A 461,373-nucleotide genomic window follows, 5' to 3' on the forward strand; every position below is an offset into this window, starting at 1 on the left:
TGAAGCTGTGGAAACTGCTGTAAAACTAGCCAGAAAGTGGAGTTATGAAGTAAAAGGAATTGCTGAAAACTCAGCGAAAATTATCGTTTGCGAAAACAATTTCCACGGAAGAACGACAACTATTGTTTCGTTCTCTAACGATCCGGATGCCAACCAAAACTACGGACCTTTTACGCCAGGATTTATCAAAATTCCTTATAACGATATTGCAGCCTTAGAAGAAGTTCTGAGCAGAGAAGCTGGAAATATTGCTGCATTCCTTGTAGAACCTATTCAGGGAGAAGCCGGAGTATATGTTCCGGATGAAAACTTCCTTAAAAATGCTTCTGAATTATGTAAAAAATACAATGTTCTTTTCATTGCTGATGAAGTTCAGACAGGTATTGCAAGAACAGGAAAACTGATTGCATGCCACCACGAAAATGTACAGCCGGATATCCTGATTTTAGGAAAAGCACTTTCCGGAGGAATGTATCCTGTATCTGCTGTATTAGCAAATGATAACATCATGAATGTTATCAAACCGGGACAACACGGTTCTACATTCGGAGGAAACCCTATTGCCTGTGCAGTAGCAGTGGCAGCATTGGATGTGGTAGCTGATGAAAAACTGTCTGAAAGAGCAGAAGAGTTAGGAAAGCTTTTCAGAGCTGAAATAGAGAAGCTTATTGAAAAGACAGACCTTATTACCAAAGTAAGAGGAAAAGGTCTTTTAAATGCTATCCTTATCAATGATACCCCTGATAGTTCTACTGCATGGAACCTTTGCTTGCAATTAAAAGAAAACGGATTGCTGGCAAAACCTACGCATGGCAATATCATCAGACTTGCACCGCCATTGGTAATTACTGAAGAGCAATTGCTGGATTGTGTGAAAATTATTGAGAAGACAATTCTTGAGTATAAATAAATGGCTCTTTCCCTTGCAATCATTACTTATAATGAAGAAGAGAATATTGTAAGACTTTTAGATTCATTAACAGATATTGTGGATGAAATAATTATTGTCGACAGCTTTTCTACAGATAAGACCAAAGAGATTTGCACTCAAAAATATCCTCAGGTAAAATTCTTTGAGAAAAAATTTAATGGGTATGGTGAACAAAAAAACCATGCCCTTGCTCTATGTTCCCATGAATGGGTCTTGTTTCTGGATGCCGACGAAGTTCCTGATGAAACTCTGAAAAGATCTATACAACGCATTACTTCTTCTGGAAGCACCGGATTCAATGTGTATAAAGCAAAATTCAACAATCATCTTGGGATTCACCTGATCCGATTTGGTGGTTGGGGAAATGTATGCCGTGAAAGGCTTTTCAGAAAAAAATATGCAAAGTATTCTGATGATAAAGTCCATGAATTTTTGATTACTGATCAGAAAGTGGGTCTTATGGAAGGAAAGCTGGATCATTATACTTATAAAAGCATTCATCATCATGTTTCGAAAATCAATAAATATTCGGATATGATGGCTGAAAAGATGTTTGAGAGAGGAAAAAGAATCAATAGATTTAAAATTATTGTAAGCCCAATGTTTGAGTTTATTAAGGTTTTTATTTTCAAACTTGGTTTTCTGGATGGATTTCCAGGATTTTACATTGCCAAAACAATGTCTTATTACACCTTCCTGAAATACATAAAATTGCATGAAAAAACACGACTGTACGAAAAAATACGGTTGCAGGAAATTGAAAAAAATACAGTAAAATAGTATGATTCTGTATCTTATTCCTCTTTTATTGGCGGTATTTATCGTTGTATATTTCCGTCTCTATTTATTTGCCTTTCCCTACAACAGACTGGTCATTCTTATGTATCACCAGGTTGAAAAAGAAAGTCATGAAGATCTTACCGTCAGTTTAAAAAATCTTGAACAGCAGTTTTCATATCTGAATTCGAAAAAATATACTTCATATTTTTTTTCGGAACTTACTCTTTCAGCAAAAAGAAACATTGTCATCACCTTTGATGATGGATATAGAAACAACCTTGAGTATCTCCCCTATTTACTGAAAAAGTATAATCTGAAGGCAACAATTTTTATTCCAACAGGATTTATTGAAAAGGGATATAATAATTATTCAATGATGACCTTTGATGAAATCAGAAGTCTGGATAAAAAATATTTTGAGATTGCCCTTCATAGCCATGCCCATGAAAATGTAAGAAACGTGTCTTTAGACTTTATAGAAAAAGATCTAAAAAAAAACATGGAGATTCTCGATGCCGAAAATATAAGATATTCAAAGGTTTTGGCATATCCTTATGGAAAATATCCACAAAAAAAACATGATAAATTAGCATTTTTTTCTATTTTGAAAGAATTAGGAATTGATTTTGCAGTAAGAATTGGAAATAAAGTGAATTATTACCCTACCCAGCGCCCATACGAACTGTGTAGAATTGATATAAAAGGCAAAGATTCGCTTATAAAATTCAAATTAAAACTTATCTTTGGCAGACTAAAACTATTTTAAAAAACAATTTTAGGGAAGTATTTACTTACTTCTCTGTCAAACAAAGCGTTGTGATGAATATAAGTGGTTTGATCATAACATATAATGAAGAAAAAAATATACAGGATGTCCTGGAATCTTTTGATTTCTGCGATGAAATAATAGTAGTAGATTCTTTTAGCACGGATAACACTGTAGAAATTGCAAAGAAATTCCCTAATGTAAAGGTGATTCAGAATAAATTTGAAGACTTTACAAAGCAAAGAAATCTGGCTCTGGATACTGCAACCAATGACTGGGTTTTATTTTTGGATGGTGATGAGAGAATTACACCAGCCCTGAAGCAGGAAATTATTGATAAGCTGAATAAACCCGGGCAAAAAGATGCCTATTATTTTTACAGGAAATTCTTTTTTGCCCAGAAACCAATTCATTTTTCGGGAACACAGTCTGATAAAAATTTCAGGCTATTCAGAAAATCGAAAGCCAGATATATGGCAGGAAAAAAGGTACATGAAACTCTGGAGGTTAATGGAACCATTGGAGTTTTAAAAAATAAATTACTCCATTACTCCGTTTCAGATTATGAATCTTACAAAAAAAAAATGATTCATTACGGAGTTTTAAAGGGGAAAGAACTGGCTGCTAAAGGAAAAAAGTACAGTGTTTGGATTCAATATCTTAAAACTGCTTTTAAATTTTTTAAAGCCTATATAATGAGACTTGGTATTTTAGACGGAAAAGAAGGCTATCAGTTATCTTACCTGCAATCTTTAAGCGTTTATGAAACCTATGAATCATTAAAAAAAGAGCAAAATTAGTTGAATGAAGATTTGTATCATTAGTTATGATTTTTGGGATTATGATAAGTATATTGTTGAAACATTATGCCAGCGAGGTATTGATGCCCATCATATAAAGATCAGTACCGTTACTCATTCCAACTTCAACGAAAGAGCTGTAAATGCTTTAAGCAAAACTTTTTTAAACAAAAATCTTAAGACTGAAAAAAGACAGAAATATGTTCTGGATTCTCTGGAAAAATTAGGGCATCAGGATCAGATTCTGGTGATGAATCCTGATACATTTGATCTGTCTACCCTTAAAAAAATCCGAAAATCTACAGACCGTCTGGTAACCTATCTTTACGATAATCTTGAAAGAGTTCCTGTGGAAGACAAACTCTATCTTTTTGACAAAGTATTTTCCTTTGATTATATTGATGTTAAAAAACACGGCTTTGAAAAATTAACCAATTACATTTATCTTCCGCATTGTGCAAAAGAGTCTCAAAAGCCTGAAATGGATCTTTTTTACATTACCTCTTATGACAACAGAAGGGTTTCATTGATAAAACTATTGGCTAAAAAGCTCATTGAACAAGGATTGAAGTTCCAGATTATGATCATTGGAAAAAAATCCTGGAAGCATCAGCTCACCAATATGTTCATGACAGTGCCTAAGAATCTTTTCCTGGTGTTCAGCATTAAGAAGATTCCGCATAATGATCTTCCAAAATATTATAAGAATTCAAAAGTACTACTGGATTTGATGCGTGAAGGGCAATATGGACTCAGTTTCAGAGTTTTTGAAGCCATGTCTCTGGAAAAGAAAATCATAACTGATAATGAAGCCATTAAAACCTACGATTTTTACAATCCCAATAATATTTTGATTTTAAACAAAAATATTAGTAATCTTGACAAATCTTTTTTTGAAAAACCTTACGAGAAAATTCCGGAAGAAATCTACTACAGATATACTTTGGATAGTTGGGTAAATAAAGTTTTTGAACTCGATACTAAAAACTGACAAATGGGAATCTTAAAAAAAATAAAAAAGCACTTCGAAAGAAAAGAAAAACTTAAAAACCTTCAGTCTAAGGATATAGTCAACATTAATCTATATGACGCTTCCCAAAAAACAATCCTGTTTGCATCAAGAGATTTTCCTGCCCACGATAAAGAATCCGGGGCTAACAGATTGAAAGAACTTATATTTATTTACAAAGAATTAGAATACAACTGCATTTTATTTGCACCCCATATGTTTGAAGACGATTCTTATGTGAAGTTTTATCAGCAGCATAATGTTATCGTTTACATAGAGAACAATAAGTACAGGAATATTTATGATTTCCTGTCTTCTTTTAAAAAGATAGATTACGTTTGGTTCAACGGCCCTCTGGCGCTGAATCTTTTTTATAAAAAAATGAAAGCCATTTTACCTTCTGCCAAATTCATTTATGATATGGTGGATATTCATTTTTTAAGGTTTAAAAGAGCGATAGAACTGGAACCTACCCGTATTTCTTTAAAGAAGAATTATAAACATTTTTTCCGTCTGGAAACTGTCGTTGCCCCACAACTGGATTATATCATTGCTATATCTGATAAGGAGAAAGAAATTATGAGCCAGTATGCGGACAAAAATAAGATCGTTACAATATCTAATATCCATTATCCTAAAATTGATATTTCTGAGCGAAAAAACTTCAGTGAAAGCAAGGGAATTACCTTCATTGGTTCTATTCACGAGCCGAATATTGATGCAGTAAAGTTTCTCTATGAAAAAATAATGCCTATCGTCTGGAAAACCAATCCTGAACTGGAAGTAAGCATTATCGGGAATGTTGCAGAAAAACTTGACCTTAAACTATTTCCTAAGTTTAAGTTTTTAGGTTTTGTGGAAAGCATTGAAGAGCACTTTATGAATTCGAAAATTATGGTGGCACCTTTAAGATTCGGTGCCGGCGTGAAAGGAAAAATCGGACAGGCCTTTGAATACTTTTTTCCTGTGGTGACAACGGATATAGGAGCTGAAGGAATGAAACTTACCGATAAAAAGAATGTACTGATTGCCAATGATGAGAACAGTTTCGCAGAGGCTATTATTCAGCTGAATAATGATGAAGAGCTTTGGAATACTTTAAGCAGAAATTCTGTGGACAGTCTGAGAGCATTTTCACCTGAAGAAGTAAAAGAAAAACTTAAAACATTATAATCCATGTCATTAAGTGTAAATTACCACGGTTTTTTTGATGGAAATTTCGGAATTTCGGAAGCTACACGGCTGAATGCTATCGCTTTGGAAACAATCGGCATCAAAGTCAACCGGATTAATTATTCCAGTGAAACTTTTGAAAGAATTGATTCGGGCTCCGAGTCATCATCTTCTATTAATGTTTTCCATATTAATATCAATTTTATCAACAATTTCTTTTCTAAGAATCAGGATCTGAATCTTAAGGATCATTATAATATTATTTATTGGGCCTGGGAATTTCCCGAAGTTTCCGAGAAAGTTGTTGAGATATTAAATGTCTTTGATGAACTGTGGGTACCCAGTGATTTCTGTGTGAATATCTTTACAAAGTATACAGGAATTCCTGTGATCAGATTTTCTCATCCGATCCAAAAAATGGCAGAGTCTAAGGATTTTCAGCTAAGCCAATATCATATTTCTCCGGAATCAAAGATCTATCTGACGATTTTCGATTCTCTGAGTACCACTATCAGAAAAAATCCGGAAGCTACGCTGGAAGCTTTCACAACAGTTTTCAAAGAAGATAAAAATAGTGTTCTTATTGTGAAAACTCATAATCTTGAAAGAAGCAAGGATGCTCAGAAAGCGCTGGAAGCTTACCAAAATATTCCGAACGTCATCATCATTAACGAGCATTTTTCAAAGGAGAAACTACATTCTTTGATCCAGCAGTCTGATGTTCTGATTTCTCTCCACGGTTCAGAAGGTTTCGGTCTGACGATGGCAGAAGCCATGGCCTATGGAAAAATTGTTGTCGGAACGGGCTATTCCGGAAATCTGGATTTTATGAATGTAAATAACAGCTTCCTTATCCAGTATGATTTCATCAAAACATCCAATACAAAAGGACTGATTGACGAAGGCTTAACGCTTGCCAAGCCTAGCTTGAAAGATGCTGTTGAAAAACTCCAGTATATCAAAAACAATTTTGAAAGTCTGGCTTCAATGAGAGAAAAGGCAAAATCACAAATTGCTGAAAATTTTTCTATTCAATCTATCGGAGAGCTATTTAAAATCAGATTGAATTTCATTGATGGTTTTGGTAAAAAAGAAAGCACCGGAGGCAGTGATGTCAATAATGTTTTCTATTTAAGCGAAATCGAAAGATTAAATTCCAGAGTTCATTATCTCGAGCGAACTCTTTATAATAAAATCAGAAAGAAAGTCAATGCTTTCTTCAAAAAAGGCAGAAAATAATTGTATTGGTTAATGTTCTGGTTCGCCAGCTTATAGACGAATTGTTATATTTACGAATGAGCTTATCATATTTCAGATGAAAGACAAAATTGCAATAGTAGTCCAAAGATATGGGCTGGAGATCAACGGAGGTGCAGAACTTCACGCAAGATTATTAGCTGAAAAATTGTCTGCTCTCTATGATATTGAAATTATTACAACCTGTGCTATAGAATTCGAATGTTGGGATAATCATTACCCGGAAGGTGTTGAAATTATCAATGATATTAAAGTAAGAAGATTTAAAACGTTAAAAAAGGATTTAAAAAGATTTAATGAGCTCAGTAAAACAGCCCGTAACTTATATAAATATTATAGTAGAAAGCTAAGCTTTTTAAACTTCCCTTATTTGCTTTATAAGAGATTTAAATACAACAAAAAAAACTTTAATTTCAATGAATGGTTAGAAGTACAAGGACCATTCTCCCCGGATTTAATTCAATTTATAAAAGAGAAAAAAGAAGATTACAAGGCTTTTATTTTCTTTACCTATTTATATCACCCAACCAATATAGGAATCAGAGAAGTTGCTGACAAAAGCATTCTTATTCCAACTGCCCACGACGAGTCTCAGTTTTATCTTGATGGCTATTCTCAATTGTTTTCTCTTCCAAAGTTCATCATGTACAATACACAGATTGAAAAAGATTTTGTAGAAAGCGTTTATCCTCAGGCAAAAAAGTTAAAATCAGAAATTGCAGGAATTGGTTTTGATGATTATGATGCTGCATCGGGTGAACTCCCTAAGGATCTTTATCAGACCAAATACTTTATTTATATAGGAAGGATTGTTGAAGACAAAGGCTGTGTCATGATGATTGAATATTTTAAAGATTTCAAAGAAAAACATCCTGAATATCGAGATGTAAAGCTCGTTTTGGTAGGCAAAAATTCTCTTGAGGAAAAAATAACTCAGGGAGATGATATTATCCTTACGGGATTTGTAGACCACGACCTCAAAAATGCTTTACTGGAAAATGCCAGCGCACTTATAATGCCTTCATTCTATGAAAGCCTTTCATTGATTACATTAGAGGCCATGTTATTGAAAATCCCTATCATTGTAAATAAAAACTGTGAGGTTTTGTATTCTCATATTGAAAAGAGTAAAACCGGAAAAAGCTTTACAAACAGTACAGAATTTTCCCAGTCATTAACGTTTTATATGCAACAGTCACAGGATGATCTTGTTTCTGAAGGCATCAAAGCGAGAGATTATGTTTTAAAAAACTATTCATGGGATACCATCATCAACAAATTTAATTCCGCCATTACATCTTTATAATGACAAAAAAAATTCTATTTTTTTTTCCTGAAAATCCATTTTCAAACAGGGCAGGAAATACTACGAGAGCAAAAACGACCCTTACTGTTTTAAAAAAAATGGGATATCATATTGACCTGGTAGGAGCCGCTGAGATTTATAAGAGCCAAAACGACACTACAGATATTGATCAAAATATTGTTGATCATCTGTTCTTAATTAAACACAGACCATTAAAAGTAAAAACATCTTCCGCATATTGGAAGCACAAAATATCAAAATTTTATAAAAAGCCTAATGAATATAACCACTTATTGACAGATTTTGCCAAGCAAGAATTTTCTGACATCTTCAATAAGGAAAAATATGATGCCATCATTATCAATTATGAATTCTGGGCTGGATTAGTTGATCATGAATCTATGAAAAATACTTTAAAAATCATAGATACTCATGATTGGATTACTCTGAATGAGTTCTACAAAAACAAATCATTAGATATAGGAAAACGTTTCAATGAGGAAATTAATAATCTTTCAAAGTTTGATAAAGTAATCACCATATCAGAAGATGAAAACCTTGTTTTTAAAAGATTTTTAGGTGAAAAAGTAATCAATATACCGCCTTCTTTCCCATCTCATTTCGAAAAAAGTGATGGTGATAAAAAGTATGATCTGATTTTCGTAGGGTCTGAAAACATTTTCAATATACAATCCATACAGTGGTTTTTTGACCATGTATATCCATTGCTTTCTCCAAATATCAACATTGTAATTATCGGGAGAATTTGCAAGCATATTCAAGAAAGAAAAGGTGTTACCTTAATAGAATTTGCAGAAAGCCTGGAAGAGTATTACCACCAGTCAAAAATTGCAATTTGCCCAATGCTGGAGGGCACAGGGATCAAAATAAAAGTCATTGAAGCATTATCTTACGGACTTCCTATTGTGGGAACAGAAAGAGCGATTGATGGGTTCCCTTCAAAAACTTCAAATGGATGTCTGGTAAATGATCATCCTGAAATTTTTAAAGATCAGATCATGTCTTTACTACTGGATCAATCTTATTATCAGGATATGAAAATACAGGCTGAGGAATATTTTAAAAATAATTTTTCTGAAGAAAAAGCAATTGAAAAATGGAAAAAGATTTTACACTAATGGATGACCTGGCCATTATCATACTGAATTACAATTCTTTTGAAGATACCCAGCGAGAAGTTAATTCATTATTAAACGAAGGCATTTCGCAACAATCTATTTATGTAGTAGATAATCATTCAAAAGACAGAAAGGAAATAGAGCAACTGGGCTCACAAAAGCAAATCAATTATATTTTAAGTGATTATAACGGGGGTTATGCTTTCGGTAATAATTTAGCCATTAAAAAAGCGATTGAAGACGGCAGGAATTATTTTTTACTATTAAATCCGGACATTGAAATATCCCGCAGCACAATTGGTCAGTTATATAACGATTTAAAAGAATTTCCAGATATAGGAATCATTGGCCCAAGAATCTGCTACAGAAACATTCGTGACAGAATATTCTCAGACGGTGGGCTGTTATTCCCGGAAGAAGGTTTTCAGGGAGGACACACCCATTCTGAACAGGATAAAAACCATGTAAATGCTCCTCATTACAACTACAATATAAAATATGTAGATGGAAGCGCCTTGATGTTCCGAAAAGAAATATTGGACGATGTAGGCTTAATGAACACCAGCTTTTTCATGTATTATGAAGAGTCTGAATGGTGTCTGCGGCTTCTTAAAAACACCCAATGGAAAATTGCCGTCAATACACAATGTGAAGCTTTCAATCTTGCCAGCGACAAAGGCAGTTTTTATGAGTATTACATCACCAGAAACCGGATCTGGATGTGCAGGCTGTATGACGGGAATTTAAAATATGTAACCAAAGAACGATGGAAGTTTGCAAGGAAAGCCCTTAAAAAAAGAAAATTTTCCATGGCGAAAGCGTACATAAAAGGTATATTAGACGGTCTTTATTCCAATTTAGATAAAATAAAAAATGAGTAAAAAAAATATTATTAAAGTAGGATATCTTCTATCATATGACTACTGTTACATCTTTACATCTCTTAAGCATATTTATGAGCATGCGGACTGTATTGTGATAAGCTATGATGCCAATAATAAGACATGGGCAGGTAATGATATTCATATTCCTGAAAGTGTTTTCAGTGATATCAAAAAATTGGATACTCAGAATAAAATCATCTTTTACAAAGACACTTTTTTCATTGAAGGGATGCAGCCAATGGAGCTGGAGACCAGACAAAGGAACATGATGGCAGAAAAAATGGGCTCTGGCGGATGGCATATCCAGATGGATGGAGATGAATATGCTTATGACTTCGGAGTATTAGCAAAGTTTTTGAAAGGGAATAAATTTTTACTAAAGAACCCTGCTAAAAATCCTTTTAATTTTCAGGTAAATTTTGTGACATTATTCAAACATAATGCGGAGGGATTCTTTGTTATTACGCCTTTTGATGAAAAGTGTATGCTTATTACAAACAATCCTCAATATGAATATGCAAGAAATACAAATAAAGGCAGAATCCTGCCACTGGATTTTTATTTAATACATCAGTCATGGGCGCGGGAAGAAAGTGAAATTTCAGAAAAGATCAATAACTGGGGGCATAAAAATGATTTTGACACTTCAACGTTTTTAAACTCCTGGAAAACGGTGAATGCTGACAATTATAAGACATTCATAGACTTTCATCCTTTATATAAAGGCATTTGGAAAGAGCTTTCCTTTTTCCCTGCAAAAAACATTGATGAATTTATTCTTTCCTTTTCAAAGAAATATCCTCAGCAAAAACTCAATCTGAATTTATCTTTCACGAAAAAAATAAAGATGAGAATTAGAAGTCTTTTTTAATTTTTTCAGACCAAAATAAAAGGCTAATGTTGTTACATTAGCCTTTATTATTTTATTTGATAAAAACATTTTCAAATTTCTCCATAACTGCCCGCGGATTGAAAAGTTCTGAGTAACAATCCCAGTTTTTACCTGCATCCGGTTGAAAGCTCTTCAGGATTTGCATGATATCCTGCTTATCTTTGTATAGAATAGCTTTATCTCCCAGAATCTCCAGATGTGATTTCTCATCAGATCCGGACCATGTTATAATAGGTTTATTTTTAATAGAAAACTCACCTACAGCCATTCCGAAACTCTCTCCTTGCGTGCGGGCATGCAAAAATGCATCAGAAGTATTAATAAATTTCACTTTTCTTTCTACATCAGTAGTCGGTGGAAGAAAAATAATATTCTTGTAAGACCTGAAAAAATTTCTCTTTACAAATTCATCAGTTCCCATAAAAACAAAGTATATATTTTTATTTTTCAGAGCCGTTTTCTTTACGGCTTCCATTACAAAACCAATATCAAAAGTTTCAGTTCCTCCATATCTTGCAAATACCACTGCATCTTTCGGAATATTTAATTCAGCACGAAGGTCTCCACTCACCTCGGGAAGATCTACAATGTGGGGAACAAAAGGAAGCTTTCCTCCGCTCATCGTTTTGGCCAGCCATTCAGAAACATAGGCATAAACATCTCCATAGGGTTCGTTGTATTTAAAAACCGCATGAATAGCCGTTTTAATAAGCTCATGAGGAGTATCTGTTTCTCTTTCTCCGGATTTTATTGCATAGAAAAGATCTGCATTTGCCTTTTTAATAATTTCATCCCTTTCCTTGATGTCGCTATATCCAACAACGTTAAACCTTTTTTTAAAACGTTCAATAGCTTCTTCAGCATTATTCGGACTATTTTTAGGATAAAGGATCATCGACTCGTTACCAAGCATTTCCTCATTATAATAAGCATAATCAAAAAGAGCATTGGACGTCCCTCTATAGCACAATTGATTTTCGTGGAAAATAATTTTCATTTGTTAGTAAGTTAAATTATTTAGTTTCAACCCTTCTCAATGACAGTGCTAAAAGTATTATGAACTTATTTCTGTAGTTTCTGAGATAGTTTCTGATAAAAACAAAGTGCTTTTTCATTGATAAACTAAACTAATAAGCTACAAAAATACATTTTTACCTATAAGCGAGTAAAAAATATCAGTCTTAAATTCATATCACTAATGAAATTTTTCACAATTGATTTCTATTTCTTTATCATATGAAAGAAACCGTCTCAAAATTGAAACGGTTTCTTTATTGTAAAATATTAATATTATTTAGTTAATAAGCATAAAACTCAATTCCTTCCTTAATATAACCAGGAGGCGTTACGCTGGATCTTGAATAATAATGGTCTTTACCATTCCAATACTGGTAAATAGGAACTGTATTTGGCTCCTGAGTAGCAAAAGCATTGAACTCGATTCCTTCAGATACATATCCCGAATAATATCCAGGAGTTTTTGTATAGTAATGATCTTTACCATTCCAATATCTGTAAATAGGAACTGTGTTTGGAGCTTTATACAAGAATGCATTAAACTCTGTTCCTTCAAAAGAATATCCGCTGTAGTTTCCTGCAATTTTTGTATAATAATGATCAACTCCGTTGTAATATCTGTAAATTGGAATTGTTTTAAATTCAAGATATACTTTATTATCAATCAGATATTGGTCTACATAAGCCTTTAGCTGAGATTTTTTAACAGGATCTTTTACAAAGTCATAAATAATGATCAACCCATTGCTACCAAAGTCTACCAAAACAGAATTACTTACATTTGAGCTGTTCTGCCAATTGGAGATATTAACTTTAGGATTCGTCTGATCAAGATTCAGATCTCCTACTAAACCTTTTGAAGGATCACCCCCTCTGGTTTTATAAGTCAACTTCTTAGAATAATTCATGTGGTATTCAGAAGTATTCACATCATTATCCACATTCACATTAAAAATATTTAACATCCCTGCCTTTACACCGATTCTGGCTGCCTTATCACGAGTCTGGCTCGTTGTTTCGGACTGGAATAAAATATCAAGTTTTGCTCCTGTATAAATATCAGTCATTACATGAGTCCCATAATCTTGAACTATCTGCTGTGGAGTTTTTGTCTGCAAATCCTGAGCAAATTCAGGAGTTACATAATCACCCAACATATCTGTAGTAGCGTTGAATCTTACTCTTTTCTGCTTGATCGTAAGGTTATAACTTCCGTAAATATATTTTGCATCAAACTTATTGTTACTTGTTACTGCTGAGCCAAAACCTACAGAGAGTATTTTTTTAAACAATGGAAAATTAACTGTTGCATCTACTTTGGTTGAAACCATTTTAGAATAAGCTTCAGCATTTTCCCCATAATCTTCAGCATACTCCTGAGAAAATGTGTTTTCACTGATTAATCTGTTGGTCTGTTCTAATTTAAAACGGTCAATATCGATCACTTTAAAACCTGCTGCCGTTGCATTGGCATATTCTCCGGCAACATTATAACCATGTCCTAAGACATCATAAATTCCGTCGCCTGCAAATTTAGCTGCAGACATTCTGTTATTAGCCTTTGCCGCTGGACTTTCAGGCGTTACCTCTGAATTTAGATCTTCAGAAGAACACGAACTCATAAAAAGCATCAGTAAACTACTGAAGCAAAATAAAATTTGTTTTTTCATAGATTATTAAAAAGTTTCTGCAAATATAAAACTCATCACCAAGTGAGGAAATAAATTAATAATGATATATATCATCAATAAGTGAATTTAATAATCATTTAAAACTCTATTAATAAACAGTTACAACATCACACAATAGAGAAATAACAAAAATAAATAATTACTATTATTATTTTCACATCAAACTCAAGCACTATTTGATGATAAATAAAAAGTGGAGTTAGAATTACCGACTCCACTCATAATGTATAACCAAATTGATTTATATAAATCCAAAAATTAATTAGCTGGAATATAGAAAGCAATACCTTCTCTGATGCTCCAATAGTTCACAGGACCTAAATTAGGTGACACTGAAAGATAATGATCCGATCCGTTTTTAGCTTTATAGCTATATACAGGAATTCTTCCAGCTCCCGGATCTTTATAAGCATAGAATGCTACTCCCATATAAACATTCCAATAAGAAGATGGCTGTAACGTACTTGCCTGGGTAAAGTAGTGATCAGCTCCCGAAGTACTTTTATAGCAATAAATAGGAACTGTATCAGGTGCTTTATACTGAAACACTTTAAATGTCGGTCCTTCATTAGTCCAGTAAGAAGATGGCTGAAGGTTTGTATTGAAAGTGAAATAATGATTACTGTCTGCCTGATTTTGGTAGCCATATAACATTGTAGTATTATACTCCAATGAAATTTGGTTATCAATTAAATACTGATCTACATACGTCTTAAGCTGAGCTTTTTTGGCTGCATCTTTTACAAGATTATAGATAGGAACAAGGCCGTTATTTCCAAATTCCACCAATACAGAATTGCTAGCAGTAGAACTGCTTTGCCAGTTTGTAATGTTAATTTTTGGAGCAGCCTGTTCAAGATTCAGTTCTCCAACCAAACCTTTTGAAGGATCCCCTCCTCTTGTTCTGTAGGATAATTTCTTAGAGTAATTCATAGATGATTCCGAAGTATTCACATCATTGGTTACATCTACATCAAAGATAGATTTTACCCCCACTTTTACTCCAATTCTGGCAGCACGGTCACGGCTTTCGTTAGTTGTTTCAGACTGAAACATGATATCCATTTTAGCTCCAGTATAAATATCAATCATAACGTGGGTTCCATAATCCTCTACAATCTGCTGAGGAGTTTTCGTTTGCAAATCCTGGGTAAATTCCGGAGTTACATAATCCGCCAACATATCTGTGGTAGCATTGAATCTTAGCCTTTTTTGCTTAATAATAAGGTTGTAACTGCCATAAATATATTTGGCATCAAATTTATGGTTGGTCGTAACTGCAGAATTAAATCCTACTGATACTGTTTTTTTAAACAAGGGAATTCCTGCAGTAGCGTCTACTTTTGTAGAAACCATTTTAGAATAGGTTTCTGCATTTTCTCCATATTCTTCAAGATACTGCTGTGTATTTGTATTTTCAGAAAGTAATCTTGCAGCCTGTTCAGATTTAAAACGATCAATATCAATTACTTTAAACCCTGCAGAATTAGCATTGGCATATTCCCCGGTAGCATTAAAACCATGTCCTAAAACATCATAAGCACCATCACCTGCAAATTTCGCTGCTGATAAACGATTCGTTTTTGCCGGACTATCAGGAGTAGATTCGTTATTAAGATCATCTGAAGAACATGACCCCATGAAAAGCAACAGTGCTGCACTGAAGCTAAATAAAACTTGTTTTTTCATAGTATTATTTTAAAATTTCCTACAAATATAAACTTCAATACCAGGTGAAATATAAAAACAACAACTGACATATATCATTTATTAGTGATTTTATCACACGCTTAAAATACCATGAATAAATATTAAAACCATCACTTAATTGTGATTTAAATAAACAAAATAAATTATAGAAACAAACGTACAAATACTCACAAAAGAAAACACGTATTAAACACAATACTTACTATTTATGAATTCATTTTTCACAACCTTATTTTATAGGTTAGAATCAATGAGTAAAAAATTTGATCAGAAATATAAGATTGGGAGTTTTAAAAACCGTAATTATCGAAAATCTATAGAAATAAATAAAAAAGTCAGGATCAAAAAAAACAATACGCGGTCATAAATCATCTCTTAAACGCATAATTTTAAGTAAATTTGCAAAAATTAAAATTGAAATGGAGAAAGTAAGAGTACGTTTTGCTCCAAGTCCTACAGGACCATTACATTTGGGAGGCGTAAGAACCGCATTATATGATTATCTTTTTGCTAAAAATCAAGGAGGAGAATTTGTATTAAGAATTGAAGATACAGATACCGCCAGATATGTAGAGGGAGCTGAAGAATATATTGAAGAAGCTTTAGAATGGTGCGGAATCATTCCTGATGAGAGTCCTAAGAAAGGAGGAAAATTCGCTCCTTACAGACAGTCTGAAAGAAGAGACATCTACGACAGATATACTGAACAGATCCTGAAGACAGACTATGCTTACATTGCTTTTGATACTGCAGAAGAACTGGATGCAATGCGTGCAGAATATGAAGCGAAAGGTGATGTTTTCTCTTATGATAATAAAACAAGAAACCGTTTAAGAAACAGCCTTGCCCTTTCTGAAGAAGAGGTTCAAAGGTTATTAGACGAAAAGACGCCTTATGTAGTACGGTTTAAAATGCCTGTTGACAGAGTATTAAATCTTGAAGATATTATTCGTGGAAAATTTTCAGTCAACACCAATACTTTAGATGATAAAGTTCTGGTAAAGAATGACGGAATGCCAACGTATCATTTTGCCAACATTATTGATGACCATGAAATGGAAATCTCCCACGTCATCCGAGGTGAAGAATGGCTTCCATCTTTGGGACTTCACACCTTATTATACGAAGCAATGCAGTGGGAAGCACCACAGTTTGCCCACCTTTCTTTAATTTTGAAACCAGAAGGAAAAGGAAAATTAAGCAAAAGAGACGGAGATAAATTCGGATTCCCGGTATTCCCTCTTGACTTTAAAGATCCTGCTACAGGGGTAATTTCTAAAGGATACAGAGAAAACGGATATCTTCCTGACGCTTTCATTAATATGGTTGCTTTATTAGGCTGGTCTCCTGCAGATGATAAAGAAATACTTCCTTTGGATGAAATGATCAGGGAATTCGATCTTCATAAAGTACATAAAGCGGGAGCAAGATTCAGCAAAGAAAAATCTGAATGGTTCAACCACCAATATATTCAGATGAAATCTGATGAAGAGCTTCTTCAGATTCTGAAAAACACAGATCTTGATCTTTCCGGTGCTTCTGATGAAAAACTATTGAAAGTAATTCATCTGATGAAAGAAAGAGCCACTTTCCCGAAAGACATCTATGAGAGCGGAAAATTCTTCTTTGAAGCTCCTACTTCATATGATGAAAAGGCCTCAAAAAAGGCTTGGAATGAAGAAACATCAGCAATTTTAGGAGAATTGGCTGCTTCATTTGAAGCTACAGACTTTGTTGCTGAAACATTAAAACAAACCATGCATGATTTTGCTGAAAACAAAGGATTAGGAATGGGTAAAGTAATGATGCCATTACGATTATCTTTAGTAGGAGAACTGAAAGGACCGGACGTTCCGGATATTCTGGAAATCCTTGGTAAAGAGGAAAGTATCTCCAGAATAAGCAATGCTATAAATAATTTTAAATAGAATAACCATAATTTTTCATACATTTGAAAGATTTAATTTACTTCAAGAAATGGAATATTTAAGTTTCGAACTTCCTATCAAAGAATTGATGGACCAATACCAGACGTGTTCTTTAGTAGGAGAAGAAAGTGGTGTTGATGTAAAATTAGCATGCAGCCAGATTGAGGATAAGATTTTAGAAAAGAAAAAAGAAATCTATGGAAATCTTACACCTTGGCAAAGAGTACAACTGTCCCGTCACCCGGATCGTCCTTATACACTGGACTATATCAACGGAATGGCAGACAAAGGCAGTTTCTTAGAACTTCATGGAGACAGAAATTTCGCTGATGATCCGGCAATGATTGGAGGATTGATTACCCTTGATGGTCAGAAAGTAATGATCATAGGGACTCAAAAAGGAAGAACGACTAAAGAAAGACAGCACAGAAGATTTGGAATGCCAAATCCGGAAGGATACAGAAAAGCTTTAAGATTAATGAAACTTGCTGAAAAGTTTAATATCCCTGTGGTAACTTTAGTAGATACACCGGGAGCTTATCCAGGATTGGAAGCTGAAGAAAGAGGACAAGGTGAAGCTATTGCAAGAAATATTTTTGAAATGGTTCAGCTGAAAACTCCAATCTTCACTTACATCATCGGAGAAGGTGCCAGTGGTGGCGCATTAGGAATAGGTGTTGGAAATAAAGTATATATGTTGGAAAACACCTGGTATACAGTAATTGCACCAGAAAGCTGTTCTTCTATCTTATGGAGAAACTGGGATCACAAAGAAGATGCTGCCAACGCATTAAATCTTACTCCGGCAGATGCTTTAAGAGAAAAGTTCATTGACGGAATCATTGAGGAACCGCTTGGAGGTGCTCATTATGATCAGGAGACAACCTATTTAAACCTGAAAAATTCAATTTTACAGAATATCAAAGCTTTCTCCAAATTTACAGGTCAGGAGCTTGAAACCCAAAGACAGGACAAATTCATTGCAATGGGTCAGTTCAAAGGATAAAAAATAAAAGGTTAAGAATTTTTCTTAACCTTTTTTCTTTAGTTTTCTTCTTATTTATTCTATTCCGCAACATTCAGGGCAATTTCAATATCCTGAGTAATTTTCTTTACAGATGAATATTTTGCATCACAGACTGATGTGGTCATTACGTACTCTCCCTTATCAACCAGGATAAAATTTTCTCCTTTTGCTGGAACCGTTAAATTGTAATATTTTTTCCCGCTGATCTTAACAATAAGATTACAGGACGACCTATTCTTAATATTGATATAAGCTTCACTTTTGTTGATATCATTATTAAAAAGATGAGTAAGCATCGCTGCTCTCCTTTTCCCTTCCTCACTTGGCTCAGCTTTAGATGTTCCTGCCGTTTTTGCTGTACCTGCAGATCCCACCGATGCAAAAGTAGTTCTTCTTTCTTCTTTTAAAGCCTCAATAGCCGCTGCAGTATTATTAGACACAGCCTTACCGTTTACTGTGTTTGTTTTATTTGCAGCAAGTGTTTTACCGCTATTCAGTTCATTATTTTTTACAATATTTTCAATTTTCTCTTTACTGATTGGTCTGATTGTAGGCTTTGCTTCCGGTGAATTATCTGCCATAATAATATCAATCAGCTTTCTTTTGAAATAGTCAGTTTTAGCATGACCGGGGTTCTGTTTCAAAAATCCGGCAATGACTCTTGCCTCTTTTGAAATCTCAGCTTCCTGTTCGGTATAGATAATTACAGTTTCTTTTTCAACAACAGCTTTAGATTTTGTTTTTTTCTTTTTTTGAGAAAAACCTAGAGCAAAAATGCATATAAATAGAAGGAAGAAGATTTTTTTCATTAATCAAACCTTTAAAATAGTATTAAATATATTAATAACGTGAAAAGTCATTTTTTAGTTTATCATTAAAATCATTATCTTTGCACTGCTCTAAAATTAAGCTAAAAATTAATACTAATCTTAAATAAAAAATAATAGATATTATGTCTTATACACCAGTTGCTGCAGACGTAGCTAAATTAAGAAACCAAACAGGTGCAGGTATGATGGACTGCAAGAAAGCTCTAGTTGAAGCTGAAGGAGACTTCGAAAAAGCGGTAGATATCCTTAGAAAAAAAGGACAAAAAGTTGCTGCTAACAGAGCTGACAGAGAGTCTACTGAAGGGGCAGTAATCGCAAGAGTAAATGAAGACAACACTTTAGGTGCTGTAATTTCTTTAAATTGTGAAACTGACTTCGTTGCTAAAAACGAAGCATTCGTTGAGCTAGCTTACGAATTAGCTGAAATGGCTATTTTCGCTGCTACTAAAGAAGAGCTTTTAGCTACAGATTTCCACGGAATCACTGTTGCTGAGAAATTAGTTGAGCAAACAGGAGTTATCGGTGAGAAAATCGAAATCGGATCTTTCGAAAGAATCCAGGGAGATTTCTTAGGAGCTTACATCCACGCTGGAAACAAAATTGCTGCTATCACTTCTCTTTCTGCAAAAGTAGACGGAGCTGAAGAAGCTGCTAAAGCTGTTTCTATGCAAGTTGCTGCAATGAACCCAATTGCTCTTGACGAAACTGCAGTTTCTCAGGAAACTATCGACAGAGAGTTAGAGATTGAAAGACACAAACTTACTGAAGAAGGTAAGCCTGCCAACATTATCGACAACATCCTGAAAGGTAAAATGCAGAGATTCTACAAAGACAACACTTTGGTACACCAGGATTTCATTAAAGACGGAAGTATCTCAGTTGCTGATTACGTAAAATCTGTAAACGCAGACTTAAAAGTAACAGGATTTGTAAGAGTAAGCCTATAAGCTGACTGTTTCAAAAGAATATAGAGTCCCGGTGAAAATTTCACCGGGATTTTTTATTACCATTATTTTCACTCAATAATGCGGTCATACATCCGAAAAAATTAACAGACTAAAAAATTCACCGAAAAAAGAATTATTACCAGATAATCACCATGGTTACGCTCAAGAGTCTATTACCAGTTTCATACCTAACAGGGTTTTTGATTAAAAACCGAAGGCGTATATTTAACATTTATTTAAATTTTATTAAAAGTATTTCATTTTTTATTTTATTTTTGTAGAAATCCTAATTCCATACTCATGAAAAGATTTCTACTCAGTTTGGTATTAATTTTTTTGACAATTAATACACTCTTTGCACAAAGGGATACCGAGCACTGGATAGCTCCCTATTACGACAGTGTTGGCGGCAACAGCTATGTCAACATGCTCTATCTTTCCACAGACTCTCCAACTCCCGTTGATGTAACCATTTACAATAACAATGCTCCAGTAACCACCGTTACCATCAGTAAAGGTAGTCCGCAGACTTATAAAGTTACCAACAGCCTTATTTCTGCTACCACTACTACTGACGCATTTGTTGTGGGTAATAAGGGATTGTATTTAAAAGCAGCCAAGCCTTTTTACTGCAGCTTAAGACTGGCTCAGAGTGTTCACGGGGAAGTAATAACCAGTAAAGGAAAAGCCGGAATTGGAAAAACATTTTTCGTTGCTGCCGCTCCCAACACCAATACCAGCAGTATTCAAAATTTTACAGCAGGTGTCCTTGCTACCGAAGACAATACCAATGTAACCGTATCATGGAATCCAACTGCCGGAGTTGTTTTTATTAATGGAAATCCAACTGGAAATACTCAGACTTTCACTTTACAAAAAGGACAATCTTTCATTCTTGCAGGATCCGGTTCTCAGTCCGGAAATAAAACAGGCTTTATCGGGGCTAAAATTGTTTCTGACAAGCCTGTAACGTTGACTAATGGAAGCTGTAATGCCAACTTCTCTGCTTCAACAACAGGAAGTGATCCGGTTCTCGATCAATCTGTTCCGGTTGACAGACTTGGGAATACTTTTGCCATGGTAAAAACAAGATCTACTCAACCTTCCTTAAATATGGAGGGAGGTCTTATTGTTGCTACCGAAGATAATACTGAAGTATATCTAAACGGCGGAGGTACTGCTGTTGCAACACTTGCTGCCGGAGAATGGTACAGAATTAACGAAACCAGCTACGTTGCTCAGGGAACATCAGGACATTCAAATATGTTCATTTCCACCACCAAAAATGTATATTTATACCAGTTTATCGGAGTTTTGCAAAGTGATGCTACCAATGGATTCAACTATATCCCGCCATTAAACTGTTTCCTTCCAAGAAAAATTGATGAAATCGGCAAGATCAATGAAATGCCTCTTGGCGTGGGAGGAGCCAGCTCTACTCCCAGTGATCTGGTAGTAAAATTAAACATTCTGACAGAGGCTGGTGCTACTGTAATGTTGAATGACGCGCCTCTTCTCCCTGAAGCGGGTCCTTATCCCCTTGCAGGAAATGCCAACTGGGTAACGTATGCCATCAACAGTGTAACCGGAAATATTAAGATTACATCTACAAAAGCTGTAACAGCAGGTATCAACGGAGGATATAGCTCTGCAGGATACGGAGGTTACTTTGCAGGATTCTCTTCAATCCCTGTTATTGCAAAAAAAACAGGTGAATGTGTTCCGGGAATCGTTCTTGAAGTAGATGATGGATATGAAACCTACCAGTGGTTCCGTGACGGAGTGGCTATCCCGGGTGCTACCAGTTATACGTATACTCCTACACAATCTGGAAATTATACCGTAAAAGTAACCATGGGAACATGTCCTCCTGTGACGACTCCTATTTATAAAGTACAAAACTGTTTAAAAGAGACTACACAGGCTCTTAATGCTTGTTCTACTAAAATTATTACTCCGACGTTTACTTCTTCCACTCAGACTGTGGTTCCAAGTACAGTAGTAATTTTGACTCCTCCTACCAAAGGAACAGCCGTGGTTAATCCAAACGGAACGATCACTTATACCCCTAATCCGGGATATCTGGGACCAGACAAAATCGTTTATAAATTCTGCGGAAACTCAGTTGAGTTTACAGATTGCGAACAGGTAACCTTAAACCTTACTGTAGTACCATTCATTGTAACGGATACTTCTATTAAGGCTTGCTGGTATGATGTAGATCCTTACGCTTATTTTGACCTTACCAAAGCAAAGGTAACAGATTATAATGCTGTTACAAAGAAATATTACCGTACTCTGAATGACCTTACTGCAGGAATCAATGAAATCACAACCCCAAACAACTTCCCTTCAACAGGAGGATTTGTATACGTGAAAGTAACAACTGCTGAGGGATGTACGGCCAATGCAAAAATTGAATTAATTGTACTTCCAATTAAAAAATCTCCAATCCTTGTAGATCAGTATATCTGTATGGATGCGAAAACGAACCTGGACGCTGGTCCTGGATATGATTCATACCAATGGAGCACTGGAGCTACCTCCTCAGGTATCAGAGATATAGGGGTGGGAGAATACACTGTAATTCTTGGTAAGAACGGATGCTTCCTTACCCAGACTGTAAAAGTTAAAAAAGTTGAAGATCCAGTAATTCAAACTATTGAAATCAATAATAATACAGCAACTGTAATTGTAAGCGGAGGTAAAGCTCCTTACAAATATGCAGTTGATGGTACTGCAAACTGGCAGGATTCAAGTACCTTCACAGGTTTAACGAGAGGACAGCACACTTTCTATGTAAAAGATGTTTATAACTGTACTCCTATTGCTGTGGAAGTTACCATTCCTAATCTATTAAATGCGATTACACCTAATGGAGATAATGTAAATGATTATATAGATTACAGTGAACTGGCTTATAAAGAAAATCTGAGCTTTGTAGTGTATGACAGATATGGAAACATGGTGTTCACCGGAAATAGGTTCAACAACTACAGATGGGATGGAAAACACTTTGATAAAAAATTGGGAACAGGAACATACTGGTACCATATCAGCTGGAATGAATCCAACAAAGAAAAGACCCCAATAAAATATACAGGTTGGATTCTTGTTAAAAACAGAGAGTAATAATTAGTTTAAAACTATATTTAATGAGCCGCGATCAGATAATCGCGGCTCATTTTTTTTAGATTTTCAATTAATCCGCCTATTATATTATGTTAAAAGCAAAAAAAATAATATAAATTTAAATTTTGTTTAACCACGATTTCAAAATCATATTTTTTTATTCTATTTTCAATAATTTAATACTTTTTATCACTAAATTTGCTACAAAGACCACCGCTGAATGAAAAAAATTTTATCTTTTTTGTTTATGCTTTGCATATTCACCTCTGCTTTTGCCCAATTGGACCGGGAGCATTGGTTTGCTCCGATGATAGATAGAACAGGCGCTCCCAATCCCTATCAAAAACTGTATTTATCAACCAACAGAACTACTCCTTTTCCTGTAAGCATTTACAATAATAACGTTCTGATTGGAACGGTAAATATCAGTAAAAATAATCCGCAAAAATTCGATGTATTAAGAGATTATATCATTACCAAACTACAGGCAGATTTATTTACACCAACCACTAAGGGATTATATCTTAAAGCTGAATTTCCTTTTTATGCTAATTTAAGGTTCTCAGTATTCAACCATGCAGAAATCATTACTTCCAAAGGGACTTCCTCCACAGGGCTAAAGTTTTATGCAGCTACAGCTCCTATTACTGTGAGTAACTCCATTCTGAATTTCATGACGAGCGTGTTGGCAACCGAAGATAACACAACTGTTACCGTTTCCGGCTACAGCCCTACTGTTCAGTTTTCAAATGGATTGACTGGCACAACCAACCCAACATTAACCTTTACTTTAAATAAAGGCCAGTCCTACATTATTGATGGAATAGGAAATATAACGGGAAACTTTAATGGCTTCATTGGCGCAAAGATTACTTCAAACAAACCTGTTAATGTAACCAACGGAAATTTTAACGGTCAATACGCCGGAAATTATCCCGCTAGTTCAGATATTTTAATGGACCAGTCAGTGCCTGTTAACAGACTTGGAAATGAATTTGCTATTGTAAAGGGTAGCGGACCGATTGGTACTCGTACAGAAGGAGCCATTGTAATTGCTACGGAAGACAATACTCAGGTTTTTGTCAATAATGAAATCCCTCCTGTAGCAACTATCAATGCAGGAAAATATTTCATTATTCCAGATTCCAAATATATTCTTCAGGGAAACGGTCACTATAATTTATATCTCAAAACATCTAAAAATGCTTATGTATACCAGATTTTAGCTGGAGATTCAAATGCAGGAAGTGAAGTATTTACCGGAGGATTCAATTTTATTCCTGCATTAAACTGTTATCTTCCCAAGCAGATTAACGAGCTGGGTCTTATTAATGAAAACTTTGTTCATTCAAACGGTCACCCTGGAGGTATTCTGAACATCACCACAAAGCTGAATATTATTACAGAAAGAGGAGCCAGTGTTACCGTGAACGGCACGAATCCTTCTGCAATAACCGGTCCTTACAATATGACAGGTACAACTAATTGGGTAACCTATGGCATTCCCAATGTAACAGGTACGATTACTGTAATTTCAGATAAAGCAATTATGGCTGGCATCACTGCCGGAAGTGATGCAGTAGGATATGGAGGTTTTTTTGCCGGTTTTCCTACACAGCCGGTTATTTTACAATCCGGAGGTGGTTGTATTCCAGGTATGGTTCTTACTGTGGATCCTTTAATCTATGATACTTACCAATGGTACAGAAACGGGGTTATTGTTCCGGGAGCTATCACTTCATCAATCTCACCTACATTACCTGGATATTATACATGTTCTGTAACAATGGGAAGCTGTGCACCTTTAGTTACTGAACAATTTAAAGTTCTCAATTGTACAAAACTGACCAATACATCATACAACGTATGTAATGCTAAAACGATAATCCCTGCATTCAGTGGCTCATCACAAACTCCCGTTCCAAGCACAGTAGCTATTACATCAACACCTTCATTGGGTACAGCTGTTATAAACCCTACTACAGGTGCTATTACTTATACTGTAAATACTCCCGGAACATCAGGAACTGATACGTTCTCCTATACATTCTGTGGAGATGATCCAGACTTTCCAGATTGTGAAACAGTAACCGTTACCCTGAATATTCAGCCTCTAACAGTAATGAATGCGACATTATTTGCCTGTGATATCAATGGTCAGGGAACCTTCAACCTGACGACAGCAAATGTTACCAGTAACTCACCTGTTACTATTACTTATTACCCTACCCTTGCGGATGCTCAGAATGAAAATGCCGCAGCACTAATAACTAACACAACGGCCTATAGTGCAACTAACGGAACAATAGTATATGCACTTGTTAATGACCATATTGGATGTAAAAACATTGCACAAATAACATTATCACTTTTTAATAAAGCTATTGTACAGGATAACTACAATGGAGTCTTCTGTGATGATAATCTGGATGGAACAGTTAATGTTGTGCTTTCCAATATCACCCCTATTGTTCTTAATAATCCAAATTATTTTACGAATGTAAGATATTATGCAAATCTGGCAGATGCCAATGCAGGGAATAACAATACGCTCCCTAATAGCTGGAGTTATACAGCAACTACAACCATTTACATCAGGGTAGATTCTCCGGATGGATGTGCTTCTGTGATCAAACCTTTACAATTTAGTATCGGAGCAAAAATAATATTGATTACAAAAACCGTTACCGAAAGTACCTGTGATGATGATCTGGACGGAATAAAAAGTGTCAACTTAGCTCAGTTTATTCCTCAGTTTACATTAGATCCGAATGTTACTTTTACTTTTCATACAACTCTAACAGATGCTCAGAACAATGTGAATGCAGTTTTATCTCCTGTTAATATCACTAATTCACAGACCTACTATATCCGTTTTGAAAAAAATGGAGTTTGTCCTGAAGTAGGTACTCTGAAGATTAACATTAAAGTTCCTAAGAAATCAGATATTTTAAAAGACAAGGCAATTTGCCCAAAAACTACTACTACACTTAATGCAGGACCTGGCTTTGAAAAATACCTATGGAGCACCGGAGCGACAACTCCTTCCATTACGAATGTTGCTCCCGGAAGTTATTGGGTAGAACTTACCTTCAATGGCTGTGTTTACAAGCAATATGTAAATGTTACAGAATTGCCGCTTCCTATCATAACCTCTATTGAAATTGATGGAACAACTGTAAAAGTTGGGGCAAGCGGTGGTACACCTCCATATGAATATTCCTTAGATGGTGTGGTATGGCAGAGTTCCAATGTTTTCTACAATGTACCCAGAGGAGCTCACAACATATTTGTAAGAGACTCTAAAATGTGTGAGGATGTTAAAAAACCATTTGCCATTATTAATCTGATCAATACCATTACTCCGAATGGAGATGGGCATAATGAAGTCATCGACTATTCTGCCTTAATGAAGAATGATAATCTTGTATTCCGGATCTTTGACAGATATGGTGCAGAAGTCTTCAGGGGCACTCCTGAAAACAGATACACCTGGGATGGAAGAATCGGAGGCAGATATGTTCCTACAGCAAATTACTGGTATTTTATCACCTGGACGGAATATGGCTCCAACCTTATGGTAAAATACACGAGCTGGCTGCTTGTAAAACATAGGTAACAACAGAAAACCGGAAGAAAAAACATCTGAAAATTCAGCACTTATTTCTTCCGGTTTTTTATGTAAATGTTTCATTTTTTACATGAATGGCAAGTTTCTAACACTCCTTAACAATTTAATCCCAAAGTTTAATATAACTTTAACCACTAATCTTCATCTAACTACACAGAATTGCTTTATTTCTATGTAATTTTGCGCATTATATGAAGAAACTGTTTACTCTACTGCTATTGGTTTTTCTGGCAAAAATTAATGCACAAATATATTCCGGGGAGGTATTTCTGAGAGACAACTCTATTTTATATCTCAATCAGGTGTATGTCACCAATCTGAATACACAGAAAACCGTTCTTACGGACTACAATGGAAACTTTAATATCCCTGCCAATACCGGGGATGTCATCCGGTTTACCTCTATTGTTACCGAAAGAAAAGACATCAAACTGACTCCTCAGTCTATGGAACAAAAAAATCTGGTTGAGCTTAAAATCGCCTATTACGAAATTCAGGAGATTGTTCTCAGCAGGTTCAAGCCTACCGGTAACCTCCGATATGACGTGAACTCTTTAAGAAAAGAAGACAAAGCATATGCCCTTAAAAAAGTAATTGGTCTTCCTGAACCCAAAGGAGACGGAACACCTCCGGAACTTCCTGTTGCAGGACTTAGAGATGGAGGACTTACCTTCAGCCTGGAAAGTATTTATGATATCCTTTCCGGAGAAAGAAAGAAAAAACAGCGTTACCAGGCCTATGAAAGGATGAACAGCTCCGTAGCACAGATCAAAAATTATCTGGGGAAAGATTATTTTATAAAGTTTAAAATACCGGAAAACTTAATTGATAACTTCCTTCAGTTTGTTTATTCCTCCGAAAATATCCAGGCCTACGTATTAGCAGGCAACTTTGAAGCAGTAAAAATTCCTATTGAAAAATATCTTCCTATTTATCAGAAAAGGCTCAGAAGCTCACATCTTCAGGAAGTTGTAGGCGGCAACTAGAGATTTCGGCAAAAAAAACAATTCAAAATATTTTATAACTCATGTACATTACATGGGTTATTTTTTTGCGGAATGGCTGAGAACACCAGCTATGCTTTACTACAAAAGTATTCACAATATGAATTATTCAAATTTTGCAACATATTATTCCTCAATATTCAAAAATATGTTTAATTTTATCTCACAAACAAGTGTTTAAAATAAAAACACCAGATATTTCGTTATCAAATAAAAAACTAAGCAACCAAAACGCAAATTAAAAGTGAAGCACCTAATTTCTAACTTAATATTAATTAATGAAAAAAGTACTTTTACTTCTTGGCTGTATGTTCTTTTTTATGGCTTCTGCCCAAAAGAAAGGGAAAGATTATAGTGATATTTTAAAAAGTAAGAATATCTATGAGATCAATGCCTTTTTAAGGGATGCTCATCCTGATGATCCCCGAAGATCTGTTTTGAAACCCAGGGTAATGGAAATGATGAAAGAGTACATCAAAAATGCACACCCTGCTGATCAAAAAGTAAAAGACATGCAGGAAATGCTTGCTATGTTGAGGAGAAGACCTTCTACCAAAATTACTTTTGATGAAATGAATGCCATCATCAAACAAAAACAAATTGCAAAATACAAAGCTGAGCTGGCTGCAAAACAATCTACCACAGTCTATACACCTAGTACTGCTCAAAATACATACGTTGTAAACGCTAATGCTAATGCCGCCATTCCAAATACTGAAGCAGAAGAATTTAATATGTTGATGGCTGTATCTCCTGTAGAACACAAAAACAGAACAGTAAAAATCTTAAATTCCCTATTTGATAATAATCCTAATGCTAAAGAATGTATTGTTTTGATTCGAAATAAATCAGATTGCAACATCATTGTAAGAATGGAAGGCGTAGGAACGACCAAATATAGACTAGCAGTTCCTGCCCAGGGTGAAGGTTCCATTGTGATAGATAAAGGACAATATCTTTTTACCAGCCTGGTTTGCGGGGCTCAATATGCTTCACAAAAAACGATTGAAAGACCAATTATGGTGGCCTTGGGAGGCCAATAATACAAACTAAATACGAATGATATCTATGTCTTTTACTACCAAAAGACATAGAGACTCCATAAATTTTCACTATTTTTGCACTCATTTTATAACTCAATGGGCAAGAATAAATTAGCAAGATTTGCAGAAAACAAAATATTACCGAATGTAATCCAGCCAACAAGAGAAGATGCTTTAAATGGTTTCGATCTTAAAGGAAAATGGAGAGACAATTTTTTTAAAAATGATAATCCTATCGTATTGGAACTGGGCTGTGGAAAAGGAGAATATTCTGTAGGGCTTGCAAAAACATTTCCTGAAAAAAACTTCATCGGAGTTGATATTAAAGGAGCCAGATTTTGGTTTGGCGCTAAAGAAGCTGTGGACAACAACATGACTAATGTAGCGTTTTTGCGAACTCAGATCGAACTTGTAGATTATTTCTTTGCTGAAAATGAAGTAGACGAAATCTGGATTACATTTCCTGATCCACAGATTAAATACAAAAGAACAAAACACAGATTAACCCATCCGGATTTTTTAAACCGATATAAAAAATTCCTGAAGCCAGGAGGCATCATTCACCTGAAAACCGATTCAGAATTCCTGCACGGCTATACGCTAGGATATTTACAAGGAGCAGGCTATGAAATCATTTCTGCCCACCATGATATCTATGGCGCACCAGAATATGATCCTAATACGGAACACCTGAGAGATATCAAAACGTATTACGAAGAGCTATTCTCAGCGAAAGGAAAAACTATTACTTACATCAAATTCCGGATAAGCTGATGAAATAAACAAACTTGATGAAAAAAAAATTTTTAACGATTTTATTCTTCACATTTCTTATTCCCCACTTTACACAAGCTCAGAAAAGCAGTAAAGACATCTTAAAAAGCACAAATATCAAAGAAATCGAAGAATACCTGAGGAACGCACACCCTGACGATCCTAAAAAGACTGTGCTGAAGCCAAAACTTATTGCTTTAAAAAACACAGAATGGACAAAGGGAGCGCTAACGGCCAAACCTATGGAAGCAAGACCTGTTATTGCAGACATACCTAAAAGTGCAATGAGAAATACTAATTCGGACGATGCCGAAGAGTTTAAAAAACTTATTACTGAGACATCTGCTGAACACAAGGCAAAAACTGTAAAAGTACTGAATGCAATGTTTAATGAGGACATTAACCGTAATGAAGCGATTCTCTTATTCAAAAATAATTCTGACTGTAATATTGTATTGCGGATAGAAGGAAAAGAATTTTACAATCTTGCTGTTCCTGCTCATGCAGAAAATTTCATTGTACTTAAAAAAGATTCATATACATTGAGCAGCAATATCTGTGATATGAAATATTCCTCTCAGAAAGAGATAAAAAAAAGTATATTTGTAACAGTAGATAATCCAAGACCCGCCAACACTGGACTGAAGTCTGCCCAAAAGGAGCCCATAACGGAAAAGTCAGAGAAAAAACAAAAGTCAAAAAAATAGAATAGGATGAAAAAACTATTAGTTCTCACCGGAATTTTATTGATTCTTGCCAGCTGTAATGTTAATTATGGAGGCTATCCGGGAAGAACCTCCTACCCTTATCCTTCTAACAATTCAGGGAACAGAGCCAATATAGAAAGAGAGTATAACGATCTTATGAAGACTTATAAGCCGGAAACAGCTGATGTACTTAATGACCTTCTCAACAGTGATGATCCTAAAAATCCAAAGACCTCTATTTCCGTGGAAAATAAATCTCCTTGTAATATGGTCCTTACGGTGACTGGTGGCAATTTCTTCAAGAAGATTCCCATTGGTGCAGGTAAAATAGGATATACCATGGTTCCGAAAAATCAGAACTACAGGTTATCCGGGATTGTTTGTAACTCAACATACCAATCCACAAAATTTGTTACAACATCTTATTCTATAAAACTTTCAAACTAAAATATAGCCTGCAGAAGTCTGCAGGTTTTTGTTTTTAATGAAGACTCTCATCTTTTATTATAGTTAATAGCTTTTTACCGTAAGATCAGATTGCTTTTAAAGTTCTCAAAGTAACTCGCTATAGGAAAAAGTACATAAAAGACTTTATACCGCCTGAAAACGCTTAATAGAGCGCTCAGCATCAACAAATATCCATAAACCAGTCCTCATATTTCATTGTTCTTTAAATAGTGCTGAGCTAAATCCCTTTATTAGAAGTAAAAATTGGCATCAAATCAAAATAGTATTTTGAAGATCAAACATATAAAAATATTTCCTTATATTTAGAAATATAATTGCGGTATCCGAAAAGCATATAGAGTAGGAAAAAAATTAAAACTAAAACCATGAAAAATTTAAAAAAAGTCTCAAGAACTGAGCTAAGAACAATCAAAGGAGGATACAGAAGCTGTATGGATGGCTGTAGTATGGAACTGGGCGAAATGTGCTGCAATGGAGTATGCAGAATTGGAGTAATTATACCCAGTACCGACCCTGATCTACCAGAGTTGATGGTATGCCCTAAGAAATAATTTCTCTGGTATAAACAATAAAAAACGCTGGACCGAAATCCAGCGTTTTTCCTATATTAAAGAAAATCTTTAATTATTCTGCATCGAAATCAGCATCTGTATCAGCAGATACCTTTTCTCCTTCTTCTTTAGATTTTTCTTTATCAGCTTTTCTTTGAGACTGACCTTCTTTGATAGATTCAGAAACTACGCTAAGGATCATATCAATAGACTTAGAAGCATCATCGTTTCCTGGGATAACGAAGTCAACTTTTCTAGGGTCAGAGTTTGTATCAACGATACCGAAAACTGGAATACCTAGTTTCTTAGCTTCAGTTACCGCGATGTGTTCTCTTAAGATATCAACTACAAATACAGCAGACGGAAGTCTCACCATGTCAGCGATAGAACCTAAGTTCTTCTCAAGGTTAGCTCTTTGTCTGTCAACTTGTAATCTTTCTTTTTTAGATAAAGTTTCGAATGTACCGTCTTTTTTCATTTTGTCGATAGCATTCATCTTCTTTACAGCCTTTCTGATAGTAACGAAGTTCGTTAACATACCACCTGGCCATCTTTCTGTAATATAAGGCATATTAAGTTCAGAAGCGTGTTTTGCAACCACTTCTTTCGCTTGCTTCTTAGTAGCTACGAAAAGAACTTTTTTACCTGCAGAAGTTAATTTTTCTAAAGCGCTGCACGCTTCATCCAATTTAACTGCTGTTTTATGTAAGTCTACAATGTGAATACCGTTTTTCTCCATAAAAATGTATGGAGCCATATTTGGATTCCACTTTCTAGTCATGTGACCGAAGTGTACGCCAGCCTCTAAAAGGTCTTTTACATTTGCTTTTGCCATGTTTTCTGTTTTTGTTAGTTTACTTTCCGTCTTTTAAACAATCAACAACTTCTTTAGATGGGAGAAGCGTTTGGATGCTAAACGTAACGGGCAATTGGCGGTCTGCTTTTTGCTTTTGGCAATGGGCTTTTCGCCGAGATTAAGTTTAAAAAAAATTTAATACATTCCTGTAGCCAATAGCCATAAGCCATCTGCCAACGAGAAATCTTAACGTTTTGAGAATTGGAATCTCTTTCTTGCTTTTTTCTGACCTGGCTTCTTTCTTTCCACCATTCTTGCGTCTCTTGTAAGTAAACCAGCTGGCTTCAATGCTAATCTGAACTCAGCGTTGATTTCGCATAAAGCTCTAGAAATACCTAATCTGATAGCTTCTGCCTGACCTGTATTACCACCACCGAATACGTTTACGGTAACGTCATACTGACCAACAGTCTCAGAAAGGATAAACGGTTGGTTTAATTTGTAAACCATCACGTCTGTAGAGAAATATTCTTTAGCATCTTTACCGTTTACTGTAATAACACCAGAACCTGGTTTTACATAAACTCTAGCTACAGAAGTTTTTCTTCTTCCGATTTTGTGAACTATAGACATAATTAATTATTTAAATTCGTTAACATTAATTGTTTTTGGCTGTTGAGCTTCATGTTTGTGCTCAGTTCCTTCATATAAATAAAGGTTCTTAAGGATAGCAGCTCCTAATCTGTTTTTAGGCAACATACCTTTTACAGACTTCTCTAATACCTTTAAAGAATCTTTCTTTTGAAGTTCAGCCGCAGTCATAGACTTCTGTCCACCAGGGTATCCTGTATGCCAGATATAAGTCTTATCAGCCCACTTGTTTCCGGAAAGTGTAATTTTCCCAGCATTCAAAACGATTACGTTATCACCACAATCTACGTGAGGTGTGTAGTTCGTTTTGTGCTTACCTCTCAAAATCTTTGCAACCGTAGAAGCTAATCTACCTAACGGCTGTCCTTCAGCGTCTACCACAACCCATTCTTTATTAGCAGTAGCTTTGTTCGCTGAAACAGTTTTGTAACTTAATGTATTCACACGTTTTAGTTAAAGATTAAACATAATTTACCCCTAAAAGGGTGTGCAAAGGTACAAATTATTTTCGTAACCCAAAAACATATTTTATTTAATCTATATAATCTTTACTCTACACCCCTCTATCAATAGATTTTAACACTATTTATAATTTTGGCACAGATCTTGCGAACTCATGAGCCGATGAAAAAAAACACTTCGTAGATTCTAAAAACACCAATGAAACAGTAAAGAGTTTATTCCCTCAACTCTTTCTTTCATTAATTTTACTTTAACGATTCCCGTAAAACATATTAATATAATCATAATTTCACTGAAATAATTATATTTGTGGCAATCATATTGCATAATCATGAGCCACGGAAAAGTACGAGAAGATAAAACCTGTCTAAACTGCGGACATCAGGTTGAAGAAAGGTTTTGCCCCCACTGCGGACAGGAAAATATTGAAAGACGACAGCCTTTCTATTTTCTTTTCACCCATTTCATTGAAGATTTTACTCATTATGACGGACAGTTCTGGGGAACAGTAAAAAATTTGTTATTTAAACCTGGCAAACTGACAAACACATATCTCGAAGGAAAGAGACAGAAGTTCGTACCTCCTGTAAAGCTTTATATTTTTGTCAGTTTTATTACATTCTTCGTATTTGCCCTTTTTCCTATGGTTAATATAGGTTCCCCTAAAGAAGGAAACACACAAGAGCAGAGTAAGACAAACCTTTTAAAAATCATGAGCCCTGTCGGGAAACAAAAGCTGATAGACAGTATCAAAGCAAAAAAACATCTGACTGCAAAGGACTCTCTTACCATTGAAGAGCTAAAAGCTGTTCCTGATTCTTCTGAATTAGAAGACATGATGAACATGGACAAAAAAATAGATCCGGACGTTAGCTTTGGAGAATATAAAACCAGAAAAGCTTACGATTCTGCTAAAGCCAAAAACCCGTCATCTCTCAGTTTTATTGAAGCTCCCATCGTTCACAAATTCTTTGAACTTAAAGAAAAAGGCGTTAAGAAAAAGGAGATTATTGCCGGTATGATAGAAAAGTCTTTCCATAATCTTCCTAAAGCCCTTTTCATTTACCTTCCTCTTTTCGCATTCTTTTTATGGGTTTTCCATAGTAAGAAAAAGTGGTGGTATTTTGATCATGGAATCTTTACGCTGCATTATTTCTCGTTTTTATTACTAACCGTCTTACTTATATTCTTACTCTCTAAATTGACAGGCCTCACAGACTTCTGGCCTATTAATACTATTTTATATTTAACAATATCATTCCTGTTATTATATACTATGGCCTATTTCTTTATTGCCCACAGACGCGTTTATCGTGCCCATGGTTTGGTAAGCATTATTGTCGGAATAATACTGTTCTCCATTAATTTTATCGCATTCATGTTTTTACTCCTAGGCCTTGCCCTGATAAGTTTCATGATGATACACTAATAAAAAAGAGGCTTTTCAATGTGAAAGCCTCCTTTTATTTATTTTCTTAAAGACTTAGTCGCCCTAAAGCTCGCTATAACATAATAGGCAACAAATACCATGGAAAACTTCAGAATAGAAGGAATAGCAAGCTCAAGTTTAAAAATCAGAGTTCCTGCAAAAACCAGAATAGCCATTACTACAAAAGACAGTCCAAGTTTCTTTACCAATGTAATATCCGGAGTATCTAAATAATAAGCAATCCCCCACGCTGCACCAAAAGCAATAGCGTAGTAGAACTCTAAACCGATATTCTCTGAACTTAAAAAGAAATAATTAATCAGGAAGCTTACTGCAGTTCCCAATGCGAAATATATCAACGCTTTTTGCATGTCTGTAAAATATAGTGCAAAAATAGAGAAATTAATTTGAGAATCTGAAGAAGCCCCCTTTGACAATGAAATCGTCATAACTCATTTTAATTCTGTAGTTACCGAACCATTCAACTTTCAAACATTTAAATACAAAATTGGGGAGATATAATTAAATAACACAAAATAATAATCTGAAAATCAAAAACATAAATTCAAACACTATGTTCTTTTTTTATTATTATATTTGGAAACTTAGAAACTTTCTAAAATTTTTATGGAAACCCAAAAATATACTCCAACCAACAAGGTAAGAATCGTAACTGCTGCCTCATTATTTGATGGGCATGATGCTGCGATTAATATTATGCGTCGTGTCATTCAGGGAACAGGATGCGAAGTGATCCATTTAGGACACGATAAATCGGCAGAAGAAGTTGTAAATACAGCGATTCAGGAAGATGCCAATGCTATTGCATTAACTTCATATCAGGGAGGTCACAATGAATATTTCAAATATATCTATGACCTGTTGAGAGAAAAAAATTCACCTCAGATCAAGATCTTTGGCGGCGGCGGCGGTGTAATTCTGCCTGAAGAAATCAAAGATCTGATGTCTTACGGAATCGACAGAATTTATTCTCCGGATGACGGTCGTGAACTTGGTCTTCAGGGAATGATTGATGACCTGGTACACAGATCAGATTTTGCAACGGGAAAAGATGTCACTGCAAAAGATCTTGACGATATCAGTTTTGAAAATCCGTCAAGTATTGCACAAATTATCTCAGCTGTTGAAAACTTCTCAGAAGAAAAGCCTGAGCTTGTAAAAGCAATCGACGAGAAATCTCAAGATCTTACTATTCCAATTATTGGTATCACCGGTACCGGAGGAGCTGGTAAATCTTCTTTAACAGACGAATTGGTAAGACGCTTCTTACGTTCCAATACAGATAAAAAAATCGCTATTATTTCCATCGACCCTTCGAAAAAGAAAACCGGAGGTGCTTTATTGGGAGACAGAATCCGTATGAACGCGATCAATGATCCAAGAGTTTATATGCGTTCGATGGCAACCAGAGAAAATAACGTTTCCGTTTCTCCATTTATTCACTCTGCACTGAACGTATTGAAACTGGCTCATCCGGACGTCATCATTCTCGAAACTTCAGGGATCGGGCAGTCTGGTTCAGAAGTTTCTGATTTTGCAGATATTTCCATGTATGTAATGACTCCTGAATATGGAGCTTCTACACAGTTGGAAAAAATCGACATGTTAGACTATGCGGATCTGGTAGCATTGAATAAATCTGACAAGCGTGGTGCATTAGATGCACTTCAGGCGGTAAGAAAACAGTTCCAGAGAAACCATCTTCTATGGGAAAGCCCATTAGATGATATGCCGGTGTATGCTACGAAAGCCTCTCAGTTTAATGATCATGGAACTACAGAATTATACAATAGATTAGTTTCAAAAGTAAACGATAAATTCGCTGATTTAAATCTAAAAACTTTTGTAGAACAGGAAGTTACTGAAGAAGTAACGATTATTCCTCCGAAAAGAGTTCGCTACCTTTCTGAAATCGTTGAAAACAACAAACAATATGATGTCAATATTGAAAAGCAGGCTGAGCTGGCCAGAACAATGTATCATATTGAAGGTGTAAAAAATATCATCTCCAATGAAGTTTTGGACGCTGAATACCAAAAAGCAGAGAAAGAGCTTCAACAGGATAATATCGACTTCCTAAAGACATGGGACGATACGAAAAAAGCATTCCATGCAGAGTTTTATTCTTATTTCGTAAGAGGAAAAGAAATTAAAGTTGAAACTTCTACAGAGTCTTTATCTCATTTGAGAATTCCAAAAATTGCATTACCAAAATACAATGACTGGGGTGATCTTATCAAATGGAAAGGCCAGGAAAATCTTCCGGGAAGCTTCCCTTATACCGCAGGTATTTATCCGTTCAAAAGAACCGGTGAAGATCCTACAAGGATGTTTGCAGGAGAAGGAGGTCCTGAAAGAACCAACAGAAGGTTCCATTATGTTTCTGCAGAGATGCCTGCAAAACGTTTATCTACAGCATTTGACTCTGTAACCTTATATGGCCAGGATCCTGCTTTACCACCAGATATTTATGGTAAAATCGGGAACGCGGGAGTTTCTATTGCGACACTGGATGATGCGAAGAAATTATACTCCGGATTTGATCTGGTAAATGCATTAACTTCGGTTTCAATGACAATCAACGGTCCTGCACCGATGCTACTGGCTTTCTTTATGAATGCTGCCATCGATCAGAATGTTGAAAAATACATCAAAGAAAATGGTTTAGAGTCTAAAGTAGAAGCTAAGCTTAAAGAAAAATTTGATGATAAAGGATTAGAAAGACCAAAATACAACGGTGAACTTCCTCCATCCAACAACGGTTTAGGACTACAACTTTTAGGATTAACAGGTGATGAAGTAATCCCTGCTGATGTGTATGCAGAAATTAAAGCTAAAACAATTGCTACAGTTCGTGGTACTGTTCAGGCCGACATCTTAAAAGAAGACCAGGCCCAGAATACATGTATCTTCTCCACAGAATTTGCATTGAGATTAATGGGTGACGTTCAGGAATATTTCATCAGAGAAAAAGTACGAAACTTCTACTCTGTTTCCATTTCAGGATACCATATTGCTGAAGCAGGAGCGAATCCGGTTTCCCAATTGGCATTCACACTGGCTAACGGATTTACTTATGTGGAATATTACTTAAGCCGTGGAATGGATATCAACGATTTTGCACCGAACTTATCTTTCTTCTTCTCCAATGGTATCGACCCTGAGTATTCAGTAATCGGACGTGTGGCAAGAAGAATCTGGGCAAAAGCCATGAAATTAAAATACGGAGCAGACGAAAGAAGTCAGATGTTGAAATACCACATTCAGACTTCAGGACGTTCTCTGCACGCTCAGGAAATTGATTTCAACGATATCAGAACGACTCTTCAGGCACTTTATGCAATCTATGATAACTGTAACTCTCTTCACACCAATGCTTATGACGAAGCAATTACAACGCCTACTGAGCAATCGGTAAGAAGAGCAATGGCGATTCAGTTAATCATCAACAAAGAATTAGGATTGGCTAAAAACGAAAATCCGCTTCAGGGATCATTCATCATTGAAGAATTAACGGATCTTGTAGAAGAAGCTGTATATACTGAATTTGACAGAATCACAGAAAGAGGTGGCGTTCTTGGAGCTATGGAAACTATGTATCAGCGTTCAAAAATCCAGGAAGAATCAATGCATTACGAATGGCTGAAGCACACCGGTGAATATCCTATTATCGGAGTAAATACTTTCTTAGGAAAAGATGGTTCGCCAACTGTTTTACCAGGAGAAGTTATCCGTTCTACAGAAGAAGAGAAACAGGCACAGATTGAATCTCTTCACAACTTCCAGCAAGCGAATGAAAGTAAGTCCGATGAAGCTTTAAGAAAACTTCAACATGCAGCCATCAACCAGCAAAACTTGTTTGAAGTGATGATGGATGCTGTGAAATACTGTTCTTTAGGACAGATTACCAATGCTTTATTTGAAGTAGGCGGTAAGTACAGAAGAAATATGTAATATACAGATACAATCATTTAATTTATAATACATGAAATCTCCCTATTTTTGGGAGATTTTTATTTTACAATGAAACCAAAAGCTTTATTCAACTGGAGTAGTGGAAAAGATTCTACCCTTGCTCTTTATAAAATACTACAGGAAGATCAGTACGAGATCACTACACTGCTTACCAGCATCAATCAGGAATTTCAAAGGATCTCTATGCATGGAGTTCATGTATCGCTTTTAGAAAAACAAGCGGAAAGCCTCGGAATCCCATTAACCAAAATGGAACTCCCTAAAGAACCATCCATGGAAGAATATCAACAGATCATGAATACAACAATGACTGAAATTAAGGCTCAGGGCATTACGCATTCAATTTTTGGAGATATCTTTCTGGAAGATCTCAGAAAATACAGAGAAGACCAATTAAATGCTGTTGGCATGAATGCAGTATTTCCTCTTTGGAAACAAAACACCTCCAACCTCATCCATGAGTTCTTAGATCTTGGTTTTAGAACTATCGTAACCTGTGTTAACGGATCTTACCTTGATCAAAGTTTTGCCGGACGAATTATTGATCAGCAATTCATTGATGACCTTCCTGAAAATGTTGATCCATGCGGAGAAAACGGAGAGTTTCATACTTTTACTTTTGATGGTCCCATTTTCAAAAATCCGATTCAGTTTAAAATTGGAGAAACAGTAAAGAAAACGTATCCCAGACCCAAAACATCTCCTGACGAAGAAGATGGAGAGTATGTTTTCTGGTTTAGCGACCTTGTATTAAAATAGGCCTGTGAATTTTCTTCCCCATGCTTTTAAATGTACCATTTTTATCGCAGGAGAATTTTATTAAAACTAAAATTGTCCACAAATATTAATTCAATTAGCACTAAATTGCTCCGGAACCTCATCCTAGCACGCAATTTGCTTCCCTTAATGCTCTTCAGGATATTTTAGTATCTTTAAGAATATCAATCATCATTTAAAAAATACAACACCTGTGATCAAAAATTTATTATTCCTGTCCTTTTTCTGTTTTTTATCTTCCTGTACCACAACTGAGGTTCCAAAAATTGCCCCGGTTGATAAAAAAGCAATCATTGATTCTACCATTGCTGCTTTTCAGAAAACCCTTTTAGAGCAACAGATTGATTCCACTTTCAAGAAATATCATTTCAATGGAAGCATAGCTGTTTTTAAAGATTCTATACCTCTTTACAGAAGGGAAAACGGTTATTCAGATTTTAAAAGAAAAAGTAAAATTGACAGCAATACTATTTTTGCAATCGGATCTGTGAGCAAACAGTTCACTGCTGTTCTGATTCTGCTCCAGATGGAACAGGGAAAACTGAATGTGACAGATAAAGCGTCAAAATACCTGAAAGAATTTCAAATCAAAGAATATGAAAACATCACAATTCATCAGCTATTAAATCATACTTCCGGTTTGAATCTGATGGGTGGAAAACTGATGTTCAAAAGTGGATCAGATTTCTTTTATTCCAATGATGGATTCAATACTCTTGGAAAGATTGTGGAAAAAGTTTCTGGAAAATCATATGATGAGAATGTATCGGAACTATTCAAAAAAGCAGGAATGTCCCATTCTTCAACAGGAAATACTTTCAAAGGAAATAATTTTGCCAGTGCGTATGTAGGGACACCTGCCAAATTCTCAGAAGTTCCCAATATGCCGAAAAGATTGGGCGGATCAGAAATCGGGATACCCGCTGGAGGAATACTATCTACGATTCAGGATCTTCATTCATGGAATAAAGCTCTCTATGGTGGAAAAATTTTAAAACCGGAAACCCTTAAACTCTTCATGGCAAAAAGTTCAGAAAGGCATCATGCTATTTTTGGAAAAATGGGTTACGCCTATGGAATTATGCTTAATATCGGTCAACCCAATTCTTATTTCCACAGCGGCTATATAAAAGGTTCTCCTTCCTTAAACATCTATTATCCGGATACCAAAACGTCTGTGATTATTCTCTCTAATATTGCCGATGAAGAAAGAGGAAAAGGAGTGATCTTCAGACCTCATATTGAAGTGAAAAAGATCACTGATCATCTTGAGAATACACTGAACCAACTTCGATCAAAACATTAGTTTTAGCACCCATTTGTTTACACGAGCTTCAGGAATTCCTGCATCTTGACTAAATTCTTTTTATGCTCAAGAAAATTGAATACCGCAAAAGCAAGAGTTGCCTGTAATACAAAAGGAAGAATTAAGGTTACCAGAACCCCGGCAACATCTGCATAATTCTGTTCTCTGAAAAACTGGTAGGCATATTGCCCGTTCCTTATGGCCACCTGCGTCATGGAGCTGGCACACACAACCATTAATCCAAGATTCTGCTGATACATGGTATAGAGACATTTTCCTTTGTATTTAAAGTCTGCTTTTATATACTTCCAGATTTTGTGATTAAAAATCCATATCAATATTGTTGTCACTACAAATGAACCATTAAGAAGTCGGAAAAACAGTTTATATTCTTCCTGATTTCCTGCCATAAAAATTAGTAACAGATTAACAGCAAATGCCAGAGCAGCTACCATCAAAGATTTTTTGAAAATCCCTTTGTATTTCTCCCGGATAATTCTTTTGGCAATCAAAGGAATTTTTGTAGGATAAAATAAAAAATAATTAACCATTTTAAACTCATTGCTCCATGATTCTTTTACCTTCAAGAAAGCTTCCTCAAAATTGATATTCTCATTGCTTTGAATATCCAAAATCTGACTGATCATATGATCTCTGATTTCTACCAGAATATCCAGAGACAACTCTTGGGCCACCAGATAATCTGTAATTTTATTTTCCTGTGCTTCAGTCATCATATGTTAAATATTGTCTGTAGGTTGAGTAAATAACTTTTCATCTCAGTTTCCTGTTCTGCCTGTTGTTTTTTTCCTTTTTCAGTCAACAGGTAATATTTCCGGTCTCTCCCATTAATCTTTTGAATTTCGGAAGTAATCATTCCATCGCTTTCTAATTTATGCAGCAATGGATAGAGCGCACCTTCTGTCATTTCAAGTTCACCCAAAGTAAGTTCTTTAGCTCTTTGAGTAATCTGATAACCATACATCTTCACTTCTTTCGAAAGGAGCTTTAAAATAATATTCTGTAAAGTACCCTTATAGAGACTATTTTTTTTCATAGAATGGTTTAAATACCTTACAAACTTATGCATAATTTTCTTATGTATTAAAATTTAATTTAAAAACTTTTAATTTGTCATATGAAAAAAATGTACTTCATAGCCATTTACCCTCCTCAGGAAATTATTGAAGAAATAAAAGTTTTTAAACAGGATCTGGCAACAAATTATGCCAATTCCAAGGCTTTGAAAAACGAAGCACATATTACACTCTTTCCTCCCTTTTCGAGAGAAATTGAACTGGAAGAAGATATTCACATTGCTTTTCAGAAAATCAATACAGAAATTACACCTTTTGAAGTAGAACTGGATGGCTTTGGAAGCTTTCCCAACCCTAAAAATCCTGTACTCTATATTCAGCCAAAAGAAAATATTCAATTAACAGAGCTTTACCACAGGGTAAAGGAGCATTTTAATTTTGCTCAATATTCTTTTCACCCGCATATGACTGTGGGATTCAGAGATCTGACTTGGGAAAATTATCTTAGAGCATGGGAAAAATATGAAACCAAGGAGTATAAAACTAAATTTATAGTTGATGAAATTCTCCTACTTCGCCACGATGGACAATGGGTACCTGTAGCAGAGAAAAAACTGGAAAAATAAAACCGGCTACTGGAGCCGGTTTCGTTTCATTTATTCTTTGATGATCTTCTGAGAAATAATCAGGTTTTTATTTTCTTTTACATTCAACAGATAAGTACCTGCGGGATAGTTTTTAATATCAACCCTTATAGCAGAATCATTCAGTTCAAATCTTGATGGAATGAGCTTTCCTGAAGCATCATAAACTTCTACTTTCACCTCTTTTGAAAAGGCCTGCTTGCCTTTAATGAAAAATTCTCCATCTGTTGGGTTAGGATAAAGGCTAAAACGCCTTTCTTCAGCTTTTATCTCTGAAATTTTAAGCGTAGTCTTACTCAAAGTCCAGGAAACATTGGTTACATGAAGTGTACTGTGATTGTCAACTTTCAAAAGCGGATTGTTATCCACTACCGAAAGAGTCAGGGTATTACTTCCATTGTTAAGTTGTCCCGGAGTTATCGTAATGCTACTTCCTGTTTCCCCAAGAGCCGTTCCGTTTAAACTCCAGGAATTAACCAGCGTATTCGGGATGGGTAGGATTTCACTGACAGTGAAAGTAACATTGGATGTAGCATCCACAGTGGTATTATTTGCCGGAGTATAGGAATCTACAGGAGAAACCAGACTATGAATTTTTTCAATAATTGCCTCTTTACATACGGAGCAGAACTGTTGATTAAGATATCTCATTTCGCAACTCTGATGCGGTCTGAACCAGGTGGGACTCTCAGCATGGGCATAAACTCCTACTCCATTCAATCCTACCCAGTTTTTCCATTTTATCGTTGCCGGGTTAGAATTCTGAGTTTTATTGGGAGATTCCAGTGAACCTGAAAACCAATATTCATCGGCTAATTTACCAAAAGAATGCCCCAGCTCATGTACCACAATTTCATTGGAAGAACCATTGAGTGAAGCAAAAGCATAAGTTCCTCCACAACCTCCATATTCTGTAGAGTTACCCAAAACATAAGTAATATCATAATCAGGAATGTTGGCTGCCAGAACCTGTCCTACTTTATTGGTTGTATTACTGTAGATGCAACGGTGAACTCCTACATCGAAAGTAGACCCAAGATAGTTATTGGGATTGGTTACAGGAATTACGGGCTCGGTAACGTCTGTTGCCGTTCCGGGATGCTTTACTCCGGATTCGGTAGAGATTACTTTTACGGCATAGGCATTAAAGTAATTTTTATATTCCGTATACGGACTTTTTGTAAAAAGATAATTGACTGTATTCTGAGCAGATGTTGTAAAGGCAGCTTGCTGTGCAGAGGTAAATCCGTCTCCTAACACGGCAATCACAACTCGTTTACTGTTGTCTCCATTCTGTAAAAGAGGAACAGTCTCGAATGACTGTGCAAAACAACTGCTTCCGATTAAAAGGGATAATAAAGTTTTTTTCATAATTATAGTTTTTGTGTGAATAATACTTGTACCCCATCATCAGTTGCTTTTTCAATCTTTACTGACTTTACGTTTTCAGAATAAGAAAACCGGGCACTGAATTCCGTATTTTGAAGGGAAGCTTTATGTCTGGAAATTCCTTCTTTTTCATATACCTCCAGTTCAGGATTAAAAGGATCTTTCACAAGCTGTTTAACTACTTCTTTTCCATCAGACCCTATTAATATGATCACAAGATCACCCTTACGAACATCATCTCTATCAAAAGAGGGTACATGTTTTAGTCTGCCGTCTGCAATTTTAGTACTCTGAAGTGTAATTTTTGTATTTCCTGAGTAATCTTTATCCGCCTTGAAAAACAGATAAATAATCCGGTCGCTCTTTGTTGTAACGATTTCTGAATCCTTACTTTGAATTAAACTACTTTCCTTCTGAAAGCTGCATAACAAAAAAGCAGGAACAATAAGTACATTAAATACATTTTTCATAATCATTTTTGTTTAAAGTTACTAAAGTTTTAAATAAAAATGGAAATCATTATCAATACTTTTTTACACTTAAAACATAGAAAGTCATATCTTTGACGCAATGATTTCAGAGAAAATAATTTTAGGAATTGACCCGGGAACAACGGTAATGGGATTTGGTATTATCTCCGTAAAAAAAGGAAAAATGGAGATGGTCTCTATTCATGAACTGATCTTAAAAAAATATCCCAATCACGAAACCAAGCTTAAGTACATTTTTGAAAGAACCCTGTCTCTTATTGACGAGTTTCATCCTGATGAAGTCGCTCTTGAAGCTCCCTTCTATGGAAAAAATGTACAGAGTATGCTGAAGCTTGGACGTGCTCAGGGTGTTGCCATGGCTGCCAGTCTTTACAGAAACATCCCTATTACGGAATATTCTCCAAAAAAAATCAAAATGGCTATCACCGGAAATGGTAATGCCAGTAAGGAACAGGTAGCAGGTATGCTTCAAAATCTTCTTAAATTAAAAGAATTTCCTACAAAATATTTAGATGCTTCTGATGGTCTTGCTGTAGCAGTATGTCATCATTTTAATTCCGGAACGATAGCAGATACCAAATCATATTCCGGATGGGAGAGTTTCTTAAAGCAGAATCCTGATAGATTGAAATAGTTTTTCATCTTCATTTTGCAAATTTTCAAAATTAAAAAAATTAACATCCTCAAAAACAGAATTTTATACAAACACACATAATTACTTGGTAAAACATAATACTATCTTTTACATTGGTATGATTTTTAGTACTACCTTTGTATAAATTTTCAGTTATGAAAACAAACCAACAAACTATAAATCAAGGGACTCATAAAATAAACTGGTTCCAAAAGTTTCTGATGGTATGTTCAGGCGGGAACATCCATATTTTAAGAAAGACTCCGAGTGAATGGAATAAGTTTTCCGGCATCGGAGGTATTGTCCTTTTCACTGCAGTATTTGCCACTTTATCTGCAGGCTATGCTATGTATACGGTTTTTGATAATCTTTGGGCTTCTATAGGATTTGGAATTCTGTGGGGACTAATGATTTTCAATCTTGACCGTTATATTGTTTCTTCCATCAAAAAAACAGGAACATGGTGGAATCAGATTCTGATGTCTATTCCACGCCTCATTCTTGCAACCTTTCTGGGAATTATCATTTCTAAACCTTTAGAACTTAAAATTTTTGAAAAGGAGGTGAACAAACAGTTAAATACCATTATTCAAAGAAATAAAAAGCAGTTACAGGGTGAAATGAATGGTAGGATTCTTCAACAAAGCGGTCCTTTTGAAACAGAAAAGCAACAAATTTCAGGAAAAATTGCTCAGTATCAGCAGTCATATGACTCTGCTTCTGTAGAGCTTGAGAAGGAAATCCTGGGTAAACAATCGGGATTAACCAGTGGAAAAGAAGGTTATGGCCCCAATGCCAAACGTAAGCAACAATTAAAGGAACAACGCCGATTGGACCTTGAAAACTATCAGAAACAGGCTGCTCCCAGACTGGAATATCTGGATAAAGAAATTTCCAAGGTATACACTAATCTGGAAACAGAAAGAAAATCTACAGAAACTTTTGAAGATAAATTCAATGGTTTTGCAGCAAGACTTCAGGCATTGGATGAGCTTGGTAAAAATTCTGCGATCATTGGACTTGCAGCCGCTTTTATCATGGGATTGTTTATCTGTCTTGAGATTTCTCCGGTTCTGGTAAAATTAATCTCTCACGTAGGGCCCTATGATTATCTTTTAGAAAAAACAGAAAATGATTTCAGGTTGTATTCTAAAGAGAAAATTGAAAAAGGAAATGCTCTGACTGATTTCAGAATTGATGATTTTAAGGATAATCTGAAAAATTAAAATGATAACTTATTCCCATCATCCAACCTTAAACATTAGAGAAAAAATCTATAATAAACCATTTTTCAATAAATAAAATCTAACCTTTTGTTATATAACGAAAGGTTTTTCTTTTAATTAAGTGTTTTATGTAAAATATTTTTTAATTTTATATTACTTAAAATTCTTGCTATCATGAAAAACTTAATTTTTGCATGTACACTGCTGATAGGCAGTGCCTTTGCTCCTGCTCTAAAAGCACAGGCATCAGAACCATTTTTAGGGCAAATAGCCTTTGTACCTTATAATTTTGCTCCAAAATACTGGGCAGAATGTAATGGGCAGCTTCTGCCCATCGCTCAAAATCAAGCACTTTTTTCATTGTTAGGAACCACTTATGGAGGAAATGGGACAACCACATTTGCCTTACCAGATATGAGAGGAAGGGTACTTGTTCATAACGGACAAGCTCCAGGAAGTCCTACCACATACACCATGGGAGAAACCGGAGGAGCTGAAAGTGTAACACTATTGATAACACAAATGCCAGCTCACAATCATACTGTAAATGCCGTAACGGCAGAAGGAAACCAAAGTACTCCAACAAATAATTTACCTGCTGACACAAAAGGGCTCGATAAAGAATATTCCGATACAGCTGCTAACACTGTAATGAAAAACACAATGGTAGGAAATACAGGAGGAAGCCAACCTCATGAAAACAGACCTCCATTTATTACCTTGAAATGTATTATTGCATTAGCTGGAGTTTTCCCATCACAAAATTAATAACTATGAAAATTCTTTACTTATTATGCCTGATAGCAGGAAGCACAGCTTTTGCGCAGACTATAACTTTTAAAGGATGCATTAATCTGTTTGATGATCAAACTTTTATTTTTAATAAAACCGGGGTTGACACCAATAACAAAAGCATCTATGTAACGACTCCTGTTGACGGAGAGCCATGCAGCGGCCTGGGAACCTGCGAATTTAAAATACAATGGAACAACACTCTTACAAGATGGGAATTTCTTGCTGATGAGGGATATGGTACATTTACAAATCCTAAACTTGTTTATTACAATTCAACGGGAAATAATTCAGTCTCTTTTCCTCCTGGTAACAACATTGGAACCTGGGTTGAAAATACGGCATTTACAACCGGGCTTTGCAATGGAAATCTTACTGCAGGAAATTCTACCATGACCGGTGATGTGCAAACCACAACATTAGGAACTTCGGAGCTTACTAAAAATAAAATTCAGATCTTCCCTAATCCTGTGACTGATCTCATCAGTATTAGAGGTATCGACGACGGAACGTCAATCCAGATTTACACTATTGACGGACGTCTAGTAAAGTCTGAAATGTTTGATTCTAAGATTGATGTTTCACAACTCGCTCCCGGAGGATATGTACTGAAAATAAATACCCGAAATTTTCAGACGCATCAATTTAAATTTGTAAAAAAATAAGGTACTGTTTTTTTAAATAATCAATTATTAAAGCTTTCGGGATCTTCGGAAGCTTTTTATTTTAAGATAAGGAATGTTTTTTGCATAAAATACAGTATGCCTTCAAGTGTCGTAAATCATTTCATTTATTTCCAAGAAACTGAAATATTGAGAATTATATATCAGTCGGGGGCTGTTTATGACTATTTTAAAGTACCTTCTACTATTATAGAAAAGTTTGGAAAGGCAAAATCTAAGGGACAATTTCTTAACAAAGTTATTAAGCCCAAATTTAAGTATATAAAAATTGAATAAAAAATGTCTCCATTACAATGGAGACATTTATATATATTTTAAATGATAATCATTTTATTTGATAATCAACTTTGAAGACTTACTGTCTTTTCCATTAGAAACCTGAATCATGTAAACTCCTTTTTCTAATTGCTGGTCTACTTTGAAAACACCATTTCCTTCTTCAGATAAAGATGGACTTGATACCAGTCTTCCTGACATATCAGAAATAGAAACTTTCAGATTCTTACCATTTTTAGCTTTAATGAAGATCTTATCTCCGGTTGCTACCGGGTTTGGATAAACTGTTAAATCACCATTATCAGCTTTCACTTCACTTGTTCCTAGGTTGGTAACAAATTTTACTGTATAATCTTCAACCTGTCCGTATTTTAATTGTCCACAAGGAGCCATGTTAGCATTCTCATCATCTACAAGGACTCTCATTCTTAGAGGAGTATTCAATACTACTGAAGCCGGAGCTGTAATCGTAGTACTGTAAGTACCAATTAAAGTAACAGGATCTGCAATAATATTATCAGCCGAACCTACAAGTTCAGAAGCTTCAAATGTTCCGTTATTATTATAATCAATCCATACTCTTACATCATTATATGAATCTGATACATTCACCTGAAGATTATGAGTTCCAGTAGCAGAAAGCTCAGTTGATGTTGCTCTTAAGCAGCTAGCTCCTGTATAATCTTCATAGAAATTAGCAGCACTCTGCCAATATCCTGTTGATGCATTATTGATATTTCCCAGTTTTACTAAAGTTGGTCCTACAAAATAATTACTTGGTGTTGTAATACCTGTTGGATTACATGTAGCTGCAATAGGAGTTCCAATAGCCGATCCTGCAGAAGGAGCTGTTGCTCCTAATGAAGTACTTAGCCCTCCTTTCATCAGGAAGAAATAAAGAGCTGCTCTGTCATGTTGCCCATTGGTAAACTTAAATGCTGTTGGGTTTGTATAGTTCATCATATTATACTGTACTCCCTGATAGTTCACCCCTGAACAATAATTCATATCATTATTGGTAGGTGCCGGAAAATCATTCAGCAAGCTTCTTGATCTTTCTGTATCACAAACCTGGTCATCATCATCCTCACAGTTACCTGTAGTTGGTGGGCAGAAATTAGTAGTTGTATCTCCTTGTGGTGCATCCGGGTCTACATTTCCAAAAGTATGAAGTAATCCCATACTATGTCCAAATTCGTGTGCCAGAGTAATATCATCCTGTAATGTAACGACAAAAGATTTCATAAAGGATTCATAAGAAGAATCAGGATTTTGAGGTAATCCTGCCCATCCCATAATACCATAAGTACCACCGCCATCTACTTTATTCATAATATAAATATTGAAGTAAGATGCTTCCGGCCAGTGAGGAGCAATTGTTTTTACCTGTGCTGTTGTAACTCCATTGGCTCCGTTACGCTTTACTCCATAAGTATCATATCCAGTAAGGACTCCTCCATTATATCGAATAATCCCCGTAGTAGCATTACAGCTAGGGTCTCTTTTAGCCAACACCAATTTAATCGGCATGGTAGCAGCATTACCAAAATCTGCAGGAACTCCCTGCGCCCATTGATAAGTACCTGCATACATTTGATTACAATGATCCAACCAAGCCTGAATTTGTGCATCACTCTTATTATAAGCTGAACCAATAGCAGCACCAGTAGGTGCTATTACGTGTACTACTACAGGAATTTCGTAAACTCCATTTACAATTTTGTATGCACTTCCGTTTTTAGCTGTAGTATTTTGATTACTGCTAATAACTTTGTTACGGATATTACGAATCATTTCATCAATTTCCGCATTCTGTTTTTGATGTACTCTCTGTTCATTATCAAAGTCACACCAATCTTTTTTTTGTTGTGCAGATACTGAAAGGGATAGTAACAAAGCCCCACAAAGGATAGTTTTCTTCATTTCACTAATTTAAAAAATTAAACAATTTGCAAATTTACTACCTTCACATCCTTAATCGTGATATTCACAACTAAAACAAGCAATAAATTTAAAATTTTATTACAGTTAGTAGAAAAAACCTAACTATTGTTACATTTAAATTAAAAAATAAAATTAACACAAAACCCAACAGAACTAATTTTATTTATATTATAATTAAAAAACACAGAAAAATAAAAACAAATTGACAATTTAAAAAATAGACATTTTAAAATCAACACCCTATCAACCAAATCATTAAAACAGAATCACAAAATAAAAAAACCGCACAAATTGTGCGGTTTTTCATATTTAAATTCAATTATAATTTTATAAAGAATAATTCGGAGCTTCCTGTGTGATAATGACATCATGCGGGTGAGATTCTTTCAATCCGCTTCCGGTAATCATAACCAATTTTGAGTCCCTTTGAAGGGTTTCAATATCTTTTGCACCACAGTATCCCATTCCGGCTCTTAAACCTCCTGTCAACTGGAAAATAACATCTTCCAATTTTCCTTTATGCGGAACTCTTCCTTCAATTCCTTCCGGAACGAATTTTTTAGCTTCACTTTGGAAATATCTTTCTTTACCACCTCTCTTCATTGCTGAAAGACTTCCCATTCCCTGGTAAGATTTGAATTTTCTTCCCTGGAAGATAATTTCTTCTCCCGGAGCCTCATCTGTACCTGCTAAAAGTGAACCTAACATTACAGCACCTGCACCGCTAGCGATAGCTTTTACAATATCTCCGGAAAGCTTGATACCTCCGTCGCCAATTACTGCTACATTTTGAGATTTAGCATATTCATAAACGTTATAGATAGCAGATAACTGAGGAACTCCAACTCCGGCCACTACTCTGGTTGTACAGATAGATCCTGGGCCTACTCCTACTTTCAATACGTTTGCTCCTGCTGCAATAAGATCTTTTGCGGCATCTGCTGTCACAATATTTCCTCCTACAATATCAAGGTTAGGATATGCTTTTCTGATCTCTGAAATTTTATCTAAAACTCCTTTTGAATGACCATGTGCAGAATCAATTGCTACAATATCAACTCCTGCCTGTACTAAAGCCTCAATTCTCGTTAATGTATCTTCTCCTACTCCTACTCCCGCTCCTACGATAAGACGACCATTTTCATCTTTATTGGCATTAGGGTACTCCAACTGATTATCGATATCCTTGATAGTAATTAAACCTACAAGTTTGTTATCTTTATCTACGATAGGAAGTTTTTCAACTCTGTTCTTAAGAAGGATTTCTTTTGCCTTTTCAAGATTGGTATTTTTGTCTGAAGTGATCAGATTTTCTTTGGTCATGATCTCTTCTACTTTCATATCAAGATTTTCCTGATATTTTACATCTCTGTTGGTAATAATTCCGATCAGGACATTATCGGGATCTACAACCGGAAGACCGGAAATCTTATATCTTGACATAAGATCTTTAGCTTCACCTAAAGTATGATCTTTAGATAAAGTAACCGGATCAGAGATCATTCCGTTTTCGGAACGTTTTACACGGTTTACCTGAGCTGCCTGCTCAGCGATTGTCATGTTTTTGTGGATAAATCCTAACCCTCCGACTCTTGCTAAAGCAATGGCCAGATCAGCTTCAGTAACAGTGTCCATCGCAGCGGAAACTATCGGAACATTCAGCGTGATTTTGTCGGTAAGTCTTGATTTTAATGAAACCTGGTTAGGTAAAACTTCTGAATAAGAAGGGACTAGAAGAACGTCATCGAAAGTGATGGCTGTCTCTACAATTTTGTTATGAATAGACATCTTTACTTTCTTTGCAAAATTAGGTTATTTTAGTGAGATATGAAAATCCTTTTTGATAGTTTAAATAAAAATTAATAATCAATAACTTAAATCAAAAAAACCGTCCTTTTATCAGAACGGTTACGGTACAAAATAATTGAATAAGTTTGAAACTACTTTATTTATATGTTAAATATGAACATTGAAGGTCTGTTTCATGAGGTTTTCATTTTCATCCAGATTGAATTCTTGAGGTGATATGATTATTTATCAGCAACAGAATTAATCATTTTTGAAATATCATTAGCCGTAAAACTTCCTTTTACATCTACAAAAACCATTTCATTCTTGCTGGAACCTACAGTGATCAGCATATTTTTAATGATCTCTCCGTCCTGTTTTACTCTAATGTTGATATCTTCTCCATCATGTTTTATGCTAGCCCACTCTTCATAATGATTGTTATTCAAAAACTGAGCATAGTCATTTAGCATTTCCTTACTCCCATTGGTTACAGTAAGGACTTTTATTTTAGAGGCTTTCTTAACCATATCTATGGTCTCTTCACTTTCTCCTTCTTCTCTAAGGGCTTTCTTAATATAAGATTTAGCTAAAACCATGGGCACATTAATACTTGCAAACTGTACGCCCTTGAAATCATATTTTGAATTCTGAAAAAAATCTATATTCGGCTTTTCTGAGACAATACATGACTGCATCAGCCCAATTGTCAGAATCACGAGAAAAATGTTTTTAAGAGTCTTCATAGGTTAGTTTTTTTTATTTGATTTGTCTGAGGCTTCCTCCCGAAATTTTGTCCACTTTGGCATCTAGCTCAGGATTTCCTTTCAGTTTTACATCAGCTCCTGAAGAAACACTTACTTTTAATTTGTCTGTAACAAGTAAGGAAAGACTTGCTCCTGAAGTAGATTCTGCAACTGCTGTGGTAATCTTAAGGTCATCGGCTTTACACGAAGCACCGCTACTCGTTTCTATTACTGCAGAAACAGCTTCTCCGGATAAGTTTACACTTGCTCCGCTTGAGGTATCCAAAGCCAGCTTCTCTGTGATAAGTTCTGCATTCACAACAGCACCAGAGCTCACTGTAACAGCGGCAGCTTGTTTTACATTGAAAGCTCCTTTAATAATAGAACCTGATTCTGCATCGATCTCCATGCTATTCTCATTAACAGTATCTACAGCTGTAAAAATACTTCCCGATGAAGTTTTTATACCGTGAAGATTAGGAGCCGAAACGTTCACATTAAGATTTTTAAATCTAAGATTTCGAACGCCTTTATTATCCACATATATTTTCAGCACTCCGTTTTCCACTTTAGTGATGACATATTGAAGTTTATCTGCATCGGCAATCACTTTTACACTTCTGTTATTTTCCTGCTTGAAGGTAACATTTACTCCCACGCTGGCATCTATTTTTGAAAACTCACCTACATTTCTGCTATCTCCATTCAGGTAAGAAGATGTATTCTCTGAAGTAAGGCTGCTTTTCATGGTACTTGTCACAGAAGAAGTAATTGTTTCGCCGGAATTAATGATTTTGTTCACATCTGACAGTTTCATTTTTCCATTAAGAATAAAAATAATATTCTCTTCTTTGGAATCTACATTGAACACAAGATTTTCCAGATAATTATCTTTTTCTTCTTCGGCAAGGAACTTCATGGAAGTACCATCACTGCTCATGGACATCAGTTCATTGAAATTAAGAGATCGTAGAGCTTTATTCACCCGATCCGTCTTTTCTTCGTTCATTCTTATATTCGCGAGATTTTCATCTTTTAAACGATCCGGAAATGTTATTTTGGGAATGATCAGGATTTTCAACCCTTCTACTTCGTTCAAAATTGGTTTTATCTTTCCTACATAAGCATCATTAACATCAATGGTATTCAGTAGTTTGAACATTGGCTTCTTGATATTGATAGATGTTACTCCTCCATTTTTTTCAAAATCCTGAAAAAGCTTGTTCAGTTTGTCTGTCTGTGCAGAAGATGTTGCAAAACTGCTTAGCATTATGGCTATTATAAAAAATATTTTTTTCATGAGATTGAGCTGATTTTTAGTATTCGCTGTCAAGATTTTCATTTTTTTGGGAAGATGCTACTGTTTTTTTAAACTCGTTTCCTAATTTCATAAAGGAGTATCTTGTAACATCCAGGGCTTCTTTTTCACTACTAATTCTTTTTCCGTTTACAATAACATAAGAGTCATTGTAAGCTGTTGCAGAATCATTTACATTTTTACCTGGGAAGGAAGAATTATCAACATATCTAGGTTTTCTTTCTTTTTTAAGCCTTCCTCTTTTTGGCAGAATCTCATCCATTACATCTTTTTCTGCCACCTGGTTGTCCTGAAAAACAGAATCTTTTTTCACACCGGAAATAGAGTCTGTATGATTCACTGCAACCTGTTCCTGATGATCACTGTTTTCTTCAATGAACCCTGATTTCTGTTTTAAGATCTCGTCTTTTACCAGTTTTTCTCTGTCCAGGGCATCTGCCGTACCGGAATTATTATAATTGATAAATAAGCCGATACCCAAAACCAGCATTACACTGGCGGCCATCCAGAACCATTTAGGAAATGAAGGTTTCTTTTTTTCGCCTAATGGGATGATAGGTGCCATATTCTGTTCAGGCTCCGCACCTTCTGCAGTCTGAAGAAAATCTTCAAAACTCCAGTCCATTTTTTCTTCCTTAATTTCCCGGAAGACTTCGTTGTATTTATCTTGTAATTGATCTTTTTTCATAGCTCATCAGTTGTGAGATTTGTTCTTTTACTTTTTGTCTCGCACGCATCAGGTTTACCCTTACTGCATTTTCCTCCATTTCCAGCATTTCAGAAATTTCGGAAACATCATACTCTTCTACATCTTTCAAGTGGATGACCATCTTCTGTTTCTCAGGGAGCTGATTGATAAATCCTACAATATGTTCCTTAAGGTTATCAACTTCCATACTGTAAAGCTCCGAGCGGTGAAGCTGCATATCCGCAAAGCCGATCTTTACGTCGTGATGCTTCAATCTGTTCAGGCATTCGTTCCGGACAGACTTCAGCGCATAGGATTTAAAGTTCCCGAATTGCTCAAGCTCATCCCTCTTCTGCCAAAACTTCATCATGAGATCCTGTACTACATCTTCTGCTTCATCACTGCTCATGACAAACCGCTTCGCAAAACGATACATCTCGTCTTTGAGAATAAACACCGTATTCTTGAAAGTTTCTTGGGTCATGAGTTTTGTTTCTTATAGGTAAGACAATTGCTATTACTTATCTATTACATCAAAAATAAAAAAACTTCAAATAATTTGAAGTTTTTTATTTTTATTGAATTAATACGTATCAAAAATATGTTTCAGAATCGCTTTATCTTCTTCTGTTAAAGCCACTTTTCTTCTCGCCATGGCTCTTTCTGCGACTTCATATACTTTATCAAGTTTGAATCTTTCATCATCTTTCGAGCCGCCCCATGAAAAGTTTTCCACAAGGTTAGGGGGAAAACCTGGTTTGAAGATATTGGAAGCAACGCCGATTACCGTTCCTGTATTCAATTGGGTATTGATGGCTGTTTTGGAATGATCTCCCATAATCAGACCTGCAAACTGTAATCCTGTATCTTCGAATAATTTTGTTCTGTAATTCCAGAATTTTACGCTACCATAATTATTTTTCATGTTAGAAGAATTCGTATCCGCTCCGAAATTACACCACTCCCCAATCACAGAGTTTCCTACAAAACCCTCATGCCCTTTACTGGAGTATCCGAAGACAATAATGTTATTCACTTCACCACCTACTTTACAGTGAGGGCCGATGGTGGTAGCTCCGTAAATTTTAGCGCCAAGGTTGAATTTGGAATCATCACAAAGCGCAATTGGCCCGCGAAGATGGCAGCCTTCCATGATCTCAGTATTTTTCCCGATGTAAATCTTCCCTGTTTTTGTATTGATGGTAGAGAATTCAACATAAGCTCCTTCTTCAATAAACAGATCTTTTTTATCGCCTAAGAAACCATTGGTTGAAGACAATTCCTGTGAAGTTCTTCCTTTAGTAAGCAGTTCAAAATCAAAATCAATCGCGTGATGGTTATAGGTAAAAAGATCTTTCGGTCTTTTGAAAAAAACGAGTTCTTCCTTAATATCCGTCATTTTTTCAATCTGGTTCAGAGAAAACCCTTTCATATTGATTTTAGCAGCAATCAGCTCATCTTCATAAACCAGGGCTTCTCCCTGCTTAAGATCTTTAATCTGTTGAATTACGGTTTCTGTAGGAAGGAAATTGGGAACTAAAAATAGACTTTCTTTTTCCTCCGGGCTTTTAAATTTATCCTGAAGGTATATTTCCGTGAAATAAGTTACTTCAGTGTTTTCAAGTATTTTCTGCCATCTTTCAGAAAATGTAAGGATTCCGCATCGCATAGCAGCAACCGGACGGGTAAAAGTAAGCGGAAGAAAATCTTCCCAATATTGTGCGTCTGAAAATACCAACTGCATCATTCAGTTTTTAAGTTTAAGGTTTATGTTAAAGGTCAACAAATTTACAATAAAAAAAGTCTCCCAAAAATTGGAAGACTTTAATATTTTTAATGTATAAAAATTACTTAGCGAATTTTTTATACTTGTTCATGAACTTATCAACTCTACCTGCAGTGTCAACTAGTTTCACTTTACCAGTGTAGAAAGGGTGAGAAGTTGAAGAGATTTCCATTTTGATTAGAGGATACTCTTGTCCTTCGTACTCAATAGTGTCTTTTGTTTCTGCAGTAGACTTGCAAAGAAACACCTCGTCGTTACTCATATCTTTGAAAACAACAAGTCTATAATTTTCTGGGTGGATTCCGTTTTTCATAATACTATTTTTAAAAAAATTAAGTTTGCTTTCGAAATAGTAATGGATATTTCTCTGCTAAATTTTAGGTTGCAAAAATACAACATTTTTTTAAAATTCCAAATACTGAATTCAATATTTTTTTATAGATAAGAAATTCAAAGTATTTTCGTTAAATTTGGAACTTACTTAAACTTTAATTTCAATGAAATTCAAATTATTACTGGCTTTTTCCTTCTGGATGTTACTTGTAGCAGTATCATGTAATAAAGATGACATAACGTTTGACAGTCCTTCACAGGAACTCCGCTTCTCCAGAGATACGGTATTTTGTGATACGGTATATCATCAGGTACGTTCAGAAACTTATGTTGTAAAAGTATATAATAATGAAGATAAGGATATCATGATCCCAAGAGTAAACCTTGAAAAAGGAGCGGCTTCATTATATAGAATCAATGTAGATGGAAAACCGGGATATGATTTTAAAAATGTTCCTTTAAGAAAGAAAGACAGCCTTTATATTTTTGTTGAAATTGCTCCGGAAGCTACAGGACCGGAAGCCATTGCAGAAGACAAAGTTCTTTTTACAAGTCCTGGCGGACAACAGCATGTAACTTTATTTTCTGTTGTTCAGGATGCTGAATTTTTCATTCAGACTCCCGGAAACCCGAATGTAATTACCAGTTCCACTACATGGAATAACAATAAAGCAAAGATCATCTACGGAAATCTTACCATTAATCCTAATATAACATTGGATATCAATCCCGGTACGAAAGTATACTTCCACAAAAACAGCGGAATGAAAGTTTCTTCCGGAGCGGTCTTAAATATTAACGGTACTCAGGCAGATCAGGTTATTCTTCGCGGAGACAGGAATGATCCTTATTATGATACGATTCCTAAAAACTGGAATTCTATTAAAATGGAGACCAATTCTACCCTTAAGATGAACCATGCAAGACTTTTCGGAGGGACTAGAGGGCTGGATATGAAGCAAACCAATGCTACTATTACCAATTCCTTCATCCACACTTTCTTTGAATATGGAATCTATGCCGTAGGTTCTACCGTGAATGCCAATAATCTTGTCATGAACAATTGCGGTTTATCATGTATTGGTATTTTCCTGGGTGGAAAACATAGCTATACTCATGCTACCATTGCGAATTATTCTAAAACAATGAGTTCTTTTGACAGAGCAGGAATTTTTGCGGCCAATGAATGGAAAAATGATACCGGGCAGTCGCAACAAGGAGCCTTACAGCAGCTTGACATCAAAAACAGTATTGTCTATTCTGACAGGGATGATGCTGTTCATTTTGAGCAAACTCCGGGACAGCAGTTTGAATTCTTACTTCAAAATTCATTAATCAAATATACAAGTGCCACCGGAGCAGGTTTCACTTTTGACAACAATCCGAATGTGATACAAACGGTGAAGAATGCAGAACCTCAGTTTGTCAATTATTTTATGGCTAAAATGAATTTAAGGGTAAAACCAGGTTCTCCGGCTCTTGGAAAAGGAAATGCGGCTGTTGCAGCAACGGTACCTTTTGATATTGTGAATGTTTCCAGAACCACTAACCCAACTTTAGGAGCTTATCAATAATGGAAATTACGCAGTTACAACAGCAGGTAGATGAATGGATCAAAACCATTGGGGTAAGATACTTTAATGAGCTTACCAATATGGCAATGCTGACAGAAGAAGTAGGCGAAGTAGCAAGAATTATTGCCAGAAGATATGGTGAACAAAGCGAAAAGGAAAGTGATAAGAATAAAGATCTTGGTGAAGAACTGGCAGATGTGCTTTTTGTTACGCTATGTCTGGCCAACCAAACCGGAGTCAACCTGCAGGATGCTTTCGACAGAAAAATGAAAATAAAAACTGACCGTGATAAAGACCGGCATCAGAACAACGAAAAATTGAAATAATGATAAATGATGAGTTATAAATAATACATCAATTTGTAACTCATTATTTTTTTAGAAATGTAGATCATAATGAAGCTAGAAAAATCAAAATTATCAGGAGATAAAACAGTACAGATCAGCGGTTCGAAAAGTATTTCGAATCGTTTATTGATTCTGGAAAGTCTGTTTAACAATATAAAAATCGGGAATTTATCCAATTCTCAGGATACTCAGCTGCTGAAAAAAGCTTTATCTGAGAATACCGAAGTGGTAGATATTCATCATGCGGGAACAGCAATGCGTTTTCTCACTTCTTATTATTCTATTCAGGAAGGAAAGGCAACTGTTCTTACAGGTTCCGGAAGAATGAAGGAAAGACCTATCAAAAATCTGGTAAGTGCTTTGAGAGATCTTGGAGTGGAAATTGAATATATGGAGAATGAAGGTTTTCCCCCTTTAAAAATTACAGGAAGAAAAATCACACAGACTTCGGTAAATGTTCCTGCGAATATCTCAAGCCAGTTTATCACTTCACTGCTACTTATAGCAGGAAAACTTGAGAATGGATTAGTGATTAATCTTGTGGGTGACGTTACTTCAAGATCTTATATTGAAATGACGCTTGATATCCTGACCAGATTTGGTATTCAAAGCAGTTTTGAAGGAAATACCATCAAAGTAGAACCTTTCACTCCTGACAATTCCGCAGTTGTACATTATGAAGTGGAAAGCGACTGGAGCTCGGCTTCCTACTTCTACTCTATCTGTGCATTAGGAAGAGAAAAGATTCATCTAAAAAGTTTTTACAAAGAATCCACACAGGGAGATTCTGCAATTGCCAACATCTACGAAAAGTTCTTCGGAATCAAAACTACATTCTCTGAAGATGAACATCAACTAACGCTTGAACCTCAGCGTGATTTTTCTTTCCCGGAAAAAATTATGCTGGATATGAACGACTGTCCGGACATTGCACAAACTCTTTGTGTAACAGCCGCCACTTTAAAAATTCCTTTTGAGATTTCCGGACTGGGGACTTTAAGAGTAAAGGAAACCGACAGGCTTCTGGCTTTATATAATGAGCTTAAAAAGCTGGGTACCGAAACAGAGATCACAGATTTGACGATTAAATCAATCAGTTTTGGAGAGCCACAAAGCCATATTTCTATTAAGACCTATCAGGATCACAGAATGGCCATGAGTTTTGCACCATTTTGTCTGATCGGCGAGCTCAATATTGAAGATGAAGATGTAGTAGAAAAGTCTTATCCAATGTTCTGGAAAGATCTTGAAAGTATACTGACTCATTAATTTAACAATATAAAAATGTGGTAATTTGAAAAATGATTTTTATTTCGGATTACCACATTTTTAATAATACTGATAATCATGAAATCTGTCATTCACTTTTTGATATTCTTATCTGTGACGAGCTTATCTGCTCAGAAGCTGAAAAATTTTTCGGTTCCGAAAGGTTATACTCAGATTGCAGAAGCCAAAGGCGATCTTGACAAAGATGGAAAAGATGAAACTATCCTGGTATTTAATACGAATATAAAAGCATCATACAAGCAGAACCCGGAAGGTATAAGTGACTATAAAAGGGTTTTCTATATTCTGAAAAAGGAAAACAGTAGTCTGAAAGTATGGAAAGAAAATTCTGACATCATTTTTTCAAGCGGATTCGGATTTTATCCTTCCGATAATACTCTTACAATCAATATAAAAAATAACTGTCTTGTTATTGAACAACTGTTTTTTACCAATTCAAGGCATACACAGCAATATAAACATACCTTCAGATTTCAGAACGGAGATTTTTATCTGATAGGTTTATACGATCATTTTGAAGATACCTGTGATTTCAGTTTCACCAATGAAATTAATTTTTCTACAGGCCAAGTAATTGTTGACAGAGAATATTCCTCCTGTGATGATCATACCAAACTACCCAAAAACTTACATAAAGAATTTACTCATAAATTCCCGGCTCTTATTAAAATGAATGATTTCTTTATCGGAGACCACAAGTTCAAAATTCCCGGGTTGAAGGAGGATTTTGCGTTTTAAGAGAGACTTCTATCTGGAAAAGCTATATCTTTTGAAAACGCAAAGAAAACAATTCTATAGTTCTATTTAAAGAAAGCAAAGAAGGCGACAATGTCGTTGATGAAGCTTAATTGTTATGCATCCGCTTAGAAAGAGTCAATTTATTGATTTCATCTTTGCTTCCTCTCTATATCCGGAACCAAAATAAGCTTTGCGTTAATAAAAATCGTCGTTTTTCTTCTTTCTTCCAGCTCCCTTACTTTATACCAACTTAATTATCACTTAAAGTTAAATTAACTCCTAGTGCTTTGATATATTCTTATTTTTAAGCTACTTTAAAAATAAAAAAACTATGTTCAAACAAAGCATGAAACGTATGACAGCTATCACTCTTGGAGTGGTTACTGCATCTGTCTTTTTTTCCTGTTCCAATGACAGCCTTATGGAAAGAGACTCTAATGAAAACAGCTTAGCTTCTTTAGCAAAAGTTAGCAGTAGAGCTTCTTTAGCACCTATCGAGATGAACAGCTGGATGTCTGGTCTTCAGGATAATATTTCCATTTCAAAAATCTCGATTCCCGGAACCCATGATTCCGGAGCACGTGTAGATGCCCCTGTTGTATCAGGTACGGCTAAAACTCAAGACCTCAGCATCGCAGAACAACTGAACGCCGGAGTCCGTTTTCTGGATATACGTTGCAGACATATTGACAATGCTTTCACCATTCATCACGGAGCGATTTACCAAAATCTGAATTTTGATGATGTGCTTAATGCGTGCTATGCGTTCCTTAACAGCCATCCATCAGAAACAATCATCATGTCTGTAAAAGAAGAATATGATGCTTCCAATACCACCAGAAGTTTTGAACAGACTTTTGATTCTTATGTACAGAAAAATCCTTCGAAATGGGATCTTGGAGCAAACATTCCTACGCTTGGTGCTGTAAGAGGAAAGATCAAATTACTAAGAAGATTCTCTTCAGGAACAACTAAGGGAATCAACGCTTCACCATGGGCTGATAATACAACTTTTGACATTAACAATTCCGGGGTACAGTTAAAAGTGCAGGATTATTATAAAGTAACTAATAACGACGATAAGTGGAATGGAATTTCCAGCCTGCTTAATGAAGCTAAAAATGATACGAATGGTAAACTTTTCGTGAATTTTACCAGCGGTTATAAACCAGGAATCTTTGGTATCCCAAATATTCCTACCGTATCCAACAATATCAATCCAAGGCTTAAAACATTCTTCCAATCCAATACTCACGGATCTTTCGGAATAATGCCGATTGATTTTGTGAATGCTGAACTTTCCCAATTGATCGTTAACACCAATTTCTAAATTATTATTTGTTAGATTTATTCAAAGGCTGTCTTTCTTTTTGAGGCAGCCTTTTTGCGTTTTGTTCTGCTTTTATCTCTCGCAGATTTTGCAGATAACGCAGATTAACTCAACCATCTGCTTAATCTGTAGAATCTGCGGGAATTCTAAATTAATTCACAAAAAAAGACTGTTCCAGCAATGAAACAATCTCTCTTTGTAAAAGTAAAAGTGTAAAAAAGCTATTTCCTAATTCCGTAAGCAGCCAGTATTTTGTTGAAGATCTCAGTGTTTTCGAACAATCCTGTGAATTCTTTTGAATTCGGTCCGTACGCAAAAACACTTGACGGAATGGAAGTATGATCATTCGTACTGAAGTTCCCGAATACCCAACCCTCTTTCAGACTGCCATCTAAAAGTGTTAAACCTCCGGTTTCATGGTCCCCCACTACAATCACTAAGGTTTCTTTATTTTCGTCAGCAAATTTCATAGCCTTCCCTACCACATGATCAAAATCCAGTAATTCTGTAACCAGCTGTTCTATATTATTGCTATGACCTCCGCCATCCGTTTGAGAAGCTTCAATCATCATAAAGAATCCCTGTTTATTATTTTTTAAATCATTTAAAGTAAGGTCAAAAGCTTCGCCAAGCCAGTTTCCTCTTCCATTAGTGATTCTTTGTGAAGCCAGAGGATCAATAACCAATGTACGATTATTAATTTTCATTACTGATTTCAAATCCTGATACAAATCTATTTTTGCTTCCTTAAATTTCTGAAGATTATCCTGAGACAATCCGCTTGTAGGACCTCCAATTAATATTTTTGTTTTTGAAGCCGCAAAATCTTTTAAAATAGATTCCGAACTGTTTCTGTTATCCGAATGGGCGTAAAAATCAGCAGGCGTAGCATCTGTAACATCTCCTGTGGAAATTAAACCGGAAGTCATTCCTATTTCAGCAATAATATCAGGGATCTGTGCTAATGCTTTTCCCATATTGTCAACTCCTACAAAAGTATTTTTAGTCTTAACTCCTGTTGCGAACGCTGTAGAACCCGGTGCTGAATCTGTAATATAGGCATTGGATGAATTGGTCTTGGAAAGCCCTGTGGATTTCATGTTGAAAACATTCAGTTTTCCTTTGTTCGCTGTAAAGGCAGCATAATATTGCGGTAAAGAAGTTCCGTCCGGAATAAGAAGGATGACATTCTTTACTTTTTTCTCCACACCATCTGACTGATACGTTGGAGTATAAGTGGCATATTCCTTTGTATTCTTATAAAAGTTTTTCGGAATCGTGTTCATGAATTTTTTGAGATCCGGAATATGATCGGTATTGATATAATCTACGCCTAAATCCATCAGATTTACCCAGGCATTCGGAAAATCCGGAGCTCCATAAAAACGAATAGGTTTCTGCTGGTCATGGGCTTTACCTACTGCAGTTTTGATTTTTTGCGTTTCTTCATCCCTTGGAATTCCTTTTCCGTTCCATTTTACCAATCCAGGAAGGTCCGCACTGAACATTCCAATTCTTTTCAGCTGATCTGCAGAATAGGTTTTATCAAGATCTCCATCAAAATAAAGATAATTCGGATAATTTTTAAAATCTGCAGGCTGAGGTCTTCCTCCGGTAATCACAATTTTAATTCCGGAATTTCCTGTAATCTCCGGATATTTCCTTAATGTACTGACTAAAGCAGCCAATGATGTTTTATAGTCCTGTTTTATATCAATCAGCAATTGAAGTTTTTTACCAGCATCAGGATAAATATTTCCTTTGTTCAGTTTAATCTGTTTAGAAATATTATCGAGATAAAGATTTTCCAATGTTCTGTCTGCAGAAAGTTCCTTTTCGGTATGCGCTACCCAAAGCTTTCCTTTTACCAGAAAAACATCTGCCTCAATGGAACCGAAGTTGGCATAATAAGCCTGCCAGAATGGGATCTCCTGCATGTAATCATTATGTGAATGTGCATTCCCTACATTATAATTCAAATAATTTTGTGCCTGATTTTCAGAAAAAACAGCAAGGGCTAATACAGCCCATATTTTTGATAATTTCATTCGTATATCGTTATTATTTTATAGGTCAAATGAAACAACCTATCTCCATACCTTTGAAAAAACTATATCACCACAGAAGGTTCTGTAATGATATAGTGACTTATATATAAAAAGATTAAAATTTTACCAGCCCTCATTTTGTTTAATGATCCCGTGACTGTTTACGATTTCAGCCTGTGGAACTGCCCAAACATTATGTACAGCCGGATTAAAGTTTCTTGCGGCCCACACTACCTGTCCATTGATACCGTGCAGAGGCTTCGCATACGCTGCCTGAGCATCTCCCCAACGTACAAGATCTCTGTGTCTGTCTGCCCATTCACCCGCCAGTTCGCAACGTCTTTCATGTTTAAGATCAGCCAATGTACATCCGTTTTTCACAGGTAATCCTGCACGTACTCGGATCATATTGATCTCCTGATCTGCAGATTTTCCCTGCATCAGTAAAGCTTCTGCTTTGATCAGGATCACCTCAGCGTAACGCATGATCGGAACGGCAAGGTCTGTACACGGATAATCTCCGTTGGCACTCACGTGACCATTTTTCAGCTCATACTTGAAGGCATCCATATATTTATTAAACTGGTATCCGGTAAGGGAATTCGTAGAAGCGTATATTCTTTCTTTTCCGTTGAAGGTAAATTTATCTCCAATTTTCAGAATGGTCGCACTTCTTCTAAGGTCTCCCGTTTCGTATTCATCAAACAACTCTTTTGTTGGCTGAAAATATCCCCATCCGTTATATTCTCCCCATCCTTTGTTTTCAAGCATTACTCCCGGAAGAATACTTCCCCAGGCAGTAAACTTTGTAGTTCCCGGAACCGACCAGATGTATTCTGAACTGTAGTTATTTTCAGCTTTGAAAACATCAGCAAAATTACCTAATAAGGCTCTGTTTCCTTTGGTCATTACTTCATTAGCCCAGAATTCTGCATTCTTCCAGTCTTTCATAAACAGATATACTTTTGCTAACAATGCCCAAGCTGCGGCTTTATGAGGTCTTCCGTAATCCTTTGCTGGAAGTTCTGCCTGTGTAGGTAATAATTCAGCAGCTCTTTTCAGGTCGTTGACAATGTACGTGTAATTTTCCATTACGTTGGCTGCTCTTGGAATCGGGTTGGGATCCGGATCTTTCGAACGGTCGATGATAGGAACACCTGCTTTTTCATTTCCATAAGAATAGGCAAGCTCAAAATACATTCTGCTGCTCATGAAGAGTGCTTCTCCAAGATATTTATTCTTGGTGGCCTGCGAAGTCTGAATATTATCAACATTACGGATCACACGGTTGGCCACTCCAATTACGTTATATCTTTTGTTCCATTGGGTTTCAAGATCACCTGCTGCGATATAATTGCTGCTGAAGTTTTTAGCATTATCTGCCTCACTTTTTGCTCTTCCGGTTACCATATCATCACTGGCATTGATAAACCAGAACAAACCTCTTCCGTAAAATTCACCATCGAATAAAGGTTTGTACATAGCGTTTGCCCCGGTAATAAGATCGTTTTCTGTCTTCCAGAAGCTTGCTTCAGTAGGTGTTCCTTCAGGTTGAATATCCAGTTCTCCCGTGCATGACAGAAGCATCACTGATATTCCTGATACTAACAATATTTTATTGAAAAATTTCATTTTTTACTTTTTGCTGGTTAAAAATTATAATCCGACCTCTATTCCAAAGATGAATGAGCGTGCCTGAGGATATCTTCCGGTATCAACTCCGTAAGAGTTCATCCCTACTTCAGGATCGAATCCTGTATATTTCGTTATGGTAAACAGGTTGTTGGAGGTCATATAAATTCTGACTTTGTTTACATCCAGTTTTCTGTACAATTCTTTTGGTAATGAATACCCGATGGTAAGGTTCTTCAGTCTTAAATAAGATCCATCCTCCACATAAAAATCTGATACTTTGGAATAATTACCGCTTGGGTCACCGTGTACCAGTCTTGGGATATCAGTATTGGTATTCTGAGGTGTCCATGCATTCAGGATATCTCTGTCCATATTATAATTCTGCCCCGTTCCGCCCGGATTCAAAGAAATAAATTTCATTCCGTTGAAAATTTTGTTTCCGTAAACGCCCTGGAAGAATAAATTCAGATCAAAGTTTTTCCAGGTCATGTTGTACGAAAAGCCATAAGAGAACTTAGGATATGGGCTTCCAAGATTGACGAAGTCATTATTATTGAGTACTCCCGTATTTCCTTCCTTTTTCAGGAATTTGATATCTCCCGGCTTGGCATTAGGCTGGATAAGATTTCCGTTGGCATCTTTATAATTGTTGATTTCTTCCTGACTCTGGAAAATTCCTCCTGTCTTATAACCATAGAAAGAATACAAAGGATCACCCACTTTCACACGGGTTGGCTTTAATACACCTCTTACTCCGTTATCATTGATGAAGATCTCATCCACATTGGCAAGCTGCTTCACCGTATTTTTTAGTTGACTCATCGTAGCTCCTATTGAGAACGTGAAATCGCCGGAAACTACTTTGTTATAATTGATTCCCAATTCGTATCCTTTATCCTGGAATAATCCCGCATTCACATACTGATTATTATACGTTGCCGTACTTGGTAAGCTTACATTGAAAATTTGATCTTTGGAATTTTTCACAAAGTAATCGAACTGTAAAGAAAGGCTGTTGTGAAGGAATGAAGCATCTACCCCAAAGTTGGTCTGCTCAGACTTCCCCCATTTCAGATCCGGATTCGGACGTGTGGTGGCATAATAAGCAATATTCTGAGAAGGATCCTGACCGAAAATCACATTATTATCTCTCGTCATCAAAGGATTTACAGCCTGAGGTGAAATTCCCCCAAGGTTACCCAAGATACCGTAGCTTCCTCTTAATTTCAGACTTGAAAGCCATGAGATATCTTTCATAAAGTTTTCTTTCGAAACCACCCAGGCACCGGAAATCGCATAGTAGTTAGCAAATCTGTTTTGTTTCGCTACCAGTGAAGAGCCATCACGTCTTCCCAATAAACTTACAATATACTTTCCGGCATAGTCATAATTTACTCTCGCCAGATAAGAAACCAAAGACTGTTTGAATCTGTAACTGGAAACATCTTTATTGGTATCCGCAGCGTTCTGAAGGTGCTGGAAAACCTCAGCTTCACTTCTGAAATCATATGATTTTGCCACAAAACCCTCATCAATTGTTTTCTGGAAAGTAAAACCTCCAAGAAAATCGAAATTATGCTGTCCTGCTGAGATTTTATACGTTAACAATTGTTCTGCAAGCGCTGTTGAAGAATTATTGGATTGGTATTCCAGATTATTGGTATCAAAAATTTTCCCAATTTCAAGGACTCTGTATGTAAAGTTCTTTACATCTCCCAGTTTAAAAGTCTGTGAGAAATTGGAACGGAATTTTAAATCTTTCGCCAGTGTAATTTCAGCATAAGGGTTGATTAAAATTTCGTGGGTAGGATTTCTGATACTGATTCTTTTAAGATACGCAACAGGGTTGATCATATCTCCGTAACCACCTGCCACATCAATCGGCAGTCCGGAAAACGCACCACTCGGCGTATATACCGGAACATTTGGCGGATAGTACATAGCCGCTACCAAAGCTCCTGTATATCCACTTTTGGTATCGGCTGTATTGCCGTCAGAGTAATTATAGTACATATTTTCTCCGATCGTCAGCCAGTCTTTTACTTTATGTTCAGAATTAACTCTGAAATTGTATCGTTTTGCCTGAGTATTCAGTAAAATCCCCTCAAGACTTCTGTGATTCATGCCCACAAAATATCTTGATTTATCACTTCCACCGCTCAGATTTACGTTGTATTCCTGAATCGTTCCTGTTCTGAAAATTTCTTTCATCCAGTCTGTTCTGGTAATTCTTCCGTCCGGATATTGATTAGGATTAAAAGCCATCGGTAAAGTTCCCAGTTTCCCGGCATTTTCATAGGCTTTGTACATCACGTCCTGAAATTCTGCTGCATTCAGAGATTCTTTCAGTCTCCACGCCTGGTTTACTCCGTACTTAACATCAAAATCAACAGTAAGATTTCCTTTTTTCCCCTTTTTAGTGGTAATAAGAATAACCCCTCCTGAAGATCTTGCTCCATAAATAGCTGCAGAAGCATCTTTAAGTACAGAAATATCCTGAATATCATTGGGATTGATAGACGGTGTTCCGTTGAAAACCACTCCATCCACAACATAAAGGGGAGTTTCACCATTGATTCCTCCCAGACCACGAATATTGACCTTCGGTGCTCCGTTAGGATCACCGCCTTCATTCACTACAGTCACTCCGGGCGCTTTACCCTGAAGTACTTCTCCTACTCCGGACAAAGATCTGGAAGTAAGTTTATCCAGTGAAGCCTCCGAAACAGCTCCGGAAACTTTACTTTTTTTCTGTGTTCCGTATCCAACCACAACAATCTCGTCGATGGATTTTTCTTTTAAGCTGTCTTTTTTCTGAGCGAGGAACATCGGTGAAGCTGATATTGCACCAATAAGTAATACCCTTCCCGTTAAATACGTTACGGATACAGGGATTTTAAATACATTCATGATCTCCTTTTTGATTAGGTGCAAAATTAGAACAGCCTGCTCCCACCACTCATTAAGGTTTCCTTATGTTTTTATTAAGAAATTTTAGCTTTTTTCAGATACCCGCTACCACAAAAAGAAATTAAAAAACTGTATTTCAACAACATATGTAATTAAAAGTAATCATTCCTCAAATAATCCATGCATGATTGAGATTAAGTTTGTCTTAAGTTTATCATCAAATCGGGACAATAGGTCAAGAAATCATTAAAAATTATTTCAGGAATAATAAATAACTGAGTTCATTTTTCTTTTTTTACATTTGCTGAAAATAGATTTTACTTTTGAACAAAGACTTTAAAAAACGTCTCATTGGCTTCAAAAGAAAAATAAAACATTAAAAATCATACGAATTCAATGACCATCATTATAACAGGAACCTCATCAGGAATCGGGTTTGCATTAGCCGAATATTTTGGTAAAAAAGGACATAAAGTATACGGATTAAGCAGAAAGTATACAGAAAGCCAATACTTCAAATCTATACCCACTGATGTGACAGACAATACAGCAGTTCAAAATGCTGTAGCTGAGGTTTTAAAAACAGAAACTAAAATTGATGTTCTGATCAATAATGCCGGAATGGGAATGGTAGGCGCCGTGGAAGATTCTACGAAAGAAGATATTCTGAAACTTTTCAGTCTGAATCTTGCCGGACCTGTACAGATGATGAGTGCCGTTCTTCCGAATATGCGTGAGCACAAATTCGGAAAAATCATCAATGTTTCCAGCATCGGAAGTGAAATGGGTCTCCCTTTCCGTGGATTTTATTCGGCTTCTAAATCTGCTTTGGATAAAGTAACGGAAGCGATGAGGTATGAAGTTTACCCATGGAATATTGATGTATGCTCTCTGCATCTGGGAGATATTAAAACCAATATTGCAGACAACAGAGTGATTGCACAGGTTTCTCAACCTTATAAAAGTGTTTTTGATAAAGTATATGCTTTGATGAATTCTCATGTGAATGACGGAACAGAGCCTTTGGAAGTCGCAGAATACATTGAAAAACTTTTAGCAAAAAATAAATGGAAAGCTCATTATTATTTTGGTAAATTCGGACAGAAAATTGGAGTTCCGTTGAAATGGATTCTTCCGCAGGGAACTTATGAGAATTTGATGAAGAAGTATAATAAACTGGATAAAAATTAGTTGATTGATAAGGCGCATTGTCATTCTGAACACTGACTGAAAGTCTGCGAACGAAGTTCAGAAATGCAATAAAGAATCTTTTGTATTTTATAGAGATTCCAGTTCATATTCAGAAGAATAAATTGAAATTACTTTTAAAAATATTTTTTGTACTGTTCTGCGTTTTCACACAAGCGCAGAAGAAGCAGTATTGGCTGATTGATACGGAGACCAAGGTCAGGAAAAAAGTAAAAGATTCTACTTCAGCTGTAAAATTTCTGGATTCATTAGCCCAGAGCAATTATTTCTTCACTCAACTGAAAGACGTAAAAGTAAAAGGTGACAGCACGGAAATTTTCTACGATAAAGGGAAAAACTTCAATGAAACTTATGTAAACCTTACGGATTCTCTGGTTCAGAAATTGAAAATTCAGAAAGATTTTTTCACTAAAAATTTAGACTCCACCAAGAAAAGTATCAACAAAACTTATATTGATGAAGGATATTCTTTCAGCAGAATAAAATCTAAATACAAAGGGCAGAAAAACGGCTATCCAATAGTAGAACTTGACATCAACAAGAATGATAAAAGAACAATCAACGGATTCGTAGTAAAAGGATACGAAAAAGTTCCCAAAAGATTCATCAAAAACCTGGAAAAGGAGTTTAAAGGTAAAAACTATGATGACAAAAACCTTCTAGCCATCAATAAAACCTTCCAGAGTCATCCTTTCCTAACCCTTGAACGGCAGCCACAAACTTTATTTACGAAAGACTCTACCAGTATTTACCTGTTTCTGGAAAAGAAAAAAACCAATACTTTTGATGGGGTTATCGGTTTTGGAAATGACAAAACCTCCAAGTTCACCTTAAACGGGACAATGAACGTCAATTTCAGGAATATGTTCAATGGTTTTGAAACCGTCAATTTATACTGGCAGAGAAACCCGGACAAAGGACAGACTTTTGATCTTAGAGTAGATATTCCATACCTTTTCAAATCAAATGTAGGGATGGATACGAAGGTAAATATCTACCGACAGGATTCTACGTTTGCCAATGTAAAGTTCCTTCCTGCTTTCTATTACCATATCAATAACAGGAATAAAATCGGTCTAAGGGCAACTTTGGAAACCTCTACTATTATTGATACCTTATACGTTCAGGGAAAAGACTACAATAAAAAAGGGATCGGGATATGGTATGAAATGACAGAACCTACTGATATTGACCTTTTCCTGTACAAAACAAGGATCAATGCCGGATATGATTTCTTAACAACTACATATTCTAAAGATAATATTAAAGCTAATCAAAACCAGTTTTATTTCTTTGGAGAACACAATTACCACATTTCCGGGAATCACTTCCTGAACATCAAAGCGGAAGGTGCGATGATGGATTCTAAAATAGAATTCTCTGCCAATGAATTATACCGTTTCGGAGGATGGAACTCCATGCGGGGATTCAATGAAAACTCCCTCGCTGCTGACTTTTATTATTATGGAAGTCTGGAATACCGGTATCTGATCGGAAATCAGGCCTTCTTTGACGTCTTTGGACAATATGGGCAGCTTAATAATAAATCTTTAAATGTAAAACCCAAGCTCTACAGTGTCGGGCTCGGTTTCAATTTCTTCATTCCTATTGGTCTGATGAGTTTCCAGCTGTCTAATGGTAATGAGTTCGGAAATCCTTTTAAATTTAATGATATTAAAATCCATTGGGGAATTCTGAGTAGGTTTTAGAAAAAAAGAAGGAAGTGGGAAGCGTGATGCCACAAGTTATTGAGGTCACGGTTTCACTATCCCAGTATTTTTAAAAGGTTTTATGTTAATCTTATAACACGATAACAACCTCCAGCACTCCTCTCCAGCCTCCTTCTTTATATTAATATTTATATAATAAAGCAAAAGTCCCTATACAAAGGACATTTTTCATTTTACTTATTTATTAATTCTTATTGTTAAAAAATATTAAATCGTATTTTTATTTTAATACATCATTAAAGTACTGGTAACAGTGCACTGCTAAATTTGCCTTCAAAAAAATGAAGAAAACTCTAGCCACTTTTGCCGTTTTTTTACTTCCTCTTTATTTTTCTGCCCAGGAAATCAATATTTCAGGAAATGTAAAATCAGAAAACGGTTCTAGTGTTTCCGGTGTGAACATCACCGACAAAAACACAGGAAAGACTGCTACTACAGATGAAAATGGTAATTTCACTATTTCTGCAAACCCCAAAGATATTCTTGAATTTTTTGCTCCTGATTTTTCTGTTTATACAGTTGAGGTTTCTTCCAAAAAACAGTATTCCGTTGTCTTAAAAAAGCAAAACGAAAAGCAGATTGAAGGCGTTGTTATTACCGCTTTAGGTATTGCCAAAAAGAAAGAAAAAATCGGATATTCTACTCAGGAAGTAGGAACAAAACAGTTTGAAACCATCACTACTCCAAGTATTGGAAATTTATTCTCCGGACAGGTCGCAGGATTGAATGTTTCCAATCCTACTGGAATGCAGCAGGCTCCACAGTTTACGCTGAGAGGAAACTCCAATCTGGTTTTCGTCATTGATGGTGTGATTGTAGAAAAAGAGGTTTTCCAGAATTTAGATCCTAATAATATCGAAAACATCAATGTCCTGAAAGGAGCTACCGCTTCTGCTCTCTATGGTTCAAGAGGTCGTTACGGAGCTGTTTTAATCACCACAAAAAATGCTAAAAAGAAAGGCTTTTCTGTAGAATTCTCCCAAAACACCATGATTACAGCAGGATTTACCAATCTTCCGAAAACCCAGACTGAATATGGTAACGGTTCCCATGGAAAATACGAATTCTGGGACGGAGCCGATGGCGGGGTAAATGACGGAGATATGATCTGGGGACCAAAATTTGTTCCGGGATTACAGATCGCTCAATGGAACAGCCCTATCAGAGATAAAGTAACAGGGCAGGTTGTTCCGTGGTATGGAGCAGTAACAGGAACTCAGTATGATGATAAATCAAGATATGAAAGAATTCCGATTGACTGGAAATACCATGATAACTTAAGTACGTTCTTAAAACCAGCAGTAATCAACAATAATAACTTCGCGATCAGCTATAGAAGCAATAAAGACATATACAGATTCTCTGGGAATTTCATGAATTATGACGACAGAGTTCCCAATTCTTATCTTCAGAAATATGGAATCAACTTCTCTTCTGAAAACCATTTAGGAGATAAATTAACCTTCGATACAAAATTCAACTTCAACCAGGCTTTTACTCCTAATATTCCCAACTATGATTATAATCCAAGCGGACACATGTACACCATCCTGATCTGGATGGGAGGAGATGTAGATGGAAAAGCATTGAAAAATCATATGTGGATCCCAGGAAAGGAAGGAAGAGCACAAGCCAACTGGAACTATGCCTGGTACAACAACCCATGGTTCGGAGCCGAGTATTACAAGAACCAGAACAGAACCAATATTATCAATGCCCAGACAGGTCTAGAGTATAAAGCGACACAGGATCTATCGGTAAAAGGGAAAATATCTCTTGTCGAAAACCATAGCAAAACGGAAATTCTGAGTCCTTATTCCTATTTCAATTATGATGCACCAAGAAGTGGCGGTTATATTTTGAAGGATAATAAAACATGGAACCTCAATTATGATGTGTTGGCAACTTACAAGAAAAAGATATCTGAAAATTTTGATTTTACAATCAATGCGGGAGGTTCTGCTTTCTATTATAAAAACAACAACAATGAAAGGTCTACGGATGGATTAAAAATTCCCGAAGTATACACTTTTGAGAACTCTATCGGAGCACTGAAAAATTACACTTATCTGAAGGAAAAGTTGATTTACAGTGCGTATTCAACGATTGATATCGGGTTGTACAATGCTTTCTTCATCAATGTTTCCGGGCGTAATGACTGGTCTTCTACACTACCTAAGGCCAACAGATCTTACTTCTATCCTTCTGCTTCCATCAGTGCGGTTATTTCCAACCTGGTAAAAATGCCGGAATCTATCAATATGTTGAAACTTTCTGCTTCATGGGCGAAAGTAGCGTATGACTTCCAGCCTTATTCCATCAGAAATTATTATCTGAACAATGGGGGAATCACATTCAATGGAAACCCTACTTATTATTATCCAACCACTCTGAATGTAGAAAATTCTTTGAAACCGGAGCAGACAAAATCTTATGAATTAGGTTTAAGCGCAGGGTTCCTGAATAACAGAATCACTTTAGACGCTACTTATTTCAGAACATTAGATTATAATAATATTCTCCAGTTCCCTGCTGCAGAATCATCCGGTTTCACTTCTCAATATGTAAACGGAAATGAATATACAACCAAAGGATTTGAAGTTTCCCTTGGTTTAGTTCCGGTAAAAACTTCTGATTTCAGCTGGAAAACATTAATCAACTGGAGTACTTATGAACAAAAGCTGACTTCCATTTATGATAATATGCCGAACTACAAAAATATTAAGCTAGGCGAAAGAATGGATAGCTATTACGACTATACATGGCAAAAGTCTCCGGATGGAAAAGTAATTCTTGATGCGAATACAGGAATGCCGACAAGAGCTAATAACCCAAGTAATCTGGGACATTTCAATCCTGACTGGACTTTCGGTTTCAACAACACATTCAAATATAAAAAATTCACTTTAAACATCGGAATTGACGGAAGCATCGGAGGTGTGATGAGATCCCAGGTTGTGGAAAAAATGTGGTGGGGAGGAAAACACCCTAATTCTGTAGCGTACAGAGATCTTGAATATGCAAATCCGGGAACGTATTATTTTGTACCTGATGGGGTTAACTACAATCCGGCAACCGGAACCTATACTCCACACACAAAAGCTATCAGCTACCAGGACTGGGCGCAAAATTATCCCTACCGTGCAAGAGTAACACAGGACGAAAGCGAAGAGTTTGCTAACGTTTTTGACAGAACTTTCGTCAAGCTTAGATCTGTAGTATTAGAATATGACTTCTCTTCATTACTCAACCCAAGAGGAATGGTTAAAGGTTTCACCGCCAATATTTCTGCTTACAATCTGGCGATGTGGAAAAAATCAAAAAACCTTTATTCTGATCCAGACTTCCAGACAAAAACAGACAATGATATTCAGGATCCATCCAGCAGATGGTTTGGAATCGGATTTAATCTTAAGTTTTAACTAAAAAGTACGTCAAGACAATGAAAAATACTATAAACAAAGTGACAGAGCAAAAAGGTAAAACAGCAAAATGGCTGATGAAATCTTTATTTGCAGCCGGACTTCTGACATTAGCATCATGTGAATCTAACCTTGATACCATCAATGAAAACCCTAATGACCAGGCCAGTATTGATCCCAAAAATCTATTGACTTACGTTGAAAAATATACTTTTCAGGTAAACGGGGACAATATGTATGCCTCCAGAATGATGATTGGTACTGATGGTGAAAATTCATACCAGTATATGAAATGGAATGATACTTCTTTTGAAGTCTATACCAAAGGACTTCTGAACACTGGAAAAATGATGCAGGAAGCTGAAAAAAGAGGAAACAAAAATTATCTGGCCATCGGAAAATTTTTGAGAGCGTATCATTTCTTCAATATCAGTTTAAAAGTTGGAAGTGCTCCTTATTCTGAAGCAGCAAAGGGTGAATCCGGCATTACCCAGCCTAAATATGATACACAGGAAGCTATCATGTCCGGAATTTTATCAGAATTAAAAGAAGCCAATGATCTTATTAATACCACCGATAAAATTGAAGGTGATATTGTCTACAACGGAGATGCTTTAAAGTGGAAAAAACTGATTAATTCATTCCGTCTGAAAATTCTGATCACTTTATCTAAAAAAACGACAGTAGGAAGTTATAATATCGCTGCAGAATTTGCTTCTATTGCAGGAAGCCAGTCTCTCATGACCTCTATTGCAGATAACGGTGAACTTAAGTTTGCTGATGCAGCAGACAGCAGATACACGATGTTTAACAACAGTGGATATGGTTCAAGTTTGTACATGGCTGATTATTTTATTAATATGTTCAAAAACAGGCATGATCCACGTTTGTTCACGTTTGCAGCACAGACTACAGGAGCAAAAGAAGCAGGAAAAGCCATCACAGACTATACAGGATATAACGGCGGAAATCCTACTTCTCCGTATTCTGATAATGCAGCACTGATCACGGCAAAAAACATTTCCAAAGTAAACGATCGTTTTTATAAAGACCCTACCAATGAACCTGCTTCTGTATTAAGTTATTCAGAACTTGAGTTTATTCTGGCTGAAGCTACAGCAAGAGGCTGGATTTCCGGGTCGGCAAAAACACATTATGATAATGCGATCAAAGCAAGTTTCAATTTTTATCAGACCTATGTAAAAAATCCGGGACAATATTTCTCAGGCTTTGATGTCAACCAATATCTTGCAACTCCTTTGGTAGTATATAATGATGCTGATCCACTACAAACACAACTGGAAAAGATCATGACTCAAAAATACATGACGATGTTCCATCAGGCACAGTGGACTTCTTACTTTGATTATTTAAGAACAGGCTTTCCAAATTATCCTTTAAAAGCAGGAGTCGCAGCTCCTTTCAGGTTCAGATATCCGCAATCTGAATATAATTACAACAGCAATAATTTAAAAGCTGCTTTAACGGCTCAGTATGGAGGAAATGATAATATCAGCTCCAAACCTTGGTGGTTACAATAAAAATCTGATTAATTTTATATAAAACAAAGAAACCGCAGGAAAATCCTATTAACTTGCGGTTTCTTTCTTATTACGATTGAACATGAACAGAAGAGAATTTTTAGAGAAATCAAGTCTTTTATTAGCAGGATTAGGAACCTCAAATGTTTTACATCCTTCCATTTTAAAAGCTTTAGCCATTGATCCGGCTGCCCAGTCTACATTTTATGATGCAGAGCATGTTGTCATCCTGATGCAGGAAAACCGTTCATTTGACCATGCTTTTGGTGCTCTTAAAGGAGTAAGAGGTTTTTTGGATAAAAGAGCTTTTATAAAACAGGACGGCCATTCTGTTTTCTTTCAAAAAAGTGACGAAGGAAAATATGCCTCTCCTGCCCGTCTGGATTTAAGAAATACAAAATCTACCTGGATGAGCTCACTGCCACACTCATGGGCAGATCAGCAGAAAGCTTTGAACAAAGGTAAATTTGACCAATGGCTTCAGGCGAAAGCTTCAGGAAATAAAGATTATAAAAATATTCCGCTTACGTTAGGATATTACAACCGCGAAGACCTTCCGTTTTATTATCAGCTGGCAGATGCCTTCACCATATTCGATCAGTATTTCTGCTCATCGCTTACCGGAACTACTCCCAACAGGCTGTTTCTTTGGTCCGGAACATTGAGAGAACAGCAAAATGGAAAGGTAAAAGCCAATGTTGTCAATGAAAATATTGATTATGATAAAGCGAGGCAGGCAAAATGGAAAAGTTTCCCGGAAATATTAGAGCAGCAAAATGTTTCGTGGAGAATTTATCAGAATGAAATCAGTCTTCCAAAAGGAATGTCCGGAGAACAGGAAGCCTGGCTGAGTAATTTTACAGATAACCCGATTGAGTGGTTTTCAAAATTCAACGTTAAATTTTCAAAAGGATATTATCAGAATATTCCCAATATCATCGCCTATCTGAAGAAGGAGATTGAAAAAAATCCTAATCAGAAAGAAAGACTGGAAGCCATGCTGGCTGAAGTTCAGGAAGATCAGGTGAAATACCACCCTGACAATTATTCCAAACTTTCAAAAGAAGAAAAAAATCTTCATGAAAAAGCCTTTACCACTAATTCCAACGATCCTGATTACTGGAAACTGGAAATTGGAAAGGATGAAAACGGAGAAAGGCTTGTTGTTCCGGAAGGTGATGTATTATTTCAGTTCCGTAAAGATGTGGAAGAGAAAAAGCTTCCGTTGGTTTCATGGCTGGTAGCTCCGGAACATTTTTCTGATCATCCGGGTTCACCATGGTACGGAGCCTGGTATATTTCTGAAGTTCTGAATATTCTGACCAAAGATCCTGAAACCTGGAAGAAAACCATATTTATCATCAATTATGATGAGAATGACGGGTATTTTGATCACGTATTGCCTTTTGCCCCACCAGTGAATCCAAGCCAGCCCGTAGATATGAACGGAAAAGAAGGGGTAGAATATGTGGATAAAACTCAGGAATATATGAGCTCTCCTTCTTTAAAAAGCTATGAAAAAGTAGAAGGAACTGTCGGATTGGGTTACAGAGTCCCTATGATCATCGCTTCTCCCTGGACGAAAGGAGGTTTTGTCAATTCTGAAGTATCGGATCACACGTCTGTCCTGCAGTTTTTGGAAAAATTCATTATGAAGAAATTCAAAAAGGATGTCCGTGTAGAAAATATCAGTGACTGGAGAAGAGCGATATGTGGAGATCTTACTTCCGCTTTCAATTCTTCCAGCGTGAAAGTTCCGAAAATGGATTATCTGAATCAGAAGGATTATGCTAAAACCATCAACGCAGCTAAAAATAAACCTGTCCCTAATTTGAAATGGTATTCTGAAGATGAACTTAAAGATAGCCTGCTTGACATTCAGGAAAAAGGACTGAAACCTTCCAACCCATTGCCTTATCATTTCCATGTAAATCTGGAAGGAGACCATATAAAAATGACTAACCTGAAAGATAATGGGGTTCCGCTTTTGGTATATAACAGAACTCAATTCGACAATAATAATTATCATTTTTCATATGCTTTATATGAAAAGCAAACGCTATCCCATACTGTGCAGCCGGGAGCTTATGATTATGAAGTTTTCGGTCCCAATGGCTTTTTCAGGAAATTTAAGGGAAATAAAACTGCAGAAACAGAGGTGATCTTGACGAATATGACCTCAAAAAATCAGATTGAATTAATTATCAAAAATCACAAAAAGAAAAATTTTTCCATCAGTCTGGAAGATCTTTATACAAGAAGCGAAAGAACAATTTCTGTACAAAAAATGGAAGAAAAAATCATTATTGACCTTGATAAATACAAAGGCTGGTATGATTTGCAGCTAAAATTAAACGATCATCTGTGGCACTTTGCCGGAAGAATAGAAACCGGAAAAGTTTCCGTTTCTGACCCGCATTGGGCTTAAAAACGCCTATATATTCATAAAATACTGCACAAAATTGTGCAGTATTTTTTTTGAGTTATTTCATCTTATAATGCATTACATATGAGAAATAAGCAATTATAAAAAATATGTGGTATATTTTTTTTAAAACATATTGAATTTTGTTATCTTCACTTTACTAATTAACAGTGTCATGAAAAAACTAAATTTAACTATTGCAGCGTCTTTATTTGCGTTTGCTCTATCCGGGAATCTTAGTGCCCAAGATCTCGCTACAGATAACCATACGGTTACCATTTCTATTCCCGAAGTCGCATTGGTCGATATTGAACCAGCAGCAACCAAAAACATTACTCTTGGATTTACAGCTCCTACTGAAGCAGGAAATCCTATTCTTCCCTCTGCGGCCAACACTACGTTGTGGCTTAATTATTCTTCTATTAAATCTGTGGCAGATCCTACCCGTAACGTAAGCGTAAAAATGAATGCTATCATTCCTGGAGTAGATCTTAATGTAACGGCGGCGGCGGCCACCGGAGCAGGAGCAGGCACATTGGGAACTTCCGCAGGACTGCTTACATTAACTGGTACTGACCAGACAATTATTTCTGGTATTGGAAGTGCTTATACAGGAAATGGAGCTAATAACGGTCATAATCTTACCTATGCACTCGCTGCAGGAAGTGGTCCTGGAGGGGTAGCCGCGTATGCAGATTTACAGGCTACAGCTACTGTTGCTGCTACCGTTACTTATACAATATCAGACAATTAGAATTTAATTAAAATTCTATTTTACGTTTCAAAAACAAGAAGAAATTAGTATCCAGTTTCTTCCTGGTTTTGTATTATTCATGATTTAACTTCAAACTTTACACAATGATAAAGCGTATCCTTCTTTTGATCACCCTGATTTTGCAGTTCAGCTTTTTACGTGCCGGTATTGTGATTCTCAACGGACTTACGCATTCTTACAAAATAGAAAACGGAAAGGTTTATAAGGGAAAAGTTGCCATTGAAAACACGGGCAGCAATCCTCAAAGTGTAAAAATATTTTTACAGGATTATACCTACCATGCGGACGGAACGATCAATTATACAGCATTACGTACCAATAAACGAAGTAACGGAGAGTGGCTGAAACTCAACACTAATCTTGTTACCCTTAAAGGTAAAGAAAAGACTGAGATCCTCTATGAAATAACCATTCCCAATCAGGCAATGGATCCGGGAAGCTATTGGAGTGTGATCATTGTAGAACCGGTAGAAGATATAAAACCCAGTGACAATAAGCCAGGAGTCAGCATCACTTCTATTATACGATATGCCATTCAGGTCATTACAGATTTTGAAACAGAAAAAGCAAAACCGGATCTTAAGTTTGAAAGTATCAAGGTGGAAAAACAGGAAGGAAAACAAACGGCAAAGATAGCAATAGCCAATAATGGTAATCTTTACTGTAAACCGACTGCTTCCATAGAAATCTATAACCGAAAAACGGGTGAGAAGGTGGGAACTTATTCAAGTTTAACGATGGGGCTGTTACCCAACACCTCCAAAACATTTTACATTGACATTAGTAAAGTACCACCAGACAAATATAAAGCTGCTATCATAGCTGCCGATGAAGAAGAGAATGCTTTTGCACTCAATGTGGAATTAGAAGTAAAAAATGAGTAGAACTTGGACTTTATTTATTATCATATCATTATTCCCGGTATTTATTTTTTCTCAAGAGCAATCCAATAGATTGATCAGTAAAAAAGATAGTTTAATGCCGGGAATGTCTACTTCTATTCCCTTCACTTTAGAAAACAATTCGGATGAAGCCAAGACCTATGATATTTCAATTACCACATCAAGTTCCTCTATTAATCCTATTTTAGCAAAAGGAGAATTTCAGATTCTTCCTCATGAAACCTCTGTATATCTTGTTCCTTTACGGGTGGGAACAGAAACAGGACAGGGTATTTATTCCGTGATAATGAATGTAACTGATCGCCATAACGGAATATCTTTTACAAAAAATTCAAAAATCATTGTTTCCGGACACAGGAATCTTTTAGTTACCGCTTTAAATACACCTGAATTTGTAAGAGCAGGAGAAACAATTCGCGCCTCTTTTCTTTTAAAAAATAATGGTAATGTAACAGAAAGTATTGTTCTCGAAAGTAAAAATGCTATTGTCGATAATGAAACATCACTGGTACTGGAGCCTAATGAGTCTAAAACAATTACTATTCATAAAGTAACAAATCCTGAACTCGCTCAAAATGAATTTCAAAACCTAAACCTTTCGGTGCACTCAAAGGGTAATCCCAAAGAAAATCAGGATGTCTATGTGAGTACTCAGGTGATATCAGCAAAACCTTCTGAGAAAGATATTTATCACAGGCTTCCTGTTGCTTTCTCATTATCTTTTATTGGCATGCAGAATATGGGAGTGTATAATGATGGTTTTCAGGGAGAAATCTATGGTAAAGGAGCACTTGACAAAGACAATAAGAATCAGATTGAGTTTAGGGCGGTTACTCACAATCCTGTAGAACTCAATACATTTACTCAATATGAAGAATATTTTGTGAATTATAAACGAAACAATCTTTCTATTCATTTAGGTGATAAAACCTACTCTTCATCCTATCTTACAGAATTTGCAAGATATGGTCGCGGGGCAGAAATCCGGTATAACTTTGATAAAGTGAGCTTCGGTGGGTTCTATAACCATCCGAGATTTTTCAGAGATATTAAAGATGAATTCAATTTCTATTCAGCCTTTAAAATCCGAAAAGAGTCCGAAATTTCTGTAGGATACCTTTACAAAACTCCAAGAAAAGAAGAAATCAGATATAGTGAAGTAAGACTTGATTCTAATGCTCATTTACCTTACGCCAAAGGAAAATTTAAGGTTTCAAACAATATAACTTTTTCTGGAGAATTGGCATACAGTACTGCACAAAAAACAGATGGAACAGCTTATTTACTACAGGCTGAGGCCGTTTTTAAAAAGTTGAATGGAAATTTAATGTACATGAAAGCAAGTCCTGATTTCGGAGGATATTTTACCAATACAAATACTTTTAATGGTAATATTTCCTACAATCTCACAAAGAAAATAAGTTTCTTTGCCAATTATATGCAGGATGCCAAAAATTTCCAAAGAGATACACTGCTCCTGGCAGCACCCTATAGAAAGTATTTTCAATATGGTATACAGTACAAATATATACCGAGTGGTTTCATTATCCTTAATAATGGATATCAAACCTATAAAGACCGTTTAGAACCTAAACAGTTTGATTATTATGAACGTTACTTTAAAGTAAGTATTAATCAGCAGATTGGGGTATTTCAGGTAAATGTGGATGGACAATTTGGAAAAACAGATAATTATCTGACGGGATTCAGTGGCAATTCAAGCTTTTATTCCGCAAATCTGTCATTTCAAAAGTTCAGAACATCTTTTAACATCTTCGGAAGTTATGCCATCAGCTCAAGATATCAGCTTAAAAATCAGAGAAATATCTATTATGGAGCTAGAATCTTTAGTCGGTTTTCTGATAAGACCAGCTTAAGTATATTTTATCAGAATAATTATATGCCTGAGGAGTATTTTAAAGACAGAAATCTGTTTGAACTTCTATTTCACCAGCAGTTATTTCCCGGAAATGAACTTGATCTTTCCGGAAGATATTCATTGCAAAGAGGAGAAATCGGAGATAAAGATTTTATATTCTCTATGCGTTATACATGGCGTCCCAATATTCCTGTACAGAAAACGGCCGAATATATTTCATTGTCTGGAAATGTTGGCAACCTGGGTATAAAAAAGACTGAAGGCATAAGATTAATGCTTGGAAGTTATCTATCCATTACGGATAAGGAAGGAAATTATATATTTAAAAATGTTATCCCAGGGAATTATTTTCTTGAAATTGACCGCTCCACTACGGAAATCAATGATATTCCGACTCAAACGTTTCCTGCTGCTCTTTCATTGATCAATAAGGAAAACACTTTTAACTTTGGGTTAACCACAGCTGCAAATGTTCAGGGCCACGTTAAATTCTTAGAGACAGGAGAAAAAGATCAACCTGATTTTGACCAGATACAATCTGAAAAAGGAAAAAAGAAAAAAGAAAGTATTATTGTGGAAGCTACCAATAATGATCAGACTTACCGTAAGATCTGTCTCATTGGAGAAAACTTCGACTTTACCTATCTTAGGCCTGGAGACTGGACTATTAAAGTCTATCGTAACGGGCTTGATAAACGATATAAAATTTCATCAGACAAGTTTCTGTTTACTTTAAAGCCTTCGGAAACAAAAAAAATAAGCATCAATGTTGTTAAGCAACAGATAGAGATCAAATATCAAAAGGAATCCTTGAAAGTAGGATATAATGAAATAAAAAAGAAGAGATGATTCTGATCCGTACCCTATTATTAATTGCATTTTGTGTTGTATCCGGGCCAATCTATTCCCAGACCGCAAATACTACTGTTAGTCTTACATTGCCTGTAGTAACTTTAATGGACATTGAGCCTACAGGCAGTATTGTGTTAAATTTTACAGCTCCTACAGAAGCTGGAAATGCTCTTGGAGCACCTACTCCCAATACATCCAAATGGATCAACTATACTTCAGCTATTGCTTCCGGAGGTCTTACCAGAAGGATTACGGCCTCAGTAAATAAAGTTATCGCAGGTGTCAATATAAGAATTCAGGCGGCGGCGGCTTCAGGAGCTGGCGGCGGAACATTGGGAACATCTTCAGGGCAAATAATTCTCACCACAACTCCTACTACCATCATTAGTGGTATTGGCGGAGCATATACAGGAAACGGAGCGAATAACGGCCATGCTATTACCATTTCACTTGCTACTAATACTTATGCCAATTTACAGGCTCAGGCCAATACAGCAATCGTCATCACTTATACCATCACAGAATAAAATGAAAATGAAAAGTCTCTTTCTCAAAGAACAGTTCTTAAAAAGATCTCTTTACATTATTGCTTTAATAATGGGAAGCTATCTTGAAGGGCAAACCATAAGTATTGCCGGAACTAACTGGACTGTGAGTGTACCTACCATTACTGAGGCAGGAAGTAATTATATCGGAACTTATGAGAACCCTGCACAATTAACAATATCAGGTCATTTACCAGGATCTTTTCTTAATCTTCTTTCAGCCTCCGGAGCCAAAATAACCATGCAACTTAACCCGACTTCCTGGAACAGTTCCCTGAAACTGTCCGCAAAAAGAAGTGGAGGAACAGCAATAATCAATGGTCTTTGTGTCCTTTGTACCGCTTCTATCAATGGAGGTAGTGCAAATTTTGTAGAAATTCCACAGGCTGGCGCCGTCACATTATCAACAATAACCTTTAGTGGATTATTGGGTGTCAATAATAGTGTAGATTACTCAGCCATTAGTGTTCAACTCCAAATAGGAGGTGTTTCTGTGACAATTCCTGCAGCATCTTATAGCACACAAATCGTCTTTACGATCGCAGCAAACTAAGTCATCATTGGTAAGCTAGATTACAATCAAAATGTAACCCATAAGAACCGTTTCTGTAGAGAAGCGGTTTTTTTATTTCTTTTGACTTAAAATAAGGTGAATTCTGAGGGATTAAATCTCGTTTATATACGTGAATCAGCTTTCAACCACAATAAGCGATTTACGGCCTTAAAAGATAGAGATCCTAATTTCCGGGGTACAAGGTACAGCGATTAGATCCCAGAATTGCAAGTGTAAGGATGCACCTTTATTCCAATTATTTCATTCCTCAGGAATCCAGACTTATTTATTAGAGGTTTAAAGGATGCAAGATGGCAGGATAATGTCCATGATTCTTTAGCAGTTAGTATTGGCATTGTCATGCTGAGCGGAGTCGAAGCATTTTAATAAAGAAAACCTTATTTAGATTTCTTTGGAGTGACAGCCTGGGAAGAATAAATAGTATTGAAGGTAAAGACCCATCGTTGGATAAAGAATAAAAAACAGAGGGCTGGAAGCAGGAAGCCTAAAGCTGGAGGAAGAAGAATAACGGATAGATGAGATGGGCTACTTACTACGAACATCTATTATCTATTATCCACTGCTCACTATCTATTACTCACTACTTGTGTTTCTGTTTGGATTTGTGTTAGTTAGTTTAGGGAGTATGTTGAGTGTTGTTGGTGTTGATGTAGGTATATAACAAAAAAACCTTTATCGTAAAGATAAAGGTTTTTAAAAATAAAATAAAAACTGGCGGCGGCCTACTCTCCCGCGTTAGCAGTACCATCGGCGCTGGTGGGCTTAACTTCTGTGTTCGGAATGGGAACAGGTGAGCCCCACCGCTAAAACCACCCTAAAGAAGGTATATAAGATATCAGAGGATAGATTTCAGATTTCAGACTTCAAGGTCTGGTATCTGATGTCTTATATCTGACATCTGTTTTAAGCGATAAAAACTTTCACAAAGACAAAACCTTCACTGCGCATAAAGCACCTGGTTTATATTAGTAACCATAGACTATAAATCTACGGGTAATTAGTACTACTTGGCTATGACATTACTGTCTTTACACCTATAGCCTATCAACGTCGTCATCTACAACGACCCTTAAAAGATGTCTCATCTTGAGGCGAGTTTCGCACTTATATGCTTTCAGTGCTTATCTCTTCCAAACGTAGCTACTCAGCGGTGCACCTGGCGGTACAACTGATACACCAGAGGTTTGTTCAATTCGGTCCTCTCGTACTAGAATCAAGCCCTCTCAAACATCTAACGCCCGCAATAGATAGAGACCGAACTGTCTCACGACGTTCTGAACCCAGCTCGCGTGCCACTTTAATGGGCGAACAGCCCAACCCTTGGGACCTTCTCCAGCCCCAGGATGTGACGAGCCGACATCGAGGTGCCGAACCTCCCCGTCGATGTGAGCTCTTGGGGGAGACTAGCCTGTTATCCCCGGAGTACCTTTTATCCTATGAGCGATGGCCCTTCCATACGGAACCACCGGATCACTATGTCCTGCTTTCGCACCTGATCGACTTGTAGGTCTCACAGTCAAGCACCCTTATGCCATTACACTCTACGCACGGTTACCAAGCGTGCTGAGGGTACCTTTGAAAGCCTCCGTTACTCTTTTGGAGGCGACCACCCCAGTCAAACTACCCACCACGCAATGTCCTTCTAAAAGAAGTTAGGCTCCAAGTAAGTAAAGGGTGGTATTTCAACGTCGGCTCCACAAACACTAGCGTGCCTGCTTCAAAGCCTCCCACCTATCCTACACATTACTTACTCAAAGTCAATACGAAGTTATAGTAAAGGTTCACAGGGTCTTTTCGTCCCATTGCGGGTAATCGGCATCTTCACCGATACTACAATTTCACCGAGCTCGTGGCTGAGACAGTGCCCAGATCGTTACACCATTCGTGCAGGTCGGAACTTACCCGACAAGGAATTTCGCTACCTTAGGACCGTTATAGTTACGGCCGCCGTTTACTGGGGCTTCAGTTAATGCCTTCGCTTACGCTAAGCACCTTCCTTAACCTTCCAGCACCGGGCAGGTGTCAGACCCTATACAGCATCTTTCGATTTAGCAGAGTCCTGTGTTTTTGATAAACAGTCGCCTGGGCCTCTTCACTGCGGCCAACATTGCTGTTGGCGTCTCTTCTTCCGAAGTTACGAGACTATTTTGCCTAGTTCCTTAGCCACGACTCACTCGAGCACCTTAGGATTCTCTCCTCGACCACCTGTGTCGGTTTTGGTACGGGTTGCTTCACTTCGGCTTTTCTTGGATCAGATTACACTACAGCAGCTTCGCCCGAAGGCTAGGCCTTGACTATTCCGTCAGTCTCCAGCAGCTACATCCAACCGTCCCCTTTTATTGTGAGCAAGTATGGGAATATTAACCCATTGTCCATCCACTACCCCTTTCGGGTTCGCGTTAGGTCCCGACTAACCCTCAGCTGATTAGCATGGCTGAGGAAGCCTTGGTCTTTCGGTGAGCAGGTTTCTCGCCTGCTTTATCGTTACTTATGCCTACATTTTCTTTTCTATCCGCTCCACAATACCTCACAGTACTGCTTCGGCGCAAATAGAATGCTCTCCTACCAGATATATCTAAAATATAAATCCATAGCTTCGGTAATATGTTTATGCCCGATTATTATCCATGCCGGACCGCTCGACTAGTGAGCTGTTACGCACTCTTTAAATGAATGGCTGCTTCCAAGCCAACATCCTAGCTGTCAATGCAGTCCAACCGCGTTGCTTCAACTTAACATATATTTTGGGACCTTAGCTGTTGGTCTGGGTTCTTTCCCTCTCGGACATGGACCTTAGCACCCATGCCCTCACTGCCGTAGAACATTTATTAGCATTCGGAGTTTGTCAGGAATTGGTAGGCGATGAAACCCCCGCATCCAATCAGTAGCTCTACCTCTAATAAACTTATATACGACGCTGCACCTAAATGCATTTCGGAGAGTACGAGCTATCTCCCAGTTTGATTGGCCTTTCACCCCTACCCACAGGTCATCCGAAGACTTTTCAACGTCAACCGGTTCGGTCCTCCACTCTGTGTTACCAGAGCTTCAACCTGCCCATGGGTAGATCACAAGGTTTCGCGTCTAATCCTACTAACTATGCGCCCTATTCAGACTCGCTTTCGCTCCGGCTCCGGTACTTAATACCTTAACCTCGCTAGTAAAATTAACTCGTAGGCTCATTATGCAAAAGGCACGCCGTCACAGCATTACGCTGCTCCGACCGCTTGTAGGCGTACGGTTTCAGGTTCTATTTCACCCTTCTATTCGAAGTGCTTTTCACCTTTCCTTCACAGTACTTGTTCACTATCGGTCTTTCAGGAGTATTTAGCCTTGGAGGATGGTCCCCCCATATTCAGACAGGATTTCACGTGTCCCGCCCTACTCATTTATCATCTCTATATGCCTTTCGAGTACAGGATTATCACCTTCTATGATTGTTCTTTCCAGAACATTCCTCTAAACATAAAAAGACTTTTGGGCTAATCCGCTTTCGCTCGCCACTACTTACGGAATCTCTTCGATTTCTTTTCCTCCGGGTACTTAGATGTTTCAGTTCTCCGGGTTTGCTCCTCTTGCGAGGTGACATATCTTCAATATGCCGGGTTGCCCCATTCGGATATCTGCGGATCAATTCGTGTGTGCCAATCCCCGCAGCTTTTCGCAGCTTACCACGTCCTTCGTCGCCTCTGAAAGCCTAGGCATCCGCCATACGCCCTTAACGATTTCTTTCCTATTGGTTACTCAAGCGCTTTATGCGCTCGGTTTTCTCTTTGTGATGTCTTTACCGTTAATGTCAATGATCTTAATTTCTTTCTTTCAAACTGATGAACAAATGTTGTTTTTGGCTCCATTCGTAACTTTTAAATCAGTCTTCCAAAACTGTGGAGAATAAGGGAGTCGAACCCTTGACCTCCTGCGTGCAAGGCAGGCGCTCTAGCCAGCTGAGCTAATTCCCCCTCTAGTAGACTTTAGATATCAGATTCCAGATCTCAGACCTAAATGTCTGATGTCTAATAGCTGATCTCTTCCTGTCTTTCAATTAGTAGTCTCGGGCAGGCTCGAACTGCCGACCTCTACATTATCAGTGTAGCGCTCTAACCAGCTGAGCTACGAGACTGTCTTTTAGACGTAAAAGATGATAGACTGATAGATAACAGACTAATTTCTTCGTCTTTCTCTCTCTGCTTTTATCTTCTTTGCCTCTCTCAATCCCTTTACTAATTTCTAGTGGGTTTTGTATTTTTATATATCAACCAAACAAAAAACTAAAGCTATGCTTTAAGTAAGTATTTTGTATCTTACGATACTGATTTTGTTTAACGTCCTAAGACGCTCTAAAATGAGATGTTCCAGCCGCACCTTCCGGTACGGCTACCTTGTTACGACTTAGCCCTAGTTACCTGTTTTACCCTAGGCAGCTCCTGTTACGGTCACCGACTTCAGGTACCCCAGACTTCCATGGCTTGACGGGCGGTGTGTACAAGGCCCGGGAACGTATTCACCGCGCCATGGCTGATGCGCGATTACTAGCGATTCCAGCTTCATAGAGTCGAGTTGCAGACTCCAATCCGAACTGAGACCGGCTTTCGAGATTTGCATCACTTCGCAGTGTAGCTGCCCTCTGTACCGGCCATTGTATTACGTGTGTGGCCCAAGGCGTAAGGGCCGTGATGATTTGACGTCATCCCCACCTTCCTCTCTACTTGCGTAGGCAGTCTCACTAGAGTCCCCAACTTAATGATGGCAACTAGTGACAGGGGTTGCGCTCGTTGCAGGACTTAACCTAACACCTCACGGCACGAGCTGACGACAACCATGCAGCACCTTGAAAAATGTCCGAAGAAAAGTCTATTTCTAAACCTGTCATTTCCCATTTAAGCCTTGGTAAGGTTCCTCGCGTATCATCGAATTAAACCACATAATCCACCGCTTGTGCGGGCCCCCGTCAATTCCTTTGAGTTTCAAACTTGCGTTCGTACTCCCCAGGTGGCTAACTTATCACTTTCGCTTAGTCTCTGAAACTTACATTCCAAAAACGAGTTAGCATCGTTTACGGCGTGGACTACCAGGGTATCTAATCCTGTTCGCTCCCCACGCTTTCGTCCATCAGCGTCAGTTGTTGCTTAGTAACCTGCCTTCGCAATTGGTGTTCTAAGTAATATCTATGCATTTCACCGCTACACTACTTATTCCAGCTACTTCAACAACACTCAAGACCTGCAGTATCAATGGCAGTTTCACAGTTAAGCTGTGAGATTTCACCACTGACTTACAGATCCGCCTACGGACCCTTTAAACCCAATAAATCCGGATAACGCTTGCACCCTCCGTATTACCGCGGCTGCTGGCACGGAGTTAGCCGGTGCTTATTCGTATAGTACCTTCAGCTACCCTCACGAGGGTAGGTTTATCCCTATACAAAAGAAGTTTACAACCCATAGGGCCGTCGTCCTTCACGCGGGATGGCTGGATCAGGCTCTCACCCATTGTCCAATATTCCTCACTGCTGCCTCCCGTAGGAGTCTGGTCCGTGTCTCAGTACCAGTGTGGGGGATCACCCTCTCAGGCCCCCTAAAGATCGTAGACTTGGTGAGCCGTTACCTCACCAACTATCTAATCTTGCGCGTGCCCATCTCTATCCACCGGAGTTTTCAATACCGAATGATGCCATTCAGTATATTATGGGGTATTAATCTTCCTTTCGAAAGGCTATCCCCCAGATAAAGGCAGGTTGCACACGTGTTCCGCACCCGTACGCCGCTCTCAAGATCCCGAAAGATCTCTACCGCTCGGCTTGCATGTGTTAGGCCTCCCGCTAGCGTTCATCCTGAGCCAGGATCAAACTCTCCATTGTATGTTTGTCTGACTCACTCAAAGTTTTTAACGCTTTAGTTTTTCCTTACTTGGTTGTTATATTGTATGTCAATGATCTTTATATCTTTCGCTTTTCAACGAAGCAATCTCTCTGTCAGTGTCGCTCCGTATTTGCGAGTGCAAAAGTAAAACTTTATTTTTTAATGACCAAATGTTTTTGAAGAAAATTTTAAAGTTTTTTAAGTAACCTTAACTCTTCTCAAAACCTCAATCCCTCTACTCCTGCGCTCCCTCTAATTGGGACTGCAAAGATACAAACTCTTTTTAAACTGACAACTTTTTTTTCAAAAAGTTTTAAAGTTTTTTTCGTCCGTCTCTTTTTGGAAGTAATATCGTTTCTGCCCATCTAAAGGCGCTTCTGCGCTACTGAATGTCTTTCGTTTTTCAGTGGGGCAAAGATAGTAACTTCATACAACGCAAAACAAGTTTATTTAACATAAATTTTACTGTTTTGTAATATTTGCCGCTAAAGGACTGGGTAGCAGGGGGAAAAATTTTAAACATTTGTTTGGAGGAGTGGACGAGAGGGGATTATTCGGCCGATGAGATGTGGGATTTTGGGGGTGGAACATCAAATAAGGTATCTATAATAATAAGGTGCAGGTTTGAATTGAATTCAGATGGAGGGAGTATCTTTATTAAATAAGATTCATTAGACTAAGCTCAGGATTGTAGCCCGTTCCCTATTGATATATATAATAAGATAAGGGAAGATTTTCAATAAAGCCTGTAAAAAATGTGACTGGAAATACATTTGAGCTAAAGCTCAGTACAAAGATTATATAAAAGAACGGGCTGAAGCCCGTTCCTATTGTTGATTTATATAGGCCAAAACCTACAATTGTTTAGTATAGAATGTTTCTAAGGTTTGATTTCCTTATATATTACGCTCAAAAACTCAGCGTAGGACTTCTCCAGGCCAATAATATCACCGGATTTCAGATTCAAACCTCCTACTCCTGAATTATCTGGTTTTACTTTTAGAGAAGAAACCTGAAAATAGAGGTTGTCATCATTAGCTTTTGGCTGAACTTTCACCGTAGAGCCTAAAAGTTTTTTGGTTGAGATGGTATAAATTTCTCCCGGGACAATTTTTAATTTTAAAAAAGATCTTGGAGAGATTGTATAATCTTTACGGTTGATGTTGATCTTTTGATCTTTTTCAGAAGAGGCAAATATATACATCTCACCATGTTTAGCTGCTAGTTTTTCTTTGGGTGTATAATATAAAGCGATTTTATAATTGGCAGCATTGAATGCCTGAGGTGTACCATCAACATTTTCGAAAGGTTTTAATTCGAATGTATTGGCACCAATCTCTTTTGCTTTTTTATATACCAGAGAAAATACGAGTGCATCATCTTTTGAAAAACCCTGTACTTCTACTTCTCCTAAATAAATAGCATCTGCTACGGCTTCTTTTCTTAGTAAGAATTTATCTGAGTTGTCATTTGTTTTTTCAACTCTGGTCATATAAACATTTTGTGCGCTCCACAACTGGATACATAACACGGAAAAGAGGATTGCAATATTTTTCATATATATAGTATTAGTGTGAAAGGATATCGACACATTCTTCAAGACTGTTTTCCCAATGCTTAGGTTCTATTTTGTAAACTTCCTCTATTTTATCCAAAGACATTGTACTTCTTACAGGTCTTTGGGCAGGTGTTGGGTACTGTTCGGTTGTTAATGGATTTAATTTTATTGATGATTTTGAAAATTCAGCAATTTTTCTGGCAAATTCAAACCAGGTTGTCTCCGGATAGTTTGAGAAGTGGAAAATCCCATAGGTTTTCTGTGGCGTTTCAATAATCCTCATAATAGCTTCTGCCAAATCGTTTGCGTTAGTAGGCTGCCCAAACTGATCAGCAACGATTCCCAGCTCTTCTTTTTGAGAGAAAAGATTTAACATTGTTTTCACAAAATTCTTATTAAATTCAGAATACAGCCATGAAGTTCTTAGGATGATTGTTTTTGGATTAATTTCCAGAGCAAGCTCTTCTCCTTCTCTTTTTGATGCACCATATACTCCTATCGGGTTTGTAAAATCATCTTCAGAGTATGGAAGATTTGTGGTACCATCAAAAACATAATCTGTAGAAACATGAATCAGAACAGATTTATAATCTGCGCATGCCTGAGCAAGATGAGCTACTCCACCAGCATTTACGGCAAAGGCTTTTTCTTTTTCTTTTTCCGCCAGATCAACTGCGGTATATGCAGAGGCATTGATGCAATAATCAGGTTTGTTATCATAAAAGAAATCATTCACCTGCTCTTCATTGGTAACATCTAAAATGGATGAGTCTGTAAATAAGAATTCATATAGATGTTCAAAATCCGGAGCAATCTTTTTTATGCAGTTTCCTAATTGTCCGTTACTCCCTATTACTGCTATTTTTTTCATTTGTTTATTATTAATTTTTAAATTGGGACCTTCAACAAGAAGTAGGTTTAAGAGTTCTTGGCATTCTGAGATCTTAAGAACTTCACTCTTGACTGGAAGTCTTTTTGGATAAGATCTACATAAAATTTATCAAAAATTTCTTTGATATCTTCGGGATGAACTTCAGATTTTCTTGTTTTGACATTAAAATAAATAACGGTTACCCAAAGTACAGCATGAATTGTTTTTTCATCAAGGCTTTTCATCAGAATTTCGACTTTTGCTGTTCTATCCTGTACATCGATGGTCTTGCTGCTGATCACTACCTGCGTATTATATCTTACTTCTTTCAGATAGGCTATTTCATTTTGAATAGCAATCCAGGTACAGCCGGTTTGCTTGGTATATTCTTCATAGGTAAATCCATAAAATGTTTCTACATGATCTTCCCGGGCATTGAACATATACTCAAGATATTTTACATTATTCAAATGTCCGATTGGATCACAGTCACTAAACCTAACTTTGACCGTAGTTGATACTTCTTTTTCCATTCGGCAAAAATAAAAAAACCACCTCTAAAAGAGGTGGTTAGTTTTATAAATCTTTGTTAATTTGCTGAAATTATTGAATTCCTAGTTCTTTCTTCACAGCTGGAGTTGCGTCTGGTCCTGCTTTATAAAGGAATGCTGTTGAGTTTGCATCCATAATATAATCATATCCACTAGCTTTAGCTACTTTTTCTACGGCATCGTTTAATTTTTTCTCAATAGGAGCGAAAGCTACATCTTGTTTAGACTGAAGATCTTTTTGAGCTTTTTCCTGCATTTGCTGGATTTCTTCAGCTAATTTTTTCATTTCTGCTTCTCTAGCATTGTTTTCCTCAGCTGTTTTCTTAGGAGCTTCAGTTTGGTATTGCTGATATTTAGTTTGAGCTGCGTCAGCTTTTTTCTTAATCTCAGCTTGTTTAGTATCCAAGAATGTTTTAAGATCAGCATCTGCTTTCTTTTTCTCCGGCATTGCGTTAAGAACTCCCATTACATCTAAAGTAGCAATTTTTTGAGCTTTTGCCATACCTACAGATACAACCATCATTACTGCTGCAAATAATACACTTAATTTTTTCATAACTGGTAAATAAATAATTTAATTTGTTTTTAGATTTTAAAATATAGCAAAAGTTAATTCTCTGATTATTTTTTGCCTTTGCTATTTGTCTTTTCCTTCTTGTCTGTCCCTTTTAATAGAATAGACAATACTTTTTCGGTGTAATCATATTTTGACTGAAGGAAAATAACACTAATGTTATTGCTTTTATCAAGAACTATGCCCAAGCCATTTTTTTCGGACATTGTTTTGATAGCTCCCCAAATCTGATCCTGAAATGGCTGAACAAGATTTGTTCTCAGTTTTGTAATTTCACCGTTAGCTCCAAAACGTAAGCTTGTTGTTGTTTTAATATTTTTATCAAGATCGGTAACTTCTTTTTCTCTAAGTTTAAGCTGGTCACCTATCAATAAAACTTTTTCACTTTCAAAAGCAGCCTTTTTTCTTTCATATTCAGACTGAAGGCTTTGAAGTTCAGATTCCCAGGTATCAATCTGAGAATTCAACCTAGCTTCAGCTTCTTTATACTGAGGTAATTTATTCAAAATTTCATTAGTATCCACTACTCCTATTTTTTGGGCATTGTTCAACCCGAAAAGCAAGAGGAATGCGAACGTGAAAATTATTTTAAAGTGCTTCATATTTATAATTATAATGTTTGGTTCATCAAGAAGTGGTTTCTCCATCCAGACTTATCACCAGAAATAGTCTTATCAAGACCTAGCGCAAAGTCGAATCCGATCAATCCAAATGCTCCCATATAAACTCTTACACCAATTCCGACAGATCTTTTCAACTGGAATGGGCTGTAAGAACTCCATGAATTCCATACGTTACCACCTTCAGCGAATGTCAATGCGTAGATTTTTGCAGTCTGGCTCATTGAGATCGGATATCTTAATTCTAAAGTAAATCTGTTATAGATTGTACCTCCTCCTTTCTGTGTAATATCTTCTGCCTGGCCTCCTTCTGTAGTGGCATTTTCATAACCTCTTAAAGGAATCAATTCTCTACCATCATATCGACCTCCGAAAAGACCTGTACCTCCCATGTAGAATCTTTCGAATGGCGGAGCACCCAATTGGCTGTTATATCCATCCATGAATCCCATTTCTGCAGAAGATCTCAAGACCAGTTTTCCAATGATTTCATTGTAAACATCTGCTTTAAACTTGATTTTATAGAATTCCATCCACTTATATTTGTCAATGGCAGACATTGTGGAGTAATCTTTCTTCTTAAACAATGAGTATGGAGGAGTCAGTTTTGCTGAAAGCTCGATATTGGATCCAGTTGTTGGGAAAATCGGGTCAATACCTGCAGAGTTTCTGCTCAATCCTAAGTTGACACTGAAGTTATTGGCAGTACCATTATTTTCAGTGGAATCTCCAAACTGGAATGGATAGTTTTTGAAGTCATACTTCTGGAACTGTAAACCAGTATAAAGAGAGAAATAGTCATCCGGCCAGTTCAATAGCCTGTTCAGACCTACTGAAGCAGAGAAAATGTTCAATTTCTGAGCGTCTCCATATTGATCTGTATATCTTACTCTTGAGTTATTCAAACTTACAGAAAGAGCTGTTGGTCTTGTACCAAATAGCCAAGGTTCAGTGAATGATACTCCATAGTTCTGGAAGTACTGTCCTGCCTGCACCTGAACCGAGAACGTTTGTCCGTCTCCCTGAGGTACCGGTTTGAAATCTTTAAACTTAAGGAAATTCTTTAATGAGAAGTTATTAAATGTTAATCCTAAAGTACCGATGAAGCTGTTACCACCGTAACCTGCCTGTAGCTGAACCTGAGAAGATCCTTTTTCTACTAGTTTCCAGTTGATATCTACAGTATTATCCACCTGATTTGGCTGGATATCCTGTCCGATTTGCTGAGGGTCAAAGAATGACATCCCTGCTAAATCGAAATAGGTTCTCTTAATTTCTGTTTTCTTGAATAGCTCTCCTGGTTTTGTTCTTAGTGCTCTAAGAATTACGTGGTCATGGGTTGTTGTATTCCCTTGCCATGTTACCTTATTCCAGGTAGCCTGCTCACCTTCATTAATTCTAACTTCAAGGTTTACAGCATCTCCTGTTACTGATTTTTCAACAGGTGTTACGTTTGAGAAAAGATAACCATTGTTCATGTAAACAGATTTAATATCTGAATCATCCTCTTTACCTCCGTCTTCACCAACTTTTTTGTTGAAACCTACAGCATCGTAGATATCACCTTTCTTATATCCTAATAATCTTTGTAAATATTCTGTCGCGTATACAGTATTACCCGTGAATGTAACATCCCCGATATAATATTTTTTACCCTCGCTAAGTTTTACATTGATTTCGTAGTTATTTCTTTTGTTTCTCCATACTGAATCTGAAACAATTTTAGCGTCTCTGTATCCGAGGGAGTTGTAATAACTGATAAGACTTTGCTTGTCTTCCTGATATTTATCTTCAATGAATTTTGAGGACTTTAATATTCCACCGATACCGAAACGCTTTTGCTTAGTTTCTTTGAAAGCTTTATTTCTAAGTTTTCTATCGGTTACATTATCGTTTCCTTCAAATTCAATATGATCAATTTTGATTCTTTTACCCTTATCTACATTGATTGTCCAGTCTACCAAAGAAGGATCACCTGCATTGACTTTATCCTCAATAGTGATTTTAGCATCTGCAAAACCTTTTTTGATATAATCTTTAGGAACATGGGTTTTAAGGCTTGAAACTAAGTTCTGAGTAATCTTAGTTCCTGGTTTAAGGTTATTATCCTTTGCCAGTTTTTCACTTTTAGATTTACCGATTCCTTTTCCTGCAAATTTAACTTCTCCAAGTTCTTTCAGATCCTGTAGATGAAATTTCAGAACAATCGTTTGTCCTTCAATACTTTGAACATAAACTTCCACTTCAGAAAAAGATTGGGTATCCCAAAGCTTTTTTACAGCGTTGCTGATTTTCTGTCCCGGAATGTCTACACTTTCTCCTTTTGTAAGGCCCGTAAATCTTAAGATCTGAGCTGGTGTATATTTTTTTACCCCATCTACAACGATGTCTTTAAGTGTATAAGTTCCTGCCTCATTTTCTGCATGTACAGCATTATTTACTTTTGTGCTGTCTTGTGGAGTTACTTGTCCATAAAAATGTGCAGAAGCAGCAAACATAATGATGGGTAATAGTCTAAACTTCATTTTATCGAGTCTTTCTTTTCTTAAAATTTTATTGGCCATTTACCTGTTCACCGGTTAAACCATATCTTCTTTCCTTGTTTTGATAATCAACAATACATTGGAAGAAAATATCTTTGGTGAAATCCGGCCACAGAACATTTAAAAACTGTAATTCTGCATAAGCAATCTGCCAAAGCAGGAAGTTGCTTATCCTTATTTCGCCGCTGGTTCTGATCAGTAAATCTACAGGAGGAAAATCTTTTGTATAAAGATAGTTTTCGAATAAACTTTCGTTTATATTTTCTATCTCTACTTTTCCCTCTTTTACATCAGAACTTATATTTTTTACGGCTTCCAGTATTTCATTTTGCGAGCCATAGCTAATAGCCAATACAAGGTTTCCTTTTGTGTTTTCTTTTGTAAGCTCTACCACACGTTCCAACTGCTCTTTTACTATTGTAGGCAGTTTCTCAAGATTCCCTATAACATGCATTCTCAATCCTTTGCTGAAGATCTCTTCTGCTTCCAGCAGTAAGGTCTCTACCAACAGATTCATAAGGGTATTCACTTCTTCACTTGGACGATTCCAATTTTCTGAAGAGAATGTATACAGTGTTAAATAAGGGATATTAATCTCATTACATGCATTAATGGCATTTCTTACTGCATTAATAGCATTTTTGTGACCGAAAGTTCTTTCTTCGCCACGAGATTTTGCCCATCTCCCATTACCATCCATAATGATGGCTACGTGTTTTGGTAAATTCTCAGAATTTATTTTTTCTTTAATCAACGACATATTATTCACAATAACATGGAGGTCTTCCGAACGAATATGTAAGTCCTAAACTGAAAGTATTTATCCAGTCGTTGGATCTTCCATCTCCAATATTTCTCTTTTTAATAAACTCTGCTTCTCTTTCTTTAGAAACCGCATAATAATTTCCTGACTGTAATAATGAACCACCTGTAGCGGGATCCAAAATATCAGCATTAAAAGAAGTTTTTACATCTTTGGAAAGGATCTTACTATGATCCAACTGATCCGTCAATGTATATCTGAATGTAGCTTCTGCAAATATAGCCCAGGAATGGTTGAATTTATACTTCAAACCCACCCCAAAAGGAATATGCATTGTTACTTTTTTCCCTAGTGAATAATCTGTGGTGGTTGTAAAATCCAATTCATTGATCGGAGCTTGTGCTACACCATCAGCATCTCTCCTGAAATCATTTACAAGAGTAGCTTTAGGAGCATCAAACATCAAAGCACCGATACCTCCGAAGATGTAAGGGCTCAGCATGCTGATCTGCTCATTATTTACAGGGAAAAAGTTATATTCAAACATTAAACTCGCCTCATACACATTGTTTTTTCCGTATGAGTTTCTATTTCTTCTATAATCTTCTTTCGCCGCTTTATCACTAAACTGAATCTGATTGTATCCCAAATCCAATCTAACGGTCTGATGCGGATTAAAATTAAATCTATATAATAAACCACCATAAAATGGGATGCCCCAATCTGACGCTCTGCTTAAATCCAACGGCTTCTGTAAAATATAATTTGTCCTTCCTACATCTCCCACTAGGTTACTCATACCTAGACGAACTCCCAATTCGTTTCTTTGTGCTTTAACACTTACCACTCCAAGGAAGGCAAGGAAGCTAAACAATAATTTTTTATTCATAAAAGAATATGGATTTATGGTTATTTTAAAATTTAATTTTTGCAAATATAAAACATTTTTATATTAATGATAATCTTAATGTTTAGTTAAAAATAAACAAAAAAACATAATTTGTTATAAAGTAAACGGCAAAGTGGCAAAAATATTCTTTTTTTCATAGAATGAAAATACTTTAAATATGAAACCCCCCCCATTAAATGAGGGTTTAATGCTTTATTTTTTGTTGAATAATACCTGTACTTTATTTCTGATCCTTATCAGTAATGGCTCTTTATAATTTTTATCTTCATCAAAATAACCGTAACCATAGCCATATCCATAACCGTAACCATAGCCATATCCATAGCCTTGCTTGGTATTATAGTCATTATAGACAAGTCCTAAATTATTAACTTCGTCATTATGATACTTTTCAGTAATCATTTTAAGCATATATTTTTCTGTGTATTCATGGCGTACAACATAAATATTAGCATCCGAATACTTCATCAGCTCATAGGAGTCCGCCACAAGCCCTACAGGTGGTGAATCTATAATAATGAAATCGTATTTTTCTTTAAGTTCTTCTATAAATCTGATATTTTTCTGGCTCATTAATAGCTCAGATGGATTGGGAGGGATAGGACCTGAAGTAGCAACATCAAGATTAGGGATCTTGGTTTTGTTAATAATCTGGTCAATATCTACTTCACCTGTAAGATAATTTGAGATCCCATATTTATTATCAATCTTAAAGTCTCCAAAGATTTTCGGTTTTCTAAGGTCCATTCCTAATAAGATTGTTTTTTTATCACTTAATCCTATTACGGATGCCAGATTGATAGAGATATAAGTTTTTCCTTCTCCCCCAATGGATGAAGTAATCAAAATAACTTTTCCTTTTTCACTTTCATTGTCCATCAGGAATCTCATATTGGCTCTTATTCCCCTGAAGGCTTCTGATACAGATGATTTTGGCTGCTCCAGAACGGTAAGCATATTTTCATTGCTGTTATTTCCTATTACTCCGAGAAGTGGAATTTTTGTAGCACTTAAAAGCTCTTTAATATTTCTGATTTTACTGTCTAATACTTCACCTATAAAGATAAAGAGTAATGGAAGCAGCAACAATCCAGAGATAATGGCAGTTTTCGCTAACTTGACATTAGGCCCGATAGGTCTTTGTCCCAGATTTTTTGCAGGGTCAATCACTGTAATATCGGATTGATTGGTCGCCATTCTCATCTTAGTATCACTCTGTCTTCCCAGAAGACTATTGTAAGTAGCCTCGATCATATTATAACCTCTTTCTGCATCCAGATATCTTCTTTCTTTTTCAGGATAAGATGCTAAATCTGAATTGGCTCCTGAAATATCACGGTCAATTTTGTTGATCTCATCATAATATCTGCTATAATATCCTCTTAAGCTATTCGATGATCCCATTCTTGCTTCATCAATAAGCCTGTTGATTTCTCTCATCGGCTCTGATGAAGGCTTATAAATAGAAGCCATTTCTGCTTTTTTGGTATACAGAGCTTTCAGTTCAGAAACGGTTGCTGAGAATACGCCATCTTCAAAACCAGCAGCATTGGTTCCGATCATTTTATCAAAATTTTGAGACTGCAGCGTGTTCTTTATATTGTTAAGTGAATTGATTTTGCTTATGATATCAGCTTTTTTAGCTTCCAACTCTTTTATTTTCTCAAGAGATTTTTCATCTCTGTCTTTAATATTATAAAGCTTTTCTGAGGTTTTTAAATAATTCAGCACATTAGCACTTGAATCAAGCTTTTTACGGATATTATCCAGATTTTCTTTTAAAAAGATGTCTGTGTTTTTATTAACTATATTTTTATCAGCCAATCTCTTTTTTTGTAATTCTGCAACAGATTTATTAAGGAAATTAACTGTACTATTAAGATTATATCCTGTTTTGGTAATAATCATAATGGATCTGATCTCTTTATCAAAGTCAACACCTGTAGTAGAAACAATCTCATTTACACTCTCATTTACTGAGTTCAGTTTTACAATGATATTATCCAACTTGATTTTAGTGGGAACAGGATTTCTAACCAGTCTGAATCTCAGGTTTGGGGAATTGTACCACTCATTGATTTTAATGATTTTATCAGCGGGTCTGCTATATGCGTTGATACTCTGGAAGCCTTCAATCTCATAATTATACAAGTTGGTAGATTCTCCTTCTTCGGGTAAAACTACTTGATAGGCTCCATCTCCTTTGGGTATCAGGGTAATAGGATAATTAATCTGCTGAAGATGTTTTTTATCGATCTGAAGAAAGACAGGTGAGTCATCTTTATCCAGATAGGTAGATTTTATCAGTCCTTTAGTAGAATAATTGACAAAAAGGTCAAGTTCTTTTACCAAAAATTCGTTATGCGATCTGGATAAAAGCATTTTCTTCAGATAAAGTCCATCCTGATTTCCGGTATCTCCCCAAATGAAGTTGATAGATTGATTAGCCTGTGTTGGTAAAAACTCAGACCCTTTACTGGAAGTACTTAATGATAAATCTGATGCATAAATATTTTGTGCATAGTAGTGAGTGTATCCCCATGCAAGCGTATAGCCAATAAAAAACATGAATACAAACCAATACCAGTTCTTAAGAACCCTTCTTAAAAAGTGTTCTAAATCAAATAATGCAAATGATCCATACTTTTCTTTCTGAGAATTATTCTTCTCTGCAGCGTTTACTCTTTCTGGAATCATGACTAAAGATTTTTAAGAAGTAAATAAATAGACAATGCTGTAGTAATCACCGAAACTCCTGTTGTCAAAGTCTGAATAGGGTCCTTTCCGAATCCATTCAAGCTTTTTGCTCTTGTGTTCAGATAAATTTCATCACCATTCTGCACATAATAGAAAGGAGAGTTCATAAGATCTTCGCGGGTAAGATCTATTTTGGCAATTTTGATTCCTTCCGGAAGTTTTCTGTGGATAACGATCTCTTTTTTGTCGATCGTTCTGTTCAGTCCACCATTGATAGCTAAAGCTTCAGTAATGGTAAGGGTATTTTTATGGGCTACTTTCTCTCCTGAAAGTCCTGTTGTTTCTACATCACCAAGAATATAATAGGTGATACCGTCTGTATTCAGTCTTACTTCAGACTTTCCTTCCTGGAAATTTTCATTTACTTTTTCCTGAATTTCTTTTCTGATATCCTCTAATGTTCTCCCCTCGGCTTTTACATAGCCAATTCCAAAAACATTGATATCACCATTAGAGTCTACCTTCAGGCCATTAAAATAAAAATTCATATTTCCTCCCCTGCTCGCACTGGAACTATTTCCAATTCCACCTCCTACAGAACTGCCTCCAGACATGGCAGGGCTTATTGCGGTTCCGGATCCTGCTCCAATTCCTCCTGAGGAATTGTAAGAAGAATAAAACTGTGCAGCATCTCCTTTGGGAGTTGTTACAATGTTAAGATTGAGGATATCATTTTTGGTAATCCTGTATACAGGAATATTGTAGGGAACGAGACCTTCTTCATTAATTACGAGACTCTCACTTGGCTGTAAGTATCTTACATCCTTTGTTGTAATACATGAGGTAACTAAAAGAGGGAATATTAAAAATAAATATTTAAAGTTTTTCATCATATATATAATATTGTTTACAAAAGTAATATTTAATTGTTAATTTTTGTTATTTCTTAATCGATATAGCAAATCTGGCAGATAAGCACCCAAAAAACCTATTGAAAGGATCACCAATAATAAAAGATTGACATTAATATGTCTTAAATAATAAGCTACTCCAACAATCATCAAATAGTAAAGGATAATATAAAAAGTTGATCTCCTATGGGTAAGGTTCAATTTTAACAGCTTATGATGAATATGGTTTTTATCGGCATCAAATGGGGATTTTTTATTGTAAAGTCTGATCATAATTACATTTAAAGTATCTACGATCGGAAGAATCAAAATGGCCACCGCAACTACAGGAGCAGACTGAAGGTGATATCTTGGAACATCGATGAGTTTCTTATCTATAAAAATATCTATAAAACAAATGGATGTAAAAGCCAATAAAAAGCCAAGGAGCATAGAACCGGTATCTCCCATAAATATTTTTCGGGTACGGTAGTTTGACAAATTATAATACAAAAATGCCAATACAGTCCCAATGATAACAACAGATAGTATTACGAGCGGATAGTTATATTCTCCCAAACGGTAATAGCTTATTCCAAATAAAGCACTACAGATAACGGAATAACCTCCTGCAAGCCCATCTATCCCGTCAATCAGGTTGAACGCATTAATCAGAATAATAAATGTTACGATACTGAATATCACACTTACGAAATACTCCAGTTCGTATACGCCGAAGATTCCGAATAAACTTCTTATTCTGATATCCGAACCAATAACAATGAGGGAAGACACAACAATTTGTGCAACAAGTTTTTTGTAAGCCCTCATTACAACAATATCGTCCATTACCCCCACATAGAGCAGGATAATTAATGAAGCAAATAAAAATTTGTAGAGATCAAACAATTCATAGGCAAAAATAGAGGCACAGATTCCAATTGAATAAAAGATGGCAATTCCACCAAGATTGGGAATTTCTCTAAGGTGCGAGCTTCTTATTCCAGGCTCATCCATCAGATTCTTTCTTCTTGAAATCTTGACAATGGTAGGAATAGAGAAAAATGTAATTAAAAAGGAGAATACGAAACCTAATCCTATTTTTATATAGAAAATAGGTATCCCCGATCCGCTTAAGAACAATTCAAAGTTTTTCATTCTTTTCTAATTCAGCACTTGTATCTCCAAAATAAAAAATCATAATAGGAACTTTATTATCATTTTCTATTGACCGAAACAATAGTACTTACATTTGTGTTTACTAAATCAACTTTCTTATCAATCTTTTTTGTCCTGCAAAAAACAACAGATAAAAAATCTTTTTCTTCAAAGGCAAAGATAAAAGATAATTCTTACCAAAACGACTATACTTCAATATATCTTGAATTTTTATTTGTCTTTCCTTCATAAAAAGAGCTAATTGATCCGACATACTATAAAATATTTCTTCTTTTTTAACAAAGGCCAGATAGGCTAAAAATGAGTATACGCCTTCAAAAATCTGAAAATTTTTCAACTCTTCTTTTTTGTGGGAATATGGGGATTTACTGAATATTTTTTCCACATCAGACACGGCTTTTAACATATCAATCCCTTTTTCCGTATGGGTTTTTGTAATAGAATCAGTACGTTCAAGGTACTGGTAATGAAAATTCTGAGTCTGCGCTATGGTTTCACATTCCAGCAAAAGCTGTGGAATAAGCTGAATATCTTCAAAATGAATTCCTTTTTTAAATCTTTTCTGATTAAAAAGCTCCTTTTTAAACAGCTTATTGCATGCAAAATAGCTGATATCTGAAAAAACAGAAAAATAATCTCCAAGTAGTATTTTCTCAGGCATATTGGGAAGCTGGGTCAGTTTTTGGATAATTTTTCCATTTTCGTCTACTTTCTGAATATTACAGATCACCATCTTCGCCTGGTGTTTTTCTGCTAAAAGAAGCATTTCTTCAAACATAGTTTCGGTGACATAATCATCACTGTCTACAAAACCAATGTAATCACCGGTAGCCTTATCAATTCCAAAATTACGGGCATCACTTAGCCCTCCGTTTTCTTTGGTAAAAGCTTTTATTTTATCCGGATATTTTTGTGCAAATTCTTTAATTATTTGTTCAGAATTATCTTTACTTCCGTCATTCACTACAAGAATCTCAATATCAGGAAGACTCTGCTTCACCAGGGAGTCAAGGCATTTTGTCAAATAATTTTCTACATTATAAACGGGAACAATAATGGATACTCTTGAGGGAACATTTGTCATACATTAAATTTTCGTCAGTCTTGCATTCAACCAGCCTTTTTTAGCTTCATCAAAATCCTTTCTGGAGCAGGGAATGCAGTTTTCTATATTTTCATCATCACCAAAATACCACAAATTACTGAAAGTATCACGCCTGAATGCATATTGCCTGTCATCTATCAAAACATAGAACAGTTCATAATGCCTTTCTTTAGGATGGGAATGCTGGATATTGATTCCTTCAATCAGATACCACAGCATTTGTGCTAAAAGCTGATGATTCAGCTGGTTTTCAGAATAAATATTATAATTAAAAATCCCGACAGATTTCAGGTTTTCACTCAATCCGATTTCCTTCATATAGGCACAGATTTCTCTTCTGTTCAACCCATTTACCTGCGGATTCATTGAAAAGGGTTCACTAAAGCTTTCAATAGCATCACAGTTTACGGTCACCAGATCTGCTTTTCTGAAGAACGGTTCTGTTTTTTCTGTAGAATTCATCATTTCAGCCAGTCGGATAATATCAAACTCTACTTCTTTGATGAGCCTTACGGAATCCATTTCATTCAAATGTTTCTGGTAGCCCAGATGATGGTAGTTTTTAATGGAGAAATTTTTGGCTCCGAAAATCTTGCTTAAAAAAGTATGTTCATTGATGCTTTCTCCTTGCTGAAGAGAGATAATATTACTGATCTGGGTATAATTGATACTTTTCTTATGGAAATTCAATGCCGAAAATAATGAAAAAGCAAAATCATTGGATCCGCCAATAATTACCGGAATGGCTCTTTTATAATGACATGCCGACAGCACTTCCTGTAAGATATAATGGGTATCCTGAACAGATTTCCCGGACACCAGATCTCCGAGATCAACAACAGGAATTTCGAAGTCCATCTGCGAAAGCTTGTAAAATTCTTTTCTTACCGCCGTAAAATCCTGCACTTCCGCATCGCCGCCCGCACCTCTGTAGTCTGATACAAACAAAAGAACAATACTGTCTTCTCTGATATCTTTTGTAATCCGATTTCCTATCTGCCAGCTCTCTGTTTTAAAATTTCTTGGTGAAATGATAAAGTCTTCGAAGTCCATATTTTAATTTAAAATGTAATAATTGATTAATCGCTTGATGTAACAAACATACAAAAAACACAGGAACTGAGTAAGACTGTTTCTATTTGTTCATAAAAAAAGCCGTCAACAGGTGTTAACGGCTTGGTATTTCAATCTTAAGATTATTTATTTTTTAGCTGCAGGTTTCTTAGCAGCTGGTTTTTTAACAGCTGTAGTCTTCTTAGTAGTCGCTGCCTTTTTAGCTGCAGGTTTTTTCTTTTCTGCAAAAGCTTTCGGATCCTGATCTGTAATCCATTTTTTAACCTCATCTAAAGAAAGTTCTTTCAGTTCGTCAGCTTCATATTTTGTATCATCTGCTTTTTTCGGAATTTTAAACATGGCTTTTCCGAACTTGATGAAAGGTCCCCATCTTCCGTTTTCAATGGAGATTTTTTCTTTTTCCCACTGCTGGATATATCGGTTGGCTTCTTTCTCCAATTTAGCGTCAATCAGTTCATTGATATCACTTTGTGAAAGGTTTTCGAAATCATATCTTTTGGGAACATTCACAAAGATATCTTTGTACTTGATAAATGGTCCGAATCTTCCTGATCCTTTGGTTACCGGTTCTCCTTTATACGTAGCAATTGGAGCATCAGCAATCTTCTTTTCATTGATAATCTCCTCAGCACGTTTCTGATCTACAGAAAGCGGATCTTCACCTTTCGGAATACTGATATAGGTTTCTCCCCATTTCACATAAGGCCCGAACCTTCCTACTCCTACAGAAACCGGCTGTCCGTCAACTTCACTTAAATCGAAAGGCAACTTGAATAACTCCAATGCTTCTTCAAAAGTAATGGTTGCAATATTCTGTCCCGTCATTAACGAAGCAAAGATTGGTTTCTCTTCATCATCCGTTTCTCCAATCTGGATCATCGCTCCAAATCTTCCGATTCTTGCATGAACATTTTTACCAGTCTTTGGATCTACTCCTAATAGTCTGTCTCCGGTTGCACGATCTGCATTTTCTTCTACATCTTCAATTCTCGGGTGGAATTTAGAGTAGAAACTCGTCATCATTTCTTTCCACTTCTGATCACCGCTTGCAATTTCGTCAAAACTTTCTTCTACTCTTGCTGTGAAACCATAATCAAGGATTTCTCTGAAATTATCTGTTAAGAAATCATTGACTACTTCACCAATATCCGTAGGAACGAATTTATTTTTATCACCACCAAATTTCTCTTCAAGAACTACTTTTTTGATCTTATCTTTTGTCAAAGACATTTTGATCACTTCACGGGTGTGTGGTTCAATTTCTCTTTTATCTACATACTCTCTGTTCTGAATCGTCTGAATGGTAGGGGCATAAGTAGACGGTCTACCAATCCCTAATTCTTCAAGCTTTCTTACCAAACCAGCTTCCGTGTATCTTGCACTTGGTCTTGTGAACTTTTCAGTAGCAGTAATGGTTTTATAGTTCAAGACTTCTCCCACACTTACTTTCGGCAGCAACTTATCGTTGTTTTCCTCATCATCCTCTTCTGTCTTTACAATTCCATAAGCTTTCAGGAAACCATCAAATATAATAACCTCTCCCTGTGCTTCAAAATGATGTGGCAATGATGCATTCCCTATTTCAATCACTGTCTTTTCAATTTTGGCATTAGCCATCTGAGAAGCAAGTGTTCTTCTGTAAATTAATTGATATAGCCTGTTTAATTGGGCATCAGCTACAGTTTTCACTCCAAAATCTGTAGGTCGGATCGCTTCGTGAGCTTCCTGTGCTGAAGCTGATTTTGTAGTATAATTTCTTGGAGAAGAATATTCTGCTCCATATTCTGATATAATTTGTTTTTTAGCTCCTTCAATAGCTTCCTGGGAAAGGTTTACAGAGTCCGTTCTCATATAAGTAATAAACCCTTCTTCGTATAGCCTTTGTGCGAGACGCATAGTATTGGTTACATTATAACCCAATCTTGAGGATGCTTCCTGCTGCAATGTAGAGGTTGTAAATGGTGCTGAAGCTGAACGGGTACCTGGTTTGGTTTCAACATTGAGAACTTTAAATTCTGTAGTCTTTGCCTGCTCCAGGAATTTCTCTGCCTCTTCTTCCTTTTCAAAGTCTTTTTTCAGCTTGGCAGCAATTTCCTGCTCTGTTTTATTTAAGAAGATCCCATCCAGTTTAAAGCTTGCTTTTGGTTTAAACTCACGGATCTCTTTTTCTCTTTCAACAATTAATCTTACTGCTACAGACTGTACTCTACCTGCAGATAGTCCCGGTTTTACTTTTTTCCATAAAACGGGAGACATTTCAAAACCTACAATTCTGTCCAGCACTCTTCTCGCCTGCTGTGCATTCACTAAGTTCTGATCAATATCTCTTGGATTGTCGATTGCTTTTAGAATGGCGTTTTTGGTAATCTCGTGGAAAACAATTCTTTTTCTGTTTTCAGGCTTTAGTTTCAATTCATCCGCAAGATGCCATGCAATAGCTTCTCCTTCGCGGTCCTCATCGGAAGCGAGCCATACCATATCAGCTTTCTTTACGGCAGCCTTTAATTCGGTTACCAATTTCTTTTTGTCTGCTGAAACTTCGTAATCAGGACTGAATGTGGCAAGGTCTATACCCATTCCTTTTTTAGGAAGATCACGGATGTGTCCGAAGCTGGATTTCACTTCAAAATCCTTTCCTAGATATTTCTGAATAGTTTTTGCTTTTGCCGGGGACTCTACGATTACTAAATTTTTCGACATTCTAACTAAAAATTTTTGCAAAAGTAAAGCTTTTTTATTATATACTTTTTGTTAAACAGGTTTAATTTAATAATCAGGTCGCTTTACAGCATCTTTCAATATTCATTTTTTGGAGAAACAAACCGTTTGCAGTATGGGTTTTAGACTGATATACAATTATCAACATTCATTGATATAGAATTTTTCATCAGCCATAATAGATGTAAGAAATATGCTATCTTATAAAAAAGCAGAACAAGAAGTCTCATTCTGCTTTTAGTCCCTTATTTTAAGATTTATTGTTTTATAATTTTCGCAACTGCTTCGGAGTTGTTTATTCTTATTACATATACTCCTGCGCTTAAAGATGAAAGATCTGTCTGATTGTTGATAAAATGTCCGGACCTTACTAGTTGACCCAGAACATTAAAAATCTGAAAATTATATTCTTTATTTTCTGTGGCGCTGATGTAAAGAATATTGGAAAAAGGACTCGGGTAGATAGAAATTTTGTTACTGACCGCCTTAGATTTCACATTTTCTTTCATCAATGCAGGCCTATTAGATATAACCGAAATTCCTGATGCAGGACCTTCTTCATTACCATTGGCATCATACTTTATTTTCACACATCGGCATCCTGTTCCGAAGTACGGATCATTATTATCATGAAAGACGATTATTCTATTGGTGGTAGAGGCCGCATCAAACAATACATTAATAGATCGTCCAATGTAGTTTGAATTTAAAGCAGCGGTCCATACTGCCGGATACTGAAAGTTGAGCACATTAAATGTTCCCTGCGCAGTCTGATTGGCTGTTACACTTCTGAATCCTCTTGAACCGGAATCAGGATAATTCCCTACAAGATATGCCGGATTATTAAAGACATATCCCACTGTAGCATTGGCAGAATTTCTCACTCTCATTCCTGAATAATCTGTAGCAATACTGTATGAAGTTGCTACATTTTTATCTTTTTTATACCAGGAAGTTTGTCCAAAATCCGCTCCTGAAACCAGAGCTACACTTGTAAGATCCGGCACTCTCCATCCTTCAGGACAAGGATCAAAAGGGGATTTCTTACCTCCTCTACCCCATCTGTCAGAAGCCAGATTAGGTTCTTGCGCCAACCAGTCTGTACCATTGGTATAATTAGGAGTTGTACTGTTGTAAGGAGCAAAAGTACTTGGGATCATATATACCAGAGGGTTCTTCACAGAATAGGATATTATTTTGGAGATTCTGTCTGCCGGTTTATCCGTTATCTGTACGTTTGATGTTCCCGCATATGTGTCATAAGGTACAATATAGTTTCCTGAAAGATTATTATAATCCGACTGATTAAGTGTACTGTAAGCCACTGTTCCATTAGCAGCTACGGTTCCCAAAAACACATTGTAAAAGCTTCTGTTATCCGCATACTGGAATGCAGGAATAGGATCTTTCCTTCCCCATTGATAATGCAATCCTGTAGAAGCACGTATTTTCAGCAGCTCATCAGTTGTAGGTGCCTGAGGATTGGCTACATTAGGAAAAGCATCTGTTGCTCCAAGATTACGATCCATGAAAGTGGTCTGCAATACAGCATCAGCTTTATTAACATAGTTCACGTAATTTGTGACAGCTATTGGAGTTTCTGTAAGATAAGTATAAGATTCCACGGGAGAATCCGTAACCCATATATGCCAGCTCCAATATACCGGCGAAGATATACTCCCATTATGTAATGTAACAACAGCATTTCCACTTTCATTGGGGGCAATTTCTACAGATATTTTAGAATTACCGATATCCTGCAATGACGAAGGTGAAGGATTTACCATTGAAATTCTACTGATAAGAGCTTTATTGGTTGACCAGAGAACATTAGTTTTTAAATTACTAAAACTGGAAGTATTTAATATATCAGCGTTACCCAGTAACTGACTTTGTACAGAGAATGCTTTACTGACCGGAATGTCAATGGTTGTAACCGTTGGTTTTTTAACGATCTGGTAAGTATTCGGATTATTGAAACCTTCTTTGTACTCTGTAACTGCAGGCAGATATTCTGTTGGAAAATCATAATCATTAATTATATATAACGGATCTTTTATACATCTGCAGCCATTGGCATCCGAAGTATACATTCCGGACATAGGAAAGTAATAATAACGTCCTTTGATATTAGGATAATTAGCATCCGGAATATCTGGCTGTCCTTTATCCGGAATCATGGAAAGCCCTCTTACAGTAACAGCAGGAGAAGCATCGAACAACCGGGTTAAAGTTGCCGTCCACAATGCAATGTGATGCTGATCACTATATTGTCCTAAATGCGCTCCCCTGATAAGCTGCCCATTTCCAGGAAAAACCCCCATATTATACCCACCTACAGCCGATAGATCAAACCCAAGATTAGGATAAATTCTAAATCCCGTCATGAAGGCAGGAACTCCAGCATCAGTAGGCATTATAATATGATACTTATTGGTTTCAAAAACATTTTTTGCCATATTGGTTTTTACTCCAAAAGGTGAAAAATCTATTCTGATATCATCTACATAAGAGGGAGAAGCCAAATTTGCAACCAACATAGAAGGGATACGCCATCCATTGGGACAAGGATCATAAGGGGACTTATCTCTATAAGGCTTCGTCTTATCATCGGTATTATAGACGGTCTCAATTTTCCCTTGTGCATTATCAGACCACAGATTGAGTTCTGAAAGCCTGTTACTCGACAAAGTCGTAGATTTACCAAACCAATTGACCGGAAGATTGAGATTATTGTTGTAGTAAGCCTGACCTGAATTATCATCTTTATTAACATAAATAAGACTCAAAGGATTTTTTACAGAGAGTCTGATATTATTGGTAACCTCTGCAGCGGAAAGCAGAACAAATTTCCTGAGATCATCAATACTTACAGCGTTGGTCATATTTTTAGCTCCTCTATGTCTTACTCTGCCTATAGATCCTGAAGCTTCATAAAAATCATTTCCTCTGGTTACTAAAGGGGGTATAGGATCTTTTCTTCCCCACTGATAAAGAAGCCCCATACTCTTATTCCAGTCTGATGCTGTGATAGAACTTGTGATAGCTCCAAGATTTCTATCCATCCATTTCCAATCGGAATCCGGGATAACTTCTGTGGTTCCGTCCGATTTCATTCTTTTGACGTTGTTGAAACTTTTATAGGCAACTCCATTGGTAGGATCATCTGTTACCCAGATATGCCAGCTCCAATAAATCTCTCCGTTTACTTTGAGAGCTACCACAGCATTCCCTTTTTTTGTCTTATTGACAGGGACTTTTATCTTAGCATCCTGCCCGGTTCCTATTATTTCAAGAGCATAATTTACTCCTGATTTTATAAGTCCATGAACATCTTCCCACAAAACATCTGCAGTTACCGTTCCTGCCGGAATGCCGCTTCCGTTAAGATATCCGCCTCCTTCCCACATCGCATAAGCTTTTTTTACAGGAATCAACAATCCTTCGCTGTTCTGATTTGGATCAAAGATGTAACTGTTGGGAGCTTTTTTCCAGTCGGGAAGAAATAATGGTGTCAGTTCATTCAGTGGTCTTTTCAATGAGTCCTTACTCTCATTGAGCCATAGATTTCCTTTGATATTACCTTTGGAAATGATTCCAAATAACATCAGGCAGATGACTGCCGCTAATTTTCCAGCTAATCTTTTCATACCTTAGGTTTTAGTGTCATTAGCGAATGCAATTTTTAAGCCCTATTCAATAAAAAGTGATTTGTTTTATAAATAACATCATCATATTTAAATTACATTATTAATAATTTAACATAAATCTAATAAACAAAACAAGTCTTAACAAACCTTTTACACAAAAAAAAGACAGCCTCAAGCTGCCTTTATATTTTAACCTTCAAAATTTTACGGAAGAATATGGTTTTGATAACGATCAATCGAGAATCGTCCGGCTTTGATATTATTAAACATAGAGAAAATAACAAAATTGAAGACCACAAGTGCAATGATAAATGCATAAATCATATTTTTAACCCTTCCGGAAACAACATACATTGCATTCGGAATAATGATATACGAGAATCCAATAAATGCTCCTGCAAGTCTTGATGAGAAGATAGGGTTATTTCTAAAAATAAAGTAAAGACATATCCCGACTACAGCATAGTTCCTATGGTATTCATAGTAGGGATAGAGTTCTTTCATCTTGTTATCAAAAACAAAAAGGAAGAAGGTAAGGATAGCCATCATGACCTCCGGGATACCAATTCCCCCGTTAAGTCGCTGTACCGTTTCATCCATATATCCATTAAAACCCTCTACAAGTGTACTGTTAGAGGCCATACCATCTAAGAAACCTCCAAAACTCCTATAGATTTCAAAAGGAGATAAAAAGACAGAACCTACAATCATAATCAACATCATCGTTTTATTCAGCGGAATGCGAGCCAGCCAGTACATCGGCAGGAATAAATAGCAAACACTGTGTATACCTGATCCTATGAATATAAAAAACAGGTAATACCAGAGTTTTCGTTCTTTAATATACCGTATTGCAAAATAAACGATAAAAGTTCCCAGGTTTTGTCTGATCTGCCCACTTTCTCCGATAAAGAAGTTGGGAATAAACATGAAGAGAGTAAAAGTAAACGGGTAAAAAGTATTGTCTTCTGTATATTCTACTTTAAAGATCATCGCAAAAACAGCAATGACGAATGTTACCATATAAAAAGGTGCATCAAAAAAGTTGAGAAGAACTTTATTAATCAAGGTATACAGCCATTCCACATCCAGAGTTTCCGTTCCTTCCATATGGAGCATCTTCATGAATATACTGTAGTAGCTTTTGGTATCAGAGTAAATATAGATTCCTTTGTAACTTCCGTAATCCGGGCCTACACTGTCTCTAAAACCGACAATAATAATAAAATAAACAGCAAGGAACCAGAACCATTTTTTATCAACCTTTTTTCCATATACTTCCTGAACACTGAAGAACAGCATATAGACGATTGCAATTATGTAATATGGATGTAGTAAACTCATGCTAAATCTCTGATGTTTTTTTAAACTGATGATATGCTGTGATTATTCCTGTCAGAATTAAAGGCAGGAAAAGCCTCACTTCCCAGAAAAGCCCTACTAAAGTAATCATAAGGAGATAAGGAATGGAAAAGAAAAAATATTTTCCAAAAACACTTCTGTTTTCTTCTTCCGTACAAAGACCATATATAAAATAAATCACAATTAATGCAAACAGCAGTCCTGCAAGGTTGAAAGGGCTGGAAAAGTTCCTGTTAATATAAAACCCTTCCACAAAAGTAGTTTCATCCTGAACAAGCAGAGCCCTCAATCCAAGATAGGGAATCAGAAAAGCAATAACTAACGGTATAATTTTCCAGATTACCTGATAATTTCCTTTTTTCAACTCCTCTATATTGAAAAATACTGCTGCAAAAAAGGCTATATTCAGACAAGCCGTTTCTCTTACCAAAGTAGAGATTCCAATAAGGCCAATGAGAATAAAAAAGAAAATATTTTTTGGGGTATCTAAATATTTCAAGGTTAAAAATACACCTGCCAGATAACAGAAAAGAGCAATGGTGTCACAGTTTGTAGGTGCATACTGTGTGATCACAATAAAAAATACGGATAAGAGATGAATAATCCTTCTTGCATTAAGATTCAGAAGAAGTCCCGTTGATTTCATGCGGAAAATTGCATTCAAAATCAAAGAACACAAAATAAAAAACACACTGTTCATCAGGAAAAGCCCATGATAAAAAGGGGTTCCGTTTTTTGACAAAAAATCTTTGAAGAAAGAAAGAGGTCCGTTAATCAGATTGTACATCAAATCTGTCATCTGTACACTCAGATAATTGGGAATCACTCTGTAAGCATATACCGAGGAAAATAAAAAGTCAGGGGTTGTCTCTGATGTTTTCAGTCTTGTATAGGAAGATTCAAATCCATAATAAGACATAGCAAACAACAGAAGCGGAAGTACTATTACAAATAGAAATCCGTTTATTTTTTCATCATTTCTTTTCAACATATCTAAAACAGATTCTTATTTTTTTAATAATAATGGTGATTTAAAATACATTTTTTCAAAAGGGAACTTTTGCAAAAGTAGAATATTTTTTCATTCTTCCTAGAATATTTTATTGATTTTCAGTGAAAACTTCTCGTTAACTATTTTGAACTAATGCTTAAAAAATTAAATTTGCAGACTTGATTTAAATGCAATGCATCGCTTTTTTATATTTTTATATTACCTGATTTCCAAAAATAAAATCCTGTCTGTATTTGCAGCTCTGGGAATTGCCGTTTTATGCATTTTCTTTGCGTCAAAGATCAATTTTGAGGAAGATATCAATCAGATTATTCCTAAAAATGAAAAGTCAGATCTTACGGCAAAGGTTCTTAAACAGCTTAATTTTTCGGATAAGATTATTGTTATTATTGAGAACAAATCCGGCGAAGACAGCTTCCAGCTTTCCGAAACAGCAGATACGTTTCTGAAAAAAATTGAGCCTTTACAGAAATACATCGGTTCTGTTCAGGGTAAGGTGAATGATAATGAAATCTCCGAAACCTTTGATTTTGTCAATCAGAATTTACCTCTATTCCTTAATGAGAGTGATTATAAGGAAATTGACCGGAAACTTCAGAAAGACAGCATTGCCAGACAGGTAGAAAATAATTATATATCATTGGTTTCTCCAACAAGTCTTGTTACCAAAGAGTTTATTAAAAAAGATCCTCTGGGGCTTAATTTTCTGGGGATCAAAAAGTTAAATGCTTTAAACATCAGTAAAGACTTCAAACTCGAAGACAGCTATATTGTAACGAAAGACGGTAATAACCTCTTGCTTTTCATTGATCCTAAAAACAAAAGTAATGACACGAAAGCGAATGAGGCCTTTGTAGATCAGCTTAATTCCATCAAAGACGGAATCAACAAACAGTTCAAAGGAAAAACAGAGATCAGCTATTTCGGTTCTCCTGTAATTGCTGTAGCCAATGCAAAGCAGATCAAAAAAGATATTCAGAACACAGTAGTCATTTCCATGACGGTTCTTCTGGTTCTACTGATCTATTATTTCAGAAATGTCTTTACTCCCATCATTGTTTTTTTACCAACAGTATTTTCTGTATTGCTTGCTTTATTGGTTCTTTATTTTATTAAAGATAAGATTTCGGCAATTTCACTCAGTGTGGGAGCTATTCTGATTGGAATTACCATTGATTATGCCCTGCATATTCTTACCCATTATAAACACAACAATAATATTGAAGAGCTCTACAAAGAAATTACGCAGCCTATTATATTGAGTAGTGCAACGACGGCCGTTTCATTCTTATGTCTGGTTTTTGTTCGTTCTGAAGCATTGAAGGACTTAGGACTTTTTGCAGCGATCACCGTGATTCTTTCTTCAATCACCGCATTGATTATTGTTCCTCAGCTTTATAAACCAAAAGAGAAGAGTGAACAGCCTAATACTAACTTTATTGACAAGATCGGATCTTATCCGTACGAGAAAAACAAGCCTCTGATTATAGGATGCTCTATTATTATTCTTGCCTGCCTTTTTGGATTCAGACATGTAGGTTTCAATGAAGATATCGGCGATCTGAATTATATTCCCAAAGAATTAAAAATCAGTGAAGCAAAACTTCAGAAACTTTCAGATATTACTTCAAAATCAATCTACACTATCTCTTATGGTGATTCTGAAGAACAGGCTTTAAGCAGAAATTCTGAACTGAGCAGCGTCCTTGAAAAAGAGAAAAAAGAAGGCAAAATTTTAAGCTATAACTCTATCGGAAGTGTGGTGCTTTCAGAAAAAGACCAACAGAAAAAAATTGAACAATGGAATCGATTCTGGAATGACCAGAAGAAAAGTCTAGCCATTTCCGAACTGATCAGTAACGGAAATAAATTCGGTTTCAACAGTTCCGCTTTTGATGGTTTTAATGAAGTTTTGCATAAAAATTATTCCGCATTGAGTCTGAAAGATTATCAAAAAGTAAAAGCGCTTCAGATTTCAGAATTCATGAGCAGCGAAAATGGTTTTTACACGGTTTCCAATGTGGTAAAAGTAGATGAAAAAAAACGGGATACTTTCATCAAGGATATTGAGAAGAAGCATGATGCCATTGCCATTGACCGCCAGCAGATGAACGAAAATTTCCTTGGTTTACTGAAAAGAGACTTCAATACACTGATCAATTATTCTCTTCTTGCCATTATTTTGACGATCATCGTTTTCTTCAGGAATTTTGAATTAACGGTTCTCACCATGTTCCCGATTGTTTTAACGGGAGTTGTTACAGCCGGAATCCTTTATTTTCTGGGATTGGAATTAAATATTTTCAGTACCGTAGTGTGTACGCTGGTATTTGGAGTCGGAGATGACTTCAGTATTTTCCTGACTCAGGCTATGCAGAAAGAACATACTACCGGAAAGAATGAATTACCCACGTATAGAATTTCGATTATCCTTGCAGTTTTCACGACGATCCTTTCAATTGGCTCTCTGATTTTTGCCAAGCATCCTGCCCTGCATTCCTTGGCTTTGGTTGCTTTGATAGGAATGTTTTCTGTGATTATCATTACCTCTACCCTATATCCTTTCTGGTTCAGATTATTCATTACCAACAGGGCGAAAAAAGGACTTTCTCCCATCACATTCAGATTGTTTGTATGGTCAGTATTCTCATTCCTTTATTACGGATTGGGTGGATTGCTGTTTTCTGCCTTCGGAAGTTTTTTTGTTAAAAATTCCAAAGGGCAGACGCTGAATATTATCAAACTTATTTTAGCCAGATTTTTAACTTCCGTTCTTTATTCTAATCCTTTTGTAAAGAAGAAGGTCATTAAAAATACATCTGAAGATTTCAGCAAACCTGCAGTTATCATTGCCAATCATACTTCTTTCCTCGATACGCTGGCTATTGCAATGGCGACCCACAAAATTATTTATCTGGTGAATGACTGGGTATATCAGTCTCCTGTTTTTGGAAAACTGGTAAGAGCACTGGGCTTTTATCCCGTTTCACAGGGAATCGAGAATGGAATGGACAAACTGAAAGAAAAAGTAGAACAAGGATATTCTCTGGTTGTTTTCCCGGAAGCAGAACGTTCCTATACCAATGATGTGAAAAGGTTTCATAAAGGAGCGTTTTATCTTGCGGAACAATTCGGATTGGATATACTTCCTATTTACATCCACGGAAACTCTGAGGTATTGCCGAAAGGAGATTTCATAATCTATGACGGAAGCATTACGGTAAAAGTGGGGAACAGAATCAGTAAAGACAACATGAGTTTTGGTAAAAACTATTCTGAGAGAACAAAGAAGATCAACGCTCATTTCAGGGAAGAATTTACCAGACTGCGTGAAGAGATTGAGGATGAGAATTATTTTAAAAAGAAATTATTCCTGAGCTATCTTTACAAAGACAGTGAAGTGGTAAAAGAAGTAAAAGAGGATTTTAATGCCAACAAATCTGTTTATTTCGAACTGAACAAGCATATTCCGAATGACGCCAATATTCTTCATTTAGCTGATGATTTTGGACAGAAGGATGCATTATTAACTTTATACCAGGCCAGCCGAAGAGTTTTTTCTCTGATTCAGAATGATGAAAAAAGAGCAACAGCAGCACACAGCTATCTGGTAAAAAGAAGAAAGATCCAGTATATAAAAGACCTTTCTGAGGCAAACAAAAAGATTGATGTACTCCTCATCTCCCATGATCGTTTTACATGGAATGATATTCAGGAGCTGCCGGAAACGATCATTTTTGTAAATACAAAAAATGATTCTTTTAAAAGTGATCATTATACACTAAAATTTAGTTCAGAATCATTAAAAGTATTTAAAACCAAATAATAAATATGAAAAACATATTTTTGTAAACGCTAAAGAAAACTAATGAAGAAAAATATACTTGTCATATATTATTCACAAACCGGGCAACTCGAAGATATTGTGAAAAACATCGCCAGGCCTTTTGAAGCTCAAAAGGAGAAATATGATGTTACCTATTATAATATTAAACTGAAAGAAGACTTCCCGTTTCCTTGGCCAAGTGATGTTTTTTTCAACACTTTTCCTGAATCTTATCTACAGATTCCAAAAGAAATCCTTCCTCCTTCAGAAGAAATTCTGAACAAAAAGTACGACCTTATCCTATTCGGGTATCAGGTATGGTATCTCACACCATCCATTCCTATTATTTCTTTTTTAAAGAGTGATTATGCAAAACCAATCCTTAAAGATACTCCTGTGGTTACGATCTCAGGAACCAGAAATATGTGGATGCTTTCCCAGGAAAAATTAAAGGTTTACTTAAGGGATTTACAGGCTAAACTCGTAGGAAATATTGCTTTGGTAGACAGACATGACAATTACACCAGCGTATTAACGATTCTCCGATGGCTTACCACAGGTCAGAAAGAAAAATCAGGAATGCTTCCTGCCGCAGGAGTTTCCAATGAAGAAATCACAGGTTCTGTAAAGTATGGCGAGATTATTGAAAGACATTTTAATAATAACGACCTTAATAGTTTGCAACCGGATCTTGTGAAAAACGGAGCGATTGAAATCCGTGCGTTTTTAGTGCGTGTAGAAAAGGTAGGAAACAAAATTTTTACAGTATGGTCTAACCTGATTATCAAGAAAAAAGAGAAACGTCCATTGCTGATAAAATTCTTTAAGGTATATTTGATGGCAGCGATATGGATTATCTCACCTGTCGTTTTGGTTTTACACCTGCTTACAACCCCTATATTTTGGTTTAAAAGACAAAAACAAAAAAGATATTTACAAGGAATTAATTTAAAATAGAATGTACGACGTATTTATAACAAAAGCATCAAAATACTTACCCAATGAGCCGGTAGCGAATGATGAAATGGAGACTTATCTTGGGCTTATCAATGATGCGCCATCTAAAGCAAAATCACTTATCCTAAGAAATAATAAAATCACAACAAGATACTACGCCTTAGACAAAGAAGGAAATCCTACCCACTCTAATGCACAGCTTACTGCCAAAGCAATCGAAGGACTTTTTGATGAAAATTTCAAAAAGGAAGATATGAAATTACTATCGGTAGGAACTACTTCACCAGATCAGATCCAGCCTTCTCACGCTTCTATGGTGCATGGTGAGCTTAACATCGGAAAATCTATTGAAATTAATACTTCAACAGGTCTTTGTAATTCAGGAATGAATGCACTCAACTATGGATTCCTTTCTGTAAAAGCCGGTGTACAGGACAACGCAGTATGTGCAGGTTCTGAAAGAATGTCTGCATGGATGACTGCTGACAAATTCAACCATGAAGCAGAAAATTTAAAATTACTGGAGGAAAGACCTATCATTGCTTTCAAAAGAGAATTCCTGAGATGGATGCTTTCTGATGGAGCAGGCGCTTTTTTATTAGAAAATAAACCGAGAGAAAACAGTACTTCCTTAAAAGTAGAATTCATTGATTTCTATTCTTATGCTCACGAAATTGAGGCATGTATGTATGCAGGATGTGATAAGCTGGAAGACGGAAGCCTGAAATCATGGGCTGACTACCCTTCTGATGAATGGTTGAAGCAATCTATTTTTGCCATCAAACAAGACACTAAAATCCTTGATAAATATATTCTTGTAAAGGGAGCAGAAAGTTTAAGATCATCTTTTGACAAACATAATCTCGATCCGGAAAAAATTGACCACGTATTGGCTCACATTTCTTCAGGATATTTCAAAGATGGACTGAAAGAAGAATTTGCTAAAAAAGGAATGGATTTCCCTGCAGAAAAATGGTTCTATAACCTTTCTGAGGTTGGAAACATCGGTGCAGGATCTATATTTATTGCCCTTGAAGAATTGATGAATTCAGGAAAACTAAAAAAAGGAGAAAAAGTACTTCTTTGTGTTCCTGAAAGTGGAAGATTTGCTTATTCTTGTGCTTTATTAACGGTTTGCTAATGGAACACAGACTGCCAACATCCGATAAAGATTTTGTAGAAAGCCTTATTCCGCAAAGGTTTCCTTTTGTGATGGTACATGAATTATCAGAATATTCTGAGAATCATCTTCTGTCTGGTTTTGAAATAAAAGAAGATAACCTTTTTATCCAGGAAGGATTATTCCAGGCTTCAGGATTGATTGAGCATCAGGCGCAGAGCGTTGCCCTGCATACAGGATATAAATATTATCTGCTGGGAAAAGATGCACCTACGGGATATATCGGAGCTATCAAATCTTTTGAAGCCGAAATACTACCTAAAGTAGGAGACCACCTGAAATCTGAGGTGACCATCCTTAATGAAGTAATGGGAGTAACCCTTGTAGATATTGTTACCAAACTGAACGGTGAAGTGATTGCAAAATCTCAAATGAAAACCGCTGTAAAATAAACTGAAATGGAGATAAAGGAAGAAAATATCATCAATATACACAACTTTTTACCGCATCGTGAACCGATGCTGATGGCAGACTATATCCTGGAGCTGACCAAAGAAAAAGTAGTGACTTCCTTTGAAATCAAAGAAGATAATATATTTGTTCACAACAATCAGTTTGCAGAGGCCGGCTTAATCGAAAATATGGCCCAAACCTGCTCTTCTATCCTTGGACAAAGCTTCTTTGAAAATCCTGAAGCTGATACTAAAGTGATCGGGTTCATTACCAATATCAAGAAGATCGAGATTTTCGCTCTTCCAAAAGTACATGACAAAATCATTTCCAAAGCTTCACTCATTTCACAGTTTGAGAACATTTGCCATATTTTCTGTGAAACATTTCATCATGATGAATTATTGATCAGAGCGGAGATCAACCTTTTTATTCAGGAAGTAAAATCGTAATGATCAATTAAAAATAGAATAGAAAAGCTGTACATTTTGTACAGCTTTTTCTTTTAAATCAATTTTATATTCTCTAATAGATTTGTGAACATTTGTGCATTCATTTGTGTTATTCATTTGTGTTATTTGTGTTTAAAATATAGGTTTAGGCTAAGGCCAATTGATTTTTCTCTTTTTTTAAGCGGGCTAAAGCCCACTCCTATTGAATTGATTACAATGATTTTACGGAAAAACGTCCGTTTTTTGTTTATTTACACATTCATCACTTCTTCATAAAAAAACTGAAAATCAGCCAATTACAATCATAAAAACCTCATCATCAGATGAATTATTTCACGTGAAACATTTTATAAATCCGTGAAACTCTGATGGTCAGGGAGAAAGAGTTTTAAACAACAAAAAAGCGGAACATTTCTGTCCCACTTTTAACATTATTTTAAACAAAGGATTAGTATCCGAAGATCTCTTCAAGAGATACTTCCTGGAATTCTCCCATTTTGTTGATAGACTCCATATTCAGATTTTCTTTCTTGCCGATGATGGCTGTATTGTATTTTACAGGTTTTACTTCAGTGTTGTAGAATCCTGTAAGCTGTGGTAATGTCAATCCCTGAATTTCAGCATAAATATCTTTTCTAATATCATAGTCAACCCCTAGTTTTTTTAATGCTAACTGATTGAAGAAAATATTTGTTCTATTAATTCTGTTAGAAGCAATCTGTTTTAAGGCAGAACCTCTTGCATTCTCAAACTGTGCCGGGATTTGTGGTAAAGATACCATTAAGTCATTCATTGCATTTACAGCTAAAGGAAGCTTGTTTGACTGTGTTCCGATATAATTTGTAACATAGTTTGCTTTCCCTTTTTCTGAAGCATTTCCATAAGAAACATAGGCAGTATAAGCCAATGACTTACTTTCTCTGATCTCCTGGAAAACGATAGAAGATAATCCTCTTCCGAAATATTCATTGAAAACATTTGCTTTCCCGAAATTACTAAGGTTTACGGTACTGGCTTTTGCTACTTTTGACATTTCCATTTGTACCATATCATAATTTGTGAAGTACACCTTTCCTTCAGTAGCTGGTTCAGCATATTCTTTTGCCTGTGCAGGCTGAAGGCTTGTATTAATGATAAAAGGTTTCACCGCTTTTTCTAATCCTGACTGATCCTGTCCGTAAAGAAGCACCTGATAAGGATACTGGTTCAACGTTTTCACTTTCTTCATCAATTCTACGGCATCAATGCTCTCAAGACGTTCTTTCGAAACAATGTCTGTCATTCTTGAATTTTTACCGTATTTAGCATAGTTTGAAAGAGCAGCCATAATTCTCACTTTATCTTTCTTTGCAGAAGCTCTTGATTCCAGAATTGTTTTTACCGTTTGAGCATAAATTGCTTTATCAGCTTTTACATTCGTCATCCAGTGGTTCATCAGTTCTGCAGCTTTCTTCATATTACTTTCAAGACCACTTAATGTAATGATCATCTGGTCATTGGAAGTTCTCAGACTATAACTTACGCCCAGTTTAAAGAATTCTTCTTTCAGCTGTTCCGGAGTGTATTTATCGGTTCCAAGATATTCGAAAAGAGTTCCTGCAATAGAAAGTTCTTTATCATTATCTGTTCCGAAAGGGAAAATATAACTGATTTGAGCAACCTCATTATATTTATTCTTCACAAAACTTATCGTCTTATCTTTGATCTTTGAAGTCTGAATGGCTGTTTTAAAATCAATAAATTCAGGCTTACTTTCCGGTACTTTTGTATTCAGAATATCTTTAAGGAAAGGAGACTGAGCTTCTCTGTTCAGTTTAATCGGGGTAATTCCAGGGTTCTGTACACGTACAAGTTTATCATTCACTCCTTTTTCTTTATAAATAACAACATAATTATCTTTAAAGAAATCGTTGGCAAACTTCACTACGTCAGCTTTCGTAATTTTATCATACTGATTGATCTCATCCAGCTCCTGTTCCCATGTTCTTACGTTGATATAAGAATCATACAGTTCAGTAGCTAATCCGTCAGCTGTTTCCCAGCTCTTCATACGCTGAACTTTTTTATCATTTACGATAGCTTTCAGTATCCAGTCCGGGAACTGTCCTTTTTTCACAAGATCCAGCTGATCCATCAGAAGTTTTTTAGCTTCATCAAAGCTTTGACCTTCTTTAGGCGTTACCACTAATCCAAATGTACCATACATTTTGTAAGGAGACTCATACGCTCCTGCTCCAAGCGTTTTTTGCTTCTGGTTAATGTTAAGGTCAATTAATCCTGCATCTCCTCTGTTACTTAAAATTTCAGATACTACGTCTGCCAGTCTTGCTTCCTGAGTTCCATAAGAATCTGTTCTCCATGCAATAGTCATTCTTGGCGTAGTAGGACTTTTTACCGTTCTGGTAACAATGCTGGTCATTGGTTCTTCCGTAACCATCTTTTTCATCGGAAGTTCTTTGTATTTGAATGCACCGAAATACTGATCAACTAATTTTATAGTTTTATCATAATCCAGATCTCCAACCAATACTACAGCCATGTTATTAGGCACATAATAGGTATCAAAATACTTGTGGATCGCTTCCATAGAAGGATTCTTCAAATGTTCTGAAGTTCCGATTGTCGTTTGTTGTCCGTTCGGGTGTTTGGGGAAAAGAGCCTGCATCAATGAATAGAATACAAGACGACTGTCATTATCCTGAGCTCTGTTATATTCCTCATATACCGCTTCAAGCTCTGTGTGGAAAAGACGCAATACCAATTCTGAAAAACGCTCTTTCTCTACTCTTAACCATTTTTCCAATTCGTTGGAAGGGATGTTGTTTTTATAAACCGTTTCATCCAGTGAAGTGTGAGCATTCGTTCCTGTAGCTCCTAATGAAGAAATTGCTTTATCATATTCATTAGCGATAGCATATTTGGAGGCTTCCTGGGAAACTTCGTCAATCTTTTTATAAAGTTCTTTCTTTTTTTCAGGATCTTTTTCTGCTTTATGCTGCTCATAAAGATCAGAGATCTGTTGTAATAAGACTTTTTCTTTTGCCCAGTCCTGAGTTCCCAGATGCGAAGTTCCTTTGAAAACCATATGTTCCAGATAGTGCGCTAAACCCGTATTATCACTTGGGTCATTATTAGATCCCGTTCTTACGGGGATGTACGTCTGGATCCTCGGTGCATCATCATTTTTTGCCAGATAAACCTTTAATCCGTTTTTCAGTGTATACACACGCACTCCGGTTTGGTCATTCTTTACCGTTTCATAAGTATACCCTTGAGCATCCGTCTGTTTTTGAGTCTCAAATTTCTGTGCCATTGCACTGATCATAAAGAAAAGCGAAACCGAAATAAAAATCTTTTTCATAGTAGTTATTTAATATTATTTTTCAATCCAAATTTCCATCCATTAGTCTTATTTATATAAACACTTGTTACAACGGAACCGTTACCAACAGAAACAATAAGCTTTATAGGATTCTTTTAAGATTCTTTTATATAGAATTAGTTAAAAGCTTCTTTCGAAACAGGGAAAAATAAAAACGGTTCTATAACAATTCTGGAGATTTATTGATGATACAGTCTCTATTTCATGGTAATAACTCCCTCAAATTTAATATGATTTACATATAATGTATTTTCACTATTTTAGCCACCTGATTAAAAGAATCAAAAAACAGGTGAGCCTTATGTCATCTGGAATCTAAAAATATAAACATTATTTAGATGAAAAAACAAGACCTGCCTCAAGACGAAAGTAACCTGAAATCCGCCAACATGACTGAAGTTCTGTATGTAACGGATGAGAACGACAACTACACGACAGCAAACAGTACAGGCTGGGATGCCAAGAAAGCTGCTCTGGATGAATCTATGGAACTTATTTATGAGAGAATTGAGGAAGCAAAACAAAATGTGGCCCATAATATAGCAAGTCCTATTGCCTATTTTATGGAACTGAACAAAATGGATATTGGCGTTCTGGCTTCATATGTAGGAATGTGGCAATGGAGGGTAAAAAGACATTTTAAACCAAAAATATTCAAAACACTAAGCGAAAATGCACTGAAAAAATATGCTGATGCATTCGGTATTTCAGTGGATGAATTAAAAAACTTCAACGGAAAATAAATGAAACAGGGCCAGAAATAATGCCCGTTCCATTTGACCAGAGAAAAGATACAATCTGCAAATGAAATTAAACTTTGAACACCATCAGACTGCGCATTGCGAAAACGGTGTTGCTTCTAATCTACTGCTTAACAAAGGCTTGAAACTAAGCGAACCTATGATCTTCGGGATCGGTTCAGGACTGTTTTTTGTCTATCTTCCTTTTCTGAAGGTGAATTTTGCTCCGGGCTTCAGCTATCGTCCGATGCCGGGTGCTATTTTCAGTAAAGCAGCTAAAAGATTAGGAATTAAAATCAAAAGAGAAAAATTCTCCAATCCTCAGGATGCCCAAAAAGCGCTTGAAAGAAATCTGGAACAAAATATTCCTACAGGACTTCAGGTGGGCGTTTTCAACCTTACTTATTTTCCTGAAGAATATAAATTCCACTTCAATGCCCACAACCTTGTGGTATACGGAAAAGAAGACGGAAAATTTCTGATCAGTGATCCGGTAATGGATTATACCACTTCCCTTTCTGAAGCAGAACTGGAAAAAGTAAGATACGCCAAAGGAGCACTTCCTCCAAAAGGACATATGTACTACCCTGTGTATGTTCCGAAAAATGTGAATCTTGAAGATGCCATCAAAAAAGGAATCAAGGATACCTGTAAAAATATGCTGGCGCCAGTACCGCTTATCGGAGTAAAAGCTATGAGATGGGTAGCCAAAAGCATCCCGAAATGGGCTGAAAAGAAAGGTACAAAAGTGACTAACCATTATCTGGGACAATTGATCAGGATGCAGGAAGAAATCGGAACCGGAGGCGGAGGCTTCAGGTTTATCTATGGTGCATTTCTTCAGGAAGCGGCTGTTATTCTTAAAAATGATGAGCTGAAGGAATTATCAAAAGAAATTACTTCTATTGGTGACCTTTGGAGAGACTTTGCCGTGGATATTGCCCGTGTTTATAAAAACAGAAACTCCAAAAGCAATATCTATAACGAACTTTCAAAAACAATGCTGCATATTGCAGACCTGGAAGAAGCTTTCTATAAAAAACTGAGAAAAGCGATCTGATATGGCAGAAAATATGATTGAGATTAAAAACTTATACAAAAAATACAAAAATTCTGATGAGTTTTCTGTAAATGATATTTCTTTGAGCATCAGTAAAAATGAAATCTATGGAATTCTTGGCCCCAACGGAGCTGGAAAAACAACCTTGATTTCCATGCTTTCAGGATTAATCAAACCTACATCAGGACATTTTACCATCAATGGTTTATCTCCACAGAAGGACGGCTTTAAAATCAGACAGATTATCGGAATTGTTCCACAGGAATATGCCTTATACCCAACACTTACAGCCAAAGAAAACCTCATGTTTTTTGGAAGCCTGTATGGTTTAAAGCATAATCAGCTTAAAAAAGCCATTGATGAATCCCTTGAAATCATGGGGCTTTCAAAATTTGCCAACAAGCAGGTAGGCCAGTTTTCAGGAGGTATGAAACGCCGCTGCAACCTCATCGCCGGTACCCTTCACAATCCTAAAGTTCTCTTTCTGGATGAACCGACTGTAGGTGTGGATGTTCAATCTAAAAAAGCAATTATTGATTATCTTCTGGATTTAAATAAACAGGGAACGTGCATTATTTATACTTCCCATCACCTTTCTGAGGCTGAAGAATTCTGCACAAAAATTGCCATCATCGATCATGGAAAAATTCATGCTGTAGGAACCCCTGAAGAACTTGTTTCGCAGATTGCTAATGCCGAAAACCTGGAAGACGTTTTCATTTCATTAACCGGAAAAGAATTAAGAGATGTTGTTGTATAAACTGTGGAGAAGTTTTATTAAGGAAATTCTTCTGCTAAAAAGAGATATTGGAGGAATCGTCATCATCTTTGTGATGCCTTTGCTTTTGATTGTCACCATTACCCTTATTCAGGATTCTACCTTTAAAAACCTTGAAGGATCAAAGATTCCTATTATCTTTATTGATCAGGACAAATCTGAGGTATCAAAAAACATAAAAGCAGAGCTTGAAAACAGCAAAACATTTCAACTGCTGACCAACTTCAATGAAAAGTCGGCCCAGGATGCTGTTTTCTCCGGAGATTATCAGATGGCGATTGTCATTCCTGAAAATTTAACGAAAGATTTAAATTCCAATATTGATTCTAAAGTTCAGACCATTGTAAGCTCATTCGGACTGGAAGGAGATTCGGCAAAAGTAAAAACAGCAGCTCCAAAGGCAAAAGATATTCATTTGTATTTTGATCCCGCTACCAATGCCGGATTCAAAAACTCCGTGATGAATTCTGTGAATAAAATGGTTTTTGAGATTGAAAATAAAAAGATTTACAAAGCCTTCCAGGAGCAGCTGGGAACAACAGAAAATCTTGACGAAAATAAAAACCTGATCAGTTTTAAAGAAATCACTCCCCAAAAAGGAGAAATGGATGTGATGCCGAACTCTGTTCAGCACAACGTTCCTGCATGGACACTTTTTGCCATCTTCTTTATTGTAGTCCCTTTATCCATCAATCTGGTAAAAGAAAAAAGTCAGGGCACAAGTGTAAGAGCAAGAATAAGCCCTACTCCTTATTTTGTCCATATTTTAGGAAAAACATTTACCTATCTTATCATCTGCCTTATTCAGTTTTTACTGATGGTTGCCGTTGGAATTTACCTTTTCCCTTATATGGATCTTCCGGCTTTTGATGTATCCGGAAAAATGTTCCAGCTTGTGGTAGTAACACTATTTGCAGGACTGGCCGCAATTGGATTTGGAGTTCTATTGGGAACTATAGCCGATACGCAGGAACAGTCTGCCCCATTTGGAGCAACCTCTGTAGTGGTTTTAGCTGCTATTGGCGGGATTTGGGTTCCTGTATTTTTAATGCCGGAATTTATGCAGACTGTAGCTAAATTTTCTCCTATGAACTGGGGGCTGAATGCCTATTATGATATTATTTTAAGAAACAGCGGAATTGGTGGAATTGCCAAAGAACTGGTTTTCCTCTTCTTATTCTATATTGCCACTGTAGCTATTTCTATTTTTTACGAAAAAAAACAAAATGCAGTCTAAAGAAAATATATTAACCTGTACTGAAGAAGTGAGAGTACGCTTCAATGAAACAGATCCGCTGGGCATTGTCTGGCATGGGCATTATATCGTGTATTTTGAAGACGGAAGAGAAGCTTTCGGTCGTCTGCATGGTCTTACCTATCTTGATATCCAGAATGCAGGATATGTAACGCCTATTGTAAAAAGTACCTGTGAGCATTTTCTTCCTTTAAAGTATGGAGAGACATTTAAGATCGTAACGACTTTTATCAATTCTGTATCTGCCAAACTTATTTACAGATATGAGCTTTTCAATCAGGAAGATCAACTGGTATGCAGCGGAGAAACCATTCAGGTATTTCTTGATAGCAATGGAAGCTTATGCCTTTACAATCCGGAGTTTTTTCAAAACTGGAAAGATAAAATGGGATTATCATGAGCAAGGAAATTTATATCACAGACTACAATTGTGTAACTCCTTTAGGTTTCAATGTTGATTCCAACTGGAACGCTCTGTTAGAAGGACAGTCAGGAGTTGCTTTACATAAAATTATAGACAATCAGGAGGCTTTTTATACTTCTATGATTGATTCTGACGAACTGAATGAAGAGTTCAACAGATTCTTCGCTCAGCATACAATTGATTTCACAAGACTGGAGAAGATGCTTCTTTTAAGCTTACAGCCTCTTGTTGAAAAACATACCGTTTCGGAAAGTACGGTTTTCATCCTTTCCACAACAAAAGGAAATATCAGTCTGTTAAAAAACAAGCCGGAATTACCGGAAGGTGTTTATTTATCAAAATTAGCAGAAAAAATTGCTTATTTCTTTGGATTTAAAACCAAACCGATTATTGTTTCCAATGCCTGCGTTTCAGGGGTAATGGCGATTTCTGTTGCTAAAAATATGATTCAGACAGGAAAATATAAAGATGCTTTTGTGATTGCAGGTGATGAGCTTTCTGAATTTATTATTTCAGGATTCAATTCATTTCAGGCAATAGGATCAGGACCTTGTAAACCTTATGATAAAAACAGAAACGGAATTAATATTGGTGAAGCAGCAGCTGCTGCTTATATCACTTCAATGTCAACTGGAAACGAAAAATTCAGATTTAAAGTACTGGGAGATTCAGCAGTGAATGATGCCAATCATATTTCCGGACCTTCAAGAACCGGTGACGGTTTATATGCCAGTATCAAAAATGCTATGACTGAAGCGAAGGTTTCTCCGGAACAGATTGATTTTATTTCTGCCCATGGAACGGCTACTCTATATAACGACGAAATGGAAGCCATTGCCTTCAACAGAATGGATCTCCAGAATATTCCTCTCAACAGTATGAAAGGCTATTACGGACATTGCCTGGGTGCGTCAGGGCTTTTGGAAAGTATTATTTCTATGGAAAGTGCTCTTCACAGTACTTTGCTTCCATCAAAGAACTTTGAAGAAACAGGAGTAACCCAGCCTTTAAATATCATCAAAGAAAACCAAACTGCAGATATTAAATATATTCTAAAGACCGCTTCTGGTTTTGGAGGATGTAATGCAGTTGTTGTACTGGAAAAATGTTAAACTGAAAGTGATGAAGAAAATAAATACCTGTACCATAGAACATTCAAAAATAACCTTTGACGGAAATCTTATTTTTGAAAGCCCAAGCGAAACCTTTCAGGAATTTGCCAAAGAAGCCTATAAAAGTTTAGACCTCAGCTATCCAAAGTTTCATAAAATGGATCATTTGAGTAAACTGGCTTTTCTTTCCGCTGAAACCATTTTGAAAGATGAAGACCACAGCAGAACAGCCATTGTTTTTGCCAACAGATCGTCCAGTCTGGATACGGATTTCAAATATCAGGAAAGCATCAACGATCAGGATAATTTCTATCCGAGTCCTGCCGTTTTTGTGTATACTTTACCCAATATTTGTGCAGGTGAAATCAGCATTAAACACAAAATGCAGACAGAAAATGCTTTTTTCGTACTGGATGATTTTGATGAAGAATTTTTGAATGACTATTCTGAACAGATTCTTCTATCCGGAAAAGCTGACAAAGTATTGTGTGGCTGGGTGGAATTGTATCAGGAAAATTACAAAGCTTTTGTATATTTGCTCACATTATAATTTAACAATGTACCAATCTGATAATGTACCAATGCTAAAGGCAATAACAACCATTGGTCAACTGGCACATTGATATATTGTACATTAAAATACTATTTATGGAAAACTTAAAAACAGAATTGAAACACAAAATTATCGAAGTTCTTAACCTTGAAGATGTATCTGTAGAAGAGATCAAAGATACTGACCCACTGTTCGGAGGTGGATTAGGATTAGATTCTATCGACGCTTTGGAACTGATCGTTCTTCTTGATAAAGACTATGGAATAAAATTAGCAGATCCTAAAAAAGGAAAAGAGATTTTCCAATCTATCGATACGATGGCAAAATTCATCGAGGACAACAGAACAAAATAAATTAATATAAAAATCTAACAGTGTAACAATGTAGCAATTATTGGTAAATTATCCGATTGATACATTGTTACATTATTGAATACCATGAGTCAAAAAATTGCCATAACGGGAATGGGCATCATTTCCTCCATCGGAAACAATGTGGAGGAAAATTTTATTTCATTGCAATCCGGAAAACATGGAATTTCAGATATCGAAATGTTTGAAACCCGTCATGCCGGAGCCATTAAAACGGGTGAAATAAAATTATCCAATGAAGAACTTGTACAACAGCTTCAGCTTGATGAAGACAATAACGTAACAAGAACTTCTTTATTGGGAATGATCGCTGCAAAGGAAGCTGTAGAAAGTGCAGGAATTTCAGATATCAATGGTTATAGAACCGGCTTGATTTCTTCTACCAGTGTAGGCGGAATGGATATCACTGAAAAATACTTCTACTCTTACGAAGACTTCCCTGAAAAGCAAAAGTATATTGACGCACACGATGCCGGAAATTCCTCATTGGCGATTGCCGGTTATCTGGGATTAAAAGGAATGGTTTCTACCATTAGTACAGCCTGCTCATCAGCAGCCAATGCGATTATGATGGGCGCAAAGCTCATCAAAAACGGAGTTTTGGACCGTGTTATTGTAGGGGGAACAGATTCTCTTTCAAAATTTACTTTGAACGGATTCAATACGCTGATGATTCTTACGGATTCCTACAACACTCCTTTTGACAACAACAGAAAAGGGCTGAATCTTGGGGAAGCTGCGGCTTTCTTAGTCCTTGAATCTGAAGAAATGGTCAAAAAAGAAAACAAAAAGGTTCTCGCTTATCTTTCCGGATATGGAAATGCTAATGATGCCCACCATCAGACCGCATCTTCGGAAAACGGACAGGGCGCATTTTTAGCAATGCAGCAAGCCCTGAAAATTTCCGGTTTGGAAAAAGAGCATATAGATTATATCAACGTTCACGGAACAGCTACTCCTAACAACGATTTATCTGAGGGAATTGCCATGATAAGAATCTTCGGAGAAAACCAGGTCCCTGAATTCAGCTCCACAAAAGCATTTACAGGACATACTTTGGCCGCAGCAGCAGGAATTGAAGCCGTATTTTCAATTCTAGCCATGCAAAACAGTGTGATTTTCCCGAACCTGAATTTTAAAACAAAAATGGAAGAGTTTGACCTTACTCCTGTTACCGAATTGAAAGAGAAAAACATCAATCATGTGCTTTCCAATTCATTTGGATTTGGAGGAAACTGTTCCACCTTAATTTTCTCAAAATCATGAGTGCAGTATACATCAACAGTGCATCCTGTATCTCGGTTCAGGACACTTTAAACGACAATATTCTTCAAAACCTTACTGTTAAAAATTCTTCAAACATCATTAAAGCGATAGAACCTAATTACAAAGAGTTCATTCCGCCTGCGATGATCAGAAGAATGTCTAAAACCGTAAAAATGAGCTCCGTAGCATCTCACTACGCATTGAAGGAAGCTGAAATTGAAAAACCGGATGCTATCATTGTAGGAACCGGAATGGGCTGCTCTCAGGATTCTGAAAAGTTCCTAAAAAACGTGATTGATAATCATGAAGAGTTCCTTACGCCTACCTTTTTCATCCAGTCTACTCACAATACGGTAGCAGGACAGATTGCTCTGGGATTACAGTGTCATGCTTACAACTTCACGTATGTAAATACTTCTTCTTCACTGGAGTTTTCGTTACTGGACGCTCAGCTTCAGATCAATGACGGAGAAGCAGAAAATGTTCTGGTAGGTTCTACAGACGAACAGACGGACAGAACCATGGAACTTTACTGCTTAAATAATACGATCAAAAAAGAAGCAGATCTTCCTGCAGATTATTTGAATTCTAATACCAATGGCGTAATCTGGGGCGAAGGAGCCAGCTTTTTTGTAATTGGAAAAGATAAGACCGAAAACTCTTACGCTAAGCTTAAGAATATCCAGATCAGCAACAAGGTTGAATTGAATGAAGTAAAGGATTTTATCCAGAATTTCCTGGTTCAAAACAATCTTTCCACTCATGATATTGATGCGGTTATTTTAGGATTCAGTGGAGATGCACAATCAGATATGTACTATACAAAAGCAATGGAACTGTTTCCTGATTCAGCACAGCTGTATTATAAACATTTGAGTGGAGAATTCAATACAGCAAGTGGTTTTTCAACCTTTATGGCCTGTCATATCCTGAAGGAACAGCAGATCCCGGAAATTATGATGATCAATGCAGAAAAAAAGGAAAGTATAAAGAATATACTTCTTTACAACCATCTGGCGGGTGATGATCACAGCCTGGTGTTATTGGAAAAGGCATAATTGTTGAAATTGAAAATTATACGGTCTATTTGTCATTCAGAGCGAAACGCAGTGAAGCGTGGAATCTAAATTAGAAATTAGTCTGGACTCCTACGGAGTGTGACAATGGTATACAATAAATATTACGACTATAAAACTTGTAATAAAACAATCAGCAATGAAACATTATCCCTTCATCCTATTCTACCTTTTCTGTAACGTTTTTATTTATGCGTTCCACGGAAGTATTTGGGTATATCTGTTTTGTTTTTTTGCTTTTTCTGCAGTAGTTGTCTGGGGTTCTTTTGACATTGAGCTGGGATATTTTGTGAACAGTATTACTCATAAGCGTACCAGAATAAAAGAAGTGGCTCTTACATTTGATGACGGACCTACTGAATTTACCCCAAAGTTTTTAGACCTGTTTAAAGAACATCAGATAAAAGCAACTTTCTTCTGTATCGGAAAACAGATTGAAAAATACCCTGAGACGTTTCAGAGAATCATTGCAGAGGGACATACCATAGGAAATCATACGTTATCACATTCCAATTCTACAGGATTTTTATCGACTTCAAAAATGATTACAGAGATTGAAAAGTGTGATAAGATCATGAAAAACGTGGGAAATATTAAGACCAATCTCTACAGACCGCCGTTCGGAGTGACGAACCCTAATATTGCAAAAGCAATCAAAAAAACCAATAAAGTAAGCATCGGGTGGAATGTCCGGTCATTGGACACCATCATTGATGACGAAAAGAAAATCTACAACAGAGTGACCAAAGGTCTGAAAAATGGGAGTATTATTCTTCTTCATGACACTTCGGAAAAGACCTTTCGGGTGCTGACCAATTTATTAGTATTTTTGAAGGATAAAAAATATTCAACCTTTACTGTTGATACAGTGATAAATTCAAATAGAAATGATTAAAAATATAGTTTTCGGAGTATTCTTACTGGTTTCAGGATTCTTTTTTGCGCAAAACACAGCAATGTCAGGAGCTGAAGCCAAAGCATTTGTATCGAAGGTTTCTTCAGACACAAAAGAAATTAAAACGTTACAGAGCGATTTTACCCAGACCAAAAAAATGGATTTCCTTGATAAAAGCATTGTCACCTATGGGAAAATGTCTTTGCAGACGCCCAATATGCTGAGCTGGAAGTACACTAAACCGTATCAGTACAGTATTGTTTTTAAAAGCAATAAAATCTTCATCAATGATCAGGGAAAAAAATCTTCTGTAGATGCGAAAAGCAAAACATTTGAAAAAATCAATAAACTTATTGTAGGAAGTTCGAATGGAACCATGTTTAATGATCCTGAGTTTACCGTTACCTATTTTAAGAACGGAAATTACAATGTGGCAAAGTTTATCCCAAAGACTTCTCAGTTGCTGAAATATATTAAACAGATTGAACTGTTTTTCCCTAAAAACCAGTCGACAGTTTCACAGGTCAATATGACGGAGTCTTCCGGGGATACTACGAATATTGTTTTCAAAAATACCAAGATCAATGCTTCCATTCCTGCGTCAGAGTTTTCTTTATAGCCTGATTCTGATCTTGGCTGTTTCCTGTAAAACATACCAGTTAACAGAAGCAAAACCTGTTTCTTCTTCTGAAAAGATGGTTGAAAATTTATACTTTTCGTCCACTGAAGATTATGTATACAAATGCCAGATGGACATTTATAAAAACCATGTGAGTGGAATTCTGATCATCAAAAAACTGAATGAAACAACGCACCGTGTCGCCTTAACTTCTGATTTCGGGAATAAACTGATAGATTTTGAAGTCTCTGATAATGATTTCAGACTGAATTATGTACTTCCTGATCTGGATAAAAAAATAGTGATCAACTTTCTAAAAAATGACTTTCAGCAGCTTCTGAAAAGAAAATATCCGGTCAGTGAAAGTTTTGAAAATAAAAATGCTAAAATCTACCTTTCAAAAATCGATAAGAAGAGCTATTATCTGTTCTTCAGCAAAGAAAATGGCTTACTGAAAGAGATTGTTTACACGAAAAATAACAAAGAGAAAATCGATTTCACTTTTGATGCAAAAAAACCTATCTTCGCGGATAGCTTAAATCTACAGCACAAAGACTTTAAGATCAATATAAAACTATTTCAAATAACCGAAACAGAATAAGAACTGTACAGCCTACAAGTATTATTTTCAAACCAAAGTGTAGTGTACATTTAATCTTAAAAAATAAGATCATGCAGACCATTCTTACAGACTTTTATACTTTAACATCATACGATAAGACAGAAGACGGAAAATTTACCGCTCATATTCACCTGAATAAAGACCACGAGATTTTTAAAGGTCATTTTCCTGGAAATCCGGTAACTCCCGGTGTTTGTATGATGCAAATTATTAAGGAACTGACTGAGGAATTTACAGGTTCAAAGTTATTTCTGAAAACAGCTTCCAATGTAAAGTTCATGGCGATTATCAATCCTTTTGAAACCCCTGATCTGGTACTTCAACTGGATATTGCTGAAAATGAAGAAGATGTTAAAGTAAAAAACACAACTTCTTTTGGCGAGACTATTGCATTGAAATTGTCTGTAAGCTATAAAAAAATATCGTCATGAAACTAATCTTATCATTCATAGCAGCATTTGTTTTTTTCTTTCAATCTGATCTTGAAACGCTGAGAAACAGCTATGCTAAGGCGAATGAATCCACTACCAATACTGCGAGCTTTATTGAGACTGCGGAAAAACAATCCGGCTCTGATGCCGTAACTGTAGGATACAAGGCCGCAGCAAAGATTATGGAGGCCAAAATTGCCAAAAGCAACAGAAAAGCTCTGGTAAAGACAGGTGCTACAAGTCTTGAAGGCATTATTAAAAGTAATCCTAACAATGCAGAACTTCGTCTGATCAGAATGAGTGTTCAGGAAAATATTCCAAAGATCGTAGGATACCGCGGGAGCCTGAAGGATGATAAAGCTTTCCTGCTGAATAATTACAGCAAACAGAATACAGCTCTGAAGGGCTATATCAAAAGGTTTGCAATGCAATCTAAAACCATGACAGAGGCGGAAAAAGCCACTTTAAAATAAAAAAATGTTTCTTGCTGAAGTACAAAATGCTATTTCTGAAAAGAAGATATGCGTTTTAATCCCTACCTACAATAATGAAAAAACCCTGAAGAGGGTTATTGACGGCGTTCTGGACTACACCGAAAGTATTATCGTGGTCAATGATGGTTCTACAGATTCCACGCCTCAGGTTCTTGCTCAATATCCTCAGATCACTGTAATTTCCTTACCGGAGAATAAAGGAAAAGGAAACGGCCTAAAAACGGGTTTCAGAGCAGCAAAGAAATCAGGATATCATTACGCCATCACCATTGATTCGGATGGTCAGCATTATCCGGATGATATTCCTGTATTTGTAGAAGCTCTTCTTCAGGAAAAAGAGGAAGTTCTTCTGATCGGAAACAGAAATATGTCTCAGGATGGAATTCCTAAGAAAAGCAGTTTCGGAAACCGTTTTTCCAATTTCTGGTTTTGGTTTGAAACCGGTATCAGGCTTGAAGATACACAGTCCGGCTACAGACTTTATCCTTTGCATAAAATTCCAAAGAAATATTTTACCCCAAAGTTTGAATTTGAAATAGAAATTATTGTAAGAACTGCATGGAGGCATGTTCCGGTAAAAAATGTTCCAATCAAGGTTTTATATGATCCGGTGGAGCGGGTTTCCCATTTCAGACCTTTCAAAGATTTCACAAGAATCAGTATTCTGAATACAATTCTGGTAACGATTACTCTATTTTATATTATTCCGAGAAATTTCGTGAATAATTTCAAAAAAAAAAGCTTTAAAAGATTCATACAGGAAGATGTCTTAGAAAGTGACGGAAGTAACCGAACAAAAGCATTTTCCATAGCACTGGGCGTTTTTATAGGACTTTCTCCTTTCTGGGGATTCCAGACTCTTCTGGTGATCAGTTTATCTGTACTTTTTAAGCTTAATAAAGTCCTTGCATTTGTAGCTTCCAATGTGAGTCTTCCTCCTTTTATCCCTTTCATTATTGCCGCTTCTCTGTTTCTGGGAGCTCCCTTTGTAAGTGGAAACAGCGATATTCTAAGTCAGGATTTAAATTTCGAACTGATCAAGAACAATCTTTTGCAATATGTGATTGGTAGTTTTATCTTAAGTATTACACTTTCGGCCATTGCAGGAGTGACCTCTTTTCTGTTTCTGAATAAGGTAAGCCCGGAAAACAATTAAAAAAAGCCCGGAACAAAGTTCCAGGCCTATCACAATGAATTATTATTTTCTATTTTACACGGAATACATTATTGCAGAATAAACTGAACCAAATCTTTTAAAAACTGTTCATCCACTTTTCCTTTTGTTTCATAATCTTTTGGAGATGGTTTTCCGGAACCTGCAATAAATAAGTGACTTAATGCAGGATAAAACTTAAATACAGCAGTCTTATCATTTTTCAATGTTTCTTTCCAAAGGCTGAAATCTTTCTCAGTTACCTGATAATCTCTTCCCCCTTGTGCAAAAAACATCGGAGCTTTTATTTTTTTAACTTCGTTAAGCTGATTGTAATCCTTCAAATACTTCCAATATGCGGCAGACTGGCCCAAAGGAAGCTCTGATGAAGGAGAATGTAAGTTAAATTGGGATGAGTTTAAAAAAGCAGCCTGCTTTTTAATTTCCTGAACAGCTTCAGCTGGAACTTTAGCCGGGTCAATCGTATGAAGGTATTCATATTGCTCAACAAGCAGGTCTTGCAGCGGTCTCGCATTCCCGGCCATAAAAACATATTTTGAAACCTGTGCCTTTTCTGCAATTTTAGGCATCATATATGCTCCCTGGCTATGCCCAAGAATGATAATCTGGTATCCTTTGTAATCAGCATTATTTTTAAAATAAAGAGCTGCGTTTACAGCATCATTGATGGTTTCTTCTTCTACAGTAGACTTTTCCGTGAATGCTTCAGGGTGGGAATAGGTTCTTTTATCATATCGATAGGAAGCAATTCCGTTGTTTAAAAGATATTCTGCAATGTCTTTAAACGGCTTGTTTTCTCCAATGGTTTCATCTCTGTCATGAGGTCCGGAGCCGTGAACGAAAATAACCAATCTCTTTTTATTGTTGGAAGGTGGAATTAATAATGTTCCTTTCAGCTCAATAGCATCACTTTTTATTTTCAGTGTGGTTTTCTCATCTCTTTTTTCAAATGTTTTGTGAGGAACTAAGAAGAAACCCAGCAATTTATTATTCTCATTAAAAGTAAGCTGAATATCCAGTTTTTCCTTTTCAAATTCAGAATAGTAATAATAGGTGTTTCCTTCGTTATTTACTTCAAGGATATTTTTAAGTCCTCCAATCTGCCCCTGAAGTTGTTGCGGAATCGCTTTGAGCTGTTCCACCGGAATTTGTCCCGCTACGGTAGGATCAAAATAAGCATGTGCTTTTTCCATATTTTTATCAACCAGCAAGGCTTTAATGAAAGTATTTCCGATCTCTTTTCTGTCCTGAGAAAATGATAACAGAGCGAATGCGGTAAAGAATAAGGTTAAAAGTTTTTTCATAATCAATTATTTAAAGACCACATCAGCGAATGATAGTGGTGTCATCATTATGGTAACAAATATCGAAATAATAACCAGGGCGAGCTGGGTGATATGGTATATTTTTTCTCTTTCCTCCTCATTGATTTCAAAAGTAAATTTTATTTTATCAGGCCTTCTAATGATCAACCAGATAAATAAAAGAACAGCGAGATTCATCAGTACAGGAAACACAAGAAAGATTTTGCTTCCATAATTGTCTTTCATACTTCCGTACCCGTGAATAGTGATGGTGTCAGGTATTGAGCTGTAAACGGTGCACAAATACAAAGAATAACAGATAATAATAACAAAAGGAATACAGAACAGCAGTTTTATATATTTGGGGATCATTTCAGTTTCTTTAAAGTTTTCTTCAGGTATTTTTCAACATTTTTTCTGTCCGGAACTGTTGTAATTTCTTTCGTCAATGCTTTCTCAAACTCCATTTTTGCCTTTGAATATTCTTTTTTGCTAAAATAATACTTTCCTGATTGATAATAGACCAGCCAAAAATCGGGATTCATAGCCTGATACGATGGGATAATATCATCTGTCAACAGCGCGTTTTTATCATCAGCGGCCTCATTGATTTCTTTACCGTACATTTTGGACAGTTCATAGTTTTGAAATTCTTCAGAATCTGCGAACGGATCTCTTGCAATATTCAGTTCTGTTTTCGCCAGCAGACTTTGCGATAATGGCTTACCGGAAAAAATCTCATTCAGGTCATAGCAAACAAATTCTCCAAGCTGATAAGGATTGGAAGAAACCCAAACCAGTTTTTTCTGAGGCGAAAATATAACGGCATGGTGAGCCAATAGCTGATTGAGTGCTTTTTCATTTCCATAACCGATACTTTCATCTTTTAAGCCGGACTTATTTCTTAAAATGGAAGCCATCTTTTCGGGAGTGATCTTCTTTTCTTTCTGCAAAAGCTCCTGAAGTTTTTCATAACGGTATTCTGAATGGCTTTCTTCAATCTGCTTCTGATTTCTTTTGTCATCTTTATAAGCTTCAGACTGAAAATGATTGGTACAAAGCACTCTGCTTGTATTTTGTACTCTATATACCCCGAAATTTTTAGGTGAAACTTCAATGATTACCGCATTTTTATCAGCCGCACTTCCCACAAGGATAGATTCCGAAACAAATACCTTTCGTTTTTTAGCAATGGCAATGGCTTCTTCTATATTTTTTGCATACTGTAAAATCTCTCTTGTAACCAGGGAAATAGGAGTCTTTGCCGTTAAAGGAATTTTTGATTTTCCGGCATTAATGGTCACGGTAATTCCTTCTTTATTCATTCCTGAAACTACACCTATCATTCCGGGCCAGCTTACCGATATATAGGGAATTCCTTCTTCGGGTTGCACAAACTCTACCAATTTATTTTTAGCAAAATCGTCTCCCACATAAAAGTCGAAATTCCTTCCAATCAACAAGTCTCCGTCTTCAGTATTTTCATTCCATACAGCAAGAGATGTACAGCCTACCATGGCAAGATCCTGCATGGCATGCCCGATATCATGAGCACCGTGCAGGTAAAGGTTTCTTAAATATTTAGGAGCAATAAAGTCATACTGATCGGATGAATATCGTGACAAGCCAAATAATTCTGCCTGATAATCTTCTCTTACATTGAGGTACATTTTTCTGTTGTACCATTTTAAAAAACCTCTTAACAGCCCTTGTCTGAATTTTGATGGCACAAAACCCTCCACTTTTGAAAAGAAAATGTTCTCCTGCTTCTGCATTAAGTTTTGGGTCAATGCTCCGCTATTATATCCAAGCTGCAAAGGATTTCCTTTAATATAGAGTTCCCAGAGCTGCTGTTTATTTTTGGTAAGATAATTCTGATTGTAGCTGAAGGTACTGTCATTGATCTGGTTTACTTTCGGGATCTCCAGAGCATATTGTTTTACATCGGGAATATGTTTGATAGACTTTGAGATTCCGCAGGATGTGAGGAAAACACAAAAAGTGAGATAAAGTAAAGTTCTTTTACAGGATGAATAAATGGTTTTAGTTTTTTTCACTTTAGTTTTTATTAATCATTTGGGTCAGCCGCATGTCTATCGTTTCTTTTCCGATAATTTCAGCACAGGTGTTAAAAGCTCCGATAGTAACGCCTAAGATGCCATGCATATTCACGGATTGTCCGGTCAGAAAAAGATTGTCAATTTTGGTACGGGGAGAAACCATCGTTTTAAGAGGATTCTCCGAGCTTTTCATATATCCATACATATTTCCTTCACAATTTCCGATATAGTCCCGATAAGATAAAGGAGAGGAAGTATAGAGTGTTTTAATGGCATGCCTTAGATTCGGAATTTTCTTTTCCAGAGCATCAAGCATTTTTTCTGTTTTTTCAAGCTTAAATCTTTCATAAGCATTTCCTCTTTCATGTTCATCGGCAACGGTATTGAAGGTATTCTCCCATTCTTTAACCTCATCAAAATCCATATACGATATCGCCGTCAGACTTTCTGCGAATTCAGGATGACGTTTCGAAGGTGTAGAAGAAAGCATAAACGTTTCCGGCCACGATTCTTTCCGGTATTGGAATGCATTCCAAACCTGTTCTTCAGAGGAGTAGTGATATCTGTTATAATTAAAATTCGGAAGATAATGAGGCTTTAAAACAAGATAAATACTAAAGCACGATGAAACCGGCTTCCAGCTTAAAACCCTGTTCAGAAAAGATTTCTTAAGTCTTTCTTCACCAATAAGTTTAATGGTGGAACGGATTTCTATATTTGAAATAAATTGTTTGGCAGTGTATTCTTTTCCTTTTTTTGTTTTAACAGAGGTCAGTGTATTATTTTCATTAAAAACAAATTCTGAAACTTCGGAGTGCTTGTGTACTTCGGCTCCATATTCCCGGAGTTTTCTGATTAAAAGTTTAGAGATCTGACTTCCTCCTTTCACACATTTGTAAGCACTTTGGATATAAGAATTTACCGTCAGAGCATGTACATAAAAGGGAACATTCTCCGAGTCTCCGGCATATAAAAAGTTGGAACCCAGTAAAACTGACTGCAATTTTTTATTCTGAGTAACAGATTCAATGAATCTTTTGGTATTTAGATGCAGGATTTCCTCGTTGTAATTGTCTTTTCCCACCACATGATATCTGGGAAACTGGCTGCATACATACTGAATTTCTTCGCAATAGTTTTCAAGGTTTTCTTTTTCTTCGGGAAAATACTTTGAAAGCTGTTCAACAAAATTCTGATAGCCCTGTGCATGAGGATATTCTATTTCATCTTCTCCGAAACTGATTCTGTCATAGCCGTCTTCATCCATCAACTGAAGTTCAAGATCATCCATAATTTCCAGATAGGAAAAGAACTGGTTAAGATTCTGTCCTTTGGATAAACCTCCAAGATAATGGACTCCGGTATCAAAAATAAGCTTATCTCTTGAAAAGGTCTGCAGATTTCCCCCATACTGGTTATTTTTCTCCAGAACGCATACTTTCTGACCTTCTTTCGCCAAAATAAGAGCTGAAACAAGGCCTCCCAATCCGCTGCCGATTACAAGTATGTCGTATTCTTTCTTCAAAAGAAAATGTGCTTTTAATAATTAAGAAACAGGGAATTTAAGATATTTAAAGTTTACTTCAGTAAAGTAAGCATAGAAATTTTATGAGTTCTCTTAAATCTCGGTAAATCTTAATGGTTTTTTAGTTTTTATTCGTTTTTACGGGATAAAAATAGAAAAATTAATCAACATCATCCCAAAAATCAAAATAATTAAACCATTGAAGCGGGTATTTTTTCACCATAGTTTCAAGATTTTGCACATAAGACTGTAAAAGTCCCTGTGAATCACGATTTTTGATATTCTGGGCAACTCTTGCATACAGATGGTAATGAAGATTATTCTCTTTCATCACATAAACATATACTACGGGAACGCCTAACCTTGAGGCGATCAAAAATGGGCCAGCAGGAAATTTTGCACTTTTTCCCAGCAGTTCTGCCTCCAGATATTTGGACCCTTCGAAATAACGGTCTCCGGTAAAGCAGATGAGTTCATTATTGGACAAAGCCTGATTGATCTCAAAGATATGAGACATGTCCTCCTTCACGTAAATAAACTTGATATTACTCTTTTTTACCGCAACACTTTCCAGATATTCCTTGATCACGGTCACTTCCTGATCTGTTGTAACCAGATTGATCTGGCAGTCGAAGTCGATATCTGCAAAAAAGTGTTCCGCAATTTCAAAATTACCAATATGGGCACTGATGAGTACACCTCCTTTTTTAGCAGCTAAAAGATTTCTGAGGTTTTCAATACCGTCAAATTCATAGGTATATTTTTCTCTGAGTCCGGCAGAAATCGCAGTTTTATCAATCAGAACTTTTCCGAAGGTAAAATAGCTTTTAAAGATGGAAGCTTTGGATTTCCAGTATCCATAGTTCAGTCTTTTCTGAAAATAATAAAGAATGTATTGATTGCTTTTCTTCTGAAACAGGGAGTAGTAGGCCGCCACAAAATACAGCACACCATATGAACTTCTGATCCCGATATTTCTAATACACCAGACGAATATTCTGTATCCGAGTACTGTTCCTTTAGATTTACCTTTCCACTTGTTCATATCTAGAATTTAATATAACAGAGAGCCAATGTAATAATACCTTTTTGAAGTGTCCGTTACCGGATCACTGCGATATTGTTACATTGGCACATTTTATAGAATAAAGAATTACTCAATAACTACGCGTTTTTTTCAGCAATCTTATGTTCAATCGTTGTATAGAAATCATCAAATGTTACCATTTTTTTGAAATCTGCTTCTCCTAATTTCACCCCGAAATTGGATTCAATCACGACTACCATGTCGATATAATCTAAGCTGTCTAAGCCCAGTGTATTTTTAAGGTTGGCATCGTTACTGATTTCGTCTCCGTCTACCTCGAATTCGTTGACAAGAAAATCATTAACAATAGCAACAATTTTTTCCCTTTCCATGTTTTTAATCAAATTTTTTAACTATTAGTGCAGAATTGGTTCCCCCAAACCCAAAAGAATTCGACAAAAATACATCAATTTTTTGATTTTTTGTTTTTGCAACTAAATTTATCTTTTGTGCTTCATTATCAGGGTTTTCCAGATTGATATTGGGAGCCACAAAATCGTTCTGCATCATCAGAATGGAGTAGATCACTTCACTTGCACCTGCCATCCAGCACTCGTGTCCGGTCATAGATTTGGTAGAACTTACCGGAACATCACTGCCGAAAATCTCATAGATGGCTTTCGCTTCGTTGGCATCACCAATTGGAGTAGAAGTTGCATGAGCATTAATATAATCGATGTCTGAAGCTTTTAATCCTGATTGTTTTAAGGCTCTGTCCATTGCCAAAGCCGGCCCGTCTACGTTTGGTGTTGAAATATGACCTCCGTTGGAAGAAAAACCATACCCGATAATCTCTGCAATAATCGGAGCGCCTCTTCTTTGGGCAGATTCCAAGCTTTCAACAATCAGACTGGCTGCTCCGCCACTTGGAATCAATCCGTCTCTATCTGCATCGAAAGGTCTGGATGCTTTTGCAGGCTCATCTTCTCTTGCTGAGAACACTCCCAATCCGTCAAAGCTCGCCATGGAATATTTGTTGGTTTCCTGAGCTCCGCCACAGATAATCATATCCTGGAAACCATTTTTAATCATCATATAAGCCAGTCCTAAAGAATGCGAACCGCTTGCGCATGCTGCGCTGATGGTAAGATTGATTCCTTTCAGTTTAAAAATCGTAGAAAGGTTCATCGTTACCGTTGAATTCATTGATTTGAAAATCGCTCCCGATCCCATCAATGTTGTATCTTTCTTTTCCCTTGCAATATCGATAGATTCTACGACTGCCTGAGAAACACTGTCATTTCCGTATAAGATCCCCACTTCATGAGCATCCAAGAATTCTTCATCTAGATTTGCCTGTTTTAAAGCATCAAGCGTAGCAAGATAAGCATATTCGCTTTCTTCTCCCATACTGACACGCTGGCGTCTGTTTAAAAGATTTTTCAGATCAGGCTTTGGAACTACTCCTGTGAGGCCAGACCTGAAACCAAATTCTTTTCTGTCCTGATCTAAAACAATACCGGATTTTCCTTGATATAGGGATTCCCTGACCTCTTCTAAAGACGTCCCGATGCAGGAATAAATTCCCATTCCGGTAATTACAACCCTATTTTCCATTTGTTTATATTGAATTTAACAATGTATCAGTCTAGTAATGTAACAATCTTTTCATTGATATCAATCAACATTGGTACACCGGTACATTGGTATATTGTTAGATTATTTATGAATAAATTCCTCCGTTAATATTAATCACTTCACCTGTAATGTAAGAAGATTTTTTAGATGCTAAAAATGCGACAAGATCTGCCACTTCTTCTGCTTCTCCAAATCTGTTGGCAGGAATCATTGCTTTAAGCTCATCTTCATTAAACTCCTGGGTCATATCCGTTTTGATGAAACCCGGTGCAACGGCATTTACCGTAACATTTCTTTTGGCAACTTCCTGTGCAAGGGCTTTTGTAGCACCTACCAAAGCTCCTTTCGCAGCAGAATAATTTGTCTGCCCGGCTGTTCCTTTTACTCCGGATACAGAAACCATATTGATGATTCTTCCGTATTTGTTACGAAGCAGCTTTTGAATAAAGAAATTGGTCACATTGAAGAATCCGTCCAGACTTGTATTGATCACACTATTCCAGTCTTCCTTCTGCATCCACATAAAAAGACCGTCTCTTGTGATTCCGGCATTATTGACGATCACTTCTACCACGGCATCAGGATTTTTCTCCTGCCACTCCGTTAAAACAGCTTGTGTTTCTTCGGTGTTTCCTACATCAAATTTAAGAATTTCTCCGGTAGCACCCAATTCTTCCACTTTAGCCAACGTTTCTTTGGCTGCCGTTTCATTTGAAGCGAAGTTGATAAGGATGTGATAGTTTTTCTCTTCAGCCAGTTTTATACAGATTGCTCTCCCGATTCCTCTGGAGCCTCCTGTTACAATTGCACATTTCATGCGTTAGTGTTTATATCGTTTTTAGTTTTTTAAGTTGATGCTGGAAGCCTTTTTTAAAAGACAATTGATGGCAACCAATAGTTACATTCCTTTCAGATATTTCTTTACTTCCTCCAAATACGGATACATAACCATATCGTCTGAGAAAGCAGGAATAATTTTTCTGATATCATCATACAGTTCTTTTGTAGAGGATGAAACCTTATCCTGGAATCCAAGATATTCAACCGCCTGAATGATGGTAATAGCTTCAATAGCCAAAACTTCAAAGGCATTTTCAATGACTTTTCTACAAATTACAGCAGCGTTTGTTCCCATACTAACGATGTCCTGGTTATCGTTATTGTTTGGAATACTGTGAACATACATAGAATTTGACAACATCTGGCTTTCTGCCGTAGTAGAAGTTGCTGTAAACTGTACACCCTGCATCCCGAAATTGAAACCTAATTTACCTAAATTGACAAAAGGAGGTAGAATTTCGTTGATTTTAGCATTCAGAAGGTAGTTTAGCTGTCTTTCTGCAAGCATGGTAAGTTTGGTTACCACAATTTTAAGCTTGTCCATTTCCAAAGAGATATAATCCCCATGGAAGTTTCCTCCATGATACACATGCTGGTCTTCAACGTTGATAATTGGATTATCATTCGCTGAATTGATCTCATTCTCAAGAACTTTCTCCGTATATTCCAATGTATCCAATACCGGACCTAGAATCTGAGGAACACATCGTAAAGAATAATATTCCTGAACTTTTTCCTTGAATACTTTTTCCTGTTCTTCAAAATGGGTATACAGATGTTCTTCTCTTTTTCTGATCAGTTTACTGTCTGCCAGGTGAGCACGCATTCTTTCTGCCACTTTCTGTTGACCGTAATGTTTCTTAGTTCCGTTCAAGGCTTCTGACAAATGATCATCATAAGCCTGTACAATCTCATTGATGGCACAAGAAAGTCTAAGAGAAATATCAGTAAGCTGATTGGCTTTATAAGCATTTACGATACCGATTCCTGACATTACGGAAGTTCCGTTCATCAATGCAAGACCTTCGCGGATCTCTACTTTGATCGGTTCTAAGCCTTCAACTTCAAAAACTTCTTTGGTAGATTTTCTTTCTCCATTGTAAAAAACTTCTCCTTCTCCAATCAATACCAAAGCCAGGTGAGCCAGCTGAACAAGGTCACCGCTTGCCCCTACTCCTCCATGTTCAAAGATCAACGGGATAATATCTCTGTTGATCAGCTCCTGAAGCAGATAAATAACAGACTGGTGCACTCCTGAATTCCCTAATGATAAGGTATTCAATCTTGCAAGCATACATGCTTTTACTTCTTCTACAGGCAAAGGGTTTCCAATTCCTGAAGAGTGGCTTCTGATCAGGTTATACTGAAGCTGGTGTGTATCTTCATCACTGATTTTAAACTGAGCCATTGGCCCAAAACCGGTGTTCACACCATATATTACTTTATTTTTTGAAAACTCTTTTAAAAACTGAAAACTTTTATCCACTCTTGATAAAAGTGATTCATCCAGTTCTATTTTTTCATTCTCAATGATAATTTTTTGAAAGTCTTTCAGTTCTAAAAAGTTATTTATTTTCATCAATTAAAAGTAATAGTTGATAATTTTGTAAAATATTAATTATTTGTCACTAATTTTGCGGCAAAGATAAAAGTTATTATTAAAATAAAAAATCAAAGATGAGCAAAGAATTTGTTGACGTTCTTGTAATCGGAGCCGGACCCTCCGGATGCGTGTCTTCTTCGTACCTGAAGAACAATAACGTCAGCGTAAAAGTAGTCGAAAAGACAAAATTCCCCAGACTCGTAGTTGGAGAAAGCTTAATTCCAAGGGTAATGGACCACTTTGAGGAGGCCGGACTTTTCCCTGCATTAGATAAAATGGGCTTTGAAAAAAAGCTTGGAGCCCGTTTTCTTCGTGGTGACGAAGTCTGCATTTTTGATTTCAGCAACAAATTCGGGGAAGGCTGGGACTGGACCTGGCAGGTTCCGAGAGCTGATTTTGATAATACGCTTGCTCAGGAAGTCATTAACAAAGGAATCGATCTTGAGTTTGAAACTGAGGTTATAGACATCAAATTTGACGGAACAAATTCTATAACTACGGTAAGAAATAAGGATGGAGAAACAAAAGAGATCCATGCTAAGTTTGTTATCGATTCCAGTGGCTACGGAAGAGTTTTACCTCGCCTGCTTGATCTTGAAAAACCTTCAAAACTATCCCCTCACTCTGCCATTTTCTCTCATGTGAATGATATCAACAGAGAACCGGGAGAGGAAGGAACTTTGATTTCTTTTGACATTATTGAAACAGAAGTATGGCTTTGGGTAATCCCTTTTTCCAACGGAAACACAAGTTTAGGAATTGTAGGTCCTACTGAATATATTGACAAATTATCTGAAAACGGAGATACAACGGAAGCTTTAAGAAAAGCTATTTCTCTTTCTGAATATTATGTAAAACGTTTTGGAAATGTAGATTTCCTTTTTGAACCTAAACATCTGAAAGATTATTCCTGTTCAGTAAAAAGTTTATTCGGAGACGGATTTGCTTTAACAGGAAATGCCTCTGAATTCCTTGATCCGGTTTTTTCTTCAGGAATGGCTTTTGCCACAGAATCCGGAATGCTGGCCGCCAAACTGGCATTAAGACAATTAAACGGAGAAAAAATTGACTGGCAGAGGGAATACACAGACTACATTTTATATGGAGTGGATGTTTTCACCACCTATGTAAAAGAATGGTATACCGGAAATCTTCAGGAATTATTCTTCCATCAACCGGAAAATCCGGACGTAAAGAAAAAGATCTGCGCTGTTTTAGCAGGCTATGTCTGGAATAAAGACAATCCTTTTGTGAGAAAGCATGATACAGTTATTAAAAACCTTGCAAACCTGATCAAGCTGGAAAAACAGGAACAGCAAAATCAAGCATAAAAAAACGGTCTGAAAATTCAGACCGTTTTTGTTATTTTAAAGCATTTTTAATAGCTTTACCCAATTCTTTTCCTGTTTTTTCATATGCAGCAGATATTCTTCCGTATTCCATACGATAACTACCTTTACTTCCTATCCCTTCAATCTTATCACCCTGAACTTTAGTTAAAACTTTAGATGGATTTTCAGTTTCAACAAATATCATTTCTGATGATAATTTAGCAGGCTGTGTTACAAACCCAGTCCATCCGGCGTAGATCCATTTTGTATGCAGTATTAAGGTGTACTTTGCCGAAGCTCCTTTAGTGAATTTTATTTTTTTCGCTTTACCATTTACTCCTTCAATAAACTTATCAAAAAAAACTGATTCCTTATGCTTTTGCCATTCTTCATCCCATTCTTTCCAGGATTGCTCGCCTTTCTTAGCCAATGTCTCTGTTTTTCTTCTTTCAAGATACTGGGCTTCAGTATAATTATCTGCCTGAAAAAGAGGATTTTCAAATTTAAACTGAACATTTACCTCAGTCTGATCTTTCAGAAAGTCAAAATTTCCAGATTCAATATTAATTTTGTCCTGGGCAAAAGTTGCCGTGGTAATGGCTGCAAAAAGCAGCAGAAATAATTTTTTCATAGTGTATTAGTTTTACTATTCAAGCCCCAAAGATATATAAAAAGACCTCTGTTAATTATTCTTTAGGTTTAATTTTATCTTAAGTCAATAAAAGTGATTGGCTTTCTGCTGTTTGGATTAAAAACTGTTTTAGAAAGAACATCAAAATCTATGATTTCAATTTTAGGACTTACTCTCAATTTTGCACGGAAGTGATCTCTCACTTCATTGACAAACCCTTCGTGATCTGCTTCTGTACTAAGTTTAATGATAATCTCATCAAGTCCGATTTTGTTGGACTGAATCACAATCTGGTAGCATAAGATAGTATTAAAATCATTCAAAATATCATTCATAGCAGGAGGATACAGCGTTGTCCCTTTGTATTTGATCATCTGCTGCTTTCTTCCTACAACAGGTCCTAGCCTCATCGTATTTCTTCCGCACTGGCATGGCTCATAGTGGGCTTTTACAAGATCTCCGGTTTTAAACCTCAACAAAGGAATGGCTTCCACTCCCAAAGTCGTAATCGTAAGTTCACCGCTTTCTCCTTCTTTTACAGGGTTTCCTTCATCATCCAGGATTTCTGTAATAATCAATTCCGGATGGTGATGTCCTCCGATCTGGAATTCACACTCTGTAAAAGCAGTGCTCATTTCCGTAGAAGCATAGGTAGAAAAGAGTTTGATGTCCCATTTTTCCTTGATTTTCTGTGAAAGAATATTATCTGTAAAATCCTGATTTTTGATACTTTCTCCAATGCAAACAGCACCATAAACGCCGGAATTTTTATAATCCAACCCGTGTTTTTCAGCGTAATCAATCATTTTCAGTAGAAAAGAAGGTACGGTAATCAAATATTTTGGCTTGTATCTAAAAATAGAATCCCATTGCAGTTCAGGAATTCCCGGTCCCATTCTTACTACGCTTGCCCCCATTTTTCTTAAACCAAGAAAATAAGCAAGCCCAGCCATAAACCTTTTATCTATGGTGGTAATCATCTGCACAACATCTCCTTTCTGAATTCCTGCACAGGCGAAAGATATCGCTTCATTGTACGCAAGCCTTTCCAGATCACTGTCAGACAATCCGAAAGTCACCGGATCTCCCAATGTTCCGGAAGTGGTACTGTAATCCACAATTTTATCCGGTGTTATGCAGAAAAAATCATGATTGTACTGCTGAAGATCATTCTTTGTGGTGGTAGGAATCTTCTGAAGGTCTTCCAAAGTACGAATATCCTCAATAGTAATATTATTTTCTTTGAACAGTTTCTGATAAAACGGCGAATGAGTTTCAAGATACCTCAAAAGCTCATGAAGTTTTTCTTCCTGAAATATTTTGATTTCCTGAATCCCTGCTTTCTCGATTGACGGATGAAATTCCAATGATTTTAATTTTTTAAAAGGCAAATTTATCTAATTAAAATTAAAAGATTTAAAGATTCAAGTATTAAAAGATGAATTATCTCCTAAACGTAAAAGTTTGTGTATTGGTATTCCCGGCAGTATTGATAGTTGTTACTTTTAAAGTATGAGAACCACTTCCTTTAGGACATTTTTCATCAAAAATGTAGACAAAATTATCTTTTACACGGGTAAACCTCAACCATTTGCCATCCAGTTCGGCACGGAATGAAATAATATCACCCACTTTCGTTGTTCCTTTTAAGAGTAATGAACTGCTATTAACTAATGCTCCTTCTGCCCAGCCTGATGAAACGGATGGAAGATTATTGTCAATCAACAATTTTGCGGTACCCAATCTGTTGAATTTCCCTTCTGTCCAATCACCATTCCATTTTACCTTGACAACGGTTTTATCACTGCCATAGTCAAGAAGAATAATGGCTTTATCTTTTTCTGTATTGGTTAATTTTCTATTCGGTTTTATTTTCAAGGTATATTCATCCTGAACGGGAATATATGGATTATGCAAAACAATCGTATTTGAAACTGCATTCGGATCTGTATCAGGTTTTTCATAGGCACTGAAATTTACAGCATCATACATGGCATTTTTACTAAAAGCAATCTCTGTATTTTCTGTGGTAATGATTTTCCCTTGATTAGCCATTATTGTTTTTGCAGTATAAGATATTTTCTCTGAAGTTTTACTTAACTGAACTTTTGTTGTTAAGCGGCTTGTATTTCCTTTGACATCTTTCAGGACAATTTCAATGGCATGAACATTTTCATCCTGAAGTTTGATAATCCCACTTAAGTTTGGAAGACTATAATGCTGCAGTTTCATTCCAGGTAAATCAGACAGGTGCTGGATTCCCATTTTATCTCTTATGAATTTGGTATAATCTATACAACCGTTGATGTATCGGGTATCATCATAGTGGATCTTATCAATTTTAAAACTGTACATCAGATTGCCATCCATAAACAGTTCTGTCTGATAAATACCAAGATTAAATCCTTTGTTGGCTTTATCTACAGCTTTAATGGCAAAACTTATCTCCGGAGAACTCACCTGAACAAGATTAGCCGTATAAGCATTTCCCTCTTTTTTTACGGCAATATTATTTGCTCCTGGTTCATACGTACTGAAACGTCGGTCATACCAATACAATCCGCTAATAATCGGGGCAATATTATCAGGAATAGCAAAGCCAAAAAGTAACGGATTTAAGCATTCCTCTGTTTTGGTATCTCTTATTTCAAAGTGCAGGTGTGGTCCTGCGGAACCTCCGGTATTTCCACTTAAAGCAATCTGTTGTCCTTTCTCCACAGGAAACTGTCCGGGCTGAAAAGTAATATCCTGTTCCCACTTTTCGTCTTTATATTGTTTTTCCTTTACGTATTCATCCAGTTTACTGAAGTATTTATTCAGGTGAGCATATACCGTGGTATAACCATTGGGATGAGTGATGTACACTGCATTTCCAAATCCGTACCGTTCTACTTTTATCCTGCTTACATAACCTTCTGCAGCGGCTAGAACCGGCAGATTTTCCTGGCTGTTGGTTCTCAGATCCAGTCCCATGTGAAAGTGGTTGGTCCGCACAGCACCAAAATTGGCAGCGAGCTGCATGGGAATGTTTAATGGATTTCTGAAATAATTTTGAGGGTAATTATTTTGAGCTTGTACAATGCCTGTGTTGATAAAACAAACAAAAAGCATCAGGTAATAAAAGATTTTCATACAGCATTTGGGTTTAGTAGGTCTACTTAAATGTACAAAATTTCTGCCAATCAGTGCTTCGTACTCTAGCCAAACTTAGAATCAATTTTGTTTTTCTCACCCCATATTTCCCCTGCTGAGTGAAACGTCTTTGCGATCGATCTTACATTATCCATACATCTTTGTGAACTTTGCGTTACCATTAAGTTTTGGCTAAAGCCATAAATAAACTTTATTATTCAAGTGGGATAAAGCCTACTTCTATTGAATATACTGCATAAAATCTCACATAAAAGTTGTCAGAAAAAATTCATTTATTCACTATTCACCATTCACTTCCCCCCACTTTCTTTATTATATTTCTGAAATTGAACTTTTTAATAGAAATTACCTAAATAAAACATATATTATAAACCGACAAATTTTAGTAAATTTGCAGACTTAATTAATCAACGATATTGAGATATTTACAATGAGCCAATTTAAAGAATACAAAAACCTCAACCTTATTGACGTAGCAGAGAATGTAGCGGAATTTTGGAAACAAAATAAAACCTTCAATAAGAGTGTTGAGATTCGTCAGGGAAATCCTGAGTTTGTTTTTTACGAAGGTCCGCCTTCAGCAAACGGTATGCCTGGAATTCACCACGTAATGGCAAGAGCATTGAAAGATATTTTCTGCCGTTACCAGACTCAGAACGGAAAGCAGGTTTTCCGTAAAGCAGGCTGGGATACGCATGGTCTTCCTGTGGAACTGGGTGTAGAAAAAGAGTTAGGAATCACGAAAGAAGATATTGGCAAAAAAATCTCTATTGAAGACTATAACAAAGCTTGCCGTGAAGCGGTAATGCGTTATACCGACGTATGGAATAACCTTACGGAGAAAATCGGATATTGGGTAGACCTTGATGATCCGTACATCACGTACAAGTCAAAATATATGGAAACCGTTTGGTGGTTGTTGAAGCAGTTGTATAGCAAAGATTTGTTGTACAAAGGCTACACTATCCAGCCTTACTCTCCAAAAGCAGGAACAGGACTTTCTTCTCACGAGCTGAATCAGCCCGGAACCTATCGTGATGTTTCGGACACAACGGTTGTGGCTCAGTTTAAAGTAAAGAAAGACTCTTCAGCATTGTTCAATGATGTTGACGGAGATGTTCATATCCTTGCATGGACGACCACCCCGTGGACACTTCCATCCAATACGGCTCTTACCGTAGGGAGAGATATTGAATATGTTTTAGTTAAAACTTTCAATCAATATACATTTGAACCTGTAACAGTGGTTTTATCCAGCGTTCTTTTACCTAAAGTTTTCGGTAAAAAATACGCAGAAGGTACAGATGAAGATTTTGCCAACTATACTCCGGAAACGAAAGTAATTCCTTTCAGAATAGTAAAGGAATTTACAGGAGAAAAGCTTGTTGATACAAGATATGAGCAATTAGTTCCGTGGTTTACACCTAATGACAACCCTGAGAATGCATTCAGAGTGATTCTTGGTGACTTCGTAACCACAGAAGATGGTACAGGTATCGTTCACACAGCACCTACTTTTGGTGCGGATGATGCGAGAGTTGCTAAAATGGCTCAGCCTGAGGTTCCACCGATGTTGGTAAAAGATGAAAATGATAATCTTGTACCATTGGTAGATTTACAGGGTAAATTCATCAAAGGAGATAATGTTCCTGCGGTATTCTCCGGAACTTATATCAAAAACGAATATTACGACGAAGGAACGGCTCCTGAGAAATCATGGGATGTAGAACTTGCGATCCTGTTGAAAACAGAGAACAAAGCCTTCAAAGTAGAGAAATATGTCCACTCCTATCCACACTGCTGGAGAACAGATAAGCCGGTATTGTATTACCCGTTGGATTCATGGTTTGTGAAAATGACTGCTGTAAAAGACAGACTGGTTAATTTAAACAAAGACATCAACTGGAAGCCAAAAGCTACGGGTGAAGGACGTTTTGCCAACTGGCTGGAAAATGTAAACGACTGGAACCTATCCCGTTCAAGATATTGGGGTATTCCGTTGCCGATCTGGAGAACAGATGACCTGAAGGAAGAAAAGATCATTGGTTCTGTAGAAGAGTTATACAACGAAATTGAGAAATCAATTGCAGCAGGACTGATGACTGAAAACCCGTTCAAAGGTTTCATCATCGGAAATATGGCAGAGTCTAACTATGAACTTGTGGATCTTCACAAAAACGTGGTTGACAAAGTGGTATTGGTTTCTGATTCAGGAAAAGCAATGAAACGTGAAAGCGACCTGATCGACGTTTGGTTCGATTCAGGGTCTATGCCTTATGCCCAGTTGCATTATCCTTTTGAGAATAAAGAATTAATCGACAATAATAAAGCATTCCCGGCTGATTTTATCGCAGAAGGTGTTGACCAGACGCGTGGATGGTTCTATACGCTTCACGCTATCGGAACTGCTGTGTTTGATTCAGTTGCTTATAAAAATGTAATGAGTAACGGTCTTGTTCTGGACAAGAACGGGCAGAAGATGTCAAAACGTTTAGGAAATGCCGTAGATCCGTTCGAAACACTTGCTGTATACGGACCGGATGCTACGCGTTGGTATATGATCTCCAATGCCAACCCATGGGAAAACCTGAAGTTTGACATCGAAGGAATCGACGAAGTAAGAAGAAAGTTCTTCGGAACCCTTTACAATACCTATTCATTCTTCGCTTTGTATGCGAATGTGGATGGCTTCAACTATTCGGAAAAAGAAGTGGAAAACCGTCCGGAAATCGACAGATGGATCCTTTCTGAGCTTAATCTTCTGATCAAGGAGGTGAAAGCATTCTACGAAGATTATGAGCCGACAAGAGTAGCAAGAGCGATCAGTACTTTTGTGAACGATAACCTGAGTAACTGGTATGTAAGATTATGCAGAAGACGTTTCTGGAAAGGAGACTATTCTGATGACAAAATCTCCGCTTACCAAACTCTATACACTTGTCTTGAAACAGTAGCTAAGCTTTCCGCTCCTATTGCTCCGTTCTTCATGGATCAGTTGTATCAGGATTTAAATAAAGTAACAGGTAAGGAAAATTGTGAATCTGTACACCTTACAGACTTCCCGGTAGCAGATGAAAGTTTAATCGATCAGGATCTGGTTGAAAAGACTCATCTGGCACAGAACATTACAAGTATGGTTTTCTCATTGAGAAAGAAAGAAAATGTAAAAGTTCGTCAGCCTTTACAAAAAGTATTGGTTCCTGTACTGGATGCTAAAACAGAAGAACAGATTCTTGCGGTTGCAGATCTGATCAAGCAGGAAGTGAACGTGAAAGAATTACAGTTAATTAATGCTGAAGAAGCATCCCATTTAATTGTAAAACAGATAAAACCGAACTTCAAAGCACTTGGTCCTAAATTAGGAAAAGATATGAAGGTGGTAGGTGCAGAGATTAGCAACCTTACAGCAGAACAGATTTCCACACTTGAAAAAGAAGGGAAAACAGACGTTCAGGGATATGAGATCACTCTTGATGATGTGGAAATTTCTACAAAAGATATCCCGGGATGGACAGTAACTTCTGATGGAAAAACAACTGTGGCATTAGATTTGACGTTAACCGATGAGTTAAAATCTGAAGGGATCGCAAGAGAATTCATCAACAGAATTCAGAACCTGCGAAAAGACAAAGACTTTGATCTGACAGACAGAATTTCAATCACATTGGAAGAAAGCTCTCCTTTCCTGAATGAGATTAAGAAAAATGAAGAATATATTTCTTCCGAAGTCTTGTCAAATAAAATAGAAATTGTATCTTCACTTTTAAATTTTAACGAAATCGAAATAGATGAGGTTAATTTTAAGATAAATGTTGAAAAAAATTAACCTGTAGTTATTATATTTCAAATTCCATTTCATAATTTTATTAAAAAAGAGAAAGAATATGTCAGACGAAAGAGTTAGATACAGCGATGCTGATTTACAGGAATTTAAAGCGATCATTAAAGAAAAAATAGAAAAAGCAGAAAAGGATCTTCAGCTTATCAGAGAAAGTTTTATCAATGACCAGAATAATGGTACTGATGATACTTCTCCTACTTTCAAAGCTTTTGAGGAAGGAGCAGAAACGCTAAGCAAAGAGCAGAATTCTATTTTGGCAGGAAGACAGGAAAAATTCGTGCGTGATCTTAAAAATGCTTTGATCAGAATCGAAAATAAAACGTATGGTGTTTGCAGAGTAACAGGAAAGCTGATTCCTAAGGAAAGACTTTTAGCCGTTCCTCACGCTACGCTGAGCATCGAAGCGAAAAACATGCAAAAATAACCGTAAGGTTTGTAAAATAACATTGGGTTTATATCGTATTTACGGATACTTTATAAACCTAATTTTTAATGTATACCCATGAACGAATTATTAATTTTGGGAGTGATCATTGCCGTAGTTATATTATTTTTCAACAGAGAATGGATCAAAAACAGATTCTTCCCTGATCGGAAAAAAAATTATAATTATACCATTGATGATCAATTCAATTCTGATAAACGCGAGCGGGAGAAAGAAATCGACAGACTTTTGAGTAAGATGGGCAAAAACGGAGTGAATGATCTGTCTGAGAAAGACAGGAAAAGACTTGATGAGCTGTCCAAAATGTAAATAATAAATATAAGAAATGGAATCTATCATAGTACATCCTAAGAATTCTATGGAGCTGAGTGCACTGAAAAGCGTACTCAAAGAAATGGGCATTAAATTTGAAAAAGCACATGTTAAGAGCTCTTTCAATGGACAGAAAGTGGTCAAGAAAGCAAGCGATAATAAAAATGTAAAGCTGGCTTCAAAGCCTTCAAAACCTAAAGGACAATAATGAAAAAGATCTTAGCAATAACACTTTTAGTGTTATTCATTGACCAGGCTTCAAAAATTTATATCAAAACCCATTTTGAACTGAATGAGAGCATTCCTGTTATCAATGGTTTCTTTAACAAAACTTTTGTGGAAAATCCCGGAATGGCCTATGGATTTCATTTCGGAGGAATTATCGGGAAATATTTTCTGGTTATCCTCAGAGTTTTCCTGATCGGAGGGATGATCTATATGTTCAAAAAATGGTTGAAAGAAGGAGCTTCTAATTATCTTCTAGTTCCCATGGCGATCATTTTTGCAGGCGCTATCGGAAATCTTATTGACGGAATGTTCTATGGAATGATCTTCGACAGCGGAACAGTTTATGACGCCAGCACTGACCGATGGATTGGCTATGGCGGAATTTCCAAACTTGTTCCTTTCGGACACGGATATTCCACATTTATGAAAGGATGTGTGGTGGATATGCTTCATTTCCCGGTGGTAGACTGGTACGTTCCTGAAAGCTGGCCTTTGATAGGAGGAAAACATATTGAGTTCTTCAAATATATTTTCAATGTTGCTGATTCTGCGATCACAGTAGGTGCCGCATTCTTATTAATATTCAGAAAAAAAGCTTTCCCGAACGGTCTGGAGTTTTAAAAGATATATTTTCGGATGAAAAAAATAATCAAAAATATTATTAAATTTTTCCTGCTTCTTTTCGTTGCAGGAATTATTTTTATTGCCTGGGCGAATTACAGCATCAAAAGTGACAGCGCACCATTTCTTTCCTACAATACTGCTGATGTACCACAAGTAAAAACCGCATTATTACTGGGAACCGGAAAACTTCTGAGCAATGGAACTCCAAATGCTTATTTCTATAACAGAATTAAGGCTGCAAGTGATTTATACAAAAGCGGGAAAATACAATACATCATCGTTAGTGGTGATAACAGTACCAAGGATTATAACGAACCTGAAGATATGCAGCTGGCATTGATGCAGGAAGGAATTCCACAGGATAAAATTATTTTAGACCATGCCGGATTCAGGACGCTGGATTCCGTGGTAAGAGCAAAGGATATTTTCAGCCAGACAAAACTGATCATTATCTCTCAGAAGTTTCACAATGAAAGGGCCGTTTTCCTGGCCAGAAAAAATGGTATGGAAGCCTTTGGATACAATGCAGCGGATGTGAATAAGTATGCAGGTTTAAAGACCAATTTAAGAGAGTATTTTGCAAAAGCTAAAGCCTATTGGGATCTTCTTTTTGGTGTGGAACCGAAATTTGGAGGAGAAAAAATTGTGATTCCTTAATATTTTTCCCACGGATTGCACAGATTTTCACGGATGATGCGTAAAGAGATATAGATTATTGAAGGTTGATACGTTTTGGCTAAAGCCAATGGATAGATGTTGAATTTTAAGCTGGCTGGGCTGAAGCCCACCCCTATTGAATTTTAATAACAACATCTTTTATCTTTTATCTTTTATCTTTTATCTTTTATCTTTCGTTATTCCCGTCAAACCTCGTAAATTTGCTATTCATTAATTTTTAAATATAAATTGTAAACAAATGTCAAGAATTCTTACCGGCATTCAAGCCACCGGAACACCCCATCTTGGAAATTTATTAGGGGCCATTATTCCTGCTATTGAGTTATCCAAACAGGAAGGAAATGAATCATTTTTATTTATTGCGAATCTTCATACGCTTACACAGATTAAGGATGCGCAGACTTTAAGACAAAATACCTACGAGATTGCTGCGGCTTGGCTTGCTTGTGGATTGGATACTGAAAAAACATATTTCTACAGACAAAGTGATATCGCTGAAACCTGTGAACTTTCTTGGCATTTATCATGTTTTTTCCCATACCAAAGATTAACATTAGCCCATTCATTTAAGGATAAAGCTGACAGACTTCAGGATGTAAATGCCGGTCTGTTTACCTACCCTATTCTGATGGCTGCAGATATTTTACTTTATGATGCTGAAATTGTACCTGTAGGAAAAGATCAGCTTCAGCACCTGGAATTTGCAAGAGATGTAGCTTCAAGATTCAACAACCAGATGGGTGAAATTCTTGTTCTTCCACAATCTGAACTTCAGGAGGACACTAAATATGTTCCCGGGACAGACGGACAGAAAATGTCAAAATCAAGAGGAAATATCATCAACATTTTCTTACCTGAAAAGGAGTTGAAGAAACAGGTGATGAGCATTGAATCAGATTCCAAGTCTTTAGAGGAACCTAAGGATCCTGAAACGGATAAAACATTCCAGATTTATCAGCTGATTGCTACGCCTGAACAGACTGAAGCATTAAGAGCAAAATATCTTGCCGGAAACTTCGGATACGGACATGCTAAGAAAGAATTGCTGGATCTTATCCTGGTACGTTTTGAGAAAGAAAGAGAAACGTTCACTTATTACATGAATAATCTTGATGAACTTGAAGCAAAACTTCAGCAAGGAGCAGAAAAAACAAGACCTATCGCGCTGGAAACACTTAAAAGAGTAAGAACAAGTTTAGGATTTTAATCCTGAGTTTTAAACATAAGAAAGCCTTTCGTCTGAAAGGCTTTTTCTATTGATATAAAGTATTATTAATGGGCATTATTCTTTGTCAGAATAAAGTAATGCATCTGATCTCCATACTCGTAATTAATATCCCAGCCCGGATATTGCTTGATAATGGTTTTGATGATAGACAGCCCTAATCCTGTAGAAGTATGATCTGATCCCCGTTTATAGAAACGGTTAAAGATTCTGGATTTATCTAAAGGTTCAGCACTTCCGCTGTTTTGAAATGTTATCCAATTATTTTCCACGATAATGTTTAAAATCCCTTCCTGATGGTTATATTTAACTGCATTTTTAAGAAGGTTGGATAAAAGAATATCTGCAAGATCCTGATTAAAATCCGCAACAAATTTTCCTTTCTCAATAATACTGACCTCTACTTTTTTGAATGCAATGAAATCTTCATAATTCTGAACTAATTGAGCGATCATCACATTAAAATCAACATCTGAAGTTTTATTGAACTGACTGTTTTCAATTTTAGAAAGCATTAATAACGATTTGTTTAACCCAACCATTCTTCTCAGATCATTCTTTACTTCAGTAAGAAAAGTAAGGTTCTTTTTATCAAGATCATCATTCTGGATCATCAGATCAATTTTATTGATCACGATAGCCAAAGGAGTCTGAAGCTCATGGGAAGCGTTTTCAATAAACTGTTTCTGCTGATAGAAAACCAATTCATTACGTTCAATCATTTCATTGATTTCCACATTTAATTCTTCAAATTCGGTGATCTTATAGTTCTGCTTTTCCTGAGAAAAAGGAATTCCAAACTGATATTTTTTAAGTTTATCCAATATCTGATAGAATGGTCTCATAGCTTTATTAAGGAGATATCCGTTAACTGCTACGATACTTATCACCAAAAGGATATAAAGCACAATTAAGGCTGTTGTAAGATCATATATCAATTCGTCTTCTTCTACCGTAGATGTTCTGATGACAAGCCGCTGATGCCCTTTGAACTGATCAATAAAGTCGGCTTCCAAAACCCTGTAAGGCTGGTCTTTATCATCATATTCCATATAATACATCTTATTGTACAGCCTGCTTTTATTCTGATAATCTGCGGCTTTGATCGGATTGATTTTAAATTCATTGAATCCAAATTCATTATTCTTCAAAAGCTGAGGATTAAGATAAACAGCTTTAATAATCTGTATTTTTCTATCTCTTAAACCATCATCTACATTATCGTGTACTTCATCCAGAATGTAGGCATAAAAAAGACCTGCCCATACTGCTATAATCAGCAGCAGGATCATGATCAGGTATTTTATCGTGTAATATTTTAATGAAGTCTTCATTAGATGAATTTATATCCTATTCCGTATACAGCCTGGAAATCAGCTTCTGCATTGAGGGTTTTCAGTTTTTTACGAAGATTTTTAATCTGGGAATATATAAAATCCAGGCTGTCCGCCTGATCTATATAATCTCCCCAGATGGCTTCTGCCAGTGTTGTTTTTTGTAAGGTCTTTTCCGGATGAATCACAAAATAATAGAGAAGGTCATATTCTTTACGGTTAAGAACAAGCTCTTCATCACCTACTTTCACCGTTCTGTTCTCCGGGTCAATGCTGATATTTTTGTAGCGGATGATATTTTCGCCATCCTGATTTTTTCTTCTGATCACAGATTTGATTCTCGCCATCAGTTCTGCAAGATGGAAAGGTTTAGCAAGATAATCATCTGCTCCTATTTCCAGTCCGGCCACCTTATCATCTACTGAGTCTTTGGCAGAAAGGATGATCACAGGGTCTTTCTTGTGCATTTTTTTGATCTCTTTCAGCAGATCGATTCCGTTTCCGTCAGGCAGCATGATATCCAGCAAAATACAGTCGTATTCGTAAGAAATAATTTTTTCCAGTCCGCCACTGTAATTTTCTGCATACTCTACAATGAAGTGTTCTGCCTCCAGAAATTTCTGTACGGTATCTTTCAGTTCGGGTTCATCTTCTACTATTAAAATCTTCATATTCCGGATCTATATGCTCTGGTGCACGATTAACTTATGTCAAATATAGGAAATTATAAGGAGGGAAGCTGGAGAAAGGAATATACATCCGAAAGTCTACGATAATATCATCAGTATAAGGGTTATATGATAAATTACTGATAATAAATCTACAAAATGGAAATGCTCTCTGCCGGATTCCCTCAGGTTCTTTTTCATAAAGAATCTAATTTGATTTCACATTCAGGCCATCTGCATCAAAAACAAGACACAGACCATTCATCAAATGAATTTTGTAAGCACTGTATTCTTTTTCAATAGAATCAATGATGCTGCAAGGATGATTTCTTGTCATAAATGATACCATATTCTTTCTAATCTGAGCAGAAGACATCTTTCTTCCGTTACTCTTTATTACATTCCAATTGACCATAGTATTACTATTTAGTGTTTGTATTCGGTTAAGTGTTAATCATCGATTTTTTTAAAATTCCCGTTTCTATCGAATTCAAGCTCCAATCCATTGGAAAGTTCTGCTTTATAAGACCATCTTTTCTTTTCAATCTTAATAATGTAAGTGTTAGGAAAGTTTTTCGTGATGTAATTTCTGATTGAAACAGGAATGAAACCATATGGAATTTTTTGGTGTTTTCCATCCACTTCTTTCCAGTTTCCATTGCTGTCAAACTCCATTTTCATTCCGTTCGTCAGATATACTTTGTACTCATCTACTCCATAGATTTCTCTGTCTTCTATTGCCGAGGTCACAGGTATTCCTTTAAAATGAGCAGCAAGAAAGTTTTTAGCTGTTTTCGGTAACTGATTCGCATTGATTGCTCTGTCCTGTGCGGCTACTAAGCCTCCCACTAATAAAAAAATAATCATTAATACTCCTGTGATTTTCTTTACATTTTTCATACTATTACATTTTCTGTTATTATTATGAAGCAAAGTTGCTAATCAATTTGGGAAAGAATTGGGAAAAATGATTTTGGTGGAGAAATTTAAGTTAACCACACATTGAAACAGATGATCACCAATGTTTGTATTGATTTATGAAAATTGAAAACAGAAAAGCCACTAAGGCGGTCTTAGTGGCTTTTTATCAAATCTTATGATCTTATATATTTCTATAAATATTCTTTGATCTGCTGAAGATGGGTAATGGCTTTTAAACCTTCTTTCTGCTTATCTTCTTTATAAACATCGAAGAAGATCGCATCCATTCCGAAATCTGTAGCTCCCATGGCATCTGCAATCCAATCATCCCCAATCAGGATACTTTCTTCTTTGCTGGCTTCAGAAAGGCCTAATGAATATTCAAAAATCCTTGGATTGGGTTTTCTTACCCCTACTGCATCTGCACTGGTAATAGTCTTAAAATAAGGTGCAATTCCGGACAGGGTACATTTCCTTTCCGTTACTTCCTGAAAACCATTGGAAATAATGTGCAGTGTATAATTTTTAGCTTTCAGATATTCCAAAACATCTTCTGCACCTTCTACCAATTCGTTATGACTCACAATATTATCAAGGAAGTTTTCTTCAAAATAAAGGGCAAGCTCTTTATTATCTACTCCAAAATGTTTGAATGAATCATAAAAACGGTGTTCTCTCAAGTACTCTTTGCCAATAATTCCGTCTCTGATCTTTTCCCACAACTCTTCGTTAATATTGTGATAGACAGAATGAAACTCTTCAAAATCAATATGATATTTTGAAGTAATTTCCTGTTTTTCAAAAAGATCTTTGATGGTAAGATAGGCATTTCTGCGGTGATCCCAGAGTGTATTATCCAGGTCAAAAAAAACGTGCTGCATTTTCATACAGCACAAAGTTAATAATTTTAATTTTTTGTAATAGGATAATTTTTGCTCTTGCTTTTCACAATCTCAAGGCTTTTGGAAAAATTCAGCAAAAAATCAATTGTTTGTTTCTTAGGTTTCAAAGTTTTCACTTTTAAGGAGTCATTTTTTTTCATAAGCGAAGTATGTTTTCCTTAAAAACGTGAAATTTTACAAAATATTATTTATCTGGTTAATATTATATTGTTTTCGTCCATGATTTTTCTCAGGTTTATCAGTGCATACCTTACTCTTCCTAGCGTAGTATTAATGCTCATCTCTGTATGGTCTGCAATTTCTTTGAAACTCAGACCATCAAAAAACCTCAGTTTGATTACCTCCTGCTGGTTTTGTGGCAAAAACAGTAACATCCTCATAAGATCCTCCTGAATCTGGTTGGTCACAAGCTGGTCCTCAATATTTTCTGAAGGTTCTCTGATCAAATCAAAGATAGAATATTCATCTGTTTCAAAAGTAGTTTCTGAAACTTTGATATTCTTGGATTTTGATCTGAAATGATCAATGATTAAATTGTGGGAAATTCTTTTCGCCCAAAGAATAAATTTGCCTTCTTCGTTATAGCGTCCTTCTTTCAGCATGACAATAATCTTCATGAATGTATCCTGGAAGATATCGTTAGCTAAATCTTCATCATTAATTTTGTAAAAAATGAATGTAAAAAGTTCTCTCTGATGACGGTGAATGAGGGTTGATAATGCATTCTCATCACCTTTCTGGTAAAGGGAAATTAGTAAACTATCCGATTTTGATTTCATAACTCTTCTCAATATAAATATTTGCAGACAGGCATTCTACCAGATATTTCTTCTGGCCTTTGCTGTATAAACAAAACAGTTCTAGAGTAGAGTCTCTTCTATAGGCAGTAGTACAATTATTATGATGTAAATATAATAATTTTTTAATAACTGTTAACCTATTATTAAATTTTATAGAGAAAAATCTAAAAAAAATCATTTAAACATGTCATGAATAAAGACTGTAGGAACATTTAATGTAAAATTAATATTCAGTCCTTTCATCTCTTTGCCGTTCAGTCGGGTATCTCCGATAGGAAAAGCATAACCTCCTGTAAGATCAAGCATCCCAAATAAGGTAACTCCTATCTTAGGGGCAATGTATTTATTGGTTCCTTCCACACCTGCTAAAAAGTAATATGAATGATAGAAGTCTACATTCTTTTCAAAATTAAGAAGGACATCAGCCTGTAGTTTGGGCATAATAGCAAATTTAGAATCCACAGATCCCATCATTGCAGATCCTCCTACTCTGTAAATCACATCATCATTTTTAAGGAAAAGTAATTTACCTCCTATTTCACCAAAACTTTGATTTTGGTAAGTATACCCTACACTGATCATTTTATGCATGGTATATTGAGCTTTTACTAATGTACTTAGCAAAAACAGAGACATGGCAGCAACTACAGTTCGAAAATTCATCATCTTTCTATATTATTAAGGTGTAAAATTAAAAAAAACTGCCTTATCCAAAGATAAAGCAGTTCATTTATTATTCTTTAAAGAGAAATTAAATTCCAAAAGCAGCTTTAATTTCCTCTACTTTGTCTAGTTTTTCCCATGTAAAGAACTCAAGCCCTTCTAATGTAAGCTCATTTTTATGTCCTTTATTGAAAGTTTTATCAGCTATATAGTGCTCTTTACCCATATGCCCGTAAGACGCTGTTTCCTGATAAATAGGATTTCTTAATTTCAAGTTCTGCTCAATAGCATAAGGCCTTAAATCAAAAATAGCAGAAACTTTTTTAGCGATATCTCCGTCATGAAGATCTACTTTCGCAGTTCCATAAGTGTTGATGTATAAACCACAAGGTTCAGCTACTCCAATGGCGTAAGAAACCTGTACCAAAACTTCATCCGCTACTCCGGCAGCCACTAAGTTCTTAGCAATATGTCTTGTTGCGTAAGCCGCACTTCTGTCTACTTTAGAAGGATCTTTTCCAGAGAAAGCACCACCACCATGAGCTCCTTTACCTCCGTAGGTATCAACGATGATTTTTCTACCTGTAAGACCTGTATCTCCGTGAGGTCCTCCGATTACGAATTTCCCAGTAGGATTGATGTGATATTTGATCTGATCGTTGAATAAAGCCTTGATTTCTTCAGTTTGCTGTGCAACAACTCTTGGAACCAGAATATTTTTGATATCCTCACGGATTTTGTTCAGCATTTCTTCTTCACTTCCAAAGTCATCATGTTGGGTAGAAACTACGATAGAATCTATTCTGATTGGTTTATGATCGTCAGAATACTCAATGGTTACCTGGCTTTTTGCATCCGGACGAAGATAAGTGATTTCCTTATTTTCTCTTCTGATAGCAGAAAGTTCTTTCAGGATCGTATGGGCAAGATCCAATGCAAGAGGCATATAGTTTGCCGTTTCATTGGTAGCATACCCGAACATCATACCCTGATCTCCTGCTCCCTGTGCATTTGCTTTAGCTTCGAAAGACTCATCATTTACAGCTCTGTCAACTCCTTGGTTGATATCAGGTGACTGCTCATGGATAGCAGAAATAACTCCGCAAGAATCTCCGTTGAACATATATTCTCCTTTCGTATACCCGATTCCGTTGATTACTTCTCTGGCAATGGTCTGTACATCAAGGTAAGCATCTGATTTTACTTCTCCTGCCAATACTACCTGTCCGGTAGTTACAAGAGTTTCACATGCTACTTTTGAATCTTTATCATAGGCTAAGAAATGGTCGATTAATGCATCGGAAATCTGATCGGCAATTTTATCCGGATGTCCTTCTGAAACTGATTCAGATGTAAATAAATAAGACATATAATTCTTTTGTTTTTAAAGATTTAAAAAATTGTATTGCGAAAAATATGAATGAAATTGCCCAGAAAAAAGAATACTGTTTTAGCATTTTTTTATAGAGGTTGCAATCAGGTCAAATTTTTCCTCGTAATAAACGTCAGCAAATTTAAGTACTATTTTCGTAATACTCAAAAATTTTGTTTATTAATTATACTTTTATTTAAATTGATGATTTCTATCACTTTAAAGCATTTCCATTACTGAGGCTTAATGCTTACAAATTCTTTCGGACTTTCGTGGTAATTCAACTTAAGTTCTAAAGAAGTTTTGATAGAATGTGATAATTCATCAATAATTTTTTGCTTAAAAGTCGGTTTATAGTAAATAATACTGATTTCCCGATACGGGAAAGGTTTTTTAAATCTGAAAACATTTTTCTTCTGCTCTTCTGAAAGCTGGCTCAGTGCCAGTTCCGGCAGAATACTGATTCCTCCTACTTTATCTACCATGTGTACCAGAGTCTGGATATTGGAAGCTAAGAAATCTAAATTTTTAGGTTTCAGGGTATTTTCTTTAAGGTGACAAATATTTTCAAACTGATTTCTCAGACAGTTCCCTTCTTCAAGAAGCCATACTTTCTCTACATTCAGATCTTCCGGAATGATATAAGAATTCTTTTTGTTAGCTTCTGTATTGGAACTGTAAATCATCAACTCCTCATTGAACAGAAAATCCTGATAAAACTCGTCAGCGGTATCGTAAGGAGTGGAAATAATTCCAGCATCTAACTCTCCTGCTTTCAGCGCTTTAATAATATTATCAGTTGTCATTTCTTTTACATTCATCTGAATCTTCGGATTTTCCTCCAGGAATTTGAAAATCTCTGTTGGCAGAATGAAAGAAGACACCGTAGGAATGATTCCCAGATTGATAGTTCCTCCTAGAATATTATTCAAAAGGTTGGCTTTGTTTTTCAGCTCATTGACAGACTCGATAATTACCTTTGCCTGATCAATAATCTGAAGACCTACATCCGTGGTACGAATCGGGTGAGTAGTTCTGTCGAAAACCTTTACATCCAGTTCATCCTCAAATTTCTGTATCATGGCACTTAACGTAGGTTGGGTAATAAAACACGCCTGAGCGGCCTTACCAAAATGTTTATACTTATCAACGGCGATAAGATACTCCAGTTGCTGAATGTTCATTTGATTAATATTATCTATTACAAAGATATAACGTTTTTGCTATTAGCAATTAAAAATTCAAGTAAATTTGATATTCATTACCTTTACACTGGATTTAGGAAAAAGAAACAATTATTCAAATCATCAATTATATGGATTCTAAAAAATTAACGTTAAGTAACGGCGCACCTTATTTTGAACATCAGGATTCACAGACGGTAGGACCAAGAGGCCCGGTATTGCTGCAGGACTTTATTCTTCAGGAGAATCTTGCACATTTCGTTAGGGAAAGAATTCCTGAAAGGATTGTGCATGCCAAAGGAAGCGGAGCTTACGGAACGTTCACTGTAACACACGACATCAGCCAGTACACAAAAGCAAAGCTGTTTTCAAAAGTAGGAAACTCATGCAGAATGTTCGCAAGATTTTCCACTGTGGGAGGCGAAAAAGGCAGCGCAGATACGGCAAGGGACCCGAGAGGTTTTGCCTTAAAATTTTATACCGAAGACGGAAACTGGGATCTTGTAGGAAACAATACTCCCGTATTCTTTATTAAGGATGCAAAAAAATTCCCGGATTTTATTCACACTCAGAAAAGAGTGCCGAAAACAAACTTAAAAAGCGCCACTATGATGTGGGATTTCTGGAGCTTAAACCCGGAATCACTTCATCAGGTTCTTATACTAATGTCAGACAGAGGAACACCTCACGGCTACAGACATATGCACGGTTTCGGATCTCATACTTTCTCCATGATCAACGATAAAAATGAAAGAGTATGGGTGAAATTCCATTTTAAAACAAAACAAGGTGTAAAAAACCTTACGGAGGAAGAAGCCGTAAAAATGGCCGGAGAAAACCCGGACTTTGCACAGGAAGACCTTTGCAACGCTATTGAAAATGGAGACTTCCCAAAATGGACTTTATTTATACAGGTAATGACTGAGGAGCAGGCAAAAGATTTCAGATGGAATCCTTTTGATGTAACCAAAGTATGGTTCCACGATGATTTCCCTCTGATTGAAGTAGGCGAAATGGAGCTTAACGAAATACCTGTTAATTATTTTGCCCATGTGGAACAGTCTACTTTTTCACCAAGTAACTTAATTAACGGAATCAGTTTCTCACCGGACAAAATGCTTCAGGGAAGATTATTTTCATATCCTGATGCTCATCGTTACAGAGTAGGTGTCAATGCTCATCAGCTGGAAGTGAACAGATGTCCATTTGAAGTCAACAACTACCAAAGAGATGGTTATATGGCAGATTCAAGCCAGTACAAGGACAAACCTAATTATCATCCGAACAGTTTTGATGATATTAAAGCAGATTCATCTTATAAAAACTATGAATATGAGTTAGACAGTGCTCATGTTGCCAGCTACAACAGAAATGACAATGACAGTGATCACTATACCCAACCGGGGCTTTTGTATTCAAAAGCAATGAATGCTGAGGACAGAGATCATCTGATCAAAAATATTGTAGGCAGCATGAGTGGTATCACCGGGCCAAAAAGAGATGAGATTATCAACCGACAGTTATGTCACTTTTTCCGTGCTAACATTGAGCTTGGCATGAAAGTGGCTTCTCAACTAAACGTCAATATTGATGCAAATATGATGAATCATTCCAAATAATCATATTGAATGATAAATTAAAAAAAAGGAAAAAAAAATAATATTTTTTCCTTTTTTTTGTAAAAAATTCATAATTTGCAAAGGATGATATTTTAAAGTGGAAAAATGAGTTACGAGAACATATTATTAAAAAAAGAAGATAAATTATCTATTATTACCATAAACAGACCTGAGAGTTTAAATGCTTTAAATGCCAAAACAATTCAGGAAATCAGTACCGCACTGGATGAGCTTAACGCTGACACTTCATGTAGAGTCATTATCCTTACCGGAAGTGGAGAAAAATCTTTTGTAGCAGGAGCTGATATCAAGGAATTCAGTGAATTCGGACAGGAAAAAGCTGAAGAACTTGCAAGAAACGGACAAAATACATTGTTCAACAAGATTGAAAATATGTCTAAACCTGTCATTGCAGCCGTAAACGGTTTTGCATTAGGAGGAGGTTTGGAGCTTGCCATGGCATGCCACATCAGATATGCATCGGAAAACGCCAGATTAGGACTTCCTGAAGTAACTCTTGGATTAATTCCGGGATACGGAGGAACTCAGAGGCTTCCAAAGCTTGTAGGAAAAGGTATTGCCAATGAAATGATCTTCTCTGCCAAAATGATCCCTGCTCAAAAAGCAAAAGAGATCGGACTGGTGAATGAAGTATACCCTATTGAAGAATTATTAACCAAAACGAAAGAATTAGCAAACACGATTGCCTACAATTCACCAATGGCAATATCGAAGGCTATCAATGCCGTGAATTTATCGGATACGGAGAAAGGTTTTGAAACTGAAATCAAATATTTCGGAGAACTTTTTGAAATGGAAGATAAGAAAGAAGGAGTTACTGCGTTTCTAGAGAAGAGAAAGCCTAACTTCTAAATCTTTCTAAAAGATTTTAATCCAAATTATTTCGAAAAAAAACAATGCTGCGGTATGAATAAGTTTGATAAAGCTTATCTAAAAATGGCTCAGGAATGGGCAAAACTCTCCTACTGTAAGAGAAAACAGGTGGGAGCTCTTATCGTAAAAGATAGGATGATTATTTCAGATGGTTACAACGGGACTCCTTCGGGATTCGAAAACTGCTGTGAAGATGAAGATGGAAAAACACACTGGTACGTATTGCATGCGGAAGCCAATGCTATATTAAAGCTGGCTGCCTCTACCCAATCTGCAAAAGGAGCAACGTTATATTTAACGCTGTCTCCCTGTAAAGAATGCAGCAAGCTGATTCTGCAGGCAGGGATTACGAGACTGGTGTACATTAATGAGTATTCGGATGACGATGGAATATCGTTCCTGAGGAACCATAATATTGAAATAGAACAAATATCGGACTGTGAACTAAAAAAATAAGCACAAATGACTTGGGATGAAAAGATCAAAGATTTTGAAATATTTCTTCGTTTCGAAAGAAATTTTTCAGAAAACACGCTCGACGCTTACGTTCGGGACATTAAGAAATTAAAAGATTACGCAGAAGAGGATCTGGAAAACGTCGGTCCAGACTCCATCGGTTACGAAAACCTGCAGGAATACATTTTCAATCTTTCCAAACAGAAATTCAGTGAGAGATCACAGGCAAGATGGATATCTTCCATCAAAGCTTTCTTCAAATTTCTGCTGGAGGATGAATATCGTGAAGACAATCCTGCGGCGTTACTTGAAGGCCCTAAACTTGGACTATATCTACCTGATACTTTAAGCCTGCCTGATATCAACAAAATTATTGCTGCTATTGAGGTCAATACAGATCTTGGAAAAAGAAACCACTGCATCATAGAGGTACTCTATGGATGCGGACTTCGTGTTTCTGAACTGATCGATCTGAAGATCTCCAATATCAATTTCAAAGAGCAATATATCAAGGTACACGGAAAAGGAAATAAAACCCGCTTTGTTCCTTTAGCTGATTATACGGCTGATTTGCTTGAAAGTTATATCAAAGAGGTGCGTTCTAAAGGAAAAGTCAATAAGAAATATGAAGATACTCTGTTCTTAAACAGCCGTGGGACTTCTATGTCCAGAGTAATCGTATTTCTTATTATCAAAGAACTTACAGATAAAGCAGGGGTTAACAAAAAAATATCGCCACACACATTCAGACATTCATTTGCAACCCATTTGTTACAGAATGGGGCAGATTTACGTTATATCCAGGAAATGCTGGGACACTCAAGTATTACGACAACGGAGATCTATACGCATCTGAAAACGGAAGAATTAAGGGATGTTATTTTGAGTTATCACCCGAGAAATATTAATATTGCTCAATGAAAATATTGAAATATTGCCCAAGCTGTGGCAAGGAGTCCTTACACTGGGATGGTGAAAAGAAATGGAGCTGTCCGGAATGTGGTTTTACTTTGTATAATAATGTGGCAGGTGCGGTAGCAGTTGTCATCAGATGTGGAGACGAAATTTATCTTACCAGAAGAAACAGAGATCCTAAAAAAGGGAAGCTCGATCTTGCAGGAGGATTTGTCGACCCTAAAGAAAGTGCAGAGGAAACCTGTAAAAGAGAACTTTTTGAAGAACTTCAGCTTGACATCAATATTTCGAACCTGAAATACCTTACCAGCCTTCCTAACATCTATCAATACAAGGAAATTGATTATAATACGATCGATCTCTTTTATGAATACAATGTTCCGGAAAAATTTGAGGTAAATCTTGAGCTCTCTGAGATTTCGGAAGCAGCCTGGATTCCTTTACAGGATCTGGATCTTGAAAATCTTGCTTTTGATTCTCAGAAGAGATTTTTCGAGAGCTATGTAAAGAAATAATTTTTGTAAAATATTCTCCCGCAGATTTTACAGACCGGACAGATATTTGTTTTAAACAATCTGCTCAGTTTGTAAAATCTGCGGGAGTTTTGTATTATAGAAACTAGTAGGTTTTAGTCTTCAGCATTTCTTCAAAATACTGAATCAGCAATGCTCTTTCCGCTTCTGAAAGATTGGCTTCTTTATGATAAACAATATAACCCGGCATCGGCATTGTTTTGTTCTGAATGGTCTGAACGGATTTAGTCAGCATATTTTCCTTCAGATCCTTATTATATGTTCCCCAGACAGAAAAATTAAGATGTTCGCGACCTTCATTCACGTGACTCTTCACAGACCATGAAACGGGAGCAATAAAAGCATATTTCGGATAAACCGTTTCATTGGAATGACAGTCATAGCATGCATTTTTAAGCAGCGTTCTGATCTTTTCCGGTGATTTCCTTGCATCAACAAAGTTTACCTTCGTATCCACAGGCTGATTGGTTCTATCGATAGGAAAGAACTGAATCAGGGCAAACGCCACCAATGTCCAGAATATTATTTTCTTAGCGGTCTTCATCAACTTACTTTACTGGCGTTAAAACAGCATTTTGAGATTTTAATTCTTTTTTAGCTTCCTGTTTCACTTCAGTCGCAGCTGGTGGTGTTTCCACTACAGGAGTTGCTACAGCGGGCGTAGCTCCTTTGGGATTATCAAGTGTTCTGGTATCCTTCAGATCCCACTCTTCTCTTGTTTCCCATAGACCTCTAATGATCACTTTTTTATAGAAAATATAGGCATCTTCAGCAAAAACATCATTTGCAAAATCTGCTTCATCCCAATATTTATTCCCGTTATTATCTACCAGAATTCTCACAATATATTCTCCAGGTTTCAGGATATCAAATTTTACTTTGTCTCCTTTTATATATCTCTGATAGGCAATTTTATCTGAAGAATCCAGCAGCTGAATCCAATAATTTGTCGTAGGTGCATTAGAAATGGAGAATTCAACACTTCCAAACTGGTCTATCTTGTCAACATCAAAATCGAAACGCTTAGACTGAGTATTTTTTGCATAGAAAGAGGATACGGTTTCTTTAGGTACGGTAAGCTCATAACTTTTCCCCATCACAAAATCTGACTGAACCTGAATCTGATAAGGATTTGTTTCTGAAATTTTCGCAGTAAACGGTAATGTTGTTAAACTGTCTCCTTTCATCTTAAGTGTCCATTTTGAAGGATCGATTTTATCAACGATATAATTGGAAGATATCCTAAAATCTGACTTTGGAGCTAATGATTCACCTCCATTATCACTGTTGAGATCCATGACATTCTTTTTATTGTATCTGTAAAATAAAGACACGCTGTAGGCACTGTCTTTTTTCGGACCTTTATTATGGGTGAATATCAGTTTTTCATTAGCGTCCTGCCCTACATTATCTTTTACCGCATCAAACCAGATTCTTACAGAGTCTGATTTCGGAGTATGGGTTATTTTTACATCTTTCAGTTTCTCATTCAGCGACTGAACTTTTACTTCGTCAGGATTTCCTTCAAAAGTCATCAGAACACCTCCTGAGATTTCTTTCATTTCAACATACTTTACAGCCTTTTTGGAAGGATATACTTTTAAGTTTAACCCTGAAATAGATTTCTCAAAATTGATGGGATCTTTCTGGAAACCTACTTTTTCTTTACCCGGATCATACATAGAATTTCCATTCTCGTCTTCAAAAGCAATAATTTTATATTTCCCAGGAGTCAGATAGTTTAATTCGTAATATCCGTCTTCATCTACCTTTGTGATATAGTAAGGTTTTTTCTTGTAATCCATTGTATCTTTTAGCTGATACAATCCTACCACAAGTTTATTTTCTGCTGTAGTTCCTTCTTTCTTTTTAGTATTGAGAGCATCCTTCACTTCACCGCTGATATAAAGATCGTCCAATTTATCTCCTGTAGAAAAAGCAAAATTGAAATACCTTAGTATATTGGATTCGTTATTATCAACAATTGAGTTTCCAAAATTGAAATTATACGTTGTATTAGCCTGAAGGGTATCTGACCATTGAATCAGAACAAATTTGTTGGCAATATTGGACGGAAGAATCCTCGTTATCCCTTTAATGGGAGGTGAAATAATCAGGTTTTTATTGATATCCTTCAACGTCACATATTCATCAAAATCCAGACGGAGCTGGTGAATATCTCTTTTGACATTAATTCTTGTTGTATCAATGTTTGAACTTAAAAATTTCGGTGCCAGAGTATCTTTAGGTCCTCCAACAGGAGATCCTACTCTTGCACATGAATGTACAAGAAAACAGATAACGAATAATAAAAGAAACCTTTTCATGAAAATGTTTAGGCAAAAGTAAACATTATTCTCCAAAAACTTCCTGTCCGGAATTTAAAGTATCTTTATTGTCGTGCATCACCGTATGAAGTTTCTCTTTCTGTAAAGGGAAATCTTCAAATAATCCTGATAATGCAAGAGCTGTATATACTTTGTTTGAATATTTATTTCCAATAGCTACAATGGTAACCTTAGATTTTAAAAGATGGGCAAATACCGAGTTGGTGCCATGCCACCATCCGTTGTGATAGGTCAGCTTCTCGCCATTATCGAATATTTTCATTCTGAATCCTAACCCATAATTATTCATTCCTGCTTTCTCATTGCTGTAAGGAGTAAATACCATCTGCATCAGTTCCGGTTTCAGGAAATTTTTCGAAAACATTGCTTTTGAGAAGTTGTATAAATCTCTTGGTGTAGTGTACACATTTTTATCTCCGTAAATCAGATCAAGTCTGTCTAAAGGATACAACTTATTTCCTCCATAATAGAAAGACTGCGAAGCTGTAGGAATATCTTTTTCCTGGAAGATGTACGTGTTATTCATTTTCAGTGGTGTGAAAACCATTTCTTTCATCGCCTGAGGGAAAGGAGTTTTAGTCACTTTCTCAATTAATAAAGCCAATAAAGCAAAATTCGTGTTGCAATACATAAATCCTGTATCCGTATCTCTTGCCAGATCAGGTTTATATTTGATGATCATATTCAATACATCTTCGTTGGTAATAAAAGGCTTGGAAAGTTCTGCCGGAGCAGGTTGTATCTTGGTAATAAAATATTCATATTTTGGAAGACCGCTTCTTTGATCCAATAAAGTCTGAACGGTAACATTCGGATAGGGAAATCCTGGAAAAAACTGCGTAAGGTGATCCGTTAATTTTATTTTTCCGGCCTCTATCAGCTTCATCATGGCCATTGCCGTTAAAGTCTTTGAAACTGAAGCAACGTGCAAAGGTGTATTTTTATCGATTGGCATTTGGTTTCCTTCTCTTCCGAAACCTCTGTAATTTTCATACAGGATTTCATCGCCTTTGGCAACAAGAATTCCACCGCTAAGGTCTCCTCCTTCCCATATCTTTTTGTAATACTGATCTATATAACTTACGGTAGTTTGTCTGTTCAAAAGCTGTCCGTCACCCTTTGTAAAAATATCACTCAGATCTACATTTCCATAGTTGGGCAGATTGGTTGTATTTTCAGCCGAAACTTCTTTGGCTTCAGACTTTTTTTTACAGGAAAATATTGATAATAGAACAGTTAAAATAAGTACAAAATTACGCGTCGTCATGAGATTCAAAAATGAGCGGCAATTTAATAAAACTCAAAATAAATAATAAATATGAGGTGGATATTATGAATTATTTAACATAAGTGAAATAGAAAAGTAAAATGTTAAAGGGTAAAATCATCATAAAAGGCGGATTTACTTTTTGTATATCCGCCTTTTATATTTTATTTTTTTAAATATCTTAACAATGTGAAGCCACAATTTTATCTACAATAAACTGAGCCAGTTTTTCTTTACTTTGATGGGTCCATCCGGCAATATGGGGTGTGACAATAGCTTTCTCTGATTCAAGAAGATATTTCAGATCTTCATTTTCTGATTCAATGTTCTCAAAAGAAGACTTTTCATATTCCAAAACATCCAGACAAGCACCTTTCACTTTTCCTGATTTCAATGCTTGTACTAAACTTTTAGTTTCAACATTCTTTCCTCTTGCAGTATTCACAAAATAAAATTGCTTTTTCATTTCTGCAATGAATGTTTCATCTATAAGATAATGGGTTTCCGCAGTTAAAGGAATGTGTAAACTCACAATCTCTGCAGACTGCTTCAATTCATCCAATGAAACCTGTACTGCATATTCATCAGAAAGATCAGGAAGAATATCATGGAAAATCACCTTACATCCGAATCCTGAAAGTCTTTTCGCAGTAGCTTTTCCCATATTTCCATATCCGATAAGCCCTACAGTTTTTCCTAATAGCTCATCTCCTCTGTTTTCTTCACGTTTCCAGATCCCGTTTTTCACTTCCTGAGAAGCAATAAAAAGTCTGTTCATGATCACCAGTAACATTCCCACTACATGCTCAGCCACAGAATCTCTGTTTCCTTCAGGAGAATTGATCAATTGAATTCCCAGTTTTTCAGCAACAGGTATATCAATATTTTCCATTCCGGCTCCTACTCTGGCAATGAACTTCAGGTTCTTCCCTTTTTCCAGAAAGTTTTTGTCTAGTGGAATACGGCTTCTGATAATAATTCCGTCATATTTCTCAATTTTATCACAAACCTCATCATAAGACGATGTAAAATCCTCTTCTAAAATAAAATTCTGAGCCAAAAGCTGTTCAGTGATGAGAGGATGGTTTTTATCTAAAAGAAGTATTTTCATAGTTTAAACACAAATGACACTAATTTATTTCACAAATAGCACAAATTATAAAGTACCGTTAATTACTCTCTTAACACCATTTTTAAACTGAAGTGTATTGAAGTTGATCAACATCCCAAGTTTACAATTACTTAGGCGAAGGTAGGTAAGTATTTGCGCTAAATGAATATCCTGTAATGATTCTATAGATTTTATTTCCAGCACAAATTTTTCCTCAATCAAAAAGTCAAGTCTATAACCAACATCCATTTTAACTTCATCATAAATTAATGGCATCGGTTTTTGTCTTTCTACAAGAATATCATGTTTACTTAATTCATAAAACAGGCATTCTTCATAAGCACTTTCCAAAAGTCCAGGTCCTAAAGACTTATGAACTGTATACCCTGCTTCGTAGACTATTTTTGATATATCATTTTCTGAAATATCCATTTTGCTTATTTTTTTCATCTTACTGAGCACAAACCATTTGTGAAAATTTGTGCCAGTCATTTGTGTTTTTTTGTGTTTTATTTTTTGTCTTTCTTAGACTCCTGCGGTTCCTGGAATAGTTTTTTAAGTTCTACAGACTCCAAAGGTTTCATTCTTCCGGAAAGGATCAATGAAAGTTCTTTTCTACGGAATGCTGCGGCAAATCTTTCTTTTTCTTCCTCTGTTTCAGGAATCATTTCCGGAATAGGAATTGGACGGTTGAATTCATCTACTGCAACGAAAGTATAAATCCCGGCATTCGTATGAACTTTTTTCTGATTGATAGGATCATCCAACCATACATCTACATACACTTCCATGGAAGTGGAAAATGCTCTGGAAACTTTAGATTCAAGCACCACAACTCCTCCTTCCGGAATCGGATGGTTGAAAGATACGTGGTTTACAGAAGCTGTAACTACTCTTCTTTCGCAGTGTCTTGCTGCAGAAATAGACGCACAACGGTCCATTTTTGCTAAAAGTTCACCACCGAAAAGGTTTCTTAGAGAATTGGTTTCGTTCGGAAGAACGATATTGGTCATAATAGTCAGAGATTCTGACGCTTTTTTTATTTTTGCCATCTAGTCTTAGTGTTGTTTGGGACAGCCGGGGCAGATTGTTTTACTTTTCCGGCGGGTTTTACTAATGAATCTTTTTTCAAAGAATCTGAAACGGATGTTTCCGGGGTATGTACCATTACTTTCACCGTATCTTTTACAATTCTATGGGTGGAAGTCTGTACAGAAACATTATTGAAAGATTTTTTTCCAAAAAGAAGTTCCTGTTGGCTAAACGCCAGGTATAAAATCCCAAGAACCGGAATAACCAGAAGGAAAATCCAAAGAATTGTTTTTTTGAATTTAAAATCCTTTTCGCGATTCACTGTGGTATTCACTTTTTCCCCGTTATTGATATCTGAGAATCTGATTTCTTCCAATCCGTAAAAGTCTGGACGTCCGGATTCTATTCTTTTTCCCTTGAAATGAGTGTGTCCTTCTTCAATGAAGACTGTTCCAAGGTTTTGAATTTCAAGAACCTGTTCGGCCTGAAGTTTTTTCTTCCAAAAATCAGTCTGAATTTTAAGATCACTTTTTGAAGCTTCCAGAGACATTTGTTTTTGTTCTGCAATAAAAGCAGCAAGATCTTCAGTCTGTACTTCGTAATCTATTGTAAACTCAATCTGACTGGCCGGAGGCAGAATGCTTCCGTTTTCAGAATTAATAATTGCCTTAGAATTTTTCAGTGAAAACACCCCAAAGCCTGGAACTGTGGCAGTTCCAAATTGTTTTAAGTATTCTAAAATATATGCTGAAATATTCATTTGGCAGCAAATTTATAACTTTTTCGTGACTTTTTGTAATATTTAATGGATATAAAAAAGACTGCCGAAACAGTCTTTTACTTATTCTGTAGTAAAACAGATATACTGTTATTCAAACTGCTTTTTTTAAGCTTAAAAGGTCAAAACTGTTAAAAAGCAAAAAGGCCGATTTGTCAATTACTGAATTTTCCAGCTCACTCCAAACATAAAATTCGTTCCTGCCTGAGAAAAATAATAAGGCTGCCCATCATAAACAGATCCGTTATTCACATATTTCTTATTGAACAGGTTATTCACCAATAACTTCAATGCAATTTCATTATTGGCAATTTTAAACTGGTACTGAGCATTGAAATCTGTAAGGAAATAATCTTTAAGCTGCAGATTGGCATCTTCGGTATTATCCAGATATTGTTTTCCTACATACTGATTCATTAAAGCAAACTGGAAATTTTTTGTAGGATTGAATTTCAAGCCTAAATTGGCTATAACATTTGGAGAAAATGAAATCTGAGTATTTCCAAGGCTTTTAGGAACATCACCATTCTGAATATTAAAATCCTGATTTCTGTTCTGGCTTAATGTTACGTTACCGGAAACCTCCCATTGTTTGGATAGTTTTGCCAAAGCACCAACCTCAATACCTCTTCTGTAGCTCTTCCCTGAATTTGTTCTGATAAATGCCCCTACGTTATTCAGTTCTCCGTTCAGAACCAATTGGTTCACATAATACATATAATACACATTCGCAGTAAAAGAAACGATTCCGAACTGTTTTTCAAAACCGGCTTCAATATCGTGAAGCTTTTCTGCTTTTACATCATTATTAGCCATCAGATCGTCTCTGTTGGGTTCACGATGGGCGTGGGCGTAAGAAAGGAATATTTTACCTCCGTCAATTCTGTAATTTACTCCGGCTTTTGGATTAAAAAACAGCCAGTTTTTACTTAAATCTGCTCCTTCACCATCACCAGCCGTCAGAATCTTTGTGTTGTAATTTATTTTTCTGAGCTGCAAATCACCAAAGAATTCAAAATTATTCAATCTTAATAAAGCTTTTGCAAAACCAGACACCTCATTCTTTACAGAGCGATTTCTGTAATATTCGCTTTCATCAATCTGAGGAAAAAATACTCCTGTTACATTTCCATAGTGTCTTCCGTAATACTGATTGACCACAGCACCAAAGTTCAAATCTAAATTTTCAAACTTTCCGTACAATGTAGAAACCATTCCGTAGAAATCGTTATTCAGCCATTTTTTTCTGATAAAGTCTGAAGCTTTTATCGTTTCTCCTCCTTCTGTTATATTGGGAAGGTTATATCTTGAAAAAGGATCTCCCTGCTTGTAGTTTTCATAATATCCCTTTCCTTTTGTATAGTGGAACGTGGTTTCCAGATTCCAGCGGTCGTTGAATTTCTGTTCCCAAAGCAACTGATAATGGTTCTGTCTGTAGTTATCCGTTTCATTATCATAGAAACTTACAATATTCTCCCAGTTGGCATCATAAATGGCTCCTGAAATATTGAATTTAGGATCAGTCTCCCAGGTTTTACGATCAATCCCGTTCCATGCCTGATATGTTTTCTCTTTTCCACCAAAAGCCATTAAACGTAATTTCGTGTTTCCTTCTTCAAATAAGGCAGTGAAATTATAAGAATGTAAGTTGGATGAAGCTCTGTCGATGTATCCGTCAGAATGAATATGAGTATATCTTCCCATCACAGAAAGTCGGTTTTTCCAGAATTTCCCTGAGCCAATTTCTGCTGAATATTTATAAGTATTAAATGATCCGTAGCTGTCATCCGTTTTAAAATAAAATTTCTCTTCAGGATCCTTAGAAAGTACGTTAATACTTGCTCCGAAGGCAGAAACCCCGTTATTGGAAGTTCCTACTCCTCTCTGAATGACAATCTGTGAGGCAGAACTTGTCAAATCCGGAACGTTGACAAAAAAGGTTCCCTGACTTTCAGAGTCGTTGTATGGAACACCGTTCATCATGACATTGATGGCACTTCCCGAAACACCACGAATTCGGAAACCTGTATATCCTACCCCGTTTCCGGCATCTGACGTCGAAATAATGGAAGTTTGATTTTTCAAAAGAATAGGAAGATCCTGTCCCAGATTCTTACTGTCCAGATCTTTCTGTACATTGATGATTTCCTTTGCTACCGGAAGCCTTTTGGTAAAGTTGACTGCTTCAATTTCCCTCACCTTTAGGGAATCTTTATTCTGAGCCTGTATAAAAGCTACTGAGCCTACACTAAGCCCTAAAAAAAATAATCCTTTCATTCTATAAATCTTTAACATTTAATGAATAAAAGGGGTTGAGCAATAATGTAACAATTTTATTAATTTAACAGTCTAGCAATTGGTATATTGTTATACTGTTTCATTGGTACATTTTCAATTCCCTAAACAGCATTACCTGTTCCAGGTTCATTGGGTATAATCTCAGCCTGTTAAAGCACCCCTTTATTTCAACCGCAAAATTACAAAAAATATATGAACTGCGATCGGGTTACGAGATGCGGGCTTTTGAATATCAGATTACGTGGTAAATAAATAGTTACAGAATGGAAAAAACACTATGAAAAATAGGAGTTATAAAATGAATCATTCATCATTCATCATTCATCATTTATAATTATTTAGTAAGTTTTGTTGTTGGCGTCTATGTAATAGTAATTGGAACCATCTTTTGTCACTTCAAACATCTTACCGAGTTTCCAGCTGAAATTTCTTTTAATATTGGAATATTCAAACGGAATAATAACTTTATTGTTAACATCAATGATTCCAAATTTATCATTATTGGAAGCAACAATCATTGGATTAGCTACATCATCCCCTTCAAGAATGAACAGATACTGATATTGAGGATAAATCTGATATTGTCTGTAATCTGCGGCATTTACAAATTTTGATTTTTCAATGATTCCGTAAAAACCATTCAGGATATAAGCCTGGAATAACTGTTGTTTATATTCTTCAAATTTACATTTTCCAAAATCGGTATCTTTAAACTGATAGACTCGCTTCCCAGACTTATCTATACGGTAAGAAATCATATTTTTCTCTACCGTAGCATAGTCTTTTGTTCCAAATTTTCTCACTTTTTCATTAGGAGAATTCAGAAGGTTGCAGTCTTCATAAAAAAATACGGCAATATGATATTCCGGCTGGATAATAAATTTCCCGTTCTGATTGACATACCCGAACTGATCTCCTTTTTTCTTAGGAATCAAAACAGGAAGATCTTTGTTGATCACCACCAGATCAGCATTAGGTTTGCTGGCTGAAGCTGCTTTTTTAGCCGTGGTTTTCGGTCCTTTCTTCGCAGGGATTTTCTTCACAGATCGGGTCTGTGAGAAAACGAAAATCGAAATAAAAACACATAAAACATTCAGGATATTTTTCATATTCTCCATTTGATTACAAAAATACGACCAAAAATAGATATTATAAAATTCATATTTATAAAGAATCTAAATAATTTCATTCTTATAAAATTGTAAAATTTCGTAATTTTGGAAACATTTTGAAATGTTTGATAATTTTAAAAAACTTTTGAAAAAGTGTAGATTATGCTGACTTTATTCGGTTAATGTTGCATCAAAATGCGAGAACTCAAAATGTCATTAATTGTATTTATACACCCCGGTAAAGAAAAAGCAGGCCTACCTTTAATTTTGAAAGACCTTCTATTATGAGTATTTATAAGGATTACATCAAAGAGATTGAAGAAAGAAAAACCCAGGGGCTTCATCCAAAGCCAATTGATGGTGCTGAATTACTAAGCGAAATCATTGCACAAATTAAAGATTCAGGTAATGCTGACCGACCGGACTCTCTTAAATTTTTCATTTATAACACACTACCCGGAACAACAAGTGCAGCGGGAGTAAAAGCAAAATTTTTAAAAGAAATTATTCTGGGTGAATCCGTAGTAGAAGAAATTTCCCCGGCATTTGCCTTTGAATTATTATCTCATATGAAAGGCGGACCTTCTATTGAGGTGCTGCTGGACCTTGCTTTAGGTAATGATGCAGCGATTGCCAAAGAAGCTGCCAACGTTCTTAAAACTCAGGTTTTCCTTTATGAAGCAGATACGAACCGTCTGAAAGAAGCATTCAACAGCGGAAACGAAATTGCAAAAGAAATCCTTGAAAGCTACGCAAAAGCTGAATTCTTCACTAAACTTCCTGAAGTTGCTGAAGAAATTAAAGTAGTTACTTATATTGCTGGTGAAGGAGATATTTCTACAGATTTACTTTCTCCGGGTAATCAGGCTCACTCAAGATCAGACCGTGAACTTCATGGAAAATGTATGATCACTCCTGAAGCTCAGGAAGAAATCAAAGCTTTACAGGCAAAGCATCCTGATGCAAGCGTTATGCTGATCGCTGAAAAAGGAACAATGGGTGTTGGATCATCCAGAATGTCCGGAGTAAACAACGTGGCTCTTTGGACAGGAAAACAGGCCAGCCCATATGTACCATTCGTTAACATTGCTCCTATTGTAGGAGGAACAAACGGTATTTCTCCGATCTTCCTTACCACAGTAGACGTTACCGGAGGTATCGGTATTGACCTTAAAAACTGGGTAAAGAAAGTTGACGAAAACGGAAACCCGGTTCGTAATGAAAACGGTGACATTGTTCTTGAAGAAGCATATTCAGTAGCAACAGGAACTGTTTTAACAATCAATACAAAAGAAAAGAAATTATATAACGGCGACCAGGAACTGATCGACCTTACCAAATCTTTCACTCCGCAAAAGATGGAATTCATCAGAGCAGGAGGATCTTACGCGGTCGTATTTGGTAAAAAACTACAGACATTTGCTGCTCAGGTTTTAGGTATTGAAGCGCCGACGGTTTTTGCTCCTTCAAAAGAAATTTCTCATGAAGGACAGGGACTTACTGCTGTAGAAAAGATTTTCAACAGAAATGCTGTGGGAACTACCCCAGGAAAAGTTCTGCACGCAGGATCAGACGTTCGTGTCAAAGTGAATATTGTAGGTTCACAGGATACCACAGGGCTTATGACTGCTCAGGAGCTTGAATCTATGGCCGCAACTGTAATCTCTCCTACTGTAGACGGAGCTTACCAGTCAGGATGTCACACCGCTTCCGTTTGGGATAAAAAAGCTCAGGCTAACATTCCTAAGCTGATGAAATTCATGAACGAGTTCGGACTGATTACAGCCCGTGACCCGAAAGGTGAATACCACGCCATGACTGACGTTATCCACAAAGTTCTTAATGACATCACTGTTGACGAGTGGGCCATCATCATTGGTGGTGACTCTCACACAAGAATGTCCAAAGGAGTAGCTTTCGGAGCAGACTCAGGAACTGTGGCTCTTGCTTTGGCTACAGGTGAAGCATCAATGCCAATTCCGGAATCTGTAAAAGTAACCTTCAAAGGAAACATGAAAGAACACATGGATTTCCGTGATGTGGTTCATGCAACACAGGCTCAGATGTTGAAGCAGTTTGGAGGAGAAAACGTATTCCAGGGTAGAATCATTGAGGTTCACATCGGAACACTTCCTGCTGATCAGGCATTTACATTTACAGACTGGACTGCTGAGATGAAAGCAAAAGCTTCTATCAACATTTCTGAAGATAATACTTTGATCGAATCACTGGAAATTGCAAAAGGCAGAATCCAGATCATGATCGATAAGGGTATGGATAACCACAATAAAGTTCTTCAGGGATTAATTGACAAAGCAAATAAGAGAATTGAAGAGATCAGATCAGGAGAAAAACCTGCTTTAACTCCGGATTCAAATGCTAAATATTACGCTGAAGTAGTTGTAGATCTTGACGTAATTGTCGAGCCAATGATTGCTGACCCGGATGTAAACAATGATGATGTATCCAAGAGATATACTCACGATACCATCAGAGATCTTTCTTACTATGGTGGTGAGAAAAAAGTAGACCTTGGTTTCGTAGGATCTTGTATGGTCCACAAAGGAGACCTTAAGATTGTTTCTCAAATGCTTAGAAACATTGAAAAGCAACAAGGTAAGGTAGAATTCAGTGCTCCTCTTGTAGTAGCAGCCCCTACTTACAACATCATTGATGAATTAAAGGCAGAAGGAGACTGGGAATTATTAGAAAAATATTCAGCTTTTGAATTTGATGATAACGCTCCAAAAGGAGAGGCCCGTGTTGAATATAAAAACGTGATGTACCTTGAGCGTCCTGGATGTAACCTTTGTATGGGTAACCAGGAAAAAGCAGCTAAAGGAGATACTGTTTTAGCAACATCTACCCGTCTTTTCCAGGGAAGAGTAGTGGAAGATTCTGAACGTAAAAAAGGAGAATCTCTGCTTGCTTCAACTCCGGTTGTTGTTCTTTCTGCGATTATCGGAAGAATTCCTAGCATTGATGAGTACAAAGCTGCAGTGGAAGGAATCGACCTTACTACTTTCGTTCCTTCTATTAAAGAATTAACAAGTACAAGCGCTCACTAAGAGATTGATAATAAGTCGCAAGACTATTGAATAACTATATTATTGGAAGATTTTAGTCCTTAAGGATTTAAAATCTTCCAATTTTTTGTTTAGAACGTTTCTATTTTAAGATAATTACGTTTTTTTTTCGATAAAAGCTGGAAAATAAATTCTAATTTTTCTTAAATTGAAAGTTATAAAATCTATTGATTTCAGAATCAAAAACACCCTGTTTATGGATTATAGGAACGTTTTTTGATGCATAGATAAGTGATTTTCTTTTTCAACACAGGGAAAAGAAGCATTAACGGAACAAGAACAAAACTAAAATACGATATGACTTTTGATATTGATATGATCAAAAAGGTGTACGAACGTTACCCTGAAAGAATTGCAGCAGCAAGACAAATCGTGGGAAAACCTCTTACCCTTTCAGAAAAAATCCTTTACACCCACCTTTGGGAAGGAAATGCTACACAAGCGTATGAACGAGGAAACTCTTATGTGGACTTTGCACCGGACAGAGTAGCGATGCAGGATGCTACCGCACAGATGGCACTTTTACAGTTTATGCAGGCAGGAAAAGCTAAAGTGGCTGTTCCTTCTACTGCTCACGCGGATCACCTTATCCAGGCTAAAGTAGGTGCCGACAAAGACTTACAGGAAGGGATCAACAAAAACTCCGAAGTATTCAACTTCTTAAGCTCTGTATGCGATAAATACGGAATCGGATTCTGGAAACCGGGAGCAGGTATCATTCACCAGGTTGTACTGGAAAATTATGCCTTCCCTGGAGGAATGATGATTGGTACCGACTCGCACACGGTAAACGCCGGCGGATTGGGAATGGTAGCCATTGGTGTAGGAGGTGCTGATGCGGTAGACGTAATGGCAGGAATGGCCTGGGAGCTTAAAATGCCTAAACTTATCGGGGTAAAATTAACCGGTAAAATGAATGGATGGACTTCTGCAAAAGACGTGATCTTAAAAGTTGCCGGAATTCTTACCGTAAAGGGAGGTACAGGATGTATCGTGGAATATTTCGGTGAAGGTGCAGAATCTCTTTCCGCAACGGGTAAAGGTACGATCTGTAACATGGGTGCTGAAATCGGGGCTACCACGTCTACTTTCGGATATGATGATTCTATGAGAAGATATCTTTCCGCTACAGGAAGACAGGACGTAGTAGATGCCGCTGATAAAATTGCAGAGCACTTAACAGGTGATGCTGAAGTATATGCTAACCCTGAACAATATTTCGATCAATTAATAGAAATCAACCTTTCTGAACTGACTCCTCACTTAAACGGACCTTTCACTCCGGACTTAGCAACTCCAGTGGCTGAATTCAGAGCTAAAGCTGAAGCTAACGGATGGCCGTTAGAAGTGGAATGGGCACTTATCGGTTCTTGTACCAACTCTTCTTATGAAGATTTATCAAGAGCTGCATCCATTGTAGAGGATGCAGTGTCAAAAGGGGTAAAACCTAAAGCAATCTTAGGAATCAACCCTGGTTCTGAGCAGGTGAAATTTACAGCGGAAAGAGACGGATTCTTAGATTCTTTCAGAAAATTTGAAAACGCAAGAATCTTTACCAACGCTTGTGGACCATGTATCGGACAATGGGACAGAGAAGGTGCGGAAAAAGGAGAGAAAAACTCTATTATCCATTCTTTCAACAGAAACTTTGCAAAAAGAGCTGACGGTAACCCAAACACCCACGCATTTGTAGCTTCTCCTGAAATGGTAGCTGCTGTAGCGATCTCAGGAAGACTGGACTTTAACCCGATTACTGATACTTTAACGAACGAAGCTGGCGAACAGGTAAAACTTAACGAGCCTAAAGGTTTCGAACTTCCTTCAAAAGGATTTGCTGTAGACGACAACGGATACCAGGCTCCATCAGAGGACGGTTCTAAAGTTGTTGTGAATGTAAGCCCAACTTCAGACAGACTTCAGTTATTGGAAGAATTCCCTGCATGGGATGGTAAAAACATTACCGGAGCAAGAGTATTGATCAAAGCTTTCGGAAAATGTACTACCGACCACATTTCTATGGCTGGACCATGGCTGAAATACAGAGGTCACCTGGATAATATTTCAAACAACATGTTGATTGGAGCAGTGAATGCTTACAACATGGAAACCAATAAAGTTAAAAATGAATTAACCGGTGAATACGGTGAAGTTCCGGCTGTACAAAGAGCTTATAAAGCGGCAGGTATTCCAACAATTGTTGTAGGAGATCAGAACTATGGTGAAGGTTCTTCCAGAGAACACGCAGCCATGGAACCAAGACATCTTGGTGTGAAAGCTGTATTGGTAAAATCATTCGCGAGAATCCACGAAACGAACCTTAAAAAACAGGGAATGCTTGGAATTACTTTCGCTAATGAGGCAGACTATGACAAGATCCTAGAAGATGATGTTGTTAATTTCTTAGATCTTGATCAATTCGCTCCAGGAAAACAACTGACTTTAGAATTCATTCATACCGATGGAACTAAAGATATCATTATGGCCAACCATACTTACAATGATCAGCAAATTGATTGGTTTAAGGCCGGTTCAGCGCTAAATCTGATCAAACAACAGGAAAAATAAGATTAATTGTTAGATTAATTAATAGAAAGGCGGCTTCAACTGAAGTCGTCTTTTTTTATTTCAACTTACTTGGTCTGAACTTGGTAAATATTCTAAACTTTACAGGTTTTAGGAACCTGTTTCAAATGAATATCATGATATTCCATCACTTTAATCTATCCAAAAGGCCTGCCCTATAACTTTCTCCAATAGGAATCTCGTATTCAGGAAGAATCACTTTTTTCGCTCCAATACTTTTGACTTTATCCAGGTTGACGATGAAAGATTTATGAATCCGAACAAATGTTGCAGGAAGCTGGTTTTCCATTGATTTAAGAGTATCCAGAACGATAAACTCATCATTTTCAGTCCGGATATTGACATAGTCTTTTATACTTTCAATATAAAGAATCGTCTGAAAGCCGATACGATGCCTCTGCCCGGAAGATTTTACAAAGAAATGGGTATTTTCTTCCTGTGGAAAAGAAAATCGCTCCTGAGCCTTTAATACACTCTTTTGAAATCTTTCAAATGAAATAGGCTTCAGCAGGTAATCCACTACATTATGCTCATATCCTTCCAAGGCATACTCTGAATAAGCCGTTGTCAGAATATACTTTTGATCAGGTCCTACAATCTTCATAAAATTGATTCCTGTAAGCTCAGGCATCTGAATATCAAGAAAGATGAGGTCGGAATCATTTTTTTGCAGATACTCCAAGGCCAGAATAGGATTCTCTGTTGAAAATACCAATTCAAGAAAGGGAATCTTCTCTACATAATGTTCCAGAAGAGAGATGGCCAGTGGCTCATCATCCACAATGATGCATTTTATCTTATTCATCCCTTAAATCAATTTTTAAGTCTACAATAAATTCCGTCTCCGAATCTTTGATCTCAAGCTGGTGTTTAGGATACAATATTTCCAGTCTTTTTTTCACATTCTGAATTCCTATTCCAGAAACGGTGTCTTTCATTTTCTGTGTTTTAAAATTTAAAAGATAAAAATGCAGCACCTTATCATGATCTGAAATTTTCATATCAAAACCTTTATCACGAAAATCACCATGTTTAAAGGCATTCTCAACAAAAGGAACCAACAGCATGGGTGAGATCTTCAGATGAGGGTGTTGAATATCCTTTTGTATACTCAACAGTTCAGGATTTCTGATTCTAAGCTTCTCCAGCGCAATCAGACTGTCTATATATCCAATTTCCTTATCCAAAGAAATTGAGTCTTTTTCAAGATCTTTGGTACTGTATCTCAGCAATTGCCCAAGTTCTTCAATGGCCGGAAGTGCTTTATCTGACTTTTGATACACCAAAGAGTAAATATTATTTAATGAATTAAAAATAAAATGAGGATTGATCTGAGTCTTCAGTGCCTGTAACTCTGCCTGTTTTTTTTCAATCAGAAGTTGTTTTTTATCATTTTCAGCAACTCCGTATTTCTCCACGATCCACAAAATTCCGACAATGAAAACCGTCAGTGAAGCATTGTAAATATTATCTGTCAAATAATATAAAAGTCCGGTATCTTTATTATAATTTCTGAAACCAAGAGTAATTGGAAGCAGTACTTCTTCTATTCCATACCGAATGACACCAAAGCTTAATATAGAGATTAAAAAAACTAAAACTGCAGAATAAAGTTTCTCAAGATTTAATACTTTCGGAATAATAACAAGATACAAAAGATAAAAAGTAGAGATTTCAGTAATAAAATAGGTAAAGTTCAGCACATAAGTTTCAAATCCCCTTCGCTCAGGGAAAAAGAAATAAGGCGTAATGTTGTTCCCTATAAAATTGAAACACCAATAAAAAATCTGAAGCCAGATAATTTGCTTTTTATTCATATTCAAATATAAATCACTGTAGCGATACTCCATCTACTCTTTTCGATAAAAACCTGTTTTTTTCCGATGAAACTTTTTTGACACGCATAATGTTGCCCTTCATCTAAATGCTCTTTCCATTCAGAAGCCCTTCCAATACTTTTGTGAGAGAAATTTAACACAACCATTATTTTAATCTGTCATTAATATTCCATGAAAAAAGATTTTTTATTTATAGCTACCTTGATTTGTTCTTTAACAGCAGCACAAACAAAAGACACTATTAACGTCAACAAAATTGAAGCAGTGACGGTGAATGGTAAAAAAGTTCTGGTAGAACGTAAAGTGGATCGTCTTGTTTACAACGTTCAGAACTCAATGCTTTCACAGGGAAGCTCAGGGACTGAGGTTCTGGCGGGAACTCCTTTATTGCAGGTGGATGAAAACAAAGGACTTCTTTCTATTGCCGGAAAGAATGGGGTTTCTGTAATGGTGAATGACCGGATGCTGAATCTTTCCGGATCAGAACTCATCAATTATCTGAGAAATATTCGTTCTGAAAATATTTTGAAAATAGAAGTGATTACGACTCCACCTGCTAAATATGAAGCTCAGGGAAACAGCGGAATTATTAATATCATCCTCAAAAAGAATCAGAATCTTGGATGGAGCGGCTATCTGAATTCCAATTATACTCAAAAAACATATGCCGGTTTCAGCAGTGTGGCAGGAGTAAATTATCAAAACGAGAAGATAAAAGCTTCTGTAAAGGTGACGGGATATGACGGAGATAAAAGATCGGTAGAAAAATATAATATTATCGGCCAAAATTCTTCTGTCAGCAAGGATGACAGAAGAGATATGAATGACGGACTTGGGCTGAATGCCAATTTCGACTATTCTCTTTCTAAAAGTTCCAATATAGGATTGGTATACGACATTACAAAAGGACATACCAATATGGATATCAATTCGACACAAAGTTACTTTACAGATGGTACGTCTACTTTGCAAACAGAGACAGATTCAAAGCATCGGTCTCCTTTTACTACCCAAATGCTTAATCTCTATTTTGATCAAAAACTGGGTGAACATAAACTTAGTTTCGGATCTAATTATTATGGAAATTTGCCCGATACTGAAGTTAATTTTACAACAAAAAATCTTGCCACTAATGCCACTCAGATCGTTAGAAATCGCTCTACGGTAGATTATAAAATATACTCCGGACAAGCAGACTTGACTTTAAATTTCAAAAAAATTCAATTGGAAACAGGTACGAAATACAGCCAGTTTTCTAATAATTCAGATATAGAATATTTTAATTTCACCAATGGGAATTATATCATAGATCCGGCAAAGAGTAATCTTTTTGATTATGATGAAAAGAATTATGCAGCTTATATCAGTGCCAGTAAGGACCTAGGTGAAAAATGGTCTGTAAAGGCCGGACTTCGTTATGAATATTCACAAACAAGCGGCTTCTCTCCTACTACGCAATCAAAATCGGAGAATAATTACGGAAAGTTTTTCCCAACAGCTTATGTCTCTTATAAAGCCAATGAAAACAATCAGTTCAGTATTAATTATTCACGAAGAATCAACCGGCCTTACTTCCGAGCTTTAGATCCGTTCCGATGGTATTCTAATCCCAATACGTATTATACAGGAAATCCAAGTCTGCAGCCATCTTTCAATCATAACATCGAATTCAATTATATTTTTAAAAGTAAATTTTCTACCAATCTTTATTATCAGAGAACAACGAATAATTTTGACCAGATTTCCTTTCTGAATGGGATTAACCTTGTCAGTACCTACGAAAACTATTATAGTCAGAATGTTTACGGAATCAATCTCAATTATACGAACACCTATTTCAAAATCTGGGAAAGTAATATCTCTACTTCCTTCAGCTATAATGAAACTCAGATTACAAGATTCAATCTGGTTGCTAAAAATGGACAGTCATTTTATTTTTCTTTGAACAATACCTTCCAGCTGAATAAGGCAAAAACATTTATGCTATTTGTCAACTACTGGAACAATCTTCCTTCCAGAGACGGATATTTTTCTGCGAAAAACAGTGCAAGCCTGGATGCAGGATTAAAGATGAGCTTTGCAGAAAAGGCACTTCAGGTCAATCTTTCAGTGAGTGATATTTTCAGACAATCCGGATTAAGGGCTGATATGTACTTTACCGATAACACACAGTCCTTCAACAACTATTGGGATGCCAGAAGAATGACACTCAGCATCACTTATAATTTTGGAAATCAGAAAGTAAAATCAAATAACAGAACGGTGAATTTCGAAGAGAAAAACCGTGCACAATAATAATGTAATATTAATTAAAAAATAAAATCATGAAAACTTTTATTTATATTTTTCTTGTATTCATGTCTACATCAGTGTTTGCTCAAAAAAAACCTTCCGATTATTTTAAAAATCCAAAGACAAAAGTTTTGGTTGTCGGATCATTTCATTTTGATTACCCAAATCTTGATGCCAATAAAATCAATACAGAAGATCAGATAGATGTACTTTCTCCTAAAACTTCAAATGAAGTCACCGAGCTTGTAGAATATATCAAAAGATTTAAGCCAACAAAAATTGCAATTGAGGCCTGGCCAAGCTGGAATGCTAATCAAAAGCTTAAGGAATACAATGACGGCAAACACCGGGACAAAAGAGACGAACGTTATCAGCTTGCTATGAGAATCGCCAGGGACCTTAAAATAAAAGAACTGTTCAGCATTGATGCGGAATCTATTTGGGATGATCTTCAGAAGAAGTTTGGAAAAAGCGATTCTTCATTTTTTAATACCCTCAGCAAAGAGTATGATTTTAGAAGTAATGATGCAATTTCTCAACAATTTAACAGGTTTTTCAAGAGTTCTGAACCTAAAAATTTCAAATCGCTCTTAGACACTTTTATTTATATGAATTCCAAAGAAAGCCATCAATATGGATATGGGGCTTATCTGAGCGGAGATTTTAAACTGAGAGAATATGATGGTGCAGATATGCTTGCTCTCTATTGGTACAGCAGGAATCTGAGAATGTTCCGCAATATTCAAAACATTCCTCATAATAATGAAGACAGAATTCTTGTTATTGCAGGAAATGGCCATGCGGCTGTATTAAGGCAACTTTTTACTTCTTCTGCAGAATATGATTTTATTGAATTTTCTTCATTAAAATAAATAAATTACTGTGCTGACTGTAACAAAATTTATTTTTCATCGTCTAACCGAATAGTAGTAAAAACATTATGAAAAAAACTATATTCGCTTTATCTCTGGTAAGTTCTATGCTGGTTTTCTCTCAGGAAAAGACCAATAGCACTCCTAAAGAGAAACAAATTGAAGGTGTAGTGATCACCAAAACTAAAAAAGCCGTTGAACAAAAGGCTGACCGTACTATTTTTGATTTTTCTGAACAACCTCAGCTCAATAACGGAAACGTTCTGGAAGGAATTAAAAAACTTCCCGGGCTTGTATCTACAGACATCGCAGGGATGATGTATCAGGGAAAAATGCTGGAAGTATATCTTAACGGAAGACCGTTGAACATTACGTCCAATGAACTGAACTCCTTCCTGGAAGGAATGCCTGCCAATTCTGTAGAAAGGATTGAAGTGATTACTCAGCCTGGTGCTGAGTTTCCGGCCACTTCCGGAGGTGCAATTATGAATATCATCACCAACAAAAACGCTAATAAATATTTAACTGCTACCTATTCTGGAAATTATTCTTTCACGAATTATGATAAATTCAGAAGCAGAACCACAAACTCTGTTAACTTAAACGCCAGAAATAAATATTTTGGGTGGCAGCTGAATGTGGGGCAAAATTACCGTGAAAGTATGCTGAATGGCCAGCAGGATGAGCTTCTAACAAGCCATACCGATCGATATGCACGCGGATATTTTGCAAAATCCGGATTGACTTTTGATTTAGGACAGGACAGATTATTATTGAACTACGATATTTATCACAACAATAATGATAACTATACTTTAAGTGACGGACATGGAGATCTACCGTTCAAGAGAAACCCGAAGGATTTAAGAGAAGCTTTTTACACTTCTTCGGATGTTGCCCATACCAATACTTTAAGACAGGAAGCCGTGGTAACGTATCAGAAACGTTTTGCTGACAAATCTCAAAAACTTGATTTCCAGTTTGGGTATACAAAATCAGACAGCAAGTTTTCTCAGGATAATTATTTTCAGGATGGAACATTTGTAAACTATCCCAATGAACCTCTTGATAGCCCTACCAACGGATTAAAAGATATTCTGAACAATAAATCTGTGATGAATATCGCGAACCTGAAAGTAGATTATGCACAGCCAATCAAACTTCTTGATGGCGGAAAGGTAAGTTTTGGTGGGTTATATGAAAGACAGGATTATGATACGAAAAGTTTTGGCCTGACCAATCTGGAATATCAAAGACAGACAGCTTCTACCTACTTAGAGTTTCAGGCTAAATTGAAAAAATTTGATTTCACATTAGGTTCCCGTGCTGAGAACTATGATATTTCCGGAGTAACAAGATATTTTGATAAAGATGCAAAACTGGTAGAGGCTAATTTAATTCCTTTCAATAAGTTTAAATTTTTCCCTAATGCAAGCGTGCAGTATAACATGATGAATCAGGTTTATATTGCCGCGAATTACAACAGAAAAATCAGTCTGCCGAGTATTTCTGCCCTTAACCCGAACAACGTGACGTTCTCAGGACCCAGTACAGAAGTAAACGGTAACCCGAATCTACAACCTACTATTTTTGATAATTATGAATTGAAAATTTCAGCTTTTGATTATGCATTTATCGGATATAGTGTAAGTTCGGCAAGCAATCAGGTGGCACAGATCATCCGAAAAGACGGAAGAAAACTCTACAACGAGCAGGTGAATATTTCAAATATGAAAATTCACAACTTCAACGTGGGATTGCCGGTTCCTTTTATGATTTTCAGTAAGCCTATGAGTGAGATTATGAAGTTTGATTTCAACCCTGATAAAATTAACTTCATGTACTTATATGCCGGTTATCAGAAACATGAAATTGACAATCTGAATAATAAAGGGTTCTGGATTTTCAATATCATGACGCAAATTCTTTTGCCTAAGGACATCAAAATGACAGCTAATTACAGCTATCTGACACCCAAAGCAGGATATTTCTACTTTACGGCAGAAAAACCGTTCAACAACTCGCTTGATATTACGCTGACGAAAAAGTTTATGAACAATCGTCTGACACTTTCTGTTTTTGCAAATGATATTTTCAACGGACAGATGATGCAGGTACGTTCTAATCCTCCATCAGGAACTCCTGTAATGATCAGCAGTAAATATGATACAAGAAATTTCGGACTTTCTATCAACTACAAAATTCCGACAAGAAATAAACTGGCAAAAGAGGATCCGAATATCCTTAACCAGACTAAAAAAGAGGATAACGGTGGCGTAATGCAGCAGGCACAATAATCCTTTCCAAGATAAATAAAAGAGGCAGTAATCATTTTACTGCCTCTTTCTATTGATATTAAAATGGTGTTATTTGGTAAAATATCAGTGATATTAGTGTTTACATTTACTTCAGAAATCTATCGTCTGAAATCTCCACTTCATCGTATCTACCAATGTCATTTGATTCACACTCACCGGAAGATCTATGATAATTTTTAATGCCTGAAGAGCCATCATGCTGCCTATCATTCCGGGAAGAGCTCCTAATACACCAAGACTGTCACAATCGGGCACATCCTCATCGAAAGGCGGTTCAGGGAAAATATCCCGTAAATTTTTACTTCCACTATGATTAAATACAGCAACCTGTCCTGAAAACCCTAAAATACTTCCATAAACCAAAGTCTTTTTCAGTTTCACGCAGGTATCATTTACCAGATATCTTGTTGAAAAGTTATCTGAGCCGTCAACAATAACATCATATTGAGACAGAATTACCTCTGCATTATTTTCATTGATTTTTTCTTCAATACCGATGAATGTAATCTGGTGATTGAGTTCTCCTACAAAGGTTTCAGCACTTTTCACTTTGGATAATCCTACTCTGTTTTCGGTATGGATAATCTGCCGGTTCAGATTATGAAGTTCAACCTCATCAAAATCTGCAACACCTAAAGTTCCTACTCCTGCAGCAGCCAGATATTGAATAACAGGACTTCCCAAACCTCCTGCCCCAATGACAAGAACTTTGGATGAACTTATTTTCTTTTGTCCTTCCAATCCTATTTCTTCAATAAATATCTGCCGGCTGTACCGTGAAAAATGATCTTCTTTTTTCATACTTTATGATAATTGAGCCATTAAGTTTCTTTAGCTTTTTTAGGAAAGTTAAGCTTCGCTTTAAAAAGATACTATCTAAAAAATCTCCGATTTTTATTAATTCAACTTCACTCCTTCAAAATCCTTAATGGCTTTAAAATTTCAAAATCCGTTATATACGGAATCCCAATCTTTCATCACAGGATCATAACCTGCTTTTTTAATCATGATTTTAATTTCATCCATACTTCGCTCGTCACTGGTTTCAAACTGTTCCAGAGATTCTTTATCCACCGCATATCCTCCGGGGTTTGTTTTTGAACCTGCACTCATAGCGGTTGCTCCCAGAGAAACAATATTATTCCTAAACACTTCACTTTCCCTGGTAGAAATGGAGATTTCAAGGTCTTCATTCCAGATTCTATACGCACAGATCAATTGAAGAAGATCTTTGTCCTCCATTATGAAATTAGGTTCAATAATCCCTTCTGCCGGTCTGAGTCTTGGAAAGGAAACAGAAAATTTACTTTTCCAGTATTGTTTCTGAAGATAATCAATGTGTAATGCATTAAAAAAACTGTCAACTCTCCAATCTTCAAGTCCAAGAAGAACTCCTAGTCCAATTTTATGAATTCCTGCTCTTCCTACCCTGTCGGGAGTTTCCAGACGGAAATGGAAGTTAGATTTTTTACCCTTTGGGTGATATTCTCTGTAAACATCCTGATGATAGGTTTCCTGATACACTAAAACGGAATATACTCCTTCCTCATGAAGCAACTTATATTCTTCTTCCAATAAGGGCTGAACTTCAATGGAAATGTTGGAAAAATGAGGCTTTAACTTACGGACAGCATTCTGAAAGTAAGGAACTCCTACTATTTTATTGGCTTCACCACTTACCAGCAGCACATGATTCACTCCCATTGATTTCAGAACAGATGCTTCAATCATCAGTTCCGTATCGGAGAGGGTTTTTCTTTTCAGATGATTATCAAGACTGAATCCGCAATAGGTGCAGATATTCTGACATTCATTACTGAGATACAGCGGTGCATACAGCTGAATGGTTTTTCCAAATCGTTTTTGGGTAAGCATCTGCGTCATTCCTGCCATAAGTTCCAGTTCCTGAGAGGCAGCTGGTGAAAGGAGATTCAGGAAATCGTCCAGAGTTTTATTTTTTTTCTGAAGACTGTATCTTACATCTGCCAGACTTACTTTTCCAAGCTTATTCTTCACCTCATCCCACTGATAGTTTTCAAAAACATCTTTAAAGCTTTTCATAAGTTTGATTTATTCAAATAAAAATGAAGTAAGCGGACTTGAAGCTTCGGCATGGTTGGCAATAGCTCCCAATCCAGATTCAAAGGCTCTTCTTCCTGCAATCACACCTTCTTTAAAAGCAACAGCCATATTCAACGGATTTCTGGCTACAGCAATGGCAGTATTCACCAAAACAGCATCTGCTCCCATTTCCATTGCTTTTGCAGCATCTGATGGTGCCCCGATTCCGGCATCTACCACTACAGGAACATTACTCTGACTGATGATTATTTCCAGAAAGTCCTGAGTTCTCAATCCTTTATTGGTTCCAATGGGTGCCCCCAACGGCATTACTACAGCTGTTCCGGCATCTTCAAGACGTTTGCATAAAACAGGATCGGCATGGATATAAGGCATGACAATAAATCCTAATTTAGCCAATTCTTCCGTGGCATATAGAGTTTCAATTGGATCGGGAAGTAAATATTTTGGATCCGGATGAATTTCCAGCTTTACCCAGTTTGTTTCCAGTGCTTCTCTGGCTAATTGAGCGGCCAATACGGCTTCTTTGGCGGTTCTTGCTCCGGAAGTATTAGGCAGAAGGTGAACGTTGGTTTCTTTTAATGAATCAAGCAGATCGTCCTCACTGGATTGGGCATCAATTCTTTTAAGCGCCATTGTCACCATAGTGGTTTCTGATGCGATAACAGACTGCACCATGTCTCTCATACTTCCGAATTTTCCTGTTCCTAAAAACAGTCTTGATTCAAAAGTTCTTCCTGCTATTTCTAATTTCTGATTGTTCATATCATTACTTTTTTTAGTTCGTTAATAATAGTCGGCTGCCTGGTAATAAGTCCGGATACAGCAACACCATAAATCCCGATTTCCTGTAACGGTAAAATATCTTCGAGAGTAACACTTCCGATGGCAAATATTTTGGGAACGTCTATTGATTTTTCTCCTAATCCATCAATGATAGCCTGGTAGCCTTCAAACCCCAGAACAGGGCTTAGTTTTTCTTTGGTTGTAGTAAATCTCAATGGTCCTAAACCGATATAATCACAAGATTCTTTGATTCTCTGAATGACATCTGAAAGGGTATTAGCCGTTCCTCCAATTATTTTATTTTCGTCTAAGATCAGTCTTGCTTCTTCAATGGCACTGTCGTTCAATCCTAAATGAACACCATCTGCATCTATTTCTTTGGCTATTTGTACATGGTCATTGATAATACAAACCGCCTGATATTCTGAACAAAGTTGTTTTGAAATTTCACAAAGATTGATTAATTCGTTTTCAGGAGCATTTTTCCATCGAACCTGTACCCATTTGATCCCGTTGTCTAATGCTTTCCGAATACAAAGTTCCTGTTCCTGCAGGGTATTTCCTTGTGATATGTATTGTAATTTTTCCATGTTTTCTATGAATGCGCTCCCAATAAAGAGGGATTGCTTTTTAAAAATTTTTCGATGTATCGTTTTCCGTTTCGGCATGCCTTCTCCATATTTTCGCCTTTCGCCAGTTCTGCAGTAATTGCTGAAGATAAAACACAGCCGGAACCATGTTTAGGAAAATAGATTGTATTGTCTTCGGACGGGAGTAAAAAAGTTTCTTTTTCGTTTTCAACTAAAATATCCGTTCCCAAATGATCTTTCCGGTGTCCTCCTTTGATCAGTAATGAGCATTGATTTGTATCCGCTAAAAGATTATCTCCTCTTAAAATGTGGTATTCGTTATAATTAGGAGTTATTAAACTAAGTTTATTAACCGTACTTTTTAATTGAGGAAGTGTTTCAAGGTTAAAAAATGTAAATTCAGAAGTACTTTTCAGAACGGGATCCCAAACTATTTTCACTTCAGGATTTCCTTTTTGAACTGTTTTTACAATCTTAGCCAGAAATTCGGCATCCTTCACTATTCCAATTTTCACTGCTGAAACGGAATAATTATCCATCAGCACCTGAATCGCTTCAGTTACTTCATCTATAGGCCGCCATTCTAAATTCAGGCATTTCGAAGCAGTTTGCAAGGTTAATGCGGTACACACTCCAAGCCCCATCACCTTTGATTGCTCAAAAGTTTTGCTATCTGATAATAAGCCTGCTCCGCCACTGGGATCGAAGCCTGCAATACTTATGACATAAGGACGTTCCTGCATTTTTTGAATACTTTTAAAGGTTCTTCACTTTCCCAGATTGCACCTAATAAAGCTGCTCCATCAGCATCTGAATCGAAAACTTCATGAATATTATCCTGATGAATTCCTCCAAGAGCAATCAATTTTACATCCGGATTGTTCCGATGTTTTATTTGTTCTTTAATGGTAGAATTCAATCCATATCCTTTTTTGGAGATACTTGGAAAGAACGGGCTTATGAAAGCATATTCCCATTCTTTTTCCAAAGTATTGTAGGTTTTAATATCATGTACAGAAGTTGAAATGGTATTTTCTTTCGCAAAAGACTTATACATTTCTTCCTGCCGATCAATCTCTCTGAAATGAAACCTTGAAATAGTAAATTCTTTCCCAAGGTCATAATACGTATGCAAAACCAGCTGTGTATAAAAAAATTCATCAATCTGAGTGATAAATTCAATCATTTCATTCCGGCTGATCCATGGTTTACGAATGTGAAGCAGATCAAGACCTTCCTGAAACATCTGATTAATGAAATCTGTCTCGTTCGGGACAATCAATTCAGGAGTAATGACCAGGATCATATATAAATTTCTTTCCCTTTTTCGATGAACTCCTGTGATTTATCAAGCATTCCTTGTTCTGCTGATTCACGAATTTCCTGTGTAATTTTCATGGAACAGAATTTCGGTCCGCACATGGAACAGAAATGGGCAATTTTTGCTCCTTCTGCAGGCAGTGTTTCATCATGATAAGCTCTTGCTGTCTCTGGATCTAATGAAAGATTGAACTGATCTTCCCATCTGAATTCAAATCTGGCTTTACTCAATGCATTGTCCCTGTACTGTGCTCCCGGATGACCTTTAGCCAAATCTGCAGCATGAGCCGCCAGCTTATAGGTTATTACTCCAACTTTTACATCGTCTTTATTCGGAAGCCCTAAATGTTCCTTCGGAGTTACATAGCAAAGCATCGCACATCCAAACCATCCGATCATGGCTGCACCGATTCCTGAAGTGATGTGATCATAGCCCGGTGCAATATCAGTGGTCAATGGGCCTAAGGTATAAAACGGAGCTTCATGGCATTCTTCCAATTGCTTTTCCATATTTTCTTTGATCATGTGCATTGGTACATGCCCAGGTCCTTCAATCATTACCTGTACATTATGTTTCCAGGCAATTTTAGTGAGTTCACCTAAAGTTTCCAGTTCTGCAAACTGCGCTGCATCATTGGCATCTGCAATAGATCCCGGACGAAGACCGTCTCCCAGAGAGAAAGCTACGTCGTATTTCTTCATGATTTCACAAATCTCCTCAAAATGGGTATACAGGAAACTTTCTTTATGATGAAATAAGCACCATTTTGCCATAATCGATCCTCCTCTGGATACAATTCCGGTTACTCTGTTGGCTGTCAGATGAATATATCTTAGTAAAACTCCTGCGTGGATGGTAAAATAAGAAACTCCCTGTTCAGCCTGTTCAATCAAAGTATCTCTGAAGATTTCCCATGTAAGATCTTCAGGAACACCTTTTACTTTTTCCAATGCCTGATAGATTGGAACGGTACCAATCGGAACCGGACTATTTCTGATGATCCATTCTCTTGTTTCGTGAATATTTTTACCGGTTGAAAGGTCCATAATGGTATCTGCTCCCCATCGGCAGGCCCATACTGCTTTTTCCACTTCTTCTTCAATACTGGATGAAACGGCACTGTTTCCGATATTCGCATTGATCTTTACCAGGAAATTTCTCCCGATAATCATCGGCTCGCTTTCCGGATGGTTGATGTTATTGGGAATAATAGCTCTTCCGGCAGCAATTTCGTCTCTTACAAATTCCGGGGTGATTTTACTTTTGGGAGTATTCGCCCCAAAGCTTTGTCCGGCATGCTGAAAAGCCATTTCTTTTGATACGGATTCAAGCTGCTCTATTCTTTGATTTTCTCTGATGGCAACATACTCCATTTCCGGAGTAATGATTCCCTGTTTGGCATAGTAAAGCTGTGTAACTTCTTTTCCTTGCTGTGCAACTTTAGGTTTATGATCATAGGAAAACCTCAATTCATCAAGACGAGGATCTGCCAAACGCGCTTTGCCGTATTCAGATGTAATTCCGTGTAAGATATTCACATCATTTCTATCCAGAATCCATTGTTCTCTGATTCTTGGAAGCCCTTTCTGAATGTCAATGACTGCATTTTCATCGGTATAAGGCCCCGAAGTGTCATAAATGGTTACCGGAACATTATGTTCAAAGCCGCCATTGGTCAATTTAGTGGGGCTAAGCTGTATTTCACGCATGGCTACATTGATAGGATGTAATTTTCCTTCAACATAGATTTTCTTTGAGTTCGGAAATGGCGAACATGTAATGGAGTGAGCCATAAGTATTGGTATTAAATATGAGAATTAACCGCCCTGAGTGGCAGTAATGATTAACACTGAATCGTTATTGTTTAGCATGGTTTCCGCCCAGACTGACAGCGGAATAATTCGGTTGTTGAGCGCTACAGCAATACCTTTTTTCTTTCCGGGTAACTCAATAGTCAGTAATGCTTCCAGGTTTGCAGGAAGTACATCAAATGTTTTTCGGGTGTGGTTGATTATAAGTTCCATTCCTAATAAATTAAATATACTTTAGGAATGGCCATTATTGTACAATAGAATGTACAGCAAAAGTCATCTACTTTTCCCTACGCTGGTATGATCCAGATCAGGTTCAAAGGGTAAAGTCTCAGTCTGTTGGTAACAGACACCCCTAAAGTTGGGAACGAAGTTAGACATTTTTTTAGAATGCGCAAAATCTGAAATGATAATATAGAAAAAGTCCATCTCAAAATTGAGACGGACTTTTATGTTTGCCTTTAATTAACTAAAAATCTTTAGTTATTCCTCACAAGCTCTCCAGATCGCATCATTCTGCGGCACGGGAGCTGTTATTTCAATATTTTCTTTGGTAACAGGATGAATAAACTCCAGCTTTCTGGCGTGAAGATTGATTCCTCCATCAGGATTGGAACGTGGTGCTCCGTATTTCAGATCACCCTTAATCGGAACTCCGGTCTTGGACAGCTGTGCTCTGATCTGATGATGCCTTCCGGTTTCAAGATCAATTTCAAGAAGGAGATAATTATCCAGTGTTTTGATCACATGATAGGTAAGAATAGCTTCTTTCACCCCTTCAGTAGCTTTCGGAAAGACAATAGCCTTATTATTTTTTTCATTTTTCTTTAAATAATGCACCAGTCTCTGGCTTTGCGGGATCATTTCTTTTCCTACAACTGCCCAATATGTTTTTTTCACTTCACGGTTTTTCACCATCTGCGTAAGACGAGAAAGTGCTTTGGAAGTTTTTGCATAGATCACCAGTCCTGAAGTTGGGCGGTCTATACGATGAACCAAGCCGAGAAAAACATTTCCCGGCTTAGCATCTCTTATTTTTATAAAGTTCTTGATGGATTCTAATAGTGATTCATCGCCGGTCTTATCGCCTTGTACAAGCTGACCCACCTTTTTATTAATCACCAGAAGATGGTTGTCTTCATATATAATCTGCTCCTTCATACTTGTTCCGTCTATCTTCTTCTGTTGGATAAAGACAGGATAATCCCTGCCAGAAGGCCTACTGTTTTAACAGCTGAAAGTTTTGAGCCTTCCGGAATAAACGCTCCGAATACACAGATAGCCGCTGCAGCATACATGGCATAAACAAAATTCTTATTGGTAAGCAATGGAGCCTGAATAAAAAAGCTTGCTCCAATCAGAACATAAAATACTTTTCTTGAAAGCAAATGATTAATTTCCGGGGAAAATAAATTAAACCATCCCACGGCCAGACAAATCAAAGCTGCAATAGATAATATTCCCTGAATAGATTGTTGGTTCTGCATGGATTAATAACTTTCGTTTTCGTTTGGAAATTCTACATTTTTCACATCTTTCACATATTGAGAAACGGCTCCTGTAATTTCTGTGTAAAGGTCAAGGTATCTTCTTAAGAATTTCGGGCTGAAACCTTTGTTCATTCCCACCATATCATGATACACCAAAACCTGTCCGTCACAATCTGCGCCAGCACCGATTCCGATGGTAGGAATAGAAATACTTTCAGTTACTTTCTTGGCTAAATCCGCAGGAATTTTTTCCAACACAATAGAAAAACAGCCAAGTTCTTCCAAAAGCTGAGCATCAGCAATCAGTTTTTCAGCTTCTGCTTCTTCTTTAGCTCTTACTTTATACGTTCCGAATTTATAAATGGACTGTGGCGTTAATCCCAAATGTCCCATTACAGGAATTCCGGCATTGATAATTTTTTTGATAGACTTGGAAATTTCTTTTCCACCTTCAATTTTTACAGCATGCGCCCCTCCTTCCTTCATCATTCTTACCGCAGACTCCAGTGCTTTTTCAGGATTACTCTGATAAGTTCCAAAAGGTAAATCCGCTACCACCAAAGCTCTGTCGGTTCCTCTTACCACACTTTGAGCATGATAAATCATTTGATCCAGCGTAATGGGTAATGTAGTTTCGAAACCAGCCATTACATTCGCTGCAGAGTCTCCAATCAAAATAGCATCTACTCCTCCTGCGTCTACCATCTTTGCCGTGGTAAAATCATAGGCTGTAAGCATTGTTATTTTCTCCTTGTCGAATTTCATTTTACGCAAGGTTTCAGTTGTAACTTTTTTAATTTCAGAGTGAACAGACATAATTTATCTATTTTTAAAAGTTAAAAAGTCGGCCTTGAGCCGACTTAAGTTTTTGTATGATTATAAAACTACGTGACCGAGTTTCATGAGTTTGTCGTGATTTAAGATCTTGATATTTCTTCCGTCCACTTCAATCAGGCTATCCTGTTTGAATTCCGAGATCAGGCGGATGGCACTTTCTGTAGCAGTACCGATGATATTAGCAATCTCTTCTCTCGTTAATGAGATCTTGATAAAGCCTTCAGGATCTACTCCCAGTTTCTGTTCCAGCAGCAAAAGAATTTCTGCCAGTCTTTCTCTTACCGTTTTTTGTGCAAGGAAAGTAATGGTATTGGAAGATTCTCCTAGTTCGTATGAGATTTTCTGAAGCATTACAAAAGACAATTGTGGGTCTACCTCCAAAAGATACATGAAAATATCTGCAGGTAAAAACACACATTCAATATCTGTCATTGCTTCTGCTTTGGCCTGGAAATTTTCCCCGCAAAGCAAAGAACGATAGCCGATGATATCTCCTTCTTTGATAAATCTTAAAATCTGATCTTTACCGAACGCTCCAGATTTCGAAAGTTTGGCAGCACCTTTTTCAAGGACAAACACTCCTTTTGGAGTTTCACCATCCTCGAAAATAGTATCATGTTTCTGAAAACTCAGTTTCTTTTTGCCATTAATGTATTTTTCAAAATCTGCGCTAGAAAGTCTTTCTTTAAATGATTTATCATTAAAAACTCTGGCGAACCTCTCTTCAATTGCTATCTGTTGTTCCTGCGGCATTTTATATGATATTTATCACAAAAATAGAACTTTTTAACGCGATAAACAAAAAAATTTGTTATAATTTTGTAGTTCAATATTTTATGGGGTGAGCGAGAACTGTTTTCATTGTGGTCAAGGTATAGAAAAAGAGAGAATTTTATTTGATGAAAAGACTTTCTGTTGTAACGGATGTAAGTCTGTTTACGAGATTCTAAATTTAAATCATTTAGGCAATTTCTATGAGCTTAATAAAGGAGCAGGAATTCGTCCGAATGATGAAAATTCTTCTCAATTTGATTACTTAGACACGCCAGAAATTTTTGAGAAAGTTACTGATTTCTCTGAAGGAAGCACCAGTCTTGTTACTTTCAAAATCCCCGTTATTCACTGTTCTTCCTGTATCTGGCTATTGGAAAGCCTTCATACATTAAATAAGCACATTAAATATTCGCAGGTAAACTTCACAAGGAAGACTTTGCAGATTTCATTCAACCATAACGATCTGAAATTAAGCGAACTCGCTAAATTCTTAACCAATCTAGGATACAAACCGGTAATCAGCCTTGAAACCGCTGATAAAAATGAAGATCATCTTGACAAATCTTTATTAGTAAAATTTGCCATTGCTGCCTTTGCTTTTGGTAACGGAATGTTCCTTGCCTTTCCGGAATATATTGGAGGGGAAGATTATTGGATGGAACATTACAGAGGTTTATTCAGAACTTTGATATTCCTGCTGGCAACACCTGTTGTATTTTATTCAGCTTCAGACTATTATAAATCCGCATGGTACGGTTTAAAAAATAAGATTGTCAATATTGACGTTCCGATTGTCTTAGGAATTTTTGTTCTGTACGGAAGAAGTATCTATGAAGTGGTAACAGATTATGGTCCAGGATATTTTGACACTCTTTGTGGACTTTTATTCTTTATGCTTCTCGGGAAAATTTTCCAGAAAAGGACGTACAGTGCACTATCCTATGACAGAGATTACAAATCCTTCTACCCGATTGCTGTAACCAAGGTAGATTTCGAAGGTAAACAGGATAATATTTTACTATCTGAAATAAAAGTGGGTGATAGAATTCTGGTTAGGAATCAGGAAATCATTCCGGTAGATGCTATTCTGATCAACGGAGAAGGTAATATCGACAACAGTTTCATTACCGGAGAAAGTGAAAGTATCAGCAAACAGCCTGGAGATAAGATTTTTGCCGGAGGTAAGCAGATAGGATCATCTTTAGAGCTCGAAGTGATTAAAAACGTAGATCAAAGTTATTTAACTCAGCTTTGGAATAAAGAGGCATTTAAAAAACACGAAACAGGTCTCGATACTCTTACGAATAACGTCAGCAAATATTTCACATTCATTATTTTAGGTATTGCTTTAGTCGCAGGAACTTATTGGTATTTTATTGATTTAAAAATTATGTTTCAGGTTATTTCTGCGATTCTGATTATTGCATGTCCTTGTGCACTTGCCTTGTCTGCTCCGTTCACTTTCGGTCACATTATGAGAATTTTAGGCCGAAATAAGTTTTACGTAAAAGATACTTTAACGATTGAAAAAATCGCGAAACTTGATACGATTGTTTTTGACAAAACAGGAACCATTACACACAGAAAGAAATCAAATATCAAATACGAAGGATCTGAGATCAACGAATTTGATTCACTGAACATTAAAACGTTATTAAAGAACTCCAATCACCCACTTTCAAAATCATTGTACGAATTCATTGAGGTGAACGATGAGTATTTCCCGGTAGAAAATTTCGTTGAAATCTCTGGAAAAGGATATGAAGCCTGTGTAAGAGGAAATCTGTATAAAATTGGTTCTGCCCGCTACAACAACCAGGAGCCTAAAAACCTTGAAACAGCAGTTTACATCAGCAAAAATGGAGAATATTTAGGTAAATTCATCTTCAAAAATGAATATCGTCCGAAGCTGAAAGAACTTTTCACAAAACTTACCAATTACAAAATATTCATCCTGAGTGGAGACAACTCCTCAGAAGAAAACCAGCTTAAAGAGCTTATTCCGAATTACAAAGGAATGGCCTTTAATCAAAGCCCGGAAGACAAACTAAATTACATCAAATCCCTTCAGGATCAGCACTTAAAAGTGGCAATGCTTGGAGACGGGCTTAATGATGCAGGAGCCTTAAAACAAAGTAATGTAGGAATCGCCATTGCTGATGATACGAACAGTTTTACTCCGTCTTCCGATGTCATTATGAATGGAGATAAAGTAGTTACTCTGGACAATTACCTGAACGTTTGTAAGGGTTCTATCACCATTGTGAAAATGACATTTATAATCAGTTTTCTGTACAATATTGTTGGTTTAAGTTACGCTGTTACAGGGCATATGCATCCGCTTTTCGCTGCAATCATCATGCCAATCAGTTCGATTACAGTGGTTACCTTTACTACACTTTCAACCTGGATTTTAGGTCGTAAATATTTCAAAAAACAGGCGTAAAAGCCCTTATTTAGACTGATTTTAAATTAGCTGAAATCGGCATTTCGTGATGAATGTCATTATTTTTCACTAAATTTGAACCCCGAAAATAGGTTAATTTTGTTGTCCAATGGATATTCTATATTTAATGATCCTCTGCAGTGTTTCTTTGGCTGCGATTTTCTTGGTCGTATTTATAGTGTATGCCCGAAAAGGACAGTTTGAAGATGATGAATCTCCGGCTGTCAGAATCCTTTTTGATGACGAAAAAGTCGAAGAAAAAGATGAAACCGGCAACAAAAATAAAGACGATAAAGAAATAGGAGAAAATAATAAAAATTGAGAAAAATAGTGAATAGTTGATATGGAAACACAGAAGTTTAGTTATGACAATAGTATTGTCCGTGCGTTCCTTTATGCGACCTTAGTTTTCGGTCTCATTGGATTTACGTTCGGGCTTACGGCGGCATTAATGCTTTTCTACCCTGAATTACCTGAATTCTTTTTCGGGACGGATGACACAACCATTAAAAGTTTGGCATCTGGTAATATTGAAGGGTTAATAAACACTCATGGTGCATTTGGTTTTGGTAGAATCAGAATGCTGCACACCAATACCGTAATCTTTGCATTCGTTTGTAACATTGTTTACACGGGTATTTATTACTCATTACAGAGATTATTAAAAACAAGAATGTACAGTGACACATTGTCTTGGTTACATTTCTGGACCTGGCAGTTTATGATCGTTGCTACGTTCGTTACATTCTTTATGGGGATTAATACCTCTAAAGAATATGCTGAACACGAGTGGCCGATCGACATATTGATCGCATTCTCATGGATCATTTTTGGTATCAATATGTTCCTGACTATTTCTAAGAGAAGAGTGAGACACCTTTATGTAGCCATCTGGTTCTACATCGGTACCTGGATTGCAGTAGCAATGCTTCACATCTTCAACAACCTTGAAGTACCTTTATCTTTCACAGGCTGGAAATCTTATTCAGCATATGCAGGGGTAAAAGATGCTATTGTACAGTGGTGGTATGGACACAATGCGGTTGCATTCGTATTGACGACTCCGGTTCTTGGTTTAATGTATTACTTCCTTCCGAAGGCTGCAGACAGACCGGTATTCTCTTATAAACTGTCTATTATTCACTTCTGGTCATTAATTTTCGTATATATCTGGGCTGGTCCTCACCACCTTCAGTATACAGCTCTTCCGGCTTGGGCTCAGGCGGTAGGAACAGGTTTCTCTATCATGCTTATTGCACCATCCTGGGGAGGTATGTTAAATGGTCTTCTTACGCTGAGAGGAGCTTGGGATAAAGTAAGAGAAAATCCTATCCTTAAGTTCTTCGTAGTAGCTGTTACCTGTTATGGTATGGCAACGTTTGAAGGACCGCTTTTGGCAACTAAAAACATCAACAAAATTGGTCACTTTACAGACTGGGTTATCGGTCACGTTCACTTAGGAGCTCTTGGATGGAATGGTTTCATGGCATTCGGGGTTATCTATTACCTGGTACCAATCATGTGGAGAACAAAACTTTGGTCTGTAAAATTAGCTAACTGGCATTTCTGGTTAGGTACTTTAGGAATTATCTTCTATGCAGTTCCAATGTATATTTCAGGATTTACACAAGGATTAATGTGGAAGCAGTTCAACCCGGATGGAACCTTATTATGGAAAAACTGGCTGGATACGGTAACGGCAATTATTCCTTACTTCAAAATGAGATTTGTAGGAGGTCTATTCTATATCTCAGGATCTATCCTGATGATTGTAAACGTAATTGCTACAGTAAGAAAAGGATCATTCCAAAAAGAAGTTCCTGCTGAAGCTCCAGCGTTGGCAAACATCAGCAAAAACAGAAAAGAAGGAGAAGGTACTCACCTTTGGCTGGAAAGAACTCCGGTATTATTAGGTATCCTGTCTTTCATCACGATATCAATCGGTAGTTCAATTGAAATTATTCCAACACTATCTCTTAAGAAAAGTGTTCCTACGATTTCTGCGGTAAAACCTTATTCACCGCTGGAACTTGAAGGTAGAGATATTTATATCCGTGAAGGATGTAACGCTTGTCACTCTCAGATGATCAGACCGTTCAGAGATGAGATTACAAGATTCAACGGTAAAAACGGACAGTACTCCAAAGCTGGAGAATTCGTATACGACAGACCATTCCTATGGGGTTCTAAGAGAACAGGACCGGATTTACATAGAGAAGGTGGTAAAAACCCAAGTTCTTGGCACTACAAGCACATGTATAACCCAAGATCTACTTCTGCTGGTTCTATCATGCCTCGTTACCCTTGGTTAATTGCTACTGACTTAGACAGAACTAAGATGGTAGACAAGATGAAGCTGATGAAGAATGTATTCGATGTACCTTATACTAAGGCTGAAATTGATTCTGCAGACACATGGGCAAACAACCAATCAGCAAAAATTGTGAAAGATATCTTCTCTGAAGCTAATGACCTTAAGCAGGCTTATGCTAAGAGACCTCAGGGAGAACTAGAGAAAAAAGAAATTGTAGCTCTTATTTCTTATCTTCAGAGATTAGGTACAGATATCAAAACAACTGAAATCAAAACAGCAAGTAATAACTAAAAAACATTAAAAAGTTCATACTATGATTCCTCAGAACTTTAAAGATATATTATCCAATACTGAAAATGCTGGCTTCTACCAGACACTGGCTCTGATTTTCTTTATGCTGTTCTTCATAGCTTTAGTAATCTATGTTTTTAGCAGACCTAAAAAATATTACAAAGAAGAAGAAGAGGCACCTCTTGGGGATGATGAAGATGACGATTTTAATTTAAAAAATTAAACTATTTTTTATGAAACAAAGAACACCTGTTGTTATAAACATCTTAATAATAATCGGACTTTTAATAGTTTTTTATTATTTATTTGTACAGAGCTACGCGTTCCTTTCTTCACCTTACTTCTGGGGAACTGTTGTGATCGCTGGTATCCTGGCTTACATTCATGGAGCTATCGGAGACCTAATTGAGAACAACAAATTCAAGAAATTATCTCCTGAGGAAAAGGCAGCATATTTAGCTGAAAAGAAAGTTCCTTATTTCAAAAGATTGTACCAAAGTGCTTTCAAAAAGCAATCGGCTTCTGAAGAAAAGGATATCCTTATCGACCACGGTTTCGACGGAATCATGGAGTTGGATAACCAATTACCGAAATGGTGGGTAGGTTTATTCTATTTTGGGACCGCTTTTTGTATTGTATATATTGCAGCTTACTCTTTCACAGACTTCGCTCACCCGTTAAGCGAATATGAAAAAGAATATAAAGAGCAGTTGGCAAGTATTGAAGAATATCAGAAATCTCAGCCTCCTGTAACGATTGAAACAGCTAAGTATTCAGCTGATAACATTGCAGAAGGTAAAGAATTATTCAAAACAAACTGTGCATCTTGTCACAAAGAAGACGGTAGTGGAGGTATCGGGCCAAACCTTACTGATAACTACTGGATCAACCAGCCTGAGAAAACGTTATTCAAAAACGTATTCCACATGGACTGGAATGGTTCTCCTACTAACCCTGCCATGAGAGCCTTCGGTAAAAACGGAGAAGTTTCAGGGGCTGAAATTGAGAAGATTGCAGCGTATGTATATCACATCAACCAGGAACAACCACCAGTGACTCCGGCTCAGGGAGGAGCAGCTCCTCAGGGAACTGAAGCACATTGGGAAAAAGAATAATTTAAAAAATTAGAAAACATATGAAAAAAGCATAATTTGTTATTAGATTAAAATAGTAACGAATTATGTTTTTTCTTTTTTAAAACCTATTACATATGTCAGACATAGAAGATATAGAAGTACGCGGCGGACAGGGACAGGTTCTGGACCCTGAGACTTACAGAGATTCTATAGGGACAATGGAGCAATCCGGAAAAAGAAAATGGGTCTTTCCAAGAAAACCTAAAGGAAAGTACACCAACTATAGAAACATTGTAAGCTATTTACTATTAATTATTTATTTTACATTACCATTCATCAAAATCAATGGAAACCCATTGCTGATGTTTAATGTAATAGACAGGGAGTTTTTCATTTTTGGACAGCCTTTCTATCCACAGGACTTTTTTATCCTTACTTTAGGTGCTATTGCCTCTTTAATCTTTATTATTGTTTTTACGATTGCGTTCGGAAGAATTTTCTGCGGGTGGATCTGCCCTCAGACAATTTTTATGGAATCGATATTCCGTAAAATCGAATATCTGATTGAAGGTGACCGAAATAAGCAGATGAAGCTGGACAGACAGGAGTGGAACAGTGAGAAGATCTGGAAAAGAAGTTTGAAATGGAGTATTTATGTCATCATTTCACTCATTATCACTCACTTTATGTTCATGTATATCGTAGGATATGAGGAAGTATTTAAAATTGTTGGGGAAGGGCCATTTGCACACCCTACCAATTTTATTGTAATGATTCTTCTTACCGCAGCATTTTACTTTGTATTTGCGTGGTTCAGAGAGCAGGTTTGTACATTGGTTTGTCCTTACGGAAGACTTCAGGGCGTATTGATCGATAAAGACACTATCAATGTTTTCTATGACTTCAAAAGAGGAGAAAACAGAGCAAAATGGAGAAAGGGCGAAGATCGTAAAGCTGCAGGAAAAGGAGATTGTATCGACTGCCACCAGTGTGTAGTGGTATGCCCTACCGGAATTGACATCAGAGACGGACAACAGCTGGAATGTATCAACTGTACCGCATGTATTGATGCCTGTGATGAAGTAATGGAAAAAGTAGGCCTTCCAAAAGGATTGATCCGATATGCTTCTGAAAACGAAATTGAAAAAGAAACTCAGTTCAAGTTTACAGGAAGAATGAAAGGGTTTTCAATATTCCTGTTATTTCTTGTAGGATTCCTGGGATATCTTCTGTACAGCCGTGGCGAGATGGAGGCTAAATTCATCAAACCTGCGGGAAGTACATTCTTTGTGAGAGACGGTAAAATTACCAACACTTATAATTATACCTTCCTTAATAAAACGAACGAGAAAAAAATCGTTACCATCAAAGTAATAGATCCTGCACATGGTGAAATTACGTATAGTGCATCAAGTAAGATTCAGGTAGACAGAGATAAAATTTCCAAAGGAACGATCAACATCAGCTTCCCGGAAAATGATATGAAACTCTCTAAACAAAATATTACTATCGGTGTTTACGATATGAAAGGTAAATTGATAGACTCTTATCAGACTTATTTTGAAGGACCATTTAAACTGCAATTTTAATTAGAAAAAGATGAAGAACTTTAGTTGGGGACATGGTGTTGTAATTGCACTATTAGCATTCATAGTTTTTATATTATCCATGATGTTTCTTTTCCCGAACGGGCAGAAGAATTCTGAAATGGTAACCGATAATTATTACGAAGAAGAGTTGAAGTACCAGGATGTGATTGATGCTAAGAAAAAGGCAGATGATCTTCAGGAAAAACCTGTATACAGCCAGGATACTCAAGGAATTAAAATTACTTTTCCTAAAGAATATAATAACTCAAATACTACGGTAAAATTTGTTTTAAACAGAACCGACGACCAGAATTTAGACATTAAAAAATCTGTACAGCTTGATGCCAGCCAGTCTTTCACAATTCCTGCACAGGTATTGAAAGTAGGAAACTACACATTAAGATTAAGTTGGACAAAAGATAAAACAGACTACCGAATGGATTATGATGTGATATGGAAATAGGACTTATTGTATCGGCTATTGCTTTAGGCTTTGCTTCCGGTTTTCATTGTATCGGAATGTGCGGACCTATTGCTTTATCGATGGGATTAACCAAAAAACAGTCAGCTAATTTCTATCTTCAGAACCTTACTTATCAATTCGGAAGAATTTTCACCTACTCCTTATTGGGTGCACTTCTCGGAATTATCGGACAAGGATTTGAAATGGCTGGCTTTCAGAAATACCTCACTATTACGGCAGGAGTTCTTCTGATCATTATGGCTGTATTTTCATTTGGTGGAAAAGATTTTGCTTCAAAAATTCCTTTCCTATCCAAGTTTCTGTACAGCGTAAAAATGAATTTGGGAAAATTACTTCAGAAAGCAGATTACCGTTCAAGATTTACGACTGGTGTATTAAATGGCTTCTTACCGTGTGGAATGGTGTATATGGCACTTACCGCCAGCCTCGCAGGAGGAGGGATATGGCAGGGAGCTTTATATATGGCTTTATTTGGTTTGGGAACCCTTCCGTTCATGTTCGCTATAGTTCTGGCTGGAAATCTCATGAATCAGGCCTTCAGAGTAAAAGTTTTAAAAGCAGTTCCTGTGATTATGATTATTTTGGGAGGATTATTCATTCTGAGAGGTCTTGAACTCGGAATTCCCTATGTTTCTCCGAAAGCAGAAGCCATGACAATTATTAAAGATCCGAACGGAGCCGTTAACTGCCATTAATTTGTATTTAAATCTACCATGAAGAAAAACATCATCTTATTTCTGATCAGTCTTTTTATATTGCAATCCTGCAGTATCAATTCTGAAATTGTCTATCATAAAGATGCTGCCTCCTCTTCTGTCACCGATATTGATACAAGGGAGTTTATGGCTGAAATGATGGCGATGACACCGGATTCATTAAAGCAGAAGGAATTTGGAGAAATGGACAGACTTCCGACTACCTGGACAAGTATGTATGATCTTGCCAAAAAGGAAGGAAAATTAAAAACTGAAAATCCGGACTCTATCAGAATCATGAAAAAAGTTTTCATGAAATCCACAAAGGAGGACAACAAGCTGGCAGGATTTTCTTTTAAAATGGAACATTTTACTCCAGAAGATTATTTGGTTTTAAAAAGTTTTACAAAGACCGAAAAAATCCCTTTAGATCAAAATATATACAATAGCTGGGATGGAAAAACCCTCACTATCGATACAGAAAATTTTAATCTTAGAAGTATTGAAGAGGCTGTCAAAACCAAAAGTTCAAAGGAAGAAGCTGAGAAAGTAGCCGGGATGATGGTAATGTTTTTCAAAAAGATCGGTACAACCTTAAAATTTGAAAATAAAATACAATCAATCTCAGGTAAACATGATTGGGTAAAACAGATTGATGATCATTCCATAAGAATAGATTATGATCTGAAAGCTATTTACGATAATGATACAAAACTCAAAAACGCTGATAAGAAGATTATCATCGTTACTGAATAAAACAAAGACCACCGGATTATGGTGGTCTTTTTATTGTTACCAAAAATAGATTAATTTAGTTGATCATATCAAATCTTGCATATTCCGCAACCTTCTTAGGAAGCTTGATTCCTTCCGGTGTCTGGTTATTCTCCAGCAATGCAGCCATAATTCTAGGTAAAGCCATTGCAGATCCATTCAGGGTGTGAACCAGCTGAGATTTACCATCTCCTTTGTAACGGCATTTCAGTCTGTTTGCCTGGAATGTTTCAAAATTCGAAACAGAGCTTACTTCCAGCCACATTTCCTGAGCGGCACTCCACACTTCAAAGTCATAGGTCATGGCAGATGCAAAACCTGTATCACCACCGCAAAGTCTTAATACTCTGAACGGAAGCTCAAGATCGGTAAGAATTTCTTTGATATGCTCTACCATTTCTTCCAAAACAGCATAAGAATTTTCCGGTTTTTCAATTCTTACGATTTCTACTTTTTCAAACTGGTGGAGACGGTTCAATCCTCTTACGTGAGCTCCGTAGCTTCCTGCTTCTCTTCTGTAGCACTGAGAGAATGCCGTATTTTTGATCGGAAGATCTTTTTCCTCAAGCAATACATCACGGTAAAGGTTTGTTACAGGAACTTCTGCAGTAGGAATAAGATATAATCTATCTTCGTTGATATAATACATCTGTCCTTCTTTATCCGGCAGCTGTCCGGTACCGAAACCTGAGGCTTCATTGACAACATGAGGAGGGTTCACTTCCGTATATCCCTTTTCCACGTTTTTATCTAAGAAATACTGAACCAGAGCTCTCTGCAATCTCGCTCCTTTTCCTAAATAAACAGGAAAACCTGCACCGGCAATTTTTACCCCTAATTCAAAATCAATCAGGTTGTATTTTTTTGCCAGCTCCCAATGAGGGATTGCTCCTTCACCAAGACCTTCTACAGGATGAGACTGGAAAATGATTTCGTTATCATCCGCAGAAGCACCACTCTTTACCAGTTCATTGGGAATGTTGGGTAGTTGATAAAGAATATTCAGTAAATCGTTTTCTTTAACTTCTAGCTGGGATTTCAATTCTGAGCTCGACTCTTTGTATTGTGCTGTTTTAGACTTTGCAGATTCCGCTTCTTCTTTTTTCCCTTCTTTCATCAAAAGTCCGATTTCTTTCGAAATTTTATTGATTTCGGAAAGCTGGGAATCTAGCTCAAACTGGATTCTTTTTCTTTCTTCGTCGGCAGCGATAGCCTCGTCTACCAACTCAAGATTTTTGAATTGTCTTTTCTTAAGACCTTCTAAAACGCGTTCTTTGTTGTCGCGCAAAAAATTGACTTGTAACATTTTATTTAGATGTTAAATATTAGATGTTAAGCTCATAATAAGCTAACAATTGTACAAATTTAAAAATTATTTTGTGATCGTAACGGTATTTATTGAAGTAGGTGCATCAGCCTCTTTTGAAAACACTTCTTTTCCGTCATACAATACCTTTGAAACCTGAAATACAGTAGGTGTATTACGATATTGAATTTCCAATGTCCCGGTAACATTATCATTGACATTGGTACTTTTAGTAAAGGTAATTAACATTTTGGAATGGTAAGAAGTTCCTGTTCCCGGATTATCAGGACTGATAGAATCTAATCTTCTTCTTTTAGCACCCGCCAGATAATCCATGTAAAATAAGGAATCCGTTGTCATTTTCAATGGAATACTTACCGGGGCAATATCTTTGGTTCCAAAAATATCATTTACCGAAAATCCAGTATAAGATCCGGCTTTTTTACTGTTCAGAAGGTCCTGACCTGCACTGTTTTTCATATAAATATTCAGCGCCTGATCTATTCTCTGCAAAGAATCATCATCATTTTTACAACTGATGAGTGCAAAAACCGCTATAAAAATGCCCCAAAAATATTTCATCATAAATACAAAGGTAAAATATTAATCTTTAGACTCCTTCTTTATTTTTCAAAATATTTCTGATACCACAGTTCAAAGGTAACCAGCTGCCATATTTTTACCCAATCATATTCATGTTCCTGATGATTCCACCATTCATCAATCACTGCAGCATTGAAGAAATTTCGCTTTTTTAAGCTTTCCAGATTTTCGGTAATAAAGTCTCTTACTTTTTGCTCATTTTTAATGAAATAATTCACCGGAAATGAAAACCCTTTCTTGGGCATATTCAGAACTTCCTGAGGAAGATATTTTTTAGCTGCTTTACGTAATAAAGGTTTATTCTGAATTCCATTAAATCTGATATTTTCCGGAAGTGATGATACATAATCTATCAGATTATTGCTCAGATAAGGATAACGGAATTCTACGCTATACTTCATCGCACTCAGATCATCCCGGAAAACATGGTGGGAAGAGAGTGAATATTTCATGTCGTATTCAAAATACCCGGCATAATTTTTTCCTTCTGAAAGATGATATTCTGAAAGGTGTAAATCTATTTTACTATAAATAATTGGGGTTATAAGACTTTTAACTTCCATCGGTCTCATACTGATCTGGCTTTGTCTGAAAAAATCAAACATATGATCCTGGGAAAAGTAGTTTTTCACCCGTTGTGAAAATTTATCCTTTGTAAAGATCAAAGGGCCTATAAAATTAAAATTCCTCATCAGAAGCCATCTGTTCAGTTTCAGCGTATGAGAATAGCCTGCAAAGAGCTCATCCGCTCCATTTCCACTTAATACGACTTTAAAATTCTGATTATGTGCATATTTTGCAGCATTAATCAAGACTTCAAAACTGCTGTAAGGTTCTTCAAAATGCTGAATATTTTCTTTAAGGTCTTCCAGTTCCTCGTCATCATTTACCTTTTTTATCTCATGCGGAATTCCAAAATGTCTGGCGGCCAGAGATGCATTATGTACTTCTTCTTCCGAAAACGGATAACTTATTGTGTATGTATTAACATGAGCGTTGAAAGATTTTGATTTTGAAGCAATTAACGTTGAATCAATTCCACCACTCATCATCACTGCTACAGGAACATCCGCATATAATTGTTCTGAAATACTTTCAGAAAGAAGTTCGTCAATCCTTTTTACCGCTTCTTCATCGGAAATATTTTTTTCAGACTGAGAAGGTAGTCTCCAGAATTTTTCTGTAGTGATTTTCTGATTTTTTAAATCAATAGTCATAAAAGATGCAGGTTCCAGAGAGAAAATATTCTGAAAACAGGTTTGCGGAGCCAATGTTGTTTGAAAAAGAAAATTGGTGTAGACTCCGTTCCAGTTGATTTCAGCCTTTACCAGTTGGTTTTTCAACAATGCTTTTATTTCTGATCCCCAAATCATTCCTTCCTTACTGTGATGATAAAAAAGAGGCTTCATTCCTACTCGGTCTCTTGCCAGAATAAGTTTTTGAGAGATAAGGTCCACAATACAAACCGCAAACATCCCATCCAGCTTTGCAAAGGTGGAACTTCCCCACTCCTGATAAGCTTTGAGAATAACTTCAGTGTCTGAAGTACTGCAGAAAGAATGACCTAAAGACTCAAGTTCTTTCCTTAATTTTTTAAAATTATAAATCTCTCCGTTAAATGTAATAATAATCTGCTCATTCTTTGAAAGCATAGGCTGATGCCCTTTTTCAGACAGATCAATAATGGATAATCTTCGGAAACCTAACGCAATATTAGAATTTTTCTCTTTTAGAACCGGAAACTGTTCTTTAATTTTTTGCGTGGAATCGTTTCCCGAAAAAGAGGCTCCCTCTCCGTTACTATACATCCAGAACCCTTCATCATCCGGCCCACGGTGTCTGATCGCCTGATTCATTTCCAGAATATTTGTAGAGGAAATACTTTTATGAAATGAATAATAACCGGTGATTCCGCACATAGAAAAGGATTAATAGATATGTAAAAATAGGAAAAATGACTTTATTTAAGGGGAGCTATCAAGTAATTATTTCTTTAAAAATTTTTGCTTTAAAAGCTGTACTTCTTCTTTTGAAACCATATAGTCTCTAAAAATAAAGGGAGTAGAAGCATAAAATTTCCTGAACAACAGAAAAGCTGAAACAAAATAGGACGATGTTGTAGCAACACAAGCGCCTATAATTCCCCATTTTGGTATCGCAATGAAAGAAAATACAACAGTAACCACAAGACCTACAATTGATTTGACATTAAGAATTTTCAGTTCTCGCATTCCTGAAAAGTAATGTCCCACCATATCACTTACCGCAATAGCAAAAATCCCCGGTGATAAAAGGAGCATGATTTCTTTGGTATCTCTGAATTCTTTTCCGAAAATCATCTCGTAAACCTGAGAGGGTATGATAATGATACCCAGCACAAAACCAATCATCAGAAAAAAGGTCAGCTTTAAAGATTCTTTGGTTTTCTCAATAGATTCTTCCCTGCTTTTACTATTGACAACATCCGAGTATAGAATTACTGCAATACTGCGGGTAATAGTCCAGATGGCTTCTGAAAAAGTAACTCCGATAGAGAATATTCCAACACTGGCAATGCCTTCAAAATATTCTAAGAAATAAAACGAAAGCCTGTAATTCAAAAACTGAACAAAAGCACTCAATTGAGTTTTCCAGCCATATTCAAACATATTTCTACCCACCTCTTTACAGAATGATATTTCAGAAATATTACATTTTTTGATAATCTGAAAAAAACTAGTGAGGAAAAGAAGCGCCAGGCAGCCAATCTGTGCAAGAAAATACACAGTAACATCTTTCTTTCCAAACCCATATACCAATATTCCTATAAAGATAATATGGACCAACTGTTGCAAAACAGTATACACATTAAACTTTCTAATATTTTGTGTTCCAATAAACAAGCTGATATTGGTAGATAAGAGTGAAGAAAAAACAGATATTCCGATCAGATACAATAGATATTCGCCCTGAATAGAAGCTACACTGAATAAAAAAGGGATTAAAAGTCCAGTCAGGAGAGACCACAGATAGGCATATAATAAAACCTTTTCTATTCTGAATCTTGATGCGAAATAAGAAGCACTGCTTCCGGAAAAAATGCTGCTGAAAAAGCTTACTGCCGCTGCATTAGCCACCACAATAGAAATCGTCCCCTTACCCTCACTTCCCCACATATTCGTAGAATAGATCACCAGACCGAAGCTGAGGATCAGAATCAGAAAACGTGAGACAAAGGTTTTAATGATAGTAAGCTGCATGATGATTATTGATCAATAGATTTTTTACAAAATCAACGAAGGAATCTTTTATGAGTTCCCAATTATATTTTTCTTTAAATTCTTTTCTGGCATTCAAGGCATGAGAATGATACAATTCAGGATTCCTGATATAATTAATGATCACGTTTGAGATTGCTTCAGCATTATGAGGCTCTACCAGACTTCCAAATGAAAGCTCTCCCATATGCTTCCGGATTCCTTTCAAATTTGAATAAATGACAGGTTTTCCTGCTCCCATAAAGTAAAACAGCTTTATCGGAAGAGAATGATTATTTTCAAAGTTAATTTCCCGAAGATCAAAACATAGATCCGCATCTTCAAATGCTTCTGTAAATGTTTCAAATCTTGTTGGTTTTCTGATCTCAATATCATCAAAAGAATATATCTTTAATAATGATGAAAAGTAGAGCTCATCACTTTCCTGTACAGTTGAACCAATAATAAGAATCCTGATATGAAGTGCAGGCATTTTCTGACGAAGTCTATCTATTGCCTTGAAGAAATTTTCAATTCCTTTATCTTTAGAAATCTGTCCGGTATAGCATAGCTTGATGACGTTCGGATCGAGTTGCTTTATGCTTTCCTTGATATAAAGAGAATCCGGATAATAAGGAACAATGATCTGTTTTTTAAATCCAAAAAAATAAACTAAAGGAAATTTTTTAGTGGTTTCACCAAAAATGAAATGAGTACTTAAAAATCCGGCATACAGCTGAATGAGTGAAAACTTTATGGCCTGAAAAATGGTAACCGGAAACCTGTACTTTTGAAGCATTGACATGGAAGGATACCATTCTGTAATATCATAGATACAGCTTATCCTGTGTTCTTTTACAAACTTCTTTACTGCCACAACAGCCAATGGTTCAGAACAGATGATACACTCAGGATGAAAAGAATTGCAAACTTTCCGGAAAGTTTCCATTTTCGTTTCTATACTTTCTTCCAGAATGGCAAAAGATTCTATTTCAATCTCATCAATACAACCTTTATACTCTGCATATAAACTGCATATTTTCACTTCATACCCATTATCTCTAAGAGCTTTTGCCTGATGATAAAAAATACGGTCATCACTATAGCTGTGGGAAGTCGTTAAAAAAAGTACTTTAGGCATTAGTCACTGCTCGAATCTATACAAATATACATTAAAACAAAAAAGTGGAAATATATTTTCCACTTTATGATTATTTTTTTGTATCAGCTTAACAGCTATTATTTTATAGAAGCCGCCCAGCTCTTCTCCAAAGGAAGAAGGAAGTGGCTTAAAAAGTCCAGATACGTATTTTTAGAGAAGTCAAAAACCTGAATATCTTCTGCAAGTTCTCCGTTTCTCAGCTTCGTTTTAAAGTCCATTAATTTTAACGTTTTCACTTCACCATTCTCCACAAAACTTGCTTTCATCCTATCGAAAAGGCCTAGCTGATATTCTTCGTCAATTTCTCTCATTACCTTTCCTAATGCATCAATGCTGCATCCTGAAGCCATTTCTTTTTCTTCATCCACACATACAATGATAAACTGATTCTTTTCAATTTTAAAAGAAGAAGAAAGTGGTTTTCCATGAGCAGCCCACGTTGCAAGGAAATCAAATAGTTTTTCAGTAATAGCTTTTGCTTCTTTTGTTTCAAAAGGTCTTGAAGCCGGGTATATAATGACTCTGTAGTCGTTGGTTTCTACAATATTAGATTCTTCGATTTTCATAATGTAAATATTTATTTTTCAAGAACATATCAAAAAAATAAATTCTGATCACTAACCAGAATATTAATTTAACGCTGATTGAATATCCTTATCATCTTAAATACAAAATTACGCAATTTTCTCGAGTTTAAGATCATTGTATTTTTTGCTCAGCACATAGAGCATCGTTAGGAAAAGTGGGAAGATAAAAGGGAAGAAAAATCTTAATGCAGCCGACTGCGGAAAGAAGAAGAATTTGATATAGACATTCACCACAAAAAGAACTGCAATCGTTCTCACCCAGGAGTCTTTGGAACGCCAGAAGATCACTCCGATCATAATAGCCAACGATAAAGTTACTTTTTTAAAATAAATGATTTTAATATAAATAATACTCAGATAGTCTTTTAAACTGACATCAATAGGATGTGTAGAAATAATAGGTCTTCTGTCAATAAAAGTATCATAAAACAGATCTTTCCATCCGGGATAATGATAAAACTTAATGATGGCGAGATACATGGCAAGAAGTACGATTCCCTGTGCAATAAAAGAAATATCAATTTTCTTTTCCCGGAAATAATGGAAAAAGAAAACAGCCATAATATAAGTCAGGGTGAATGTAATATAATCTGGCCGAATAAAAGTAATACCGAATAAAAGTACAAACATTGCCCATTTGTTCCATTTTTTGAGTAACCCGATCATAAAAATCAGCATAAACTGAAAAATAAACATATCCGGTGTAGAAACCCTCGACATGTAAGTCATTGGTGGCAAAAGCATGGCGGCAATCGTTAATAGTATCGCAAGCCAGTATTTCTTTGGAAACAGGAGTTTCAGAATATAAAATAATAATATTCCTGAAAAAAAGTAAGAAATAAGACTGGTAAACAATACGGCCATTGGCGACGATAATCCAAGCTTATAAAAAAGGGTGATCATAAGAATATACCCTACTTTGATCTGAAAATAGGGTAATTGTTCTGTAAAAGATTGGGTGTTTTTTACGAAATACTGCCTGGGAATGTCCCATTGCTTTATTCCGATAATGTCTGTATAATGTTCTGCAGGAGCCTCTTTCTTGATTTCCTCATAGGTCAGGATTCGGACTTTATCCGGTGAGTCCGGAAATTCGGAAGTATACATACATCCCATATAGCCCGGCATATCCCAGTCATATACTCTGTTCTGATAATTCCAGAATGTAAGAAGAGCAAGTATCGAAATGATAAACAAAAAGGAGAGTCTCCATTTCAGCTTCATAAACCTGTATAAGATGTCAATTATAAGTCTTCTGCTTCAGCAAGAAGTTCAACGATATCTTTTACGGCAACCTCTGTATTTTTGTTAAAGTGTTTTACACCATCCGTCATCATGGTATTGCAGAAAGGGCATCCTGTAGCAATTACCTTAGGCTCAAAAGATAAAGCTTCTTCTGTTCTTTCAATATTGATGTCTTTCTTTCCTTTTTCAGGTTCTTTAAACATCTGTGCGCCTCCTGCTCCACAACAAAGACCATTGGTTTTGCAACGCTTCATTTCTACAAGTTCAGCATCCAGCTTTTCAAGAAGCATTCTTGGCGCTTCATATTCGTCGTTGGCACGTCCCAGATAACATGGATCATGGAAGGTAATTTTTTTCCCTCTGAATGCACCTCCTTCAATCTTCAGTCTTCCTTCTTCCATTAAGGTTTTAAGGAACTGGGTATGGTGTACTACTTCAAAGTGCCCGCCAAGGCTTGGATATTCATTTTTCAGAGTATTGAAACAGTGTGGACAAGCTGTTACGATTTTCTTTACTTCGTAAGCATTTAACACTTCGATATTGGTAAGCGCCATCATCTGGAAAACGAATTCGTTTCCTGCTCTTTTCGCAGGATCTCCTGTACAACTTTCTTCCTGTCCCAGAACAGCAAATTCAACTCCTATTTTATTTAATATCTTGCAAAATGCTTTTGTAATTTTTTTAGCACGGTCATCAAAACTTCCCGCACATCCAACCCAGAATAAAACTTCTGGTGCTTTTCCTTCGGCAGCATATTCTGCCATTGTTTTTATAGTGAAATCCATTCTAAATCAAATTTATCAATATACAAATGTAACAGTTTACCAATGATTGTTACATCGTTACATTATTTACATTGTTATATTAATTTTCGTTTGCCCAGTTCAGACGGTCAGCCTGATTATACTGCCAAGGGGCTGCATTATTTTCCACATTGGTCATCATCAGATTCAGTTCCTGTGGAGCAGCAGACTGTTCCATCACCAGGAATCTTCTCATTTCAAAGATAATGGAAAGCGGGTCAAGCAATACCGGACAAGCTTCTGTACATGCATTACATGTGGTACAAGCCCAAAGTTCTTCTTTTGTGATATAATCGTTCAACAGTTTTTTACCGTCATCTACGAATTTTCCGTTTTTATCAATGTTTCTTCCCACTTCTTCCAATCGGTCTCTGGTCTTCATCAGGATCAATCTCGGAGAAAGTTTTTTACCGGTAATATTAGCCGGGCAAACGGAAGTACAACGTCCACATTCTGTACACGAATAGGCATTCAGCAATTGTACCTGGTTCAGATCAAAAATATCTTCTGCCCCAAATTTAGAAGGTACATCAGCTTCCGCGCCTTCAGCCGGAGCAGCATATGGATCTGCATTAGGATCCATCATTAATTTGATCTCCTTTGTTACAGACTCAAGGTTATTGAACTTTCCTTTTTTATCAAGGTTTGCATACCATGTACTTGGAAACGCCAGGATAATATGCAAATGTTTTGAGTAATAAAGATAGTTCATAAAGAAAAGAATACCTACAAAGTGGAACCACCATGCTCCTTTCTCTGTGAACATCAAAAACCCGCTGTCAAAGTTGAAGATTTCCAAGAACGGCACAAATGTCATCTCACTGATCGGGAAGCTTCCATGTACTGGTAAAACTCCTCTTGACTGCAAAATAAAATCTGAGGTATTCATTTTAAAGAAAGCCATCATCAGGGCAAATTCGATGATAAGAATCCAGTTGGCATCTTCTTTCGGCCATCCGAAAAGCTCCTTCATTGTTAATCTTTTAACCCCATAAAAGTTTCTTCTGATGAAAAATATAACCACACCTATTACAACCAGAAGTGCAAGCACTTCTAATGTAGCTGTAAAGAAGCTATAGAATCCGTGTCCCAGAACCGAGGCAAGAAAACGGTGAGTACCAAACAGTCCATCAACAATTATTTCAATGAGTTCTATATTAATGATAATAAAACCAACATAGACAAAAATGTGTAAAATTCCTGCGATAGGACGTTTTACCATCTTACTCTGTCCCATAGCCACATTGGCCATGATACTCCAGCGTTCAGATTTTCTGTCACTTCTATTGATCTCACGACCCAGCCTGATATTTCTGTATATCTTCTGCAGGCTTTTGGCAAACAGCCCGAACCCGGCTACTAATAAAATCAGGAAAATAATGTTATCGATGTACTGCATAAGGCGTATTAGTCTTTGTTATTTTTACCGAAAACCGAGAAGTTGATATATCTCTTCGGATTCGCTTTCATATCTTCGATTAATGTATTCAGATTGGAAGAAGCTGAATTCAGGTTGTTGTACAGTTGATCGTCCTTCATCAGTTTACCTAAACTTCCTTCTCCTTTATCAATACCTCCAATCACCTGATTCAATTTTCCTACTGTAGCATCTAAACTTGCAATGGTAGCATTCAACTGTTTAGTGTCGATACTTTCTGCAAGATGTCCGTATTTATCTAGTGTTACTTTTCCGCTTTGCATAGTAAGACTTGCATCATCCAACACTTTTTGCAGTTTTGGATCATTGTGTCCTACAAGCGTATTTACACTTCCTGCTGTGGATTGTAATGCTCCTACTGTTTTATTAAGGTTAGCTAGTAAAGCTTTTATTTCGGCTCTGTTCTGAGCATCAAAAACCTGATTGGCATTCGCCATTAAAGAGTCTACTCTATGTAAAACCACCTGTAGCTGATCTTTTACCGGACCTACCTGCGAAGAAAGACTTCCCAGCGTTCCCAGCTTGAAAGCACCTTTTAAAGTGTCACCGTCTTTTGCAGTCGGCCCACCATACATAAGGTTTACTCTCATTTCTTTACCAGACATTAATCCCGGCTCAAAGATCTCCAATGATGAGTTTTTTGAAAATTCGAATTTATTGTCGACGGTAACTTTTACGACAAAATTAATTTTTCCATCTTTTGAGGTGATAGGAATAATTTTATCTACCTGCCCTACTTTCAGACCATTAATAGAAACTGCCGCAGACTGCGCCAGACCTTCTACATTGTCATATTTTGCGTAAAATATATTGTCGGTAGTAAAAAGGCTTTTCCCTTTCATAAACTGAAACAACACCACAAAGCCTACGATAGCTAGAAGTGCAATCACACCAGCTTTTAATTCTTTACTGAACTTCACTTGCTAATTTTTTTCTAATAAGCAAATATAATACATTTTAAATAAATCTTTTCCTTTATTATTCTGCCATAAATACAAAAAAAGCGACAAAAAATTTTGCCGCTTTTTATATCATTGAAATGAATTTCTTATTGTTGCTGATTCCCCAGCTTGTTCCAGATCTCGATTCTGTAATCTTCGATATCTGCATTATCCTGAAGACTCTTCATCCAAGCCTGTCCGAACATTCCAGCACTTCTCTGAGTAAGAGATTCTGTAAATTGCTTTAGATCTCCAGGCTGCTTGTTTACAGTTTCTGATTTTTTGATCAGAACATAAACTCCTGTTCCACCTTCAACCGGGTTAGAAAGTTTACCTTTTGCAACACCGAACGCTGCACCGGCAACTTTAGGTTCCATAGCCCCTGCTACAGAAGGATTCAACAGATTCACCTGAGCTGATTGTTTTGGAGCTGCAAATAATTTGGCAATCTGATCTAAGCTTGAAGCTTTTGCTGCTGCAATTTTATCAGAGATTTGTTTTGCTGCCAGTTTATTTTTAACGATAACTTCAATCTGATCTCTTACAGATTCAGGATCAGCAAGACCTGCCTCCTGTTTTCCGTTCAGATATACTACAATTTTATCACCTGTTCCGTCTACTGTAAATAATTCAGTATCTCCTTTTTCTCTTTTCTTATCAAAAGCCCAGGTTAGGATATCAGCATCTTTTTCAGTACCTAAGCCCTGAAGCTGACCTTCAAATCTTTTTGCTGCTTTTGGATTGGAGAACTGGTAGTTTCCTTTTTTAGCAATGTTCACAAAATCGTTGAAAGATTTTCCTTGAACCTGCTGAATGAATTTTCTTGAGTTTTTATCTGTTTCAGCTTCAGTAGCATCTGAAGGTTTGATTGCTTTCACAAGGTTAGCAACTTTATACCCCATTGATCCTGATTTTTTATCTTCAATATTGATGATATGGTAACCGAATTGTGTTTCTACTACCCCTGTAGCTCCTTTAGGATTGTTTGCAAGATAAGCAAGGAATTCAGGAACGAAAGGTGTTTCCGGTGTTGTCCATCCAAGGCTACCTCCCTGAGCTGCAGAATTCGGATCGCTTGAAAGCTTAAGGAATTCTGTAAATTTAGCAGGAGTTGCTTTTACGATTGCACCAATTGAGTCTGCCAATTTCTTAGCCTGCTCTTTGGTTCTCGTTACCCCTTCACCTGCAGGGCTTCCTTTGAATGCAATTAGGATATGTCTGGATAAAGTAGAATCTGAAGGTCTTTTTCCTACCAATTTAGAGACTACGTATACATCTTGTTCTTTATAAGGACCAAAAGTCTGACCTACCGCTGCTGCTGTGATCTGATCTTTGATTGTTGGAGGCAATTGTGCAGGATTCAGATACTGAGGATTGAATGGTGCATCAGAATTTGCTGCAACAAACATAGAATCGTTTTTAGTATTCTGGAAGTTTTCAGTTCCTCCACTTGCATCTGTACCTCCTGAATATAATTTTGTAATTTCTTTCAGGGCTGCTGCATCATCTGCTGCACTAGGTTTAGATGGGAAAAATACAATACCGATATTTCTGCTTGGCTCAGCTTTGAACATTACAGGGTGCTTCTTGATGTAATCAGCAAGATCTTGTGTGGTAACATTGATCTTTGTTTTTTGAAGATAAGCTGCGTAATCTACTTTTACAAAGTCGATATCTGCAAGCTGATCTCTCTGCTTCATCAATTCTTCAGCTTCTTTCTTACCTGTAGTAATCCCTGCTGAAAGATTAGTAAACACCTGTCTTGCCATTAGTCTGTACTCGATTGTCTTTCTCGTTTTCAACCATTGTGCATATCCCTGAGGATTGGTGTTTTGTAATGTTTCAATTTCTTTTTTAAGCTCTTGAGTTTTAAAGTTACCTTTCTCATCAAAGAACTGTTGATTCTGAGCAAACATCTGATCGTACTGGATTTGATTCCAGAAATAATCATCAGTCATTTCAAAGCCCAGTTTCTCAAACTGTTGTTTGATAAGTTTAGATTGTACAAGTAACTGCCATGCCTGCTCTTCAAGACCGTTTTTCGGACGACCTTGCTGTTCAGCCTGCTGCTGCAACACGAAAAGCTGATCATTGAACTCTTCGCGGGTGATTTTCTCACCGTTTACTTTTCCTAAAACGTCAGGATTCTTACCAAAAACCTTGTCGATACTATCGGGGTTTACCAGGAACGCCAAAAGCGCTAAGGCTATTACTCCCATTAAAAGCCAAGGCTTACTCCTAATCTGTCCTAAAATTGCCATTTTATAAATTATAGTTTTTTATCAGTTTGCGAAAATACACATTTTTAAGAAATTACAGAAACAGAACTGCTTTATTTTGATTTTTAATGCAAAGTTTATCTAAAAAAGGAAATTTTGACCGTATTTTTAAGTAAAAAACAAATGGCATAAGTATTGTGCATTTTTAAAACATTATAATATGCCGCACGTTTTCAGAGTATATTATATAAAAATCCCTTTAACGATAAAAAACGAAAATGACAATTTGTCATTCGATTGACTATGACAGAATTTGAAGATATTAGTTTAGAAGAAATGATCAGTGACGGATTTGATATCGTAACTGAAGAAATCAATCTTTCCGATTTCGCAGAGACTGATAAAAATTCCGAACAGAAAATATTCCCTATACTTCCCGTAAGAAATATGGTCATGTTCCCTAATGTGGTAATTCCTATTACTGCGGGGAGAAAAACCTCTATACAGCTTCTTGAAGAGGCACAGAAAAACGGGGATTTTATTGGAATTGTAAGCCAGAAAAATTCGGATCTGGAACAACCATCCGAAAAAGATATATATACTACCGGAACACTGGCAAAGATTATTAAGATCATTAAGCTTCCCGAAGGCAATATTACAGCTATTACCAAAGGATTTCACAGATTTAAGATTAAAAAAATCGTTGATAATCAACCATATTTTAAAGCAGAAATATCAAAATTAAAAGATACCCAGCCTAAAGACCGGGAAGAGTATGAAGCATTGCTGGAAAACATCAAGGATCTTGCCTTAAAGATCATTGAACTGGATCCTAATATTCCTAATGCCGCCAACTTTGCGATTAAAAATATTAACAATAATGATGATCTTCTGAATTTCATCTGCACCAATGCTAATTTCTCTTCGATTGCAAAACAAAAACTGCTTGAAGAGAAAAGTCTTATGACAAGAGCCAACCAGTGCTACGAGCTGATGCATGAGGATTTCAGAAAACTGGAACTGAGAAATCAGATTCATCAGAAAACTTCAAAAGATTTAGATAAGCAACAGAGAGAATATTTCCTGAATCAGCAAATCAGAACAATCCAGGAAGAACTGGGCGGTGGACCTGAAAGTGATGTGGAAGACCTTATTGCTAAAGCTAAATCAAAGAAATGGAGTCAGGAGGTAGAAGACCATTTCCAGAAGGAAATCGGCAGACTGCAGCGTCAGAATCCCAACTCTCCGGATTATAATGTTCAGAGAAACTATCTGGATTTCTTTACAGATCTACCTTGGGAAACTTATACAAAAGATATTTTTGATATTGCAAAAGCTGAAAAAGTACTTGACAAAGCGCACTTCGGACTGGAAGATATTAAGAAAAGAATCCTGGAGCACATGGCTGTTTTAAAATTAAAAAACAACATGAAGTCTCCTATCCTATTATTGGTAGGGCCTCCGGGGGTGGGTAAAACTTCTTTAGGAAAATCTATTGCAGATGCTTTAGGAAGAAAATATGTAAGATTGTCATTGGGAGGACTTCATGACGAGAGTGAAATCCGTGGACATAGAAAAACGTATATCGGTGCTATGGCGGGAAGAATTTTACAGTCCATCAAAAAATCCGGTACTTCAAATCCGGTAATTGTTCTTGATGAGATTGATAAAATCGGACAGGGACTTCATGGGGACCCGAGCTCAGCACTCCTAGAAGTTCTTGACCCAGAGCAAAATAAGTCTTTCTATGATAATTTCCTGGAGATGGGTTATGACCTTTCAAAAGTAATGTTCATTGCAACGGCCAACTCACTTTCAACCATACAGACTCCTCTTTTAGACAGAACCGAAATTATTCAGATTGCCGGCTATACTTTGGAGGAAAAGATTGAGATTGCCAAAAGACATTTGATCAGGAAACAACAGGAGGAAAATGGTCTGGATGCAAAATCATTCAAACTTGGAAATGCAGAACTCAAACATATTATAGAAGCTCATACTTCAGAAAGCGGAGTGAGAAATCTGGAGAAAAGAATAGCAGCCATTGGAAGATGGGTAGCGCTACAGACTGCTTTGATAAAAGATTATGATCCAAAAATCTCAGTAGAAAAAGTAGATGAAATTCTTGGGGTTCCAAGACCTAAAAGCTTATCTGAAATCACTGGAGTTCCGGGGGTGGTAACTGGTCTTGCCTGGACAAGTGTAGGAGGAGATATCCTTTATATTGAAAGTATTTTAAGCAATGGTAAAGGGGCATTAACGATGACTGGAAACCTGGGAACGGTAATGAAAGAATCTGCTACTATTGCTTTGGAATATATTAAAGCTAAGCATGATGAACTGGGTATTCCTCAGGAAGACATTGAAAAGAAAAACATCCACGTACACGTTCCTGAAGGGGCAACGCCTAAAGACGGACCGTCTGCCGGTATTGCTATGCTGACATCCATGGTTTCTTCATTTAAAAACAAGAAAGTAAAACCCCACCTGGCAATGACCGGGGAGATTACATTAAGAGGGAAAGTACTACCTGTAGGGGGAATCAAAGAAAAGCTTCTTGCAGCAACAAGAGCAGGAATCAAAGATGTTATTCTTTGTGAGGCCAACAGAAAAGATGTGGAGGAAATCAAAAAAGATTATCTTAAAAATCTGAGAGTACACTACGTCAACAGAATGGAGGAAGTCATTGACATCGCCATTGAAGAATAAAACAACTTATAACATATTAACTTCTCAATAAAGAAACACGTTCTGATATTCAGGGCGTGTTTCTGTTTTAGGTAAAAAAAATCACAATCAATCTGGCTGGGTGGAATAAAATTTGATACAATCCAAGAAAATCCTGAAGGATTGAATAAAAAATTTTTCAATTCGGAAGGGTTTTCTTATTTTTATTCCACACCGCATATTTTTAGATTATGAATTTTCTTAGACTTCCTTTCCTTGTCAAGCTTACCCTCGTGGTGGTTTCCATCATTGGACTTGGCTATCTTCTGGCATTGGGACAGAGTATTTTAGCTCCGTTTTTCCTGGCATTCCTGATGGCAATGCTGTTTTTACCTGCAGCCACTTTTATGGAAAGAAAGTTAAGATTTCCAAGATCTATGTCTACCATGACTTCAGTATTTATTATGCTGATGATTTTAGGTGGTATCATTTATTTCTTTACCAATCAGCTGTCTGACTTCAGTAAGGATCTTCCACACCTCAAGGAACAGTTTACGACTGTTTTTAACAGCCTTCAGCATTGGGTTTCCAAAACATTCAATGTGAAAGTGGATGAACAGGTGGATTATATTAACCAGGGATTAACTAAACTGCTTTCTTCTTCGGGAGTCATTTTAGGATTTACTTTTGGAATATTTTCAACCGGATTCGGATTTATTATATTTTTCACCCTGTTTTTTATCTTTATTTTAAATTACAGAAGACTTTTAAACAATTTTATCGTTACAGTTTTCAATGAAAGACATAAAGCAAGTGTACAGGAAGCTGTAAACGAAATTAGAATCATGACCAAGAAGTATATCTTCGGGCTTTTCCTTCAGGTGATTATTGTATCTGTTCTTACTTCCACGCTACTTACCATTCTGGGAGTGAAATATGCTATCCTTTTAGGAGTTCTCACAGGATTATTAAACGTTATTCCGTATCTGGGAATTTTTATTTCTCTTCTCATTTCCTGTTTTATAGCGTTTGCTACTTCTACGCCTTCAACCTGTATTTATGTTGCCTTAGGGTATATTGCCATTCATGCTGTAGATGGAAATATTGTCCTACCATTTGTGGTGGGCTCTAAAGTAAAGATCAACGCTCTATTTTCTTTTATTGGAATCCTTTTAGGAGAACATCTTTGGGGAATTGCAGGAATGTTCCTGTGCATTCCAGCGATTGCGATTATAAAAATTATCTGTGAAAGAGTAGACGATCTAAAACCTTGGGGAAGATTGCTAGGAGAAGAGTCCAAACCTCATAAGAAGAAAAAAAGCTACAAAATTTCCAAGAATATCACTTTGAAGGAAATGGACTAGAATATGAGTAATGAGTAATAAGCAATGGGTACTCATTGGTATACTCGTAACTTTAAATAAAAAGACTGCCTTTTTCGAGACAGTCTTTTTTATATTATTTATGGAAGAGCACACAAAGGGCTCATTCCATTTGGACACGTTTCCGTACAAAGAATATAAGATTGGCTGTCAGGACAATATCCATAAGAAGGTCCACTAGGATCTCCACCCGGGCCGCCTAAACAAGGATCACCTGGTGGAATTTTACAAGGACATCCTATAGGTCCTATATCACATTTTCCAACACCTCCGCCTCCTTGGATTTCTCTCAAATCCGTACGGTTTAATTTTTTAAGATTTTTCAACATAATAGTATTAGTTTAGTTTGAATATCAAATATAAACAATGAAATTATCCAAAACACAACATTAACCTATCATTAACATTAATTATGCATTTTTTATAAAAATACAATCAAATAATCCTATTTTTATTTTACATTTGGTATAAAATCACCAAACATGAAAACAGTAAAATTCATTTTATGTTTACTTTTCGGGCTTATGTTTATTAATGCCGGATTAAACAAGTTTTTTAATTATATGCCCATGGAGAAACCTACTCCAGAACAAATGAAACTTTTCGCTGCTTTTGGAGAAATCAGCTGGCTGATGCCATTAGTGGGCATTGTAGAAGTTATTGGCGGGTTATTATTTATTTTCCCAAAAACAAGAGCATTAGGTGCCATTGTTATTTTACCTGTCATGGTAGGAATTGTCACGCATGTTTTCACAATGGATAAATCTCCTATGGGAATGGGTATTGCCGGAGTAATGTTTCTGATCAATCTTTGGATGATTATTGACAACAAGGAAAAATATAAACATTTAGTTTCATAAGGCGGCAGATGATAGGTTGCAGGTTGCAGCACCTACAACCTATTACCTGCCATCTGCTACCTGTCACCTATACGAAAGCACTGAAACCTGTTATCGATCGTCCTACGATGAGCGAGTTGATTTCTTTTGTTCCTTCGTAAGAATAAATGGCTTCTGCATCGGCAACAAACCGGGCCACATCGTACTCAAGCAAAATTCCGTTTCCTCCCATTACTTCTCTTGCTCTGGAAACAATGTCTCTTGTTCTGAGGGTACAGAAAACTTTGGCTAAAGAAGCATGTTCATCTTTTAAAATTCCTTCATCCTGCATTTCAGACAGTCTGAAAACCATCGTCTGCATGGCAGTGAGATTAGACAACATTTCCACCAGATGTCCCTGAATCATTTGGAATGAGGCAATAGGTCTTCCAAACTGTTCTCTTTTTCGGGTATAATCCAAAGCACTTTCGTAAGCTCCGCGTGCACAACCTGTGGCCATCCATGCTACTCCAGCTCTTGTCATTCTCAGTACTTTACCTGTATCTTTAAAGGAATTGGCATTCTGCAGACGGTTTTCTTCGGTAACGAGACAGTCTTTTAAGGTAATCAATCCGTTCTGAACAATTCTTAACGCCATTTTTCCTTTGATCTTTTCTACGGAATATCCCGGATTATCTTTTTCTACAATAAAACCTTTCACTTCTCCGCTATCCAGATCTCTTGCCCAGATAATGATCAGATCAGCGAAAGTAGCATTCCCGATCCATTTTTTCTGGCCATTAAGAATCCAGCCTTCAGGTGTTTTTTTACAGGTTACTGTCAGTCCGCCTGCTGCTCCTGATCCAACTTCGGGCTCCGTAAGTCCAAAGGCACCAATTTTTTCAAATTTCTGCATCTGCGGAAGCCATTTTTGCTTCTGCTCTTCCGATCCGCAGATATAAATAGAACCCATTGCCAGTCCGGATTGTACTCCGAAAAAAGTGGCAATAGAAGCATCTACTCTTGCCATCTCCATGGCAATAACACCTTCCATCAGGAAAGGCATTCCCGGACAACCATACCCTTCATAAGTAACCCCGCAGATATCCAGTTTTTGAAATTTTGGGATCAGCTCAAAAGGAAATTCATCTCTGAGCCAGTAGTGATTGACCAGAGGTTTAACTTCTTTTTCCATGAACGCTCTTACTTTAAGCTGAATTTCACGCTGTTCAGGAGTAAGAGTATGGTAGATATCATAAAAGTCTCCATCAATGGGAGGAAGTTCTTTCTTTTTCTTTTCGGGATCGAGCATTTTCATAAGCCCGGAAAGCTGTTTATCATCCAGTTTTGAGAAATTATGCATCAGTTTTGGCAAATCCACTTTTTGAGAAATGGCGCTCAGCTGATCAAAATCTATAGATGTGAATAATCCTATTGCGTTTCTGATTTTGGAAAAAGTATTTGACATAGTGATAGATTGTAGTTTTGGTTTGTAAAAGATAAGCAAAAACTGCTCCGAAAGCAATGGCTGAAGCTCAAGTTTATTTTACAAAATACTATATTTCAATTCATTAAAACCGAAAATTTTATTTACAAGGTTTTTACTTTTGATTTTCAAGTGTTACAAAAGATCCTGACTGAACTTTGACTCAAGCAAAACAACAAAAATTAGCGCTATGAAAACCACTTACATTAAATTATCTCTGTCAGCTATACTTTTATTAGGAAGTTATTCATGTAAAAAAGGAGAAGTAGCTTCAACAGACCTTGAAGCATATGCTACAACAGATTCTGCTTCTGCTATTGTTTCCGACAGTATTTCATCCGTTGCAGAAATGAAAGTAAAAGACAAACAGTTCATCAAAACAGCTGATGTGAACATGGAAGTAAAAGATGTGTATAATGCAACGATTGCTATTGAAAAATCGGTTCAGGAGCTTGGAGGATTTGTTACCAATAGTAATCTTCAAAGTAACGTTGTTTCTGAAAACACCTACAACACATCCAATGAAAAGGCGATGCTGGTTAAAAAATACCAGACAGAGAACAGAATGCAGGTACGTATTCCAACGGAAAAACTGGGAGAATTATTGACAGCGATCAATACCAATAAATTATTTCTTAATTCAAGATCCATCAATGCTGAGGATGTTACGGCCAACATCAAGTATTCTGAACTAGAAGGGAAAAGAAATCAAAAAACTTCTGAGAACATCAGCAAGCTGAAAACAAATAAAGATAAAGTAACGCTGGATGATGAGAATATGTCTGAAGCAAATCTTCAAAAGCTTTCCAGCATGAACATGACGGATGATCTGAAATACAGCACGATTGACATTTACATCAAAGAACCTCAGTTGCGTATTGCAGAAATTGCTGTTACCAACCCTACAAGTATTGATAATAAGTATAAATACAATTTCATCTATGATGCTAAAGATGGCTTTGTATACGGTTTTTATCTGATTCAGAGAATTATTGTGGGGCTTATCAATGTATGGCCACTCCTATTAATTGCTGCTGCAATCTTCTATTTTTTAAGAAAAAGAAAAATTTCAAAACCTGAATATCCAAAAAACCCGGAATAAAAAAACCATCCTAACCAATTGGTTATCATCATAATTTTAGATTTTACAGCCTCCTGTTTTCAGGAGGTTTTTATCTTTTTTTGAAAAAAACTGTAACGATTGTAATGCCTGCTTTACCTACTGTTTAAAAGAACAGAAAATCAAAAAAATTAATACAATGAGAAATTTAATAAAACTTGGATTCGCAGCATTACTGTCATTGAATTTCATAACAGCCAACGCACAAAGTAAAAACAAAGAAAACAGCCTGCTTTGGGAAATATCCGGCAACGGACTTTCGAAGCCTTCTTATATTACCGGAACTTTTCATATCTTATGCAGTAAAGATTTTGAGATCAAATCTAAGGTATTGAAAGCGCTTGAGAAATCTGACAACTTTGTTATGGAAATCAATTATACAGATCCCGCTGAAATGATGTCATTACAGAAAATGTTTAAAGCAGATAAAAAAATATCGGATCAGCTTTCTCCCGAAGAAGCTAAAGAGCTGAATACTGTTCTTGCCAATTACGGAACGGATCTGAAAAGTATAGATTCTTCAAGCCCTCAGGCATTGTATGCTCTTCTTTCTACCAAAGCAATCCCCTGCCCTCAGACGGAAGTAAAGCTTTACGAAATGGAACTTCTTCAGAAAGCAATAAAAGATAAAAAAAGCATCAAAGGACTTGAAAAAGTGGAAGATCAGATGAAATCAATCAATGAAGCGTATGATCTGAAAAGCACTATTGCTCAACTGAAAATGGATAAGGAATATCAAATATTATTCAGAAAGATGATTGAAGCTTTTAAAAATGAAAATGTACAATCTCTTTACAGTCTTTTTAAGGATGAAAGATTCATGAATGCCCGACAGGAAAAAGCCATGCTGACCAACAGAAATCAAAATTGGGTAAAAGTAATGCCGGACATGATGAAAAAAGAAAGTTCTTTCTTTGCCGTTGGAGGCTCTCATCTTATGGGTGAAAACGGAATTATTCCTCTTCTACAGGCAAAAGGCTACAAGGTAAAACCTGTATCAAGCTTATAATTATAACCAAACCATGAAACGATTGTGAGCAATCCAACTGAAACCGCTTTTTTAAAGCTCGTCAACCAGCACAAGGGCATTTTATATAAAGCTTCAAGGATCTATGCAGATTCCGTAGAAGACCGGGAAGACCTGCAGCAGGAAATCCTAATCCAGCTTTGGAAGTCCTACCAGAATTTCAAAGGCAATAGTGAGTTTTCCACATGGATGTACCGGGTTGCCATCAATACTGCAATTACCTATTTAAAAAAGGAAAAGCAAAGATCTAATAATCACACAGATGCTCCTTCGCACTTTGAAGTTCAGCAGGAAGATTATAATCCCACCAAAGATAGGCAGCTGGAAATTTTCTACAGGGCCGTTCAGGAACTGAACTCTCTGGAAAAAGCCGTCATATTTTATTTCATGGAAGGGATGTCTCACAAAGAAATAGGGAATAATTTAGGACTTAGTGAAGGCAACGCGCGAGTAAAACTCAATAGAACAAAAGAAAAAATACAGCAAATCATAAAAAAATCAGGTTATGAATTTTGATCAATTAAAAGAACAGTGGAATAAAGAAGACAGCGATGTCCATATTCCTGATACCATAAAGCAATTAAAGGAAAGCAAACACCCTATAGAAAAAATCCAGAAAAACATGAAGAAAGAATTTCCTATGCAGATTCTGACCATCATTCTGATCGCTTTTTTCCCTTTACAGTTCAAATTCCCTCATTCACAGTACATTATTTATTATGTATCCTATACGATGATGGTGGTTATCTCTTCATACTATCTGCTAGGATTTTATAAATTCTACAAACAGACGGAACTTTATACCGGAAACACTAAAAACAGTCTTTGGAAAATATATCATGAACTTCGTCTGAATATGGAAAGATATCAGTCTTTTGGATTTTTATTACTTCCACATTTACTTATTACTATTGGACTGGTTATCTACAATACGATGAAAGAGCAGGGAAAGTCTTTACCAGAACTTTCTGCTTCTCATCAACAGGGATTAATCATTGCAGTACTGATAGGAACGTTAGGGTTTATAACCAGCATTGTTCTATGGACAAAATACATCTATGGAGGAAGCGCAAAACAATTGGAAAACATTCTGAACGAAATGGATGAATAGTATTGAAAACTCCTACCACAAAACACATTTTACAAAACCTCAGACCTGTTCTGGGGTTTTGTTTTTTAAAAAAATGTTATTTATCGTCTTCAAATTTATCAGAGGTTTTATTTTTCCGTAAATTTGCAAATCAGAAATAAATCATTATGGATTATGACCTATTCTCATCCGATATATGATCTTCTGATTGATAAAAATTCTGTAATATGCTATCAAAAATAAATCCAACACAAACTAGCAGCTGGAAAGCAATTGACGAACACTTCGGTGGAAATGACTTTGATCTTAGAACTCTTTTCCAGTATAACCCGAACCGTTTTAATGAGTTTTCTCTACAAAAGGACAATTATCTTTTTGATTATTCTAAAAATTTAATCGATTCAAGAACAAAGAATCTTTTACTACAACTTGCTGAAGAAAGCCAGTTAAAAGATGCTATTTCCAAAATGTTCTCAGGAGATAAAATCAATGAAACAGAAGGGAGAGCTGTTCTTCATACCGCCTTAAGAGATTTCTCCGACCGTGAAATTATCGTAGATGGAGAAAATATCAAACCACAGATCAAGAGAGTTCTTGAGCATATGAAATCTTTTTCTGAGAAGATTATTTCAGGAGAACATAAAGGTTTCAGCGGAAAAGAGATTACAGATGTAGTCAACATCGGAATCGGAGGATCAGATTTAGGTCCTGTTATGGTTTGTTCAGCTTTAAAGCATTTTAAAACAAGATTAAACGCTCACTTTGTTTCCAACGTGGACGGAAATCATATCGCAGAAGTAGTAAAAGATTTAAATCCTGAAACTACTTTATTCATCATTGCTTCCAAGACATTTACGACTCAGGAAACAATGACGAATGCCAATTCAGCTAAAGACTGGTTTCTGAAAGCAGGAAAACAGGAAGATGTAGCAAAACATTTCGTTGCTTTATCTACTAATATTGAAGAAGTTAAGAAGTTTGGAATCGCAGAAGAAAATATTTTTGAATTCTGGGACTGGGTAGGCGGAAGATATTCTCTTTGGAGTGCTATCGGATTAAGTATTGTACTTTCTGTAGGATATGAAAACTTTGAGCAGCTTTTAAGAGGTGCTTTTGATACAGACCAACACTTCCAGACAGCAGAATTTTCGGAAAATGTTCCCGTATTAATGGGACTTTTAGGAATCTGGTACCGTAATTTTTATGCAGCAACCACTTATGCCATCTTACCTTATTCTCAATATCTGGACAGATTTGCAGCGTATCTTCAGCAGGGAGATATGGAAAGTAATGGAAAGTGTGTAGACAGAAATGGTGAATTCGTAGAATATGAAACGGGACCGATCATCTGGGGAGAACCTGGAACCAATGGACAACATGCATTCTATCAGTTAATCCATCAGGGAACAGAATTGATTCCGGCAGATTTTATTGCCTATGCAAAAAGCCCGAACCATGTTTCTGATCACCAAGATAAATTATTAGCGAACTTTTTTGCTCAGACTGAGGCACTTGCCTTCGGAAAACTGGAAGAAGAAGTGGAAGAAGAGCTTAGAAATTCCGGAAAATCTGATGAAGAAATAGACAGACTGATCAATTTCAAAGTCTTCCATGGAAACACCCCAACTAACTCCATATTATTCAAGGAATTAACTCCTTTCTCATTAGGTCAATTGATCGCCCTTTACGAACACAAAATTTTCGTTCAGGGTGTCATCTGGAATATTTTCAGCTTTGACCAGTTTGGGGTAGAATTAGGAAAAGTATTAGCCAATAAAATCCTTCCTGAGCTTGAAAATAATGAAGCAATAAGCTCTCATGACAGCTCTACCAACGGATTGATCAATTACTATAAAGAAAATAAATAGTAAGTAAAAAGAAAGTAAAAGTAAATCTATAAAGTAAAAAAGTAAAAATGGCAGAAATTCTTGACGGACTTAAAGTATCCAAGGAAATTAAAGCGGAGATCAAGGTAGAAGTAGAAAAGATTCTCGCAAGCAAAAGAAGAGCTCCGCATTTGGTAGCTATTCTTGTAGGAAATAACGGAGCTAGCAAGGCCTATGTAAACTCTAAAGTGAAAGACTGTGAGGAAGTAGGATTTCAATCCAGCTTAATCAAGTTTCCAAGCACTGTTTCTGAATCTGAACTATTGGAAAAAATTGACGAGCTTAATAAGTCTAAAGCGGTAGACGGATTTATCGTTCAGCTGCCTTTACCAGATCAGATTGATCAGGAAAAGATCATCAATGCTATTGACCCTAGAAAAGATGTGGATGGTTTCCACCCGGAAAACTTCGGTAAAATGGCTCTTGAAATGGATACTTTCTTACCGGCAACTCCTTTCGGGATCTTAACTTTATTGGAAAGATATAATATTGAAACGAAAGGAAAAGACTGTGTCATTATCGGAAGAAGTAAAATTGTAGGAAGACCAATGAGTATTTTGATGGGAAGAAAAGATTTCCCTGGAAACTCTACTGTTACCCTTACACACTCATACACGAAAGACATCGAAGAATATACAAGAAAAGCAGACATCGTCATTACCGCTTTGGGAGATCCACATTTCTTAAAAGGAGATATGATCAAGGAAGGAGCAGTAATTGTTGACGTGGGTATTACAAGAGTAGATAATGACTCTCCAAAAGGATATTATCTTGCAGGTGATGTGGATTTTGACAGCTGTGCTGCCAAAGCAAGCTGGATCACTCCCGTACCTGGAGGAGTAGGCCCAATGACAAGAGCGATGCTGATGAAAAACACCATCATTGCTTACAAAACTTCGGTCTATAACGACTAATTTAAAATGAATAAAGAAGAAGATATTTTATTAAAAGAAGGTAAAATGCTCCCTGTGATGGAGCATTTTTACACTTTACAGGGAGAAGGAGCACATACCGGAAAAGCCGCCTATTTTATCAGGCTGGGAGGTTGTGATGTTGGATGTCACTGGTGTGATGTAAAAGAAAGCTGGGATCCGGAACTCCACCCTTTGATGAATGCAGAAGAAATTGCAGAAACAGCTGCCAGACATTGTAAAACAATTGTATTGACTGGCGGTGAACCTTTAATGTGGAATTTAGATATCCTGACCTCCAAACTGAAAGAATTGGGATGTACAGTGCACATCGAAACGTCAGGAGCGTATCCTATGAGCGGGCAACTGGACTGGATTACTCTCTCCCCTAAGAAAACAGGACTTCCTAAAGAAGAGATCTATCAAAAGGCCAATGAGCTTAAAGTGATTATTTTCAACCAGCATGATTTTACTTTTGCTCAGGAACAGGCTGCAAAAGTTTCTGAAAACTGTAAGCTTTATCTTCAGAGTGAATGGAGCAAAAGAAACGATATGTATCCCAAGATCACAGATTTCATTCTGGAAAACCCTGAATGGCAGGCTTCTGTTCAGACGCACAAATATCTGAATATCCCGTAAAAAAGTGTAAATTAGCCGGGCTTATTCGCTATAATACCGATAGATGCAGAGAATTCGATACTCTAGATACCTGAAATCAATCATTATGTTGCTTGACCTCATGGTTATTGCATCTATCTTCATATTCTTTTTTATAAGCAGAAATGAAAGTTTAAAATACAATAAAGAAACCTGGTATCAGAATAGTTTTTCTCTGGTTCTGTTGTTTTTGTTCTGGGTACTATTAAGTGGTAGGACAAAAATATACAATATCCCGAGAAACCTCACTTATACCCTGTTTCTTGAACGGCTTTTAATTCATTTCCTGTTTTTTATACTGGGAGTGCTGCTTATAGGAAAGGTAAGTAAGAATGTATTTTTCAATTCGGATATTTACTGGCTTTCCCTTTACCTTTTTATTGCCATCTTTCTTGCAAAATCATTAGTCTATTTCGCGATCAAGTACTTGCGATCTCTTGGAGCCAACTACAGAAATGTAATGTTTTTAGGAGACAACCATTCCACAGAAATTTTGAAGAATATCTTTACAGACCGTAAAGATTATGGATACAGAATATTTGAATACGAACATACCGCGGTGAAGATCAGTGAACTGGTAGATTTCTGGAAAAAGAACGGAATCCACACCTTATTTTTATCGATGGAAAACTCCTATGACGAAGCAATGGAAAATGAAATTTTCAGACTGGCCGAAGATCATAAGATTCATATTTCGCTGATTCCAAGTATCACACAAAGTGATTTTTTCCTTTATGACCTTGGCTATATACAGACCCAACCCGTCCTTAATCAGGCCAGATATCCATTAGATTATTTTTCTAATTTCCTGATGAAAAGAACATTTGATATTTTCTTTTCTGTTATTATATTGGTTTTAATCTGCTCGTGGGTATTCCCAATCATTGCAATTTTAATCAAAACAACTTCCAAAGGTCCAGTATTTTTCATTCAGAAGAGATACGGTTTTCATGAAGAGGTTTTCAATTGTATTAAATTCAGAACAATGGTTGTGAATGATGAATCTACCACCAAAACCACCTCTGTCAATGATTCCAGAATTACCAGAGTGGGTAAGTTTTTAAGAAAAACCAGTCTTGATGAACTTCCTCAATTCATCAATGTGCTGAGAGGAGAAATGTCTGTGGTAGGCCCGCGTCCTCACATGCTGGCTGTCGACAATTATTACAAACCTAAAATCGGCAGATACAGTCTGAGAAGTATGGTAAGTCCTGGTATTACCGGACTAGCACAAGTAAATGGACTGCGTGGTGACTTCGGAGATGTGGAAGTAGAAATGAAAAAAAGAGTTCTGGCAGATGCTTTCTATGTAAGAAACTGGAGTTTCGTACTTGATCTGGTTATTATTTTAAAAACCGTTTTATTGGTGATTGGAGGAGATAAAAATGCAAAATGAAGAACGGAATAACAAAAATATTGAAATAATTTTAACACAAAACCAAGCTTTGGTCTTATTCTTGACCCTAGCCCAATTAAATAAAAAAGTCTAATTTAGCAGTATGTTAAAAAAGTTTTTCACAGCGATAGGGGAATACATTATCCTCTTGGGAAAATCCCTGCAGAAACCTCAGAAAATGAGAGTATTCTGGAAGCTGTTCATGAGAGAAATTAATGATTTGGGAGTAAATTCTTTCGGGCTTGTCGTCTTCACATCAATCTTTGTGGGGGCTGTAGTTGCTATTCAGATGTTCAACAACTTTGACGCCTCTTCCTTTCCTATTCCTCCATCATTTGTAGGATACGCTACAAAAGCAGTATTGGTATTGGAATTTGCCCCTACCATCATCAGCCTTATTCTGGCCGGTAAAGTAGGATCATATATTGCTTCCAGTATTGGAACGATGAGGGTTTCAGAGCAAATTGATGCATTGGATATTATGGGAGTAAATTCACCCAACTTCCTCATATTTCCGAAAATTATCGCTTGTATGATTTTTAATCCTCTGCTTATTGCCATCAGTATTGTATTTGGTATTCTCGGAGGATATATTGCAGGAATTTTAACAGGCAACTGGACAGAAAACGACTATATTGTTGGTATTCAAATGTATATGCCTAATTTATTCATTTATTATGCATTTACCAAAACCACCGTTTTCGCTTTTATCATTGCAACAGTACCTTCCTACTTCGGATATAATGTAAAAGGAGGATCTTTGGAAGTAGGTAGAGCCAGTACACAGGCCGTAGTATGGACAATGGTGTTCATTATTATCTCTGAATTAATTTTAACCCAATTAATATTAAGCTGATGATTGAGGTAAAAGATCTTAAGAAAAGTTTTGATGATGTTGAAGTGCTTAAGGGAATTTCAACTTCATTTGATAAAGGAAAAGTAAACTTAATCATTGGGCAGAGTGGTTCCGGGAAAACCGTTTTTCTAAAAAGTTTATTGAATGTTTATATGCCTTCATCAGGAGAAATCCTGTTTGATGGGAAAGATATTAATACGATGACCAGAGATGAAAAACAACATCTCCGTTCAGAAATCGGAACCGTATTCCAGGGAAGTGCATTATTTGATTCTTTAACTGTTGAAGAAAACATTATGTTTCCTCTTGACATGTTTACCAATCTTACCTACAGAGAAAAAAAGAAAAGGGTTTTTGAAGTAATAGGAAGAGTACACCTTGATAAAGCCGAAAAGAAATATCCTTCTGAAATTTCTGGGGGAATGCAGAAAAGGGTTGCTATTGCGAGAGCAATTGTAAACAATCCCAAATATTTGTTCTGTGATGAGCCCAATTCCGGACTTGACCCCTATACTTCAAAAGTAATAGATGATCTTCTTTACGAGATCACAAAAGAATACAACACCACAACCATCGTCAATACCCACGATATGAACTCTGTCATGACGATTGGCGAGAAAATTGTATACCTAAGACTGGGAATCAAAGAATGGGAAGGCAACAAAGACATTCTGATTACTGCAGGCAATAAAAATCTGATTGACTTCGTTTATTCTTCAGAACTGTTTAAAGAGCTGAGAGAATATTTACTTGAGAATAATAAAACGATTGAAACGACAAATACAAAAATAGACGATAATGAAAAAGGTACTTAGTATAGCGTTATTAGGGTTTTCAATGTGGGCATCTGCACAGATTTCACTGGCAGGTAAAGCCAACTTAATTTTTCCGACAGGCTCACCTTCATGGTCCAATATCAAAGGAACAGTGAATGATGCGATTGAAGGAACAGGTAAAAATAATGTAGGTTTCAATGTTGGGCTTTCATTAAAAGTAGGTCTTCCTACTTCCTTGTTTGTGATGCCGGAAATCTATTACACTCACTTCAAAAATGAGTTTACTACAGAGAACACTACTTTTGATGTAAAAAGCAACCGTATCGATGTTCCGGTTCTTTTAGGATATAATCTTTTAGGGAATATGCTGGGCGTTTTTGTAGGACCTGTAGGAAGTTTTAACTTAAATAAAGACAACACTTACAACGATTTCAAAGAAAATGCTAAAAATGACTTTACAGTAGGATACCAGTTCGGTGCGCAGCTTGAAATCAAAAAGCTTATTGTAAATGCCAGATATGAGGGCGCTTTCAGCAAAGACGAAAGAAATTTCATCAACAAAGTTTCCGGTTCGGAAATCAGATATGATAACAGACCTAATTTGTTTATGGTAGGTTTAGGATATAAATTCTAATGAATTATTGAAAATAACAACTTTAAACCCTCAAATTTAAATTTGAGGGTTTTTATTTTGTGCTTCAAGTTCAGCCTGGCGTTTTGCAATTTCTGCAGCTTGTTTTTCAAGCTCTTCTTTGTCTTTCTGCAGCTGTTTGAATTCTTTTTTCTTCTGTTCCGCTTTTATAGCGCTTCCTTTACTTACATAGCCTACCATTCCTCCAATGATAAGCCCGATCCCGATTCCCGCCATGATTCCCATAATGTGAGAAATTTTTATTTGCTCTACGGCAAAATCGGTTGTTAAATAGAAAAGTAATGCAGAAACAGCTAAAAGGATAAGTCCGGTAATTGATAAACTCTTCATAATATTGTGTTTAGGTGGTTACATAAAAAAGCCTTATCAAATTTACTAAAAATTTAATAAGGCCTTACTCAAGATTAAAATTCTAATTATAATTTTCCTCCCGCAGCCTTATAATATTCTAAAGCTTTCGGAAGATCTTTGTTGATATCTGAAATTCTTGTTTCCGGATTCGGGTGGGTAGATAAGAACTCAGGCTGTCTTGCTCCTGTAGATGCGGCTTCCATTCTGTTCCAGAAAGGAATGGCTGCTCTTGGATCATATCCTGCCATAGACATCAAGTAAAGCCCCATTTCATCTGCCTCAGATTCCTGACCTCTTCCGTATTTCAATAAAGCAACCTGTGAACCGATAGGGTAAACCTTCTGGAAAACACTTGCCCATTGTGAATTTGAGATTGTTCCTCCCAGGATTGCCCCTCCATACTGAGCAACCATTGCCTGAGAAATTCTTTCGTTTCCATGGCCTGCCAGCGCGTGAGAAACTTCATGTCCCATTACAACGGCAAGTCCGTTATCGTCTTTTGTTACCGGTAATATTCCCGTATAGACTGCAACTTTTCCACCAGGCATACACCAGGCGTTCAGCTCATTGCTCTGCAAAAGATTAAATTCCCAGCTGTAGCTTGCAAGATCTGCTGATCTTCCAATACTCTGATAATATCTTTCTGCCGCATTTTTAATTCTGTTTCCTACATTTACCACTCTCTTTGCATCTGCCGTACCGGTAATCACTTTACCTTTAGACAATGTCGTTCTATATTCCTGTGAAGACATTGTTAAAATTTCCGAATTGTTGGCCAGCTGTAAAGAAGACCTCCCCGTAATCGGGTTTGTAGTACAGGCAACAGCCGACAGAGCAATAGCTCCCATTCCTAATAGATGTGTAACTTTCATAGTTTGAGTGTTAATAATTCAACCTTAACAATTTTTATTCCAAAATATTTCAGAAAGAATATATTTGCATACATTTTGCTGTTTAAATTTAATAATTATATCATTATGAAAAAGTATATTTCTTTACTGATGATTTTTGGATTCCTGTTCTTATTTCAGAGCTGTGCTTCACAAGGTTCATTAGATCCGAAAACAGTGGATACTTTAGTAAATTCCCAGGAATTTACGTTCTATGCACAAAGAGCCAATCCTACGAATTATGATGTTATTAATGTCATGAATTCAATGCCTAATGCCACTGCAACAAGGCTGCTTAATCTGAATGGAGATTATACCATTGATGTCAGTAAAAATACACTGGATGTAGTGTTGCCTTATTTTGGAAGGATGTTCAATCCAACTTTTGGAAGTGCCAGTGATAACAGCTACCGATTTACTTCAAAAGATTTTACGGTAACTAAAACTCAGAATAAAAAAGGAACCTGGACTTTTAAGTTCAAACCTAAAGATGTAAGAAACGTAGACGAAGTTAATATTGAAGTATTTAAAAACGGAAAAGCTTTCGTTTCTATGAGAAGTAGTGACAGACAGCCCATTACTTATGATGGATACATTTCTAAAACTGAGGTAAAACAGGACAAAGAGAAACTTTAATCCCTGTTTTCGTTCGATAAAAATTTTTCAACAAATAATTTTGCTTCAGTACTTGGATTGGAAACCATGGCTGAAGCATTTTTTTTGTGCATATGATAAGCTTCCTCCACAGCATTACTTTTTTTCATCAGGGATAAAATATATTCCTGAACCCAATATTCAAATCGTTTTTCAGCCTGCTGAACACGGATTTCTTCAAAACGCCCGCTTTTCTTTTTCAGATCAATAAATTCGAATATTGTATCATAGACTTCCTGTAATCCTTGATTATGAAGTGCAGAACCTAGTAAAACTGGAATCTTCCATCCTTTTTCTTTAGGCGGAATAAAGTCTAGAGCTCTTTTTAATTCAAGTCTTGTATTTTTTGCTTTCTGAAGATTGTCCTGATCTACTTTATTGATGAAGATAAGGTCTACCATTTCCATGATCCCTCGTTTTATTCCCTGAAGTTCATCTCCTCCTCCAATGATTTTAAGGAATAAGAAGACATCGGTAATATCAGCCACCAGAACTTCTGATTGCCCTACTCCTACAGTTTCTATTAAAACATAGTCATAGCCTGCAGCTTCGCAGATCATCATGGTTTCAAAAGTAGTATTGGCTACTCCTCCCAGAAATCCTGAACTAGGAGAAGGACGAATGAATGCATTTTCTTCTTTGGCCAATTCTTCCATTCTGGTTTTATCCCCCAGAATACTTCCTTTGTTGATGGCCGAACTGGGATCAATAGCCAAAACGGCAACCTTTTTTCCTTGAGCAATAACCAGGCGACCAAAGTTTTCTATAAAAGTAGATTTTCCTGCTCCTGGAACACCCGTTACTCCTACCCTCACAGAGTTTCCGGTAAGAGGCATAATTTTCTTCAAAAGTTCTTCTGCCTGTACTCTGTGCTCTTCTTTTTTACTTTCAACCAATGTAATAGCTTTTGCAATCAGGCGTTTGTTTCCTGACTGTATTCCCTCTATTAGCTCTTCTGTAGAAAATTTCATTAATTCAAAATTAATAATTAAAATGTGAATGGTCAATACCTGGATCATAATGATCACACAAAAGACACAAATTGGCTTTATTTGGAATTATCAATTTTTTATGAATTTAGTTTTTATTTCTTCTAAATTAAAACTAGAATATCCTGTATCAACGGCTTCAGGAATTTATTACATTTGTTTTATATCAAAAGAAGAAACATGAAAAAACTCATCGCTGCGGCTTCGTTTACGGCTATTTTGCTTGTATCCTGTACGCCGAAAGCTTCTACGTCCGCTACTACTGCAGGAACCTCTACCTCTACTGCAGAACAGATTGCTCAGGGGAAAACTATTTTTGAAAACTCTTGCGGAAGATGTCATAAATTACCAGATCCTGCTTCACACAACCCTGTGCAATGGGTAGGAATCATGAATTCTATGGCTCCAAAGGCAAAATTGACGGATGAACAGCATCAATGGGTTTATGATTATATTGTTTCTGTAAAGAAGTAATCATCAAAAAAATATTAGGATATGAAAAAATTCATTTTAACAGGTATTGCAGCATCGGCATTTCTGGTATCCTGCGGACCGAAAAGTGTGGCTGTTACCGGGCCAAAGTACACCTCATCTGAGCAGTTGGCGCAAGGAAAAACCATTTTTGAAAATTCCTGTGCAAAATGCCATAAGCTTCCGGAGCCAACCAAGCATGACAACCAGGGATGGATCAATACTTTAAGCAGAATGGCTCCGAAGGCCAAGCTTACTGATGACCAACATCAAATGGTGTATGATTATCTGATCTCCGTGAATAAAAAATAAGACTACCTCAAAATTGTCATTCTGAACGAAATGTAATGGAGAATCTCACGCTTATGGTTATCAATAAGATTCTTCATTCGTCAGAATGACAGAAGTCAAATGATTTGACTTTTGAAGTAGTCGTACTGTTTTATTATAAATCAAAAAAAAGATTATTCGGCCTTTTTTACGGTTCTTGTCCTGGTTACTTTTCTTTTAACCAGTTTTTCTCTGTCTTCAATAATTTCGAGTGCTGCACGGTTGTAAGCAAATTTTTTAGCTTCTTTAAGTGTTGCCAAAGCCTGTTTGTAATCAAAGCTTCTCTCCTGAAGAAGAGAAAGACAGGTCAGGATTTCTGATTTATCAATTCCTTTTAGTTTCAAAGCAAATTCAATCAGTTTTTCTGCTTCTCTATAATCTTCATTACTCAAAAGACATTCAATATAATATTTGGGAGTATTAATATTCCCAATATTACTCTGCATGGCTTCATCAAAGTATTTTTTGGCAGTTTCATAATCCTTTAATTCTTCTGAATATATTCTTCCCATGAGACAAAGACTGTCCGCATCTTCCGGTTCATAGGACAGAGCGTAGTTCAATGCATCCATGCACTCAGCAAGGTTGAAAGGAAAGTAGTCTAATGCTTCAAAATAATATTTACTTTTAGTTAAGGTCATTTCTGTAGTTTTTTAATTCATTTTTCAAGGCATTTCTTCTTTTCTTAAATGTCTTGTCTTCGTAATTCTTTTTAAAATCTGTCCCTGAGAATGTACGAACCGGATTTCCGCGCTCTACCTGCATCTGCATCGACCAGGTTTCTTTCAGTTTTCTTTCCAGTTGTTGTATATAAACTGCCATCACCTTTTCTTTGAGTCTGATCACAGACCGTTTTTTATTCTCCAGCTGTGAACGGGAATCCTGTACAAAAACAGTTTCGTTGGTAGGAATATGGGTGGCACGTACAGCGGTATTCACCTTGTTTACGTTTTGTCCTCCACTTCCCTGGCTTCTTACAGTCTGAAACCGGATATCTTTTTCATGGAAATCAGTCATTTTTACATTTTCCAGTTCAAAAATTCCGATAAACCAATTGCTTCTTTTATGGAGCTTCCTGAATGTACTTTTCCCTATCCAGCAAACACTTCCCAGCCAGCTTTTTAAAAACAAGCTTAGGTCTTTTCCTTTCAAAAGCAGGGTTACTGATTTTAATGTCAGGTTTTCATCTCCATTTTCACGATGAATGATTTCGTATTCTATTGTATTGTGTTTTGCCTCTTCAAGAAAGGCCTTTAGAACCCTGGCTACTACCCACTGGCATTCTAAAGGGCCTCTTCCCGAAGTGATCTGTATTAATTTTTCCATTTTTTATGTTGGCATTTTGCTTAATAAAGGGTTTCCAACCGGATTTATTCCCTTTTGTAATAGTTCTTTTGCGGCCATCACTGCCCAGCATTTGTCACTGGAGTGAATATTTCTGTAAAAAGAAAGTAAAATATCAGGCCTCACAACGGTAAAACCATTGGTTTCTACTGTCTCTAGATCATCTCTTTCAAAGAAGTCTATGGTAATTCTGTAAAGTTTTTCATTTTTCAGTTCAACTGTTTTTTCATACCTGCGAAAGTTTTCGTCACTCGGCAGATGGTCATATCGTGTCCAGACTTTCTGGAATCCTTCCTGCTGAAGAATGATAACTACTTCTGCTACATTTTCTTTTTTTACAAAAACATCAATATCCTTGTGGTCATGGGCATGCTTGTATTCTGTATGTCCTGTTTCTGACATAAAATGCCATGCCCAACCCCCTGATATAATGACTTTATCTTTTAATTTATCTAAAATTCCGAGTCCTGACTGAATTCTGAATTCCGGCCAGACTTCACCGTATCGTTTTATGTTATGTGGTGCTCCCATTTTTTGTTTTTCAATATTTTCTGATTAAACCTTACAGGTTTTTGAAACCTGTAAGGTTATAAAGTATGAGGCGCATTATTTGTCCATTCTCACAATTCTCGGCTGGAATGTTCCCAGAATATCTACCAGCTCACACTGTGCATTCATCACTTCATTGATGTCTTTGTAGGCCATTGGTGCTTCTTCTGCATTTCCGCCCATCAATGTGACATTTTTAAGTTTCAGCTCTTTTTTGATATCATGCTGAGTGAAAAGGCTTCTGCATTCTCCTCGTGAGTGAGCTCTTCCTGCACCGTGTGATGCTGAATTCAGGGATTCAGGATTTCCCTTACCGCGAACGATGAACCCTTTTGCGGTCATAGATCCCGGAATTATTCCCAATTCATTCTCATTGGCAGGTGTTGCACCTTTTCGATGAACGATTACTTCTTTACCGTTATGGATTTCTTTCCAGGCAAAGTTGTGATGATTTTCAATTCTGGCTTTCACTCTTCCACCAACTGCTTTTACAAGCCTTCTGTGAATATCATCATGACAGGCTGAAGCATAATCTCCGGCAAGGTTCATTGCCGTCCAGTATTCCAATCCAAGATGGGTACTCAAATCCAGCCATGCAAAGTTTTGTGCTTCTTTTGGTAACGGACATTGTTCTGTCGCCATTCTTGAATAATATTGTGCTATTTCTGCCCCCAGGCCTCTTGAGCCACTGTGAGAAAGTATTCCCAGATATTTTCCTTTTGGGAGACCAATTTGTTCGTCCTCTTCAGTGATTTCCACTTCCCCGAATTCTACGAAGTGATTTCCTCCGCCTGAGGATCCCATCTGTTTGATGGCTTTTCCCTTTAATCTTCTTAAGATCGGGATCATATCGAATGTATCTCTGTCGAAAATCTCATGATCTATGTGAGATTTATGCGTTTCATACATTCCGAATTTTGTATGCTCAGCAAGCGCTTTTTCATATTTATCTCTTGCTCCTTCAAGATATGAAACCGGTGTATCCAAAATACTAAGGCTCATTCTGCAACCAATATCCATCCCTACTCCGTAAGGAATTATTGCATTTTCCACTGCCAGAACTCCTCCTATGGGAAGTCCGTACCCGCTGTGGGCATCCGGCATTAATGCTCCCTGAGTAGAAACAGGCAGTTTCAAAGCTGTGTACAACTGATTTTTTGCCTCTTCTGAGATATTGTTACCAAAAATCTGAAACGAAGCACGTTGTGAATTCAGCATTCTTTTTTCAGTTTTTTTGGATGAAAGCAAAGTTTCTGCAATTTGTCCGAAAGTCAGATCTTTTTCAAATTCTTCCGGATTCAGCAGGATCTCCTTTAAAATAGCTTTTACATGATGAATATTCTTCGTTGCAAAATTTCTTTTCATGACTTCCAATGCTACATTGACGCTTTGGTTATTTGGATAGCCCAGTTTTAATATATCTTTTCCTTTTAGTTTTAAATTTCCCATTGTTTTTGTTTTAAATAACAGTTGGACCTATAAGTCCTGTAAGCTTTCTGCAATCTCTGTTGCAGACATTGTGCAGGTAACATATTTCCTGCTTTTGATAAGTTCTCTTTGATACCTTTCTTTCCATGGATTCGACTTACATAAAATAGTCTTGTGAATAATCCCTATTACCTTATGCTGTCCCAAATAGGAATCCAGCGCCGCATATTCTTTTTCCAGCTCCAGATCCAAGGGTTTGTAATGAGTAATCATGTTGGGTTTTACTCTCAGAGTAAATCTCCATGGTTCAGTAAATTTGTAGTAGGTTCCGAATATTTTACGGACAGGACAATAGTCATCCTTCTTTTCAAAGTATTGTCTTTCTCTGTCGGTAAGTTCCCATTTTGGATAATTCCAGGAAAATGAAGTAATATACCTGAGCTTCTGTTCTCTTTCTACATATATCTTTCTTCCTAATTTTCTTTTCTTTTTTAGAAATTTTCGGTTATCAGAATACATATAGGTATTTATCTTCTTTAAAATTCCTTCGAAAAAATCTCCGTCCTTGGATTGTTTTACATCATCCCTTACGACAAAGAATCTTACAAATCCTTTTTGATAAGGTTTATCTAATGGTATCAACGGAAGATTTCTTCTTATTTTCCAGAGCTCTCTACTACGTTTATATTTTGTTCTTATCTGCTTTTCTACATCTTTTCTAATTGTTCTTTTTCTGCTTCTTACGCTTCTCAGGCGGAAATGCAGAAGGTTATCATTTTCCATTGTGAACAGAAGCCTGATGTGAGATTATAGAAACTTAATTATTTTTTATCTCACACAACTTTTAATCAACTAAAATACTAGTTGAATGGATTAATAATAGACTTAATAGTTCTGAGGAATGACCTCCTCCTATTTTGCCCTTAATGACACTAAAAAAAGATTTCGGGGAAACTTGAAGTTTGAAATATTGCGCAATAAAAAACCCGAAATCTCTACGACTTCGGGTTCTGATATTTCATTGTACTGTTATTCTAAGAATGTACCAAACCGCGAAGCCTTACCACCATAAGTGGCAATCCAACTGTAGAATTCTGATTAGCTCTGAACATTGCTTCGTTGTTTTTTATTGGTTAAACTTGATTTTCAGGTGCAAATATATACATTTTTCTGAAAATCATAATATTTTTTTTCACTTCAGGTGAATAATACTGAGAAAAATGGCATCAATTACCTTTGTCATCCGTTTTGTATCCAGTGTTTTCAAAGTATCCGTAGTTTGGTGATAATTTTTATTTCTGAAAAAAGAAGTATCGGTGATCATGAGGGCAGGGATATCAAAATTCCAATAGTTCAAATGGTCGGAATAGTCTATTCCTGCAATGAATTTGGGAGCAGAGAACGTCTCTGTTTTGATCTGCTTTGAGCCTTTAAAATTTTTAATAAAGCTTTTTACAAATGGGCCTGCTCCAGTCATCTTTTTAGCCAACATAATAAAATTTCCTTGATCACCATATATCCAGGAAAGAATACCTATAGGAAAACCCTGAGAACCTTTTTCGTCTCGGAAATAACCTATCATTTCTACACTGGCCATTCCATAGACATCAATTTTGTTGTCTTTTAAGTATTTTGCATGAATATAGCTTCCCATATTTTCGGTTCTGAAATAAGGCGGCTCTTCCAGCGTGTAAGCAACCAAATCTACTCTGTACTTCAGCTTCTGTCCTTTCAACATTCTAGCGAGCTCCAATAGGGCAGTAACTCCGGTGGCATTATCGTCTGCTCCCTGCTGATCTCCACAAACGTCGTAATGTGCTCCAATAATGATCCGTTTGGTATTTTCTGTTCCAAAAGAAGTAATAACGTTTTTGTAAATTTTCCCGTCTACTTTATATTCCTGAAAAGCGGTACTGTCTCCATAAGGAGCAAACGTCTGATGAATATAATCTGCGATATGACTCAGCTGGTCAATATTTTTATGATTTCTAAATTGCGCTGTTTGGGTAAGTGCTGTCAAATGTTCCTTAACCAAAGCAGTATCTGCAACGGTTTTTGAGCTTTGTATGGATTTATTTTTTCCTGAAGCTAAAAGGAAAGCACCGGCGATAATAAATAAGCCTACGAGAAGAAACAGCTTTTTCCTCGTAGGCTTTATTATATTTTTCAGATTCATAGGTTATGTTTTAATTTCAGTACAGAAATTAAGTTTTTCTATTTATTTTTCTAAAAATCTTTCTAAAATTTCCACTGCACATTTCGGAAGATTGGTGCCGGGCCCGAAAATAAAGTCAGCACCATTGGCATAAAGGAATTCATAATCCTGTTGCGGAATCACTCCTCCTACAACGATGGTAATATCGTCTGCTCCCAGTTTAGATAATTCTTCCACTACCTGAGGAACTAATGTTTTGTGTCCTGCAGCCAATGAAGAAACTCCCAAAATGTGAATATCATTTTCTACCGCTTGCTTAGCCACTTCTTCCGGCGTCTGAAACAATGGAGCAACGTCTACGTCAAATCCCATATCGGCAAATGCTGTAGCTACTACTTTCGCGCCTCTATCGTGTCCATCCTGCCCCATTTTAGCGACCATTAGCCTTGGGCGGCGTCCTTCTTCTTCTTCAAATTTTTGAGTCAGATTAAGGGCTTTTTCAAAGTATTCGTTTTTACCGGCATTCATTGCGTATACACCAGAGATTGTTTTAATGTTTGCTTTATATCTTCCAAAGGTTTCTTCCATGGCATCACTCATTTCGCCAAGGGTTACTCTTCTTCTTGCGGCTTCGATACATAGAGCCAGAAGGTTTCCTTTTCCTGTTTTCGCGCTTTCGCGGATGTCATTCAGGATTTGCCCAACAGCTTCTGTATTTCTTTCTGCTTTGATCGTATTTAACCTTTCAATTTGTTTTCTGCGAACTTCAGTATTGTCAATATCTAAAATTTCTATCTGATCCTGCTTCAATGAGGATTTGAATGAATTGACTCCGATAATAAATTCCTCACCACTATCGATCTTAGCCTGTTTTTTTGCTGCGGCTTCTTCAATTCTCATTTTTGGAATTCCGGCTTCAATGGCTTTGGTCATTCCTCCTTCCTGCTCTACCTCATCAATATACCTCATTGCTTCCTCAATCATTTGCTGAGTAAGGCTTTCTACAAGGTTACTTCCTCCCATCGGATCTACGACATCACATATTCCGCTTTCCTGCTGAAGAATGATCTGTGTATTTCTTGCAATTTTTGCCGAATAATCTGTAGGAAGGGCGATAGCTTCATCCAGTGCATTGGTATGGAGAGACTGCGTTCCTCCTAATGCTGAAGACAACGCTTCAATAGCCGTTCTTGTAATATTATTGAAAGGCTCCTGCTCCGTTAAAGACCATCCTGAAGTTTGTGAATGGGTTCTTAATGCCAGAGATTTTGGATTCTGTGGATTAAACTGTTTCAAAAGGGTTGCCCAGATATATCTTGCGGCACGCATTTTCGCAATTTCCATGAAATGATTCATTCCGATTGCCCAGAAGAAGGATAACCTTGGGGCGAAATCGTCTACGTTCATTCCTGCTTTTATTCCTGTTCTTACATATTCAAGACCATCTGCCAATGTGTAAGCCATTTCAAGTACAGGCGTTGCACCAGCTTCCTGCATATGGTATCCGGAAATGGAAATGGAATTGAATTTGGGAATATTTTGCGAAGTGTATTCAAAAATATCTGCGATAATCTTCATGGAAGGTGCTGGCGGATAGATATAAGTATTTCTTACCATGAATTCTTTCAAAATATCATTCTGAATAGTTCCGGAAAGCAACTCCTGTTTTACTCCCTGCTCTTCTGCCGCCACGATGTAGAAAGACAAAATAGGAAGTACAGCTCCGTTCATGGTCATGGAAACTGAAATCTGATCTAATGGAATTTCATTGAAAAGGATTTTCATATCCTCCACAGAGTCAATGGCAACTCCTGCTTTTCCAACATCTCCCACCACTCTTGAATGGTCAGAATCATATCCCCTGTGCGTTGCAAGGTCAAATGCTACGGAAAGTCCCTTCTGACCTGCCGCAAGGTTTCTTCTGTAGAAAGCATTGGATTCTTCAGCGGTGGAAAATCCGGCATACTGGCGAATTGTCCATGGCTTCTGAACATACATGGTGGAATACGGCCCTCTCAGATAGGGAGCAATTCCTGGTGAAGTCTGCGTTAATGATTCATCTTTTACATCTTTTTTTTCATAGGATGATTTGAGTTCAAGGCCGTCTTTTTCAAAATTGTAAATCTCTTTTTCCTGAGGTAATACACTAAAATCCGGTTTTTTCACAGAAATTGTCTTTCGCATTCCAATTATTTTTGTCCCCGTAAAGTTAATTTTTTTGAACGAAACATGAAACTTCTGTTAATATTCTGTTTTTCTTTCATTTAGCAAAAGAAAAAGGCCAAACAAATGTCCGGCCTTTCTTATAGGTATAAATTTAAGTTATTTCTTTATCCCCATCTCAAATAAAGCAAATGATATAAGATCTGCATTTTCGCTGATCACCTGATCTGTTGATCTTCCAGCTCCGTGACCTGCATTCTTTTCAATTCTTAAAAGAATAGGGTTTTTACATGCTTGTTTTTCCTGAAGTTCTGCTCCAAATTTGAATGAATGTGCCGGAACTACTCTGTCATCATGGTCACTGGTAATGATCATTGTAGATGGATAGCAAGTTCCTGCTTTTACATTATGTACAGGAGAATAGGATTTCAGATATTCGAACATTTCCTTACTGTCTTCTGCAGTACCATAATCATAAGACCACCCTGCTCCTGCTGTAAATTTATTATACCTCAACATATCCAACACTCCTACTCCCGGGAAGGCTACTCTCGCAAGGTCCGGCCTCATTGTCATTGTTGCTCCTACTAATAATCCTCCGTTTGATCTTCCGGAAAGGGCCATGTATTCTTTTGAAGTATAACCTTTACTTTGAAGGTATTCTCCGGCAGCGATAAAGTCTTCAAAAACATTTTTCTTCTGCTGTTTTGTTCCTGCATCATGCCATTTCTTACCATATTCTCCTCCTCCACGGATGTTTGGAACAGCGTAAATACCGCCATTTTCCATCCAGATAGCGTTGACTACAGAGAATGACGGCTGAAGGCTGATGTTGAAACCTCCATAAGAGTAAAGAATAGTAGGATTTTTACCGTCCAGTTTAGTTCCTTTCTTGTAATTAATCATCATAGGAACCTTTGTACCATCTTTTGAAGTATAGAATACCTGTTCCGAAACATAATCATCCGGATTAAACTTCACTTTAGGTTTTTGATAAACTTCAGACTTTCCGGAATCTACATTGAATTTATAAGTCGTTCCCGGTGTAATATAATTGCTGAAAGAGAAGTAAACATCTTTCTCTTTTTCTTTTCCTCCGAATCCTGAGATATTTCCTTTACCCGGAAGAGTAATTTCTCTCACTAATTTTCCGGTTTTATCAAACTGTTTTACCTGGTCTATCGCATCAATCATATAGGTTGCAAAGAAATATCCTCCCCCTGAAGAGATTCCCAATACGTTTTCAGTTTGTGGAATTACGTCTTTCCATGTTGCAGGAGCCGGATTAGCAATGGTAGTTTTTACAAGACGCATATTCGGAGCATCTTTATCTGTAAAAATGAAAAGATCATCACCTTGTGTATCTACGATGCTGGCATTAATGTCAAACCCGCTCATAATTTGTACAAAGTCTCCTCCTTTTTTAAGGTCTTTTATATACAGTTCATTACCATTCGTGGCATTAGCAGCAGAAATGATAAGATATCTCTGATCTTCAGAAACTCCTGCACTAAGATATCTTCTTGGGGTCTTATCTCCTCCGAAAATCAATTTATCTTCAGACTGTTTTGTTCCCAGTTTATGAAAGTATACTTTGTGCTTATCCGTCATCCCGGAAAGTACTGTTCCTTCTTTAGGTTTGTCATAGCTTGAATAATAGAAGCCTTCGTCTCCCTGCCATGAAATTCCACTGAATTTTACATCCAGTAAAGTTTCATCAATCTGTTTTTTAGTCACAGCATCGATGATGATGATCTTATTCCAATCGCTTCCTCCTTCGGAAATAGAATAAGCTGCAAGGTTTCCTTTCTTATTGAATGAAAGATTGGAAAGAGATGTCGTTCCTTTTTCTGAAAATTTATTAGGATCTAAAAATACTTCTGTAGCATTGGTCTTGTTGTTGGTTCTGTACAAAACAGATTGCGCCTGCAGACCATCGTTTTTATAATAATAGGTATAATCTCCTTCTTTGAAAGGTGCAGAAATTTTTTCATAGTTCCAGATTTCCTTCAACTGATTTTTAATTTTATCCCTGAACGGAATCTTAGAAAGGTAATTCTGGCTGTAAGCAACTTCTTCATCCACCCATTTTTTTGTAGGTTCAGAGTCATTCTCCAGATCTCTGAAAGGATCAGAAACGGCAGTTCCAAAATAGGTATCTGTCTGGTTTCCTTTTAATGCTTTAGGATAATTCATTTTCTGAGAATAAAAAGATGCTGAAAACAATACTCCAGCGGTTAACAATATAGGCTTAAAATTCATACTGATCGGTTTTTCTCAAAAATACGCAAAGTATGTGAAATAAAAAAAGTCCCGTTGTATTGGGACTTTTCTATTCTTTATGATTATACTTTTAGACTATTCATTAGCTCCGAAACTTTCAAAATAGAAATCGGTAAGATTAGAAACAATCTCATCCGGGCTTCCGTTCCAATAATATATTTTGTCTCCTACTTTCATTTCGTAAAGATTAAAACTCTGATCAGCTGTTACTGTTTTATCAGCATTCTTGAAATCCTGAGCTGCTTGAACCAGATATTTTTTCAGTTCTTCTGCTTTTATTTTACTCAGATCGCCTTTTGGTCCGGAAGTTAATTTCGAGGGAACCAGAAAGCTTACGGAATAACTTATTTCTGCAATTTTTTCGTCCTTAACATATTCATTCGGGACAACTTTTACATTTTTAAAAGTCAGTTTTCCTGTTTTAAAATTCCCAAACATCGCGATAAAATACTCTTCCGCCTCTTTTTTGCATGCTGAAGCCGTAGCTTTTGGGAAAGCAGCCAGAAAATTCTCAACGCTGCCATTTATCATTTCTTTTGAAGTTTCCTTAAAATCTACCTGATACGCATTCTGACCTTCTACAGTAGGTCTTAGATAATCGTTAAGTTTGTTCAAAGCTGTTTCATCATTATTCACAAAAGTTCCGAAAAAGAGTTCAAAGGCTTCTTTGGGTTTCTTCACTTCTGTCTGAGCCATCAGCTGCTGTCCCATCATGGTCAATAACATCAGGAAAATAATTTTGTAGTTTTTCATAGTCGATATTTGTTTTGTTATTGGGAAAAACAAAGCCTCTGAACAGTCAGAGGCTTTGTTTTTATTTATCTTAATTTTAATAATTCTCTTCTTCCCCTTTCATCTTCTCTGCATTTTCTGCCATGATTACGGCATCAATCATTTCAGAAATATCGCCATTCATGTAAGCATCAAGGTTGTACATAGACTTGTTGATTCTATGGTCTGTAACTCTACCTTGCGGATAATTGTACGTTTTAATTTTTGCAGAACGGTCACCGGTAGAAACCATGGATTTACGCTGTGCTGCAATATCTCCCTGTACTTTCTGTAATTCGATATCGTATAATTTTGTTCTCAGCATTTCCATCGCCAGCTCACGGTTAGCCAGCTGAGAACGAGCCTGCTGACAAACCACAACAAGTCCTGAAGGCTTGTGGGTAAGCTGAACTTTCGTTTCAACCTTGTTTACATTCTGACCTCCAGCACCTCCTGAACGGGAAGTCTGCATTTCAATATCTGCAGGATTCAGTTCAAAATCTACTTCTTCAGCTTCCGGAAGAACTGCAACCGTAATGGCAGAAGTATGTACTCTTCCCTGAGATTCTGTCTCAGGTACACGCTGTACACGATGAACTCCGGATTCAAACTTCATGATTCCGTAAACACCTTCTCCTTCCACTTTCATGATCAATTCCTTGTATCCTTTCGCTGCTTCGTTAGAATCTGTCACTTCATGTCTCCATCCTTTTGTTTTGAAATACATGGTATACATTCTGTAGATATCTTCCACAAAAATAGCGGCTTCATCACCTCCGGTTCCGGCACGTAGTTCCACGATAACGTTTTTGTCATCTGCAGGATCTTTAGGAATCAGCAATACTTTCAGCTCTTCTTCCAATCCGGGAAGTTTAGCCTGAGCTTCCAGTTTTTCTTCTTTAGCCAGATCTACCAGATCTCTGTCTGAACCATCTGCAATGATTTCTTCAGATTCTGCGATACTATCCAGCGCCCCTTTGTACTGATCGTAAACTCTTACAATTTTTCCCAAATCACTATATTCTTTGTTCAAAGAAGAATATCTTTTTTGGTCTGAAATGACATCAGGCTGTATAATAAGGTCTGCAACCTCATTATATCTTTGTTTTATAGCTTCTAATTTTGGAATTAATGATTTAGACATTGTAGAAATTTTGTGGGTGCAAAGATAAGGATTATTAATTCAAAATTAAAATTCCAAATCATCATAAATTTTTGAGCATTAGGGATAAAGGATGCAAAACCACAAAAAGGTAGATTTGCCAATCTGTTTATTCCCTTTCTGAATAATCAAAACTAAGTTTGATATCCTTTAGAAAGTCTTCTGTCTATCAGATATAAAATAATTCCTACAGCGATAATTCCCAATCCTATCAAGCTTTCCTTAGGATTATGAATGAATGTAAAATAGAGGATATAGATACTGAACAAAAGAAAAACTGCCGGAAAAATATGGAAAGCATTCGACTTAAAGATTTTTCTGTCTTTTTTCTTCAGAAAGAAAACCGTCGAAATCGCAAGACTGGCAAAAAGCTGTAGTATAAAAGCTGTATAAACAAAAATTTCTTTAAAGCTTCCCGTTAAAATAATAATAGCAGCAATCACAGCATGGGCAAAGATAGCTCTTACCGGAATTCCTTTTGCATTTCCAGATGACAATGGTTTCCAGATGTGGGTATGTTTTGCAAAAGCCTGTGTCAGTCTTGAGCCAACCCACAAATATCCGCTTATGGTTGCAATCAGCTGCAGGGCTATAAAAATATTAACAATTTTTCCAAAAGCCGGACCCAACATATTGACTGCTGCTTCGCCCATCACATCTTCTTTTCCTGCCAGCTGATTTACAGGAGCGTGTTTCAGCATAATATAATTCACCAGAATATAGCTTACCGTCACAAAAACAGTTCCTATAATCAATGATTTAGGAAGGTTTTTCTGTACATCCTTTATTTCTCCCGCAATATAGGAAGCTGAATTCCAGCCTGTGTATGAATAGGTCACAAATACCAGAGAGGTTGCAAAGGCAGGAAGCATGATCTCATTCTGCCAGCTGTCACTGAAATTAAGGCTGTTGCCGATCTGGGGTGAATTTGAAATTCCTACTCCAAGAATAACCAGTACAATAATAAAAGCGATTTTAATGAATGTAAAAAAGTTGTGAAACCTGCTGGATGTTTTCAGGCTGAATGATAATGCAATTGCCACCAGGAATATCGTGGCTATGGCAAATCCGTTTCCGAAGCTATAATCAAATACAGAAAGGTATTTTGACATAGCCAAAGCAGCCAGCGCTACGGGAGAGGAAAATCCTATGATGAGCGAAATCCAGCTTATGAGATATCCGAAAATCGGATGATAGGTTTCTTTAAGATAAATAAAATCGCCTCCGTTTCCTTTAAAATGGGAGCCCAATTCTGCGTAGCAAAAAGCTCCGAACAATGCGAGAACTCCTCCGATGCTCCATAGCAGGAAAATACTGTAGGTGTTGGTAATATCGGAAAGCTGAAATCCCAAGGTGGTAAAAATCCCTGTTCCGATCATATTGGAAACGACGATGGCTGCGGCTGTTTTCCAGCCAATCTGATGTGAGGAAGTACTCATTTAATGATTAAAAATTAAAATTAAGCCTTCCGAAGAAATAATTCCCCAGCGTTCCCATCTGTACAGGCGCATATTTGAATACTCCATAATATGAATTTTTATAAATCTGGCGGTCCGGAAAGACATCAAATATATTGTTGGCTCCTACTGTAAAATTGATACTTTTAGTAATATCATACCCAACGCTGATGTCTGTCACTACTTTTGGTGAGAATTCCTGCACGTCTCCAAACGGATAACCATCTCTTATTACCTTACCAAAATAGGTATTTCTTACGAGAAAACTGAATTTTCCTATTCCATAATTTAATCCTAATGAAGCTTTTGTTTTTGGAGACAGGGTTTCAATGATATTGATCTGATCGGGACCAAAAAACTGATCCTGAGGCGTTCCTAAGTTTTCAGGAAAATGAAAATCTGTGATTTTTGTTTCCGTATAGTTTCCGGCAAGATTCATATTTAATTTTCCATTCCCAAGAATCCAGTCATAGGAAACCACTACATCTACTCCTTTCGTTTCTGTATCAATGGCATTGGCGAAGAATCTTCCGCTTTCTACCTTAAACTGATCCAGTCTTTTATCTGTTATATTGCTGGTGATCACAACTCTATCCTTTACTTTGATCCAGTATCCATCTATAGTAATTGTCAAGTTGTTTAAAGGTTTCAGCGTAAATCCAGCACTTGCATTGACAGAAGTTTCCTGTTTGAGTTTATCAAATCCAAGAATTTTAGCGGCTTCGCTATCGTTGCTGAATATTCCTTTGGTAACAATCTTAGAACCCGAAGTAGAAATATCCGCATAGGAATTATTAAAATACTGTTGTTGCAATGATGGTGCTCTGAATCCTGTCCCAACAGCGGCTCTTACCGCATAGTTTTTTACAAACTCATATCGTACAGCGAGTTTTCCATTCAAGGTATTTCCGAAATCTGAATAATTTTCAAATCTGGCAGCAGCGTCAATGTTGAGTTTTTTATCCAAATCATAGGAAACATCTGCATATACTGCCGTGGAATGTCTGTCTTTCTTCAAGGCATTGTTGGGAGAGAATCCGATGAAGGATTGAGATCCGCCTGCACCAAGCACTGTTGATCCTTCAGTGGCTACATTTCCATTGATGTCATATTGGGTATAGGATGCTTCGTCACCCGCTTTAATCTGGTATTGTTCAAATCTGAATTCTCCCCCAAATGCGATATTGAAACGGTTTATATTTTTAGAAACATCAAGATTAATGGTATTCTGCAGAAAACTATGGGCGCCTGCATAAAAACTTGTGGGTGATTTTGCACCCAGAGAAGCATTATTCGTATTGTTTACAGTATAATTGAAAGTATTGCTTCCAAAGGTGTTACTAAGGTCAAATAGCCAGTCGTTAACATTATATTTCGCACCTACAGCATAAGAAACGTCATATACCTGAGAGGCCAGAGTAGCCTGAAATCCGTTCGGATAAATGGATGAAACTACATTAGACTTTTCGCTCGGCAGTCTTCTGAAACCAAACCCTTCTCCTTCTTTAATACTGAAACCTCCGAAAGAATAGAGTTTAAAATGATCATTAAAAGGATATTCTGAGTTGAAAAACAGCTGTCCCTGTCTGATCTGGGCATCTCCGATCTGAAAATTAAAATCATCACGTGTTAATCCTCTTTTTGCAATTTCTGCATCATCTGCAGCTCTGGCAGCTTTTACGGCTTCAGCATCACCAGCAAATTCATAGGCAAAATTATCCCCGAAAATATCCAGGTCGTGATTTTGCGTTCTAGTGGTTTTTCCTCTGTGACTTAGCTGTAATGAAAGATTAATATAACCTTCTTTCTTTCCTAATGAGGTTCCATAGTTAACTCCTGCCTGGTAAGTATCACCATCATTTCTTCCGCTTAATCCGTAAGTAAGGCTTGCTGAAGCTCCTGTATTTTTCTTAAGAATTATGTTGATCACTCCTGCAATGGCATCAGAACCATATTGCGCAGCTGCTCCGTCTCTTAACACTTCTATTCTATCAATTGCAATTACGGGAATGGTACTCAAATCTGTTCCTACAGAACCATTTCCCACGGTATTCTGATAATTTACCAAAGAAGTAGAATGTCTTCTCTTTCCGTTAAGCAACACCAAAACCTGATCGGGTCCCATACCTCTTAAAGTAACAGGGTCAATATGTTCGGTACCATCAGAAGCAGACTGTCTCACTGCATTAAACGATGGAATCACATAATTCAGGAGATCCTGAGCAGTCATTTGGGGAGAACTTCTCTGGATTTTGTCGATATTAATTACATCTACAGGAACCGGTGTCTCCAGCTTTGTTCTTTTGACATTACGGTTTCCGACGATGATGATATCTTCGATCTGATTTCCTTTTTCCTCACTTTCCTGAGCCGCGACCAGAATTGCTCCAAGCAATAATACAGCTGTGCTTAATTTTTTCATTTTTATTCTTGCCAATTAATACTACGAATCTGACGGATCTTTCCGCAGATACACAAGACTTCAAGAAATGGAATTTATATAGAATATTGACTTCACTTATCTCCCCCAAAGGGTTGGAATTAGCACCTTTACACTTCTGGAACCGTGTAGGTTGCTAAGGTTTCACCGGGCCAAATCCCTCCACCTTTCTTGATAAATCTACTGCAAAAGTAGACTATTTTTTTGAACTTACAAAAAAAAGCAAATCTGCTGATCCGCAAATTTGCCTTTATTATTTTATAATTTATTTTATTCAATAATCATCTTTTGAATGGCTATTCCTGTATCTGATTTCAACTGCACAAGATACGTGCCTGCTGGATAATCAACCTTCGCATCGTAAGTTCCGCTCTCTTTATCCAGTTTGAAAGTATCCAGTTTTTTACCGGTCATATCAAAAATTGAAATTTCACCTTTTTTTGCTTTATTGAAAACGAGGTGAGCGATTCCGTTGCGAACCGGATTATCCGCAATCTGAAGAGATAATTTGTTGACCGCATTGGCATCTACAGTAGACAACGCACCTGCATAATTTCCAAAGATTCTGAATTCTCCGGGCTGTAAAGTGATCGGAGCCGTTGTGGAAACTATATTTGAAATACTGTTATCCATTAAATTCTGCCATTGACCAGTGTAAGGGAAATAAGGCACTACATTCTGTGCGGAAGTCGTGTAATTGGCCAATACGACAACATTCTTTATTCCTGTTGTAATAGCTGCATCATACACATAAATTCTTGTGATAAGACCAGTAGGATCATTCGTAAGGTTATTGGATTCTATACTGTAAGTTTTAGATTTAAAAACCTGATGACTGTTTCTGATGTTGATGATTTTAGCCCATGTATCATAGACTGCTTTTCGGTTCGCATTGGTATCATATCCTAAAGTGAATGCTACAGGTTTTTCATCGGTTCTACATCCGCTGTCGATGGTACCATTCGCACATCTGTTGATGCTGAATTCATAACCTAATTCTCCAAACTGCCAGATCATTTTCGGACCAGGGATAGTAAAGAACGTGGCCCCGAAAGTTTTCATTCTTTCAAGAGCGGTATTCAGGTCTTTCACATTGTAACCTCCGTTTATAGCACCATAGGCAAGGTTTTTAAACATCAGCCTCTCTTCATCATGGCTTTCTCCATAACCTACGGCACTCATATTGGTGAAGCCGTGAAGACTGTGATTCATACGGTCGTAGTTGCTGTTTTCCTGATAGCCCATCGTATTCTGATTGTAAGGATCGGTCTGTTTATTCCAAAGCATAACGCCTTTTCCTTCTGCTATTCTGTAATTCGCCCATTGCTGTTCTTCTGCATCAGTTCCAAGGTGTTCGAAGATCATATAAGAATTGGGATCAATGGCCCATTGTTTATCAGCATAATTTTTCATGATATCCACTCTGTCCTGCTGGTAGGCATTGGTACAGGCTTCATCATTTTCAGAACAGCTTTGCGTAAATCCTTTGGTTAAATCCCAACGGAATCCGTCTATGTGATATTCAGTCAGCCATTGCTGAAGACATCTTTCAACATAATATTGCGTTGAAAGACTTGTATGGTTAAAATCATTGAAGACATTGTATGAATGTTTCGGTACCTGGTTAAAGTAAGGATTGTTCGGTGCAACATCACCATAGCCGTCACCATCAGGATCAATATTCCAAAGTCTAACTAAAGGAGAGCGTCCTGTAGCATGATTAAACGCTACATCCAGAATGACTGCAATTCCGTTCTGATGACATAAATCTACAAATTCTTTGAATTTTTCCGGAGTTCCATAGGCTTTGTCTAATGCATAATGGAAAGAAGTATTGTATCCCCAGGAAAGATTTCCGTCAAATTCCATGATGGGAAGCAGTTCTATAGCATTGATCTTTAAATTCTTTAAATACGAGATTTTATCAATCAATGACTGCCAGTTTTTTTCTTGAGTAAAGTCTCTCAGTAATAATTCATAGACTATAAGATCCTGTTTCGCAGGTCTTTGAAAATTGGAAACCTGCCAATTATAAGCGGTCTGGCCTGTTTTAAATGTTGACACTTCAAAACCCTGCCCGGCAGGAAATGCTGGTAAGTTCGGGTAGGTAGAAGCCGAAATCCACGGGTCATCGTAAGAAGATAAAATTTGTGGGGAATAAGGATCTGCTACTTTTCTCAAATCGTTTGTTCTGTATTGGAAGGTATAAAGTTGCTGAGGAGTGATTCCATTGAGTTCAATCCAGTACAGATCAGGATTTGTAGTATCTTTTTTCATTAAATAGGTATCATTCACCGCCCAGTTATTGAAACTTCCTATGACGTGTACAAAATTTTTTCCCGGAGCATATAAAGCCAATCCCACCTTGGTTGGATCTGTCGGATGATAATTGATTCCCTGTCTGATCCAGTTGGGTATTGCCTGGGAAACAACATTTCTCGGAACCTGTACAATGAATGCTGCCGTTTTGGAATTGGTTCCCTGTGTCGCCACAAGTTCCATATTTGCATCCTGAGTAACCGTATAACTGTAAGAATAAGATTGTGAAGGCGTTGTTGCTGAATTGACAACAGTTCCGTTGGCTTTTAGCTGAAATGTAGCATTGGTACTTGCCGTCGCCGTAATAGTAATGGAATTTCCCGTAGGAACTGAAGTGAGGCTGTTCGCCAATGGATTTGTAAGCGTTAAGTTTAAAGTCCCTACGTTTACAAAAATATCGGGTGAAGTCTGATGCGATCCCGTCTTATCCTTTAATAAAAACCCAAACCTTCCGATTCCTGTTCTTCCATAAAAAGAAGTTGGTGTAAAAGTGAGTGAATAACTATCTGTAGCAGCATTATAATTCAGCTTATTCAGATCATTGGAATTGTTCCAGCTGCCATTGGTAGGGCAATCCTGACTATTCTGATAATTGGTATCAAACGACCAGGTCCACATATAAATGGCATTATTGGAAACTCCCCAGGCAGACTCGTCAATCTGATCACCTGGAACTGTAAGCGTAATGGCATCTGTTTCATTGAATGGATTGGGAGAAATTGTATAATTGATCTGACCAAAAACACCTATTGTAATCAGCAGAAAAACAACGGAATAAAATTTTCTCATATCTTATTTTTTATCGAATATAGTGTTATTTTTTATTCATAACCATCATTTTGAATCAGTTTTCGGGAAATATTTTATTTTTTTCGGAAAAAATCAAATAAAAAAAGACTCATGAAAATTTCATGAGCCTTCCAATAAAAGTAATTGTAATAAACTAATTTCTTTTGGCGAAATCTTTGGTATTGAGATCCGCTTACTCCTTTATAATTTTTTTAGAAACAGATTGTCCGTTCTTTAACTTTGACTCTACGATGTATAATCCTGAAGGAAGTTCAGTCATGTTGATCTGATGATCCGAGAACTGTACATTCATTCTTTGTCCTACAGCGTTCACAACGTTTACTTTTTCAATTCCTGAATCAGCTTTAACCATAAGAATTCCTTTTGTAGGGTTAGGATACACCCCAATTACAGATTGATTCAGTTTGGTTTCTGAAGTACTCAAAGAAGAGGTAGGCTTGATGCATCTTACTGATGATCCCTGTCCTCTCATAGCTCCGGCCGACGGATTGGCAATTGTCGATCCGATATACAGATATTTCGCTCCTAAACTTGATGTATCTGAACTCCAGAAATACCCTCTTTGCCCTACAAAAGTAAAGTTCCCGTCACTGGAGCTTCTGTATCCTCCTGCCGGTAATTTGAGATTGCTGCTGTAAGCTGTTGCCGGATTACCAATACTTTCTGCTCCTATTAAAGTTGTCCAGTCTGCCTGAGAAGGCATTTTCCAGTCTGGTCCTATTGCTTTACAAGGATCTATACCTACTGAAGCAGTGACATCTGCAAGTGATGCCCCATTCCATGTATCTCCACTTGCAAAATTTGCCCACCATGCCGGAGATCCTGCAACATAAGCTCCAGCTGTGGTACTTGCTCCTTCCGGAGTATTAGGAGATGGTGCTGGTACCATCTGGGAATTTCTAAGCTGGTGTCCATCATCCCATCTTCCCCATTGGAAAAGGTCTCCATAAGAATTCGCATCCGCTACTGATGTAGCCACCTGTAAGCTTCCAAGGTTCTGCTGAAGCCAGATTTTTCCGTCTGCTCCTCTTACCGTAGTATAAGCAACCTGTTGTCCGCGATACATAAAACTTACACAACCAATATCACCTACATTGGCTCCTGGATCTGTATTGCTGCATGTTTGTGGATTCAGGTTCAGAGAAATTCTTTTCACCTTTGTTGTATTGTCGGAATAAGCCAAAACAAGATAATTTTGTGCCTTATCTATTGCTAAATCATTGTATTTTGCTTCACCATCTGAAACAAAATCTCCTCCAAAAGGAACCCAGTTTTGCGAATCGTCTAATTGATAAACGGTATTTCTCAGGAAATTATCATTTTCAAAACGACTGGCTACCACATATGGCTTTCCTGAGTCTGTTACGGCTAAGGCAACATGCTGTACTCTTCCCTCTGAGAAGTTGGCATTTCCAACCTGTACCCATGAGCTTCCGTCAAACTTTCTGACATTCAACTTCCTTCCTCCTCCGGAGTTGGAAACATAAGCAATATAGATTCTGTTTGCTCCATCTAAAGCAATATCAGCATTATACTGCTCTCCTGATGAAGAATCATCTGCTGCTGTTCCTCCTACCAGTGTCCAGTTTTGTGCTGAGCTGGCATCTGTACTGTTCTGATATACTTTTATCCCTCCGGAAACATTGCAGGTGTACACCATATTATTGGTTCCTATTACCATTTCTGCAAATTCAGCACCTCCTGAAAAACCAGCATTTCCGACCTGTTCCCATGCACCTCCGGAATATTTTTTTACTGTTCCGGAACCGTAAGATCCATAAGTGAATATAATATTATCAGAAGATACCGCAGAAGCCTGATAATTTACCGAGCTGTCTGTAGCATTAGGAAGCTGAGACCATAAAGAGCCTGTAAATAAACGTACTTCCATCCCGGAGCCTGGATAACCAAGCTGATTGGTATAATAAATACTGTTTCCGTTTGGACTTATAGACAATGAGTTATAAGTAGCTGTTCCTGTAGTTACGCCTGGAACACCGCCTAAGTAAGACCATGAGCTTCCACTAAATTTCTGAACAGAACCTTTAGCTATAGAAACATCATAATAGGACACATAATAATTTCCTGAATTGTCAATAACAAGATTATTGAAACCACTTCCTCCTGCAGATACATCCTGAATGCCTCCTACACTTTCCCATTGCTGAGCATACATATAACTTCCAGCAACGGCTAGCAATGCTAATCCTGTTCTGATTTTCCGTATTGCAAAATATAAATCTTTAAACATATGAATATTATTTTTAATTATTCTAAATTTAATTTAATTTTGCGCAAAAGTACCTCAGACAATTAACCCCGAGTTATCATTTTCGAACTTTTGGTTATCCTGCGAAGGACTTTTATCTTAAGAAGTTGTACCATGGCTGTAAAAATGTGTTGTATGAGGGGTCAATCAAAAAGTGAACATTTGTTCATATCCGAGGACATCAAAATCATCATGCAGGAAGACCTTTGTTCTGATCAATCCTTCAAGTCTTATATGCTGGAGGCAAAGTCAAGTTTTAATTTGATTTTCATGTTGAGTGACGGCATTAATTTAGAAGGTCATGATTGCGGCACTCAGTTTTTATTCAAGAAAAATCAATATATACTTCATTATTCTTCCAAAGAAGGTGTTGCTGAACTATGGACAGAAAATCAGGAAATTCTGAGGTATCTCCACATTCAGATTAATTACCAATATATCTTTAACCTCATCAATCCAAAACTAAATCGTGAGAATGCTGAGATTCTGGAAAACATGATTCATAATAATTTTATATTCCTTCATAAAGAAACGCCGCCGGATATGACGGTTGAGATGCATATGATTGTTAAAGAAATTCTTGGTTATAGCAAACGGGGAATTATGCAGAAGTTATTCATAGAAGCAAAGATTATTAAACTTCTTATCCTGATCTTTGAGCAATTTAATGAGAAAAATATTCTCGAGGATACTCCAAAAACTCCTGAAATGATCAGGAAATTCATTGATGAAAATTATCATAGAAATATAAAAGCAGAAGAGATTGGAAAATATATAGGAATGAATCAAAATGTCATCAGGAAAGAATTCAAAGCCCGATATCATACAACGATTGCTCATTATATTTCGGAGCTCAGAATGTTGAAAGCCAGGAAACTGATCACAAATAAAGAGATTATGATTAAAGAGATTGCTATTGAATGCGGCTATGAGTACCTCCAGAACTTTACCCGTGCTTTCAAAAAGAAATTTGGGGTATCTCCTGAAAGTCTGAGGACTAATAAATAGAAAAACCGCTTAATTGCTTAAGCGGTCTATATATGTTGTTTTGCTTTGATATTACTTTTTCAGAATTCAGGTGAAAAAGCAATGACAATCAATTAATGATGATGTCCGTGATCGTGAAGGAAAGGTCCGTTTCCTTTCGGCTCGTTATAGATAACTTCTACACCTTCCTGCTCAGTAATAAGCTTTCTTCTGATATCTTCAGGGTCGAAAGGCTTTACTTTTCCGAAATACTCTTTCAAACCTTCAGTTAGCCACATTGGGATTACTAATCCGAAGAACATAAAAATACACCAGAATCCTACTAAGAACATAGTAATGAAGAATATAGTCCAAAGGAACTGGTAGAACGGCCAAAATGCTGATAATATCGTTATCATTCTCTTAAAGATTTTAGGCAAAAATAGAACTTTTTTCCCTTTTACACAAAAGATCAGCGTTCTATTTTGTTATTTATTTTAATTTTAAACTAATTAGTGAGCCAGATTTGCGAAGAAATCATTGCCTTTATCATCGGAAATGATGAATGCCGGGAAGTCTTTTACCTCAATTTTTCTTACGGCTTCCATTCCTAATTCCGGGAAGTCTACTACATCTACAGACACAATATTATCTTTTGCAAGGATAGCAGCCGGCCCTCCGATAGATCCAAGATAGAAACCTCCGTATTTATGACATGCATTGGTAACATCTTTACTTCTGTTTCCTTTTGCCAGCATGATCATGCTTCCACCGTGGCTCTGGAACTCGTCTACATAAACGTCCATTCTTCCGGCAGTGGTAGGTCCGAAACTTCCTGAAGCCATTCCTTCCGGAGTTTTCGCTGGTCCCGCGTAATAGATTGGGTGGTTTTTGAAATATTCAGGCATTGGTTTTCCACTGTCAATAATTTCTTTGATTTTTGCGTGAGCGATATCTCTTGCTACAATAAGAGTACCGTTCAGTTTTAATCGGGTTTTGATCGGGTATTTGGAAAGCTCTGCAAGAATTTCCGGCATTGGTTTGTTAAGGTTAATCTCAACAGCTTCTTCCAAATGTGGTGGAGTATCAGGTAAGAATCTTTTCGGATTCTGCTCTAATTGCTCCAGGAAGATCCCTTCTTTTGTAATTTTTCCTTTGATATTTCTGTCTGCGGAACAAGAAACTCCCATTCCAACAGGGCAAGATGCCGCGTGTCTCGGAAGTCTGATTACTCTTACGTCATGTGTAAGGTATTTTCCTCCAAACTGAGCTCCGATGGCACTTTCCTGGCAGATTTTCTGAACTTTTGCTTCCCATTCAAGGTCTCTGAATGCCTGTCCGGCCTCATTTCCTTCCGTCGGAAGATTGTCGTAATATTTTGCAGATGCTTTTTTCACTGCTGCAAGGTTGGCTTCTGCTGAAGTTCCTCCGATTACCAATGCTAAGTGGTAAGGCGGGCAGGCAGCCGTTCCAAGATCCGAAATCTTTTCTTTAATGAATTCTTCAAGAGATTTTTCGTTCAATAAGGATTTCGTCTTTTGATATAAGAATGTTTTGTTGGCAGAACCCCCTCCTTTCGTTAAGAATAAAAATTCGTAATAATCTCCTTTTTTAGCATAGATATCAATCTGTGCAGGAAGGTTAGACCCGGAATTCTTCTCATCAAACATCGTTAAAGGAACGACCTGAGAATATCTTAAGTTTCTTTTCTGATAGGTATTGAAGATTCCCTTACTTAGATATTCACCATCATCTACTCCCGTGTACACATTTTCTCCTTTTTTCCCCATTACGATAGCCGTTCCTGTATCCTGGCACGAAGGAAGAGCTCCCTCCACAGCTACTGCAGCGTTTTGTAAAAGGTTATAAGCAACGAATCTGTCATTATCTGTAGCTTCAGGATCATCAATGATTCTTCTAAGGCTTTCTAAGTGTGAAGAACGAAGCATGAAAGAAACATCTGCCATGGCTTCTTCAGCTAACAGTTCCAATCCTTTAGGATCTACTGTTAAAATTTCTCTGTCACCCAGTTTTTCAACCTTTACATAGTCTGATGTAAGTTTTTTGTACACCGTATCATCTTTCTGAATAGGATACGGATCCTGATATCTAAAATCCATTCAATTTTTGTTTCTACAAAAATACGCCTCCTTTAAAAAAATATGAGTAAAATCAGTCATTTAAATTGATATTTATAATGATTATAAATTGGAGGTTTCTGAGTTTATAAGTACCTTTATAGAAGCTAAATAAACAAAGCCAAAATATTATTTATTTCATTAAACATGATACTACCAACAATTTTTTTGGCGTAAAAAATAAAAGATCATACAAATTTCAACACTATGAATTACAGAATAGAAAAAGACACCATGGGAGAAGTGCAGGTACCTGCAGATAAACTTTGGGGTGCACAGACGGAACGTTCCAGAAATAATTTCAAAATAGGACCTGAGGGTTCAATGCCGCATGAAATCATTGAAGCTTTTGCTTACCTGAAGAAGGCTGCCGCTTATGCCAATACTGATCTGGGAGTACTTCCTGTGGAAAAAAGAGATATGATCGCGAAAGTATGTGATGAAATTCTGGAGGGAAAATTGAATGACCAGTTTCCTCTGGTGATCTGGCAGACGGGTTCCGGAACCCAGTCGAACATGAATGTCAATGAAGTAATTTCAAACAGAGCACACGTCAATAATGGCGGAACATTGGGTGAAAAATCTGAAATCCACCCGAATGATGATGTGAATAAATCCCAGTCTTCGAATGATACCTATCCCACTGCTATGCACATTGCTGCGTATACCAAAGTGGTGGAAGTAACCATTCCGGCTGTTGAGAAACTAAAAAATACGTTGTCTGAGAAATCAAAAGCCTTTAAAGATGTGGTAAAAATTGGTAGAACCCACCTGATGGATGCCACTCCGCTTACTCTTGGACAGGAATTTTCAGGATATGTGGCTCAATTGGAATTCGGATTGAGAGCTTTAAAAAATACCCTACCTCATCTTTCTGAACTGGCATTGGGAGGAACTGCTGTAGGAACAGGATTGAATACGCCTAAAGGCTATGATGTAAAAGTAGCAGAATATATTGCTCAGTTTACAAAACACCCTTTTGTTACTGCTGAAAATAAATTTGAGGCCCTTGCTGCTCATGATGCGATTGTAGAATCTCACGGAGCTTTAAAGCAACTGGCAGTTTCTTTATATAAAATTGCTCAGGATGTAAGATTACTGGCATCAGGACCACGTTCCGGAATCGGGGAAATTCATATTCCTGAAAATGAACCGGGATCATCTATTATGCCCGGGAAAGTAAATCCTACCCAGAATGAAGCAATGACGATGGTTTGCGCACAGGTCTTAGGAAATGACACTACAATTTCATTTGCAGGAACTCAGGGGAATTATGAGCTGAATGTTTTCAAACCGGTAATGGCTTACAATTTTTTACAGTCTGCCCAACTGATTGCTGATGCATGTATTTCCTTCAACGATCATTGTGCGGTAGGTATTGAGCCCAATCATGAGAGAATTAAAGAACTGGTAGACAAATCTTTAATGCTTGTTACGGCTTTAAATACTCATATCGGATATGAAAATGCTGCTAAAATTGCTAAGACGGCCCATAAAAACGGAACAACGTTGAAAGAAGAAGCCATTAATCTTGGTTTGCTAACTGCTGAACAGTTTGACGAGTGGGTAAAACCTGAAGATATGGTAGGAAGTTTAAAATAATGATTCTATAACTGATACAATGTAAAAACTCCGGGAACAGTTCCCAGAGTTTTTCATTTTACTGTCAAAATATATTTAATCTAATCCAATGGCCAAGCCAAATATCAATGCTTTATCATTTTTGAAATAACTGTCTTTAAAGAAGTTACTGAAATCTTTTTTAACAAACACGCTGAAACTGTTGTACGAAAATGTAATCTGTGCTCCATATACAAAAGGATTCACCTGATAGTTTCCGCGGTCTCTGGTTTCACCGTCATTTCCTTTTACAATATTGTTGGTAGACATTTTTACCCCTCCATAAACATTGGCTCCAATTTTAAAACCCGTATAATAACTTCTGTACTGGATATCCATTCCGGCATTTTTAAGTTTTGAGAAATTATACTGCATCCCAAGGGGAACCATGATATATCCGGTTCTCAATTTGCTTTTATCAAGGTTTCCGTTGTATTGCGCCAAAGCGACTCCCTGATCTGCACTTCTTGTAAACAGCATATTATTATCTGCTCTTACTGTTCTCCAGGAAAATCCTACCCCGGAAATTACCGCCCACGGGCTTGTTCTGCTAAGCTGATAGTTCAGTTTCAGACCAAACTCCAGGTTATTGGCATATCCTATGTTTTTATCCAGGACATTATCCTGAGCACTGTTTGTAAGTGTCATGATTCCATAAGAGAAATATCCTGTAAAGCTTCTGCTGGGACGGAATTTTTTCAATAATTTTTCTTTAAGCTCTTCTTTAGAGGTAACATCGGTATTCAGAAGGGAATATCTTACCTGCTTTTGAATAACGTCATCCAGATCAAAGCCAAGTTCCTCAATTCTTTTATCCATTTTCTCAGAATAACGGTCTGCAATCTGAGCTTTTTCTCTGTCGAAATCCGCTTTATCAAGATTTCTTGCCTGCAAAACGACCAATTCTTCTTCCATCAGCTTTTTTTCTTCCTGAATGATGGTATTGATCTTTGCAGCATATTCTTCTACTTTTTCTTTTACAATAGGGCTTACCTCTGTATCTTTTTTAGAAGACAGGTTAATATTGAATGTCTTTTGTGCATAGAATGATGCTGAAAAAGAGCACAGCAATCCCATTACGATTAATTTCTTGATCATATTATTAATTTTTAAATTTTTACGGATACGTTATCTGGCATTCAAATCAATAGTAGCCACATTACTTCCATCCTTTGTTTTTTCGATAACATCTTTATGCTCTACTGAGAAAAGAAGTGTGGATGGGTCTACATATTTTTTCTTTTTAACCGGAGTTTTTATAGAATCGGCTTTTGCCATGAGTTTAGGATTAGAAATCTGATTGATATCCAGTTTCTTCAATGGAAGATTTTCTTTAGGGATAAGTTTATTCTGGCCTATTGCAACTGGAGCAATCGCTTCTTGCTTATCATCAGAAAGAGTTTTTTTCATTTCTTTTTTATCATTATTCTCAACTGCCAGCGGAGCATGATTCTGAACCGGATCTTTTACAATTTCTTCTGTAGTATTTTTTCCGGTTTGTTTCACAATTTCCTGCTGAGTTTCGGAAGGGCGATTAAGAAAAAAAAGAACGCTTCCCAAGCTGAATGTCAAAATCAAACATGCCGCTACTAAAAACCAGTTCATTTTTGATTTGAAACGGTGACTATTGTTATTCTGAAGCTCAATTTCGGACCACAGATTGCGTGATGGAGTGATTTCTCTCTCCTCAATCTGTTTTTTGATCTGAAATTCAATAGTATCTTTAGACGTTTTCATTTTTCACTTTTTTTTGTTGTTGAAAGTAGATCTTTCTTAATTTTTCTTTTGCTCTGAACAGCTGTGTTTTGCTGACAGCCACTGAAATCTGCAAAGTATCAGCAATTTCCTGGTGAGAATATTCTTCCAGCACATACAGGTTAAAAACCATTCTGTAGGCATCGGGAAGCTGATCCAAAAGCTCTTGTGCATTAAAATCACAATCAATCTCTGCTTCATGGATATCTTCATGAAAAGATTGATTAATCTCGTCCAGATAGAAAACAGTTTTATGACTTTTGATAAAATTCAGGCATTCATTTACAACAATTCTTCTTGCCCAGCTTTCCAGGTTCGACTCTCCTCTGAAGCTTTCAATGTGCTTAAAAATTTTACAGAATGCTTTAATGAGACAATCTTCGGCCTGATACAAATCGCTCACATAGCTTTTGCTTACACTCAGGAATCTCTTTACATTCTGTTCATAGAAAATCTTCTGTGCAGCCGGATCCTGTTTCTTCAGGAGGCTTAACAAATCATTCTTTTTATTTCCGAACAAAAGTTTCATGCTTATGCTGTTTCTATACTAAAGACAATCAAAACAAAAAAAGGTTACAACTTGAAAAAAAATATTTTATTATTTACTACAATAAGTTGATTTTTTTTGTCCAGAGTTACAAATTCCCTCCTTTTTTTATTTCGAGAAACAAAAGAAAAACCTTTAAATAAAAAACTGAATGGCAATATTTTAATTAAAAGTACTCTGTATTTATTTTTTTCCTATATTAGAGATATAATTAATTTAAAACTAAATCCATGAAAAATCTAAAAAAATTAGATAGAGAAAATTTAAAAGTAGTATTAGGCGCGGGCTTTACATGCCTTGGTAACCTTTACTTAATAGAAGCAAACGGCTATTATGCATGCTGTACAAAACCCGATGTAGATCCTTGCAACTCTTCTGCATTTTGTCTGACTCCTGTTGGTATGTGTGATACTGGTGGTCCAGCTTAATTCTAAGCTCAATTAAAACAGTACCATGAAACAACTAAAAAAAGTTAAAAAGGCTGCCTTGAATGGGACAGCCTTTCATTTTATCCTGAGAATTCATCAAGCAAATTTCTGGTAGGAACAAAGAAAAGCGTTCCTGTAACTGCAGTGCTGAAATCTAAAATTCTGTCATAATTTCCCGGAGGATCACCTATAAACATTTGGGTCAACATTTTTTTTGTTGTTGCAAATGTACTTGAATAGGCAATAAAGTAAGTTCCAAACTCATTGGTAGAAGGATTCCCAAAAGGCATATTATCTCTTACGATTTTCAATTCTTCACCGTTTTCGCCCTCGATATTAGCTAAGGCAATGTGTGAATTTGATGGTTTTACATCATCAGACATTTCAATATCATTCTCTTTTGATCTTCCGATCACTTTTTCCTGCTCTTCCGTGGATAAGCCTTTCCAGGCATCCATGTTATGAAGATATTTTTGAACAAAAAGATAGCTTCCTCCTTTATACTGAAGGTCTTCGTCGCCTATTTTTCCGAAATAGTCACGGTCATCACCGTGAGGGTTTTCCGTTCCATCTACAAAACCAAGAATGGAACGCGCATCCCAATATTTGAATCCATGAATCTCCAAAATACTTTCAGCTACAGAGCTCAATAAGCTGGATATTTCAACCGCCATATCGAAAATAAGGCTCTTGTTGTCTGCTCTCAGATGAAAATGAAGATCTCCGGGAGTAGAAACTGCGGTATGTTTCGTTCCTTTTATTTCTTCAAAATTGACTAATTCTTTGGGCATTGGTGTCTGAAGTTCCAGTTTTCTCCATGCATCTGCACCAATTCCCATGACACAGCTTGCTCTGCTGTCCGGGAAACGGTTAAACACTGAATTATTAAGATTTAAAACCAAAGCACATAGTTCCTGAAAAACTTCTTTCAGCTCAGGGCTGTCATTAAGTTTCCAGACCATGAAAATAGTATTGCTGTTGGGATAATCTGTTACATTCTGTGATTCTATTGTATTCATACCTCTATTTTTGTCGTATTAAATATCCGAAACTGAAACCTGATCTGCAAAATATTGTTCCAGATCTTTCAATGTTTCCGGATTAGTCTGAATATCTTTTACCAAAAGACCTTTGTTCACCACTACAATTCTGTTGCAGACTTCTGTGGTATGGGAAAGATCATGGCTGGAAATAAGGAAAGTAACGCCATCCTGTTTTGATAATTCCTTGATCAGGTTTTTAAGCTTAATCTGGGTAGACGGATCAAGGTTAGCAAAAGGCTCATCAAGAATAATTATTTCAGGATTCCCGATAATTGCTCCTACGATTCCCACTTTTTTCTGATTTCCCTTTGAAAGATCACGGACATATTTCCCGGATTTCAGGATTTCACCATTGAAAAAATCATGAAAGGGTTTCAGGAATTCATCTACAGATGCTTTATTCTGACCTCTCAGCTCCCCAAGAAAATAAAAATATTCCTCCGGAGTAAGATATCCAATGAGAAAGGTATCATCTACAAATGCTGATACTTTATTTTTCCAGACTTCGGATTCATTGACTTTAATACCATCAATGCTTACAAATCCTGTCGTAGCCTGAATCAGATCCAGCATCAGGCTGAAAAGAGTTGTTTTTCCTGCTCCGTTATTTCCTACAAGGCCAAATGTTTCCCCTTTAGGAATTTCAAGATTTTCGATATTAAGAACCGTTGCTTTTCCGTATGTTTTTGATAGATTATGTATATTGATCATGGCTTAATTTATATTTTTAAATGCATCCAATGTGCTGTATTTCTCTCTTTTATATTGTTTTACAATGATATCGAAGATTTTCTCTCTCAGAAAAAAGCCGATAATTCCTATAATTGCAATACTTATCACTCCGCCAGTAATTCCCCATAGATATTTTGTCAAAGCAAATACTCCCATTGGGAGAAGCATTTTAGGAATCAGCAGAAGCATTGTCACTAAACTGAAACTTCCTTTTTGCCCCATTCTTTTCTCTTTTGAATTCAGGTCGATCTGATTTTTATTGAAAGCTCCGGACCACAAGGTAAATTGAGAGTTAACACCTATATTATATAATCCTGCCGCGAAGAATGTAACATAGATCTCCCAGCCAAAGTACACATAACAGAGAGCAATGACTACAGAAGCAGCTGTTATAATATTCATCAGCCACCATTTCGCTTTCAGATATTCTTTGTAAGGAACATTCAGAGTCATCATCAATGGAAAATAGGAACTGTCAAAAGCAGGTACGCGCTGCCCGAACAGAAACTGAAAACCACCTGTTACAAAAAGTCCCATAACCATCATCATTGCCGGAGTTTTGTAGAGTGAAGAACTAAACATCAGCAATCCATAGAACAAGAACATAAAGCTTCCAAACAAAATTCCTTTGGTTACTTTATTGCGTCTCAGCATTCTGATATCATTATTGATAAATGCTCCGATAACACCATATTTATTCAGGAAGGCAATATTTTCTGTTTTCCCGACTGTTTTCTTGGCTTCAAGCCCCTGATCAAGGTAAAATTCATTGCGAAGGTAGCGGAAACATACCCACCAGAGTATAACAAACAATAGAACAGGAATCAGTGCAAAGTAAGGTTTTTCATACAAGCTGAAGAAAACCAACTCAGAATAGGACAAAACCGGAACAATATTATAATACCCCAGCGCTCCTATACCCAGAAAACATACTCCTATGATGACTGCCAGCGTTTCTTTACCATTGAAAAAGATATTGATAAAATTATTCATGTAAAGTAATGAAACCGCCCCTATAAGCCATAATAAGACTCCTGGAATGCTGTATCCATTGAATAATGCAATCAGTGAAAATGTAATAAAGAATAAGGAACTCAGCCAACTGAATGCTGAAAGAAACGTCTTAGCCAGCATATAATTGACCAATGTATTCTTCCTGATATTCATGGTAAGAAACGGCTTAATATTCTGTGTAGGGATTTCCTGCCAGAGATATTTAAGAACAAGATCAATAATCCAGGCAATAATCATGAATTTTGAAACTACCTTTAAAGGATCCTGGTGCATTTCCTCCTGAATGTAGAAAAAGGCAATAAATGCTCCACCCACAAGACATCCGATAAAGTAAAGAATTCCTATTAAACGGAGAATTTTCATGGTCAGATTGATCCCTAAAGATGTACCACGAAAAAAGCTTTTGATTTCAAGCCTAAGGAACTTTAGAAACATATTTTAGTTTTTATACATTAGTAAATATAATGTAAAATATGTTACAAATTTTTAAGAAAAAAGTGGATTTATTTAATTATCCTATAAGCTCTTTTGCCTGTGCTAAAGCTGCTTCCGTAATTTTACTTCCGGAAAGTAATTGGGCAATTTCGTTCAGTTTATCTTCACTGCTTAATGGAATAATAGTAGATTGTGTTCTGCCGGAAATATCTTGTTTTACTACTTTATAATTATCGTTTCCTTTAGCAGCAACCTGTGCAAGGTGGGAAATAACAATCAATTGCATGTCTTCAGACATTTCTCTCATCAGGTTACCGATTTCTTCAGCTACTTTTCCTGAAACACCAGTGTCAATTTCGTCCAGAATAAGGGTTGGCAACTCATCACTTTCTGCAATAATTTTCTTTACAGCAAGCATTACTCTTGATCTTTCTCCTCCGGAAATAGCCGTTTGAATTGGTTTTAAAGGGAAGCCGGAGTTGGCCTGAAACAATAATTGAATACTTTCCTTTCCAAACTGATTAAATTCGTCAGCATCCTGCAATTCTATATCCACCTTTGCTTTTTCCAGTCCTAATTTCTTGAGAAGACTTTCTGCTTTTTTGATGAAAACAGGAACATTCTTATGTCTGTTCTTTGAAAGTTTTGAAGCAAGGCTCAGAAGTGTTTTTTCTTTTTGAGAGATCGTTTCTTCAGTTTCTTCAATCTGTAATTCTAAATCTGAGGCTCCTTTCTGATCTCCAGCCAGCTGATTTCTGATCTCAATCAGTTCATTAAGCTCTGAAACATTATGTTTAAGAAATAACGCATTGATTTTATTATTAAGATCGGTAAGATATATCAGGTTTTCAGGATTGATTTCAACTCTTTCCGCTTCATGCTCCAACTCAGAGATAATGTCTTTAAGCTCTACAAAAGAGGTTTCCAATCTTGAATCAAGTTCAGCAAAACTGGTAGAAATTTCGGAAATTTTTGAAAGTTTACTGGTCGCTTCATTAAAGAATGACAGAATCCCTATTTCCTCCTGATGAAACCTTGACAGAATCTGGCCTACATTTTCAGAGATCATTCCTGCATTTTCCTGGATAGAAAGCTGGTTTTGAATATCTTCATAATCAACATCATCAAGCTTGAGCTCTTCCAATTCGTTGAGTAAAAATTCTTTATAATCGCTTTCTTTATTGAATTCCGAAAGTTGGGTTTTCAGTTTTTTCAATAACAACTTCAGCGTTTGAAATTCAGAAAACTCCTGTTGATACTCTTCAATGATTTTTTTATTCTCAGAAAGCCCGTCGATAATTTTAAACTGATATTCTGAGGTAAAAAGATTGGATGTTTCAAATTGAGAATGGATATCAATCAGTTGTGAGGAAAGCTCTCTAAGAATATCTAACGTTACCGGCACATCGTTGATAAATGCACGGGATTTCCCTGAGGGAAGTATTTCTCTTCGGATAATAGTCTGAAGTTCGTAGTCCAGATCATTCTCTATAAAGAATTTCTTAAACTGATTATTGAGAGAAAACTCGGTTTCCACCACACTTTTCTCTTCAGCTTTGGCGATTGATTTTACATCTGCTCTTTCACCTAAAATAAGTCGAAGAGCACCTAGAATAATAGATTTCCCCGCCCCCGTTTCACCGGTAATAACCTGTAAACCATTTTTCAATGATACTTCAAGGGTATCAATCAGGGCAAAGTTTTTAATGTAAATTCTCGAAAGCATTGATAATCCGGGTTATAATCCAATTTGAGTTTGAACTGTAAAAATAAGTTTTTTTAATGAGTTAAGAAATCGTTTTTTGACTGTTCACTCATCCATAATGCTAACTGTTTTTAAACCTGCTCACAAATCCTAGACTTTCCATTTATTCCACTTATTCTCTATATTCTTTGGTGAAAGGATGATCATTGTCTGTTTAAGATCATTAAGAATCAACCCTCCATTATTTCCGGAATTGAAAATATTGAAAATTTCATCGCTTTTGGTATCCATGAACTGGTTAAAGAAAAACGCCTGCTGGAAATTATTTTCGTACATTTTTAGTTGCATCAGGGCATCAAAAATGACTTTTTTCCCGGCAGTCTGATCCTGGTTGAAAAGATTATCTAATCCAGCTCTGTGGTAAGTATAAATGGTAGAACGTAACTGATTCCAGTTTGGGTTCATAATTTCGTTGATCAAAATAGAGCGGCTTCTCGGCTCGTTGATGGTATTCCAACCCTCATAGTTTCTGTTTTGGGAATTCTGTGCAATCTGCTGTGCTTTTGCGTACCATTGTGATCCTCCCATAGACTGGAAACTATCCGCATCCAGACCTAAAATAACATAAATATAGAAACTGATCACATCGGTAAGATTCTTCCCGGAAAATTGTCTTTCATTAAAAATAAGACTCTCATTTTCAATATATTCAAAAGCAAATCTCTGATCCTGAAGATTAATTAAAGGAGATTCATAAGTCGTATTGTAAACAGGTCTTACTGCCTGAATCACAATAGATCCTTTGAATTTGTTAACATCTCTTTCTGCAATAACAATAGAAAAAGCACATTTTATTTTTTCAAAATTCTGAAGTCTTTTACCTGTCCAGCTGGTATTATTGATAAAGTCCCGGAGACTTTTCTCCAACGCTTTGTACGCCTGCTGGTTACTTCCACCCAGCTGTTGGGAGTTTACTTGCACTGTTGCCAACAGCTCCTGAGAAAAACTTTGGGTATATAGAAATAACAGAAAAAATAAACTTATAATTTTTTTCATTGTCTATTAAAAATTGAGAACGGAAATTTATTAAAATTATTTTAAAAGTTGAGCCTCAACAAAATTGAGAATATCTTTTGCTACTTCATCCTTGGATTTCAGATTGAATTCCTTCTTTTCTGTTTTAGTAAATATCTTGATTTTGTTGGTATCATTTTTAAAACCGGCTCCTTCATCGCGCAAGGAATTGAGAACGATCATATCCAGATTTTTCTTTTCCAGTTTTCCTTTGGCATTTTCTTCTTCATTTTGCGTTTCCAGTGCAAATCCTACCAAAAACTGATGGGTTTTCTTTTCCCCCATTGTTTTAAGGATATCGGGATTCTTAACCAATTCTATCGTAAGATTTTCATCATTCTTTTTGATTTTTTCCTTCGCCACTTCTTTTGGAGCATAGTCTGCCACGGCTGCACTGGCAATTCCAATATCAACACTTTCATAAAATTCAAATACTTTAGCCAGCATTTCTTTGGCTGAAGTCACTTTATAAAGTTCAATATTCGGATCATTGATGATTTGAAAACTCGGTCCTGAAATCAGAATTACTTTAGCTCCTCTTTTTGAAGCTTCTTCTGCGAGAGAGAATCCCATTTTTCCTGATGAATGATTCCCGATAAATCTTACCGGATCTATTGCTTCATAGGTAGGTCCTGCGGTAATTAAAACCGTTTTTCCTTCAAGGCTTCGGGATTGGATATCCGAACTTAAATATTGTTCTACCGTATTAAAGATAGTTGCCGGTTCTGCCATTCTTCCCTGCCCGATCAGTCCACTGGCCAGCTCTCCGTTTTCCGCAGGAATGATAATATGTCCAAAGCTTTCTGCCAGCTCCAGATTCTTTTTTGTAGAAGGGTGTACATACATATCAAGGTCCATTGCAGGAGCTATGAATACAGGACATTTTGCAGACATATAGGTGGCAATAACAAGATTATCACACATTCCGTGAACCATTTTTGACAGTGTATTGGCCGTACATGGAGCAACGATCATAACATCCGCCCACAGGGCCATTTCCACATGACTGTTCCATGTTCCGTTATCACTATAAAAATCCGAATACACGGATTTTTTGGATAATGTAGACAGGCTTAGTTTCGTTACAAAGTTTTCTGCATCAGGAGTCATAATAACCTGTACTTCGGCACCTTTCTTCACAAAATCTCTGATCAGAAAGTGAATTTTGTAAGCCGCAATTCCTCCAGAGACAGCGATAAGTATCTTTTTACCGGAAACACTCATTTAGTTCTAATTTTTTGAAATACTAAAGTACTTATTTTTTCCCACACAATGAGGCTTTAAAACAACAAAGGTCATAAAAGAAGTAAATTCCTTTATGACCTTGATTTATTAAAATACAGAAGATTATTTTCTTTCTTCTGTTTTTCTGAAATAAACATCATCGTTTAACCATTCTTCAATAGCAATTGAAGTTGGCTTTGGAAGCTTTTCGTAATGTTTAGAGATCTCAATTTGCTCTCTGTTTTCGAAAACCTCTTCTAATGTAGAATTGTGAACGGCAAATTCATCCAATTTGTTGTGAAGTTCCGTACGGATCTCCGCATTGATCTGCTCTGCTCTCTTTCCCATGATAACAATAGCTTCATAGATTGAACCTACTTTATCTTCAATCTTATCTTTGTCGTAAGTAATAGTATTTACTTCTGCTTTTGTATCTTTTACACTCATTTTGAGAAAATTATTTTTATTTTAAGATGGCAAATTTACGAATTATCTTTGAATTTTGAAAGTCGCTGCAGGAGGAGGTGTCTTAAGTGCTGCACTGTCCCTCTGTAACTGCATTGCTTTCTTTTCATTGCTGATTTGATCCTTGATTTGCTGTTCTGTTTTATCTTTATCTGCCAGTTTTTCAGCTTCTTTTTTCTGTTTTGCTGTTAAAGCAGCAATTCTGGCCTCAGTTTGTTTTTTAACAACTACGAAGTTCTGTTTTTCTTTTTCCAGTTTTTCTCTAAGATCTACTGCTGTTTTAGAATATTCTGTGTTGGGAAGTTCTTTCTCTACCAGCTTTGTATAAGTAAGAGCACTTTCAATACGTTCATCTTTGAGACCATATACAGACTTCATCGCCAATTCATAACGTGACTTCATGATATAGTCATAAATCTTTGAACGAAGTTTTGTACTTGGAAAATCTTCCAAAACATTTTCAAATGCTACATTGGCTGCTTTATACTCACCCATTTTGTAGTATTGTCTTGCATTTTCATAAGCTTTAAATTCCAGCTTATAAGACAATTCATCAATTAATTGGCTGATATTCTTAGATCTTTCAGAGTTGGGATAATTGTTCAGGAATTCCTGAAGTTCATTAATGGCCAATTCTGTACTCGACTGATCCAGGTTGTAATCCATAGAACCTTCATAGTAGCATAATGCAGACATATAGGCTGCTTCTTCTGCTCGCGGGTCTTTTGGAAAACTTACTGCAAAATTCTTAAACTGGTGTCCTGCCAGCTTATAACTTTTGTCGTAATAATTGGCATAAGCTGTATTGAAACCTACGTTAGGAAAATCATCTGTTCCCGCCACAAGATTGGCAAGTCTGTCGTAAAGAGCCAATGCATTTTTCCATTTTTTCTTGGCAAAATTTTCATTAGCTGCCTTTAAGATAAATTCTTTATCAGCACTTCTCATTGCTCTCTCCTGCTGACTTACACAAGATGTAATCACCGCTACAGCAAAAAGACCTAAAATATATTTTTTCATATATAAAATTCAACAGTTTTCGGATTATACAGCCGATTTACTAATTTGCAAAAATATAACTTTTTTGCCAATAGATTTTTTTTTATGAATATTTAACGTAATTTTAGTCTGCAGCGTATCCCAAAATCGCAAAAACACTTAATAAAAGATTCATTCTCACCTTTTTCTCTGCTTCTTTTGCATAGGTTTCCTCATTTTTGCTCGGAACATAGAGCTCATAGAAATTTTTATTCCTGATGACAAATAAAGTGGATCCGATGATCATGGTAAGAATGTCTTCAGGTTTGGGTGTAAAAGTAAAAACTCCTGATGCGACACCTTTTTTAATGACTTCATCCAGTTTTTTCACAAATAGCTGATAGAAATCCAGCAGTTCATCTTTCAGATTCTCTGTATGACGAAGCTCCTGGGTCACGAAACCATGAAAATAATTATACTTGAAAAGCTGAGAAACAATATATTTAATCATTTCCCGTAATTGCATTTCAGGCTTACCATCCTTGATCGTATCTGCAAATTCTGAAAAATTCTCTCTTGTTTTCAGTACTCTGTACTGATAGAGATAGGACATCATTTTCTCTTTAGAACCGAAGTAATAAGAGATCATGGCGACGTTGATATTTGCTTTGGAACAAATATCTCTTACAGAAGTTCCCTCATATCCTTTCTTGGCGATGAGCTCTTCTGCAATATCCAATATGTGAATCTGTTTTTCTGTAAATTTTTTTTTCATGAAGTGTACTTTGAGTAAAGTTAAGAAATTTTTAACACATTTATAAACGATCGTTTAATAATTTTAAATTAATTCTGAAAATACTTACTTTTGAATATGGATTTTTTTGATTTTCATCATCATAAGAAATATATAAGAAACGGAATTTACAATATGAACATTGAACAAATCCCGCCTGATTTCCCTTATTCTATTGGAATTCATCCCCAAGATATTGATGTTAACAATCTCGAACAGCAATTTTCATGGATGAAAAGTATGATGTTTCAAAATTGTTTTGCCATTGGTGAATGTGGTTTAGATTCTTTAGTTTCTATAGATCAGAAAATTCAGGAAGACGTTTTTTTAAGACAGATCATGGTCGCTAATGAAGTCAAAAAACCCATGATTATTCATTGTGTAAGAAAATTTTATGAGGTCATTTCTTTTAAAAAGAAAGCCGAACAGCCCATGATCATTCATGGTTTTAATAAAAAACATCAAATTGCCGAAGGCCTTCTTGCCAATAATTTTTACCTGAGTTTTGGAAAAGCTGTTTTGTATAATTTATCTTTGCAGGATATTTTGAAAAACACTCCATTAGACAAACTCTTTTTAGAAACTGACAATGAAGATTTTAGCATCGAAGAATTGTATGATAAAGTTTCGGAAATAAAAGGTATTTCTTTGGAACAGCTCAATGAACAAATTTTAGAAAATTTACACTCAATAAAAAATGGATAAGTACTGGTTGGAAAGAACGGAGCTTCTGGTAAAAGAAGAAGGCTTGGAAAAATTGAACAAAGCTACTGTTTTGGTTGTTGGTTTAGGCGGCGTAGGTTCTTTTGCAGCTGAATTTCTTGCAAGAGCCGGAGTTGGCAATATGACGATTGTGGATGGTGATACCGTAGACATTACCAATATCAACAGACAGCTGCCGGCTTTACATTCTACCATTGGAAAGCATAAAGTAGAAGTGGTAGCTGAAAGACTTTTAGATATTAATCCCGATCTTAATTTAACCAAAATCAATGAGTTTCTAAATCCTGAAAGAATGGATGAAGTTCTGGATTCTGCAAAATTTGATTATGTTTTAGACTGTATTGACAGTGTAACGCCAAAACTTTGTCTGATTATCGCTGCCAAAAGAAGAAGGATAAAAATTGTAAGTTCAATGGGTGCCGGTGGAAAAACCGATCCAAGCAAGGTAATGGTAAGGGATATCAGCAAAACTGAACACTGCCACCTCGCAAGACAGGTAAGAAAAAGGCTGAAAAAAGTAAAAATTGACAAAGGAGTCCGTTGTGTTTTTGCCAATGACATCCAGGATGAAGAAAGTCTGAAAATGACTGACGGGACCAATTATAAAAGATCTTTTTACGGAACAATAAGTTATATGCCTGCCATTTTCGGGTTGTATACCGCTTCAGAAGTGATTAATCATTTATTAAATCAGGATTAAAATATTTTCTCATGTATTTCACAGATTTTTAAAACGATTTTCATGTCTTAATCTGTGAAATATGCGGGAGAAAAATAAAAAAATATATTTACATTTCGTAAATGACAAATTCCAAATATCCCAGAGCGGAAAAGCTCAAAAAAAACACAGAGATCAGTTTGCTTTTTGAGAAAGGTAAATGGAGAACAAGCGGAAACCTTAGAATTATTATTCTAAAGGATAAGCCCAACCTTTCTGTAGAAACTGCAAGATTTGGAGTTTCTGTTTCTAAGAGATATTTTAAAAGAGCAGTACACAGGAATCGTATCAAAAGGTTACTGAGAGAATGCTATCGTCTGAATAAAGATCTTTTCAGGCAAGCCTTTGGAGAAAAAACTATGGCAATGCTGTTTTGGGTTTCTTCTGAGATGCCTCCTAAATTTCAGGATGTGGAAGCACAGTTTATCAAACTCTGTGAAGCGCAGAAAAAATAATTTTTTCTTTAAAATAAAAAGATCTGTGAGACATTTTCTTGCAGATTTTTTTATTTCCCACAGATCACACAAATTTTCAGATAAGTATGTATAAAATATTTTTACGCTACAATAAACCACGAATTGCAAAGCTCGAGACTCGTATCACGTATCACTCGACCCCAAACTCAGACATTAGCAATACTCCAAATATCATATAGTTTTTGTATTTTTAGAGAAAACAATAAATCTGAAAATTAATATGTTAGATAACGTTCCCTATTTTTCTTATATCATCAGTGCATTTATTGGGATTGGATTGGCAGCTGCTACAGGCTTCCGGGTATTTCTTCCTATGTTTATTGTAAGCCTTGCCTCCTATTTCAACTGGATTCCCATGAATGAGCATTTTGAATGGCTTGCCGGTCTTCCTACGCTTATTACAACAGGAATAGCCACTATCATTGAAATACTGGCTTATTACATCCCTTTTGTTGACCATTTACTAGATACTGTTTCTATTCCCATGGCAACAGTAGCTGGTTCCATATTATTTGCGAGTCAGTTTGCTGATCTTGGAACTTTCCCACAATGGGCTTTGGCATTAATTGCCGGTGGAGGTACAGCAGCTACCATCAGCTCTGGATTTGCAGGAATAAGGGCTGCTTCTACTGCGACTACCGGAGGTTTAGGAAACTCTATGGTAGGAACAACAGAGACAGCTGGTGCAGGTATCATGTCTGTTCTCGCAATGGCAGCTCCGGTAATAGCGGCCATATTTGCTCTAATCACATTAATTGTTGTTATTGTATTTGGGCGGAAGGCCTGGAAAAAATTTAAAAGCACTAAAAGCAATTCTCAGAAGTTATAAAATGAAAAAGGTACTGATGAGAACAGTACCTTTTTCATTTTAATTTTTACTTCTGAAGTCTTTAATATCTTTAATCTTGGATTCAAAATAGTCTTTCTTCTCAGGACTCTTTTTGATCAATATTTCAAATGCTTTTATGGCCTTTGTATAGAGTTTCTGTTCAAAATAAAGATTCGCCAATGTCTCTGTCATCAAATGTGAGATATCGTCATTCTTTTCTTTTACAACATAGGTACTTTCTTCTTTTAACTGACTGATTCTAGGATTGTTTTCAATAAAGGTTTCAATAGCCTTTTCTTTAATTTCTGACTTTTCCTTTACAATTTCTTCTGTTCTGCCAATCTTAAGCCAGCTCTGCCACGTATTGATAAAACCTGGAACATTGCTGTCTATTGATGATGGAGTAGTATTTTTCATAGTAACCTCCTGTACTTTTTCTACTACAGGTTCTTCTTTCTTTTCTTCAACCTTAAGGGTAGAAATATCGGTTCCGAAGAATGAAACATTCATTACGGGAACATCTTCTTTTAAAGTTTCTGTTACCGTTTTTTCTTCTTCAGTTGATTCACTTGGGGCAGCATTATCATCTTCAGTTTCTGAAGTCTCCACTACTGGCAAAACTTCTTCCTTAACAGCTTCTGTAGATTGTGTCTCTTCAGTAATACCCTCAGAATCAGTAACAGAAGCTGCTTCCACTACCAGAGATTGTATTTCGGGAGCTGATGCTTGTTCAGATTTACTGATTAAAGAATCTGGCATATTGGACTCCACACTCATCGGTTTCCATGCAGAGTGTACTTCAGGAGTTTCTTCTATCTTTTCTTCAGCCAACTCAGAATTAGTCTCTTCTACAGGTAATTGATTTTCAATAACTCCTTCCTGTACAGGTTCTTCTTTTATTTCTTCAGGCTTATTGTCACTGGTTGACCAGAAATGAAAGTTTTGAGTATCAGCGAAGCTAATTTCATGATCCTCAACTGTTTCAGGCTCTATTTCTTCCTCTTGCTGAGCAAGTTTAGTTTCCTTCATTTTTTTCTCAACCTCTTCAATCAGGCGTCTCATTTCCTCCTCATGTTTATTGATATTCGGTTGGGAAATTTCAACAGTCTCCATTAATTCTTCGCTGTTAGCCTGGATTTTAACGTCTGGCATAAATGAATCTGTTCCATGGAAACTTACTTCCGCATCAGATATTTCCACTGAATGCAATCCTTCATTACCATTTTCTTCTTTTACACCAGAAATCGGATCTTCGTCGATGATGGTTTCCGGTGTAAAGTCTTCTCCGGCTTCTGCTTCAGCTTGTATTTTTTCCTGGTAAGCAGATTCTTCCTCAGAAACCAATTCAGTTTTATGGCCGGATTCCTCTTTTACAGGCTCTTCTTCTGCTGCTGCCTCACTATTTATTTCTGATAATAAAGGTGCTACTTCATGAAAACTGGTATTTCCTTCTTCTTCAATATTGTCTTCCTCTTTTTCTGAAGAAATCTGATCTTCGCGAATGATAGTTTCTGCCGTAAGCGCCTCTCCATCATTCTCCTTAGTTTCAACTTGTCCGGATTCTACTTTCTCCTGAACCGGTTCTTCAACTGTAGACTCAGTCTTCTGGGTTACCAGAGTTCCAGATTCAAGGGTAGATTCAATATCTATGGTTTCAGAATTTTGCTCATCCAGGAAGTTTTCTTCTCCTTCAAATAAAATTCTGTTTCGTTCACCGTTTACATAAATGTGTTTAACTTCCTGTGCGGTTGGTAAGACACAAGTACTTTTCTCCTCTTCCAAAGGTTTTTCCAAAGAAACTTCTTCTTCTCTTCTGATGGGGAAGGATTGGATCTTTGGAGTAAATTGGGCAGGTTTTTCAATTGTTTTAGAAGGTTTCTTTTCTTCCACAATTTCGGGTTTCACCTCCTGTCTGATCTTTCCGTTGATCAGCTGATATAAAATCTTTTTATCAGTAGTATATGCAGCCGTTACAGAAAGTTCCTTCTGATAGTTTTCTTTTTCATACAGATGCACTCCATACAGATGAAGCGCCCTGATATTCTGAATATAAGGAAAAGTGTGAATCTCTTCTTTCAAAAGACCAAGGTCTTCTAACTGAATATTTTTCGGATTTTTTATTAATTCTAAAACTCTCGGATTCATCTTACCAATTCGCTACAATGTCGTTAAATATTTTATTAATAATTCTATCTGTTACCAGCTTTACCTGCTGGTCTTCGATCTGACTTAGGGATACATCACTGTTGAAAGCGGCTTCATCAGAATATGTTCTGTCAAAACTTGCATCCGGATGAATTTTATTTTCATAATGTACCTTTACTGTAATCGTAAGTTTATTCTGTGCCTGCTGAATCACTCCTCCAGAAGGGTTGGTCTGGGTATTGGAGCTGATGGTGGTAGGGGTAATGGAATAGTCTGTAATTTCTCCTTCAATCAGGATATCCGGATTTTCTTTTGTTCCTTTCAAAGTGGTTCTCTGAAGGAATCTGTTTTGAATCGCTGTAGAAAACTGTTGTGATAATGCAGGGTTTACAAGAGGAGCATTATTGGGAAATTCATTAATCTGAACTGTTTTCTCATCTGTAAGAGACGATCCTGTAAAGCTGTAGCATGAATTTAAAACTCCAAGCAATGCAAAAAGCACTCCCGTTAACAGTGATTGTTTCAAGCTGATATTGTTAATTTTAAAGTTCATTTTTAGATCCGATTTCAATAATTTCATCATACTCAATTTGTTGAATAGCATCTTCATAAGCAAAATAATTTGCTGTGTATAAGAATGGTAAGGTAAGAAAAATTCCTATCCCGCAAGCAACAATACCAATCTGGGACAAAATACTCACTACCAATGAGAAAAGAAAAATTGACAATAGATTTCCCTTGCTCATAATTTTGGAAATATTCCAGGCTTCTTTTACTTCTTTGATTCCTTTAAGACTGATTAACGGAATAATATAAAAGCCTTTTAGAACAAAGTAATATATAGCTGCTATTATTAAAAATATATAAGGAAACATAAAAAGTCCTACCATCGGATTGGGCTCATCCCTTCCGGAAATTGCTCCTGATATACCCAGCACAGCAAATAACGGGATATAAAGCAATAAAACACCACCAAAAACAATTAACTGCAACATAAAATAAGGCATGAAATCTTTGAAATCAAAAATATCTCCGGGACTTGCCGGCTGGTTTCTGTTCAGCCTTTGAAGGTATTTGTATAAATTACCCATTGCTAATAATCCACAGAATGGAATAATAGACATGATAAAGCATACTAAAAATGCTATAAAAATATTCCCGAAATCTTTCTTTAAAAGTTCGAAACCTTTGTTTATATATTCTCCGAGTTTAAAATTGATCGGCTTGGGTGTTAAATTGACTTTCATTATTTATGTTTTGCTAATCTTCCAGGTTATATTGTTTTATTTTTCTGTATAAAGTTCTTTGGGAGATTCCCAACTCATCTGCAGCTCTGTTCCTACGTCCTTTATGCTTCTCCAAGGCCTTGATAATCAAATCTTTTTCATTGTTCTGAAGAGAAAGAGATTCTGGTCTGTTTTCCTCAATTTCGATATCTTCAATATCTTCATAACTATCATCAGGACTAGAAATAATTGTTGGAGTCTGAACTGCCGGAGTATCGTTATTATTATCAAAATATAACAAAGATCCGGAATTCACCTGCGGCTGACTTTCAGGGGTATAAATCCTGTTGATCAGGTTTTTCTCATGGTTGCTCAGATCTGCTGTTCCTCTGTTCTTGATCAGTTCCGAAGTTAAGGATTTTAAATCATTAATATCATTCCTCATATCGAACAGAATTTTATACATGATCTCTCTTTCACTTCCGAAATCATTTTGTTTTGGAGTGCTTTGCGTATTGACCACCATTGGAAGATGGGTTTCCATAGGAATATACTCGGCAAGCTTCTCAGCAGTGATATTTCTGTTCCTTTCCACAACGGTCATCTGCTCTACTAAATTTCTTAGCTGGCGGACATTTCCCGGGAAAGAATAACTTTCTATATAATGAACAGCACTCTGCTCCAGCTCCAGTTCCGGCATTCTGTATTTTTCTGCAAAGTCAATTGCAAATTTCCTGAACAGCAAATGAATGTCTCCTTTTCTTTCTCTCAAAGGTGGCATATCAATCTGAACAGTATTCAAACGATAATACAAATCCTCACGGAATCTTCCATCATGGATAGCTTTCATCATATTAACGTTGGTAGCTGCGACAATTCTCACATTGGTTTTCTGCACTTGTGAAGAACCTACTTTCATAAATTCACCACTTTCCAGCACTCTTAAAAGACGAACCTGAGTTTGTAGAGGAAGTTCTCCTACCTCATCCAAAAAGATGGTTCCGCCGTCTGCTACTTCAAAATATCCTTTTCTTGTAGCTGTAGCTCCTGTAAAAGCTCCTTTTTCGTGTCCGAATAATTCTGAATCTATGGTTCCTTCCGGAATGGCTCCACAGTTTACAACGATATAAGGCTGATGTTTTCTTCTGGATTCTGAATGAATGATTTTCGGAATAAATTCTTTCCCTACCCCACTTTCTCCAATCACAAGTACAGAGATATCTGTAGGTGCAACCTGGATAGATTTTTCGAGGGCACGGTTAAGTGCAGGAAAGTTTCCGATAATTCCGAAACGGTTTTTTATGTTTTGTAGCTCGTTGCTCATAAGTAAATTTTTGATTATTGACTGAATGTTAATCTTCTACAGCTCTTCAATCTGTTGTCTGTAGACTTTGTTAAAGTGATGAGTGTAGACATCTTTCATGGTCTTCCCTTCATCATACGTTTGTAAGGCTAACATTTTTAAATCCAAATAATCTTTGTTTCTGATCTTAGAAACTTTACTTTTAAAGTATATATTCTCAGCAAAGTCGTACTCTTTGCTTTGTTTTTCAAAATTTTCCAGGGCTCTGTCGTATCTTCCCAGCTCGAAATAGGTAACTCCCAGCTGATAATGATCAAACATTCCCTTCACATAACCTCTGGTAGCCAGAAGCTTTTCTATAATCCCTGCTGCTTTTTCTTTCTGTCCTAAAGCACTGTAGGACAAAGCTCTTACTACGTCCAGGTTATAGTCCCCGTTCTGAGATCTTCCTAAATCTCCTGGCTCATATTTTTTTAACCCTTCTAAATCCTGAATTGCCCCTTTATAGTCTCTCAAAAACTGAAACTTTGTCCAGCCTCTGTAACCAAGGTGCATTTTAGGGTCTAAAGCAACTGCTTTATCTATTAGAATCTTCCAGGTTATGAAGTCCCCGTTTTTAATATATGGAACTGCTTTTTCCATATAAGCATAGGAAAAATCGGGACACAATTCAATGGCTTTATCGAAAGCTTCCTGAGATTCTGCTAGACCTTGTAAATCTGAAGCCCAGTTGTATAACTCACACGCCTTTTTACAGTTCTCACCCTCTACTGCATTACAGTTGACCTGTGCAATAGTATTGGTGTAAACGATAAGTAACAAAAAGCTAAGGTAATACCTCTGAAACTTTTCCATTTTTAATTTTATAGGTTGAATAATGATAGTAAACTACTTTTAAACCTTCTATCTCTTTCAGACCTGGGCTCATATACCATAATCTGAACAGTACTGTCTTTCCTTCACAATTTACTAAAAATCTTACGGTAATATACCCGTTGATCTTTTTTTAAGAATATATATTTTCTTTTTTTAAGTTTTTCAGTGATGGTAACTTAATTTTATTCTACTGTCCTCCCTAAAAGCGTGCCTTGCGTATTATCATACACAAAAACGTTCACAATGTCACCTATTTTCTGTCCTTCCAGTTTATCGAAGACACATACCGCATTCTGAGAGTTTCTTCCTTTCCACTGATTTTTGTTCTTCTTGGAAATTCCTTCGATAAGGATCTGGTGCTCTCTTCCTACATAAGATTTCATTCTTTGTTTTGAAAGCTCACCCTGAAGGGCAATAACCTCAGCAAGACGTCTTTGTTTTACATCAGCCGGAATATTATCTTCCATTTTCTTGTGCGCCGGTGTTCCCGGTCTTTCTGAGTAGGCAAACATATAACCGTAGTCATATTCTACTTCTCTCATAAGACTTAAAGTATCCTGGTGATCCTCTTCTGTTTCATTACAGAATCCAACGATCATATCCTGAGAGAATGCGACTTCCGGAACAATTTCTTTTGCTTTTCTGATCAGATCAAGATATTCTTCACGGGTATGTTGTCTGTTCATCGCTTCCAGCATATTATTGCTTCCGCTTTGTACAGGAAGATGTACATATTTACAGATGTTGTGATGCTTTGCCATCATTCTGAATACATCCAGACTCATATCCTGAGGATTTGAAGTAGAGAATCTGATTCTCAGCTCCGGAACGGCTTTAGCCACTAAATCAAGAAGCTGAGCAAAATTAACGGCTGTTGCTTTCTGCATTTCAGAAGCTTTGGCAAAGTCTTTTTTAGGACCGCCTCCATACCAAAGGTAAGAGTCTACGTTTTGGCCTAAAAGGGTGATTTCTTTATATCCGTTATTGGCAAGATCTTTACATTCTTCAATAATAGAGTGCGGATCACGGCTTCTTTCTCTTCCTCTGGTAAAAGGAACCACACAGAATGTACACATATTATCACAACCTCTGGTAATGGTAACAAATGCGGTAACACCGTTTCCACCTAAACGAACAGGATTGATATCTGCATAAGTTTCTTCTTTTGAAAGAATTACGTTAATCGCATCTCTTCCATCATCAGTTTCTTTTAAAAGGTTCGGTAAGTCTCTGTACGCATCCGGACCTACAACAAGGTCAACCAATTGCTCCTCTTCCAAGAACTTGGTTTTCAATCTTTCTGCCATACATCCCAGTACACCAACCGTCATATTCGGTCTTTCTTTTTTCAGATTTTTAAACTGAGAAAGACGCATTCTTACAGTCTGTTCTGCTTTTTCACGGATGGAACATGTATTTAAAAGAATCAGGTCTGCTTCTTCAACTTTCATCGTTGTATTATAGCCCTGTTCATTAAGAATGGATGCAACAATCTCAGAGTCAGAGAAGTTCATCTGACAACCATAGCTTTCTAAAAACAGTTTTTTAGAGTTCTCCGGTTTTTCTGCAATAGCAAAAGCTTCGCCCTGTTTTGTTTCGTCTATATATTTTTCCTGCACGATAATCAATTTAAGGTCCGTAATTTAAAATTACGAACGAATAAGTTTGCAAAGATACAAAATATTGTGACAGAATGTCAGGAGATTATCTGTATCTGTTATCATGGAAATTTTGATCCATTATTTTATCCTGATCTTCCAACTCTCTCTGTAGATCAAATTGTTGAAAAATTGGTTGAGTAATTTTAGCTCTAATTGAAATATTATTAAATGTAGCAGGATTCCATTTTCCTTTTATTCTAGACAGACTATTGATGATATCTTTCTTTTCATAGTCAAAAAAATCACCTTCAATCTTGAAATCCTCCATTTCGCCATTCTCATTCACAACAAATGTCAACAAAGCTCTTTTGTCCTCGTTTTTCTTTACGAATCTTTCAAAAATAGACTTAACCTCAAATCCAAAAGCTTTTATTCCTTTTTTAAAAGTTGGGCCTTTCTTTTCGTTTTTGCTTGGATCATCTTTGGAATTAACTAAATAAAAAGGATTTATTTCAATTTTGGCAATGGCTCCGATAAACTTTCCGTTTACTTTTGCCGGCATCCATTTTTTGAGATGGGGAATAATTTTACGGCTGAAATCAAATGCGCATTTATTTTTTTGAATTTCTAAAGTATCAAAATCTTTAACATAATTGATGGTTGAGTTTTCATGCACAAGAATCTGTACATTATACCGTTCTTCGCTTTTTTCGCAAGGCAACAACTTTTTCTCTTTAACAACCATTACCATCTCCTTAGTTAATTGATTTACACCTCCAACGTAAAAATCTTGGCCATAAGGATATTTATCCAAAACTTCATTTTGAGCAAAAATTAATTTTGTTGCAAAGAAAGTAATAAACAACAAAATTTTTTTAATCATGGTCATGTTTCATTTTATTTCTTTTTTCGGATCTTAATTGATCTCTTCACTAAATATCTCCCTGTGTTTAAATTTTGAAAAGAAAACCTTTGCATCTAATCAATATCCACAGACATTGAAGAGAAGTTCATTTTAACCTTGATCTGTGAAGCTACAGGCTGCCCGCCACAAGAGGCCGGAGTCCAGTTTTTCTTGATTCTTCTTACTACATATTGCATATCGTCAAAAAAAACTTCACTGTTTTGTACTTTGGGCATTCCTTTCACATCCACTACTTTTCCTTTAGCATCAAGCACTAGGGTAAAGGTAAAATCTCCAGTCAAAGCATAGAAATCAGAATTCAGGTATGCATACATATATTTGTTGAGGATTTCTTTATAGGCCACGACACCTCCTTCGAAAGCAGCAGGTTTAAAATCATTACATTTTACAGCTACCTGCATAAAAGGTTCTTTGATATCTATTTTCAGAACATTTTTATTGCTTTCCCTGATAAAAGAATCATCACGGTCTTCCTGATCCTGCGCCAATGAAAAATTCATTACACATAAGGCTAAAAATAAAAATATCGTTCTCATAATTTTGTATACTAAATAATAAACAAAGGTAAATATTTAGCTTATTTATAAACAATAAAAACTTCACGCAAAGCATGAAGTTTCAGAATTTAAATATTGCGAATTCAATACAAGTTTTGAATTCATTATTTTTTAATCTTACAGTAACCCTTTAATGTGTTTATAATTACTTTTTACGGTTTCAAAAACCTCATCCATTTTGCCTCCAAGCATCAGCTGGGCCATAGACTTTGTCATTCCCATAATCTGATCAAATTCAATCTTAGGAGGAAGGGCCAGTGCATTAGGATTGGTGAAAATATTCAGAAGATAAGGTCCGTTGTGATCCAGACATTCTTTGATGGCACTTTCTACTTCTTCGGGAAGATGAACATTTTTTCCCGGATAGCCCATCGCATGTGCTAACATGGCAAAATCCGGGTTAATCATATCGGTTTCATTATCTGGCATCCCGCCAACTTCCATTTCCAGTTTTACCATTCCCAACGTTCTGTTATTGAAAACAATTAGTTTCACAGGGAGTTTATACTGAAAAATAGTAGCCATATCCCCTAAAAGCATGGATAGTCCACCGTCTCCACATAGAGCAATTACCTGTTTCTCAGGATGCGCTAAAGCTGCTCCGATAGCCATTGGCATTGCGTTAGCCATTGATCCATGATTGAATGAACCCAGCATTTTCCTTTCGCCTGTTCCTGTAATAAATCTTGCTCCCCATACACAGCACATTCCGGTGTCTACCGTAAAAATAGCATCATGCTTAGCAAGTTTGTCTAAAGTATGGGCCACATATTCCGGCTGAATAGCATTCTCTTTTCCAGAATCTTTCACATACTCCAACTGGCTTTCTTTCACTTTATCATAAAATGCCAGCTGCTCGTTCAGGAAATGAAAATCAGTTTTTTCGTCAAGTAACGGCAATAATGCTTTGATGGTTTCTTTGACATCCCCGGCAAGTCCTAGCTCGAGTTTTGCTCTTCTTCCCAATCTTTCAGGACTTTCATCAATCTGGACGATTTTATTTTTTACAGGCATGAATTTCTGATAAGGAAAATCCGTCCCCAGAAGAATGACGAGATCAGCTTCATGCATGGCGTGATAGGCTGAAGGAAATCCTAACAGACCTGTAAGTCCCACTTCATTTGGATTATTGGGCTGAATAGCCATTTTCCCCCTAAATGAATATCCTACGGGCGCTTTTAACAGATTGGACAAAGCAATCACTTCATCACGGGCTTCAGCAGCGCCTATTCCGCAATAGATTGTTACTTTTTTACTATTATTTATAAGTGTTGACAAGCTTTTCAACTCGTCATCCGAAGGTCTTATGACAGGATTTGTTTTAAAGATTTGAGTGGAAGTAGAGCCTTCTTCGGCATCTAATTCAGAAACATCTCCGGGAAGACCTATCACCGCAACTCCTTTTTTGGAAATTGCATGTTGGATAGCAGTCTGTACAGTTCTCTGTACCTGCTCTGGCCGGGTAATCATTTGATTATAGTAACTACAGTCGTCAAACAGTTTTATCGTATTGGTTTCCTGAAAGTAATCCATGCCCATTTCATCACTGGGAATGGTGGAAGCAATGACCAGCATTGGAACATGAGAGCGATGAGCTTCATAAACTCCATTGATCAGATGAACGTGTCCGGGACCACAGCTTCCGGCACATACAGCTAACCCATCAAGCTCCGCCTCTGCAGCGGCAGCATAAGCTCCTACTTCTTCATGTCTTACATGAATCCATTGGATACTGCTTTTTTTGACTGCAATATTCAGATGATTAAGACTGTCGCCTGTTACAGCATAAATTCTTTTCACATTGGCATTTTCGAGCATTTCAACAATCTGCTCTGCGATGTTTTTTGCCATAATTACTCTGTTTTGATGATTGTTTTTAGATGAAAATAGTATTTGAGAAGAAGAAAATCTTCCTATCTCTATCAAATTTAACGAATAAAGTTGAGACTCTATCCCTAGCGCAATGTTAAAAACTTGTAATTTAATTTTGATTTTTTTCTATTCAAACCTCACGGGTTTTCAAAACCCGTGAGGTTTAATATTCCGCTGTAAAACAAAACAGCCACCTAAAAGGCGGCTGTTTATATTATATGTGGATTTTACATCACTATTTCAATCTGATTTCTCAACAGATCTTCAAACTCATCTCTTTTACGGATCAAATGAGCTTTTCCGTCTAAGAACAATACTTCAGCCGGTTTTAATCTTGAGTTGAAGTTTGAACTCATTTCAAAACCATACGCTCCTGCATTGTGGAAAGCAAGGATATCTCCTTCTCTTACTTCATTCAGTTTTCTGTCCCATGCAAAAGTATCGGTTTCGCAAATATTTCCTACAACAGTATAAATTCTCTCTGCTCCTTTTGGGTTAGAAAGGTTCTCAATCATGTGATAAGAATCGTAGAACATCGGACGGATCAAATGATTAAATCCGGAGTTCACTCCAACAAAAACAGTTGCCGTTGTCTGTTTAATTACATTAGCTTTCACCAATAAATATCCGCTTTTCCCAACTAAGAATTTCCCAGGCTCAAACCATAATTCGAATTTTTTTCCTGTAGATTTTGAAAATTCAGAAATTACTTTCTCTACTTTTTTACCTAATGTTCTCACATCAGTTTCTTCTTCACTGTCCTGATAAGGGATCTTGAAACCACTTCCCATATCCAGATATTTCAGATTCGGGAAATGCTCAGAAAGCTCCAGCATAATCTCCAATGCCTGAAGAAATACGTCCGGATCTTTAATTTCGCTTCCCGTATGCATGTGAAGTCCTTCAACATTCAGGTTGGTACTTTTCATCACTCTTTCAATGTGACGAACCTGGTGAATGGAAATCCCGAATTTACTATCGATATGCCCCGTTGAGATTTTATAATTACCCCCAGCAAAAATATGTGGGTTGATTCTTACTAAAATAGGATAAGTGTTCCCGTATTTATTCCCGAATTGCTCAAGAATAGAAATGTTATCAATGTTAATATGAACTCCAAAAGTCATTGCTTCTTCTATTTCGGCCAGGTCAACACAATTGGGAGTAAACAATATCTTTTCTTTCGAAAATCCTGCCTTCAACCCTAGTTTAACCTCGTTAATAGATACACAATCCAAAGATGCACCCAGGTTCTTGACATATTTAAGAATATTGATATTCGTTAAAGCCTTCGCTGCGTAGAAGAACTTCGTATGTTTTAAAAATGAAGAGGTAAGTTTTTCATATTGAATTTTGATGGACTCCGCATCATAAACGTACACTGGTGTGCCAAACTCATTGGCAATCTTTAATAATTCTTTTGAATTCATAATTTCATTTTAACATAAAAAAAGGCAGATTCTTCAGAAAAGAGCCTGCCACATTGATTATTTTTTATGCAAGACAACTCTTTTAAATATTCCAAACCTTAGAGAACTTTACAGCTCCCTTTTTTCCAGTTTTATTTTGTTTAAAATTTTGCATTGCTTGTATTTATTTTTTGCAAAAATACTATTTATTTTTTACTTTTTGAAAATTGATTGTACAACCATTGTCTTCAGAAGACAACTTGTAACGTATAGACACTCTTTTACTTCGGTAACGGTAATGTCTCAAAATCCCCACGAAGAAGAGCCAACTGCAGTTCATTATTCAGATCTGTGGAAGATAACGGAAGATCAATTTTCAACTTAGCCAGCTTACTCAGTGTCTGAATCTGCGTAAACAGCTCATAGAATCCAAAGGAAACCAATTTCCCGTTTTCTATGATTAAAAATAACTTTTCTCCTAATTTTCTTCCTGGTCCAAGCCAAAGTTCATTTCTTTTTCTGAATTCAATTTTTTGTTTCAAGACAGAAAAATCTTTAAATTCTTCCTGAGAACCAATAAACTGAACAGCTTTTGTTCCCTGGGTAAATGACCTGAATTTCAAGACTGGCTTCTCGGTTTTATTGAGCTTATTTTTCTCAACCACATATTTATTATTCCTGAAATATAGTCCGAAAGGTAAAACTTCTTTCTTTTTAATATTCTTGGAATTCAGTATCAGTTTGGCAATAATATCTGTTCCGGTAAGTTCAAAATTAATCTGCTCAACATCTTTCTGAATCTGTTCCCATTTTTTTGATTTGGAATTGAAAACCTTTTTGGAAAATTTGTTGATATCCTGAACATAATCAGAAAACATAATACGTCCACCTTCATCCTGAAAATAGACAAAACCTTTATCATTAGGAAGATCTTGAGTCAGCTCTTTGATCTTATTGATATACGTTTTGGCGTTAGACTCATCATGCTGCTTCTGAATGATCTCATTTTCGGTATCCTTTGAAATCAGAAGCTTGAAAAGTTCTAAGGTAGCTCTTGCATCACCTTCCGCCCTGTGATGGTTAGTCAATGGAATACCTAATGATTTCACCAGTTTTCCCAAGGAATAACTTACCTCATCAGGAATCAGTTTTTTTGCTAAAGGAATTGTATCTAAAGTATTGATTTTAAAATCATAACCAAGCCTTTTGAATGACTGGCGAAGCATCCTATAATCAAAATCAATATTATGCCCCACCAAAGTTGTATTTTGAGTAATTTCTATCACTCTTTTGGCAATTTCATGAAATTTTGGAGCAGTTTTGACCATTTTCGGGGTAATACTGGTCAGTTTTTGTACAAAAGGAGTGATATCACCTTCAGGGTTTACCAGAGATATAAACTGGTCTATAATTTTCTGACCGTCATATCTGTAAATGGCGATATCTATAATGCATTCATTTCTATAACCTGCACCATTACTTTCTATATCTATAATTGAATACATGAATGTTTTAACTGCTGTTTTTCTGGTTTAATATTTAAAACCGACGCTTTATTCCCCAATAAAATACGGTCTTATTTTTCTTTATTAAGTAAAGATAACCTGCTAAAATAACAAAAAATATATCAAAATACAGCAGATTGTCTTTCAAAATTATCTTCTTCTGCCTCCCAGACCGAACATTCCGAGAATAGCTTTTGCTCCTTCTCTCATTAATGTAGAGGTAAAAGTACGGCCAGCTTTACTTTGCAATACCTGTTCAAACATTCCAGGTTCTTCTTTTACCGGCTTTGCCTTTTGGTTAGGTGACGGGTTTTGTGCAGCCTGTTCCATCCTATTGGTAAGCATTTCATAAGCAGATTCTCTGTCAATTGCCTGCTCATATTTTGCTACAAGTGCTGATCTTGAAGTCAGATCAGAGATTTCCGCGTCATTCAAAACATCCATCCTTGATTCTGGAGAGATCAGATAAGTATGTACTAATGGGGTAGGAATTCCTTTTTCATCAAGTGCTGTAACAAATGCTTCTCCGATTCCCAAATTCTGGATCAGGCTGGAAGCATTATAATATTCTGTGGTAGGATAGTTTTCAACGGCTTTGGTAATTTCTTTTTTATCCTTTGCCGTAAAACCTCTTAGAGCATGTTGTATTTTTAATCCTAGTTGGGAAAGTACATTTTCAGGGACATCACCAGGAATCTGGGTAATAAAATAGATCCCCACTCCTTTGGAACGGATCAGTTTTACCATCGTTTCAATTTGTGAAAGAAGGGCCTTGGAAGCTTCATCAAAAATCAGGTGGGCTTCATCAATGAATAATACCAATTTTGGTTTACCGCTATCTCCTTCTTCCGGAAATGTCATATAAATTTCTGCAAAAAGAGAAAGCATAAAAGTGGAGAAAAGCTGTGGTTTGTTCTGGATATCTGCTACTCTTAAGATATTAACCACTCCTTTTCCGTCTCTTGTTTCCAGCAAGTCATGAACATCAAAGCTTAGCTCACCAAAGAATCCTGCCGCTCCTTGTTGTTCCAGAGCTACAATAGATCTTAAAATAGCTCCCAAAGATGCTGATGCAATAGATCCATAATTAGCTGCAAGTTCAGCTTTTCCCTGTGCATTATCCGTCACGTACTGCAGTACTTTCTTCAAATCGTTAAGATCAATCAATGGAAGTCCTTTATCATCACAGTATTTGAAAACTATAGACATGATACTTTGCTGGGTATCATTCAATTCAAGAATTTTGCTTAATAAAACAGGCCCAAATTCTGTAACCGTAGCTCTCAATTTTACACCTTTTCCTCCGGAAATACTCATGAGTTCTACCGGAAAACCTTGTGGATTATAAGGAAGCTGTGTTTTGCCATACCTTTCTTCAATGATAGGATTCATCTGACCTGCTTCTGCAATCCCGGAAAAGTCTCCCTTAATATCCAGAACCAAAGACGGAATTCCTGCGTGAGAAAGCTGTTCTGCAAACACCTGTAACGTTTTTGTCTTACCGGTTCCGGTAGCACCGGCAATAAGACCGTGACGATTTATGGTTTTCAGAGGAATGGTTACATTGACTTCTGTCACCACTTCGCCATCCAACATTCCTTTTCCTAATATTATATGCTCTCCTTTTGGAGTATATCTAGCGTTAAGTTCTTCAATAAATTGTGTTTTGTCTGCCATTTGATCGCTTTTTTAACTTATAAATATAAAATTTTTTGTAAAATATCTGAAGATATTTTCTGAAGAACTTCTCTCTGCTTCTTTCGAAAATAAATTTGTCCTTCAATAATCAAATTTTAAACCACGATCATTATTTTTTTCTGCCAGGAAGGATATAGGAACTAAACATGATATAAAACAGCATTTACCATTATCTTTATGTAAGGCATTCTTTTTGCTGAAAAAAAACAACATATACTAAACGTACGTTTAACAAAGTATTGAAAGAAACTATCAATGGGATTTAACATTTCATTTAGAATTGATCTAATACTTCGTATCTTTAACTCATTAAAAAAAGACCCCAATGAAAATTGAACAAATATATACGGGCTGTCTGGCTCAGGGTGCCTATTATATTGTATCAGAGAATGAAGCTGCCATTATTGATCCGCTAAGAGAAGTAAAACCTTATCTGGATCGTCTGGAAAAAGACAATGTCACTTTAAAATATATTTTTGAAACTCACTTCCATGCAGATTTTGTATCAGGACATTTGGATTTAAGCAACAAAACAGGTGCTCCTATTGTATATGGACCTACTGCTGCTCCGGAATTTGACGCTATTATTGCTGAAGACAATCAGATTTTTGAGATCGGAAAAGTGAAAATAAAGGTCATGCACACTCCTGGGCATACGATGGAAAGCAGTACTTACCTTTTAATCGATGAAAATGGTGTTGAAACTGCAATCTTTACTGGTGATACGCTGTTTTTAGGAGATGTTGGAAGACCGGATCTTGCCCAGAAGGCAACTAATCTTACTCAGGAGGATCTTGCTGGAATTTTGTATGACAGCCTTCAGAGCAAAATCATGCCATTGGATGACAGCATCACTGTATATCCAGCTCACGGAGCCGGATCTGCTTGTGGAAAGAATATGCAGAAAGAGACAGTTGATATCTTAGGAAACCAAAAGAAAACCAATTACGCTCTTAATCAACCGGATAAAGAGTCTTTCATCAGAGAAGTTCTGGATGGCTTAACAGCTCCTCCAAAATATTTCGGGATGAATGTCGCTTTAAATAAAGGTGGCTATGAAAGTCTGGACGTTGTGATGAACAAAGGATTGCAGCCTGTAACACCTGAAGATTTCGAAGCTCTGGCAGAAGAAACAGGAGCATTAATTTTAGATACAAGAGGAGCTGCGGATTTCCATAAAGGATTTGTTCCCAACTCTATCAATATAGGACTGAAAGGTGATTTTGCCCCATGGGTAGGAACGCTTATTGTAGATGTAAAACACCCTTTATTATTAATTACTGATGAAGGAACTGAAGAGGAAGTAATCACAAGACTGAGCCGAGTAGGTTTTGACAATGTAATTGGTTACCTGAAAGGCAGTTTTGAAGCATGGAAAAATGCAGGTAAGGAAACGGATGAGATCAAAAGAATTACTCCGGCTGAATTTGCAGAACAATTTACAGCAGACGCTACAGTAATTGATGTAAGAAAACTTACGGAGTATTCCGCAGAACACATTGACAATGCTTATAACAAGCCACTAGACACTATCAGTGACTGGGCTCGTACCATTGATGATTCTGAACATTTCTTCCTGCACTGCGCAGGTGGGTACAGAAGCATGATTGCCGCAAGCATCCTTAACTCACACGGAATCAGAAATTTTACCGAAATTGAAGGTGGTTTTAACGGAATCAAAAAAACGGAAAAACTTCCAACCACAGATTTTGTATGCCAATCTAAGACCCTGTAAGACATGAAAATTCAGTTTTTCGGATTATTTTTAGCATTAACATTTACGCTAAATGCCTGCAAAACAAATCCTACAGCAACTGTTTCTACGGCTAATATCAAAGAAATGGTTAACAGCTCTGATGTAACATTGGTGGATGTCAGAATTCCGGAGCAATATGCCGCAGGAACAGCAAAGAATGCCATCAACATTCCTTTGGCAGAGATTCAAAACAATATAGAAACTCTAAAAGGTAAAAAAGTTGTTGTGTTTTGCAATAAAGGAATCCAGGCTGACCAGGCGATGGAAATTCTGAAGAAAAATGGTGTGGAAGCTTATGATGGTACAACCTGGAAAAATGTAAAAGCGATCCAGGATGAAACAAACAAAAATGCAAACTAATAAAACCAAAACTATGTCACAAAAATTTCAGGAAATCATAGATTCCGAAAGACCCGTACTTATCGATTTTTTCGCAACATGGTGTCAGCCTTGTAAAGTACAGTCTTCGGTATTAAATACAGTAAAAGAAAATATTGGCGAAGGAGCAAGAATTATAAAAGTAGATGTAGATCAATATCCTGCACTGGCAGCTCAGTATGGCGTTCGTGGAGTCCCTACACTGGCCATTTTCAAAAAAGGAGAAATGCTTTGGAAGGAAAGTGGTGTTCATGATGTGAACACATTAACGAACCTTCTGCAACAATATGTTTAAATAAAAACAAAAAAATAATAAAGGCTGAAGTTCACATGAATTTCAGCCTTTATTATTTTTTATAGTTGAATGGAGAAACTATCCCGGTCATTTAAAAACTGGAAATGCTTTCTAAAATCGTTCAATTCTTCCATATATAATTCTGCAGATACAAGATTTCCCTGTTTCTGAGAAATTTCTTTTCCATCTCCAAAGAAGCAGTGAGAGCTTTCCTGATACAACAGATCATTTCCATCGGTCCCGATTCTGTTTAAACCAAATACAAAAGATAAGTTTTCAATAGCTCTGGCTTTCAACAGATGTTCCCATGCTCCTACCCTTTTCTCGGGCCAGTTGGCAACATATAATATGGCATCATAATCATCGTTATTCCTTGCAAAGACAGGAAAACGTAGATCGTAACACACCTGAAGCAGGAAACGTATTCCTTTATATTCAACAATTACTCTTTCCTTTCCTGGCGTGTATACTTTATCTTCTCCGGAAAAAGAAAACAAATGTCTCTTATCATAAAAAGTGATTTCGCCATCCGGCTTTACAAAGAACATTCTGTTGTAAAAATTGCCGTCCTGTTCTACCGGAGCACTTCCGCAAAATGCAGCATTTTTCTCTTTTGAGATTTTTTTCAAAAACTCCAGTGATTCATTATTTCTGTCCGAAACTTCAGAAGCATCCATACAGAAACCTGTTGAAAACATTTCAGGAAGCAGAAACAGATCTGCCTCCACATTGAGCAATTCGCTTTCTATACGCGCAAAATTCTCAGTTTTTTTTTTCCATATGATATCTAAATTAAGTCCTACAACTTTCATCTTTTATTCTTTTAAATTATTTCATATATGAAATATAAAAATACATCTTTTAACTTTATGAAAGTAGAATTAAATGGTTGAAGAATGCTTTAGTATTTAAAATAGAATTTATTTCTTAATAATTTATTAAAGTCAAGCATTTTTACAATATTGCCATTCTTTCGGTTTCATTTTTGATAGAAATATTTTTTATTATTATCATTAAAATTAAAAATTTATGAAGAAATTGTTTTTTATGGTGGCGATCTTCTTTTTTGGTGCTATGGCTAATGCTCAGGCGTGGACAGGAAAGGGGGATCAGAAAATACAACTGGGGCTGAGTGCCTGGGGATATGGAACCGGAATTACAGGAACGTATGACTATGGCCTCAACAAACTGATTTCAGTAGGAGCCGGGATCAATGGCTATTTTGATAATTATAAAAACAACGATAAAGATAATCGTGTTTTTGTGTTTGGAAGACTGAACTTTCATTTACAGGAAGCTCTAAATTTGCCTTCCAAATGGGACATCTATCCTGGAGTAGACCTTGGAGTTCTTGGAAGAGACTTTGGAGTGGGAGCTCACATCGGTGCCCGTTATTTCTTCACAGAAAAAATTGGAGTCTTTGCAGAGGTTGGTAATAATGGCAGCCTTGGTGTTTCTTTCAATTTATAATCTTATCATTAAATCAATCTTTAAATATGACAAAGCTTCTTGTTTCGGGGAGCTTTTTTATTTGGCATAGTTTTGATAATTGTTACCTTTGCAAATTAAAATCTAAAATTTATTAATGGAAATAGCAATTAAACTTTTTCAGTTCATTCTGAGCATCTCTATACTTGTGCTTCTTCATGAGCTTGGGCATTTCTTACCGGCAATATGGTTCAAGACCAGAGCAGAGAAGTTTTTCCTGTTTTTTGATCCTTACTTCTCCATATTCTCCATGAAGAAAATCAACGGAAAATGGCAGTATAAATTTTTATCAAAAAACTTACCGGATTCTGAAGTAATAGAAGTGAACGGAAAGAAGGAAGAAGTTCCTATCGATATATCAAAACTTCCGGACAACGACTGGAGAAAACACCCTGAACAAACAAAATACGGAATCGGCTGGCTTCCTTTTGGAGGATACGTGAAGATTGCAGGAATGGTGGACGAAAGTATGGATACTGCCCAGATGAAAAAACCGGCAGAACCTTGGGAGTTCAGATCAAAACCAGCCTGGCAGAGACTTATCATTATGCTGGGGGGAGTTACCGTTAACTTTTTTCTTGCGTGGTTAATCTACAGCTGTTTATCATTCTTCAACGGAGAAACTTATACAGATATCACAAAATTTAAAAATGGTATTGAAGCCACTTCTGCAGGAAAGAAAATGGGTTTCCAGAATGGTGACAAAATCATTAGTGTAGACGGAAAACCGGCAGAAAGACTTGAAAATACTTCCATCAATATCCTTTTGGGAGATCATGTTACCGTAAACAGAAACGGACAGGAAGTTACTTTCCCTGTCAATGCAGACGGTGTAGCAGACGTTCTTAAGCAGAGAGAAGCAAAACTATACATCACACCAAGAGTTTCTATGGTTGTTGACTCATTGGCTACTCCTTCTTCCCAGGCATCAGGTCTTGCAAAAGGCGACAAAATTGTAGGAATCAATGGTAAGAAAGCAGCATTCTTTGATGAAGTAAGTGCTCTTTTAAGTGAAAATAAAGGTAAAACAATTTCTGTAGATGTTGAAAGAAACGGTGCTTTACAGACATTACCTGCAGTTTCCGTAGATAAAAACGGAAAACTGGGGATTGCAATTGATACCAAAAGCATTGCAAAAGATATTGTAACGAATAAAAAATATTCTTTCGGAGAAGCTATTCCAAGAGGATTTACAAGAACTATTGAAGCATTAACCACACAGGTAAAGCAGTTCAAAATTATGTTCAACTCTAAAGTTCAGGGGTATAAAAATGTTGGAGGTCCTATTGCGATCGTAAAAAACATGCCTGTGGATAAAGATGCGGACGGAAGCGTTAAGATCAACTGGGTTGCTTTCTGGAGCTTTACAGCAATGTTCTCCGTATGGCTGGCATTCCTGAACCTTATTCCGATTCCGGGACTTGATGGTGGACACGTTTTATTTACTTTATATGAAATTATTGTAGGAAAACCTGTTCCGCAGAAAGTTTTGGAAAACGCACAGATGATTGGAGTTATCTTCCTGTTAGGATTGATGTTACTGATCTTTGGAAGTGACATCTTCAAAGTATTTATGGGTAAATTATAATTTTTTTAAAATTTTTCTTAAAAATATTTGTAGGGTATAAATATTCGTCCTATATTTGCACCACTTAAAACAAAGGACATTCCTCCTTAGCTCAGTTGGTTAGAGCATCTGACTGTTAATCAGAGGGTCGCTGGTTCGAGCCCAGCAGGAGGAGCAAGAAGACTTACAGAAATGTAAGTCTTTTTTTGTGTCTTACTATGAACTCTTTCATGGCAAGGACTCCAAATCTGAGAAATAACACATTTGTAGTTTAAATATAACGCAAAGGATTAGTAGCTGGTACTTCATTTTTCAGGAAGCAAAGGCGGGAGTCAACTTTGTTGATTCTTTCTAAGCATTCGAATATCCACTCAGCTTCATCAGCGACTCCGTTGCCTTTTATCTCCCTCAACAATAAGAGAATATCCTCTTTACGTTTTGTAGAACCAATGAGTCCGACATAAAAAACAAATATTTACAATTTTCCTTCACTTTCCCAGAAATATCTGTTTTATTGGATTTTATAAGCCTTTAAAGCATTTTACCTGTAACTATTTCGTCAATAATTCGACTATTCTTTTTTAGAGTAATCCGGATTGAGAAAATTTTTTACAAATAAACATTTCTATAAAAAGGCAAAAAAATTAACAACCAACAGATAGTATTGCATAAATACCCAATTGTACCATGAAGAAAACTATTATTTCGTTATTAACAGCATTTTCTATTATAGGGATTTCGGCGCAGCAAAAGTCTTATTTTTTATCAAGTCCTTCATTGAGTCCTGATGGAGAAACAGCTTACTTCGCTTATGACGGTGACATCTGGAAAGCAGATTCCAATGGAGGAAATGCTTCAAGAATTACCGCCCTGGATGGAGAAGAGATCAATCCCCGCCTTTCTCCGGATGGAAAATGGCTTGCATTCAGTTCTAATCAATATGGAAATTATGATGTGTATGTAATGCCCTCAGGAGGAGGAACCATCAAGCAGTTAACCTTCCATACCGGAAGGGATGAAATGGAAAGCTGGGCGTGGGACAGCAAAACGATTTATTTTACTTCCAACAGAAATAATAATTTCGGAAGTTTTAAAACTACAATTGAAGGAAAAACTCCGGAAAAACTTTTCAATAATTACTTTAACTACACCAATGGACTAGTGGAAACCCCTGCAGGAGAATATCTTTTCACAAGCTCATCTGAAAGTGCCCATCAAGTACAGAGAAAACGTTATAAGGGAGAAAATAATCCTGATATTCTTGGATACAATCCAAAAAGCAATTCTTTCAAACAGTACACGAACTATGAAGGAAAAGATTTCAACCCAAGTGTAGATAAAAAAGGTATTATCTATTTTATTTCTGATGAGAATAATGGAGAATATAATCTTTATAAAATCGAAAATGGTAAAAAAACTGCTTTAACGCAATTTGATACGTCTATAAAAAAACCGTTTGTCTCAGCAGACGGATCTAAAGTTATTTTTGAAAAGGATTATCAGCTTTATACTTATGAGGTAGCTTCAAAAAAAACAGCTCCCCTCAACATTAGCCTGAATACTAATAAAACCTTGGAAAAAGCTCAGAATTTCAATGTGGAAAATAATATTTCCTATTATGATGTATCTCCGGACGGTAAAAAAATGGCGTTCATAAGCCGTGGTATTATATTCGTTTCTGATATTGAAGGGAAATTTGCCCAGCAGATTTCTGATGGTAAAGAACGTGCTATGGAAGTAAAATGGCTGAAAGACAACCGTACTTTACTTTACAATCAGACTTATAACGGATATCAAAACTGGTTTACGATTCAGGCAGACGGAAAAGGACAGCCAAAGCAATTAACGGGAGACTTACGCAATAACAGAAGTATCACCCTTAATAACGACCTTTCAAAAGCCGTTTACTTAAGCGGGAGAGATGAAGTAAGATTATTGGATTTAAAAAGTTTTACATCTACAACTATTGTAAAAGACGAGATTTGGGCATTCCAAAACTCAAGGCCTTCTTTCTCCCCTAATAACGAATATGTATTATTCTCGGCAAAAAGAAACTTCGAGCTCGATATTTTCATCTATCACATCAAAAAAGGACAGACTTTAAACCTTACCAATACAGGCGTTTCTGAAGAAGATCCCGTGTGGTCTCCGAACGGAAAATATATTTATTTCGCCAGCGACAGGACCAATCCGTCTTATCCTTTAGGCATGCAGAAATCCAACATTTACCGTATGGCTTTAGATTGGTTTGACGAGCCTTTTAAGTCTGAAAAATTCGACAATCTCTTCACTGAAGAAAAGAAGGAAACAAAATCTTCGGATAAAGAAAATGATAAAGATAAGAAGGACAAAAAAGGAGAAGACAAGAACAAAGAAGATAAAGAGAAAAAGGAAGAAAAAGAACCGGTCATCAAAGAGCTGAAAATAAATCCCGAAGATACCCTGGACAGAATTGAGCTGGTAACCGACCGATATGGATATCAGGATGATCCGGCCGTTTTCGCTGATGATAAAAAAGAAATTCTATTATTTAATTCTAATCAGGATAACGGAAAAAGACAACTGTACAAAAAGGTGTTTACCGATTTTGAGCCTGCCAAATCTGAAAAAGTGTTTGATAAAGCAGCTTATTATTTAACCAAAAATGAGAAAAACCTATTTGCTCTGATTGAAGGTAATATTTACAAAACAACTGTTGCCGCATTAAAACCTGAAAAAATCAATATCCAGTATAGTTTCGATAAAGATCTGGCCTCAGAATTTATGCAGATGTATGCTGAAGCCTGGACAGGTGTGGAAGAAAACTTCTACGACGAAAAATTCCATGGTATCGACTGGAAAGCCAAAAAGGAGCAATATGCAAAATACCTGCCGTATATAAATAACAGAAATGATCTGCGAATTTTACTGAATGATCTTCTGGGAGAGCTTAATTCTTCACACACCGGATTTTCTTCTACCGGAAAAGAGGAAACCGTATTCCTGAATTATTTCACCAACGAAACCGGAATTATCTTCAAAAAAGACCAGCCTTACACGGTAGAAAGCATTGTGAGAAAATCTCCCGCTTACCGTTCAGGGGTTGATATCAAACCTGGAGACCAACTGACTTCTGTAAATGGAAAAAAGATTGATGTAAACGAAAATATCGAAACGTATTTCACAAGCCCTAAAAAACAGGATGAGCTTGTTCTTACCTTCAACCGTGATGGTAAAACGGTAACAACCAAAGTACATCCGATTTCTAATGGAGAATTAAAAGGATTACTTTACGATGATTGGATCTACAACAATCATCAGCGTGTAGACAAGCTTAGTAACAACCGTATTGCCTACTCTTGCATGAAAAACATGTCTACTGATGAGCTGGACCGATTCCTTCTGGATATGGTAGAACAAGAGAACAGAAAAGACGCTGTTATTCTCGATTTACGCTACAACACCGGCGGAAATGTTCATGACAAAGTATTGAATTTCCTTTCTCAGAGACCTTATCTGCAATGGAAATATCGTGAAGGAAAAATAACAACACAACCGAACTTTGCTCCTTCCGGAAAGCCTATTGTTCTTTTGATTAATGAAGCTTCATTAAGTGATGCAGAAATGACAGCAGCCGGGTTCAAAGCTCTAAAGCTGGGTAAAATTATCGGTCAGGATACTTATCGATGGATTATTTTCACTTCAGCAAAAGGGTTGGTAGACGGATCTTCTTACAGACTTCCTTCATGGGGAACTTACACATTAGACGGACAGAACCTGGAAAAGACAGGTGTAAAACCTGATATTTATGTAAAAAACACCTTTATGGACCGTCTTCAGAACAAGGACCCACAACTGGAAAGAGCTGTTCAGGAAATCCTTAAAGATTTAAAAAAATAAAACTCCGGAACTATAAAATAAAAAAGACCTGCAAAAGTGCAGGTCTTTTTCGTTGGTATGATCTTAACTTTTATGATAACAAGAGTTTTATTCCTCTGAAATTCTTTCCAGCTCAACAAGCTGTATAGGCTCACTCATCAATTCATCCATCTGGCCTGCAAAGTTCTTGATTTCTCAAATGATCTATTTTCTCCGGTTTAGACTTCAGTACCGCCACAGATTTAAACGTTTTGTTCATTGTTTAATATTTTATGTGATTTATATTTAAAAATTTTGGCTTATAATTTAACCCTGTATATAAAATACGGAGGTTTTCCGGCATCCGGTTGACCAGAAAACGCTGTTGTTGTATGAAGTTGGTTGACTGAAATATACAGGTAGCCATCATCAGAAACTGCAATATTATCAGGCCACTGTAATTTTGAATCTTTAATGAATTCCGTAAGATTTCCATTTTTATCCAGCTTACTGATACCATGACCTCCAAGATCAGTAATGTAATGATTCCCTTGTTTATCTGTAGCCACACCATCACTCACAGGTTTTTCTCCCAGTTTCTTAATGGATTTTCCTATTGCATGGTCATCTTTATTTTCTCTAAAAAGTTGGGCAGGAACTTCATACCATGATGTTCCATTCATAGAACCAAAGAATAATGTTTCCCTGTCATCTGACAGCGTAATAGGATTAATGCCTACACGGGACGGTTTGCCTCCAAAATCAATGACCCTTCCATCAATAATCATATCAACATCTTCCGACTGTAAAGCCTGATGACCACCAAACCTCCTTGCTTTTTTTGTTTTGAGATTCAATGCAATAATTCCCGGATTGGCAATATCAGCAAGGTAAGCCCAGCCATTTTTTTCATCAATGGCAACATCCTGAATAAAACTGCCTTTCGGTGCAATATCAGCTGGTAATTCTATCTTTTCAGCGACTTTATTTTTTTTCAGGTCGAAGCACCAAAGACGGGTTTTCCCAAGCTCAAGCCCCATATCAATCATCCAAAGCCGATTTCCTTTATCTATAGTGACTCCCAGCGGAGTATCAAATTTATGACTATCAGCCGGCTGTCCGTTTTTCTGTAAATCCGTAGACGGAAAAGGTACTGCTTTCCCATTGCGGATTTCCACCAATTGCTGTTTGGGATCGGATAAAGGATGCATCGTCGCAAATACCCTTCCGTTATGACTCACGGCTACATTTCCTGGTCTGGAATCAGTAAACTGCGCTACGACTTCAAGGTTTTTCCCATGTTCTGAAAGATAAGATGCAGATCCATCTATCCAGTCTTTACGCACAGGAGTAAAAAAGTCCAGATCTTCGGTTCCATTTTCAAGGCAGAAGAACTCATGCGTAATACCTGCAGGAATCACCAGCACGCCACCAGCCTTTATAATATGTTCTTTCCCATTCATGAGTACTTTTACACTTCCCTTATTGATATAAGTCACCTGCTCGTTCGGATGACTATGGGGAGCTACATGAGCATCTTTATCCATTTTCCAAAAGGCAAAAGTACTTTCTGAGCCGGATATCCATTTACGCTGTAATCCTTTTCCCACCTGTTCCCAAATTCCTTTACTAAAGTCTGTTTGAATGACCTTCTGCTGAGCCTTAGCTGAGTTGAAGAAAAATAGTGCTGAAATTGAAGAAATCAAAAAAAATCTATTGGTTTTCATCTGTATATATGATTAGTATGTTATAATTTCTAATAATGAAATTTGATCTTTTAGCGGGTAACTTTTTTATGCTGGCAGACAATTCCAATATTTGAACAAGGCAAAATTATACTGATAATTAGCAAATTACCGGTACAAAACTTCTCTATTTTTGTATAATTTTGCCAATATAAAGCAACCCTCATGAACAGAGACGTATTATATGAGCCATACAGTATTCATTTTGAAACATTAGAAACATTCCCGGATAAAGAGAGCAGAAAAAACTTCTTTGAACTTGTCTTTATTTTATCAGGCACAGGGCAGCATTGCATTAATAAGCACAGCTTTTCCTATTCGGATAATCACATGTTTCTCCTGACCCCGCAGGATTGCAGCCAGTTTTGGATTGATACTAAAACCCGTTTTTTCTTTCTGAGGTTCAGTAATATTTATTTAAAAAGTGATAAAATTTCGAAAGAGAATATCAAGCGTTTGGAATTTATTCTTGAAAATGCCAACCACAAACCCGGATGTATCCTAAAAAATCAGACAGATAAAACACTTGTAAGACCAATCGTAGAAGCTTTGATAAGAGAAGCCGTCAATAAAGACCTGTATCACAGCGATATAACCGCACAACTCATTAATACACTCATTGTTATTGTTGCCCGCAATATTGCCAAATATCTTCCTCAGAAGATCGATGAAACCTCAGAATCAAGAATTATTAGTATTCTGAATTATATACAGGCAAATATCTACGAACCTGAAAAAATACGAACTGAAACTATCTGCAAAGAGTTCGGGTTTTCTGAAAATTATCTCGGTAAATACTTTAAAAAACATAGCGGTGAAACCCTTCAGTCTTATCTGAATAATTATAAAACCACCTTAATAGAGCACCGTTTAAAACACAGCAACAACAGAATTTCAGAGATTGCCGACGAATTGGGATTCACTGATGAGAGCCATCTTAATAAATTTTTTAAAACGCAGCGGGGCAAAAGTCCCAAAGCTTATCGGCTGGAATTTATAAAATCATGAATAACCTCCTGCTCATCCCAGAAAAATATTTAAAATTTAATTTATTGAAAAATAAACCAATAGCTTTTTTCATTCAATATTCAGGAACAAAAACTTGCTTGGTACGGATATTCCTATTATATTTGCACCACTTAAAACAAAGGACATTCCTCCTTAGCTCAGTTGGTTAGAGCATCTGACTGTTAATCAGAGGGTCGCTGGTTCGAGCCCAGCAGGAGGAGCAAAAAAGACTTACATTTCTGTAAGTCTTTTTTTATGATATAAATTCTTCATAACGGCTGCAAAATATTTCTAAAAAGCAGGAACGTTACCTTTCTTTTAATCTCCTGATTATTATATTTTAAGCATTAAAATTTCCCGATTATTTTTTAATCCATACATATATTATTTTCGCTATTTTTGTCGTTTTATAGGATAGAATAAAAATATTTTATTTTTTTACCTATTTTTTAAATAAACTGCATGCTTTTTGTTTATGATAATTGCTTGAAGAAACGAATGATGTTAAACAATAACTCCCAAAAACACTATCTTTTATTTTTCTTTCTGATTCTCGCCGGTTCCGTATGCGCTCAAAACAAAGCGAGCGGCAAGGTGGTTGACGAAAAGAGCAGTAAAGAACTCAATAAAGTTGATATCTTTATCAACGACAGTAAAACACCTGCCCTGACGACAACTTCAGGCAGTTTTATTATTCAGTCTGATAGCATCATCCATCAGCTAAGATTTTCCAGAAAAAATTATACTACAGAAACCCTTGATATCACTCCCGAAAATGCTGACAATATTTTCGTACAGCTTTCGCAGGCTAAAGTAAGCGACATTCAGGAAATTGTTCTTCAAAGCGGAAAAACAAAATACAAAAGCAAGAAAGAAAATCCGGCTTATGCAATTATGCAGAAAGTATGGGCACAAAAAAGAAATAACGGACTGGAAAAATTCGACACCTATTCTTATAAAGAGTATGAAAAAACGCAGTTTGACCTAAACAATCTTGATAGTGCCTTCATGAAGAAAAAGATTTTCAATAAACTGGATTTCATTTTCGATTATGCAGATTCCACAGCAAGCGGGAGACTTGGACTTCCTATTTTCCTGAACGAAGCCGTTTACGAAAATTATGGTAAAAATAAACCGGAAAAAAACAGCAAAAGAACATTAGTAGCCCAGAAAACTTCAGGTTTTCAGGATAACCAGGTGATTACGGTTTCTGCTAAAAACTTATACCGTGATATTAATATCTACGACAATACTCTTAATTATTTCGATATCGGATTCCAGAGCCCTGTCGGAAGTGATGGTTTCAGTACTTACGATTATAGCCTTATGGATACCATTACGATTCGTGGTGAGAAAGCATTTCAGATAAGGTATCAGCCTAAGAGAAAAGACATCCTTGCATTCCAGGGAAACCTTTATATTGACACCGATACTTATGCTGTTTTAGGAGCAACATTAAAGTCAACACAGAAGATCAACGTCAACTTTGTCAACAGTGTGTATACTCAGGTAGAATACGACAATCCTGATGACGCTACATTTCTTCCTAAAAAACTGATCACTGAATTTGAAATGAGTCCTTTCTCAAAAAAGAAAGGTGCAAAAAGTATCATCGCCAAAAGATCGGTAGATTATTCTGATTATCAATTCAACAAGCCTCTTGACCCTAAAGTATTCAAACGTACCGAAGAAGAATACGAAGACAAGTTCACCAATAAAGACGATGCATATTGGACTAAAGCAAGACCTGACACTTTATCTAAAGCAGAACAGGGCGTTTATAACATGCTTGACCAGCTTCAGCAGACACCGAAATTCAACCGAATGGTAAAACTGTTTGAAACCCTCGGTTCACGTTATTATAATGCCTTTAAAGGAATAGATATTGGTCCTATTTTCTCAATTTACGGAAGAAATGAAGTAGAAGGGGACAGAATAAGATTAGGAGCAAGAACCTATTTCGGATTGAATGATACCTGGAGAGCCCAGTTTTATACAGCTTATGGTTTCAAAGATCAACAGTTTAAATATGGCGTAGAAGCAAGATATATGTTCAATAAGCTTAACCGCTTTATGATTGGAGCAGGAACCAGCAGAGATATTGTTCAGCTTGGGGGACAGCTTACATCAGGGGATGGTGTTACGCCGCAATCTTCATCTACCAGTACCTTTTTTGCAAGAGGAGAAAATATTTCTTTAAGTTCTGTAAACAAAACAAGCGTTTTTGCAGCTATTGAACCATGGAAGAACTTCCAGATCCGAGTAGATGGAGTGATGCAGAGTATTAAGTCTGCTATTCCTGAGAAATTCAATCTGATGTATTACAAAGATGGACAGTTAAGACAAACAGTTAATGATTCTCACGTTACCATCAGTTTAATTGCCAAACCTGGTGCAAAATTTTCACAAACCGGTATTGACCGTTACCAGGCCAGAAACTTAGCTCCAACTATCGTTTTAAGATATACACGAGGTATTGAAGGATTATTTAATGCTGATTTCAATTATGACAAACTCCAGTTCATGCTCTACAAGCCATTTTTAATTGGAAGTATGGGAAAACTGGTGGTTAATTTCGAAGCTGGAAAGAACTTCAATACAGTTCCTTTGGCATTACAGAATATTATTCCGGCAAACCTTTCCTATGGTCTGGTTCCGAATACTTTCTCTCAGCTTAACTATTATGAGTTTGTGACGGATGCGTATACAACTCTTCAATTAGAGCATCATTTTAACGGTAAGATCCTTTCATACATTCCTTTGATTAAAAAACTGAAACTTAGAGAAGTTGCATTTATCAGAGGAGCCTATGGTACATTAAGTGATGCCTCCAAAGCGATCAATGTAGAAGGTTTTAAATATTCTGCACCAAGCGAACATATCTATTATGAATATGGATTCGGGATTGAAAATATAGGAATTGGAAATCTTAGAATCTTCAGAGTAGACTTCAACTGGAGAGGAAATTATCTTGACAGACCTGATATTTCTAAATTCGGGGTTAAAGCAGGGTTCCAGGTAGGATTTTAAACAGAATATAATATAAAACACGTTCGGCGGCTTCTTTGAAGCCGCCGAACTTTTTTGTAAAGCTTTAATTAAAAACATTCGCAAGGTTCTTCTACATCAAGAAGACAACGCATTTTCTGTTCCTTTGTCAGTCCGCACCATGTACTACATGAAGTAATTGGCTTTGGTGGACACCATACTGTACCCGCTCCTCCGTTGATTTCTTTCAGATTCTTCTTGGTTAATTTTCTTAAATTTTTCATGATTGTTTAGTTTTATTTGCTGCCTACTCTCTTTGCTTTTCGGCTTCCGCATTAATTTTTTATTGGGTTACGGACAAATATATCAATATCTCACAATTTAGAGATACTATGTAACGCTTTTTACTTTTAAAAAAGCTGAACATTATTAAAGGTTCAGCTCTAATTATTGTCTTAAAAAAGATTAGGGGTTATAATTTCTGCTACTACTCAAAACATTCTGTACATGGCTGAGAAAGCATGCAGTGTGATTTCTGCCATGGAGTCCATCGGCACCATTCTTCACAAGACTGAAACATGGAAGGACATTCTCCTGCTACACCTCCGGTTACTTCCTTTAATTTTTTTCTGGTTAATTTTCTTACATTTTTCATAGATATCTTGTTTTAATATTGGCCTACTCTTTTGCTTTTCGGCTATCGCAACTGATTCAAATCTGAACAGTTAACAAATATAAAATATTTCACGAATAAATGAATACATCAAAAAGGCTAATAAAAAAACCTCAGTAAAAACTGAGGTTTTAATTTTTATAAAACGCTTAAATTATGCGTTTGGCTCTACAGATACAAAAGATCTGTTGTTTGCTTTCTTTCTGAAAACTACTTTACCATCTACTAATGCAAACAAAGTGTGATCTTTACCGATTCCCACGTTATCACCTGGGTGGTGCTGAGTACCTCTTTGTCTAACAATAATATTTCCGGCAATAGCTTCTTGTCCTCCGAAAATCTTCACACCTAATCTTTTAGAGTGAGACTCTCTACCGTTCTTGGAACTACCGACTCCTTTCTTGTGTGCCATTTTATTACTGGATTATTTATTAAGTGCTTTAAATTGATCGATATTCTTAATGATAGCAGCATCTACTTCTTCATGAGTAAGAATATTCTTTTCTAATTCAACTTTAACTGCTTTACCTAAAGTAATTAAAGTTTCTCTGTTCTCTTTAGACTGAGACAAGTTGTTTTTCTTTAAGTGATAGTTCAATTCGTGATCTTCACCAAAGTTAACAGTTGCGTTGTCAGAAAGAACTTCACCTTTTACAGTTTCTTTTTTAGCAGCAGCTTTTTTAGCTCCACCCTCAAAACCTGTAATACCAGTGATTACGATTTGAGTTAAAGATTGTCTGTGACCGTTTTTCACTTTGTAACCTTTTCTTCTTTTCTTTTTGAAAACGATTACTTTATCAGCTTTAACGTGGTCAAGGATCTCTGCTTCTACAGTGATTCCGTTTACAGCTGGGGCGCCTACAGTGATTGCACCGTTTACAGTAAGAAGAACTTTATCGAAAGAAACTTTTCCTCCTTTATCTCCTTTTAAACGGTTTACAAACAACTTCTGGTCTTGCTCAACTTTGTATTGAAGCCCTGCTATTTCTACAATTGCAAACATTGTTTATAAATTTTTAGTTATTTCGAGGTGCAAATATACATATAAATTTCTAAATAGCTTACAATCAAAGCAATGTTTTTTTTATTAAAATCCTATTCACTATGTTTTGAATAATTTTTTTCAATAATGTACTCACACTTAAGAGATAATTTCATACCTTCGTTTTACCAAATTGAATTTATATATGAAAAGAAACTTTAATCTCTGCTTACTAGCAGGCGCCATTGCTGTTACTTCTTTAACAGCATGTAGTGATGACCAAATGGACAACAATGTTCAACCTCAGCAAGAAGCACTAAGTGCAAAAATTGATCAGCCTGGGGATCTTGAAAAAATCTGTTCTTATGTAGACAACAACTGGAGCACCAATTCAGTTTTACTGACCGGGCTTCAAAACTCCACAGACACCAATTTTATGAATGGGCAAATGACTAAAATTGCAAGCATGTGGGGAAGAAGCAATCCTACGCTGCGTTTTGTGAACGATCCATCCAATTTCAATTCAACGTACAATGCCATTTCTTATTCTACAGGAAAAATCTATTATGGTTATGCCATCTATTATGATGCAAAATCAAAAGGTGGTGATATTGTAAATGCAATGATCCTTGCCCATGAGTATGGACATCAGTTACAGTATATCTTCAATCTTCCTTCCGTATCAGAATCAACGTACAGACCGAATGAGCTTGAAGCAGATGGTTTTGCAGGATACTATTTGAGAAGACCTAACGGATACAATAAAACCAGCTTTGCAGAAATTGCAGCAGCTTATGAATTTGCCCAAAGTATCGGCGATTATCAGACAACCAATGTAAACCATCATGGAACTCCTGCACAGAGAAGATCAGCAGTTCGTTTAGGATTCCTTTTAGGACAATACGATCTTAATGCATCCAATTTCGATTACAACTTCTTTTATTACTATCAGGGGGTACTAAATGGAACTTACAAGATGGCTAAGAACACTGTAAATCCTGAAATTGACGCATACATGAGTCAATATATAGATGAACTTAGAAAAATTCAGTCGGGAGAAATTTCTGCAGAAGAATTTAAACATCTTCAATAAACGAGAACATTCATTTTTAGCATATTTAAGAAAGGAGGCGGGCAGTATGTTCCGCCCCTTTTTTGTTTTTAAAAGCTTTTATATTTTACCCAATCAATTTGTTTGTATTTTTGAAAAAAAATAATTCCATGAAGTATTGGTTACTTATAATTTCCTTTTTCATATTAAACTCCTGTACTGTTGCGGGAATAACAAATGATTACGGCAAGCTCTCATCCACTGAACAGCAGAGCATTATCCCTATAGAGGACTTTTCAAAAACAGACACTGAGCATATTTATAAGATAAACGGCTCTCAGCTAAAGAAAGAATTAACAAACCATCCAAAAGCATTAGTATATGTATTTACCAATGGCTGCTCATCAAAATTGTGTCTGCCAATGTCTTCATACGAAACGTATGCTAAAGAAAAAGGATATAAACTGTTCCTGGTCATGAATGGCTATCATAATATCAGCGAGACAACCGCTCAACGCTCAGCCGTTTTCACGGAACCTCTTTTTGCTATTGACAATGATTTTTATAACTCGAATATAAGAATGAAGTACATGAGATATTTCGAAAACGATCTTCGTGGACTGGAGCACAGCCAAAAGCCTGAATGGGAAGGCAATCTATACTTTTTTGAACACGGACAGCTAAAACGAATCACTAAAGAACTTCCAAGCAATCTATAATGAACAGAGATCTCTACATTGATTTCGCCAAAGGACTGGCAACACTTTCCATCATATTTATCCATACTGCATTCTGGTCTGGACAGTTTTATATTCCCGCAGAAGTAAGAGTTTTTTCTCTGGTCTTTGATGTGGCACTATTTTACGCACTCAGCGGAATTACTTCAGGAGCCAATATTGAAAAAACATTATACCGTCTTCTGAAACTCCAGATTACCTATATGATTTTTGTGACCTTCCTGTTCTTTTTAGATTACTTCTTTAAAGTCTTTGGACTCAGCTTTTTTTCTATGGAATGGCTTCAGAGCTTTTATTCTACATTTGGATCTAAATATTCTACAACCAGCATCTCAACATACCCTCAATGGGAAAATCTGGGAAACTGGTATCTTCATCAGTACACCAATGCCGATACTTTTCCTGTAGTGATGGGAAGTTTCTGGTATCTTAAAGTGTATTATATACTCACCGTTTTCGGTGTCCTTATCCTAAGGTTTTTCCCAAAACATATCAATTGGTTTATTGGACTTTGTATTGCCTTAACTTTATTATTCAACATCTTCCCGGAGTATTATCCGACGGGGCAAGTTGGATACGTTGCATTTTACCTTGCTGTATTTTTAACCGGCCACAAAATGCGTGGAAAAAAGATCCCTACCAAAGCTATTCCTGTATTATATGGACTTGTAGGAGCAGCTCTCATATGGATGTTCTGGTACTACGGAGGAGACATCTTCTATAAAATCAATAAAAATAAATTTCCACCAAAAGTTCCTTACATCATCTGGGCATTATTCTCTCTTACAACATTATTTGTTCTTTACAACCGACTGAAAATCACAAAAGAAAATTTCATCACCTACATCGGAAAAAATGCTATTTTCTTCTATTTTGCACAGGGAATCAGCTCTTCACTCGTTTATTTTCTGGTCGTTCCGTTAAAAGAAAACATGCCATGGTGGCTTTTGATGGTCATTATTTATGGAATTAATATCATTTTAGCCTTCATTATTTCTGCAGGATTGAAAAAAGCAGATACCTCAGGCTGGAATATTCTGGAATTCTTAAGAAAAAAGACCGCATCTTAAGACTTTAAGGATCAAATTGAAATAAAGTCACATTTCTTACCTCAATTTGTTTAAATTTACAAAAATTTTACAACATGTTTAAGTTGAAACTACCTACCGACCCAAGGTGGGCAAATATTGCAGAAGGAAACATTGGAGAAATTTTAACGGATCATGCCTGGTGCGAGCAAAAAGCAGCTACCAATGCTATAGGCCTGATCACCATGCTTCCGGAATATCCTGAGATTGTGACTGAACTTCTTGCCATTGCACAAGAGGAACTGGATCACTTTAATCAGGTACATGAGATCATCAAAAAAAGAGGCTTTACTTTTGGAAGAGCAAGAAAAGATGATTACGTGAATGAACTGGCAAAATTTATTGTACAGGGAAGCAGAGAAGACCTCATCGTAGACAAAATGCTTTTTGCCGCTATGATTGAAGCCAGAAGCTGTGAAAGATTCAAAGTTCTTACGGAAAATATCAAAGATGAAGAACTTAAGGTTTTCTACAAAGAACTGATGATTTCTGAAGCCAATCATTACACTACTTTCATCGGATTTGCAAGACAGCTCGGAGACCCGGAAAAAGTAAACAAACGTTGGGAAGAATGGCTGGAGTATGAAGCCAATATTATTAAATCCTACGGAAATAAAGAAACCATCCACGGTTAAAATAAGAATAGTAAAGAATACACCTTGAAGAAGCCAAGCTTTGAAAATATCGCCAATATGTTCCTGAAAAATTTTTTCCAGGGATTGGTTATCATTGGTCCTATAGGGCTTACTATTTTTGTAATCTGGTATATTGTAAGCGCGATTGACAACCTTGTTCCTTCTTTAGCCAAGCAGGTTCCCGGGCTTGTATTCGTATCTATTATTTTGTTTACAGCTATTTTAGGATATTTAGGAAATAAATTCGTGGTCGGAAGATTCTTTTTCGATACCATGGACAGCTTACTGGAGAAAACTCCGGGAGTAAAACACATTTACACTCCTACGAAAGACGTCATGTCCTCATTCGTAGGCGACAAGAAAAAATTCAACGATCCTGTATGGGTAAAAACCAACGAGAATCCGGAAATCTGGAGAATCGGTTTTTTAACTCAAAAAGAAATGTCGGACGTTGACAAGCATAATTACGTTGCGGTATACCTTCCCCACTCGTACGCCATCTCGGGCTGGGTAATTGTTACTGAAGAAAAAAACATCAAACCTGTAGTGGGAATGACAGCAGCTTCTGCCATGAAGTTTGCAGTGAGCGGCGGTGTAGCCGGATTCCATTCTGATGAAAATATATTTAAGGCTCCGGAATAATCTCTTTTTCCGACTTATCTATACATTGATGAATTTTGAAAAATTATTTTCAAGCACATTTTCTTTACAAACAATTTAAAACATAATTTAACTCATGAATTTACCGTACGCGGAACCTTTCCGCATTAAAATGGTGGAAGAAATCTATCAGTCCACCAGAGAAGAAAGAGAACAATGGCTTAAAGAAGCTAATTATAACCTTTTCAACCTAAGATCTTCGCACGTTTATATTGACCTGCTTACCGATTCAGGAACGGGAGCAATGTCTGATAGACAATGGTCTGCTTTGATGACCGGAGATGAAAGCTATGCTGGATCACGTTCTTTTGAGCAGTTACAGAAAACCGTTGAAAAAATTACAGGATTCAAATATTTATTACCAACACACCAGGGAAGGGCTGCTGAAAACGTCCTTTTCTCAGTATTGGTAAAAGAAGGTGATGTAGTTCCTGGGAACTCGCATTTTGATACGACAAAAGGTCATATCGAATTCAGAAAGGCACATGCAATTGACTGTACGATAGACGAAGCTTTTGATATTAATGATCTTCACCCATTCAAAGGAAATATCAACCTTGAAAAACTGGAAGAAGTTTATAAAAGCCATCCTAAAGAAAATATACCTTTCTGCTTAATTACGATTACTTGTAACTCTTCTGGAGGACAGCCTGTTTCTTTGGAAAATATGAAAGCTGTAAAAGCGCTCTCTGACCAATACGGAATCCCTGTATTCTTTGATTCAGCAAGATTTGCAGAGAATGCTTACTTCATCAAAAAAAGAGAGGCAGGACAGGAAAACAGAAGCATTAAAGAGATCTGTAAAGAGATTTTCTCTTACGGAGACGGAATGACAATGAGTTCCAAAAAAGATGGTTTAGTAAACATCGGAGGATTCATTGCATTAAACAACGAAGAGGTTTTCAGAAAAGCCTCTAACTTCACCATCATCTATGAAGGCTTCATTACCTATGGAGGAATGGCAGGAAGAGATATGGCAGCATTGGCCGTAGGACTTGATGAAGCTACTGAGTTTGCTTACCTTGAAAGCAGAATTTCTCAGGTTGAATATCTTGGAAATAAACTGATTGAATATGGAATCCCAGTTCAGAAACCAATCGGAGGACACGCCGTATTCATCGATTCTTTGAACTTCCTTCCGAATGTTTCCCGTGAAGAATATCCGGCTCAGACATTAGGACTGGAAATTTATAAGGAAGCAGGGATCAGAACTGTAGAAATCGGGACTTTACTGGCAGACAGAGATCCTGACACAAGAGAGAACCGTTATCCGAAGTTAGAACTGGTACGTCTGGCAATTCCTAGAAGGACCTACACCAACAACCACATGGATTATATTGCTGCTGCCATCAAAAATGTGTACGAAAGGCGCGAAGAAATAGCAAAAGGCTACAAGATCACGTGGGAACCGGAAATTTTAAGACACTTTACCGTTCAGCTTGAAAAAGCCTAATCATAAAACCGGAATTCTTTCCGGTTTTTTTATGTCTTAAAATTCAAAATTGGTTTAAACAAAACAACAATCTGATTCTTTACGTTCCCAAAGACCAGCCATCTCTTAATCCACTAAAAATCATTAAGATATTGCAATAGAACATATTTTATCAACACATATAAATCAATCATATTTTTTTATTGCATAGTATATCTTATATTTTTCGTTTTATTTTTCATGAAATCAAAATTAAATTGACTTATTTTTTTGAAATAGTGAAGGTTTTTAATTTTAATTTTGCATTTACCTAAGGGTGATTAAAAAAAAATACTTAAAAAACCAACCTGAAAAACACTTTATTCCGAAAATGAAGAAAATTGCTGTCGTGGGCGCCGGTATTTCTGGCTTAAGCATGGCGAATTACTTAGAAAAGCACAAGATCGATTACCACATTTACGAAAGGAGAAAAAAGGAAGATCTGGCAGGCCACGGCTTTCTTATTCCGCAGGAAGGAATGGATTATCTTTACCAGATTATTGACTCCGAACTGCTTCTTAAGCATGGAAACTTTTTAAAAAAATACACAAAATATTCTCACACTGGAAAAGTACTGGCTGAAAAGAATCTGGATCATGTTTTCGCCATTTCAAGACATTCACTGATCAGTTTATTAACACAAAATATTACTCCGCAAAAGATAACCTACGAAGAAACTATCATTTTTGATGATCTACAGAACGGTAAACTGAAGCTTTCCGATGGGACTGATATTGATACTGACATTGCTGTCATCTCTGACGGTTCCAGAAGCCGGATCAGAAAACATCTTTTTAAAGATGAAATGATGAGAGTGGTAAGAGAAAGTGAAGTCGTTAATATTATTCAAAACAAAGAAATTGCCAATTCTATTGAAAATGACTTTATGAAGTTCCACCATGAAGACGGAGGCCTTACTTTCGGGATTCTTAAACTTTCTGATGATACTGTTCTTTGGTATTCACAGTTTGACAACCAAAAATACATGATCAATGAATGTTCTGTGGAGAACTTAAGAAAATATATGATTGAAATTTTTGAAAACTGGCATCCTCTAATCCCGGAAATCATCCAAAAATCGGACTATAAAAATGTACATTTATGGAATGTCTATGAACTTGAAAAACTTAATCCATTTTATCAAGAAAACACAGTATTCATAGGTGACGCAGCACATCCACTGATTCCATTTACCAGTCAGGGAGTTACCTCTGCTTTGAAAGACTCACTTTTATTAACGAAATATTTAGTTGAAGAAGAAAATATACAGACCGCCTTCAGTAAATACGAAGCTAAGAGAAAACCTGAAATCGAAGTTCATATTAACAACGGAAGGATATTACTCAATCAGTTTTTGCTTCCACTCAACCAACAAACCGAAAATATTTTACCCATATCTTATAAATAATAATGTTCACCAATAACGATATCAACCTTGAAGCCTTGAAAAGAAAGGCATATAACGGAAGATGGGCTACGCTCGAAGATGGAATCATTCCTCTTACAGCAGCTGATCCCGACTTCAGAACAGCACCTGAAATAGAACAGGGAATTATTGAATACCTGAAAGACGGTTACCTCAGCTATGGCCCGTTTTCCGGACTTCCGGAATTTAAGAAAAGCGTGGCAGATCACTTTAACCAGGAAAAACACGGAAGCTTCTCACCGGAGAATGTTCTGGCTGTCAACAGTGCTGCCCAGGGAATGTTCCTTATTGCATCCTATGTACTCAACCCCGGAGATGAAGCCATTATTCTGGATCCTGTAGATTTTCTTTTCAAAAAATCGGTGGAAACTGCGGGTGGGAAAGTAATGCTCTGCCCTGCGGATACAACAACAGGAGAAATTGATTTTGAAAAAATGGTTTCTTTAATCAATCCCAGAACTAAACTTATCAGCATATGCAATCCTCACAATCCGCTCGGAAAAGTTTACTCTAAAGAAGTATTGATAAAAGTAGCAGAAATTGCATCTGCTCATGATCTTTGGGTGATGAGTGATGAAATCTGGAGTGATATTATTTATGATCATAAAGACTTTCATACCTATTCTTCCGTTTCAGAGACGGCAAAGAGAAAGAGCTTTACCGTGTATGGGTTTTCAAAATCATTTGGAATAGCAGGATTGAGGATTGGAGCCGTACTCTGCAATGATGAGGATATTCTTGAAGATTTCACAGAAAAATCCAATTTCAACTCTACAATAGAAGGGGTTTCTACTTTGTCTCAGATTGCCGGAAGTGTAGCACTGGAGAAGGCAAAACCATGGTACAAAGAATTTTTGGCTCACTTACAGAGCAATCGAGATCTTGCTTTCAGATTATTAAGCCATTCAGAAATTGTAACACCTAATCTCCCGGAGGCAACTTTTGTATTGTTTCCAAAGATTAAAAACGGAATGACAAGTGATGAGTTTGCCCAACATGTCTTAACTCACGGGAAAGTCGCTATTGTTCCGGGATCAGAAAGATGGTTCGGAAAAGGAGCTGAAGGACATATCAGAATTTGCTTTTCTACATCCCAGGAAATTTTAGAAGAAGGAATTAACAGAATCATTACCAGCTTTTAACATTAAAAATTTTAATTAAATCTAAATAATAGATTATTATTTTTCCGAATTTATCACAAATCAACACGAAATTAAGATATCCATACTAAATATTTCATTTTCATGTTGATTTAAAAATAAATATTGATAATTTTGATTGAATCATCACTAAAAATTATTAATATGAAAATAAAATATATCAGCATTATTTTCCTTGGAGTTTCTGCCTTCTCCTATGCCCAGCAGGTAAAAGATACTTTGAAAGAATCAAAAATTGACGAAGTTGCCATTACCGGAAGCCGAAACAAGAAAAGAACAGTGGTAAACACGCCCGTTCCTATTGATATTATAGACATTAAACAGGTAAGCCAGTCAACGGGACAAGTGGAAATCAACCAGCTTTTACAATTTTCTGCACCCTCTTTTAACTCCAATAAACAATCAGGATCCGACGGTGCTGATGCTGTAGATCCCGCTACGTTAAGAGGTCTTGGTCCAGACCAGACTTTACTTTTGTTAAATGGAAAAAGATACCATCAATCTTCACTGATTAACCTTTTCGGAACCAAAGGAAGAGGAAATACTGGATATGACATGAATACCATCCCGATTGGCGCCATAAAAAGAGTGGAAGTTCTTCGTGACGGAGCATCAGCCCAATACGGTTCGGATGCTATTGCAGGAGTAATTAATGTTATTTTGAATGACAGAAATAATGGTTTTGAAGGAAATCTATTCACAGGTATGAATCTTTTCAAAAGTCCAGGTAATAATGACGTAGTATCAGATCACAAAGTAGACGGAACCACCTTTGATTTCAATGGAAATTTGGGAACTAAAATAGGATCAAAAGGTGGTTTCGGAAACTTTACCGTAGAATTCATCAATAAAGATTACGCCATACGAAATGCCAATCCAGATGTTTACACCTCTCCCAGACAACGTTTCGGAGATGCAAAAGCTCAGAACATCTACTTTTTCGGAAATATTGAAGTCCCGTTATCTGATGGTCTGAAGTTTTATTCCCGCCAAGGTTTTTCACATAGAAATACTAAGGCTTATGCATGGACCAGAACCCCAGATGCAGACGGTAATATTCCTGAAGTTTACCCTACAGGATTTAACCCGGTTGAAAATACCAGCATTACGGATTTTACGTTTGACAACGGATTAAAGTTCAAAGTTGCAGACTGGGATGTAGATTTTTATAATGCTTTTGGTAACAACAGGTTTACTTACCAGATAGACAATACAATTAATGCCACTTTAGGAGTCAAATCTCCTACAAGCTTTAATGCAGGAGGACATTCTCTGCTGCAGAATACAACTGGGTTTAATGCTGTGAAACAGTTCAAAGTACTGGAAGGGCTTAACGTTGCTTTCGGATCTGAATTCAGATATGAAAAATTTGATATCATCAAAGGAGAAGAGGCTTCTTACGCCATGTATGATATCAATGGAAATCTGGTGACTTCAAACACACCTCAAAACTTATTGGTTACGAATCCATCAAGTGGCAATGTAAGGCCAGGTGGTTCACAAGGTTTTCCCGGCTATTCTACAGATACAGGAAATAGCAGAAACAACTTTGCTGCTTATGTAGATACAGAATTGGATGTTACTAAAAACTGGATGATAAGCATTGCCGGAAGGTTTGAAAATTATAATGATTTCGGAAGCACTCTGAATGGTAAATTTGCTACAAGATATGCGATCACGCCACAGTTTGCTTTCCGGGGATCCGTTTCTACTGGGTTCAGAGCGCCTTCTCTGGCTCAGAAATACTACAGCCAGCAATTTACCAACTTCCAGGGCGGTAAACTGGTCACTATTCAGCTCGCTTCTAATGACAGTAACATCGCAAGCAGCCTGGGAATTCCTCAACTGAAGCAGGAAACCTCAGTGAACGGCAGCGCCGGGTTTACCTTCAATACTGGAAAATTCACAGCCACCGTAGATGGTTATTACATCCGTGTTAAAGACAGAATTGTTCTTACCGGATATTTTGCACAAGCAGACTTACCAGAAAAAGTTCAAGAAGAGAATCCATTTATCGACCAGGTACAGTTTTTTTCCAATGCCATCGATACCAAAACAAAAGGAGTTGATGTAATCTTAAGCTATACTGAAAATATCGGTTCCGGAAAACTGACTGCTACATTAGCAGGAAACTATAATGATATGGAAATCACAAAAGTCAATACCTCAGAACAGCTGGCAGGGAAAGAAGATACTTACCTGAGTGCAAGAGAAAAAGCATTTATTCTTGCTTCTGCTCCGAAGACAAAAGTAAATTTAAACCTTAATTACAGACTCAACAAATTCAATGTAAATCTGCAGATGGTACGATTTGATAAAGTAACCCTGATTGGTTATGACGACTCAGAACAGGTCTATAATCCAAAAGTGACCACCGATCTTTCTTTCGGCTATGAATTCTGCAAGAATCTGAATCTGACTTTAGGAAGTAAAAACCTGTTCAACAGATATCCTACTTTACAGACTACACATGTATCCGACGGAAATACAGAAGCCGGAGGTATTTTTGATCCTGTACAGATGGGATTTGCCGGAAGACAGGTTTTTGCCAGACTTAATTTTAAGTTTTAAGAGAATAAAAAGAAACTGTATCAAAGGTTAATAATTTCACCTTTGTCATTCTGACGAAGGAAGAGTCTCATTTATAAACCAATAACATAAGATTCTTCACTACATTATTGAACTACGTTCGCAGACCTTCAGTCTGTGTTCAGAATAAAATTTTGATACAGTTTTTTTCTACTTTTTTGAAATTTTATAAAGCTTACCGCTGTCTGTTACTGCATAAAGATTCCCATCCATCCCGTTTAATACATCACGGAAACGTTCTTTCTGATCTGTAAGAAGACGTTCTTCACCCACTACTTTATTATCTTTCATAACAACTCTGTTAATGTGCTCTCCACTCAGGCATCCGATAATGAGATTACCTTTCCATTCATCAATATTTCCTGTATAGAAAGTAATTCCGCTTGGTGAAATCACAGGATCCCAATAATAGACAGGTTGTTCGGTTCCTTCTTTTTGAGTGATACCCTGTCCTACTTTATCCCCTGAATATTCGATACCATAGGTTACATCTCCCCAGCCGTAATTTTTTCCCGGTTGAATCAGATTGATTTCATCACCCCCTCTTGGCCCCATTTCAACATCCCAGAGCCTGCCATTGGGATCGATAGCCATTCCTTGCGGATTTCGGATTCCGTAAGCATATATTTCAGGTTTATAACCGGGTTTCCCAATAAAAGGATTTCCCGGCGCAGGTTTACCATCTTTTGTAATCTTTAAAATCTTGCCTAGATAATTATCTGTTTTCTGCGCATATACACGGGTTACTTTATCTGATCTTTCTCCTGTACTGACAAATAAATGCCCATCTTTATCAAAAGCCAGACGGCTTCCGTAGTGCTTATCTCCGTCATAAGAAGGTTCAGCACGGAAAATAACTTTTACTTCTGAAATATTTTTAAGATCTGCAGACAGCTTTCCTTTTGCTACAGATGTTAAGTTTCCTTTTCCAAAAGGTTCCGAAAAACTGAAATAAATAATATTGTTGGTTTTAAAATCAGGATCAAGTGCTACATCCAGCATTCCGCCCTGTCCTTTTGAATCTACTTTTGGAAAACCTTCAATCTTTGACACCTGTTTTCCATCTGTTGAAACCACATTCATATACCCTTTCTTATCTGTGATGAGAAATTTTCCGTCAGGTAGATTAATAATTCCCCATGGTCTTCCAAGGTCTTTATTCAATATTTCTATGGCATAGGGCGTTGTTGTTTTTACAGCCTTGATTCTTGTCTGCCCTTTAAATGCAGGCTTATAATCAGAATTAGGATTTTCCGTTTCCACACTTCCGTCATTTCCAGTCCGCTGAGCATTGGCATGATTCTCTTTGCATGAAGATAAAAAAAGAAAAAGGCTTACTACAGGAATATAAAATTGATTGATTTTCATATCATTATAATTAGATGTTATACAACGAATGGAAAAATAATGCCAATAAAATTTGCACATATCAATTTTTATTCTACATTTGTAGAATAAATTACAAACTTGTAGAATGAAAGAGATTAAACTAACTGATTCTGAAAAAAGCCTTATGGAAATTCTTTGGGAAAAGAAAACTGTTTTCATGAAGGACATACTGGAAGCCTATCCGGATCCAAAGCCAGCACCAACAACTATTGCAACCTTACTTAAAAGAATGCAAAACAAAGAACTGATAGGCTATAAACTTTATGGAAATTCCCGCGAATACTTTCCAAAAGTAGAAAAAGGGGAATATTTTAAGGAAGAAATGACTTCTATGATTGACCGCTTTTTTAACAGCTCTGTAACGCAGTTTGCATCATTTTTTACATCCAATGCCAAACTTAGCCAAAAGGAACTGAAAGAACTTCGTGATATTATTGATGAACAAATTAAAGAATAAATATGACTGCTATTATTGTGAAAATAATTCTGTGTTCTTCTATTTTCATTGCTGTTTATTATCTGTTTCTGGAAAAAGAAAAAATGCTCAGATTCAACAGGCTTTATTTATTAAGTTCGTTAGTACTTTCTTATATAATTCCTTTTGTTACCATTACTCTTCCCAATCACAGCACTGAGAAAATGCCGCAAATGATCATAGAAGAAACGGCACAACAACTGGTTTTTATCCCTCAAAAGCAGGAAAGTTTTAACTGGATGAATTTGGTATGGGAAATTTATATTTTCATCACCCTATTTCTGTTGATAAAAAGCTTTATTTCCCTTGTGAAGCTCAAAAAAATATCCGGAAAGAGACATATTTACCAAAGCCATACTATATTATTGACAAAAGAAAATCTTTCCCCTTTCAGTTTTTGGAATACAATGTATATGGGCGAAAACTATATGAAAAACGATACAATAGATCAAAGAATTTTCATTCACGAAAGAACTCATATTGAACAAAATCACAGCCTTGACCTATTAATTTTGAACACTTTAAAAGTCTTTACATGGTTCAATCCTGTTCTTTTCCTTTATAAGAAAGCGATGATCACAAATCATGAATTCCTGGCAGACGAAGCTGTCGTGAAAAGCAATTGCAACATCAAAGATTACCAGAATCTTATTCTTGAAGAAATTCTGAACCATCAAAATCCTCCTTTGACTCATTCATTTAATTTTAATAACACCAAAAAAAGATTTATTATGATGAAAACAAAAAAATCAAAATTTAGTCTGCTAAAGAAAACAGCAGGAATCACCGTTTTAATTACTGCAGCTGTCTTATTTTCTGAAAGAACATATGCAGGAAATTCCACTCATGTTTATCTTTCTGAAAGAATAGCAGAGATCCCGGATCAGATTGTACACAAGGAATCAAAACAAACAGATTTAAAAAGTCAGGACTATTTTGAAAAAACCAAGGAAGAAGGAAAGTCATCTGGTATAATAGATTCCCAAAAAGAAGAATTGAAAAAAGTTCCGGATACAATAATTCCGAAAGTAGATAAAACACGCGAAAGTAAAGACACAAATTCATCGGTCAATACCCAACAGAATACGAACGAATTTCCAGCACAATATCCCGGAGGGCCTAAAGACTTAAAAATCAAAATAAGCAGAAGCGTAGATGTGAGTAAGTTAGGAGACTATAGCAGCCCTATAACCTCTACCGCGTATATTCATATCAATGAAGCAGGAAAGACAACTCTGGTAACTACTTCGGGAGAAAATGAAATTCTGAACCGGGAACTTTTAAAAACAGTCACTGAAATCAGTAATGAAACAGTATGGATACCTGCAATGAAAGATGGAAAAACCATTGCTTCAGTATTGAAAGTTCCGGCAACAATGACTTTTACACGACCATAACAATAAAGCGCTTTTTTCAGCGCTTTTTTATTTTTTCAATTTTTCGTAATCAGACAACTTCAAAAAATCAAAAATCAAGGATGATAAGTTAAAATTATATTATCAAAATATTCACCTTCAAAACATTATACAGCCTAATAATTTCTTTCGTATTTTTGTTGTATACATTCTTTTCTATGGATTTTAAGCTTCAATCAGAATATAAACCTACCGGAGACCAACCTCAAGCTATTGAAAAACTTACTGAAGGAATAGAGATCGGTGAGAAATATCAAACGCTTTTAGGGGTAACAGGTTCCGGAAAAACCTTTACTGTTGCGAATGTGATACAAAAAGTACAACGTCCAACTCTGGTACTGGCACACAATAAAACGCTTGCTGCACAGCTCTTCATGGAGTTTAAAGAGTTTTTTCCCGAAAACGCAGTGGAATACTTTGTAAGCTACTATGATTATTACCAGCCTGAGGCTTATATTGCCACAACAGGAACTTATATTGAAAAAGACCTGAGTATCAATGAAGAGGTAGAAAAACTACGTCTTTCTGCAACTGCCAGCCTTCTTTCGGGAAGGAGAGACGTTTTGATTGTGGCTTCTGTTTCATGTATTTATGGTATCGGGAATCCTACCGAATTTCATAAATCTTTGATTTCTATCGCTATTGGTGAGAAAGTGACAAGAACAGCACTTCTCCATTCACTAGTTAATGCACTGTATGCCAGAACGCTGAATGAATTCCAGAGAGGAACATTTCGTGTAAAAGGGGACGTAATCGATGTCTTCCCTGCCTACACTGATAATGCGATCAGAATTCAGTTTTTTGGAGATGAAATTGAAAAGATTCAAAGTTTCGACCCTGTTACTGGAAATGTAGAGGATAATTTTGATCAGATACAGATTTATCCTGCCAATCTTTTTGTAACATCGAAGGAAACCTTAAATGGTGCCATTAAAGATATTCAGGACGACATGGTAAAACAGGTGGATTTCTTTAGCTCCGTTGGGAAGCCATTAGAAGCAAAACGACTTCAGGAAAGAACTGAACTGGATCTTGAAATGATTAAAGAACTGGGCTATTGTTCAGGGATTGAAAACTACTCCAGGTATCTGGATGGTCGTCTTCCGGGAACAAGACCTTTCTGTCTGATTGACTATTTCCCTAAAGACTTTTTAATGGTCATTGATGAAAGCCACGTAACTGTTCCGCAAGTTCATGCCATGTATGGGGGAGACCGAAGCAGAAAAGAGGCGTTAGTGGAGTACGGTTTCAGACTTCCTGCAGCGATGGACAACAGACCTTTAAAGTTTGAAGAATTTGAAGCTATTCAGAATCAGGTTATTTATGTTTCTGCAACGCCTGCAGATTATGAACTTGAAAAAACGGGAGGTGCTTATATTGAACAAATCATCCGCCCTACCGGGCTTCTTGATCCGATTATTGAAGTAAGACCTTCACTGAACCAGATTGATGATCTGATGGAAGAAATCCAGAAAAGAGCTGATGCGGATGAAAGAGTACTGGTAACTACTTTAACCAAGAAAATGGCAGAGGAACTTACGAAATACTTTACCAAGTTCGGAATCAGAACGAGATATATTCACTCAGATGTAGAGACCCTGGAACGTATTCAGATCATGCAGGATCTTCGTTTAGGACTTTTTGATGTACTGATTGGGGTTAATTTATTGAGAGAAGGTCTGGATTTACCTGAAGTTTCTCTGGTTGCTATTCTGGATGCTGATAAAGAAGGAATGCTTAGAAGCAGAAGATCAATGATCCAAACTGTGGGCCGTGCCGCAAGAAACGTGAACGGAAAGGCAATCATGTATGCAGACAAAATCACAAAATCCATGCAGGCTACTCTGGATGAAACCGAATACCGCCGTGCCAAGCAAATGCAGTACAATGAAGATCACGGTCTGAAGCCCAAAGCCTTAAATAAAAAGATATCCGAAAATCTCGTAGGAAGAAGCAAAGACTTCCCGGATGAAAAATATACGCAAAAAGAAATCCTTCAGAAAGTTGCGGAAACAAAAGCGACTTATGCCAGTGAAGATATTGAGAAAATGATTGCTCAGAAACAGAAAGAAATGGAATCTGCAGCAAAAAATCTTGACTTTATAAAAGCAGCCAAGCTGAGAGATGAAATTGCAGCTTTGAAAGCTTAAAAGGATTAATGATAAAATAATTTCGGCGGCATCGAAGATGCCGCCGAAATCATATACTAAAATGGGTATACTTTAATTTTACAATTCATTCCTTACTGCTGCTCTGATGGGAACCAAAAGATCCATCAATCCGCTTAATTTTATTTAATACGAGATTGAAACTAATAATATGACACATTTTGTCGTTCCACATATATAAATTGGTGGGAAAATATTTCAAAATACAGGGAAAAACGATATGCTGCCAAATGAAAAATATTATATATTTGCCGACTTAAAAATTATAACAAATCGATGAACAAAAAATTTATCTTGCGATTACTGCTATTAGTAACAGTATCTTTGTTTTTTTTCAATTCGTGTAGAACTGATGAAGTTACTCAAGAAGAAAAAAGAACTGAAAGAGAAAAAATCGAAGCATTTAGTAGGTTTGAGAACAATCTGGCTTCGCAAAAAAAATCACAAAAAGGTAGCTCTGAATACATCAGCTATCATGAACCTTTTAAAGAAATTATTCAAACATTTATGAAGAATAATCCGTCTTACTCTAAAAGGTTTAATGATGATGTAGGAGAAATCTATTTTAATCTTAGAAGTATTACTTACGGAGAAACAACAAAAGGAATTGCCTACCCTATCATAAAAGACGGCTCAGTTAATGCAGTATTGGTAGGATTGGTCAATCCCAAAAGAGATTGGGTTAATTTTATAGTTTTGAAAAATAATTCACCTGAAGTACAGAGTATAATTACAAATTTTCAAAACGTTTATAATTCACCTACAATAGCATCAAGAGGTGGACAGCCTGAGCAAACAGAAGATATACTACCTGTCATAATTACTGTTTATGGAGACATTACCGGACCTGTTAATCATTATTACCAACCTTATGTAGATTACGGAAGCAATGGCGGCGGAATGAGTGGCGGATCTGAGACCTACGGAGGAGCTGGCGGAAGCCAAACACAAAACCCTCAGGACCCGAAGAATCCTTGTGAAAAGACTACTGGTATAATAACCAATACCACTGTCAAAGCAAAAATTGATGAGCTTAAAGCACAATCTACTTTAGGTGGTGAAAAAGGAGTAAAATTGAAAGTAGACGGAACGCCCTCCGAGATCATAAGCGGAGGGGCACACAGTGTAAATTTTGGAGATAAAACAGGCTATGCAGGAGGTTATCATAACCATACTCCAACAGGAATACCTATGTTATCACCACCAGATGTTGACCAGTTATTAGGTTTTGCGAGAGCACAACCAACTTCTAACTCTGAAAATGTTAAAAATGCATTCGTTGGAATGGTGGCTCCAAATGGCATGCACTATGTTATTTGGTTTAACGGATCGTATCAGGATGCTTTAACCAATTATTCACAAGACAATATAAATGGCTATATTCTTGATTATGTAAAGACTGAAAGTGATTTAACTGATTTTGCAAAAAATGGTAATACATATATTAATAGTGATGGAACAATTAATAATTTAGGAGTGGAAAAACTTTTTTTTGAAACTATAAAAAATATGGGATTAGAAGGAAAAGTTAACTTACAAAGAATAGAAAATGATGGTAGTGTAAAAAATATTAATCTGAATGGCAATAATCAGCCAACCTCAACTACTTGTTAATAAATCAATGAATATGAAAACAAATATCAAAACAACAATACTTTTTAGTCTTTTTATAAGCTTTTTATCTTGTAAAGCACAAACAACACTTCCATTAAATACTTCTTTGAAGGACATTCCTGCTAATTCTTATTTAAAAGATTTAAATAACGAACTAAATTCATACACTGGAATATTTCAAGGAAATTTTCAAGGGAAAAGTATCACACTGTATATCTCCAAAATAGAAAATAAGTTACAAAAAAGTTCACAAAAAATCTATTACTCAGATATTTTAGATATAAAGTATATTGTTAAAAACTCTTCTGGTGTAGTTTTGCAAGACACCAAGAATAATAATATCCCTTCAATAAACCTTTATAGTATAGGAACGAAACCTTATAATAATTCTGCTATATTCTTTTATAGTGGTACAAATTGCAACGTTGGATGGGGCAAAATAATTTTAAAAAAAATCAACTCTACACAGATTTCATGGGAATATAAACCAAATGATATAATTCTTGACAACAGTAAATGTCCCAGCGGAACAGATATTAATATCTATCTGCCTGAAACAAAAGATTTGATTTTTACTAAACAATAATTACACTCAATATCCTTAATTAAAAAAATGATTGGCTTTACCTATCTCCGGTAAAGCCAATCATTTTCATTTTATAATTAATTCTAAAAAATTATTCCAAATTCAATTAGACATATATGTCGTTCTATCTTCGATACCGCTGAGATTGATATATTTTAGTTTTTACAATCCGTTTCTCACTACTGCCCGGATAGGAGTCAAAAGATCCATCAAACCATTTAATTTGATCTCATAAACTGTTGACAGCTGCATTCCCAGTTTTCCTTTTGGCATTCCGTTTTTATTAAACCATTCCAGATAGCTGATGGGAAGATCCACCAGAACCGTTCCTTCATATTTACCGAAAGGCATTTTCATTACACAGATTTCTTTTAATATTTCGGGATTAAGTCCTTCCACGTTTTTATCTAATTAAATTAATTTTTCTTTAATATCATCCTGACCGGGTAATTCAAGATCAGGAGGGGTTTCTTCATCCGAAAATTCATTTCTGTATACCTGAACCAGCAGAAGGGTTAGTGAGATCAGAATAGGCCCGAAAATCAGTCCCATGAAGCCAAAAAGATTCATTCCCATGATGATTCCGAATACAGTATTCAATGGGTGAATATTTTCCAGTTTCTTTAAAAGGGTAAAACGAAGAAGATTATCGGTAAGACCTACTACTACAAGACAGTAGATGGCTAAACCTATACCTTGTCCTGTATTTCCTTCAGCAATCATAAAAATACACACCGGCACATATACAATAGCTGTTCCAACAACCGGTATTACTGATGCAGCAGCTGTTAAAGCAAAAAGCAGAATAGCTCCCGGCGCACCGAAAATCAGATAACCAATAAGAGCAACAATTCCTTGTCCTACTGCAACAACAGGAATTCCTATTGCATTGGCCATAATTAATTTTCTCATTTTATCGCCGATCAGGGAGATGTTTGCTCGCTTCAGCGGTGCGGAAGAAGTAAGGATCTTTTCAAAGAGTCTCGGTCTTTCCAGCATAAAATAGAGAATAAAATACATAGACATTACTACGGTAAGGGTATTGAATGTCCCACTGACTGCAGAAGTAGAAAATTTTCCTACATTATCTTTCAGCTTGGCCATATTTTCTTTGCTCAGAATATCAAACCCTGTTTTTGAGAAGATATAAGAATGTATTTTGTCCAGGAAAACATTGAATTTGGCCATATAAGCCTGTGCATTTCCCAGTTTATCAATAATGAGATCGGCAATAAAATAAATCGGAAGAATAAGAACAATAAGACTCGCAAACATCAATGCAAAGGCTGCCAGTGACGGTTTCCATTTTTTTTCTTCCTGCAGATAAAAATTGTATTTTCTGCAGACTACATAAATGGTAATTGCTCCCAACACCGACGGAATAAACAATGCCAGATTAAAACAGATCAATCCAGCCAATACCAGAATGATGGCCAGCAATGACATCTGCTTTATCGCAACACTGCTTATTTGTTTGTCCTTATTCATCATGTATTTTTATATTTTTATTTGCTGAACATAATTTGTCTTGGTTTTCCTAAGAAAGCACAATAGGTTGAGTACATTACAATCATAATAAACGGAGCTGTCAGGATAACCCCTATTCCGCAAAGAATAACCCCTGCAATAGAAATCAAAAACCCTAAAAACCCTGTCAATAAGAAAGTTCCATAGTTCTCTTTAGCAATGTTGAACGACTTTGATAAAGCTTCTGTAGCTGAAGCATTTTCAAATAACAGAATCGGATATCCTATTAAAAGGAAAGGATATACAAAAATGATAGGCAAAACACACAATGCCAGAGCTATCGAGGAAATAATCCAGGCAAGAAGACTATAAATCAAAATGTTCACAAAATTCTGGCGGTATCCGATAAAAAGATCGGAAAACTCAATAGGGTTTTTGGTATTGTATTTATTCACCATGTAGATCAATCCTACATACAAAGGAGATAATAAAAGGCCAAAAAGACTGGAAGCTCCCATATATAAAGGAAGTCCCGGTGCACTCCAATAATTAAAATCGCCTCCTGAAGATTTCATCTCTTCTACCATAGAAGCAGAATCAAATCCTGTAAGCATTTGAATAACAGAACCTCCGATCAGATAGATGATCATAGCTACAATTCCGTAACCGAAAACGCCTTTGTACATTTCAAAAGCATGAGAAATAATTGATCCCGTTTCTCTGTTGGGTACAGAGCCTTGCTGATCAAATTCGTTAAATTCAGACATAGTTTAAATATTTAATGATTTTACCAAATTTACTTTTTTTTAGTAAAAAATCCCATTAAACACGAATGAATTTTAACTTTTCTCCGAAAAGACTGTTTTATAAAGTGAATAAATCATCGCATTCCAAAAAGGAAAAGTGAAAAGTCCACCTATCAGAAACAAAGCAAAACCTAAGTACTTAAATAGAAAAGCAACGATCACACACACCATGATTTCAACGAAATACATTTTAAGCGCTTTAAAATTTAAGGAAATGGCTTCAAAAATTCTTTTATTGGTAAAGAACATCAATGGAGCAACAAAAATGGTTACAGCAACCCAAATTATAGCCAATACAACAGTAGGAATGGTAAATTTGTAAATAAAGAACCAGAAAAGAAAATAGCCTACATACTTAAAAAAATTAAGCCCGTTGTACCCTGCAAAAAGATCTCCTATTACAATATTCTCTTTAAGATCCATCTTACGGAAGATCTGGAACATTCCAAGATTTAAAGGATACAGAAATGCCGTGGTTGCCCAGATTGCCAATGTAAACATCTGATAATTTTCAGTAGCTGTTATTTGCTCCATTTTCTTCAGATAAACCTGAGTGCCCTGCATAAAGGCTTCCTGCAATTCTTTATTATAAGAAAAAATATCATACTTCTCTCCGAAAAGCATCACTCCTGTAAGCAAGATTCCAAAAAAGACAATGGAAAACATCAACTGAAAAACGAGTGTTTTATTCCAATAAAAAAAAGCCTGCTTCAATATAAAATCTATTCCCGGTTTCTGAGGATATTTATTCTGCATCATAAAAAAATTTATGCAAAAGTAAACATCAATAAGTACTTTTGCAGAATGTTTTCAGTGAATCATCAAAAATTTATGGAAATGGACGAACTTTCTCTTCAGAAGGTTCCCTATTTTTTCGTCATAGACTTTCTCTCGGAGAATGTTGAAATCTATCAGGAGCATGAAATTGAAAAAGAAGGTTTAATTATTGATTTTCAATACTTTTCAAACACAAAGGAGACACATAAACTGGACAAAAAAGTAATATGGAAATCTTTTCCTGAAACATTGGATAGCTTTCAGGCCGGCTTTAATAAAGTTCAGGAAAATATTCGTTTGGGAAACTCTTACCTAGTAAATTATACTAGAAAAACACGAATTGAGACCAATTTAACCTTAGAAGAAATTTTTTACCACTCAAATGCAAAGTACAAAGTTTTTTATAAAGATTTTTTTGTATTTTTTTCTCCTGAAACTTTTGTGAAGATCATTGATGGAAAAATTTTCACCTATCCTATGAAAGGAACAATTGACGCAGCTATTGAAAATGCAGCAGAAATTCTGAAGAATGACAGAAAGGAGAAGGCAGAACATTACACCGTAGTAGATCTTCTCCGCAATGATCTGAGTATGGTCGCTGATGAAGTAAAGGTGGACCAGTTCCAGCATATTGACTTTATCAAAACCCAGCAAAAAGATCTATATGCAATGAGTTCTGAAATTTCAGGAATGATAAAACCTGAATATGAAGGAAAAGTAGGAAGTATTATGCAGAAACTTCTTCCTGCCGGCTCTATTTTAGGAGCTCCCAAACCTAAAACACTGGAAATAATTCTGGATGCGGAAGGATATGACAGAGGATATTATACGGGAGTTTGCGGCTGGTTTGACGGCCAAAACGTAGACAGTTGTGTAATGATACGCTTTATAGAAAAAGAAGAAGACCAACTTTATTTCAAAAGCGGAGGCGGTATAACGCACATGAGTAAATTAGAAGACGAGTATCAGGAAATGAAAAATAAAATCTATGTCCCAATTCATTGAAAGCATTAAAGTAGAAGATCAGGAGGTTTTTCTATTGGATCTACATCAGAAACGTGTCAATCAGACATTTTCCCATTTCGGGAAGGAAGACTCTATTGATCTGGCCAAAATCTATAAAAACCTGCAACATGATGAGGATGGTCTTTTCAAACTGAGAATTGCCTATGATCTCGATAAAAGAATCAGGACACAGATGATTCCATACGCAATCCCGGAAATACATGATTTCAAACTGGTAGAAAATAACAGCTTCGACTATTCTTTCAAATTCGAGGATCGTAAAGAACTGGATAAAATGAAAGCTAAGGCGAAAGCTGAAGAAATTATCATTGTTAAAAACAATCATATCACCGATACATCTTTCTCTAACCTTTTGTTTTTGAAAGGAAAAGATTGGTTTACGCCTTCGACTTATCTGTTGAACGGAGTACAAAGACAGCATCTTTTAAAGCAAAAAAAGATCAAAGAAACGGAGATTACTTTACAGAACGTAAAGCAATTCACCCATTTCCAGATCATTAATGCATTGAATGATTTCGATGATATGTTTATCTATCCTATTGACAGAATTATCAATCTGCCAGGGAGTGAAGAATATCTTGATCTTTAAATCTATTTCATAAACTCAAAATACGACTTCAGTACATCTGCACTATTCTTCCCGTGAGTATTTACTTCCAGGATTTTTGGCTGTGCATCAGGTTTGAAGAAATTCTCAAGCACTCTGTCCAACGTAAGCTCATCCTCTACTCTGATATAGGAGAATCCGAAATGCTTCGCCAGGGATTCAGCGTTCTTGCGGTGTTTTGTAGCAATAAACTCGTCTAATGTATTCGGGTTGGCATTTCCAGGTCCCGGAATGATTTTAAAGATATTACCTTCACCATTATTGAAGATCATAATTCTTACAAACGGTGGAATATATTGGTTCCAAAGACCATTAATATCATAGAAGAAACTAAGATCCCCTGTGATCAATAAAGTTGGGTTTTCATTTTTGATGGCAAATCCCATTGCTGTAGAAGTAGATCCATCAATACCGCTTGTTCCTCGGTTACAATACATCTTTCTCTTTCCGAAATCAAACAGCTGGGCATATCTGATCCCAGATGAATTACTGAAGTGAATGTTATAGTTTTCGGGAATTGTCTGTGATGCTTTATTGAAGAAATAAAAATCAGAGAAATCAATTGTATTTAAAAATTGCTCGTGTTTAGCATCTTTTTTATCTCTTAAAACGTCCCAAAGATTAAAATAAGGTCTAGGTTCCAGATTGATAAATTTCAGCAGTTTTGAAAAGAAAACTTCCGGCTTCACCTCTATCTTTTCTGTCAGTGAGAAATAAGTATCAGGCTGCCATACTTCATCAAGATGCCAGTGCTGTTTTGGGCGGGCACTTCTCAGAAATTGCTTTACTTTTTTGGAAACCACATTCTGTCCTACTGTAATCAACAGGTCAGGAGCATATGTTTTATAATCCTCTTCGGTAAAATTGAAAATATAACGGTCTATATGTTTGAAGAACTTCTCATGGTGCAGATTTGAATTAGCTTCACTCAATACCACTACAGAATGATTTTTCACCAACTGAGTTAGCTGGTTTTCCAGTTCCGGGCTGTAGTCTCTTGTTCCCACCAACAGCATAATTCTTTGCGAAGTATGCCATTCTGCAATCAGATTGGACGGTATTTCATACTCTTTACGTTTGATGGTCTTTTCCACAGTTGGGAAAGTGGGAAGCTCAGATACCAGCTCATATAAAGGTTCTTCCAGAGGAATATTAATGTGTACCGGACCTTGCTTCTCAAAGCAAAGTTCAATAGCTTTTTTAATGATATCGAAATTAATATCTTCTGCATTCTCCTTACTGTCTTCCAAAAGCTGGAAGTCACCATAGGAATGCTGATGAAAAACATCCTTCTGCCTGATCGTTTGACCATCGAATATATCAACAAAATCTGTCGGCCTGTCTGCAGTAAGTACCAAAAGGGGCACATTCTGATAAAAAGCTTCAGTAACCGCGGGATAGTAGTTAACTACTGCTGATCCGCTGGTACAGGTAACCGCTACAGGCTTCTTTTCACTTTTTGCCATTCCCATTGCCACGAAAGCTGCACTTCTTTCGTCTACAATGCTGTAGCAGTTGAAACGATCTACCTCTGAAAAATGGATGGCCAAAGGAGCATTTCTTGACCCCGGAGAAATTACGATATCTGCAATTCCGTACTGCTGAAGAAGATGTGCAAGTATTTGGATACTTCTCTTAGAAGAATATTTTTTCATACAGCAAATTTAACTTATAAATAATGATTTTAAAATCATTTAAATTAAAAAAAATGTAATTTTGCTGTTCGTAAATTTCTAAAAATGGATAAAATACCTAGTGTAGACCTGCGTGATTTCCTTTCGGGCAACCCGGAACGCAAACAGAAATTTGTAAATGAAATCGGAAAAGCTTATGAAGAAATTGGTTTTGTTGCCTTAAAAGGCCACTTTCTTGATGACAACCTAGTAGAAGATTTGTATGGAGAGGTGAAAAACTTTTTTGAACAACCAGTGGAAACGAAACAAAAGTATGAGATTCCAGGAATTGGTGGCCAGAGAGGTTATGTAGGATTCGGTAAAGAAACTGCTAAAGGTTTCAAAAAAGGAGACTTAAAAGAATTTTGGCATTTTGGACAGTATCTGTCTGATGATTCAAAATACAGAAGTGAGTATCCAGACAATGTAATCGTTGATGAACTTCCAAAATTCAACGAAGTTGGTAAAGAAGCATTCCAAATGCTTGAGAAAACAGGACAGTATGTGTTAAGAGCCTTAGCATTACACCTTGGTTTAGATGAATTTTATTTTGATGACAAAATCGCAGAAGGAAATTCTATTTTAAGACCTATTCACTATCCGCCAATCACTGAAGAGCCAGATGATGCGGTAAGAGCAGCAGCTCATGGAGACATCAATCTTATCACTCTTCTAATGGGAGCACAAGGTAAAGGCCTTCAGGTTCAAAACCACAACGGAGAATGGATTGATGCCATTGCTGAACCAGATGAATTGATGATCAATGTTGGAGATATGCTTTCAAGACATACCAACAACAAATTGAAATCTACCATTCACAGAGTGGTAAACCCACCAAGAGAAATGTGGAGTACTTCAAGATATTCAATTCCTTTCTTTATGCATCCTATCAGTGCAATGTCTTTAAATGCCCTTGAAAATTGTGTAGATGAAAACAATCCAAAGCTATACGAAGATACTACTGCCGGAGAATTCCTGCATGAAAGATTGATCGAACTAGGGTTGATTAAAAAATAAAAAAGAAACGGCTGCCTCTATTTGAGGCAGCCGTTTTTACTATATTACATCCCAGTTAAACAGGAAACGCGTGTACATAACATTGTGCAGCTATTCATTCTGTAACAACCGTTATTTTGATCATTAAGTTCCTGACAAGGATCATCAGGAGAATCCCTTAGATCGTAACACTTATCAATTCCTCCTGAAATACTTTTCAATTCTTTTCTCTCAATTTTCTTTAAATTTTTCATAGTTATTGTTTTAGTTTTTCCTACTCTGAAAGCTTTTCGGATAACGCTTGCGTAAATTAGCAATATTTACTGAATAAAATCAATAATTTTCCAACTATAATGAGAGTTAATTAATAATACAATTTTGTCCTATCCTGTTATACAATAAAATTCTGGGCAAGGAGTCGATTGTGTAAAAGTACCCCACGGACAGATGCAGGTATATGTATCTCCACTGCCTCCAGGATTTTCTCCACCTCCAGGATTTTCGTAAGGAACACATTTTCCCCCCGAACAGATTTGTCCTGCAGAACAGCCGCCTTCTCCCGGTCCGCCGCCTTCTAAGCAATAGGCTGGGAAATTGGCACCCGCAACAATACTTCTTTTGTCGTCTCTTGAAAGTTTTTTTAGTTTTTTCATAGTTATAGTTTTAGTTTTTCCTACTCTGTAAGCTTTTCGGATAACGCTACCTTAAAAATAGCATTTATTTTATTAGCAATCAAATGTTTATATACAAATCATTGATCCTATAGCTCTCAAAGCTGTTTGTTATATTAATTTTTTATTTTTAATGTAATAAACATTATTAATTAAAAATATTTTAACTATTTTTACTTTACTTACAAATTTTCAATTAAAACCATATGAAAAATCTAAAAAAACTAAAAAAAGACCAATTAAAAAACATTTCAGGAGGTACCATCCTTCCTGAAGCAGATTTCTGCATGTACTATTGTAATGGAACCATTGTTTGTGCAACCTGCAGCGATGATTTCAAATGCCCGGATACCAACAATGATATGTAAGATTACAATCAAAATGTAACCCATAAGAACCGTTTCTTTAGAGAAGCGGTTTTTTTATTTCTTTTGACTTAAAATAAGGTGAATTCTGAGGGATTAAATCTCGTTTATATACGTGAATCAGCTTTCAACCACAATAAGCGATTTACGGCCTTAAAAGATAGAGATCCTAATTTCCGGGGTACAAGGTACAGCGATTAGATCCCAGAATTGCAAGTGTAAGGATGCACCTTTATTCCAATTATTTCATTCCTCAGGAATCCAGACTTATTTATTAGAGGTTTAAAGGATGCAAGATGGCAGGATAATGTCCATGATTCTTTAGCAGTTAGTATTGGCATTGTCATGCTGAGCGGAGTCGAAGCATTTTAATAAAGAAAACCTTATTTAGATTTCTTTGGAGTGACAGCCTGGGAAGAATAAATAGTATTGAAGGTAAAGACCCATCGTTGGATAAAGAATAAAAAACAGAGGGCTGGAAGCAGGAAGCCTAAAGCTGGAGGAAGAAGAATAACGGATAGATGAGATGGGCTACTTACTACGAACATCTATTATCTATTATCCACTGCTCACTATCTATTACTCACTACTTGTGTTTCTGTTTGGATTTTGTGTTAGTTAGTTTAGAGAGTATGTTGAGTGGGTTTAGTGTTGGTGTTGGTATATAACAAAAAAACCTTTATCGTAAAGATAAAGGTTTTTAAAAATAAAATAAAAACTGGCGGCGGCCTACTCTCCCGCGTTAGCAGTACCATCGGCGCTGGTGGGCTTAACTTCTGTGTTCGGAATGGGAACAGGTGAGCCCCACCGCTAAAACCACCCTAAAGAAGGTATATAAGATATCAGAGGATAGATTTCAGATTTCAGACTTCAAGGTCTGGTATCTGATGTCTTATATCTGACATCTGTTTTAAGCGATAAAAACTTTCACAAAGACAAAACCTTCACTGCGCATAAAGCACCTGGTTTATATTAGTAACCATAGACTATAAATCTACGGGTAATTAGTACTACTTGGCTATGACATTACTGTCTTTACACCTATAGCCTATCAACGTCGTCATCTACAACGACCCTTAAAAGATGTCTCATCTTGAGGCGAGTTTCGCACTTATATGCTTTCAGTGCTTATCTCTTCCAAACGTAGCTACTCAGCGGTGCACCTGGCGGTACAACTGATACACCAGAGGTTTGTTCAATTCGGTCCTCTCGTACTAGAATCAAGCCCTCTCAAACATCTAACGCCCGCAATAGATAGAGACCGAACTGTCTCACGACGTTCTGAACCCAGCTCGCGTGCCACTTTAATGGGCGAACAGCCCAACCCTTGGGACCTTCTCCAGCCCCAGGATGTGACGAGCCGACATCGAGGTGCCGAACCTCCCCGTCGATGTGAGCTCTTGGGGGAGACTAGCCTGTTATCCCCGGAGTACCTTTTATCCTATGAGCGATGGCCCTTCCATACGGAACCACCGGATCACTATGTCCTGCTTTCGCACCTGATCGACTTGTAGGTCTCACAGTCAAGCACCCTTATGCCATTACACTCTACGCACGGTTACCAAGCGTGCTGAGGGTACCTTTGAAAGCCTCCGTTACTCTTTTGGAGGCGACCACCCCAGTCAAACTACCCACCACGCAATGTCCTTCTAAAAGAAGTTAGGCTCCAAGTAAGTAAAGGGTGGTATTTCAACGTCGGCTCCACAAACACTAGCGTGCCTGCTTCAAAGCCTCCCACCTATCCTACACATTACTTACTCAAAGTCAATACGAAGTTATAGTAAAGGTTCACAGGGTCTTTTCGTCCCATTGCGGGTAATCGGCATCTTCACCGATACTACAATTTCACCGAGCTCGTGGCTGAGACAGTGCCCAGATCGTTACACCATTCGTGCAGGTCGGAACTTACCCGACAAGGAATTTCGCTACCTTAGGACCGTTATAGTTACGGCCGCCGTTTACTGGGGCTTCAGTTAATGCCTTCGCTTACGCTAAGCACCTTCCTTAACCTTCCAGCACCGGGCAGGTGTCAGACCCTATACAGCATCTTTCGATTTAGCAGAGTCCTGTGTTTTTGATAAACAGTCGCCTGGGCCTCTTCACTGCGGCCAACATTGCTGTTGGCGTCTCTTCTTCCGAAGTTACGAGACTATTTTGCCTAGTTCCTTAGCCACGACTCACTCGAGCACCTTAGGATTCTCTCCTCGACCACCTGTGTCGGTTTTGGTACGGGTTGCTTCACTTCGGCTTTTCTTGGATCAGATTACACTACAGCAGCTTCGCCCGAAGGCTAGGCCTTGACTATTCCGTCAGTCTCCAGCAGCTACATCCAACCGTCCCCTTTTATTGTGAGCAAGTATGGGAATATTAACCCATTGTCCATCCACTACCCCTTTCGGGTTCGCGTTAGGTCCCGACTAACCCTCAGCTGATTAGCATGGCTGAGGAAGCCTTGGTCTTTCGGTGAGCAGGTTTCTCGCCTGCTTTATCGTTACTTATGCCTACATTTTCTTTTCTATCCGCTCCACAATACCTCACAGTACTGCTTCGGCGCAAATAGAATGCTCTCCTACCAGATATATCTAAAATATAAATCCATAGCTTCGGTAATATGTTTATGCCCGATTATTATCCATGCCGGACCGCTCGACTAGTGAGCTGTTACGCACTCTTTAAATGAATGGCTGCTTCCAAGCCAACATCCTAGCTGTCAATGCAGTCCAACCGCGTTGCTTCAACTTAACATATATTTTGGGACCTTAGCTGTTGGTCTGGGTTCTTTCCCTCTCGGACATGGACCTTAGCACCCATGCCCTCACTGCCGTAGAACATTTATTAGCATTCGGAGTTTGTCAGGAATTGGTAGGCGATGAAACCCCCGCATCCAATCAGTAGCTCTACCTCTAATAAACTTATATACGACGCTGCACCTAAATGCATTTCGGAGAGTACGAGCTATCTCCCAGTTTGATTGGCCTTTCACCCCTACCCACAGGTCATCCGAAGACTTTTCAACGTCAACCGGTTCGGTCCTCCACTCTGTGTTACCAGAGCTTCAACCTGCCCATGGGTAGATCACAAGGTTTCGCGTCTAATCCTACTAACTATGCGCCCTATTCAGACTCGCTTTCGCTCCGGCTCCGGTACTTAATACCTTAACCTCGCTAGTAAAATTAACTCGTAGGCTCATTATGCAAAAGGCACGCCGTCACAGCATTACGCTGCTCCGACCGCTTGTAGGCGTACGGTTTCAGGTTCTATTTCACCCTTCTATTCGAAGTGCTTTTCACCTTTCCTTCACAGTACTTGTTCACTATCGGTCTTTCAGGAGTATTTAGCCTTGGAGGATGGTCCCCCCATATTCAGACAGGATTTCACGTGTCCCGCCCTACTCATTTATCATCTCTATATGCCTTTCGAGTACAGGATTATCACCTTCTATGATTGTTCTTTCCAGAACATTCCTCTAAACATAAAAAGACTTTTGGGCTAATCCGCTTTCGCTCGCCACTACTTACGGAATCTCTTCGATTTCTTTTCCTCCGGGTACTTAGATGTTTCAGTTCTCCGGGTTTGCTCCTCTTGCGAGGTGACATATCTTCAATATGCCGGGTTGCCCCATTCGGATATCTGCGGATCAATTCGTGTGTGCCAATCCCCGCAGCTTTTCGCAGCTTACCACGTCCTTCGTCGCCTCTGAAAGCCTAGGCATCCGCCATACGCCCTTAACGATTTCTTTCCTATTGGTTACTCAAGCGCTTTATGCGCTCGGTTTTCTCTTTGTGATGTCTTTACCGTTAATGTCAATGATCTTAATTTCTTTCTTTCAAACTGATGAACAAATGTTGTTTTTGGCTCCATTCGTAACTTTTAAATCAGTCTTCCAAAACTGTGGAGAATAAGGGAGTCGAACCCTTGACCTCCTGCGTGCAAGGCAGGCGCTCTAGCCAGCTGAGCTAATTCCCCCTCTAGTAGACTTTAGATATCAGATTCCAGATCTCAGACCTAAATGTCTGATGTCTAATAGCTGATCTCTTCCTGTCTTTCAATTAGTAGTCTCGGGCAGGCTCGAACTGCCGACCTCTACATTATCAGTGTAGCGCTCTAACCAGCTGAGCTACGAGACTGTCTTTTAGACGTAAAAGATGATAGACTGATAGATAACAGACTAATTTCTTCGTCTTTCTCTCTCTGCTTTTATCTTCTTTGCCTCTCTCAATCCCTTTACTAATTTCTAGTGGGTTTTGTATTTTTATATATCAACCAAACAAAAAACTAAAGCTATGCTTTAAGTAAGTATTTTGTATCTTACGATACTGATTTTGTTTAACGTCCTAAGACGCTCTAAAATGAGATGTTCCAGCCGCACCTTCCGGTACGGCTACCTTGTTACGACTTAGCCCTAGTTACCTGTTTTACCCTAGGCAGCTCCTGTTACGGTCACCGACTTCAGGTACCCCAGACTTCCATGGCTTGACGGGCGGTGTGTACAAGGCCCGGGAACGTATTCACCGCGCCATGGCTGATGCGCGATTACTAGCGATTCCAGCTTCATAGAGTCGAGTTGCAGACTCCAATCCGAACTGAGACCGGCTTTCGAGATTTGCATCACTTCGCAGTGTAGCTGCCCTCTGTACCGGCCATTGTATTACGTGTGTGGCCCAAGGCGTAAGGGCCGTGATGATTTGACGTCATCCCCACCTTCCTCTCTACTTGCGTAGGCAGTCTCACTAGAGTCCCCAACTTAATGATGGCAACTAGTGACAGGGGTTGCGCTCGTTGCAGGACTTAACCTAACACCTCACGGCACGAGCTGACGACAACCATGCAGCACCTTGAAAAATGTCCGAAGAAAAGTCTATTTCTAAACCTGTCATTTCCCATTTAAGCCTTGGTAAGGTTCCTCGCGTATCATCGAATTAAACCACATAATCCACCGCTTGTGCGGGCCCCCGTCAATTCCTTTGAGTTTCAAACTTGCGTTCGTACTCCCCAGGTGGCTAACTTATCACTTTCGCTTAGTCTCTGAAACTTACATTCCAAAAACGAGTTAGCATCGTTTACGGCGTGGACTACCAGGGTATCTAATCCTGTTCGCTCCCCACGCTTTCGTCCATCAGCGTCAGTTGTTGCTTAGTAACCTGCCTTCGCAATTGGTGTTCTAAGTAATATCTATGCATTTCACCGCTACACTACTTATTCCAGCTACTTCAACAACACTCAAGACCTGCAGTATCAATGGCAGTTTCACAGTTAAGCTGTGAGATTTCACCACTGACTTACAGATCCGCCTACGGACCCTTTAAACCCAATAAATCCGGATAACGCTTGCACCCTCCGTATTACCGCGGCTGCTGGCACGGAGTTAGCCGGTGCTTATTCGTATAGTACCTTCAGCTACCCTCACGAGGGTAGGTTTATCCCTATACAAAAGAAGTTTACAACCCATAGGGCCGTCGTCCTTCACGCGGGATGGCTGGATCAGGCTCTCACCCATTGTCCAATATTCCTCACTGCTGCCTCCCGTAGGAGTCTGGTCCGTGTCTCAGTACCAGTGTGGGGGATCACCCTCTCAGGCCCCCTAAAGATCGTAGACTTGGTGAGCCGTTACCTCACCAACTATCTAATCTTGCGCGTGCCCATCTCTATCCACCGGAGTTTTCAATACCGAATGATGCCATTCAGTATATTATGGGGTATTAATCTTCCTTTCGAAAGGCTATCCCCCAGATAAAGGCAGGTTGCACACGTGTTCCGCACCCGTACGCCGCTCTCAAGATCCCGAAAGATCTCTACCGCTCGGCTTGCATGTGTTAGGCCTCCCGCTAGCGTTCATCCTGAGCCAGGATCAAACTCTCCATTGTATGTTTGTCTGACTCACTCAAAGTTTTTAACGCTTTAGTTTTTCCTTACTTGGTTGTTATATTGTATGTCAATGATCTTTATATCTTTCGCTTTTCAACGAAGCAATCTCTCTGTCAGTGTCGCTCCGTATTTGCGAGTGCAAAAGTAAAACTTTATTTTTTAATGACCAAATGTTTTTGAAGAAAATTTTAAAGTTTTTTAAGTAACCTTAACTCTTCTCAAAACCTCAATCCCTCTACTCCTGCGCTCCCTCTAATTGGGACTGCAAAGATACAAACTCTTTTTAAACTGACAACTTTTTTTTCAAAAAGTTTTAAAGTTTTTTTCGTCCGTCTCTTTTTGGAAGTAATATCGTTTCTGCCCATCTAAAGGCGCTTCTGCGCTACTGAATGTCTTTCGTTTTTCAGTGGGGCAAAGATAGTAACTTCATACAACGCAAAACAAGTTTATTTAACATAAATTTCATATTCGGATAGGTTTTTATCCTAATCAGCTGGAAGGCAGAGAGAAAAATTTTAAACATTTGTTTGGAAGATCGGGGTGAGAGCGTGGGAGTGTGGGAGAGTTTGAGCGTTTGAGGGGAGAGAGGAGGATTCGGGGTGCGGGATGCGGGGTTTGGGGTGGCTATGATCAAATAAAGTATATATTATATAATAGAGAGACTAGACTAGAGAGCTGACTTTCCTCGACGAAGACTGAAGAGTATATTTAATATATAAATATAGAGTAATAAGATTTAACTCCTGTACCCGTAATTAATTATAATGCTTCGACTCAGCTCAGCATGACATGGCTAATACTAACTGCTAAAAGACCTTAGATATTATCCTGCCAACTTACAAGCGTTCTTGTAAAGAATTTGGATTCCTGCGGAATGATACAATGGGAATAGGGATTTATACTCAATAATATGTTTACATAGAATTCTGCAATATGAATGTTCAACACCCATGTTCCTTTTCTATCTGGAAACCCGAACCTCATCATTCATCATTCATCATTCACCACTTATCATTAACGACTCCTTCCCTAGCCCTGATAGCAATGGTTACCCCGCAGCTTGGGTTGGAGAGTGGTGGGTTGGAGCGTAGGAGAGCGCTGGCGCGAGGAGTAGAAATGGATAGCAGGAATTAGCTCCTGAAAAAAGTTCGAGAGTTTGAGAGTAAAAGGGTTTGAGAGTGCGGGAAGAAGAATAAAGAGGTAGGCTCTATTTTATATTATATATATAAGGCAAGCTTAATCAAATAACCGTAGCTGCTGATCACGGGATCCAGTAAAGTTAGACGTTGAAAGCTTTGGAAACTCTTTGCCTTCAAAAAACTTCTTTTTGCCGATCTTAAAGGTGCTATGAATCATTTCTGCAATATTCCCTTCTCCTTTCTGTCGTTCAAAATATCTTTTATCACCCAGTTTTCCTCCTCTCATGGAGCGGATAAGATTTAAAACTTTTTGTGCCCTGTCCGGAAAATGGGTTTCAATCCAGTTTATAAAAACTGGTTCCACGGTATCGTTTAGTCTTACAAGGGTATAACCGAATCCTAAAGCACCTGCATCCGAAATAGCTTTTAATATGTTTAAAGGCTCATCACTATTGAGTCCTGGGATAATGGGTGCTACCATTACATGTACGGGGATATTGTTTTCAGAAAGAATTTCAACTGCTTTTAATTTATTTTTTGCAGAGCTTGTTCTCGGCTCCATCTTTCGTCTCAGTTCTTCGTTGATGGTTGGAATGCTTAGAGAAACAGATACCAGATTCTGTTCTGCCATAGGTTTTAAAAGATCTAGATCTCTTAGCACCAGTGCATTTTTTGTCAAAATATTGACAGGATGTCTGTAATCAAGACAGAGTTGCAGTAATTTTCTGGTAATTTCAAATTGTCTTTCGGCCGGCTGATAGCAGTCGGTATTTCCTGACAATAGAATCGGGGCAGCTTTGTATCCTCTTTTCTGAAAAAATTTCTCCAGCAACTCAGGGGCATTTTTCTTTACCATGATTTTTCTTTCAAAATCAACCCCGGCACTATAACCCCAGTATTCATGAGTAGGTCTTGCAAAGCAGTAAGAACAGCCATGTTCGCATCCCTGATAAGGGTTCATCGAATATTCCATTGGAAGGTCTTCACTTTTGACCTGATTGACAATGGTTTTGGGAAATACTTCCGTAAAAGAAGTCTTTACGGTTTCGAAATCCTCATCTTCTGGTTCATAGGTATACCTGTCGAAACGATTGACAACGTTTCGCTGAGCTCCCTGACCTTTTATGAAATTTTCGTTTTGCATTCCGGTGTAAAATTAGAATGGAATTTTTATAAAATAATGAGTTTTAACATTAAAGTTTTCCACAAAAAAATCCAACACTTTCAAAAGCGTTGGATTTAAACATAATTAAATATATTTTTTTACTACTTCAGCGCGAATAATTCTACTCCATGAGTTTCATCATCATTATTTTTTTCATCAAAGTGTCTGTGATAGTCCGAATAGGAATCACTATATTTTTTATCTTTTTTAGTCAAAATTTTTTTAATACTTATTAAACTCAATACTGCCAAAAGACCAACTCCTCCTGCCAGTAAAACTCCAACTTCTTTTTTCATATTTTCTCTGATTTATTATTGATACCATTGCAAAAAGCATACCTATTTTATTTTTTTTAATTATAAATTTTGTTAACATTCAACTTTATTTTTAGGAAAATTGCAATCTGCTATTTTTCTTATATTTAAAGTTTGCAATGGTTTAATTATTGTACTTAAAAATAAAAATATTATTATGGAAAATCCAGAAAACATAGACAGAATGACGACCTTGAGCCAGGTGATGAAAACACTCTCTGAAAGAGGAATACACAGGGAGTTCAGAATGAATGATAAATGTGAAATGAAGTTTGAAAACTCTGACAAGGTGTATCAACCCTCTGAACTGGTCATTTTAAAAACTTATCGCTTCGAGGGAGACAGCAATCCTGATGATAATGCTGTACTTTATGTTGTGAAGGACAATGCAGGAAATCGTGGGATGATTATAGATTCCTATGGTGCAGACAGCAATTATCCAGGCGAAGAATTTGATAAGTTTTTAAGAGATATCCCTATTCAGGAAAGTGATGAATTCAATTTTTAACAACTCAATCACATATTAATTTTTTAAACCATTAAGGTTGTTTTCAATTAAAGACTGTACAGTGGTTATGACCGGCCGCAAAAGGATCTGTCTTAATGGTTTAAAGAATTATTCTTCAGTTTTTTCCTTTTTTCTGAACACATTATTCAGGAAACCTTTCTTTTCTTTTTTCTCTGCTTCCGGTTGGGGAGTTTCTTTTTTATTTTTTATTTCCTGTTTTATTTCTTTTACCGATTGTTTCATATCCTTTACAGAAGAAACTGCTTCTTTGACTTTCTTTTCTGTTTTTTCAACATTTTTACCAATCAGGGTTTTCTTCAATCCCTGCTCTATTCCTCTCCAGAAAAGATTAAAGAAAGACTTTGTAGGGTCACGTTCTACATTTTCTACCGTAACAGCTTCCGGAAAGCTTCCTGAATCTGATTTCAGAAAAATATTGGCTACTGCAGTCAGAAACCCTTTTTTCTCATGGTTATTCTTATTTAATACGGCAATTTTTAAGTCTTTATGTTTAAGATTAAAAGTTCCGTGTAATCCGGCAGGGTTTCCTTTAAAGTTAAAAAGCATTTCCTGAATAGTTCCTGCAGTAGCGGTCACATGAAGATAAGGTCTGATAAAGGGATTGATTCCACTTGCAGGGAGATTGGAAGTTTTCCCTGAAATTGCAAATCTATCATTCTGATCAGCCACATCAAAGTTCCAGTTGACAGAAAGTGGTGACAGGTTCATGAAAGAACAATTGATGTTAATATCTACTTTTGTTGGCTTTCCTTTAATTTTAGATGAATTCAGGTTTTTAACGTTCATATTAAAGTTGCTGAAGGTCAGTTTTCCCGGTCCCATACTTTCAGGAGTATCTTCTTCGTAGACCAGGACAGAGTTTTTTAGATCCAGATTATGAATGGTCATCGGAATCTTAATGGAACGCAGCATTTTAGAATATAATGCTTTTATCTTCGGATCATCTTTAGGAATTTTGCTTCTGAAAATATTCGCATTTGCAGACTCAATGTCTACCTGGGAAGCATTAACCATTTTGTTGTGAGAAAAAAGATCCCACTCTCCTTTTGCAGTAATTTGTCCGGCTTCTAAATTATACAGATCTCTTTCAACGGGTATCATTTTGATAAACTGTGCTCTTGAAACGAGAGGCTTCATGGCAAAATTGTTAATCTGTACCTTATTTTTATTCAGTTTAATAAGCCCAAGGCTCATATTGTAAAACTGCGTTTTATAAGCCAGATTTCTAGTGGTAATATAATAGTCTTTTACTTTGAAGGACAGCCCTTTTTGATTAGGTCTAGGTGATAATTCAATATCATTTACCGTTGCGTTAAGATCATGGAAAGTCAGTGGTTGTTTTCCTTTATCATAAGTAATGTTTGAGTTTTTTAAGGATGTTTTTCTGATGATAAAGGAATTAATAATCCCTGGTCCGGCAGATTTATTGGTTGTTTTTTCACCTGCTTTAAAAGTTCCGTTAACATTTTCTACGAGAAGATCTTTAAGATCCACATTCAGTTTTTTATCAACGAATTCCAGTTTATTGATATTAAAAGCAATATGATCTGTTTTTAACACTACTGTTGCTTTTCTCTCTGCAGGATGCCCTGGTGTCAGTATGACGTCCCTGATTTCACCGTTTGCAGGCTTCAGCGCAAGACTTCGTATTGTAATATTCTGAGCATTGGAATATTCAATATTCCTTGCGGCTATAGTAAAATCTTTATATCCTATCGGAATAACCTGCTCAGAAGTTTCTTTATTAAACATCAGCTGATTGATATTTACACTAAGATTCCCTACTGACAGAAGATTATTTCCATCCGTTTTTGTGATCTTTACTATGGCATTATTCAGCTTTATATTTTTTAAATCAACTTCAAAATTTGTTTTTTTTTCGGCTTTCTTGGTCTTTACTCCTGTATTATAGACTGTCAGAACAGGATTCTCAAAGTCTGCATTCGTAAGTGAAACTTTATTTTTGTTTAAAATAACATCCGTAAAATCCATTTTGGGAACTGCAAATTCAAATAATTGAGCCTTCTTAGGATAAAACTTTTTAAACTGAGCAAAAGAGAGCAGCGGGGTCAGCCTGAAATTCTCAACAGCCATCTGTCCGTTACTTGTATTTATACTGCTGATGGTAACCGCATATGTTTCATCTGGACGAAGAAAGAATTTTTGTCCTTTGATGCTGTATTTGTCAAAAACAACGGGTAGTTTATTTTCTACGGATTCTTCCGTCATCTGTAAATTTTCTACAAACAGATCCAGTTGTTGAACAGACAGAAATTTCTGCTTTGTATGCCTGAAAACAGCAATTTTACCTTCGTTAATTCTTATATTTTCAAATGAAACCGGATTTCTTTTCTTTTCGGTTTTGCGGTCGACAGGTTTGGCAAGAATGACATTTAAATTGGGTTTAGCCAACAAAAGGTCTGACGAGCTGATTCTTTTATTAAAAACAGCATCATAAATTCCGAAACGGCTTATTTTCAAGGTATCAATAGTTCCCTGCAAACCAATAACGTCTGTATTTTGCGGATCTTTACTGTTAACTGAAATTCCTGTTGCAAAGATATTTCCTGTTCCCAGATCAACATCCAGCGTTTTGTAAGAAACTTTATAGTTTGTATTTTTTTTGATGTATTCCGGAAGCTGGGTTTTGAGCCATAGATTCAGTCCGAAATTCGCAGCAAGAAGAATTCCTGCTAGGACTCCGAAAGTTATTAATAGCCTTTTAACCCATTTTTTCATATTTTGTGATTTGGTTCTTTCCTATTATATAGATCAATTCTTTATTTCCAGTTCTATTACATACCCTTCATGCCCTCTTACATTGATAAAATTACCTCCTTCAAATCCAAGATACTGACCTTTAATTCCTGTAAGCTTTCCTGTAAACTCAGGTTTTTTATCTAATGTAAACGATGAAACTTTCTCCGGTTTTTCAAAAGGATAATCAAACATCCACAGCTCTTCACCGTCACTGTAAAATTTCTGGAAATCGTCAGGAAAATATTCTTTTATCTTTTGTCGGAAATCAGCAAGGTCTACTTCTCCTTCAAAATCATCCTGCAGCATCTTTCTCCAATTGGTTTTATCTGCCAGATGTTCTTTTAAAGCTACTTCTATCATTCCTGCTTCATAACGGTTTTCCGTTCTTGCGATGGGTAATGCAAAAGTTGCACCCTGATCAATCCATCTTGTAGGAATCTGTGTATTTCTGGTTACGCCTACTTTTACATCTCCTGTATAGGCCAGATAAACAGTGTGTGGCTGCAGCTGAATTTGTTTTTCAACTTCAAGATCTCGCTCTGCAACCCCCAAATGAGCTGTAGATAGTTCCGGGCGGATAATGGTATCGCTTGCATAAGGGCTTTCAAAAAAACAGTTTTTGCAGAATCCCATTCTGTAAATTGATTTATTTTCACCACAATTTACACATTGAAATCCGGTATGTTTGATGCTTAACTCCTTTCCAAACAGCTCATTCATATGGATCAGATCTCCAGAAAGATTGAGGTAGTATTGGATTGGCTTAGCATCGACGCTTGTCATCTTTAAAATTTGCCCTTGAAACTGCATATTATATTTATATTACTTTTTTAAGTAAATTTAATGATTATATTTTTCAAAAAGTAAAATTTATATTTTTGTGCTCATAAAAAATACAAATGGTTTATCTTGTAACAGGCGGTAGTGGGTTCATCGGTTCCCATTTAATTGAACGATTATTAAGAAATGGACATTCTGTCATAAACATTGACAATTTTGATGATTTCTATGACTATCAGGTAAAAATTAAAAATACTTTGGAGTCAATCAGTAAAAATTCGGATTTTGAGTTCTCAGATAAAGAGACGGATATTCCGCGTTTGGTTTCCCTCACCCATTCAGACCAATATTCCTTCTATTGGCAGGATATCAGGGACCTAAAAGGTCTTGAAAACATCTTTAAGAATCATCATATTGACATGGTGGTCCATCTTGCTGCACTTGCCGGTGTTCGCCCTTCTATTGAACGTCCTCTGGAGTACGAAGAAGTGAATGTACGAGGTACTATGAATCTTTGGGAACTGTGTAAGGATTTCCATATTAAAAAATTCATTTGTGCATCTTCATCAAGTGTTTATGGAAACAATGAGAAAATTCCCTTTGCGGAAACAGATAATGTAGACAATCCTATCTCTCCTTATGCTGCTACCAAGAAAAGCGGAGAAATTATAGGACATGTTTACCATAATCTATATCATATAGATATGATCCAGCTCAGATTCTTTACGGTATATGGGCCAAGACAGAGACCTGACCTTGCCATACACAAGTTTACAAAGCTCATTTCGGAAAATCAGGAAATTCCTTTCTATGGTGACGGAAATACGGCCAGAGACTATACTTATATAGATGATATCATTGATGGAATTACCAAGTCTATTCTTTATCTTGAAAACAATTCAGGGATTTATGAAATTGTGAATCTGGGCGAAAATCAAGTAATCACTTTGTCTGAAATGGTGGCTACAATCGAAAAGACGCTGGGAAAATCTGCCATCAAAAAAATTCTGCCATTGCAGCCGGGAGATGTCACAAAAACCAATGCCGACATTGCAAAAGCAATGGATTTGATAGGGTATAAACCGGCCACAGACTTCCAAAATGGCATAAAAAAATTTGTGGAATGGTTTTTGAGAAAACGACAATAAGTAAATTGCTGACATAGCTGCCAGTTAGTTTGTGACAGCCATTTATAAGAAAAAATTATAAAAAGAATTGAAAATCAAGTATAAAAAAGTTTATTATACAACCTATTTTTATACTTTTGCAAAAAATTAGAAAATTATGTACTGGACATTAGAATTAGCTTCATATTTAAGTGACGCACCTTGGCCAATGACAAAAGCAGAGCTTATCGACTACGCCATCAGAACTGGTGCACCTATGGAAGTAGTAGAAAACCTTCAGGCTATTGAAGACGAAGGAGAAATTTATGAATCTATCGAAGAGGTATGGAGTGACTATCCTACTGACGAGGATTTCCTTTGGAACGAGGACGAATATTAATAAAGCGATAAGCTTTAGGCTGCATGCTTAGAGCTTTTTTGCCCTTTTTATATATAATTTACACGATAAGTGTTATTTAAAACGCTTAAAGCATTTTGCATTAAGCATAAAGCAAAAAATTTATGAGTTTTTTAAACAAAGTTCTTAAAGGGTTTTTGGGAGACAAAAAAGCGCAGGACCTAAAAGAAGTAAAAAAAGTTGTAACAAAAATCAGAGCTGTAGAACCTAACATTCAACAATTGTCGGATGATGGGTTGAGACAAAAAACTGCTGAGTTTAAAGAGAATATAAAATCTGCAACCAGTAAGATCACAGCTCAAATAGAACAGATAAAAGAGCAGATAAAAAATTCAACCAACGTTGATGAAAAAGAAGCTCTTTTCTCAAAAATTGAGTCTTTAAAGAAAGAATCTTACGAAATTGAAGAGAAAGTTCTGGTTCAGGTTCTTCCCGAAGCTTTTGCATTGATCAAAGAAACGGCAAGAAGATGGGCTCAGAATGGAGAAATCCGTGTAACTGCTAGTGACTGGGATAGAGAACTTGTCGCTTCAGGAAAAGATTTCGTTAGCATTCAGGGAGACACAGCTATTTGGAAAAACTCATGGGACGCTGCCGGAACTCCTGTAGTTTGGGATATGGTCCACTATGATGTTCAGTTTATCGGAGGGGTTATTCTTCACAGTGGTAAAATTGCCGAGATGGCAACCGGTGAAGGTAAAACTTTGGTAGGAACATTACCTATTTACTTAAATTCACTTCCGGAAAGAGGAGTGCACGTTGTAACCGTAAACGACTACCTAGCAAAAAGAGACTCCGCTTGGATGGGTCCTCTTTATCAATTCCACGGAATGTCTATCGATTGTATCGATAATCACCAGCCGAATTCAGACGGAAGAAGAAAAGCATACAACTCAGATATTACTTACGGAACGAACAACGAGTTTGGTTTCGATTATCTGAGAGATAACATGGTGACATCACCTTCAGAATTGGTACAAAGAGAACTTAACTTTGCTATCGTGGATGAGGTGGACTCTGTATTGGTAGATGACGCCAGAACACCATTGATCATTTCAGGTCCGGTTCCTCAGGGAGACAGACAGGAGTTCGATGTTCTTAAACCTTCTATCGACAGAATTGTTGAAGTACAAAAGAAAACCGTTTCTGCTATTTTCAATGAAGCGAAAAAATTAATTGCTGCAGGAAATACAAAAGAAGGCGGATTCAAATTACTTCAGGCATACAGAGGTCTTCCAAAAAACAGACAATTAATCAAATTCTTATCGGAAAGCGGAAACAGAGCATTGCTTCAGAAAGTTGAGGCGCAATACATGCAGGACAACAACCGTGATATGCCGATTGTAGATAAAGATCTTTACTTCGTAATCGAGGAGAAAAACAATCAGGTAGACCTTACAGACAAAGGTGTTGAATACATGTCTCAGGGTAACTCTGATCCTAACTTCTTCGTACTTCCTGATATCGGAACTGAGATTGCTGAAGTAGAAGCTAAGAACCTTTCTAAAGAAGAAGAGTTTGAAGCAAAAGAAAGACTTTTCTCTGATTTTGCTGAAAAATCCGAGCGTGTTCACACAATGAGCCAGCTATTGAAAGCGTACACATTATTTGAAAAAGATGATGAGTATGTAGTCATTGATGGTGAAGTAAAAATCGTTGATGAGCAGACAGGTCGTATCATGGAGGGACGTCGTTATTCAGACGGTCTTCACCAGGCGATCGAAGCGAAAGAGAATGTAAAAATTGAGGCAGCTACTCAAACTTTTGCAACCATCACGCTTCAGAACTACTTCCGTATGTATAACAAGCTTGCGGGAATGACGGGTACTGCTGAAACTGAAGCTGGAGAGCTTTGGGAAATCTATAAATTAGACGTTGTGGTAATTCCTACCAACCGTCCTATTTTAAGACATGACAAGCAAGACTTAGTTTTCAAAACTAACAGAGAAAAATATAATGCTGTAATAGAGGAAATTGAAAAATTAACAGCACAGAAAAGACCTGTATTGGTAGGTACTACTTCTGTTGAGATTTCTCAGTTACTATCAAAAGCACTTCAGTTAAGAAAGATTCCACACCAGGTATTGAACGCGAAGCTTCACAAAAAAGAAGCTGAGATTGTAGCTGGAGCAGGACAGCCGGGAGTTGTAACCATTGCAACCAACATGGCAGGTCGTGGTACCGATATTAAGCTTTCTAAAGAAGTAAAAGATGCAGGAGGTTTAGCCATCATCGGTACAGAAAGACACGATTCAAGACGTGTTGACAGACAGCTAAGAGGTAGAGCGGGACGTCAGGGAGATCCGGGAAGTTCTCAGTTCTATGTATCTCTTGAAGATAACTTAATGCGTTTGTTCGGTTCTGAAAGAATTGCTAAAATGATGGACAGAATGGGTCACAAAGAGGGAGAAGTAATTCAGCACTCTATGATCAGTAAGTCTATTGAAAGAGCTCAGAAAAAAGTGGAAGAAAATAACTTCGGAACAAGAAAAAGGCTTCTTGAGTACGATGACGTTATGAACAAACAGCGTGATGTAATCTACAAGAGAAGAAAGAATGCTTTATTCGGAGACCATTTGAAATATGATATCACAAATATGATTTTCGATGTTGCCAATTCTATCGTTGCGAAAGGAAAAGCTTCAGGAAATTATAAAGATTTTGAATACGAAATCATTAAAACATTCACAATGGAATCTCCGGTTTCTCAAAGTGATTTTAATAATAAAAACGTTCAGGATCTGACCAATATCTTATTCAAAGCAGCTCAGGAAGACTACAAAATGAAGCTGAACCTATTGAAAGAAAAATCATTCCCAATCATTGAGAATGTATACCAAAATCAAGGTTCAATGTTCAAAATGATCCAGGTTCCTTTCACAGACGGGCACAAAACAATGACAATTGTAGCTGATCTTAAAGAAGCTTACGATACTCAGTGTGAAAGTTTAGTGAACGATTTTGAAAAGAATATCACTTTATCAATTATCGATGAAAACTGGAAGCTTCACCTTCGTGAGATGGACGACTTAAGAAGATCTTCACAAGGAGCTGTTTACGAGCAGAAAGATCCATTGGTAATTTACAAGCAGGAATCTTTCCACTTATTCAGTGAAATGATCGATAAATTAAACAAAGAAATTATTTCTTTCTTATATAAAGGCGAAATTCCGGCTTAAGAAAAATTTAATAAAATCATACAAAAACCGCTGTGGCATTGACCATAGCGGTTTTTTGTTATTCAGTATATAATAATTTTATGATAAATATCAATCTTATTATTTATTTAGAACAGTTAAAAATAATATATTTGCAGAAAATTTGAGTTTCATGAAAAATGTACTGATCTGTGCTTCCGCACTGGGAACAATGTTGGTTTCTGCGCAAAAAAAAGACACCATCAAATCCAATGATATTGAAGAAGTAGTTGTTAACGGAAGATATTATCAGAAGTACAAGCTGAATGAGGTTTCAGGTTCACTGAGAATTCAGACGCCTATTCTTGAGCTGCCACAAAATGTACAGTCTGTAAGTTCACAGGTTCTTGCTGATCAGATGACTCTAAATATGTCTGAAGGAATAGTCCGTAACGTAAGTGGGGCAAGAAAAGTAGAACACTGGGATAATGTATATTCCAATGTTTTCATGAGAGGAGCAGGTATTGCTACTTTCATGAACGGGATGAATGTTTCTTCTACTTGGGGACCCATCAATCCTGACGCATCTATCATAGACAGAATAGAGTTTGTAAAAGGTCCTGCCGGATTTATGGGATCTATGGGAGATCCTGCCGGATTTTATAATGTAGTAACTAAAAAACCTACAGGAAAGTTTGCCAACAGTGTGCGTTTCACAACGGGAAGCTATAATCTTTTCAGAGGAGAAGCTGATCTGGATGGAGTTCTTGTAAAAGACGGAGTTTTAGACTACCGTATCAATTTGATGGGAAGCTCTAATAAATCCTGGGTGGAAAATGACAAAACAAACAAATTCATTGTTGCCCCTTCCATTACTTTCAGACCTACAAAAACCACTACATTTACAGCTCAATACAACTATCAATACTTAAAATTCAATCAGCCTGGAGCTTATCTGATGTCTAACGACGGATACGCTTCACTGAATGTACATACCAATTTTAATGACCCGAACTTCAAGAAAACTGAAGTAAAAGACCAGAGTTTATTCTTAAGTTTAGACCAAAAGCTTTTCAAAGACTGGGTTTGGAGCACACAGTATGCTTATATGGATCTGAATTACGACGGAGGTTCTTGGTGGGGAACTTTTGATGCGAACAATAAGAATGTTTTCAACAGAACCTTAAGCAACTGGCAGGCAAAAGGAAAAAATCACATTTTCCAAACCTATGTAAGAGGTAAGCTTAACACAGGAAACATTGTACATAAAATAATTGCAGGATTCGATTATGGAGACAGAAAGTATAATGCAGACTTTTCATCTTTTGCCGGAGGTCCTTTCCCTATAAATATTTATAATGTAAATTATGGAGTAGATCCTTCAAAACTTCCTTCTTCTGACTTTTATACATTAAACACTTCTGCTCCGTTTTATAACGATCAGGGCGTAAAATATACTTCATATTATGCTCAGGATCAGATTGAAATGTTTAATAATAAATTGAGATTAACATTAGCAGGAAGGTATACCAGCGGTAAAACCTATTCTGCATACCCTAATCTGAGCCCTGGAACTCCTGTTGTACCAGATACAGCGGGTGAATTTACCCCAAGAGTTGGAGTGAGTTATTCTATTAATGAAAACTTTTCTGCTTACGGAATCTATGATAAGACTTTTGTACCACAATCCGGAACAGGAATTCATCAGACCCTGATTACAGATCCTTTCAGAGGTCAGAATATTGAATTTGGATTGAAGAAAGACTGGTTCGGTGGAAAATGGAACTCTACCTTCGCAGTATACGAAATCAGAAGACAAAATATTCTTGTAGCAGGAAACGTTAATGAAAACGGTGGAGTTGCTTTTCAGATTCCAACCGGAGAACAAAGAGCAAGAGGTTTTGAAACCGATATCAAAGGAGAAATCATCAAAGGATTGAACATCATTGTAAACTATGCCTACACTGATGCAAAAACCATCAAAGACACAGATCCTGCAAGAATTGGAGTTCAGTCTCCAGGAAATGCAAAAAATGTTCAGAATACCTGGATCAACTATAGATTCCAGAATGGTGTTTTAAATGGTTTCGGTATTTCTGCAGGATATCAATATCAGGGAGGAAGACAATCCTGGTATGGGGTAAGTGCCACAAAAGATCAGAGTCTTCCTGATTATTTTGATACCAACTTCGGCGTTTCTTATGTTGCTAAAAAATTCGATATTAACTTTATGTTGAACAATGTTCTTAACAGAAAGCTTTACAGCGGATATAGAGGTGATGGAGGAGAATATGCCTGGATCTACAATGCTCCGCGTAACTGGAGAGTATCAATAGGATATAAATTTTAAAAAATCAAAGGTTAGCCCCTCATGGGGTTAACTTTTTGCTATGAGAAAAAAGCATCATCATAAAAAGAAGGTTTCTTCCACAAAAAAATGGTCTGCAAAGTTTCATTTGTGGCTGGGTTTATCTGTTGGAATCATTGTATTTATAGTCTCTCTTTCAGGGACTTTATATGTTTTTAAGGATGAAATACAGAATAGCTTACGCAAAGAAGCCATTTACCTAAAAAAGGAGGATATCGGAAAAAAGCCATTGTCTATTAATCTGCTTCGTGAAAAAGTTACGCTGGAACTTAATGAAAAATATCCTGTAAGCGCTGTAGAAATTCCTTTGGATAAAAATAAATCCTACCAGTTTGAGTACTATGACAAAAGCAAAAAAGGATGGAATTATTTTCAGCAGGTACACATTAACAAACTGGTCTATGTAAATCAGTATACCGGGCAAATCCTGGCGGTTTATGATGAAAAGTATGATGTGTTCAATATTCTGAAATATATCCACTGGGGACTTCTGCTTAATTCAGAATGGGGACCGTATACTGTAGGAATCCCAACTGTTATTTTCGTCATTATGCTGATTACAGGAATCATTTTATGGTGGCCAAAAAACAAAAATGCAAGAAAAGGACGTTTTTGGTTCAACTGGGAAAATGTAAAAAACTGGAAGCGTAAAAATTATGATCTTCATAATCTTCTTGGATTCTATGCATCATTTATTGCATTGCTATTAAGTATTACAGGGCTTTATTTTGCTTATCCCTATGTAAAAAACACTTTTACTTTTGCATTATCAGGTTCGTGGGAACTTCCAAAGGAAAAAGAAAGAAAATCTCCGGACTCTCTGATAGCAAAGAATGAAGCTGTTTTTGATCTCGCTGCGGCACAAACTCAAAAGCTGTACGCAAAATCATCCAGCTTCAGAATTACTTTGAACGGAAAGAATAAAAAAGGAAAAGAACTGAAGAATCTTCCTGTAACGGTTTACGGAATGGATGGAAGATACAGTGACAGAAACATCCTGACATTCGACAAATACTCCGGAAAACTACTCGCCAATAAACCTCATCACAATCTCAATACTGCCGAGAAATATTCCAACGCCAATTACGACATCCATACCGGTTCCTACTTCGGAATCATTGGAAAGGTCATCTGGTTTATAGCCGGCCTCACATGTACATCGCTCCCTGTAACCGGATTTCTGGTCTGGTGGGGAAAAAGAAAGAAAAAAGGAAAGAAAATATAATGAAAAAAGTGCTTTTATCAGCTGCCTGCTTAGGAACTGCCACTGTTTTTGCTCAGGTAAAAGATAGTTTACAAACTAAAAATGTAGACGAGGTTGTCATGACTGCTTCCAGAAAAAAGGAAAGCATCAAAGAAGTTCCAAGCTCCGTAACGGTGGTAGGAGAGAAACAGATTCAGTCTCAGCTGACCGTTAACTCAGATATCACAAGCATCCTGCAGTATACCGTTCCCAGTTTAGGAACCAATTCGGGACAGACATCCAATACAGGACAGACCTTAAGAGGACGTCAGGTTCTGGTTTTGATTGATGGAATTCCACAGTCTACCCCACTTCGTAACGGAGCAAGAGATTTAAGAACCATTGACCCTTCAGCGATCGAAAGAATAGAGGTAATCAAAGGAGCTTCTTCCATTTATGGTAACGGAGCAGACGGAGGGATCATCAATTATATTACAAAAAGAAGCAAAACAGATAAAAAAATCTCCGGGATTTCACAGATCGGGCTTACAGGGCAGCCTTATGGAGGTACTTTAGGAGTAAGAGCCAGTCAGCTTTTATCCGGAAAGATCAACAAGTTTGATTATACCCTTTCATTAGCCTACGAAAGAACAGGATATACAAAAGACGGTGATGGTGTTTTGATAAGTCCTACGTATAGCATTGCGAAGATGGACAACTACAACGGACTGTTGAAAATAGGTTATGACGTCAACGAAAATCAGAGAATTGAGGCTTCTTACATTGGCTATTCATCAAGATCAGATCTGAATGTAGGATTAAAAACAGGAAAATACGGCATCAAGCCAACGATTGGTGAAGGAATTGGGAAAGGTTTGGAAACCACTCCTCAGGGAACTCCTAAAAACCACAACATAAGAGTAAGCTACGACAATAAGAACCTATTTGCAGGAACGTCTTTGAATATCAACCTTTACTATCAGGATTTTAAAACCGTTTACGGTTACAGCGACACCTTTTTCAACGGCGGGCAGTCGAATGTAATTTCAAAAAAAGCAGGAGCAAGATTCAATTTTGATACCCAGCTTTGGAATTCAGCGAACTCTCAGGCAGAAATCATCTACGGAGCCGATATTCTGAATGATGAAACCGTTCAAAAGCTGGAAGACGGACGTTTCTGGACTCCGAATATGAACATGACCAATATTGCACCTTTCGTACTGGCAAAAATAGATCTGTTTAAAAAGTTCACCATCAAAGGAGGACTTCGTTACGAAAACATCAAAGTAAATGTAGATGACTTCAATACCCTTTCTACCCTGAAAAGTGACGGAACTTTCACCAAAAGTATTCCTGTCGCGGGTGGAAAACTGAACTACAATGCATTGGTAGGAAATATTGGAATTCGTTACAATATTGAGCCTTATATCAACCTTTTCGGAAGCTTCTCTCAGGCCTACTCTATCAATGAGTTAGGAAGAATTTTAAGAACCTCAACTTCTGAAACGATCAAAAATCTGGAAACGAAACCCATCATCGTTAATAATTACGAATTGGGAGCAACAGGACAGCTTTCCAGCTGGCTGAATTATGAATTAACTTCTTATGTAAGCACATCGAAACTGGGAGCATCATTCGTACAAAGTCCAGACAGAGCATTGATGATTCAGAGATCTCCCGAGATTGTATACGGGGTAGAAGGATTTTTACACTTTAGCCCTACAAAATGGATTCAGTTTGGTGGAAGCTACAGCTGGATGGAAGGAATTACCTCTATAAAGGACGACGGTGATTATTCAACCAAGATCAACAACAGCAGAATTTCTGCGCCTAAAGTATTGGCTTATGTTCAGGCAAGACCTGTTCCAGCTCTATCCGTTGGTCTTGATATGCTTCACTCTTTCCAACAAAACAGATTTGAACCAAATGCCAAGACGGGATTGTATGCTTATGGTGAAGGATATGTACCTGAGTATACTGTTTTCAATTTCAAATCCAGTTATGAGGTTGACAACAACTGGAGAGTATCATTAGGTATTGAAAACATTTTCAACAAACTGTATCAGCCTGCTATTTCATGGTGGACTGCAAGAGACAGTGATTTTACCAATGCTCTTGGATTGAGAGGGACATTCATGATTGAATACAAATTTTAATTAATCTAAATAAAAAGTAAAGCATATCTTTGCTTTACTTTTTACTGTTATATGAAGAAAAAGCATCATCATAAAAAGAAACCGGGCTTTATCAAAAAATGGTCTGCCAAGCTGCATCTTTGGTTCGGGTTGGGAATAGGATTTCTGATCTTTATTATCTCTATTACCGGAGCATTATACGTATTTAAAGATGAAGTGGAAAATATCACCCGAAAAGACGTCATCTACCATCACGAGCAAAATATCGAGCAGAAACAGGTCCTTCCCATCAGAGTGATGGAAAAGGCTGTTGCGGAGCAGGTAAAAGAAAAGTATCCTATCCACTGGGTAAATGTTCCTATTGATAAAAAAATGTCCTATATGTTCTTCTGGTATGAACATAATACGGATGCCTGGAACTATTTTGATGAATTTCCTATCTACAAACAGGCCTATGTAAACCCATACACAGGGAAAGTACTGAGAGTCTATGATGAAAAAAACGGATTCTTCAATATTGTAAAAATGATCCACTGGAGCTATCTTTTGAAGCAGGACTGGGGAACTTACGTCGTGGGAATTCCTGTTATTATCTTTATCATTATGCTGATTTCCGGGATTATTCTCTGGTGGCCAAAAAATAAAGCAGCAAGAAAACAGCGATTTGCCTTCAAATGGAAAAATATCAAAGGCTGGAAACGAAAGAACTACGACCTCCATAATGTCTTAGGATTTTACGCGTCGATTTTTGCTTTAATCTTCTCAATTACAGGTCTTTTCTATGCTTTTTTTGTAGTACAGGCGATGATTTACGTGATATTTTCCGGTGGACAAACAAAGTATCCTGACTTCTCACATATTAAAACAAAGGCACCTATCGAATTAAGAACAGAAGGAACACTAGATAAAATCATCAATACAATACAGACAAAATATCCTGAATCTTATGGTTTCGCTATCGATTTAGGACATCCGCATATGGATGACCACGAACATCCCAACTTTGAGGTGTACGTAAAACATCTTTCTTATTCTTACCATAAAAGCAGCAGCTTAATCTTTGATGAGAACTCAGGGGAATTGCTGCACACTCATGATCCTAAGGACAAAAACTTTGGAGAAAAGGTTGTGAGCGCCAATTATGATATTCACGTAGGAGCTATTTTAGGACTTCCTACCAAGATCATTGCTTTTATTGTAAGTATCATTTGTGCCTCGCTTCCGGTTACCGGATTTATGATCTGGTGGGGAAGAAAAAAGAAAAAACCAATAAAAACAGCTTAAAGTATTAAATAAAACCTACTTAATAATCCATTAATACAATCTTTTTTATAATTTTAGCCCCTAGAATTTAATAATAGAAATGTCATTAATAGATTTATCAAAACAAGTTGCCCTTGGAGTTGACATCGGCGGAACCAATACTAAATTCGGAATCGTAAACCACCGTGGTGAAGTTCTGGATAAAGGAAATCTGAGAACTGATGCCTATGACAAAGTGGAAGATTTCATCGATGCTTTATATGAACATGTTCGTCCAATGATGGAAAAGTATGGTACTGAAGCTCACTTTGACGGAATCGGAGTAGGCGCACCAAACGCTAACTATTACAAAGGAACCATAGAACTTGCCCCTAATCTTCCATGGAAAGGTGTTATTCCTTTCGCTGAGCTGATGACGGCAAAATTTGGCCTTCCTTGTACAGTAACCAATGATGCGAATGCTGCGGCACTGGGAGAAATGCTTTTCGGAGCTGCAAGAGGAATGAAAGATTTCATCATGATTACGCTGGGAACAGGAGTAGGAAGTGGAATTATTGCCAACGGAAGCTTAATCTATGGACACGATGGGTTTGCCGGAGAATTGGGACATACAATTGTAAAGCCAGGTGGGAGAAAACACTGGAGCACAGGTTCTGAAGGAAGTCTGGAAGCCTATGCTTCTGCCACAGGAATTACCATTACAGCAAAGAAAATGAGAGCTGAGTTCCCGGAATCTATGCTGAACCAATATCCTGAAGACGAGATCAATTCTAAAACAGTATTTGAATGTGCAATGAAAGAAGATCCTATTGCAATTGAAGTTTTCAGATATACCGGACAGAAGCTGGGTGAAGCCTTAGCCAATTTTGTAATGTTCTCTTCACCTGAAGCGATTCTTCTTTTTGGAGGAGTTATCAAGGCAGGAGATTTTATTTTAAAGCCTGCAAAACTTCATATGGAAAGAAACCTTCTTCCAATTTTCAGAAATAAAGTGAAACTGGTATTCAGTGAACTTGACGAAGCCGATGCTGCTATTCTTGGAGCGAGTGCTTTAGTTTGGGAAAAATAACTGAACGCTATTGTAAATAATTCAGAGCATCCTTTTAGGGTGCTTTTCTTGTTTTTCCCAAAGATCGCACAGATTTTCACAGATGACTATTCTATATTTTCTTGTCACTATTTGTGAAGACATTGGTGTTATTTGTCTTTAAAATTAAATTAGCGCAATTAATATGCTTGGACAAAGCTCAGCATGACATCACTAATACCAGCTGCTTTAAAATGTTCCGGATATCCGCCATTCACATCTTGTAGTGAAAGTATTTCCCACAGATCACAGGTTTTCACAGATGATTATCCTGTATTTTCTTGTGGTGATTTGTGAAACATTGGTGTTATTTGTGTTTGAAAACCATTTGTCACATCTATCATTGTAATTTACGTTTCAGACATAAAATCGTGTTTAAATGAAAAAGTTTTTCCTATTTTTGATCAGCTTTTCCGGATAAAGGAAGAGATCATAAAACAATATAATTACCTACAATGGACAATAATAATTTAGAACAGATTACTTTCGGAGGCGGATGTTTCTGGTGCGTGGAGAGCTGTTTCAATATGCTTAAAGGGGTACAATCTGCTATTTCAGGATATTCAGGCGGACATAAAGACAATCCGACTTATCAGGAAGTCTGTACAGGAGAAACCGGACATGCGGAAGTGGTACAGATCACTTATGATCCTGCCATTATTTCTTATGAACAGCTGATGGATGTGTTTTTCTTCCTTCATGATCCTACTCAATTGAACAGACAGGGAAATGATATCGGAACCCAGTACCGTTCTGTTATTTACTATAAAGATGATGCAGAAAAAGCAAAAGCTGAAGAAGCCATCAAGGTATCTCAGGAATCAGGAAGATGGGCTGGTACCTATGTAACGGAATTAACGAAATTCGACAAATTCTGGCCTGCAGAACAATATCATCAGGGATATTATAACGAAAATCCGACACAGCCGTATTGCAGCGCTGTAGTGGGACCAAAAATCCAGAAGTTCAAAAAGCATTTCGGGGAATTGGGAATGCTGAATGCAGAGTAAAGTCTTACATTTTTAAGTTTTGGCTAAAGCCGGATCTGATGATATGAATTTAGTTAACGGACTAAAGTCCGCTCCTACTGATATTTAATATTATTCCAGAAAATGGAATCCTGATATTTAAAAGCTAGTATAAAATACATAAGCGAAGAGAAAATCTCTTCGCTTTTTTGTTACCATAAAATGGGTAAGGATTTGTTTTAGTTGGGTTTAAAATTATTGTGAAGGAAATTTATTTTTCAATCAGGAAAGGTTCTGAATTTTTCCCGGCGTATTTTGTGATCATATGGCTCGTTGCATTTTTTAAACTTTTGCCATTATCTGGATTTATTCCATCCATTGTAAAAAACTCTACCACATTATCATATTTTGTGTACCAAGAACTCCCCAATCCATTTTCTACCGTTAAAGTATCTGGTCTGGTAATTTTCCTAAAATACTTCAACTTGACAGTATCAACGGGTATTAACTTGTGTTTGGGATTTTTATCATCGCAGGATGTTAGCTTGTATTCTTCCCCATCCCAGTACATACATTGATTTTCTTTGACTTCATTTCGTCCATAAGAAAAACCTGCAAATAAAATCAGAATGAGAGCTCCTATTCCCATTCCATTTTTTGCCATATGTGGAATATTAAAAACAGGCGTATTCGTAATGTTTATAATTATTTTAGAAAGTCTTTCTGACAAAGAATCTTCATCATTTCCAATTTTCATTTCTATCTGAGTCTCTCCATGATCTCTCCTAATTGTATAATTCTCAGAAAAATCTTTAAAATTATCATACCCCACATACCAACTTAATTGATCTAAAGTTAGATCGTCAATAGAATAGTCTCGGTTTTCATGTACCAATCTATTGTAGTATCGTACAAAAGTTCTTCCATCTTTAGAATAACCAAATTTCTCTTCTAGTTTCTGACTTAAAAAATCAAATACAGTACTATAAACATCTGTTTCAAGTTTAAGTTCTTTTTTTGCGGTTTCATATGCTGCTTTTATGAGCAATTTTCTTTTCTCAAACATACAATTTCGATAATGGATTAATTTGCTGTCCAAATTAGACACATTTTAGACAATACAATTGCGGTTTTCCGTAATACACAGCATTTTACATGGCTTTATCTGTCCACTCACTGTCTCACATAAGACAACATACTATCGGATATTTGTAAAAGAAATCAGGGACAATTACAAACATTAAAAATAAAATCTAAAAAACTCTGATTTCAAAAATCACCAGATAAAACGGAGGAAAACTCCGGATTGGGAAGCAGATGTTTCTCCTCCGTTTTTGAAGGTTCACTTCCCTAAAAAATTAAGAAGCGCTTCGAAATTTTAATTGTGTACAGCCTGAGATAAATACATCTCAGGAGGAAGAAAAACAGTCAAAAAACTTCTAAAATTTTACGGAAATGATCGAGATTATATTGATGCTAATCGGTTTAGCATTCTCAAACAATAATGCTAATATTACAACTGCAAATGATAATAACCCAACTACTGAAACAGTTCAGCCTCAAAGTGGAGCTACAGATCCTGTAGGAGGAACAGGGGAGAGCGATACAGGAGGAGAAACAGGAACAACCCTTCCTCCTAAAAAATAGAAATTTTAACCACTCTTTAGAGTGGTTTTTTTTATTTTAGTAAAATGATACGAAATTTATTATTTTTCCTTTTTTCATTCTGTCTCGTTGCTTCATGCAAGGATACACTGGAAACGAATAATGACATATTAAAAGCTGATAAATTATACGAAGAAGGTGTTAGACTTCTTGAAAAAGATGATGTTAAGGCCTATTTAAAGCTCCAAGAAGCTATAAGTTATTATAGTAAAAAAAATGATTTTTCTAATATTTCTAAAAGTTTAATTGTACAAGCAAATGCTCAAAAAAACAGAGGTGATTTTTTAGGTGCGGAATCAACATTGGTAGAAGCACTAAAAATGATGAAGGAAAATGATGAAAGCCTTTATGCATTATATGATACTATGGCTAATTTAAAGTTAAATCAAAATCAATATCCTCAGGCAATTGAATGGTATGATAAAGCGCTCTCTGTTAAAATTGAATCTGAACAAAACCGGCTAAGTATATTAAATAATAAATCTGTAGCAGTATATAAATCAGGGAAATATAAACAAGCATTGAACATTTTACAAAAGCTTAACTTATCAAGCCTTTCAGATTTAAATTTAAAAAATAGAATTAAAGATAATATTGAATATATAAAATGGCTAGACAACAATAATACAGATGCTCAAACTAACATAGAAAATATTCTAAAACTTAAGTTAGAAAATAATGACCTTTGGGGAGCTAATTCAAGCTATGCTCATTTAGCAGAAATTAATAAGAAATCAAATCCAGAGAAATCACTTTATTATGCTAAAAAAATGCTTGATATTGCTCAAATAAACAAAAGCCCTGAAGATAGACTTGAAGCTCTTGAAAAAATAATTTATGTAGATAAGCCAGCAGATATAAATAATCACTTCCGAATATATAAAAATCTATCCGACAGCATACAGGCCAGTCGTAATGATTACACTAATAAATTTGCTTTTATAAAGTATGAAAATACAAAAGTAAAAGCTGAAAAGGCTGAAAAAGAAATTCAATTATTATGGCAATACATTCTTTCGGGATTACTTATTGGCCTACTAATTATTATTATTATTTTATATAAAAAAAGACAGAAAAAGCTTGAACAAGAAAAAGAAATCGAGGTAAAAAACACCCAGCTTAAGATGTCTAAAAAAGTGCACGATGTGGTTGCCAATGGTATTTACCAGGTGATGACAAAAATTGAAAACCAGGAAGATTTTGACCGGGATAAAGCGCTTGATGAACTGGAATTTGTGTATGAAAAATCAAGAGATATTTCCTACGATAAAATTGGAGAAGAAAAAGAGTTCAGCAAAGTCATCTCAGAGCTTATTGCTTCTTTTAATAATGATACCGTAAAAACCTTTACCGCAGGAAACAGTCCTGCGATCTGGGAGTCCGTTTCTCCCACAGTAAAAGAGGAGGTTTACCAAATGGTCCGTGAGCTGATGGTGAATATGAAAAAACACAGCCGGGCCAGTCATGTTGCGGTTAAATTTGAAAAAATAAACAATGTCGTTGAAATTCAGTACAAAGACAATGGAATAGGAATTCCGGGGGATCTTGTTTATAAAAACGGCTTACGTAATGCGGCATCCCGTATTAAAACAATCAACGGAACCCTTACTTTTGAAACAAAAATTGAAAAGGGGCTGAAGGTCAATCTTTCATTCCCTGTTTCCTAATTATGCAGCCATGTTCAAAAAAGTTTTAATCGTTGAGGATCAGGAAATAATGAACCAAGGAATCCTGAATACAATAAAAGAGTTAAACATTCCTGATTTTGATTATGTAACCTATTGTGATGAAGCGTTAAGCAGGATCAGAACAGCTTTGGAAAGAAAAAATCCATATGATCTGCTTATTGCTGATTTGTCTTTTGCACAAGACCATATTCCTCAGAAACTTCATTCCGGACAGGAGCTTATTCTTGAAGCAAAAAAAGTTCAACCGGCTTTAAAAGTAGTGGTATTTTCTGTTGAAAAAAAAGCAAAAACAATTGACGATCTTTATAAAATCTATCAGATTAATGGATTTGTAAGTAAGGCAAGGCGTGACGGACAAGATCTGAAAAGCACAATACGGAAAATCTTTAACGGAGAAACCGTAATTCCCCAGGAAATTCTGAATACAATGCGTCATATTTCTTCTGAGTTTGATGCGTATGATATCAAATTGCTTGAGCTGTTAGCTAAAGGCTATAAGCAAAGTGAAATAAGCACTTCTCTGAAACAGCACAGAATGATCCCATATGGCATCAGGTCTATCGAAAGGAGGCTGAACGAACTCAGGGACAGTCTTGGCGCAAAAAATAACATTGAAATGATCGTCATCTGCAAAGATATCGGTCTCATCTGATCAGGTCTGCTGAAATATCATTTTTTTGTCCCTTTTACGTGAAACCGTAATGACTAAAAATTAAATGAATATACTTTTGGGGTCTTAACCCATTTTTTAATTAAACCGTATAACCATGTTCAAAAAAATTTTAATTGCCGAAGATCATGAAAGCATCAATATTTCTGTTCAGAAAACTCTTGAGGAGCTGAATATTCCTACAGTAGATTATGTATATTACTGTGATGATGCTATAGGAAAAATTCAGAAAGCATTACGGGAAGAATATCCTTATGACCTGTTGATTACAGATCTGTATTATGAAGATGATCATCATGAGCAAAACCTTAAAGACGGAAAAGAACTCATCAGAAAAGCAAAAGAGATACAGCCTGACTTGAAAATCATTGTATTTTCGGCAGAACATAAAACGGGTGTAATAGAAAATCTTTTTTCAGATTATGAAATCAACGGATATATCCGTAAAGCCAGAAACGATTCAAAAGAACTGAAAAAGGCCATTGCATCTGTATATATCGGCGAAAACTATTTATCTTTTGATCTGAAGCAGGATATGAAAAAGTTCAACAGCTATGAGTTTTCTACATTTGACATTACTCTCGTCTCCCTCCTTTCTAAAGGAATCTTACAAAAAAACATTCCCGCCCACCTCGAAGAAAGAAATATTAAACCCTCCAGCCTGAGCAGTGTCGAAAAAAGATTAAACAGTCTGAAAGAAGACCTTGAAATAAACAGCAATGAGCAGCTGGTAGCCTTCTGTAAGGACATCGGGATTATATAATACACAATTCATTTTACATATAGCCTTTCAAATTTTTTGAAAGGTTTTTTTATTTTTTGCCCGTTTTACGGAAACCCGTAACGAACCAAAATTTAATGCTCATATTTTTGGACTGTTAAACCAATAAAAATTTTTACAATGGAAAGAAAACCATTAGGAACAAAAGCGAAGACAGGAGAAAATTGTCCTGAATCTGGAGTTTGGAAAGTCGTTGGAAATCCTTCTACAACAGCTCCAATTTCAAAAGGAAATAGAATGCCTCCTTATGATGGTAAATCTGTTACTTGGGAATTAATTCAGTACGCTTAACAAGTCATTATTTCCAGTGATTATTACCAAAAATGATCACTGGATTATCTAATAATAAAATTAATCATGGGAAAATTCGTAATCACACAAAGAGTCAACAAAGAGTATCAGTTTAATCTGAAAGCCGGAAACGGTGAAATCATTCTAACCAGTGAAGGGTATGTTCAGAAAGTATCCTGTCAAAAAGGCATCGAATCTGTAAAAGTCAATTCTCAGGATCTTGCAAGGTACGACAGAAGACTTGCAAAAAATGGAAAAGACTATTTCGTTCTAAAAGCAAGAAACGGTGAAATTATAGGGAACAGCCAGATGTATAGTACAAAATCCGGAATGGAAAATGGTATTGCTTCTGTAAAATCAAATGCCCCGACAGCTGAAATCATTGACGAAACTTTAAAAAACTAAACACTATGGATCTTAAAATTAAACTGGAGCAATTGCAGCAGAAAGTTATGGGACTTAAAGACCAGATCGGAACTGAAGAAGCCACAAAAAATGCCTTCGTAATGCCTTTTATACAAATACTGGGATATGATATTTTTAATCCCACAGAAGTGGTTCCGGAGCATGTCTGTGATATCGGAACAAAAAAAGGAGAAAAGGTAGATTATGTGATCAAAAATAATGATGAGCCCATCTTCATTATTGAATGTAAGCATTGGAAAGAAAGCGCCGATGCTCACAATTCACAGCTTCACAGGTATTATCATGTTTCCAAAACAAGATTCGGAGTTTTGACCAATGGAATTGTGTACAACTTTTATACAGATCTGGAAAAGCCCAATATTATGGATGAAAAACCGTTTTTCACCATCAATATTGAAGATTTAAAAGACAGTTCCATCAAAATTCTAGAAAGTTTCACCAAAAAAGATTATAATCTGGAAAGTATACTTGATTCTGCAGAAGCATTAAAGTATATCAAAGCCATCAGAAAGGAATTCGAAAAGGAAATTGAAAATCCATCTGATGAATTGGTAAAACTTCTGGTGAACCGTTTCTTTGAAAAGCCTTTAACAGCCAACAGAATGATTTCTTTTAAAGAGTATGCTAAAAAAGCATTAACTACTTCTATTAATGAATCGATCAGCTTCCGGCTAAAGTCCGCATTGAGCATTAATGAACAGATAGAGAAAAAAGAAGACGATATAAAATCATCACAATCTATTGATCAAAATAATGATTCTAAAATCGTAACTACTGCAGAAGAACTGGAAGGCTTCCAAATTGTAAAAGCTATTCTGAGAGAGAAAATTCCTTCTTCGAGAATTGCCTATCGGGATACTTTATCCTATTTCGGGATTTTATTGGATGACAATAACAGAAAACCACTTTGCAGATTACACTTCAATACAACAAATAAATATCTGGAAACTTTCCACAACGGAAAAGAAGCAGGAGAAAAGATTTTATTGAATACCCTTGATGAAATCTATAATTACAGAAATCAGCTTCATCTGACGCTGGAAAACTATGGATAAAAATTAATAGCCATGAAAACTTTTATAATTATTCTGAAAGCTTTACGGTGGATTTTGGGTGTTTCATTTCTTCTTATTTCGTTAGGTCTTTTAATAGAACAGAGTTTTGAGGCATCAATTGTAATGCTGATATTGGGTATATTTTTAATCCCGCCAACAGGTAATTTTATTACTAATAAAATAAGAATGATCAATCTTGATGGAACTCATAAAATCTTACAAACCATAGACTATTCTGATCTTCATACTATTTTACCCGTCTATCAACAAAATGTATTAAACCACAAAAAAGTATTAACTGAAAAACAAAAATTAAGGTTTGGGAGAAAAATTTATTATAATACCCTTTGTAATGCTATTTCAGATTTTAATCTCACCCAAAGCAAAATTCTTAAACTGAACGAGATTAAAGTGTATTTCAACTTATCTGATCAGCAAGTACTGTTAGAAAAAAATAGGATCTCAGAAAAAACGGTAAAAAATCTGGTTCAGAAATGTTATGAAGATCGTGTACTGACTGATTTAGAAGAACAGCAAATTACAAACATGGCTAACTTTCTTCAATTTCCGTTAAATAAAGCAGGAGAGATCAAAAATAAAATCGCTTTTTCATTATTCAATAGAATACTTGAAGAAAAGATATCTGATAACCGCCTTTCTCCAATAAAAGAAACAGAGCTGAAACAGGCGACAAGAAATCTGAAAATTGACCATCAGAGCATTAAAGTATATCTTTCTGACCGAAAAATTAAAAGTTTACAGCAAGCCAAGTTATTATGGAATCTTGACCATGGTATTTTTCCAGTTATTTACAATCCTTCCATAACGTTAGCAAGAGATGAACAATGCTATTTAAACGTTAATGCAACTCTTATTGAAAACAAGCTTGTTCATGCAGGATATTCACGCACAAGTACCGGTGTTTCCTTCAGAGTTATGAAAGGAGTAAATGCCAGAATTGGCGGCGGAAGATACCGTCCCGTAAAAGAAAATATAAGGGAGACTCATCCTGGAACTCTATATCTTACCAACTCAAGAATTATTTTCAATGCCGGAGGGAAAAGCTTCCAAATTCCTTTCTATAAATTGATTTCCCACAACGCAAGAGGAGGAAATCTTGAATTGGTAATCCAAAATAAAAGCTATTCACTGCGTGTAAATTATAAAGAAACTGAAATATTCACACTTGCATTATCAAGTTCTCTCCGACAGTACAAAAACGCCAATGATTATCTAAAAATACAGGCGATGAGAGAAATCTCTATGAATGAAAATTTCATCTGAAGATAAAATCAATTAACTATTAATATTCTAGACATGAAAAAACTAATCTCGTTCATCATACTTACCTTCAGTATATTTATTTTAAATTCCTGTTTTAAAGCCAATGACAATGTAGGACATGGTGGAAGATGTACAGGTTCTTCCTATTGTACAGCCTGTTCAAATTGCTCAAGATGCGGGCACTGCAGTGGTGGTGGAACGTGCGGCGTTTGTGGAGGAGGTTCTTCTGGAAGAAGCTCATCATCGGGTAATTCCAGTAAAAAAAGTAAGTCTGGAAAATACAAACCTTCTGATTCTTATAAATCCACCAAAGCAAAATCAAGTAAGCCCCCAAAGGTATATATTGACAAAGTTAATGTCAATATTAATTCCAATAATAGAAATATTGCAGAAATTAAAACCATAAATATTTTTGAAAAGCCCACATCTAAATCCAGAATAATAGCGATAGTCCCTAAAGATACTAAACTGATAAAGTTGTCAACAGAAGGATCTTGGTACAAAGTAAAGGTTAAATCAAGAGGAAAAGAAGGTTATGTTTTTAATAACGATCTAAAATAATCAAAAAAATGAAACCATTTCTCACCTTCTGTGCGTTATGCTGTTTCGCTGGTATTTTCAAACTTCCTATAGAATATTATACTTTCCTTAGAATTATTATTTCCATTGGAGCTTTATTGGTTTTATACAATACGCTGAGCTCTAAACAACATTATTTCAGTATACTATTTCTAATCATTCTCATTCTTTTCAATCCCGTTTTCCCGATTTATCTGTATCGGAAAAACATTTGGATCCCAATTGATATTATAACGGGAATTTTATTTCTGCTAATCAATTTCATAGAAAGAAAAGAACAAAAAAAAGAAAAAGAAGAAGAAATTACCGAAAAAACCTCAGAGCACTTACCTCCCATACACCAAAGAACTGTTTCCAGAGACAGAATTATTAATCCTAAAAAATAAGACATAACCATCATGGAAAACAATCAAATAACAGAAAGCCTCAAAGCTCACTTTCTAAGACTCTATCAAATGGCAATCTGTGATGACGATTTCAGTGCATTAGAACTGAAAATGCTTTATAAATGTGCAGAAGAAAGAGGAATTTCATCAAAAAATTTAGACGACATACTCTTAAACCCTATCAATTTAAAGTCATTGATACCCAAAACGATCGAAGAAAAAGTTGATTATCTGTATGACCTCACCGTCATGATCTGGGCCGACGGAGTTGTTTCTCCGAATGAATATTCTGCCATGCAAAAATATGTTCTGATGTTTGGATTTCTGCAAGAAAATACAACAGCTATTGTAGATTACCTCATTGAAGCCATAAAAATTGGCAAGAATAAAAGCGAAATTTTATATGAATTAAAAAACTAACACATCATGGATACCACCAGCATAAAAAATTTATTCAAACTCAAATCCGTTCCGATAGAACCAACACCGGAACCGTTTCCTCAAAACAATAACAATCCGGACAATGAATCTCTGGAAGAAACCCGGAAAAGGACCTATCATGAAGCAGGATACAGAGACAGTTCGCGAACCAATGGAAACCACTCTACCCTATCCATTTGTCTGGATGCCGTTTATTCAAAATTTCAGAATGAAGAAAAAGAAATGGTTGAAAAGCAGAAAAACCTGAAAGAATCCTATGTAAACGAACAGAAAAACCGGGAAACTGAAATCAAAGCTTTATTCGTTTCACAGGAGACCAAAGAGGAACAATTAAAAAACAAGAACACAGAAATTGAGAATCATCAGCATACCATTGAAACATTAAAAGCTGAGATCCTTGATCTTCCCAGGAACCCGGAAAAATATAATGTAAAAGCTACAAGAGGTGCATCTGCAAAATTCTGGATCGGCCTGATTCTTTTGATTCCTATTACTCTATATTTAACAACATTTTATATATCAACATCATATTCAGCTTTCTTTAAAAGCTTCGATGCTAAAAGTACTATAATTCAAAGTGTTTTAGATGCTCAAGCTTTCAGTAAGGCATGGAACGAAGGAGTTATTGAAGGTGCTTTTGTTACCCTTATTCCGTTTGTATTTCTTGGATTAGGTTATTTAATTCATATGTTCTGGGAGAATAAAACGAGAGCCAACTATATCAAGCTTGGATTATTATTTATTGTAACATTTATTTTTGATTGCATTTTAGCCTACGAAATTGAATCAAAATTATATGAATTAAATAGAACCTTTAATTCTCCATCTTTTGATCTTAAGATAGCTTTTACCAAAATTCAGTTTTGGGGAATTATTTTTGCCGGATTTATTGTTTACATTATTTGGGGGCTGGTTTTTGATTTTGTAATGAAAGAACATCGTGAAAAGGATAAGATTAAAAACGAACAGGAAATCAGACAGAAAAAAGTCGAATTCTTTCAGGAAAAGATTAATGTTTTGAAAAAAGAAATTGAAGAAATCCTTGCCAGTATCGGAACGATAAAAGAAACTGTTATCAAGACACGAGGAAGAATCGAAGAGCTTCAGAATATTATCGACGGAGTCATCATTCCAACCAAAGATTACAAACTGTATGCTTCGGAATATGTTCAGGGCTGGATCACTTTTATCGGTGAAAAAATAGCCGTTTCAAGAACGGAAAAACAAACAATGATTGACGACTGTATTGTCACCTACAATACCAATTTAGAAACCGTAGGTGCTAATTCCGACAATCAGAATTTAGTGTACTTATCATCTTTATAACTGAAAATTATGAAAAAGATATTCTATTTATTATTCATTATTTCTTTGGCTTCTTGCTGTAAAGGTAAAGATGACAGAACAGAGATAGAAAAGAAAGATACTATTGTTGTTGATTCAAACAATATCAATCTCAGTATCCTGATTGATCTTTCAGACAGAATTGATCCTGCAACCAACCCTAATCCTACAATGCAATATTTTCAACGGGATACAGAGTATATTAAAGCCATTGAAAAAGGATTTTTAAATCATGTTAAATCAAAAAAGATCATCACTTATGACGATCAGATGCAAGTTTTCTTTAATCCTGAGCCTTCAGACCCAAAAATAAATGATTTCACAAAAGAGTTGAAAATTTCTTTTAATAAAGATATTCCAAAGAGCTATTTTGATTCTGTTGATAAAAAATACTCAGAATTACCTATAAACATTTATCAGTCAGCTATAAAAGACGGCAAATATGTCGGTTCGGATATCTGGGAATTCTTTAAAAACAAAGTTAATGATTATTGTATCAAACAAGATAAAAGAAACATTCTGTTCATTCTGACAGATGGTTATATGTATCATCAAAATACCAAGTTTGAAGAAAAAAAAGAAAATTCATACAAAACTTCCTATTTAACAACCAAACTTATAAAAGCTAACAACCTAACAACATCTGGTTTTAAAGATGCTATTGAAAAAAACGGCTATGGATTTGTAAAAGCAAATGAAAACCTGAGTAATCTCGAAGTCATTGTTTTGGGAATCAATCCAGAAAAAGGAAATCCTTTCGAAGAAGCTGTTATTAAAGAATATTGGGAAAATTGGTTTAAAGAAATGAAAATTAAAAACTATCAAATCAAATCTGCTGATCTTCCTTCCAATTTGGAGCCTATTATTTTAAAAGCAATCGCAGGAAAATAAAAACACACTCAATATATTTAATTAAAAAGCGAAGAATACATTTCCTCGCTTTTCTATTTTCTTATCATTTCCGTATGCGGAATATCATCTTCCAGATATTTTTTCCCCGTATCTACAAATCCGAACCCGCTGTAAAATTTTAAAAGATAATCCTGTGCGGATATTTTGATTTCAGTAGTGTGAAAACGGTTTTCTATAGTTTCTACGGCATATTGTATCAACTGCTTACCCAGACTTTTACCTCTCACCAGCTCTGTGGTCAGAACCCTTCCGATAGAAGTTTCATCATATTTTATCCCTTTATCAAAAATCCGGCAGTAGGCCAGTACCTGTCCCTCTTCTTCAGCCCAGATATGAACGGCTTTCTGGTCATAATTATCCAGATCAGGATAAGGACAATTTTGCTCGATAACGAAAACATCAATACGAGCTTTCAGTACTGCATATAATTCCGGAACAGTAAACTCCTCAAATGTTTTGATTTTCCAGATCATATTACTCATCAAAACTTATATTATTATTAGTTAAAAACTCATTGGTCTTTTGGATAAAGTCAAGAATTTTATCTCCTCCTTCTTTCTTTTCTGCTGAGGTGATATACAATTCGGGAAGATCTTCCCACGTTTTATGAAGTTCAGCTTTATAGTCTTCAACATTTTTGATAACAGCATTCGGTTTCAGTTTATCTGCCTTTGTGAAGACAATGGAAAACGGTATTCCACTTTCACCACACCACTGGATAAATTCCAGATCGATTTTCTGCGGAGTATGCCTTACATCTACCAATACAAAAAGATTGACCAGATTTCTTCTGTTCAGAATATAATTGGTGATCAGCTTTTCAAAATCCTTTCGCTGGACTTTTGAAACCTTGGCATAGCCATATCCTGGTAAATCGGTAAGGTACCAGTTCTCATTCACCAAAAAATGATTGATCAGCTGGGTTTTCCCCGGGGTCTGCGATGTTTTAGCCAGATCTTTATGATTCATCATGGCATTGATCAGTGATGATTTTCCTACGTTCGACCTTCCAATAAAAGCATATTCGGGAATATTTGGTTCAGGGCATTCCTGCCATTTTCCACTACTCTTTACAAACTCTGCTGTCTTGATAATCATTTTTGAATGTATTTTAGAAAAATAAACCATTAAGAAAAGCTCTTAATGGTCATTTATATGTTTTAAACTTTATCTTTTATCCAGTTATACAGGATTTCATTGAATTCATCTGGTTTTTCCATCATGGCTGCATGGCCGCATTTATCAATCCAGAATAAGTCCGAATTAGGAATAAACTTGTGCATATCTTCGGCTACTTCGGGTGGAGTAACATTATCCTGTTTACCCCAGATCAGACAGGTAGGCGTCACAATCTTGGGAAGATCATTCAGCATATTGTGTTTGATGGCACTTCTTGCCAGCATTACTGTTTTTATTCCTTTCATTCTGTCATTGACAACTGCAAAAACTTCATCCACAAGATCTTCTGTTGCTACCTTTGGATCATAGAAAACTTCCTCCGTTTTCTTCCTGATATAAGATCGGTCATTTTTTCTCGGAAAACTGTCTCCGAAAGTTCTTTCATAAAGCCCGGAACTTCCGGTAAGAACAAGATTCTTTACTAGATCAGGTCTTGCTAAAGTCAATATAAGTCCTACATGACCTCCCATTGAGTTTCCTACAATAGAGACCGGCCCCTCAATATGACTTTCTATAAACTTGATAATATATTTTGCAATCGTGGTAAGATTCGTATTGAGTACCGGCAGATCATAGATCGGCAGCTGAGGAACATATACTTTAAAGCCTCTATCCGAAAAAAAATCTACCATTTTATCGAAATTACTCAAACCACCCATTAACCCGTGCAACAGCACTAATGGATGTCCTTCTCCCGCTTCTACATAGGAATATTTCTTTTCTTTTTTTGTACTAAATATCATAAAACGCCTTAATAAAGCCCTGCAAAAATACAAATTAAACCTCAAAAAAATTTTGATTATCCTAATTTAAGATAAAAATAATATAATATTCTCCTTTTTAACTTTTTTTTTCAAACGCGCTTTATTATGGCCTAAATAGCACTTTTAACAAGTCTCTTCATATCAGCATTTTACATTATTGAAATTCAATCTTTAATAAAACTTATTAACATTGAGTCAAAAAGTGGGAAAAAGTGGGAAATTTTGGAAATTATTATATAAATTTGTCCCAAATGAAAAATTTCATTGGGACATATGAGTGTAAAATTGACGACAAAGGCCGCTTAAAAGTTCCTTCATCTTTAATCAAACAGATGGAAAACTTCGACGATAAGGCATTTGTAGTCAAAAGATCTGTGTTCCAACCTTGTCTGGAAGTTTATCCTATGAATGCATGGGACAAACTGATGGGTAAAATTAATAAACTGAACAGGTTCATAAAAAAGAATGCTGATTTCATACGAATGTTTACGGCAGGAGTAAAAACAGTAGAATTGGATAATGCAGGAAGATTACAGATCTCCAAAGACCTGACGGTTTTCGCAAATCTTCAAAAGGATATTGTGATTACCAGTGCAGGAGAACTCTTCGAAATCTGGGATAAAGATGCCTATGAAAAGGTAATCTCCACTAACGAAGCTGATTTTGCAAGCCTTGCCGAAGATGTGATGGGCTCTTTCGATGAAGAATAACTGTTGTAGGTTATTAATTGATTATATAGTAAATAAAAAACACAATTAAGCATGTATCATAACCCCGTTTTGTTGAAGCAGAGTGTTGATGATTTGGTAACGAATCCTGACGGAATATATGTGGACTGCACCTTTGGAGGCGGAGGCCATTCGAGAGAAATCTTGAGCAGACTTTCCGACAAAGGGAGATTGTTCAGTTTTGATCAGGACCTGGATGCACTTAAAAATACAATTGATGATGCCAGGTTTACATTAGTGAATCAGAATTTCAGATTTCTGGAAAACTCATTGCTGATGTATGGAGTTTCACAGGTGGATGGTGTTTTGGCAGACTTAGGCGTGTCTTCTCACCAGTTTGATGAAGCAGACAGAGGTTTCTCTACAAGAAGCAATGCTCCTTTGGATATGAGAATGAATGTAATGCAGAATCTGGATGCCAAAAGAGTGATTAATGAATATGAAGAAAGTGAACTTGCAGATCTTTTCTATCACTATGGAGAATTAAGAGAAGCAAGAAAGCTGGCGAGAGAAATTGTTCATCACAGAAAAACTAAAAGTATAGATACGACGGAAGATCTGAAAAAATTGTTCAGCTATATTCCGCCTCACAAGGTGAATAAATTCTATGCTCAGCTTTTTCAGGCGATAAGAATTGAAGTCAACCAGGAACTTGAAGTGTTGAAAGAAATGCTGGTTCAGGCTTATAATGTTTTAAAACCGGAAGGAAGATTAGTCGTTATTTCCTATCACTCTTTAGAAGACCGCTTGGTAAAAAGATTCCTGAAAAACGGAATGTTCGAAGGAGAGCCGGAAAGAGATATCTACGGAAATTATAAAAAGGCATTCGAATTGATAAAGAGTAAAGCGATCATTCCTGACGATCAGGAAATCGAAGAAAACTCAAGAGCAAGAAGTGCCAAGATGAGAACAGGAATAAAAGTATAAAATGTGAATGAGTGAATCTTCAATAGTGAATCATTTAGCAAAATAAAATTGACTATTGACACGAAGTAAATTCACTGCAAAGCAAATTGACATCATAAATTGGCAAAAAGAACAACAAATCGTCCCCAGAAAAGACTCACTTTTATAGACATTATAAAAGGAAACTTTCTGAATCGTGATGAGATCAAAATACATTACAAGTATTTTCTTCTCTTGTTCGTTCTGATGATGGCCATGATTTATACTAACCATCTCGTCAATAAAAAAATAAAAATTGTAAACGCCTTAAAGGAAGAAACAGAAGAATACAAATCACGAAACGCTTACGCCCAGAGTAAGCTGATCAAAGTAAAAATGGAATCAGAACTGGGGAAAGAGGTTGCCCGGGATTCATTGATGACCCTGGAAAACCACCCTCACAAATTGCTAATAAAACTGGATAGTACAGATGCAAAAGCAAAATGAATACGACAATAAACGTAAGAAAACGTTACGATGGGGCTACCTCTTTGCAGTGGTAGCTTTGTGCGTGTTTGTCATGTTCTTGGCAAGGATTGTCATCCTTCAAAATACCAATGTCCAGGAAATAAAAGATGATTACATTAATAAAAACTATCGTGAGGCCACTTTAAAAGCTGCCCGAGGTAATTTGTTTGCTTCCGATGGTTCTATTCTCGCTACAACAGTGATGAGATATGACATCTATCTTGATTTCAAAACAATGAAAGATACGGTGTACTCCAACAATATCGGAGCGCTAACTGATTCCTTGAGCAAAATGTTCGGAAAACCAAGAAGTGAATTCAGACAGAAGTTTGACGAGCAGAAGAAAAAGAAAAACCAGTACTATACTTTGGTAAAAGGGCTGGATTTCGATCAATACGATAGAATCCGAAAGTTTCCAATCTTCAAAAGAGGAAAAAATAAAGGAGGATTTATTGTTGACAGAAACTATAAAAGAGAATTGGCCACTTCAGAAATCGGAGCCGGAACCATCGGTATGGACAACGGTGAGCTTAAATCCGGACTGGAAGGTGCTTTCTCAAAATATTTAACCGGAACAGACGGTAAAAGGCTGGAGCAAAGAATCAATTCTTCCCAATGGAAACCGATCGACTTCTGGAAAGTTCAGGAACCGGTAGACGGAGAAGATGTTTATACGACTTTAGACCTTAGAATTCAGGACATTGCGCACTCCGCACTTGAGAAGCAACTGATTAATTTCGAAGCCAAGCACGGAACCGTGATTGTGATGGAAGTGGAAACCGGAAAAGTACGTGCTCTTGTTAATTTAAGAAGAACAGAAGAAGGAGAATACGAAGACTCTTACAACTACGCGCTGAAAGATAATATCGAGCCCGGATCTACTTTTAAAACCATTTCGCTTCTGGCAGCAATGGACGATGGATTTATCGATGAAAACACAACAGTAAACGTAGGAAACGGAGTTTGGGTCTATGCAAAACAGAGAATCTCTGACGGCCACGGAGGAGGAACATACGATATCAGTGATGTATTGGCGAAGTCCAGTAACGTAGGAACAGCCAAACTGATCACAAAGTATTATGCTGAAAAGCCTCAGATATTCCTTGACCACCTTAAACGTTGGAAATTATTTGATAAAATGGACATCGAGCTTCCGGGAATCACAAAACCGAAGATCGTGACACCACAAAATAAAAGATGGAATGCCGCAACACTGGCTTCCATTTCTTACGGATACTCTTCCAACATCAACCTGCTGCAGCTGACAACCTTCTACAACGGAGTTGCCAATGGAGGAAAAATGCTTAAGCCTTTATTCATTGATAAAATCATGAAAGACGGAAAAGTGATGTACAGCGCAAAACCTGAAGTAATGGTAAACAAAATGGCTTCGGAGAAAGCTATTAAAATGATGACCAGTGCATTAACCAAAGCAGTAGAAAAGGGAACCGGACGAAGCATCTTTACTCCCAACCTGAAAATGGCAGGAAAAACAGGTACCGCAAGATTCGAATACTGGCTGCCTGGCCCAATGAAATATCGTGCATCGTTTGCAGGATTCTATCCAGCTGATGCTCCAAAATATACTTGCTATGTCATGATCAGTGAACCTAATACCGCAAAAGGATTTTATGGAGGTTCCGTTTCAGCGCCGGTGTTTAAGGAAATTGCAGGAAAAACATTCCTGAAAACGCCTCAGAATATTGAAAAAGAAATGCTTGTAGACAAAAAGGTAAACCTTAGCAAAATGGTGGAGCCTAATGTCAAAGTAGCGGTCAATGATAAACAAATGCCTAATGTGGTAGGATTAATTGGGAAAAATGTAATCCCGCAGCTGGAAAACTTAGGCTACCGTGTCGATTATAAAGGAGTAGGAAGAATTAAAGAACAATTCCCTCTGGAAGGCACCACGATAAGTAAGAACCAGAGAATTTATTTGTCTCTGCAGAATTAAAAAACAAGGATTTAAAACAGAATAAGGCAATGCCTTATTGATAAAGATGATTATAACAGAATTAGTAAACAGAATCCCAGTACTGGAAATCCACGGTGATAATAACCGTGAGGTAACTGAATTGGTGATCGACAGCAGAAAAGTTACAGAGAACTCTCTTTATATTGCCATGAGAGGAACCGTGGTGGATGGTCATTCATTCATTGCATCTGCTATTGAAAAAGGAGCTGCCGCAATTGTTTGCGAAGAATTCCCTGAAACATGGGTGGAAAATGTAACCTATATTCAGGTAAAAGATTCTTCTAAAGCCCTTGGTCATCTTGCTTCAAACTTCTATGGAAATCCTTCTCAGAAATTAAAACTGATAGGAGTTACAGGAACTAACGGAAAAACATCCGTTTCGACCCTTCTTTTTGATGTTTTTAAAAACCTTGGATATCCGGCCGCTTTACTTTCTACTGTTGAAATCAGAATTGGTGAAGAGATTATTCCGGCAACCCACACCACTCCTGATGTGATTACCATCAACAGGATCTTGGCGGAAGCGGTAGAAAAAGGATGTGAATTTGCTTTCATGGAAGTAAGCTCACACGGAATTGCCCAAAATAGAATTGAAGGACTACACTTCAAAATAGCAGGCTTCACCAACCTTACTCATGATCATTTAGATTATCATAAAACGTTCGAAGAATATTTAAAAACAAAGAAAAGATTCTTTGATCAATTAGAAGATACCGCTATTGCCATCACCAATGTGGATGACAAAAACGGGAATGTCATGCTTCAGAACACCAAGGCTAAAAAGAAGTCTTATGCTCTGAAAACCATGGCAGACTATCACGGGAAATTATTGGAAGTAGATTTCAACGGAATGCTGTTGAACTTCAACGGAAAAGAATTCTGGACGACACTGACCGGGAAATTCAATGTATATAATTTACTGCTTGTCTTTGGAATTGCTGCTGAACTAGGTTTTGAGCAGGATGAAATTCTTCAGGCTATCAGCAAATTAAAAAGAGTTTCCGGAAGATTTGAAACCTTCAAATCCGATGGTGGAATTTTCTTTATCGTAGATTATGCACACACTCCGGATGCTTTGGAAAACATTCTGGACAGCATCAACGATATCAGAACCAAAAACGAAAGATTAATCACCGTATTCGGCTGCGGAGGAGACAGAGATCACTCCAAAAGACCTGAAATGGGAAATATTGCCACTAAAAAATCAACCCTGGCAATCATCACTTCAGATAATCCGAGAACAGAAGATCCTGCACAGATCATCAAAGAAATTGAAGCAGGCGTTGAACCACAGAACTTCAGCAAATACACTTCAATTCCGGACAGAAAAGAAGCCATAAAAATGGCCATCAAGTTTGCAGAACCTAAAGATATCGTTTTAGTTGCCGGAAAAGGCCACGAAAACTATCAGGAGATTAATGGTGTGAAACATCATTTTGACGACAAAGAAGTAATTAATGAGCTTTGGAAATTAATGAGCAAATAAATTACAAATGATAACTGAAAGAATAATTGTTCAATCATTCATCAATTATCAATGATCATTTATTAACAATTGAAACTATGCTATACTATCTATACGAATATCTAACCAACCATGGAATTCACGTTCCGGGATTAGGATTGTTGAAATACATTTCCTTCCGTGCCGGAATGGCTGTACTATTCTCATTGATTATTGCTCTTGTCTACGGAAAAAGAGTAATCAATTACCTGAGAACAAAACAAATGGGAGAATTAGTGCGTGATCTGGGATTGGATGGGCAGAAACAAAAAGAAGGAACTCCTACCATGGGAGGGCTTATCATTATTTTGGCAACCATCATTCCTGTATTGCTGTTTACAAGAATCACCAATGTGTACATTGTGCTGCTGTTGGTTTCTATGTTCTGGATGGGTGCTATTGGTTTCCTTGATGATTACTTAAAGAAGATTAAAAAAAATAAAGACGGTTTAAGTGGTAAATTCAAAATTGTAGGACAGGTCGGATTAGGGCTAATTGTCGGAATTACAATGTATTTCCACCCGGATATTACCGTTAAAAGAAAATATGCAGATGCTAAAGTAGTGAACAGGAACAATGTAGAGCAAAACTTTATGCCTACAGAAAAAATTACCGTTTCCACTGTTCCTTTTGCAAAAAATAATGAATTCGATTATAGTGGAATTTTGTTTTGGATGAATGATAAAGATGCCCATGAGTGGGCATGGATTGTCTTTATTCCCATTGTAATCTTCATTGTAACAGCCGTTTCCAATGGAGCCAACATCACCGACGGAATTGATGGTCTTGCAGCAGGAACAAGTGCTATTATACTGCTCACGCTGGCTCTTTTCGCTTACCTTTCCGGGAACATCATCTTTGCAGACTATCTCAATATCATGTTCCTTCCCAACATGGGGGAAACCACCATTTTTGCAGTCGCAATGGTAGGTGCTGTAATTGGATTCTTCTGGTACAACACTTATCCTGCACAGGTTTTCATGGGAGATACCGGAAGCTTAATGCTGGGAGGCGTAATTGCTGTTTTAGCCATTATTTTAAGAAAAGAATTGCTGATTCCTGTATTATGCGGAATCTTCTTAATTGAAAACCTGTCTGTAATGCTTCAGGTAGTTGTTTTCAAATACAGAAAAAGAAAATATGGGCTGGAATATGCTCAAAACAACAGACTATTCAAAATGTCACCATTACACCATCATTATCAGAAAGAAGGTTTCCACGAGAGTAAAATCGTGAACCGAATGATTATCATCGGAGTAATACTGGCCATTGTATGTCTGATCACATTAAAAATGAGATAAAAAATAAAAGCTGTAAGCAATAAGCCTAAAGCTTAAAGCCTATAGCATAAAGCTTTTATAATATGAAAATAGTTGTTTTAGGAGGTGGAGAAAGCGGATGCGGAGCTGCTTATCTGGCTAAAAAGAAAGGTCTGGAAGTATTTCTTTCAGATAAAGGAGCCATTAAGGATAACTATAAGCAGTTTCTTACCGAAAATGAAATTGAATTTGAAGAAGGAAACCACGATGAAGAAAGGATTTTAAATGCTGACTGGATCGTAAAAAGCCCGGGAATTCCGAAAAAGGCTGATATCATCAATAGAATTCATGAAAAAGGAATCAGACTTTCCTCTGAAATTGAATTTGCTTCAGAATTTACAGATGCAAAGATCATTGCCATTACCGGAAGCAACGGAAAAACAACCACAACTTCCCTGATCTACTACATCCTGAAAAATGACGGATTGAATGTAGGTTTAGGAGGAAATATCGGATACAGCTTTGCGAAGCAGGTGGCGGATGAAAACCATGAATATTATGTATTGGAAGTAAGCTCTTTCCAGCTGGATGATATTCAGAATTTCAGACCTTATATTTCTTTATTGTTGAATCTGTCTCAGGATCACCTGGATCAGTACAACTACAATTATGAAGAATATGCATTGGCCAAATTCCGAATCACAGAAAATCAGGAGAATGATAACTTCTTCATCTACAACAAGGATGATGAAATGAGTAAAAATCTTCTTGAAAAGCTTGAAATAAAGGCGAAAATGATTCCTTTCTCAACCAAAGAGAAATTAACGGAAGGAGGTTTTGTGAATGATGATGAAATTGTGGTAAAAATGAAAGACGAATTCGCAATGAAAGTTGATGAATTGTCTCTGCTGGGAAATCACAATGTAGCTAACAGCCTGGCAGCATCTATTGCCGGTAAAATATTAAAAATCAACAATGAAAGCATCAGACATTCATTGATGACCTTCCAGGCCGTAGAGCACAGATTAGAGTTCGTTACTGAAATTGATAACGTAAAATACATCAACGACAGTAAAGCAACCAATGTAAATGCTACTTACTATGCCTTAGAAAGCATGAAAACGCCAACCGTATGGATTGTTGGCGGTTTAGATAAAGGAAATGACTATACCGAAATTGAAGATTTAGTCAAAAGAAAAGTAAAGGCAATTGTTTGTCTTGGAGTAGATAACAAGAAGATCATCGATTTCTTTAAAGATAAAAAAGAGCTTATTTATGATACTTCAAGTATGGAAGAAGCCGTGAAAATTTCAAAATCACTGGCTAAAAAAGGCGACACGGTCTTATTATCTCCATGCTGCGCAAGCTTTGACTTGTTCAAAAGCTATGAAGACAGAGGACGCCAGTTTAAAGAACAGGTATTAAATGCCAATGGCCATTAGCCATTAGCCAATAGCATTAAATATGGACGAACAGAACACAGAAAACAGATTTGAATTTCTAAAGGGCGATAAAGTACTTTGGATGGTCATCCTTGTGATCTCCATTTTCTCTATTTTCCCGGTATACTCTGCAAGTTCAAATCTCGAATACATTGTCAATAACGGGACCACAACAGGCCACGTTATCAAACATATGTTCTTTGTAGTTCTGGGACTAGCCATTATGAGACTGGTAGGAACTATAAAATATGAATACATCGGAAAGCTCAGCAGTATCCTGCTCGGCCTGATGATTATTCTGTTGATTGTTACCATGTTTACCGGACAAACCATTGATGGAGCAAGTGCTTCCAGATGGCTGAAAATTCCGGGAACACCAATCTCTTTCCAGCCTTCATCATTTGCCTTTTTAATGCTGATCATCTATCTGTGCAGGTATCTGACCAAAAAGATCACCAGGGAAAGGCTTCCGATAGAGAATATCATGTATATTTTCGGGCCTATCCTGCTTGTTTTTGTATTGGTAGCCAAAGATAACGGTTCAACGGCATTAATGATTTTAATGGTTTCCGTAGTGGTTCTCATAATAGGACAGCTTCACTGGAAATACATTGCAGGATTTATCTCCGCATCATTTGTAGCCATTGTGTTCTTTTTATTGATTGCCTTAAATACCAATATGATCGGTGGAAACCGTGTTCACACATGGATGAGCCGTATTGAAACCTTTACATCAAGCAAAGCCAAAACAGCAGATGTAGATGATGAAAGTGTAAAAGCAAAAAATTATCAGGTAATGCAGGCCAAAGCAGCTATTGTACACGGCGGAATTACCGGAATGGGGCCAGGGAAAAGTGCATTGAAACAAATGCTTCCGCAATCTGCCTCCGACTTTATTTTCGCAGTGATTGTAGAAGAATATGGGGTGATTGGAGCCGCTTTTCTGATCAGTTTGTACCTGATTATGATGATCAGGATTGTGATGATCGCCAGTAAAATGCCGGCATTTTTCGGATCGTTGCTCGTGCTCAGTCTCGGGGTAATGATCTTCATTCAGCTTTCGGTAAATATTGCCGTTGCTGTAAACCTAATCCCGGTAACAGGACAGCCGCTGCCTTTAATTAGTTATGGAGGAACATCCATGCTGGTGACCTATTTACAGTTAGGTATTATTTTAAATATAAGCTCAAGAATTCAGATTTATGATGAAGAAGGAATGGGCAAAAAACAAAGTATAGCAGAAATAAACGATATCGCTTAAAATGGACAAAAAATTAAGAATATTATTATCCGGCGGAGGAACAGGAGGACATATCTTCCCGGCCATTGCCATTGCTGATGAGATCAGAAAAAGATTTCCTGATGCAGAATTTTTGTTCATTGGTGCCAATGGAAAAATGGAAATGGAAAAAGTTCCTCAGGCAGGCTATAAAATTGAAGGAATTGATATCGCAGGAATCGACAGAGGTAATCTGTTATCCAACCTGGGACTTCCTTTTAAGATTCTGAAAAGTTTATCAAAGTCTAAAAAGATTATCAAAAACTTCGCTCCTGATTTTGCTGTAGGAACAGGAGGATTTGCCAGTGGACCTGCTCTTTATGAAGCTAGCAAAATGGGAATTCCGATTTTCATACAGGAACAGAACGCTCACGCTGGGGTAACCAATAAAATTTTAAGCAAGAAAGCAAGAGCCGTTTTCACAGCCTACCCAAAAGTAGAAGGCTTTCCTACAGAGAAAATAAAGTTTCTGGGAAATCCGATTCGTGAGAATATTGTTTCAGGAATGCAGGAAACCGCTCAGGCAAAAGAGAAAATGGGATTGGATAAAGATAAACTTACGATTCTTTCTGTAGGAGGTTCTTTGGGATCCAGAACATTGAATAATGCCTGGAAAGAAAATATTGAGAATCTGAAAGAAAAAGGATATCAATTAATTTGGCAAACAGGAAAGTTGGATTACAAAGAATTATCTTCCAGCCTACAGCTTCCAGTTTCCATTCATTTGAAAGAATTTATCAAAGACATGGAACTGGCGTATTCTGCAGCTGATATCATTGTTTCCAGAGCCGGAGCTATTGCCATTTCAGAGTTGGCTGTAGCACAAAAGCCGGTGCTTTTGGTACCTTTCCCTTTTGCAGCGGAAGACCATCAAACCAAAAATGCCATAAACCTGGTTGAAAAAAATGCTGCCAGAATGGTAAAAGACTCTGAAATGCAGGAAAAATTCTGGAATACATTATCAGAAATCTGCGAAAATGAAAGGATAAGAAAAGAAATGTCCGACAATCTGAAATATTTTGCCAAACCTAATGCCGCAAAAGAGATTGTAGACGAGATTTTCAAAGTAATAAAATAATTAGGAAAGGCTTAGGCAAGCTCAGCCTGACATGAGTAAATAAAACAGTTAGTATTAGAGGTGTCACCCTGAGCTTGTCGAAGGGCCAGTAAGCAAACACTAATGAATGAAAATATATTATGTATACATTGTAAAATGTTCCGATAATTCTTACTATACAGGCTTTACCAATGATTTGGAAAGAAGAATTAACGAACATAATGACGGATTAAATCCTGAAAGTTACACGTATACAAGAAAACCTGTGGAACTTGTTTTCTACCATGAGTTTAATGATGTTAATCAAGCTATAAGATTTGAAAAACAAGTTAAAGGCTGGAGTAGGAAAAAGAAAGAAGCAATAATAAATGATAACTGGGATTTATTACCACTGCTATCAAAAAATAGGATGAAAGATTAGAAGGCTTCGACAAGCTCAGCCTGACACCGTTAAAATTTAATTCATTAACGAGTCACTAGCGTAAGTTGATGAAAGCCTTATAATACAAAATATAGTAATAAAACTCTGAACTGATTAAAGAGTTATTAAAGATTAAAATATAAATGAACATTTTACAAACATATCAGACTTTTTACTTCGTTGGAATCGGAGGTATAGGAATGAGTGCATTGGCACGCTATTTCAATGCATCCGGAAAAAAAGTATTGGGTTACGACAAAACCAATACAAAGCTTACTCAGAATCTGATGAATGAAGGCATTGATATTGTTTTTGAAGATCTTATTGATGAAAGAATTACTTCCCTTCAGAAAGAAAATACGTTGGTAATTTATACTCCGGCTATCAAAACGCTTGGAATATTGGATTATTTCAATCAAAATCAGTTTGAAGTTTTAAAACGTGCTAAAGTTTTAGGCTTAATTACTGAAAATACAGACTGTATTGCCATTGCAGGAACTCATGGGAAAACCACCACGTCTACCCTTGTAGCTCATTTGTGTAAAGAGGCCGATCTTCCTTTCTCATGCTTTTTGGGAGGAATTTCTGAAAACTTTAAATCCAACTTCCTGTATAACGGTTCTACCTATTCTGTAGTAGAGGCAGATGAGTATGACAGAAGCTTCCTGAACCTTTCTCCGGACTGGGCAGTAGTAACTTCTACAGATGCAGATCACCTGGACATTTATGGAGACATTAATCATATTGAAGAAGGATTCAGACAGTTTGCAGCTTTAGTTCCTCAAGACAAACAACTTTTTGTAAGAAAAGGATTGGAAATTGGCAGAGGGCATCAAACTTATGCGGTAAATGAGCTTGCAGATTATTATTCAGACAACCTACGTATGGAGCATGATAAAATTTATTTTGACTTCCATACTCCAACGGAAACAATAAAAGATTTTGTCTGGGAAATTCCGGGAATTCATAATGTGGAAAATGCCACTGCAGCACTGGCCATCCTGCATAATTTAGGCGCAGATTTTGATACGCTGAAAAAAGCAATTGCCAATTTTAAGGGAATTAAAAGAAGATATACCAAACATATTTATCAAAACGGTAAAATTTACATTGATGATTATGCTCACCACCCTACAGAAATCAATGCTGTAATGAGCTCAATCAGAACATTTTATCCTGATAAAAAGCTATTGGTAGCTTTCCAGCCTCACCTTTTCAGCAGAACAAGAGATTTCGCAGACGGATTTGCGGAAAGCTTAAGTAAGGCAGATGAACTCATTCTTCTTGATATTTATCCTGCAAGAGAACTTCAGGAAAATTTTGAAGGAATCACTTCAAGCTGGCTGCTGGACAAAGTAACATTAGATAAAAAAGAAGTATCAACATTATCCGGTGCTTTTGAAAAAATAAAAGAAAAAGATTTTGACATCCTCCTTACGGTAGGTGCAGGAAATATAGACACTCTGTATGATCCTATTTGTGAATGGATAAATAAATTGTAAAAAGTAATAATGTATTTACGTATTCATGAATACATTTTACATAAATACATGAATACAAAAAATGTATGAAAAATAAATACAGAATATTAAAAATTGTTGTCACCGTAATTATCCTGGGATTGTTACTGAGCTTCTCGTTGAGGAGATTCAGCCGTGAGCAGATTACGGATAACAAGATTTCTGTAAAAATGAACGAGAAAACTCCGGTATATTTTGTTGATGAAAAAGATATCAGGGAAATTGTAAAAAAAGAAAATCCTTCAGGAAAAGTGGGAGATCTCAATATTCCTTCTTTGGAAAAAAAGATCAATTCCCTGCCAGCGGTAGACAGCGCCAATGTTTATCTGAACCTGAACGGAAAGCTGAATCTGGATATCAAACAGAGAGTGCCTGTTTTCAGATTAAATAAAGACGGAAAAGACTTTTATGTGGATGAGAAAGGAGTTGAATTCCCTATTTCAAGAACCTATTCTCACCCATGTATGCTGGTAACAGGAAACGTAAATCCTGATGAATATGAGAAGCTGGCAGAACTGGTAGAAAAAATTGATAAAGATGATTTCAGTAAGAAATACTTTATCGGAATCTCAAAAAGTAAAGACAGCTATAGCCTTCTGACAAGTGAAGGAAATTATAGAGTGGAAATTGGAGACCTTGATAATATTGATTTTAAAGTAAAAGGATTTAAAACGTTTGTGGAAAAATATCTTGTGTATCAGGATCCTCAGAAATACAGCATGGTTTCGGTGAAATATCAGAATCAGATTGTCACTACTTTAAACCCTTATTTTAAAGAAAATGACAGTATTTTAAAGGCAGGAAAGATGGAATTGGCAAAAGTTCCTTCCCCAACAGCCGCTAAAAAGACGGAAGCTAAACCCAAAATAGCAGAGGTAAAAAAGACCAGCTCCACCTCGGTAAAACCGAAAGAGAGTACCAAACCGAAAGGACAAACAAAAGAAACTAAAAAAGCAGAGAAAAAGCCCCCCGTCAAGGCGCAGTCCAAGCCTAAGGCAAAAGTAAAAATAGAATAAGTCCCTCAGGGCATTTAATACACAAATAGGAGCCTATCCTTATAGATAAAAAAGTAGAAAAAATCAAATCGATATAAAATGGAAAATCAAGAGTATTCAGTAGGTCTGGACATCGGGACAACGAAGATAGTCGCGATTGTCGGAAGAAGGAATGCACACGGGAAGATAGAAGTTCTCGGTGTAGGAAAAGCTAAGAGTCTTGGTGTTCATAAAGGTATTGTGAATAACATTTCACAAACCATTAATTCAATCAAGGCTGCAGTATCCGAAGCACAATCCAGCGCCGGAGTTCCTATCCGCAAAGTTACGGTAGGTATTGCAGGAAAACACATCCGTTCTCTGCAGCACTCCGATTATATTATGCGTGAACATCCTGATAAATTTATTACAGACGATGACATCGAAGCATTAAAAGATCAGGTAAAAAAGCTGGTTATGCTTCCTGGAGAAGAAATTATCCACGTACTTCCTCAAGAATATAAAGTGGACTCCGAGGGGGAAATTCAGGAACCTGTCGGAATGCATGGAAAACGTTTAGAAGCCAACTTCCACGTCGTAGTAGGGCAAATGGGCAGCATCAGAAATATTGCAAGATGCGTTCGTGAAGCCGGATTAGAAATGGAAGCCCTTACTTTAGAACCATTGGCATCTTCTGAAGCTGTCCTTACAAAAGAAGAAAAAGAAGCCGGTGTAGCCATTGTTGACATTGGTGGTGGTACAACCGATATTGCAATCTTTAAAGATAATATCATTCGTCATACCTGTGTGATTCCATACGGAGGCGGAATTATTACCGAAGATATCAAAGAAGGCTGTTCCATCATAGAAAAACATGCAGAACAACTGAAAGTAAAATTTGGTTCGGCTGTTCCCGAATTAGAAAAAGACAGTACTTTTGTAACCATTCCCGGACTTCACGGAAGACCGGACAAAGAGATTTCTTTAAAAACTTTAGCGCAGATCATCAATGCAAGAGTAGAAGAAGTTTTGGAAATGGTAAATACAGAACTGAAGGCTTATGGTGCTTTTGAACAAAAGAAAAAACTGATTGCCGGAATTGTTCTTACGGGTGGTGGTTCAAACCTGAAACACCTTCGTCAGCTGGCCAATTATACAACAGGTTTTGACAGCAGAATCGGTTTTGCGAATGAATATATCGCCAATGATAAAAATCAGTATCTGAAAGGCCCTGAATTTGCTACTTCTATCGGATTACTGATGGAAAGTTTAAAGATCAGAGACAAAAAACAGAATATTGACGAAGTTGTAGAAGTTGTTACAGAGCAGCCAAAACCGGAAGTCACTGCAGCACAGGCAGAAACGGCTCAACCCGTTCAGCAGGCAGCCCCGGTTCAGGAGCAGCAGTCTTTTGAAAATGAAAAGCAAGAGAACAGAAAAGCGAAACTGACCTTCGGGCAGTCGCTTATGGAAAAAGTAAAAAAATTCTTTGAAGAAGTAGAGTAAATAAATATAAATGATAAAAGATTAATGATCAATGATACCTGAAATAGATTAATATTTATTAAATTAAAGACGAATATCATTCATCAATTATCATCTATCACTTATCAATTATTAAAAGTATAGTTATGGAAAATATAGGTACACAAGGATTTTCATTTGATTTGCCAAAAGGAAATTCATCCATTATAAAAGTAATCGGTGTAGGGGGCGGTGGAAACAACGCTCTGAAGCACATGTACGAGAAAGGAATCCACGGAGTTGATTTCGTGATTTGTAATACAGATGCTCAAACTTTAGATAATAATCCGGTAGCCAATAAAGTTCAGTTGGGAACTTCTATCACAGAAGGTCTTGGAGCTGGTGCCGATCCTGAAGTTGGTGAGAAATCAGCCATCGAAAGTATTGAAGATATCAAGGCTGCTATGGGCCAAAACACCAAGATGGTATTCATCACTGCCGGAATGGGTGGTGGTACAGGAACCGGAGCCGCTCCTGTCATTGCTAAAGTAGCGAAAGACATGGGAATTCTTACCGTAGGTATTGTTACCGTTCCTTTCAGCTTTGAAGGGAAAAGAAGGTTGGAGCAGGCAGAAAACGGTCTGGATAAATTAAGAAACAATGTTGACTCGCTTATTGTCATCAACAATGATAAACTAAGACAGCAATTCGGAAACCTTGGATTTAAGCAGGGATTCTCAAAAGCCGATGAAGTGTTAACCAATGCTGCAAAAGGGATGGCTGAAGTTATTACAGGTTACTTTGATGTAAACATTGACTTTAGAGATGCTAAATCTGTACTTCAGAATTCAGGTACTGCATTGATGTCTACTGGAACAGCTTCAGGTGAAAATAAAGCTGAAGAAGCTGTAAGAAAAGCCCTTGATTCTCCGTTATTAAATGATAACAAGATCACAGGTGCTAAAAACGTATTGTTATTGATCAGAAGTGGGGCTGAAGAAGTTACCATGGATGAGATCGGTATCATTATGGACCACATCCAGAAAGAAGCAGGAAACACTGCAGATATCATTTTCGGGGTGGGTGCAGATGAAGAATTAGGAGATGCAGTAAGTGTTCTTGTAATTGCAACAGGATTCTCTAATGATAATAAGAAATTCGCAGGACCTACTGAGAAAATCAGAATCAGTCTTAACGACAGTTTTGAAGCACCTAAAAATTCTCCTTTCAAAACAAGAGAAGAAAGAGAATCAGCTCCTGAGACAACGCATGATTTTGGAGGAAAAAACCTTTTCAGGCTGGATGACGAAGATCACGACACTCCGTTCAATGTGACCTCTGCTGAAAAAAAAATGATTATTGAAGAAGAGCAGCCAAGAACTGAAATCAAATTCTTTGATAAAGAAGAAGATACAGTAAATACACCGGAACAAAACTGGAGAAATGAAGAAGAAGGAGAAGAAGAATATAGCTTATTAGCTATTGATGAGGAACATGATGATCCTAACGATCTTGAGATCCAGTCTTTTTCATTTGATTTTGAAAACAAAAAAGAGGAACCACAATCCGGAACTTCCTTCAACAATTCATTTTCAAATGAAAAACCTGTTGAGTTCAGCTTCTTTGTAAACGAGCCTATCAGAAACGAGCCTAGTAAGGATTTCGGGCAGCCAAAAGCAGAGTTTAATACTCCTACCAATGCTGCGGTAGCTGAACCAGCTCAAAAGATTGAAACGTTCTACCAAAAACAGGAAGAGCCAAAGGTTGAAACAAGATCAACTTTTGAACACAAAACAGAAATTGAGACTCCAAAAACTGAAGAATCAGAATTCACTTTCGTGAATAAAACGATTGATCAGGACAGAGTAATTGAAAGAAGAAATAAATTAAAAGAATTCAACTCCCGCTACCAGAATTTTGACAGCACAAGTGAATTCGAATCTATTCCCGCTTTTAAAAGAAAAAATATTTCGATCGACGGAAACAATGCATCAGACCAGAACATCAACACTTATCTGTCTGATAACAATGGATCCATGCAGATCAGAGAAAACAGATTTTTAAATAAAGATGTAGACTAAATAATATAACAATGTAGAAATGTACCAATGTAACAATTACCAGACATTTATTGGTAAACTGTTACATTGATACATTGTTAAATTTGAAACCATGAGTTTAGAAAATACAATAAACGAAGCTATAAAAACAGCAATGAGAGCCAAAGACAAAGTGGCTTTGGATTCTCTGCGTGCTGTGAAATCTCAGATATTACTGCTTAAAACGGAAGCTATCGGAGCTGAAGTAACAGCAGAACAGGAAATTGCTATTCTTCAGAGAATGGTAAAACAACGTAAGGATTCTTACGATCAATTTACTGCACAGGGAAGAAATGATCTTGCAGAAGTAGAAGATGCTCAAATGAAAGTTATTGAGCAATTCTTACCTAAACAGCTTTCTGCTGAAGAATTAGAAACAGAAATTAAAAATATTATTTCTGAAACCGGAGCTGAATCTGTTAAAGATTTAGGGAAGGTAATGGGAGTGGCATCAAAAGCATTAGCCGGAAAATCAGACGGAAAAAGTATTTCTGAGATGGCTAAAAAGCTCCTTTCTTAATGGTGATATGTTTTTAAACTTAATTTCATTTCAAAGTTTAAAAACGCTTCTCACTCCATAACTATAGGATATACAACCTTTGCATATCGATTTGATTAGAAGCCCGGAACTGTTCAGTTCCGGGCTTCACTTTCTTTGGATATTAAAGTTTGTTAATCAGTTTGATTCTAAACTGAAAGAGAATTAAGCTACTACCATATTTCAGAGAGTATTTAAGTGATTGATTGCTTGAGGGAAAGCTTCAAATGTTTTTTTCACGGTCGTTTGTTTTTCAGAATCATTTCAAATTTAATAATAATATTTTATTATTCCTAGTGTTAATTCACTTTTTTTAGAATATTATTACAATATTAATACTTGGTTAATTTTATATGACTAATCAATTGATAGTTTTTATATATTGAACAAACGCAAAGAATTGCTTAACTTTGTACAGATAAAAAACAAAATATATGTATCCAACAGATTTAGTAATGCCTATGAAGGCAGAGCTTACAGATAAAGGTTTTCAGGATTTAACAACTCCTGCTCAGGTAGAAGATGCGTTAAAACAATCCGGAACCACATTATTGGTCATCAACTCCGTATGTGGTTGTGCTGCAGGTGCTGCAAGACCGGGAGTAGTATACTCTTTAACGGGAGACAAAAAACCAGATCATCTAACAACTGTATTTGCAGGATTTGATACTGAGGCTGTAGTAGAAGCAAGAAAACACCTTGCTCCATTCCCTCCAAGTTCTCCATGTGTAGCACTTTTCAAAGATGGTGAGTTAGTTCACATGCTGGAAAGACACCACATTGAAGGAAACCCTGCAGGAGCTATCGCAGCTAACCTTCAGGCAGCTTACGATGAATATTGCTAAGAATCAATAAACTAAATATCAAACCGTTACAAATTTTGTAACGGTTTTTTTATTTAATCACGTAAAAAATTTTCTGAAAATTCAAATATCATTATATTTGTTGAAATGGCAACCAAAGCACTTTTCAATACCGTAGTCAACTGGTTCATCCGTCAAAGGATTGACCAGATACAGAATTTCATGGACCATCCTATTGAAACCCAGAAAGGTATACTCTTTTCTCAGTTGTTTCATGCGGAGGATACGGAATATGGTAAACTATACGGATTCAATTCAATATCAAGTTATCAGGATTTTAAAAGCAAAGTTCCTATTGTTAGCTATGAAGAAATGGAACCTTTTATTGAGAAAGCAAGACAAGGCCATAAAGATGTAAGCTGGCCAGGTCTCATAAAACATTTTGCCAAATCATCGGGTACCACCAATGCTAAAAGCAAATTTATTCCGATCTCTGCAGAAAGCCTTGAATACTGTCATATGAAAGCCGGAAAAGATATGGTTTCTATCTACGCCAACAACCATCCTGAAAACCAGCTTTTTAATTATAAAAACTTACGTTTAGGCGGAAGTTCTGAGCTGTACGCTGATTTCAATACAAAATTCGGAGATCTGTCTGCTATTCTCATTGACAACCTTCCTTTTTGGGTAGAAATCACCACCACTCCGAGTAAGAAAGTTTCTTTGATGGGAGAATGGGAAAGTAAGCTTAAAGCAATCACCTCCGAAGTAAAAAATGAAGATGTAGGAAGTATTCTTGGAGTACCAAGTTGGATGATGGTTCTTCTTCAAAGGGTATTAAAGGAAACTCATGTAGAAAGTATTTCTGAGCTGTGGCCTAATTTAGAGGTGTTTTTTCACGGTGGAATCAGCTTTAAGCCCTACAGGGAACAATTCAGACAGATCATCGGAAAAAACATCAATTACTACGAAATTTACAATGCTTCCGAAGGCTTCTTCGGTATCCAGGACAGATCAGATAGTGATGAGATGCTGCTGATGCTGGATTATGGAATATTTTATGAGTTTATCCCTATGGATCAGTTTCATTTTTCAAATCCGAAAGTCGTAAGTCTGGAAGATGTGGAAGTAGGGAAAAACTACGCAATGGTAATCACCACCAATGGAGGATTGTGGAGATATCTGATTGGCGATACCGTTGTCTTTACCTCGATCAATCCTTTCAGAATAAAAATAACAGGAAGAACAAAACATTATATCAATGCTTTTGGGGAAGAACTGATGATCACCAATGTGGAATCTGCCCTTTCAAAGGCCTGCGAATTAACAGGAGCACAAATCACAGACTTTACAGGAGCTCCGGTTTTTATGAAAGGAAATGAAGGTGGTGCCCACGAATGGATCTTTGAATTCAGTCAGCATCCTGATAATCTGGATCATTTTATTGATGCTTTTGATAAACATTTAAAGACCATCAATTCAGACTATGAAGCGAAAAGATACAACAATATGACTCTTAAAAGACCGATTGTCCATATTGCAAAAGAAAATCTGTTCTATCACTGGCTGGAAGCTAAAGGAAAGCTAGGTGGACAAAATAAAGTACCAAGGTTAAGCAATGACAGAGAATATATTGATCCATTATTGGAAATGAATAAATAAGAGAGAAAGATTCCTAACTCTCAATTGAATATAAAAAAGCCGTAATTCTATTGAACTACGGCTTTTATTATTTATTTGCTTAAATCTTCTTTTACTTTTTTCGCGGCTTCTTCTACTTTTGAAGCTCCTTTTTTAGCAGCTTCTTTTGCATCCTGCCCTACTTTGTTAGCTTCAGTTTTGATATCCTGTCCTGCTTTGTTAAGATCTTGTTTTGTCTTATCTGCAGTGGCATCAATCTTATCTTTCGCCTTCTGAGCAGCGGCATCAATCTTATTGCCTGCTTCATCTACTTTAGCCTTAACGTCTTCTTTCGCGTTGTTGATTTTTGCAGTATCCACAACGTTCGGTGTTTCGGTAGTAGTAGTTGTGGTTGTGGTAGTAGACCCGTCAGGATTTTCTACCTGTTCTGTTTTTGTTGTTGATTTTGTACATGCTACAGTGAATATTGAGATCACCACTGCAGCTAAAATTTGTTTTTTCATATTGTTTATTTTTTAATGGAATTTAGATTTATTCTGATTTGATTTCCGGTGTTACCGGTTTTTCTGTTGCCTTCAGTTTCTTTTCAGCTTCTGCTTTTTTCTTTTCCTCTTCCTGTTTCGCTTTGGTTTCCTTTTCAAGCTCTGCTTTAAGCTTATTTTCTTCCTCCTGCAGCTTTCTAGCCTGTTTTACAGAATCAAGATACTGAGGAGAGGACATTCTTATTTTTCGTGCAATATCCACTGAAACAGCTCCTGTAGAAAAGGAGTCAACAGCAGTTGTATCATAACGTACTCTCACCTCCTGTTCAGCCCCAAAACCCGGAGATTCTTTCTTGGAACACGCAGTAAAAAGAATGGTAAAAACAAAAATCGCAGCCAGTAAATTTTTCATAGAACTAATTTAACAGAAATTCTGCAATTACAGGATAGTGATCCGATAATTTCACAGATTGATCTACTTTATAGCTTAAAGGAATGATTGATTTTGAAGTGAAGATATAATCAATCCTTAACGGGACTTTATAATCATGAAAACTGCTTGCACTACCCTTTCCTGCTACCAAGAATGCATCCTGGAGATCTTTTCCAAGATTATAATACTCGTATGAATTAGGAACAGAATTAAAATCTCCTGCCAGGATAACAGGATAAGGAGATAAATCTATCATTTTTCTAATTCTTTTTACCTGATCTTCATGTGCCTGAAAGGTCGGTGTCATATGAGAAAGCAATGTTGAAACATTTCCCAAACCTAATTTATCAAGTTTCGTAAACATCGATTTATGAAGCCTGAAGGGTTCAAGATACACATTAATAATTCTGATTACTTTCCCATTAATGTCTATATCAGCATAGAATGAATTTCCGCGAGCCTTTTCATCAATAAGTTCCGCTTGTCTTACAATTTTATGCTTAGTTTTAAGAATAACTGACGGATATTTTATAAGATCACGTTTTATAACACGGTTTGTATCTTTTTCCTGTACCAGAATAATGTCTGCATCCTGTGCTTTGATATAATCTTTTACTTTATCCCAGCCATACTCTCCGTATTTCACATTAAAAGTCAATACTTTAATATCCCGTATTGTTTTTAAATTTTCTGTTTTGGGAGAAAAGTTCACCCATCGTCTGATCGGATTGTAGAAAATAAGTGTACCCAGTGCAAAAGCAATCGCAATTTTTTCTTTTTTTACGATCCAGATCAGTGTAAGAAGCAGGTGTGACAGGATCAGATAAGGAAAACCAAGAGACAGAAGATTCAGGTTGCCTAAAATATTAGGTGGAATCCATGCATTCCCCAATGTGCATAACAGCAATACAGCAATAACGATATGTATAAATAGTAATATCTGGTTCGACTTCATGAAAAAACGGTCTTGGTACGGTTTTCTTTCAACAAAAATCCTACCAAGCAGATAACTTTAACTATTTTTATGATTATTTGCCTTCCGTAGAAAACTTAACTGTGACAGGATAATGATCTGAAATACTTACAGAACGGTCAACTTTATAAGATATTGCCTTTACAGTTTTGGAAGAGAAAATATAATCTATTCTAATGGGGAATTTATAATCGTGAAAACTGGTTGCACTTCCTCTTCCTGCTTCCACAAATGCATCTTCAAGCCCGTCTGATAAATGATAATATTCGTAAGAATTGGGTACAGAATTAAAATCACCCGCTAGAATTACAGGATAAGGAGAATTGTCAATAGCTTCACGAATAAGTGTGACCTGATCCTGATGTTTTTTAAAGGTGGGAATCAGCCTTTTAACAACATCTTTTATTTTTTTTTCGTTAGTATCTGTATTTGTGTTAAGCTTCACCATATCTTTTTCGAAGCGGAAAGGATGAAGGTAAACATCAATAAACCGATATATCCTTCCATGAATTTCTATATCAACCTGTAAACCGGGAACCTTAATGCTTTTATCTTGTGGTTCTATAACCTTTTGACTGATAATTTTATGTTTGGTCAGAACAGTTGTTCCAAAAGGTGGATTAGCTTTTTGGTATCCATCAAAATTATATACGATCCCTGCATCCTCCTGCAAAAGAAGAACATCTGCATCCAGAGAGTTCAGATAAGGCCCAATAGCATCACTTCCTCTTCCCCCAGCATTGGTATTGAAAGAAACCACTTTTATTTCGGAACCTCCTTTCCTATCAGAATAGTTAACCCAACGTTTTACAGGATTTATGAATGCTAACCCTGCAAACATAAACACAAATGCCCTTTTTTTCCAGCTGAATACCCAGAAAACTGTTAGAATCACATATACTATAATAAGCACAGGAAAACCTAAGGAAAGCAGATTAAACCATGGAAAAATCTTTGGAGGTACATAAGCATTCAATAAAGTACCCAACAGCAGAAATAAAATTCCCAGATGGACAATGAATACGATAAGTCGGAAAATCTTCACAAAATTATTTTAATTGAAACGGTACAAATGTTTTTTCCAAATTCTTGCCAGCAGCCATCCAACCAAAGCACCACCAACGTGGGCAAGGTGGGCAATACCTCCTCCATTTCCAGAAACCCCAAGGTATATGGAAACCACAACAATGATGGGTAAGAGGTATTTTACTTTCATAGGAACAGGGATAAACATAATTCCGATTTTTGCATCCGGATACAATGTAGCAAAAGCAGCTACTACTCCGAAAATTGCTCCGGAAGCACCCACCATTGGTGTTGCAACAATAGCCTTAAAGCTTTCCAGTAATTCTTTTTGTTTAAGAATGGAACCTGTATTTCCTGTAAATTCAACACTTGCTCCGGATAAATAAGCATTTACATTGAACCCCAGCTGATCCAGTTCGTGGGAAAGCTGCTGCACTTCGACAAAATTCCATAGGTTAAAAAGGAAGAATGCTCCCAGGCCACTTGCAAAGTATAGAATCAAATATTTTTTATCCCCTAATGTCTGCTCCAGAATTGGTCCAAAGCTGAAAAGGGTCATCATATTAAATAAAATATGCATGATACTTCCATGCATGAACATATGGGTAATAACCTGCCACGAATGGAAAAAAGGTGAGAATGGATAAAAACCTGCGAGGTAACCAATCATCTGGTTTCCCATAAAGTAAGTAGCAATAAATACTATAACATTGATGATAATAATATTTCTTGTGATGGGCGGTATATTGTTAAACATATTCTTTAAAATTTGTTTTTAAAGTCGTTAAACGGAACTTCATAAAAGCATCTTTTACCGTCCGGTAAAAATTCCGGGAAGCCTAATGCTGTAAAGTCTTTAATCAGTTGTTCCGCATCTTTTTTATAAATAAAGTCAAATCTTGACTTCGACTGCATTTTATTCCATTGGTTATGGTAATACTGCAAAAATTCTTCTTCTGTCTTGTAGTCGAGGATCTCAAAAAGGTTTTCCAGGAACTTCATGGCCTGGGTTTCTTTCAATCCTTCAGGAAGTGAATCTATTCGAAGTACACTTTCATGAGCAATTTTCATGTCAAACCCTAATTCCGGAAGATATTTTTTGATTGAATTGTACTTTGTCTTTTCAATTTCATTCATATGATACTCCAGAGAGAAAAGAAGAGCATGACTGTTTGTATTGGATTTTCTGGTAGATTTATTTCCTTCAGAAACCAATAGTCTGTGCATTCTTCCCAAATCCAGCATTAAGGTGACATCTCCTTTGTTGAAAAGCCAGTATCCATTAGGAAGTCTCATCAGATCTTCATCAAAATCCTCATCTTCAAACAGGTTAATTTTTGAAGGTTCTGCTGTAATATTCTGATGATACATTTCCGTAAGATTCTGGATTTCCTCCGGATGTACTACGTTTTTTTCTTCCAGAAACGGATTATAGTCTTTATCTACAATAATTTCAGGCATTTTAAAAACCCCGCCGCTGGACCCGCCTCCATTTCCTTTGCTGGGAATCGGCTTATTCATCATCTCATCCAGTTGGGGATCTCTATCAAAATCTAGGCTTGGAGAAACATTATAAATTCCTAAAGATCTTTTTATAGTTGAACGAAGCAAAGCAAAAATAAGATGCTCGTCCTCAAATTTCACTTCTGTTTTCTGTGGGTGAATATTGACATCTATTTTCTCAGGATCAAGTTCCAGGAAAAGGAAAAACGAAGGTACATATCCAGGTTGAAGAAGCCCTTCAAATGCTTCCTGTACGGCTTTATTGAAGTACGGACTTCTGAAATACCTCCCATTCACAAAAAGAAACTGTTCGCCTCTTGCTTTCTTGGCACCTTCAGGCTTGGCAACAAAGCCATGCAGTTTACACCAGATAATATCCTCTTTAATAGGAATTAAAAGCGGCTGAAGCTTTCTTCCGAAAACATCCACAATACGCTGCATCTGGCTTCCTTTTCTCAACCTGAACACAGCTTCGTCATCATGGAACAGTGAAAACTCAAGGTTCTCATGAGCGAGTGCAACACGTTGAAATTCATCAATTACGTGTCTGAATTCAATATTATTATTTTTCAAAAACTTCCTTCTTGCAGGAACGTTATAGAAAAGATTTTTTACTAAAAAATTTGATCCGTCTGCTGTCTGAACCGGGTCCTGAAACTGGAAAACTCCTCCTTCGATATAGATATTGGTTCCAATCGAAGTATCCTTCTGTTTCGTTCTGAGCTCCACCTGTGAGACCGCTGCTATAGAAGCCAGTGCTTCACCACGGAATCCTTTTGTAGCAATCTTAAAGATATCTTCTGTTCCTTTGATTTTGGAGGTAGCATGTCTTTCAAATGCCATGCGGGCATCTGTTTCGGACATTCCTTTTCCGTCATCTACCACCTGGATAAGGTTTTTCCCGGCATCTCTGATGATCAATTCAATCTTCGTTGCATCGGCATCAATAGCATTTTCCAAAAGTTCTTTCACGATGGATGCAGGCCGCTGCACCACCTCTCCTGCTGCAATTTGGTTGGCTACATGATCCGGTAAAAGCTGAATAATATCTGACATAAAAACGTAAATCAACTTACAAAAATAGTCAATGGAAACGGGAATTAAAATACTAAAATCGTGATTTAATATTTAATTATCAACATTTTTACCTATTTATCCCCAACCGATTTTTTTAATGTTTGTAATGAAGGGCGTTAGCAAGTTGATGCGTCTCATCCGGAAACTTTTATTTTAACAGTCATGAAAATATGATTAAAAACAATAGAAATACCGATCCAGAAGTTGATTTTTCAGAAAAACACCCCTATTTCATAACAAAATAAGGGCATTTACAGCTAGTTTATACAAAAAATTAATAGTGTGTTTTTCTATTTTAATCCTCAAAGACAAGCTTTCTTTTCTTCTCTCTTTTAGGAATACCGTGGATTTTCTCATACAGATAAGCAAAAATATTGGGCTTTCTGTAAATCCTGTTGTATCTGTACTTCGTGTTGAAGTGACGGATATGAATTTTATAAGCATCGTACCCGATGACAATCAGAAGACATATACTGATGACATAGAAGACTCTGAATTCCAGATAATAGTATGTCAACCCTGAAAATACAGCTCCCATTACATAGGCAAGCATAATACTCATCAGAAGTTTTGCTCTGCCAATCAGTTCTCCGTTTCTCCTGTATTTTTTCTGGGTAAACATGGATACCAGAATTCCCAGGTCGGTAGTTGTTCCCGTAAGGTGGGTTGTTTTTACAGAGAAATTGGAGATACTTGCCGTTAAACCGTTTTGCAATCCTGTCGCGAAAAGCATCAATGCTACTAGATATTCTGTCTCTTCTAATGTTTTCTGATAATAAAACTGCCCGTATACACCTACAAAAAGGAGACATATGATTTCCAGCACAATGGGCATGGAATGGGCAAAATATTTACTTTTCTTATTAAAATTGATGACAATGAAGTTGGACAGAAAGCTTCCGAAGAAGAACAAAAAGATCCATCCTCCTACAACTCCTACCTGCGTCCAGTTTCCTTTACTGATTTCCGCTGCTAAAATTGCGTAGTGTCCCGTTACGTTCGATGTAAAAGAAAGAAATATTAATAGGGAAGCAATGTTTATAGTACCTGCTGTGAAGGCAGTCAGCGTCCCCAATCTGATATTGTCTCCCAGTGTCCTGCTGTTACTATAATTTCTTAACATTTTTAATCGTTTTTAAATTGTGTTTAATCTTTAGACCTCTACAAAGATCTCTGCCAGTCTTCCTCTTTCCGGAAGCTTTTCTCTTACTTCGATGGTAATTTCATGAGACTTCAGCTCTTTGCATTTTTTGATATAAGGAATCAGATCAAATTTGCCTTTTCCTTTGCTTTTAATAGATGGAGCATAGTAAGCTTCCTCAATATTTTCCGCCTTTACATATTGATTGAATGTTCTTTGGAAACTTCCTGTAAACACATCACAGATGATTTTATTAACCAGGTGAGGATATTTATTACTGATAATTCCAAAGGCATCGCAGAATTCTGTAGGTCTTATTTTATTGAAAACAGATGTTTTGGTACTGAACAAAAGATCTCTGATAGAATCTCCGGAATCATACCCGGAAGTCAGAAGAATGTTATATTGGTTTTGATCTTCAGCGGCATCTTTCTCTTTAAGTACTTTTTTCAATATATTCAATGACTCAAGAGAGTAATCTGTTGCAATTAAAATTGTTTTAGTCATGTTCTTATTATTTTGTATTGTGTTTATCTTTTTTGATGATACAAAACTAGAACGACCATATTAGAAGATCTTTGGAATGGAATTAAAATGTGATTAAAGAGATTAAAATGAGATTAGAAAATTGTTAAGAGCCCTTAATATAGGAAAGAATCAGGATCAAAAAAAGATATAAACATTTGTTTTTCAAAACAAAACAAATGAAAAATAAGTAAAAAATGCTAGAATAGAGATTCTTATTTGTTTATCTCTTCGCCTTTCTGCATGCTATAGAAATTCGGGAACTTCATCTGTACGGTTGTTCCCTGATTCTCGTGCGAGCTTACAATCAGTTCACCATGATGCATTCTTACGATGTTTCTCGCTAATGGAAGTCCGATTCCGTAGCCTTCATAATTATTGGTATTAGAAGCCCTGAAGAACGGGTCGTAGATTTTGTTCATTTCCACTTCAGGAATTCCAATACCGTTGTCTTTTACAATGATGTACACATCCGAATTGGTTGCTCCCAGAGAGACTTTAACCTGTTGGAAATTAGAATATTTACAGCCATTACTGATGATATTGGCTACTGCAAGATGCAATAACTGCTCATTCCCTTGTACTTTCAGTTTCTTCGGGTTATCGGGAAGCATACTGATATCCAGATAGATATTATTCCGGGAATCAATTCTTCTGAGCGTTTCTATAACGTCCCAAAGCAACTGATCAATTCTTACCTTATCCATTTTCTGGATTTTCCCATCGAATCCGGTTTGGGCAATCATTAATAAGGCTTTGATCTTTTTATCCAGCTTTTCGGCTTCATCCAGAATAATTCCCAGGGTTTCTTTATATTCATCCGCTGTTCTGCTGATAGAAAGGGCAACATCGGCTTCTCCCATAATAGAGGTAAGCGGAGTTCTCAATTCGTGGGAAACATTTCCAATCAGGTGATTCTGGGTTTCGAAAGAAGTTTCAATGCGGTTGAGCATATCGTTGAAAGTATCCACCAGTTCGTTAAGTTCTTTATTATCAGGCTGAGACTCCAGTCTTAAGTGAAGGTTTTCAGAACTGATCTCCTTTACTTTTCCAGTGATTTTTAAGATCGGTCTGAATAAAGTTTTAGATAAATAAAAAGAGAAAATCATACTAAAGAACAGAGACAGTACAATGCAGGTAAGCAGTGTTCGTTTTAAAAAACCCAGATAATAAACAACATAATGGTTTTTAGCAGAAGCAATAGCAATATAATCTTTATCATCATATTTGAAGCTCTGTCCTATATAATAGAATTCTTCATCATTATAATTGGACTCTCCTTCCTTGATAATATTTTTAAAGAAGTATGAAGGAATATGAATTTCCTGAGATATTTTTTTGAAATTGGAATCTGTAGGAACGGCAAAAACATAGTCTTTTTCCATTGGAAGTTCCTCATCATTCAGGCTGTTGAGAACATAATTTTCCGGAAGGTCGAGATGATCTTTGCTTTTTTCGATCTGAACAATCGTTGCTGTCCTGATCTTGAGCAGTTCATAAAATCTCTGGTGTGAAAAATTAACAATTGAAAAGTACACCAAACCACTGAACAGCAAAATGATGGCGGTAAAAACCAACATCAAGAGTACCATCGTTTTGGTTTGATTTGTAATGACTCTGTTAAACATTCATTATGTCTTTTTTAACACATACCCCATCCCTATCACGGTATGAATCAACTTATTATCGTCCTGGCTATCCAGTTTCTTTCTTAAATAATTTACATAAACATCTACTACATTGGTTCCCAGCTCGTAATTAACGCCCCAGACGGCATCCAGAATTTCCGCTCTTGAAATTACTTTTTCAGGATTATTCAGGAAGTACAGCAGCAGTTTATATTCTGTGGAAGTAAGAGAAATCTCTTCTCCGGCGCGGGTTACTTTCTTGGTATAATCATTTACCATCAGATCCGAAAACTGGAATACATGTTCATTATCAGGCTCCGGTTCGGCAATTTCCTGTGGACCGTTGTTGTTACTTCTCCTTAGTAAAGACTTTACACGGGCTACCAGTTCAATGAATTTAAAAGGCTTCACCAGATAATCATCTCCACCACTTTCCAATCCGAGAACGATGTTTTCAGAAGTTCCCAAAGCAGTCAGAAATAAAATCGGAACACTCTGATTGGTTTTTCTTATTTCTTTACACACGTCCAGACCATTCATTTCCGGAAGCATAATGTCTAAAATTACCAGATCGAAATCATTAGCCTGCACCAGCTGCACTCCTGTACGCCCATCAAAAGCTACAGAAATTTCATATCCGTTTTCCTGAAGTCCCTTTTTAATAAAGGACACCACACTGGTTTCGTCTTCGATAAGAATAATTTTTTTCATAGATGAAATAAGGAGTTTTACAAAAATAGGGAAATTTTCTTGGGGAGAAAAAGTGAAAGAATCCGGGGAAGCAAGCAACAAATAATAATTTTCAATGAATTGATTCCCTCCTGTATCCAAACTCTATGGAATAATATTACCTTTGTTTGAATATAATTCAGGTTAAATTACACACAGTATGAATGACTTTTTAATAGGTATCGGCAAGAGATTAAAGGATATTAGAAAAAAGAATAATTTAACCATTAATGAGCTGGCCTTCAAAGCGAATGTAAGCAACGGACTTGTTTCCAGAATTGAAAACGGAAGAACGATTCCTTCACTACCTGTGTTATTGGATCTGATTCAGTCGCTGGAGATTGATGCCAGTTATTTTTTTGAAGGGGTTGAGAAAAAATCCAACGCCAAATTCATTTATGTTCCGAAAGAAAGCCAGCAAGTCATTGAAAAAGAAGTAGAAGCTGAAGGATTTAAGTATATGCATATCTTCAGCAAGAGTCTTCATTCTTTAGGTTTTGAAGCTGTTTTACTAACTCTTGAGCCCAATTCTAAAAGGGAAAAAGTAATTACGGATGCGTGGGAATTCAAATATATCCTGAAAGGAGAAGTAAAATACGTAATTGATAATGAAGAAGTCATCTTAAAAGAGGGTGATTCTTTGTATTTCAACGGAAAATTTCCTCATGTTCCGGTAAGCATCAGTGATGAAAGCTGTGTGATGCTTGTTCTTTATTTTTATACGGCTTAACTATTTCTTTTGTTATTTTGCTTTTGTTATTCTGAATGACAGGTCAAGAATAGATTCAGTCCAAGTGTATGTAATGCTTCATCAGCGAAAAGTAGCAGCCTTTGATTCCTTAAAAACATACTGTTTCAATCATAAAACTTAGTGTCTAAAATATCATCTACTTTAATCATTATCCTTTAATTTCTGATTTTCAGGCAACACAAAAGTTTACAAATATGCAACTTTCATTTTCCTGTTTTCTTCCAAGATGAACGAAATATGAATTAAAAAAGGCCCATTTTCAACTGATTTCAATTCTTATTATTTTTGGTAAATATTTACTAAAAACTTTGAAACATTCACTTCAAAGCTTGTTTTCCTGAATTTTCAAAGGTTAACTCCTATTGGTTTTAAAGTAAAAAAAGCGTAACAAACCGGGCTTATTTGTTAAACAATACTTAATACAAAATATTTATATATATTAAAATTATTAGCGTGATTTGCATAAAAAATTTAATATATGTAAAAATGAAAACAAATTTAGAGAAATTATTCACCCTTGTTTTTGTCTGTTTCATAGTCTTTGTTACAGCGCAGAAGCAGTTAATTATAGGAACTGTGCTTGACGACAGTCAGCCTCTCCCCGGGGCCACAGTCAAAATAAAAGGCTTATCTAAAAATATAACGACTGATATTGAAGGGAAATTTACCATCAACGATATTAAAGAAGGTCAATATACTTTACAAATCAGCTACATCGGTTATGAATCTTCAGATATCAATGTAGATCTTAAACCGGAACAAACGGTTGACTTAGGAATTATCAAACTATCCCAACCGAGAAAAAATATTGACGAAATTGTCGTTACCGGAACGTTAAAAAATACGGAAGCCAGAGCTTTAAACCTTCAGAAAAATGCCATTAATATCACCAATGTCATTGCTTCTGACGGAATCGGAAAGCTACCGGACAGAAATGCAGCAGAAACCGTACAGCGTGTGCAGGGAGTTTCTATTGAAAGAGACCAGGGAGAAGGAAGATTTGTTTCCCTGAGAGGACTTCCGCCATTCTGGGCATCCACAACCATTAATGGAAACAGACTTCCCACCGCAGAGGAAGAAACGACTTCCAGAGCAACGGCATTTGATTTCTTTCCTACAGAACTGATCTCCTATGTACATGTAAACAAGTCTTTTACCCCAGATATGGAAGCTGACGGGATAGGCGGCGGTGTCAATTTTATCACCAAAACTCCACCGATGAAAACAGAGTTCAAAGCTACTGTGGGAAGCGGTTATAATGCAAAGTCTGATAAAGGAGTTTACAATCTTGGATTTTTGTATGGGGGAAGAACGAAGAATAAAAAGTTCGGGTATTTATTCAACTTTGCGCATTTCATAAGAAACTGGTCTACAGATAATTTTGAGGCTAGAAGAAGTGGCGATGAAGGAGTTTTCAGACTGGAACTTCGTGATTATAACGGAGTCAGAAAAACAACAGGGATCAATACTGCTTTTGAATATGTATTATCTCCAAAAACAACCTTCTATTTAAAAGGAATGTATGGTACTTTATCAGATGATGAAACCCACTATAAACACAGAATCCGTTTTGATAAATTCAGCAGTGTTAATAATACAGCAAGAGTAGAGCTCCAGAATATCCACAATTTACTGATAACAGAACTTACTTCTGTTTCTTTGGGAGCAGTTCATAACTTAAATAAAGGAAAAATCGACTGGGATCTCTCTTATTATGACAACAAATTTAAGTACGGCAATATTCCTGATAAACAGAACAATTCTTACTACGTCATCAAGTATACTCAATCTGGAGTAGGCATCAATCCTGATTATATTTCAAATCATGGAAATGGTCCGAGAGCATATTGGAAAGCTGACGGTGGAAAATTAGATTATAAAAATCCGGATGCTTTATTTGGTTTCTACAGTGACCCGAACTTTAAAATGGATGCTTCTCAGATGAGATTTACAGATCTTGAATTTTATAAAGTCTTTGTGGAGGAAAAGGATAAAATCGTAGCGGCTTTCAACCATGAGATCAATGCTTCTGATAAACTGACTTTAAAATATGGTTTTAAATACAGAGATAAAGAACGTAATGCAAAATTCTCCGATATTTTCTACAACTGGAGCAGTGGAACAGCCCCTCTTCTATCAGATTATTCACAATATCTCACAACACAGCCCAACGGACCGAAATATTTAAGTGAAATGAATGCCCATATCGGCAATACTTTTGGTCCGGTACTTTCAACCACAGGAATGAACCAGTTTTGGTATGACAACCAGGGAAATTTAAAAATCAATACTGCTGATTCCGAAGCATTGCAATATAATAAAGCATTAGGAAGAAACTTTGATGTGTTTGAAAAACATGCAGATGCTTACGGAATGGCAACCTATAAACTGAATGATAAAATCATCATTTTAGGAGGAATCAGGTTATCCAATACCAATACTAAAGTAAGAGGATACAGCGTGAATGATGACGTACTGACACCGGTAGAAAATACTAAAAACTATCTGGCTGTTCTCCCAATGATTCATTTAAAATATACGTTAAACGATAAAACCAATCTTCGTTTTGCTGCGACAAGAACTTTCTCAAGACCTAATTTCGGAGATCTTACTCCGGGCGGAACTTATATTGAAGCAGATAACGAGTTCAAAGGGGGAAACCCAAATCTTAATCCTACCTATTCTTTGAATTTTGACCTGATGGGAGAATATTATTTTTCCAACGTAGGGATTCTGAGTGGCGGTGTTTTCTATAAATCGATTACTGATCCTATTTTCCAGGACTCTTTTATCGGAAATTACAACGGAATCAATGGCGTACAATTCACAGCTCCTAATAATGGGAAAGCAGCATGGTTAGGAGGAGTTGAGTTGGGAATTAATAAAAGATTTGACTTCCTTCCAGGGTTTTTACAATACTTTGGAGTACAATTGAATGCCACCTTCATGACTTCCGAAATGGAAAAGCCAGGCGGAAGAACGGTAGCACTTCCCTACCAGGCAAAAGAATTGTACAATGCGCAGCTTTTCTTTGAGAAAAAAGGATTCAATGCAAGACTGGCTTATAACTACAAAGGAAAGTATGCTGTAGAATACGCTGAGGAGGATATCAATGATTCTTATTATGGTAAATACAGCAATCTGGATTTCGGAGGTTCTTATCAATTTACCAAATACCTGACTTTGTATGCGGATGTGAATAATATTCTGAACAAACCACTGATTTACCACTTCGGAAAAAGCGAAGACCGTCCTGAACAGGTGGAATATTATGGAGTACGTTTCAATCTTGGAATAAAACTGAACTTCTAAACCATTACCATGGCCAGAACCATCAATAAAAAAACACTGGTAACACTGAAGGCCGCATTTGCTGCTTTCGGTGTTTACTTCTGCATGTACGGTTTCAGGAAACCTTTTACCGTAGCTTCCTTCGAAGGGCTTTCCTATTTCGGAGTAGATTATAAAATTCTGATTATCATTGCCCAAGCTATTGGATATTTTATCTCGAAATTCATCGGGATCAAATTTATTTCGGAACTGAAACCTGAGAAACGAATCGCTTATCTCTTTACTTTCATTGCTATTGCTGAGCTTTCCTTATTAGGATTTGCAGCCGTTCCTGCTCCTTACAATATTCTCTTCATGTTTATTAATGGTATTCCGCTGGGAATGATCTGGGGAATTGTTTTCTCTTATATTGAAGGACGAAAAACCACCGAAATCATAGGATTATTTTTATGTTCAAGCTTTGTGGTTTCTTCTGGTTTTACAAAATCTGTAGGAAAATTTCTGATGGATACTTTTTCCATTTCAGAATTCTGGATGCCTTTTTCAGCAGGACTTATTTTCATTATTCCTCTGATTCTTTTCGGATTATTGCTTGAAAGAATTCCCAAACCTTCAGAAGAAGATATTTTGCTTAAAAATAAGAGACAACCGTTGAATGGTAAAGAAAGAAAAGCCCTGATCCAACAGTTTTTTGTTCCAATTGTGTGCATCATATTTTTATATATCAGTTTAACCGTTTTAAGGGATTTCAGAGATAATTTTAATCGTGAAATCTGGGACGGACTGAACTTTACTTTTGACAGTTCTATTTTCACTTTAACGGAAATTCCTATCGCCGTAATGGTTCTGGTAATTTTAAGCTTTATGGTAAAAGTAAAGAACAATAAAAAGGCATTTGCCTATTATCATTACATTCTTTTTATGGGAATTCTTACGGTAGGGCTTTCTACGTATCTGTTTCAGCATGGTTCTCTGTCACCTTTTTTATGGATGACGGTTTCAGGCTTCGGAATGTACATTTGCTATATTCCTTTCAATGGAATTTATTTTGACCGGATGATTGCCGCTTTTGAAATTAAGGGAAATGTTGGTTTTCTGATCTATATTGTAGATTCTTTTGGTTATCTGGGAAGTGTTCTGATTCTTTTGTATAAAAACTTTGGCTCGGCCAAGACTTCCTGGTTGCATTTTTATATCCACTTAAATTATATCATTACCATAGCGGTTTTCGTTCTTTCCGTGATTGCTTTTCTGGCTTTCAGAAAAAAGTCAAAACCCAACTCTAAATCTAATCAATTCATAAATTTCGATACGTCGAAAATTTTATAAACTATAGTACAATGACAACAAAATTTGATTTACTCGTTGTAGGAGGTGGAATTTTAGGAACATTCCATGCTTATCATGCACTGAAGAAAAACCTTAAGGTAGCTTTACTGGAAAGGAATTCTGTTCCTCAGGGTGCCACGGTAAGAAATTTCGGACAGGTAGTACCTTCCGGAATGGATCTTAAATGGCAGAATTTCGGAAGGGAAAGTCTTGCCATATACAATGAACTTCATAATCAGGCAGACCTTACCATCAGGCAAAATGGCTCCATCTATATTGCTTCCAATGATGAAGAGCTTCAATTGATTGAAGAGCTATATGAAATCAACAGAAATAATGATTATGAATCTGTTTTATTATCTAAAAACGACTGCATCAAGAAGTTTGATGGTCTTCGTTCAGACTATTGCAAAGGAGGTCTGTTTTTCCCACAGGAACTTTCCGTAGATTCTGCAGATATGATTGTAAAGCTTCACAAGCTGCTTCAGGAAAAAATGGGCTTACAGATCTTCTACAATACATCTGTACTGGAAACCCATGAAGATGATCAGAAATGTACAGCGGTAACGGCTGATGGAACGGAATTTAACGCTTCCAAAATCATAATCTGCGGTGGACACGAGTTTAAAACTTTATATACTAAAGTATTCAATGACAGTGATCTGGAAGTGAGTAAGCTGCAGATGCTTCAGACCAAACCACAAGGAATCTATTCACTTCAGGGAAATATCCTTACTGGACTTTCTGTAAGAAGGTATGAATCTTTCAGCGAATGTCCTTCTTTTCAGAAGATCAAGGCTTTAGAAGATCCCAATTCATTTGAAAAGAAGTATGGAGTTCATATTTTATTCAAACAGGCTCTTGACGGTTCTGTAATCATAGGAGATTCTCACGAATATGCAGATGCCAAAAATGCCGATGATTTGGGGTATGACCTTAATATGGAGATTGATGAATTCATGATTCATGAGGCTAAGAAAATTATTGATCTTCCTACGTATGAAATTCAGAGGAGATGGTTCGGAATCTATTCCCAGTGCAAAACAAAAGATATTTTTGAGCACAGCCCATCTGCCAATATTCATATTGTAACAGGGATCGGAGGAAAAGGAATGACGGGAAGCGGTGGCTTTTCCAAATTTAATATTGAAAAAATTTACGCATAAAATTCAAATGAAAAATATAGAATTACTCGTTCTGGATATGGCCGGAACAACAATTGATGAAGATAACGTAGTCTACAAAACACTTACCAATGCTGTAAATGATTACGGCTACGCAGTAAGCCTGGAAAAAGTATTATCCAGCTGTGCCGGAATGGAAAAACTGGAAGCGATCACAAGTCTTTTAAAAGAAATCAATGGGAACGAAGAAGATGCTCCTGCTATTTTTGAGAATTTTTCTGACCAGCTGAAAGAATCTTATCAAAATCTGGATGTAAAACCCATCAACGGAACGCAAGATTTCTTATTGAATATGAGGTCTCAAAACAAAAAAATTGTTTTAAATACAGGGTATACCTCAGAAATCGCCCACCAGCTTTTAGATAAACTCAACTGGAAAGAAAGTATTCATTTTGATGCTTTGATTACTGCTGATGATGTTTCAGAAAGCCGTCCAAGTCCTGAAATGATTCATCTTGCAATGAAGAAATTCAATATTACTGAAGCTCATAAAGTTTTAAAGGCAGGTGATTCTGTGATTGATATTGAAGAGGGCAAAAATGCAGGCTGTGGATTAACAGTAGCGGTACTTTCCGGAGCTCAGAGTAAATCAGAGCTTGAAAAGGCAGCTCCTGATTATATTCTGAATACGATTTCTGAAGCTGAGGGAATCCTTTAATCCATTTTTTCAGATTATTTTTAAATACTTCTTGACACAAATGTTTCCATGGTTTTTCTATTGGAAATGTTTGTGTTTTTACCGCCCCGTCAAAAATTCTTTGAATTTTCGACAGCCCTCCGGAGGAGGGGAATGTAGTACGGATCATTAGGTAATTGTTATAACCGACATATTCAGAAACCTTTTTTGATCTTCTATTCACAAAGTATGTAACTTAAAATAAACAGAGTCATTTTTCTTTTGTGGCTTTTGTGGTTAATATCTAAGCTTTTTTCGGTGATCTTTTTAATTATCAATTAATTAACTTTCCGTTCATAAATTTTTACAAATAGTAAACTAATTTTACAATAGTTAAAAATAAATTACTATTTGTAAACTTTCACAATTCTAAAAACCCTTTTTCCCCATGAAAACAAAACTATTGTCAATGGCTGTTGTAATGAGCTGTTTCCTTGGAGCTCAGACCAAAAAAGTTCTTTTTATCGGTATTGACGGATGCCGTGCAGATGTCATGATGTCTACCCCAACTCCCAACATCCAAAACCTCATTAGTCAGTCTATTTATTCTATTGACGGGCTTTGCGCTGCTACTACCTGGAGCGGAAACGGATGGAGCACCATGCTTACAGGCGTATGGCACACCAAACACAATGTTCAGGACAATAACTTTACCAGCCCGAACTATGTCAACTACCCTGATTTTTTAACCAGAGCAGAGACTTATAATCCCGCACTAAGAACCATTTCTCTGGCTCATTGGTCACCTATTAACGACAAAATCATTCAAGCCGCTGATGTAAAAAGTAATCTCGCAACGGATCTTGCAGTGAAAAATGCAGCTGTTACAGCTTTACAGAATGATAATCCGGATATTCTCTTTGTAGATTTTGATGATGTAGACCATGCCGGACATTCTTATGGATTCTCATCCACTGTTTCTCAATATGTCAATTCTATTAAGACTACAGACTCTTATATTGGAGAAATTGTGACTGCAATGAAAAACAGACCTTCTTATAATAATGAAGACTGGCTGGTTGTATTAACCACAGATCATGGAGCGATCGAAAGCTCTCATGGAGGTGGAAATCTTACCGAAAGAAATATTTTCACGGTGTATTCCAATGCTGGATTTATTCCTCAGCAGATCACCAAAACTGTTCTGGAATCCAATAAAACATTCAATCAGTTGAATTTCCCGGCAGGAACTTATGCAAAGCCAGCAAGCCAGACTCCTTTTAATTTTGGAGCTAACCAGGATTTCACCATCGAGTTTTGGGTAAAGTCTAATGCAGCTTACTCCAGTGATCCGGTGATGATCAGTAATAAAAACTGGGCTAATGGGAAAAATAAAGGATTTGTGTTCTCAGGATATTCAGGACAGACTTTCAAAATGAATATTGGAGATGGAACGAACAGAATTGACCTGGTAGGCGGAAAAGTGGAAACAAATAAGTGGAAACATATTGCGGCAAGCTTTGACAGAGATGGTCTTGTAACATTGTACGAAGATGGTGTTCCGGTAACTTTTGCTAAAATGAATACCATCGGAAATATTGATTCCGGGCTTCCTTTGAGTTTAAATCAGGATGGAACCAATGCTTACGGAATTAATCTGGCGGCTTCTTATAAAGATGTAAGAATCTGGAAATCGGCTCTTCCCAATGATGTTATCGTGAATTGGGCGAACCAGGATATTACAACTTCACATCCTTATTATTCTCAATTATTAGCCAACTGGAAGTGTAATGGAACTTCAGGAACTACATTGACAGACTCTGGTCCAAACGCCAATCATATGACTGTGACAGGTTCTCCTACTTATAATGCCAATACTGTTAACAATTTTAAAGTGTATGATTACACCTCAACGACAAGAGAAACGGATCATTTCCCTACGGTATTGAACTGGCTTTGTATTCCGGTACAGTCTTCATGGGGAATAGATGGAGTGAATAGAATTCCGGCATGTTCCAAAGAAATATTGGCAGCAAAAGAGAGCAGGGTAATCGCTGAGGATTTTAAAATTTATCCGAATCCTGTTTCAACATTCATTGGAATCCAATATCAATGTGAGGATAAGGAAATTAAAGCAGAAATAATAGACAGTAAAGGATCAAATGTTTTAACAACCCATTTAAAGTCTTCAAGAGGTTTTTACGATGAAAAAATCAATATCGGAAATCTTCCGGCTGGGGTGTATTTCATTAAAATCAACGGAAGCAAAAAAGCACTGACCAAGACATTCATCAAGAAATAAAACAGTAAAGCAATTAGATTTAAATTTGATATTAGAACAAGGATATTCCTATCCGAGTTCTAATATTTTTTTGTTTATGCAAAGATCAACTCCATTCTGACATCTGCACGGTCGTACTCGGCATGACCTATAGGGATATGGATAAAGCCCAGCTTTTCGTACAACTTAATAGCCGGAACAAGGATAGAGTTGGTAACTAGAAAAACTTTTTCTGCCTTTAATTCTTTTGCTTTTTCCACTAGAGCATTTCCCAGCAGATAGCCTATTTTTTTTCCCTGAGCTTTAGGACTTACTGCCATCTTTGACAGCTCAAAAGTAAGAGGATGATCTTCCGTTTTTACCAATGCGCAGGTTCCTACAACTTCTCCATCCAGCAAAGCAAAGGCTATATGTCCTCCTTTATTTAAAATCTCTTCTTCCGGATGATCCAGCAGTTTATAATCTCCCGCTTCCATTACAAAAAATGTTTTGATCCATTCTTCATTTAAAGCTTTGAAGGCTTCTTTATACTGAGGTTCATACGTTATAATTTTTACTTCATTCTTGATATCATTCATCACTATAAGGTTTATTAAATTCTGTTTTTTATCATTTTTCCCAGCTTTTCCAGATCACTTTCCACTCTGTCTGTCCATTCTAATGCATAATTCAGGCGCATACAGTTCTGATACTGATTATATTGCGAAAACATCCTTCCTGGGGCAAAGTTTACTTTCTGGCTGACCGCCAAATCATAAAGATCTTCTGTGCATATTCTCTTATCCAGTTCCAGCCAGAGCATAAAACCGCCTTTGGGTTCTGAGATTTTGGTATTATCCGGAAAATATTCAATCACCGATTTCTGGATCTGAAGGTAGTTGGCGTATAATTTTTTTCTAAACATTCTAAGATGATGATCATAGCGTCCGTGGGCAAGAAAATCTGCAATCACATCTGAAAACAAAGAAGGTCCGCTCACCGTCTGAACCAGTTTTTGGCGAATAATTTTCTCTTTAAATTTTCCAGGTGCTACCCATCCTACTCTAAATCCCGGAGCCAATGTTTTGGAAACCGAGCCTACCCACATCACAATTCCTGCTTCATCATAAAACTTACAAGGCTTTGGTCTTCCTGCTCCGAAATAGATGTTTCCGTAGACATCATCTTCTACCAAAGGAACATTGTGTTCGGTAAGCATTTTAACCAATTCTCTTTTGTTTTCATCCGGCATCTGAAATCCTAGTGGATTGTTATAATTTACCACAAAACAACATGCAGACAGCTTTGGAAGCACTTTCTTTAGAGCATCCAGATCCACTCCTGTAATAGGATGCGTAGGAATTTCTACTGCTTTCAATCCCAATAATTGAATGGCCTGAAGAATTCCAAAATACACAGGGCTTTCCACTGCCACCGAATCTCCCGGTTGCGTCACGGCCATTAAACAATTATAAACGGCATTCATCGCTCCGGAAGTGATGACCAGATCATCTTCTGTGATTTTCCCTTCCATAACCATTGACCATTTGGCAATTTCCCGGCGCAGCACTTCGCTTCCCTGCACGGGTTCGTAGTTGGTTCCGCTGTCACTTTTCCTTTTCATCACATCAATCATGCATTTTTTCATCTTGGCTACCGGAAGAAGACTTTTCCCCGGAATTCCAAGAGCAAATTGTGTAACATCTGTTCCTCCGATACTTCCGAACACCTTGTCAATCAAATCCTGAGGGGTATTTTTACCTTCAGAAACCTTCATCTGTGTCACAGAAGGCAGCGCCAGTTTTCGCTGGGAAGTCTGGCTTACATAATATCCATATTTCGGACGTGATTCTACCAGCGAACGGCTTTCGAGTTCCATATACGCCTGTTTTATGGTATTCAGACTTACATTATATAATTTCTGGGCACTTCGCAATGAAGGAAGCCTGTCCCCAAACTGCAGAGTTTCACTTTTAATCTGCTCTGTGACAGAATTGGCTATTTTAAGGTACAGAACATCTTTAGACATAGAATCCGGGTTTTAAGTAAATGTACAATTTTATCCTGTTTTTATTCAGGATTCAGCCAACTGATCATACTGTTGATACTGCTTTTTAATTGCTCCGGATCCTTGAAATTGGATGTATTATTATTTTTGCAATATCTTTCAGTCCGGGAATAAAAATTCCTTTTTTCTGATTCCGTCATTCTATTTTTATCATAGATTTTAAAAGATATTTCATCCTTTTCGTTGATGATAAGACTGGCAAAAGCAACAGTTTCTTTTCCGTTTTTAGCCAAAAGAAAAGGAAGTCCGAAATTCTGATCTACCTGCTTCAAATTCTGTGTTTCCAGAAAAATGTTTTTCAGCACCAACATGTCTGATACATAAGCCTCAGCATATTGAAACTGTTTCTGATGTTGAGTGATTGTTTCCATATTTTCTTCTTTAGCTAAACAAAATTATGGAGTATTTAAATTTGGACACAGATACAGAACTATAGAATATTATGGGTACAGATTTTTTATCTGATCTTTTTCCTGTCGCATATAAAGCAGATTTTGTCTGGAAGAAATCCTAATTCGCACAATTGATAATAGCATAGAAATAAAAAACAGACTGTTTCTATCTGAAACAGCCTGTTGACAACTATTTAAAGTCTCATGGTTATTGTTCTGCTTTTTTAAGAGCTTCTTTGATTCCTTCCAGTCCGTCTCCGAATTGCGCAAGCAGTGCTACAATCTGCGACATTCTATCATTTTCACCCAGTCCTTTCAGGGTTTTATTTTTAACAAAGGTTTTCTTTATTTCATTCCAGCGTTCTGTTTCTTCTTCTGAAAGAATTCCTATCAGTTCTTTCAGTTTCAGCATATTGGCTTCTGCTCCGGTTGTCAGTGTCTGAGATTCATTCTGATAGTGATTCAGGACAATCTGGGTAACTTCATTATCTTTAAGAATAGGCTGTATTTGTGCAATCAGCTTATTCATATTACGGTAAGATCCCTGCAGTTTGAATGGCGGCTCATTTCTGTAATCGTCTGACATAGCTGCGGACGCGATATATTCTTTGTTCACCTTCAACACCATATTTCTCACTGTGATTGTGCTTTTCAGTACTGATCTGAAATCTGATATTTCACTGGAGCTGAAATTTCCTTTCAGGTTATCGGCAGGATTATCTGTAAGTACACAATCATAAAGTTCATACAGGTTTTCCATTCCCGGATTGGTCAGCCTGGTCAGATATTCATTAGACATTAAAGCATTTTCAATAAGACTCAGGTCAAAAAGATCTGTTTTCGATCCGGATATTTCTCCCAGATTGTATGTATCTGAACGGTTGGCCAGCATGTCCGGAATTTTAAACTTTTCTCCACTCTCTGTGTATGGATTTCCAGCCATGACAAGGCAGAATCTTTTGGATCGAAGGTCATAAGTTTTACTTTCTCCATTATATATTCCTTCAATCTTTCTCTGTCCGTCTGCAAGAGAGATGAATTTCTGTAAAAACTCAGGATTACAGTGTTGGATATCATCAAGATAAAGCATAACATTATCTCCCATTTCCAGCGCAAGATTCAGTTTTTCAAGCTCTTGTCTTGCCCCAGCATTTTTGGCTTCAGAAGGGTCTGTTGATACAATATCGTATCCTAAAGATGGTCCGTTGATCTTCATAAATACCAGTCCCATACGCTCTGCCATATATTCCATCAGGGTTGTCTTTCCGTATCCGGGTGGAGATACTAGAAGAAGCATTCCCATTCTGTCTGTTCTTTTGTCTGAACCTGCTGTTCCCAATTGCTTGGCAAGATTCGCTCCGATAAGAGGAAAATAAACATCATTAATCAGTTTATTTCTCACAAATGAGCTTAATACCTGAGGCTTGAAAGTATCCAGCTTCAATGCTTTTTTCTTTTCATCTACCCAGTTGTATTTCAATTCCTGAAGCTGTTTGTATTTAGGAACGGTAACTGTATTAAAATGGCTAAGGCGGGATACAAACTCAAAGTAGTTAAGATGATATTCTGTCTCTTTTTCAAGCGACTTCAGCTCTTTTATGGCTACTTCATACGCAATGTGTCTGATATTTTTCGGATCAAATTTTTGGGTAATGATAAATGCTGCCACCTCCGGCATAATATCCCGGTTAACCTCTGAACCAAAGGCCTTTACCGCGCTTTCCGCAATATAATAACATGCCTTAGGATATTCATACATCACCTGTAGCTGGCTAATAAACTCAAGGTCTTTGCCTTTTTCCTTCAGTTCTTTCAGGAACAATTCATACAATGCTGCTGCTTTTTCTGAAATCAGGAAGTTTTCTTTATCTTCCTGTTTCAGGTAGGTGGCAGCATTGATACAATCCGTTTCTTTAAAAATACCATGGGCTGATGCAAAAGATTTCATTTCTTCTGAAAGTTCTCTGCTTAAATACTCAAATCCTTGCTTTATAGTGAATGATTCAGCAATAATAGCGGCTGCTTCAAACTGTTTGGTATAATATTCTTTTTTATCATTTTCCAGGAAAAACCAGAAAAGCTGTGCTAATGATCTTTCCTCTGTTGTGAACCTCATCAGTCCCAGTTCATTGTGCATCTGCTGAAGTTTCAATACAATTATCTCAGCATCTTTATCATGAATTCCTTTTACCAGTCCTTCTCCGAAATGCTCTGCTGTAAACTGCTGTACAGCCTTTTCGTTTTCAGCCTCTGAGGTTATTTCCTTGTGAGCGGAAAACACATTCCAGGCGAGGTATTCAAATCTTTTTACTTTGTTATTTTCTGAAACAAATTCCTGATTCCATACTTCTTTGAATTCATCAGCTGTGAAGTTTAAAGGTTCATAAAAGCTGGTTCCGGTAAGGTGGTAGTAATATTGAGCATTTCTTAGCACCAAAGTAAGGTCCAGCTTCTGCTGATTGACTGCAAATTTATAGTCTCCCAATGCAATAATGCTTTCCCCGTCTGCATAGATCTCTTTTTTATCTTTCAGCTTTCTAACTGCTTCCTGCTGCTGGGTTTTTAACATGGTCTGAACCTCCTCCGACTTTGCTGAATCTTCCAGTTCTGCGAGCTGTCTGGAGAGATCTCTCACTTTCTCCACCATCAGATCGGCGGCAAAATAGCCATTGATCTCATTTTCTGAGTCAAAAGATTCTGCTTTGGTCTGTACGGATTTCAGGATTCTCTGTGCAGCATCAAAAAGATTCTGCGTCCTTTTATTTCTTGCTTCGGTAAGCTGTACCCTTTTATTTTGGAAATGTCCGTAAACCTCTTCTCTTTTGGTTCCTATCTGCTGAATGAATTCTTCGAAATCAATAAATTTCGTTTCCATTTCTTCCAACTGAATAGAAAGTTTGGTCAGATATTCATCACATTTCTCAGGAGTTTGCGAAAGCTCCAGAAAATTGATCACAGACTGGTCAAATAAGGTAATCTGAGCCTGAAAATCTGAAGCCAGTTCTTTCCCTGAAATTTCTCTTTTTCTTTTGCTGAGTTCAAGTCTTTCCTGATTCAGTTTTGCAAAAATCAGAGAGATGTTTTCAATAATCTTGGTAGACTGGGAGGTGTCTTCAATTTTAAGGTTATTAACGATATCCACCAATAATTCAAGCTGCCCGGAAAGGGTATTGATATTTTCTTCAATTGTTTTGGCATCAATGGCTTTCTGTAATCCAATGATATCTTCGGAAATCTGCTGTGCTCTTTCTTCGTATGGCAATAATGCTCCTTCCTGAAGCAGAAATTCTACACAGGCATTTGAAAGTTCTGTGTAACGGTCTGCAAGGGATTTTTCCAATTTATCCAGTAAAGCAGTGTCTGCATATTTAAGCTCTCTTGCTCCTGTCACTTCACCCCTTAAAGCTCTGATCTGAGAAAGGGCATCAATATACTCTGTAAGCTGAGAGTAATGAAGCCTTTTGGTATCATCAAGAATTTTCTCACAGGACTGTTTTATCTTTTCTAAAGCTTCTTCTGTATTTTTTCTCTGTTCTACTACTTTTTCGTATTCATTGATGGCAGAATGGGCAATCGCTCTGATCTCCTTCAATGGTGCATCAAGCTTCTGGACCTCATCTTCCCCAAGGAAATAGTAAGTATCCAGAATAAAGGTTGAGAGCTTTACGATATCATCATATAAACCACTGTAAGAGTCTTTTTTGTTCAGAAGGGTGATCAGCTCCTGACTCTCTGCCATTACTCTTACAATATCCTTATTTCCTATTTTGTAAAGTAAACTGTCTGCTTTTTCAATATTGGGTAACAGTTCTTTAGAAAAAGGAGTCTGCCAGATCTGAGACAGATGATGCTTTGTGGTTTCGATGCTTTCTCTCAGATAGATCAGTTTTCCATCATGTAAAAACGTAAATCCACTACAACGGATCGGAGTTTCTATGGTCTGGGTGATGATATTGTAAGAAATAAGCTGATAGTTATTCGTTTTATCATCATAAAAAACATACAAAAAGTTCTCTCCGTTCGGTTCCGTAATGGTTTTCAGATAGTAAAGCCTGTTCTGATCCTGAGAAATCACTTTTAATCCTCCGGTCTGAAGCGCATATCCGTTTGAAAACAATACCCCTTGATTTTCGGGAAGCAAAAGTCCCGAATATTTAAGAGCATCTGCTCTGGAAACGGTCTTTTCTTTGTGGTTATAAATAAAATAGCGTTCTGTTTCCTGATAAGGCTTTATCTTAAACAAAACAAGATTATCCAGATCACAGAAATGAATCTCTGCATCATCCAGATTCTGATCTTTGTGAATGACATCTTCAGAATAAATTCCCTTCCCGGTATCTGTATTGTCTTCTACTTTGATGGTAATATCTCCACCGATGCTTTCTACAAAAACTTTATCTGCTAAGGAAATATGAGGATGTTTTCCGGATCTCTGCATATCTCTTGTTGCCTTTGTCCATACAAAGCCATGCTGCTGAGGATATGAGGTTTCGGAGGCACTTCTCGAATCGATATACGTCAAGTGATTCCCTTTAATCAGCCATTTAAAGGCTTTGATATCTGTAGTACTTTCCGACAGCTGAAAAACCATATAAAGATAGTTTTCCGTGAAGGTAAATCGGGCAAAGAAAGTATTTCTGTAATATTTGTAAAGGTTTTTAAACTCGTCAATGAAAACCTCATCATTGATCAGGGTGTGATCCTGAGGTTCAAACCGGTCATTATTGATTGTATATATTGAAAAAACGTCCGAAATATTGATTTCCGTCTGAAGTCCCAGATGTGCATTAGACCCGAAAATCAGGTGGTCACCCAGTGAATAGATATCTTTGGCAATACAGCTGTGATCCGTAGAAATTCTTTCATTGGCTACAAGCGAAAAATCGACTCCGCCAAATATATTTTTACGGTTTTCATTAAGCTGTTGAAGTCTCTGAATCAGATCATTCTTCTGCTCATTTAAACGGTTCTGAATAATTTCGTAAGTTCCGGAATTAAGTTGTTCTGACATCGTTTTTATTTAGGTTGTCATGACTGCTGAATTACAGCAGGTCTTTGTATAACTTGTGGTACTTTGAAAATTTTTTTGGTATAAACCTTATAGATTTTGGAAACCTATAAGGTTTGAGTGTTAGAATCTTTTAAGCATTTAAAGCACTCTTGTATTAAACATGGTTGTTATTCACCGGCTTGTGCTCCACACCCAGGTGTTTAGCCATGTCCAGAGCTCTTTCCAGAATACCTTTTTCCTGTTGATTGGCTACGCCATTCAGTTTAAAGATCAAAGAAGCAATGCTCATATTTTTGATGTCATCAGAAGAGATTTTATATTTATCCACCATTCCCATCACTTTTCCGATGATATTTTCTCCATCACCCAGAAGGTTTTCTTTTACAATCTGTGCATTTTCACTGTGGCTGATGAACTTATCCAGTCCTTTTCCTGCAGAAACCTGTCTTATAACATTGTCGAAGAAAGTATTGTCCCCTCCGACGATATCAATTTTTGCAGATTTGAAAGCTTCCGCCAGTACCATAGACTGCGCTTCTGCGATATCTTTCTGAATAGCGATCTGAGCCAGTTCCACATCTTTTTCTTTGGCAAGCTGAAGACGGAATTCTTCGTGATCTTTTCCGGCATCATTCAGTTTCTTCATGGCTTCTGCTTTCTCTGTGATTCCTGCTGCTTCTGCCAATGCTTTTTCTTTGATGACTTCCGCCTGGGCAATTCCTTCTTTTTTGTTGGCATCAGCTTTTTTCTCAATAACAGTTGCTTCTGCAACGCCTTGTCTTTCTGCAGCATCTGCTTTCGCATGCATTACCTGAGCTTCTGATAATCCTACGGTTGCTTCTTCTTTTGCTTTCGCATCTGCAATGATCTTACGGGCTTCAGCTTCTTTTTCTGCTGCATCTCTCTTCGCCTGTGCTTCAATTACATATTTCTGCGCATCTTTTTCTGCTGCCAATCTGCGGGATTCTGCAGCTCTTGTTTCCTCGATCAGCTTTTTCTCTGCTTCCTGAGTGGCAACGGTAATTTCTACCTGCTTGTTTCTTTCTGCTGTTTTGAAGGCTTCCAGATCTTTGATTCCCTGCTGCTCTTCCACTACGGTTTTCTCCATGGTTAATCGCTCGCGGATCGCATCCTGAATACTTTTCTTCTCCAGCTCTATTGCTTTCTCTTTTTCAATCTGAGCAAGAGAGACAATTCTTTCTCTTTCTGTAGCTTCAAGGGCTTTATCTTTTAATACTCTTTCTGTTTCTACCAGATCTGCACGTTCTTTATTTTTAGCAGCAATAACGACCTGACGAAGTTTATTTTCTTCTGCAATCTGCAATTTTTCTTCTGTAGCAATACGAACGGTTTCATATCTCAGACGTTCTTCTTCTTCTACTTTCAGAATTTCCGCATTTTCTCGGGCTTTGATATTGGCCACTTCTCTTTTTTGAGATTCTTCTTTTTCTGCCAGCTGTTTTTCAAGTTCCAGAATGGCTTCTCTGGCTTCTACATTTTGTTTTGTAATGGTTTTTTCTTCATCACGACGAACCTGATTGGCTTTAATATTTTGGGTCGCTGTAAGTTCAGTAATTTTCTTAATTCCTTCTGAATCAAGGATATTATCTTTATCTAATTTATCAATTGAAGTCTGCTCAAGGTAGTCTATCGCACAGTCATCCAAGACATATCCGTTAAGATCTGTTCCGATGATATCAAGGATTTCCTGACGGAACTCGCTTCTTGCTTCATATAATTCTGTAAAATCAAATTTCTTTCCTACTGTTTTAAGAGCTTCTGAAAATTTAGCTTCAAACAATTCTCTTAATGTCTGGGCATCAGAAGCACGCTGGCAACCAATAGTTTGCCCTACATTCACAATATCATCTACTGATTTATTGACACGGATAAAAAATGCCACCTGAATATCTGCTCTCATATTGTCTTTGCAGATCAAGCCTGCTCTTCCCTCTCTTGAAATCTCCAGTTTTTTTACGGAGATATCCATAGATTCCATACGATGGATAATAGGAATAACAATACCGGCATTAAAGAAGACTTTTGTACCTCCATAACCAGTTCTTAAAATAACAATTCCCTGAACAGTTTTTTTATACATCGATAAAATCCAGAAAATCAATCCGATTGATGCTACCACAGCAACAACAATTCCAGCAATTAAAGGTAAGTTCATAGTTTTATAAGTTTATAGTTTATATAGATGTGTTTTTTTTGTTTTTATAAGAATTGGAAGATGATATCCTGGATATAATTCAGCAAGAAAAAAAAAATGGTTAGCATGGTTATTAGTTTTTTATTTTAATATCTTATTGATTTCTGTACATAGTAAATCCTTTTTTCGGGTTCCTCATCTACAATCATAACCCGGGTTCCATGCTCCAGCCTGCTTCCGTCTTTACTTCTCACCATCAGCGTCATAGGATCGCTTCCGATAAAGACTTCCATCATCCCTATTTTATCATCCTGAATGCTTGATTTCAGGCGGCCTTCTCTTCCTAAAAAGGCGTACGATAATTCACCTTTATGATTGATTTCCTTAAAAAAGGGATTCAGCGGTTTCAGAATGATTTTGGTTAATAGCATTCCTCCAATCATCATTGGAAAAAGGATCAGTATTCCTGCCCAAGTAGGAAGAGGTACGAAATAATTCAGATAAAACGAGCCCAGCCATGTGATCAGCAATGAAAGTGTAAGAAAATACGTGACCGGAACGATATCCAGATTCAGAAATTTCAGGAAATGCATCCAGGCTGAAGGATCATGATCGGATGCGTGAAGATGACCGTCCGGAGCTTCTATATCAGCATCTGCATCCAGGTCGGAATGAATTCCTACATCGATATCCAACCCTGTAAGAATGGTAAAGAGCCAATAGACCACTGAAAGCCCGAGAAGGACTGTCAGAACCGTATTCACCGGAGAAAATGCTATATTTAAAAATTCCTGAAAGGTCATATATTAGCCTTTTTTAAGGGTTTCTTTTAATCTGTTTAAAGCTTCTTCAGCTTTTGTATCATTACTGTTTACCATGGCATCGATCTCTTCATCAATGCTTTTTCCTGATTTTGAAAGGTCAGAATAAGCTTCTGCAAGGGCTTCCTGCTGTACAACACGATCCTTCAGTTTTTCCAGCATGCTTACCGCGCTTCCGGTATCCATCTGAGTCATCTTCTGATTGATATCTTTTGTGGCTTCACTCACCTGAACTCTTGCTTTCAGGGTTTTCAATTCATTTTCCCATTTGGTAATGCTTGATTTCAAATGGTTGATATTACCCTGTAACTTCTCGCAGTCAGCAAACAGTTTCTCATGTTCTTTCTGAAGAGCTGTTGCCTTTTCCAATGAAGAGGTCTGTTTTTTCAGTGCTTCTTTAGCAAGACGGTCTGCCTCAGCGGTTTCCACTTCTCCTTTTTCGGCTTTCTGAACAATGACTATAGCTTTATTATAGTAATCTTTGGCTGTTTGCTCTTCAGTCTCTGCTTCATTTTTTTTGCGTATGGCAAGAGCTTTCAGCTGAGCGAGAGCTTCTATACTTTTTCCCAGCTGTTCTTTCATTTCGCGGATTCCCTGTTCCGTTAAATTGATTGGGTCTTCAAAGCTGTCAATCACAGAATGGATTTCTGCTTTTCCTATCGTTAACAATCTTTTAAAAATGTTCATTTTAAATATCTTTTGTGAATTACTTACTCATTTCAAGCATTTCCGTTGTAAATTCCCCCACAAGGATTCCTAAAGAATTGATGGAAGCCATCACTTCGTTTTGCGCCATATTATCGGTTGGGAGTGTATCTCTGAAAATCACCCTTCTTCCGCTTCCGTCCAGTACAAATGCTCCGTGAACGATGTCTCTGTTTTTCTGAAGGAGTCTCAGAAATATTTTTTCGGATGGATTTTTGATTTCAAAAAGAAACTGTTCCATGATCAGAATAGAGTCTGATATTATAAGAATCATGTTTTTTATTCCGTTGGATTCTTTTTCGATGATTAAGATTCTCTGAGCCTCATCTTCCAACGTGATGTTAAACTCATAATCTAACAACCACTCTTTGACCGTTCTGAATATTTGATTTCTCATGATGGCTGGTTTAGTGTTTTATTTTTCGTCTAGACAAATATAAAATAAAATTTTCAAAATGCAAATATTATTAGCAAATAATTGTTTCAGATTCTCTATCTTTGCAAAAAAGATTAGACAAAATGAGCTTCTTTGGAACTAATATTAAAAAAATAAGACAGGTTAAAGGACTAAGCCAAAAGGCTTTTGCTGATTTATTTGATTTAAACAGAGGAGTAATAAGCTCTTATGAGGAAGGGCGTGCAGAACCTAAGATAGAAACTATATTAAAGGTAGCTAATCATTTTAACCTTAATCTTGACAAATTACTGACAGAAATCCTCCAGGTAAACCAATTAGTAAGCGTTTCTGATATAGATCAGCTGATGCTTTTCCCGGAGCTGGCTATTCAAAACAGCAAAGAAGCAAAGACAGACATAGAAGAAAATAATCCAAACACGGCAGTAATGCAAAAAATATTAGCATCCGTTGATCTTTTGTATGAATTTACTTCTGAAAAACCTTTGCTACCACAATATCAATACGGTGATATTCTATTTCTGAACAAAGCAGATCAGAAAACAGAATCTATCAACCATCTTCTTATTTATCAGGATGGGAACCTCTCATATGTTACTGATAAACAAACAATAACCAAATCTCGTACGGAATATTATAAAATTGTAGGATACGTTTCTACTACTGAGAAAAATATTTTCACCAGTATTTTTGAAAGGCTGGAGAATCTTGAAAAGAAAGCCGATAACAGATAAAATAAATACGTACACGATTAGATTATTCTTGTAAAATCAAAATTATTCCTTTCTTCTTTTTATTGTAAAAACGCAAAAACTAAACTTTTGTGTAGTAGTAATTCTCTCCCATACCTATATTTTTGTTTCTAAAATATAAATAATGGAAGAGCAATACTCCCGAAACAGGCTATATGTAAAAGAAGAGGAGCAGAAGATTATCAAAGATTTTTCTATATTACTTGCCGGATGCGGTATTGGAAGTAACATAGCAGAATGTGCCTTACGTTTTGGTTTTGAAAACATTACACTCGTGGATGGCGACACCATTGAATTATCTAATCTGAACAGGCAGAATTATACCTACCAGGATATTTCTTCTTATAAAGCAGAAACCTTATATCACCGATTGAAAAGCATTAATCCCAATGCCAACATTCGTTTCCACAGTGAGTTTATTACTAAAGACAATGCTGAGGAAATCATTGGAAACCATAACATCGCTATCAATGCCCTTGACTTTTCAACAGAAATCCCAATTATTTTCGATAAGATGTGTCAGGAAAAAAACATCCCTGTTCTGCACCCTTATAATCTGGGCTGGGGAGCATTGGTTATGGTAATCAGCGAAAATATGGGATTGGAATCTTTGCAGAAAGATGAAGAAAACTTTAATGAATTAAATGTTGTTCAGTACGTATCCAGCCACATGAGATATTGGGGAAACCCTCAGCAATGGCTTGAAGATATTGTAGAAAGTTACATTAAAGAAAACAAACAACTTCCTCCACCGCAATTATCAATTGCTTCATTTCTTGCAGCAGCAAGTTGTGTAAAAATAGCGTTCAATATTGCAACGAATCAACCTGTAAAAAAATTCCCGGAATTTTATTTAACAACTGTTAATTAACCAATTAGCAGCTATACGCAACCTTTTCATTATACTTTATCATTAGCATATGGCCTCCTCTTTTGGAGGCTATATCGATAAGACCGGTTTCACAAAGGGCTTCCATCCTCGCTATCTGGTCTTGTACTGATTTTATACTCCCTAACACTTCATCAAACCCTGCAATGGTTTCAATAGCATTTCTTATAATTGCAGTAAGGTCTTGAAAGCTATCTCCGGAAATATCAATACGATCTATATAATTTTCCAGTCTGCTTCCTTCCCTGTATTGAGGATAGTTTTCCAGTCCCATGAATGCAAGCATCCATTCTTTATTATAACTTCCTAACGTTTTGGCTATCCCAATATAATCAGCAACAAGTTCATCATGAAGATTATTAGAAGCGCGGCCATATCTTTTTAAGGTGTACCAATGAGTACATTCATGCTCAAGTCTTATGGAATAGGAATATGCTTTCCATTCATCCTCTGAAAGCCCCAGATGAGCTGCCTGAACATTACTGTAAGGTTTTGTACTTACTACAATTATCTTGTCTTTATAAAGCTCCGGATTGGGCAGAATATTTTTGGAAAATTCATTATTCCAGCTGTTTGAAGGATGATTTTCTCCCCATACTTTTTTTAAAGCACGAATTCTCTCCCAGTTATTGATTCCGCTGGCAAGAAATGCTCCCATAGAGGAGGGAATTGGTATTGGATTATTCTTGTAGAGAAGGCTTTGTGCAATGGCAACAAAATCCTGGCTGTCGTTTATCGAAATTACCGGAATAGTACCTGAAATATCCTTGTATAGTTGAATTGATAGGCCTTCAGCATGATTCAACAGTAAATGTGATGGTAAATTTTTAAAAGTCTCTTTTCCTTTCAAAACAGCATGGATATAGTCTTCTGTTGTATTTATTTCTGTCTCTATCGGAAAGTAGAGTTGAGGATAAAAATCTTTTAAGATCTGAAAATGAGACTCATCTGTTTTTTCAAGGTAATATTTCCAGAATTCCACACAGCCATTTTCTTCAAAATCTACCGTTTTTACTCTCTCTGGAGAAAATTTGTTCTGCAGATAGGTCTCAAGTTTTTCTATATTTCTAAGTACGGACATCTATTCTATTTGTACATTAAGCGATCTGTCTTTTTGCCAATTGAGAGAAAAGTCCTTCAAGCTCCATCAGCTCATCATAGGTTCCCGTTTCAACAATAGTTCCTTTATCCATCACATAAATACGGTCTGCATTTTTAATAGTACTTAATCTGTGAGCGATAATGATACGGGTTGCCTGAAGTTTATCAAGACTTTCTGAGACAATATTCTGGGTTCTGTTATCCAGCGCACTGGTAGCTTCATCCATAAATAACAATCGTGGCTTATGAACGATTGCTCTCGCAATCATAAGACGCTGTCTTTGTCCTCCTGAGAATGTTCCCGCTCCTTCACTTACAACGGTATGCATTTCCATAGGCATTTTTTTGATGTCTTCTTCCATGCCAGCCATTCGCGCCGCTTCCCAGGCATCATCTAATGTCAATTCTGAATTTCCTACAATGTTTTGATAAATACTTCCGGACATCAAAGATCCATTTTGCAGTACAACACCGATCTGTCTTCTAACCAATTCTTTATTCATTGAATCAAAAGAGTCTCCATCAAAATAAATAGATCCCAGTTCAGGATATTCAAAGCCTAAAAGCAATCTCATAATGGTAGATTTCCCTGAGCCTGAAGCACCTACAAAGGCAACCATTTCCCCTGGCTTAATTTTAAAAGTAACATTATTCAGGACCAGAGGCTGATCTTGATTATATCTGAAGGAAACTGAATTCATTTCTATATCTCCGGCAAGTTCTCCCGGATCCACGCTTTGTTCTGCAGATTCTGTCTCCTCTTCCAAAATAGGTTTTACTCTTTCATACAGAGTGACAACATTGAGAGATGTTATTAAAGCCATACTCAGCTTTAAACTATCATTCAGGAACTGATTAAATGCTGTAATGAATGCCATAAATGCACCTACCGTTAACATAGCCGTTGTGGTATCAGAATTAAGCACGGTATAATACAGGAAAGAGAAAAAGAAAATGCTTGTAAGAAGTGGATAAGAAGCGTTAAATGTTTCCACAAAGTTCTGATAACTTCCTGAAATAAATCCTAATTTTTTTAGCTTCGAAAACTTATCTGCCCAAAGAGCGAAAACCCTTTTTTCTCCACCTGTTATTCTAATTTTAGAAATCCCTGATAAAAATTCAAACAGAAACCCTTGTATTTCTCCCTGATATTTGGAAACTTCTCTATCATATTTCAATTTCAAACAGCCAATAGTAATCATGAAAATAACTGCAATAAGGCCTAATATTACGCCCATCACCGCTAGCTTTGAATCATAGTAAAAGAGAAGTGCGAGATTCACAAAAGAAAATGCCCCACTCAATACCGCTGTCATCAGTGTGCTTGAAACAATCTGACGGATTGCATTGATGCTTAAAACTCTGTTTGTAAGATCTCCTGCACTAAACTTTTTATAAAAAGTAACGGGCAATCTCAGCATGTGGTCCATAACACCTGCCTGTAAATTAATACTGGATTTGGTTTCCAACCTTTGCTGTAGAACTCCTTTAGCAAGATTTAATCCCGCTGTAACTAAAGCCATCATAATCATAATGGAAAAGATCTCAATATGAAGAGACCTGTCTGCTGTAGGAATTACATCATCATACATCATTCCTGATAAGATGGGTATTAATAATCCCATCATACTTCCTGCTAAGGCAGCAAAAATCAATAATTTTGCATCTTTTCTTACTCCTTTTGTAGCAAAACGGGCTACTTTCTTTATGGAATTCATTTTTCCGTCAAACCCAGAGAAGAACATATAACCAATTGGCTCTAATGTTTCTGCAATCTCATTATTTACGGTGGATTCTATACCAGTAGATAGGTTTTTTATAATATAGCTATTGGATGTTGCCTGTAATAAAGCTACAGGTGTTTTGTCTTTTTTTGTAAATGCTAGGAGATGGCCATTTTCATCTTTCCACCAGGTTCCCCTCAGTATAATTTTTCTTATTCTTATTTTAGAACTTTTGGCTATGGCATATAATTGATTCGTAACACTATTTTCGTAAGATTCTATATGCTTGGGTTCATCCATTTTAAATCCGGACTGCTCTCCGATTAACCGACAGGTAGAAAAAAGAATATTTTTTTTGTTAAATAGGGTTGAATTCTGGATATGAACACGTTCATCATTCCCCGCTACAATAGACCTTATTTTCTGTAATGTAGCTCTGATTCCCTCTTCTTCTATTAAAAGTTTCTCCTGAAAATGTTTACTTTCTTCCTGTTTCTGGGTCTCTATAATGGTATTAAGCTGGTTGTAAAAATGTTCTTCCAGCTTTGTTAATGAAAGCAAAAAGTAAATTTCATCCTGCAGGACTTCTCTTGTACTTAATACTTTCACTTCAGTACCATCAGTTAGCGACCTGATCCACAGCTTATTAGATACCGGAGTGAGAAATCCAGGAAGCTTATCATAGCTAATATTTGTACTTTCCGCATATATGTTTACTTCTCCCTTCAAAATATGTATCCAATTGATTCCACTTGAAGGGAAGGCGATACTATTCTTTTCTAACTGCGTTATTTTATAATCATCTAATGCCTTGTAAACTCTGGGGCTATTGCTATTGCATACGATAGAGGTTGTTTTTGAGATCCACTTATTCATCATATTCTTTAAAAAGAAATGATCCATCTCCAGAAGGTTGCTCTTATCAATTGGCAGTAGTTTGGCTTCATTTGAAAAAGCAATAAGCCTTGTATTATTTCCAGTATTGTTTTCTGTTAACAAACTGAATATGATTTCTCCTTTCTGCACTGTATAAAAGTGCTTTAACGGGATAAGATAATTGCCTTCTTCATCAACTTTAGTATAGAATACATTTACCTCACCTGAAAGCACCATCCAAAATTTGTTGATATTATTTAGGGTAAAAGGATTTTCAACATTTATATATATCTTTTCTTTTACGGGCATGGTATTAGATTTTATTTCGTTTCAATTAATTTGGAGTAGGCCCCATTTTTTTTCATCAATTCATGATGTGTTCCTCTTTCTACTATTTTTCCATATTCCATTACGATAATCTCATCACAATCAATAATCGTACTCAGCCTATGCGCTACAATCAGACAGGTACAACCTCTTTTTTTAATATTATCCATAACGACCTTTTCTGCTGTTGGGTCTAATGCACTGGTGGCCTCATCCATTACCAGAATTGAAGGGTTGGTAGCCAGAGCTCTTGCTATTTCTAACCGCTGTCGCTGTCCTCCGCTAAAATTGGATCCACCTTCTAAAACAGAACTGTCATAAGCATCACTTCTGGATGCAATAACATCATGAATAGCCGCATCTCTGGCAGATTGAATAATGCTTTTGTCAGATATAGTGGTATCCCAAAAAGAAATATTTTCTTTGATTGTTCCGTTGAATATCAGGACGTCCTGATCTATTACTGCTAATGATTCTGTAATAATATTTCTTGGTATTTCTTCTCTGTTTTTTCCATCAAGTAAAATTTCGCCGTTCCAGGGTTTGTGTAATCCGGAGGCTATTTTAGCAACTGTTGATTTTCCACTTCCTGATCCTCCCACCAGGGCCACTCTGTTTCCGGGCTTTAACTTTAAGTTGAAATTTTCTATAAGAGCGGGTAATGTTGTATTATAACCGAAGGTAACATTCTTCATTTCAAAATATCCTACCAGCTTATTGTCCATTTCAGTTTTAACTATAGGTTTTCCATTTTGGACTTCCTTAAATTGATCATCTACTTCATAATTGATAACATCGTCTATTCTGTTCATATCACTTTCGGTTTCATGCAGCATCGCTCCTACAGAGATCAGTTGATTAACAGGTGATATAAAATTGCTCATCAAATAGGAGAAAGCTACCAATGCACCAAGAGTCATTTCGCCATCCATAATTCTTAATGCTCCTACTCCTAAAATGAATGTTGTGGTAAGAGAGGTTACAAGAGGGGGAATTGCATTAAGCCTGATTGTTAGCCATCCAAGTTCTTGCTGCGCATTCATTACTTTTGCAAGATATCCTACCCAATTGGTAAAAAAATCATTTTCTCTTCCTGATGCCTTCAGGGTTTCGATCATACTGATTCCAGATGTTGTCGTTCCCAGAAGCTTACCATTTTCATTACTCAGGCGTCTGTTGCCATCTTTTCTTGCGGTAGAAACATATCGTAAGACCATTACATTGATTCCTGCCATAAATATTCCTATCAAGGTCAAAGGAATATCATAGGAAAACATCAAAAAGGCATAAAAAATAACTACAATTATATTAAGTGCGGCGTTGGCAAGATCTCCACTTAATAATTTGGCTACTTTATCATTAAGAGAAACTCTATTCCCTATTTCTCCACTGTAACGTTGAGTAAAAAAGACGATTGGCAAATGAAATACATGCCACAAAAATTTGCTGGAAGTAGTAAGGGCAAGCTTTGTTTCTAACTTCAAAAGATAATATTGCTGGATATATACCAATACAGAGTTCACTATTAAAACGCCTCCCATAATAAGAAGTAATGGCATCACAAATCCTGAATACCCATTGATCAGATATTTATCTATAAATATTTTGATAAAAGATGGGATAACCAACCCTGGAATCACCAAGAATAGGCTGGCCAATATAAGATAGATAATACTCAGCTTAGAATTAGATATTCTGGATGCTAAAGAGGACATTAACCCTCTTTTTTCGTTTCCTTTTTCAAATTTTTCACCGGGATTAAAGGTAAGAACAACTCCTGTGTATGCTTCATCGAACTCATCATGAGTCACCTGATATCTTCCTTGTGCCGGATCACTTAAATATACTTTTTTCTTTGTAAATCCTTCTAAAACCAAAAAGTGGTTGAAATTCCAAAAGATAATAGAAGGGGTCTGAATTTGCATTAATTTTTCAATGGATTTCGAGTATCCTTTTGCTTCAAGCCCAAATTCTTTGGCTGCTTTGATAATATTGGTAGCTTTTAATCCGTCTCTGGATACTCCGCAGGCAATTCTTAGTTTTTCCAGCGGCACAAATTTACCATGATGTCCTAAAATAATACTTAATGCCGCAGCCCCACACTCTACACTTTCCATCTGCAAAACTGTAGGAACCTTTACAGGTCTCGCCAGTTTTCCTATCACAAAATTTGTATTCTTTTCCATCCGTAAAACTCGATTATTAGTATAGATCAAAAAATTTCTTAAATGCAGGAACTACAATGGTAGCGGGAGGTTCTTGTTTTATTGTGATTTTTCCGTTACATGAAGTTCCTTCCTTTATTGAAATATTGGGTCCTTTGGCAGAGGTCCACTTGAAACCGCTATAGGATTTAGGATCTTTCTCAAATTCTACATGCACTTCAAACAGAGGTCCCGAAGCCAATAACCCTTTAGCCAGCTGATCGTTTTTTACTGAAGTCATCATTCCTCTTTCAGTAATAGGAAAATCAGAAACATAGGTTACTTTTCCTTCCATAAATCCATATTCCTGAGGTTGTACAGTAGACGGGACAACAAGAGCTTCCATTCCTTTCTTAATTTTTTTTCCATCCTGAGAAGGGATGTATAAAACTCCTTTGAGTACGGCAAAGTTTTCTGTCCCTTTATTTTTTAATTTAAATAATGGTGTACCTGCTCCTACAACTCCTCCGGCATCCGTTAAAACTTCCACAACCTCTCCATCATAAGGACTTTTAATTTTATTCTGAGTTTCATATCTTTCTGATAAAAACTGAAGATTTCTTTCTGCCTCTGAAATACGTTGATTTTGTAACGTGATTTTTTGTTGCAGATCAAAACCCAGGTTATGCTGCTGGCTCGATGCTTCCGCCATTTGTCCTTTTAATCTTTCTATTGTGTTTTTTGAGGCATCTATCTGTTGTTTCGTACCAGCTACCTGAGATTTTACAATGAGCCCTTTATTCAGCAGATTATTCTCTGATTCCAGTTGGCTGTAAAGGAATGCCAGTTTTTTCTTTTCCGCTTCTATTTCTCCCTGAATACTGACTCTGTTCTGGTTAATTAATTTTCCTTCAAGCTGATTTCCTTGACTGCCATAGGCCATTAGTTTTCCCATCTCAAATTTTCTATCTGAGAGTACAGCCTTGGCATCTTCTATTTGCTGATAAAGTTCGGGCTGTTGAATAGTAGCAATAATATCTCCTTTTTTCACATCATCCCCGATAGAGACATGAAGCTTAACAAGCTGGCCCTGAGAGGTCGCAACTACTTCATGTACTTCTCCTCCAAGTACCACTCCAGTAGCATTCAATTTTGTTTTTACTGTACCCATTACTGACCAGCAAATTCCTGTTACCAATGCAATAAAAACCGTAAAAAGGGCAATCCAAGCTTTGGGTCCTGTAACTTTTATGAGCTGATCTAATTTCTCCGGAGTAGACAGTTTTTCTAATGCCGACTTTCTAAAAAACCCTGCTGACATAATTTTAATATTTAATAATTAGAGATGTTTGGTATCGTGTAAAAAACGTTCTGATTTAAAGTAAATCCTTTATCTCCCTGAGATATTAATGTTCCAGTTTCATGTCTCAGATTAATAATTGCATTGGCAAATTGCTGATACGCCTGCAGGTATTCCAATTCTGAGGATGTAAGCCTTTCCTGAAATAAAATTACATTGAGAATGGTTGTTAGCCCCGCTTGTAACTTTACCTGTTCGTTATTAAAAGCATCTTTGTATGAATTAAGAGCCTCTTTTGCTCTCTCTAAAACAACAACACTATTGTCCAGAGTATTGATGGCATTACTGATATTCAGCTCTATGTTCCTTTGTAGATTATCATTTGAGATTTTCTGATCATTTAAGGCAACAAGACTTTTGGCATAATTTCCTTTCGCAAGATTATTATTTACGGGAAAAGTAAATGTCAACTTAGCACCTGCTCCTAAATTCCTTCCCTCATTATTAGTAAATGAAGAAAATGTTTTGTCAATTCCATTTCCGGCAATGGCGCTCCCATAGAAAACAAAACCGGTAAGATCCAATTGAGGTTTTGTATTGTTTTCTGCAAGTTTATACTGCATTTCCAAAGCATCAGAAATTTTTTCAACCGCTCTCAGATCACCTCTTTTTTCTTTAGCTATTTTTATCAGACTACTTCTGTCAAGTCCTTCTCTGTATTGGGATTCAGCGATAGCCGGAAATTCATTGGAAGGAGCATCCAACCGGAGACTTTCTTCATTACTTAATCCAATTACCCGCCCCAGATTTATTCTTGCTGCATACAGATTTTGTTCTGCAAGAGCTGTCAGTTTTTCTTGGTTTGAGAGGTCTGCGTTTACCTGAGCTAAATCTCCGGCCGGTTTTTTATCTGCTTTTATAAGTTCTCTTGTAACTTCCATTACATTTCTTACCCGGCTTTCATTTTCTTTATAAATTTCTAAACTTTTATAAGCCAGATAATAATTCCAGTATGCTTTACCAATTTGCAGAATGGTATATGAGTTATTAAACTCATTATTGCTTTTAGTATTTTCTATATACAGCTGAGAAACTCTTTCTGACAGAGTAGTAACCTCTCTTCCTCTTCCTCTTAATAAAGGTTGTGTTAATGAAAAATTGACAGACCCGAGATGATTTCCCCAGAAAGGCCCAACAAGTTGGTTAAAGCTGTCATAAGGAAAGTTATTATTATTAAAACCATATTTAAGACTTATGTCTGTTATTTGTCCTGTTCTTAATTTTTTACGTACTCCGGCTGAAAAGTCCAGGGTGTTTGTCTTCAAAAATTTATCTATATATTGATTTCTTGTATCAGCATCGAAAAGTGTGTACCGGTTATGTTTAACAGAAAGTTCAGAGAATAGATTGATATCAAATACGCTTCTCTGGATCTGAAAATCACCCTCTGCATCCTGGATTGTGTAACCACTTCTTATGATGTCCGGGTTTTTTTCAAATGCGATATTCGAAATGGTTACCAAATCGCTACTTATCTTTGACTGTCCATAGAAATTAGTGATACCGATCCCTGTAAATAATAGATAGATAAATTTATAAAGTCTCATTTCGCCAATGAATATTTCTGGGATTAAACTTCTGAAAATCTGTGAAGTATCTGTCCAAAACGAGTTCCTGCATTAGCAACACCATCCAATACATTCATATCGATAAGATCTTCTTCCTCAGGGTTGCCATATCCTAGCTGGTCTGTTGTTTTACGTAATCTGTTTGAAAGAAATAATGCCAGAGCATAATAGAAATTAGATCTGAATTCAGGGTTTTCTGCCATTCTGGAACTTATTGTATCACGAGAAATCTGATATATTACTGATGGCCTGGTTACAACTACAGAAACTGATGGCGGCCGTGATTCCAGGAAAGACATCTCTCCTACAATTTCTCCCGCTTCAAGTGTTGCAATACTTTCTCCATTGCTGTTACCTGCATAGATGGATAATTGCCCCGATAAAACAATAAATAAGCTATCTATTGATTCACCTTTATTGATCAGCGTATATCCAATGGGTAGTTCTAATTTACTTCCATTATGAATCATCCATTCTACATCTCTGTCATTTAATTGACCTAAGAAAAAAAGTACTCTTTTCATAATTATATTTCTTTTAAGATTATGCTAAAATATTTTGTTTCACATTGATAATTTCGCCAAAAAAACTGCTATTCCTGACGTTTATTTATTTTTTTCAACGAATTATACAATCCTTTATAATCTGTTATCACACCGTTACTATTCCCTTCATTTGATTTAAGATCTTCCTCCTTATTCATCCTCTGGGGTTTTACCGGGATATTGATGTACAAATAGTCCGGATCTGATTGATCGGTTACTTTAATTTTCTTACCCATAGGAGTTTTTTTTCCAAAAAATTTCTCTAAAGCTTCTTCTGGATTTTCTATTAAATACTTTTTGAAATCTTCATTTTCCCAAGCTTCAGAAATAATTCTAAAAAATGCTTCTTGTCCTCTCTTTTGTTCTTCTGTTAAGTTCATATTTTTGTTTTATACCTGTTATTCTAAAGAGTTTATGAGTTCTTTAGGGGTAATATTATATTGATCTGCAAATAATCTGGAAAAGTAATGCACATCATTATACCCTACTGCATATGCGATTTGAGAGATAGATTTTTGTATATAGTCGTCTATCATCTGTTTAGCTTTATGAAGTCGCAAGACTCTTATATATTTATTAGGCGTCAGATACACCAGGTTGGCCACTTTTCGGTGTAACTGCCTTTCACTCACGGCCATTTTATAGGAAAGCTCATAAAGGTTTAATTCATTCTGGTTCAAAGAGCCAAAAATTTCTTTTTCTAAGTTGACAAGCCAATCCTGATCTACTTTTGCTATTTTCTGGGGATTAATCTCGTCTGTGCACAACCCGCGAACATTTTCATTGGATTCGTAGATATCAAAAATTTCCGGTCGGCCACGAAATGTCAGATTCAGTGTTTTTGCTTTTGTTTTCAGCATCATTTCTTCAATAATATCACTTATTTCCTTGCTGCTTGAAAATATGATTTCATCCTTTTTTTCTTTATGATGTAATGCTGTGCTTTTGCTTACCGTAATGATATTCTCTAACGGGTTTCTAATATTCTGGATGATCTGTTCCAAAACATCAGGAGAGTTCCAGTCTATAGTTTTTGCTGTATTCATTTTAAAAGGGGGATTTTATTAAACAGTTTTGTAATTTCATTTTTAGCTAACCAGATATCTATTGGCATCATAAAAACCTTTAAGCCCCTCATAGTTCATGGATACAGGAATTGTTTCAGATCCCAGATAATTAATAGAATCGCCTATTACATCGGCTTTTATGCCCATCAGGTTCATTACTCTTAAAAGCTTGCTGTCGCATTCTGCAAAGGCAATACTATTTTTGTCATTACAAATTGGAGTAATGGCAGAGACCATTAATCTCTTAAACAATGTACGGTCTTGATTGGTTTTGTTTGTTGCAAATCTTCCAATATGCCATACTGAAGAGGCATTTTGAGAATAACCAACGTCTAAAGGATTGATATTGAATAACTTTTGAATAGGAAGTATTGTTTTATAATCCCACTTAATTACTCTTATAGAACCTTGAATGCTTCCCATTGTATCTTTTACAACAAAAATTTCAGAATTTTTGAAATAGCTTAGTTCTTCATTATATACATCTTTAACATCATTTTGAATTTCCATTTCTGGTATAACATTATCAGAATGATGATTGAAGTTTTCTTCTACTACAAATTGGGCTAGCTCTGCGAGCTGTTCCAGCTCTAATTGGTTTAAGTAATTTTGTGTGATTCTCATGGCTTAGTTGTTTTTAACAAATCTACTTGGCAGGGATGTCAATTCCACTACACCATATTGTAGTATTCAACTGAAAGCCAAACAACTACACTTTGGTGTAGTCATCTAAGTTTTCTTTATAAAAACTTAATCCCTATTTAGGGATTTAAATAAATAACCATGATTTAATGTGAAAAAGAAAAATTTTATACCGTAATACCATATATTATGTTCATTTTATATTATTTTTGTATAAAACTGACAAAATAAGCATGGATGAAAAGGATTCTTTCTTTAATCATAGGAATACAATAAGCAGCGTAACGGAAGAGGAGAAGGAACAACAATTCAGTTATCTGGAATCGATTAAGGCATTTTCAAGAGCCACCTACACAAGTATTTATGTAATTGACTATATGAAGCAGGGGTTTGAATATGTTTCGGACAACCCGCTTTTTCTTTGTGGCAATACTCCAGAGCAAGTACTGGAGATGGGATATGCTTTTTATTTTAAATATGTTCCTCAAAAGGACCTGGAACTCTTGTTAAAGATCAATTCTGTAGGATTTGATTTTTATGATAAGATTCCTCTTGAAAAAAGGCTGGATTATACCATTTCTTATGATTTTCATATTATAAACAAGGAAAATAAAAAGATTTTAGTTAATCAAAAATTAACGCCTTTATTTCTTAATAAGGATGGAAAAATATGGAAGGCAGTATGTCTTATTTCCATTTCTTCAGAGAGAGACTCGGGGAATATTAAAATATATCAAAACGGAGAAAATAAAGTCTATCATTACAGGCTGGACCAAGATATATGGGAAGCAGAAAAAAAAGCAGTCTTATCCAAACGAGAACTTGAAATTTTACAGCTTTGTGCAAGAGGCTTTACGATCAATGATATCGCAAAAGCTATATTTGTTTCTCCGGATACGGTAAAGTTCCATCGAAGAAAGCTATTTGAAAGACTAGAGGTGAGCAGCATTACAGAGGCTATTGCATATGCTACAAATAATAAGCTGATTTAAGTAAGAATGTCTCCTGTATAATTATAAACAGGGACAATAAAAATATAATATAGGCTCTTCTTCCCTGGATATATACTCAGATGTTAAAATCAGTCCGGTGAAAAGTTCTTTAAGAGTAATAGAAATCTCTTATCTAAAAATGAATACTCCATGGTTTCAAAGAAATCTGTGGATAGGAGAGCTTGGGTTATTAAAAAAGTAAGAATTATCTTCTGTTGAAAGGAAAAATATTCTAATAAAGATCTATTTCTTTTTCAAATATTGTGAAGTATCAACAAGTTCATATTTAGGGCTTCTTTTCAGGAACTCATTAAGAAATGCTGTATGGGTAGCTCCCATAATGATCAGAACCCGATCATCTTTTGTAACAGGAAGTTGGTTTAAGTTTGAAAATATTCTTAAATTCCTTTTATAAAATTTACTCGCTTCATCTGCTCCTTCAAAATTTCCTTTAGTACTGCTATACGTTAATATATCCGCATTAATGTTAATCAAACCTTCTAAAGTCTCTTTTGAATTGAAGAATATTAATTTTTCTAAGGTTGACAAACTCTCCACTTTAGCAAATTTTTTAAAAAGGTTAAGTTTATAATTCTTTGAAGTCAAACTGTCTACCGGATCTTTCAACTCATCTGCAATATTATAGTTATACATTGCCGTTTCTTTATCATCAATTCCATAGATATTTTTTACCCCTGAAACTTTGGCGACTTGATAGGCTAATGCCTCTACTTCTCCTTTATATTTAGTCTTATATTTTCCGTCATGTAAAAAATTAGAATAATCTTTATTAAGTTCTTCATTATTATTTGGAATGATTTCTACACAAATCATTGTCGGTTTAAAATCTGCCAGCATATTAATTATAGCATCAATCTCAACATTGTTCTTGTCTGAATCGTATTTTACCTTGTTGGCATCAGTAGTATTTCCCATATGGAAAACACCTAAGTTCAAAACTTTAGATTTTTGTCCAAATAGATTAAACCAACCCAATACGATGATTAATAATATGATTTTTCTTATTTCCATAACTTTAAATGATGTTTAACTACAAATATCTACCTAAGTTGTTCAAATATAACTTTCTTCTGGAACTCTAAATCCTCCTGAGAAAGCTTGTTTAATTTTCTTTCGATGTTTTCTACTGCACTAAGCTCAAAAAAATCTTTTACGACTCCAAATTCTGTATGTAAATCTCTGGATGATGTATTCACCTCAAAATAAGGAATATCTCCTCTTAACATTTGAGCGATTTCATGTTGCAGAATAAAACGTAAATCAGAGCCTTCGGGAATATCTTTAAAAGCAATGGAAAGATAATCTTCAATTCTTTGGGTGTATTTTCTTCTGTCCTTTTGATTGTTGGGTAAATTCATGACATTTAAAATTTTACCATATACATTGGTCGAACGCCATATATACCTTACAGGAAGGTTATTGAATTTTTGAATGGGTGAACGATCAGATAGTAAAAATGCTTTTTCACTTAGAAACAGATTATAACATTTTTCAAAGCCTGAGATAAACTGATCGGAATATTCATCCACGAAAACATTCTTACCGTTGAATGTGGGAATATTGTTCTGAATATAATCTACTTTGACTGATTTGTATTCCATTTTCCAGTCTTTGGTAAACTTATTGACACCTTCTTTTTTGGTCACAAAGGCATGCGTGTTTTTTGAATACCCCAAACCACACATTCCTGCCGGAATAAATTTCGCATCATTCCCAAAAGGTAAAAGCGCACAATTAATTACAGTATCCTGCTTATCTATATTTTCTAAATTAAGAGTATCAAACGATTTGAAATTATCTCTGAGATGCTCTGAAATCTGAGGCTGTATTGAAGTTTCATGATCAATCACTACAGGTGTATCTCCATTAGCAATAAGGTTTTCAGCATGAAAATCCGTAGAATTTAAAAGATAAAGAATACATAATAAGTATCCCGCTCTTTCATAATAACTCTTTATTTCACTTTCTGAATTGCATGGTTTTCCCAGTACAAATTCCTGCCAATGATACTCTTTTTTATTGAGGATTTGATATTTGTAATTGCCCAGGGATATATGATCATTAATCCAGTCTAGGAAATAAAAAAGAGAATGAGAAATTGATGCATTGGTTGGCTTGAAAACCAGTTTATTTCCATTTTCTAAAAAAACCATAGAGGTTGAAAAACCATTATGAAAATCACCCTCTCCTATTTTAATATCCTGAACTGCAATAGATTCATTTTCAATTAACATATTGTCAAATAGTTCTGCAGAACAATCTTTATATGATTCAATGATCTTGGTGTATTGATTGTGAATTTTATTTTTCTGCAGAGGTAAGTACTCCTCTAAAACAGGAAATTGACGACGAATGTTTTGCCAGTTATCTTTTATTAAATATTCAAAGAAATCTTCAAAAGTTAATTCATTATTATTTCTAATAAATTCAGGCAGCATCCTTGTGATATTCCTCTCATAAATAGAGCATAGATAAGATGTCATTCTTTCTTCAACAAAGGTGGGTTCTTTTAAAGTGGAATTGGTCATTTTCTATTAATTTTTAATATTTATAACATTCTTAAAGACTTTTCTTTTCTATAAATGGATTCAAGGTTATTATCTCTGACAAAATTTTTACCATTTTGATTAAATACACTTTATTCATCCAGGCCCGACACTCAATATATTCAATTGAAAATCAATCGCTTTAACAGGAAGTCATGGTGTAAAATAAATAAAAAGAGAATGTGCATTCTCTTTTTATTTATGTATTCAGTTTTTATGAATATACTAACCTTCAGTAGTAGCAGTATCTTCAGTCAAACCGTTTCCAAAGCAGCTTAAGAACTGGCAGCTTCCGATTGGAACTGTTTTACCACCTGCAACCATTCCTAATTCTTCTTCTGATAATTCAAATTCTTCGATATCACCTCCAAATAGAGCATATGAAAGATATGATAGGTTGATGTAGTAGGTATCATTATCTACTTGATCTACAACCACGATTTTTTTGTTTCCTCCAAGAGTAAAATCTGAATGAAGCTCTTTAATTGCCTCAACAGGGTTGTTTACTAATCTTGCTTTGTAATCTGCATCGTTTAAAGCTTTAAACATTACTTCTCTAACTAGTTCTTTTTTCTCTTCTGAAATTGCTTGATAACTCATAATTTTTGAATTTTTAAATGTTAATTAATTTTTTTGTTTTTATTTATTGTATCTAGATTTATACTATTTCTGCAGATGGTTCTGTTATACTACCACCAAAGCAGCTTAAGAACTGGCAGCTTCCGATTGGAACTGTTTTACCTCCGGCAACCATTCCTAATTCTTCTTCTGATAATTCAAATTCTTCAATATCACCTCCAAATAGAGCATATGAAAGATATGATAGGTTGATGTAGTAGGTATCATTATCTACCTGATCTACAACAGCGATTTTTTTGTTTCCTCCAAGGGTAAAGTTCGGGTGCAATTCTTTGATTGCCTCAATAGGGTTACTTACTAATCTTGCTTTATAAGCTGCATCATTTAAAGCTTTGAACATAACGTCTCTAACTAGTTCTTTTTTCTCTTCCGAGATGGCTTGATAACTCATAATTTCTAAATTTTTAAGTTTTAATGTTTATTTTATTTTTATATTCTTTATTTAAGGCGCACACTGCTCCAGAGAAGGCTTTTCGAAGCGCCTTCCAGACAATAGTTATGACTTATATGATGGGTGATCTTTTAGTTAAAAACTAAAGAGATATCTTTTAATAATCCCCCTGGAGTTGGTTTCCATGGATAGGAACAAACTAGAGAAAAGGGGCTTAAGGATAGAGATATATTTTGATTCAATGACTTTATCTTTCCATTTATTAATTTGCACCTCATCAAATTTTTGAGATGAGTAAAGGGAAAATTTCATTTCAAAGAATTGTAATATGAGTTTTATCTCCGGATTTTTTATTTTTTTTCCTTCAATTCCTGCAAATGCCAATGAAAAAAGCCTTTGTTCGTCTTCACTATTTTTAGTCAAGGTGATGATAGCTTTCACGACGATCGTTACCGTTTGACAAACATTAATCACTTCACTTTCTTTTTCAATGTTAAAATTATTTGTCCAATGACCTACAGGATAGGCAAATTGATCTCCATCAATTAAATATTTTAACATATCATTACACAAGCTAAATGCTCTATCCACTTCATTAAATAAAAGATGTGTTTTAATTATATTTTGTATCTGCAACGTCTTATGGGTGAATAACTCAGGATATTTTCCCAAAAGATAATCATCATTTTGAATGGCTAGATGAGAGTATTGAATTGATTTTTCATAATTATTCAATTTATAATGATAAAGTGCCATTATTGGGAAATAACCCATATGTAAAATAGCCTTTTCATTGTCGTTCAGATCTACTTTAGCCATGCATTCATTAATCTTCGTACAGGTCTCTTCAGATCTTATGTCTTTTTTTTGTAATTCGATAGCAAGGCTAGAGAATAATAAAAATAGATCATTAGTAATCTCAACATTCTCTATTCTTACCTCTTGATCGATAAGTTCAGTTAATTTTTCTCTGGTTAATTTTTCCAATTTTAACAGTGGCATGTCATCATTTTGAAACATAATTTTGAGAAAACTATTTATTGTTTGCATAGAATACTTTGAATGCATTGGTCTTTCCAAAGTGTTTTCTAAATTCCGACTAACCATCATACTATTAAAATTACATGTTAAAATTATTTTTTTAAGTTCTCACTATTATTTATTCTGCGCAGTCATGGATAACAATTCTTTTTGTATGACTTCTACATTCCATGATATTGCTTTTTATATTTTAATACAATTTTTAAAAGCAGGAAATAAAGAGTCGGCTAAATCTTTCCAAATCATTTGTCCTCCTCCTGCAATTATTTCTAATTGTTCTTCTGTCAGTTCTGTATTTTCTAACTCAGGCTCTGCTGGTATATTCAAATACACTTTAGATTTATCTGTCTGATCAACAACAACCAGCTCTTTTCCCTCAGGCAAAACCACTACTACACCTGTCAGTTTTTCTATTGCTTCTATTGGGTTTGAGAGTAGTTCTTTTCTAAATTCCGCATCTTCCCAAGCTTTAGATATAACTGCCTGTATAATTTGTTCTTTTTTGTCTTCCATAACATTGCCATTTTGTTGATGTAAAGGTAAAATGCTTTCTTTGTATAGATTTGCCAAGTTTTACTTCAAAACTGTCAGTTCTATTTCTTTTTGTCAATTATCTTTTTTTAACACCTGCTCCTGATAATATCAATTTTTAATAAGGTAAAGATAGAAAGTTGTTTCTCTATAGATTTGCCAAGTTTTGCTTCAAAACTGTCAGCTCTATTTCTTCTTACACGGTTATCTTTTTTAACATCTGCTTCTGATAACTTCCATTTTTAATAAGGTAAAGATAGAAAGTTGTTTCTCTACAGATTTGCCAAGTTTTGCTTCAAAACTGTCAGCTCTATTTCTTCTTACACGGTTATCGTTTTTAACATCTGCTCCTGATAACTTCCATTTTCAATAAGGTAAAAGTAGAAAGTTGTTTCTCTATAGACTTGCCAAGTTTTGCTTCAAAACTGTCAATGATTACTATCTGTTATATTCTTTCCGAATTGGCTTCAACAAAGTACATCTTAAGCTCTCCTTTTCCTTTTGCCTGGATATTTCCGCGGTATTCAAAAACGAAGCAGTCTTCATTTTTAATAAGGTGATAAAGCGATTCGCTTATATTTACTTTTCCTACCATCCCATTACTTTCTATTCTGCTGGCTGTATTGACAGTATCTCCCCACACATCGTACTGAAACTTTTTCACGCCTACAATTCCTGCGACAATAGGCCCTGCATGAATTCCTAATCGCATTTCAAAAGCAGGCTTATTGGTTTGTATGTTTTCAGTTTTTCTTTCTGCCATAAACCCTTGCATTTCAAGTCCGGCTAAAACAATATTCTTCAATGAATTCTGATCAGGTTTCGGAATGCCTCCCGCAGCCATATACGAATCTCCTATTGTTTTTATTTTTTCAATTTGATATTTTTCAGAGATAAGATCAAATGCTCTAAAACATACATTAATTTCTTCTACCAAACTCTGAGGAGACATCCTTTCAGCAGTTTGTGTAAAGGATTTAAAATCTGTAAACAGAATGGATACCAAATTAAAATCTCTGGCATTTACGCTTCCTTTTTGTTTTAGCTCTTCAGCAATCTCTTCCGGAAGAATATTCAGTAAAAGCTCTTCTGAACGATCTTTCTCTACTCTCAGAGCTTCTCTGGATTTTCTTACAAAATTGAGCCTGCTCCATAAACCTCCGGCAACAACAAGGATAAAGCATAAAGAAACAATGAAAATATTCCTTTGCTTTTCTTGTTCCTGTACCTCTTCCTTATGTTTTATCTGAATGATATGTTCTCTCTTTACATAGGCAATACTATCCGTTAACTGCTGTTTCTGAAACTCCATATTCATCATCCTGTTGGACGTTTCTTTAGAGTTTAAACTATCTTCAAAAATATTTGATTTTTCATAATAGCTAAGAGCTCTCTTATTATCGTTCAATTTTTTATAAGACTGGTACAGACAGTCACAGGCATCTTTTTTTAAGCTGAGAGAACCAATTTTTTGAGCAATAGCAAATCCCTTATTACACAGTTTTACCGCTTCATTATTTTTTCCTTGTTCTATATAAATATTACCGATAGCAATTTGAGAATCTCCTATATATTGCTGGCTGTTCATTTCTTTTGCCAGTTGTAATGTATTATTGAAATAGGCCAGAGCATTAGAATAGTCCAGCTTTCTATAAAATAAAGTTCCTAAATTATTGAGTACTTCTACTTTAATCTGCTTATCATTTTGTTCGTTCGCAATGCTAAGGGCTTTATTTAGATTTTTATAAGCAAGATCAAAATCTTTCATCCTAACCTGAATAGATCCGGTTGAATTTAAGTTCTGAGCAATAGCCTTTACATCATTTACTTTTTTATATACATCATATGCCCTTTTATAATATTTCAAAGCGCTGGAATAATCTTCAAGTTTAGAATAAATACCTCCTATATTTTGAGTGGTTATTGCTATGGTTTTCGGATCTTTAATTTCTTTCTGTAACTCCAATACTTTCTGATAGCAGCTAAGGGCCTGAGGCAGTTTACCTAGGTAATAATAAGTTCCACCCATGTTATTGGTAACTGAAGATATTCCTAATTTATATCCGGATTTCTTATATTCAGAGATACTTTTTTCAAAATATGAAAGAGACTGAACATAATTTCCTTGAAGAGAGTAGGAAATCGCCAAATAGCTATAACAATCTCCCGCTTTTTTAAAGTCTTTATTTTCGTAGTAACTCTCCAGACTTTTATTAAAGTATATTACAGATTCCGCAAAATTTCCTGATTCCTGTTTCTTTATACCAATATTCAAAAGACTGTCTGCCTTGTTTTTATTGATTGTAGAGTGATTCTCTTTTTTTACATGAGTCTGAGAAAAAGCTCTAGGGTGATTTCCGATAAATAAAAAACAAAAAAACAATATGTATTTATAATTTATCATAGCGAAAAGGTTTATAGCATTGGTATAAAGTAAGTATAGGGTATATCAAATGAATTCCAGACAATGTTTTGGGTTCATTAAAAATCGTATATAATTCTTGAAAAACAGGAATTATACACGATTTATAGAATCTTACAATCTACCCTCCACCAAAAATGCTTCCATCAGAATTAACTGGTTTAATGTAGATAGGTGGGTCTCCTTCATTCGCACCGCCGGATATGATATCCAACTGTTCCTCGTCTAGTTCCATATCGTCCATATTCGGCTCTGCCGGAATATTTACAAAAATGGTAGAAGAGTCTGTTTGATCCACAAACGCAAGATTCTTCCCTGCGGGCAAATTAATAGGACTTCCCAAAAAATTCTCCATAGTAGCTACCGGGTTCTGGATTAAACTGTTTTTAAATACAGGATCTTTCCATGCTTTTTTTACAACAGACTGTAAAATTTCCTCGTCTTTGATTAAATTCATAATTTTTTTTTTATTGTTAAACGGTATCTGTTCTAATATGGCATGGTAAATTTATTTTGTTTCAGACTGACAGAACTGACAAAAAAACCGACAAAAAAAAGAAAATGAGGAAATATTCTGTCTGAAAATGTTGAATAGAAATTCAACAGAAATAAAAAAGCCCTCCGTAATACATTACAGAGGGCTTTGTACCCCAGACGGGACTTGAACCCGTACGTCCTTGCGGACACAGGATTTTAAGTCCTGCGTGTCTACCAGTTCCACCACCAGGGCATGGTGTGGGCAAAAAAAAAGATTCGAACCAAGGGTTCCAACCTTCTTAAAAACTCTCCAGAGTCTTTCGAATTGTGCGGATGAAGGGACTCGAACCCCCACGCCTCACGGCACCAGATCCTAAGTCTGGCGTGGCTACCAATTACACCACATCCGCTGGTTTTGCTGATCTGAATACTCAGATTCAACCTGATTTCTTACAAATATAAGATTTTTATTTAAAGAACACTCTCTATTAAAACAAAAAACCCTCCGTAAGATATTACAGAGGGTCTTGTACCCCAGACGGGACTTGAACCCGTACGTCCTTGCGGACACAGGATTTTAAGTCCTGCGTGTCTACCAGTTCCACCACCAGGGCATGGTGTGGAGCGAAAAACGGGATTCGAACCCGCGACCCCAACCTTGGCAAGGTTGTGCTCTACCAGCTGAGCTATTTTCGCATAGTGCGGATGAAGGGACTCGAACCCCCACGCCTCACGGCACCAGATCCTAAGTCTGGCGTGGCTACCAATTACACCACATCCGCTGGTTTTTTATATTGTAAGTTTTAAAGAGCTTGCTTCGTTTTTGTGAGTGCAAATATAGGACAATTTCCTTTACTACCAAACTTTTCAGGAAAAAAAAATAAAAATTCCATATTTTTTTTTCACGCCTTCTTTTATTACATTTCATTTTCTTACTTTTACATCGTTAATATTTACGATATGGAATTACAAGGAACGGTAAAGAAACTTTTTGATGCTCAAACATTTGCGAGCGGGTTTCAAAAAAGAGAAATGGTTATTTTGACCCAAGAACAGTATCCACAGCCGATAAACATAGAATTTTTATCTGATAAAATCAGTTTATTAGATAATCTTAAAGAAGGAGAAAACGTAAAAGTAGGAATCAACATCAGAGGGAGAGAATGGGTTTCTCCTCAGGGTGAAACTAAATACTTCAACTCTATTACAGGGTGGAGAGTAGAAAAAG

The 461,373-nt window shown here is 36.6% G+C and carries 391 protein-coding genes, 11 tRNA genes, 6 rRNA genes and 3 riboswitches (2 of these 411 only partly in view); of the genes, 196 read left to right on the plus strand and 212 right to left on the minus strand.

Features of this window, described 5'->3' with window-relative positions:
* From rocD to PZ898_RS12780, 11 genes are all read left to right on the plus strand, one after another.
* Positions 1–910, plus strand: partial view of an ornithine--oxo-acid transaminase gene (gene rocD / locus PZ898_RS12730; protein WP_277693480.1) — the 3' portion only. 338 nt of this gene lie to the left of the window's left edge; 910 of the gene's 1,248 nt are visible here — the last part of the coding sequence; its start codon lies beyond the left edge, outside the window; it ends in the stop codon at positions 908–910.
* Positions 911–1,711 carry a glycosyltransferase family 2 protein gene (locus PZ898_RS12735; protein ID WP_062675726.1) on the plus strand — a complete coding sequence of 267 codons (801 nt, stop codon included), beginning with the start codon at positions 911–913 and terminating at the stop codon, positions 1,709–1,711. It begins immediately after the preceding gene.
* 1 nt (position 1,712) lies between these two features.
* A complete protein-coding gene (locus PZ898_RS12740) occupies positions 1,713–2,477 on the plus strand; it encodes a polysaccharide deacetylase family protein (RefSeq protein WP_277693481.1) in 765 nt (254 codons plus the stop codon).
* A gap of 53 nt (positions 2,478–2,530) precedes the next feature.
* Complete coding sequence (locus PZ898_RS12745; RefSeq protein ID WP_062675724.1) at positions 2,531–3,277, plus strand: glycosyltransferase family 2 protein; 747 nt, start codon at positions 2,531–2,533, stop codon at positions 3,275–3,277.
* 4 nt (positions 3,278–3,281) lie between these two features.
* Positions 3,282–4,268: a hypothetical protein gene (locus PZ898_RS12750; RefSeq protein ID WP_062675723.1), complete on the plus strand. Its 987-nt coding sequence runs from the start codon at positions 3,282–3,284 to the stop codon at positions 4,266–4,268.
* A 3-nt stretch (positions 4,269–4,271) separates the two neighbouring features.
* Positions 4,272–5,459 carry a glycosyltransferase family 4 protein gene (locus PZ898_RS12755; RefSeq protein WP_277693482.1) on the plus strand — a complete coding sequence of 396 codons (1,188 nt, stop codon included), beginning with the start codon at positions 4,272–4,274 and terminating at the stop codon, positions 5,457–5,459.
* A 3-nt stretch (positions 5,460–5,462) separates the two neighbouring features.
* Positions 5,463–6,698, plus strand: a complete 1,236-nt coding sequence (locus PZ898_RS12760; protein ID WP_277693483.1) for a glycosyltransferase — start codon at positions 5,463–5,465, stop codon at positions 6,696–6,698.
* 76 nt (positions 6,699–6,774) lie between these two features.
* Positions 6,775–8,022: a glycosyltransferase family 4 protein gene (locus tag PZ898_RS12765; protein WP_277693484.1), complete on the plus strand. Its 1,248-nt coding sequence runs from the start codon at positions 6,775–6,777 to the stop codon at positions 8,020–8,022.
* Positions 8,022–9,161, plus strand: coding sequence for a glycosyltransferase family 4 protein (locus PZ898_RS12770; RefSeq protein ID WP_277693485.1), 1,140 nt, complete (start codon positions 8,022–8,024; stop codon positions 9,159–9,161). The genes PZ898_RS12765 and PZ898_RS12770 overlap by 1 nt, the downstream gene beginning before the upstream one ends.
* The gene (locus PZ898_RS12775) at positions 9,140–10,042 is read left to right on the plus strand and encodes a glycosyltransferase family 2 protein (protein WP_277693486.1); all 903 of its coding nucleotides are present in this window, start codon (positions 9,140–9,142) and stop codon (positions 10,040–10,042) included. Before PZ898_RS12770 ends, PZ898_RS12775 begins: the two co-directional genes overlap by 22 nt.
* Entirely contained in the window at positions 10,035–10,916 is an 882-nt protein-coding gene (locus tag PZ898_RS12780; protein ID WP_120232696.1) for a hypothetical protein, read from the plus strand. The genes PZ898_RS12775 and PZ898_RS12780 overlap by 8 nt, the downstream gene beginning before the upstream one ends.
* A 52-nt stretch (positions 10,917–10,968) precedes the next feature.
* On the opposite strand, the gene PZ898_RS12785 is transcribed toward PZ898_RS12780, so the two are convergent.
* From PZ898_RS12785 to PZ898_RS12795, 3 genes are all read right to left on the minus strand, one after another.
* Entirely contained in the window at positions 10,969–11,934 is a 966-nt protein-coding gene (locus PZ898_RS12785) for a hypothetical protein (RefSeq protein WP_120232695.1), read from the minus strand.
* Positions 11,935–12,235: 301 nt separating this feature from the next.
* A complete protein-coding gene (locus PZ898_RS12790; protein WP_277693487.1) occupies positions 12,236–13,624 on the minus strand; it encodes an MAC/perforin domain-containing protein in 1,389 nt (462 codons plus the stop codon).
* A 279-nt stretch (positions 13,625–13,903) separates the two neighbouring features.
* The gene (locus tag PZ898_RS12795; RefSeq protein WP_277693488.1) at positions 13,904–15,334 is read right to left on the minus strand and encodes an MAC/perforin domain-containing protein; all 1,431 of its coding nucleotides are present in this window, start codon (positions 15,332–15,334) and stop codon (positions 13,904–13,906) included.
* Between the two features lie 440 nt (positions 15,335–15,774).
* Here PZ898_RS12795 and gltX point away from each other — a divergent pair, with 440 nt between their 5' ends.
* Entirely contained in the window at positions 15,775–17,283 is a 1,509-nt protein-coding gene (gene gltX / locus PZ898_RS12800) for a glutamate--tRNA ligase (protein ID WP_062675914.1), read from the plus strand.
* Positions 17,284–17,332: 49 nt separating this feature from the next.
* A complete protein-coding gene (locus PZ898_RS12805; RefSeq protein WP_062675714.1) occupies positions 17,333–18,289 on the plus strand; it encodes an acetyl-CoA carboxylase carboxyltransferase subunit alpha in 957 nt (318 codons plus the stop codon).
* A 59-nt stretch (positions 18,290–18,348) separates the two neighbouring features.
* Here PZ898_RS12805 and PZ898_RS12810 read toward each other — a convergent pair whose 3' ends face one another.
* Positions 18,349–19,119, minus strand: coding sequence for a DUF6759 domain-containing protein (locus tag PZ898_RS12810; RefSeq protein ID WP_062675713.1), 771 nt, complete (start codon positions 19,117–19,119; stop codon positions 18,349–18,351).
* A 143-nt stretch (positions 19,120–19,262) separates the two neighbouring features.
* Between PZ898_RS12810 and tsf the strand changes: the two genes are divergently transcribed.
* The 8 genes from tsf (at position 19,263) to PZ898_RS12850 (ending at position 30,825) form a co-directional block, all read left to right on the plus strand.
* Positions 19,263–20,087, plus strand: coding sequence for a translation elongation factor Ts (tsf, locus tag PZ898_RS12815; protein ID WP_034692936.1), 825 nt, complete (start codon positions 19,263–19,265; stop codon positions 20,085–20,087).
* A gap of 300 nt (positions 20,088–20,387) precedes the next feature.
* Positions 20,388–23,219: a gliding motility-associated C-terminal domain-containing protein gene (locus tag PZ898_RS12820; RefSeq protein ID WP_277693489.1), complete on the plus strand. Its 2,832-nt coding sequence runs from the start codon at positions 20,388–20,390 to the stop codon at positions 23,217–23,219.
* A gap of 220 nt (positions 23,220–23,439) precedes the next feature.
* Positions 23,440–26,838, plus strand: coding sequence for a T9SS type B sorting domain-containing protein (locus PZ898_RS12825; RefSeq protein WP_277693490.1), 3,399 nt, complete (start codon positions 23,440–23,442; stop codon positions 26,836–26,838).
* 203 nt (positions 26,839–27,041) lie between these two features.
* A complete protein-coding gene (locus tag PZ898_RS12830) occupies positions 27,042–27,836 on the plus strand; it encodes a hypothetical protein (protein ID WP_062675710.1) in 795 nt (264 codons plus the stop codon).
* Between the two features lie 296 nt (positions 27,837–28,132).
* Positions 28,133–28,897, plus strand: a complete 765-nt coding sequence (locus tag PZ898_RS12835) for a DUF6759 domain-containing protein (protein WP_062675709.1) — start codon at positions 28,133–28,135, stop codon at positions 28,895–28,897.
* A gap of 96 nt (positions 28,898–28,993) precedes the next feature.
* Positions 28,994–29,671, plus strand: coding sequence for a tRNA (guanosine(46)-N7)-methyltransferase TrmB (trmB, locus tag PZ898_RS12840; protein WP_034692928.1), 678 nt, complete (start codon positions 28,994–28,996; stop codon positions 29,669–29,671).
* A 17-nt stretch (positions 29,672–29,688) separates the two neighbouring features.
* Positions 29,689–30,378: a DUF6759 domain-containing protein gene (locus PZ898_RS12845; protein WP_277693491.1), complete on the plus strand. Its 690-nt coding sequence runs from the start codon at positions 29,689–29,691 to the stop codon at positions 30,376–30,378.
* Positions 30,379–30,384: 6 nt separating this feature from the next.
* Positions 30,385–30,825 carry a DUF6759 domain-containing protein gene (locus tag PZ898_RS12850; RefSeq protein WP_277693492.1) on the plus strand — a complete coding sequence of 147 codons (441 nt, stop codon included), beginning with the start codon at positions 30,385–30,387 and terminating at the stop codon, positions 30,823–30,825.
* Positions 30,826–31,470: 645 nt separating this feature from the next.
* Here PZ898_RS12850 and rpsB read toward each other — a convergent pair.
* The 3 genes from rpsB to rplM all read right to left on the minus strand — a co-directional run bounded on the left by rpsB (position 31,471) and on the right by rplM (position 33,288).
* Complete coding sequence (rpsB, locus tag PZ898_RS12855) at positions 31,471–32,232, minus strand: 30S ribosomal protein S2 (RefSeq protein ID WP_062675707.1); 762 nt, start codon at positions 32,230–32,232, stop codon at positions 31,471–31,473.
* A 207-nt stretch (positions 32,233–32,439) separates the two neighbouring features.
* On the minus strand, positions 32,440–32,826 hold the full coding sequence (rpsI, locus tag PZ898_RS12860) for a 30S ribosomal protein S9 (RefSeq protein WP_002976218.1): 387 nt from the start codon (positions 32,824–32,826) through the stop codon (positions 32,440–32,442).
* 6 nt (positions 32,827–32,832) lie between these two features.
* The gene (gene rplM / locus PZ898_RS12865; protein ID WP_002976217.1) at positions 32,833–33,288 is read right to left on the minus strand and encodes a 50S ribosomal protein L13; all 456 of its coding nucleotides are present in this window, start codon (positions 33,286–33,288) and stop codon (positions 32,833–32,835) included.
* 349 nt (positions 33,289–33,637) lie between these two features.
* On the opposite strand from rplM, the gene PZ898_RS12870 reads away from it, so the two are divergent.
* The gene (locus PZ898_RS12870) at positions 33,638–34,735 is read left to right on the plus strand and encodes a DUF3667 domain-containing protein (protein WP_277693493.1); all 1,098 of its coding nucleotides are present in this window, start codon (positions 33,638–33,640) and stop codon (positions 34,733–34,735) included.
* Positions 34,736–34,773: 38 nt separating this feature from the next.
* On the opposite strand, the gene PZ898_RS12875 is transcribed toward PZ898_RS12870, so the two are convergent.
* Positions 34,774–35,106 carry a hypothetical protein gene (locus PZ898_RS12875; RefSeq protein ID WP_062675912.1) on the minus strand — a complete coding sequence of 111 codons (333 nt, stop codon included), beginning with the start codon at positions 35,104–35,106 and terminating at the stop codon, positions 34,774–34,776.
* A 256-nt stretch (positions 35,107–35,362) separates the two neighbouring features.
* Between PZ898_RS12875 and PZ898_RS12880 the strand changes: the two genes are divergently transcribed.
* The 3 genes from PZ898_RS12880 (at position 35,363) to PZ898_RS12890 (ending at position 40,814) form a co-directional block, all read left to right on the plus strand.
* A complete protein-coding gene (locus tag PZ898_RS12880; RefSeq protein WP_123279031.1) occupies positions 35,363–38,710 on the plus strand; it encodes a methylmalonyl-CoA mutase family protein in 3,348 nt (1,115 codons plus the stop codon).
* A 69-nt stretch (positions 38,711–38,779) separates the two neighbouring features.
* Positions 38,780–39,490 (plus strand): diphthine--ammonia ligase, encoded by a 711-nt coding sequence (locus PZ898_RS12885; protein ID WP_277693494.1) that lies wholly within the window; start codon positions 38,780–38,782, stop codon positions 39,488–39,490.
* 211 nt (positions 39,491–39,701) lie between these two features.
* Positions 39,702–40,814: a serine hydrolase domain-containing protein gene (locus PZ898_RS12890; RefSeq protein WP_277693495.1), complete on the plus strand. Its 1,113-nt coding sequence runs from the start codon at positions 39,702–39,704 to the stop codon at positions 40,812–40,814.
* Between the two features lie 17 nt (positions 40,815–40,831).
* Here PZ898_RS12890 and PZ898_RS12895 read toward each other — a convergent pair whose 3' ends face one another.
* Both PZ898_RS12895 and PZ898_RS12900 read right to left on the minus strand, forming a co-directional pair.
* Positions 40,832–41,551, minus strand: a complete 720-nt coding sequence (locus PZ898_RS12895; RefSeq protein WP_277693496.1) for a hypothetical protein — start codon at positions 41,549–41,551, stop codon at positions 40,832–40,834.
* Entirely contained in the window at positions 41,548–41,871 is a 324-nt protein-coding gene (locus PZ898_RS12900; protein ID WP_123279028.1) for a PadR family transcriptional regulator, read from the minus strand. The genes PZ898_RS12895 and PZ898_RS12900 overlap by 4 nt, the downstream gene beginning before the upstream one ends.
* 81 nt (positions 41,872–41,952) lie before the next feature.
* On the opposite strand from PZ898_RS12900, the gene PZ898_RS12905 reads away from it, so the two are divergent.
* The gene (locus PZ898_RS12905; RefSeq protein ID WP_277693497.1) at positions 41,953–42,477 is read left to right on the plus strand and encodes a 2'-5' RNA ligase family protein; all 525 of its coding nucleotides are present in this window, start codon (positions 41,953–41,955) and stop codon (positions 42,475–42,477) included.
* Positions 42,478–42,507: 30 nt separating this feature from the next.
* On the opposite strand, the gene PZ898_RS12910 is transcribed toward PZ898_RS12905, so the two are convergent.
* Together PZ898_RS12910 and PZ898_RS12915 are read right to left on the minus strand one after the other, a co-directional pair.
* The gene (locus PZ898_RS12910) at positions 42,508–43,866 is read right to left on the minus strand and encodes a M64 family metallopeptidase (RefSeq protein ID WP_277693498.1); all 1,359 of its coding nucleotides are present in this window, start codon (positions 43,864–43,866) and stop codon (positions 42,508–42,510) included.
* 2 nt (positions 43,867–43,868) lie between these two features.
* A complete protein-coding gene (locus PZ898_RS12915; protein ID WP_277693499.1) occupies positions 43,869–44,354 on the minus strand; it encodes a hypothetical protein in 486 nt (161 codons plus the stop codon).
* Between the two features lie 100 nt (positions 44,355–44,454).
* On the opposite strand from PZ898_RS12915, the gene ruvC reads away from it, so the two are divergent.
* From ruvC to PZ898_RS12940, 5 genes are all read left to right on the plus strand, one after another.
* Positions 44,455–45,009, plus strand: a complete 555-nt coding sequence (gene ruvC, locus PZ898_RS12920; protein ID WP_034692903.1) for a crossover junction endodeoxyribonuclease RuvC — start codon at positions 44,455–44,457, stop codon at positions 45,007–45,009.
* Positions 45,010–45,164: 155 nt separating this feature from the next.
* Positions 45,165–46,235 (plus strand): DUF4407 domain-containing protein, encoded by a 1,071-nt coding sequence (locus tag PZ898_RS12925; protein ID WP_062675697.1) that lies wholly within the window; start codon positions 45,165–45,167, stop codon positions 46,233–46,235.
* Positions 46,236–46,409: 174 nt separating this feature from the next.
* Complete coding sequence (locus PZ898_RS12930) at positions 46,410–47,003, plus strand: tail fiber protein (RefSeq protein ID WP_062675696.1); 594 nt, start codon at positions 46,410–46,412, stop codon at positions 47,001–47,003.
* Positions 47,004–47,008: 5 nt separating this feature from the next.
* A complete protein-coding gene (locus tag PZ898_RS12935) occupies positions 47,009–47,692 on the plus strand; it encodes a T9SS type A sorting domain-containing protein (RefSeq protein ID WP_120232678.1) in 684 nt (227 codons plus the stop codon).
* Between the two features lie 96 nt (positions 47,693–47,788).
* The gene (locus PZ898_RS12940) at positions 47,789–47,986 is read left to right on the plus strand and encodes a KTSC domain-containing protein (protein WP_277693500.1); all 198 of its coding nucleotides are present in this window, start codon (positions 47,789–47,791) and stop codon (positions 47,984–47,986) included.
* A 54-nt stretch (positions 47,987–48,040) separates the two neighbouring features.
* Here the strand turns inward: PZ898_RS12940 and PZ898_RS12945 are convergent, their stop codons facing one another.
* The 8 genes from PZ898_RS12945 to PZ898_RS12980 form a co-directional block, all read right to left on the minus strand.
* Positions 48,041–49,909, minus strand: a complete 1,869-nt coding sequence (locus PZ898_RS12945) for a GEVED domain-containing protein (protein WP_277693501.1) — start codon at positions 49,907–49,909, stop codon at positions 48,041–48,043.
* A 348-nt stretch (positions 49,910–50,257) separates the two neighbouring features.
* A complete protein-coding gene (gene guaB / locus PZ898_RS12950) occupies positions 50,258–51,718 on the minus strand; it encodes an IMP dehydrogenase (RefSeq protein WP_120232676.1) in 1,461 nt (486 codons plus the stop codon).
* Positions 51,719–51,960: 242 nt separating this feature from the next.
* Positions 51,961–52,464, minus strand: a complete 504-nt coding sequence (locus tag PZ898_RS12955; protein ID WP_277693502.1) for a DUF4252 domain-containing protein — start codon at positions 52,462–52,464, stop codon at positions 51,961–51,963.
* Positions 52,465–52,477: 13 nt separating this feature from the next.
* Positions 52,478–53,764: a DUF4252 domain-containing protein gene (locus tag PZ898_RS12960; RefSeq protein WP_228432409.1), complete on the minus strand. Its 1,287-nt coding sequence runs from the start codon at positions 53,762–53,764 to the stop codon at positions 52,478–52,480.
* Between the two features lie 16 nt (positions 53,765–53,780).
* On the minus strand, positions 53,781–54,470 hold the full coding sequence (locus PZ898_RS12965) for a hypothetical protein (RefSeq protein ID WP_277693503.1): 690 nt from the start codon (positions 54,468–54,470) through the stop codon (positions 53,781–53,783).
* Positions 54,445–54,954: a sigma-70 family RNA polymerase sigma factor gene (locus PZ898_RS12970; RefSeq protein WP_002976192.1), complete on the minus strand. Its 510-nt coding sequence runs from the start codon at positions 54,952–54,954 to the stop codon at positions 54,445–54,447. Before PZ898_RS12970 ends, PZ898_RS12965 begins: the two co-directional genes overlap by 26 nt.
* A gap of 99 nt (positions 54,955–55,053) precedes the next feature.
* The gene (locus tag PZ898_RS12975; RefSeq protein WP_277695605.1) at positions 55,054–56,214 is read right to left on the minus strand and encodes a GlmU family protein; all 1,161 of its coding nucleotides are present in this window, start codon (positions 56,212–56,214) and stop codon (positions 55,054–55,056) included.
* A gap of 103 nt (positions 56,215–56,317) precedes the next feature.
* On the minus strand, positions 56,318–56,569 hold the full coding sequence (locus tag PZ898_RS12980; protein ID WP_002976190.1) for a type B 50S ribosomal protein L31: 252 nt from the start codon (positions 56,567–56,569) through the stop codon (positions 56,318–56,320).
* Between the two features lie 184 nt (positions 56,570–56,753).
* Here PZ898_RS12980 and PZ898_RS12985 point away from each other — a divergent pair, with 184 nt between their 5' ends.
* The 5 genes from PZ898_RS12985 (at position 56,754) to PZ898_RS13005 (ending at position 61,868) form a co-directional block, all read left to right on the plus strand.
* Positions 56,754–58,163, plus strand: a complete 1,410-nt coding sequence (locus tag PZ898_RS12985) for a hypothetical protein (protein ID WP_277693504.1) — start codon at positions 56,754–56,756, stop codon at positions 58,161–58,163.
* Positions 58,163–58,489: a nucleotide pyrophosphohydrolase gene (locus PZ898_RS12990; protein WP_034692883.1), complete on the plus strand. Its 327-nt coding sequence runs from the start codon at positions 58,163–58,165 to the stop codon at positions 58,487–58,489. Before PZ898_RS12985 ends, PZ898_RS12990 begins: the two co-directional genes overlap by 1 nt.
* 69 nt (positions 58,490–58,558) lie before the next feature.
* Positions 58,559–59,779: a 3-phosphoshikimate 1-carboxyvinyltransferase gene (locus tag PZ898_RS12995; RefSeq protein ID WP_277693505.1), complete on the plus strand. Its 1,221-nt coding sequence runs from the start codon at positions 58,559–58,561 to the stop codon at positions 59,777–59,779.
* Positions 59,780–59,857: 78 nt separating this feature from the next.
* On the plus strand, positions 59,858–60,538 hold the full coding sequence (locus PZ898_RS13000; protein ID WP_277693506.1) for a hypothetical protein: 681 nt from the start codon (positions 59,858–59,860) through the stop codon (positions 60,536–60,538).
* A gap of 331 nt (positions 60,539–60,869) precedes the next feature.
* Positions 60,870–61,868, plus strand: a complete 999-nt coding sequence (locus tag PZ898_RS13005) for a phosphatidylinositol-specific phospholipase C (protein ID WP_117753118.1) — start codon at positions 60,870–60,872, stop codon at positions 61,866–61,868.
* A 221-nt stretch (positions 61,869–62,089) separates the two neighbouring features.
* Here the strand turns inward: PZ898_RS13005 and PZ898_RS13010 are convergent, their stop codons facing one another.
* The 3 genes from PZ898_RS13010 to PZ898_RS13020 form a co-directional block, all read right to left on the minus strand.
* Complete coding sequence (locus PZ898_RS13010; protein ID WP_277693507.1) at positions 62,090–63,916, minus strand: alkaline phosphatase; 1,827 nt, start codon at positions 63,914–63,916, stop codon at positions 62,090–62,092.
* 123 nt (positions 63,917–64,039) lie between these two features.
* Positions 64,040–65,548: a RagB/SusD family nutrient uptake outer membrane protein gene (locus PZ898_RS13015; RefSeq protein ID WP_062675684.1), complete on the minus strand. Its 1,509-nt coding sequence runs from the start codon at positions 65,546–65,548 to the stop codon at positions 64,040–64,042.
* A gap of 24 nt (positions 65,549–65,572) precedes the next feature.
* Complete coding sequence (locus tag PZ898_RS13020; protein ID WP_277693508.1) at positions 65,573–68,461, minus strand: TonB-dependent receptor; 2,889 nt, start codon at positions 68,459–68,461, stop codon at positions 65,573–65,575.
* Positions 68,462–68,857: 396 nt separating this feature from the next.
* On the opposite strand from PZ898_RS13020, the gene PZ898_RS13025 reads away from it, so the two are divergent.
* The 10 genes from PZ898_RS13025 (at position 68,858) to PZ898_RS13070 (ending at position 84,294) form a co-directional block, all read left to right on the plus strand.
* Positions 68,858–69,652 carry an SDR family oxidoreductase gene (locus PZ898_RS13025; RefSeq protein WP_277693509.1) on the plus strand — a complete coding sequence of 265 codons (795 nt, stop codon included), beginning with the start codon at positions 68,858–68,860 and terminating at the stop codon, positions 69,650–69,652.
* 122 nt (positions 69,653–69,774) lie between these two features.
* Positions 69,775–71,379, plus strand: a complete 1,605-nt coding sequence (locus PZ898_RS13030; protein WP_120232918.1) for a hypothetical protein — start codon at positions 69,775–69,777, stop codon at positions 71,377–71,379.
* 302 nt (positions 71,380–71,681) lie between these two features.
* A complete protein-coding gene (locus PZ898_RS13035) occupies positions 71,682–74,822 on the plus strand; it encodes a SusC/RagA family TonB-linked outer membrane protein (protein ID WP_277693510.1) in 3,141 nt (1,046 codons plus the stop codon).
* Between the two features lie 20 nt (positions 74,823–74,842).
* A complete protein-coding gene (locus PZ898_RS13040) occupies positions 74,843–76,363 on the plus strand; it encodes a SusD/RagB family nutrient-binding outer membrane lipoprotein (RefSeq protein WP_277693511.1) in 1,521 nt (506 codons plus the stop codon).
* Between the two features lie 82 nt (positions 76,364–76,445).
* Positions 76,446–78,791: a phospholipase C, phosphocholine-specific gene (locus PZ898_RS13045; RefSeq protein WP_277693512.1), complete on the plus strand. Its 2,346-nt coding sequence runs from the start codon at positions 76,446–76,448 to the stop codon at positions 78,789–78,791.
* 172 nt (positions 78,792–78,963) lie between these two features.
* On the plus strand, positions 78,964–79,542 hold the full coding sequence (locus PZ898_RS13050) for a hypothetical protein (protein ID WP_062675679.1): 579 nt from the start codon (positions 78,964–78,966) through the stop codon (positions 79,540–79,542).
* A 104-nt stretch (positions 79,543–79,646) separates the two neighbouring features.
* Complete coding sequence (locus PZ898_RS13055) at positions 79,647–80,447, plus strand: DUF3324 domain-containing protein (RefSeq protein WP_277693513.1); 801 nt, start codon at positions 79,647–79,649, stop codon at positions 80,445–80,447.
* On the plus strand, positions 80,440–83,193 hold the full coding sequence (locus tag PZ898_RS13060; protein ID WP_277693514.1) for a hypothetical protein: 2,754 nt from the start codon (positions 80,440–80,442) through the stop codon (positions 83,191–83,193). Before PZ898_RS13055 ends, PZ898_RS13060 begins: the two co-directional genes overlap by 8 nt.
* Complete coding sequence (locus PZ898_RS13065) at positions 83,190–83,723, plus strand: hypothetical protein (RefSeq protein ID WP_123279002.1); 534 nt, start codon at positions 83,190–83,192, stop codon at positions 83,721–83,723. Before PZ898_RS13060 ends, PZ898_RS13065 begins: the two co-directional genes overlap by 4 nt.
* A gap of 7 nt (positions 83,724–83,730) precedes the next feature.
* Complete coding sequence (locus PZ898_RS13070; protein ID WP_277693515.1) at positions 83,731–84,294, plus strand: hypothetical protein; 564 nt, start codon at positions 83,731–83,733, stop codon at positions 84,292–84,294.
* A gap of 730 nt (positions 84,295–85,024) precedes the next feature.
* Here the strand turns inward: PZ898_RS13070 and rrf (PZ898_RS13075) are convergent.
* The 22 genes from rrf (PZ898_RS13075) to PZ898_RS13180 all read right to left on the minus strand — a co-directional run bounded on the left by rrf (PZ898_RS13075) (position 85,025) and on the right by PZ898_RS13180 (position 114,229).
* Positions 85,025–85,132: ribosomal RNA gene (gene rrf, locus PZ898_RS13075) — 5S ribosomal RNA — on the minus strand.
* Between the two features lie 160 nt (positions 85,133–85,292).
* Positions 85,293–88,047: ribosomal RNA gene (locus tag PZ898_RS13080) — 23S ribosomal RNA — on the minus strand.
* 153 nt (positions 88,048–88,200) lie between these two features.
* Positions 88,201–88,274 (minus strand) — tRNA-Ala (locus PZ898_RS13085).
* 87 nt (positions 88,275–88,361) lie between these two features.
* A tRNA-Ile gene (locus PZ898_RS13090) sits at positions 88,362–88,435 on the minus strand.
* 220 nt (positions 88,436–88,655) lie between these two features.
* Positions 88,656–90,172 (minus strand): 16S ribosomal RNA (locus tag PZ898_RS13095).
* The 16S, 23S and 5S rRNA genes sit together here with 2 tRNA genes alongside, the layout of an rRNA operon.
* A gap of 881 nt (positions 90,173–91,053) precedes the next feature.
* Positions 91,054–91,731: a hypothetical protein gene (locus PZ898_RS13100; protein ID WP_120233191.1), complete on the minus strand. Its 678-nt coding sequence runs from the start codon at positions 91,729–91,731 to the stop codon at positions 91,054–91,056.
* Between the two features lie 10 nt (positions 91,732–91,741).
* Positions 91,742–92,602 (minus strand): dTDP-4-dehydrorhamnose reductase, encoded by an 861-nt coding sequence (gene rfbD, locus PZ898_RS13105; RefSeq protein ID WP_062675927.1) that lies wholly within the window; start codon positions 92,600–92,602, stop codon positions 91,742–91,744.
* A 47-nt stretch (positions 92,603–92,649) separates the two neighbouring features.
* On the minus strand, positions 92,650–93,135 hold the full coding sequence (locus PZ898_RS13110) for an acyl-CoA thioesterase (RefSeq protein WP_062675928.1): 486 nt from the start codon (positions 93,133–93,135) through the stop codon (positions 92,650–92,652).
* A gap of 70 nt (positions 93,136–93,205) precedes the next feature.
* Positions 93,206–93,709, minus strand: coding sequence for an OmpH family outer membrane protein (locus PZ898_RS13115; RefSeq protein WP_062675929.1), 504 nt, complete (start codon positions 93,707–93,709; stop codon positions 93,206–93,208).
* Positions 93,710–93,774: 65 nt separating this feature from the next.
* Positions 93,775–94,329, minus strand: coding sequence for an OmpH family outer membrane protein (locus PZ898_RS13120; RefSeq protein ID WP_120233324.1), 555 nt, complete (start codon positions 94,327–94,329; stop codon positions 93,775–93,777).
* An 8-nt stretch (positions 94,330–94,337) separates the two neighbouring features.
* Positions 94,338–96,872: an outer membrane protein assembly factor BamA gene (gene bamA / locus PZ898_RS13125; RefSeq protein ID WP_123277696.1), complete on the minus strand. Its 2,535-nt coding sequence runs from the start codon at positions 96,870–96,872 to the stop codon at positions 94,338–94,340.
* A gap of 28 nt (positions 96,873–96,900) precedes the next feature.
* Entirely contained in the window at positions 96,901–97,650 is a 750-nt protein-coding gene (locus PZ898_RS13130; protein WP_062675930.1) for an isoprenyl transferase, read from the minus strand.
* A gap of 1 nt (position 97,651) precedes the next feature.
* A complete protein-coding gene (locus tag PZ898_RS13135) occupies positions 97,652–98,542 on the minus strand; it encodes a DUF6089 family protein (RefSeq protein WP_062675931.1) in 891 nt (296 codons plus the stop codon).
* A 213-nt stretch (positions 98,543–98,755) separates the two neighbouring features.
* Positions 98,756–101,260, minus strand: coding sequence for a polysaccharide biosynthesis tyrosine autokinase (locus PZ898_RS13140; RefSeq protein ID WP_277693516.1), 2,505 nt, complete (start codon positions 101,258–101,260; stop codon positions 98,756–98,758).
* 2 nt (positions 101,261–101,262) lie between these two features.
* Positions 101,263–102,153, minus strand: coding sequence for a polysaccharide biosynthesis/export family protein (locus PZ898_RS13145; RefSeq protein WP_123277690.1), 891 nt, complete (start codon positions 102,151–102,153; stop codon positions 101,263–101,265).
* A gap of 36 nt (positions 102,154–102,189) precedes the next feature.
* Positions 102,190–103,308 (minus strand): MraY family glycosyltransferase, encoded by a 1,119-nt coding sequence (locus tag PZ898_RS13150; RefSeq protein ID WP_062675934.1) that lies wholly within the window; start codon positions 103,306–103,308, stop codon positions 102,190–102,192.
* Between the two features lie 103 nt (positions 103,309–103,411).
* On the minus strand, positions 103,412–104,413 hold the full coding sequence (locus PZ898_RS13155) for a glycosyltransferase family 2 protein (protein ID WP_062675935.1): 1,002 nt from the start codon (positions 104,411–104,413) through the stop codon (positions 103,412–103,414).
* Positions 104,414–104,416: 3 nt separating this feature from the next.
* Positions 104,417–105,487 carry a formimidoylglutamase gene (locus PZ898_RS13160; protein WP_277693517.1) on the minus strand — a complete coding sequence of 357 codons (1,071 nt, stop codon included), beginning with the start codon at positions 105,485–105,487 and terminating at the stop codon, positions 104,417–104,419.
* A gap of 147 nt (positions 105,488–105,634) precedes the next feature.
* On the minus strand, positions 105,635–108,208 hold the full coding sequence (gene topA, locus PZ898_RS13165) for a type I DNA topoisomerase (protein WP_277693518.1): 2,574 nt from the start codon (positions 108,206–108,208) through the stop codon (positions 105,635–105,637).
* 275 nt (positions 108,209–108,483) lie between these two features.
* Positions 108,484–111,876, minus strand: a complete 3,393-nt coding sequence (locus PZ898_RS13170) for a T9SS type A sorting domain-containing protein (protein ID WP_277693519.1) — start codon at positions 111,874–111,876, stop codon at positions 108,484–108,486.
* Between the two features lie 204 nt (positions 111,877–112,080).
* Positions 112,081–113,220, minus strand: a complete 1,140-nt coding sequence (locus tag PZ898_RS13175; RefSeq protein WP_228432162.1) for an EpsG family protein — start codon at positions 113,218–113,220, stop codon at positions 112,081–112,083.
* A gap of 1 nt (position 113,221) precedes the next feature.
* Positions 113,222–114,229, minus strand: coding sequence for a hypothetical protein (locus PZ898_RS13180; protein ID WP_277693520.1), 1,008 nt, complete (start codon positions 114,227–114,229; stop codon positions 113,222–113,224).
* A gap of 193 nt (positions 114,230–114,422) precedes the next feature.
* Between PZ898_RS13180 and PZ898_RS13185 the strand changes: the two genes are divergently transcribed.
* From PZ898_RS13185 to PZ898_RS13205, 5 genes are read left to right on the plus strand one after another with little or no spacing between them, the layout of a single operon-like run.
* Positions 114,423–118,076, plus strand: coding sequence for an MMPL family transporter (locus PZ898_RS13185; RefSeq protein WP_277693521.1), 3,654 nt, complete (start codon positions 114,423–114,425; stop codon positions 118,074–118,076).
* 42 nt (positions 118,077–118,118) lie between these two features.
* Positions 118,119–119,033: a dialkylrecorsinol condensing enzyme DarA gene (locus tag PZ898_RS13190; protein ID WP_120233199.1), complete on the plus strand. Its 915-nt coding sequence runs from the start codon at positions 118,119–118,121 to the stop codon at positions 119,031–119,033.
* Position 119,034: 1 nt separating this feature from the next.
* Complete coding sequence (locus PZ898_RS13195; protein ID WP_277693522.1) at positions 119,035–120,174, plus strand: beta-ketoacyl-ACP synthase III; 1,140 nt, start codon at positions 119,035–119,037, stop codon at positions 120,172–120,174.
* A complete protein-coding gene (locus PZ898_RS13200; RefSeq protein ID WP_277693523.1) occupies positions 120,174–120,605 on the plus strand; it encodes a hypothetical protein in 432 nt (143 codons plus the stop codon). Before PZ898_RS13195 ends, PZ898_RS13200 begins: the two co-directional genes overlap by 1 nt.
* A 6-nt stretch (positions 120,606–120,611) precedes the next feature.
* Positions 120,612–121,055, plus strand: coding sequence for a hypothetical protein (locus PZ898_RS13205; protein ID WP_062675945.1), 444 nt, complete (start codon positions 120,612–120,614; stop codon positions 121,053–121,055).
* A gap of 448 nt (positions 121,056–121,503) precedes the next feature.
* Here PZ898_RS13205 and PZ898_RS13210 read toward each other — a convergent pair whose 3' ends face one another.
* Complete coding sequence (locus tag PZ898_RS13210) at positions 121,504–124,416, minus strand: M16 family metallopeptidase (RefSeq protein ID WP_277693524.1); 2,913 nt, start codon at positions 124,414–124,416, stop codon at positions 121,504–121,506.
* A 359-nt stretch (positions 124,417–124,775) separates the two neighbouring features.
* Here PZ898_RS13210 and PZ898_RS13215 point away from each other — a divergent pair, with 359 nt between their 5' ends.
* The 16 genes from PZ898_RS13215 (at position 124,776) to PZ898_RS13290 (ending at position 137,289) form a co-directional block, all read left to right on the plus strand.
* Complete coding sequence (locus tag PZ898_RS13215; RefSeq protein WP_062675947.1) at positions 124,776–125,180, plus strand: hypothetical protein; 405 nt, start codon at positions 124,776–124,778, stop codon at positions 125,178–125,180.
* Positions 125,181–125,241: 61 nt separating this feature from the next.
* Complete coding sequence (locus tag PZ898_RS13220; protein ID WP_277693525.1) at positions 125,242–126,237, plus strand: BtrH N-terminal domain-containing protein; 996 nt, start codon at positions 125,242–125,244, stop codon at positions 126,235–126,237.
* Between the two features lies 1 nt (position 126,238).
* On the plus strand, positions 126,239–126,997 hold the full coding sequence (locus tag PZ898_RS13225; RefSeq protein ID WP_062675949.1) for an ABC transporter ATP-binding protein: 759 nt from the start codon (positions 126,239–126,241) through the stop codon (positions 126,995–126,997).
* The gene (locus tag PZ898_RS13230; RefSeq protein WP_120233203.1) at positions 126,984–128,252 is read left to right on the plus strand and encodes an ABC transporter permease; all 1,269 of its coding nucleotides are present in this window, start codon (positions 126,984–126,986) and stop codon (positions 128,250–128,252) included. The genes PZ898_RS13225 and PZ898_RS13230 overlap by 14 nt, the downstream gene beginning before the upstream one ends.
* Positions 128,242–128,670, plus strand: coding sequence for an acyl-CoA thioesterase (locus tag PZ898_RS13235; RefSeq protein WP_062675951.1), 429 nt, complete (start codon positions 128,242–128,244; stop codon positions 128,668–128,670). Before PZ898_RS13230 ends, PZ898_RS13235 begins: the two co-directional genes overlap by 11 nt.
* On the plus strand, positions 128,667–129,806 hold the full coding sequence (locus PZ898_RS13240) for a beta-ketoacyl synthase N-terminal-like domain-containing protein (RefSeq protein ID WP_277693526.1): 1,140 nt from the start codon (positions 128,667–128,669) through the stop codon (positions 129,804–129,806). The genes PZ898_RS13235 and PZ898_RS13240 overlap by 4 nt, the downstream gene beginning before the upstream one ends.
* Positions 129,807–129,816: 10 nt before the next feature.
* Positions 129,817–130,356 (plus strand): 3-oxoacyl-ACP synthase, encoded by a 540-nt coding sequence (locus PZ898_RS13245; protein WP_277693527.1) that lies wholly within the window; start codon positions 129,817–129,819, stop codon positions 130,354–130,356.
* Between the two features lie 98 nt (positions 130,357–130,454).
* Positions 130,455–130,712 (plus strand): phosphopantetheine-binding protein, encoded by a 258-nt coding sequence (locus PZ898_RS13250; RefSeq protein ID WP_034692439.1) that lies wholly within the window; start codon positions 130,455–130,457, stop codon positions 130,710–130,712.
* Between the two features lie 84 nt (positions 130,713–130,796).
* Positions 130,797–131,996 carry a beta-ketoacyl-[acyl-carrier-protein] synthase family protein gene (locus tag PZ898_RS13255; protein ID WP_277693528.1) on the plus strand — a complete coding sequence of 400 codons (1,200 nt, stop codon included), beginning with the start codon at positions 130,797–130,799 and terminating at the stop codon, positions 131,994–131,996.
* Positions 131,993–133,054, plus strand: a complete 1,062-nt coding sequence (locus tag PZ898_RS13260) for a beta-ketoacyl synthase N-terminal-like domain-containing protein (RefSeq protein WP_277693529.1) — start codon at positions 131,993–131,995, stop codon at positions 133,052–133,054. Before PZ898_RS13255 ends, PZ898_RS13260 begins: the two co-directional genes overlap by 4 nt.
* Positions 133,055–133,211: 157 nt before the next feature.
* Positions 133,212–133,967, plus strand: a complete 756-nt coding sequence (locus PZ898_RS13265; protein WP_277693530.1) for a polysaccharide deacetylase family protein — start codon at positions 133,212–133,214, stop codon at positions 133,965–133,967.
* The gene (locus tag PZ898_RS13270) at positions 133,960–134,586 is read left to right on the plus strand and encodes an outer membrane lipoprotein carrier protein LolA (RefSeq protein ID WP_277693531.1); all 627 of its coding nucleotides are present in this window, start codon (positions 133,960–133,962) and stop codon (positions 134,584–134,586) included. The genes PZ898_RS13265 and PZ898_RS13270 overlap by 8 nt, the downstream gene beginning before the upstream one ends.
* Entirely contained in the window at positions 134,552–135,187 is a 636-nt protein-coding gene (locus PZ898_RS13275) for a hypothetical protein (RefSeq protein ID WP_062675957.1), read from the plus strand. The genes PZ898_RS13270 and PZ898_RS13275 overlap by 35 nt, the downstream gene beginning before the upstream one ends.
* A 71-nt stretch (positions 135,188–135,258) precedes the next feature.
* Positions 135,259–135,639 (plus strand): 3-hydroxyacyl-ACP dehydratase, encoded by a 381-nt coding sequence (locus PZ898_RS13280; protein WP_120233210.1) that lies wholly within the window; start codon positions 135,259–135,261, stop codon positions 135,637–135,639.
* Positions 135,636–136,112: a hypothetical protein gene (locus PZ898_RS13285; protein WP_062675959.1), complete on the plus strand. Its 477-nt coding sequence runs from the start codon at positions 135,636–135,638 to the stop codon at positions 136,110–136,112. Before PZ898_RS13280 ends, PZ898_RS13285 begins: the two co-directional genes overlap by 4 nt.
* Before the next feature lie 4 nt (positions 136,113–136,116).
* Positions 136,117–137,289 carry a DUF2062 domain-containing protein gene (locus PZ898_RS13290; protein ID WP_277693532.1) on the plus strand — a complete coding sequence of 391 codons (1,173 nt, stop codon included), beginning with the start codon at positions 136,117–136,119 and terminating at the stop codon, positions 137,287–137,289.
* A gap of 68 nt (positions 137,290–137,357) precedes the next feature.
* Here the strand turns inward: PZ898_RS13290 and PZ898_RS13295 are convergent, their stop codons facing one another.
* The 9 genes from PZ898_RS13295 to PZ898_RS13335 all read right to left on the minus strand — a co-directional run bounded on the left by PZ898_RS13295 (position 137,358) and on the right by PZ898_RS13335 (position 147,280).
* The gene (locus tag PZ898_RS13295; protein WP_277693533.1) at positions 137,358–138,611 is read right to left on the minus strand and encodes a DUF3887 domain-containing protein; all 1,254 of its coding nucleotides are present in this window, start codon (positions 138,609–138,611) and stop codon (positions 137,358–137,360) included.
* A 6-nt stretch (positions 138,612–138,617) separates the two neighbouring features.
* Positions 138,618–138,983: a hypothetical protein gene (locus PZ898_RS13300; RefSeq protein ID WP_123277673.1), complete on the minus strand. Its 366-nt coding sequence runs from the start codon at positions 138,981–138,983 to the stop codon at positions 138,618–138,620.
* Positions 138,980–140,650 (minus strand): C45 family peptidase, encoded by a 1,671-nt coding sequence (locus tag PZ898_RS13305; RefSeq protein WP_277695606.1) that lies wholly within the window; start codon positions 140,648–140,650, stop codon positions 138,980–138,982. Before PZ898_RS13305 ends, PZ898_RS13300 begins: the two co-directional genes overlap by 4 nt.
* 19 nt (positions 140,651–140,669) lie before the next feature.
* The gene (locus PZ898_RS13310) at positions 140,670–142,196 is read right to left on the minus strand and encodes an NAD(P)/FAD-dependent oxidoreductase (protein WP_277693534.1); all 1,527 of its coding nucleotides are present in this window, start codon (positions 142,194–142,196) and stop codon (positions 140,670–140,672) included.
* Between the two features lie 160 nt (positions 142,197–142,356).
* A complete protein-coding gene (locus tag PZ898_RS13315; protein ID WP_120233215.1) occupies positions 142,357–143,241 on the minus strand; it encodes a lipid A biosynthesis acyltransferase in 885 nt (294 codons plus the stop codon).
* Between the two features lie 119 nt (positions 143,242–143,360).
* Positions 143,361–143,615: a phosphopantetheine-binding protein gene (locus PZ898_RS13320; protein WP_034692469.1), complete on the minus strand. Its 255-nt coding sequence runs from the start codon at positions 143,613–143,615 to the stop codon at positions 143,361–143,363.
* A gap of 4 nt (positions 143,616–143,619) precedes the next feature.
* A complete protein-coding gene (locus PZ898_RS13325; protein ID WP_277693535.1) occupies positions 143,620–144,840 on the minus strand; it encodes a beta-ketoacyl-[acyl-carrier-protein] synthase family protein in 1,221 nt (406 codons plus the stop codon).
* A 106-nt stretch (positions 144,841–144,946) separates the two neighbouring features.
* Complete coding sequence (gene fabG / locus PZ898_RS13330; protein ID WP_277693536.1) at positions 144,947–145,678, minus strand: 3-oxoacyl-ACP reductase FabG; 732 nt, start codon at positions 145,676–145,678, stop codon at positions 144,947–144,949.
* 81 nt (positions 145,679–145,759) lie between these two features.
* Complete coding sequence (locus tag PZ898_RS13335) at positions 145,760–147,280, minus strand: aromatic amino acid ammonia-lyase (protein ID WP_277693537.1); 1,521 nt, start codon at positions 147,278–147,280, stop codon at positions 145,760–145,762.
* Between the two features lie 98 nt (positions 147,281–147,378).
* Here PZ898_RS13335 and PZ898_RS13340 point away from each other — a divergent pair, with 98 nt between their 5' ends.
* The gene (locus PZ898_RS13340; RefSeq protein WP_062675968.1) at positions 147,379–148,635 is read left to right on the plus strand and encodes an NAD(P)/FAD-dependent oxidoreductase; all 1,257 of its coding nucleotides are present in this window, start codon (positions 147,379–147,381) and stop codon (positions 148,633–148,635) included.
* 31 nt (positions 148,636–148,666) lie between these two features.
* Here the strand turns inward: PZ898_RS13340 and PZ898_RS13345 are convergent, their stop codons facing one another.
* The 3 genes from PZ898_RS13345 to PZ898_RS13355 form a co-directional block, all read right to left on the minus strand.
* On the minus strand, positions 148,667–149,266 hold the full coding sequence (locus PZ898_RS13345; protein ID WP_062675969.1) for a hypothetical protein: 600 nt from the start codon (positions 149,264–149,266) through the stop codon (positions 148,667–148,669).
* Between the two features lie 74 nt (positions 149,267–149,340).
* On the minus strand, positions 149,341–150,633 hold the full coding sequence (locus tag PZ898_RS13350) for an AMP-binding protein (RefSeq protein WP_277693538.1): 1,293 nt from the start codon (positions 150,631–150,633) through the stop codon (positions 149,341–149,343).
* A gap of 76 nt (positions 150,634–150,709) precedes the next feature.
* Positions 150,710–152,398: a M23 family metallopeptidase gene (locus PZ898_RS13355; RefSeq protein WP_277693539.1), complete on the minus strand. Its 1,689-nt coding sequence runs from the start codon at positions 152,396–152,398 to the stop codon at positions 150,710–150,712.
* Positions 152,399–152,849: 451 nt separating this feature from the next.
* Here PZ898_RS13355 and ileS point away from each other — a divergent pair, with 451 nt between their 5' ends.
* The 7 genes from ileS (at position 152,850) to trpS (ending at position 159,754) form a co-directional block, all read left to right on the plus strand.
* Positions 152,850–156,245: an isoleucine--tRNA ligase gene (gene ileS / locus PZ898_RS13360; protein ID WP_277693540.1), complete on the plus strand. Its 3,396-nt coding sequence runs from the start codon at positions 152,850–152,852 to the stop codon at positions 156,243–156,245.
* 58 nt (positions 156,246–156,303) lie between these two features.
* Entirely contained in the window at positions 156,304–156,684 is a 381-nt protein-coding gene (locus PZ898_RS13365; RefSeq protein WP_002983772.1) for a TraR/DksA C4-type zinc finger protein, read from the plus strand.
* A gap of 78 nt (positions 156,685–156,762) precedes the next feature.
* On the plus strand, positions 156,763–157,014 hold the full coding sequence (locus PZ898_RS13370; protein WP_062675972.1) for a DUF6576 domain-containing protein: 252 nt from the start codon (positions 156,763–156,765) through the stop codon (positions 157,012–157,014).
* Positions 157,015–157,030: 16 nt separating this feature from the next.
* Positions 157,031–157,225 carry a DUF2683 family protein gene (locus PZ898_RS13375; RefSeq protein WP_277693541.1) on the plus strand — a complete coding sequence of 65 codons (195 nt, stop codon included), beginning with the start codon at positions 157,031–157,033 and terminating at the stop codon, positions 157,223–157,225.
* Positions 157,225–157,866: a lipoprotein signal peptidase gene (locus PZ898_RS13380; protein WP_034692496.1), complete on the plus strand. Its 642-nt coding sequence runs from the start codon at positions 157,225–157,227 to the stop codon at positions 157,864–157,866. The genes PZ898_RS13375 and PZ898_RS13380 overlap by 1 nt, the downstream gene beginning before the upstream one ends.
* Positions 157,867–157,881: 15 nt before the next feature.
* Positions 157,882–158,526: an ElyC/SanA/YdcF family protein gene (locus PZ898_RS13385; protein WP_120233222.1), complete on the plus strand. Its 645-nt coding sequence runs from the start codon at positions 157,882–157,884 to the stop codon at positions 158,524–158,526.
* Between the two features lie 259 nt (positions 158,527–158,785).
* Positions 158,786–159,754: a tryptophan--tRNA ligase gene (trpS, locus tag PZ898_RS13390; RefSeq protein WP_062675975.1), complete on the plus strand. Its 969-nt coding sequence runs from the start codon at positions 158,786–158,788 to the stop codon at positions 159,752–159,754.
* A 65-nt stretch (positions 159,755–159,819) separates the two neighbouring features.
* Here trpS and PZ898_RS13395 read toward each other — a convergent pair whose 3' ends face one another.
* The 9 genes from PZ898_RS13395 to PZ898_RS13435 form a co-directional block, all read right to left on the minus strand.
* Positions 159,820–161,106 (minus strand): HAMP domain-containing sensor histidine kinase, encoded by a 1,287-nt coding sequence (locus PZ898_RS13395; RefSeq protein WP_277693542.1) that lies wholly within the window; start codon positions 161,104–161,106, stop codon positions 159,820–159,822.
* Entirely contained in the window at positions 161,106–161,777 is a 672-nt protein-coding gene (locus PZ898_RS13400) for a response regulator transcription factor (RefSeq protein WP_062675977.1), read from the minus strand. Before PZ898_RS13400 ends, PZ898_RS13395 begins: the two co-directional genes overlap by 1 nt.
* 205 nt (positions 161,778–161,982) lie before the next feature.
* A complete protein-coding gene (locus tag PZ898_RS13405) occupies positions 161,983–162,189 on the minus strand; it encodes a PepSY-like domain-containing protein (RefSeq protein ID WP_117753124.1) in 207 nt (68 codons plus the stop codon).
* A 35-nt stretch (positions 162,190–162,224) separates the two neighbouring features.
* Positions 162,225–162,674, minus strand: a complete 450-nt coding sequence (locus PZ898_RS13410; RefSeq protein WP_120233226.1) for a PepSY-like domain-containing protein — start codon at positions 162,672–162,674, stop codon at positions 162,225–162,227.
* 212 nt (positions 162,675–162,886) lie between these two features.
* Entirely contained in the window at positions 162,887–163,582 is a 696-nt protein-coding gene (locus PZ898_RS13415) for a YjjG family noncanonical pyrimidine nucleotidase (RefSeq protein ID WP_062675979.1), read from the minus strand.
* Positions 163,583–163,785: 203 nt separating this feature from the next.
* Positions 163,786–164,376: a sigma-70 family RNA polymerase sigma factor gene (locus PZ898_RS13420; RefSeq protein ID WP_062675980.1), complete on the minus strand. Its 591-nt coding sequence runs from the start codon at positions 164,374–164,376 to the stop codon at positions 163,786–163,788.
* A 195-nt stretch (positions 164,377–164,571) separates the two neighbouring features.
* Positions 164,572–165,063, minus strand: coding sequence for a hypothetical protein (locus PZ898_RS13425; protein ID WP_062675981.1), 492 nt, complete (start codon positions 165,061–165,063; stop codon positions 164,572–164,574).
* Between the two features lie 85 nt (positions 165,064–165,148).
* A complete protein-coding gene (gene metK / locus PZ898_RS13430; RefSeq protein ID WP_062675982.1) occupies positions 165,149–166,429 on the minus strand; it encodes a methionine adenosyltransferase in 1,281 nt (426 codons plus the stop codon).
* A gap of 236 nt (positions 166,430–166,665) precedes the next feature.
* Entirely contained in the window at positions 166,666–167,616 is a 951-nt protein-coding gene (locus PZ898_RS13435) for a LysR substrate-binding domain-containing protein (protein WP_034692517.1), read from the minus strand.
* Positions 167,617–167,747: 131 nt separating this feature from the next.
* Between PZ898_RS13435 and PZ898_RS13440 the strand changes: the two genes are divergently transcribed.
* From PZ898_RS13440 to PZ898_RS13460, 5 genes are all read left to right on the plus strand, one after another.
* Entirely contained in the window at positions 167,748–169,235 is a 1,488-nt protein-coding gene (locus tag PZ898_RS13440; protein ID WP_277693543.1) for a catalase, read from the plus strand.
* Between the two features lie 105 nt (positions 169,236–169,340).
* Positions 169,341–170,108 (plus strand): enoyl-CoA hydratase-related protein, encoded by a 768-nt coding sequence (locus PZ898_RS13445; protein WP_062675984.1) that lies wholly within the window; start codon positions 169,341–169,343, stop codon positions 170,106–170,108.
* Positions 170,109–170,162: 54 nt separating this feature from the next.
* Positions 170,163–170,585 carry a dCMP deaminase family protein gene (locus tag PZ898_RS13450; protein WP_007844123.1) on the plus strand — a complete coding sequence of 141 codons (423 nt, stop codon included), beginning with the start codon at positions 170,163–170,165 and terminating at the stop codon, positions 170,583–170,585.
* Between the two features lie 6 nt (positions 170,586–170,591).
* Positions 170,592–171,506, plus strand: a complete 915-nt coding sequence (gene xerD / locus PZ898_RS13455) for a site-specific tyrosine recombinase XerD (RefSeq protein ID WP_034692523.1) — start codon at positions 170,592–170,594, stop codon at positions 171,504–171,506.
* Positions 171,503–172,015, plus strand: a complete 513-nt coding sequence (locus PZ898_RS13460; protein ID WP_277693544.1) for an NUDIX domain-containing protein — start codon at positions 171,503–171,505, stop codon at positions 172,013–172,015. The genes xerD and PZ898_RS13460 overlap by 4 nt, the downstream gene beginning before the upstream one ends.
* Positions 172,016–172,118: 103 nt before the next feature.
* Here PZ898_RS13460 and PZ898_RS13465 read toward each other — a convergent pair whose 3' ends face one another.
* The 9 genes from PZ898_RS13465 to PZ898_RS13505 all read right to left on the minus strand — a co-directional run bounded on the left by PZ898_RS13465 (position 172,119) and on the right by PZ898_RS13505 (position 181,976).
* Positions 172,119–172,577 (minus strand): heme-binding domain-containing protein, encoded by a 459-nt coding sequence (locus PZ898_RS13465; protein ID WP_123277657.1) that lies wholly within the window; start codon positions 172,575–172,577, stop codon positions 172,119–172,121.
* A gap of 4 nt (positions 172,578–172,581) precedes the next feature.
* Complete coding sequence (locus PZ898_RS13470; protein ID WP_062675987.1) at positions 172,582–174,360, minus strand: Ig-like domain-containing protein; 1,779 nt, start codon at positions 174,358–174,360, stop codon at positions 172,582–172,584.
* 25 nt (positions 174,361–174,385) lie between these two features.
* Positions 174,386–175,648, minus strand: a complete 1,263-nt coding sequence (locus PZ898_RS13475; protein WP_123277655.1) for a serine hydrolase domain-containing protein — start codon at positions 175,646–175,648, stop codon at positions 174,386–174,388.
* A gap of 181 nt (positions 175,649–175,829) precedes the next feature.
* The gene (locus tag PZ898_RS13480) at positions 175,830–176,759 is read right to left on the minus strand and encodes a 2-hydroxyacid dehydrogenase (protein ID WP_277693545.1); all 930 of its coding nucleotides are present in this window, start codon (positions 176,757–176,759) and stop codon (positions 175,830–175,832) included.
* A 45-nt stretch (positions 176,760–176,804) separates the two neighbouring features.
* Positions 176,805–177,191 (minus strand): GxxExxY protein, encoded by a 387-nt coding sequence (locus PZ898_RS13485; protein ID WP_120233327.1) that lies wholly within the window; start codon positions 177,189–177,191, stop codon positions 176,805–176,807.
* Positions 177,192–177,268: 77 nt separating this feature from the next.
* A complete protein-coding gene (locus tag PZ898_RS13490; RefSeq protein ID WP_062675990.1) occupies positions 177,269–177,811 on the minus strand; it encodes an acyl-CoA thioesterase in 543 nt (180 codons plus the stop codon).
* A complete protein-coding gene (locus PZ898_RS13495; RefSeq protein ID WP_277693546.1) occupies positions 177,799–178,551 on the minus strand; it encodes a hypothetical protein in 753 nt (250 codons plus the stop codon). Before PZ898_RS13495 ends, PZ898_RS13490 begins: the two co-directional genes overlap by 13 nt.
* 177 nt (positions 178,552–178,728) lie before the next feature.
* Complete coding sequence (locus tag PZ898_RS13500; protein ID WP_277693547.1) at positions 178,729–180,846, minus strand: outer membrane beta-barrel protein; 2,118 nt, start codon at positions 180,844–180,846, stop codon at positions 178,729–178,731.
* A 102-nt stretch (positions 180,847–180,948) separates the two neighbouring features.
* A riboswitch (TPP riboswitch) is annotated at positions 180,949–181,038 on the minus strand.
* Between the two features lie 167 nt (positions 181,039–181,205).
* On the minus strand, positions 181,206–181,976 hold the full coding sequence (locus tag PZ898_RS13505; RefSeq protein ID WP_062676122.1) for a WG repeat-containing protein: 771 nt from the start codon (positions 181,974–181,976) through the stop codon (positions 181,206–181,208).
* A gap of 287 nt (positions 181,977–182,263) precedes the next feature.
* On the opposite strand from PZ898_RS13505, the gene PZ898_RS13510 reads away from it, so the two are divergent.
* Both PZ898_RS13510 and PZ898_RS13515 read left to right on the plus strand, forming a co-directional pair.
* Positions 182,264–185,047 carry a bifunctional aconitate hydratase 2/2-methylisocitrate dehydratase gene (locus PZ898_RS13510; RefSeq protein ID WP_062675993.1) on the plus strand — a complete coding sequence of 928 codons (2,784 nt, stop codon included), beginning with the start codon at positions 182,264–182,266 and terminating at the stop codon, positions 185,045–185,047.
* A 315-nt stretch (positions 185,048–185,362) separates the two neighbouring features.
* Positions 185,363–187,630 carry an aconitate hydratase gene (locus tag PZ898_RS13515; RefSeq protein ID WP_277693548.1) on the plus strand — a complete coding sequence of 756 codons (2,268 nt, stop codon included), beginning with the start codon at positions 185,363–185,365 and terminating at the stop codon, positions 187,628–187,630.
* 145 nt (positions 187,631–187,775) lie between these two features.
* On the opposite strand, the gene PZ898_RS13520 is transcribed toward PZ898_RS13515, so the two are convergent.
* Together PZ898_RS13520 and PZ898_RS13525 are read right to left on the minus strand one after the other, a co-directional pair.
* Positions 187,776–188,453 carry a LytTR family DNA-binding domain-containing protein gene (locus PZ898_RS13520; protein ID WP_062675994.1) on the minus strand — a complete coding sequence of 226 codons (678 nt, stop codon included), beginning with the start codon at positions 188,451–188,453 and terminating at the stop codon, positions 187,776–187,778.
* Positions 188,446–189,465 (minus strand): histidine kinase, encoded by a 1,020-nt coding sequence (locus PZ898_RS13525; protein WP_277693549.1) that lies wholly within the window; start codon positions 189,463–189,465, stop codon positions 188,446–188,448. The genes PZ898_RS13520 and PZ898_RS13525 overlap by 8 nt, the downstream gene beginning before the upstream one ends.
* A gap of 192 nt (positions 189,466–189,657) precedes the next feature.
* Between PZ898_RS13525 and PZ898_RS13530 the strand changes: the two genes are divergently transcribed.
* From PZ898_RS13530 to PZ898_RS13540, 3 genes are all read left to right on the plus strand, one after another.
* On the plus strand, positions 189,658–191,781 hold the full coding sequence (locus PZ898_RS13530; protein WP_277693550.1) for an outer membrane beta-barrel family protein: 2,124 nt from the start codon (positions 189,658–189,660) through the stop codon (positions 191,779–191,781).
* A 29-nt stretch (positions 191,782–191,810) separates the two neighbouring features.
* On the plus strand, positions 191,811–192,650 hold the full coding sequence (locus PZ898_RS13535; protein ID WP_277693551.1) for a DUF5694 domain-containing protein: 840 nt from the start codon (positions 191,811–191,813) through the stop codon (positions 192,648–192,650).
* 68 nt (positions 192,651–192,718) lie between these two features.
* On the plus strand, positions 192,719–194,947 hold the full coding sequence (locus PZ898_RS13540) for a TonB-dependent receptor (RefSeq protein ID WP_277693552.1): 2,229 nt from the start codon (positions 192,719–192,721) through the stop codon (positions 194,945–194,947).
* A gap of 111 nt (positions 194,948–195,058) precedes the next feature.
* On the opposite strand, the gene PZ898_RS13545 is transcribed toward PZ898_RS13540, so the two are convergent.
* The 12 genes from PZ898_RS13545 to PZ898_RS13600 form a co-directional block, all read right to left on the minus strand.
* The gene (locus PZ898_RS13545; RefSeq protein WP_123277647.1) at positions 195,059–195,769 is read right to left on the minus strand and encodes a HesA/MoeB/ThiF family protein; all 711 of its coding nucleotides are present in this window, start codon (positions 195,767–195,769) and stop codon (positions 195,059–195,061) included.
* Positions 195,770–195,910: 141 nt separating this feature from the next.
* Entirely contained in the window at positions 195,911–197,029 is a 1,119-nt protein-coding gene (thiH, locus tag PZ898_RS13550) for a 2-iminoacetate synthase ThiH (RefSeq protein WP_277693553.1), read from the minus strand.
* A 9-nt stretch (positions 197,030–197,038) separates the two neighbouring features.
* Entirely contained in the window at positions 197,039–197,815 is a 777-nt protein-coding gene (locus tag PZ898_RS13555; RefSeq protein ID WP_062676001.1) for a thiazole synthase, read from the minus strand.
* On the minus strand, positions 197,812–198,426 hold the full coding sequence (locus PZ898_RS13560; protein ID WP_123277645.1) for a thiamine phosphate synthase: 615 nt from the start codon (positions 198,424–198,426) through the stop codon (positions 197,812–197,814). The genes PZ898_RS13555 and PZ898_RS13560 overlap by 4 nt, the downstream gene beginning before the upstream one ends.
* Positions 198,427–198,431: 5 nt before the next feature.
* On the minus strand, positions 198,432–199,169 hold the full coding sequence (locus tag PZ898_RS13565; protein WP_277693554.1) for a hydroxymethylpyrimidine/phosphomethylpyrimidine kinase: 738 nt from the start codon (positions 199,167–199,169) through the stop codon (positions 198,432–198,434).
* A complete protein-coding gene (locus PZ898_RS13570) occupies positions 199,145–199,732 on the minus strand; it encodes a thiamine phosphate synthase (protein ID WP_277693555.1) in 588 nt (195 codons plus the stop codon). The genes PZ898_RS13565 and PZ898_RS13570 overlap by 25 nt, the downstream gene beginning before the upstream one ends.
* Entirely contained in the window at positions 199,729–201,540 is a 1,812-nt protein-coding gene (gene thiC / locus PZ898_RS13575; protein WP_277693556.1) for a phosphomethylpyrimidine synthase ThiC, read from the minus strand. Before thiC ends, PZ898_RS13570 begins: the two co-directional genes overlap by 4 nt.
* Before the next feature lie 24 nt (positions 201,541–201,564).
* Positions 201,565–201,771, minus strand: a complete 207-nt coding sequence (thiS, locus tag PZ898_RS13580; RefSeq protein WP_062676006.1) for a sulfur carrier protein ThiS — start codon at positions 201,769–201,771, stop codon at positions 201,565–201,567.
* A gap of 57 nt (positions 201,772–201,828) precedes the next feature.
* Positions 201,829–201,925: riboswitch (TPP riboswitch) on the minus strand.
* A 116-nt stretch (positions 201,926–202,041) separates the two neighbouring features.
* Positions 202,042–202,719, minus strand: a complete 678-nt coding sequence (locus tag PZ898_RS13585) for an RluA family pseudouridine synthase (protein WP_277693557.1) — start codon at positions 202,717–202,719, stop codon at positions 202,042–202,044.
* 11 nt (positions 202,720–202,730) lie between these two features.
* Positions 202,731–203,045, minus strand: a complete 315-nt coding sequence (locus tag PZ898_RS13590) for a hypothetical protein (RefSeq protein ID WP_047377337.1) — start codon at positions 203,043–203,045, stop codon at positions 202,731–202,733.
* A 3-nt stretch (positions 203,046–203,048) separates the two neighbouring features.
* A complete protein-coding gene (gene panB / locus PZ898_RS13595; RefSeq protein ID WP_110009902.1) occupies positions 203,049–203,864 on the minus strand; it encodes a 3-methyl-2-oxobutanoate hydroxymethyltransferase in 816 nt (271 codons plus the stop codon).
* Positions 203,865–203,924: 60 nt separating this feature from the next.
* Positions 203,925–204,638, minus strand: coding sequence for a Crp/Fnr family transcriptional regulator (locus PZ898_RS13600; protein WP_034692595.1), 714 nt, complete (start codon positions 204,636–204,638; stop codon positions 203,925–203,927).
* 88 nt (positions 204,639–204,726) lie between these two features.
* Between PZ898_RS13600 and PZ898_RS13605 the strand changes: the two genes are divergently transcribed.
* The 9 genes from PZ898_RS13605 to PZ898_RS13645 all read left to right on the plus strand — a co-directional run bounded on the left by PZ898_RS13605 (position 204,727) and on the right by PZ898_RS13645 (position 214,310).
* A complete protein-coding gene (locus PZ898_RS13605) occupies positions 204,727–207,105 on the plus strand; it encodes a heavy metal translocating P-type ATPase metal-binding domain-containing protein (RefSeq protein ID WP_277693558.1) in 2,379 nt (792 codons plus the stop codon).
* 109 nt (positions 207,106–207,214) lie between these two features.
* Positions 207,215–207,427, plus strand: coding sequence for a cbb3-type cytochrome oxidase assembly protein CcoS (ccoS, locus tag PZ898_RS13610; protein WP_062676009.1), 213 nt, complete (start codon positions 207,215–207,217; stop codon positions 207,425–207,427).
* Positions 207,428–207,448: 21 nt separating this feature from the next.
* Positions 207,449–209,710: a cytochrome-c oxidase, cbb3-type subunit I gene (gene ccoN / locus PZ898_RS13615; protein ID WP_062676010.1), complete on the plus strand. Its 2,262-nt coding sequence runs from the start codon at positions 207,449–207,451 to the stop codon at positions 209,708–209,710.
* A gap of 22 nt (positions 209,711–209,732) precedes the next feature.
* Positions 209,733–209,933, plus strand: coding sequence for a cbb3-type cytochrome c oxidase subunit 3 (locus tag PZ898_RS13620; protein ID WP_002983870.1), 201 nt, complete (start codon positions 209,733–209,735; stop codon positions 209,931–209,933).
* A gap of 10 nt (positions 209,934–209,943) precedes the next feature.
* A complete protein-coding gene (locus tag PZ898_RS13625) occupies positions 209,944–210,825 on the plus strand; it encodes a cbb3-type cytochrome c oxidase N-terminal domain-containing protein (protein WP_062676011.1) in 882 nt (293 codons plus the stop codon).
* Positions 210,826–210,920: 95 nt separating this feature from the next.
* Positions 210,921–212,375: a cytochrome c oxidase accessory protein CcoG gene (gene ccoG, locus PZ898_RS13630; RefSeq protein ID WP_062676012.1), complete on the plus strand. Its 1,455-nt coding sequence runs from the start codon at positions 210,921–210,923 to the stop codon at positions 212,373–212,375.
* Between the two features lie 10 nt (positions 212,376–212,385).
* Entirely contained in the window at positions 212,386–212,838 is a 453-nt protein-coding gene (locus PZ898_RS13635; protein WP_034692611.1) for a FixH family protein, read from the plus strand.
* The gene (locus PZ898_RS13640; RefSeq protein ID WP_120233248.1) at positions 212,829–213,554 is read left to right on the plus strand and encodes a sulfite exporter TauE/SafE family protein; all 726 of its coding nucleotides are present in this window, start codon (positions 212,829–212,831) and stop codon (positions 213,552–213,554) included. The genes PZ898_RS13635 and PZ898_RS13640 overlap by 10 nt, the downstream gene beginning before the upstream one ends.
* Before the next feature lie 18 nt (positions 213,555–213,572).
* Positions 213,573–214,310: a hypothetical protein gene (locus tag PZ898_RS13645; RefSeq protein WP_123277637.1), complete on the plus strand. Its 738-nt coding sequence runs from the start codon at positions 213,573–213,575 to the stop codon at positions 214,308–214,310.
* A 55-nt stretch (positions 214,311–214,365) separates the two neighbouring features.
* On the opposite strand, the gene serS is transcribed toward PZ898_RS13645, so the two are convergent.
* The 11 genes from serS to PZ898_RS13700 form a co-directional block, all read right to left on the minus strand.
* Complete coding sequence (serS, locus tag PZ898_RS13650; RefSeq protein ID WP_062676015.1) at positions 214,366–215,634, minus strand: serine--tRNA ligase; 1,269 nt, start codon at positions 215,632–215,634, stop codon at positions 214,366–214,368.
* Positions 215,635–215,700: 66 nt separating this feature from the next.
* The gene (locus PZ898_RS13655; protein WP_277693559.1) at positions 215,701–216,219 is read right to left on the minus strand and encodes a hypothetical protein; all 519 of its coding nucleotides are present in this window, start codon (positions 216,217–216,219) and stop codon (positions 215,701–215,703) included.
* A gap of 38 nt (positions 216,220–216,257) precedes the next feature.
* Entirely contained in the window at positions 216,258–218,156 is a 1,899-nt protein-coding gene (gene asnB / locus PZ898_RS13660) for an asparagine synthase (glutamine-hydrolyzing) (RefSeq protein ID WP_277693560.1), read from the minus strand.
* 66 nt (positions 218,157–218,222) lie between these two features.
* Positions 218,223–219,476 carry a polysaccharide biosynthesis C-terminal domain-containing protein gene (locus PZ898_RS13665; RefSeq protein WP_277693561.1) on the minus strand — a complete coding sequence of 418 codons (1,254 nt, stop codon included), beginning with the start codon at positions 219,474–219,476 and terminating at the stop codon, positions 218,223–218,225.
* A complete protein-coding gene (locus PZ898_RS13670) occupies positions 219,457–220,614 on the minus strand; it encodes a glycosyltransferase (protein ID WP_277693562.1) in 1,158 nt (385 codons plus the stop codon). The genes PZ898_RS13665 and PZ898_RS13670 overlap by 20 nt, the downstream gene beginning before the upstream one ends.
* A gap of 98 nt (positions 220,615–220,712) precedes the next feature.
* Positions 220,713–221,201 (minus strand): hypothetical protein, encoded by a 489-nt coding sequence (locus PZ898_RS13675; protein ID WP_062676020.1) that lies wholly within the window; start codon positions 221,199–221,201, stop codon positions 220,713–220,715.
* Positions 221,202–221,309: 108 nt separating this feature from the next.
* Complete coding sequence (locus tag PZ898_RS13680) at positions 221,310–222,446, minus strand: hypothetical protein (RefSeq protein ID WP_062676021.1); 1,137 nt, start codon at positions 222,444–222,446, stop codon at positions 221,310–221,312.
* A gap of 20 nt (positions 222,447–222,466) precedes the next feature.
* Entirely contained in the window at positions 222,467–223,252 is a 786-nt protein-coding gene (locus PZ898_RS13685) for a (Fe-S)-binding protein (protein ID WP_062676022.1), read from the minus strand.
* Between the two features lie 79 nt (positions 223,253–223,331).
* On the minus strand, positions 223,332–224,669 hold the full coding sequence (locus PZ898_RS13690) for a (Fe-S)-binding protein (protein ID WP_277693563.1): 1,338 nt from the start codon (positions 224,667–224,669) through the stop codon (positions 223,332–223,334).
* A gap of 8 nt (positions 224,670–224,677) precedes the next feature.
* On the minus strand, positions 224,678–225,628 hold the full coding sequence (locus tag PZ898_RS13695) for an MlaD family protein (RefSeq protein ID WP_062676024.1): 951 nt from the start codon (positions 225,626–225,628) through the stop codon (positions 224,678–224,680).
* A 128-nt stretch (positions 225,629–225,756) separates the two neighbouring features.
* A complete protein-coding gene (locus PZ898_RS13700; protein ID WP_062676025.1) occupies positions 225,757–227,910 on the minus strand; it encodes a SurA N-terminal domain-containing protein in 2,154 nt (717 codons plus the stop codon).
* Between the two features lie 261 nt (positions 227,911–228,171).
* Here PZ898_RS13700 and lon point away from each other — a divergent pair, with 261 nt between their 5' ends.
* Both lon and PZ898_RS13710 read left to right on the plus strand, forming a co-directional pair.
* The gene (gene lon, locus PZ898_RS13705; protein ID WP_277693564.1) at positions 228,172–230,577 is read left to right on the plus strand and encodes an endopeptidase La; all 2,406 of its coding nucleotides are present in this window, start codon (positions 228,172–228,174) and stop codon (positions 230,575–230,577) included.
* A gap of 209 nt (positions 230,578–230,786) precedes the next feature.
* On the plus strand, positions 230,787–231,899 hold the full coding sequence (locus tag PZ898_RS13710) for an AI-2E family transporter (RefSeq protein ID WP_277693565.1): 1,113 nt from the start codon (positions 230,787–230,789) through the stop codon (positions 231,897–231,899).
* Positions 231,900–231,997: 98 nt separating this feature from the next.
* On the opposite strand, the gene PZ898_RS13715 is transcribed toward PZ898_RS13710, so the two are convergent.
* A complete protein-coding gene (locus PZ898_RS13715; RefSeq protein ID WP_162800967.1) occupies positions 231,998–232,210 on the minus strand; it encodes a hypothetical protein in 213 nt (70 codons plus the stop codon).
* Positions 232,211–232,399: 189 nt separating this feature from the next.
* Between PZ898_RS13715 and PZ898_RS13720 the strand changes: the two genes are divergently transcribed.
* Positions 232,400–232,777 carry a DoxX family protein gene (locus tag PZ898_RS13720; protein WP_123277630.1) on the plus strand — a complete coding sequence of 126 codons (378 nt, stop codon included), beginning with the start codon at positions 232,400–232,402 and terminating at the stop codon, positions 232,775–232,777.
* Positions 232,778–232,844: 67 nt separating this feature from the next.
* On the opposite strand, the gene PZ898_RS13725 is transcribed toward PZ898_RS13720, so the two are convergent.
* Positions 232,845–234,203, minus strand: a complete 1,359-nt coding sequence (locus PZ898_RS13725) for an acyl-CoA dehydrogenase family protein (protein WP_062676030.1) — start codon at positions 234,201–234,203, stop codon at positions 232,845–232,847.
* 208 nt (positions 234,204–234,411) lie between these two features.
* Between PZ898_RS13725 and PZ898_RS13730 the strand changes: the two genes are divergently transcribed.
* From PZ898_RS13730 to PZ898_RS13780, 11 genes are all read left to right on the plus strand, one after another.
* A complete protein-coding gene (locus PZ898_RS13730; RefSeq protein ID WP_277693566.1) occupies positions 234,412–235,323 on the plus strand; it encodes a DUF4349 domain-containing protein in 912 nt (303 codons plus the stop codon).
* Positions 235,324–235,480: 157 nt separating this feature from the next.
* Positions 235,481–236,350 (plus strand): TraB/GumN family protein, encoded by an 870-nt coding sequence (locus PZ898_RS13735; protein ID WP_120233260.1) that lies wholly within the window; start codon positions 235,481–235,483, stop codon positions 236,348–236,350.
* Positions 236,351–236,374: 24 nt separating this feature from the next.
* Positions 236,375–236,884, plus strand: a complete 510-nt coding sequence (locus PZ898_RS13740) for an RNA polymerase sigma factor (protein WP_062676033.1) — start codon at positions 236,375–236,377, stop codon at positions 236,882–236,884.
* Entirely contained in the window at positions 236,874–237,479 is a 606-nt protein-coding gene (locus PZ898_RS13745; protein WP_277693567.1) for a hypothetical protein, read from the plus strand. Before PZ898_RS13740 ends, PZ898_RS13745 begins: the two co-directional genes overlap by 11 nt.
* Before the next feature lie 206 nt (positions 237,480–237,685).
* Positions 237,686–239,326, plus strand: a complete 1,641-nt coding sequence (gene pgi / locus PZ898_RS13750) for a glucose-6-phosphate isomerase (RefSeq protein ID WP_277693568.1) — start codon at positions 237,686–237,688, stop codon at positions 239,324–239,326.
* Between the two features lie 47 nt (positions 239,327–239,373).
* The gene (locus PZ898_RS13755; RefSeq protein ID WP_034692667.1) at positions 239,374–240,258 is read left to right on the plus strand and encodes a bifunctional 5,10-methylenetetrahydrofolate dehydrogenase/5,10-methenyltetrahydrofolate cyclohydrolase; all 885 of its coding nucleotides are present in this window, start codon (positions 239,374–239,376) and stop codon (positions 240,256–240,258) included.
* A 6-nt stretch (positions 240,259–240,264) separates the two neighbouring features.
* Positions 240,265–240,894: a 7-carboxy-7-deazaguanine synthase QueE gene (locus PZ898_RS13760; protein WP_110009928.1), complete on the plus strand. Its 630-nt coding sequence runs from the start codon at positions 240,265–240,267 to the stop codon at positions 240,892–240,894.
* Positions 240,895–240,937: 43 nt separating this feature from the next.
* Positions 240,938–242,308 carry an exopolysaccharide biosynthesis polyprenyl glycosylphosphotransferase gene (locus PZ898_RS13765; RefSeq protein ID WP_120233264.1) on the plus strand — a complete coding sequence of 457 codons (1,371 nt, stop codon included), beginning with the start codon at positions 240,938–240,940 and terminating at the stop codon, positions 242,306–242,308.
* Positions 242,309–242,411: 103 nt separating this feature from the next.
* On the plus strand, positions 242,412–243,164 hold the full coding sequence (locus tag PZ898_RS13770) for an ABC transporter permease (protein WP_062676038.1): 753 nt from the start codon (positions 242,412–242,414) through the stop codon (positions 243,162–243,164).
* Positions 243,164–243,979: an ATP-binding cassette domain-containing protein gene (locus PZ898_RS13775; protein ID WP_062676039.1), complete on the plus strand. Its 816-nt coding sequence runs from the start codon at positions 243,164–243,166 to the stop codon at positions 243,977–243,979. The genes PZ898_RS13770 and PZ898_RS13775 overlap by 1 nt, the downstream gene beginning before the upstream one ends.
* A complete protein-coding gene (locus PZ898_RS13780) occupies positions 243,963–244,574 on the plus strand; it encodes an outer membrane beta-barrel protein (RefSeq protein ID WP_062676040.1) in 612 nt (203 codons plus the stop codon). Before PZ898_RS13775 ends, PZ898_RS13780 begins: the two co-directional genes overlap by 17 nt.
* Positions 244,575–244,610: 36 nt before the next feature.
* Here the strand turns inward: PZ898_RS13780 and PZ898_RS13785 are convergent, their stop codons facing one another.
* Positions 244,611–244,922 (minus strand): hypothetical protein, encoded by a 312-nt coding sequence (locus tag PZ898_RS13785; RefSeq protein WP_062676041.1) that lies wholly within the window; start codon positions 244,920–244,922, stop codon positions 244,611–244,613.
* A gap of 86 nt (positions 244,923–245,008) precedes the next feature.
* Positions 245,009–245,815: a M48 family metallopeptidase gene (locus PZ898_RS13790; protein ID WP_062676042.1), complete on the minus strand. Its 807-nt coding sequence runs from the start codon at positions 245,813–245,815 to the stop codon at positions 245,009–245,011.
* 105 nt (positions 245,816–245,920) lie between these two features.
* Here PZ898_RS13790 and PZ898_RS13795 point away from each other — a divergent pair, with 105 nt between their 5' ends.
* Positions 245,921–246,469 (plus strand): DUF4251 domain-containing protein, encoded by a 549-nt coding sequence (locus PZ898_RS13795; protein ID WP_277693569.1) that lies wholly within the window; start codon positions 245,921–245,923, stop codon positions 246,467–246,469.
* On the opposite strand, the gene meaB is transcribed toward PZ898_RS13795, so the two are convergent.
* The gene (gene meaB, locus PZ898_RS13800; protein WP_277693570.1) at positions 246,466–247,458 is read right to left on the minus strand and encodes a methylmalonyl Co-A mutase-associated GTPase MeaB; all 993 of its coding nucleotides are present in this window, start codon (positions 247,456–247,458) and stop codon (positions 246,466–246,468) included. The two genes, PZ898_RS13795 and meaB, sit on opposite strands and share 4 nt — an antisense overlap.
* A gap of 198 nt (positions 247,459–247,656) precedes the next feature.
* Here meaB and PZ898_RS13805 point away from each other — a divergent pair, with 198 nt between their 5' ends.
* Both PZ898_RS13805 and PZ898_RS13810 read left to right on the plus strand, forming a co-directional pair.
* Complete coding sequence (locus tag PZ898_RS13805; protein WP_062676044.1) at positions 247,657–247,950, plus strand: cytochrome c; 294 nt, start codon at positions 247,657–247,659, stop codon at positions 247,948–247,950.
* A 21-nt stretch (positions 247,951–247,971) separates the two neighbouring features.
* The gene (locus tag PZ898_RS13810; protein WP_034692685.1) at positions 247,972–248,259 is read left to right on the plus strand and encodes a c-type cytochrome; all 288 of its coding nucleotides are present in this window, start codon (positions 247,972–247,974) and stop codon (positions 248,257–248,259) included.
* Positions 248,260–248,411: 152 nt separating this feature from the next.
* On the opposite strand, the gene PZ898_RS13815 is transcribed toward PZ898_RS13810, so the two are convergent.
* The 14 genes from PZ898_RS13815 to PZ898_RS13880 form a co-directional block, all read right to left on the minus strand.
* A complete protein-coding gene (locus PZ898_RS13815; protein ID WP_277693571.1) occupies positions 248,412–248,918 on the minus strand; it encodes a hypothetical protein in 507 nt (168 codons plus the stop codon).
* Positions 248,905–249,603 (minus strand): peptide chain release factor H, encoded by a 699-nt coding sequence (gene prfH / locus PZ898_RS13820; RefSeq protein ID WP_216443705.1) that lies wholly within the window; start codon positions 249,601–249,603, stop codon positions 248,905–248,907. Before prfH ends, PZ898_RS13815 begins: the two co-directional genes overlap by 14 nt.
* A gap of 3 nt (positions 249,604–249,606) precedes the next feature.
* Positions 249,607–250,152, minus strand: a complete 546-nt coding sequence (locus PZ898_RS13825; protein ID WP_062676047.1) for a hypothetical protein — start codon at positions 250,150–250,152, stop codon at positions 249,607–249,609.
* 75 nt (positions 250,153–250,227) lie between these two features.
* Positions 250,228–251,619, minus strand: a complete 1,392-nt coding sequence (locus tag PZ898_RS13830; protein ID WP_062676048.1) for an RtcB family protein — start codon at positions 251,617–251,619, stop codon at positions 250,228–250,230.
* 27 nt (positions 251,620–251,646) lie between these two features.
* Complete coding sequence (locus tag PZ898_RS13835; RefSeq protein WP_062676049.1) at positions 251,647–252,381, minus strand: hypothetical protein; 735 nt, start codon at positions 252,379–252,381, stop codon at positions 251,647–251,649.
* 409 nt (positions 252,382–252,790) lie between these two features.
* A complete protein-coding gene (locus PZ898_RS13840) occupies positions 252,791–253,774 on the minus strand; it encodes a M28 family peptidase (protein ID WP_241280303.1) in 984 nt (327 codons plus the stop codon).
* A 42-nt stretch (positions 253,775–253,816) separates the two neighbouring features.
* Positions 253,817–255,937 (minus strand): methylmalonyl-CoA mutase, encoded by a 2,121-nt coding sequence (gene scpA, locus PZ898_RS13845; RefSeq protein WP_062676050.1) that lies wholly within the window; start codon positions 255,935–255,937, stop codon positions 253,817–253,819.
* A gap of 138 nt (positions 255,938–256,075) precedes the next feature.
* On the minus strand, positions 256,076–258,112 hold the full coding sequence (locus PZ898_RS13850; protein ID WP_228436871.1) for a prolyl oligopeptidase family serine peptidase: 2,037 nt from the start codon (positions 258,110–258,112) through the stop codon (positions 256,076–256,078).
* Positions 258,113–258,274: 162 nt separating this feature from the next.
* Positions 258,275–258,952 (minus strand): hypothetical protein, encoded by a 678-nt coding sequence (locus PZ898_RS13855; RefSeq protein ID WP_277693572.1) that lies wholly within the window; start codon positions 258,950–258,952, stop codon positions 258,275–258,277.
* Between the two features lie 76 nt (positions 258,953–259,028).
* Positions 259,029–260,114, minus strand: a complete 1,086-nt coding sequence (gene prfA, locus PZ898_RS13860; protein WP_062676053.1) for a peptide chain release factor 1 — start codon at positions 260,112–260,114, stop codon at positions 259,029–259,031.
* Between the two features lie 152 nt (positions 260,115–260,266).
* Complete coding sequence (locus tag PZ898_RS13865) at positions 260,267–261,571, minus strand: amino acid permease (RefSeq protein ID WP_277693573.1); 1,305 nt, start codon at positions 261,569–261,571, stop codon at positions 260,267–260,269.
* 7 nt (positions 261,572–261,578) lie between these two features.
* Positions 261,579–264,011: a TonB-dependent receptor gene (locus tag PZ898_RS13870; RefSeq protein ID WP_277693574.1), complete on the minus strand. Its 2,433-nt coding sequence runs from the start codon at positions 264,009–264,011 to the stop codon at positions 261,579–261,581.
* A gap of 93 nt (positions 264,012–264,104) precedes the next feature.
* A riboswitch (SAM riboswitch) is annotated at positions 264,105–264,210 on the minus strand.
* Between the two features lie 89 nt (positions 264,211–264,299).
* The gene (locus PZ898_RS13875) at positions 264,300–267,137 is read right to left on the minus strand and encodes an alpha-amylase family glycosyl hydrolase (protein ID WP_277693575.1); all 2,838 of its coding nucleotides are present in this window, start codon (positions 267,135–267,137) and stop codon (positions 264,300–264,302) included.
* 193 nt (positions 267,138–267,330) lie between these two features.
* Positions 267,331–269,409, minus strand: a complete 2,079-nt coding sequence (locus PZ898_RS13880) for a T9SS type A sorting domain-containing protein (protein ID WP_277693576.1) — start codon at positions 269,407–269,409, stop codon at positions 267,331–267,333.
* Positions 269,410–269,562: 153 nt separating this feature from the next.
* Here PZ898_RS13880 and PZ898_RS13885 point away from each other — a divergent pair, with 153 nt between their 5' ends.
* Complete coding sequence (locus tag PZ898_RS13885) at positions 269,563–270,435, plus strand: AraC family transcriptional regulator (protein WP_277693577.1); 873 nt, start codon at positions 269,563–269,565, stop codon at positions 270,433–270,435.
* A gap of 92 nt (positions 270,436–270,527) precedes the next feature.
* On the opposite strand, the gene PZ898_RS13890 is transcribed toward PZ898_RS13885, so the two are convergent.
* Positions 270,528–270,812 (minus strand): hypothetical protein, encoded by a 285-nt coding sequence (locus PZ898_RS13890; protein ID WP_171006268.1) that lies wholly within the window; start codon positions 270,810–270,812, stop codon positions 270,528–270,530.
* A gap of 93 nt (positions 270,813–270,905) precedes the next feature.
* A complete protein-coding gene (locus tag PZ898_RS13895; RefSeq protein ID WP_062676059.1) occupies positions 270,906–272,513 on the minus strand; it encodes a fumarate hydratase in 1,608 nt (535 codons plus the stop codon).
* Positions 272,514–272,738: 225 nt separating this feature from the next.
* Between PZ898_RS13895 and fumC the strand changes: the two genes are divergently transcribed.
* A complete protein-coding gene (gene fumC, locus PZ898_RS13900) occupies positions 272,739–274,133 on the plus strand; it encodes a class II fumarate hydratase (RefSeq protein WP_277693578.1) in 1,395 nt (464 codons plus the stop codon).
* Positions 274,134–274,208: 75 nt separating this feature from the next.
* On the opposite strand, the gene PZ898_RS13905 is transcribed toward fumC, so the two are convergent.
* From PZ898_RS13905 to PZ898_RS13915, 3 genes are read right to left on the minus strand one after another with little or no spacing between them, the layout of a single operon-like run.
* Positions 274,209–275,249 (minus strand): outer membrane beta-barrel protein, encoded by a 1,041-nt coding sequence (locus PZ898_RS13905; protein ID WP_277693579.1) that lies wholly within the window; start codon positions 275,247–275,249, stop codon positions 274,209–274,211.
* 30 nt (positions 275,250–275,279) lie between these two features.
* Entirely contained in the window at positions 275,280–275,888 is a 609-nt protein-coding gene (locus PZ898_RS13910; protein ID WP_277693580.1) for a hypothetical protein, read from the minus strand.
* Positions 275,875–276,435 (minus strand): RNA polymerase sigma factor, encoded by a 561-nt coding sequence (locus PZ898_RS13915; RefSeq protein ID WP_047428786.1) that lies wholly within the window; start codon positions 276,433–276,435, stop codon positions 275,875–275,877. The genes PZ898_RS13910 and PZ898_RS13915 overlap by 14 nt, the downstream gene beginning before the upstream one ends.
* Before the next feature lie 248 nt (positions 276,436–276,683).
* Here PZ898_RS13915 and PZ898_RS13920 point away from each other — a divergent pair, with 248 nt between their 5' ends.
* Positions 276,684–276,881 carry a hypothetical protein gene (locus PZ898_RS13920; RefSeq protein ID WP_062676064.1) on the plus strand — a complete coding sequence of 66 codons (198 nt, stop codon included), beginning with the start codon at positions 276,684–276,686 and terminating at the stop codon, positions 276,879–276,881.
* Between the two features lie 80 nt (positions 276,882–276,961).
* Here the strand turns inward: PZ898_RS13920 and PZ898_RS13925 are convergent, their stop codons facing one another.
* From PZ898_RS13925 to PZ898_RS13965, 9 genes are all read right to left on the minus strand, one after another.
* Positions 276,962–277,900: a Dyp-type peroxidase gene (locus PZ898_RS13925; protein ID WP_277693581.1), complete on the minus strand. Its 939-nt coding sequence runs from the start codon at positions 277,898–277,900 to the stop codon at positions 276,962–276,964.
* A gap of 18 nt (positions 277,901–277,918) precedes the next feature.
* Positions 277,919–278,635, minus strand: a complete 717-nt coding sequence (locus PZ898_RS13930) for an ABC transporter ATP-binding protein (protein WP_216443691.1) — start codon at positions 278,633–278,635, stop codon at positions 277,919–277,921.
* A 3-nt stretch (positions 278,636–278,638) separates the two neighbouring features.
* Positions 278,639–280,105 (minus strand): DUF5687 family protein, encoded by a 1,467-nt coding sequence (locus tag PZ898_RS13935; protein ID WP_216443690.1) that lies wholly within the window; start codon positions 280,103–280,105, stop codon positions 278,639–278,641.
* Positions 280,106–280,181: 76 nt separating this feature from the next.
* Positions 280,182–281,831 carry an AAA family ATPase gene (locus PZ898_RS13940; protein WP_216443689.1) on the minus strand — a complete coding sequence of 550 codons (1,650 nt, stop codon included), beginning with the start codon at positions 281,829–281,831 and terminating at the stop codon, positions 280,182–280,184.
* Between the two features lie 129 nt (positions 281,832–281,960).
* Entirely contained in the window at positions 281,961–282,866 is a 906-nt protein-coding gene (locus PZ898_RS13945; RefSeq protein ID WP_120233288.1) for a DUF4835 family protein, read from the minus strand.
* A 36-nt stretch (positions 282,867–282,902) separates the two neighbouring features.
* A complete protein-coding gene (gene coaBC / locus PZ898_RS13950; protein ID WP_277693582.1) occupies positions 282,903–284,108 on the minus strand; it encodes a bifunctional phosphopantothenoylcysteine decarboxylase/phosphopantothenate--cysteine ligase CoaBC in 1,206 nt (401 codons plus the stop codon).
* Between the two features lie 123 nt (positions 284,109–284,231).
* Positions 284,232–284,555 (minus strand): DNA-directed RNA polymerase subunit omega, encoded by a 324-nt coding sequence (locus PZ898_RS13955; RefSeq protein ID WP_002983982.1) that lies wholly within the window; start codon positions 284,553–284,555, stop codon positions 284,232–284,234.
* A 42-nt stretch (positions 284,556–284,597) separates the two neighbouring features.
* Positions 284,598–285,593 carry an outer membrane protein assembly factor BamD gene (gene bamD, locus PZ898_RS13960; protein ID WP_062676071.1) on the minus strand — a complete coding sequence of 332 codons (996 nt, stop codon included), beginning with the start codon at positions 285,591–285,593 and terminating at the stop codon, positions 284,598–284,600.
* A 103-nt stretch (positions 285,594–285,696) separates the two neighbouring features.
* Entirely contained in the window at positions 285,697–286,326 is a 630-nt protein-coding gene (locus tag PZ898_RS13965; RefSeq protein ID WP_047428771.1) for a TetR family transcriptional regulator, read from the minus strand.
* A gap of 96 nt (positions 286,327–286,422) precedes the next feature.
* Between PZ898_RS13965 and PZ898_RS13970 the strand changes: the two genes are divergently transcribed.
* From PZ898_RS13970 to PZ898_RS13985, 4 genes are all read left to right on the plus strand, one after another.
* Positions 286,423–287,049 carry a TatD family hydrolase gene (locus tag PZ898_RS13970; protein WP_277693583.1) on the plus strand — a complete coding sequence of 209 codons (627 nt, stop codon included), beginning with the start codon at positions 286,423–286,425 and terminating at the stop codon, positions 287,047–287,049.
* Positions 287,042–287,767, plus strand: coding sequence for a tRNA threonylcarbamoyladenosine dehydratase (locus PZ898_RS13975; RefSeq protein ID WP_062676073.1), 726 nt, complete (start codon positions 287,042–287,044; stop codon positions 287,765–287,767). The genes PZ898_RS13970 and PZ898_RS13975 overlap by 8 nt, the downstream gene beginning before the upstream one ends.
* 101 nt (positions 287,768–287,868) lie before the next feature.
* Entirely contained in the window at positions 287,869–288,240 is a 372-nt protein-coding gene (gene rnpA, locus PZ898_RS13980; RefSeq protein WP_062676074.1) for a ribonuclease P protein component, read from the plus strand.
* Between the two features lie 241 nt (positions 288,241–288,481).
* On the plus strand, positions 288,482–289,090 hold the full coding sequence (locus tag PZ898_RS13985; RefSeq protein ID WP_123277606.1) for a DUF4126 domain-containing protein: 609 nt from the start codon (positions 288,482–288,484) through the stop codon (positions 289,088–289,090).
* Between the two features lie 39 nt (positions 289,091–289,129).
* On the opposite strand, the gene PZ898_RS13990 is transcribed toward PZ898_RS13985, so the two are convergent.
* The 12 genes from PZ898_RS13990 to PZ898_RS14045 form a co-directional block, all read right to left on the minus strand.
* Entirely contained in the window at positions 289,130–291,235 is a 2,106-nt protein-coding gene (locus tag PZ898_RS13990; protein ID WP_277693584.1) for a hypothetical protein, read from the minus strand.
* A 1-nt stretch (position 291,236) separates the two neighbouring features.
* Entirely contained in the window at positions 291,237–291,788 is a 552-nt protein-coding gene (locus PZ898_RS13995) for an LptE family protein (RefSeq protein WP_062676125.1), read from the minus strand.
* On the minus strand, positions 291,778–292,482 hold the full coding sequence (locus tag PZ898_RS14000) for a hypothetical protein (RefSeq protein WP_062676077.1): 705 nt from the start codon (positions 292,480–292,482) through the stop codon (positions 291,778–291,780). The genes PZ898_RS13995 and PZ898_RS14000 overlap by 11 nt, the downstream gene beginning before the upstream one ends.
* Before the next feature lie 13 nt (positions 292,483–292,495).
* Positions 292,496–293,785 carry a sigma-54 dependent transcriptional regulator gene (locus PZ898_RS14005; protein WP_062676078.1) on the minus strand — a complete coding sequence of 430 codons (1,290 nt, stop codon included), beginning with the start codon at positions 293,783–293,785 and terminating at the stop codon, positions 292,496–292,498.
* A gap of 36 nt (positions 293,786–293,821) precedes the next feature.
* The gene (locus PZ898_RS14010) at positions 293,822–294,619 is read right to left on the minus strand and encodes a tetratricopeptide repeat protein (RefSeq protein WP_277693585.1); all 798 of its coding nucleotides are present in this window, start codon (positions 294,617–294,619) and stop codon (positions 293,822–293,824) included.
* 203 nt (positions 294,620–294,822) lie between these two features.
* A complete protein-coding gene (gene miaB / locus PZ898_RS14015) occupies positions 294,823–296,259 on the minus strand; it encodes a tRNA (N6-isopentenyl adenosine(37)-C2)-methylthiotransferase MiaB (RefSeq protein WP_216443681.1) in 1,437 nt (478 codons plus the stop codon).
* Between the two features lie 85 nt (positions 296,260–296,344).
* Positions 296,345–297,124, minus strand: coding sequence for a hypothetical protein (locus tag PZ898_RS14020; RefSeq protein ID WP_277693586.1), 780 nt, complete (start codon positions 297,122–297,124; stop codon positions 296,345–296,347).
* Positions 297,125–297,219: 95 nt separating this feature from the next.
* Entirely contained in the window at positions 297,220–297,702 is a 483-nt protein-coding gene (locus PZ898_RS14025; protein WP_228432148.1) for a hypothetical protein, read from the minus strand.
* A 138-nt stretch (positions 297,703–297,840) separates the two neighbouring features.
* The gene (locus PZ898_RS14030) at positions 297,841–299,574 is read right to left on the minus strand and encodes a thiamine pyrophosphate-dependent enzyme (protein ID WP_277693587.1); all 1,734 of its coding nucleotides are present in this window, start codon (positions 299,572–299,574) and stop codon (positions 297,841–297,843) included.
* A gap of 248 nt (positions 299,575–299,822) precedes the next feature.
* Entirely contained in the window at positions 299,823–301,025 is a 1,203-nt protein-coding gene (lysA, locus tag PZ898_RS14035) for a diaminopimelate decarboxylase (RefSeq protein WP_174525211.1), read from the minus strand.
* Between the two features lie 260 nt (positions 301,026–301,285).
* Positions 301,286–302,509, minus strand: coding sequence for a 3'-5' exonuclease (locus PZ898_RS14040; protein ID WP_120233299.1), 1,224 nt, complete (start codon positions 302,507–302,509; stop codon positions 301,286–301,288).
* A gap of 150 nt (positions 302,510–302,659) precedes the next feature.
* Positions 302,660–304,186, minus strand: coding sequence for a helicase HerA-like domain-containing protein (locus PZ898_RS14045; RefSeq protein ID WP_062676086.1), 1,527 nt, complete (start codon positions 304,184–304,186; stop codon positions 302,660–302,662).
* A gap of 346 nt (positions 304,187–304,532) precedes the next feature.
* On the opposite strand from PZ898_RS14045, the gene PZ898_RS14050 reads away from it, so the two are divergent.
* The 3 genes from PZ898_RS14050 to PZ898_RS14060 are packed head-to-tail and all read left to right on the plus strand — an operon-like array spanning position 304,533 to position 306,636.
* Positions 304,533–305,942 carry an MBL fold metallo-hydrolase gene (locus PZ898_RS14050; RefSeq protein ID WP_120233300.1) on the plus strand — a complete coding sequence of 470 codons (1,410 nt, stop codon included), beginning with the start codon at positions 304,533–304,535 and terminating at the stop codon, positions 305,940–305,942.
* A gap of 3 nt (positions 305,943–305,945) precedes the next feature.
* Positions 305,946–306,323 (plus strand): rhodanese-like domain-containing protein, encoded by a 378-nt coding sequence (locus tag PZ898_RS14055; protein WP_277693588.1) that lies wholly within the window; start codon positions 305,946–305,948, stop codon positions 306,321–306,323.
* 13 nt (positions 306,324–306,336) lie between these two features.
* Entirely contained in the window at positions 306,337–306,636 is a 300-nt protein-coding gene (locus PZ898_RS14060; protein ID WP_047424552.1) for a thioredoxin family protein, read from the plus strand.
* Positions 306,637–306,695: 59 nt separating this feature from the next.
* Here the strand turns inward: PZ898_RS14060 and PZ898_RS14065 are convergent, their stop codons facing one another.
* Entirely contained in the window at positions 306,696–307,448 is a 753-nt protein-coding gene (locus tag PZ898_RS14065; protein WP_276834482.1) for a nitrilase-related carbon-nitrogen hydrolase, read from the minus strand.
* 217 nt (positions 307,449–307,665) lie between these two features.
* Between PZ898_RS14065 and PZ898_RS14070 the strand changes: the two genes are divergently transcribed.
* From PZ898_RS14070 to PZ898_RS14085, 4 genes are all read left to right on the plus strand, one after another.
* The gene (locus PZ898_RS14070; RefSeq protein ID WP_047428734.1) at positions 307,666–308,106 is read left to right on the plus strand and encodes a DUF6646 family protein; all 441 of its coding nucleotides are present in this window, start codon (positions 307,666–307,668) and stop codon (positions 308,104–308,106) included.
* 115 nt (positions 308,107–308,221) lie between these two features.
* On the plus strand, positions 308,222–309,712 hold the full coding sequence (gene rseP, locus PZ898_RS14075; RefSeq protein ID WP_120233303.1) for an RIP metalloprotease RseP: 1,491 nt from the start codon (positions 308,222–308,224) through the stop codon (positions 309,710–309,712).
* A gap of 80 nt (positions 309,713–309,792) precedes the next feature.
* Positions 309,793–309,866, plus strand: a tRNA-Asn gene (locus PZ898_RS14080).
* 512 nt (positions 309,867–310,378) lie between these two features.
* Positions 310,379–313,570: a S41 family peptidase gene (locus PZ898_RS14085; RefSeq protein WP_277693589.1), complete on the plus strand. Its 3,192-nt coding sequence runs from the start codon at positions 310,379–310,381 to the stop codon at positions 313,568–313,570.
* A gap of 278 nt (positions 313,571–313,848) precedes the next feature.
* Here the strand turns inward: PZ898_RS14085 and PZ898_RS14090 are convergent, their stop codons facing one another.
* Complete coding sequence (locus PZ898_RS14090; protein ID WP_277693590.1) at positions 313,849–315,255, minus strand: L-dopachrome tautomerase-related protein; 1,407 nt, start codon at positions 315,253–315,255, stop codon at positions 313,849–313,851.
* A gap of 183 nt (positions 315,256–315,438) precedes the next feature.
* On the opposite strand from PZ898_RS14090, the gene PZ898_RS14095 reads away from it, so the two are divergent.
* From PZ898_RS14095 to PZ898_RS14105, 3 genes are all read left to right on the plus strand, one after another.
* On the plus strand, positions 315,439–316,281 hold the full coding sequence (locus PZ898_RS14095; protein WP_062676093.1) for an AraC family transcriptional regulator: 843 nt from the start codon (positions 315,439–315,441) through the stop codon (positions 316,279–316,281).
* A 147-nt stretch (positions 316,282–316,428) separates the two neighbouring features.
* Positions 316,429–316,502, plus strand: a tRNA-Asn gene (locus PZ898_RS14100).
* Positions 316,503–316,779: 277 nt separating this feature from the next.
* Complete coding sequence (locus PZ898_RS14105; protein ID WP_228432146.1) at positions 316,780–319,311, plus strand: DUF5686 family protein; 2,532 nt, start codon at positions 316,780–316,782, stop codon at positions 319,309–319,311.
* Positions 319,312–319,379: 68 nt separating this feature from the next.
* Here the strand turns inward: PZ898_RS14105 and PZ898_RS14110 are convergent, their stop codons facing one another.
* The 4 genes from PZ898_RS14110 to rplU form a co-directional block, all read right to left on the minus strand.
* On the minus strand, positions 319,380–319,553 hold the full coding sequence (locus PZ898_RS14110; RefSeq protein ID WP_157885793.1) for a hypothetical protein: 174 nt from the start codon (positions 319,551–319,553) through the stop codon (positions 319,380–319,382).
* A gap of 203 nt (positions 319,554–319,756) precedes the next feature.
* Entirely contained in the window at positions 319,757–319,924 is a 168-nt protein-coding gene (locus PZ898_RS14115; RefSeq protein WP_277693591.1) for a hypothetical protein, read from the minus strand.
* Positions 319,925–320,096: 172 nt separating this feature from the next.
* Positions 320,097–320,354: a 50S ribosomal protein L27 gene (rpmA, locus tag PZ898_RS14120; protein WP_002984034.1), complete on the minus strand. Its 258-nt coding sequence runs from the start codon at positions 320,352–320,354 to the stop codon at positions 320,097–320,099.
* 12 nt (positions 320,355–320,366) lie between these two features.
* Entirely contained in the window at positions 320,367–320,945 is a 579-nt protein-coding gene (gene rplU / locus PZ898_RS14125; protein WP_076597840.1) for a 50S ribosomal protein L21, read from the minus strand.
* Positions 320,946–321,129: 184 nt separating this feature from the next.
* Between rplU and PZ898_RS14130 the strand changes: the two genes are divergently transcribed.
* The 9 genes from PZ898_RS14130 (at position 321,130) to PZ898_RS14170 (ending at position 331,723) form a co-directional block, all read left to right on the plus strand.
* Positions 321,130–322,017, plus strand: coding sequence for a hypothetical protein (locus tag PZ898_RS14130; protein ID WP_062676095.1), 888 nt, complete (start codon positions 321,130–321,132; stop codon positions 322,015–322,017).
* A gap of 128 nt (positions 322,018–322,145) precedes the next feature.
* Positions 322,146–322,694 (plus strand): hypothetical protein, encoded by a 549-nt coding sequence (locus PZ898_RS14135; protein WP_062676096.1) that lies wholly within the window; start codon positions 322,146–322,148, stop codon positions 322,692–322,694.
* Positions 322,694–323,782, plus strand: a complete 1,089-nt coding sequence (locus tag PZ898_RS14140) for an acyltransferase family protein (protein WP_277693593.1) — start codon at positions 322,694–322,696, stop codon at positions 323,780–323,782. The genes PZ898_RS14135 and PZ898_RS14140 overlap by 1 nt, the downstream gene beginning before the upstream one ends.
* A 74-nt stretch (positions 323,783–323,856) precedes the next feature.
* A complete protein-coding gene (locus tag PZ898_RS14145) occupies positions 323,857–324,435 on the plus strand; it encodes a tRNA-(ms[2]io[6]A)-hydroxylase (protein ID WP_062676098.1) in 579 nt (192 codons plus the stop codon).
* Positions 324,436–324,459: 24 nt separating this feature from the next.
* Positions 324,460–325,077: a DUF502 domain-containing protein gene (locus tag PZ898_RS14150; protein WP_062676099.1), complete on the plus strand. Its 618-nt coding sequence runs from the start codon at positions 324,460–324,462 to the stop codon at positions 325,075–325,077.
* 94 nt (positions 325,078–325,171) lie between these two features.
* A complete protein-coding gene (locus PZ898_RS14155; protein ID WP_277693594.1) occupies positions 325,172–326,548 on the plus strand; it encodes a tryptophanase in 1,377 nt (458 codons plus the stop codon).
* Between the two features lie 349 nt (positions 326,549–326,897).
* Positions 326,898–327,974 carry an FAD-dependent monooxygenase gene (locus PZ898_RS14160; RefSeq protein WP_277693596.1) on the plus strand — a complete coding sequence of 359 codons (1,077 nt, stop codon included), beginning with the start codon at positions 326,898–326,900 and terminating at the stop codon, positions 327,972–327,974.
* Positions 327,975–327,976: 2 nt separating this feature from the next.
* Positions 327,977–329,134 (plus strand): pyridoxal phosphate-dependent aminotransferase, encoded by a 1,158-nt coding sequence (locus tag PZ898_RS14165; protein ID WP_277693597.1) that lies wholly within the window; start codon positions 327,977–327,979, stop codon positions 329,132–329,134.
* A 162-nt stretch (positions 329,135–329,296) separates the two neighbouring features.
* The gene (locus tag PZ898_RS14170) at positions 329,297–331,723 is read left to right on the plus strand and encodes a TonB-dependent receptor (protein WP_277693598.1); all 2,427 of its coding nucleotides are present in this window, start codon (positions 329,297–329,299) and stop codon (positions 331,721–331,723) included.
* A gap of 168 nt (positions 331,724–331,891) precedes the next feature.
* On the opposite strand, the gene PZ898_RS14175 is transcribed toward PZ898_RS14170, so the two are convergent.
* Entirely contained in the window at positions 331,892–333,109 is a 1,218-nt protein-coding gene (locus tag PZ898_RS14175; RefSeq protein WP_277693599.1) for a PQQ-dependent sugar dehydrogenase, read from the minus strand.
* Positions 333,110–333,215: 106 nt separating this feature from the next.
* On the opposite strand from PZ898_RS14175, the gene PZ898_RS14180 reads away from it, so the two are divergent.
* From PZ898_RS14180 to PZ898_RS14200, 5 genes are all read left to right on the plus strand, one after another.
* Positions 333,216–333,587: a BlaI/MecI/CopY family transcriptional regulator gene (locus PZ898_RS14180; RefSeq protein ID WP_062676105.1), complete on the plus strand. Its 372-nt coding sequence runs from the start codon at positions 333,216–333,218 to the stop codon at positions 333,585–333,587.
* A 2-nt stretch (positions 333,588–333,589) separates the two neighbouring features.
* Positions 333,590–335,002, plus strand: coding sequence for a M56 family metallopeptidase (locus PZ898_RS14185; RefSeq protein WP_277693600.1), 1,413 nt, complete (start codon positions 333,590–333,592; stop codon positions 335,000–335,002).
* Between the two features lie 176 nt (positions 335,003–335,178).
* Positions 335,179–337,170, plus strand: coding sequence for an excinuclease ABC subunit UvrB (uvrB, locus tag PZ898_RS14190; protein ID WP_062676107.1), 1,992 nt, complete (start codon positions 335,179–335,181; stop codon positions 337,168–337,170).
* Between the two features lie 294 nt (positions 337,171–337,464).
* Positions 337,465–338,802 (plus strand): hypothetical protein, encoded by a 1,338-nt coding sequence (locus PZ898_RS14195; RefSeq protein WP_277693601.1) that lies wholly within the window; start codon positions 337,465–337,467, stop codon positions 338,800–338,802.
* 13 nt (positions 338,803–338,815) lie between these two features.
* Entirely contained in the window at positions 338,816–339,388 is a 573-nt protein-coding gene (locus tag PZ898_RS14200) for a DUF6705 family protein (protein WP_216443666.1), read from the plus strand.
* A gap of 162 nt (positions 339,389–339,550) precedes the next feature.
* Here the strand turns inward: PZ898_RS14200 and PZ898_RS14205 are convergent, their stop codons facing one another.
* The 4 genes from PZ898_RS14205 to PZ898_RS14220 all read right to left on the minus strand — a co-directional run bounded on the left by PZ898_RS14205 (position 339,551) and on the right by PZ898_RS14220 (position 342,420).
* Positions 339,551–339,745: a DUF3820 family protein gene (locus tag PZ898_RS14205; protein ID WP_253297289.1), complete on the minus strand. Its 195-nt coding sequence runs from the start codon at positions 339,743–339,745 to the stop codon at positions 339,551–339,553.
* 54 nt (positions 339,746–339,799) lie between these two features.
* Positions 339,800–340,879 (minus strand): AI-2E family transporter, encoded by a 1,080-nt coding sequence (locus PZ898_RS14210; RefSeq protein WP_062676108.1) that lies wholly within the window; start codon positions 340,877–340,879, stop codon positions 339,800–339,802.
* 14 nt (positions 340,880–340,893) lie between these two features.
* The gene (locus tag PZ898_RS14215) at positions 340,894–341,622 is read right to left on the minus strand and encodes a hypothetical protein (RefSeq protein ID WP_062676109.1); all 729 of its coding nucleotides are present in this window, start codon (positions 341,620–341,622) and stop codon (positions 340,894–340,896) included.
* Between the two features lie 72 nt (positions 341,623–341,694).
* A complete protein-coding gene (locus PZ898_RS14220) occupies positions 341,695–342,420 on the minus strand; it encodes a hypothetical protein (protein ID WP_062676110.1) in 726 nt (241 codons plus the stop codon).
* 45 nt (positions 342,421–342,465) lie between these two features.
* On the opposite strand from PZ898_RS14220, the gene PZ898_RS14225 reads away from it, so the two are divergent.
* Both PZ898_RS14225 and PZ898_RS14230 read left to right on the plus strand, forming a co-directional pair.
* Positions 342,466–343,443, plus strand: coding sequence for an aminodeoxychorismate synthase component I (locus PZ898_RS14225; RefSeq protein WP_062676111.1), 978 nt, complete (start codon positions 342,466–342,468; stop codon positions 343,441–343,443).
* Positions 343,427–344,053 (plus strand): aminotransferase class IV, encoded by a 627-nt coding sequence (locus PZ898_RS14230; protein ID WP_277693602.1) that lies wholly within the window; start codon positions 343,427–343,429, stop codon positions 344,051–344,053. The genes PZ898_RS14225 and PZ898_RS14230 overlap by 17 nt, the downstream gene beginning before the upstream one ends.
* Positions 344,054–344,055: 2 nt before the next feature.
* Here PZ898_RS14230 and menD read toward each other — a convergent pair whose 3' ends face one another.
* Positions 344,056–345,726 (minus strand): 2-succinyl-5-enolpyruvyl-6-hydroxy-3-cyclohexene-1-carboxylic-acid synthase, encoded by a 1,671-nt coding sequence (gene menD / locus PZ898_RS14235; RefSeq protein WP_277693603.1) that lies wholly within the window; start codon positions 345,724–345,726, stop codon positions 344,056–344,058.
* A gap of 84 nt (positions 345,727–345,810) precedes the next feature.
* On the opposite strand from menD, the gene PZ898_RS14240 reads away from it, so the two are divergent.
* Positions 345,811–346,761: a 2-oxoglutarate and iron-dependent oxygenase domain-containing protein gene (locus PZ898_RS14240; RefSeq protein ID WP_062676114.1), complete on the plus strand. Its 951-nt coding sequence runs from the start codon at positions 345,811–345,813 to the stop codon at positions 346,759–346,761.
* A 362-nt stretch (positions 346,762–347,123) separates the two neighbouring features.
* Here PZ898_RS14240 and PZ898_RS14245 read toward each other — a convergent pair whose 3' ends face one another.
* Complete coding sequence (locus PZ898_RS14245) at positions 347,124–347,393, minus strand: hypothetical protein (RefSeq protein WP_120233322.1); 270 nt, start codon at positions 347,391–347,393, stop codon at positions 347,124–347,126.
* Positions 347,394–347,617: 224 nt separating this feature from the next.
* Between PZ898_RS14245 and PZ898_RS14250 the strand changes: the two genes are divergently transcribed.
* Complete coding sequence (locus tag PZ898_RS14250; RefSeq protein ID WP_277693604.1) at positions 347,618–347,779, plus strand: hypothetical protein; 162 nt, start codon at positions 347,618–347,620, stop codon at positions 347,777–347,779.
* Between the two features lie 713 nt (positions 347,780–348,492).
* Here PZ898_RS14250 and rrf (PZ898_RS14255) read toward each other — a convergent pair.
* From rrf (PZ898_RS14255) to PZ898_RS14285, 7 genes are all read right to left on the minus strand, one after another.
* A 5S ribosomal RNA gene (rrf, locus tag PZ898_RS14255) occupies positions 348,493–348,600 on the minus strand.
* A 160-nt stretch (positions 348,601–348,760) separates the two neighbouring features.
* Positions 348,761–351,515, minus strand: a 23S ribosomal RNA gene (locus tag PZ898_RS14260).
* Between the two features lie 153 nt (positions 351,516–351,668).
* Positions 351,669–351,742: transfer RNA gene (locus PZ898_RS14265), tRNA-Ala, on the minus strand.
* A gap of 87 nt (positions 351,743–351,829) precedes the next feature.
* Positions 351,830–351,903 (minus strand) — tRNA-Ile (locus PZ898_RS14270).
* A gap of 220 nt (positions 351,904–352,123) precedes the next feature.
* Positions 352,124–353,640 (minus strand): 16S ribosomal RNA (locus PZ898_RS14275).
* A gap of 1,237 nt (positions 353,641–354,877) precedes the next feature.
* Complete coding sequence (locus PZ898_RS14280) at positions 354,878–355,924, minus strand: PA0069 family radical SAM protein (protein WP_277693605.1); 1,047 nt, start codon at positions 355,922–355,924, stop codon at positions 354,878–354,880.
* Positions 355,925–356,046: 122 nt separating this feature from the next.
* On the minus strand, positions 356,047–356,241 hold the full coding sequence (locus PZ898_RS14285; RefSeq protein WP_047426218.1) for a hypothetical protein: 195 nt from the start codon (positions 356,239–356,241) through the stop codon (positions 356,047–356,049).
* A gap of 175 nt (positions 356,242–356,416) precedes the next feature.
* Here PZ898_RS14285 and PZ898_RS14290 point away from each other — a divergent pair, with 175 nt between their 5' ends.
* Positions 356,417–356,767 carry a hypothetical protein gene (locus PZ898_RS14290; RefSeq protein ID WP_120232247.1) on the plus strand — a complete coding sequence of 117 codons (351 nt, stop codon included), beginning with the start codon at positions 356,417–356,419 and terminating at the stop codon, positions 356,765–356,767.
* Positions 356,768–356,875: 108 nt separating this feature from the next.
* Here the strand turns inward: PZ898_RS14290 and PZ898_RS14295 are convergent, their stop codons facing one another.
* Together PZ898_RS14295 and PZ898_RS14300 are read right to left on the minus strand one after the other, a co-directional pair.
* A complete protein-coding gene (locus PZ898_RS14295) occupies positions 356,876–359,527 on the minus strand; it encodes a hypothetical protein (protein ID WP_062672604.1) in 2,652 nt (883 codons plus the stop codon).
* A 33-nt stretch (positions 359,528–359,560) separates the two neighbouring features.
* The gene (locus PZ898_RS14300; RefSeq protein ID WP_277693606.1) at positions 359,561–360,358 is read right to left on the minus strand and encodes a DUF2797 domain-containing protein; all 798 of its coding nucleotides are present in this window, start codon (positions 360,356–360,358) and stop codon (positions 359,561–359,563) included.
* Positions 360,359–360,447: 89 nt separating this feature from the next.
* Here PZ898_RS14300 and PZ898_RS14305 point away from each other — a divergent pair, with 89 nt between their 5' ends.
* The 9 genes from PZ898_RS14305 to msrA all read left to right on the plus strand — a co-directional run bounded on the left by PZ898_RS14305 (position 360,448) and on the right by msrA (position 374,035).
* The gene (locus PZ898_RS14305; protein ID WP_277693607.1) at positions 360,448–361,476 is read left to right on the plus strand and encodes a GDP-mannose 4,6-dehydratase; all 1,029 of its coding nucleotides are present in this window, start codon (positions 360,448–360,450) and stop codon (positions 361,474–361,476) included.
* Between the two features lie 136 nt (positions 361,477–361,612).
* The gene (locus PZ898_RS14310) at positions 361,613–361,834 is read left to right on the plus strand and encodes a DUF2795 domain-containing protein (RefSeq protein ID WP_002662059.1); all 222 of its coding nucleotides are present in this window, start codon (positions 361,613–361,615) and stop codon (positions 361,832–361,834) included.
* Positions 361,835–361,956: 122 nt separating this feature from the next.
* A complete protein-coding gene (gene secA / locus PZ898_RS14315; protein ID WP_062672610.1) occupies positions 361,957–365,031 on the plus strand; it encodes a preprotein translocase subunit SecA in 3,075 nt (1,024 codons plus the stop codon).
* A 151-nt stretch (positions 365,032–365,182) separates the two neighbouring features.
* Positions 365,183–367,339 carry a TonB-dependent siderophore receptor gene (locus tag PZ898_RS14320; RefSeq protein WP_277693608.1) on the plus strand — a complete coding sequence of 719 codons (2,157 nt, stop codon included), beginning with the start codon at positions 365,183–365,185 and terminating at the stop codon, positions 367,337–367,339.
* Positions 367,340–367,379: 40 nt separating this feature from the next.
* Positions 367,380–368,582 carry a PepSY-associated TM helix domain-containing protein gene (locus PZ898_RS14325; RefSeq protein ID WP_277693609.1) on the plus strand — a complete coding sequence of 401 codons (1,203 nt, stop codon included), beginning with the start codon at positions 367,380–367,382 and terminating at the stop codon, positions 368,580–368,582.
* Positions 368,582–370,696: a TonB-dependent receptor gene (locus PZ898_RS14330; RefSeq protein ID WP_277693610.1), complete on the plus strand. Its 2,115-nt coding sequence runs from the start codon at positions 368,582–368,584 to the stop codon at positions 370,694–370,696. The genes PZ898_RS14325 and PZ898_RS14330 overlap by 1 nt, the downstream gene beginning before the upstream one ends.
* A 51-nt stretch (positions 370,697–370,747) precedes the next feature.
* Positions 370,748–371,959, plus strand: coding sequence for a PepSY-associated TM helix domain-containing protein (locus PZ898_RS14335; RefSeq protein ID WP_277693611.1), 1,212 nt, complete (start codon positions 370,748–370,750; stop codon positions 371,957–371,959).
* 79 nt (positions 371,960–372,038) lie between these two features.
* Complete coding sequence (locus tag PZ898_RS14340) at positions 372,039–373,007, plus strand: ROK family protein (protein WP_062672618.1); 969 nt, start codon at positions 372,039–372,041, stop codon at positions 373,005–373,007.
* Positions 373,008–373,480: 473 nt separating this feature from the next.
* Positions 373,481–374,035: a peptide-methionine (S)-S-oxide reductase MsrA gene (gene msrA, locus PZ898_RS14345; protein WP_216443657.1), complete on the plus strand. Its 555-nt coding sequence runs from the start codon at positions 373,481–373,483 to the stop codon at positions 374,033–374,035.
* Between the two features lie 229 nt (positions 374,036–374,264).
* On the opposite strand, the gene PZ898_RS14350 is transcribed toward msrA, so the two are convergent.
* Positions 374,265–375,092: a hypothetical protein gene (locus tag PZ898_RS14350; protein ID WP_216443656.1), complete on the minus strand. Its 828-nt coding sequence runs from the start codon at positions 375,090–375,092 to the stop codon at positions 374,265–374,267.
* A 356-nt stretch (positions 375,093–375,448) separates the two neighbouring features.
* On the opposite strand from PZ898_RS14350, the gene PZ898_RS14355 reads away from it, so the two are divergent.
* The 13 genes from PZ898_RS14355 (at position 375,449) to PZ898_RS14415 (ending at position 385,494) form a co-directional block, all read left to right on the plus strand.
* Positions 375,449–375,640 carry a hypothetical protein gene (locus PZ898_RS14355; protein WP_216443655.1) on the plus strand — a complete coding sequence of 64 codons (192 nt, stop codon included), beginning with the start codon at positions 375,449–375,451 and terminating at the stop codon, positions 375,638–375,640.
* 44 nt (positions 375,641–375,684) lie between these two features.
* A complete protein-coding gene (locus PZ898_RS14360; RefSeq protein WP_216443654.1) occupies positions 375,685–377,325 on the plus strand; it encodes a tetratricopeptide repeat-containing sensor histidine kinase in 1,641 nt (546 codons plus the stop codon).
* 10 nt (positions 377,326–377,335) lie between these two features.
* A complete protein-coding gene (locus PZ898_RS14365; RefSeq protein WP_216443653.1) occupies positions 377,336–377,998 on the plus strand; it encodes a DUF5932 domain-containing protein in 663 nt (220 codons plus the stop codon).
* Between the two features lie 115 nt (positions 377,999–378,113).
* A complete protein-coding gene (locus PZ898_RS14370) occupies positions 378,114–378,779 on the plus strand; it encodes a response regulator (RefSeq protein WP_216443652.1) in 666 nt (221 codons plus the stop codon).
* 138 nt (positions 378,780–378,917) lie between these two features.
* Positions 378,918–379,088: a hypothetical protein gene (locus PZ898_RS14375; RefSeq protein ID WP_216443651.1), complete on the plus strand. Its 171-nt coding sequence runs from the start codon at positions 378,918–378,920 to the stop codon at positions 379,086–379,088.
* Positions 379,089–379,154: 66 nt separating this feature from the next.
* Positions 379,155–379,493 carry a YegP family protein gene (locus PZ898_RS14380; protein ID WP_216443650.1) on the plus strand — a complete coding sequence of 113 codons (339 nt, stop codon included), beginning with the start codon at positions 379,155–379,157 and terminating at the stop codon, positions 379,491–379,493.
* Between the two features lie 5 nt (positions 379,494–379,498).
* A complete protein-coding gene (locus PZ898_RS14385) occupies positions 379,499–380,569 on the plus strand; it encodes a type I restriction endonuclease (protein ID WP_216443649.1) in 1,071 nt (356 codons plus the stop codon).
* A 12-nt stretch (positions 380,570–380,581) separates the two neighbouring features.
* Positions 380,582–381,853 (plus strand): hypothetical protein, encoded by a 1,272-nt coding sequence (locus PZ898_RS14390; protein WP_216443648.1) that lies wholly within the window; start codon positions 380,582–380,584, stop codon positions 381,851–381,853.
* 33 nt (positions 381,854–381,886) lie between these two features.
* A complete protein-coding gene (locus PZ898_RS14395; protein WP_216443647.1) occupies positions 381,887–382,414 on the plus strand; it encodes an SH3 domain-containing protein in 528 nt (175 codons plus the stop codon).
* An 8-nt stretch (positions 382,415–382,422) separates the two neighbouring features.
* On the plus strand, positions 382,423–382,818 hold the full coding sequence (locus PZ898_RS14400; protein ID WP_216443646.1) for a DUF6804 family protein: 396 nt from the start codon (positions 382,423–382,425) through the stop codon (positions 382,816–382,818).
* Positions 382,819–382,830: 12 nt separating this feature from the next.
* Positions 382,831–383,238 (plus strand): hypothetical protein, encoded by a 408-nt coding sequence (locus PZ898_RS14405; RefSeq protein ID WP_216443645.1) that lies wholly within the window; start codon positions 382,831–382,833, stop codon positions 383,236–383,238.
* Positions 383,239–383,244: 6 nt separating this feature from the next.
* Positions 383,245–384,585 (plus strand): beta-carotene 15,15'-monooxygenase, encoded by a 1,341-nt coding sequence (locus PZ898_RS14410; protein WP_216443644.1) that lies wholly within the window; start codon positions 383,245–383,247, stop codon positions 384,583–384,585.
* A gap of 9 nt (positions 384,586–384,594) precedes the next feature.
* The gene (locus PZ898_RS14415; RefSeq protein ID WP_216443643.1) at positions 384,595–385,494 is read left to right on the plus strand and encodes a hypothetical protein; all 900 of its coding nucleotides are present in this window, start codon (positions 384,595–384,597) and stop codon (positions 385,492–385,494) included.
* Between the two features lie 53 nt (positions 385,495–385,547).
* Here PZ898_RS14415 and PZ898_RS14420 read toward each other — a convergent pair whose 3' ends face one another.
* The 3 genes from PZ898_RS14420 to PZ898_RS14430 form a co-directional block, all read right to left on the minus strand.
* Positions 385,548–385,997: a GNAT family N-acetyltransferase gene (locus tag PZ898_RS14420; protein WP_216443642.1), complete on the minus strand. Its 450-nt coding sequence runs from the start codon at positions 385,995–385,997 to the stop codon at positions 385,548–385,550.
* Complete coding sequence (yihA, locus tag PZ898_RS14425; RefSeq protein ID WP_202842310.1) at positions 385,990–386,613, minus strand: ribosome biogenesis GTP-binding protein YihA/YsxC; 624 nt, start codon at positions 386,611–386,613, stop codon at positions 385,990–385,992. Before yihA ends, PZ898_RS14420 begins: the two co-directional genes overlap by 8 nt.
* A gap of 62 nt (positions 386,614–386,675) precedes the next feature.
* Complete coding sequence (locus PZ898_RS14430) at positions 386,676–387,437, minus strand: alpha/beta hydrolase (protein ID WP_062672630.1); 762 nt, start codon at positions 387,435–387,437, stop codon at positions 386,676–386,678.
* Between the two features lie 272 nt (positions 387,438–387,709).
* Here PZ898_RS14430 and mraZ point away from each other — a divergent pair, with 272 nt between their 5' ends.
* The 17 genes from mraZ (at position 387,710) to PZ898_RS14515 (ending at position 407,596) form a co-directional block, all read left to right on the plus strand.
* On the plus strand, positions 387,710–388,168 hold the full coding sequence (mraZ, locus tag PZ898_RS14435; protein WP_062672632.1) for a division/cell wall cluster transcriptional repressor MraZ: 459 nt from the start codon (positions 387,710–387,712) through the stop codon (positions 388,166–388,168).
* A gap of 51 nt (positions 388,169–388,219) precedes the next feature.
* Entirely contained in the window at positions 388,220–389,113 is an 894-nt protein-coding gene (gene rsmH / locus PZ898_RS14440) for a 16S rRNA (cytosine(1402)-N(4))-methyltransferase RsmH (protein ID WP_062672634.1), read from the plus strand.
* A gap of 99 nt (positions 389,114–389,212) precedes the next feature.
* Positions 389,213–389,578, plus strand: a complete 366-nt coding sequence (locus PZ898_RS14445; protein ID WP_002981890.1) for an FtsL-like putative cell division protein — start codon at positions 389,213–389,215, stop codon at positions 389,576–389,578.
* Positions 389,562–391,553, plus strand: coding sequence for a penicillin-binding transpeptidase domain-containing protein (locus PZ898_RS14450; RefSeq protein WP_062672635.1), 1,992 nt, complete (start codon positions 389,562–389,564; stop codon positions 391,551–391,553). Before PZ898_RS14445 ends, PZ898_RS14450 begins: the two co-directional genes overlap by 17 nt.
* 46 nt (positions 391,554–391,599) lie before the next feature.
* The gene (locus PZ898_RS14455; protein WP_277693612.1) at positions 391,600–393,060 is read left to right on the plus strand and encodes a UDP-N-acetylmuramoyl-L-alanyl-D-glutamate--2,6-diaminopimelate ligase; all 1,461 of its coding nucleotides are present in this window, start codon (positions 391,600–391,602) and stop codon (positions 393,058–393,060) included.
* 77 nt (positions 393,061–393,137) lie between these two features.
* Positions 393,138–394,379: a phospho-N-acetylmuramoyl-pentapeptide-transferase gene (mraY, locus tag PZ898_RS14460; RefSeq protein WP_034693896.1), complete on the plus strand. Its 1,242-nt coding sequence runs from the start codon at positions 393,138–393,140 to the stop codon at positions 394,377–394,379.
* Positions 394,380–394,441: 62 nt separating this feature from the next.
* On the plus strand, positions 394,442–395,779 hold the full coding sequence (murD, locus tag PZ898_RS14465; protein ID WP_277693613.1) for a UDP-N-acetylmuramoyl-L-alanine--D-glutamate ligase: 1,338 nt from the start codon (positions 394,442–394,444) through the stop codon (positions 395,777–395,779).
* 22 nt (positions 395,780–395,801) lie between these two features.
* Complete coding sequence (locus tag PZ898_RS14470; protein ID WP_202842300.1) at positions 395,802–397,040, plus strand: FtsW/RodA/SpoVE family cell cycle protein; 1,239 nt, start codon at positions 395,802–395,804, stop codon at positions 397,038–397,040.
* A gap of 1 nt (position 397,041) precedes the next feature.
* The gene (gene murG / locus PZ898_RS14475; RefSeq protein ID WP_277693614.1) at positions 397,042–398,136 is read left to right on the plus strand and encodes an undecaprenyldiphospho-muramoylpentapeptide beta-N-acetylglucosaminyltransferase; all 1,095 of its coding nucleotides are present in this window, start codon (positions 397,042–397,044) and stop codon (positions 398,134–398,136) included.
* Between the two features lie 106 nt (positions 398,137–398,242).
* Positions 398,243–398,536, plus strand: coding sequence for a GIY-YIG nuclease family protein (locus tag PZ898_RS14480; protein WP_120232262.1), 294 nt, complete (start codon positions 398,243–398,245; stop codon positions 398,534–398,536).
* Between the two features lie 143 nt (positions 398,537–398,679).
* The gene (gene murC, locus PZ898_RS14485; RefSeq protein WP_277693615.1) at positions 398,680–400,038 is read left to right on the plus strand and encodes a UDP-N-acetylmuramate--L-alanine ligase; all 1,359 of its coding nucleotides are present in this window, start codon (positions 398,680–398,682) and stop codon (positions 400,036–400,038) included.
* Positions 400,039–400,103: 65 nt separating this feature from the next.
* Positions 400,104–401,072 (plus strand): cell division protein FtsQ, encoded by a 969-nt coding sequence (locus PZ898_RS14490; RefSeq protein WP_216443637.1) that lies wholly within the window; start codon positions 400,104–400,106, stop codon positions 401,070–401,072.
* Between the two features lie 78 nt (positions 401,073–401,150).
* A complete protein-coding gene (gene ftsA, locus PZ898_RS14495) occupies positions 401,151–402,536 on the plus strand; it encodes a cell division protein FtsA (RefSeq protein ID WP_120232264.1) in 1,386 nt (461 codons plus the stop codon).
* A 125-nt stretch (positions 402,537–402,661) separates the two neighbouring features.
* Positions 402,662–404,575 (plus strand): cell division protein FtsZ, encoded by a 1,914-nt coding sequence (gene ftsZ / locus PZ898_RS14500; protein ID WP_062672647.1) that lies wholly within the window; start codon positions 402,662–402,664, stop codon positions 404,573–404,575.
* Positions 404,576–404,666: 91 nt separating this feature from the next.
* The gene (locus PZ898_RS14505) at positions 404,667–405,113 is read left to right on the plus strand and encodes a GatB/YqeY domain-containing protein (protein ID WP_062672649.1); all 447 of its coding nucleotides are present in this window, start codon (positions 404,667–404,669) and stop codon (positions 405,111–405,113) included.
* A gap of 452 nt (positions 405,114–405,565) precedes the next feature.
* Positions 405,566–405,976, plus strand: a complete 411-nt coding sequence (locus PZ898_RS14510) for a BrxA/BrxB family bacilliredoxin (protein WP_027372869.1) — start codon at positions 405,566–405,568, stop codon at positions 405,974–405,976.
* Positions 405,977–406,081: 105 nt separating this feature from the next.
* Complete coding sequence (locus tag PZ898_RS14515) at positions 406,082–407,596, plus strand: GH3 auxin-responsive promoter family protein (protein ID WP_062672651.1); 1,515 nt, start codon at positions 406,082–406,084, stop codon at positions 407,594–407,596.
* A gap of 71 nt (positions 407,597–407,667) precedes the next feature.
* Here the strand turns inward: PZ898_RS14515 and PZ898_RS14520 are convergent, their stop codons facing one another.
* From PZ898_RS14520 to PZ898_RS14565, 10 genes are all read right to left on the minus strand, one after another.
* Positions 407,668–408,078, minus strand: coding sequence for a hypothetical protein (locus tag PZ898_RS14520; RefSeq protein ID WP_120232267.1), 411 nt, complete (start codon positions 408,076–408,078; stop codon positions 407,668–407,670).
* A 28-nt stretch (positions 408,079–408,106) separates the two neighbouring features.
* Positions 408,107–408,469, minus strand: coding sequence for a hypothetical protein (locus tag PZ898_RS14525; RefSeq protein WP_062672654.1), 363 nt, complete (start codon positions 408,467–408,469; stop codon positions 408,107–408,109).
* Between the two features lie 4 nt (positions 408,470–408,473).
* On the minus strand, positions 408,474–409,445 hold the full coding sequence (locus tag PZ898_RS14530) for an endonuclease/exonuclease/phosphatase family protein (protein WP_062672656.1): 972 nt from the start codon (positions 409,443–409,445) through the stop codon (positions 408,474–408,476).
* A 73-nt stretch (positions 409,446–409,518) separates the two neighbouring features.
* On the minus strand, positions 409,519–410,508 hold the full coding sequence (locus tag PZ898_RS14535; RefSeq protein ID WP_277693616.1) for an endonuclease/exonuclease/phosphatase family protein: 990 nt from the start codon (positions 410,506–410,508) through the stop codon (positions 409,519–409,521).
* A gap of 9 nt (positions 410,509–410,517) precedes the next feature.
* Positions 410,518–411,246 carry a rhomboid family intramembrane serine protease gene (locus tag PZ898_RS14540; RefSeq protein WP_120232268.1) on the minus strand — a complete coding sequence of 243 codons (729 nt, stop codon included), beginning with the start codon at positions 411,244–411,246 and terminating at the stop codon, positions 410,518–410,520.
* A gap of 5 nt (positions 411,247–411,251) precedes the next feature.
* Complete coding sequence (gene mutL / locus PZ898_RS14545) at positions 411,252–413,048, minus strand: DNA mismatch repair endonuclease MutL (protein WP_277693617.1); 1,797 nt, start codon at positions 413,046–413,048, stop codon at positions 411,252–411,254.
* A 316-nt stretch (positions 413,049–413,364) separates the two neighbouring features.
* On the minus strand, positions 413,365–414,192 hold the full coding sequence (locus PZ898_RS14550) for a YoaK family protein (protein WP_062672662.1): 828 nt from the start codon (positions 414,190–414,192) through the stop codon (positions 413,365–413,367).
* Between the two features lie 30 nt (positions 414,193–414,222).
* Entirely contained in the window at positions 414,223–414,717 is a 495-nt protein-coding gene (locus tag PZ898_RS14555; RefSeq protein WP_277693618.1) for a hypothetical protein, read from the minus strand.
* Positions 414,718–414,950: 233 nt separating this feature from the next.
* Positions 414,951–416,363 (minus strand): HAMP domain-containing sensor histidine kinase, encoded by a 1,413-nt coding sequence (locus PZ898_RS14560; RefSeq protein WP_062672666.1) that lies wholly within the window; start codon positions 416,361–416,363, stop codon positions 414,951–414,953.
* A 3-nt stretch (positions 416,364–416,366) separates the two neighbouring features.
* Positions 416,367–417,074 (minus strand): response regulator transcription factor, encoded by a 708-nt coding sequence (locus PZ898_RS14565; RefSeq protein ID WP_062673733.1) that lies wholly within the window; start codon positions 417,072–417,074, stop codon positions 416,367–416,369.
* A 178-nt stretch (positions 417,075–417,252) separates the two neighbouring features.
* On the opposite strand from PZ898_RS14565, the gene PZ898_RS14570 reads away from it, so the two are divergent.
* The 6 genes from PZ898_RS14570 (at position 417,253) to PZ898_RS14595 (ending at position 426,565) form a co-directional block, all read left to right on the plus strand.
* Positions 417,253–417,822, plus strand: a complete 570-nt coding sequence (locus PZ898_RS14570) for an XRE family transcriptional regulator (protein ID WP_120232272.1) — start codon at positions 417,253–417,255, stop codon at positions 417,820–417,822.
* A 507-nt stretch (positions 417,823–418,329) separates the two neighbouring features.
* Positions 418,330–421,155 carry a TonB-dependent receptor gene (locus PZ898_RS14575; protein ID WP_277693619.1) on the plus strand — a complete coding sequence of 942 codons (2,826 nt, stop codon included), beginning with the start codon at positions 418,330–418,332 and terminating at the stop codon, positions 421,153–421,155.
* Between the two features lie 9 nt (positions 421,156–421,164).
* Positions 421,165–422,463: a DUF5690 family protein gene (locus tag PZ898_RS14580; RefSeq protein ID WP_277693620.1), complete on the plus strand. Its 1,299-nt coding sequence runs from the start codon at positions 421,165–421,167 to the stop codon at positions 422,461–422,463.
* An 11-nt stretch (positions 422,464–422,474) separates the two neighbouring features.
* The gene (locus PZ898_RS14585; protein WP_277693621.1) at positions 422,475–423,629 is read left to right on the plus strand and encodes a TIGR03364 family FAD-dependent oxidoreductase; all 1,155 of its coding nucleotides are present in this window, start codon (positions 422,475–422,477) and stop codon (positions 423,627–423,629) included.
* Between the two features lie 7 nt (positions 423,630–423,636).
* Positions 423,637–424,305 carry an HAD-IA family hydrolase gene (locus PZ898_RS14590; RefSeq protein WP_062673735.1) on the plus strand — a complete coding sequence of 223 codons (669 nt, stop codon included), beginning with the start codon at positions 423,637–423,639 and terminating at the stop codon, positions 424,303–424,305.
* A 406-nt stretch (positions 424,306–424,711) separates the two neighbouring features.
* A complete protein-coding gene (locus PZ898_RS14595; RefSeq protein WP_277693622.1) occupies positions 424,712–426,565 on the plus strand; it encodes an alkaline phosphatase family protein in 1,854 nt (617 codons plus the stop codon).
* Positions 426,566–426,639: 74 nt separating this feature from the next.
* Here PZ898_RS14595 and PZ898_RS14600 read toward each other — a convergent pair whose 3' ends face one another.
* The 8 genes from PZ898_RS14600 to PZ898_RS14635 form a co-directional block, all read right to left on the minus strand.
* Positions 426,640–427,122: a GNAT family N-acetyltransferase gene (locus PZ898_RS14600; protein ID WP_216443630.1), complete on the minus strand. Its 483-nt coding sequence runs from the start codon at positions 427,120–427,122 to the stop codon at positions 426,640–426,642.
* 14 nt (positions 427,123–427,136) lie between these two features.
* Entirely contained in the window at positions 427,137–428,552 is a 1,416-nt protein-coding gene (locus tag PZ898_RS14605) for a PLP-dependent aminotransferase family protein (RefSeq protein ID WP_120232278.1), read from the minus strand.
* 41 nt (positions 428,553–428,593) lie between these two features.
* Complete coding sequence (locus PZ898_RS14610; RefSeq protein ID WP_277693623.1) at positions 428,594–428,962, minus strand: hypothetical protein; 369 nt, start codon at positions 428,960–428,962, stop codon at positions 428,594–428,596.
* Positions 428,963–429,191: 229 nt separating this feature from the next.
* Positions 429,192–433,994, minus strand: coding sequence for a DNA repair ATPase (locus PZ898_RS14615; RefSeq protein WP_277693624.1), 4,803 nt, complete (start codon positions 433,992–433,994; stop codon positions 429,192–429,194).
* Positions 433,995–434,148: 154 nt separating this feature from the next.
* Positions 434,149–436,170 (minus strand): flotillin family protein, encoded by a 2,022-nt coding sequence (locus tag PZ898_RS14620; protein WP_062672688.1) that lies wholly within the window; start codon positions 436,168–436,170, stop codon positions 434,149–434,151.
* A 125-nt stretch (positions 436,171–436,295) separates the two neighbouring features.
* Entirely contained in the window at positions 436,296–436,952 is a 657-nt protein-coding gene (locus PZ898_RS14625; protein WP_062672690.1) for a hypothetical protein, read from the minus strand.
* 3 nt (positions 436,953–436,955) lie between these two features.
* A complete protein-coding gene (locus tag PZ898_RS14630) occupies positions 436,956–437,657 on the minus strand; it encodes a PspA/IM30 family protein (RefSeq protein ID WP_277693625.1) in 702 nt (233 codons plus the stop codon).
* A 19-nt stretch (positions 437,658–437,676) separates the two neighbouring features.
* On the minus strand, positions 437,677–438,072 hold the full coding sequence (locus tag PZ898_RS14635; RefSeq protein ID WP_034693957.1) for a hypothetical protein: 396 nt from the start codon (positions 438,070–438,072) through the stop codon (positions 437,677–437,679).
* Between the two features lie 122 nt (positions 438,073–438,194).
* Between PZ898_RS14635 and PZ898_RS14640 the strand changes: the two genes are divergently transcribed.
* Complete coding sequence (locus tag PZ898_RS14640) at positions 438,195–438,824, plus strand: XRE family transcriptional regulator (RefSeq protein WP_062672694.1); 630 nt, start codon at positions 438,195–438,197, stop codon at positions 438,822–438,824.
* Between the two features lie 142 nt (positions 438,825–438,966).
* Complete coding sequence (locus PZ898_RS14645; RefSeq protein ID WP_062672696.1) at positions 438,967–439,713, plus strand: ThiF family adenylyltransferase; 747 nt, start codon at positions 438,967–438,969, stop codon at positions 439,711–439,713.
* Between the two features lie 4 nt (positions 439,714–439,717).
* On the opposite strand, the gene PZ898_RS14650 is transcribed toward PZ898_RS14645, so the two are convergent.
* The 9 genes from PZ898_RS14650 to PZ898_RS14690 form a co-directional block, all read right to left on the minus strand.
* Entirely contained in the window at positions 439,718–440,812 is a 1,095-nt protein-coding gene (locus PZ898_RS14650; RefSeq protein WP_277693626.1) for a hypothetical protein, read from the minus strand.
* A gap of 16 nt (positions 440,813–440,828) precedes the next feature.
* Complete coding sequence (locus tag PZ898_RS14655) at positions 440,829–443,741, minus strand: NHLP bacteriocin export ABC transporter permease/ATPase subunit (protein ID WP_277693627.1); 2,913 nt, start codon at positions 443,739–443,741, stop codon at positions 440,829–440,831.
* 11 nt (positions 443,742–443,752) lie between these two features.
* On the minus strand, positions 443,753–445,945 hold the full coding sequence (locus PZ898_RS14660; protein WP_277693628.1) for an NHLP family bacteriocin export ABC transporter peptidase/permease/ATPase subunit: 2,193 nt from the start codon (positions 445,943–445,945) through the stop codon (positions 443,753–443,755).
* 16 nt (positions 445,946–445,961) lie between these two features.
* Positions 445,962–447,224, minus strand: coding sequence for an NHLP bacteriocin system secretion protein (locus PZ898_RS14665; protein WP_062672702.1), 1,263 nt, complete (start codon positions 447,222–447,224; stop codon positions 445,962–445,964).
* Between the two features lie 11 nt (positions 447,225–447,235).
* A complete protein-coding gene (locus tag PZ898_RS14670) occupies positions 447,236–448,810 on the minus strand; it encodes a TolC family protein (RefSeq protein ID WP_062672704.1) in 1,575 nt (524 codons plus the stop codon).
* Positions 448,811–448,833: 23 nt separating this feature from the next.
* Positions 448,834–449,355, minus strand: a complete 522-nt coding sequence (locus PZ898_RS14675) for a cyclic nucleotide-binding domain-containing protein (protein WP_277693629.1) — start codon at positions 449,353–449,355, stop codon at positions 448,834–448,836.
* Positions 449,356–449,423: 68 nt separating this feature from the next.
* Entirely contained in the window at positions 449,424–449,756 is a 333-nt protein-coding gene (locus tag PZ898_RS14680) for a hypothetical protein (RefSeq protein WP_062672709.1), read from the minus strand.
* An 18-nt stretch (positions 449,757–449,774) separates the two neighbouring features.
* The gene (locus PZ898_RS14685; RefSeq protein WP_062672712.1) at positions 449,775–450,422 is read right to left on the minus strand and encodes a response regulator transcription factor; all 648 of its coding nucleotides are present in this window, start codon (positions 450,420–450,422) and stop codon (positions 449,775–449,777) included.
* 42 nt (positions 450,423–450,464) lie between these two features.
* Positions 450,465–451,067 (minus strand): hypothetical protein, encoded by a 603-nt coding sequence (locus tag PZ898_RS14690; protein WP_277693630.1) that lies wholly within the window; start codon positions 451,065–451,067, stop codon positions 450,465–450,467.
* Positions 451,068–451,318: 251 nt separating this feature from the next.
* Here PZ898_RS14690 and PZ898_RS14695 point away from each other — a divergent pair, with 251 nt between their 5' ends.
* Positions 451,319–452,077: a helix-turn-helix transcriptional regulator gene (locus PZ898_RS14695; protein WP_062672716.1), complete on the plus strand. Its 759-nt coding sequence runs from the start codon at positions 451,319–451,321 to the stop codon at positions 452,075–452,077.
* A 243-nt stretch (positions 452,078–452,320) separates the two neighbouring features.
* On the opposite strand, the gene PZ898_RS14700 is transcribed toward PZ898_RS14695, so the two are convergent.
* The 13 genes from PZ898_RS14700 to PZ898_RS14760 all read right to left on the minus strand — a co-directional run bounded on the left by PZ898_RS14700 (position 452,321) and on the right by PZ898_RS14760 (position 460,927).
* Entirely contained in the window at positions 452,321–453,109 is a 789-nt protein-coding gene (locus tag PZ898_RS14700) for a DUF5694 domain-containing protein (protein ID WP_277693631.1), read from the minus strand.
* 29 nt (positions 453,110–453,138) lie between these two features.
* The gene (gene lanM, locus PZ898_RS14705; protein WP_277693632.1) at positions 453,139–454,626 is read right to left on the minus strand and encodes a type 2 lanthipeptide synthetase LanM; all 1,488 of its coding nucleotides are present in this window, start codon (positions 454,624–454,626) and stop codon (positions 453,139–453,141) included.
* A gap of 243 nt (positions 454,627–454,869) precedes the next feature.
* Positions 454,870–455,244, minus strand: coding sequence for a hypothetical protein (locus PZ898_RS14710; protein ID WP_062672720.1), 375 nt, complete (start codon positions 455,242–455,244; stop codon positions 454,870–454,872).
* 58 nt (positions 455,245–455,302) lie between these two features.
* Positions 455,303–455,674: a hypothetical protein gene (locus PZ898_RS14715; protein WP_062672722.1), complete on the minus strand. Its 372-nt coding sequence runs from the start codon at positions 455,672–455,674 to the stop codon at positions 455,303–455,305.
* A gap of 135 nt (positions 455,675–455,809) precedes the next feature.
* Complete coding sequence (locus tag PZ898_RS14720) at positions 455,810–456,724, minus strand: hypothetical protein (RefSeq protein ID WP_162268225.1); 915 nt, start codon at positions 456,722–456,724, stop codon at positions 455,810–455,812.
* Positions 456,725–456,898: 174 nt separating this feature from the next.
* Complete coding sequence (locus PZ898_RS14725) at positions 456,899–457,285, minus strand: NHLP leader peptide family RiPP precursor (protein ID WP_202967941.1); 387 nt, start codon at positions 457,283–457,285, stop codon at positions 456,899–456,901.
* Positions 457,286–457,691: 406 nt separating this feature from the next.
* Positions 457,692–459,650 carry an adenylate/guanylate cyclase domain-containing protein gene (locus PZ898_RS14730; protein WP_123278761.1) on the minus strand — a complete coding sequence of 653 codons (1,959 nt, stop codon included), beginning with the start codon at positions 459,648–459,650 and terminating at the stop codon, positions 457,692–457,694.
* A gap of 139 nt (positions 459,651–459,789) precedes the next feature.
* The gene (locus PZ898_RS14735) at positions 459,790–460,125 is read right to left on the minus strand and encodes an NHLP leader peptide family RiPP precursor (RefSeq protein WP_123278760.1); all 336 of its coding nucleotides are present in this window, start codon (positions 460,123–460,125) and stop codon (positions 459,790–459,792) included.
* A gap of 189 nt (positions 460,126–460,314) precedes the next feature.
* A tRNA-Leu gene (locus PZ898_RS14740) sits at positions 460,315–460,398 on the minus strand.
* A gap of 75 nt (positions 460,399–460,473) precedes the next feature.
* A tRNA-Leu gene (locus PZ898_RS14745) sits at positions 460,474–460,555 on the minus strand.
* Positions 460,556–460,675: 120 nt separating this feature from the next.
* Positions 460,676–460,759 (minus strand) — tRNA-Leu (locus PZ898_RS14750).
* A 6-nt stretch (positions 460,760–460,765) separates the two neighbouring features.
* Positions 460,766–460,841: transfer RNA gene (locus PZ898_RS14755), tRNA-Gly, on the minus strand.
* 4 nt (positions 460,842–460,845) lie between these two features.
* Positions 460,846–460,927, minus strand: a tRNA-Leu gene (locus tag PZ898_RS14760).
* Positions 460,928–461,105: 178 nt separating this feature from the next.
* Between PZ898_RS14760 and PZ898_RS14765 the strand changes: the two genes are divergently transcribed.
* A protein-coding gene (locus tag PZ898_RS14765; protein ID WP_103288684.1) for a DUF3127 domain-containing protein crosses the window boundary here: on the plus strand, positions 461,106–461,373 show its 5' portion. The gene runs 110 nt beyond the window's last position; only the first 268 of its 378 coding nucleotides appear in the window; it begins with the start codon at positions 461,106–461,108; its stop codon lies off the right edge, out of view.

The sequence above is a fragment of the Chryseobacterium sp. WX genome (genome assembly GCF_029542485.1).
Taxonomy (GTDB): Bacteria; Bacteroidota; Bacteroidia; order Flavobacteriales; family Weeksellaceae; genus Chryseobacterium; species Chryseobacterium cucumeris.

Excerpts from the sequence above, each read along its gene's own strand:
- PZ898_RS13065 (WP_123279002.1), top strand. The coding sequence starts at position 83,190 with ATGATTCTGATCCGTACCCTATTATTAATTGCATTTTGTGTTGTATCC.
- PZ898_RS13290 (WP_277693532.1), top strand. The coding sequence starts at position 136,117 with ATGTTTCTTGCTGAAGTACAAAATGCTATTTCTGAAAAGAAGATATGC.
- PZ898_RS13025 (WP_277693509.1), top strand. The coding sequence starts at position 68,858 with ATGACCATCATTATAACAGGAACCTCATCAGGAATCGGGTTTGCATTA.
- PZ898_RS14405 (WP_216443645.1), top strand. The coding sequence starts at position 382,831 with ATGGAAAACAATCAAATAACAGAAAGCCTCAAAGCTCACTTTCTAAGA.
- PZ898_RS13600 (WP_034692595.1), bottom strand. The coding sequence starts at position 204,638 with ATGCCGCAGGAACAACAGATAGCAATTGAAGAGAGGTTCGCCAGAGTT.
- PZ898_RS13590 (WP_047377337.1), bottom strand. The coding sequence starts at position 203,045 with ATGCAGAACCAACAATCTATTCAGGGAATATTATCTATTGCAGCTTTG.
- PZ898_RS13320 (WP_034692469.1), bottom strand. The coding sequence starts at position 143,615 with ATGGAAAGGGAAAAAATTGTTGCTATTGTTAATGATTTTCTTGTCAAC.
- PZ898_RS14385 (WP_216443649.1), top strand. The coding sequence starts at position 379,499 with ATGGATCTTAAAATTAAACTGGAGCAATTGCAGCAGAAAGTTATGGGA.
- PZ898_RS13420 (WP_062675980.1), bottom strand. The coding sequence starts at position 164,376 with ATGAAATCAAAATCGGATAGTTTACTAATTTCCCTTTACCAGAAAGGT.
- PZ898_RS14730 (WP_123278761.1), bottom strand. The coding sequence starts at position 459,650 with ATGATAAATTATAAATACATATTGTTTTTTTGTTTTTTATTTATCGGA.
- PZ898_RS14010 (WP_277693585.1), bottom strand. The coding sequence starts at position 294,619 with ATGGAAAAGTTTCAGAGGTATTACCTTAGCTTTTTGTTACTTATCGTT.
- PZ898_RS14690 (WP_277693630.1), bottom strand. The coding sequence starts at position 451,067 with ATGAGAATCACACAAAATTACTTAAACCAATTAGAGCTGGAACAGCTC.
- serS (WP_062676015.1), bottom strand. The coding sequence starts at position 215,634 with ATGTTACAAGTCAATTTTTTGCGCGACAACAAAGAACGCGTTTTAGAA.
- PZ898_RS13255 (WP_277693528.1), top strand. The coding sequence starts at position 130,797 with ATGAGTCAAAAAATTGCCATAACGGGAATGGGCATCATTTCCTCCATC.
- PZ898_RS13470 (WP_062675987.1), bottom strand. The coding sequence starts at position 174,360 with ATGAAAAGGTTTCTTTTATTATTCGTTATCTGTTTTCTTGTACATTCA.
- PZ898_RS12845 (WP_277693491.1), top strand. The coding sequence starts at position 29,689 with ATGAAAAAAAAATTTTTAACGATTTTATTCTTCACATTTCTTATTCCC.
- PZ898_RS14170 (WP_277693598.1), top strand. The coding sequence starts at position 329,297 with ATGAAAATAAAATATATCAGCATTATTTTCCTTGGAGTTTCTGCCTTC.
- PZ898_RS13195 (WP_277693522.1), top strand. The coding sequence starts at position 119,035 with ATGTACGACGTATTTATAACAAAAGCATCAAAATACTTACCCAATGAG.
- PZ898_RS13005 (WP_117753118.1), top strand. The coding sequence starts at position 60,870 with ATGTTCAAACAAAGCATGAAACGTATGACAGCTATCACTCTTGGAGTG.
- PZ898_RS14525 (WP_062672654.1), bottom strand. The coding sequence starts at position 408,469 with ATGAAAAATTTACTGGCTGCGATTTTTGTTTTTACCATTCTTTTTACT.
- ftsA (WP_120232264.1), top strand. The coding sequence starts at position 401,151 with ATGGAAAATCAAGAGTATTCAGTAGGTCTGGACATCGGGACAACGAAG.
- PZ898_RS13120 (WP_120233324.1), bottom strand. The coding sequence starts at position 94,329 with ATGAAGCACTTTAAAATAATTTTCACGTTCGCATTCCTCTTGCTTTTC.
- PZ898_RS13240 (WP_277693526.1), top strand. The coding sequence starts at position 128,667 with ATGAGCAAGGAAATTTATATCACAGACTACAATTGTGTAACTCCTTTA.
- asnB (WP_277693560.1), bottom strand. The coding sequence starts at position 218,156 with ATGTGCGGAATCACCGGTTATTATTCATTTCATAAAAGTATTTCCTCT.
- mraZ (WP_062672632.1), top strand. The coding sequence starts at position 387,710 with ATGAAAAATTTCATTGGGACATATGAGTGTAAAATTGACGACAAAGGC.
- PZ898_RS14410 (WP_216443644.1), top strand. The coding sequence starts at position 383,245 with ATGGATACCACCAGCATAAAAAATTTATTCAAACTCAAATCCGTTCCG.
- PZ898_RS14645 (WP_062672696.1), top strand. The coding sequence starts at position 438,967 with ATGGAAGAGCAATACTCCCGAAACAGGCTATATGTAAAAGAAGAGGAG.
- PZ898_RS14110 (WP_157885793.1), bottom strand. The coding sequence starts at position 319,553 with ATGAAAAATTTAAGAAAATTAACCAAGAAGAATCTGAAAGAAATCAAC.
- lysA (WP_174525211.1), bottom strand. The coding sequence starts at position 301,025 with ATGAATTCAAAAGAATTATTAAAGATTGCCAATGAGTTTGGCACACCA.
- guaB (WP_120232676.1), bottom strand. The coding sequence starts at position 51,718 with ATGTCTATTCATAACAAAATTGTAGAGACAGCCATCACTTTCGATGAC.
- PZ898_RS13930 (WP_216443691.1), bottom strand. The coding sequence starts at position 278,635 with ATGATCAATATACATAATCTATCAAAAACATACGGAAAAGCAACGGTT.
- PZ898_RS13190 (WP_120233199.1), top strand. The coding sequence starts at position 118,119 with ATGAAGAAAAATATACTTGTCATATATTATTCACAAACCGGGCAACTC.
- PZ898_RS13835 (WP_062676049.1), bottom strand. The coding sequence starts at position 252,381 with ATGGAAAATGATAACCTTCTGCATTTCCGCCTGAGAAGCGTAAGAAGC.
- PZ898_RS12985 (WP_277693504.1), top strand. The coding sequence starts at position 56,754 with ATGAAATTCAAATTATTACTGGCTTTTTCCTTCTGGATGTTACTTGTA.
- tsf (WP_034692936.1), top strand. The coding sequence starts at position 19,263 with ATGTCTTATACACCAGTTGCTGCAGACGTAGCTAAATTAAGAAACCAA.
- PZ898_RS13700 (WP_062676025.1), bottom strand. The coding sequence starts at position 227,910 with ATGGCAATTTTAGGACAGATTAGGAGTAAGCCTTGGCTTTTAATGGGA.
- PZ898_RS12880 (WP_123279031.1), top strand. The coding sequence starts at position 35,363 with ATGGAAACCCAAAAATATACTCCAACCAACAAGGTAAGAATCGTAACT.
- PZ898_RS13275 (WP_062675957.1), top strand. The coding sequence starts at position 134,552 with ATGCTTCCATTCCTGCGTCAGAGTTTTCTTTATAGCCTGATTCTGATC.
- PZ898_RS13655 (WP_277693559.1), bottom strand. The coding sequence starts at position 216,219 with ATGATGAAATATTTTTGGGGCATTTTTATAGCGGTTTTTGCACTCATC.
- PZ898_RS14240 (WP_062676114.1), top strand. The coding sequence starts at position 345,811 with ATGGATAAAATACCTAGTGTAGACCTGCGTGATTTCCTTTCGGGCAAC.
- PZ898_RS13250 (WP_034692439.1), top strand. The coding sequence starts at position 130,455 with ATGGAAAACTTAAAAACAGAATTGAAACACAAAATTATCGAAGTTCTT.
- PZ898_RS13245 (WP_277693527.1), top strand. The coding sequence starts at position 129,817 with ATGAAGAAAATAAATACCTGTACCATAGAACATTCAAAAATAACCTTT.
- PZ898_RS13210 (WP_277693524.1), bottom strand. The coding sequence starts at position 124,416 with ATGAAAAAGATTTTTATTTCGGTTTCGCTTTTCTTTATGATCAGTGCA.
- PZ898_RS12940 (WP_277693500.1), top strand. The coding sequence starts at position 47,789 with ATGCCTTCAAGTGTCGTAAATCATTTCATTTATTTCCAAGAAACTGAA.
- rsmH (WP_062672634.1), top strand. The coding sequence starts at position 388,220 with ATGTATCATAACCCCGTTTTGTTGAAGCAGAGTGTTGATGATTTGGTA.
- PZ898_RS13300 (WP_123277673.1), bottom strand. The coding sequence starts at position 138,983 with ATGATCCCCAAATATATAAAACTGCTGTTCTGTATTCCTTTTGTTATT.
- PZ898_RS13150 (WP_062675934.1), bottom strand. The coding sequence starts at position 103,308 with ATGAAAAACTTTGAATTGTTCTTAAGCGGATCGGGGATACCTATTTTC.
- PZ898_RS12760 (WP_277693483.1), top strand. The coding sequence starts at position 5,463 with ATGTCATTAAGTGTAAATTACCACGGTTTTTTTGATGGAAATTTCGGA.
- PZ898_RS14720 (WP_162268225.1), bottom strand. The coding sequence starts at position 456,724 with ATGCAAACAATAAATAGTTTTCTCAAAATTATGTTTCAAAATGATGAC.
- PZ898_RS14420 (WP_216443642.1), bottom strand. The coding sequence starts at position 385,997 with ATGAGTAATATGATCTGGAAAATCAAAACATTTGAGGAGTTTACTGTT.
- PZ898_RS13380 (WP_034692496.1), top strand. The coding sequence starts at position 157,225 with ATGAAAAAGATCTTAGCAATAACACTTTTAGTGTTATTCATTGACCAG.
- PZ898_RS13145 (WP_123277690.1), bottom strand. The coding sequence starts at position 102,153 with ATGATGAAAAACTTTAAATATTTATTTTTAATATTCCCTCTTTTAGTT.
- PZ898_RS14430 (WP_062672630.1), bottom strand. The coding sequence starts at position 387,437 with ATGATATTTAGTACAAAAAAAGAAAAGAAATATTCCTATGTAGAAGCG.
- PZ898_RS12945 (WP_277693501.1), bottom strand. The coding sequence starts at position 49,909 with ATGAAGAAAACTATCCTTTGTGGGGCTTTGTTACTATCCCTTTCAGTA.
- PZ898_RS13675 (WP_062676020.1), bottom strand. The coding sequence starts at position 221,201 with ATGAAAATCGAAGAATCTAATATTGTAGAAACCAACGACTACAGAGTC.
- rplU (WP_076597840.1), bottom strand. The coding sequence starts at position 320,945 with ATGTTTGCAATTGTAGAAATAGCAGGGCTTCAATACAAAGTTGAGCAA.
- PZ898_RS13000 (WP_277693506.1), top strand. The coding sequence starts at position 59,858 with ATGAAATCTGTCATTCACTTTTTGATATTCTTATCTGTGACGAGCTTA.
- PZ898_RS12930 (WP_062675696.1), top strand. The coding sequence starts at position 46,410 with ATGAAAAACTTAATTTTTGCATGTACACTGCTGATAGGCAGTGCCTTT.
- PZ898_RS12810 (WP_062675713.1), bottom strand. The coding sequence starts at position 19,119 with ATGAAAAAAATCTTCTTCCTTCTATTTATATGCATTTTTGCTCTAGGT.
- PZ898_RS13270 (WP_277693531.1), top strand. The coding sequence starts at position 133,960 with ATGATTAAAAATATAGTTTTCGGAGTATTCTTACTGGTTTCAGGATTC.
- PZ898_RS14505 (WP_062672649.1), top strand. The coding sequence starts at position 404,667 with ATGAGTTTAGAAAATACAATAAACGAAGCTATAAAAACAGCAATGAGA.
- pgi (WP_277693568.1), top strand. The coding sequence starts at position 237,686 with ATGCTATCAAAAATAAATCCAACACAAACTAGCAGCTGGAAAGCAATT.
- PZ898_RS13745 (WP_277693567.1), top strand. The coding sequence starts at position 236,874 with ATGAATTTTGATCAATTAAAAGAACAGTGGAATAAAGAAGACAGCGAT.
- PZ898_RS13880 (WP_277693576.1), bottom strand. The coding sequence starts at position 269,409 with ATGTTTAAAGATTTATATTTTGCAATACGGAAAATCAGAACAGGATTA.
- PZ898_RS13925 (WP_277693581.1), bottom strand. The coding sequence starts at position 277,900 with ATGAATACAATAGAATCACAGAATGTAACAGATTATCCCAACAGCAAT.
- PZ898_RS13915 (WP_047428786.1), bottom strand. The coding sequence starts at position 276,435 with ATGAAACTTTTGTTCGGAAATAAAAAGAATGATTTGTTAAGCCTCCTG.
- yihA (WP_202842310.1), bottom strand. The coding sequence starts at position 386,613 with ATGATTATCAAGACAGCAGAGTTTGTAAAGAGTAGTGGAAAATGGCAG.
- PZ898_RS13790 (WP_062676042.1), bottom strand. The coding sequence starts at position 245,815 with ATGAAAGTTACACATCTATTAGGAATGGGAGCTATTGCTCTGTCGGCT.
- PZ898_RS13405 (WP_117753124.1), bottom strand. The coding sequence starts at position 162,189 with ATGGTCAATTGGAATGTAATAAAGAGTAACGGAAGAAAGATGTCTTCT.
- PZ898_RS13770 (WP_062676038.1), top strand. The coding sequence starts at position 242,412 with ATGTTAAAAAAGTTTTTCACAGCGATAGGGGAATACATTATCCTCTTG.
- PZ898_RS12790 (WP_277693487.1), bottom strand. The coding sequence starts at position 13,624 with ATGAAAAAACAAATTTTATTTTGCTTCAGTAGTTTACTGATGCTTTTT.
- PZ898_RS12850 (WP_277693492.1), top strand. The coding sequence starts at position 30,385 with ATGAAAAAACTATTAGTTCTCACCGGAATTTTATTGATTCTTGCCAGC.
- PZ898_RS13815 (WP_277693571.1), bottom strand. The coding sequence starts at position 248,918 with ATGACCTTAACTAAAAGTAAATATTATTTTGAAGCATTAGACTACTTT.
- PZ898_RS13490 (WP_062675990.1), bottom strand. The coding sequence starts at position 177,811 with ATGGCAAAAATAAAAAAAGCGTCAGAATCTCTGACTATTATGACCAAT.
- xerD (WP_034692523.1), top strand. The coding sequence starts at position 170,592 with ATGACTTGGGATGAAAAGATCAAAGATTTTGAAATATTTCTTCGTTTC.
- PZ898_RS12820 (WP_277693489.1), top strand. The coding sequence starts at position 20,388 with ATGAAAAGATTTCTACTCAGTTTGGTATTAATTTTTTTGACAATTAAT.
- PZ898_RS13445 (WP_062675984.1), top strand. The coding sequence starts at position 169,341 with ATGAGTTACGAGAACATATTATTAAAAAAAGAAGATAAATTATCTATT.
- rpsB (WP_062675707.1), bottom strand. The coding sequence starts at position 32,232 with ATGGCAAAAGCAAATGTAAAAGACCTTTTAGAGGCTGGCGTACACTTC.
- PZ898_RS14415 (WP_216443643.1), top strand. The coding sequence starts at position 384,595 with ATGAAAAAGATATTCTATTTATTATTCATTATTTCTTTGGCTTCTTGC.
- panB (WP_110009902.1), bottom strand. The coding sequence starts at position 203,864 with ATGTCTGTTCACTCTGAAATTAAAAAAGTTACAACTGAAACCTTGCGT.
- PZ898_RS14355 (WP_216443655.1), top strand. The coding sequence starts at position 375,449 with ATGATCGAGATTATATTGATGCTAATCGGTTTAGCATTCTCAAACAAT.
- PZ898_RS14575 (WP_277693619.1), top strand. The coding sequence starts at position 418,330 with ATGAAAACAAATTTAGAGAAATTATTCACCCTTGTTTTTGTCTGTTTC.
- PZ898_RS13040 (WP_277693511.1), top strand. The coding sequence starts at position 74,843 with ATGAAAAATACTATAAACAAAGTGACAGAGCAAAAAGGTAAAACAGCA.
- PZ898_RS14060 (WP_047424552.1), top strand. The coding sequence starts at position 306,337 with ATGTCACAAAAATTTCAGGAAATCATAGATTCCGAAAGACCCGTACTT.
- PZ898_RS12765 (WP_277693484.1), top strand. The coding sequence starts at position 6,775 with ATGAAAGACAAAATTGCAATAGTAGTCCAAAGATATGGGCTGGAGATC.
- PZ898_RS13635 (WP_034692611.1), top strand. The coding sequence starts at position 212,386 with ATGAAGAACTTTAGTTGGGGACATGGTGTTGTAATTGCACTATTAGCA.
- PZ898_RS13625 (WP_062676011.1), top strand. The coding sequence starts at position 209,944 with ATGAAACAAAGAACACCTGTTGTTATAAACATCTTAATAATAATCGGA.
- PZ898_RS14685 (WP_062672712.1), bottom strand. The coding sequence starts at position 450,422 with ATGAATACAGCAAAAACTATAGACTGGAACTCTCCTGATGTTTTGGAA.
- thiC (WP_277693556.1), bottom strand. The coding sequence starts at position 201,540 with ATGGCTCACTCCATTACATGTTCGCCATTTCCGAACTCAAAGAAAATC.
- PZ898_RS13890 (WP_171006268.1), bottom strand. The coding sequence starts at position 270,812 with ATGATAACGATATTATCAGCATTTTGGCCGTTCTACCAGTTCCTTTGG.
- rpmA (WP_002984034.1), bottom strand. The coding sequence starts at position 320,354 with ATGGCACACAAGAAAGGAGTCGGTAGTTCCAAGAACGGTAGAGAGTCT.
- PZ898_RS14640 (WP_062672694.1), top strand. The coding sequence starts at position 438,195 with ATGAGCTTCTTTGGAACTAATATTAAAAAAATAAGACAGGTTAAAGGA.
- PZ898_RS13765 (WP_120233264.1), top strand. The coding sequence starts at position 240,938 with ATGCAGAGAATTCGATACTCTAGATACCTGAAATCAATCATTATGTTG.
- PZ898_RS13205 (WP_062675945.1), top strand. The coding sequence starts at position 120,612 with ATGGAGATAAAGGAAGAAAATATCATCAATATACACAACTTTTTACCG.
- PZ898_RS13810 (WP_034692685.1), top strand. The coding sequence starts at position 247,972 with ATGAAAAAATTCATTTTAACAGGTATTGCAGCATCGGCATTTCTGGTA.
- rnpA (WP_062676074.1), top strand. The coding sequence starts at position 287,869 with ATGACAAATTCCAAATATCCCAGAGCGGAAAAGCTCAAAAAAAACACA.
- PZ898_RS13285 (WP_062675959.1), top strand. The coding sequence starts at position 135,636 with ATGAAACTAATCTTATCATTCATAGCAGCATTTGTTTTTTTCTTTCAA.
- PZ898_RS14175 (WP_277693599.1), bottom strand. The coding sequence starts at position 333,109 with ATGAAAATCAATCAATTTTATATTCCTGTAGTAAGCCTTTTTCTTTTT.
- PZ898_RS13865 (WP_277693573.1), bottom strand. The coding sequence starts at position 261,571 with ATGAGTACTTCCTCACATCAGATTGGCTGGAAAACAGCCGCAGCCATC.
- PZ898_RS13515 (WP_277693548.1), top strand. The coding sequence starts at position 185,363 with ATGACTTTTGATATTGATATGATCAAAAAGGTGTACGAACGTTACCCT.
- PZ898_RS13180 (WP_277693520.1), bottom strand. The coding sequence starts at position 114,229 with ATGTTGAAAAGAAATGATGAAAAAATAAACGGATTTCTATTTGTAATA.
- PZ898_RS14635 (WP_034693957.1), bottom strand. The coding sequence starts at position 438,072 with ATGAGAAATCAAATATTCAGAACGGTCAAAGAGTGGTTGTTAGATTAT.
- PZ898_RS13870 (WP_277693574.1), bottom strand. The coding sequence starts at position 264,011 with ATGAAAAAATTAAGCACAGCTGTATTATTGCTTGGAGCAATTCTGGTC.
- lanM (WP_277693632.1), bottom strand. The coding sequence starts at position 454,626 with ATGACCAATTCCACTTTAAAAGAACCCACCTTTGTTGAAGAAAGAATG.
- ruvC (WP_034692903.1), top strand. The coding sequence starts at position 44,455 with ATGATTTCAGAGAAAATAATTTTAGGAATTGACCCGGGAACAACGGTA.
- PZ898_RS13115 (WP_062675929.1), bottom strand. The coding sequence starts at position 93,709 with ATGAAAAAATTAAGTGTATTATTTGCAGCAGTAATGATGGTTGTATCT.
- PZ898_RS14305 (WP_277693607.1), top strand. The coding sequence starts at position 360,448 with ATGGTTTATCTTGTAACAGGCGGTAGTGGGTTCATCGGTTCCCATTTA.
- PZ898_RS14715 (WP_062672722.1), bottom strand. The coding sequence starts at position 455,674 with ATGAGTTATCAAGCCATCTCGGAAGAGAAAAAAGAACTAGTTAGAGAC.
- PZ898_RS13685 (WP_062676022.1), bottom strand. The coding sequence starts at position 223,252 with ATGGATTTCACTATAAAAACAATGGCAGAATATGCTGCCGAAGGAAAA.
- PZ898_RS14615 (WP_277693624.1), bottom strand. The coding sequence starts at position 433,994 with ATGTCAGAACAACTTAATTCCGGAACTTACGAAATTATTCAGAACCGT.
- ccoG (WP_062676012.1), top strand. The coding sequence starts at position 210,921 with ATGTCAGACATAGAAGATATAGAAGTACGCGGCGGACAGGGACAGGTT.
- PZ898_RS14510 (WP_027372869.1), top strand. The coding sequence starts at position 405,566 with ATGTATCCAACAGATTTAGTAATGCCTATGAAGGCAGAGCTTACAGAT.
- PZ898_RS13230 (WP_120233203.1), top strand. The coding sequence starts at position 126,984 with ATGTTGTTGTATAAACTGTGGAGAAGTTTTATTAAGGAAATTCTTCTG.
- PZ898_RS12895 (WP_277693496.1), bottom strand. The coding sequence starts at position 41,551 with ATGATGACTGAAGCACAGGAAAATAAAATTACAGATTATCTGGTGGCC.
- PZ898_RS13355 (WP_277693539.1), bottom strand. The coding sequence starts at position 152,398 with ATGAAAATCTTTTATTACCTGATGCTTTTTGTTTGTTTTATCAACACA.
- PZ898_RS13585 (WP_277693557.1), bottom strand. The coding sequence starts at position 202,719 with ATGAAGGAGCAGATTATATATGAAGACAACCATCTTCTGGTGATTAAT.
- PZ898_RS12965 (WP_277693503.1), bottom strand. The coding sequence starts at position 54,470 with ATGAAAAAAGATCAATTACAAGATAAATACAACGAAGTCTTCCGGGAA.
- bamA (WP_123277696.1), bottom strand. The coding sequence starts at position 96,872 with ATGAAGTTTAGACTATTACCCATCATTATGTTTGCTGCTTCTGCACAT.
- PZ898_RS14205 (WP_253297289.1), bottom strand. The coding sequence starts at position 339,745 with ATGAAAATGCCTTTCGGTAAATATGAAGGAACGGTTCTGGTGGATCTT.
- PZ898_RS13020 (WP_277693508.1), bottom strand. The coding sequence starts at position 68,461 with ATGAATGTATTTAAAATCCCTGTATCCGTAACGTATTTAACGGGAAGG.
- PZ898_RS13295 (WP_277693533.1), bottom strand. The coding sequence starts at position 138,611 with ATGAAAAAACTTTTAACCTTATTCTTTACCGCATTCGCTCTGTTATCA.
- PZ898_RS13385 (WP_120233222.1), top strand. The coding sequence starts at position 157,882 with ATGAAAAAAATAATCAAAAATATTATTAAATTTTTCCTGCTTCTTTTC.
- PZ898_RS12835 (WP_062675709.1), top strand. The coding sequence starts at position 28,133 with ATGAAAAAAGTACTTTTACTTCTTGGCTGTATGTTCTTTTTTATGGCT.
- PZ898_RS13345 (WP_062675969.1), bottom strand. The coding sequence starts at position 149,266 with ATGAAAAAATTATTTCTGCTGCTTTTTGCAGCCATTACCACGGCAACT.
- PZ898_RS13805 (WP_062676044.1), top strand. The coding sequence starts at position 247,657 with ATGAAAAAACTCATCGCTGCGGCTTCGTTTACGGCTATTTTGCTTGTA.
- PZ898_RS13050 (WP_062675679.1), top strand. The coding sequence starts at position 78,964 with ATGAAAAAACTAAATTTAACTATTGCAGCGTCTTTATTTGCGTTTGCT.
- PZ898_RS14160 (WP_277693596.1), top strand. The coding sequence starts at position 326,898 with ATGAAGAAAATTGCTGTCGTGGGCGCCGGTATTTCTGGCTTAAGCATG.
- bamD (WP_062676071.1), bottom strand. The coding sequence starts at position 285,593 with ATGAAAAAATATATTTTAGGTCTTTTTGCTGTAGCGGTGATTACATCT.
- PZ898_RS13070 (WP_277693515.1), top strand. The coding sequence starts at position 83,731 with ATGAAAAGTCTCTTTCTCAAAGAACAGTTCTTAAAAAGATCTCTTTAC.
- PZ898_RS12775 (WP_277693486.1), top strand. The coding sequence starts at position 9,140 with ATGGAAAAAGATTTTACACTAATGGATGACCTGGCCATTATCATACTG.
- PZ898_RS13510 (WP_062675993.1), top strand. The coding sequence starts at position 182,264 with ATGAGTATTTATAAGGATTACATCAAAGAGATTGAAGAAAGAAAAACC.
- PZ898_RS13785 (WP_062676041.1), bottom strand. The coding sequence starts at position 244,922 with ATGAAGAGTTTATCAATTACCGGACTTATCCTTTTAGCTGTTTCTGCA.
- PZ898_RS14655 (WP_277693627.1), bottom strand. The coding sequence starts at position 443,741 with ATGCCCGTAAAAGAAAAGATATATATAAATGTTGAAAATCCTTTTACC.
- PZ898_RS12785 (WP_120232695.1), bottom strand. The coding sequence starts at position 11,934 with ATGAAAATTATTTTCCACGAAAATCAATTGTGCTATAGAGGGACGTCC.
- PZ898_RS14335 (WP_277693611.1), top strand. The coding sequence starts at position 370,748 with ATGAAGAAAAAGCATCATCATAAAAAGAAACCGGGCTTTATCAAAAAA.
- PZ898_RS14055 (WP_277693588.1), top strand. The coding sequence starts at position 305,946 with ATGAAAATTCAGTTTTTCGGATTATTTTTAGCATTAACATTTACGCTA.
- PZ898_RS14515 (WP_062672651.1), top strand. The coding sequence starts at position 406,082 with ATGGCAACCAAAGCACTTTTCAATACCGTAGTCAACTGGTTCATCCGT.
- PZ898_RS13505 (WP_062676122.1), bottom strand. The coding sequence starts at position 181,976 with ATGAAAAATATCCTGAATGTTTTATGTGTTTTTATTTCGATTTTCGTT.
- PZ898_RS14050 (WP_120233300.1), top strand. The coding sequence starts at position 304,533 with ATGAAAATTGAACAAATATATACGGGCTGTCTGGCTCAGGGTGCCTAT.
- PZ898_RS13850 (WP_228436871.1), bottom strand. The coding sequence starts at position 258,112 with ATGAATTATCCTAAAGCATTAAAAGGAAACCAGACAGATACCTATTTT.
- PZ898_RS14020 (WP_277693586.1), bottom strand. The coding sequence starts at position 297,124 with ATGATTAAAAAAATTTTGTTGTTTATTACTTTCTTTGCAACAAAATTA.
- PZ898_RS14360 (WP_216443654.1), top strand. The coding sequence starts at position 375,685 with ATGATACGAAATTTATTATTTTTCCTTTTTTCATTCTGTCTCGTTGCT.
- PZ898_RS12955 (WP_277693502.1), bottom strand. The coding sequence starts at position 52,464 with ATGAAGACTCTTAAAAACATTTTTCTCGTGATTCTGACAATTGGGCTG.
- PZ898_RS14395 (WP_216443647.1), top strand. The coding sequence starts at position 381,887 with ATGAAAAAACTAATCTCGTTCATCATACTTACCTTCAGTATATTTATT.
- PZ898_RS13520 (WP_062675994.1), bottom strand. The coding sequence starts at position 188,453 with ATGAATAAGATAAAATGCATCATTGTGGATGATGAGCCACTGGCCATC.
- PZ898_RS14520 (WP_120232267.1), bottom strand. The coding sequence starts at position 408,078 with ATGAAAAAACAAATTTTAGCTGCAGTGGTGATCTCAATATTCACTGTA.
- PZ898_RS13910 (WP_277693580.1), bottom strand. The coding sequence starts at position 275,888 with ATGAAAACGTCTAAAGATACTATTGAATTTCAGATCAAAAAACAGATT.
- PZ898_RS13010 (WP_277693507.1), bottom strand. The coding sequence starts at position 63,916 with ATGAAATTATCAAAAATATGGGCTGTATTAGCCCTTGCTGTTTTTTCT.
- PZ898_RS13775 (WP_062676039.1), top strand. The coding sequence starts at position 243,164 with ATGATTGAGGTAAAAGATCTTAAGAAAAGTTTTGATGATGTTGAAGTG.
- PZ898_RS12750 (WP_062675723.1), top strand. The coding sequence starts at position 3,282 with ATGAAGATTTGTATCATTAGTTATGATTTTTGGGATTATGATAAGTAT.
- msrA (WP_216443657.1), top strand. The coding sequence starts at position 373,481 with ATGGACAATAATAATTTAGAACAGATTACTTTCGGAGGCGGATGTTTC.
- PZ898_RS14455 (WP_277693612.1), top strand. The coding sequence starts at position 391,600 with ATGATTATAACAGAATTAGTAAACAGAATCCCAGTACTGGAAATCCAC.
- PZ898_RS13055 (WP_277693513.1), top strand. The coding sequence starts at position 79,647 with ATGATAAAGCGTATCCTTCTTTTGATCACCCTGATTTTGCAGTTCAGC.
- PZ898_RS14580 (WP_277693620.1), top strand. The coding sequence starts at position 421,165 with ATGGCCAGAACCATCAATAAAAAAACACTGGTAACACTGAAGGCCGCA.
- PZ898_RS13375 (WP_277693541.1), top strand. The coding sequence starts at position 157,031 with ATGGAATCTATCATAGTACATCCTAAGAATTCTATGGAGCTGAGTGCA.
- PZ898_RS13560 (WP_123277645.1), bottom strand. The coding sequence starts at position 198,426 with ATGGAAAAATTACAATACATATCACAAGGAAATACCCTGCAGGAACAG.
- PZ898_RS13370 (WP_062675972.1), top strand. The coding sequence starts at position 156,763 with ATGAACGAATTATTAATTTTGGGAGTGATCATTGCCGTAGTTATATTA.
- PZ898_RS13170 (WP_277693519.1), bottom strand. The coding sequence starts at position 111,876 with ATGAAAAGATTAGCTGGAAAATTAGCGGCAGTCATCTGCCTGATGTTA.
- PZ898_RS14660 (WP_277693628.1), bottom strand. The coding sequence starts at position 445,945 with ATGGAAAAGAATACAAATTTTGTGATAGGAAAACTGGCGAGACCTGTA.
- PZ898_RS12995 (WP_277693505.1), top strand. The coding sequence starts at position 58,559 with ATGAAGCTAGAAAAATCAAAATTATCAGGAGATAAAACAGTACAGATC.
- PZ898_RS14090 (WP_277693590.1), bottom strand. The coding sequence starts at position 315,255 with ATGAAAACCAATAGATTTTTTTTGATTTCTTCAATTTCAGCACTATTT.
- PZ898_RS13060 (WP_277693514.1), top strand. The coding sequence starts at position 80,440 with ATGAGTAGAACTTGGACTTTATTTATTATCATATCATTATTCCCGGTA.
- PZ898_RS13895 (WP_062676059.1), bottom strand. The coding sequence starts at position 272,513 with ATGGATTTTAGATATCAGGATCCGTATCCTATTCAGAAAGATGATACG.
- PZ898_RS12740 (WP_277693481.1), top strand. The coding sequence starts at position 1,713 with ATGATTCTGTATCTTATTCCTCTTTTATTGGCGGTATTTATCGTTGTA.
- PZ898_RS13220 (WP_277693525.1), top strand. The coding sequence starts at position 125,242 with ATGAAATTAAACTTTGAACACCATCAGACTGCGCATTGCGAAAACGGT.
- mraY (WP_034693896.1), top strand. The coding sequence starts at position 393,138 with ATGCTATACTATCTATACGAATATCTAACCAACCATGGAATTCACGTT.
- PZ898_RS13400 (WP_062675977.1), bottom strand. The coding sequence starts at position 161,777 with ATGAAGATTTTAATAGTAGAAGATGAACCCGAACTGAAAGATACCGTA.
- PZ898_RS13975 (WP_062676073.1), top strand. The coding sequence starts at position 287,042 with ATGGATAAGTACTGGTTGGAAAGAACGGAGCTTCTGGTAAAAGAAGAA.
- PZ898_RS14340 (WP_062672618.1), top strand. The coding sequence starts at position 372,039 with ATGTCATTAATAGATTTATCAAAACAAGTTGCCCTTGGAGTTGACATC.
- PZ898_RS14300 (WP_277693606.1), bottom strand. The coding sequence starts at position 360,358 with ATGCAGTTTCAAGGGCAAATTTTAAAGATGACAAGCGTCGATGCTAAG.
- PZ898_RS14590 (WP_062673735.1), top strand. The coding sequence starts at position 423,637 with ATGAAAAATATAGAATTACTCGTTCTGGATATGGCCGGAACAACAATT.
- PZ898_RS14695 (WP_062672716.1), top strand. The coding sequence starts at position 451,319 with ATGGATGAAAAGGATTCTTTCTTTAATCATAGGAATACAATAAGCAGC.
- PZ898_RS12805 (WP_062675714.1), top strand. The coding sequence starts at position 17,333 with ATGGAATATTTAAGTTTCGAACTTCCTATCAAAGAATTGATGGACCAA.
- murG (WP_277693614.1), top strand. The coding sequence starts at position 397,042 with ATGGACAAAAAATTAAGAATATTATTATCCGGCGGAGGAACAGGAGGA.
- trpS (WP_062675975.1), top strand. The coding sequence starts at position 158,786 with ATGTCAAGAATTCTTACCGGCATTCAAGCCACCGGAACACCCCATCTT.
- PZ898_RS13620 (WP_002983870.1), top strand. The coding sequence starts at position 209,733 with ATGATTCCTCAGAACTTTAAAGATATATTATCCAATACTGAAAATGCT.
- metK (WP_062675982.1), bottom strand. The coding sequence starts at position 166,429 with ATGTCTTATTTATTTACATCTGAATCAGTTTCAGAAGGACATCCGGAT.
- PZ898_RS13955 (WP_002983982.1), bottom strand. The coding sequence starts at position 284,555 with ATGAGTGTAAAAGATACAAAAGCAGAAGTAAATACTATTACTTACGAC.
- secA (WP_062672610.1), top strand. The coding sequence starts at position 361,957 with ATGAGTTTTTTAAACAAAGTTCTTAAAGGGTTTTTGGGAGACAAAAAA.
- scpA (WP_062676050.1), bottom strand. The coding sequence starts at position 255,937 with ATGCGAAAGACAATTTCTGTGAAAAAACCGGATTTTAGTGTATTACCT.
- PZ898_RS13570 (WP_277693555.1), bottom strand. The coding sequence starts at position 199,732 with ATGATCCTGGTCATTACTCCTGAATTGATTGTCCCGAACGAGACAGAT.
- PZ898_RS13500 (WP_277693547.1), bottom strand. The coding sequence starts at position 180,846 with ATGAAAGGATTATTTTTTTTAGGGCTTAGTGTAGGCTCAGTAGCTTTT.
- PZ898_RS13395 (WP_277693542.1), bottom strand. The coding sequence starts at position 161,106 with ATGAAGACTTCATTAAAATATTACACGATAAAATACCTGATCATGATC.
- PZ898_RS13155 (WP_062675935.1), bottom strand. The coding sequence starts at position 104,413 with ATGACAAATGTTCCCTCAAGAGTATCCATTATTGTTCCCGTTTATAAT.
- PZ898_RS14585 (WP_277693621.1), top strand. The coding sequence starts at position 422,475 with ATGACAACAAAATTTGATTTACTCGTTGTAGGAGGTGGAATTTTAGGA.
- PZ898_RS14490 (WP_216443637.1), top strand. The coding sequence starts at position 400,104 with ATGAAAAATAAATACAGAATATTAAAAATTGTTGTCACCGTAATTATC.
- PZ898_RS14675 (WP_277693629.1), bottom strand. The coding sequence starts at position 449,355 with ATGAAAAGAGTACTTTTTTTCTTAGGTCAATTAAATGACAGAGATGTA.
- PZ898_RS13440 (WP_277693543.1), top strand. The coding sequence starts at position 167,748 with ATGGATTCTAAAAAATTAACGTTAAGTAACGGCGCACCTTATTTTGAA.
- PZ898_RS13545 (WP_123277647.1), bottom strand. The coding sequence starts at position 195,769 with ATGAAAAAAGAAGATCATTTTTCACGGTACAGCCGGCAGATATTTATT.
- PZ898_RS13315 (WP_120233215.1), bottom strand. The coding sequence starts at position 143,241 with ATGAACAAGTGGAAAGGTAAATCTAAAGGAACAGTACTCGGATACAGA.
- PZ898_RS14540 (WP_120232268.1), bottom strand. The coding sequence starts at position 411,246 with ATGTTTAACAATATACCGCCCATCACAAGAAATATTATTATCATCAAT.
- PZ898_RS14330 (WP_277693610.1), top strand. The coding sequence starts at position 368,582 with ATGAAAAAAGTGCTTTTATCAGCTGCCTGCTTAGGAACTGCCACTGTT.
- PZ898_RS13130 (WP_062675930.1), bottom strand. The coding sequence starts at position 97,650 with ATGTCGTTGATTAAAGAAAAAATAAATTCTGAGAATTTACCAAAACAC.
- PZ898_RS14320 (WP_277693608.1), top strand. The coding sequence starts at position 365,183 with ATGAAAAATGTACTGATCTGTGCTTCCGCACTGGGAACAATGTTGGTT.
- PZ898_RS14600 (WP_216443630.1), bottom strand. The coding sequence starts at position 427,122 with ATGAATGATATCAAGAATGAAGTAAAAATTATAACGTATGAACCTCAG.
- uvrB (WP_062676107.1), top strand. The coding sequence starts at position 335,179 with ATGGATTTTAAGCTTCAATCAGAATATAAACCTACCGGAGACCAACCT.
- PZ898_RS12960 (WP_228432409.1), bottom strand. The coding sequence starts at position 53,764 with ATGAAAAAAATATTTTTTATAATAGCCATAATGCTAAGCAGTTTTGCA.
- PZ898_RS13485 (WP_120233327.1), bottom strand. The coding sequence starts at position 177,191 with ATGGATATTTCAGAAAATGATATATCAAAAATAGTCTACGAAGCAGGG.
- murC (WP_277693615.1), top strand. The coding sequence starts at position 398,680 with ATGAACATTTTACAAACATATCAGACTTTTTACTTCGTTGGAATCGGA.
- PZ898_RS13265 (WP_277693530.1), top strand. The coding sequence starts at position 133,212 with ATGAAACATTATCCCTTCATCCTATTCTACCTTTTCTGTAACGTTTTT.
- PZ898_RS13665 (WP_277693561.1), bottom strand. The coding sequence starts at position 219,476 with ATGCAGCTTACTATCATTAAAACCTTTGTCTCACGTTTTCTGATTCTG.
- PZ898_RS14200 (WP_216443666.1), top strand. The coding sequence starts at position 338,816 with ATGAAAACAAATATCAAAACAACAATACTTTTTAGTCTTTTTATAAGC.
- PZ898_RS13160 (WP_277693517.1), bottom strand. The coding sequence starts at position 105,487 with ATGGACTTCGAAGACTTTATCATTTCACCAAGAAATTTTAAAACAGAG.
- PZ898_RS13410 (WP_120233226.1), bottom strand. The coding sequence starts at position 162,674 with ATGAAAAATGTAAAGAAAATCACAGGAGTATTAATGATTATTTTTTTA.
- PZ898_RS13680 (WP_062676021.1), bottom strand. The coding sequence starts at position 222,446 with ATGAAGCTGAAATGGAGACTCTCCTTTTTGTTTATCATTTCGATACTT.
- PZ898_RS14665 (WP_062672702.1), bottom strand. The coding sequence starts at position 447,224 with ATGTCAGCAGGGTTTTTTAGAAAGTCGGCATTAGAAAAACTGTCTACT.
- PZ898_RS13730 (WP_277693566.1), top strand. The coding sequence starts at position 234,412 with ATGAAAACCACTTACATTAAATTATCTCTGTCAGCTATACTTTTATTA.
- prfA (WP_062676053.1), bottom strand. The coding sequence starts at position 260,114 with ATGTCTAAATCATTAATTCCAAAATTAGAAGCTATAAAACAAAGATAT.
- PZ898_RS14610 (WP_277693623.1), bottom strand. The coding sequence starts at position 428,962 with ATGGAAACAATCACTCAACATCAGAAACAGTTTCAATATGCTGAGGCT.
- PZ898_RS14135 (WP_062676096.1), top strand. The coding sequence starts at position 322,146 with ATGAAGTATTGGTTACTTATAATTTCCTTTTTCATATTAAACTCCTGT.
- fabG (WP_277693536.1), bottom strand. The coding sequence starts at position 145,678 with ATGAAATGTGCAATTGTAACAGGAGGCTCCAGAGGAATCGGGAGAGCA.
- PZ898_RS13465 (WP_123277657.1), bottom strand. The coding sequence starts at position 172,577 with ATGAAGACCGCTAAGAAAATAATATTCTGGACATTGGTGGCGTTTGCC.
- PZ898_RS13720 (WP_123277630.1), top strand. The coding sequence starts at position 232,400 with ATGAAAACAGTAAAATTCATTTTATGTTTACTTTTCGGGCTTATGTTT.
- PZ898_RS14480 (WP_120232262.1), top strand. The coding sequence starts at position 398,243 with ATGAAAATATATTATGTATACATTGTAAAATGTTCCGATAATTCTTAC.
- PZ898_RS13855 (WP_277693572.1), bottom strand. The coding sequence starts at position 258,952 with ATGAAAAACTACAAAATTATTTTCCTGATGTTATTGACCATGATGGGA.
- PZ898_RS14070 (WP_047428734.1), top strand. The coding sequence starts at position 307,666 with ATGAAGAAATTGTTTTTTATGGTGGCGATCTTCTTTTTTGGTGCTATG.
- PZ898_RS14605 (WP_120232278.1), bottom strand. The coding sequence starts at position 428,552 with ATGTCTAAAGATGTTCTGTACCTTAAAATAGCCAATTCTGTCACAGAG.
- PZ898_RS12825 (WP_277693490.1), top strand. The coding sequence starts at position 23,440 with ATGAAAAAAATTTTATCTTTTTTGTTTATGCTTTGCATATTCACCTCT.
- PZ898_RS13280 (WP_120233210.1), top strand. The coding sequence starts at position 135,259 with ATGCAGACCATTCTTACAGACTTTTATACTTTAACATCATACGATAAG.
- PZ898_RS12990 (WP_034692883.1), top strand. The coding sequence starts at position 58,163 with ATGGAAATTACGCAGTTACAACAGCAGGTAGATGAATGGATCAAAACC.
- PZ898_RS13830 (WP_062676048.1), bottom strand. The coding sequence starts at position 251,619 with ATGGGAAATTTAAAACTAAAAGGAAAAGATATATTAAAACTGGGCTAT.
- PZ898_RS13920 (WP_062676064.1), top strand. The coding sequence starts at position 276,684 with ATGAAAAATCTAAAAAAATTAGATAGAGAAAATTTAAAAGTAGTATTA.
- PZ898_RS13340 (WP_062675968.1), top strand. The coding sequence starts at position 147,379 with ATGAGCAAAGAATTTGTTGACGTTCTTGTAATCGGAGCCGGACCCTCC.
- PZ898_RS13225 (WP_062675949.1), top strand. The coding sequence starts at position 126,239 with ATGGCAGAAAATATGATTGAGATTAAAAACTTATACAAAAAATACAAA.
- PZ898_RS13325 (WP_277693535.1), bottom strand. The coding sequence starts at position 144,840 with ATGGAAAATAGGGTTGTAATTACCGGAATGGGAATTTATTCCTGCATC.
- PZ898_RS14325 (WP_277693609.1), top strand. The coding sequence starts at position 367,380 with ATGAGAAAAAAGCATCATCATAAAAAGAAGGTTTCTTCCACAAAAAAA.
- PZ898_RS14105 (WP_228432146.1), top strand. The coding sequence starts at position 316,780 with ATGATGTTAAACAATAACTCCCAAAAACACTATCTTTTATTTTTCTTT.
- PZ898_RS14280 (WP_277693605.1), bottom strand. The coding sequence starts at position 355,924 with ATGCAAAACGAAAATTTCATAAAAGGTCAGGGAGCTCAGCGAAACGTT.
- PZ898_RS14710 (WP_062672720.1), bottom strand. The coding sequence starts at position 455,244 with ATGAGTTATCAAGCAATTTCAGAAGAGAAAAAAGAACTAGTTAGAGAA.
- PZ898_RS12900 (WP_123279028.1), bottom strand. The coding sequence starts at position 41,871 with ATGAAAAAAAATAGTCTCTATAAGGGTACTTTACAGAATATTATTTTA.
- PZ898_RS14045 (WP_062676086.1), bottom strand. The coding sequence starts at position 304,186 with ATGGCAGACAAAACACAATTTATTGAAGAACTTAACGCTAGATATACT.
- PZ898_RS13940 (WP_216443689.1), bottom strand. The coding sequence starts at position 281,831 with ATGCTTTCGAGAATTTACATTAAAAACTTTGCCCTGATTGATACCCTT.
- rseP (WP_120233303.1), top strand. The coding sequence starts at position 308,222 with ATGGAAATAGCAATTAAACTTTTTCAGTTCATTCTGAGCATCTCTATA.
- PZ898_RS13735 (WP_120233260.1), top strand. The coding sequence starts at position 235,481 with ATGAGAAATTTAATAAAACTTGGATTCGCAGCATTACTGTCATTGAAT.
- PZ898_RS13905 (WP_277693579.1), bottom strand. The coding sequence starts at position 275,249 with ATGATCAAGAAATTAATCGTAATGGGATTGCTGTGCTCTTTTTCAGCA.
- PZ898_RS13435 (WP_034692517.1), bottom strand. The coding sequence starts at position 167,616 with ATGAACATTCAGCAACTGGAGTATCTTATCGCCGTTGATAAGTATAAA.
- PZ898_RS14560 (WP_062672666.1), bottom strand. The coding sequence starts at position 416,363 with ATGTTTAACAGAGTCATTACAAATCAAACCAAAACGATGGTACTCTTG.
- PZ898_RS13725 (WP_062676030.1), bottom strand. The coding sequence starts at position 234,203 with ATGTCAAATACTTTTTCCAAAATCAGAAACGCAATAGGATTATTCACA.
- PZ898_RS13780 (WP_062676040.1), top strand. The coding sequence starts at position 243,963 with ATGAAAAAGGTACTTAGTATAGCGTTATTAGGGTTTTCAATGTGGGCA.
- PZ898_RS13710 (WP_277693565.1), top strand. The coding sequence starts at position 230,787 with ATGAATTTTCTTAGACTTCCTTTCCTTGTCAAGCTTACCCTCGTGGTG.
- menD (WP_277693603.1), bottom strand. The coding sequence starts at position 345,726 with ATGAAAAAATATTCTTCTAAGAGAAGTATCCAAATACTTGCACATCTT.
- PZ898_RS13565 (WP_277693554.1), bottom strand. The coding sequence starts at position 199,169 with ATGCAGGAACGTCCTTATGTCATAAGTATTGCAGGCTTCGATCCCAGT.
- PZ898_RS14295 (WP_062672604.1), bottom strand. The coding sequence starts at position 359,527 with ATGAAAAAATGGGTTAAAAGGCTATTAATAACTTTCGGAGTCCTAGCA.
- PZ898_RS14220 (WP_062676110.1), bottom strand. The coding sequence starts at position 342,420 with ATGATGCAGAATAAATATCCTCAGAAACCGGGAATAGATTTTATATTG.
- PZ898_RS13450 (WP_007844123.1), top strand. The coding sequence starts at position 170,163 with ATGAATAAGTTTGATAAAGCTTATCTAAAAATGGCTCAGGAATGGGCA.
- PZ898_RS14025 (WP_228432148.1), bottom strand. The coding sequence starts at position 297,702 with ATGAGAACGATATTTTTATTTTTAGCCTTATGTGTAATGAATTTTTCA.
- PZ898_RS13185 (WP_277693521.1), top strand. The coding sequence starts at position 114,423 with ATGCATCGCTTTTTTATATTTTTATATTACCTGATTTCCAAAAATAAA.
- PZ898_RS14555 (WP_277693618.1), bottom strand. The coding sequence starts at position 414,717 with ATGACTAAAACAATTTTAATTGCAACAGATTACTCTCTTGAGTCATTG.
- PZ898_RS14290 (WP_120232247.1), top strand. The coding sequence starts at position 356,417 with ATGGAAAATCCAGAAAACATAGACAGAATGACGACCTTGAGCCAGGTG.
- PZ898_RS13555 (WP_062676001.1), bottom strand. The coding sequence starts at position 197,815 with ATGAACAATCAGAAATTAGAAATAGCAGGAAGAACTTTTGAATCAAGA.
- PZ898_RS12875 (WP_062675912.1), bottom strand. The coding sequence starts at position 35,106 with ATGCAAAAAGCGTTGATATATTTCGCATTGGGAACTGCAGTAAGCTTC.
- PZ898_RS13535 (WP_277693551.1), top strand. The coding sequence starts at position 191,811 with ATGAAAACTTTTATTTATATTTTTCTTGTATTCATGTCTACATCAGTG.
- PZ898_RS12925 (WP_062675697.1), top strand. The coding sequence starts at position 45,165 with ATGAAAACAAACCAACAAACTATAAATCAAGGGACTCATAAAATAAAC.
- PZ898_RS12910 (WP_277693498.1), bottom strand. The coding sequence starts at position 43,866 with ATGAAAAAAACTTTATTATCCCTTTTAATCGGAAGCAGTTGTTTTGCA.
- PZ898_RS12980 (WP_002976190.1), bottom strand. The coding sequence starts at position 56,569 with ATGAAAAACGGAATCCACCCAGAAAATTATAGACTTGTTGTTTTCAAA.
- PZ898_RS13670 (WP_277693562.1), bottom strand. The coding sequence starts at position 220,614 with ATGCCTAAAGTACTTTTTTTAACGACTTCCCACAGCTATAGTGATGAC.
- PZ898_RS12780 (WP_120232696.1), top strand. The coding sequence starts at position 10,035 with ATGAGTAAAAAAAATATTATTAAAGTAGGATATCTTCTATCATATGAC.
- thiS (WP_062676006.1), bottom strand. The coding sequence starts at position 201,771 with ATGGAACTTATAATCAACCACACCCGAAAAACATTTGATGTACTTCCT.
- PZ898_RS14005 (WP_062676078.1), bottom strand. The coding sequence starts at position 293,785 with ATGAGCAACGAGCTACAAAACATAAAAAACCGTTTCGGAATTATCGGA.
- PZ898_RS14210 (WP_062676108.1), bottom strand. The coding sequence starts at position 340,879 with ATGATGAATAAGGACAAACAAATAAGCAGTGTTGCGATAAAGCAGATG.
- PZ898_RS13480 (WP_277693545.1), bottom strand. The coding sequence starts at position 176,759 with ATGAAAATACTTCTTTTAGATAAAAACCATCCTCTCATCACTGAACAG.
- PZ898_RS14180 (WP_062676105.1), top strand. The coding sequence starts at position 333,216 with ATGAAAGAGATTAAACTAACTGATTCTGAAAAAAGCCTTATGGAAATT.
- PZ898_RS14390 (WP_216443648.1), top strand. The coding sequence starts at position 380,582 with ATGAAAACTTTTATAATTATTCTGAAAGCTTTACGGTGGATTTTGGGT.
- PZ898_RS14115 (WP_277693591.1), bottom strand. The coding sequence starts at position 319,924 with ATGAAAAATGTAAGAAAATTAACCAGAAAAAAATTAAAGGAAGTAACC.
- PZ898_RS13335 (WP_277693537.1), bottom strand. The coding sequence starts at position 147,280 with ATGAAAATAAATAACTTTTTAGAACTGAAAGACTTTCAAAAAATTATC.
- PZ898_RS13755 (WP_034692667.1), top strand. The coding sequence starts at position 239,374 with ATGGCAGAAATTCTTGACGGACTTAAAGTATCCAAGGAAATTAAAGCG.
- PZ898_RS13840 (WP_241280303.1), bottom strand. The coding sequence starts at position 253,774 with ATGAATCTGAAAAATATAATAAAGCCTACGAGGAAAAAGCTGTTTCTT.
- PZ898_RS12885 (WP_277693494.1), top strand. The coding sequence starts at position 38,780 with ATGAAACCAAAAGCTTTATTCAACTGGAGTAGTGGAAAAGATTCTACC.
- PZ898_RS13460 (WP_277693544.1), top strand. The coding sequence starts at position 171,503 with ATGAAAATATTGAAATATTGCCCAAGCTGTGGCAAGGAGTCCTTACAC.
- PZ898_RS13035 (WP_277693510.1), top strand. The coding sequence starts at position 71,682 with ATGAAGAAAACTCTAGCCACTTTTGCCGTTTTTTTACTTCCTCTTTAT.
- PZ898_RS14530 (WP_062672656.1), bottom strand. The coding sequence starts at position 409,445 with ATGAAGTCGAACCAGATATTACTATTTATACATATCGTTATTGCTGTA.
- PZ898_RS13995 (WP_062676125.1), bottom strand. The coding sequence starts at position 291,788 with ATGAACTTTAAAATTAACAATATCAGCTTGAAACAATCACTGTTAACG.
- PZ898_RS13530 (WP_277693550.1), top strand. The coding sequence starts at position 189,658 with ATGAAAAAAGATTTTTTATTTATAGCTACCTTGATTTGTTCTTTAACA.
- mutL (WP_277693617.1), bottom strand. The coding sequence starts at position 413,048 with ATGTCAGATATTATTCAGCTTTTACCGGATCATGTAGCCAACCAAATT.
- PZ898_RS14365 (WP_216443653.1), top strand. The coding sequence starts at position 377,336 with ATGTTCAAAAAAGTTTTAATCGTTGAGGATCAGGAAATAATGAACCAA.
- PZ898_RS14225 (WP_062676111.1), top strand. The coding sequence starts at position 342,466 with ATGTTTTCAGTGAATCATCAAAAATTTATGGAAATGGACGAACTTTCT.
- PZ898_RS13135 (WP_062675931.1), bottom strand. The coding sequence starts at position 98,542 with ATGAATAAAAAATTATTGTTTAGCTTCCTTGCCTTCCTTGGAGTGGTA.
- PZ898_RS14030 (WP_277693587.1), bottom strand. The coding sequence starts at position 299,574 with ATGGCAAAAAACATCGCAGAGCAGATTGTTGAAATGCTCGAAAATGCC.
- PZ898_RS12745 (WP_062675724.1), top strand. The coding sequence starts at position 2,531 with ATGAATATAAGTGGTTTGATCATAACATATAATGAAGAAAAAAATATA.
- PZ898_RS12915 (WP_277693499.1), bottom strand. The coding sequence starts at position 44,354 with ATGAAAAATGTATTTAATGTACTTATTGTTCCTGCTTTTTTGTTATGC.
- PZ898_RS14680 (WP_062672709.1), bottom strand. The coding sequence starts at position 449,756 with ATGAACTTAACAGAAGAACAAAAGAGAGGACAAGAAGCATTTTTTAGA.
- ftsZ (WP_062672647.1), top strand. The coding sequence starts at position 402,662 with ATGGAAAATATAGGTACACAAGGATTTTCATTTGATTTGCCAAAAGGA.
- PZ898_RS12735 (WP_062675726.1), top strand. The coding sequence starts at position 911 with ATGGCTCTTTCCCTTGCAATCATTACTTATAATGAAGAAGAGAATATT.
- PZ898_RS13970 (WP_277693583.1), top strand. The coding sequence starts at position 286,423 with ATGGATTTTTTTGATTTTCATCATCATAAGAAATATATAAGAAACGGA.
- PZ898_RS13415 (WP_062675979.1), bottom strand. The coding sequence starts at position 163,582 with ATGAAAATGCAGCACGTTTTTTTTGACCTGGATAATACACTCTGGGAT.
- PZ898_RS14735 (WP_123278760.1), bottom strand. The coding sequence starts at position 460,125 with ATGAATTTAATCAAAGACGAGGAAATTTTACAGTCTGTTGTAAAAAAA.
- PZ898_RS14230 (WP_277693602.1), top strand. The coding sequence starts at position 343,427 with ATGTCCCAATTCATTGAAAGCATTAAAGTAGAAGATCAGGAGGTTTTT.
- lon (WP_277693564.1), top strand. The coding sequence starts at position 228,172 with ATGACAGAATTTGAAGATATTAGTTTAGAAGAAATGATCAGTGACGGA.
- PZ898_RS14130 (WP_062676095.1), top strand. The coding sequence starts at position 321,130 with ATGAAAAGAAACTTTAATCTCTGCTTACTAGCAGGCGCCATTGCTGTT.
- PZ898_RS14140 (WP_277693593.1), top strand. The coding sequence starts at position 322,694 with ATGAACAGAGATCTCTACATTGATTTCGCCAAAGGACTGGCAACACTT.
- PZ898_RS14310 (WP_002662059.1), top strand. The coding sequence starts at position 361,613 with ATGTACTGGACATTAGAATTAGCTTCATATTTAAGTGACGCACCTTGG.
- PZ898_RS14380 (WP_216443650.1), top strand. The coding sequence starts at position 379,155 with ATGGGAAAATTCGTAATCACACAAAGAGTCAACAAAGAGTATCAGTTT.
- PZ898_RS14550 (WP_062672662.1), bottom strand. The coding sequence starts at position 414,192 with ATGTTAAGAAATTATAGTAACAGCAGGACACTGGGAGACAATATCAGA.
- PZ898_RS14040 (WP_120233299.1), bottom strand. The coding sequence starts at position 302,509 with ATGTATTCAATTATAGATATAGAAAGTAATGGTGCAGGTTATAGAAAT.
- PZ898_RS14065 (WP_276834482.1), bottom strand. The coding sequence starts at position 307,448 with ATGAAAGTTGTAGGACTTAATTTAGATATCATATGGAAAAAAAAAACT.
- PZ898_RS14650 (WP_277693626.1), bottom strand. The coding sequence starts at position 440,812 with ATGTCCGTACTTAGAAATATAGAAAAACTTGAGACCTATCTGCAGAAC.
- PZ898_RS14095 (WP_062676093.1), top strand. The coding sequence starts at position 315,439 with ATGAACAGAGACGTATTATATGAGCCATACAGTATTCATTTTGAAACA.
- PZ898_RS14375 (WP_216443651.1), top strand. The coding sequence starts at position 378,918 with ATGGAAAGAAAACCATTAGGAACAAAAGCGAAGACAGGAGAAAATTGT.
- PZ898_RS13215 (WP_062675947.1), top strand. The coding sequence starts at position 124,776 with ATGAAAAAACAAGACCTGCCTCAAGACGAAAGTAACCTGAAATCCGCC.
- PZ898_RS13200 (WP_277693523.1), top strand. The coding sequence starts at position 120,174 with ATGGAACACAGACTGCCAACATCCGATAAAGATTTTGTAGAAAGCCTT.
- ccoN (WP_062676010.1), top strand. The coding sequence starts at position 207,449 with ATGGAAACACAGAAGTTTAGTTATGACAATAGTATTGTCCGTGCGTTC.
- gltX (WP_062675914.1), top strand. The coding sequence starts at position 15,775 with ATGGAGAAAGTAAGAGTACGTTTTGCTCCAAGTCCTACAGGACCATTA.
- PZ898_RS14620 (WP_062672688.1), bottom strand. The coding sequence starts at position 436,170 with ATGAACTTACCTTTAATTGCTGGAATTGTTGTTGCTGTGGTAGCATCA.
- fumC (WP_277693578.1), top strand. The coding sequence starts at position 272,739 with ATGAATTACAGAATAGAAAAAGACACCATGGGAGAAGTGCAGGTACCT.
- trmB (WP_034692928.1), top strand. The coding sequence starts at position 28,994 with ATGGGCAAGAATAAATTAGCAAGATTTGCAGAAAACAAAATATTACCG.
- PZ898_RS14250 (WP_277693604.1), top strand. The coding sequence starts at position 347,618 with ATGAAAAATCTAAAAAAACTAAAAAAAGACCAATTAAAAAACATTTCA.
- PZ898_RS13945 (WP_120233288.1), bottom strand. The coding sequence starts at position 282,866 with ATGAAAAAAATTATAAGTTTATTTTTTCTGTTATTTCTATATACCCAA.
- PZ898_RS14400 (WP_216443646.1), top strand. The coding sequence starts at position 382,423 with ATGAAACCATTTCTCACCTTCTGTGCGTTATGCTGTTTCGCTGGTATT.
- PZ898_RS12770 (WP_277693485.1), top strand. The coding sequence starts at position 8,022 with ATGACAAAAAAAATTCTATTTTTTTTTCCTGAAAATCCATTTTCAAAC.
- PZ898_RS14215 (WP_062676109.1), bottom strand. The coding sequence starts at position 341,622 with ATGTCTGAATTTAACGAATTTGATCAGCAAGGCTCTGTACCCAACAGA.
- PZ898_RS14085 (WP_277693589.1), top strand. The coding sequence starts at position 310,379 with ATGAAGAAAACTATTATTTCGTTATTAACAGCATTTTCTATTATAGGG.
- PZ898_RS14700 (WP_277693631.1), bottom strand. The coding sequence starts at position 453,109 with ATGGAAATAAGAAAAATCATATTATTAATCATCGTATTGGGTTGGTTT.
- PZ898_RS13760 (WP_110009928.1), top strand. The coding sequence starts at position 240,265 with ATGAATAAAGAAGAAGATATTTTATTAAAAGAAGGTAAAATGCTCCCT.
- PZ898_RS13645 (WP_123277637.1), top strand. The coding sequence starts at position 213,573 with ATGAAGAAAAACATCATCTTATTTCTGATCAGTCTTTTTATATTGCAA.
- PZ898_RS13365 (WP_002983772.1), top strand. The coding sequence starts at position 156,304 with ATGTCAGACGAAAGAGTTAGATACAGCGATGCTGATTTACAGGAATTT.
- PZ898_RS14630 (WP_277693625.1), bottom strand. The coding sequence starts at position 437,657 with ATGAACATTTTTAAAAGATTGTTAACGATAGGAAAAGCAGAAATCCAT.
- PZ898_RS13525 (WP_277693549.1), bottom strand. The coding sequence starts at position 189,465 with ATGAATAAAAAGCAAATTATCTGGCTTCAGATTTTTTATTGGTGTTTC.
- PZ898_RS13495 (WP_277693546.1), bottom strand. The coding sequence starts at position 178,551 with ATGAATATTTCAGCATATATTTTAGAATACTTAAAACAATTTGGAACT.
- topA (WP_277693518.1), bottom strand. The coding sequence starts at position 108,208 with ATGTCGAAAAATTTAGTAATCGTAGAGTCCCCGGCAAAAGCAAAAACT.
- PZ898_RS13100 (WP_120233191.1), bottom strand. The coding sequence starts at position 91,731 with ATGAAAAATATTGCAATCCTCTTTTCCGTGTTATGTATCCAGTTGTGG.
- PZ898_RS13015 (WP_062675684.1), bottom strand. The coding sequence starts at position 65,548 with ATGAAATTTTTCAATAAAATATTGTTAGTATCAGGAATATCAGTGATG.
- PZ898_RS14245 (WP_120233322.1), bottom strand. The coding sequence starts at position 347,393 with ATGAAAAAACTAAAAAAACTTTCAAGAGACGACAAAAGAAGTATTGTT.
- PZ898_RS13235 (WP_062675951.1), top strand. The coding sequence starts at position 128,242 with ATGCAGTCTAAAGAAAATATATTAACCTGTACTGAAGAAGTGAGAGTA.
- ileS (WP_277693540.1), top strand. The coding sequence starts at position 152,850 with ATGAGCCAATTTAAAGAATACAAAAACCTCAACCTTATTGACGTAGCA.
- prfH (WP_216443705.1), bottom strand. The coding sequence starts at position 249,603 with ATGGAAAAATTAATACAGATCACTTCGGGAAGAGGCCCTTTAGAATGC.
- PZ898_RS14570 (WP_120232272.1), top strand. The coding sequence starts at position 417,253 with ATGAATGACTTTTTAATAGGTATCGGCAAGAGATTAAAGGATATTAGA.
- PZ898_RS13175 (WP_228432162.1), bottom strand. The coding sequence starts at position 113,220 with ATGAGTTTACTACATCCATATTACATAATTGCAATCGTCTATATGCTG.
- PZ898_RS13045 (WP_277693512.1), top strand. The coding sequence starts at position 76,446 with ATGAACAGAAGAGAATTTTTAGAGAAATCAAGTCTTTTATTAGCAGGA.
- PZ898_RS14625 (WP_062672690.1), bottom strand. The coding sequence starts at position 436,952 with ATGACCTTTCAGGAATTTTTAAATATAGCATTTTCTCCGGTGAATACG.
- PZ898_RS14595 (WP_277693622.1), top strand. The coding sequence starts at position 424,712 with ATGAAAACAAAACTATTGTCAATGGCTGTTGTAATGAGCTGTTTCCTT.
- PZ898_RS12905 (WP_277693497.1), top strand. The coding sequence starts at position 41,953 with ATGAAAAAAATGTACTTCATAGCCATTTACCCTCCTCAGGAAATTATT.
- PZ898_RS12870 (WP_277693493.1), top strand. The coding sequence starts at position 33,638 with ATGAGCCACGGAAAAGTACGAGAAGATAAAACCTGTCTAAACTGCGGA.
- PZ898_RS13425 (WP_062675981.1), bottom strand. The coding sequence starts at position 165,063 with ATGATGAATTTTCGAACTGTAGTTGCTGCCATGTCTCTGTTTTTGCTA.
- PZ898_RS13875 (WP_277693575.1), bottom strand. The coding sequence starts at position 267,137 with ATGAGAAAATTTTATTCCGTTGTTTTTCTGCTGATTACAATAGGTGTT.
- PZ898_RS12935 (WP_120232678.1), top strand. The coding sequence starts at position 47,009 with ATGAAAATTCTTTACTTATTATGCCTGATAGCAGGAAGCACAGCTTTT.
- rfbD (WP_062675927.1), bottom strand. The coding sequence starts at position 92,602 with ATGAAAAAAATAGCAGTAATAGGGAGTAACGGACAATTAGGAAACTGC.
- PZ898_RS14470 (WP_202842300.1), top strand. The coding sequence starts at position 395,802 with ATGGACGAACAGAACACAGAAAACAGATTTGAATTTCTAAAGGGCGAT.
- PZ898_RS13140 (WP_277693516.1), bottom strand. The coding sequence starts at position 101,260 with ATGATTCCAGAAAGAGTAAACGCTGCAGAGAAGAATAATTCTCAGAAA.
- PZ898_RS12830 (WP_062675710.1), top strand. The coding sequence starts at position 27,042 with ATGAAGAAACTGTTTACTCTACTGCTATTGGTTTTTCTGGCAAAAATT.
- PZ898_RS13795 (WP_277693569.1), top strand. The coding sequence starts at position 245,921 with ATGAAAAAGTATATTTCTTTACTGATGATTTTTGGATTCCTGTTCTTA.
- PZ898_RS13825 (WP_062676047.1), bottom strand. The coding sequence starts at position 250,152 with ATGGGAGCACCACATAACATAAAACGATACGGTGAAGTCTGGCCGGAA.
- PZ898_RS13935 (WP_216443690.1), bottom strand. The coding sequence starts at position 280,105 with ATGTTTCTAAAGTTCCTTAGGCTTGAAATCAAAAGCTTTTTTCGTGGT.
- PZ898_RS14670 (WP_062672704.1), bottom strand. The coding sequence starts at position 448,810 with ATGAGACTTTATAAATTTATCTATCTATTATTTACAGGGATCGGTATC.
- PZ898_RS12970 (WP_002976192.1), bottom strand. The coding sequence starts at position 54,954 with ATGACCCAAGAAACTTTCAAGAATACGGTGTTTATTCTCAAAGACGAG.
- PZ898_RS13690 (WP_277693563.1), bottom strand. The coding sequence starts at position 224,669 with ATGCAGTACATCGATAACATTATTTTCCTGATTTTATTAGTAGCCGGG.
- PZ898_RS14450 (WP_062672635.1), top strand. The coding sequence starts at position 389,562 with ATGCAAAAGCAAAATGAATACGACAATAAACGTAAGAAAACGTTACGA.
- PZ898_RS13640 (WP_120233248.1), top strand. The coding sequence starts at position 212,829 with ATGGAAATAGGACTTATTGTATCGGCTATTGCTTTAGGCTTTGCTTCC.
- rpsI (WP_002976218.1), bottom strand. The coding sequence starts at position 32,826 with ATGTCTATAGTTCACAAAATCGGAAGAAGAAAAACTTCTGTAGCTAGA.
- PZ898_RS14185 (WP_277693600.1), top strand. The coding sequence starts at position 333,590 with ATGACTGCTATTATTGTGAAAATAATTCTGTGTTCTTCTATTTTCATT.
- PZ898_RS13110 (WP_062675928.1), bottom strand. The coding sequence starts at position 93,135 with ATGGAAAAAGAAGTATCAACTACGGTCAAAGTTAGGTTTAGTGACTGT.
- PZ898_RS14195 (WP_277693601.1), top strand. The coding sequence starts at position 337,465 with ATGAACAAAAAATTTATCTTGCGATTACTGCTATTAGTAACAGTATCT.
- PZ898_RS13475 (WP_123277655.1), bottom strand. The coding sequence starts at position 175,648 with ATGACGACGCGTAATTTTGTACTTATTTTAACTGTTCTATTATCAATA.
- coaBC (WP_277693582.1), bottom strand. The coding sequence starts at position 284,108 with ATGAGTGTTTCCGGTAAAAAGATACTTATCGCTGTCTCTGGAGGAATT.
- PZ898_RS14155 (WP_277693594.1), top strand. The coding sequence starts at position 325,172 with ATGAATTTACCGTACGCGGAACCTTTCCGCATTAAAATGGTGGAAGAA.
- PZ898_RS12975 (WP_277695605.1), bottom strand. The coding sequence starts at position 56,214 with ATGCAGTTGGTATTTTCAGACGCACAATATTGGGAAGATTTTCTTCCG.
- meaB (WP_277693570.1), bottom strand. The coding sequence starts at position 247,458 with ATGAAATTTTCTACAGAAGAGCTAATAGAGGGAATACAGTCAGGAAAC.
- PZ898_RS14370 (WP_216443652.1), top strand. The coding sequence starts at position 378,114 with ATGTTCAAAAAAATTTTAATTGCCGAAGATCATGAAAGCATCAATATT.
- murD (WP_277693613.1), top strand. The coding sequence starts at position 394,442 with ATGAAAATAGTTGTTTTAGGAGGTGGAGAAAGCGGATGCGGAGCTGCT.
- PZ898_RS14285 (WP_047426218.1), bottom strand. The coding sequence starts at position 356,241 with ATGAAAAAAGAAGTTGGAGTTTTACTGGCAGGAGGAGTTGGTCTTTTG.
- PZ898_RS13990 (WP_277693584.1), bottom strand. The coding sequence starts at position 291,235 with ATGAATCCGAGAGTTTTAGAATTAATAAAAAATCCGAAAAATATTCAG.
- ccoS (WP_062676009.1), top strand. The coding sequence starts at position 207,215 with ATGGATATTCTATATTTAATGATCCTCTGCAGTGTTTCTTTGGCTGCG.
- PZ898_RS13965 (WP_047428771.1), bottom strand. The coding sequence starts at position 286,326 with ATGAAAAAAAAATTTACAGAAAAACAGATTCACATATTGGATATTGCA.
- PZ898_RS13985 (WP_123277606.1), top strand. The coding sequence starts at position 288,482 with ATGTTAGATAACGTTCCCTATTTTTCTTATATCATCAGTGCATTTATT.
- thiH (WP_277693553.1), bottom strand. The coding sequence starts at position 197,029 with ATGAAAAGCTTTAAAGATGTTTTTGAAAACTATCAGTGGGATGAGGTG.
- PZ898_RS14565 (WP_062673733.1), bottom strand. The coding sequence starts at position 417,074 with ATGAAAAAAATTATTCTTATCGAAGACGAAACCAGTGTGGTGTCCTTT.
- PZ898_RS12755 (WP_277693482.1), top strand. The coding sequence starts at position 4,272 with ATGGGAATCTTAAAAAAAATAAAAAAGCACTTCGAAAGAAAAGAAAAA.
- PZ898_RS13260 (WP_277693529.1), top strand. The coding sequence starts at position 131,993 with ATGAGTGCAGTATACATCAACAGTGCATCCTGTATCTCGGTTCAGGAC.
- PZ898_RS14165 (WP_277693597.1), top strand. The coding sequence starts at position 327,977 with ATGTTCACCAATAACGATATCAACCTTGAAGCCTTGAAAAGAAAGGCA.
- PZ898_RS12795 (WP_277693488.1), bottom strand. The coding sequence starts at position 15,334 with ATGAAAAAACAAGTTTTATTTAGCTTCAGTGCAGCACTGTTGCTTTTC.
- PZ898_RS13885 (WP_277693577.1), top strand. The coding sequence starts at position 269,563 with ATGAGGGGTCAATCAAAAAGTGAACATTTGTTCATATCCGAGGACATC.
- PZ898_RS14145 (WP_062676098.1), top strand. The coding sequence starts at position 323,857 with ATGTTTAAGTTGAAACTACCTACCGACCCAAGGTGGGCAAATATTGCA.
- PZ898_RS14000 (WP_062676077.1), bottom strand. The coding sequence starts at position 292,482 with ATGAAAGTCAATTTAACACCCAAGCCGATCAATTTTAAACTCGGAGAA.
- PZ898_RS13540 (WP_277693552.1), top strand. The coding sequence starts at position 192,719 with ATGAAAAAAACTATATTCGCTTTATCTCTGGTAAGTTCTATGCTGGTT.